The organism is Pseudomonas sp. LAIL14HWK12:I10 (assembly GCF_900184205.1).
In the GTDB taxonomy this organism is placed as follows: Bacteria; Pseudomonadota; Gammaproteobacteria; order Pseudomonadales; family Pseudomonadaceae; genus Aquipseudomonas; species Aquipseudomonas kermanshahensis.
This window is the reverse complement of the sequence record NZ_FXWU01000004.1, coordinates 1-456,227: the sequence shown is the minus strand read 5'-3', so window position 1 is coordinate 456,227 and position 456,227 is coordinate 1. Positions and strand designations below refer to the sequence as shown.

Genomic DNA, 456,227 nt, shown 5'->3' with positions numbered 1-456,227 from the left:
TGGCGGCCAGCGCATACACCAGCGCACTGGCGACGATCATCAAGGGGATGTCCAGCCGAACCAGTTGGCGTGAAACACGCAGCGGGATGATCAGCGCGGCCAGGCCAAGAATCACCAGTACGTTGAAGATGTTGCTGCCAATCACGCTGCCGACGGCGACATCCGGTGCGCCCTGGAAGGCGGCCTGTAGGCTTACCGTAAGCTGCGGTGCGGTGCTGCCGAAGGCTACCAGGCTCAGCCCGATGATCAGTGGGCGCACGTGCAGGCGCAAGGCCAGGCGCAGGGCCATGCGTACCAACAGCTCGGCACCGCAGGCCAGCAGCAACAAGGCGACGCCCAGTTGCAGGAGGCTGAAGGTGGGAAGGGTGGCCAGGTCGAAAATGGTCAGGGCTCCAGTAGGGTCAGTCGCTCAGACCTTGTACCCGCACGCGCGCCGTTCCGCTACGGAGCATGCCGATTTTTTCTGCTGCAGCGCGTGACAAGTCGATCAGCCGGCCGCGTGTGTGCGGGCCGCGGTCATTGATGCGCACCACCACGCTGCGTTGGTTGGCGAGGTTGGTGACCAGCACGCGGCTGCCGAACGGCAGGCTGCGGTGAGCGGCGGTAAGGCCGTGCTGGTTGAACGGTTCGCCACTGGCCGTGCGTTTGCCGTGGTGGCGCGAGCCGTAATAGGAGGCGGTGCCGGTCTTGTCGTAGCCGCGGGGGTCGATATCGTGGCTGGCGCAGCCGGCCAGCAGGGAGAACAAGGCGAGGGTGCCGAGGGATCGTTTTAGCAAGTCAAAGGCTCTCCAGTGCGACCATTCGCGGGCAAGCCCGCTCCCACAGGTATGTCAGCGTCTGTGAGAGCGGCGCTGTACCTGTGGGAGCGGGCTTGCCCGCGAACGAGGGCGAAGCCCTCGCAGGATTACAGGGTCAAAACAATCACCCTTCGAGCTTGGCTTTGAGCAATTGGTTCACTTGCCCCGGGTTGGCCTTGCCCTTCGATGCCTTCATCGCCTGGCCGACGAAGAAGCCGAACATCTTGCCGCGCTTGGCCTCGTCGGCGGCGCGGTACTGTTCGACCTGTTCGGCATTGGCAGCCAGCATTTCGTCGAGCATCTTGTCGATCGCACCGGTGTCGGTGACCTGCTTCAGGCCACGGCTCTCGATGATGCTGTCGGCATCGCCTTCACCGGCGGCCATGGCCTCGAACACGGTTTTGGCGATCTTGCCGCTGATGGTGTTGTCACTGATACGCAGCAACATGCCACCCAGCTGCTCGGCGCTGACCGGCGCCTGGTCGATCTCGACACCCAGCTTGTTCAGCAGGCTGCCCAGCTCGACCATGACCCAGTTGGCTGCCAGCTTGGCGTCGCCACCAATCTTCACCACTTGCTCGAAGTAGTCTGCCTGTTCGCGGCTCGATGCCAGCACGTTCGCGTCGTAGGCCGACAGGCCGTACTGGCTTTGGAAGCGCTCCACCTTCTGTGGTGGCAGCTCTGGCAGGCCGGCGCGGATGGTGTCGAGGAAGCTGTCCTCGATGACCACCGGCAGCAGGTCTGGGTCGGGGAAGTAACGGTAGTCGTTGGCTTCCTCCTTGCTGCGCATGGAGCGGGTCTCGTCCTTGTTCGGGTCGTACAGGCGGGTTTCCTGGATGACCTTGCCACCGTCTTCGATCAGGTCGATCTGGCGCTGGATCTCGCTGTTGATCGCGCGTTCGATGAAGCGGAACGAGTTGACGTTCTTGATCTCGCAGCGGGTACCGAACTCGGCCTGGCCTTTTGGCCGGATCGACACGTTGCAGTCGCAGCGCAGCGAGCCTTCGGCCATGTTGCCGTCGCAGATGCCCAGGTAGCGCACCAGGGCGTGGATCGCCTTGACGTAGGCCACGGCTTCTTTGGCGCTACGCATGTCCGGCTCGGAAACGATTTCCAGCAGCGGCGTGCCGGCGCGGTTCAGGTCGATGCCGGTGGAGCCGCTGAAGTCTTCGTGCAGGCTCTTGCCGGCGTCTTCCTCCAGGTGCGCACGGGTCACGCCGATGCGCTTGATGGTGCCGTCTTCCAGGGCGATGTCCAGGTGGCCCTTGCCGACGATCGGCAGGTCCATCTGGCTGATCTGGTAGCCCTTGGGCAGGTCGGGGTAGAAGTAGTTCTTGCGCGCGAACACGTTGCGCTTGCCGATCTCGGCATCGATCGCCAGGCCGAACATGCACGCCATGCGCACGGCTTCCTGGTTCAGCACCGGCAGTACGCCGGGCATGCCCAAGTCAACCAGGCTGGCCTGGGTGTTCGGCTCGGAGCCGAAGGTGGTGGCGCTGCCGGAGAAGATCTTCGACTGGGTGGCGAGCTGAGTATGAATTTCCAGCCCGATCACAACTTCCCATTGCATGTGTGAACTCCTCAGAAGCCGTTGGGGGCGCGGGTGTGCCAGTCGGTCACTTGCTGGTAGCGGTGCGCGACGTTGAGCAGGCGGCCTTCCTGGAAGTAGGGCGCCAGCAGTTGCACGCCGACCGGCAGGCCATCGACGAAGCCAGCCGGCATCGACAGGCCCGGCAGGCCCGCCAGGTTGGCGGTGATGGTGTAGACGTCTTCCAGGTAGGCGGCGACGGGGTCGCTGCTCTTGGCGCCGAGCTTCCAGGCCGGGTTCGGCGTGGTCGGGCCGAGGATCAGGTCAACACCTTCGAACGCGGCCATGAAGTCGTTCTTGATCAGGCGACGAATCTGCTGGGCTTTGACGTAGTAGGCGTCGTAGTAACCGGCCGACAGGGCGTAGGTGCCCACCATGATGCGGCGCTGCACTTCGGCACCGAAGCCTTCGCCACGGGAACGCTTGTACAGGTCGGTCAGGTCTTTTGGCGCTTCGCAGCGGTAGCCGAAGCGCACGCCGTCGAAACGCGACAGGTTGGAGGATGCCTCAGCAGGCGCGATCACGTAGTACGCCGGGATGGCGTGCTGCATGTTCGGCAGGCTGATTTCCTTGACCACGGCGCCGAGTTTTTCCAGCTCCTTGACGCTGGCTTGCACCAAGTCAGCGATGCGCGGGTCCAGGCCTGCGCCGAAGTATTCCTTCGGCAGGCCGATGCGCAGGCCTTGCAGCGAAGCGTTGAGGTTGGCGCTGTAGTCCGGCACCGGCTCTTCGATGCTGGTGGAGTCCTTGGTATCGAAACCGGCCATGCCTTGCAGCAGCAGCGCGCAGTCTTCGGCCGTGCGGGCCAGCGGGCCGCCTTGGTCGAGGCTGGAGGCGTAAGCGATCATGCCCCAGCGCGAAACACGACCGTACGTCGGTTTCAGGCCAGTCAGGTTAGTCAGCGCTGCCGGCTGTCGGATCGAGCCGCCAGTGTCGGTGCCGGTGGTGGCCGGCAGCAGGCGCGCGGCGACTGCCGCAGCCGAGCCGCCCGACGAACCGCCCGGGACGTGCTCCAGGTTCCACGGGTTTTTCACCGGGCCGTAGTGGCTGGATTCGTTGGCCGAACCCATGGCGAATTCGTCCATGTTGGTCTTGCCCAGGGTGACCATGCCGGCTTCAGCCAGCTTGGCGACCACGGTGGCATCGTACGGCGCCTTGAAGTTGTCGAGCATCTTCGAGCCACAGCTGGTGCGTACGCCGTTGGTGCAGAACAGGTCCTTGTGGGCAATTGGCGCACCCAGCAGGGCGCCAGCCTCGCCAGCGGCGCGACGGGCGTCAGCGGCACGGGCCTGGCCCAGGGCCAGTTCCTCGGTGACGCTGATGAAGCTGTTGATTTGCGGGTCGAGCTGTTTGATGCGCGCCAGCAGGGCGCCCGTCAGCTCTTCGGAAGAAAACGACTTGTCGGCGAGTCCGCGGGCGATCTCGGCCAGGGTCAATTGGTGCATGGCAGGCTCTATCCCTTACTCGATGACTTTGGGAACCAGGTACAGACCGCTTTCGGTCGACGGTGCGATGGCCTGGTAGGCCTCGCGCTGGTTGCTTTCGGTGACCTGGTCGGGACGCAGTCGCTGGCTGGCCTCCAGGGGGTGGGCCAGGGGCTCGATGCCAGTGGTGTCGACCGCTTGCATCTGGTCGACCAGCCCGAGAATGCTGTTCAGTGCATCGGTAATGCGTGGCAGTTCGCCATCATTCAGCCCCAGACGGGCCAGATGGGCGATCTTTTCCACGTCGCAGCGTTCAAGCGCCATGGGGATCTCCAGGGGAAACAAAGAACGGAATTAGGGTCCGTGATGAGGAACATGTCGGCATTCTGGCGGTCATACGGCCGCGATCATCTGCTGGCGTGCTCGGAAAAACGACCAATTTAACATATTGGCTCCTTGCCCAAAATCCCTGCCATTGTTAGAGTTTGCCGCACTTTTTTACCCACGCTTTCCCCAGGGTCACTTTCCCATGTTCAAGAAACTGCGTGGCATGTTTTCCAGCGATCTTTCCATCGACCTGGGTACTGCCAACACCCTTATTTACGTGCGTGAGCGCGGTATCGTCCTGAATGAGCCCTCGGTTGTTGCCATCCGTACCCATGGCAATCAGAAAAGCGTCGTCGCCGTCGGTACCGAAGCCAAACGCATGCTGGGCCGTACGCCCGGCAACATTGCTGCCATTCGTCCGATGAAGGACGGCGTCATTGCCGACTTCAGCGTTTGTGAAAAAATGTTGCAGTATTTCATCAACAAGGTTCACGAGAACAGCTTCCTGCAGCCCAGCCCTCGCGTGCTGATCTGCGTGCCGTGCAAGTCGACCCAGGTAGAGCGCCGCGCGATTCGCGAGTCGGCCCTGGGTGCCGGTGCCCGTGAAGTGTTCCTGATCGAAGAGCCAATGGCCGCCGCCATCGGTGCCGGCCTGCCGGTCGAAGAAGCCCGTGGTTCGATGGTCGTCGATATCGGTGGTGGTACCACTGAAATCGCCCTGATCTCGTTGAACGGCGTGGTTTACGCCGAATCCGTCCGCGTCGGCGGCGACCGCTTCGACGAAGCCATCGTGACCTACGTGCGCCGCAACTACGGCAGCCTGATCGGCGAGTCCACCGCCGAGCGCATCAAGCAGGAAATCGGCACCGCCTACCCAGGTGGCGAAGTGCGCGAAGTTGATGTCCGCGGCCGTAACCTGGCCGAAGGCGTACCGCGTGCCTTCACCCTGAATTCCAACGAAGTGCTGGAAGCCCTGCAAGAATCCCTGGCGACCATCGTCCAGGCGGTCAAAAGCGCCCTGGAGCAATCGCCGCCGGAGCTGGCCTCCGACATCGCCGAGCGTGGCCTGGTGCTGACCGGTGGTGGCGCACTGCTGCGCGACCTCGACAAACTGCTGGCCCAGGAAACTGGCCTGCCGGTGATCGTTGCCGAGGACCCGCTGACCTGTGTCGCCCGTGGCGGCGGTCGCGCCCTGGAGATGATGGACAAGCACGCGATGGACCTGCTCTCCAGCGAGTGATGCTGCTCGCTGTTCCTGAGCGCCCGGTTTACAGGTAGCACGCACAGTGCTACCTGTATGCGCTGGGCTGGCGTCCGTCCGGGCGTCGTTTCCGTCAACCCGCAACCAGGCTGGTGCGTTGTCCCATGTCCAATGACCTCCTGAGTCGTCCACGAGGAACGGCCCATTAAACCGCTTTTCTCCAAGGGCCCTTCGCTGGGCGTTCGTCTGCTCGTATTGGTGGTGCTGTCGGTCGCGCTGATGGTGGTCGATGCGCGCTTTGCCGTGCTCAAACCCGTGCGCAGCCAGATGGGCCTGGTATTGATGGAGTCGTACTGGATCACCGATTTGCCGCAGCGTTTGTGGCAAGGCGTGGCAGGCCAGTTCGGCAGCCGTACCGAACTCATCGCGGAAAACGAAAAACTCAAGACCGAGGCCCTGCTGTTGCAGGGGCGCCTGCAGAAGCTGGCGGCCCTGACCGAGCAGAACGTGCGCTTGCGTGAACTGCTCAACTCATCCGCCCTGGTCAACGAAAAGGTTGAAGTGGCCGAGTTGATCGGCGTCGACCCCAACCCGTTCACCCACCGCATCCTGATCAACAAGGGCGAGCGCGATGGCGTGTTCCTCGGCCAGCCGGTGCTCGATGCCCGCGGCCTGATGGGCCAAGTGGTCGAGTTGATGCCCTACACCTCGCGGGTACTGTTGCTGACCGATACCACCCACAGCATTCCGGTACAGGTCAACCGCAACGGCCTGCGCGCCATCGCCAGTGGCACCGGCAACCCGGAGCGCCTGGAGCTACGCCATGTGGCCGATACCGCCGACATCAAGGAAGGCGACCTGCTGGTCAGTTCCGGCATGGGCCAGCGCTTCCCCGCGGGTTACCCGGTGGCCACGGTCAACGAAGTGATTCACGACTCCGGCCAGCCGTTCGCCATCGTTCGCGCCATCCCTACCGCCGCGCTCAACCGCAGCCGCTACATGCTGCTGGTGTTCAGCGACCGACGCAGCCCGGAGCAACGCGCCACTGACGCTGCGATCGCGCAGGAAGAGGCCGATCGCAAAGGCACGTCGGTCGGCGTCCAGCCTGGCGCCAATGGCGAGCAGGGCGCACCTGCCACCCCGGCGGCGACGCCTGCAGCACCTGCAGCCGCTACCCCGCAGCCCACCGCGGCCCCTGCAGCGCCGGCCACGCCTGCGGCAGCGCCCGCCCAACCTCGGAGGCAATGATGGCTGCATCACGCCGTAATAATGGCTGGGTCATCTGGCTGACGTTCGCCATCGGCCTGCTGCTCAGCGTTTCGCCGATGCCGCAGTTCATGGAAGTGTTCCGGCCTATGTGGCTGGCGCTGCTGGTGTCGTTCTGGACACTTGCGGTCCCAAGCAAGGTCGGCATGACCACGGCCTTTGTGCTAGGGCTGGCCGAGGATGTGCTGTATGGCACGTTGCTGGGGCAGAACGCGCTGATCCTGACCTTGATCACCTTCCTGGTGCTGTCATTGCAACAGCGCCTGCGCATGTTCCCGATGTGGCAGCAGAGCCTGGTGATTCTGGTGATTTTCGGTATTGCCCAGTTGATCCAGCTGTGGCTCAGTGCCTTGACCGGTAACCGCCTGCCGACCTTGGCGCTGGTGTGGTCAGCCGTCATCAGTGCCTTGCTCTGGCCATGGATCAGCTTTGCCCTGCGCGACCTGCGCCGACGCTTGCGTATAAATTGACGGCGTTGCCGCGACTGACAGGGAGATGTCTACATGAACCCGCTTTACCTGGCCTCTGGCTCGCCACGTCGTCGTGAATTGCTGACCCAGATCGGCGTACCGTTCACCACGGTCAGCGCCCCCATCGATGAAACCCCGCTCGCCGACGAAGGCGCCGCAGCCTATGTCGAGCGCCTTGCCCGGGCCAAGGCAGAGGCTGGCCTGGCCTGCCTCCAGGGCCCGGCTGTCGTCCTGGGCGCAGATACGGCGGTGGTCCTCGAAGGCCGTATTCTCGGTAAACCCGAAAACCGTGAACATGCCCTGGCCATGCTGGCCGACCTGTCTGGCCGCGAGCATCAGGTGCTGACGGCTGTCGCCCTGAGCGATGGCCAGCGCAGGCAAAGCCTGTGCGTCACCAGCAACGTCCGTTTTCGTACCATCAGCGCCGATGAAGCTGCCCGTTATTGGGCCAGTGGCGAGCCTGCCGACAAAGCCGGTGGCTATGCCATCCAGGGGCTGGCGGCGGTATTCGTCACCGCCCTGACGGGCAGCTACTCCGCCGTGGTCGGCTTGCCGTTGAGCGAGACCGCCGATTTGCTGGCCCAGTTCGGCATTGCCTGCTGGCAATTGCCCGCGCTTTCTTCAGAGGTAACAAACCCGCGGTAGCCAGTACCGCGTACGCGATCCATCATTATCCAAGACCTTTGACGAGAGCCTGCCATGAGTGAAGAGATCCTGATCAACATCACCCCGATGGAGTCACGTGTGGCGGTGGTGGAAAACGGGGTGCTGCAGGAAGTGCACGTCGAGCGCACCCTGCGCCGCGGCATCGTCGGCAATATCTACAAGGGCAAGGTGGTGCGCGTGCTGCCCGGCATGCAGGCGGCCTTCGTCGACATCGGCCTGGAGCGGGCGGCGTTCATCCACGCCTCGGAGATCTCCCAGCGCGAAGGCTCGGCGGTAGAGAACATTACCGCGCTGGTGCATGAAGGCCAGGCCCTGGTGGTACAGGTGACCAAAGACCCGATCGGCACCAAGGGCGCACGCCTGACAACGCAGTTGTCGATCCCTTCGCGTTACCTGGTGTACATGCCGCGCAGCAGCCATGTCGGTATTTCCCTGAAGATCGAAGACGAAGCTGAGCGTGATCGCCTCAAGCAGGTAGTCAGCAGCTGCATGGACAGCGAGAACATCAAGGATGCCGGTGGTTTCATCTTGCGTACTGCCGCCGAAGGCGCGCGCGCTGAAGAAATCCTGCAGGACATTCGCTACCTGCGCCGCCTGTGGGAACAGATCGGCAGCCAGATCCAGAGCTGCGGCGCACCCACGGTAATCTACGAAGACCTCGGCCTGGCACTGCGTACCCTGCGCGACCTGGTCAACCCGAAGATCGAGAAAATCCGCATCGATTCGCGCGAAACGTTCCAGAAAACCACGCAGTTCGTCGGCGAACTGATGCCCGAAATCGCCGATCGCCTCGAGCATTACCCTGGCGAACGGCCGATCTTTGACCTGTACGGCGTCGAAGACGAGATTCAGCGCGCCCTGGAGCGCAAGGTGCCGCTCAAATCCGGTGGCTACCTGGTGGTCGACCCGGCTGAAGCGATGACCACCATCGACGTCAACACCGGTGCCTTTGTCGGCCATCGCAACCTCGAAGAGACCATCTTCAAGACCAACCTCGAAGCCGCCACCGCCATTGCCCGGCAACTGCGCCTGCGCAACATCGGCGGCATCATCATCATCGACTTCATCGACATGGAAGATGAAGAGCATCAGCGCCAGGTGCTGCGCACCCTGGAAAAACAGCTCGAGCGTGATCACGCCAAGACCAACATCATTGGCATTACCGAGCTGGGCCTGGTGCAGATGACCCGCAAGCGCACCCGCGAGAGCCTCGAGCAGGTGCTGTGCGAGCCGTGCCTGGCTTGCCAGGGGCGCGGCAAGCTGAAAACCCCCGAGACCATCTGCTACGAAATCTTCCGTGAAATCCTGCGCGAGGCACGTGCCTATCAGGCCGAGGGCTACCGCGTGCTGGCCAATCAGAAGGTGGTCGACCGGCTGCTGGACGAAGAGTCCGGCAACGTTGCGGAGCTTGAAACCTTCATCGGCCGAACTATCCGCTTCCAGGTCGAGTCGATGTACTCGCAGGAACAATACGATGTGGTGCTGCTCTGAGGCTTCGCGAAACGCGCCACAGGATGGCCGGGCTGGCAAAACCGGCACTTAGGGCCATCATGGATAAACGACCTGGAGGGCCATGGCCATGGGACGTCTGAACCGCGTTCTTGCCGCCTCGACCCGCTGGGGGCTGGGCATTTGCGCGCTGCTGGCGGTGTTGGTGGCGCTGTACGTTAGCGTTGGCCGGCAACTGGTGCCGCTGGTGGCCGAATACCGGGCCGATGTCGAGCACAAGGCCGAGCAAGCGTTGGGCTTGCCGGTGCACGTTGGTGCCCTGGAGGGCCGCTGGAGCGGGCTTGCGCCTGTACTGCGCGTTCGCGACCTGCAATTGGGCGAAGGTGCTGGCGCGTTACGCCTGGACGAGGTCAAGCTGGTGCCAGACCTCTGGGCCAGCCTGACCTCCCGTGAGGTGCGCCTGGCACGTATCCAGCTGGGTGGCTTGCAACTGATCCTGCGCGAAGACGCGCAAGGCGCCTGGAACCTCGAAGGGCTGCCGAAGAAGGATGATGCCCCGCTCGACCCCGCCGAGTTGCTGCAGCGCCTGCGTCAACTGGGGCGCATCGATGTGTTCGACAGCCAAGTAACCCTGCATCCCTGGCAGCGCGACCCCCTGACCTTGACCTACGTGAGCGTGGGCTTGCAGGCCGGTGCCTCGCGCCAGGCCCTCGACCTGCGCGCCACGCTGCCTGACGGCCAGCCCCTGGCGCTGAACCTGCGCAGCCGCGCGTCGGCCGATGCCTGGCGCGATGGCCAAGTTACCGCCTACCTGAGCCTGCCGCAAAGCGACTGGGCACGCTGGTTGCCGCCGAGCCTGCTGGGCAAGTGGCACGCCAGCGCATTGCGCGCGGGTGGCGAGTTCTGGGTCGACTGGGGCAAAGGCCAGTTGCAGCAAGCCGTGGTCCGGCTCAATGCGCCCCAGCTACAAGGCGCTTATGCCGAGCGCAAAGCAGCGACCTTGGAGAACCTGGCGTTGTCTGCGTGGTTCCAGCGCAACGAGCAAGGTTTTGATGTGATGGTCGATTCCCTGGCCATGAATATCGGCAAGAACCGTTGGGAATCCCACCTTCAATTACGTCAGCGCCCAGGGCAGGTCCCCGCTGATGAGCGCTGGCAAGTGCAGGCCGACCGCCTCGACCTCACCCCCTTGACCCCGTTGATCGATGCCTTGGCACCGTTGCCGGACAACCTCATGGCCGTGGTCGATGGCCTGAACGTCACCGGCGCGCTGCGCAACGTGCGCCTGGAGGCGCGGCCCAAAGCCGAAGGCGACCAGCGCCTGCAGTTTGCCGCCAACCTGGAGAAGGTTGGTTTCAACGCATACCACGGTGCCCCCGCGGCCGGCAATGTCAGCGGCAGCGTCAGTGGTGACCTGGGGCACGGCGAGCTGCGGCTGGATACTGATGCGTTCATGCTGCACCTGTACCCGATCTTCGCCAAACCCTGGCATTACCAGCAGGCCAATGCGCGCCTGACCTGGGCCCTCGACAAAGAAGGCTTCACCCTCGTCGCGCCCTACCTGAAGGTACTGGGCGAGGAGGGCAAGATCGCCGGTGACTTCCTCATTCGCCTGCTGTTCGAAGAGGGCCGCGAGGACTACATGGACCTGCGCGTCGGCTTGACCGAGGGCGATGGCCGCTACACGGCCAAGTACCTGCCCGAAGTGCTGAGCCCGGCCCTCGACGAATGGCTGCGCAGTGCGATCGTCAAAGGCACCGTGGACGAGGGCTACTTCCAGTACCAGGGCTCGCTGAACCATGGCGCCGCGCCAGAGGCGCGCAGTATCAGCCTGTTCTTCAAGGTGCGCGACGCGGTGTTGGACTTCCAGCCCGGCTGGCCACAGGTGCAGCAGGTGGACGGTGATGTGCTGATCGAGGACAGCGGTGTGCGCATCAAGGCTCACCATGGCCTGTTGCTCGACACCAAGGTCAGTGACGTCAGTGTCGATATCCCCCACGTCGAGGGTGACCAGCACAGCCACCTGTATCTCGATGGCGATTTCGACGGCGGCCTGGACGACGGCCTGAAAATTCTCAAAGAGGCGCCGATCGGCACGGGCGAGATCTTCGCCGGCTGGGAAGGCGAGGGCCCGCTCAAGGGCAAGGTCAAGCTCGATATCCCTCTGGCCCACGGGGAACGGCCCAAGGTTCAGGTGGACTTCGCCACCGCTGATGCCCGCCTCAAGGTGGCCCCGCCTAGCTTGGAGTTGAACCGCCTGAAAGGCGACTTCAGCTTCGATTTAGACAAAGGGCTCAGTGGCAAGAACATCAGCTTGCAGGCGTTCGGCAAGCCGGTCACCGCGCAGATCGTTGCCGAGGGCGCGCCAGGGCAGATGCAGACCCGCATCAACGCCAATGGCCAGGTCGCGCTGAAGGCGCTGACCGAGTGGCTGCAATTCAACCAGGCCTTGCCGGCCTCGGGCGACTTGCCATATCAGTTGCAGCTCAACCTCGGCAGCCGGGACAACAGCCTTAGCGTCAATTCCTCACTCAAGGGCCTTGCCATCGACTTGCCTGCGCCCTTCGGCAAGGCCGCTGCGGACACCCGTGACAGCCGTTTCAGCATGAACCTGCAAGGCTCGGAGCGGCGCATTGACGCCGGTTATGCCGACCTCGCGCGCTTCGCCTATGCCGCGCCTTCCGACAAGCTGGCCCAGGGCCGCGGCGAATTGCTGCTGGGCACGGGGCAGGCGCAAGTACCGGCCGGCCAAGGCTTGCGCGTACGTGGGCGCCTGGAAACACTCGACCTGGCCCCGTGGCAGGCCAAGGTGGCCAGCCTGGGCGGTGATGACCCCGGTGGCAGTGCGCGGCAGATCCTGCAAAGCGTCGACCTGAGCATTGGCCAACTGAAGGCCTTCGGCATGGACCTCAACCAGGCGGTGGTACGCCTGGCCCGGGGTGGCCCTGCGTGGGACCTGCGGCTGGACAGCAAGGAAGTCATCGGCAACGCACGCGTGCCGGATGCCAAGGGCGCGCCCATGTCGATTCGCTTGCAGACCTTGCGCCTGCCGGCGGCCGACCCGGCCCAGGCCCAGGCCGAGGAAGGGCCTGACCCGTTGGCCTCGTTCGACCCGCGCAAGGTACCTGCGCTGGACCTGAGCATCGACAAGCTCTACCGCGGCGACGACCTGTTCGGCAGCGCCTCGATCAAGCTGCGCCCAACCGCGCGCGGCGTGTCGGCAGACGATATCGACCTGGACTTCAAAGGCCTGCACATCGACGGCGGCGGTGGTTGGGAAGGCCAGCCGGGCAGCACCAGCAGCTGGTACAAAGGGCGCCTGGATGGCAAGAACCTGGCCGATGTGCTCAAGGCGTGGGGGTTCGCGCCTACCGTGACCAGCCGCGATTTCCGCCTGGATGTCGATGGCCGTTGGCCCGGTTCGCCTGCTTGGGTGGGCCTGAACCGCTTCTCCGGGAGTATGGACGCGGCGTTGCGTACTGGCCAGTTTGTCGAAGTTGAAGGCAGTGCCCAGGCCTTGCGCGTGTTCGGCCTGCTCAATTTCAACTCCATCGGCCGTCGCCTGCGCCTGGACTTCTCCGACCTGTTCGAAAAAGGCCTGGCCTATGACCGGGTCAAAGGCCTGCTGGTGGCCAGTAATGGCGTGTACGTGACCCGTGAACCGATTACGGTGACCGGCCCTTCGAGCAACTTCGAGCTCGAGGGCACCCTGGACATGGTCCGTGACCGGGTGGATGCCAACCTGCAAGTGACCCTGCCGGTCACCAACAACCTGCCGCTGGCTGCGTTGATCGTAGGTGCTCCAGCGGTCGGGGGCGCGCTGTTCCTTGTGGATCGGTTGATCGGCGACCGGGTCTCACGTTTTGCCAGCGTGCATTACCGCGTCGAGGGGCCGTGGAAAGAGCCTAGAATCACATTTGTGAAACCTTTCGAGAAATAGCGCCAGGAGTAGTCATGAAGGCAGCGGTGATCCAGATGGTCAGCCAGGACGACGTGCTGGCCAACCTGCAGCGGGCCGGCGCCCTGCTTGAGCAGGCCGCGCTCGGTGGCGCACGCCTGGCCGTGCTGCCAGAGAACTTCGCTGCGATGGGGCGCAAGGATGCTGCGGCGATCGGGCGTGCCGAAGCCTTGGGGGAAGGGCCGATCCTGCCCTGGTTGAAACGCACGGCGCGCGACCTCAAGTTATGGATTGTCGCCGGCACGTTGCCGTTGCCACCGGTCGGCCAACCTGATGCCAAGGCCCATGCCTGCTCGTTGTTGATCGATGAAGACGGTGAAGTGGCCGCGCGCTATGACAAGTTGCACCTGTTCGACGTGGACGTCGCCGACAACCGCGGCCGTTATCGCGAGTCTGACGATTATGCCCATGGCGCACAGGTGGTGGTGGCCGATACCCCGGTGGGGCGCCTGGGCTTGAGCGTATGCTATGACCTGCGCTTCCCCGAGTTGTACAGCGCATTGCGCGCAGCCGGGGCAGAACTGATCACCGCACCTGCCGCCTTCACGGCGGTGACGGGGGCGGCGCACTGGGACGTGCTGATTCGCGCGCGCGCCATCGAGACACAGTGCTACCTGTTGGCCGCAGCACAGGGCGGCACCCATCCAGGGCCACGGGAAACCCATGGCCATGCAGCGATCATCGACCCTTGGGGGCGGATCGTTGCGCAGCAGGCGCAGGGCGAAGCGGTATTGCTCGCCGAGCGCGACATTGACGAACAAGCGTCCATTCGGGCGCGCATGCCGGTGGTATCGCACCGGCGCTTTTTCTCGCAGGACGCCTTGCGGCCTGCGCACACCTCGGAGTGACTATGAGCCAGATGTTATCCACCGTCAGCGAGCAGCTCCTGGCCCCAGGCGGATTGACCCTGGACAGCCTGCAGGCTGTGCTGGGTGAGTTGGCCGGCCCGGGCATCGATGCCGCCGACTTGTATTTCCAGGGCCAGATCTCGGAAACCTGGGCGCTCGAGGACGGCATCGTCAAAGAGGGCAGCTTCAACCTGGATCAGGGCGTGGGCGTACGTGCCCAATCCGGTGAAAAGACCGGCTTCGCCTACAGCAATGCTATCAACCTGGAAGCCTTGACCTCGGCCGCCCGCGCCGCGCGTTCGATTTCCCGCGCTGGGCAGAATGGCACGGTACAGGCGTTCCGTAGCCAGGATGTGACCGCCCTGTATGCTCCGGACAACCCGCTGGATGTGCTGACGCGCGCCGAAAAGGTCGACCTGCTCAAGCGTGTCGACGCGGCGACCCGTGCGCTGGACCCGCGTATCCAGCAGGTCAGCGTGAGCATGGCCGGGGTCTGGGAGCGCATTCTCATCGCCGCGGCTGACGGCAGCCTGGCCGCCGACGTGCGCCCGCTGGTGCGTTTCAACGTCAGCGTCATCGTCGAACAGAATGGCCGCCGCGAACGCGGTGGCCAGGGCGGTGGCGGGCGTACCGACTACCGGTTCTTCACCGAAGACAAGGTCATGGGCTATGCCCGTGAGGCCTTGCGCCAAGCGCTGGTGAACCTGGAGGCGATTCCTGCGCCGGCGGGCACCTTGCCGGTGGTGCTGGGCTCGGGTTGGTCGGGCGTGTTGTTGCATGAAGCGGTGGGCCATGGCCTGGAAGGCGACTTCAACCGCAAGGGCAGCTCGGCGTTCAGTGGCCGCATCGGTGAGCAGGTGGCGTCAAAGCTGTGCACCATCGTCGACGACGGCACCCTTGAAGGCCGCCGTGGCTCACTGAGCGTGGATGACGAAGGCACCCCGACCGAGTGCACCACGCTGATCGAAAACGGTGTGCTCAAAGGCTACATGCAGGACAAGCTGAACGCCCGCCTGATGGGCATGGCGGTGACCGGCAACGGCCGTCGCGAGTCCTACGCGCATCTGCCGATGCCACGTATGACCAACACCTACATGCGTGCCGGCGAGAGCGACCCGCAAGAAATCATCGCCTCGGTGAAAAAAGGCATCTACTGCGCCAACCTTGGTGGTGGCCAGGTGGATATCACCAGCGGCAAGTTCGTGTTCTCCACCAGTGAGGCGTACTTGATCGAGGACGGCAAGATTACTGCGCCGGTCAAAGGGGCAACGCTGATTGGTAACGGACCGGAGGCGATGAGCCGCGTGTCGATGGTCGGCAATGACCTGGCCCTGGACAGTGGTGTCGGGACTTGCGGCAAGGATGGGCAATCGGTGCCGGTAGGGGTAGGGCAGCCGACGCTGAAGCTGGATGCGATCACAGTTGGCGGTACTGGCGCGTGATGGCGTTGGGGACCGCTTTGCGGTCCTTTCGCAGCGCAAGGCTGCTCCTACAGGGGCATGCGATGCCTGTAGGAGCAGCCTTGCGCTGCGAATGGGCCGCAACGCGGCCCTACGGCATCAACGCAAGCCGCGCTGCAGCTCGTCGAGGTCGCGGATGTACTTGAACACCTTGCGCGCAGCAGCAGGCGGCTTGTTCCGCGCTTTTTCGTGCTGGGCATGGCGGATCAGCGAGCGCAGTTGCTGGCGATCGGTGTCGGGGTATTCGTTGACGAAGCGCTCGAGGTCTTCGTCATTACCGTCGATGAGCCGGTCGCGCCAGCGCTCCAGGCCGTGGAAGCGCTCGTTGTACTGGCGGGTCGAGCTGTCCATCTGTTCGAGCAAGGCATGGATGGCATCCAGGTCCTGGACGCGCATCAGCTTGCCGACGAACGACATGTGCCGTTTGCGGGCTCCGTGAGCTGTGTGCTTGCTGGCCTCGGCCAACGCTTTGCGTAGCTCGTCGGTCAACGGCAGGCGTGCCAGGGTGTCGGCCTTGAGCGTAGTGAGGCGCTCGCCGAGTTCAACCAGTTCATGCAGTTCGCGCTTGATCTGGGTTTTGCTTTTTTCGCCGTCGTAGGCGTCGTTTGAATCAACCATGGTGGCAGTCCGCTAGAAATCGCCGCCATGATAACCAGTCGGGGGCCGCTTGTCCGGCCCGGTCGTAGAATGACCCTCGCCGAACGCAGAATTTGAGTGGAGAGAACCATGAGTGCAGTCCAGAGCGTAGGTCCGAAAGACCTGCCAGCGTTGCAGGAACAGGTCGAAGCGATCATCGCCGAAGCGCGTCGCCAGGGTGCCAGTGCCTGCGAAGTTGCGGTGTCGCTGGAGCAGGGCCTGTCCACCACGGTGCGCCAGCGTGAGGTCGAAACGGTCGAGTTCAACCGTGACCAGGGCTTTGGCATCACCCTCTATGTCGGCCAGCGAAAAGGCTCGGCCAGCACCTCCGCGAGTGGCCCAGACGCGATCCGCGAGACCGTTGCCGCAGCCTTGGCCATCGCCAAGCACACCTCTGAAGACGAGTGCTCGGGGCTGGCCGATGCCGCGCTGATGGCGCGCGAAATCCCGGACCTGGACCTTTATCACGACTGGGATATCGAACCCGAGAAGGCGATCGAGATGGCCTTGGCCTGCGAGGCCGCGGCGTTCGACGCCGATGCCCGCATTCTCAACGCCGATGGCACCACCCTCAATACCCATCAAGGGTGCCGGGTGTACGGCAACAGCCACGGATTCATCGGTGGTTATGCGTCGACCCGGCACAGCCTGAGCTGTGTGATGATCGCCGAGGGCGACGGGCAGATGCAGCGCGACTACTGGTATGACGTGAACCGCCAAGGCACCTTGCTGGCTGACCCGCGCAGCATCGGCCAGCGCGCGGCCCAGCGTGCGGCCAGCCGCCTCGGCGCGCGCCCTGTACCAACCTGCGAAGTGCCGGTGCTGTTCTCGGCGGAGCTGGCCGGCGGCCTGTTCGGCAGCTTCCTCTCGGCGATTTCCGGCGGCAACCTGTACCGCAAGTCGTCGTTCCTTGAAGGCACCCTTGGCCAGCGCCTGTTCCCAAGCTGGCTGACCCTCGATGAGCGCCCGCATATTCCTCGGGCCTTGGGCAGTGCCGCGTTCGATGGCGATGGCTTGGCGACCTACGCCAAACCGTTCGTCGACAAAGGTGAGTTGGTGTCGTATCTGCTGGGCACCTATTCCGGTCGCAAGCTCGGGCTGCCGAGCACGGCCAACTCCGGTGGTGTTCACAACTTGTATGTAACCCATGGCGTCGAAGACCAGGCTGCCCTGATCCGTCGCATGGGGCGTGGCTTGCTGGTGACCGAGCTGATGGGGCATGGCCTGAACATGGTGACCGGCGATTATTCGCGTGGGGCTGCGGGTTTCTGGGTCGAGAACGGCGAGATTCAGCATGCGGTGCAGGAAGTGACCATCGCCGGGAACATGAAGGATATGTTCCAGCAAATTGTCGCGATCGGTAACGATCTAGAGACACGCAGCAATATCCATACGGGCTCGGTGCTGATCGAGCGAATGACGGTTGCAGGGAGCTGATAGGTAACCTGCTCTGGCCTCTTCGCGGGTAAACCCGCTCCCACAGGATACCGACTGGCTTCAGGGTACTGTGGGAGCGGGTTTACCCGCGAAGAGGCCGGTACAGCCCAACCTGTTTCAGACTGATGTAGAGAACCCGGCCCTGGCGCCGGGTTTTTTATGCGTCCTACCTCACGGCTTTAGTCGATCCGCACTTGAAGTGATTCTATTTATCACTTAATAATGAATATCATTACCCAATTGCTTGGCGATGGTGTTCATGAAATCCGTCCTTCACGAATTGCCCTATTTGGAAAACTGGCGCTGGCTCAGCCGGCGCATTCGCTGCGCGCTCGAGCCCGATGAGCCGCGTCTTATCGAGCACTACCTGGCCGAAGGCCGTTACCTGGTGTGCTGCACCGAAACCTCGTCCTGGACGGTGGCGTTGACCTCCTTCCGCCTGCTGCTGGATACCGCCTGCGACCGCATGCTGCCGTGGCATTGGCGGTGCCTGTGCCTGGACCAGGCCTGGCGCCCGTTGCTGGACCTGCGCAACCTCGACCGCCGCGAACAGAACCAGCGCTGGCAGCCCTACGCCCTGCAATTGGCCAACTGCGTGCTGCTGCCTTCGATTTCTCCCGATGAACTGATGCAAGGATTAGACGATGAGTAATACCCGTATCGAGCGTGACAGCATGGGTGAGCTTCAGGTGCCTGCCGAGGCCCTGTATGGCGCCCAGACACAGCGCGCGGTCGACAACTTCCCGATCAGCGGCCAGCGCATGCCGGCCCAGTTCATTCGCGCATTGCTGCTGGCCAAGGCGGCAGCGGCCAAGGCCAACATCGAGCTGGAGCAAGTGACCGCCGACCAAGGCCAGGCCATCGTCAAGGCGGTCGAGCAACTGCTCGCGGAAGATTTTATCCAGCATTTCCCGGTGGACGTGTTCCAGACAGGTTCCGGCACCAGTTCGAACATGAACGCCAACGAAGTGATCGCCACCCTGGCCAGCCGGGTGCTCGGTGATGCGGTCAATGCCAACGACCATGTGAACTGCGGCCAGAGCAGCAACGACATCATCCCGACTACCATCCATGTCAGTGCCGCCTTGGCGCTGCACGAGCAGCTGCTGCCAGCGTTGCGGCACTTGGTGCAGGTGATCGAGGCCAAGTCGGTGCAGGTGCAAGTCTTTGTAAAAACCGGCCGTACTCACCTGATGGACGCCATGCCCGTGCGCATGAGCCAGGTGCTCGACGGCTGGGCGGCGCAAATCAACGGCGCGCTGGCGCATATTGAGGCGACCCTGCCGAGCTTGCAGGCGCTGGCCCAGGGCGGTACCGCCGTCGGGACCGGCATCAACGCCCATCCACAGTTCGCTGCCGGTTTCGCGCGTCAGCTGAGTGCCCTGACCCAGGTCGAGTTCACTCCCGGGCAAAACCTGTTTGCGCTGATCGGCTCGCAAGACACGGCGGTGGCCCTTTCCGGCCAGCTCAAGACCACCGCCGTGGCACTGATGAAAATCGCCAACGACCTGCGCTGGATGAACTCCGGCCCCTTGGCCGGCCTCGGCGAGATCGAGCTGCAAGGCTTGCAGCCGGGCTCGTCGATCATGCCGGGCAAGGTCAACCCAGTGATCCCGGAAGCCACCGCCATGGTCGCCGCGCAGGTGATCGGCAATGACGCGACCATCGCCATCGCCGGGCAGTCGGGCAACTTCGAGCTGAACGTCATGTTGCCGGTGATCGCCCGCAACCTGCTGGAAAGCATCGAGCTGATGGCCAACGTCAGTCGCCTGCTGGCCGACAAGGCCATCGCCACCTTCAAGGTCAATGAAAGCAAGCTCAAGGAGGCGCTGGCGCGCAACCCGATCCTGGTCACTGCGCTGAACCCGATCATCGGCTACCTCAAGGCCGCCGAAATCGCCAAGACCGCCTACAAGCAGGGCCGCCCGATCATCGACGTGGCGCTGGAACACACCGACTTGTCGCGTGACCAGCTCGAGGCTCTGCTGGACCCGGAAAAACTCACGGCCGGCGGTATCTGACTCAGCGTCACCGCCGAGCGTACGAGCCATCGCGCTCAGGAGAAACGTTATGCAGCACTGGAAACGCACCACTGAAACCGCCAACCGCCTGTTCGAGCAAGGTGAATGGGTCGATGCCCGGGAACACTACCTGCAAGCCTTGGCCTTGGCCCAGGTGCTGTTCGAGCGCTGGCATGACGTCGACGAAGCGGTGGCGGTGTTCGTCATCGCTCACCACAACCTGGCTGACCTGCACCTGCGCCTGAACCAGCCGCACGAGAGCGCCGACTACCTGTGCTCTGCACACCAGCGCCTGCTCCAGGCCAGCCAGGAAGCGCGCTTGCCCCAGGCGCTGCGGGATGCAGCGCTGCGCCACAGTTCACGCACCTACACCGAATTGCTGAGTTTCATTGCCGAGTACGGACAGTACCCGCGCACCGAGCGCCTGCTCAACCGTCACGCCCCCGCCGCCAGCGAGCTGGCCGCGCAAACAGGCGTGACACCCAGAACCCACGCTTACGGAATCCATTGATATGCCACATACCTTGCCTGCGTTGCCTTATGCCTACGATGCGCTGGAACCGCACATCGATGCCCAGACCATGGAAATTCACCACAGCAAGCACCACCAGACCTACATCAACAACCTCAACGCTGCCATCGAAGGCACCGAGTGGGCCGAATGGCCGGTGGAGCAGCTGGTAAGCGCGGTCAAGCAGCTGCCAGAAAAGCTGCAGGGCGCCGTGATCAACCAAGGCGGCGGCCACGCCAACCACACGCTGTTCTGGACGGTGATGGCGCCACACGGCGGCGGCCAGCCACACGGTCAGGTGGCCAAGGCCATCGAGGCCGAGCTGGGTGGGTTCGACGCGTTCAAGGACGCCTTCACCAAAGCAGCGCTGACCCGCTTTGGCAGTGGCTGGGCCTGGCTCAGCGTCACCCCGGGCAACACGTTAGTGGTCGAAAGCAGCGGTAACCAGGACAGCCCGCTGATGCACGGCAACACGCCGATTCTCGGGTTGGACGTGTGGGAGCACGCCTACTACCTGAAATACCAGAACCGTCGCCCTGAATACATCGGTGCCTTCTACAACGTCGTCGACTGGGCGGAAGTGGAACGTCGTTATCTCGAAGCCTTGAAGTGAGTCGATCCGGTATGCGTTCACAGGTGTTGTCCGTCAGCAGCGTACGTCTGTTTCGTCTTGCGATAGGAACCTTGCTGTTGCTGGCGGGCACAGCATTGCTGCTGGCGCAGGGCATTGCCTGGCTGGGCCTAGAGCCGCGCATGCTGCGTGCCCTCGAAGGGGGCGCATTGTGCGCGTTGGGGACAGCGCTGGGCGCGGTACCGGTGTTGGTGATTCGTAACATGCCGGTGGCCCTGGCCGACACACTGCTGGGCTTCGGTGCGGGTGTGATGCTGGCGGCCACTGCGTTTTCCCTGATCATCCCGGGGCTGGAGGCGGCGCAAGGCATCGGCTTCAGCCCTTGGGGCGCGGGCGGCTTGATCAGCTTTGGCCTGATGTTTGGCGCCTTGTGCCTGTTCCTGGTCGACCTCAAGGTCTCCGGTGCCTCGCCAGAAGCCTTGGTCGGCACGGACAACCAGCCGGTGATCGCCGCGCGAATCTGGTTGTTCGTGATCGCCATCATCGCCCACAACATTCCTGAAGGCATGGCCATTGGCGTGTCTGCGGGCGGCGGCATGGCCGATGCCGACAGCCTGGCAATGGGCATCGCTTTGCAGGATGTGCCGGAAGGGCTGGTGATTGCGTTGGTGCTGGCGGGGGCGGGCATGCCGCGTTTCAAGGCATTCTTGATTGGTGCCGCTTCAGGCCTAGTCGAACCGGTGGCAGCGGTTATCTGTGCCTGGCTGGTGAATGTTGCCGAACTGCTGTTGCCGTTGGGCCTGGCGTGTGCCGCCGGGGCGATGCTGCTGGTAGTGACCCAGGAGATCATCCCCGAGTCGCGTAGTAATGGGCATCACCGCCTGGCTAGTTTGGGATTGTGTATCGGTTTTTACCTGATGATGGTGATGGACACGGCGATGTCTTGAATTGATTGCGCCATGATGATTGTGTCGTGGTTGCGACCGTTCGGCGGGAGATTGTCTGGGCCTGTAAGGCCGAGCCCCGCGCGGGCGGCGCTCGATCTCACAGGCGCTGAAGGTGTTGTAACAAGCCCAGCGTTCCCTACTCGCCTTCGTCGAAGTAGTTGTTGATCAACTCGACCAGCGCGTCCAGCGCGTCGTTGTCCTGTTCGCCTTCGGTCAGCAAGTGCACTTGGGTGCCTTTGCCTGCCGCGAGCATCATCACCGCCATGATGCTCTTGCCGTCCACCAGCTTGTCTGGCGCGCGGCCTACCTTGACCTGGCAGGGAAAGCGCCCGGCCACGCCGACGAACTTGGCCGCCGCCCGGGCATGCAGGCCCAGCTTGTTGATGATGGTGATTTCGCGGGCGGGCATCGTGGGGTGGATCCTGTGGGCTAGAGGTCGCGGTGGCGGACCTGGACGTTTTTCAGGGATTGCTGCAGCAACGTGCCGAGGCGTTCGGTCAGGTACACCGACCGGTGATGGCCACCGGTGCAGCCAATGGCGATGGTGACATAGGCGCGGTTGCTGGCGGCGAAGCGGGGCAGCCATTTAAGCAGGTAGCTGGAAATGTCGTTGAACATCTCTTCGACGTCCGGCTGGGCGGCGAGGTAGTCGATTACCGGTTGTTCGAGACCAGAATGCTCACGCAGTTCGGGCTTCCAGTAGGGGTTGGGCAAGCAGCGCACGTCGAACACCAGGTCAGCATCGACCGGCATACCACGTTTGAAGCCAAAGGATTCGACCAGGAACGCGGTGCCAGGCTCTGGCTGGTTGAGCAGGCGCAGCTTGATCGAGTCGCGCAACTGGTAAAGGTTAAGGCTGGTGGTGTCGATCTTGAGGTCGGCAAGGTCGGCGATCGGCCCCAGCATGTCGCTTTCCACGCGTATCGCTTCTGCCAGGGAACGGTCGGCATTGGTCAGCGGGTGACGCCGACGGGTCTCCGAAAAGCGCTTGAGCAGGGTGTCTTCGTCGGCATCCAGGTACAGCACATCACACTTGATATGCCGGGCACGGGCCTCTTCGAGCAGCTCGGGGAAACGCGTCAGGTGGCTGGGCAGGTTGCGCGCGTCAATCGACACGGCGACCTTGGGCTGCAGCAACTCGGTATTGATCAAGGCATCTTCCGCAAGCTGCGGCAGCAGCCCGGCGGGAAGGTTGTCGATGCAATAGAAACCGTTGTCTTCCAGGACATCGAGGGCGGTGCTCTTGCCGGAGCCGGACCGGCCGCTGACGATGATCAGGTGCATGTTCAGTGCTCGTTCTGTACGTCCAGGACAACCTGGTACAGGGCCTCGTTACTGCTGGCGGCACGCAGACGATCACGGACCTCTTTGCGATCGAGCATGCTGGCGATCTGGCGCAGCAGTTCCAGGTGCGCATCGGTGGCAGCTTCGGGCACCAGCAGGACGAACAGCAGGTCCACGGGTGCGCCATCGATGGCGTCGTAGTCGATCGGCGCCTCCAGGTGCAGCAGTGCGCTGACCGGGGCGGTGCATCCTTCGAGTCGGCAGTGGGGGATGGCGATGCCGTTGCCGAACCCGGTCGAACCGAGTTTTTCACGGGCGACCAGTTTTTCGAAGACGTCTTGCATCTCCAGCTCTGGCACTTGTTCGGCGATGACGGTGGCGACCTTTTCGAGGGCGCGCTTCTTACTGCCGCCCGGCACGTTCACGAGGGAACGGCCGGGGGTCAGGATGGTTTCAAGTCGGATCATGGATGAGGGGGATCAGCGGGCAGCTGCACCTTGCAGCAGGCTTTGCTGTTTTTCCTTGTGTTTTTTCAGTTGGCGGTCGAGCTTGTCGGCCAAGGCGTCGATCGCTGCATACATGTCTTCGTGTTCCGCGTTGGCTACCACTTCACCGCCCGGAATCTGCAGGGTCGCTTCGACCTTCTGCTGCAGCTTCTCGACCTTCATGATGACCTGCACGTTAGTGATCTTGTCGAAGTGACTTTCCACGCGGGCGAGCTTTTCAAGCACATAATCGCGCAGCGGCTGGGTGACTTCTACATGCTGTCCACTGATATTGACTTGCATACAGCTTCTCCTTTATTGCCCGTGCATAAAGAGGCAAGTCTTGCACCTGCCCCAAAAACGCTGTGGCACATACCAGGGGCTACATCAGTCGCTTGCGCTCGCTCGACGGTGCGATGCCGAGAGACTCGCGGTACTTGGCGACGGTGCGACGGGCTACCTGGATGCCTTGTGCCTCCAGTAAACCAGCGATCTTGCTGTCACTCAATGGCTTTTTCTGATTTTCCGCCGCAACCAGTTTCTTGATGATCGCGCGGATCGCTGTGGACGAGCATTCTCCGCCTTCGGCGGTGCTGACGTGGCTTGAGAAAAAGTATTTCAGTTCGTAGATGCCGCGGGGCGTGTGCATGTATTTTTGCGTGGTGACCCGCGAAATGGTCGACTCGTGCATCCCGACGGCTTCGGCGATGTCATGCAGGACCAACGGCTTCATCGCTTCGTCGCCATGGTCGAGGAAGCCGCGCTGATGCTCGACGATCTGCGTGGCCACTTTCATCAGGGTTTCGTTGCGGCTTTGCAGGCTCTTGATGAACCAGCGCGCTTCTTGCAACTGATTGCGCATGAAGGTGTTGTCGGCGCTGGTGTCGGCGCGGCGGACAAAACCTGCGTACTGCGGGTTGACGCGCAGGCGCGGGATGGCTTCCTGGTTAAGCTCCACCAGCCAACGGTCGCTGTCCTTGCGCACGATGACGTCGGGTACGACGTACTCGGGCTCGCTCGATTCGATCTGCGAGCCAGGGCGCGGGTTGAGGCTTTGCACCAGTTCGATGACCTGGCGCAGCTCGTCTTCCTTGATCTTCATGCGCCGCATCAGCTGGCTGTAGTCGCGGCTGCCGAGCAGGTCGATGAAGTCGGTGACCAGGCGTTTGGCCTCGGCCATCCACGGCGTGCTGGCCGGTAGCTGGCGCAGTTGCAGCAGCAGGCATTCGCCCAGGTTGCGTGCGGCGATGCCGGCAGGCTCGAACTGCTGAATGCGGTGCAGGACTGCTTCGACCTCGTCCAGCTCGATATCCAGTTCGGGGTCGAAACCGGCGCAGATCTCTTCGAGGGTGTCTTCGAGGTAGCCCTGGCCATTGATGCTGTCGATCAGGGTGACGGCGATCAGGCGATCGGTGTCGGACATCGGCGCCAGGTTCAACTGCCACAGCAGGTGGCTTTGCAGGCTTTCACCGGCCGATGTGCGGGTGGTGAAGTCCCACTCGTCGTCATCGTTGCTCGGCAGGCTGCTGGCGCTGGTCTGGTAAATGTCTTCCCAGGCGGTATCGACGGGCAGCTCGTTGGGGATTCGCTCGCTCCACTCGCCGTCTTCCAGGTTTTCGGCACTGTTGGTGCTTTCCTGGAAGCTGTTGTCCTGGACTTCGGCGGCCGGTTTGTTCTCGGCGTTATCGGCCATCGGGTCGCTGTTGTCGAAGTCCTCGCCGTCTTCCTGACGTTCGAGCATCGGGTTCGATTCCAGCGCTTCCTGGATTTCCTGTTGGAGGTCCAGGGTGGAGAGCTGGAGGAGGCGGATGGCCTGTTGCAACTGAGGAGTCATCGTCAGTTGCTGGCCCATTTTTAGGACGAGCGATGGTTTCATGGCAGGGGCTTAATACCTTGTTCGCCGGCGCGCATGCGCCATCCACTACACGAGGGCGCCGGAGCGCCAAATTCAAGCAAGTTTTATGCCTTAAATTGTAGCGTTTGCCTAGAGCACCGTAACAACTTAAACCCCGACAGGGTCGATTTGCCAGTGCTCCAGGTGCGTCCCGGGGTCAGAGCCGGAACTCGTGACCCAGGTAAACCTCTTTGACCAGTTCGTTGGCCAGGATGGTCTCGGCGTCGCCTTCGGCGATCAGTCGGCCATCATTGACGATATAGGCGGTTTCGCAGATATCCAAGGTCTCACGCACGTTGTGGTCGGTAATCAGTACGCCGATCCCCTTGGCCTTGAGGTGGTGGATGATCTGCTTGATGTCACCGACGGAAATCGGGTCGACGCCCGCGAAGGGTTCGTCGAGCAGGATGAACTTCGGTGCGGTCGCCAGGGCGCGTGCGATCTCGACACGGCGGCGTTCGCCACCCGAGAGGCTCATGCCGAGGTTGTCGCGGATGTGGCTGATGTGGAACTCCTGCAGCAGGCTTTCCAGCTCCTTGCGGCGGCCGTCGCGGTCGAGCTCCTTGCGGGTCTCGAGGATCGCCATGATGTTGTCGGCCACCGACAGCTTGCGGAAAATGGAAGCTTCCTGCGGCAGGTAGCCGATGCCGGCACGCGCGCGACCGTGCATGGGCTGGTGGCTGACATCGAGGTTGTCGATCAGCACGCGCCCTTGCTCAGCCTGGACCAGGCCGACGATCATGTAGAAGCAGGTGGTCTTGCCGGCGCCGTTAGGGCCGAGCAGGCCGACGATCTGGCCGCTGTCGATCGACAGGCTGACGTCGCGCACGACTTGCCGACCCTTGTAGCTCTTGGCCAGGTGCTGGGCTTTGAGGGTTGCCATTTACTCGGCCTTCTTCTTCGGCTGGATCACCATGTCGATGCGCTGACGTGGTTGAGTCACGTTGCCACCACGACCGGCGGTCGCAACCTGGGTCTTGGTGTTGTAGACGATCTTCTCGCCTTCAGTGGTGTTGCCTTCATTCTCGACCTTGGCGCGGTCGGTGAGGATCACCGTGTCTTTCTGCGCCTGGTACTGAATGGTCACGGCCCAGCCTTTCATCTTGTCCGGCTTGGCGGTGCTCTGCTGCTGTTCGAAGTAGGCCAGGTTGCCCACCGAGGTGACCACGTCGATGTCGCCGTTGGCGGCGCGGGTCATGGTCACGGTGTTGCCTTTGATCATCATCGAGCCTTGGGTGATGATGACGTCACCGGTGTAGGTGGCCACGCCTTGCTTGTCGTCCAGGTGCGCGTTGTCGGCCTGGATGCGGATAGGCTGGTCACGGTCGGTCGGCAGTGCGAAGGCGCTCGCGCTTCCCAGTGCTGCGCTCAGGCTGAGCAAAAGGGGGAGGGTTTTAACGAGCCTCATACTGTCCTCTTACGTTAGAGAGCAGGTCCATCCTGCCTTCTTTCAAATACGCTTTCATTCCTTTGCCCGTGGTCGTGCCACCGGCGCCGTCGATTCTAACGGCTTGCTCGGTCTGCGCATATTGCTTCTGCGGGAATACGGTCATGCGTGAGCTGGTGATAATCGTTTCACGCTTCTTTTCGTCGGTGCGGGCAATGCGCACCTGGTCGATCAGCTCGACCTCGGTGCCGTCCGGGTTGACCTCGGCACGGACACTTTGCACGTGCCACGGGTACTCGGTGCCGCGGTACATGTGCAGGTCTGGCGTGGTCACCAGTGTGACCTCGGTGGCCGTCAGGTGTTCGACCTTGTCGGCGGTCATTTCGTACTGCAACTTGCCGTCGGGCAGGAACTGCACGCTGTGGGCATTGATCGCGTAGTAGTCGATGGCGCTCTCGTCGACCTGGGCCGTGGGCTGGTCGAGGAAGCTCTCGGGGCTGACATTCCAGTAGCCGATCGCCGCCAGCAGGGCGCCGATGGCCACGAGCAGCACAATATTGCGGGCTTTCTTGCTGAACATGAGCAGCCTTAAAGGTAATGTGCGTTGGCAGCGTCCAGGGTGCCCTGGGCCTGCATGATCAGTTCACAAAATTCACGCGCCGCGCCTTCACCGCCGCGGGCCTGGGTCACCCCGTGCGCATGTTGGCGAACGAAGGGGGCGGCGTTGGCCACCGCCATGCCCAGGCCGACCCGGCGGATCACCGGCAGGTCGGGCAGGTCGTCGCCCAGGTAGGCGACTTGTTCATAGCTTAGGCCGAGTTCGGCGAGCAAGCCGTCGAGTACCACCAATTTGTCCTCGCGGCCCTGGTACAGATGCGGGATACCGAGGTTTTTCGCACGGCGCTCGACCACCGGGGTTTTGCGCCCGCTGATGATTGCCGTGGTCACGCCCGATGCCATGAGCATCTTGATGCCCTGGCCGTCGAGGGTGTTGAAGGTCTTGAACTCGCTGCCGTCTTCGAGGAAGTACAGGCGGCCGTCGGTGAGCACGCCGTCAACGTCGAACACGGCAAGCTTGATGGCCTGGCCACGTTGAATCAAATCCTGGGTCATTTACATTACTCCGGCGCGCAACAGGTCGTGCATGTTCAGGGCGCCGGTCGGGCGGTCGTCCTGGTCGACCACCACCAGCGCGTTGATCTTGTGGTCTTCCATGATTTTCAGCGCCTCGGCGGCCAGCATTTCGGCGCGGGCGGTCTTGCCATGCACGGTCATCACCTGGTCGATCAAGGTGGTGTGCATGTCGATATTGCGGTCCAGGCTGCGGCGCAGGTCGCCGTCGGTGAAGATCCCAGCCAGTTTGCCGTCCGGTTCGAGGATCACGGTCATGCCCAGGCCTTTGCGTGACATTTCCAGCAGCGCGTCCTTGAGCAGGGTGCCGCGTGCCACTTGGGGCAGTTCGGCGCCTGCGTGCATCACGTTCTCGACCTTGAGCAGCAGGCGGCGGCCAAGGGCGCCACCGGGGTGCGAAAAGGCGAAGTCTTCGGCAGTGAAGCCACGGGCTTCGAGCAGGGCGATGGCCAGGGCGTCGCCCAGCACCAGCGCTGCGGTGGTCGAAGAGGTGGGGGCCAGGTTCAGCGGGCAGGCCTCCTGGGTGACGCGGGCGTCGAGGTTGACCTCGGCAGCCTGGGCCAGGGGCGAATCGGCATTGCCGGTCAGGCTGATCAGCTGGATGCCGAGGCGCTTGATCAGCGGCAGCAAGGTGATGATTTCTGCAGTGCTGCCAGAGTTGGACAGGGCCAGGATGACATCGTCCCGGGTGATCATGCCCATGTCGCCATGGCTGGCTTCGGCGGGGTGCACGAAGAACGCAGGCGTGCCGGTGCTGGCCAGGGTGGCGGCGATCTTGTTGCCGATATGCCCCGACTTGCCCATGCCGACCACCACGACCCGGCCCTTGCTGGCCAGAATCAGCTCGCAGGCCTTGACGAAGTTGGCGTCGATACGCGGCGCCAGGCTTTCCACGGCCTCGACTTCGAGGCGCAAGGTGCGCAGGGCGGACTGGATCAGCTCACTGGATTGGCTCATGTCGTCAAACAATGCCTGATGAAAAGGCGGCGATTATAGCCGCAATGGAAGAAAGCCTCATCCTTTCGATTGCCCGGCAAATGCCATGGAAGTCTGTCGTTGTGCTGAACGACACGTTCCATGGCCTTGGGGCCGCCCTGTCAGCGGTGCTATAGTTCGCCGCTATTCGGCCTGTCAGGGGCACGTGTGCCTTCACGATGAGGGCAAGCGTCCACTAGGACGAGGCTGCACTAGCAAGGAGTCTAGATGAGTGTGGATAGCGCCTACGCGGTCGAGTTGAAGGGAGTGACCTTCAAGCGCGGTTCGCGCAGCATTTTCAGCAGTGTCGACATACGCATCCCGCGCGGCAAGGTCACCGGCATCATGGGGCCATCGGGTTGCGGCAAGACCACATTGCTACGCCTGATGGGTGCGCAACTGCGTCCGTCCAGCGGCGAGGTATGGGTTGCCGGGCAGAACCTGCCGACGCTGTCGCGCAGCGACCTGTTCGACGCGCGCAAGCAGATGGGCGTGCTGTTCCAGAGCGGCGCGCTGTTCACTGACCTCGATGTGTTCGAGAACGTGGCCTTCCCGCTGCGCGTGCACACCCAGCTGTCGGAAGAGATGATTCGCGACATCGTGTTGATGAAACTGCAGGCTGTCGGCCTGCGCGGTGCCATTGACCTGATGCCTGACGAACTGTCCGGTGGCATGAAGCGCCGGGTGGCGTTGGCGCGTGCGATCGCCCTGGACCCGCAGATCCTCATGTACGACGAACCGTTCGTCGGCCAGGACCCGATCGCCATGGGGGTACTGGTGCGCCTGATCCGCCTGCTCAACGATGCCCTGGGCATCACCAGCATCGTGGTTTCCCACGACCTGGCCGAAACCGCCAGCATCGCCGACTACATCTACGTGGTAGGGGATGGCCAGGTGCTGGGGCAGGGCACGCCTGACGAGCTGATGGGCTCGGACAACCCGCGTATTCGCCAGTTCATGAAAGGCGACCCGGATGGCCCGGTACCCTTCCACTTTCCCGCGCCTGATTACCGCGCCGACCTGCTGGGGGCGCGTTGATGCGCAGAAAATCCTTACTCGAACGTGTTCGCCTGTTCGGTCGCTCGGCGATCGACGTGCTGGCCGTGCTCGGGCGTTCCTGTCTGTTTCTGTTCCATGCGCTGATCGGGCGTGGCGGTATTGGCGGTGGCTTCCAGCTGCTGACCAAGCAGCTGTACTCGGTGGGCGTGCTGTCGCTGGCGATCATCGTCGTGTCTGGTGTGTTCATCGGCATGGTGCTGGCGCTGCAGGGCTACAGCATCCTGACCAAGTACGGCTCTGAACAGGCGGTCGGGCAGATGGTGGCCCTGACCCTGCTGCGTGAGCTCGGGCCGGTGGTGACCGCACTGTTGTTCGCCGGCCGCGCAGGTTCTGCGCTGACCGCCGAAATTGGCAACATGAAGTCCACCGAGCAGCTGTCGAGCCTGGAAATGATCGGCGTCGACCCGCTCAAGTACATCGTTGCGCCACGCCTGTGGGCCGGTTTCATCTCGCTGCCGCTGCTGGCGCTGATCTTCAGCGTGGTCGGCATCTGGGGTGGGTCGTGGGTCGCCGTGGATTGGCTGGGCGTCTACGAGGGCTCGTTCTGGGCCAACATGCAGAACAGTGTTTCCTTCACCGACGACGTGCTGAACGGCTTGATCAAGAGCCTGGTGTTCGCCTTCGTCACCACCTGGATCGCCGTATTCCAGGGGTACGACTGTGAGCCCACCTCAGAAGGGATCAGCCGTGCCACTACCAAGACCGTGGTCTATGCCTCGTTGGCTGTCCTGGGTCTGGACTTTATTCTGACCGCCTTGATGTTTGGAGATTTCTGATGCAAAACCGCACCCTGGAAATCGGTGTCGGCCTGTTCCTCCTGGCCGGGATCCTGGCGCTGCTGCTGCTGGCCCTGCGAGTCAGCGGGCTGTCGGCCAGCCCGAGCAGCGATACCTATAAAGTTTATGCGTACTTCGACAATATCGCCGGTTTGACGGTCAGAGCTAAAGTGACCATGGCCGGTGTGACGATCGGCAAGGTCACCGCCATTGATCTGGACCGTGATTCCTACACCGGTCGGGTGACGTTGCAGCTGGACAAGACCGTCGACAACCTGCCGACCGACTCCACTGCTTCGATCCTGACCGCCGGGTTGCTGGGCGAGAAGTACATCGGCATCAGCGTGGGCGGCGAAGACGACGTGCTCAAGGATGGCGCGACCATCCACGACACCCAGTCGGCACTGGTGCTGGAAGATCTGATTGGCAAGTTCCTGCTCAACTCCGTTGGCAAGGAACCGAAAGAAGCGCAACCGGCTAATTAAGGAGTTTCCATGATTTCGATCCTGCGACGTGGCCTGCTGGTCCTGCTGGCGGCCTTCCCTTTGCTGACCGTGGCGGCGCAGACGCCTCACGATGTGGTGCAAGGCACGACCAACGAATTGCTTGGCGACCTCAAGGCCAACAAGGAGCAGTACAAGTCCAACCCCAACGCCTTCTACGATGCGCTCAACCGCATCCTTGGCCCGGTGGTGGACGCTGACGGCATTTCCCGCAGCATCATGACCGTGAAGTATTCGCGCAAGGCCACGCCTGAGCAGATGCAGCGCTTCCAGGAGAACTTCAAGCGCAGCCTGATGCAGTTCTATGGCAACGCCCTGCTGGAATACAACAACCAGGGCATCGTCGTTGACCCGGCCAAGGCTGATGACGGCAAGCGTGCCAGCGTCGGCATGAAGGTGACCGGTAACAACGGTGCCGTGTACCCGGTGCAGTACACCCTGGAGAACATTGCCGGCGAGTGGAAGGTGCGTAACGTCATCGTCAACGGCATCAACATCGGCAAACTGTTCCGCGATCAGTTCGCCGATGCCATGCAGCGCAACGGCAACAACCTGGACAAGACCATCGACGGTTGGGCCGGTGAAGTGGCCAAGGCCAAGGAAACCGCCGATAAGTCGCCCGAGAAGGCAGTGCAATGAGTGAGGCTGGCGTAAGCATGGCCGAGCCGGGCGTACTGCGTTTGACCGGCGTGCTGGACTATCGCAGCGGCCCGGCCTTGCGCAAGCAAGGCAAGGCATTGATCGACGCCTCGCGCGAGCCGCACATGGTGCTGGATTGCTCGGCCGTGGCGAAATCGTCCAGCGTCGGCCTGTCGCTGCTGCTGGCGTTTATCCGCGATGCCCAGGCGGCCGGCAAGGCCTTCGAAGTACGCGGTATGCCCGACGACATGCGGGAAATTGCCGGGGTTTATGACCTCGATGAAGTGCTGGCTACTTGATGGCAGTGCACTGAAGGATGGCCCCTCGGTCAGCGCACGCCCTCAGTGGGCTTCGCAGGCGAGGGGCTTTTTTGTATGATGGCCGACCCGTGCGCATCGGGCGCCGATTGAGGTTGAGCATGCAGGCCGTAGAAGTTAAAAGCTTCCTTGAAGAAAAATTGCCGGGATCCCGGGTCGAAGTTGAAGGCGAAGGCTGCAACTTCCAATTGAACGTGATCAGCGACGAGTTGGCTGGCCTGAGCCCGGTCAAGCGTCAGCAGGCGATCTATGCTCACCTTAATCCCTGGATCGCCAATGGCAGCATCCATGCGGTAACCATGAAATTTTTCAGCAGCGCAGCCTGGGCTGAGCGCACCTGAGCCAACTTGGCGGCGAGACTCCAATGGACAAACTGATTATTACTGGCGGCGCTCGCCTTGACGGCGAGATCCGCATTTCGGGCGCGAAGAACGCGGCATTGCCGATTCTGGCGGCGACCCTGCTGGCTGACGGCCCGGTCACTGTGGCCAACCTGCCGCACCTGCACGACATCACCACCATGATCGAGCTGTTCGGGCGCATGGGCATCGAGCCTGTGATCGACGAAAAGCTGGCCGTGGAAATCGACCCACGCACCATCAAGACGCTGGTCGCGCCGTACGAGCTGGTCAAGACCATGCGCGCCTCGATCCTGGTGCTGGGCCCGATGGTTGCACGTTTCGGCGAGGCTGAAGTAGCCCTGCCTGGCGGTTGCGCCATCGGTTCGCGCCCTGTCGACCTGCACATCCGTGGCCTTGAAGCCATGGGCGCGAAGATCGAAGTCGAAGCCGGCTACATCAAGGCCAAGGCGCCTGAGGGTGGCCTGCGCGGTGCGCACTTCTTCTTCGACACCGTCAGCGTGACCGGTACCGAGAACATCATGATGGCCGCTGCCCTGGCCAAAGGCCGCAGCGTGCTGCAAAACGCTGCCCGTGAACCTGAAGTGGTCGACCTGGCCAACTTCATCAACGCCATGGGCGGCAATGTTCAGGGCGCTGGCACCGACACCATCACCATCGAAGGCGTCGAGCGTCTGCACTCGGCCACTTACCGCGTCATGCCCGACCGTATCGAAACCGGTACCTACCTGGTCGCCGCAGCCGTCACCGGCGGCCGCGTCAAGGTCAAGGACACCGACCCGACCATCCTTGAAGCGGTACTGGAAAAACTCAAGGAAGCGGGCGCCGACATCACCACCGGTGAAGACTGGATCGAGCTGGACATGCACGGCAAGCGGCCCAAGGCTGTCAACCTGCGTACCGCGCCGTACCCAGCGTTCCCGACCGACATGCAGGCGCAGTTCATCTCGCTCAACGCCATCGCCGAAGGCACTGGCGCGGTGATCGAGACGATCTTCGAAAACCGCTTCATGCACGTCTACGAAATGCACCGCATGGGCGCGCAGATCCAGGTCGAAGGCAACACCGCCATCGTCACCGGCGTCAAGACGCTGAAGGGCGCGCCAGTCATGGCCACCGACCTGCGTGCTTCCGCCAGCCTGGTACTGTCGGCGCTGGTGGCCGAAGGCGATACGCTGATCGATCGCATCTACCACATCGACCGTGGTTACGAGTGCATCGAGGAAAAACTGCAGATGCTGGGCGCCAAGATCCGCCGCGTACCGGGTTAATAGCCCACAGGCGCACGATGTGGGAGCGGGCTTGTCCCGCGAAGGAGGCACTGCGGTGTATGGCACCGGCGTTGCCGGTGTTCGCGGGGCTAGCCCGCTCCCACACACGAATTGAATGAGGTCGGGCCTAGGCCCGGCCGGCAGTAGCCGCTTAAGGACCGACGTTTCCCATGTTGACCATCGCGCTATCCAAAGGCCGAATTCTCGACGATACCCTGCCATTGCTGGCCGAGGCCGGTATCGTGCCGACCGAGAACCCGGACAAGAGCCGTAAACTGATCATCCCCACCACGCAGGACGACGTACGCCTGCTGATCGTGCGTGCCACTGACGTGCCGACCTACGTCGAGCATGGCGCCGCCGACCTCGGTGTGGCTGGCAAGGACGTGCTGATGGAGTACGGCGGCCAGGGCCTGTACGAGCCGCTGGACCTGCAGATTGCCTGCTGCAAGCTGATGACCGCTGGCGTGGTCGGCGCACCTGAGCCCAAGGGCCGTCTGCGTGTGGCCACCAAGTTCGTCAACGTCGCCAAGCGTTATTACGCCGAGCAGGGCCGTCAGGTCGACATCATCAAGCTGTATGGCTCGATGGAGCTGGCACCCCTGATCAACCTTGCCGACAAGATCATCGACGTGGTCGACACTGGCAACACCCTGCGCGCCAATGGCCTGGAACCCCAGGAAATGATCGCCACGATCAGCTCCCGCCTGGTGGTCAACAAAGCATCGATGAAGATGCAGCACGCCCGTATCCAGAGCCTGATCGACACCCTGCGCAAGGCCGTCGAATCGCGACACCGCGGCTGACTCCTGCGCGCGACCTCCGCTGTCGCGCCCGTCTATCCGCGTCATAGCCACTTTTCTCGGGTGCCCGCGCGGATGGACTGGTAGCCTAGGGCGCCTGAGCATTCGCTAATAATCGAGGCCCTCGCCATGACCGTGTCCACTGCAATTGCCCGTCTCAACGCCGCTGATCCGGATTTCGCCCGACATCTGGATCATCTGCTGAGCTGGGAAAGTGTGTCCGATGACGCGGTCAACCAGCGCGTGCTCGACATCATCAAGGCCGTTCGCGAACGCGGCGATGCGGCCCTGGTGGAGTTCACCCAGCGCTTCGATGGTGTCGATGCTAAGTCCATCGATGACCTGATTCTTGGCCGTGAACGCCTTGAGCTTGCCCTGACGCGCATTACCGACACCCAGCGTGCAGCCCTGGAAAAGGCCGCCGAGCGCGTGCGCATCTACCACGAGCGGCAAAAGCAGGATTCCTGGCAGTACACCGAAGCCGACGGCACCGTGCTGGGCCAGAAGGTCACGCCGCTGGACCGCGCAGGCCTGTACGTACCGGGTGGCAAGGCGTCGTACCCGTCCTCGGTACTGATGAACGCCATTCCCGCCAAGGTCGCGGGCGTGACCGAAGTGGTCATGGTGGTACCGACCCCGCGTGGCGAGGTCAACGAACTGGTGCTGGCCGCTGCCTGCATCGCCGGTGTCGACCGTGTGTTCACCGTGGGTGGCGCACAGGCCGTCGCCGCGCTGGCCTATGGCACCGAGAGTGTGCCGCAGGTGGACAAGATCGTCGGCCCGGGCAACATCTATGTCGCCACCGCCAAGCGCCACGTGTTCGGCCAGGTCGGCATCGACATGATCGCCGGCCCGTCGGAAATTCTCGTGGTGTGTGACGGCCAGACCGACCCGGACTGGATCGCCATGGACCTGTTCTCCCAGGCCGAGCACGACGAAGACGCTCAGGCCATCCTGGTCAGCCCGGACGCTGAGTTCCTCGATCGCGTAGCCGCCAGCATCGACAAGCTGCTGCCGACCATGGAGCGCGCCGAGATCATCGAGAAATCGGTTAATGGCCGCGGCGCGCTGATCCAGGTGCGTGACATGCAGCAGGCCATCGACGTGGCCAACCGCATCGCCCCTGAGCACTTGGAGCTGTCGGTCGCCGACCCGCAGGCCTGGTTGCCGCAGATTCGCCACGCCGGTGCAATCTTCATGGGCCGCCACACCAGTGAAGCACTGGGTGACTACTGCGCAGGCCCCAACCACGTGTTGCCAACCTCCGGCACCGCGCGTTTTTCGTCGCCACTGGGGGTGTATGACTTCCAGAAGCGTTCGTCGATCATCTTCTGCTCCGAGCAGGGCGCATCCGAGCTGGGGCACACCGCTTCGGTCCTGGCCCGTGGCGAGTCGCTGACCGCCCACGCCCGCAGTGCTGAATACCGTATCCTGACCCAAGAGAAGGGGAACTGAGCATGAGTCGATTCTGGAGCCCCTTCGTCAAGGACCTGGTGCCTTACGTGCCGGGCGAGCAACCCAAGCTGGCCCGCCTGGTCAAGCTCAACACCAACGAGAACCCCTATGGTCCGTCGCCCAAGGCGCTGGAAGCCATGCGCGGCGAGCTGAACGACAACCTGCGTCTGTACCCGGACCCGAACGGTGACCGGCTCAAGCAGGCGGTGGCCGAGTACTACGGCGTCACCCCGGGGCAGGTGTTTGTCGGCAACGGTTCGGACGAGGTGCTGGCGCACATCTTCCACGGCCTGTTCCAGCACGATGCACCGCTGCTGTTCCCGGACATCAGCTACAGCTTCTATCCGGTGTACTGCGGCCTGTACGGGATTGCCTACGAGCAAGTGGCGCTGGACGAGCAGTTCCAGATCCGCGTCGAGGACTACAAAAAGCCGAATGCCGGGATCATCTTCCCCAACCCGAATGCGCCGACCGGCTGCCTGATGCCGCTGCAAGCGGTCGAGCAGCTGCTGCAGGGCAACCCGGATTCGGTGGTGGTGGTGGATGAGGCCTACATCGACTTTGGTGGCGAGACGGCCATCAGCCTGGTAGACCGCTACGACAACCTGCTGGTGACCCAGACCTTGTCCAAGTCCCGTTCGCTGGCTGGCCTGCGCGTTGGCTTGGCAGTGGGCCACCCGGACCTGATCGAAGCGCTGGAGCGGATCAAGAACAGCTTCAACTCCTACCCGCTGGACCGTGCGGCGATCGTCGGTGCAGCCGTGGCGTTCGAAGACCGTGCCTACTTCGAAGAAACCTGCCGCAAGGTGATCGACAGCCGTGAAGTGCTGGTCGAGCAACTGACGGCCAAGGGCTTCGAGGTGCTGCCGTCGGCGGCCAACTTCATCTTCGCCCGTCACCCGCAGCAGGATGCGGCCGAGTTGGCGGCTCGCTTGCGTGAGCAAGGCGTGATCGTGCGGCACTTCAAGCAGGCGCGGATCGCCCAGTTCCTGCGGATTACCATCGGTACGCCGGAAATGAACCAGGCGTTGCTCGATGCGCTGAACTGATCAAGGTAGGCTCAAGCAGCCGCCTGCTTCGATCTGACCCCGCCTGGCATCGGCTGCCAGGCGGGGTTTTTGCTTCAAGGGCTGAACCTGGCTCTCAGTAGGCGATTTCCTCGATGCTGTACGGCATGCCGGCCGGCCTGTTGCGTACGGCCGCCGGGGTGCCATCGAGTAGCAGCACATAGTCGTTGACGTCATCCATACCGTCCGGGTCGGTCCACTGCTCGGCCCCTGCCGGTACTTGTGCAACCACATGCCCGTTCTTGAGGATGGTCAGGTAGCCCTTGGCGGTACTGTGCCAGCGCAGGCGGGCAGTGGCTTCATCGGCCCTTGCTTTGCGAGCGCCGGTGTTACCCAGCAGGGGTGTGCCGTCGAGCAGCCATTGCGGCTCGAGTGTCAGCCCCATGTGGCGCAGGACGGTGGGTGCCACTGAGGTCTGCGCAGGCAGACGGTACAGGTTGTTTGGCCCTGGGTTTTCTTTCGGAATGCTGGGCTGGGTCAGTTCTTTGTTCAGCGGTTTATTGCTGGCGATGAAGATGGTCTTTTCCTGTTCTGTGACGCCGCCATGGCCTTTGCCCCAATAGTCGCGGCCATGGTCCGTGCTGACAATCACCAGCCAGTCTTCACGCAGATGGCGGCGGCTGCGTAGGTCGACCGCGTCCAGCAGTTCCCCCACTTGGTTGTCGGCCTTTCGCAGTGCCAGCTGGTAGCGGTTGTCGAAGCCACCGTTGTGGCCGGCCTCATCAGGTTCGCCCAGCTGGATGAAGGTGAAGTCGGCGGGCGTGGTGTCAAGTATCTGCAGCGCCCGCGCGATGACGTTATCGTCGGATAGGCCACTCTCGCGTACGTCGTTGCCGTGGGCGTCCTCGAGCAGGAACGCGGTGTTGATCGGCGACCAGTTCACCACACTGGACAGGTAGGCGGTGGGCAGCGCCTGGCGCAGGCGTTTGAACAGGCTAGGGAAGGCCGGGGAGGCCCGCAGCGACTCGGCATTCGAGCCAACGCCATGCTTGTTGCTCCAGACCCCGGTGAGCAGGGTGACCCAGCCAGGGCCGCTGAGCGTTGGTTGTTCGCTGGCCTTGCCGGTGATGCCGCCGGTGTAGGCGCTGCCGTAATACAGGCGTTGCTGCAGATTGCTGCCGTCGCCCAATGCTTCGTAACGGTCGAGTTGCACGCCTTCGATACCGATGATCAGGGTTTTCGGTTGGCGCGCAGGCTGCGCCGGGTCGCAAGCTGCCAGTAGCACCAGTGTCATCAGAAGCAGGGCTGATAATCGCATGAAGGGGCATCCGGGAACGGTAGAGCGAGCGTTGCAATAAAGCGTGCTGCTCACAACTGGCAGAAATACCAGGTGGTTTGCTGTTCAGAGGGCTTTCCATTAGGCTGCAGCAATTCATCGGATGATTGGTTGAATGTAATGAGCGTAGAGCTGACCAAGCGTTCCCTGGTCGAACTTGCCGTGGAGCGCATGCGCGAGCGCATCCTCAACGGCGACTGGCAAGTAGGGCAGCGCCTGCCGACTGAGCCGGAGCTGGCCCAGGAACTGGGCATCAGCCGCAATACCGTGCGTGAGGCCATGCGCGTGCTGGCGTTCAGTGGCCTGGTGGAAATACGGCAGGGCGATGGCAGTTACCTGCGCACCGCCCAGGACCCGTTGATGGCGGTGCAGGCGATGTCCCGCTGCACCCCCGAGCAGGCGCGGGAGACTCGCCATATCCTCGAAGCCGAGGCCATCGGCCTAGCAGCGCTGCGCCGTACCGACACCGACCTGCACGGGTTGCGTGAAGCCCTTGCGGGCAGCGCCGGGCATTTTCACGGTGACATCGATGCGTATGTGAGCTGCGACCTGGTGTTTCACCAGCGCTTGGTGGACGCCGCCCACAACCCGGCATTGAGTGAGTTGTACCGGTACTTTTCCGGCGTGGTGGCCGCTGCGCTGCAGCACAACATGACCACCGTTCCGCGCTGCCAGTCCACGTTCGATCTGCACGGGGAAATCCTCGACGCCATCGAGCAACGTGATTCGGAGCGGGCCAAGCGCCTGAGCCGGACCCTCATCGAATCCTGACCACGAGAAGCCCATGGCTGAATCAATGACCCGTAGCAACCCGCCCGGCGAGCGGGAACTCGACGAACTGCTGATCGATGCCGAAGCCGATGACGAGCAGGTGCAGCAACAGCCTGTGCTGCTGCGCCGGCCCTGGCTGTTGCTGCTGGGCCTGGTATTGGTGGCGCTGAACCTGCGGCCGGCCTTGTCGAGCATGGCGCCGGTGCTGGGCCTGGTGTCCGATGGCCTGGGCTTGAGTGCTTCGCAGGCCGGTTTGCTGACCACCTTGCCGGTGCTGTGCCTGGGCCTGTTTGCGCCACTGGCGCCGGTGCTGGCGCGGCGTTTTGGCAGTGAGCGGGTGATCCTCGGCATTCTCCTGACCTTGGCCTTGGGCATTGTGGTGCGCAGTGCCTTTGGGGTGGCCGGGGTGTTCCTGGGCAGCCTCATGGCCGGCGCCAGCATTGGCATTATCGGCGTGCTGTTGCCGGGCATCGTCAAGCGCGACTTCCCACAGCATGCCGGCACCTTGACCGGGGTCTACACCATGGCGCTGTGCCTGGGGGCGGCCATGGCGGCCGGCGCCACGGTGCCCCTGGCCCAGCACTACGAAGGCAACTGGGCGCTGGGGCTGGGCTTCTGGGCCGTGCCGGCACTGTTGGCCATGTTGGTCTGGCTGCCGCAGGCGCGCCAGGGGCACGGCCTGCACAAGGTTGCCTATCGAGTGCGTGGCCTGTGGCGTGACCCACTGGCCTGGCAGGTGACCTTGTACATGGGCCTGCAATCGTCGCTGGCCTATATCGTTTTCGGTTGGTTGCCTTCGATTCTGATGGGTCGTGGTCTGAGCCCAACCGAGGCGGGGCTGGTGCTGTCGGGCTCGGTGATCGTGCAATTGATCAGCTCGCTCAGTGCGCCCTGGCTGGCCACGCGCGGCAAGGACCAGCGCTTGGCCATCGTAATTGTCATGCTGGTGACCCTGGCCGGGCTGTTTGGCTGCCTGTATGCGCCTATTTCCGGGCTGTGGGGGTGGGCGGTGCTGCTGGGCCTGGGGCAGGGCGGGACGTTTGCCCTGGCATTGACGTTGATCGTGCTGCGCTCCAAAGACGCCCATGTGGCGGCGAACTTGTCGAGCATGGCGCAAGGGGTGGGTTACACACTGGCGTCGATGGGGCCGTTTGCGGTGGGGGTGGTGCATGACCTGACCGGTGGCTGGGCGGCACTGGGGTGGATCTTTGCCGTGCTAGGCCTGGGTGCCATTGTTTTCGGGCTTGGGGCTGGGCGGGCGTTGCATGTGCAGGTGACCAGCGAAAAAGTCTGAGACTGATTGTGCCAGTGCCGGCCCATTCGCGGGACAAGCCCGCTCCCACAGGATGGGAGTGCTTTCTGGACTGCGGGCTCCTGTGGGAGCGGGCTTGTCCCGCGAATGGGCCGGCACTGGCGTAAGCGCATCGAGCAGATTATCGTGCACCTTTCGATCCCAGGATGGACCTGCCCCATGAGCGACGCCAACCGCGACCTGATCACCCGCTTCTACCAGGCCTTCCAGCGGCTGGATGCCGAGGCCATGGTGGCCTGTTACAGCGACGATATCGTCTTCAGCGACCCGGTGTTCGGTACCCTGCGCGGCAAGGATGCAGGCGACATGTGGCGGATGCTCACCACCCGCGCCAAGGGCTTCACCCTGACCTTCGACAACGTCCGTGCGGACGAGCGCGGCGGCAGTGCGCACTGGGTCGCGACCTACCTGTTCAGCCAGACCGGCCGTACCGTGGTCAACGCTATCCAGGCACGTTTTGTCATTCGCGATGGCTTGATCTGCCAGCATGACGACAGCTTCGACCTTTGGCGCTGGTCGCGCCAGGCATTGGGGGCGCCCGGGGTGCTGCTGGGCTGGTCGCCGCTGATTCAGAACAAGGTGCGCCAGCAGGCGTTCAAAGGGCTGCGGGCGTTTCAGCACAGCCAAGGCAACTAACGGAAAGAGCAGGCGTCGTGAGTGAAGCAGTGCCGGATCAGGCGGTAAAACCTTGGTATGTCTACCTGGTGCGGGCGGCCAATGGGTCGCTGTATTGCGGGATCAGTGATGACCCGCAGCGGCGCTTTCTGGCGCATCAAAAAGGGCAGGGGGCGCGATACTTCAAGACCAGCCCGGCGCAGGCGCTGGTGTATGTCGAGCAGTGGCCCGACAAAGGCGAAGCGCTGCGCCAGGAGCGGCTGGTGAAGCGGCTGCGTAAATCGGCCAAGGAGGCGCTGGTCGCCTCGTTCAGCAACCCCTAGGGCGCGCTACACGCCCTAGGCGGTATCAGTCCTTGCGCCGCTTCAGCTGATCGATCAGCTGCGTCGGCAGCCCCTTGATGATCAAGGTCCCCGCCACCTCGTCATACTCCACCTTGTCGCCCAGCAGGTGCGCCTCGAAGCTGATCGACAGCCCCTCGGCACGCCCAGTGAAGCGGCGGAACTGGTTGAGGGTGCGTTTGTCGGCAGGGATCTCCGGCGACAGGCCGTAGTCTTTGTTGCGGATGTGGTCGTAGAACGCCTTCGGGCGGTCTTCATCGATCAGGCTGGACAGTTCTTCAAGGGTCACCGGCTCGCCCAGCTTGGTTTGGGTGGTGGCGTAGTCGACCAGGGTCTGGGTCTTCTCGCGGGCCGACGCCTCCGGCAAGTCTTCGCTCTCGACGAAGTCGCTGAAGGCCTTGAGCAGGGTACGGGTTTCACCTGGGCCGTCGACGCCCTCCTGGCAGCCGATGAAATCACGAAAGTAGTCGGAGACCTTCTTGCCGTTCTTGCCTTTGATGAACGAGATGTACTGCTTGGAATTCTGGTTGTTCTTCCACTCGGACAGGTTGATGCGCGCCGCCAAGTGCAGTTGGCCGAGGTCCAGGTGGCGCGATGGCGTCACATCGAGGTCCGCATTCACCGCCACGCCTTCGCTGTGGTGCAACAAGGCGATTGCCAGGTAATCGGTCATGCCTTGCTGGTAGTGGGCGAACAGGATGTGCCCGCCGGTGGACAGGTTGGACTCTTCCATCAGCTTTTGCAGGTGTTCGACGGCGATGCGGCTGAACGCCGCGAAGTCCTTTTCTGCTTCCAGGTACTGCTTCAACCAGCCACTGAGCGGGTAGGCACCCGATTCGCCGTGGAAGAAGCCCCACGCCTTGCCTTGCTTAGCGTTGTAGCTGTCGTTGAGGTCGGCCAGCAGGTTTTCGATGGCATCGGAGGCGCCCAGTTCGGTATCGCGTGCGTGCAGCACGGCGGGGCTGCCATCGGGCTTCTTGTCGATCAGGTGAACGATACAATGACGGATTGGCATGAAGTCCTCGGCGAGTCTGGGGGCGGTGCACGGCCGCGCTGCAAAAGTCGTCCAGTTTACCCCAGAGACAAGGTGATGCAGTGGCCGGATGTTGGCAGAAATGCCGGTTGTTCGTTTTTTGTTCAGTTTTGTGCGTTTTAAGCTAAAACCCCCGAAAAACCTGCATTAAATCGAAGTGCGCAGCGGATATTTATCCATTCCTGTGGTAGCTTTGCGCGGTCTTGCGCCCCTCGCGTGGCGCATTGCTGGCAGCACGCTAGCGTCGTGTCGAACCAAACGCCGATTTACGTATCTACATACGCGATTGGCGCGGCCCTCCAGAATTCAGGGGCTGGCCCGATAACGTCGTAGCTCGCTGCTTAACTACTGAATTTGATAGGGAAGGAACATCACCATGGCATTGACCAAAGACCAACTGATTGCCGACATCGCCGAATCGATCGCCGCGCCAAAAGCCACCGCCAAAAACGCACTGGAGCAACTGGGCCAGATCGTTGCTGACCAACTGGAAAACGGCGCTGAAATCACCCTGCCAGGCATCGGCAAGCTGAAAGTCTCGGAGCGTCCTGCCCGTACCGGCCGCAACCCTTCGACTGGCGCTGCCATCGAAATCGCTGCCAAGAAAGTCGTCAAGTTCGTGCCAGCCAAAGTGCTGACCGACGCCATCAACAAGTAATTGTTGACGCTGTGACGAAACCGCGCCCGGGCTTGCCCGGGCGCGGTTTTTTTCAGCCTTGTGTTTTACGCCGTGCGTGCCAGGCCAGGCGCGCGTTGTCGTCCTGGAAGCTCCAGGCGACCATGCGGCTCTGCTTCTGCCCTTGGCCCATCTCGATGATGCGCACGGCCTTGGCGCCTGCTTTTTTCAGCGCAGCCTCGATGCCTGGCAGGTTGCTGGCCTTGGACACCAGGCTGGTGAACCACAGCACGCTTTCGGCGTACTGCGCGCTTTCCCCGACCAGTTGCGTCACGAAGCGGATCTCGCCGCCCTCACACCACAGTTCGTTGTTCTGGCCGCCGAAATTGAGCACGGGCAGTTTGCGCTTGGGGTCCTGCTTGCCCAGGTTTTTCCACTTGCGCTGGCTGCCGCGGGTGGCTTCATCGCGTGAGGCATGGAAGGGCGGGTTGCACAGGGTCAGGTCGAAGCGCTCGTCCGCCTGCAACAGGCCGCTGAGAATGTGCGTGCGGTTGGCCTGCTGGCGCAGAGTGATGGCCTTGCTCAGGCCATTGGCCTGGACGATGGCCTTGGCCGACGCCAGTGCCACTGGGTCGATATCCGAGCCCAGGAAGCGCCAGCGGTAGTCGCTGTGGCCGATCAGCGGGTAGATGCAGTTGGCACCCACGCCGATGTCCAGCGCGCGCACCTGGGCGCCCTTGGGGATCTCCCCCGCATTGTCTTCGCCCAGCAGGTCGGCGAGCACATGGATGTAGTCGGCGCGACCGGGGATGGGCGGGCACAGGTAGTCGGCGGGGATGTCCCAGTGCTGGATACCGTACTGGGCCTTGAGCAAGGCGCGGTTGAACACCCGTACCGCCTCGGGGTTGGCGAAGTCGATGCTGGGTTTGCCGTGCGGGTTGGTGATGGTGAAGCGGGCCAGGTCAGGGTGGGCCTTGATCAGGCTGGGGAAGTCGTAGCGACCCTGGTGGCGGTTGCGCGGGTGCAGGGTGGGTTTCTGGGTCATGGTCAGGTCCGGTGCTGCAGGCCTTGGGGCTGCTGTGCAGCCCTTTCGCGACACAAGGCCGCTCCTACAGGATAGCGGCGCCTTTCAAACCGGCGCCGTCCCTGTAGGAGCGGCCTTGTGTCGCGAAAGGGCCGCACAGCGGCCCCATCGGTCTATCAGATTGTTACAGCGCTGCAATCCGCGCATGCTGCTCGGTGAAGTTGGCCAGGGCCTGTTCGGACTCGGCCAGCTTGGCGCGCTCCTTCTCGATCACCGCAGGCGGTGCCTTGTCGACGAAGGCAGCGTTGGACAGCTTGCCGCCCACGCGCTGGACTTCACCTTGCAGACGCTGGATCTCCTTGTTCAAGCGAGCCAGTTCGGCGTCCTTGTCGATCAGGCCGGCCATCGGCACCAGTACCTGCAGATCGCCCACCAGTGCGGTGGCCGACAGTGGCGCTTCGTCAGCATCGCCAAGCACGGTGAACGACTCGACCTTGGCCAGTTTCTTCAGCAGGGCTTCGTTTTCCTGCAGGCGGCGTTGGTCGTCGGCATTGGCGTTTTTCAGGAACAGTGGCAATGGCTTGCCCGGGCCGATGTTCATTTCGGCGCGGATGTTGCGCAGGCCGACCATCAGCTCCTTGAGCCACTCGATGTCACCTTCGGCAGCGGCATCGATGCGGCTTTCATTGGCCACCGGCCACGGCTGCAGCATGATGGTCTTGCCCTGAATACCAGCCAGCGGCGCGATGCGCTGCCAGATTTCTTCAGTGATGAACGGCATGAACGGGTGCGCCAGGCGCAGGGCCACTTCCAGCACGCGCACCAGGGTGCGACGGGTGCCACGGGCGCGCTCGACCGGGGCGTTCTCGTCCCACAGCACAGGCTTGGAGAGTTCCAGGTACCAGTCGCAATACTGGTTCCAGATGAACTCGTACAGGGCCTGGCTGGCCAGGTCGAAGCGGAACTGCTCCAGCTGGCGGGTCACTTCGGCTTCGGTACGCTGCAGTTGCGAGATGATCCAGCGGTCGGCCAGCGACAGCTCGTAGGCTTCGCCGTTCTGGCCGCAGTCCTCGCCCTTGTCCAGCACGTAGCGGGCGGCGTTCCAGATCTTGTTGCAGAAGTTGCGGTAGCCTTCGACGCGGCCCATGTCGAACTTGATGTCGCGGCCGGTCGAGGCCAGCGAGCAGAACGTGAAGCGCAGGGCGTCGGTGCCGTAGCTGGCGATGCCGTCCGGGAACTCGGCCTTGGTCTGCTTGGCGATCTTCTCGGCAAGCTTGGGCTGCATCATGCCGCTGGTGCGTTTTTCCAGCAGGGCGTCGAGGGTGATGCCGTCGACGATGTCCAGCGGGTCCAGGACGTTGCCCTTGGACTTGGACATCTTCTGGCCTTGGCCATCGCGCACCAGGCCGTGCACGTACACGGTCTTGAACGGAACCTGAGGGGTGCCGTCCTCGTTCTTGATCAGGTGCATGGTCAGCATGATCATGCGCGCAACCCAGAAGAAGATGATGTCGAAGCCGGTGACCAGCACATCGGTGGAGTGGAACTTCTTGAGGAACTCGGTCTGTTCTGGCCAGCCCAGCGTCGAGAAGGTCCACAGGCCCGAGCTGAACCAGGTGTCGAGTACGTCGTCGTCCTGGCGCAGGGCAACATCGGCGCCCAGGTTGTGCTTGGCGCGGACTTCAGCCTCGTCACGGCCGACATAGACCTGGCCGGCCTCGTCGTACCATGCCGGGATGCGGTGGCCCCACCACAGCTGGCGGCTGATGCACCAGTCCTGGATGTCGCGCATCCAGGAGAAATACATGTTCTCGTACTGCTTGGGCACGAACTGGATGCGGCCATCTTCCACGGCGGCGATGGCAGGCTCTGCCAGCGGCTTGGTGGAGACGTACCACTGGTCGGTCAGCCACGGTTCGATGACGGTGCCCGAGCGGTCGCCTTTCGGCACTTTCAAAGCGTGGTCGTCGATGCTGACCAGCAGGCCCTGGGCGTCCAGGTCGGCGACGATCTGCTTACGCGCGACAAAGCGGTCGAGGGTGGCGTACTGGGCGGGCAGGGTGGTGTCGACCTGCTCGTTGACGCTGCCGTCGAGGTTGAAGGCCTGGGCATTGGCCAGGACCATCGCGTTCTTGTCGAAGATGTTCAACAGCGGCAGGTTGTGGCGCTTGCCGACTTCGTAGTCGTTGAAGTCGTGTGCCGGGGTGATCTTCACGCAGCCGGTGCCGAATTCCGGGTCGCAGTAGTCGTCGGCGATGATCGGGATGCGGCGGCCGACCAGTGGCAGCTCGACGAACTTGCCGATCAGGGCCTGGTAGCGCTCGTCGTTCGGGTTGACCGCGACGGCAGCGTCACCCAGCAGGGTTTCCGGACGCGTGGTGGCAACCACCAGGTAGTCCTTGCCTTCGGCGGTCTTGGCGCCGTCGGCCAGCGGGTAGCGCAGGTTCCACAGGTGGCCCTTCTCGTCGTGGTTTTCCACTTCGAGGTCGGAGATGGCCGTGTGCAGCTTGGTGTCCCAGTTGACCAGGCGCTTGCCGCGGTAGATCAGGCCGTCTTCGTGCAGGCGCACGAAGGCTTCTTTGACGGCTTCAGACAGGCCGTCGTCCATGGTGAAGCGCTCACGGCTCCAGTCGACCGACGAGCCCAGGCGGCGGATCTGACGGCTGATGTTGCCGCCGGACTGGTCCTTCCACTCCCAGACTTTTTCCAGGAACTGTTCGCGACCCAGGTCATGACGGTTCTGGCCTTTGGCCTCGAGCTGGCGCTCGACCAGCATCTGCGTGGCGATACCGGCGTGGTCGGTGCCCGGCTGCCACAGGGTGTCGCGACCCTGCATGCGGCGGAAACGGATCAGGGCGTCCATGATCGCGTTGTTGAACCCATGGCCCATGTGCAGGCTGCCAGTGACGTTCGGCGGCGGGATCATGATGGTGTAGGACTCACCTGCACCTTGTGGAGCGAAATAGTTCTCGGACTCCCAGGTGTTGTACCAGGAAGTTTCGATAGCGTGCGGCTGGTAGGTCTTATCCATGCGCGGCGGGACCCTGTGCATTTATTCGGGAAAGCCGAAAAGTATAACGAAGGCACAGGGTTTAGGCGACAGGCCGGGGGCTGCTTTGCAGCCCTTTCGCGACACAAGGCCGCGCCCACAGGCACCGCGATCCCTGTAGGAGCGGCCTTGTGCCGCGAATGGGCCGCAAAGCGGCCCCGGAATATCACTCAGAACGCTTGATCAAGCGCTCGATACGCGCATCCAGCCGGCGCTTGATTTCGTTCTCGATATGCGGGGTAAAGTCATTGATCACGTCTTGCATGATCGCCTGCGCCGCGGCGCGCAGCTCGCTTTCCAGGTGCAGCAAGGTGTCCTGGCGGCGGGTTTGCGAGTCTTCCTCGGGGGCTGCGGCGATCGGCTCGACGGCCGATACGGGGTTGCCGGCGGGTTCGTCCAGTAACAGTGGAATCTGCTCCACCGTCTCGGTCAGCAGCGGCGGTTGCAGGTCGGCGTCGCCAAGTAACTGGCGGATCGACTCGAGGTCATCGAGCAGATGGGCGGAGTCGGGCAAAGGGGAGGGCTTGTCCATCGTCGTCAAAGTCGCTGTAAGCGGTGGTCTTGCAGAGCATAGCCCTGTTCGCGGTAGAAACGGAACCGCTCACGGGCCGATTGGCGGATGCCTGGCTCCTCGACGACGATCTCGGCCACCCGTTCGAACTGGCCGACGAACGCAGGCACGCCAGCGCCCAGGTTGATCAGCAGGTCGCTGTGTTGCCCGGCATGCTCGGCAATCCCTAAGGCCACCGTGGCATCCGCGTGCAATTCCGCGAGGTCGTGGGGCACGAAGGCTTCGCCCTTGAAGTGCCAGAGGCGTTGGTCCAGTTCGCTGCGCTGTTCGGCATCCTGGCAATGCAGGTAGACCCGGTGGCCGAGGCGCCAGGCTTTTTCGCACAGTTTGCAGGCGAAATCGAGCCGCGCCGACAAGGCGTCGGTGGGCAGGATGTAAAAATCGACTTTGCTCATGGTGGTCTCTGCCGGCCGGTGGCGCGCAAGGCGCCACCGGCCTCACGGCATCAGGCGCCAGCGCGGTCCAGCAGGTACTGGGTCAGCAGCGGGACCGGGCGGCCAGTGGCGCCCTTGTCCTTGCCACCGCTGATCCAGGCCGTGCCGGCGATGTCCATGTGCGCCCAGTTGTAGGCCTTGGCGAAGCGCGACAGGAAGCAGCCTGCGGTGATGGTGCCGGCCTTCGGCCCACCGATGTTGCCCATGTCGGCGAACGGGCTGTCCAGTTGTTCCTGGTACTCGTCGAACAGCGGCAGCTGCCAGGCACGGTCGTCGGCGCGCTTGCCGGCATCCAGCAGTTGGCCGACCAGGTCGTCGTTGTTGCCCATCAGGCCCGAGGTGTGGCTACCCAGGGCAACGATGCAGGCGCCGGTCAGGGTGGCGATGTCGATCACCGCCTGGGGCTTGAAGCGTTCGGCGTAGGTCAGGGCGTCGCACAGCACCAGGCGGCCTTCGGCGTCGGTGTTGAGAATTTCGACGGTCTGGCCGCTCATGGTGGTGACGATGTCGCCCGGGCGGGTAGCGCCGCCGCTCGGCATGTTTTCAGCGCAGGCCAGCAGGCACACCAGGTTGATCGGCAGCTGCAGTTCGAGCACCGCACGCAGGGTGCCGAACACGCTGGCGGCGCCACACATGTCGTACTTCATCTCGTCCATGCCGGCGCCTGGCTTGAGGCTAATGCCACCGGTGTCGAAGGTGATGCCCTTGCCCACCAGCACGAACGGCTTGTCTGCTTTCTTGCCGCCTTGGTAATTGAGGACGATCAGGCGTGGCGGCTGGTCGCTGCCCTGGCCCACGGCGTAGAACGCGCCCATGCCCAGGTCCTTGATCTTCTTCTCGTCGAGCACTTCGACCTTGAGCCCTTTGTGCGCCTTGCCCAGCTCCTTGGCCTGTTCGGCGAGGAAGCTTGGGTGGCACAGGTTGGGCGGCAGGTTGCCCAGGTCGCGGGTGAAGGCCATGCCGGTGGCAATCGCCGTGGCGTGCTTGACGGCACGCTCGACCTCGGCCAGGCCGGCCTTGTCGGCCAGCAGGGTGACCTTTTTCAGGGCGCGCGGCTCGGCTTTCTGGCTTTTGAAACGGTCGAACACGTATTCGCCGTCTTGCAGGGTCTCGGCCAGCAGGCGGTACTTGCCGTAGTGGGCGTCGCGGTTGCTGACGGCGATATCATCCAGGGCGAGCACGGCGTCAGTGCCGTTGAGGCCTTTCAAGACGCCGGCGACGCTGGCCACCAGTTTGCGCCAGGCGCGGTCGCCCAGAGCTTCGTCCTTGCCGCTGCCAACCAGCAGCACGCGTTCGGCCTTCAGGCCTGGCAGGCTGTGCAGCAGCAGGGTCTGCCCCGGTTTACCGGCCAGGTCGCCACGTTTGAGCACGGCGCTGATGGCACCTTCGCAGGCTTGGTCGACGGCCTTGGCAACAGCGCCGAGCTTGCGGCCTTCACCTACCGGTACAACCAGCGTGGCGGTTTTTACGGATGCAGCAGCTACGCTTTTTACAACCAGTTCCATGTCAGGGTCCCCGAATGATTGATACAGTTGGCGCTTTGCATTCAAGCGCTCTGGGCGGGCCAGGCCGCGTGGTCGCGTACCCGTGGAAAAGCTGCCAGTTTGAGCCTGCGGCCAGCGTGCTGACAACCCTGTTTTGCGGCTTCATGCGCGGCCAAGTGACAGGGGCGGTCAATCACAGGATAATGCGCGCACTTTACATGGAGGTTCGCCTGTGGCGAACCGACATTGGTCTTGGCTGTACTAAGTCATTGTTTGGCGCCAATGTTTGGCAGTCCGCCCTGACAACCCAGGAGTGTCTGGTTTGATCGTCTTTCGTTATCTGTCCCGCGAGGTCCTGGTGACCTTGAGCGCCGTCAGCGCCGTGCTGCTGGTGATCATCATGAGTGGGCGTTTCATCAAGTACCTGGCCCAGGCGGCGCAGGGCGTGCTCGACCCGAGCGTGCTGTTCCTGATCATGGGCTTCCGTCTGCCGGGTTTCTTGCAACTGATCCTGCCTTTGGGGCTGTTCCTCGGCATTTTGCTGGCCTACGGCCGTTTGTACCTGGAAAGCGAGATGACCGTGCTGTCGGCCACGGGCATGAGCCAGCAGCGCCTGCTGGGCCTGACCATGGCGCCCGCCGCCCTGGTGGCCTTGCTGGTTGCCTGGCTAAGCCTGAGCCTGGCGCCCCTGGGCGTGGCCCAGGTGCAGCAGATCATCAGCCAGCAGGACGCCCTGACCGAGTTCGACACCCTGGTGCCTGGGCGTTTCCAGACCCTGCGTGATGGCTCGCGGGTGACCTACACCGAGCAGCTGTCGGACGACCGCATCAACCTTGGTGGCGTGTTCATCTCCGAAAAACGCTTCAACCAGGACAAGACCAAGGACCGCGCCCCGTCGGTACTGGTCGCCGAAAAAGGCCACCAGGAAGTGCAGGCCGATGGCAACCGCTACCTGGTGCTGGAAAACGGCTACCGCTACGACGGCAACCCTGGCCAGGCCGATTACCGCGCCATCAAGTACGACACCTATGGCGTACTGCTGCCCAAGCCTGAAGTCAGCGAGGAAGTGACCGAGCGCGAAGCTATTCCGACTTCGCAATTGTTCGGCCAGGAGGGCTTGCGCGAACGCGCCGAGCTGCAATGGCGGTTGTCGTTGCCGATCCTGGTCTTCGTCGTGACCCTGTTGGCAGTGCCGCTGTCGCGGGTCAACCCACGCCAGGGCCGCTTCCTCAAGTTGCTGCCGGCGATTCTTCTGTACATGGCCTACCTGACAATGCTGATTTCCGTACGCGGCGCCCTCGAGAAGGGCAAATTGCCGATCGCCCTGGGCATGTGGTGGGTGCACGGCCTGTTCCTGCTGATCGGGCTTGGGCTGATGTACTGGGAACCGCTGAGCCTCAAACGCGCTGCCCGTCGTGCGGAGGTGGCCCGTGGTTAAACTGGATCGCTACATCGGCATGAGCGTGCTCATGGCCATTTTGGCCGTGCTGGGGATCATCCTCGGCCTGGCTTCGCTGTTCGCGTTCATCGATGAGATGAGCGACCTGAGCGACACCTACACGGTGATGGATGCCGGCTGGTTCACGCTGCTGACCGCACCGCGCCGTTTGTATGACATGTTGCCGATGGCGGCATTGATTGGCTGCCTGATCGGCCTGGGCAGCCTGGCCAGCAGCAGCGAACTGACCATCATGCGCGCTGCCGGTGTTTCCATCGGCCGCATCGTCTGGGCGGTCATGAAGCCGATGCTGGTGCTGATGCTGGTGGGCGTGTTGATTGGCGAGTACGTGGCGCCGGTCACCGAAAACAAGGCCCAGGCCGACCGTTCCCTGGCCCAGGGTGGCGGTGAGGCGCAGAGCTCCAAGCGGGGTATGTGGCACCGTCAGGGCGAAGAGTTCGTGCACATCAACGCCGTGCAGCCCAATGGTTTGTTGCTGGGCGTGACCCGCTACCGTTTCGACAGTGAGCGCAAGATTGTCACCTCCAGCTTCGCCCGCCGGGCGCAGTACAACGACGACCACTGGCAGCTCAGCGATGTCAGCACCACGTATTTCCGTGGTGATCACACCGAAGTGGTGAAGACGCCGGAAGAGCGCTGGGACGTTTCGGTCACGCCGCAACTGCTAAATACCGTGATCCTGGCGCCGGAATCGCTGTCCATCAGCGGCTTGTGGGATTACATCCACTACCTGTCCGACCAAGGCTTGAACAATGCCCGCTACTGGCTGGCGTTCTGGACCAAGGTGCTGCAACCGGCCGTGACCGCGGCACTGGTGCTGATGGCGATATCCTTCATCTTTGGCCCCCTGCGCTCGGTGACCCTCGGCCAGCGGGTGTTCACCGGTGTGCTGGTGGGCTTCGTGTTCCGCATCGCCCAGGACCTGCTAGGCCCTTCCAGCCAGGTGTTCGGCTTCCCGCCGTTGCTGGCGGTCGTGATACCGGCCGGGATCTGCGCGCTGGCAGGGTTGTGGTTACTCCGCCGAGCGGGTTGAGGGTTTGATCGATGTGCAAAAGCCGACCTAAGGGTCGGCTTTTTTGAGGGTTCAATTCTGGCTTTAGGCGTGTGCTTGACCTTGGCCTGTAGGAGCAGCCTTGTGCTGCGAAGAGGCCGGTGACAGCACAATCAAGCTTGGCTGCTGTCACGGGCCTCTTCGCAGCACAAGGCTGCTCCTACAGGTACTGTGGCGGCATTGAAGAGTGTGCGTAACTGAGCGTCATTTCTTCTGCTTCGGCACCCGCACCAGCTGTGTCTCCGAATAGATGTCATGCCACCCGCGTTTGCGCTTGTCGATCAACGCCCAGAAAAACCCCAGCCCCAGGCACAGCCACGACGCGATCGAGACCACGAAGCGCAACAGTGCCTGCCACAGGCTGATGGCACTGCCATCGGCATTCTGCACCCGCACGCCCCACACCTGCATGCCCAGGGTCTGCCCGCCGTGGGTCCAGAACTTGGCAAAGAAACCAAACAGTGCGAACACCAGGATCGTCGACAACAACGGGTCGCCATCCAGCGCCCCGGCATCGGTCAGCTCACGCATGCGGGCCTCGCCGATGATTGCCATCTGGATCATCTTGTAAGCGCCCGCCGTCACGATCAGCAGGGCAGTGCACAGCAAAAAGTCATAGAACATCGCCGCCAGCCGGCGGCCTAGCCCAGCGGGCGGGAAGTCACCCTGGGGCAAGAGGGGAGGCTTGGACATTACGCTGCAGCTCCAGATGGCAAAGGCCCATTTTAGGGAACTGCGGGCAAAAAAAAGCCCCTGCGCGTCAACGCAGGGGCTCTTTTTTAGGGATTATCAGGCTTCTGGCTGGACTTCGTCAGCCTGCATGCCTTTTTGGCCTTGAACGGCTACGAAGGTAACCTTCTGGCCTTCTTTCAGGCTTTTGAAGCCGTTGCCTTGAATGGCACGGAAGTGTACGAACAGATCCGGACCGCTCTCTGGAGTGATGAAACCGTAACCTTTCTCGTCATTGAACCACTTGACGGTACCGTTCTGACGCGCTGCCATTTTCTTATTTCCTATAAATCTATTAATTGATAACAGTTACTTTCACATCGTTATTGAATGAAAGCTTACTGGGCTGGGTTGCTGGAAAGTAAGAGACGTCGAACGGGTTGTAGCAGATTGCGGCTACTGGCCCAGGTCACGAACTGTTGCGACCCATGCAAACACAGTGCAGTGACTCTACGCCAACTCCTGCGCGAAAAACAAGCCCTTGCTCGTCAGGAAAACAGGGCTTTTGCCGATAGCCGAACAATTTGTCGCAAACGGCATGGCGCCTGGGCTGGCGCCATGTTCGTTCGTTATTGAACAGGTTCGAAATCGAATAGGGCGAGCCTGTTCACCGACCTCATGTTCTGCATTCAGCCACGGTAGTAACGTTGCGGCACGAAAGGCATTTTGCTGACTTTCAAGGCAACCTTCTTGCCCCGTACCAATGCAAACAGTGGGGTGTCTAGCGCGCCATGTTCGATATCGACATAACCCATTGCAACCGGTGCGCCAAGTGTTGGGCCAAAGCCACCACTGCAGACTTTGCCCACTGGGTTATCGGATGCATCGACAATCTCTGCGCCTTCTCGTACCGGTGTACGTTCTTGCGGCAGCAAGCCGACACGCTTTTGTTTTACACCGTGCTGCTGCTGGCCAAAGATGATGTCAGCACCGGGGAAGCCGCCAGCGCGTTGACCGTCGGCGCGGCGCACTTTCGAGATGGCCCACAGCAGGCTGGCCTGAATCGGCGTGGTCTCGGTGTTCATGTCGTGGCCATACAGGCACAGGCCGGCTTCCAGGCGCAGCGAGTCGCGCGCACCCAGGCCGATGGGTTGCACTTCGGGCTCGGCCAGCAGGCGGCGGGCCAGGGCGTCGGCGGCGTTGGCCGGCACCGAAATTTCGTAACCGTCTTCACCGGTGTAACCTGAGCGGCTGACGTAGCAGTCTTCGCCGAGCAGGGTGACCGGGCGGAACTGCATGAAGGTCATGCCAGCCACTTCCGGGGCCAGGCGTTGCAGCACCTTGACCGCCGCCGGGCCTTGCAGGGCCAGCAGCGCGCGGGCCTCGAACAGTGGCTGAATCTCGCAGCGGCTGCCGATGTGTTTTTGCAGGTGTGCCAGGTCCTGGTCCTTGCAGGCGGCGTTCACCACCAGGAACAGCACGTCATCGCCCAGGTTGGCGACCATCAGGTCGTCGAGGATGCCGCCTTGCTCGTTGGTGAACATGGCATAGCGCTGCATGCCCACTGGCAGGTCGATGATGTCCACGGGCACCAGGCTTTCCAGCGCCTTGGCAGCGTCGCTGCCGCGCAGGATGATCTGGCCCATGTGCGAGACGTCGAACAGGCCTGCCTGCTCGCGGGTGTGCAGGTGCTCCTTGAGCACGCCCAGCGGGTACTGCACCGGCATGTCATAGCCGGCAAACGGCACCATGCGCGCGCCCAGCTCGAGGTGCAGGGCGTGCAGCGGGGTCTTGAGCAGTGTTTCGGACATCAGTGACTCCTTGGTGTTGTTATTGGGTCAACACTCGATGATGTTGACGGCCAGACCGCCGCGGGCGGTCTCCTTGTATTTGCTTTTCATGTCGGCGCCGGTCTGGCGCATGGTGCGGATGACCTTGTCGAGCGAGACGAAGTGCTGCCCGTCACCGCGCAAGGCCATGCGCACGGCGTTGATCGCCTTCACCGAGCCCATGGCGTTGCGCTCGATGCAGGGCACCTGAACCAACCCACCAATCGGGTCGCAGGTCAGGCCCAGGTTGTGTTCCATGCCGATCTCGGCGGCGTTCTCGACCTGTTGCACGGTACCGCCCATGACTTCGCACAGGGCTCCGGCGGCCATCGAGCAGGCCACGCCCACTTCGCCCTGGCAGCCAACCTCGGCGCCGGAGATGGAGGCATTTTCTTTGTAGAGAATGCCGATGGCCGCCGCCGTGAGCAGAAAGCGCACCACGCCGTCTTCGCTGGCACCTGGTACAAAGCGCATGTAGTAGTGCAAGACCGCTGGGACGATGCCCGCGGCGCCATTGGTGGGTGCGGTGACCACGCGGCCGCCGTAGGCGTTCTCTTCGTTTACCGCCAGCGCGTAGAGGTTGACCCAGTCGAGCACCGACAGCGCATCGCGCAGGCTGGCTTCCGGGTGTTGGCTGAGCTGTCGGTACAACGCCGGTGCCCGGCGCTTGACCTTGAGCCCACCCGGCAAAATGCCTTCATGGCGGTAACCGGCCTCGACGCAATCCTGCATCACTTGCCAGATACGCAGCAGGCCGGCACGGGTCTCGGCCTCCGGGCGCCAGGCCGCCTCGTTGGCCAGCATGACCTGGCTGATCGACAGGTGTTGCGCGGTGCAGTGCCCGAGCAGCGCCTTGGCGGACTTGAATGGGTAGGGGAGCGGCGTGCTGTCCTCGACGATACGGTCGTGGCCAGCAGCGTCCTCGTCGACCACGAAACCGCCGCCTACCGAGTAGTACTCGCGGCTGCGGATCTGCAGGCCGGCGTGGTCGAAGGCGCGGAAGATCATGCCGTTGGGGTGGTAGGCCAGTGGCTTGCGGATCATTGCCAGGTGCTGCTTTTCGACGAACGCGATGTCGTGTTCGCCGAGCAGGCGCAGGTGGCCGCTGTCGCGGATGGCCTGCAGGCGGGCGGGGATGGCTTCGGTATCGACGGTATCGGGGTGCTCGCCTTCCAGGCCGAGTAACACCGCCTTGTCGCTGCCGTGGCCTTTACCCGTGGCGCCGAGCGAGCCATACAGCTCGGCCTTGACGCTGACCGTGCTGGCCAGCAGGCCGTCGCGGCGCAGGCCTTCGGCAAAACGTGCGGCGGCGCGCATCGGGCCGACCGTGTGGGAGCTGGAGGGGCCGATGCCGATCTTGAACAGGTCGAAGACGCTCAGTGACATGCTGCTTCCTCCAGGTAAGGCTTGAAGGCGACACTGGACCCTGTGGGAGCGGGTTTACCCGCGAATGCGTCAGTGAGTCCACAATTGCATTCGCGGGTGAACCCGCTCCCACAAGTCAGGCGGTGGGCCGATGAGCTATCAGGCGTCCTGGTAGCTCTCGATCGACGGGCAGGCGCAGACCAGGTTACGGTCGCCGAACACGTTGTCGACCCGGCCGACAGGTGGCCAGTACTTGCTTTCCTCCAGGCTCGGCAGCGGGTACACCGCCTGTTCACGGCTGTAGCCGTGGGCCCATTCGCCAACCAGCTCCGCTGCGGTGTGCGGGGCGTTTTTCAGTGGGTTGTCGTCCTTGTCCAGGCTGCCGTTCTCGACGGCGCGAATTTCTTCGCGGATCTGGATCATCGCGTCGCAGAAGCGGTCCAGCTCTTCCTTGGACTCGCTTTCAGTCGGCTCGATCATCAGCGTGCCGGCCACCGGGAAAGACATGGTCGGGGCGTGGAAACCGAAGTCGATCAGGCGCTTGGCCACGTCGTCGACGCTGATACCGCTGGTGTCCTTCAGCGGGCGCAGGTCGAGGATGCACTCGTGGGCAACCAGGCCATTACCACCGGTGTACAGAACAGGATAGTGCTCTTCCAGGCGGCGGGCGATGTAATTGGCGTTGAGGATGGCCATTTGCGACGCGCGCTTGAGGCCGGCACCGCCCATCATGCGGATGTACATCCAGGTAATCGGCAGGATGCTGGCGCTGCCGAACGGTGCGGCACACACCGCGCCCTGCGGGTTCTCCAGCTGCGCGTGGCCGGGCAGGAACGGCGCCAGGTGCGACTTGACGCCGATCGGGCCGACGCCCGGGCCGCCGCCACCGTGCGGAATGCAGAAGGTCTTGTGCAGGTTCAGGTGCGAAACGTCGCCGCCGAACTTGCCAGGGGCACACAGGCCGACCATGGCGTTCATGTTGGCGCCGTCGATGTAAACCTGGCCGCCGTTGTCGTGGATGATCGCGCAGATTTCGCCGATCGCTTCTTCGAACACACCGTGGGTCGACGGGTAGGTGATCATGATGGCGGCCAGGCGCTCGCGGTGTTCGATAGCCTTGGCGCGCAGGTCCTCGACATCGACGTTGCCACGGGCGTCACAGGCGGTGACCACCACACGCATGCCCGCCATGTTCGCGGTCGCAGGGTTGGTGCCATGGGCCGAAGACGGGATCAGGCAAATGTCGCGGTGGCCTTCGCCGCGGCTGCGGTGGTAGGCGCGGATGGCCAGCAGGCCGGCGTACTCGCCCTGGGAACCGGCGTTGGGTTGCAGCGACACCGCGTCGTAACCGGTGGCGGCGCACAGCATGGCTTCCAGCTCGGTGGTCATCTGCAGGTAACCCTGGCTTTGTTCAGCCGGGGCGAACGGGTGAAGGTTGCCGAATTCGGCCCAGGTGACCGGGATCATTTCACTGGCAGCGTTGAGCTTCATGGTGCACGAACCCAGCGGGATCATGCTGCGGTCCAGCGCTAGGTCCTTGTCGGCCAGGCGACGCAGGTAACGCATCAGCTCGGTTTCGCTGTGGTAGCGGTTGAACACCGGGTGTTCGAGGATCGCCGACTGGCGCAGCAGGTTGGCCGGCAGCAGCGAGCCCGTGCTGGCCGCGAGGGCGGCGAAGTCCGGTTGCGGTTGGTCGCCGGCCAGCAGTTGCCAGAGCGCTTCGACATCCGCCTGGGCGGTGGTCTCGTCGAGCGACAGGCCGACGTGGCCAGCGTCGACCTGGCGCAGGTTGATGCGCTGGTCACGGGCTTTGGCATGCAGGCTGGCGGTGGCTTCGCCGGTGGCCAGCGTCAGGGTATCGAAGGCGCTGTCGCCGACGACCTGGACGCCCATGGCCTTGAGGCCGGCGGCGAGGATGGCGGTCAGTGCATGGGTGCGTTGGGCGATGCCCTTGAGGCCGGCTGGGCCGTGGTACACGGCGAACATGCTGGCGATGTTGGCCAGCAGCACCTGGGCGGTGCAGATGTTGCTGGTGGCCTTCTCGCGGCGGATGTGCTGTTCGCGGGTTTGCATGGCCAGGCGCAGGGCGGTCTTGCCGAAGCGGTCGATCGACACGCCGACCAGGCGGCCCGGCATGTCGCGCTTGAAGGCATCGCGGGTGGCGAAGTAAGCCGCGTGCGGGCCGCCAAAGCCCAGTGGCACGCCAAAGCGTTGGGCGCTGCCGATGGCCACGTCAGCGTCGAACTCGCCTGGCGGGGTCAGCAGGGTCAGGGCCAGCAGGTCGGCAGCCACGGCCACCAGGGCGTTGGCCGCGTGGAAGCGCTGAACCAGGTCGCGGTAGTCGAACACGTCACCGTTGCTGGCCGGGTATTGCAACAGTGCGCCGAAGAAAGCGCTGACATCGGTCAGTTCACGTTCGTCGCCAACCACCACGTCGATGCCCAGCGGCTCGGCACGGGTGCGCAGCACGTCGAGGGTTTGCGGGTGGCAGTGGCTGGAGGCGAAGAAGGCATGGCTGGCCTTGTTCTTCGACAGGCGCTTGCAGAAGGTCATGGCTTCGGCGGCAGCGGTGGCTTCGTCGAGCAACGAGGCGTTGGCGATCGGCAGGCCGGTCAGGTCGCTGATCAGGGTCTGGAAGTTCAACAGCGCTTCCAGGCGCCCCTGGGAAATTTCCGGCTGGTAAGGGGTGTAGGCGGTGTACCAGGCCGGGTTTTCCAGCAGGTTGCGCAGGATCGGTGCCGGGGTGTGGGTGTTGTAGTAACCCTGGCCGATATAGCTCTTGAACAGCTGGTTGTTGCCGGCGATGGCTTTCAGCGAGGCGAGTGCGTCGGCTTCGCTCTGGCCGTCTTCAGCGCCGAGCACGCTGGTGCCCTTGATGCTGTCGGGGATGACCGCGGCGGTCATGGCGTCCAGGGAATCGAACCCCAGGGTGGCGAGCATGGCCTGTTCGTCAGCGGCGCGTGGGCCGATGTGGCGGGCGATGAATTCGTTGGCGGTGCCGAGGTTGATGGTCATGGTGCGGTTCCTCAGGCGTCGTCGTTGGCTTTGAGCAGGCGGTCGTAGGCGTCCTGGTCGAGCAGGGCGGTCACTTCGCTCATGTCGGCCGGGTTGAAGCGGAAGAACCAGCCTTCACCCATCGGGTCTTCGTTGACCAGTTCCGGGCTGCTTTCGAGCTGGCCGTTGACCTCGACCACTTCGCCGGTCAGCGGCATGTACACGCCGCTGGCGGCCTTGACCGATTCGACGGTGGACGCTTCGCTGCCTTTCTCATACTGCTGCAACTCTGGCAGTTGCACGAAGACCACATCGCCGAGGGCATTCTGGGCGTAGGCGGTGATGCCCACGGTGACGCTGCCGTCAGCTTCGACGCGCAGCCATTCGTGATCTTCAGTAAAACGCAACTCGCTCATGGGAAATCCTCGAAAAGCAGGGCGATAGGCGTGGTCAGCCACGCACTTGTTGGATTTCCTGTAGCAAAAATGTGGCCAATAAAATAAAACGCTTATAAATCAATGGCTTGATCTATTATTGAAGTGCTCGTGGAAACGAGGCCGGAATGAAATCGATACAGAAGGTCCACGGCCCAAATCGCCAGTCGTGGCAAACCCTTATAGATACAGATCGGTGTGGGTGTGTATTGATTCCATTACGATGTATTGAAATCAATACACACACGTCATCTAAGCCTAGCGGTCGGCACCTGGCTCAGGCTGGCGACGCTTGGCGCTGTTGCAGGCGCACCGTCAGCATCCCCGACAGCGAGATCAGCCAGAGCACCAGGAACACGCCCGCGATCGCCAGGTTGGACGCCAACGGCAGCGCACTGACGATGCCCGACGCCAGCGACCCGAACACCAGCATCAGGCAGCCTTGCAGGCTTGCCGCTACGCCTGCGCGGTCGGGGAACAGGGACATGGAGCGGGCCATGGCGTTGGAAAAGATAAAGCCCTGGCCGAACGCGACAAGCATGATGCCACCCAGGATGCTGACCAGGTTCAGCCCAGCCGGCATGGCGGCGATGCTCAACACGCCGAGCAGGAACAGCAGCATGCCCGTCCACATCAACGTGGCCGCCTGGACCCTGCGGATCAACGCGCGATTGACCAGCGTCCCGACCAGATAGCAACTGCCCACCGCCAGTGCCGTGGTGCCGAAGTACTGTGCGTCATGGCCCAGCCGTTCCTGGACGATATGCGGGCCAATCACGTTCCACAGCAGAAACGCCGAGAAACTTGCCCCCAGCACGATGACCGAAGAACGAAAGCGCCCATCAGCCAGGATGCACCGGTAGCCCACCATCGTTTGCATGGCACTGCGACGGGCAGTGGCGGGCAGCGATTCCTTGAGCCCAGCCAGGACGAACGCCATCACGATCACGGCGTAGACCGCATACAGGACGAAATTGTAGCGCCACCCCAGGTAGACCTCGATCATGCCGCCCACATAGGGTGCGATGACGGGCCCGAGGCCGAACGCCAGGCTCAGGTAGATGATCGCCACATAGAAGCGCGGGCCCTTGACGATATCGACCAGCAAGGCACGGGCAACCACTTGGCAGGCACCGATCGCAAAACCTTGCAGTGCGCGGGCCACCAACAGCATTTCGATGGAGGTCGAGAAGGTGGCCAGCAGGCTGCCGCTGAGGAACAGCGCCAGGCCCAGGATCACCGCCGGCCTGCGCCCGCGCGCATCGGTCATGATGCCGAAAAATAGCTGGCCGATGGCATAGAACAGCAAGGTGATGGTGATGGTGTTTTGCATGAGCGACGGGCTGGCGCCCAGCTCATGCCCGATTGACGGCATGCTCGGCGCATACAGGTCGATGGCGATCCCCCCGACGCTGTTGATCAGGGGCGCAAGGAACACGATGAAATTCTCGTAACGCTTGTTTGCGTTCATGGTTACCTCCAGTGCTCCGGGCACGGCCATGCCCGGAGCCAGATGTGGTCAGGCGGATGCCTGGCAGGTGAAATGCGGCTGGCTCAGCGCCAGGGCGGGGGCATTGCCCCAGGTACTCGGTGCAGACAGGCGCGAAGCCACCACCCGTGGTCCGTGTTCGTAGTAGTTGCCCCAGTTGACGCCAGGGTCCTTGAGCCTGCTGCGGTCGGCACCGCCCAGGTCCTCAAGGGTGTCCACCAGGGGGATCAGCAGCTGGCGCACCTGCTCGGTCGCGGTCAGCACCACCAAGCCGAAATTTCGCAGGGCCAGTGTCTTGATCACGTTGTTGAGCAAGTACTTCCCGGCCCCACTGCCGCTATGGAACGAGGCGAATGCGCCCACTTCGGCAATGCGAGCCCGATCGATGTGGTAGCGCTCATCCAGGCTTTGATCCAGGTAGTACTCGCTGAACAGCTTGCCGGAATCGCCGTAGCTGATCCCCGCACAGGCGTAACCTGGGGCCCCACCGTTGGCGCCGGTCAGGCAGACGAACAGATCGGGCTGTGGCTCTGGCGTCGCGCCATAGTGCTTGAGGTAGTGGGCACGTACCGCTTCCTGCAGGCATCGGTAGCCAGGTCGGCCTTTGTAGAAATTACGCACGATGTACATGGTGGCTTCCTCAGGCGTACATCTGGTCGATGAACCGCGCTTCGATCTCGGCCCTGCGTGGCCGCCCCGTGACGGTGTAGAACTGATCACGGAAGGAGGCGATGTCAGCGATGACGCGAATCTGCCTGACCCTGGCAAAGTCGGCGAGCCGGTGCTCCAGGCGCGCCATTTCCTGGCGGACCGAGTCAGCGCAGGCGCTGCTCAAGACGATGGCGCAGGGCTCGTCCTTGCCTTCGCCCATGACGATCATGTCGTCTACCAGGGCGCTCTCTTTGTAGACGTTCTCGACCCACTCAGGCGAGATGTTGCGTGCGGTAGACAGGATGATCACGTGCTTCTTGCGGCCGGTGATATACAGATAACCGTCGCGAAATTCGGCGATATCGCCGGTATGCAGATACCCATCGGACAGGTCGCAGGCAGTATCGTCGGCGTTGTAGTAACCGGCGCAGAGGGTCGGCGTGCGGACCAGCAATTCACCGTCGACCAGCTTGGGTTCGATGCCATCGAGCAGTGTGCCTGCCGAGCCGATACGCCGTTGCGCCGGTGAGTTGAGCGAAATGATCGAAGAGTTCTCGCTCAGGCCATAGGCTTCGAACACCTGCACGCCGTGCGCTTCCAAGGCTTCCAAAACCGTTACCGGAATCTTCGCGCCGCCGGTGATGATGTGCGGGCATTGTGGCCCGAACAGTTCCTCGACCGAGCAGTGCTCGAGCAGCAGGTTGGCCTCTTCCAGCAGCTTGGGCGGCAGGTACAGGAAGTTCGGCTGGTTGGGTGCTATCAGTTGCAGGTACTGCCGTGCGTTGCCGCTGGCTGCGCCGTATTCGGTCATGCCTTCGGGCATGAGGGTCAAGGTGCCGCCGGACAGAATCGGGATGAACACCCCCAGCACCTGCTCGATCAGCAAACTCATGGGGACAATCGAGAAGTAGTGCAGCGGCTGTTGTGGCAGGCGCTTCATCACGTTATCGACCAGCAACCCGACGGCCTCGTCGCGGATCATCACCCCTTTGGGTTTGGAGGTGGTGCCGGACGTGTGGATGATCGAAACAATCCCGTCCGGGATGAGCTCGTCCTCCTGGCGCCATTCATCACCAATGGTCTCGTGCATGAGTTGCGTGGGGATGAAGCACGCCTTGTCCGGCAAAATAGCGTGCAGGCGGCCGGCGGTTTGCTCATCGCTGACGAACACTGCCGCCGCCTTGCCCAGCAGGCTGCCGATCTGGTCGTCGGAGAACTCGATGGGCACCGGTAGCAACACACCGCCTACTTTCTGGATCGCCAACAAGGTGTACACCCACTCGTAGCAAGAGCGCATGGCGATGCCGAACACTTTGCGTTCGCAGCGGCCAACCCGCCCCTCGAGGGCACTGGCCAGTCGCATCACGTCACGGCGCAATTCGTGCAACGTGTAGGCGCGACCGTTCATTTCCTTGATCACTACGCGGTCGGGGGTGGCGGCCAGGTAGTCCTGCATTTTTTGGCTGATCATTGGCCGATACCTCCAATGCGGTAGCTTTGCGCGCCGAAGATGCGCCGTGAGGGGTCATCCAGGCGTCGGCGACCGTGCATCACCCGGGTGTTGTCGATTACCACCAGGTCGCCCTTCTGCCAGAAGTGGCTATAGGTATTGCGGGCGGTGACTTCTTTGATTTCGTCCCAGATATCCAGGGCGATATCCTCGCCATCGGCCCAGGTAATAAGCGGCGGTTCATAATTGACGCTGGGGCCGAGCATTGAATTGCAGAACGCTTGCTTGCCGCTGAAGCAACTGGTTTCAACCGCGGAAATAACCAGTTCGGACGCAATCAGGTTCTGATCAATGCGACGGTAAGTTTGGCCACTGACGAGTTGATTGACGTGGTGCAAATGCTCGTCGGTAATGTCATCGATGGGCAGTTGCAGTTCAATGCTCAGAAAACGTTTTACATTGTTCCAAGGGATGCGCCGGCTGTAACGAATCTCACGGTTCTCAAAACACTTTCGGGTTGTCGAAGACAAGTCGAACAGTACGCGTTGGCCGTCGCACAAGGTCGTCTCAGAGCCCACGGCTGCAGGCTCCAGGCAGTAGAACCACTGCAGGTCGGGGTTGAATGGCAAGTTACCGTTCTCACGGTGAAGCCCCATTTCATTCACCCCGGCCTCGATTTCTGCCGTGTTGGACGTGGCGGCTTTGCGGGCCGGGTCGAATGTCACGCGGGCGGAATGCGCACTGACGAAGTCGTTGAAGTCCGGCAGCGTATCGGCAAAGTCGCGGTAGATAATTGCGCCACTGTGGGCGAGGTCTTCATACAGTGTTGCACTGTTGATTGAATCGCCTACCCGCAGGTCGCGGTCGACGGCATAGATACATTCAAAACCGTAGCACGGCGTCGGTTGTCGATAGAACGGAAACACCGTGGGTTGTACGTGCGCCAGCATGACTTATTCCTCCGTGAACTGTGGGTCAGGTAGAACACCGCTACCCGATGACCTCACAGTAAGTGAAAAGAACAAGCTGCTGGTTTTAAGAAATTTAAACGCGATGGGAAAATTTAATAAAGCCGGGTCATCGTTCCGTCAACAGCGTTTGCGCCACCGCTTCGACCAGTGTGCGCAGGCTGGAAATATCCTTGCTGTCGCTGCGGTCGCGCGACCAGATCATGTCGAGGGTGAAACTGGGGAACCCCAGTGGCGGTTTGCACACCTTAAGCCCAGGCGCGATGCGCAGGTGCGGCAACAGGCGTGCGGGCAGTGCCACCGTGGCGGGCACGGCGGCCACGATATTCACGCAGGCCTGATAGCCGTTGGCGCGCACCAGCACGTTGCGTGATCGGCCAACCTTGTCCAGCCAGCTGTCGACCATGTTCTTTTCCGATATCCACGGTGTGGGGAACACATGGGGCGACGCACAGAACTCGTCCAGGCTCATGGCCTCTTCACTGGCGAGCATGCCTTGGCTGGTTACGCACACGAAATCATCGCTGAGCACGGGTTGCCACTGCAGCTCGGGGTGCATCTGGTGATAGCCGGGGCCAAAGCCGATGGCAATGTCGATGTCGCCTGAAATCAGCCGGTCCACCGGCAGGTCACGGCTCAAGCGTTCGAGGTGCAGCGAGGTATTGCCGTGGGTACGTGACAGTACCGCCAGCGCCTGCGGCAAGAAGGACAGTTCGAAATACTCGGGCGCGCAGATGCGCCAGATCTTGCGCTGTGCTTGTGGCGAGACGCTGCTGTCGTCCTCGGCACAGCGGTTGACTGACTCGACCACCACGCGCAGGTACGGGGCAATCTTTTCCGCTTTGGTGGTGGGTTTCAGCACCCCTTGCGACGACGAGAACAAGGTGTCGTCGAAGCACCCGCGCAGGCGCTTCAGGCAATAACTGACGGTGGGCTGGCTGACATTCATCAATTCGGCAGTCCGCTTGGCGCTGCGCAGTTCGAGCAGGTTGATGAACACCACGATGTCCTGCAGATCCAATTGCTTCAGGTAATTGCTGTGAAGCATGAAAATTCCTCCTGAATTTTCCAGTTCATTGCCTGGGCGCACCCTCACCTGGCAGATGAGCGAGCATTTGCTTCAACAGCTGAGCGAAGTGTGCTCGCTGCTCGGCGCTCAGGGGGGCCAGTACCAGCTCCTGGATCTCAGTATGGGTAAGGACGGCCTTATCAATCAATGCCTTGCCCTGTGCTGTGAGGGCCACCTGGGAGCTGCGCTTGTCATGATTGTCGGCAATGCGCTCGACCATGCCGGCGCTTTCCAGTCTCGCCAAGCGGTTGGTCATCGCGCCGGACGTTATCAGCAACGAGCGATACAGCTCGGTGGGCGTCAGGCGGTAGGGCGCCCCCGCACGGCGCAAGGTTGCCAGGACGTCGAATTCGCCCTCCTTGAAACCATACTGCGCCAGGGCTTCTGCACGCATGCGCTCCAGGTGCTTGCTGATACGCGCCATTCGGCCAAAGATTTCCATGGAGGAAACATCCACGGAAGGCATCGCCTGCGCCCACTGCGCGACGACGAAATCGACATGATCGTTCATTGCTGCACTCATCGTTCAACCTGGAAATGTGTAACCAGCGCACCTTCTGAACCCCCGCACCTTTTAACAATCTTAACGTTAAGCTATCTTGGCGCGGTGAAGCTCAAGGATCAGGAGGCAGCATGGCTTTTTTCATACATGGACAGCATCGTCACTATTATCATGACACCGGCTCCGGTAGCCCTGTACTCCTGCTGCACGGGTTGGGCAACAGCGGCAGGGCGTGGATGCCGCAGCTCAGCGCGCTGCTTGGCCTCGGGCACCGTGTCATCGTACCCGACCTGCTAGGGCACGGTGCATCCAGTGATGCACCCGAAGGCATCACCGCGCACGCCCAAGCCTTGGAGATGCTGGCGCTGCTGGACCACCTTGGGCTCGACAGCATCCAGCTGATCGGCTTGTCCCTGGGGGGCATGGTGGCCCTTGAGATGGCCTGCCATGCACCTCACGCTGTAGAGAAACTGATCGTTGCCGGCACCTTCGCCAGCATGAGCACGGCGCATCGCCGAGGGCTGCTCAGCGAGTGGGCGGCCGCCTTGGACAAGCAGGATGGTTGCCTCAAGCGCTTCAAATCGAGCTGGCCTGCCTTGGTGGGTGCGGACTTCGCCGCCTCGCCCGATGGTCAGCGGCTTTACCAGGCGTGGCACGCCCAGGCGGCGCAGCTGCGGGCGCACAACCAGGTCCGCTGGTGCGAGGGCATGAAGCAGTACGACCTGACTGGCGATTTGCCACGCATTCAGGCTGCCACACTGGTGCTCGCCGCAGAATTTGACCCGATCAGCCCCAGCGCCGAGGCCGAAACCCTCTGCAGCAACATCGGTCACGCTCGCCTGGCCACCCTCGCTGGCGAGGGGCACGTATTCAACGTACCGCTGGCACAGGCATTCAACCAGGTAACCGGTGCGTTTCTGCAGGAGCCCCTCCATCATGTCTGATACTCCCAACAAAGCCTGCGTCGGGTTGCTGGCGATACTGATCGGCTTGAACCTGCGCCCGGTCATGGCTGCCATCGGCCCGCTGCTGCAGTTGCTGCAGCACGACCTGGGGCTGAGCAATACCCAAGCCGGCCTGCTGACAACCTTGCCGGTGATGATGATGGGCCTGTTCGCGTTGTCCGGCCCCTGGCTGCTGCGTCTGGTCGGCGAGACCACGGGCGTGGCGACAGGCATCGTGCTGATTGCGCTGAGCTGCGCTGCACGCGCCTACGTCAGCACTGCCGAAGCGCTCATCGCCACGGCGGCACTGGGCGGTATCGGCATTGCGATCATTCAGGCGCTGATGCCAGCGTTCCTCAAAGGCAGCCATCCGCAAAGTGCCGGCATGCTGATGGGGTTGTTTACCACCGGCATCATGGCGGGCGCCGCGTTGGCCGCCGCCACGGCAGCACCCGGCGCGAGCCTGTTCGGCTGGCAACTGTCGTTGGGCTACGCTGCCGTCCCAGCATTGGTCGCCCTGATCGTCTGGCTGTTGCTAGCGCGTGGTACCCCTGGCGGACAGGTGGCGGCCACATTGCCCTACCGCAGCGCGCGGGCCTGGCTGCTGTTGCTGTTCTTCGGCATTGGCACAGGTGCCTACACCTTGGTGCTGGCCTGGTTGCCGCCGTTCTACATCGAGTTGGGGTGGACAGCGGCCGAGGCGGGTTACCTGTTGGGGGCACTGACCGTCACCGAAGTGCTCGCCGGGTTGCTCGTGTCATCCTTGATCCAGCGCTTTCCTGACCGCAGGCACCCCTTGGTGTTGGTCATTTTGTTGTTGATAGCAGGGTTGGCGTGCCTGATGGTCGCGCCGGTAGCGTTGGCGGCCGTGGCGACGGTATGCCTGGGCCTGGGCATTGGGGCGCTTTTCCCTCTCTCGTTGATCGTTGCCATGGACCACGCGGATTCACCATCCAAGGCCGGTGCGCTGTTGGCGTTCGTGCAAGGTGGTGGGTACCTGATCGCCGCCAGCATGCCACTGCTCGCCGGTATCGTGCGTGACCAGCTCAGCTCATTGCACTGGGCTTGGGCGGTGATGATGATCGGTGCCTTCGTGCTGTTGGGGTTGAGCACCCTGTTGCGTCCGGTCAATAACCTTCGGGCTGTTCAACAGGCCTCATGACTTTCCGGGTATACCGTACTTGCGCAGCCGCTGCGCAATGGCGGTATGCGACGTTTGCAGCCTGCCGGCCAATTGCCGTGTTGAGGGGTAACTTGCATATAAGCGCTGCAAGAGTTCTCGCTCGAAGTCGCCCACAGCCTGCTCCAGGCTCGCCACTTCGCCGTCCTGGCCGCGGGCCACCGAAGTGCCGGCGATGTCCAGGTCGCCAATGTCCACCAGGTTGCCTTCGCAGATGGCCGCAGCGCGGAAAATCACGTTCTGCAACTGCCGCACGTTGCCTGGCCATGGGTTGGCAAGCAGCGCCGAGTGGGTGGCTGGCGTAAGCCGGCAGGGTGGGCGCTGGATCTGCGTGCAGGCCTGCTGCATGAAGAAGTGCGCCAGCATCAGGATGTCCTGGCCACGGTCGCGCAGCGGAGGCACCTGCAGGTTGAGCACGTTGAGGCGGTAGAACAGGTCTTCACGGAAGGTGCCTTCGGCCACCATGCGCTCCAGGTCGCGGTGGGTGGCGCTGATGATGCGTACATCCACCTTCACCTCACGGTCGCCACCCACGCGACGGAAGCTGCCGTCGCTGAGAAAACGCAGCAGCTTGGCCTGCAGGTAGGGCGACATTTCGCCGATCTCGTCGAGAAATACCGTGCCTTGGTTGGCCAGTTCCATCAGCCCCGGTTTGCCACCGCGTTGCGCACCGGTAAAGGCGCCTGGGGCATAGCCGAACAGCTCGCTCTCGGCCAGGCTCTCGGGCAGCGCGGCGCAGTTCAGGGCAAGAAACGGCGCGGCATGGCGGCTGCTGATGGCATGGCAGGCGCGGGCCACGAGCTCTTTGCCAGTGCCGGTCTCGCCGTGTACCAGCAAGGGTGCGTCGAGGGCCGCCACGCGCAGGGCACGGGCTTTGAGGGTACGGATGGCCGGTGACTCACCGAGCAAGGCATCGAAGCCTTCGGCGTGGTCGTGGTGCAAGGCTGACAGGCGCTCGCCCATGCGCGTCGGCGGGTACAGGGTCAGCAGCCCGCCCGCGTTGGTGATAGGCGTGGCGTCGAGCAGCAGGCTCTGGCCATTGAGTTGCATCTCGCGCATGGGCAGGTGGAAGTTATTGTCTTGCAGGGCCTGAAGCAGCCCGTTGTCGCCGAACAGTTCACCCACCGAGCGCCCGGCCGACTCGCGCCCGCACAGGGCAATCAACGCCGGGTTGGCCAGCAGCACCAGGCCCGCGCTGTCCACCGCCAGCACCGGGTCGCTCATGGCCGCGAGCAGGGCGTCGAGCTGCAGGTGGCGGCGTTGGCCCGGGAGGATGTCGACCACATCCACCGACTGCACGCCCTGCACTTCGAACAAGGCGTCGTGCAACTCTTCGAGCACGGCGGGGCTGAGGGTCGGGGCGTCGATGTAGACGTTCGGCGGGACCATCTCCACGGCGTCCAGGTTGAGGTTGCGGGCACCGAGCAGGGCGAGGACTTCCTGGGTGATGCCGACGCGGTCGATGAAGCTGACGTGGATGCGCATGGGGGAGGCGGATGGTCATGGCCGGGGAGGCCAGTAGTATGCCTTGGGAGCAGTGTTAAACCCAATCGCCGGCAAGCCGGCTCCCACAAGTACCCCGCTGGACCCAAGATAGTGGAGTACCTGTGGGAGCCGGCTTGCCGGCGATTGGGTCACTCCAGATGTTCAGGCTTGATCGCGTCGCCCGACTTCACGTCCAGCTTTTCGCGAATGTCCGCGAACATGTAATCGTAGAGTTTGTGCGGTGAACTGAGGTTCTCGAACTTCTTCGGCGGGGCCAGGTAAGACTGAGCCTTGCGGGTCAGCAGCATGAGGAAGCTGGGCAGCACCTGGTCCTTGGGCAGGAAGAACTTCTCCTCCACCGTCTTGCCTTCGATACTGCCATGCATGTGGAACTGAATGCCTCTGCCTTCCTTGGGGTCCGTCGCGGCCTCGTATTCGATGTTCAGGTCATAGCTGTGGTCATTGGTGTTCAGCGCGCTGCGCTCGATGTGTACATGACCAGGGTGGTACTGGGCCATGGCAAGCTCCTTTGGAAGGTCGAAAATGGCGGGCGCTATGCGCCCGCCCACTGCATTCAACGGTAGCTGATCCCAGGCTTGGCGGTGGAAACCCGGGTGCCGGCGGTGCCTTTGACGATGTCTTCGATGTTCTCCAGCGAGCTGATCACCGCCACTTTGCCGGTGTTGCGGGCAAAGTCACTGGCCGCCTGCACCTTCGGCCCCATCGAGCCAGCGGCGAAGCCCAGGCGTTCGAGTTCGTCGGGGTGGGCCTGGGCAATGGCTTTTTGCGTAGGCTTGCCCCAGTCAATGTAGGCCGCATCGACGTCGGTGGCGATTATCAGAAGGTCGGCTTCCAATTGCTCGGCCAGCAGTGCCGAGCACAGGTCCTTGTCGATGACCGCTTCGATACCTTTGAGCTTGCGGTTTTCGTCGTACATGGTGGGGATGCCACCGCCACCGGCGCAGATCACGATGCTGCTTTTTTCCAGCAGCCACTTGATCGGGCGGATCTCGAAGATGCGCTTGGGTTTGGGGCTGGCCACCACACGGCGGTACTTGTCGCCGTCGGCCTTGACCACCCAGCCTTTTTCCTTGGCCAGGCGTTCGGCTTCTTCCTTGCTGTAGACCGGGCCGATGAATTTGGTCGGGTCTTTGAAGGCCGGGTCGTTGGCGTCCACTTCGACCTGGGTGAGCAGGGTGGCGAACGGCACTTCGAACGCCAGCAGGTTGCCCAGCTCTTGTTCGATCATGTAGCCGATCATGCCTTCGGTTTCGGCGCCGAGCACGTCCAGCGGGTAGGCTTCGTCCGGCTTGTAGGACAGCGCCTGCAGCGACAGCAAGCCCACCTGTGGGCCGTTGCCGTGGGCGATGACCAGTTCGTTGCCGGGGTGAATCTTGGCGATCTGCTCGGTGGCGGTGCGGATATTGGCGCGCTGGTTGTCAGCGGTCATGGGCTCGCCGCGACGCAGCAGGGCGTTGCCGCCCAATGCAACAACGATACGCATGGGGAATGTCCTTTATCGGAAAAGTGGGTGCTGCTCCCAAGACGGGCACCGACCCTGTGGGAGCGGGTTTACCCGCGAATGCGTCGGCAAGGCCAGTGATGTCTTCTGGGCTGACGCTTTCGCGGGTAAACCCGCTCCCACAGGGTTCAGGGTTGTTCCTCCCGTCGAGTCAGCCCTTACAGGTCAGCCAGGGTCGACACCAGGATCGCCTTGATGGTGTGCATGCGGTTTTCCGCCTGCTCGAAGGCGATGCAGGCCGGCGACTCGAACACGTCATCGGTCACTTCGATACCGTTGGCCAGGTCTGGGTACTGTTCGGCGATCTGCTTGCCCACCTTGGTGTCCGAGTTGTGGAAGGCCGGCAGGCAGTGCATGAACTTGGTCCGTGGGTTGCCGGTGGCCTTCATCAGCTCGGCATTCACCTGGTAAGGCTTGAGCTGCTTGATGCGCTCGCCCCAGGCTTCGATCGGCTCGCCCATCGATACCCAGACGTCGGTGTGCACGAAGTCCACGCCCTTGACCGCCGCTTTCGGGTCTTCGGTGAGGGTGATGCGTGCGCCGCTTTCTTCCGCGTATTTCTTGCAGCGATCGACCAGGTCGTCGTGTGGCCACAGCGCCTTGGGCGCGGCGATGCGTACGTCCATGCCGAGCTTGGCGCCGATCAGCAGCAGCGAGTTGCCCATGTTGTTGCGGGCATCGCCCAGGTAGGCGTAGCTGATGTCGTGCAGCGGCTTGTCGCTGTGCTCACGCATGGTCAGCACGTCGGCAATCATCTGGGTCGGGTGGTATTCATCGGTGAGGCCGTTGAACACGGGCACGCCAGCGAACTTGGCCAGTTCTTCGACGATCTCCTGCTTGAAGCCGCGGTACTCGATGGCATCGTACATGCGCCCGAGCACGCGGGCGGTGTCCTTCATGCTTTCTTTGTGGCCGATTTGCGAGGAGTTGGGGTCGATGTAGGTGACGTTGGCGCCCTGGTCATAGGCGGCGACTTCGAAGGCGCAGCGGGTGCGGGTCGAGGTCTTCTCGAAGATCAGGGCGATGTTGTTGCCCTTCAGGTGCTGCTGCTCGGTACCGGTGTACTTGGCGCGCTTGAGGTCGCGGGACAAGTCCAGCAGGTAGCGCAGCTCGCGCGTGGTGTGATGTTCGAGGCTGAGCAGGTTGCGGTTGTGAATATTGAACGCCATGACAGTTTCTCCTTGAGTTTGGCAAACATCCCGGCCGCCGCTTCGTGGGCGCGGCCGGGCGTATGGTCGTTAGTAGTCGATTGGGTCGCGCACGATTGGGCAGGTCATGCAGTGGCCGCCGCCACGGCCCCGGCCCAGTTCGCCGGCGCTGATGGTGATGACCTCGATACCGGCCTTGCGCAGCAGGGTGTTGGTGTAGGTGTTGCGGTCGTAGCCGATGACCACGCCCGGCTCGATGGCCACCACGTTGTTGCCGTCATCCCACTGTTCGCGCTCGGCGGTAAAGCTGTTGCCGCCGGTTTCGACCACGCGCAGCTTGACCCCCAGTTGCTCGCCCACCACCTCGATGAACGACTTGTTAATGCGGCGCACGTCCATGCCGTAGGGCTTGCTTTCGTCCGGGCGGATGATGAACGGCACGATCTCTTTGACCACTTCCGGGAAGACCGTGACCAGGTCGCGGTCGCAGAAGCTGAACACGGTGTCCAGGTGCATGGCGGCACGGGACTTCGGCAGGCCGGCGACGATCACTTCCTTGACCGCGCCCTTGGCGAACAGGTTTTGCGCCAATTGGCCGATGGCCTGGCGCGAGGTGCGCTCGCCCATGCCGATCAACACGATGCCCTTGCCGATCGGCATCACGTCACCGCCTTCGAGGGTGGCGTTGCCGTGTTCCTTGTCCGGGTCGCCGTACCAGACCTGGAAGTCGGCACCGGTGAACTCCTTGTGGAACTTGTAGATGGCGGTGGTCAGCAGGGTTTCCTGACGACGCGCTGGCCAGTACATCGGGTTGAGCGTGACGCCGCCGTAGATCCAGCAGGTGGTGTCGCGGGTGAACTGGGTGTTGGGCAGCGGCGGCAGGATGAAGCTGGAGTGGCCCAGGTAGTCGTTGTACATCTTGACCACATCGGCGCCTTCGCTCTGCGGCAGGTCCTGGCCTGCCACACCGCCGATCAGGAACTCGGCCAGGTGGCGGGGATCAAGGCCTTCGAGCCAGCTGCGCACTTCGTTGGTGAGGCCCACGCCGACGGTGTCGGGGGTGATCTTGCGGTCGAGGATCCACTTGAGGGCGTCTTTGTTCTGCACGATGTCGGTCAGCAGGTTGTGCATTTCCAGCACATCGACGCCGCGCTCGCGCATCTTGGTGACGAAGTCGAAATGGTCGCGCTTGGCCTGGTCGACCCAGATCACATCGTCGAACAGCAGTTCATCGCAGTTGCTCGGGGTCAGGCGCTTGTGGGCCAGCCCAGGGGAGCAGACCATCACTTTGCGCAGTTTGCCGGCTTCGGAGTGGACACCGTACTTCTGTTTTTCAGCGGACATTGTTCATTCCTCCATGTGTGCGAAGACGTGGGTCAAAGGGTCAGGAAGCCGTCGTACAGGCCATAGGCAGCCACCAGGGCGCCGACGACCACGGCCGCGAAGATCAGTTTTTCCACGTTGGTAAAGATGGGTTGGCCAACCTCGCGCTTGGCCTTGGCGAACAGGATGGCCCCAGGGGCGTACAGCAGGGCCGAGAGCAGCAGGTACTTCACGCCGCCGGCGTACAGCAGCCAGATGGCGTACAGCAAGGCGACGGCGCCGATGAACAGGTCCTTCTTGCGTTCGGCCAGGGCTTGCTCGTAGGTTTCGCTGCGCAGTGCCAGCAGGAAGGCATACGCCGCCGACCACAGGTAAGGCACCAGGATCATCGAGGTGGCGAGGTAGATCAGCGACAGGTAGGTACTGCTGGAGAACAGCGTGATGACCAGGAAGATCTGCACCATGGCGTTGGTCAGCCACAGGGCGTTGGCCGGTACCTGGTTGGCGTTTTCGCGGCGCAGGAACTCCGGCATGGTGTGGTCTTTGGCGGCCGCGAACATGATCTCGGCGCACAGCAGCACCCACGACAGCAGCGCCCCCAGCAGCGAGATGATCAGGCCGACGCTGATCAGCACCGCCCCCCAGTGGCCGACCACATGTTCGAGCACGGCGGCCATCGACGGGTTCTGCAGCTTGGCCAGTTCCGGTTGGGTCATGATGCCCAGCGAAAGTACGTTGACCAGCACCAGGAACAACAGCACGGTGACAAAGCCGATGACGGTGGCCTTGCCCACGTCAGCGCGTTTTTCCGCCCGTGACGAGAAGATGCTCGCGCCCTCGATGCCGATGAACACCCAGACGGTGACCAGCATCATGTTGCGCACCTGGTTCATCACGCTGCCCAGCTCCGGAGTGCCCAGGCCCCAGATATCGGCGGTGAACACATCCAGTTTGAAGGCGAACAGGCAGATGAGGGCGAACAGCACCAGCGGCACGATCTTGGCGACCGTGGTGACCAGGTTGATGAACGCCGCTTCCTTGATCCCCCGCAGCACCAGGAAGTGCACGGCCCACAGCAGAATCGAGGCGCCAATGATCGCGGCGGGGGTGTTGCCCTCACCGAAGATCGGGAAGAAGTAGCCGAGGGTGCTGAACAGCAGCACGAAGTAACCGACGTTGCCGAGCCAGGCGCTTATCCAGTAACCCCAGGCCGACGAGAAGCCCATGTAGTCACCGAAACCGGCTTTGGCGTAGGCGTACACACCGCCGTCCAGGTCAGGTTTGCGGTTGGCCAGCGTCTGGAACACGAACGCCAGGGTCAGCATGCCGACCGCGGTGATGGCCCAGCCGATCAGCACCGCACCAACGCCCGCGCTGGCCGCCATGTTTTGCGGCAATGAGAAGATCCCGCCGCCAATCATTGAGCCCACTACCAGTGCAACTAACGCACCGAGTTTTAGTTTTCCGGATGAATCAGACATTTAACAACTCCTGCCAGGAGAAAGTTGACGACAGAGTAAATCCGACGCCTGCACCATGGGCTGACTTGGGTCAGTTCACGGGCACGTAAAGTAGGAAAAATCCTTCACGTGGCTCCTGGAGAGTGCCGACAGCTTTGCTGCAGGCCTTGCACGCTGGCACCTCCATGTCCTTCTAGAGCAAACGCTCTGTTCGGCCTGCGATGCTTGAAGCTAGCTGTTTTTGAGGCTTTCGCAAATTTTTCACAAGAATTTCGAGTTTTAACAGTTTCTTCCCTAGTTGCTGGGCAGCTGCTAGTTTTTACTGAGGCATCGCATAGACAAAGCAGTTATGACTGCTATAGCTTTTATGGCCTTATTCAATATAAATCAAGCCTTTTATATGGCCGCCACGGCTGTTTCAAACGCATGACAGCGGGTGAAAAAAGGGAGGCACATGAGCGAACCGGGACAGAAGCTGCGCTTGGGCGCGTTGATCGCACTGGTGGTTGGCTCGATGATCGGTGGCGGGATTTTCTCGCTGCCGCAGAACATGGCGGCGCGTGCCGATGTGGGTGCTGTGCTGATCGGCTGGGGCATCACCGCGGTTGGCATGCTGGCCCTGGCGTTCGTGTTCCAGACACTGGCCAACCGCAAGCCCGAACTGGACTCAGGTGTATATGCCTACGCCAAGGCCGGCTTTGGCGACTACATGGGCTTCTCGTCGGCCTGGGGTTATTGGATCAGCGCCTGGCTCGGCAACGTCGGCTATTTCGTGCTGCTGTTCAGTACGCTCGGGTTTTATTTTCCAGTGTTTGGCGAGGGCAACACGCCCATCGCCATCGGCTGTGCTTCGCTACTGCTGTGGGCGGTGCACTTTCTGGTGTTGCGCGGGATCAAGGAGGCGGCGTTCATCAACCAGGTGACCACCGTGGCCAAGGTGGTGCCGTTGCTGATTTTCATCGTTATCGCGGCCTTTGCGTTCCGGGCCGAGATCTTCACCCGTGATATCTGGGGCGTGAGCAACCCGCAGTTCGGCAATGTGCTGGACCAGGTGCGCAACATGATGCTGGTGACCGTGTTCGTGTTCATCGGTATCGAAGGCGCCAGCGTGTATTCCGGGCGTGCGCAGCGCCGCTCGGATGTGGGCAAGGCCACGGTGATCGGTTTTCTGGGGGTGCTGGCGCTGTTGGTGCTGGTCAACGTGCTGTCGCTGGGCGTGATGACCCAACCAGAGCTGGCGGGCTTGCAGAACCCGTCGTTGGCCTCGGTGCTGGAGCACATCGTCGGCCCGTGGGGTGCGTTGCTGATCAGTATCGGCTTGGCCATTTCGCTGCTCGGCGCACTGCTTTCCTGGGCGTTGCTGTGTGCGGAGATCCTGTTTGCCACCGCGCGTGACAAGACCATGCCGCGCTTTCTGGCCAAGGAAAACGCCAACCATGTACCGGCCAACGCCCTGTGGCTGACCAACTGCATGATCCAGGGGTTTCTACTGATTACGCTGTTTTCGGCTGGAACCTACACCAGCCTGATCTACCTGGCGTCTTCGATGATCCTGGTGCCTTACCTGTGGTCAGCGGCGTATGCGGTGTTGTTGGCGGTACGTGCAGACACCTACGCCGGGCAAGCGGCGTTGCGGCGCAAAGACCTGCTGGTGGCGTTGGTTGCTCTGCTGTATGCGGTGTGGCTGCTGTATGCCGGTGGGCTCAAGTACCTGCTGCTGTCGGCACTGTTGTATGCCCCTGGGGTGATTCTGTTCGCCAGGGCCAAGCACGAGCAGGGGCAGACCCTGTTCACGACGTGGGAGAAGCTCATTTTTGCCGCGGTGCTGGCGGGCGCTGCGCTGGCGGCGTATGCCCTGTATTCAGGGTTGCTGAGCTTGTGAGCCGGCTGGGCAGGCCTGTTCTGGGCGTGACCAGATCCACAGGTTGCCCAGGGTCATGCCGCCAATCGCCAGAAACACGGGCCAGTGATGGTCGAGGAAGGTCAGCATCAGCCCCGCGCACAGCAGCATGCTGAGGGTTGCACTGACCTTGGCCCGACGCTGAATCACCTTCCCATTGCGCCAGTTGAACAGAATCGGCCCGAACAACCGGTGGTTCTCCAGCCAGGCAGACAGGCGCGGTGAACTGCGGGTGGCGGCCCAGGCGGCCAGCAAGATGAACTCGGTGGTCGGCAGGCCAGGAATGACGATCGCAACCAAGCCTATCCCCAAGCTGACGTAAGCCAGGATTCCATACAGCAGGCGGGCGATTTTCGAGCGGGCAGGTCGGGTCATGGTCTCACTGCAAAAAACGGTTCGGCCACCGGTGGGGTGGCCGGGCATAGCGTGTCAGACCAGCGCGGCATCCGCGGCATAGGCGTGTTTGAGCAGCTCGGTGAAGCGCTCGAAGGCTGCGACTGCGCCGCGTTCGGCGGCGGCCTCTTCGTCGGCCGACAGCGCCAGGCCATCGAGGATACGGGTGAACTGTTTCCAGCCTTCGGCACGGCCGCCGGCCGGTTCGCCCAGGTGGCGAGCGCCAAAGCTGTCGGACAGCTCCAGGGCCACGGCCCGCTTGATCAGAAACGCAGCGCCCAGTTTGGAGCCTTCGGAGACGAAGATCCAGCCCATGGCTTCGCCCAGGCTCGGATTTTGTACCGCGCCGGGCACTGGGCCAGGCACTTCGGTGTCGAGGTCGGCGAGGTCCAGGCGAGCCTGCTCGGCGCGGCAGCGCTCGGCCAGATCGGGGACGATGGCGATCAGTTGCGGGTCGGTGTACAAGGCCTTGAGTTCGGACTGGAACAGGTACTGGGCGACCACGAAGCGGGCGAAGCTTTCACGGCTGTCGAAGGGCGCGTGGGACTTGACCAGGGCATCCAGCTCGGCGTGCGGGGCGTGGGTGATCTGGTTGAGGCGCTGGGAGCGCAGGGCTGGGCGTTCGGTCATGGGGGCAGTCCTTGGAAAAAGGGGGCGTCTAGAGACAAGACGAAATAGCGGGGGCGGGACAGTAAAAAAACTGGGGTTTTCGGGTGTGGGCCTTGAGAGTTGTAGCGCCTTTGGGATCGAGCGCCGCTCGCGCGGCGTTTCGCAGCACAAGGCTGCTCCTACACCTGTTTGCGTGCGCCCTTACCTCAGGAGTAATTGGCCCGAAAAAATGTAGGAGCAGCCTTGTGCTGCGAAGCGCCGCGCAAGCGGCGCTCGATCTCAAGCACTGCAACAATCAAGGCCTACCCAAGCGATCAGATATCCCACACCACATTGATGCCAAAGTTACGCCCCGGCATGGTCAGGCGGTCCATGTTGGCCGGCTGGGTCACAGCCGCTTCACCCTGGCCGTCGTAGCTGCGCACCGAATCCCACTGCCAGTACTTCTTGTCGGCAAGGTTGTACAGGCCGGCGTTGATGGTGACGTCGTCGGTCACCTTGTAGAAGCCGGTCAGGTCCAGCACACCATAGCCCGGGGTGCGGAACTTGCTGCTCGAACCGTCGGGCGCGTAGAAGTGGGTGTCGTCCACGCGGGTCTTGCGCTTGACCAGCGTCCAGCTCAACAGGCCGCCGTAGTTCTGCTGCTCGTAACCCAGGCCGAACACGCCCTTCAGCGGGTTGACGGTGTTCAACGGCTGGCCGGTGTCATCGTTGCGGCCGTAGGTGTAGGCAATCGAGCCCTGGGTGTACAGGCCTTGCGGTGCACCGAAGTGATCCAGGTTCAGGCGGCCCTTGACCTCGGCACCCTTGATGGTGGCGTGCTTGATGTTGTTGGCCTGGAAGGTTTGCTCCAGGTTGGCGCTTTGCACGGCGTCTTCGTCGATGAAGTCGCGGTACTTGTTGTAGTAAACCGCCACATCGAAGTTGCCGGCATCGAAGTTGCCGCGCAGGCCGGTTTCGTAGCTTTTGCTCTTCTCAGGTTCAAGCCCCGGGTTGCCCTCTACGCGGTAGCCTTGCTCCAGGTTCTGGAAGCGGCCGTACATGGACTTGGCGGTCGGGGTGCGGAAGCCTTCGGCGTACTGGCCGTACCAGGTGTAGTTGTCGTTGAAGGCGTAGGTCAGGCCGAATTTGGGCGAGACGCGGTGCCACTTCTTGTCCGAGTCGTCCTGGGAGGTAGGCGCCGTGCCGGTGGACTCCAGGCCACGCAGGAAGGCGTCGGTGAACGTGGGCTCCATGTGCGTGTAGTCGTAGCGGGCGCCGGGCAGGAAGGTCCAGTTGTTCCAGCGGATCTCGTCCTGGACGAACAGGCTGTAGGTGTTCACGGTCGGGTCCGGGAAGTCGCTGACCAGGGCCTGGCCGTCTGCCGGGCGGTCTGCACCGGCGGCGCTGCAACCTGAGCCAACCGCCAGGCAGGTGCCAGTGCCACTGCGTGAACCGGTGACCTTCTCGTGCTTGAGGGTGGTGCCATAGGTCAGCAAATGGTCGGTAGCACCGATGCTGAAGGCCTTGTCCAGCTGGGCATCTAACACCCACTGGCGGTCTTTGTAGGTGGTGTCGCGGGTGCGCAGAACCTGACGGCCAGGTGGTGCGTAGACTTCCTCGGTGTGCTGGTCGGTCTTGGCGATTTGGTAGTTCAGGCTCCACTTCATGTGGTCGGCTACCAGCGAATCCAGGCCAAACTCGTGGTTGATGCCGAAGCGCTCGCGGGTAATGGTGTCGTTGCCGTTACGTGCCTTGTAGAAGCCCATCGCGGTGGTGCCTCCGATGAACGGCCCACCCACCGCACTGAGAATATTCTGGTCGCGGTCATCCTTGTAACGCTCGTAGGTGAACCCCAGGCGTGCGTCGTCGGCGTAGTTCCAGCCCAGTTTGGCCAGCACGTTGGTGGTGCGCGCGTCCTGCGGGTTGGCTTCGGTGCGGGCCAGGCCGTCACCGCTGTGGCCACCGTACGATTCGGTCTCGTGGCCGTTGCGCTGGCTCAGGTGCAGCAAGCCATCGACGTCGCCCTGGCGGCCGGCAACGGTGGCGGAGGTCAGCCAGCTTTCGTCGGCCGAGCTGTAACCGGTCTTCAAGCGGGCGCCGACATCTTTGCCGGGTTTGATGATGTCGTCTGGGTCGAGGGTGAAATAGCTCACCGCACCGCCGATGGCGTTGCTGCCGTACAGCACCGACGCCGGGCCGCGCAGGATCTCCACGCGCTTGACGATTTCGGGGTCGACATAGTTGCGCTGGGTCTGGGCGTAAGGGCCGTAGAAGAAGCTGTCGGGGATCGACACGCCGTCGATCTGGGTGAGGATCCGCTCACCGTCGATGCCGCGGATGTTGTAACCGCTCAAGCCGCTGCGTTGGCCGGTACCCGCCACCGAAACCCCCGGCTCGTAACGCACCAGGTCCTGAATGTTGTTGACGTTTTGCCGGTCCAGTTGCTCGCGGGTCTGCACGCTGACGGTGCTCGGCACCTGGCTGACGTCCTGGGCGCTGCGCGTGGCGCTGACAGTCACCTGCTGCAGGGCGATGACATTGCCCGTGGTCTGGCGTTCGAGCACCACATTGCCGTTACTGATCTTGCGATAGCCTAGGCCCGTGCCCTTGAGCAGGCGCTTGAGCGCAGCTTCCGGTGGCAGTGCACCTTGCACCCCTGGCGAGGCCACGTTATCGGCCAACTCGGCACTGAAACCGACTTGCCAGCCGGTCACCTGGCTGAAGGCATTGATGGCCGAGACCAGCGGCTGCTGGCCGATGCTGAAGCGATAGTCGCCCATGCGCGGGCTGCTGGCCTGGGCAGGTTCGGCGGCCAGGGCTGGCAGGCTGCAGGCGCCGCAGGCGAGCAGGGCCAGGCTCAGCAGGGACAATTGCCCTGTACGGCGGGAAAGTGTGGACGGGCGAGTTGGACCTGTGGACATCGAAAGCGCTCCCAGACGCGCGAACTGTTATAGGTGATGACCGTTCTTGTTTTCAAACAAGAATCAGTTGCATTGGCTATAACGAGACGGGCGGGGCAGCGCGATCGCGTAAAAATAATTTATCGCGCAGGCAAGGGATGCAGCGGTCACTCAGTTGAGGATGACCACCGCGGGGTATTCATGCAGCCGGGCAGAGGTGATGTGGGCTAAGGCACGCAGGGTTTCCAACGGTTGGTCGAGGCGATAGTTGCCGGTCACCGCGACGTCTTCGAGGCCGGCGTTACGGTTGATGATCCAGCCGGGGTAGTAGCGCCTGACCTCGGCCAGCACCTGGCTCAACGGGCAGTTCTCGAACACCAGGCGGCCATCGACCCAGGCCAGGTCCTTTTGCATGTCTGCGCGCTGTCTCTGGCCAAAGCCCTGAGGGCCGACGCTGATGCTGTCGCCGGCACTGAGGCGGATGCGCTGGTCACTTGAGGCCTGCAGGTCAACGTCACCGCGCTGGACCCGCACCTGGGCTTCGCCGTCCAGGTAACGCACGGCAAAGTCGGTATCACGCACCTGGGCGCGCAAAGGGCCGGCCTGCACTTCGAGCGGCACTTGCCCGCCTTCAGGGACCTGGAAGTAGGCCTCGCCCTGGAGCAGACGGGCCACCTGACGCCCTTCGCGCAGGTCGCTGGCAAACGCCGAATTGGTGTTGAGCAGCACTTTTGCACCGTCGTCCAGTTGCAGGCGCTGGCGCTCACCGACCACGGTCAGGTGGTCCGCCTGCAGGCGCATGGGCAGGTTGCCGAGGGTGAACAGGCCGACCAGCAGCACTGCCGCGGTGGCCAAGGGCTTCCAGTGGCTGCGCAGGCGCCCGCGCAACGACCGACGCTGGCCCTGATGCAGTTGCACGGCAGCCTGGTGCAGCGGCATGCCGTTCCACAGCGCTTCTGCTTCAACGTAGGCTTCGGCGTTTTCCGGTGCGGCGCTGAGCCAGGCTTCAAAGGCCTGGGTGTCCTGTGCATCGGCGCATTGCAGGCGTACCAGCCAGTCCAGCGCCTCGTCCCTGGCACGGGCACGGGCATTGAGCCCGGCGGGTGACGGGCGAGGGGCGGGGTGGTCGGTCACGGTGAATCCTTGAAAGGGTTATTCACGAATGATCAAGGCTAAGGCGGGGTGTGGCAAGCGCTTTGCGTTGCATGGCGGGCCGGTGGTCGTTTCACTTGAGGCGGTCGGCGACGCCCATGCAGATCGCCATGATCAGTTTCAGTTCCTTCTGAACCGTGCTGGCCGAGACGTGCAATTGCTCGGCGATTTCCAGGTAGGTGGCGCCGTGCAGGCGGCTGAGGATGAAGATGCGCTGCTGGCGCTCGCTCAGTTGGTTGAGGCTGACGCTGAGGTGCTCGAGCAACTGCTCGGCGTGGGCGGCGTCTTCGCTGCTGCTGGCAGGGGCGGCAATGCTGTGCAGCACCTCGTCGGGCACGTCATCGACCAACATGCGTGCTTGCACCCGGCGTGCGCGCAGGTGGTCGAGGGCCAGGTTGCGCGCAGTCTGGAACACGAAGGGTTCGATATGATCGATGGGCCGCTCACTCAAGGCACGGGAAACCCGCAGATAGGTTTCCTGCAGCAGGTCCTCGGCCGTGCTGGGGTTGCCCACCATGCGTTGCAGGGTGCGCAGCAGGGTGAGGCGTTGGACAAGGAAGACGGAGTTGAACCGGGACTGACTCACGGGGGGACCTGGCCGACGAAAGGTTAATGATAATGCTTATCATCTGTACCAAAGGTCAAGTCTGGAAGTGTTTAGAAATGGTAAAGATTGTGATTAATCCAACCTAGCGCCTCCCGCTGTAGGAGCAGCCTTGTGCTGCGAAGAGGCCGGTAGACGCACCGAAAATGCTGGGCTGTACCGGCCTCTTCGCAGCACAAGGCTGCTCCTACAGGGAAACGTATGCCGCTGGGTTACTGGGCGCTGCACAACGCCAGGCAGTTATCCAGCATCCGGTTGGAGAACCCCCATTCATTGTCATACCAGGCCAGCACCTTGAGCATCCGCCCATTGGCCCGGGTATGGTTGGCATCGAAGATCGACGATAACGGGTTGTGGTTGAAATCGCAGGAAACCAAAGGCAATGCGTTGTAGCCCAATACTCTGGAATGTCGGCTGGCTTCCAGGAACAGTTGGTTGACCTCGTCGGCGCTGGCTTCGCGCTTGAGGTTGACGGTGAGGTCCACCAGCGACACGTTGATCACCGGTACCCGTACCGCCATGCCGGTCAGCTTGCCGGCCAGCTCCGGCAGCACCAGGCCCACGGCTTCGGCGGCGCCGGTCTTGCTCGGGATCATCGACTGGGTGGCCGATCGCGCCCGGTAGGGGTCGCTGTGGTAGACGTCGGTGAGTACCTGGTCGTTGGTGTAGGCATGGATGGTGGTCATCAGGCCCTGCTCGATGCCGAACTCGCGGTGCAGCACCTGGGCGATGGGCGCCAGGCAGTTGGTGGTGCAGGAGGCATTGGAAATGATCTGGTGCGAAGCGCGCAGCACGTCGTGGTTGACCCCGTACACCACGGTGGCATCGGCACCTTTGGCTGGCGCCGAGACGATCACTTTGCCAGCACCAGCGGCCAGGTGTGCGGCGGCCTTGGCGCGTTCGGTGAACAGCCCGGTGCATTCGAACACCACGTCGATCGCTTCGGCCTTCCAGGGCAGTTCGGCCGGGTTGCGGATGGCACTGACTGCGATGCGGTCACCATTGACCGTCAGGCTTTCATGATCGGTTTCGACGCTGGCGTCGAAGGTGCCGTGCACGCTGTCGTACTTGAGCAGATGGGCGTTCATGGCGCTGTCGCCCAGGTCGTTGATGGCGACGACCTGCAGGTCCTGGCGGTAGCCTTGGGTATACAGTGCGCGGAGGACATTACGCCCAATGCGGCCGAATCCATTGATGGCGATGCGAAGGGTCATGGCATTACCTCTGGCGGTTCGAGTGAGGCCTGTGGCACAAAGGGGCTTCACTGAAACGGTTTTGTTGTTGGAATTACAAGATTATTCACTATCAGATAGAAAACAAGCCTTTTTAGTGGCAGTATTTTGTTTAAACATACAACGAGTGGTCGGGCAGGCCACCCCAGCGAGACCTCCAGGCCCTTTCCTAGAGCCTAGGTCGCAATCGTTTGGAGGGGAAATGCCTGGTAAGCCGCCCCTACAGTTAGCCTGGAGTCCAGTACATGCACCCGCGCATCCTTGAGGTCACCCAACGGCTGGTCGAACGCAGCCGTGCCACCCGTGAACGCTACCTGCAGCTGATTCGCGGCGCGGCCAGTGACGGACCCATGCGTGCCAGCTTGCAGTGCGCCAACTTCGCCCACGGCGTCGCCGGTTGCGGCGCGCAGGACAAGCAGAGCCTGCGCCTGATGAACGCGGCCAACGTCGCCATCGTCTCCGCCTACAACGACATGCTCTCGGCCCACCAGCCGTACCAGCACTTCCCCGAACAAATCAAACAGGCCCTGCGCGACGTCGGCTCGGTTGGCCAGTTCGCCGGCGGAGTGCCGGCCATGTGCGATGGCGTGACCCAGGGCGAGCCGGGCATGGAGCTGGCCATCGCCAGCCGTGAAGTGATCGCCATGTCCACCGCTGTTGCCCTGTCGCACAACATGTTCGACGCCGCGCTGATGCTCGGCATCTGCGACAAGATCGTCCCCGGCCTGATGATGGGTGCGCTGCGCTTTGGGCACTTGCCGACCATTTTCGTGCCAGGTGGCCCGATGCTGTCGGGCATCTCCAACAAGCAGAAGGCCGACGTGCGCCAGCGCTACGCCGAAGGCAAGGCCAGCCGCGAAGAACTGCTGGAATCGGAGATGAACTCCTACCACAGCCCAGGCACCTGCACCTTCTACGGCACCGCCAACACCAACCAGCTGGTGATGGAAGTGATGGGGCTGCACCTGCCGGGCGCCTCGTTCGTCAACCCTTACACGCCATTGCGTGACGCGCTCACCGCCGAGGCGGCGCAGCAGGTCACGCGTATGACCAAGGCCAGCGGCAGCTTCATGCCGCTGGGCGAGATCGTCGACGAGAAGGCGCTGGTCAATTCGATCGTCGCCTTGCACGCCACCGGCGGCTCCACCAACCACACCTTGCACATGCCGGCGATCGCCCAGGCGGCAGGCATCCAGTTGACCTGGCAAGACATGGCCGACCTGTCCGAAGTGGTGCCGACGTTGTCTCACGTCTACCCCAACGGCAAGGCCGACATCAACCACTTCCAGGCCGCCGGCGGTATGGCTTTCCTGATTCGCGAGCTGCTCGATGCCGGCTTGCTGCACGAAGACGTCAACACCGTGGCAGGCCATGGCTTGCGCCGTTATACCCAAGAGCCGTTCCTCGACAACGGCAAGCTGGTCTGGCGCGAAGGGCCGACGCAGAGCCTGGACGAAAGCATTCTGCGCCCAGCGGCGCGGCCGTTCTCGGCCGAAGGCGGCCTGCGGGTGATGGAAGGCAACCTGGGGCGTGGTGTGATGAAAGTCTCCGCCGTTGCCCCCGAACACCAGGTAGTGGAGGCCCCGGCGCGGATCTTCCACGACCAGCAGTCGCTGGCCGATGCCTTCAAGGCTGGTGAGCTGGAGCGCGACTTCGTCGCCGTGGTGCGTTTCCAGGGGCCGCGTTGCAACGGCATGCCCGAGCTGCACAAGCTGACGCCGTTCCTGGGCGTGCTGCAGGACCGCGGCTACAAAGTGGCGTTGGTGACCGATGGGCGCATGTCGGGCGCGTCGGGCAAGATCCCGGCCGCCATCCACGTGTGCCCCGAAGCCTACGATGGCGGCCCGCTGGCGCGCGTGCGCGAGGGTGATATCGTGCGGGTCGATGGCGTCGCCGGCACGCTGCAGGTGAAGGTATCGGCCGAAGAACTGGCCAGCCGTGACCTGCCACCCGCCCCCCAAGGCAATGACCTGGGTTGCGGGCGCGAGCTGTTCGGCTTCATGCGCATGGCGTTCAGCCCGGCCGAGCAGGGCGCCAGCGCCTTTACCTCGGCTTTGGAGAACCTCAAATGAAGGACTTGCTGGTTGGCGACATCGGTGGCACCAATGCCCGTTTTGCGTTGTGGCGTGACAACCAGCTGTACCAGGTGAAGGTATTCGCCACCGCGGACTACACAAGCCCTGAGCAGGCCATCGAGGCCTACCTGAAGGATCAGGGCATTGCCCGGGGTGGCCTGTCGGCGGTGTGCCTGGCGGTGGCCGGGCCGGTCGATGGCGATGAGTTTCGCTTCACCAACAACCATTGGCGCCTGAGCCGCCGTGCGTTCTGCAACACGCTGCAGGTCGAGCGGCTGATGCTGATCAACGACTTCTCGGCCATGGCGCTGGGCATGACCCGCCTGCAAGCGGGCGAGTTTCACGAGGTGTGCCCTGGCCATGCCGACCCGCTGCGGCCTGCGCTGGTAATCGGGCCCGGTACCGGGCTGGGTGTCGGCAGCCTGCTGCGCCTTGGCGAGCAGCACTGGCAGGCGCTACCCGGTGAAGGTGGGCATGTCGACCTGCCGGTGGGCAATGCCCGCGAGGCCGCGATCCACCAACAGATTCACAGCCAGATTGGCCATGTCAGTGCCGAGACCGTGCTCAGTGGCGGAGGCCTTGTGCGCTTGTATCAAGCCCTGTGCGCGCTGGATGGCGACACACCGCGGCACAAGACCCCGGCGCAGATTACCGATGCCGCCCTGGGCGGTGAGCCGCGGGCGTTGGCGGTGGTCGAGCAGTTCTGCCGCTTCCTGGGCCGCGTGGCGGGCAACAATGTGCTGACCTTGGGCGCGCGCGGTGGGGTTTATATTGTCGGGGGGGTGATCCCTCGGTTTGCCGAGCTGTTCCTGCGCAGTGGGTTTGCCGCGAGCTTTGCCGACAAGGGCTGCATGAGTGGGTATTTTGCCGGGGTGCCGGTGTGGTTGGTGACGGCGGAGTTTTCGGGGCTGCTGGGGGCCGGGGTGGCGTTGCAGCAGGCGCTGGATCACTGATGGGGCCGCTTTGCGGCCCTTCGCAGCACAAGGCTGCTCCTACAGGATGGCGCTGGATCATTGATGGGGCGCTTTGCTGCCCTTCGTACAGGATGGCGCTGGATCATTGATGGCGTGGTTCCTGTAGGAGCAGCCTTGTGCTGCGAAGGGCTGCAAAGCAGCCCCAATGGCAATACCCGACAGCAGGCAAAAAGACCTGCACACAACAAGAGGACGGACCATCTTGAGCACTGCCGGAAAATCGATCCTGATGGTCGACGACGACCAGGAAATCCGCGAACTGCTGCAAACCTACCTGAGCCGCTCCGGCTTCCTGGTACACGCCGAGGCCGACGGGCGGGGCTTTCGTCAGGCCCTGGAAAGCACGGCCTGCGACCTGGTCATTCTCGATGTGATGCTGCTCGATGAAGATGGCTTCAGCCTGTGCCGCTGGGTGCGTCAACACCCGCGTCAAGCGCGGGTGCCGATCATCATGCTCACCGCCAGCTCTGACGAAGCCGACCGGGTCATCGGCCTGGAGCTGGGCGCCGACGACTACCTCGGCAAACCGTTCAGCCCGCGTGAACTGCAGGCGCGGATCAAGGCCTTATTGCGCCGCGCCGAGTTCGGCCAGGCGGCGCCGAGCAGCGCCGTGCTGGCCTTCGATGACTGGCGCCTGGACACGGTCAGCCACCGCCTGTTTCACCGCGATGGCGAAGAGGTGATCCTGTCGGGTGCCGATTTCGCCCTGCTGAAACTGTTTCTCGATCACCCCCAGCAAATCCTCGACCGCGACACCATTGGCAATGCCACCCGGGGGCGTGAACCGATGCCGCTGGACCGTATCGTCGACATGGCGGTCAGCCGCCTGCGCCAGCGTCTGCGCGACACCGAAAAACCACCACGGCTGATCCGCACCGTGCGTGGCAGTGGCTACCTGCTGGCTGCCCATGTCTGCTGCGCTTCCTGAGCGGCGCTGGCGCCTGCTGCCTCGCTCGCTGCTGGGGCGCATGCTGCTGCTGACCTTGCTGGTGGTGCTGCTGGCCCAAGGCTTGTCCAGCGTCATCTGGGTCGCTCAATTGCGTGCCAGCCAGTTACAAGGCCTGCGCGCCAGTGCCAGCAGCCTGGCCCATTCGATGAGTGCCAGCGTCAGCTACTTCCGCTCGCTGCCCGTGGCCTACCGGCCGATGGTGCTCGACCAGCTGCGCAGCATGGGTGGCACGCGCTTTTTCGTGTCGCTCAACGACAAGCCGCTGGACATGCCGGTGCTGCCCGTCACCCCACGCAAGCAGGCGGTGATCGAGGTGTTCCAGCAGGTGCTGCACGAACGCTTGGGGCCGCAGATGGAAGTCAGCGTGGCGTTCGTCGCCCCTGATGACCTGCGCATTTTCAACAGTGGCCTGAAACTCGATGAACTGCCACGTTCCTGGGCGCATTATTCGTTGACCCTAGAGCCGCTCAACCCACCCGTACTGGTGACACAGATCCGCCTGGGCGAGGGTGAGTGGCTGTACATCGCCTCGCTGCTGCCTGAGCCCTACACCGGCCTTGAGGCCGAGCGCCTGCCCCGCCAGCAGATCGGTTTCATCGTGCTCACCACCGCCTTGCTGTTGCTGTTCATCGGCCTGTTGGTGCACTGGCAAAGCTGGCCACTCAAGCGCCTGGCGCGCGCTGCGCGGGAGTTGTCGCTGGGCGCCGATGTGGCCCCCGTGGCCGAAGGCGGGGGCAGCGAGGTGGTTGAAGTCGGCCGGGCCTTCAACAGCATGCGCGAGCGTATCAGCCGCTACCTGACCGAACGCAGCCAGCTGTTCAGCGCTATTTCCCATGACCTGCGCACGCCCATCACGCGCTTGCGCCTGCGCGTCGAACTGCTGGAAGACGAGCGCCTGCAGGCCAAGTTCAGCCAAGACCTGGATGAGCTGGAGCTGTTGGTCAAAGGCGCGTTGCAGTGTGTGAAAGACACCGATATCCACGAGAACATCGAGCCGGTCGACCTTAACCAGGTGCTGGACATCCTGGCCGAGCCTTACCTTGGCGATGGCCGCATCACGGTGGAGGGCCAAGCGCTGGCGCCCTACCCGGGCAAGCCGCTGGCGTTGCGCCGCTGCATCGGCAACCTGATCGACAACGCCATCAAGTACGGCGAGCGCGCGCGGCTGCGGGTTATCGACAGCGCCGAGGGCTTTGTCCTGCAGGTCGATGACCACGGGCCGGGGGTGCCGCAGCAGCAGATGGAGCAGGTGTTCGAGCCGCACTTCAGGCTGGCCGGGCAGCAGCAGGGGTACGGGTTGGGCTTGGGGATTGCGCGCAACATCGCCCATAGCCATGGCGGTGAAGTGAGCTTGCTCAACCTGCGCGAGGGTGGTTTGCGGGTCACGTTGTATCTGCCGCGAGGGCTGGAGTGAGCGTGTGCGGGTATCCCCGCGAATGTCACCAAACGATGACATTCGCGCATCGCTTCGTTACCTGGCGCATCGGCCACGCCGCTTAGACTGCATGCAACGCAAGCGACCGACTTGCACGGCATAACAACAAGAAAGGTGCTTCGATGAATTCCACGCTCCGTCTCGCTGCCGCGATTTCCCTCGCTTCTCTGTTCCCGCTCAGCGCCCTCGCTGCCGATGCCAAAGGCAATGTCGAGGTCGTGCACTGGTGGACCTCCGGTGGTGAAAAGGCCGCTGTCGATGTGCTCAAGGCGCAAGTCGAGAAAGATGGTTTTACCTGGAGGGACGGTGCAGTTGCCGGCGGTGGCGGTGCCACGGCCATGACCGTGCTGAAAAGCCGCGCGGTGGCCGGCAACCCGCCAGGTGTCGCGCAGATCAAAGGCCCCGATATCCAGGATTGGGCCGCGACCGGCTTGCTCGACAGCGCCGTGCTGAAGGACGTGGCCAAGGACGAAAAATGGGACAGCCTGCTCGACCAGAAAGTCGCTAACGTCGTCAAGTACGACGGTGACTACGTCGCGGTGCCGGTCAACATCCACCGCACCAACTGGCTGTGGATCAACCCCGAGGTCTTCAAAAAGGCCGGCATCGAAAAAGCGCCCGCGACCCTCGACGAATTCTACGCCGCCGCCGACAAGCTCAAGGCGGCCGGCTTCATCCCGCTCGCCCACGGTGGCCAGCCGTGGCAGGACAGCACTGTCTTCGAAAGCGTGGCGCTCTCGGTGATGGGCGTGGAAGGCTACAAGAAGGCCATGGTCGACTTGGACAACGCCACACTGACCGGCCCGGACATGATCAAGGCGTTGACCGAGCTGAAGAAGATCGCCACCTACATGGACCCTGACGGCAAAGGGCAGGACTGGAACCTGGAGGCGAACAAGGTCATCAACGGCAAGGCCGGCATGCAGATCATGGGTGACTGGGCCAAGAGCGAGTGGACCTTGGCCAACAAGGTCGCGGGCAAAGACTACCAGTGCGTGCCGTTCCCCGGCACGAGCAATGGCTTCCTGTACAACATCGACTCGCTGGTGGTGTTCAAGCAGAAGGACCCCGGCACGGCTGCCGGCCAGCAGGACATCGCCAGGAAGGTGCTGGGTACGGACTTCCAGAAGGTGTTCAGCACCAACAAAGGCTCGATCCCGGTGCGTAACGACATGCTCGCCGACATGGGCGCGTACGGCTTCGACGCCTGCGCCCAGACCTCGGCCAAGGACTTCCTGGCTGACGCCAAGACCGGCGGCCTGCAGCCGAGCATGGCGCACAACATGGCCACCACGCTGGCCGTGCAGGGCGCCTTCTTCGATGTGGTGACCAACTACATCAACGACCCCAAGGCCGATCCGGCCGACGCAGCGAAGAAGCTGGCAGCGGCGATCAAGGCCGCCCAGTAATTCATCTGTAGGAGCAGCCTTGAGCTGCTAAGAGGCCAGTGCCAGCGCTGAAGACTGCAGTGACTTCACCGGCCTCTTCGCAGCACAAGGCTGCTCCTACAGGGGTACGCGTCGTTATCCAAATGGGGATCAACCATGACCACAACCACCGCGCAATTGCGGGCCTCACCCCTGGACGCTCTCCAGCGCTGGCTACCCAAACTGGTACTGGCACCGAGCATGTTCATCGTCCTGGTCGGCTTCTACGGCTACATCCTGTGGACCTTCGTGCTGTCGTTCACCACCTCGACGTTCTTGCCCACCTACAAGTGGGCGGGTTTGGCGCAGTACGCGCGGCTGTTCGACAACGACCGCTGGTGGGTGGCGAGCAAGAACCTGCTGCTGTTCGGCGGCCTGTTCATCGCCATCAGCCTGGCCATCGGCGTGTTGCTGGCGGTGCTGCTGGACCAGCGCATCCGCCGCGAAGGCTTCATCCGCACTATCTACCTGTACCCCATGGCCCTGTCGATGATTGTCACCGGCACCGCCTGGAAGTGGCTGCTCAACCCCGGCATGGGCCTGGACAAACTGCTGCGCGACTGGGGCTGGGAAGGTTTTCGCCTGGACTGGCTGATCGACCCTGACCGGGTGGTGTACTGCCTGGTGATCGCCGCGGTATGGCAGGCCTCGGGCTTCATCATGGCGATGTTCCTGGCCGGCCTGCGTGGCGTCGATCAGTCGATCATCCGCGCCGCCCAAATGGACGGCGCCAGCCTGCCGCGCATCTACTGGACCGTGGTGCTGCCAAGCCTGCGCCCGGTGTTTTTCAGTGCGCTGATGATCCTCTCGCACATCGCCATCAAGAGCTTCGACCTGGTGGCGGCGATGACCGCTGGTGGCCCGGGGTACTCCTCCGACCTGCCGGCGATGTTCATGTATTCATTCACCTTCAGCCGCGGCCAGATGGGCATGGGCTCGGCCAGCGCCATCCTCATGCTCGGGGCGATCCTGGCGATCCTCGTGCCTTACCTGTACTCGGAGCTGCGGAGCAAACGCCATGTATAGCCCTGCCGACAAACCGGCGCTGAGCCTCGGCCGCCTGGCCATCCACGCGGTACTGCTGCTTGCCGTCGTGCTGTACCTGGTACCGCTGGTGGTGATGCTGCTGACCAGCTTCAAAACCCCGGAAGACATCAGCACCGGCAACCTGCTGAGCTGGCCGACGGTGGTCAGCGGCATTGGCTGGGTCAAGGCCTGGGGTACCGTCAATGGTTACTTCTGGAACTCGATCTTGATCACCGTACCGGCGGTGCTGATCTCCACGGCCATTGGCGCGCTGAATGGCTATGTGTTGTCGATGTGGCGCTTCCGCGGTTCGCAGCTGTTCTTCGGTTTGCTGTTGTTCGGCTGCTTCCTGCCGTTCCAGACCGTGCTGCTGCCAGCCTCGTTCACCCTCGGCAAGCTCGGCCTGGCCAGCACCACCGGTGGCCTGGTGCTGGTGCACGTGGTCTACGGCCTGGCCTTCACCACGCTGTTTTTCCGCAACTTCTACGTGAGCATCCCCGATGCGCTGGTCAAGGCCGCGCGCCTGGACGGTGCCGGGTTCTTCACCATTTTCCGCCGCATCATCCTGCCGATGTCGACACCGATCATCATGGTCTGCCTGATCTGGCAGTTCACCCAGATCTGGAACGACTTCCTGTTCGGCGTGGTGTTCTCCAGCGGCGACTCGCAACCGATCACCGTGGCCCTCAACAACCTGGTCAACACCAGCACCGGGGCCAAGGAATACAACGTCGACATGGCGGCGGCGATGATCGCCGGCCTGCCAACCCTGCTGGTCTACGTGGTGGCAGGCAAGTATTTCGTCCGCGGCCTCACCGCCGGCGCCGTCAAGGGGTAAGTCATGGCAACGCTAGAACTTCGCAATGTGAACAAGACCTACGGCAGCGGCCTGCCGGACACCCTCAAGGACATCCAGCTGTCGATCAAGGACGGCGAGTTTCTGATCCTGGTCGGCCCTTCGGGCTGTGGCAAGTCGACCTTGATGAACTGCATCGCCGGCCTCGAGCACATCAGCGGCGGCGCGATCCTGATCGATGACCAGGACGTCAGCGGCATGAGCCCCAAGGACCGGGACATCGCCATGGTGTTCCAGTCCTACGCGCTGTACCCGACCATGAGCGTGCGCGAGAACATCGAGTTTGGCCTGAAGATTCGCAAGATGCCTCAGGCCGCCATCGACGAAGAGGTGGCGCGGGTCGCCAAGCTGCTGCAGATCGAGCACCTGCTGGCGCGCAAGCCGGCGCAGTTGTCCGGTGGCCAGCAGCAGCGTGTGGCCATGGGCCGGGCGCTGGCGCGGCGGCCGAAGATCTACCTGTTTGACGAACCGCTTTCCAACCTCGACGCCAAGCTGCGGGTCGAGATGCGCACCGAAATGAAACTGATGCACCAGCGCCTGAAGACCACCACGGTGTATGTCACCCACGACCAGATCGAAGCCATGACCCTGGGCGACAAAGTGGCGGTAATGAAGGACGGCATCATCCAGCAGTTCGGCACCCCGCAGCAGATCTACAACGACCCGGCCAACCAGTTCGTCGCCAGCTTCATCGGCTCGCCGCCGATGAACTTCATCCCAGCTCGCCTGGCCCGGCAAGAGGGGCGCCTGCTGGCGCTGCTCGACAGCGGCCAAGCGCGCTGTGAGCTGCCCTTGGGCCTGGTCAGTGATGAATTGGACGGACGCGAGATCATCCTCGGCATCCGCCCCGAGCAGATCGCCCTGGGCACGGGGGAGGGCAACGGCCTGCCCGGCATTCGCGCCGACGTGCAGGTGACCGAGCCCACCGGGCCTGACCTGCTGGTGTTCGTCACCCTCAATCAGACCAAGGTCTGCTGCCGCCTGGCCCCGGATGTGGCGTGCCGGGTTGGCGATAGCCTCAACCTGCAATTCGACCCGGCGCGGGTGCTGCTGTTCGACGCCGCCAGCGGTGAGCGCCTGGACGTGAGCACCGCCAACGCTTCAGTGAAGGACAACGTGACTCACTTCAAGAGCCGTTGAATCGTCTACACCATCAATAAGAAAAAAGAGGACGCAAAGGGATGGAACAGCGCAATCGCATCAAGACCTTGGGCTCATTGGCCTTGCTTGCCGTGGTGGGCAGCAGTGGGGCGCAGGCCGCCGAGGCTTTCTCCAGCGAGTCAAAATGGATGACCGGCGACTGGGGCGGCACCCGCACCGAACTGCTGGAAAAAGGCTACGACTTCACCCTCGACTACGTCGGCGAAGTGGCCGGTAACCTCAACGGCGGCTACAACGACGACAAGACGGCGCGCTACAGCGACCAGTTTGCCCTTGGCGCGCACTTGGACTTGCAGAAGATCCTGGGTTGGCACGATGCCGAATTCAAATTGGCGATCACCGAGCGCAGCGGCCGCAACCTGTCCAACGACCGCATCAGCGACCCGCGTGCCGGGCAGTTCAGCTCGGTGCAGGAAGTGTGGGGGCGCGGCCAGACCTGGCGGCTGACGCAGATGTGGGTCAAGCAGAAGTACTTCGACGGGGCGCTAGACGTCAAGTTCGGCCGCTTCGGCGAAGGCGAGGACTTCAACAGCTTCCCCTGCGACTTCCAGAACCTGGCGTTCTGCGGCTCGCAGGTAGGCAACTGGGTGGGTGGCATCTGGTACAACTGGCCGGTCAGCCAGTGGGCGCTGCGGGTCAAGTACAACATCACGCCGGAATTCTTCGTCCAGGTCGGCGCCTTCGAGCAAAACCCCTCGAACCTTGAAACCGGTAACGGCTTCAAACTCAGCGGCAGCGGCACCAAGGGTGCGATCCTGCCGGTGGAGGCGGTGTGGTCGCCCAAGGTCAATGGCCTGCCGGGTGAATACCGCCTGGGTTACTACTACAGCACGGCCAAGGCCGACGACGTGTACGACGACGTCAATGGCAACCCGCAGGCCCTGACGGGCGCGGCTTTCAAGTCGCATTCGAGCAAGCACGGTTGGTGGGTGGTGGCGCAGCAGCAGGTCACGGCCCACGGCGGTGACGTCAAACGTGGCCTCAGCCTGTTCGCCAACTTTACCGTGCACGACAAGGCCACCAACGTGGTCGACAACTACCAGCAGGTCGGCCTGGTGTACAAGGGCGCCTTCGATGCTCGGCCCAAGGATGACATCGGCTTTGGCGTGGCGCGGATCCACGTCAACGACGACGTGAAGAAGCGCGCCGAGCTGCTCAATGGCCAGAGCGGCATCACCGACTACGACAACCCAGGCTTCGTGCCGCTGCAGCGCACCGAGTACAACGCCGAGCTCTATTACGGCTTCCACGTCACCAACTGGCTGACCGTGCGCCCGAACCTTCAGTACATCAAGAGCCCCGGTGGGGTGGATGAGGTGGATAACGCGCTGGTCGCGGGCTTGAAGATTCAGTCGTCATTCTGAGGGCATTTGTTGTAAATTTACGCCAATCCATTTTCGGCTCCCGGCATCCACTGGCTTGCAGTGGTTGTCGGGGATAGGTCGAGACAGCGCTATCTCAAACAACAAGAGCTCTGAACCATGCCCGAACATCCGCTACATCGCTTCTTTTCCTCGCAACGGCCCCGGCCGACGTTCGAGTGGGAGCGTTACCAGCAGCGCGATGTGCTGATCATCGACCACCCCCGTTGCCAGGCGGTATTCAGCCGGCAGGGCGCGCAATTGCTGCACTTTCAACCGGCCGGCGAACGGCCTTGGCTGTGGTGCGCCGAACAGTGGCCGCAAGTGGGGGCCATTCGTGGCGGTGTGCCGGTGTGTTGGCCCTGGTATGGCCGCCACCCCAGCGAAGACTTGTGGCCGGCCCATGGCTGGGCGCGCCTGCTCGACTGGAAGCTGGTGGACAGCCGCGAGGATGAAGAGGGTGTGACGCTGAAGTGGCGCCTGGACCTGTGCGACTGGCAAGTCGACCTGCATGCGCGGCTGGGCAGCCGTATGGAGCTGAGCCTGAGCACTGAGCACCAGGACAGCGAACCCTGCCAGCTGAGCCATGCGCTGCTGGCGTACTGGCGTATCAGTGACGTGTCCGAGATAGCGCTGTCTGGGCTCGAGGATATCGAAGGTTACGACCGCCTGAACCGCCAGGCCTGCCGCGAAGATGGCGCGCTGAAGCTCAAGGGCGGCTGCCAGAAAGTGTACCCGGGCACCCCGCGGGTGCAGCTACAGGACCCGGCCTGGCAGCGGGAGCTGTGCATCGATACCGGTGACAGCGACGATACCGTGGTCTGGCACCCGGGCAATCGCCCGCTGATGGGCGTGAGCGGGCGCGAGTGCCTGGGCTTTGTTTGTGTCGAAGCCGCCAGCGGCAGTGGCGAGGGCCTCAGCCTGGCCCCGGGGCAGCGTGCCCACTTGCGTTTGCAGGCGCACCGGCTCAGTTGAGCTCGTCGTCCTCGATCGGGTAGCGGCTGGCGTTGAGGCTTTCCTTGATCTTGCGCAGGTGCGGCTGGAAGTCCACGCCGCGGCGCAGGGTCATGCCGGTGGCCAGCACGTCGAGCACGGTCAGCTGGATGATCCGCGAGGTCATCGGCATGTAGATGTCGGTGTCTTCTGGCAACGGAATGTGCAGGCTCAGGCTGCAGGCCTGGGCCAGCGGCGAGCCGGCAGCGGTCAGGCCCAGTACCGAGGCGCCGTTTTCGCGGGCCACGCGCGCCACCTCGACCAGCTCACGGGTGCGGCCGGTGTAGGAGATGATCACGAACAGGTCGCCGGTGTGGGCCACCGAGGCCAGCATGCGTTGCATCAGCACGTCGGCGTGTGCCGACACCGCCAGGTTGAAGCGGAAGAACTTGTGCTGGGCGTCCAGCGCCACGGGGGCCGAGGCACCCAGGCCGAAGAAGTGGATCTGCCGGGCCTGGATCATCATGTCCACGGCGCGGCTGACCTGCTGCGGGTCGAGTTGCTGGCAGGCACTGTCGAGCGAGGCGATGGCGCTGCCGAAAATCTTCTGGGTGTAGGCGGCAGGGTCATCGTCGGCCTCGACCGCGCGGCTGACATAGGCAGCGCCACTGGCCAGGCTCTGCGCCAGTTGCAGCTTGAGCTCCGGGTAGCCGCTGACGCCGAACGAACGGCAGAAGCGGTTGACGGTCGGTTCGCTGACCTTGGCCGCCTGGGCCAGCGCAGCAATGCTGAACCGGGTGGCTTGTTGTGGGTTGAGCAGGATGACTTCGGCGACTTTGCGTTCGGCCTTGTTCAGCTCGTCGAGGCGTCCCTGGATCTGTTCCAGGAGGTTTCGCACGCGGTCCATGGGTGTGTCCTTGGGTCGGGAAGACAGCCGGCTGACGGAGCAGCAGGCCTTTTGCATGGTCGTCTATCGTACTGTCGGTGCGTGCGGCGCACCACTTGTCTGTAATACTCGTCGGTAATGTTGTTAGTTTTACTACATTACCCCTTGAAAACCGTATGTGAAAGCGGTATTCCTAGACCAACTTTAGGAAAGAACCAACATCATGGCTGCGATCAGTGTCGAACCTTGCACCTTTGCCCTGTTTGGCGCCCTGGGCGACCTGGCATTGCGCAAGCTGTTTCCTGCGCTCTACCAGCTCGACCGCGCCGACCTGCTGCACCCGGACACGCGTCTGTTGGCGCTGGCCCGCGAGAGCGGCAGTGCGCAGGACCACCTGAGCACCATCGAAGCGCATTTGCGCCGGCATGTCCCCGACGCCGACCTCGAGCCCGCGACACTGGGCCGCTTCCTCGGCCGGCTGAGCTACCAGCACCTGGATTTTCTCCAGCCCGAGGGCTACCAGGCGCTGGCTGAGCAGTCGCCGGGCGAGCTGCCCTTGATTGCCTATTTCGCCACGGCGGCGGCCGTTTATGGTGCCATCTGCGAGAACCTCGACAGAGCCGGCCTGGCCTCCCGTACCCGGGTGGTGCTGGAAAAGCCGATCGGCCACGACCTGGAGTCGTCGCGCCGGGTCAACGATGCCGTGGCACGGTTCTTCCCCGAGAACCGGGTGTACCGCATCGACCACTACCTGGGCAAGGAGACGGTGCAGAACCTGATCGCGCTGCGCTTTGCCAACAGCCTGTTCGAAACCCAGTGGAACCAGAATTCGATCTCCCATGTGGAGATCACCGTGGCCGAAAAGGTCGGCATCGAAGGCCGCTGGGGCTATTTCGACAAGGCCGGCCAGCTGCGTGACATGATCCAGAACCACCTGCTGCAGTTGTTGTGCCTGATCGCCATGGACCCGCCCAGCGAACTTTCAGCCGACAGCATTCGCGACGAGAAGGTCAAGGTGCTCAAGGCCCTGGCACCGATCACCGGCGAAGGGCTGAGCACCCGTGTGGTGCGTGGCCAGTACATTGCCGGTTACAGCGACGGCAAACCGGTGCCCGGTTATCTGGAAGAAGACAACGCCAACGCGCAGAGCGACACCGAGACGTTCGTTGCCCTGCGCGCCGACATCCGCAACTGGCGTTGGTCGGGCGTGCCGTTCTACCTGCGCACCGGCAAGCGCATGCCGCAGAAGCTGTCGCAGATCGTCATCCACTTCAAGGAAACACCGCACTACATCTTCGCCCCGGAACAACGTTTGCAGGTGGGTAACAAGCTGATCATCCGTCTGCAACCGGACGAAGGTATTTCTTTAAGGGTGATGACCAAGGAGCAAGGCCTGGACAAGGGCATGCAACTGCGCAGCGGCCCGTTGCAGCTGAATTTTTCCGATGCCTGGCGCAGCGCGCGGATTCCGGATGCCTACGAACGCCTGTTGCTCGAGGTGATGCGCGGCAACCAGAACCTGTTCGTGCGCAAGGATGAAATCGAATATGCCTGGAAATGGTGCGACCAGTTGATCGCCGGCTGGCAAAGCGCAGGTGATGCGCCCAAGCCTTACGCGGCGGGCTCTTGGGGGCCGATGAGCTCGATTGCACTGATCACACGAGATGGGAGGGCGTGGTATGGCGATATCTGAACTGCAACTGCCGGCGGCGGTGAAGGCGCACGAACTGGCGGATGCCAAGACCCTGGCCGCAACGCTGGCCCGGGATGTGGCCGAGCGCCTGCGGGCGGCAATTGCCGCCAAAGGCCAGGCCTGCGTGGTGTTGTCCGGTGGGCGCAGCCCAGTGCCGTTTCTCGAGCGCTTGGCCGCCGAGGCGCTGGACTGGTCGAAGGTCACCGTGAGCCTCGCGGATGAGCGCTGGGTGCCGGTGGAGCATGCCGACAGCAATGCCGGCCTGCTGGCCCGCCACTTGCTCAAGGGCGCGGCCGCCAAGGCACGCTTCATGGGCCTGTATCAGCAGGCTGAAAATCTTGAACGCGCCGCCGCCAACGCCGACCAGGCGCTGGCAGACCTGCCCGCCATCGACGTGTTGGTGCTGGGCATGGGCGACGACGGCCATACTGCTTCGCTGTTCCCGAACAGCCCCAACCTGGACGACGGCCTGGCCCCAAACAGCTCCCGTCGCTGCCTGCCGATGCTGGCGCCCAGCGTGCCGCATCAGCGCCTGTCGATGACCCGCGCCTTGCTGGCCAGTGCCGCGTTTACCGCGCTGTCCGTGCAAGGCCAGGGCAAACTCGCTACCCTGCGCGCCGCGCTGGCGGGCGAAGACCTTACCGAAATGCCGATACGCGCCTTTCTTCACGACCCCCTGGACATCTACTGGTGCCCATGAGCCAAGGATCCACTGTCATGACCACCCTTGAACGCCCACAGACTCTGCTCTCGATGGCCGACAAAGCCGCCCGGATCGACGCGATCTGCGACAAGGCGCGCATCCTGCCGGTGATCACCATCGCCCGTGAGGAAGACATCCTGCCGCTGGCCGACGCCTTGGCTGCGGGCGGCATTCGTACCCTTGAGGTGACCCTGCGTTCCCAGCACGGCCTGAAGGCCATTCAGGTGCTGCGCGAGCAGCGCCCAGAGCTGTGCATTGGTGCCGGTACTGTGCTCGATCGCAGCATGTTCGCGGCAGTCGAAGCGGCTGGCGCGCAGTTCGTGGTCACCCCGGGCATCACCCAGGACATTCTCGAAGCCGGTGTGCAAAGCGATATCCCGCTGCTGCCGGGTATCAGTACGCCGTCCGAGATCATGATGGGCTACGCCCTGGGCTATCGCCGGTTCAAGCTGTTCCCGGCGGAAATCAGCGGTGGCGTGGCCGCGATCAAGGCGTTTGGCGGCCCGTTTGGCGACATTCGCTTCTGCCCGACTGGCGGGGTCAACCCGGCCAATGTCCGCAACTACATGGCGCTGCCCAATGTGATGTGCGTGGGTGGCACCTGGATGCTCGACAGCAGCTGGATCAAGAACGGTGACTGGGCGCGGATCGAGGCGTGCAGTGCTGAGGCGATGGCATTGTTGGACGCTAACTGAATTTGTTGTGTGCTTTACGGCTTATGGGGCGCTTGGTCGGCGCCCCTTTTTTTGCCTGCAGGTTTTGTGTTGATGGTAATGGCCTCTTCGCGGGCAAGCCCGCTCCCACAGTAAACCTCCGTAGATCCACCATTCCTGTGGGAGCGGGCTTACCCCGCGAAGAGGCCGGCACAGGCAATAAAAAAGCCCGCATCAAGGATGCGGGCTTGTGACCATCAAACTACTGCTTACGCCGCTTTAGCCTCTTGCTGGCTCAGCGACCGGTTCAGCGCGCTGAACAGTGCCTTGAAGCTGGCGGTGGTGATGTTTTCATCGATACCCACGCCATGTACCGGACGGCCACCGGCCACGCGCAGCTCGATGTACGCTGCCGCCTTGGCATTGGTGCCAGCGCCAATGGCGTGCTCGTTGTAGTCCATGATTTCTACGGCGATCGGCAGGCCGGCCACCAGGGCTTCCAGGGCGCCATTGCCCTTGCCGCGCCAGTGCAGGGTGGTTTCGCCTTCGCCGGCGACTTCCACTTCCACGGCGCTGTGGCCGTTTTCTTCCTGCAGGCGGTGGCTGACCAGCGCATACGGGGCGTTGGCCTGGAGGTATTCCTTCTGCAGCAGGCTGTAGATCTGCTTGGCGGTCATTTCCAGGCCGAGGCGGTCGGTTTCACCCTGTACCACTTGGCTGAATTCGATCTGCATGCGGCGCGGCAGGCTGATGCCGTATTCCTGCTCGAGCAGGTAGGTGATGCCGCCTTTGCCCGACTGGCTGTTGACGCGGATGACCGCCTCGTAGCTGCGGCCGATGTCGGCCGGGTCGATCGGCAGGTAGGGCACTTCCCACAGCTCGCCTTCCTGTTGCTTGGCGAAGCCCTTGCGAATGGCGTCCTGGTGCGAGCCGGAGAACGCGGTGTGGACCAGGTCGCCCACGTACGGGTGACGTGGGTGCACCGGCAGTTGGTTGCACTCTTCGACGACTTTGCGCACGCCGTCGATGTCGGAGAAGTCCAGTTGCGGGTCGATGCCTTGGGTGTAGAGGTTCAGTGCCAAGGTCACCAGGTCGACGTTGCCGGTACGCTCGCCGTTGCCGAACAGGCAGCCTTCGGCGCGGTCGGCGCCGGCCATCAGGCCCAATTCGGTGGCGGCGATGCCGGTGCCGCGGTCGTTGTGGCAGTGCAGGCTGATGATCACGCTGTCACGGCGGCTGATATTGCGGCAGAACCACTCGATCTGGTCGGCATAGATGTTCGGCGTGGCGACTTCTACGGTGGCCGGCAGGTTGAGGATCAGCTTGTGCTCAGGGGTCGGGTTCCACACCTCGATGACCGCGTCGCAGACTTCCTTGGCGAACTCCAGTTCGGTGGCGCTGAAGGTTTCAGGCGAGTACTGGAAGGTCCACTGGGTTTCAGGCTGCTGGGCGGCGTACTTGACGAACAGTTTGGCCGCGTTCACCGCGATGTCTTTCACGCCTTGCTTGTCCTGGTTGAAGACAATGCGGCGGAACGACGGGCTGGTGGCGTTGTACAGGTGGACGATGGCCTTCTTGGCGCCGCGCAGCGATTCGAACGTACGGGCGATGAGGTCTTCACGGGCCTGGGTCAGCACCTGGATGGTGGTGTCGTCCGGGATGTGGCCGTCTTCGATCAGGGTGCGAACGAAGTCGAAATCGGTTTGCGAAGCGGATGGGAACGAGGCTTCGATTTCCTTCACGCCAACCTGCACCAGGGTCTTCCAGAAACGCAGCTTCTTCTCCGAATCCATCGGCTCGATCAGCGACTGGTTGCCATCACGCAGGTCGGAGCTGCACCAGATCGGCGCTGCAGTGATGGTTTTCGACGGCCAGGTGCGGTCAGGCAGGTCGATGGTCGGGAACGCGCGGTATTTCTTCGAAGGGTCTTTGAGCATGGTCATGGAAGCAATCCTTTTGTATGCGGCCGAGATCGGGCCTGCCGAGCAATAACGAGATGAAAAGGCGAGGTGACGCGATTCACCCTGGTAGTCGGGCACTGACCAGGCAGAGGCTGCGATGTTGTCGGAGCAGAATGAGGGTGCTGAAGGTTTTCATGCCTCAACCCTAACCAGTGGGGTGAGGGATGGCAAGTGTTCGTAAAAAATTGAGAGGAATGCTTAAAAAAAGCTGAGTGGCGAGATTTTATCGCTGAAAATTAATTCAGGTCTTTGAATTGTTGCGCGGTATATTTCGATGGCGCAACAGAGGGGAAGTGATGTCGACTGTGACGGCCTCTTCGCGGGTAAACCCGCTCCCACAGGGTTTCGCGATCCCTGTAGGAGCGGGTTTACCCGCGAAGCAGGCGCTGCCGATCTCAGGGCTGGAATGCGCCGATGAAGATAGCGGGATCGACCCGAGCATCATTCAGGCTGACATTCCAGTGCATGTGCGGCCCGGTCGCCCGCCCGGTCGACCCCACGCGCCCGACCACATCGCCTCGGCGCAGCTGTTGGCCAACCTGCACATCGATCTTCGACATGTGGCAGAACATGCTGATAAAGCCCTGGCCATGGTCGACGAACACGGTACGGCCATTGAAGAAGTAATCCCCCACCAGGATTACCTTGCCGTTGGCCGGGGTCTTGATCGGCGTGCCGGCCGGTACGGCGAAGTCCAGCCCGGCATGCGGGTTGCGCTCCTCACCATTGAAGAAGCGACGCACGCCGAACTTGCTCGACAGCGGACCGCTGACGGGTTTGTCGAGGACCAGGTTGCTTGGCAGTACCGGGCTGAAACTGCGATACGCCTTGATCTGCTCGGCCAGTTCACGGTCGATGCGCTTGAGGTCGTCCGGGTTCGGATTGACCTGGCGGGTGTTCTTCAAGGTGATGTGCTGCTCGGGGTACTTCTTGCTGCCGACGCTGAAGGGCAGGCTGCGGCCGCCCTGGGTCAGCACGGCGGTGCCGGGCTTCTGGGTCAGCGGGATGCCGACGATGGCCAGCCAGCTGTCCTGCTCCTTGACCACCAGCACCGGCTTGCCATCGAAGCGTGCGCTCGGCGCCGTTGCCGCCGGGCCGAGGTCGACCACCGCCACGCCACCCGGCACGGGTTTGTTCAGGGTGCGGGTGATGTAGCTGGCCTGGGCGCCTGCGGCCAGCAGCATGAGGGAGAGGGCGAGCAGGGGCGCGAACAGGCGGGGCATGGGTCAGTCCAGTAGTGAGAGGGTGACGGGCGTCAGGTGGTTGTCTTCGACGCGCACCTGCAGTTCGCCTTCATTGAGGCGGGCGGTCAGGCGCTGGCCGTTGTGGGTTTGCTCGGCGCTGCGGATGGCCTGGCCACGCTCATCGAGCAGGATGCTGTAGCCGCGGGCGAGTGTGGCCAGTGGACTGACCACTTGCAGCGTCTGCAGTTGTGCCTGGAAGCGCTGGCGACGGTCCTTGAGCACCTCGCGCATGGCCCGGGGCAGGCGTTCGGCGAGGCTGTCCAGGCGCTGGTTGAGCAGCTTCAGGGTGCGACCTGGGTGTTGCGCGGCCAGGCGCGTGTCGAGGCGCCCCAGGCGCTCGCGGCGCTGGTTGAGGTTGTTCATGAAGGCGCGACGCAGGCGCATGTCCAGGTCGTCCAGGCGCTGGGCTTGCTGGCGCAGGCGCTCACCCGGATGGCGCAGGCGTCGGGCCAGCGATTCCACGCGCAGGCGGTCGTGGCTCAGGCGGTTTTGCATGCGCAGCAGCAGGCGCCGTTGCAGCCCGTCGAGGCGTTGCTGCAAGCCGCTGTTGTCGGGGGCCAGCAATTCGGCGGCGGCCGATGGCGTGGGGGCGCGTACGTCGGCGACGAAATCGCAGATCGACACGTCGGTCTCATGGCCGACGGCGCTGACGATGGGCGTGACACAGGCGGCCACGGCACGTGCCACGGCTTCCTCGTTGAAGCTCCACAGGTCTTCCAGTGAGCCGCCGCCACGGGCCAGGATGAGTGCATCGAAACCAAGGCTGTCGGCCAGTTGCACGGCGCGCACGATCTGGGCGATGGATTCGCGGCCCTGTACCGCCGTCGGGATCAGGTTCAGTTCGACCTGCGGGGCGCGGCGGCCGAATACGCTGATGATGTCGCGGATCACCGCGCCGGTGGGCGAGGTGATGATGCCGATGCGCTGCGGGTGGGCCGGCAGCGGCTTTTTGCGCTCGGCGCTGAACAGGCCCTCGGCGCCGAGTTTTTCTTTCAAGGCCTCGAATGCCAGGCGCAGGGCGCCATCCCCGGCCGGTTCGACGGTGTCGAGAATCAGCTGATAGTCGCCACGCCCCTCGAACAGCGAGACCTTGCCCCGCACCCGCACCGCGAGGCCATCACGCAGGGCCTGGCGGACCCGCGTGGCGTTCTGGCGGAACAGCGCGCAGCGCACCTGGGCGCCGCTGTCCTTGAGGGTGAAGTACATGTGGCCGGAGGCCGGGCGGGCGAGGTTGGAAATCTCGCCTTCCACCCAGACGCTGCGGAATACGTCTTCCAGCAGCACCCGGGCGCGGCCGTTGAGCTGGCTGACGGTGAGGACCTCGCGGTCCAGGCCGAGTCGTTCGAAAGGGTCTCTGATCATGGTGGGCATCATCGCAGTTGCGGGTGGCGTGCTTCAAGCGATTGGTTCAAACCGAATTGCGCCGGGCTACGTGAAGACGGCTTCTCAGGTCGTTTGCCAGCGCCGAGAGCTCGGCCTGGCTCGTTGAGCGTTCTAGTGGACTCGGTAGCGCAGTCACTTGAGCCGCCGCAGGAAGATCGACGAGAGAGCCGGTTCGGCTACTTGCCAGGCTTTCCATCGAAGCGTAGGGGGTTGCTTCTGCAGGGCTGGGTGCTGGACGTGGTTGCAGTCGCTGGTGGAGATCTTGCTGTACGTGCTCGAGCCTATTCAACTGCGCGTTTACATCAATTAACTGCTGTTCATCCAGGCTAGGGGCAATGCTGGGAATTCGGTCTGCTGAGGGGGTGCGCTTCAGGTTGGCAGACAAAGAACCTTTGATGAAAGCATGGCCGCTAGGGTCGGCAAGGTTGATGGGGTCCCCCATGCAATATCCATATGCATTAAGTTCCCCTCTGCCGAATGGGCTCAAACAATCGGGTGAGTGAAAGCGCATAAGGGAGGGCTTATAAGCGCGGTAACCATTGCCCAGTAGATAGCAACCCAGAAAGCGATTCAGGTGCTCTGCGTTGAAACCAAGTAAGGCTACTTGCTGACCATTTACTCCGTTGTGCCCGTAGGGGGTATAGGCAGGGTAGGGGCGGTTGGGGGTGGAAGACTGTCGCATGAGTGTTTACCTCCATTTGAGATGGGATAAGTTTCAGATGTATTGGGATAAGCCACCACTGATAGATATGCCAGGTCGGTGCTTCGCAGCACAAGGCTGCTCCTTGTATGCTGTGTCTAGCCTGATGGGAGGGGTTATTCCTGGGGCATGGGCGCGCGATCCCTTTCTCGTCCGCCTCAATATCGCGTCGGACCAACAAGGCGGTCGCGCGCGCCTGTCACAGGCGTTACTGGCCCGAAACAGACGTAGGAGCGAGCGTTGCTCGCGATGCGCCGCGCGGGCGGCGCTCGATCTCCCAGGCGCTAAAAATCCCCCGTCATGCACCAAGGCCCCCATCACCTCCCCATCACGCCCCCTGCATCGCCGCCAAAAACTGGCGCACCATCAACCCAGCATCCCGCCGACACGCCAGTGCCACCGTACTCTCACACACCTCACCCAGCGCCACGAACCTGACCGATGCCGGCGCAATATCGCGCATGCATGCCGGCAACAGCGCTACCCCGAACCCCGCCTGAATCAGCTGCAACTGCGTGGTCTTGCGTGAAACCACCTGGGCCGCCTGCGGAAAGAACCCTGCATTCATGCACAGCGAGGCCGACAAATAGCTCAACCCGCCGCGGTCCCGGTGAGGAATCGAAATGAAGCGCTCGCCACGCAGCTGCTCCAGTTGCACGACCGGCGCTTCAGCCAAGGGGTGCCCAGCGGCGACAGCCAGCAATAGAGGCTCGCTGAACAGCTCATGCAGCACCACGCCTTCATGCTGGCGCAGCACCGGCAGCCGCAACAGGCCGATATCCAGCCGCCCAGCGGCGATATCCTCCAATTGCGCCTCCGAGGACTGCTGCGCAATCTCCAGTGCAATCCCAGGGTTGCCTTGCAAGTACGCGCCCAAGCGAGCCAGCAGAGGCCCGGTCAGCGGCACGGTGCTGGAGTGGTTCAGGCGCAGGCTGCCTTGCAAGCCGTCGCCCATGTCGCGGGTGATGCGCTCGGCCTGTGCCAGGTCGGCCAGCAAGCGGCGGGCACGCTGCAAAAAGGCGTCCCCGGCGAGCGTCAGGCGTGGCAGGCGCGCAGTGCGTTCGAACAATGGCGTGCCCAGGTGCTGCTCCAGCTCCTTGATCTGCCGGCTCAGCGCCGACTGGGCGATGTAGAGCCGCTCGGCGGCGGCGCTGAAACTGCCGCTCTCGGCAATTTCCACGAAGTAACGCAGCTGGCGGATCGACGTCATGTCATGCCTTTTCGAGATGGGTAATGGCGCAAAGGCATATTAGTCGGCATGGCTCATGGCTGGCTAACCTTTGCGTGACTTCTCAGGAACACACGCCATGCTCACCTCATTGTCCTTTTCCGGCCTCGATTGGCTGCCCATCCTGCTCGGTGTCGGCCTGGCCTACATCGTTTTCGGCATTGCCGGTTTCGGCACTGCGCTGGTCGCGGCGCCGGTGCTGATCCACTTCATGCCGCTGTCCCGGATCATCCCGCTGTTGGTGCTGCTGGACTTCGTGGCGGCCTTCGGCAACTTGCTGCCGTCGCGCCGGGATGTGGTGCGCGGCGAGATGCTGCGTCTGCTGCCCTTCATGGCGATAGGGTGCACCTTGGGGGTGGTGTTCCTGCTACGTCTCAAGTCCGACCTACTGCTGTTGCTGATGGGCCTGTTCGTCAGTGCCTATGCGTTCTACAACCTGGCGGTGAAGGTGCGTCCGGCGACCTTGTCCGGCTTCTGGGCGGTACCCATGGGCACGGTAGGGGGCTTGTTCGGCGCATTGTTCGGCAGCGGCGGTTTTCTCTATGCGCTGTACCTCAGTGCTCGCCTGGAGGCGAAAGAGCAGGTGCGGGCTACCCAAAGTGCGTTGATCAGTTGCAGCACGGTGGTGCGCCTGTCGCTGTTCCTGATTGCCGGGGTCTACGCCGACAGCAGCCTGCTGTTGCTCGCTGCCTGCCTGTTGCCGGTGATGTTCGTCGGCTTGTGGGTAGGGCGCCGGCTGACGCTGAAACTGTCCCGCGAGGCCTTTGTGCGCCTGGTCACGTGGCTGGTGCTGGCCAGTGGCTTGGCCATGATCGGTCGCTACCTGAGCCTGTGAGCGGTAGAATTACGGGATTACCGCAGTTCGCAGGTTTGCTTCCTTAATGAACACCCAGAGCATCATCGTCCCCAAGCTTTCCACCGTTCCGGCCAACGAGGCCCGCGCCCGGGCGATCGTACGCTGGCTGGTGCGCGAGAAAATCGTCGAAGAGCAACTCACCACCTGTGGCCGCACCGGAAACCGCATGGGCCATGCCTTGGCCGAAGGTGCGCGCAAGGTAGCCCTGCACCCCGAGAAACTGCCCTTCGGTGAGCAGGCCAGCGGCCTCGAGATCATGCTCAAGCGCTGCATCTATACCCCGACCGACGGTTTTCTCGAAGAAGCCGGCTGCCCGGAGTGCCGCCGTGAAGTCGGCGAGCCGCTGTTCGAGAGCCTGGAAGAGTGGATGCCAGGGGTCAGTGACAACTTCACCTGCCCGCTGTGCGGCTTCGAAGACGACATCAATGGCTTTCTTTACCTGCAGCCATGTGCCTTTTCCAACCTGGGGTTCATCTTCAACAACTGGGGCGAGGCCGGGTTCACCCAGGCCTTTCTCGACAGCTTCGCCGACTGGCTCGACCAGCCAGTGGCGGTCGTGCAGGTAAAACTGCCAGAACGCTGACCGAAGGCCCTTATTTTGCATTGAGCGGCGCGCCGTGGATGAGTATAATGGCGCGCTTCCATTTTTCCCGCCCGGGAGCCCCCGCGATGCTGCGTATCAGCCAAGAAGCCCTGACTTTCGACGATATCCTCCTTGTACCTGGCTATTCCGAGGTACTGCCCAATGAAGTCAGTCTCAAGACCCGTTTGACTCGTGGCATCGAGCTGAACATCCCTCTGGTTTCCGCCGCCATGGATACCGTGACCGAAGCGCGTCTGGCCATTGCCATGGCTCAGGAAGGCGGCATCGGCATCATCCACAAGAACATGACCATCGAACAGCAGGCCGGCGAAGTGCGCAAGGTCAAGAAGTTCGAGGCTGGCGTGGTCAAGGACCCGATCACCATCGAAGCAGACGCCACCGTGCGCGACCTGTTCGACCTGACCCGCCTGAACAACATTTCGGGTGTTCCGGTGCTGGAGAACGGTGACCTGGTCGGTATCGTCACCTCCCGTGACGTGCGCTTCGAAACCCGTCTGGATGCCAAGGTCCGCGATGTGATGACGCCCAAAGAGCGTCTGGTCACCGTGCGCGAAGGCGCCAACAAGAACGAAGTCCGCGAGCTGCTGCACAAGCACCGCCTGGAAAAAGTCCTGATCGTCGACGACAAGTTCAGCCTCAAGGGCATGATGACCGTCAAAGACATCGAAAAAGCCAAGGCCTACCCGCTGGCCAGCAAGGACGACCAAGGTCGCCTGCGCGTCGGCGCTGCCGTCGGTACCGGCAAGGACACCGGCGAGCGCGTTGCTGCCCTGGTTGCTGCTGGCGTTGACGTGGTGGTGGTGGACACCGCCCACGGTCACTCCAAAGGCGTGATCGACCGCGTACGCTGGGTCAAGGAAACCTACCCGCAAGTGCAGGTGATCGGCGGCAACATCGCCACCGGCGCTGCGGCCAAGGCCCTGGCTGAAGCTGGCGCAGACGCCGTCAAGGTCGGTATCGGCCCAGGCTCGATCTGCACCACCCGCATCGTCGCCGGTGTCGGCGTGCCGCAAATCAGCGCCATCGCCAACGTCGCCGCTGCGCTGGAAGGCACGGGCGTCCCGCTGATCGCCGACGGTGGCATCCGCTTCTCCGGTGACCTGTCCAAGGCCATCGTTGCCGGTGCTTCCTGCGTGATGATGGGTTCGATGTTCGCCGGTACCGAAGAGGCCCCGGGTGAAGTCGAGCTGTTCCAGGGCCGCTCCTACAAGGCCTACCGCGGCATGGGCTCGCTGGGTGCCATGGCACAGGCGCAGGGCTCGTCCGACCGTTATTTCCAGGACTCCTCGGCCGGCGCCGAGAAGCTGGTACCGGAAGGCATCGAAGGCCGCGTACCGTACAAGGGTGCCTTGGCAGCCATCATCCACCAGCTGATGGGCGGCCTGCGTTCGTCCATGGGCTACACCGGCAGCGCAACCATCGAAGAGATGCGCACCAAGCCGGAATTCGTGCGCATCACCGGTGCCGGCATGGCCGAGTCCCACGTGCATGACGTGCAGATCACCAAAGAAGCCCCTAACTACCGCGTAGGCTGAGGCTTCCAGCACTATCAGCATGCGGGGCTGTCACGACAGCCCCGCGTCGTTTCCGATTTCCACTGACGAGATTGAGTCATGGCCCTCGACATTCACGCTCACCGCATCCTGATCCTCGATTTCGGTTCCCAGTACACCCAGCTGATCGCCCGCCGCGTGCGCGAGATCGGTGTCTACTGCGAACTGCATCCGTTCGACATGGACGATGAAGCGATCCGCGAATTCAACCCGCGCGGCATCATCCTCGCCGGCGGCCCCGAGTCGGTACACGAAGCCAACAGCCCGCGCGCGCCGCAGGCCGTATTCGACCTGAACGTACCGCTGCTGGGCATCTGCTACGGCATGCAGACCATGGCCGAGCAACTGGGCGGCAAGGTGACCGGTTCCGACCTGCGCGAATTCGGCTACGCCCGCGTTGATGTAGTCGGCAAGAGCCGCCTGCTCGACGGCATCGAAGACCACGTAGACGCCGACGGCGTGCTGGGCCTGGACGTGTGGATGAGCCACGGTGACAAGGTCACCCAGATGCCTGGCGACTTCCACGTGCTGGCCAGCACCCCGAGCTGCCCGATTGCCGGCATGTTCGACGACGCGCGCGGCTACTACGGCGTGCAGTTCCACCCAGAAGTGACCCACACCAAGCAGGGCGGTCGCATTCTCTCGCGCTTCGTCCAGGACATCTGCGGCTGCGAAGCCCTGTGGACCCCGTCCAACATCGTCGAAGACGCCATCGCCCAAGTGCGTGAGCAAGTTGGTTCGGCCAACGTCCTGCTGGGCTTGTCCGGTGGCGTGGACTCCTCCGTGGTTGCCGCGCTGCTGCACCGCGCCATCGGTGACCAGCTGACCTGCGTCTTCGTCGACAACGGCCTGCTGCGCCTGCACGAAGGCGACCAAGTGATGGCCATGTTCAAAGAGAACATGGGCGTCAAGGTGATCCGTGCCGACGCCGAGGCGCAATTCCTGGGCAACCTGGAAGGCGAAGCGGACCCTGAGAAGAAGCGCAAGATCATCGGTCGCACCTTCATCGACATCTTCGATGCCGAAGCCAGCAAGCTGGACAACATCCAGTTCCTGGCCCAGGGCACCATCTACCCAGACGTGATCGAGTCGGCTGGCGCCAAGAGCGGCAAGGCCCACGTGATCAAGTCGCACCACAACGTCGGTGGCCTGCCAGAGGAAATGAACCTCAAGCTGGTCGAGCCGCTGCGCGAGCTGTTCAAGGACGAAGTCCGCAAGATCGGCCTGGAGCTGGGCCTGCCGTACGACATGGTCTACCGCCACCCGTTCCCAGGCCCGGGCCTGGGCGTGCGTATCCTTGGTGAAGTGAAGAAGGAATACGCCGACATTCTGCGTCGCGCTGACCATATCTTCATCGAAGAACTGCGCAAAGCCGACTGGTACCACAAGACCAGCCAGGCCTTCGTGGTGTTCCAGCCGGTCAAGTCGGTTGGCGTCGTTGGCGACGGCCGTCGTTACGCCTGGGTCGTGGCCCTGCGTGCCGTCGAGACCGTGGACTTCATGACCGCGCGTTGGGCACACCTGCCGTACGAGCTGCTGGAGACCGTCAGCGGCCGTATCATCAACGAAATCGAAGGCATCTCGCGCGTCACTTACGACGTGTCGAGCAAGCCGCCGGCCACTATCGAGTGGGAATGATTTCGCGCCCGGCCGCGGCCGGCGTCCGATAGCAGGAAGCTACCAAAAGCCCGCATGATTGCGTAATGCTGTTCACTTAAGAATGCCGGGGCCGCTCTGCGGCCCTTCGCGGCACAAGGCCGCTCCCACACCGACCGCGTAATAACCCTATTTACAGGGCATGCGCGAACATTGTGGGAGCGGCCTTGTGCCGCGATGGGCCGCAAAGCGGCCCCCATACAGGCGATGGATAACTCAAGTGAACAGCATTACGCATGATTGCGGGCTTTTGCGTTTTACCGAGCGCGTCTATCGACCCTGAGCTGCAAGATCTCATCTCCCGCTTCGTCGTGCTCGCCTGTCGACGTCCAGGCCACGAAGCCTGGGCCGCTTCCATCGCGAATGCCGCTGCTCCAGGAATCGACGGTGATGCCTAGCGCGCGCAGGTCTTCTTCTGTGAACGCGTTTTCCCGGGTCAATGCCCGCAGGGTCATACACGCTGCGGCATCTTCAGGTACTGCAGGGCGAAAGGTTATGGCTGTCATACGTTTGGCCTCACGTTGAAAGCGCCATTGTGCGTATACGACGGTCTGCGAGTCTGTGAGCAAACGTAAGCAGCTCAAGGTGTGATGTGCCGCATACCACGCTGCCTCAGCCAAGTATGTAGATCGGAAAGGTGCGCCAGGCGGCGTTGATGGAGGGTTGGCCAGTCTGGCCGTTCTATGTAGTAGAAGCGCCCATCCCGCCTGATCAAGGTGCGCCGCAGGCGCATGTCACGGCTGCGGTTAACCAGGTACTGCTCGCCGTTGGCCTCTTCGAAGGTGTAGTCACCTGGCCTGACCAGCATGCTTTCCAGGTCTGGTGACGGTGAGCGCGCAGGGGTTACCGCCGCTTGCAGCCGCAGGTCGCTTTGCAAGTGCCACAGCTTGCCTTTGCTGTCAGCGGAATCCGTGCCGGGGTCGGCCGTGTAGGTATCGACTCCACCGGCAGGGGTGTCTTCAACCCGCAAGCCAATCGCACCTTCTGTTTCAGCCAGGCCGGTAACGCCATGGAAGTTGTTGGCGTGAGTGTTACCGACTAGCGCAACCCACCTTCCCGGGCCACGCGTAGCCTGGTCAGCGTCGATGATCAGGTGGGCGTAGAAATTCATCATCTGCTGACGCGCCACATCGGACACCGGCTCTGCCCATGCCTGACGATAGCTGGCCATGCAGTCGATGGACTGGATGCGCACGCCGTTTTTGTGTGCTTCAAGCAGTATCCGGCGGAAGGTGTAGCGGCCGGCAGGGTCGGTGTGGTGCCCGAAGTCCTGAGCCGTGACATACCGCTCCAGCGCCCTTGGCATGACGCCGCTACGGTTGAAGGTGTCGAGGTCCGCTTGCTGGAAATCGGTGGTGAAATGCTCCATGTACAGCGTCTTCACTTTCAGCTTGCGCAACTGGCCCATGTTTTCGATCAACAACCGCTTGCTACCAAGGCTGCTATGCGCCTCGCCGATCACCAGGCCGTTGCTGTTTTCATAGATACGTTGCAGTACCTGCTTAGGCGTAGTTCCAGCAGGTAACTCAGGTATTGGCGGGCGAGCTGGCACGTCTACCGTGGTCATGAACTGGTTGGCATCGGTCGCCAGTTGCTCACGCAGGGCGCGAAAGCGCTCGATGGCGGCGTATCGTTCAGGGTCGTGAATGTTTTCCCGTGCGCCCGTGATCTCTTCGTCCGCCACGTCTTCAAGTGCAGGGCGCAAGCTGGGGGGGACTTCATAAGGGGTTTCGGCAAGGGCAGGCACGTTCGCCGCCGCTGATGGCCTGCCCCAGATCTTCAGCCGTGAGAGCATGCCGCCTTTGAGGCTGCCACGCTCGATGGGGTACCACTGGCCCTCGGCATCAAGGCGGATCGGTTGGTGCTTGTAGAAAGAAAACGGGTTTTCCGGGTCGACGATGGTCCAGGTTTTCAGCTCCGGCACAAAGCGCACCTGGTAAGGTTGCTCCTCGACCAGCGCATAAAACTGCCCGTCTTGTATGTAAATGCCTGCGAAGGTGCCCGAGCCAGGCTCGCCGCTAAGCAGCACATTGGTCTCGAAAGGCTGCAACAGCGCCCAGCGTTCCACTGGCTGGAAGGGCGCTGGTACCCAGGTTTTCACGGCGTCCACTACGCTTGAAGGCTCTTCGTCGCCGGGTTCGGTTTCGCCAGCAGTTGCGGGTTCTTCTGGCGCTGTGGGGCTTTGGCCTGCACCCGTTTCCGCGCCTGCTTCAGCGGCTTCGCCGAGTTCGGCGAGTGGTTTGCTCGGTGCGCTGAGCAAAAACGTTGCGTTGAACAGCGTCTCGATGGCAGCAAAGATTGCCCCTGTAACGCCTGCCTTGCGTTCGCGGGTGGTATGCCCGGTAATTGCCTGGTCGATGTTCAAGCCTGTTTCAGCGATACCGGCGCCGACCAGCGCCAATGCCACGGGCCAGTCCACTGCCGCCAGGGGGCCAAACACTTTCAGGCCGGCACTCAGGTAGCCGATCCACAGTTGTTTGCGCAAGTCGGCGTTGGAGCGCAGGGAGAAGTGCGCATCATCGATCATCCGCTGTCGGGCTTTGTCGCGCAGCCAGTCGAAGGCGTCCTTATGAATCTGCTGATCGAGGGTGTTGATGCTGGAATAATCATCCTTGCCCCAGCCTTGGTACAACAGATCGACCAGGTGATTGAGGCCGACCTTGCTGTCGCCCTCATCGCGGTCATCGAGGGAGAAGTGCGCCAGGAAGCGTGCCCGGTTATCGGCATGGTTGCAGTTGATGAGTACCCACCAGAACAACGCCTGGTCATCCGCAAAGTAATGCAGGCCATCGACGTCGCCAGGTAGGTAGATCAGCTGGCTGCCATCTTTGAGCTGAACACGCAGGATATCTGTGGCCACATGCCCGCCGATATCGAACGTGCACACGCGCACGCCAGCGCCAGGTACTACCTGTTGTTGCAGCGCTTCCAGTGACGGCGGCCAGGCTGTGTCGCCCGCCAGCGCCTGCACGACATCGCGGCAGTGGCTGGCCAGCGCTGACGCGGGGTCATGTGCGCAGGCTTCCAGTACTTTGCTGAGGAAGTTGGCCTTGGCCAACGTTCGGAAGTGGCCCGCCTGTTTCGACCAGAAAGACGTCAGCCGAGCTTTGAAATCAACGGCAAAATCGATGCTCCAAAAGTATTCCAGAACGTCCTTGGCCTCGAGCCGGATTTCATTACGCTCGTCGTAGGCATCCCCGCCAGGCCCTTCGGTGTAAAAGCCCACGAGGTAACTCAGCAGGTCGGCGTTGTCCTGGTCGTTGGCATCGAAGCGGTGCATGACCAGTTGGGGCAAGGTCAGCGATTCGTACGGCGGGTCCAGGTGCTGCCAGCCGTTGAAAGTTTTGTGGCTGCTGACGGCGGTGTGAAAGCGGTGCAGGTAGACATTGTCGGGGTCCAGCGTTTTCAGGCCGTGGCGTTCAAGAACCTGTTGGGCAACTTCGCGGGCCATCTCGCGCATGTCAGGGCAGGCTTCGGTGAGCTGGCGGGCCAGCGTTAGCAGGCTTTGCTGTTCGTTGGAAGTGGGGGTGTTGGAGGGCATCACGTTTGTCCTGGCTGGAAGGATAAACGTCAGTCTCGAAGGGGCACGGGCCATGAAGGCGGTGCATATTGCTTGCCTGAACGGCCAGTAATGGTGGCTTTCACTTAATCTTTCCCATTTGCAGGTGTATCGTATTCGCCCTTCATCGCCAGCCCTGCTGGCAGCTTGATTGCGCCGAACACGAGGTACCCGCACCGATGTCCTTCACCCGTCGACAAATGCTCAAGGGCCTCACCGGCCTGGTTGTGGTAGGCCTGGGCGCCGGAGGCGCAGCGCGGTACTGGCTGGGCAAGGTCGAGGACGAGAATGCCGGGCACGACTACGAGCTGATCGCCGCGCCCCTGGACGTGGAACTGGTGCCGGGCTTCAAGACCGAGGCTTGGGCCTTTGGCCCTTCGGCGCCAGGTACCGAGCTGCGGGTACGCCAGGGCACCTGGCTGCGGGTGCGGTTCATCAACCACTTGCCGGTCGAAACCACCATTCACTGGCATGGCATCCGCTTGCCGCTGGAAATGGACGGCGTGCCGTACGTGTCGCAGCTGCCGGTCAAGCCGGGCGAATACTTCGACTACAAGTTCCGCGTGCCGGATGCCGGCAGCTACTGGTATCACCCACATGTCAGCAGCTCGGAAGAGCTCGGCCGCGGCCTGGTCGGCCCGCTGATCGTCGAGGAGCGCGAGCCTACCGGGTTCCTGCACGAGCGCACGCTGAGCCTGAAAAACTGGCACGTGGACGAGCAGGGCGCCTGGCTGCCGTTCAGCATCCCGCGTGAGGCCGCGCGTAACGGCACTGCCGGGCGGCTGATCACCATCAACGGCCAGCCCGACGCGGTCACCGAGCTGCCGGCCGGCCAGGTGGTGCGGGTGCGCCTGCTGAACCTGGACAACACCTGGACCTACCGCCTGAACCTCAAGGGCAACTGCGAGGCGAAGATCTACGCCCTCGACGGCAACCCGGTGACCCCGCGGCCATTGGAAGATGAGTACTGGCTTGGCCCTGGCATGCGCATCTGCCTGGCCATCCGGATTCCCGAAGCGGGTGAGGAAATTTCCCTGCGCGACGGTTTCGTGCGCCTGGGTACCCTGCGTTCGGTGCCGAGCAACGACGCGCCGAGTGACTGGCCGCCAGCGCTGCCGGCCAACCCGATCGCCGAGCCGGACCTGGAGAATGCTGAAAAGCTCAACTTCAATTTCGAGTGGGCGGCCAAAGTTTCTGTCACCCCTGACCCGAACAAACCATCGAGCCTGTGGCAGATCAACGGCCAGGCCTGGGACATCACCGACAAGACATGCGCCGACCGGCCCATCGCCACGCTGCAGAAGGGCAAGAGCTACATCTTCGAGCTGAAGAACATGACCCAGTACCAGCACCCGATCCACCTGCATGGCATGAGTTTCAAGGTGATTGCCTCCAACCGCCACGACATCAAGGAGCCGTGGTTCACCGATACGTACCTGCTGGGCAAGAACGAGCGGGCCCAGGTGGCACTTGTGGCGGATAACCCGGGCACCTGGATGTTCCACTGCCACGTCATCGACCACATGGAAACCGGCCTGATGGCCGCGATAGCGGTGGTCTGATGCGCCCACACATCATCGATCGCAGCCGCGATCAGGAATTCATGCGCATTGCTCTGGCCCTGGCGGCTGAGGGCGCGGCCATGGGCGAGGTGCCGGTGGGGGCGGTGCTGGTGCAGCATGGCCAGGTAATCGGCCAGGGCTTCAACCGGCCCATTATCGACAGCGACCCGAGTGCGCATGCCGAAATGGTTGCCATTCGGGCTGCGGCGAAGTCGGCGAGCAACTATCGGCTGCCGGGCAGCACGCTGTATGTAACCCTGGAGCCCTGCAGCATGTGCGCGGGTTTGATCGTGCATTCGCGGGTGGCGCGGGTGGTGTACGGGGCGTTGGAGCCCAAGGCGGGTATCGTGCAGAGCCAGGGTCAGTTCTTCGGCCAGGGCTTCCTCAACCATCGGGTGATGGTAGAGGGCGGGGTGCTGGCGGAGGAGTGTGGCCAGATCCTCAGTGACTTTTTCAAGGCGCGAAGGGTAAAGAGGGGGGGGTAGCAGGTGGCTAACGATACATAGGTTGTTATAGGTTGTTGGTATCTACACAAGTTAGCTTTCCAGCGATGTTTCCGCTCCTGTAGGCGTTCTTCTGCATTTTTAATCCACTGACGATCAGTTCCCCGTTTTCAATATTTCTAAGTTCTGAGAGAGGGATCTTGCTTGTATTAACTGCATCGTCAGTTACCTCGAGTATGAAGCGCCAGTCATTTTCTGGGCAATAGCTGTAGTCAGATTCTTTTACAGGTCTGTCGCTCCCCAGTTTGATGGTGTTCCCCTTTGATGCATTGCTTACCTTAAAAAAATAAACCTGATCATTGCCGCAGTTGTAACTGCCCCTGTAGGCAGCGTTTCTTCGATATTCTATGTTCAAAGATGTGCAGGCACTGTCGGTTGCGTTCTTGTAAAGATGAAGTTTGCCTACGGGCACGGTTGGGTGGCTGGCGTGTGACTCCGCCCTTTTCACTTCTGCTGCCTTGTAATCATCTTTGAGGGGTGATTGTGCCTGTGCGAACGCAGTCAGGCTGAGCAGCCCAAGAATAATAAGGGGCCTGGTCATGCTTGTCTCCAACACCGTGGTTGTGGAGAAGCATCTATAGAAGGGTGGCTGCTAGGCGGCAACTGGCATTTTTACCAGTTGCGTAATCGTTAGGTTTTTGCTGTTACATCAGGCGATGTCTAACGTTCCCAGAGACTTGAAACGTAAATCGCTTAGGGTGAGGTGTGTAAACTTACGGATGAAGCCGGGAAGGGAGTGAATGCCGGTCATTCCTGCGAACAGGCCCGTACAGGATTACATCGGCGGCGACTGCTCTGCCGGCTTGTCCTTGTTTACCCCAGGCACATGCAAGTTGCCCTCGGCCATCTGGCCTTCGAGCTGCGGCTGGGTCACCCAGGTCAGGATGTCGTAGTAACGGCGGATGTTGGCCACGAAGTGCACCGGCTCGCCGCCGCGGGCATAGCCGTACTTGGTCTTGCTGTACCACTGCTTCTGCGCCAGGCGCGGCAGCATTTTCTTCACGTCCAGCCACTTGTTCGGGTTGAGCTTCTCGCGCTTGGCCAGGGTGCGGGCGTCTTCCAGGTGGCCGCTGCCAACGTTATAGGCAGCCAGGGCGAACCAGGTGCGGTCGGGTTCCTGGATGCTGTCGTCGAGTTGCTCTTTGATCAGCATGAAGTACTTGGCACCACCTTGGATGCTCTGTTTCGGGTCCAGGCGATTGGACACGCCCATGGCCTGCGCTGTGCGCTGGGTGAGCATCATCAGGCCGCGCACGCCCGTCTTGGAGGTGACTTCCGGCTGCCACATCGATTCTTGGTAGCCGATGGCCGCCAGCAGGCGCCAGTCCACCTGTTCGACCTTGGCGTAGCTCTTGAAGTGCTTCTCGTACTTGGGCAGCCGCTGCTGCAGGTGCTGGGCGAACGTATAGGCGCCGACGTAGCCGAGTACATCGACATGGCCGTAATAGCGGTCTTTCAGGCGCTGCAGGGTGCCGTTCTTCTGGGCCTTGTCGAGAAACTCGTTGACCTCGTTGAGCAGGCTGTTGTCCTCGCCGGCCGCCACCGCCCAGCGCTGGTCGCGGGTGTCGCCCAGGTCGAAGGCGACCCGAACGTTGGGGAAGTACACCTGGTTCATCGCCAGTTCGTTGGAGTCGACCAGGGTCAGGTCGATCTGGCCTTCATCGACCATGCGCAGCAAGTCGACCACCTCGACGGCGTCGGATTCTTCGTATTCCAGGCCCGGATACTGCTTTTTCAGCTCGGCCAGCTGGTCAGCATGGCTGCTGCCCTTGAGCACCATGATCTTTTTGCCGACCAGGCCCTTGGCTTCGGTCGGGCGCGAGCGGCCGTTGCGGTAGATGACTTGAGGGGTGACTTCCAGGTACGGGTGGGAGAATTTCGCCTGGGTCTTGCGCCGTTCGCTGCTTACCAGACCGGCGGCTGCCAGCACTGGGCCGGAGGGCTTGCCCAGCTCGTCGAACAGTTGGTCGAGGTTGTCGGCGGTCTCGATCTCCAGCTTTACGCCGAGATCATCGGCGAAATGCTTGACCAATTCGTATTCGAAGCCGGTTTCGCCGTTACGGTCCTGGAAATACGTCGCCGGGCTGTTGCGAGTGATTACGCGCAGCACGCCATCCTCCTTCACGCGCTCGAGGGTGCTGGGTTTTTCAACACAGGCACCGAGCATCAGAAAGAGTCCGGTTGCGATGAGCCATCTGGCGCAGCGCTGGCGCAAAGCAGTGTGGGCGAACATAGCTTGCAGTATACGCAAAGGACAGGCGGCGCCATATCTCGACAACAGATAGCTTGTCTGGTAGCGGGTTCTGTGTTCAGGGTGTTTGCCGTTAGAGGTGTGCCGCCTTGCAGATCGAGCGCCGCCCGCGCGGCGCTCGATCTGCCAGGCCATAAACCTCTTGAGGCGAGCACCCGAAATATTGACCCGAAAGTCCGGTTCCACCGCCCGACAGGCGCGGCGTAGAGCAGGTGCCGAAAGCCGTGGAATTAGGCTAGAATGCACGGCCTCTAAGCACACCCCTTCCTGAGGCTGTCCCGACGATGTTGATCCTGCGCGGCGCTCCTGCCCTTTCTGCCTTTCGCCACGGTAAATTACTCGAGCAACTGAGCCAGAAAGTCCCCGCTGTTACTGGTTTGTATGCCGAATTCGCCCACTTCGCCGATGTCGACGGCGAGCTGACCGCCGACCAGCAGCAGGTGCTGGGCCGTCTGCTCAAGTACGGCCCGAGCGTGCCGGTACAGGAGCCGACCGGCCGCCTGTTCCTGGTCGTGCCGCGCCTGGGCACCATCTCGCCCTGGGCCAGCAAGGCCAGCGACATTGCCCACAACTGCGGCCTGCAGTCGATCCAGCGCCTTGAGCGCGGCATCGCCTACTACGTCGCCGGCAACCTGAGCGAAGCCGATGCACAGGCCGTCGCCGCCGAACTGCACGACCGCATGACCCAGCGCGTGCTGGCCCAGCTGGAGCAGGCATCCGACCTGTTCAGCCACGCCCAGCCCAAGCCGATGACCTCGGTCGACATCCTCGCCGGTGGCCGCGACGCCCTGGCCAAGGCCAACGTCGACCTGGGCCTGGCCCTGGCTGAAGACGAGATCGACTACCTGGTCGCCGCTTTCCAGAACCTTGCGCGCAACCCGAACGACATCGAACTGATGATGTTCGCCCAGGCCAACTCTGAGCACTGCCGCCACAAGATCTTCAACGCCAGTTGGGACATCGACGGCCAGGCTCAGGAAAAGAGCCTGTTCGGCATGATCAAGAACACCTACCAGATGCACAGCGAAGGCGTGCTGTCTGCGTACAAGGACAACGCCTCGGTGATCGTCGGCAACGTTGCCGGCCGTTTCTTCCCGAACCCTGAAACCCGCCAGTACGGCGCGGTGCAGGAGCCGGTGCACATCCTGATGAAGGTCGAGACGCACAACCACCCGACCGCCATCGCGCCGTTCTCCGGGGCTTCCACCGGCTCCGGCGGCGAAATCCGCGACGAAGGCGCCACCGGCCGTGGCGCCAAGCCCAAGGCTGGCCTGACCGGCTTCACCGTGTCCAACCTGCGCATCCCGGGCTTCGAACAGCCATGGGAGCAGGCGTACGGCAAGCCTGAGCGCATCGTCGACGCCCTCGACATCATGGTCGAAGGCCCACTGGGTGGCGCCGCGTTCAACAACGAATTCGGTCGCCCGGCCCTGACCGGCTACTTCCGTACCTTCGAGCAGGCGATCAACACCCCGCACGGCGAAGAAGTGCGCGGCTACCACAAGCCGATCATGCTCGCCGGCGGCATGGGCAACATCCGTGAAGACCACGTGCAGAAGGGCGAGATCACCGTCGGCGCCAAGCTGATCGTGCTCGGCGGCCCGGCCATGCTGATCGGCCTGGGTGGCGGTGCGGCGTCGTCGGTCGCCACCGGTGCCAGCTCTGCCGACCTGGACTTCGCTTCGGTACAGCGCGAAAACCCGGAAATGGAGCGCCGTTGCCAAGAGGTCATCGACCGCTGCTGGCAGCTGGGCGACAAGAACCCGATCGCCTTCATCCACGACGTTGGCGCCGGCGGTATCTCCAACGCCTTCCCTGAGCTGGTCAACGACGGTGGCCGCGGTGGCCGCTTCGAACTGCGCAATGTGCCCAACGATGAGCCGGGCATGGCCCCGCACGAAATCTGGAGCAACGAATCGCAGGAACGTTACGTGCTGGCCGTCAGCGCTGTCGACTTCGACCGCTTCCAGGCCATCTGTGAACGAGAGCGCTGCCCGTTCGCCGTTGTGGGTGAGGCGACTGAAGAGCCGCACCTGACCGTGACCGACAGCCACTTCGCCAACACCCCGGTGGACATGCCGCTGGACGTGCTGCTGGGCAAGCCGCCGCGCATGCACCGTTCGGTCACCCGTGAAGCCGAACTTGGCGATGAATTCGACCCAAGCACCCTGTCGCTGGCCGATTCGGTCGAGCGCGTGCTGCACCACCCTGCGGTGGCCAGCAAGAGCTTCCTGATCACCATCGGCGACCGCACCATCACTGGCCTGGTAGCCCGTGACCAAATGGTCGGCCCATGGCAGGTGCCGGTGGCCGACTGCGCCGTTACCGCCACCAGCTTCGACGTCTACACCGGTGAAGCCATGGCCATGGGTGAGCGCACCCCGCTGGCCCTGCTCGACGCCCCGGCGTCTGGCCGCATGGCCATCGGCGAAACCCTGACCAACCTTGCCGCCTCGCGGATCGAGAAGCTGTCCGACATCAAACTGTCGGCCAACTGGATGTCCGCCGCCGGCCACCCGGGTGAAGACGCCCGCCTGTACGACACCGTCAAGGCTGTCGGCATGGAGCTGTGCCCTGAGTTGGGTATCACCATTCCGGTCGGCAAAGACTCGATGTCGATGAAGACCAAGTGGAGCGAAGAGGGCGTCGAGAAGAGCGTGACCTCGCCGATGTCGTTGATCATCACCGGCTTCGCCCCGGTCACCGACATCCGCAAGACCCTGACCCCGCAACTGCGCATGGACAAGGGCGAAACCGACCTGATCCTGATCGACCTGGGCCGCGGCAAGAACCGCATGGGCGCCTCGATCCTGGCGCAGACCCACGGCAAGTTGGCCAGTGCCGCACCGGACGTCGACGATGCCGAAGACCTCAAGGCCTTCTTCGCCGTGATCCAGGGCCTCAACGCCGACGGCCACCTGCTGGCCTACCACGACCGTTCCGATGGTGGCCTGATGACCACCGTGCTGGAAATGGCCTTCGCCGGCCATTGCGGCTTCGACCTGGAGCTGGACACCCTGACCAGCAAAGCGGAAAAAGTCGCCGCCATCCTCTTCAACGAAGAGCTGGGTGCGGTCATCCAGGTTCGCCAGGATGCCACCCCAGACGTACTGGCCCAGTTCAGCGCCGCTGGCTTGGGTGAAGACTGCGTCGCGGTGATCGGCCGGCCGACCAACAACAGCGAAGTGGTCGTGCGCCTGAACAGTGAAGAACTGTTCAAGGGCGACCGTCGCCTGCTGCAACGCCAGTGGGCCGAGACCAGCTACCAGGTTCAGCGCCTGCGTGACAACGCTGAATGCGCCGACCAGGAATTCGACGCGCTGCTCGAAGAAGACAACCCGGGCCTGTCGGTCAAGCTGGGCTACGACGTCAACGACGACATCGCTGCCCCGTACATCAAGAAAGGCGTGCGCCCGCAAGTGGCGATCCTGCGTGAGCAGGGCGTCAACGGCCAGGTCGAGATGGCTGCTGCCTTCGACCGCGCCGGCTTCGCCGCCATTGACGTGCACATGAGCGACATCCTCGCTGGCCGTGTCGACTTCGAAGCCTTCAAAGGCCTCGTTGCTTGCGGCGGCTTCTCGTACGGTGACGTGCTGGGTGCCGGTGAGGGCTGGGCCAAGTCGGCGCTGTTCAACGCCCGTGCCCGCGATGCCTTCCAGGCCTTCTTCGAGCGCACCGACAGCTTCGCCCTGGGCGTGTGCAACGGTTGCCAGATGATGTCCAACCTGCACGAGCTGATCCCGGGCACCGAGTTCTGGCCGCACTTCGTGCGTAACCGGTCAGAGCAGTTCGAAGCCCGTGTGGCCATGGTCGAGGTGCAGAAGTCCAACTCGATCTTCCTGCAGGGCATGGCCGGTTCGCGCATGCCGATCGCCATCGCCCACGGCGAAGGCCATGCCGAGTTCGCCAACGAAGCGGCACTGCTGGAAGCCGACGTGTCCGGTTGCGTGGCCCTGCGCTACGTCGACAACCACGGCAAGGTCACCGAAACCTACCCGGCCAACCCGAACGGCTCGCCGCGTGGTATCACCGGCCTCACCAGCCGTGACGGCCGCGTGACCATCATGATGCCGCACCCGGAGCGTATGTTCCGCGCTGTGCAGAACTCCTGGCGCCCGGATGAGTGGCAGGAAGATGCTGCGCTGATGCGTATGTTCCGCAACGCGCGCGTCTGGGTGAACTAAGGCGTGTACAAGCTCGCCTTCTTCGTCCCGGCCAGCCATGTCGAGGTGGTCAAGGCTGCCGTATTCGCCGCCGGTGGCGGGCGAATCGGTGACTATGACCACTGCGCCTGGCAAACCCTGGGCCAAGGCCAGTTTCGCCCGTTGGACGGCAGCCAGCCGTTTCTCGGGCAAACCGGCCAGGTCGAGGTAGTCGAGGAATGGAAGGTAGAGCTGGTGGTGGCTGACGACCTGATCGCTCAGGTCGTTGCCGCGCTCAAGCAGAGCCACCCGTACGAGACGCCAGCCTATGAAGTCTGGCCACTGGCCGACTTCTAGAGCGCATCAAGGCTTTTCGCGGGCAAGCCCGCTCCCACAGGGATATCACCGGTACTGAAGCTTGTGATATCCCTGTGGGAGCGGGCTTGCCCGCGAAGAGGCCCTACAATCCCGCCACAACTTCATTGCCAGGCTCAGGCCGTTTCAACCCGCTACACGCCAACAACCCCACCTCGAACAGCACCCACATCGGCACCGCCAGCATCGTCTGCGAAAACACGTCCGGCGGCGTCAGAATCATCCCCACCACAAAGCACCCGACGATCACGTAGGGCCGGCTACGGCGCAGGGTCGCCACATCCGCCAACCCCACCCAGACCACGATGAACGTTGCCACCGGGATCTCGAACGCCAGCCCGAATGCCAGGAACAGCGCCATGATGAAGTCCAGGTACTGGCTGATGTCGGTCATCATCGCCACCCCATCGGGCGTGACGCTGGCGAAGAAGCCGAACATCATCGGGAACACCAGAAAGAACGCGAACGCCATGCCGGCATAGAACAGCAGAATGCTCGACACCAGCAGCGGCAGGGCAATGCGCCGTTCCCGGCGGTACAGCCCCGGCGCCAGAAACCCCCAGGCCTGGTGCAACAACAGCGGCATGGCGACGAACAGCGCGCACATCGCGGTCAGCTTGAAGGGGGTCAGAAACGGTGAGGTGACACTGGTCGCGATCATGCTGGCGCCCTCTGGCAGGAAGCGGCGCAATGGCTCCGAGATCAGTGTGTAGAGGGTCTGGGCGAAGGGGAACAGGCCGGCGAACACCAACGCGACCAGCCCCAGGCAACGCACCAGGCGCTTGCGCAGTTCGCGCAGGTGCTCGGTCAGCGGCATGCCCGCCGCAGGGTCCATGGCAAGGCTCATGAGGCATTCTCCCTGGGTGCAGTGACGGTTGCCGGGTCATTGGCCGGTGGTGCGGCAAGGCTGATGCCCTGGCGCATTTCCTGTTCCAGGCGCTGCAGGGGCGCGCTGTCGAAGTTGGGCAACTCGATCTCGCGCTCCATCTGTGCGCGCAGGCCCTGCATGGCCCTGCGCGCCTGCCCCAGGCCACGCCCAAGCGTGCGTGCCGCAACCGGCAGCCGCTCGGGGCCCAGCACCAGCAGTGCGACGATGCCGACCAGCAGCAACTCGCTGAAGCCTACCTCGAACATCAGGCCTGACGGTCCGCTTGCGGCTGGGGCGTTGCCTGGCCGGTCAACGGCGCCTGTTGCTGCACCTGTGCGGTGCCGGGCGGGCTGACGTCGTTGTCACCGCCCATGGACTTGCGAAACCCCTGGATCGCCTCGCCAACATCGCTGCCCAGGCCCTTGAGGCGCTTGGTGCCAAACAGCAGGAATACGATCATCAGTACGATCACCAGTTGCCAGATTCCAATGCCACCCATTGCGACTACTCCTGTAAGGCCATGAAAAGGAAGGGCAATCCTGCCTCGTGCAGATGACGTGAACATGACGGAACGCACCCTTGCCATCTACCTGCAACAACCGGCGTGTTGACTGGCGCTTTTACTGGCCATGAGAGGCGGGTGCAGATGGGTGGTAAACGACAGCACGGCGCGGCCCTGCTGATGGTGATGGTGGTGTTGGCGATGCTCGCCGCCGGTATGGCCTGGCTGGTGGAAGATGGCCGGCGCCAGGTTGATGAAGTGCGCTTGTTGCACCAGCGGGTGCAGGTCAGGGCCATGGAACAGGCCGGCTTGGCCTATGCCGAGCAGGCGCTGCGCGACCCGGCCTGGCGGCTGAGCCCGTTGTTCTGGCAGGCCTTGCGCGGGCAACCGCTGAACTACGATTTTGGCGCAGGCCAGGCGCAACTGCGGGTGCGCGACCAGCACACGTGCTTCAACGTCAACGCATTGCTCGGTGCCGACGGTGAGCGCGCCGAGCGCCAGTTGCGCCGCTTGCTGGGCGACGACATGGCGGCAGAACGCCTGGTCGATGCCCTGGCCGATTGGCTGGACAATGACAGCGATACTCGCCTGCAAGGGGCTGAAAGTGCCCAATACCTGCGCCAGCAACCCGCGCGCCTGGCGGCCAACCAACCGATGCTCGACACCAGCGAGCTGAACTTGCTGCTGGAGCCAGATGCCACGCGCCAGGGCCGCTACCCGATGCTGTGCGCTTTGCCGCAAACCATTGGCTGGCGTTTGAACGCCAATGCCTTGGGCCTGGAGCATCTGCCCATGCTCGAAGCGTTGTACGAGGGGCGCTACCCACGCGCGCTGCTCAGCCGCATCATCAGTGGCCGGCCGGCGTCGGGGTATGTGGATGCCGCTGCGCTGCGCAAGGCGTTGGGGGCGGTGGATGATGAGACGTTCGAACGGTTGAGCGAAGGGTTGCTGCTCAACAGTGGGCATTTTCTGTTGCAGCTGTCGTTCGAGGAAGAGGGGCGGGTGATGCGCAGCGAGTTTCAGGTAGAGGCGCTGGGGGTGGTGCAGTGGCATGCGCGGGTGCCGGCGCAGCAGGTGCGGGTGCGTAGTCGGGAGCCGATGATTTGGTAAGCGGAACATCCTTGAAAAGAGGGTTTAAAATCTTATCACTCACCTCTGGCAATCCTCATTGCTACCAAGGGGTCAGGCGTGCTGGCTAAGTCAAATGTCACCACAGGGCGTGGGCCCGCCCCTATAGCAAAAGTTTGACTTTCCGCAAAAGCATGGAGGCCGATACCAGCGAGCACTGTTATGCTCGCAACAGTTACTGGGGGCCACTTGGCGATAACGTTAATGCCCCAATGATAAGTGGCGTGCACATCTATAATTTTGCGGTCAACAGTCTCTGTCATATGTCTAAAACCAGAGATGCGGTTTGCTAAGGCTTCATATAAGTTCGGGTGCACCTTATTTATTACCGTTTTAGTGATTGGAGGCGTGGGGCCGACACCATCGATATCGTCTAGTAAAGGCCTTACAGTTGGTGATGCTCCAGGCGCGGGGTAAATAGTTTGCAGAAACCAGTTCCCTGCTCGTTGTAGCAAGTGCCAGATTCGTCCGTTGGGATCCAGCCTATTGACAGGGTCATTTTGGCAGTATGCATAGCTATTAACGCCGCCTTTACCGAAAGGTGATAACGAGTCAGATTGGCCGAACCGCATCACCCTTGGATTGAACCAACGATGACCATGGCCCAGTGGGTAACATCCCGACATTGCATTAAATCGTTGCCCGCTAAAGCCTAGTGGTGTTTTGAAACTGCCTGGGGCAGGAAAACCGTAAACAGTGAAGCGCTGTTGATGAGGCCCGTCGGTGGTCCCCAGCACAGTCATGAGTTGATCAACCCTGTAAAGCGAGGTGCTAGCGCCTGGCGTGCACTGCGCCACGACGCCTGCCTCACTGGCAAAGTAGCGCGTTGTGCAGGGGCCTATCTCGATCGAGAGTGCGCCATTCTGATAAAACAGTTTATGAGTACGTGACAGAGGGCCATGAGACTGCATGATGAACCTGCCATGAAGTATGGGATGTCCGAAGATTCGGGCATTTCCCTCTCTCGGTCTACTGACAGAATTACCAGGTATTGGGTCCAGACGCTTTTTGGCCTACGCAGGTAACTCGAAACGGAATAAGCATCCACCGAGTTACCTGCCTGGCTCAACTGAGTCTATGGAAAGCCTTTCGATCAGACCGTCCCGATCTCCCCGCCATCATCACGCTGAATCACCACCGTCGAAGCCCGCGGCCTTACCGTAGCCCCAGCCGGGGTCGCATCGGTCGCCTTATCGGTATACGGCCAATTCTCCGGGTGCTGGATGTTGACGAACATCGACTTGTTGTCCGGGCTGAAGGCAATCCCCGTCACTTCGCAACCGTTCGGCCCGACAAAGAAGCGCCGCAAGTCCACCTGGTTCTGCGCGTTGACTGGCACTTGCTTGCCCGTGGCATCTACCAGGTCAGTGGGGATTACCGCCAGCAACTGGTCATTGGTGTAGTCGGTCAGCGTGGTTTCACCGTTGTCGGTCTCGAACCACAACACGCCACGGCTATCGAAGCTCATGCCGTCAGGGCTGGCGAACTGGTTCAGTTCGGTCAGGCCTGAGCGGTTGATGTCGGCGGTACCGGCGGCATTGGCGCCAAACACGAAGATGTCCCAGCTGAAGCTCAACTGGTCGTCGCTGTCGTGCCAGCGAATGATGTGGCCGTGGCGGTTCGGGCCACGCGGGTTGGCCGCGTCGACTTTCTCTGGCGTACGCGCGCTGTTGTTGGTCAGGGTCAGGTAGACATCGCCATTGAGTGGGTTGACCGTGGTCCATTCTGGGCGGTCCATCGGGGTCGCGCCCACGGCATCGCCAGCACCTCGGGTGTTGAGGATGATGCCCGGCAGGTCACCGTACAGCGCGCCAAGGGTGCTGCCGGCGGTGGTGGGGGTGGCGACGTCGAGCAACAGCCACACGCCGGTACCGTCGGCATTGAAGCGGGCCACATAGAGCTTGCCTTGGTCCATGTACTTGGCACCGGTGGCCAGGCGGTCGGCCGGGCTGGCGTCAGCGGCGTCCCACACGGCCGTGGAGACGAACTTGTACAGGTACTCGTTGTTCGAGTCGTCGCCCATGTACCAGACCAGCGGCTTGCCTGCCACCGGCAGGCCTGGGCAGCACCCTTCGTGGCGGAAGCGGCCCAGCGCGGTGCGCTTGGTGGCCAGGGTGGAGCTGTTGTACGGGTCGATCTCGACGATGTAGCCATAGGTGCTGGCTTCGTTGCGGTAGTCGTCGGTGGCGCTGGCGCCTTTGACCGTTACGTCGAAACGGGCGAATTCGTCATTCACCTCGGTGCTGTCACCGGCGGCGCTTTCCCATTTGTACTGGCCGCTGGAGGTGCCTACGCCGATACGGCGCTGGTCTTCAGGGCGGGTGCCTTTGTTGACGAAGATGCCCGGCCAGTTCTCTTCGCAGGTCAGGTAGGTGCCCCACGGGGTGTAGCCGTTGCCGCAGTTGTTGTTGGTGCCGCGGCAGTGGGTGCCGCCCGTGGAGTACTTGGTCTTCACGTGGTCGGTGCCGCGCAGCGGGCCGGTGATCTCCATGCGCGAGGCGGTGGTGAAGCGGCGGTTCAGCGGGTCGTTGTCGACCACCTGCCAGCGCCCGCTGACTTTCTGCAGGCGTACCACGCCGGCGCCGTGGGCGTTGATCTCTTTGCGGATTTCTTCGGCCGGGCGCTTGCCGTTGACGTCAGTGGTCGGGCCGGCGGGGTGCAGGGCTGCCGCGTCGATGTATTCGAAGTTGATGGCCAGCAAGCCGTCTTCGGAGCTGCCATTGATCGGGAAGAAGTGCATGCCGTCATGGTGCATGCCCATGGCATTGGCCTGGTCGGTCGAGGTGTTGCTGCCATCGGACTTCCACGGGTTGCCATTGCTGTTCAGCGGGGTGCCCCACGGCGCCAGCACATAGGCGCTGTAGCCTGCCGCGACGACACAGGCATCGGTGCGCGAGCCTGGGATGGACTGGAAGCCCAATGCCAGTTTCGGGACTTCCGGTTCGGTTACCGGTGGCTCGGTCACCGGTGGTTCGGTGACAGGATCATCGTGATCGGAACCGCCATCACCGTCGAAGCAGCCTGTCAGGCCGGTCCCGGCGATCATGGCGATGGCGGCGCCCAGGCTGCCGCGCATGATGCTGCGGCGGCTCAGGTAGGCGTCCATGACGCTGGCCATCGGCAGATTGCCGCTGTGGTTCCGGTCCAGGTTGTCGCCGGTATCTCGACTCATCAGGGTGTCCTTATGTTGGCTGAGTTAGAGGAAACCGCGACTTTAGAGCGCAAGTATGATGATTCCTTGGCAGAAATATGAACGCGCGCTTAAAACTACTCGTTCTTACGCTTGGCCCTGACAGATCAATTCGGAATTGCTGTCTGATTTCTGCCATCAAACTGTCATGCGAACGCCGCAACATCCGGAGCCCAACGTGAACTTGGTTAAGGATGGCGGGCTCGATGGTAAGCAGTGTGAACAGGCGCGAAGTGATCAGCTGGATGGGCGTCGGTGCCTTGGCACCCTTGCTCGGCGCCTGTTCCGCCTTGCCAGGCCAACGTGGTGGCAATGCCAACCTGGATTTGCTGTATGTCGCCGACACCCTCGATGCCCGCCAGCCTGGCTTGGCCGTTGTCCCGGCAACGCGCCTGGGGCCGGTCAGCCACCTGGGGCGTGCGCCGTGGATGACCGGTGCCAGTGCCAGCATCGCCTTCCCGCACTTGGCCCCCTTGCTCGATGCCAGCCAGGCCGCGCACGCCAACCTCGGTGGTTACGCCGTGCTGGCCGCATTGCTGGAGCAGTTGCGTGGCGAGGCCGGGGCGGGCAACAGCCTGACCCTGGAAAACGGCCAAGGCTGGAACGGCAGCGGCCTGGCCTACCTGACCCAAGGTGAAAGCGGCGTGCAGGGCAGCCAATTGCTGGGCAGCGACGCACGCGTCAGCAGTGACGAGCGCGTGCTCTGGCCGCAGCGCAGCACGGCGCTTTACCGCCAGGCCGCTGCCATTACGCTGGGCGCGGGGCTGGCCGACGAACAACGCGAAACCCTGGGGCTTGAAGCACTGCACCTGTTCGAACGGGGCGGTGCGCGGATTGCCGTGGTCGGCGTGACCGACCCTTACGCCCAAGACCAGAAAGCCTCCCTCAAACAGTGGTACCAGTCTTTGCTGCCGGTGTTCGAGCAGGCCCGGCGCGAAGCTGACCTGGTCGTGGCCATGGCCGATGTCGGCACCGGGCCTGGGCTGTGGCTGGCTGAACGGCTGCCGGCAATCGACGTGTTGCTCTGTGCGCGTGGCCAGGACCTGTGGCCGACGCCCGTGCCGGCCACCCAGGCCAACGGCCGCCGCGTACCGGTGCTGTTTGCCGGGTGCCGGGGCAGCGGGGCGTTTCGCCTGCGTTGCCAACAGGTGGCCGGGCAATGGCAGTTCGAGGGGCGTTTCTTCCCTGCGTTCGAACAGCAGCTTTCCCCGGCTGCACGGGTGAGCGCCGGGCACTTTCAGGCACAACTGAACCAACAGCGCGCCGGCCACGCGGCGTGGCTCGACCAACCGCTGGCCAAGGCACCCCAGGCCTTGTGGCGGCGTGACACCCGCGGCGGCAGCTGGGACCGCCTGCTGCACCAGGCCCTGGCCGATGACAACAATTTGCCTGTGCTGCTGCCGGGCTTGCGTTATGACTGCCCATTGGCCGCAGGTGCAGCGATCACCCGCGAGCACCTGATCAGCCTGACCGGCGGGTACCCGGCCCCGGTGGTCGAAGCCCCGGCCCGGCAGGTGGAGCAAGTGCTGGAAAATGCCGCGGAACAGCTGTTCGGCGACCCGCTGCTGCTGGACAACAGCCAAGACCTGCCGCGCTGGCAAGGCCAGGCCTGGGGTGTCAGCTACAGCCCGCAAGGCAAGCGCATCACCGGCCTGGAACCGGTCCAGGGGTTGTGCCGCACCTTCGGCCTGCAGTTCGCGTCGCAGGCCGGCGAGCCACTTTGGCAGCGGGTAGAAGCCTGGCTGACGCGGCAAGGCGCCGACTGGCAACTGGCGCCGCTGCAGGTGCCCGAGGTGCGCTATGTGCAGGGGCACCCGGGCTGGCATCCACGGCAGTTGGCTTCGTGAGCCTTGGCGCGCGGCTGCTCACCGGTGGCTGCCTGACGTTGGCCGGTTGGCTGGCGGCGCAGTGCGTGCTGCAACTGGGCCGCCAGCCACAACCGGCCAGCCCCGCCCAGGCGGCCGCAGCCCAGTTGCCTGGGTTGATGGTCGGCCATTGGCAGGCGCCGGTCGATGACGGCGCGATCATCATCACCCGTTTGCCACTGCACTACCTGGGTGGCCTCAAGGCCCAGCCGTTGTCGGCCAGCGTGGTGGTGCTGCGCTACGGCCAGCAGGTGCGCACACTGGCCCGCGGCCAGCGCCTGGCGCCAGGGATCGTGCTGCAGGACATCGACACCGATGGCCTGATTTTCAACAACCAGGGGCGGCGCGAACGCCTGCCCTGGCCGCCACGCCCCGCCGTGACCGGCTTCAAGCGGCAAGGATGAACGATGCCTGTTAAATACTGCGTGGCGGCTGCGCTGAGCCTGGCCCTGGCGGTGGCCTTACCCCAGGCCAGCGCCGAGGAGCCGGTGTTCGATGACAACGGCACGCCGATGTACGAAGTGAACTTCGTCGACACCGAACTGGGCGAGTTCATCGACAGTGTGTCGCGCATCACCGGCACTACGTTCATCGTCGACCCTCGGGTAAAGGGCAAGGTCACCGTACGCACCGTTGACCTGCACGACGCCGATGCTATCTATGACATCTTCCTGGCGCAGCTGCGCGCCCAGGGTTACGCCACCGTCGACCTGCCCAATGGCAGCGTGAAGATCGTCCCCGACCAGGCGGCGCGCCTGGAACCGGTGCCGGTGGAGCCTGCCGGGCAGCAGGGCGCGGGCAGCGACAGCGTGGCCACGCGGGTATTCGATCTACGCAACGCGGCCACCGAGCAAGTGGTTGGCATCCTCAAACCCCTGGTCGACCCACGGGTAGGGGTGATCACCCCGTACCCGGCCGCGCACCAGTTGGTGGTTACCGACTGGCGCAGCAACCTCGAACGCATCGCCAGCCTGCTGCGCCAGCTTGACCGCCCCAGCGAAGCAGTGGGCAGCGCCAGCACCCAAGTCATGTACCTGCGCCACGCCAATGCCAGTGAAGTGGTGAAGGTATTGCGCGGGCTCAGCCAGGAAGGCATGGCACCGGCGCAAAGCACAGGCGAAGGGGAGAGCAAAGAGCCGCCGGTGACGGCCGCTGCCAGTAGCTCGGGCATCCGCCTGGAGTACGAAGAGGGCACCAATGCCGTGGTCATGGTCGGCCCCGACAGCGAACTGGCCGCCTACCGCGCCATCGTCGAGCAACTGGATATCCGCCGCGCCCAGGTGGTGGTCGAGGCCATCATCGCCGAGGTGTCCGACAGCAGTGCGCAAGAGCTGGGCGTGCAGTGGTTGTTCGCTGACGAGAAGTTCGGTGCCGGTATCGTCAACTTCGGCAGCAATGGGGTGAACATCGCCAACATTGCGGGGGCTGCGGCCAGCGAAGACAGTGAGGCTCTGGGCAAACTGCTGTCGGCCACCACGGGTGCCACGGCGGGCATCGGCCATTTTGGGGGCGGTTTCAACTTCGCCATGCTGGTCAATGCGCTCAAGGGCAAGAGCGGTTTCAACCTGCTCTCCACCCCGACCCTGCTGACCCTGGACAATGCCGAGGCGTCGATCCTGGTCGGTCAGGAAGTGCCCTTCGTCACCGGCTCCGTGACACAGAACAACGCCAACCCTTACCAGACCATCGAGCGCAAGGAAGTCGGGGTCAAGCTGCGGATCAAGCCGCAGATCAACGTCGACAACAGCGTGCGCCTGGACATCGTCCAGGAGGTCTCGTCGATTGCCGATTCCAGCGCCGCCAGCGACGTGATCACCAACAAGCGCGAGATCAAGACCAAGGTCATGGTCGAAGACAACGGCCTGGTGATTCTGGGCGGGCTGATCAGCGACGAGTTGAGCACCAGCAACCAGCGGGTGCCGCTGCTCGGGGACATTCCTTACCTGGGCCGGCTGTTCCGCTCCGACGCCAGCAAGAACACCAAGCAGAACCTGATGGTCTTCATCCGCCCGCGCATCCTGCGCGACGGGCCGAGCCTGGCCGGGCTCAGCGAGAACAAGTACCGCACCTTGCAGCAGACCACCCCGCTTCAGCTGCCAAACCTTGCGGGCGCAGAAGGTGGTACGCCACTGCTGCAGGTGTTCCCCGCCAGCCGAGCGCGCCTGGAAGGGGGTGACTGGTGATGCTGCCCTATCGCCTGGCACGCCAGGCCGGCCTGGCCATGATCCCGACCGACAGCGGCTGGCAATTGTGGCTGCGCCGCGACGCCGACAGTGACCAGTTGCAGGAGCTGCTGCGCGTGCATGGCCAGCCCAGCGCGCTGGCCTACCTGGAGCCTGCGGCGTTCGACGAGCAATTGGGCCAGCTTTATCAGGGCGGCGATGCGGCCACCGAAGCGCTGATCGAAGGGATTGGCGACCAAGTAGACCTGGACAGCCTGATGAGCGAGATGCCGCGCATTGAAGACTTGCTCGAAAGCGATGACGAGGCGCCGGTCATCCGCCTGATCAATGGCCTGTTCGGCCAGGCCTTACGCCTGCGTGCCTCGGACATTCATATCGAGACCTTCGAGCAGAGCCTGGTGGTGCGCCTGCGGGTCGACGGCCACCTGCGCGAGGTGCTGCGCCCGCCGCGGGCGCTGTCGGCGATGCTGGTGTCGCGGATCAAAGTCATGGCGCGGCTGGACATCGCGGAGAAACGCCAGCCCCAGGACGGCCGCATCACCTTACGTGCGGCGGGGCGTGAGGTCGATGTGCGGGTGTCGACCTTGCCCGGCATCCATGGCGAGCGCGTGGTGATGCGTGTGCTCGACAAGCAGGCCAGCCTGCTGGCGCTGGACAACCTGGGCATGCCGGCAGCGGTGCTCGATGGCCTGCGCAGCTGCCTGGCGCGGCCCAATGGCATCGTGCTGTCCACCGGCCCGACCGGCTCGGGCAAGACCACCACGCTGTACGCCAGCCTCAACAGCCTCAACGATGGCAGCTGCAACATCCTCACCGTCGAAGACCCGGTGGAGTACGCCATCGCTGGCATCGGCCAGACCGCGATCAACCCCCGCGCCGGGCTGACATTCGCCACGGGCCTGCGGGCCATCCTGCGCCAGGACCCGGATGTGATCATGCTGGGTGAGATCCGCGACCAGGAAACCGCGCAGATAGCCGTGCAGGCCAGCCTCACCGGCCACTTGGTGCTGTCGACCCTGCACACCAACAGTGCGGTGGGCGCGGTGACCCGCTTGCGTGACATGGGCATCGAACCGTTCCTGATCGCCTCGTGCCTGCGCGGTGTGTTGGCCCAGCGCCTGGTGCGGCGGCTGTGCCAGTGCGCGGTGGCGCAGCCGCTGCAAGCGGCCGAGCGTGACCTGTGGCCTGAACTGTGTGCATTGGGCAGCAGTTACCACGCAGTGGGGTGTGAGCTGTGCCAGGGCAGCGGTTATGTCGGGCGCCTGGGCCTGTACGAATTCATCGAACTGGACGCCGGCCTGATCGCGCTGCTGTACGACGGCGCCAGTGAGCAAGCCATGCAGGACTACTTGGCCGATCGTCGACGCAGCCTGGTGGCCATGGCCAGTGATTGCCTGGCGCGGGGCGAAACCAGCCTGGCCGAAGTGCTGCGCGCGGTGCAGGGCTGAGCCATGCCGACTTATCGCTATCAAGCCGTCGACCTGGCCGGCAAAGCCCACAAGGCCAGCCTGCAGGCCGACAGCGAGCGCCATGCACGGCAACTGTTGCGTGAGCAGGGCCTGTTCGCCCGCCAATTGCAACGCCATGAGGCAGGTACCCGGCAACCCCGCCGCCAGCGCTTGAGCCGTGCACAGCTGTGCGAATTGACCCGCCAGTTAGCGACGTTGACTGGCGCGGGCATACCCTTGGTCGATGCCTTGGCCACACTCGAACGGCAATTACGCCAGCCGGCCTTGCACAGCGTGTTGGTCGCCTTGCGCGGCTCGCTCGCCGAGGGCCTGGGGCTGGCGCGTAGCCTGGCCCGCCAGGGGGCGCCGTTCAGTGGCCTGTACTGTGCGCTGGTCGAGGCCGGTGAGCGCTCCGGGCGGCTGGCCCAGGTGCTCACGCGCCTGGCCGATCACCTGGAGCAGGTGCAACGGCAACAGCACAAAGCGCGTACTGCCTTGATCTACCCCTGTGTGCTGATGGGCGTGTCGCTGGCGGTGGTGGTCGGCCTGATGACGTTCGTAGTGCCCAAGCTCACCGAACAGTTCGCCCACGCCGGGCAGAGCCTGCCGTTGATTACCGCCGTGCTGATCGGCCTGAGCCAAGGGCTGGTGCACGCCGGGCCGTGGCTGCTGGGGCTGGCGCTGGCAGGGGCGCTGCTCGCCAGCTGGCTGCTGCGCAAGCCGCATTGGTGCCTGCGCCGGGACGCGTGGCTGTTGCGCCTGCCACGTATCGGCAGCCTGCTGCAGGTGCTGGAAAGCGCACGCCTGGCGCGCAGCCTGGCGATTCTCAGCGGCAGTGGCGTAGCCCTGCTCGAAGCGTTGCAGGTGGCCACCGAGACGGTCGCCAACCGGCGCATTCGCCAGGCCATGGAACAGGTGCGCCAGCAGGTGCAAGGCGGCACCAGCCTGCACCGTGCGCTGGATGCCTGCCAACAGTTTCCGCCGTTGCTGGTGAACATGGTCGGCAGCGGCGAGGCCAGCGGCACGTTGGCTGACATGCTCGAACGCGTCGCCGACGACCAGGAACGCGGCTTCGCCCGCCAAGTGGACACCGCCATGGCGCTTTTCGAACCCCTGATGATCCTGGTGATGGGCGCCGTGGTGCTGTTCATCGTGCTGGCGGTGCTGCTGCCGATCATGCAACTCAATCAGGGCCTGCAACTGTGAACACAAGGAGTACTTCCATGCAGCATCGTCGTAACCGTCAGCGTGGTTTCACCCTCATGGAGATCATGGTGGTGATCTTCATCATCGGCCTGCTGATCGCCGTGGTCGCTCCCAGCGTGCTGGGCAACCAAGACAAAGCCATGCGGCAGAAGGTGATGGCCGACCTTGCCACCCTCGAACAGGCACTGGACATGTATCGGCTGGATAACCTGCGGTTCCCGAGCAATGAACAAGGCCTGGCCGCGCTGGTGAAAAAACCGGCCCAAGAGCCGCTGCCGCGATCGTGGCGCAGCGATGGTTATGTGCGCCGTTTGCCGGAAGACCCGTGGGGTACTCCTTACCAGTACCGCATGCCCGGTGAGCATGGCCGGGTGGATGTTTATTCGCTGGGCGCCGATGGTGTGCCGGGCGGCGAAGGTCAGGATGCCGACCTGGGTAACTGGGCGCTGTAAAGCATGTTAGATAAGCCTGATGTGGCCCTTCGCGGGCAAGCCCGCTCCTACAGGATACATACAGGCCTGAAGACCTGTGCCGAACCTGTGGGAGCGGGCTTGCCCGCGAAGGGCCGCATAGCGGTCCCATTAGCCCATCAACAAGGCTTCAGCCTGATCGAACTGCTGGTGGTACTGGCCATCGCCGGCCTGATGACCGGGCTCGCCGTGGCGTCGCTCGACAGCGGCAAGGCCAGCGTCGATCAGGCCTTGCAGCGGCTGGCTGCACAGGTGCGCGTGCAGGCCGCCGAGGCACGGCATGCCGGCCAGTTACGCGGGCTGCGCTGGACCGGCCAGCGCCCGGAGTTCGTGCGGCGTGAACGCGATGGCTGGGTCGTCGAACCGGTCAGCCTGGGCGAGTGGCCCAAAGGCTTGCAGCCCGACTGGCCAGCCAGCCCGCAGCCGCGCATTCTGTTCACGCCGCAAGGTTGGGCGCAGCCGGGTTCGGTGCGCTGGCGCTGGGCCGAGGGCAGCCAGCAATGGGCCTGGAGCCGTGACGGCCGCCTGCAGACGGCGGCGCTGCCATGAGGCGCCAGCAGCGTGGTTTCACCCTGCTGGAAGTGACCGTGGCCCTGGCGATTGCCGCCGTGTTGGCGGTCATCACCAGCCAGGTCCTGCGCCAGCGCCTGGCCGTGCAGGACAACTTGCAACAGCACCGCCTTGGCCTGCTCTGCGCTCGCGAACTGCAAGCCCGTTTCACCGTCGAGCAGTACTGGCCGGCCCACAATCAGGTGGATGGGCAACTGAGCCAAGGCGGCCAGGTGTGCCATTGGCAGCTGAAACTGCGCCGCACTGGCGTGCGCGACCTGCGCAGGGGTGAACTGCTGCTGTTCGGCGACCGCGACCAGCGGCTGCCGCTTGGCCAATACAGTGTGTTTCTGGAGCGCCCATGAAGCGGCAGCAGGCAGGCCTGACCCTGATCGAACTGATGGTGGCCCTGGCCCTCACCGCGCTGCTCGGCGTCATGCTGGCAGCGTTGGTCAATGGCTGGCTGAAGGTGCGTGAGCGGTTGCAGGTGAGCAGCCAGGAGGCGTCGGTGCTGGATTTCTGCCTGGCCCTGGAGCGGCGCTTCGACAGCCCGGTCCTGCGCCGGGTGTATGACCAGCGATTGCCCTTGCCCGGCCGTTGGTTCGACTGGCAAGCGACGAGCGGCCAACTGCTGTGGGTGGCGGCGACAGGCTTGCCGGAGGCCGAAGGCGGGTCGCGTTTGCAGCGCCAACGTCTGCGCTTCGAGGCGCGTGAGCAACGCCTGCTACTGGAAACCTCGGCGGACCTGTATGCCGCCTCGGCGCCGCGCTGGGTGCTGCGTGAACAGCTAGGGCGGGTGAGCGCGATGAACATCCTTTACCACCAGGGTGGCCGCTGGCTGCCCTGGCCTTCCGACCAACCCGCGCACCCCGGCCGTGGCGTGCGCCTGGAATTGCAACGTGATGGAGCACCGTATGCCTGCACCTTCGTCCTTCCCTGGGGGCGCTCATGAACCTTGACTGGCGTCGACGCTCACCGGCTCGACCTTGGCTGTTGGTGCGTCCTGGCAGCCCTTGGGACTGGTCACTGGTCGAGGGCGGTGTCGCGCTACGCCAGGGGCAGGGCGAACCGCCGGCGAACCTGCAGGCACGGGTGGCGTTGATCGTGCCGGCCGAGCAGTGCAGCCATTTCCAGTTGCCCGCACCGCCAGGGCTCAAGCGTGAAGAATGGCCATTGCTGCTTGAAGACCGCTTGCTGCAAGGCGCGGATGAGGTGGTGTGCGGGTATTTGGGGCGTGAGGCCGGGCAAGTTCGGTTACTGGCGGTGGCGCGCGAGCGCCTGGACGATTGGCGCGGGCAATGCGCCGAGTGGGGGCTGACGGCCGAGCGCTGTTGGGCTGAATTCCAGTTGCTGCCGGCACCCGAGGCGGGGGCCGCCTGGTGGTGGCGCAAGCAAGACGGGGTCAGCCTGCTCAAGGGGCTGAGCGAAGACGCTGGCGAGCATTGGCTGGCCTGGCCTGAAGCCATGGGCGAGGTGCTGGTCGAACCCTGGCCGCAATTACGCAGGCTACCTCTGGAAGGCCAGTGGCCTGCAGCATTGGCAGCGCTGGACAGCTTGCCTGGCCTGTTCGAGCAGCGGCGGCGTCGCACGTTGGCGGGGCCGACGCGGCAGCAGTGCCAGCTCATGGCTGCCTGCCTGCTGTTGGCGTGCACCTGGGGCGGCGTGTGGGCGGCCCAGCAATGGCGCCAGGCCCAGCTCTGGCAAGCCCAGGTGATTGCCGTGACGGGTGAGCAGGCGGGCCCCAGGCAGGCTGCTCAGGCGCTCAAGCGCCTGCGTGAGGCCGGCTTGCAGCAGCAAGTGCGCCTGCGTCAGCTCGACGATTTACAAGGGCGCTTGCACGCCTGGCTGAGTGAGCATCCCGGCTGGCGCCTGCAAGCGGTGCGTTTTGATGGCCAGCGCTGGCATGTGCGGCTGGAGGGCGAGGGCGCCACACCTCCTTGGCGCGAGATGGCCAGTGCGGTGGGCGCTCAGGTGCAGGTGAGTGGCGGCGAGTCGTCGCCAACCGTGGTGTTCGACTTGGAGGTGGCGGCATGAGCACGGCGTGGATGCAGCGTCACCGTTTGCCGCTGGCCGTGTGCCTCATCGCGCTGCTGTCGAGCGTGCTGCTGCTACGTGAAGGCGTGGCGCAATGGCGTGCGCTGAGCCAATGGCAGGCGCTGGCGCAAATGGCAGTAGGTTTGCAGGGCGGTGCGACGCTGAACCTGGAGCGTCTGCGCCAGTCGGCTCAGGCGCGGCAGATCGAATTACTGGAGGTGGTCACGCAGGGCGAGGCTTGGCACCTGCGCGGTCAGGTGGGCGATGAGCAGGCCTTGCTGGGTTGGGTACGTGTGCTGCAGGCCGAAGGCGCGCAGCCCTTGCAGTGGGGGCTGGAGCAAGACACCCAGGGCATGCGCTTCGACCTGGTACTTCGGCCATGAGCCGGGGCGCAGTGGCGTGGTTGCTGCTGGTGTTCAGTGTGACCTTACTGGTGCAGTTGCCCGCCAGCTGGCTGGTGCGTGGCTTTGGGGTACCGGCCGGGGGTGTGAGCGGCAGCCTGTGGCAGGGGCAAGCGCAGCAGATCGGCCCGTTCGGGCCGTTGCAATGGACCTTACAGCCTTGGCGTTTGCAAGGGCAGGGCGCGCTGGGGTTTCAGGGACAGGCGTGGCACGTGCAGGTCCACGGTTGGCCCTGGCGCTGGGAGGGGGAAGTGCGCCCGTCAGCGGCACAGGTGACGGTAGCGGCGGCGTATCGTCTGGCCGGGCAGTGGCAGGGTTGGGTGCGTGTACAGGGTGCGTGGCGGCAGTGCCTGGCCAGCGATGGGCGCCTCACGGTTACGGACTTGGCGCTGAGTGAGCCCTGGTCGCTGGGGTTGGGGCAGGGCCGGGTCGAGGTGCAGTGCCGCGGGGGTTGGCACCTGTTGGGGCAGTTGCTGCAGCCAGGGCAGCATCAGCTCGACGTGGACGCCGATGTGCGGGGGCGACAGGCCCAGATCACCATCGCGCTGCAACCCGATGCTGCCCTGACCCCACTGCTGCGCGGCGCGCAGTGGCTGGGGCCGGAGGCAACGACAGGGCAGCGGCGAGTCCGTTGGTAACCACCCGGATCTGCGGTGAAACGCACCCCCCTGTAGGAGCAGCCTCGTGCTGCGAAGAAGCCGGTGACAACACACTAAATCTTCGCTGCTGCCACGGGCCTCTTCGCAGCACAAGGCTGCTCCTACCGGTGGGCGCAGTGGCTGGGGCTGGAGGCAACGACAGGGCAGCGGCGGGTCCGTTGGTAACCACCCGGACCTGCGGTGAAACGCACCCCCCTGTAGGAGCAGCCTCGTGCTGCGAAGAGGCCGGTGACAACACACCAAATCTTCGCTGCTGCCACGGGCCTCTTCGCAGCACAAGGCTGCTCCTACCAGGGTGCGGTGGGCGAGGGGTCAGTCCGCCTTGCCCTGGGTACTCGATACCCATTGCTCGCTGCGGTTATGCCCGCTGGTACGCAATACCCCAAGATCAAGCGCATTCTCGCCGTCAGCCGCGCCCTTGCCCTTGGTGAACTCAGCCACTGCTGTGCCCAGGTCCACCGGCGAGTTGGACACGTCAATCGACACATCGCGGCGGTAGTCGCTGCCACTCAGGGTCTCTTGGCTAATCGCATTGGCGCTCAGCTCGACATCACCCTTGGCCGACTGCAACCGCGCGCCGACCAAGTGAGCGTCGCCCGCAACCTTCAGCGCGATGCCTTCGCTGCCCTTGAGCGTGGTCTGCCTGGCCACGGTGTCGCGCTGTTGATGCGACAGGTCCAGGCGCAAGGTCGGTGAGAAACCAGGTTCGGCCTTGCTCAAGGCTGGGCCGGCCTTTTCGCCGACCTTGCTACCCAGCGGCCCTGCCAGCGCGGTGGCGGCGTTGGTGTAGCCTTGCGGGTTCTTTTCCTGGCTCAGGCGTGCGTCAGCTTTCACGGTCAGGCTATCGACGCTGTCCTTGCGGCTGGCAATGCGCAGATCGCCGCCGACCTCACCGGTAATACGCCCTGCCTCCAGGCTGGCACCTTCGATGCGTGTGTCGCCACGGCTGTGCAACTGGATACCCTCAGCGCGCAGCTGGCTGGCGTTCCAGGTCTGGTTGTCACGTTTGTCCAGGGCGACCTGTGCGCGGCCATGCAGACCACGGGTATCGGTATCCCCCTTGGCCATGTTGAAACCGGCCCCCGCGGTGATGTCGAGGTTGTCGCGTTGCTCCCGGTTGCTGGATGCTTCCACCCGCATGCCGCCCCCGGCGGCGTTGAGCACGATCTGTTCGGCTGAGGCGTGCAGCCCTTGCAGGTGCAAGGCGATGTCCTCGCGGGCACGGCTGCTCAGCGTCAGTGTGCCGGCGCTGTCGAAGCGGGCATCGACAGCCTGGCTGGCATCTTCGTTCTGCTTGCCGTGGTTGAAGTGCCCGCCGATGCCGCCCCCTTTCGTTGCGCCGGTCTTGACCGCAAGCTCCAGGCCGCCGCCCAGGTTGCTGCCCTTGGCCTGCTGGGTATCGCTGCCTGCAGTGACCTGCAAGCGGCCACCACTTTCCAGCAGGGTATCCCCGACCTTGGCGTCACGGCTGCCGATACGCGTCCCCTCCAGCTTCAGGTCGCCATCACTGCTCAGGTGAACATCGCCCTTGGCATCGATCTGCGCAACCTGGGCCTTGGTCTGCGCGCTGTCTTGCTGGTGGTGATCAAGGTAGCCGCGGGCGTCGACGCCAGTGCTGCCGGGGCGATTGCCAACCTTGGCCCAGGCGTTGCCGTCAAGCTGGCCTGCGGACTGGGTATTACGGTCATTGGCTTGGGACAACGACAAGGTGCCCCCACTGCGCATGGCCACGTTGCCTTCGCCACCGTCGATGCGCGTGCCTTCGTACAGGCCATCGCTGCCCAGCTGTACCTGGATGCCCTGTTGCCCATAGAGGCTTCCGGGCACGGCGGTACTGGCAGTGTCCTGTTTGCCCAGCGAGCCGCCCTTGCCGGCGGCGCGAACATTGAGGTCGTTGCCGCTGCTGGTGTCCACGCGGGCATCGCCGCCATAGGCCATGCGCTGCACGGTATCTACCTGAGTGTTCTCGGCTGCCCGCAGGGTGTGCTGCGAGGCGTCGATCAGCAGTTTCCCGGCGTTGGCCTTCCACGCGGTGCCCTGGTCATCGATGACACCGGCCTTGACCTCGACCGTTGCACCGGTCAGCTCACTCACCTGGGCCAAGCTGCGGCGCTGGTTCTCCAGGCGTTTGAGATGGTCCACGGTCATGTCGGCGCCGACGCTCGGGGCCGCCATCGCGTCTTCGGGCGAGGCTTGCTGAAAGCGCGCGGCCTCCTCACCGAGTACCAGGCGTTCGATGGGGCGGGTGAGGTCACGGTATTCCACGCTGGCACCGAGGCTGCCGGCCCAATTGTCTGTGACGCTTTCACGCTCATGGGTGTCCTGCACGGCACGGTTCTCGATGTGCTTGGCGGTGACCTTCAGTTGCTGGCCGGCATCGACGCGTGCGGCTTCGGTGAGCAAATGCTCGGCCTCCAGCTTCACCCCGGCGCTGGCCTTCAATTCGCTGCCTTGTACCGTGCTGTCGCGTTCGAGCTGAGTCTGGGTGTTGTGATGGCCTGCGAAGGCGCTGCCCAAACGATCGATACCCCCCGTCACTTTAACGCTGCCTCCGCTCTGGCTGTTCTTGCTGATGGACTCGCGCTCATTGCGGGTTGCACCCAAGGCGATGTGCTTGGCGGTCACGTTCAGGTCACCGGCGCTGGCCTGAACTTTGGAACCATTGACCTGCAAATGGGCATCGCTTTGCAGGCCTACCGAGGCGCCCTTGAGTTCGCTGGAGACTTGTGATGTTTCCTGTGTCGTACCGGTCGTGGTAGCGACCTGATAGCCCAGGCTGGCCTCGTACTGGCGCGAGTCCGGTTTGCCATCCTGCGCCTCTTCAGTCTGCTTGGCGCCGACACTGAGGCCACGCTGCTGGTGCCGGGTGTCGGTTTCGTTGCGCGACTGCGCGCTGTCGATCACCAGGTCGCCCTTGGCTTCTACCTGCAAGTGTTTGCCTGCTTCGACCTTTGCCCCGTGGATACGCAGTTCGTCGGCGCTGGCCAGGCGCAGGTTGCTGCTGGACGAGACGTCGCTGACCAGTACCTGGTCCTTGCGTGTGGTGTGCTTGCGGTCGCTGCCGATCAGGCCGAACAGTTTGCTGTCGCTCTGGTGATCGGTCGAGGTGCTGCTGCCGCGGTCGGCTTCGATCGCCAGCAGGCCGTTTTCGCTGTAGAGCACCGAGTCTTCCTTGCCATGCACCTTGCTGCCTTTGATGGTGACCTGGTCGGCCGTCATGTTCAGCTTGCCGTCCGTCGTCACACTGCTGCCAGCCACGACCTGCGCTTGGCTGTCATTGCCTTTGCGGTCGCCAAAGAAGGTGCCAGAGACCAGGTCGCCGCGGTAATTGCGTTGGGTGCCGCTTTCCTGCAAGGCCGTGGTCCCGACCTCGATGTGCCGGGCTTTGAATTGCATGTCGTTGTTCGCATGCAGCGTGCTGCCGTCAACCTTGAGGGCGTCGGCTGCTGTAAGTATCAGGCGCCCGGCATTCAACGTGCTGCCCCGGGCTGTTTCACGGGTTTGCTCGGTATCGCTGTCGCCGCGCCACAGGTCCTTGCGGTGGCGCACCTGTTCGGTGATGTGTTTGCTGTCGATACCCGCCACGATGTCCAAGTTGCCTGCACTGTCGACGTTCAACACACCCCCTGTACTCACGTCGGCGGCCAACAGGCGCATATCGGCACCCGATTGCAGCCGAACGTTGTCATGGCCGCGCAACTGCGTGCCCTGCTGTTGACGGTCGCGGGTGGTGCGCTCGCGGTTGTAGGTTTCGCGGGTGATGAAAAGGAACTTCTTGTTCCAGTTTTCGCGATCGTGCTGGGTGTTTTCCAGGCTGTCGGCGTCCAGGGTGAGCTTCTGGCCGGCCGTGACCACCACCTGTTGTGCCTGGCCATCGACGGCGCGCAGGGTCAGGTCGTCGGCGGCGCTGAGGGCAAGGGCGCCCCGTTCGCTGTGAAGTTCGGCGCGGGTGTCGGCCTTGCCGCTGATGTGCAGGCCACCGGCTGACTGGATGTCGATACCGTCGGTGGCATGCGCCTGAACGGGCCCCATGCGCACGCCCGCGCCCTCGGCGGTGCTCACCACGCGGATGCGCCCGGCGCGCATGGCCCCGAACAGGCTGGCATCGATACTGGCCGCTGTGCCGGGCAAGTGCTCGACCACCTGGCCGCTGGCCTGGTCGATGCGGTTGCGGCCCACCGTGACGTTCAGTTCACTGCCGGCCATGAGCAGCCCTTTGCTGTCTACCTGCGGCGCGATCAGGTCAAGCGCGCCGGTGCTGTTGCTCTGGCCACCGGGCAGTACCTGCAGGGCGCCGCTGGCATTGAGGGTGTCGAGGTACTTGAGTTGCTGGTCTTCGAATTCTGGGGTGCCGACCACGAAGCCCGCGCGCGTGGTGTTGATGAAGCTGCCCCCGTTGAGGGTGATGCCATTGGGGTTGGCCAGGATGTAATCGGCGGGGCGGCCGAAGATTTCCTGCGGCCCCTCGATCAGCGAGGCGTTGCGGCTGATCACTTCATTGAGAATGGTCGAGGCCGCCTGGCCCTGGAACTGCGGGTTGGCGGCCAGGGCACCGGCCAGTTGCGATTGGCCGGCCTGGGTGGCGTTGTTCAGCACCACGCCGGGGTTGCCGACGTTGTAGTCGAGGAACTGGTTGTGTGACAGGCCGCCGGCGTTGGGGGCGACAATGTCGATGACTGGCACACCATGGCCATTGTTGATGACCGGGGTGCCACCTGGGCCGGTAGCGGCTTCAAGGCCGCCCTGGGCCAGCACGCTGCTGGAGCCGAGCAGGGCGAGGAAGATGGCCCAACGCAAGGTATCCGGGCGGGTAGACGTGAACTGCGAGCGCGTTTGCATGGTCTCGTTCTCTTTTTTTGTGGGGTGAATCAGATGCTCAGGTTCCACTCCAGCACCCAGAAGCCCGGCTCCAGAAGCGCGCGGGGCAGGTCACTGGTGTACAAGGCGCGCTGGTAGTCGAGGCGCACGCGGCTGTCGGGCAAGCTCAATTCGATGCCGGCTGCCGCGCCTGCCAGGCGTTGAACGGGGCTGTCGCGAGCCAGCCGGGTCCAGCCCTGATCGAGGCCGGCATAGGGCCGCAGCTGCAGCGGTCCGGCCCAGGGCGGCGTCAGCGGATAACTGAAGGTGTTACGCCAGACGGCACTGCTGGCGCCGGAGTAAGTGCGCAGGCGGAACCCGCGCACAGCGGAATCATCGCTGGCCAGCAGTTGCTCGACGGCCGGCAGCCGGTCGCGGCTGTACTGCAGGCCCAGTTCGCTCTGCCAGCGCCAGGGCCGCTGCGCCGGGCCTTGGCGCAGGTGCAGCAGCGTGCCGCGGTACTTGTGAAAGTCCGGTCGTGGGCCCAGCGCACTGGGCGCTGAAGCGTCCGCGCCAAACCAGTCCACCCCTTGGGCGAACCCGAGGTAGCCGTGCCACAGGCCGCCTTCGAGCCACAGCAGGTTGATGCCGGCTTCCACCGTGGTCAGGGTGGGGCTCTGCAGGCTCACGGCCTTGCCGCCGGTGCGGTTGGTGAGCTGCTTGCGGTCCAGCCGGGCGCTGGCGCTGAGCATGCCCTGCTGGTTGCGCCATAGCACCCGCTCGGCGCTGAGCCCCAGAAAGCGGCTGTTGCCACTGCTGGTCTGGCGCCCTTGGGGGATGGGCGCGCGGTAGCTCAGTTGGCTGGCGCTGGCGGCGAAGGTCCACGGGCCGTACGGAATGCTGTAGTACGCCGTGACACCGTTGCTTCGCCCCGGCGCATCGATGACGGTCCTGGCCAACGACAGGCGCAGGTCGTCGTTCAGGCCAAGCGGGCTGTCCAGGCCAATGCCGAGGTTCAGGCGATGGCGGCCGGTCAGTTCGCTGCCACGGTTGTCCAGGCGGCTGTCCAGGTGCCAGCGCGAGGCGGTCTTGTGGGGCTGAACCACGACTCGGGTGCCGCCCTGCAGGGCGCCGGGCAGCAAGTCGACACTCAGTTCATAGGCACGCAGGCGGTTGAGTTGGTCGAGCCCTTGCTCCAGCGCCGGTAGGTATAGCGGCTGCCCCAGCACGTCAGGAAAAGCACCACGCAAGGAAAGCGGCAGGTCGGCACCAAGTTCGATCGACTCGACGAAGCCTTCGCTGATGAGGATGTCCAGCGGCGCGCCATCCTCGGGTGGCTGGCTCAGGTAAGGGCGGCTGGTGGGGTAGCCCGCCTGCACATAGCGCTGGGTGATGGCCTTGAGCAGCAGGTTGATGTCGACGATGCCCATGCAAGGCTGCATGAAGGGCCGCACGGTCGCTTCCAGTGCCGTGCCCGGCACCTGACGGTGGCCCGCCAGACGAGCACCGGTCACCGCCCAGCAGTGGCGGTCGACCGCCTGTAGGGCCTGGTTTTCGTCATCGCCTGGCGGGGCGGGGGCACGCTGCCAGCGCTCGAGCCGTTGTTGCTGTTCCAGCTGGCGCAACGTTTGCTGCTGGTCGCGCAACTGCTGGCTGGCCAGGTCGCCGGCCCAGGCCAGGGGGCTGGCCAGCCAGCAGGCAAGCAGGCTGCTGGCAATGATGCGTATTCGGTACGGCATTGAAGCACCCCGCAGATGACGTACGGATTTCGTATTCGTCTGCGTGGATGCTAAGAATTAAGTGATTCGCTTGGATGCAGTACGCCGCCTAAGCGGATGTCAGGCGGGTTCGTGGTTGAAGGTGCGAAAGCTCCTACACGATGAGGGGTTTGTAGGAAGCATGGAAGTGCAGCCATTGAGCCAGTCCCGTGCAGCGAGCGTTAGTTTTTAAGCTGCTCTTGGGGTCGCAGGCCTTGAATGATTGTCGCAGTCGATAGCAGCAGGCGGAGTGGGTTGTGTTTCGAGGGGATGAACATAGCTCCCGATAGTACTTGGCTGCCTGCTCATCTTTTGCGTCGACAACGATGAAGGCCACCCCGGAGTGTTTTGAAACCGTGTAGATACGACGGAAAAAGTCGGCCATTAGCCGCTGTCCAAGCCCCTTTCGCTGCATGCGCTGATCAACAGCCAGGCGACTCAGCATGGCTGCCGGCATGGGGTACCGAGGCATCTTCCTCGCCTGTTCTTCGCTCAGCTCATCGAGCGCTACTGAAGTATTCGCAAGGGTGTAGTAGCCAAGCAGCATCCCGTCCTCCAGGTACATGAAGGTGCGCGAGACATTGCGCTTTTCGTCCTGGCCGGCTTGCTGGGCTATGTAGGTATTCAGAGCGGGGTGGGGTAGAGCAGTCGAACGAAGTTCGATCAATCGTCTTATCAAACGCTACGGTGATGAATTCCATCGCAAGGCCTTAGCGCAAGGCAAGTAAGTTGCGAAGCGCTTCATTGGGCTCTGGAGGGTTATCGAGCAACTGATCAGCGATGTCGGCGTCCAGAACAGTCATGCCTTCCTGATCGAAGTTCAAAACCTCATCTTTGATTACTGAGCGAACAGCCAAGGCAGCAACCACCTTTTTGAGTTCGGCCAGTTCTTTTTCCATGTCGGACAAGTGTGGTGCACGGCTGGTACGCCCGCGCGAAGTGCCTGAGCTCAATACGCGGACGCTCAGGCTTTTTGTCGCATGCTCCTCAACTACTGCACCCGCATTGCGATAAGCCGTGACCATGCCACTCTTGCTGTGCAAGGCGATGACGCCTTTCTTGCCGGCAATTGGGAGGCGTGCTTTTGATTGCAATTGCTTGTTCACAGTGAGTCCCTCTGGGTATGCCGATCGTAGCACATACAGCTTGACACCGAGTTCCAAGCATTGATTACAAGTCGCTACAAGCGCCCTGTCAGGGGCGGATCTCGATCAATGTCCCGTCCTTGACCAGTTCCCAGACTTCCTGCATATCGCGGTTACGCATGGCAATGCAACCGTCCGTCCAGTCCAGGGTATGGAAGTACCACTCCGGGTATTCGTCGTTGATCGGCGTGCCATGGATCATGATCATGCTGCCGGCGCTTACGCCTTCACGGGTGGCGCGGGCGGCGTCGCTGATGTTCGGGTAGTTGATATGCATGGCCAGGTTGAAACGGTCGCTCTGCTTGCGCCAGTCCAACCAGTAGAGGCCCTCGGGGGTCTTCTTGTCGCCTTCGCGTTCCTTGGCGCCCTTGGGCTGCTTGCCCAGGGAAATCCGGTAGGTCTTCAGTGGCTCACCACGGCTGATCAGTTGCAGGCGGCGCTGGGACTTGATCACCAGCACCTTGTCGATGAGCGGCTGCATGGCGGCCTGCGATTGCGACTGCGCAGGCACCGGTGGCTGCGGCTTGCGAATGATGGTCTCGGTGAAGGCAGCCTGGGACACCGAGGTAACGCAAAGGCAGAAAAGGGCAAACAACCAGCGCATGAAGCAGCACCTGCAGGCTTAAGTAGTGGGCGAGACGTTCATCGGCGGCAGGTACTCATGGCCTATGGGGTAGTGCTGCCCGATGCGGTCGCGATAGTAGCATTCTAGTGTGCGTGTGACGGTGCGGAAAGCCAGCTCGTCCCACGGTATCTCATGTTGTTCGAACAATCGCACCTCCAGGCTCTCGATGCCCACATCAAAGCTTAGGTCGGCCAACTCGGCGCGGAAGAACACGTGTACCTGGTTGATGTGCGGCAGGTCGAACAACTGGTACAGGGCCATGGGCCCTACCTGGGCGCAGGCCTCCTCGACGGTTTCGCGACGGGCGGCCTGGTCGAGGGTTTCGCCGTTTTCCATGAACCCGGCGGGCAGGGTCCAGTAGCCGCGGCGTGGCTCGATGGCGCGCCGGCACAGCAGCACCTGGCTACCCCAGGTGGGCAGCACACCCGCGACGATGTTGGGGTTCTGGTAGTGAACGGTCTGGCAATACTCGCAGACATACCGCAGGCGGCTGTCGCCCTCGGGGATCCGCTGAACGACCGGTTGGCCGCATGCGCTGCAGAATTTCATGCTGTTCTTCCCTTTTGACTGGGCTATCTTGGCGCGCCGACGGGGCCGCCGCAAGCGCACGGGGCTTGGGTGCTTCGCGGCTTTGGTGCATCATGCAAGACAGGCCTTGGATACGAGAGTGCGCAATGCTGGACGAGCTTCTTCGCCGAATGAGCAACCATGAACCTGCATCACTGGAAACTGACCGAAGGTTTCCCGAAGCGGCGGTACTCTTGCCCATTACCCGCAGCGAAGCGCCCGAACTGGTTTTGACCCTGCGCGCCAAGGGGCTGTCGACCCATGGTGGCGAAGTCGCCTTCCCCGGTGGCCGCCGCGACCCCGAAGACCCGGACCTGGTGTTTACCGCCTTGCGCGAGGCCGAAGAAGAAATCGGCCTGCCCCCTGGGCTGGTGGAAGTGATCGGCCCGCTGAGCCCACTGATTTCGCTGCATGGCCTGAAAGTGACGCCATTCGTCGGGCTTATCCCCGATTACGTCGAATACCGCGCCAATGATGCGGAGATCGCGGCAGTATTCACCGTGCCGCTGGAATTTTTCCGCCAGGACCCGCGGGACCACACTCACCGTATCGATTACCAGGGCCGCAGTTGGTATGTGCCCAGCTACCGTTACGGCGAATACAAGATCTGGGGGTTGTCGGCGATCATGATCGTCGAGCTGGTCAACCTGCTGTATGACGCGGGTATCAGCTTGCATCAACCCCCGGAACGTTACATCGAGATCTGAGCGGGGCCCACCCTGCCGTTTGCCGCAAACCGCCGCCGTTTATCCTGAGGAGCGAGCATGAAATATCGCCTGGGCGACCTGCGGGTCGACAGCCATCCGACCAGTTGGATCGCGCCCAACGCCACCGTGATCGGCAACGTGCGCCTGCAGGCCCGTGCCAGTGTCTGGTTTGGCGCTGTATTGCGGGGTGACAATGAGCTGATCGACATCGGCGAAGACAGCAATGTCCAGGACGGCACGGTGATGCACACCGACATGGGTTCGCCGCTGACCCTGGGCAAGGGGGTGACGGTCGGCCATAACGCCATGCTGCATGGGTGCACGGTTGGCGATTACAGCCTGATCGGCATCAACGCGGTGATCCTCAATGGTGCGCGGATTGGCAAGCACTGCATCATCGGCGCCAATGCGCTTATCCCCGAGGGCAAGGAAATTCCCGACGGGTCGCTGGTGATGGGGTCGCCGGGCAAGGTGGTGCGCGAGCTCAGCGAGCAGCAGATGCGCTTGATCGAGGCCGGCGCCGCGCACTATGTGCACAACGCCCAGCGCTATGCCCGTGACTTGGTGGTGGATGATGAGTGAAGTGGTCAAGGCAGAGCGCCCGGTGGCGTCGCCGTGCGTGAGCATCTGCGCGCTGGACGAGCAGGACATCTGCACGGGGTGCCAACGTACGGTGGCCGAGATCGGGCGCTGGGGGCGCATGGATAACACTGAGCGCCGCGCCGTGCTGAAGCTTTGCCATGAGCGGGCAGTGGCTGCCGGGATGATTTTGTAGGCGCGGCTGCCGCTGACCCCAAAATCAAGTAACCTGTGCGGCTTGTCTGACGGTTACTGCTCATGTTCTATCTCATCGCCTATATCAGTAGCGTAGTGCTGATCAACTACGCCTTTTCCAGTGCCCCGCACCTGGACATCATCTGGTCTGCCTGGGGCGGTCTGGTGTTCATCCTGCGCGACATGGTCCAGACCCGTTTCGGGCATGGCGCCTTGGTCGCCATGCTGGTGGCCCTTGTTCTGTCGTATGTCACCTCGGAACCGGCCATCGCGCTGGCCAGCGCCACCGCCTTCTTCATCTCAGAGCTGATCGACTGGCTGGTGTTCAGCATCACCCGTCGGCCGCTGCGTGACCGCCTGTGGCTGAGCTCGGCGCTGAGCATCCCGGTCGATACCTTCATTTTCTTCGGCATGATCGGCGCCCTGACGCCGGCCGTGATCGGCACGGCAATGGCCTCGAAGTTCGCCGGTGTCACTGCCGTGTGGCTGGCCATGGCATTTCGCGCCCGGCGGGCTGCCGCGGTCGGTTGATGGTGTAGAATACGGGTCCTTTTTCAGCGGGCGGCGCTCAGCCTGGCGCAGCCCCGGATGCCTTCGAGGACCTGAAATGACCCGTATCGGAACCCCATTGTCGCCCACCGCGACCCGCGTACTGCTCTGCGGCTGCGGTGAGCTGGGCAAGGAAGTGGTGATCGAGCTGCAGCGCCTGGGCGTCGAAGTGATTGCCGTAGACCGCTACGCCAATGCACCGGCCATGCAGGTGGCGCACCGCAGCCATGTGGTCAACATGCTCGATGGCGTCGCCCTGCGCGCAGTGATCGAAGCCGAGAAGCCGCATTACATCGTCCCCGAAATCGAAGCCATTGCCACCGCGACCCTGGTCGAGCTGGAAAACGAAGGCTTCACCGTGGTGCCCACCGCCCGCGCCACCCAGCTGACCATGAACCGCGAAGGCATCCGTCGCCTGGCCGCCGAAGAGCTGGACCTGCCGACCTCGCCGTACCACTTCGCCGACACCTACGAAGACTATGCCAAGGCCGTGGCCGATGTCGGCTACCCGTGCGTGGTCAAGCCGGTGATGAGCTCGTCGGGCAAAGGCCAGAGCCTGCTGCGCAGCGATGCCGACCTGCAGAAGTCCTGGGACTACGCCCAGGAAGGCGGCCGCGCCGGCAAGGGCCGGGTGATCATCGAAGGCTTCATCGATTTCGATTACGAAATCACCCTGCTGACCGTGCGTCACGTCGGCGGCACCACCTTCCTGGAGCCTGTCGGCCATCGCCAGGAGAAAGGCGATTATCAAGAATCGTGGCAGCCCCAGGCCATGAGCCCGAAAGCCCTGGCAGAATCGCAGCGCGTGGCTCAGGCAGTCACCGATGCCTTGGGCGGCCGTGGCCTGTTCGGCGTGGAGTTGTTCGTCAAGGGCGACCAGGTGTGGTTCAGCGAAGTGTCGCCGCGCCCGCACGACACGGGCCTGGTGACGTTGATCTCCCAGGACCTGTCGCAGTTCGCCCTGCATGCACGCGCCATTCTGGGCCTGCCGATTCCGGTGGTGCGTCAGTTTGGGCCATCGGCGTCGGCGGTGATCTTGCCAGAAGGCCAATCGCAACAGACCAGCTTCGCCAACCTTGGCGCTGCGCTGAGCGAGCCGGACACGGCCATTCGCCTGTTCGGCAAGCCGGAAATCAACGGTACCCGTCGCATGGGCGTATGCCTGGCGCGTGATGAATCGGTCGAAGCGGCGCGAGCCAAGGCGACTCGCGCTTCGCAGGCAGTCAAGGTTGAGTTCTGATTCAGGACCGTTAGGGCCGCTTTGCGGCCCATCGCCGGCAAGCCAGCTCCCACAGGTTCTGCTCAAAGCCCAAGGGCTGTGTGGGCCTTGTAGGAGCTGGCTTGCCTGCGATGGGCTGCAAAGCAGCCCCCATTACTTAGAGCTCCGTGTTTCGGGTCTCTTTCAGGCACAGCACCGCAATCAAGCTGATCACCGCCGCCACCGACACATACCCGCCCACCCAGCTCAACCCGCCCATGCTCACCAGTTTCTGAGCAAAGAACGGCGCCGCTGAAGCCCCCACGATGCCACCCAGGTTGTACGCCGCCGACGCGCCGGTGTAGCGCACATGGGTAGGGAACAGCTCGGGCAGCAACGCCCCCATCGGCGCAAAGGTCACGCCCATCAGGAACAGCTCGATGGCCAGGAACAGCGCCACGCCCGTGGTCGAGCCCGAAGTCAGCAGCGGCTCCATGGTAAAGCCCGATGCCACCGCCAGCAGGCCGCCGACAATCAGCACCGGTTTGCGCCCGTAGCGGTCGCTGAGCCAAGCCGACAGGGGCGTGGCCAAGGCCATGAACACCACGGCGAAGCACAGCAGGCCGAGGAACGTCTCACGGGTGTAGCCCAGGGTACTCACGCCGTAGCTGAGCGAGAACACCGTCGAGATATAGAACAGCGCATAGCACACCACCATCGCCGCAGCGCCCAGCAGGGTCGGTACCCAGTATTTGGAGAACAGGTCGACCACTGGCATCTTCACGCGCTCATGGCGGGCAATGGCCTTGGCAAACACCGGGCTCTCTTCGAGCTTGAGGCGCACATAAAGGCCGACCAGTACCAGTGCGGCGCTGAGCAGGAACGGAATGCGCCAGCCCCATTCACGGAACTGCTCGTCGCTGAGCACCAGGGCCAGGGTCAGGAACAGGCCGTTGGCAGCCAGGAAGCCGATCGAAGGCCCCAATTGCGGGAACATGCCGAACCAGGCGCGCTTGCCCGGTGGCGCGTTCTCGGTGGCCAGCAGCGCCGCGCCGCCCCATTCGCCACCCAGGCCCAGGCCTTGGCCGAAGCGCAGCAGGCAAAGAATGATCGGCGCCCAGACGCCAATGCTGTCGTAGCCTGGCAGCACGCCGATGGCGGTGGTGGAAACGCCCATCAGTAACAGCGATGCCACCAGGGTCGATTTGCGGCCGATGCGGTCGCCAAAATGGCCGAACAGCGCCGAGCCCAGCGGGCGAGCGAGGAAGGCGATGCCGAAAGTGAGGAAGGCCGCGAGCATCTGCGCGGTGCCCGACCCGGACGGGAAGAACACCGGGCCGATCACTAGCGCGGCGGCCGTGGCGTAAACATAGAAGTCGTAGAACTCGATGGCCGTGCCGATGAAGCTGGCAGTGGCCACCCGTGCGGGGGAGTTGACCGGCGCGGCAGGCGCTTCGGCATAGGTGCTGCTCGTGGTCATTAAGTAGGTCCCTAACAGTCTGGTCGTGCTCCAAGGCTTGATCCGCCAGGGCGCGTACCTTCGAAGGGCAGGCACGCCTACGCGGACGCCGGAGCGTATTGTTCTTTTGCTCGCCCGACTGACGATAGCCCAAGGGGGATAGGGGCGGGAGCGGGCACTGTTCGGGGTGTTGAAGCAGGACCGCGGGGCGTGTCAGTGGAGCGGACTGGCCGTGTGGCGCCGGGTGCGGGTAGCAGGCGGGACGGCGGGGCTGGGTAAGCGTGACCCGAGTATAGCTATCGGGTCACGGTCCACACCAGTACCTTGCTGGCGCAATTGTCCTCTGTTTCGAGGATTTCCAGGCGATATCGGCCGATCTTCAGGCAAACGGCGCTTTCCGGGATGCTTTCCAGTGCTTCGGTGACCAGGCCGTTGAGGGTCTTTGGCCCGCCATCGCAGGGCAGGTGCCAGCCCAGGGTGCGGTTGATCTCGCGCAGCGAGGCGGTGCCTTCGATGACGAAGGTGCCATCGGGCTGGGGGTGGACGTGCGGGTTGTCCAGCCCCTGTTCGTCTTCGAACTCGCCGACGATCTCTTCGAGAATGTCTTCCAAGGTGACGATGCCCAGCACCTCGCCGTATTCGTCCACCACCACACCCAGGCGGCGTTGCTGTTTATGGAAGTTCAGCAACTGCAGCTGCAGGGGCGTGCTTTCGGGTACGAAATAGGGCTCGTAACAGGCGCCGTGGAGTTTCTCCAGGGTCAGCTCCGCCTTGGGCAGCAGGTGGCTGATCAGCTTGGTGTTGAGGATTGCCTCAACCTGGTTGATGTCGTTGTGATAGACCGGCAAGCGGGTGTGACGGCTGACGATCAGCTGCTCGATGATGCGTTCGATCGGGTCGTCCAGGTTGATGCCATCGACTTCGTTGCGCGGCACCAGGATGTCGTTGACGGTGACTTTGTCCAAGGACTGCAAACCGTCGAGCAGGCCATGGCGTGCAGGCTCGTGCTCTTCGTCTTCGTCGAAGTCGTCGTCTTGTTCCGGGTGCAAGGCGACCGCCGTAGGCTGCACACGGAACGGGCGCAGCAGCAGCTTGGCGCAGCCATCGAGCAGGCAGGCCAAGGGTTGCAGAAGCGCCAGGGGCACTTTCAGCAGGCTTGCACCCAGGCTTGCAAACGCCTGCGGGTTACGCCGCGCCAGGCGCCGCGGCAGGAATTCGGCAAACACCAGCAAGGCCAGCGTCGCGCCCAGGCCTGCCAGCCAGAAGCCGTGTTCGCCGCTGTAGCGCTGGCCAATCAGGCACGCCAGGCCCAGCACCAGCAACTTGCCGAGGCTGGCGCACAGCACCAGCGCCTGGGCGGGCAGGGGGGCTTGGCCATCGTCGCCATTGCGCAGCGAACCATTGAGCTGCAGGCGGGCGGCATCCACGGCGCTGAAAAGCGCCGACCAGAGCAGCGCCAGTGCCAGAGTGCCGAGGAGCGGTGCGTACGGCAGGGTGTCCATGGGCGGCCGTCAGATATGCAGGATGAATTCGCGAACCAGCTTGCTGCCGAAATAGGCCAGCATCAGCAGGCAGAAACCGGCCAGCGTCCAGCGGATCGCTTTGTGGCCACGCCAGCCCAGGCGGGTGCGGCCCCACAGCAGCACGCTGAACACCACCCAGGCGACGCAGGCCAGCAAGGTCTTGTGCACCAGGTGCTGGGCGAACAGGTTGTCGAGGAACAGCCAGCCAGAAATCAGCGACAGCGACAGCAGGCACCAGCCGGCCCAGAGAAAGCCGAACAGCAGGCTTTCCATGGTTTGCAGCGGCGGGAAGTTGCGGATCAGGCCTGACGGGTGCTTGTTTTTCAGCTGGTGGTCCTGCAGCAACAGCAGCAACGACTGGAACACCGCGATGGTGAACAGGCCGTAGGCGAGGATCGACAGCAGGATGTGCGCAAGGATGCCGGGTTCTTCGTTGATCAGCGGCACGGTACCGGGGGGCGCGAACTGGGCCAGCAGCGCAGTGACCGCGCCCAGCGGGAACAGCAGCACCAGCAGGTTTTCTACCGGGATGCGCAGGCACGCCAGCAAGGTCAGGGTAATGACCGCAACGGCGATCAGGCTGGCGGCGCTGAAAAAATCGAGGCTCAGGCCCAGCGGGGTGATCAGCTGGAAGAACAGGGCGCCGCCCTGGGCAATGACAGCCAGGGCGCCGAGCAGGCCCAGCAGCCGTTTGTCAGCTTTGCGGCCCTGGGCCAGGTGCGTGCCCTGGTAGAGGGTCGCAGCTATATAAAGGCCGGCGGCGATCAGGTTGGGGATGAGGCTGGGTGAGGAGAACATAAGTCCTGGTTGGCGAGCCTTAAAGAGACGGAGTTTGGCATAGAGAGCTGCAAGCTGGAAGCCGCAAGGTACAAGCAAAGGCGGATCCGCGAGGTGGCTGCATTTTCTTCCCGCTTGACGCTCGTAGCTTGCCGCTGGGAAGGCAAGGTGTGCGCCGCCGCCGCACTTCGCTATAATCGCCGCCTTGCTGTGCCCCGGGTGTGTGCATTTTCCCCCTGGGCGCCTGACAAACCTCGGCTTTTACTGGGCCTGAAAGGATCACCATGTTCGAAAACCTGACCGACCGCCTGTCACAGACGCTGCGCCATGTCACCGGCAAGGCCAAGCTGACTGAAGACAATATCAAGGACACGCTGCGCGAAGTGCGCATGGCGTTGCTCGAGGCCGACGTTGCCTTGCCGGTGGTCAAGGATTTCGTCAACAGCGTCAAGGAACGTGCGGTCGGTACCGAGGTGTCGCGCAGCCTGACCCCAGGCCAGGCCTTCGTGAAGATCGTCCAGGCCGAGCTCGAAAGCCTGATGGGCGCGGCCAACGAAGACCTCGCGCTGAACGCCGCGCCACCTGCCGTGGTGCTGATGGCTGGCTTGCAGGGTGCAGGTAAGACCACCACCGCCGGCAAGCTTGCGCGCTTCCTCAAAGAGCGCAAGAAGAAGAGCGTGATGGTGGTCTCGGCCGACGTCTACCGCCCGGCCGCGATCAAGCAGCTGGAAACCCTGGCCAACGACATCGGCGTAACCTTCTTCCCGTCAGATATCAGCCAGAAGCCGGTCGCCATCGCTGAAGCGGCGATTCGCGAAGCCAAGCTCAAATTCATCGACGTGGTCATCGTCGACACCGCCGGCCGTCTGCACATCGACGCCGACATGATGGACGAGATCAAGGCGCTGCATGCCGCGGTCAAGCCGGTCGAGACCCTGTTCGTGGTCGACGCCATGACCGGCCAGGACGCCGCCAACACCGCCAAGGCCTTTGGTGAAGCCCTGCCGCTGACCGGCGTGGTGCTGACCAAGGTCGACGGTGATGCCCGTGGCGGTGCCGCGTTGTCGGTACGTGCCATCACCGGCAAGCCGATCAAGTTCATCGGTATGGGTGAGAAGACCGAGGCCCTTGAGCCGTTCCACCCGGACCGCGTCGCCTCGCGCATCCTCGGCATGGGCGACGTGCTCAGCCTGATCGAGCAGGCCGAGCAGACCATCGACAAGGCCAAGGCTGACAAGCTGGCCAAGAAGCTGAAGAAGGGCAAGGGCTTCGACCTTGAAGACTTCCGCGACCAGCTGCAGCAAATGAAGAACATGGGCGGCCTGGGCGGCTTGATGGACAAGCTGCCGAGCATCGGCGGGGTCAACCTGTCGCAGATGGGCAATGCCCAGGGCGCGGCCGAGAAGCAGTTCAAGCAGATGGAGGCGATCATCAACTCCATGACCCCGGCCGAGCGCCGCGATCCGGACCTGCTCAGCGGCTCGCGCAAGCGCCGCATCGCCATTGGCTCCGGCACCCAGGTGCAGGACGTCGGCCGGCTGATCAAGCAGCACAAGCAGATGCAGAAGATGATGAAGAAATTCTCTGCCAAGGGCGGCATGGCCAAGATGATGCGCGGCCTTGGCGGCATGATGCCAGGCGGCGGCATGCCGAAGCTGTAACCCCTATTCCGGGCGCTCGTCTTTTACCCGACGAGCGCTCAGAACCCCCGCCGTGGCGGGGCAATGGCCGCGAAAAGCGTGGCTTAACCGGCGAATCTGGACGGCATGGCGAGGCCTTGCCGAAAAAGTCATTTGCAAATGTCCGTGTATTCCCCGAGAATATGCGGCCTTTTGGGCACGCATGTGCCTATTTGGCTTTCAGATTTGCAGCACCGACTGCAGTACCAACTGCAGCACCGACTATAGGAACGATGTTCACATGGTAACCATTCGTCTGGCCCGTGGCGGCTCGAAAAAGCGCCCTTTCTACCACCTGACCGTGACCAACTCGCGTAACGCCCGTGACGGCCGTTTCGTTGAGCGCGTTGGCTTCTTCAACCCGATCGCATCGGGCGCCGAAGTCAAGCTGTCGGTCAACCAGGAACGCGTCACCTACTGGCTGAGCCAGGGCGCACAGCCGTCTGAGCGTGTTGCTCAGCTGCTGAAGGAAGCTGCCAAGGCCGCTGCCTAAGATATATGAACGCGACGCCAGAAAAGGCTGACGACCTCATCGTCGTTGGCAAGATTTTTTCGGTTCACGGCGTTCGCGGCGAGGTGAAGGTGTATTCCTTTACCGATCCGATTGAAAACCTGTTGGATTATCCACGCTGGACGCTCAAGCACGAAGGCAAGGTAAAACAGGTAGAGCTGGTCAGCGGTCGTGGCTCCCAAAAGGGCCTGGTCGTGAAATTGAAAGGCCTCGATGATCGCGATGAAGCCCGTCTTCTGAGTGGTTACGAGATCTGCATACCGCGGAGCCTTTTGCCCAACCTGCCCGTCGACGAGTACTACTGGTACCAGTTGCAGGGCTTGAAGGTCATCAACCAGGACGAACACCTGTTCGGCAAGGTCGATCACCTGTTGGAGACCGGTGCGAACGATGTAATGGTGGTCAAGCCGTGCGCAGGCAGCCTGGATGATCGCGAGCGTTTGTTGCCCTATACGGAGCAATGCGTGCTGGCAATCGACCTCGAAGCAGGCGTGATGCGGGTTGAATGGGACGCGGACTTCTAAACGATGGGTAACCTTCGCGTAGACGTCATCACGTTGTTCCCCGAGATGTTCTCGGCCATCACGGAGTACGGCATTACCAGCCGCGCGGTAAAACAGGGGTTGCTTCAGGTAACGTGCTGGAACCCGCGGGACTACACCACAGATCGCCACCATACCGTGGATGATCGGCCGTTTGGCGGTGGTCCGGGCATGGTGATGAAAATCAAGCCTCTGGAAGACGCCCTGGTTAGCGCCAGGCAAGCGACCGGAGCATCGGCAAAGGTAATCTACCTTTCGCCGCAAGGCCACAAGCTGACTCAGCAAGCGGTCAAAGGCCTGGCCGAACAGGAATCGTTGATCCTGATCGCCGGTCGTTATGAAGGCATCGACGAGCGCTTTATTGAGGCTCATGTCGATGAGGAGTGGTCGATTGGCGACTATGTGCTTTCCGGTGGCGAGCTGCCGGCCATGGTACTGATCGATGCGGTTACGCGGCTGCTGCCCGGAGCTTTAGGGCATGTGGACTCGGCGGAGGAAGACTCTTTCACCGACGGTCTGCTCGATTGCCCGCACTACACCCGACCTGAGGTGTATGCGGATCAGCGTGTTCCCGACGTGTTGCTAAGTGGCAACCATGCACATATCCGGCGTTGGAGGATGAAGCAGTCCCTTGGTAGGACCTTCGAACGACGCGCCGATCTTCTGGAAAGTCGCTCGCTTTCTGGAGAAGAGAAGAAGCTGCTCGAGGAATACCTCCGCGAGCGGGACGATAGTTAAACGTATCGATGGTGGATCACGTATCCATCTTAGGAGCACAGCATGACCAACAAGATCATCCAGCAGCTCGAAGCCGAGCAGATGAGCAAGGAAATCCCAACCTTCGCACCGGGCGACACCATTATCGTCCAGGTTAAAGTGAAGGAAGGTGAGCGTTCCCGTCTGCAGGCGTTCGAAGGCGTCGTTATCGCCAAGCGTAACCGCGGTCTGAACAGCGCCTTCACCGTGCGCAAAATCTCCAGCGGCGTTGGCGTAGAGCGTACCTTCCAGACCTACAGCCCGCAGATCGACAGCCTGGCCGTGAAACGTCGTGGTGACGTGCGTAAAGCCAAGCTGTACTACCTGCGCGACCTGTCCGGCAAAGCCGCTCGCATCAAGGAAAAACTGTCCTGAGTGCAGTTTGACCGGTGGCCCAGGCCGCCTTGCGAGAAAAAAAGCAGCCTTCGGGCTGCTTTTTTGCGTTTTGAAACCCAAGCGATGTGACCCGACATGACAACCCGAGACCAGGAAATCCAACGCCGCACCGAACTGTCGGTGACCCGCGTGACCAAGGCGGTGTTCCCCAACACCACCAACCACCACAACACCCTGTTCGGCGGCACTGCGCTGGCCTGGATGGATGAAGTGTCGTTCATCGCGGCCACGCGCTTTTGCCGTTTGCCGCTGGTAACGGTGTCGACCGACCGTATCGACTTCAAGCACCCGATCCCGGCGGGCTCGATCGTCGAGCTGGTCGGCACAGTGATCAAGGTGGGCAACACCAGCCTGCAGGTGCAGGTGGATGTGTTCGTCGAGAACATGTACCTGGATGGCCGTGAACGGGCAATCCATGGTGTGTTCAGCTTTGTCGCCATCGACGAAGACAAGCGCCCGGTGCCGGTGCTGCCAGCAGCCTGAGGTTCACCCAGGTGTGGTGGCCGTGCCCGCGACCGGCGCCGGTTCTACCAGCGCCACCAGGGTCCAGCCAGGTTGCGGGGTGAGCGGGTTGTCAGGGCTCGACACATGCACCCAGCCGTGGCTGTCACGGGCGAACAGCAGGTGCGCACGCTCGCCATGCAGTGCCTGGTAGTTGTCCCAGTCGAAGCCCTCGGTCAGGGTGGTGCTGTACAGCTCGGCGCCGTGGTGCAAGCGATTGGCCAGTTGCTGGTAGGTCATCGGGCTTGAGCCGAGCAAATGGCCGCGGTGTTCCTCACTGGCGCGGTGCTTGTCGCTGCGCTGTTTTTCCAGGCCGCTGGCCAGCACGAACAGGCGGCCATGGCCGAAATCGTGGCGAAAACGTGCGCAGGCCAAGGCGTTGATCTCACCTGCAGGGGACAGCCCCAGCAGATGGCCGAGGCCGACCAGGTCCAGGTGTGCATCGGCATGCTGCGAGGCCGGGTTGCCAAAGTAGGTCGGCAGCCCGTCCATGCGCGCGGCGCGGATGTTTTCCCAGCTCGAGTCAGTCAGCAGTACCCGGCAGCCCAATTGCTGAAGGGCTTTGCCGAGGGTGCGCGCGGGCCCGTTGGCGCCAACGATGAGAAAGCCGCTGGGGGCAGGCTCGGCCACCTTGAGCAGGCGCGCCAGGGGCCTGGCCGTGGCACTCTGCAGCACCACCGTGCCGATGATCACGGCAAAGGTCAGCGGCACCAGCAGCAGTGCACCCTGATGGCCGGCTTCATGCAGGCGGATGGCGAAGATCGCCGAGACTGCCGCGGCAACGATACCGCGCGGTGCGATCCAGGCCAGCAAGGCCCGTTCGCGCCAGTTCAGCCCCGAGCCCAGGGTGGACAGAAAGACGTTCAGCGGCCGCGCCAGCAGCTGGATCACCAGCAACAGCGCCAGCACCGCCGGGCCCAGGCCGATCAGGGCATGCAGGTCGAGGCGTGCGGCCAGCAGGATGAACAAGCCGGAGATCAGCAGCACGCTGAGGTTTTCCTTGAAGTGCAGAATCTGCCGCACATCCACCCCGCGCATGTTGGCCAGCCACATGCCCATCACCGTCACGGCCAGCAGCCCGGATTCGTGAACGATCTGGTTGGCAGCAATGAAAATGCCCAGCACTGCCGCCAGTGCAGCCAGGTTGTGCAGGTACTCTGGCAGCCACTGCTCACGCATGACCTGCCCCAACAGCCAGCCGCCGGCCGCGCCCAGTACGCTGCCACAGAAGATCACCCCGGCAAAGGTGGCCAGGCTCTGGCTCAGGCCATTGCCATCGGCACTCGCGATGATGAAGCTGTACACCACCACGGCGAGCAGGGCGCCAATCGGGTCGATGACAATGCCTTCCCAGCGCAGGATGTTGGCGATCGCCGCCTTCGGCCGCACCACGCGCAGCATGGGCACGATCACCGTCGGCCCTGTGACCAAGGTCAAGGTGCCGAACAGGATCGCCAGCGGCCAGTCGAACCCCAGCAGCCAGTGGGTCGCCAGGGCGATCACCAGCCAGGTCGACAGGGCGCCGATTGTGACCAGGCGGTGGACCACGCTGCCGATGTCGCGCCACTGCGACAAGTGCAACGTCAGGCTGCCCTCGAACAGGATCAGTGCCACGGCCAGCGACACCAAGGGCATCAGCAGTGGGCCGAACAGCGCCTGGGGGTCGAGCCAGCCGAGCAGCGGGCCGGCGGTGATGCCGGCCAGCAGCAGGAAGAGGATTGCCGGCAATTTCAGGCGCCACGCCAGCCACTGGCAGGCCAGGGCGGCGCCGCCGATGCCCGCGACGCTGAGCAGGATCTGCTGTTCGTTCATGCGGGCTCCCTATGCCGGCGTTGTTATGAAAGACTAAGCGTCATTTCGTCGTTTGCCACCGAGTTTTCATGCCCGCCCTCGACCACCCCCTGATTGACCAGTTTCTCGATGCCTTGTGGCTGGAAAAAGGCCTGTCCGACAACACCCGGGTTTCGTACCGCAGCGACCTGGCGTTGTTCAATGGCTGGCTGCAGGAGCAGGGCGTGGCCTTGCCCGACGCGGGGCGTGAGCTGATCCTCGATCACCTGGCCTGGCGCCTCGACCAAGCCTACAAGCCACGTTCTACAGCACGCTTTCTCTCTGGGCTGCGTGGCTTCTTTCGTTACTTGCTGCGCGAAAAGCTGATCGCTGTCGACCCCACGTTGCAGGTCGAAATGCCACAGCTGGGCCGGCCGTTGCCCAAATCCTTGTCAGAAGCCGACGTCGAGGCACTGCTGCAGGCGCCGGACCTCGGCGAAGCCATCGGCCAGCGCGACCGCGCCATGCTCGAAGTCCTTTATGCCTGTGGCCTGCGCGTGACCGAACTGGTCAGCCTGACGCTCGATCAGGTCAACCTGCGCCAGGGCGTGTTGCGGGTGATGGGCAAGGGCAGCAAGGAGCGCCTGGTGCCGATGGGGGAAGAGGCGGTGGTATGGCTGGAACGCTACCTGCGCAATGGCCGCCCCGAGCTGCTGAACGGGCGCCCGAGCGATGTGCTGTTCCCCAGCCTGCGCGGCGAGCAGATGACCCGCCAGACCTTCTGGCACCGTATCAAGCACCAGGCACAGGTCGCCGGGATCGACAAATCACTGTCGCCGCATACCCTGCGCCATGCCTTCGCGACCCACCTGCTCAACCACGGCGCCGACCTGCGCGTGGTACAAATGCTGCTGGGCCACAGCGACCTGTCGACCACGCAGATCTACACCCACGTGGCCAAAGCCCGTCTGCAGCAACTGCACGCCCAGCATCACCCGCGTGGATGAATGATTTTCATGTTCCGCCGACCGGTACTCGCAGACCCCTTCACGGCTAGCGTGTTGTGGTAGGCTTGGGCGGTTTGCACCAAGGGCCGCACGGTCGCCGCGTTTTTTCCGCAGGCGACGCCCTCCGGCCCCTGTCCGCCTTCAGGAGTTCCCATGCGCGTGACCCAAATTTTCGCCGCCGCCGCGTTGGCGCTGGCCAGTACCTTTGCCGTTGCCGCGGCAACCGACAGCAATGCCGGTGCCGAGCAGGCCATTCGCAAGTCGTTGCAGAACCTCGAACTGGAAGTGCCGGTTGAAAGCGTCGCCAGCAGCCCGCTTAATGGCCTGTATGAAGTCAAGCTGCAGGGCGGCCGCGTGCTGTACGCCAGTGCTGACGGCCAGTTCGTCATGCAGGGCTACCTGTACCAGATCCAGGACGGCAAGCCGGTCAACCTGACCGAGAAGACCGAGCGCCAAGGCGTTGCCAAGCTCATCAACGGCATTCCAGCCGCCGAGATGGTGGTTTATCCTGCCAAGGGCGAGACCAAGTCGCACATCACCGTGTTCACCGACACCACCTGCCCGTACTGCCACAAGCTGCACGCCGAAGTGCCGGAGCTCAACCGCCGCGGTATCGAAGTGCGCTATGTCGCCTTCCCGCGCCAGGGCCTCGGTTCGCCAGGTGATCAGCAGTTGCAGGCAGTCTGGTGCTCCAGCGACCGCCGTGCGGCGCTGGACAAGATGGTCGAGGGTAAGGAAATCAAGGCCGCCAAGTGCGCCAACCCGGTCAGCAAGCAGTTCCAGCTGGGCCAGTCGATCGGCGTCAACGGCACGCCGGCGATCGTCCTTGAAAGTGGCCAGGTGATCCCGGGTTACCAGCCGGCACCGCAAGTGGCCAAGTTGGCCCTGGCCGGCCAGCAGCAAGCAGCCAAGTAATCAATACAGTACGCCGTCGTCATGGGGTGACGGCATGTTTCACGGTCGGCGCAGGTGCCGGCCGTTCAATGGGGAGTTCACAGTGAAACCGGTCAAAGTAGGCATCTGTGGGTTGGGGACCGTCGGTGGCGGAACCTTCAATGTACTTCAGCGCAACGCCGAGGAGATTGCCCGCCGTGCCGGGCGCGGTATTGAAGTGGCACAGATTGCCATGCGCTCGCAGAACCCGAACTGCCAGATTACCGGTACCCCCATTACCGCTGATGTGTTCGACGTTGCGACCAACCCGGAAATCGACATCGTCATCGAGCTGATCGGTGGTTACACCATCGCCCGCGACCTGGTGCTAAAAGCCATCGAAAACGGCAAACACGTGGTCACCGCGAACAAGGCGCTGATCGCCGTGCATGGCAACGAAATCTTTGCCAAGGCCCGCGAGAAGGGCGTCATCGTCGCCTTCGAAGCGGCGGTTGCCGGTGGCATCCCGGTGATCAAGGCGATCCGTGAAGGCCTGTCGGCCAACCGTATCAACTGGCTGGCCGGCATCATCAACGGCACCGGTAACTTCATCCTCACCGAAATGCGCGAAAAAGGCCGTGCCTTCCCGGACGTGCTGGCCGAAGCCCAGGCCCTGGGTTATGCCGAAGCCGACCCGACCTTCGACGTCGAGGGCATCGATGCGGCCCACAAGCTGACCATCCTGGCGTCCATCGCCTTTGGCATCCCGCTGCAGTTCGACAAGGCCTACACCGAAGGCATCACCCAGCTGACCACCGCTGACGTGAACTACGCCGAGGCCCTGGGCTACCGTATCAAGCACCTGGGCGTGGCACGTCGCACGGCTGAAGGCATCGAGCTGCGCGTGCACCCGACGCTGATCCCGAGCGATCGCCTGATCGCCAACGTCAACGGCGTGATGAACGCGGTCATGGTCAACGGCGACGCCGCCGGTTCGACCCTGTACTACGGCGCAGGTGCCGGTATGGAGCCGACCGCTTCGTCGGTCGTCGCCGACCTGGTCGACGTGGTTCGCGCAATGACCTCCGACCCGGAAAACCGCGTGCCGCACCTGGCCTTCCAGCCAGACTCGCTGTCGGCGCACCCGATTCTGCCGATCGAAGCCTGTGAAAGCGCCTACTACCTGCGCATCCAGGCCAAGGATCACCCCGGCGTGCTGGCCCAGGTGGCCAGCATCCTCTCGGAGCGTGGCATCAACATCGAGTCGATCATGCAGAAGGAAGCCGAGGAACAGGACGGCCTGGTGCCGATGATCCTGCTGACCCATCGCGTGGTCGAGCAGGGCATCAACGACGCCATTGTCGCCCTGGAAGCCCTGCAGGATGTGGTCGGCAAGGTCGTGCGCATCCGCGTCGAACAGCTCAATTAACGAATCATGCCGTTGGGCTGCGCACGCGGCCCCGGCCTCAGTATCGAAGGTTTGCACCATGCGCTATATCAGCACCCGTGGCCAGGCACCGGCCCTGAATTTCGAAGATGTCCTGCTGGCTGGCCTGGCCAGCGACGGCGGCCTGTACGTCCCTGAAAACCTGCCGCGCTTCACCCAGGAAGAGATCGCTTCCTGGGCTGGCCTGCCGTATCACGAATTGGCCTTCCGCGTGATGCGCCCGTTCGTCGCCGGTAGCATCGCCGACGCCGACTTCAAGAAGATCCTCGAGGAAACCTACGGCGCGTTCGCCCATGCCGCCGTGGCGCCGCTGCGCCAGTTGAACAGCAACGAGTGGGTGATGGAGCTGTTCCACGGCCCGACCCTGGCCTTCAAGGACTTTGCCCTGCAACTGCTCGGCCGCCTGCTCGACCACGTGCTGGTCAAGCGCGGCGAGCGTGTGGTGATCGTCGGTGCCACCAGCGGTGACACCGGCTCGGCTGCCATCGAAGGTTGCCGCCGCTGCGACAACGTCGACATCTTCATCCTGCACCCGCACCAGCGCGTGTCGGAAGTACAGCGTCGGCAGATGACCACCATCTTCGGCGACAACATCCACAACATCGCCATCGAAGGCAACTTCGACGACTGCCAGGAGATGGTCAAGGCCAGCTTCGCCGACCAGTCGTTCCTCAAGGGCACCCGCCTGGTGGCCGTCAACTCGATCAACTGGGCGCGGATCATGGCCCAGATCGTCTACTACTTCCACGCAGCCCTGCAGTTGGGCGGCCCAGCCCGCTCGGTGGCGTTCTCGGTGCCCACCGGCAACTTCGGCGACATCTTCGCCGGTTACCTGGCACGCAACATGGGCCTGCCGATCAGCCAGCTGGTGGTCGCCACCAACCGTAACGACATCCTGCACCGCTTCATGAGCGGCAACCAGTACGTCAAGGAAACCCTGCACGCGACCCTGTCGCCATCGATGGACATCATGGTGTCGTCCAACTTCGAGCGCCTGCTGTTCGACCTGCACGGCCGTAACGGTGCAGCCATTGCCGCGTTGATGGACAACTTCAAGCAGGGTGGCGGTTTCAGCGTTGACGAAGACCGCTGGACCGAAGCGCGCAAACTGTTCGACTCGCTGGCCGTCAGTGACGAGCAGACCTGCGAGACCATCGCCGAAGTGTTCGCCAGCACCGGCGAAGTGCTCGACCCGCATACCGCGATCGGCGTTAAGGCCGCCCGCGAGTGCCGTCGCAGCCTGGACACGCCGATGGTGGTGCTGGGTACCGCGCATCCGGTCAAGTTCCCGGAAGCCGTGGAGAAGGCAGGTGTTGGCAAGGCGCTGGAATTGCCTGCACACCTGGCCGACCTGTTCAGCCGCGAAGAGCGTTGCACGGTGCTGGCCAATGACCTGAAGGCCGTTCAGGGCTTTGTCAGCCAGCATGGTAACCGCGGTAAGCCGCTTTAATTGCGGTGATATCAAGGGCTGCTTAGCGGCCCTTGATTGTCTGGTTTTCCATCTGATATTTCGGATATTTCCTATTTAACCCTCTTGGGATGTTGCCTAGATTTGCCAGTCCTTTCTCCAGGAGTGGCTCATGTCCAGGCCTTATGTGCTGATTCACCAGGCACGCCCTTCCCATCAAATCCTCCTGCATCAGGCATTCAATGCCCAAGGCATCTTCAATGTGCGCATCACTGAAGAAGCCGCCGACCTGCACGCGTGCCTGAGCGCTGAGCGTTGCCCTGACTTGCTGATCCTCGATCACGCCATGCCCAAAAGGGCAGGGCTTGCGCTGTTGAAAAAACTGGCGGGTAGCCACGCCTTGCGCGCTTTGTTGTTCGTCGGCCAAGCCACACCCGAACAGCAGAACCTGGCCCTGGAGGCGAAGCGACGGGGGCTGTGGGTCGTCGCCGAGCTGCCGTGGCCACTGTCCATGGCCAATCTGCAACGCGCACTTCAGCGCCTGGGCGGGCGTATTCAAACTGTCACCTGCGCCCCGCATGCTCACTGAAACAGCCGCGGCGTTTCGAACTTTGTGCTGCGCTTGTTGGTCAGTTTCTCCATAGCCCACCACGCAGCGAGTGATCCGGATGGAAAGAATCTGCAGACTGCTGAACGAAGCCCTGACCCCCTACCAGACGCACCTGGGCGTTGCCGATGCCAGTGGCAACCGCCAATTGACCGTCTTTGACAGCCTTGAAGGCATCACCCTGCAACGCACGGTGAGCCTGCGCCAGTTGCAGGAACAGCGCCTGCTCATTGACCTGGTAGACGGTTTGCACCGTGACCTGCAGATTGCCGAAGGCCGCTTGCAGCCCTGTGTGATTGCTGCCTTGCAACAGCGACAGCAAATGCCGGGAACCTTTGCCTGAATTGCTTATCAGACACAGTAAGGGCAGCTAGCCAGCGCATTGCTCCGGTGCTGGCAGGCTGTCACGGGAAGTCCCAAGGGACTTTCAATTAGCCCCGGGCGTCCTCCCCAGCGTTCCGGGGTTTCTTTTGTCTGCAGTACTAGGGTTGCTTGAAAAACTGCTTGCTCTGTTCCAGGTACGTTGCCTGCAACTCAGGGTCCAGCCACCGGGCATAGAGCCCTGGCAAGGTCTCTTGGCGTAGCGTGGGCAATAGCTGGTCGATATGCGCAACGGCCTCTCGACCCAGTGCCGAGTCTGAGCAGCCCACATGCAGAAACTGATAGCGGTTCACGCCCCGAACCGGATGAAACTGGTAGTCACCCAGTGACCCGCCTTGTTGCTGGATCAGGTAACGCACTTCTGGCCAATACCCCATCACCATGTGCAGGCGCCCCAGTTGTTGCATCTGCAACTGGTTGGCGGTGGCATCGTTGCCGTAGTGGCGGCTGAGTGCTGAGCCTGGCAGTTGGCGCAGGATCTCGTCGATCTGCGTGCCATAGCTGCGCTCGGCGACGATGCCGAGCTTCAACGGGGTGTGGCTCATCAGCCCGGGCAGGTCGACCTCGTTGTCGGTGAGAAACGGCGCCAGCAGTGCCTCACCTGCCTTGCGCACCACCAGCCCCCCGCTCAACACCCCCAGCGACGGTATGGAAAAGTGCACGTACTCGGCACGCTCCGGCGTCCATAGCAAGGTCGGGTCGCAGGTAAAAGTGTTCGGGTCCTGAAGCATCTGGATACCGCGGGCACGGTTTACCCGGACGATACTGTGATCGTATTCGGGCATCTGCTCGATCAGCAGTGGCAGCAGGCGGTCAATGACCCCTTGGCCTTTCTCTGTCCCTTCAAAAATGGTGAAGGGCGGCAGGTCGCGAACCAGCCACAACAAGCGCTCCTTGGCCGCCGCGTGCGGCACGGCCAGTGCAGGCAGCAGCGCGCACAGCAAAAGCAGGGTGCGTAACCAGTGGGCAGCTCGCATCGGCGGCGGCAGGCGTCAGACCGCGCCTGCTTCGCGCAGGCCTGCGATGGCGGCCGCGTCGTAGCCCAGGGCGGTGAGCAGTGCGTCAGTGTGTTCGCCCAGCGCAGGGCCGACCCACTCGGTGGAGCCGGGTGTTTCCGAAAGCTTGGGTACGATGCCTGGCATCTTGAAGGGTTTGCCGTCTGGCAGGCGCGCCTGCAGGAACATTTCTCGCGCCAGGTATTGCGGGTCGTTGAACATGTCTTCGGCAGAATAGATGCGGCTTGCAGGTACTTCGGCGGTGGTGAGCACCTGCATGAGCTGCTCAAGCGGCTGGCTGTTGGCCCAGCGGTCGATCACCCCATAGAGCTCGTCACGGCGCAGGTCGCGGCCATCGTTGGTGGCCAATGAAGGGTCTTCGGCCAAGTCGGCGCGGCCTATGGCCTGCATGAAACGCTTGAAGATCGCATCGCCATTGGCGCCGATCTGCACATGCTTGCCATCGGCACTGGTGTGGATGGAGGAGGGCGTGATGCCGGGCATGATATTGCCGGTGCGTTCGCGGATGAAACCGAAGACGTCGAATTCCGGAACCATGCTTTCCATCATGGCAAAGATCGCCTCGTACAGCGCCACGTCCACCACTTGGCCCTGGCCGCCGTTGACCTCGCGGTGCCGCAACGCCATCAAGGCCCCAATCACCCCCCACAGCGCGGCAATCGAATCACCGATGGAGATACCGGTGCGCACGGGCGGGCGGTCGTCGAAGCCGGTGATGTAGCGCAGGCCGCCCATGGACTCGCCCACTGCGCCAAAACCTGGCTGGTCTTTCATCGGCCCGGTCTGGCCGAAACCCGACAGGCGTACCATGACCAAGCGCGGGTTGAGCGCGTGCAGCACATCCCAGCCCAGGCCGAGCTTTTCCAGCACGCCGGGGCGGAAGTTCTCGATCAGGATATCGGCCTCGGCCAGCAAGCGCTTGAGGATCTCGCGGCCGTCCGGGTGCTTGAGGTTGAGGGTCAGTGACTGTTTGTTGCGTGCCTGCACGAACCACCACAGCGACGTGCCTTCGTACATCTTGCGCCATTTGCGCAGCGGGTCGCCGCCATCGGGGGATTCGACCTTGATCACCTCGGCACCGAACTCGGCACAGATGCGCGACGCGAACGGGCCAGCGATCAGGGTCCCGAGTTCGATGACTTTCAGGCCGGCGAGGGGTTTGCTGGGCGTAGACATGGGGCATCCGTGGCAACTGGGCAGAGCCGTGGTTTTATCATAGCTCCGAAGCGGCAGATACTGCCGCGGCGCAACGAGGGGCAGGATCGGTTAGACTGTGTGACTTTTCTTTGCGCAAGAAGCCCGTCGACCATGGCCCAGCCGTCCACTACCTACAAATTCGAACTGAATCTGACTGACCTCGATCGCAACGTCTACCAAAGCGTCAAGCAGACCATTGCCCGTCACCCTTCGGAAACCGAAGAGCGTATGGCCGTTCGTCTGTTGGCCTACGCACTCTGGTACAACGAGCAATTGTCGTTTGGTCGTGGTCTGTCGGATGTCGACGAACCGGCGTTGTGGGAAAAGAGTCTGGACGATCGCGTCCTGCACTGGATCGAAGTCGGCCAACCGGATGCCGACCGCTTGACGTGGTGCTCCCGTCGCACCGAGCGCACCAGCCTGCTGGCCTACGGTAGCCTGCGCGTGTGGGAGACCAAGGTGGTGCCTGCGGTCAAGGGCCTGAAGAACCTGAACATCGCTGCAGTGCCGCAGGAGGTGCTGGAAACCCTGGCCACCGACATGCCGCGCAGCATCAAGTGGGACGTGATGATCAGCGAAGGCACGGTGTTCGTCACCGATGACCGTGGCCAGCACGAAGTGCAGCTGGAGTGGCTGCTCGGTGAGCGTGGCTGACCTGACCCTTTCCTGATTGCCGAAGACCCCATGCGTATCGAACCTCGCCCCCTGCCGTCGACCTTGCCCTTGCTGGGTAACCTGCCACCCTTGTTGACCCGTCTGTATGCCGCCCGCGGCGTGCAGACCGAGGCCGAACTGGACAAAAGCCTGGCGCGGCTGTTGCCGTACCAGCAACTCAAAGGCATCGAGGCGGGGGTAGACCTGCTGGTCGAAGCCCTCGACCAGCGCCAGCGCATTCTTATCGTCGGCGACTTCGACGCCGACGGTGCCACTGCCAGCACCGTTGGCGTGCTGGGCCTGCGTTTGCTGGGTGCGGCGCACGTCGATTACCTGGTGCCCAACCGCTTCGAATTCGGCTATGGCCTGACGCCGGAGATCGTCGACGTCGCACTGCAGCGCCAGCCGCAGTTGCTGATCACCGTCGACAACGGCATCTCCAGTGTCGATGGCGTGGCGGCAGCCAAGGCGGCGGGGCTCAAGGTGCTGGTCACCGACCACCACTTGCCGGGTGAACAATTGCCCGACGCCGATGCGATCATCAACCCGAACCAGCCGGGCTGTGGCTTCCCAAGCAAGTCGTTGGCAGGTGTCGGGGTGATCTTCTATGTGCTCATGGCCTTGCGCGCACGCCTGCGCAGCCTTGGGCGCTACGACACGCAAGCACAGCCGAACATCGGCGAGCTGCTCGACCTGGTGGCGCTGGGCAGCGTCGCCGACGTGGTGCCGCTGGACGCCAACAACCGCATCCTGGTGCACCAGGGCCTTGAACGCATTCGTGCCGGCCGCGCTCGGCCGGGCCTCAAGGCGATTCTTGAGGTGGCCCGCCGTGATCACCGGCGCATCACCTCCACCGACTTGGGCTTCATTCTGGGCCCGCGCTTGAACGCGGCTGGGCGCTTGGACGACATGAGCCTGGGCATCGAGTGCCTGTTGTGCGAAGACGCCGCCCTGGCCCAGGAAATGGCCCAGCAGCTGGACGACCTCAACCAGGACCGCAAGTCTATCGAGCAGGGCATGCAGCGCGAGGCGCTGGCCCAGCTCAAGGACCTACCGGTCGAATCGATGCCGTACGGTTTGTGCCTGTTCGACGCCGACTGGCACCAGGGCGTGATCGGGATTCTTGCCTCACGCTTGAAGGAACGTTATCACCGGCCGACCATCGCCTTTGCCGATGCCGGCGACGGCATGCTCAAGGGCTCGGCACGTTCGGTGCCGGGTTTTCACATCCGCGATGCGCTGGATGCGGTGGCGGCGCGCCATCCGCAGCTGATCAGCAAATTCGGCGGGCACGCCATGGCCGCCGGGTTGTCGTTGCCTGAAGGCAACTTCCCGGCATTCGCCGAGGCGTTTGACCAGGAAGTGCGGCGCCAGCTGCGCGAAGAAGACCTCACCGGCCGGCTTCTGTCGGATGGCAGCCTGGCCGTGGAAGAGTTTCACCTCGACCTGGCCAAGGCCCTGCGCCACGCCGGGCCATGGGGGCAGCACTTCCCAGAGCCGTTGTTCCATGGTGTGTTCCAGCTGGTCGAGCAGCGAGTGGTCGGCGAGCGGCACTTGAAAGTGGTGCTCAAGAGCGAATGTGGGTCGGTGAGGCTTGATGGCATTGCCTTCGGCGTCGACCGCGAGGTGTGGCCGAACCCTACCGTGCGTTGGGTGGAGCTGGCGTACAAGCTGGATGTGAACGAGTTTCGCGGTAATGAGAGCGTGCAGTTGATGATTGCCCACATGGAGCCGCGCTGAGGGCTCACGGGGTCCGCCTTGATTTTTGTGGTGTGGCGGAAATCGAGCGCCGCCCGCGCGGCGCTTCGCAGCACAAGGCTGCTCCATTTGTTTCCGGCCAGTGAGGCCTGTGATAGTTGCGCGCGACCGCCTTGTTGGTCCTACTCAATATTGAGGTGGGCGGTGAGGGGCCGCGCGCCATGCCTCAGGAATCATTGGCCCGAAACAGGTGTAGGAGCAGCCTTGTGCTGCGAAGCGCCGCGCGGGCGGCGCTCGATTTCACAGGTACCATCACCCTCAAGCCAACCCCCAGGGAACCTCCCCCCCACCCATTCTGGTCTAGTCTGAAGTTATGACCGGACCTGGGCCAGGGACGTGCAATTGAGTGTCCGGGCCGGATCACCATTGGAGTCCTTGGGAGGTGCCCTCATGAGCCTGCTGCTCGAGCCTTACACCCTGCGTCAGCTGACATTGCCCAACCGCATCGCGGTCTCGCCGATGTGCCAGTATTCCGCTGTCGATGGCTTGGCCAACGACTGGCATCTTGTCCATTTAGGTAGCCGCGCCGTCGGTGGCGCTGGGCTGGTGATCACTGAAGCCGTGGCGGTTACCGCCGATGGCCGCATTACCGCCGAAGACCTTGGCCTGTGGGACGACGTCCAGATCGCGCCGCTGCAACGCATTACCCGCTTCATTACCGCCCAGGGTGCTGTGCCGGGCATCCAACTGGCCCACGCCGGGCGCAAGGCAAGTACTTACCGCCCATGGTTGGGCAAGCAAGGCAGCGTCAAACTGGAAGAGGGCGGCTGGCAACCGGTGGGCCCGTCGAAGATCGCTTTCGACCCGCAACACACACCGCCACACGAGCTGACCCCGGACGAGATCCAGGGCGTGATCGCGGCCTTCGTCGCCTCGACCGAACGCGCCTTGAATGCCGGATTCAAGGTGGTCGAAATCCATGCCGCCCATGGCTACCTGTTGCACCAGTTCCTCTCGCCCCTGAGCAACCAGCGCCTCGATGACTATGGCAGTAGTTTCGAAAACCGTATCCGCCTGACCCTGCAGGTGGTCGAGGCGGTACGCAATGTCTGGCCTGCCGAGTTGCCGCTGTTGGTGCGGGTATCGGCAACCGATTGGGTCGAGGACGGTTGGAACCCGGATGAAACCGTCGAACTGGCCCGTCGCCTGAGAGTGTTGGGCGTCGACCTAATCGATGTTTCATCCGGCGGCACGTCGGTCAACGCCGAGATCCCGACCGGCCCCGGTTACCAGACCCGCTTCGCCGAGCGCGTGCGCAAAGAGTCGGAAATCGCCACCGGCACAGTGGGCATGATCACCGAACCGGCCCAGGCCGAGCACATCCTGCGTACCGGCCAGGCCGACGTCATCTTCCTGGCCCGCGAACTGCTGCGCGACCCTTACTGGCCGCTGCATGCCGACGATGACCTGGGCGGCAACAAGGCCACCTGGCCGGCGCAGTATCAACGGGCTACCAGCCGGGCTAACCCGATTCATGAGTCGGATTTGCGGGATTAGACTGAGTGGTTTGCGGGTGTCTGGCTTAGGGTGTGAGGGGGTGCTGACATCGAGCGCCGCCCGCGCGGCGCTTCGCAGCACAAGGCTGCTCCTACATTTGTTTCGGGCCAGTCACGCCTGTGCCTGCGCGCGCGACCACCTTGTTTGTACGTCTCGATATCAAGGCGGGCGCCAAGGAGCCGCGCGCCCATGGCTCAGGGATAATTGGCCCGAAACAAATGTAGGAGCAGCCTTGTGCTGCGAAGCGCCGCGCGGGCGGCGCTCGATCTCGAAGGCGCTACAAATCTACTGACAAGCCCCAACTCAATGCTTGATCATCACATGCCGCACACAGGTGTAGTCCTCCAGCCCATACACCGACATATCCTTCCCATACCCCGAATGCTTCTGCCCGCCATGGGGCATTTCGCTGACCAGCATGAAGTGGGTGTTCACCCAGGTGCAGCCGTACTGCAAGCGCGCCGCCAGGCGATGCGCGCGGCCGGTGTCGCGGGTCCACACCGATGACGCCAGGCCGTAGTTGGAATCGTTGGCCCACGCCAGTGCCTGCGCCTCGTCGGTGAAGCGGGTTACCGAGACCACTGGGCCAAATACTTCGTTGCGCACGATCTCGTCATCCTGCAGAGCATCGGCCAGTACGGTTGGCTCGAAGAAGAAGCCGTCGCCTTCAATCGCCTTGCCACCGGTCACCAGTCGAATGTGCGGTTGCGCGATAGCCCGCTCCACAAGGCCTGCGACCTTGTCGCGATGCTGGGCACTGATCAGTGGCCCCAGTTCGGTGTCCTCGGCGTCCTGCAGGCCGGGCTTGAGGCTGGCCACCGCTTCGCCCAGGCGTTGCACGAATGGCTCGTAGATGCCGTCCTGCACATACAGGCGGCAAGCCGCGGTGCAGTCCTGGCCGGCGTTGTAGAAGCCGAACGTGCGGATACCCTCGATGGCGGCGTCGATGTCGGCATCGTCGAACACCAGCACCGGCGCTTTGCCGCCCAGCTCCATGTGCATGCGCTTCACACTGTCGGCAGTGGCGCTGATGATGTGCGCGCCGGTGGGGATCGAACCGGTCAGCGACACCATGCGCACGTTCGGGTGGGTGACCAGCGGCGTGCCGACGGTTTGGCCACGGCCGAAGAGAATATTGAGCACGCCAGGTGGCAGCAGCCCTTGCGCCAGCTCGCCCAGGCGCAGTGCGGTGAGCGGCGTCAGTTCGGACGGTTTGATCACTACGGTGTTGCCGGCTGCCAGGGCCGGCGCGACTTTCCAGGCCAGCATCATCAGCGGGTAGTTCCACGGCGCGATCGAGGCGACCACGCCCAGTGGGTCGCGGCGGATCATCGAGGTGTGCCCTGGCAAGTACTCGCCGGCCGCCGAGCCGCCCAGGCAGCGCGCCGCCCCGGCGAAAAAGCGGAACACGTCGGCAATCGCCGGGATTTCGTCATTCAGCGCAGCACTGAAGGGCTTGCCGCAGTTCTGCGATTCGAGCCGGGCCAGTTCCTCGCCATGCTGCTCGATGGTATCGGCCAGCGCCAGCAATGCCAGGGAGCGGTCCTTGGGGCTGGCTTGTGACCAGCCCTCGAAGGCCTGGTCGGCGGCACGCACGGCGCTGTCGACCTGCGCTTCGCTGGCTTCGTTGATTTGCGCCAGTGCGCTGCCCGAGGCGGGGTTGAGCACGGTCCAGGCCGGCCCCTCGCCGGCGACCAGGTGGCCGTTGATCAGCATCTGCGTTTGCATGGAAGACTCCTCCAGGGTCATTTGCCACTGCCCGCGACGCTTTCGCCGCCGCGGGTCAGGTAATAGGCGCCGAGGATCGGCAGCATGGTCACCAGCATCACCAGCATGGCGACCACATTGGTCACGGGCACGTCGCGCGGGCGGCTGAGCTGGTTGAGCAACCAGATCGGCAGCGTGCGTTCGTGCCCTGCGGTAAAGGTGGTCACGATGATTTCGTCGAACGACAAAGCGAAGGCCAGCATGCCTCCCGCCAGCAGCGCCGAGCCGAGGTTGGGCAGGATGATGTAGCGGAAGGTCTGCCAGCCATCCGCGCCCAGGTCCATCGAGGCTTCGATCAGGCTTTGCGAGGTCCGCCGCAGGCGGGCGATGACGTTGTTGTAGACGATCACCACGCAGAAGGTCGCGTGGCCGACCACGATGGTGAACAGGCCCGGCTCGATGCCCAGGCTCTTGAACGCGGAGAGCAGGGCGATACCGGTGATGATGCCGGGCAGGGCAATCGGCAAAATCAGCATCAGCGAGATGCCCTCCTTGCCAAAAAAGCTGCGCCGGTACAGCGCCGCCGAGGCCAGGGTGCCGAGCACCAGGGCAATCAGTGTGGCCAGGCAGGCAACCTGCAGCGACAGCTTGATGGCTTCGAGCACATCCGGGCGAGCGAAGGCCACGCTGAACCACTTCAGGGTGAAGCCCTGGGGCGGGAAGCTGAACGCCGCATCTTCGGTGTTGAAGGCGTAGAGGACGATGATCAGGATCGGGAAGTGCAGGAACAGCAACCCGCCCCAGGCCGCCAGGCGCAAGCCGGTTGATGCGTTTTCAGAGTGCATCGAATGCCCCCAGGCGCTTGACGATGGACAAGTAGACCGCGATCAGCACGATAGGCACCAAGGTAAACGCGGCGGCCATTGGCATGTTGCCGATCGCCCCTTGTTGGGCATAGACCATGCTGCCGATGAAGTACCCAGGCGGGCCGATCAGCTGCGGCACGATGAAGTCGCCCAGGGTCAGGGAGAAGGTAAAGATCGACCCCGCGGCAATGCCCGGGATCGACAGCGGCAAAATCACCTGCCAGAAGGTTTGCCTGGGCCTGGCCCCCAGGTCCGCCGAAGCTTGCAGCAAGGACGGCGGCAGGCGCTCCAGCGAGGCCTGAATCGGCAGGATCATGAACGGCAACCAGATGTACACGAACACCATGAAGCGCCCCAGGTGCGAGGTCGACAGGGTGCTGCCGCCAACGCCAGGCACTGTCAGCACCGCCTGCAGCAGGCCATCCAGGTGCAGCACCTGGACGAACCACTGGGCCACGCCGCCTTTGGCCAGCAGCAAGGTCCAGGCGTAAGTCTTGACGATGTAGCTGGCCCACATCGGCATCATCACCGCGATGTAGAAAAATGCCTTGGTCTTGCCGCTGGTGTAGCGCGCCATGTAGTAGGCGATCGGGAAGGCCAGCAACGCGCTGGCCAGCGAGACTGCCACTGCCATGCCCAAGGTGCGCAGGATGATGTCGAAGTTCGACGGGTTGAACAGCGCCGCGAAATTGCCCAGGGTCAGGTCCGGGGTCACCGCCATGGTGAAGTCGTCGAAGGTATAGAACCCCTGCCACAGCAGGTTCAGCAACGAGCCCAGGTAGATGGCCCCGAACCAGGTCAGTGGTGGGATCAACAGCAGCATCAGGTAGAGGTTGGGGCGCCGGTACAACAGGTTTGAGAACCTGCGCAGCGGGCTTGGGTTGACGCGCGGGGCGTTCATCTCAGCGGCCCTCGTCGAGCACGGTTTCCTGCAGCGCCGTCATCGCTTCACGGGGCCAGCGCGCCAGTACCCGCTGGCCGGCCTGCCAGGTGGGCGGCTGTGCCTGCCAGCGGTCGTTGGCCTGGCTTACTGTCAGCAGCTGGCCGCTGTCCAACTGCAGCTCGAAGCGGGTCGCGCTGCCTTGATACTGCACGTCGTGCAACAGGCCACTGACTTGCACTTCATGGCTGGCAGCGGCCTGTTCGCCCATGCGGATATGCTCGGGGCGGATGGAAAACGGCGCGGGGCTGCCATTGAGCTGCTCGGCCAACGCGCCGCGCACCACGTTCGAGGTGCCGACGAACTCGGCGACGAAGGTAGTGGCCGGCTTCATGTACAGGTTGCGCGGGGTGTCGACCTGTTCGATGCGCCCGCGGTTGAACACCGCGACCCGGTCGGACATCGACAGCGCTTCGGTCTGGTCGTGGGTGACGAAGATGAAGGTGATCCCCAGCTGGCGCTGGAGTTTTTTCAGTTCGCCCTGCATCTGCTCGCGCAGCTTCAGGTCCAGTGCACCCAGCGGTTCGTCGAGCAACAGCACCCGTGGGCGGTTGACCAGCGCGCGGGCGAGGGCGACGCGCTGGCGCTGGCCGCCGGACAGCTGCGCCGGTTTGCGCGCACCGTAACCGGCCAGCGCCACCATCGCCAAGGCCTCTTCAGCGCGGGCGTGGCGCTCGGCCTTGGCCACGCCTTTGACCTTGAGGCCGTAGGCGATGTTGTCGCGCACGTTCATGTGCGGGAACAGTGCGTAGTCCTGGAACACGGTGTTGACGTCGCGTTGGTAGGGCGGCACGCCTGCAGCTTCGACGCCATGGATGCGGATCGAGCCAGTGTTGGGTTGTTCGAAGCCTGCGATCAGGCGCAGGCAGGTGGTCTTGCCCGAGCCGGAAGGGCCGAGCATGGAAAAGAACTCGCCATCTTCGATGTCGATGCTGACCTGGTCGACGGCCTTGACCTCGCCGAAGGTGCGTGAAACGTGGGTGAACTGGACGGCTAGGGGCATGGGCGGTACTCAGCTGTGCTTGTAGTGCCTGCACCGGCCCTTTCGCGGGGCAAGCCCGCAGGGACCATAGCGACGCTGCCCTTGTGGGAGCGGGCTCGTCCCGCGAAGGGGCCGGTGCAGGCTCATTCGACCTTAGCGTCCACCCATGATCGCAATATAATCCTGCGTCCACCGGCTGTACGGCACGAACTTGCCCCCCTGTGCCTGCGGGGTCTTCCAGAAGGCAATCTTGTCGAAGTTGTCGAAGCCATTGGTCTTGCACCCTTCGGCGCCCAGCAGTTCGCTGCCGGTGCAAGCCGCAGGCACTGCCGGCAACGAGCCGAACCAGGCAGCCACATCACCTTGCACCTTCGGTTGCAGCGACCAGTCCATCCATTTGTAGGCACAGTTGGGGTGTTTGGCCTCGCTGTGCAGCATGGTGGTGTCGGCCCAGCCCGTGGCGCCTTCTTTCGGAATGGTCGAGGCCACCGGCTGGTTCTCGGCTTTCAGGCCGTTGACCATGTAGCCCCAGGAGCTGGACGCGGCCACACCTTCGTTCTTCACATCGCTCATCTGCACCGTGGCGTCATGCCAGTAGCGGTGAATCAACGGCTGCTGCTGGCGCAACAGTTCGAGCACCGCTTTGTACTGGGTCTCGTTCAGTTCGTAGGGGTCCTGGATGCCCAGTTCCGGCTTGGCCGACTTCAGGTACAGCGCCGCATCGGCGATGTAGATCGGCCCGTCGTAGGCTTGCACGCGGCCTTTGTTCGGCTTGCCGTCGGGCAGGTTTTGCGGTTCGAAGACCACGCCCCAGCTGGTCGGTGGCTGCTTGAATACCGTGGTGCTGTAAAGCAGCACGTTCGGCCCCCATTGGTACGGGGTGCCGTAGGCTTGCTTATCGACCACGTACCAGCCGCCGTTTTGCAGGCGCGGGTCGATGTTTTTCCAGTTGGGGATCAGCGCGGTGTTGATCGGCTGTACCCGCTTGCCTGCGATCAGCCGCAGCGACGCGTCGCCCGAGGCGGTGACCAGGTCGTAGCCACCCTTGGTCATCAGGCTGACCATTTCGTCCGAGGTGGCGGCGGTCTTGACGCTGACCTTGCAGCCGGTTTCCTTTTCAAAGCCGGTGACCCAATCGTAGGCCTTGTCGCTTTCACCGCGCTCGATGTAGCCGGGCCAGGCGACGATATCCAGGCGCCCTTCGCCGGCTCCCAGGGCTTTGAGCGGTTCGGCGGCCTGCAGGCTGGCGCTGGCGAGCAACGCGCCCGTCATGGCGCCGAGCAATGCGGTCTTGTGCGCTGACATGGTGTTCCCTCTTCTTGGAGATCTGGGTCGGGGCAGTCATCAAGCAAGCAGTGGAGCGATTGTTATAAGCGTAGTGCGATTGCGCGAGGTATTGGCGATATCGAGTCTAGTTGGCTTTTTGCTGGCCAATGCAACATCCGGAAGCAAATCCCCCCGTGGCGATCGCGTGGGCAAGGCTTAATCTGGCCATTCTTTTGCGACGTCTGGAGGCACCTGAATGAACACCCGCGGACTGCTCGACCAACTGCTCAAGTCCGGCCAGCAACTGCTCGAAAAACAGGCCGGAAAAGGCGGCTCAGGCAAGCCCGGCACCAGCGCCGGCGGCCTTGGCGGCCTGCTCTCCGGCGTGGGTGGTGGCGCGTTGGGGGCAGGGGCGCTGGGCCTGTTGCTGGGGAGCAAGAAGGCCCGCAAATATGGCGGCAAAGCCCTGACCTACGGTGGCCTGGCTGCGCTCGGGGTGCTGGCCTACAAGGCCTACGGCAATTGGCAGGCGCGCCAGCCGGGGGCAGGGCAGGCGCCCGAGCCGCAAACCCTCGACCGCCTGCCACCGGCCCAGGCCGAGCAGCACAGCCAGGCGGTGCTGCGCGCCCTGGTGGCAGCGGCCAAGTCCGATGGCCATATCGATGAGCGCGAGCGCGCCTTGATCGAAGGCGAGTTCACCCGCCTGGACACGGACCGCGAACTGCAACATTGGCTGCACGACGAGCTGAACAAACCGCTGGACCCGGCCGAAGTGGCGCGTGCTGCGCAAACACCGGAAATGGCCGCCGAGATGTACCTGGCCAGTGTGATGATGGTCGATCAGGAAAACTTCATGGAGCGCGCCTACCTGGACGAACTCGCCCGGCAGCTGCGCCTGGACCCGGCATTGCGCCAGGAACTGGAGAGCCAGGTGCGGCTCGCCGCAGGCCAATAGCAGGCGACTTGGCTTGTCCATCAGGCAAGGATGCCTGAATACCCCGCATTTCAGCCGCAAAAGCGTAGGACGCCTGGGCTATACTTCGGCGATTTTTCCCGCTCGTTGTGAATTCCTGAGGGCTGAATGTGAAAAACTGGACCTTGCGCCAACGGATCCTGGCAAGTTTCGCCGTGATCATCGCCATCATGCTGCTGATGATCGTAGCCGCCTACTCGCGGCTGGTGGCGATCGAAAGTGCCGAGGAGGCAGTGGGGACCGACAGCATCCCCGGGGTCTACTACAGCTCGATGATCCGCAGTGCCTGGGTCGACAGCTACGTCACCAGCCAGCAACTGGTAGGCCTGTCCAACCACCGCGAAATCACCTCGGCGGACCTGGAACTGTTCAAGAGCTTCGAGGACCGCCTCAAGCAACACATGGCCAGCTACCAGACCACCATCAAGGACAGCGACGACCAGGCCCGCTTCGACAGCTTCGTGCAGCTGGAACAGAACTACCTCAAGATCGTCGGCCAGGTGCTGGACACCTACCGTCAGCACAACTATGCCGAAGCCGAACGGCTTATCATCGAGGTACTCACCCCCACATGGGTTGATGGTCGCAAGCACCTGAACGAAGTCATCGAGAACAACCGAGCCTCGGCCGACGCTGCCACTCAAGATATCGTCAGCGCCGTGAGCACGGCCAAGGGCAGCATGATGGTTTCGCTGCTGCTGGCAATCGTTGCCGCCGGGATCTGCGGGTTGCTGCTGATGCGCGCCATCAGCGCCCCCATGCAGCGCATCGTCCACGCCCTCGACAGGCTGCGTTCGGGTGACCTGAGCATGCGCCTGAGCCTGGACCGCAAGGACGAGTTCGGCGCCATTGAAAGCGGCTTCAACGAAATGGCCGAAGCGCTGGCCAACCTGGTATCCCAGGCCCAGCGGTCATCGGTGCAGGTGACCACCTCGGTGACCGAGATCGCCGCCACGTCCAAGCAGCAGCAGGCCACTGCCACCGAGACCGCCGCGACCACCACCGAAATCGGCGCCACCTCGCGGGAAATCGCCGCCACCTCGCGTGACTTGGTACGCACCATGACCGAGGTCACCTCTGCCGCCGATCAGGCCTCCAGCCTGGCCGGCTCCGGCCAACAAGGCTTGGCCCGCATGGAAGAAACCATGCACCAGGTGATGGGCGCCGCCGACCTGGTCAATGCCAAGCTCGGCATCCTCAACGAAAAGGCCAGCAACATCACCCAGATGGTGGTGACCATCGTCAAGGTGGCCGACCAGACCAACCTGTTGTCGCTCAATGCCGCCATCGAAGCGGAAAAAGCCGGCGAGTATGGCCGTGGCTTTGCTGTGGTGGCGACCGAGGTACGCCGCCTGGCTGACCAGACGGCGGTGGCCACCTACGACATCGAGCAGATGGTGCGCGAAATCCAGTCGGCGGTGTCGGCCGGGGTCATGGGCATGGACAAGTTCTCTGAAGAAGTGCGCCGTGGCATGTTCGAGGTGCAGCAAGTAGGCGAGCAGCTCAGCCAGATCATCCATCAGGTGCAGGCCTTGGCGCCGCGTGTGCTGATGGTCAACGAGGGCATGCAGGCCCAGGCCACCGGCGCCGAGCAGATCAACCAGGCGTTGGCCCAGCTGAGCGATGCCAGTACCCAGACGGTCGAGTCGCTGCGCCAGGCCAGTTTTGCCATTGACGAGCTCAGCCAGGTGGCAGCAGGCCTGCGTGGCGGCGTGTCGCGCTTCAAAGTCTGACGACCATGAACGACCTGCAACCCCGCGCAGCGCAGGCAAGCGACGCCAAGGGCGCGTTGTACCTACAGTTTCGCATCGCTGACCAGCGTTTTGCCCTGGACGTGCACGAGGTGATCGAGGTGCTGCCGCGTCGGCCGCTCAAGCCGATTGCCCAAGCGCCGTCGTGGGTCGCGGGCATCCTTGCGCACCGCGGCGCACTGGTGCCGGTGGTCGACCTGTCGGCACTGAGCTTTGGCCAGGCGGCGGCGCAACGCACCAGCACGCGGCTGGTGCTGGTGCGTTACCGGGGCGACTTGCAGCTTGGGCTGATCCTTGAACAGGCCACCGAGACCTTGCGTTGCCGCCCCGAAGAATTCCAGCCGTATGGCCTGGACAATGGCGACGCACCGTACCTCGGGCCTGTGCGCCAGGATGCCCAGGGCCTGGTGCAGCGCATCGCCGTCGATGACCTGCTGACTGATGCCGTGCGCGAGCTGTTGTTCGCCGATGAACGCGGGGCCCCTGCGCCAGGAATGCCGACATGATTGAACAGCGTTTCTTCCGCTATTTGCACGAGCGCATCGGCCTGGACGTGGAGTCGGTAGGCGCGCCGATGGTCGAGCGTGCCTTGCGCCAGCGCTGCAGTGCCGTGAACGCCGTGGACCTGGACGACTACTGGCTGCGCCTGCAGCAGTCGGCGGACGAGCAACAGGCCCTGATCGAGGCGGTCATCGTCCCTGAGACCTGGTTTTTCCGTTACCCGGAATCCTTCACGGCCCTGGTGGGGCTTGCCCACAAGCGCCTGGCAGAACTGGCCGGCGCCCGCCCGGTGCGGCTGCTCAGCCTGCCGTGCTCGACCGGCGAAGAACCTTATTCACTGGCCATGGCGCTGCTTGATGGTGGCATGGGCCCTGGCACGTTCGTGATCGATGGCATCGACATCAGCCCCATTTCGGTGGCCAAGGGTGAGCAGGCCGTTTATGGCCGCAATGCGTTTCGCGGCAGCGACCTGGGGTTTCGCGAGCGCTTTTTCGATGCGCTCGGTGACGGCCATCGCCTGCATGATCGCGTGCGCCAGCAAGTCAGCCTGCAAGTGGGTAATGTGCTGGACCCGGCCCTGGCCAGCCGCGATGGCCTGTACGACTTCGTGTTCTGTCGCAATCTGTTGATTTATTTCGACGTGGCCACCCAGCAGCGCGTGTTCGAGGTGCTCAAGCGCCTGACTCATCCGCAGGGTGTGCTGTTTATCGGGCCTGCCGAAGGCAGCTTGCTGGCGCGGCTGGGCATGCGCCCGCTGGGTATCGCTCAATCGTTCGCCTACGTGCGTCAGGAGGGCGCCGTGGCACCGGCCCGCGCACTACCCGCGCCCCCAGGCAAGCGCGCGCTGCCGCCTTTGCCCCTGCCCGTGTACCCGCCGCCGACGCCGTCATTGGCGCGGCCGTTGCGAGCGCTTCCGTTCACTGCCAAGGCGCCACTGCCGGCAGAACGCAAAGGCGAGAACGAAGCCGAACTGCTGGCTAGCATTGCCCGGCATGCCAACGCGGGCGCCAGTGCGCAGGCGCGTGCCGCCTGCCAGCGCTACTTGAGCCAGTTCGCGCCGACGGCGCAGGTTTACTACTGGCTGGGCTTGCTCAGTGATACCGAAGGCGACGCCGGCCAGGCGCTTACCCACTATCGCAAGGCCCTGTACCTGGAGCCGCAGCACCCCGAAGCCTTGGTGCACCTGGCGGCCTTGCTCGCGGCCCAGGGCGACCTGGCAGGCGCTCAGCGTTTGCAGGCGCGTGCTGCACGGGCGGGACGGGAGCCTGAACGATGAGGGGTGAATCCGCGATGCAACTGCTTGCGCAGGCCGACGAGCGCATCGACGACTGCTGGAACCGCATCGGCGTGCACGGTGACAAACAGTGCCCGCTGCTGGAGCGGCATATTCATTGCCGCAACTGTGACGTGTATGCCGCGGCCGCCACGCGCCTGCTCGACCGTTATGCCCTGCTGCAGGATGACCACGCCGCAGTTGCGCCAGCAGCCGAGGAATCGGTTGGCCGCTCCATGCTGCTGTTCAGGCTCGGCGAAGAATGGCTGGCCTTGGCGACCGCCTGCCTGGCTGAAATCGCCCCCTTGCAGGCGGTGCATTCGCTGCCGCACCAGCGTTCCCGAATGCTGCAGGGCGTCGCCAACGTGCGCGGTGCCTTGGTGCCGTGCCTGTCGCTGGCGGACTTGCTGGGTGTGCAGCCGGCTGCTGGGCAGCAACGCAGCGGCCGCGAGATGCCGCGCATGCTGATCCTGGCTGCCGAAGGGGGGCCAGTGGTGATGGCGGTCGAGGAAATCGACGGCATTCACCGGCTTGACCCGACGCTGCTGGGCAGTGGCCAGGACGTTACCCACTTCACCGCGGCGGTGCTGCAGTGGCGCGGCCGCAGTGTGCGGGTGCTGGACGATCAACACTTACTGTCTGCGGTGCAGCGGAGCCTGTCATGACCCCAGAGCAAATGCGCGACGCATCGTTGCTCGAGCTGTTCAGCCTGGAAGCCGAGGCGCAGACCCAGGTGCTCAGCGCCGGCTTGATGGCGCTGGAACGCAACCCCACCCAGGCCGACCAGTTGGAGGCCTGCATGCGCGCGGCCCACTCCCTGAAAGGGGCCGCACGTATTGTCGGGGTCGATGCCGGCGTGAGCGTGGCTCACGTGATGGAAGACTGCCTGGTGGCGGCGCAGGAAGGCCGCTTGCGGCTGAGCGCCGAGCATATCGATGCGCTGCTGCAGGGGACCGACCTGTTGATGCGCATCGCCACGCCGGGCGACGCGGGCGCCCAAGCGACACTGCCGGTGTTCCTCGCGCAGATGGCCAGCTTGCTGGACCCGGGCGCGGCACCGGCGTCGCTGCCAATGGCGATGGCCATGCCGTCGCCGACAGCGCCCGTGCCAACCCTGCCTGTCGAGCCCTTGGCGATGGCCCCCGAGCCCATGGACGTGGACGTCGAGCTTGAGCCCGCGCCGCGGCGCAAGGCCGGAAAACGCGCCGGCGAAGGCGCTGAGCGGGTGCTGCGGGTCACGGCCGACCGCCTCAACAGCTTGCTCGACCTGTCCAGCAAGTCGCTGGTCGAGACCCAGCGGCTCAAGCCTTACCTGGCCACCCTTCAGCGCCTCAAGCGCATGCATGGCCAAGGCATGCAGGCACTCGATGGTTTGCGCATGCAACTGGAGGACAGTGGCCAGAGCAGCGAGGTGCTCGAAGCCCTGGCCCAGACTCAGCGCTTGTTGGTCGAGACCCAGCAGATTCTGCAGCAGCAGGCCGCCGACCTCGACGAGTTCGGCTGGCAGGCCAGCCAGCGTGCGCAATTGCTCTATGACACGGCGCTGGCCTGCCGGATGCGGCCCTTTGCCGACGTTCTGGCCGGGCAGAGCCGCATGGTCCGTGACCTTGGCCGGTCTCTGGGCAAGCCGGTGCGCTTGGTGATCGAAGGTGAAAAGACCCAGGTCGACCGCGATGTGCTGGAAAAGCTCGAAGCCCCGCTGACCCACCTGCTGCGTAATGCGGTCGACCATGGCATCGAACTGCCAGAGCGGCGCCTGCTGGCAGGCAAGGTGCAGGAGGGCGTGATTCGCCTGCGTGCCTCGCACCAGGCCGGCATGCTCAGCCTCGAGCTGATTGACGATGGCGCCGGCATCGACCTGGAGCGCCTGCGCAGCGCCATCGTCGAACGGGCCATGTCGCCGGCCGACACCGTGGCGCGGATGAGCGAGGCCGAGCTGATCACGTTCCTGTTCCTGCCCGGCTTCAGCCTGCGCGACAAGGTGACCGAGGTGTCGGGGCGCGGGGTTGGCCTGGACGCCGTGCAACACATGATCCGCGAGCTGCGCGGGTCGATCGAGTTGACCCAGCTGGCCGGACAGGGCTGCCGCTTCCACCTGCAGGTGCCGCTGACGCTGTCGGTGGTGCGCAGCTTGGTGGTGGAAGTGGGCGGCGAAGCGTATGCGTTCCCGCTCGCGCACATCGAACGCACGCTGGAGGTGACGGCCGAGCAGATCGTGCAGATCGAAGGGCGTCAGCATTTTTGGCATGAAGGGCGGCACATCGGCCTGGTGGCGGCCAGCCAGTTGCTCAATCGCCCGGCAGGGCAGGCCGATGAAAGCAGCCTGCGGGTGGTGGTGATTCGAGAGCGCGAGCAACTCTACGGGGTAGCCGTGGAACGCTTGATCGGGGAGCGGGTGCTGGTGGTGATGCCCCTCGATCCGCGCCTGGGCAAGGTCCAGGACATCTCCTCCGGGGCGTTGCTCGACGATGGCTCGGTGGTGCTGATCGTCGACGTCGAAGACCTGCTGCGTTCGGTGGAAAAACTGCTCAGTACCGGCAGCCTGGAGCGCATCGAGCGGGGCAACAGTGGCACCCGCGGCCTGGCGCGCAAGCGCATTCTGGTGGTCGACGACTCGCTCACCGTGCGCGAACTGCAGCGCAAGCTCTTGGGTAACCGCGGTTACGAAGTGGCCGTGGCGGTGGATGGCATGGACGGCTGGAATGCCCTGCGCGGCGAAGACTTCGACTTGCTGATCACCGACATCGACATGCCGCGCATGGATGGCATCGAGCTGGTCACCCTGGTGCGCCGGGACCAGCGCCTGCAATCGCTGCCGGTGATGGTGGTGTCGTACAAGGACCGTGAGGAAGACCGGCGGCGTGGTCTGGACGCTGGCGCCGACTACTATTTGGCAAAGGCCAGTTTCCACGACGATGCGTTGCTGGATGCTGTGGTGGAGCTGATTGGAGGTGCTCAGGGATGAAGATCGCCATCGTCAACGATATGCCCATGGCGGTGGAGGCGTTGCGCCGGGCGCTGGCCTTCGAGCCCGCGCACCAGGTGATCTGGGTGGCGGGCAACGGCGCCGAGGCGGTGCAGCGGTGCGCCGAGCAGCAGCCAGACCTGATCCTCATGGACTTGATCATGCCGGTGATGGATGGGGTAGAGGCGACGCGGCGGATCATGGCCGAAACCCCCTGCGCCATCGTCATCGTCACGGTCGACCGCAAGCAGAACGTGCACCGGGTGTTCGAGGCCATGGGCCATGGCGCGCTGGATGTGGTCGATACACCGGCCTTGGGCGCGGGCGATGCCCGTGAGGCGGCGGCGCCACTGCTGCGCAAGATCCTCAACATCGGCTGGCTGATAGGCCAGCAGCGCACGCCGGCCGCGCGCCCGGTTGCCACGCCATTGCGCGAGGCATCCCAGCGTCGTGGCTTGGTGGCAATCGGTTCGTCGGCCGGCGGCCCGGCCGCCCTTGAGGTGCTGCTCAAGGGTTTGCCGCCGGCATTTCCGGCGGCCATCGTGCTGGTCCAGCACGTCGATCAGGTATTCGCCGCAGGCATGGCCGAATGGCTCAGCAGCGCTGCCGGCCTGCCGGTGCGCCTGGCCCGTGAGGGCGAACCGCCGCAGCCGGGGCAAGTCCTGCTGGCGGGCACCAACCACCATATCCGCCTGCTGCAAAATGGTCAGCTGGCCTACACTGCCGAACCCGTCAACGAAATCTACCGGCCTTCGATCGATGTGTTCTTCGAGAGCGTGGCACGCTACTGGAGCGGCGATGCGGTGGGTGTGCTGCTCACCGGCATGGGCCGCGACGGTGCCCAGGGCCTCAAACAGATGCGCCAGCAGGGCTTCCTGACCATCGCCCAGGATCAGGCCAGCAGTGCCGTATACGGCATGCCCAAGGCCGCCGCGGCGATTGACGCGGCGGTGGAAATCCGCCCGCTGGAGCGAATCGCCGGGCGATTGATGGAATTCTTTGCAAAATGACGATATGTAATGAATCACGCCGCCTGGTCGGCGGTGATCAGGTGAATAGGCATGAATGATCTACCGATCGAAGGTTTCGCGACCACCAACGAGAACTCGGCGATGGTGCTGTTGGTCGACGATCAGGCAATGATCGGCGAGGCGGTGCGTCGTGGCCTGGCCCATGAAGACAACATCGACTTCCATTTCTGCGCCGACCCGCACCAGGCGGTGTCCCAGGCCATGCGCATCAAACCGACGGTGATCCTGCAGGACCTGATCATGCCGGGCCTGGATGGGCTGACGCTGGTGCGTGAGTACCGCAACAACCCGGCTACCCAGGATATCCCGATCATCGTCCTGTCGACCAAGGAAGACCCGCTGGTGAAGAGCGCGGCGTTTGCTGCGGGGGCCAACGACTACCTGGTCAAGTTGCCGGACAACATCGAACTGGTGGCGCGCATTCGCTACCACTCGCGTTCCTACCTGACGTTGCTCCAGCGTGACGAGGCGTACCGCGCCCTGCGGGTCAGCCAGCAGCAGTTGCTCGATTCCAACCTGATGCTGCAGCGGTTGATGAACTCCGATGGCCTGACCGGGCTGTCCAACCGGCGGCACTTCGACGAATACCTGGAGCTGGAATGGCGCCGGGCTATGCGTGAGCAGCAGCAGTTGTCGTTGTTGATGATCGATGTCGACTACTTCAAGGCCTACAACGACAGTTTCGGGCATTTGGCGGGTGATGAGGCGTTGCGCCAAGTGGCTGAAGCGATTCGCGGCTCGTGCTCGCGGCCGACCGATCTGCCGGCGCGTTATGGGGGCGAGGAGTTTGCCTTGGTGTTGCCCAATACATCCCCAGGCGGGGCGCGGCTGATTGCCGAGAAACTGCGCCAGACGGTGTTGGCGCTGGGCATTCCGCACACGGCGCCAGCGGCGGATTCGCGGTTGACGGTGAGCATTGGCCTGGCGACCCAGACACCGGCGGTGGGCGGGCATTGCCGGCAGTTGATTTCGGCGGCGGACAAGGGGCTGTACCTGGCGAAGAATGGGGGGCGTAACCAGGTGGGTATCGCTTGAGGTTGCGGCTGCGGCGTAGTGCTTCGTAGTGCCGGGTGCAGGGTACCGCCCGGCGGGTCTGCCGCCATGCGTTGGACTCGGTTATACTCGCAGGCTTTTCACCGAATTCGCACGAGAGCCGTCGCCCATGGAAATCCAACCGATCCTGAACACCATCAAGGACCTCACCGAGCGTTCCCAGTCAATTCGGGGGTATCTTTGACTACGATCAAAAGCATGACCGCTTGATCGAAGTCAACCGCGAGCTGGAAGACCCGGCCGTCTGGAACAAGCCTGAGTACGCCCAGGCCCTGGGCCGCGAACGTGCCATGCTGGTACAGGTCGTCGAGACGTTGGACAAGATGGCCAACGGCCTGGCCGACTGCAAGGACCTGCTCGACATGGCCGTCGAGGAAGAGGACGAAAGCGCCGTCGGCGACGTCGTGACCGAGCTGGAAGGCCTGGAAGAAAAACTGGCCCAGCTTGAGTTCCGTCGCATGTTCAGCGGCGAGATGGACATGAACAACGCCTACCTGGACATCCAGGCCGGCTCCGGCGGTACCGAAGCGCAGGACTGGGCCAATATCCTGCTGCGCATGTACCTGCGCTGGGCCGACAAGCGTGGTTTCGACGCCACCATCATCGAGCTCTCCGAAGGTGAAGTCGCCGGCATCAAGGGCGCCACCGTGCACATCAAGGGCGAATATGCCTTCGGCTGGCTGCGCACCGAAATCGGCGTGCATCGCCTGGTTCGTAAAAGCCCGTTCGACTCCGGCGCCCGTCGCCACACCTCGTTCTCGGCGGTGTTCGTGTCGCCCGAGATCGACGACAAGGTCGAAATCGACATCAACCCGTCTGACCTGCGCGTCGACACCTACCGCTCTTCGGGCGCTGGTGGTCAGCACGTAAACACCACCGACTCCGCGGTGCGTATTACCCACGTGCCGACCAACACCGTGGTGGCCTGCCAGAACGAACGCTCCCAGCACGCCAACAAAGACACCGCCATGAAAATGCTGCGGGCCAAGTTGTACGAGTTGGAGATGCAGAAGCGCAACGCCGCTTCCCAGGCGCTGGAAGACAGCAAGTCGGACATCGGTTGGGGCCACCAGATCCGCTCCTACGTACTGGATGACTCGCGCATCAAGGACTTGCGGACCGGCGTTGAGCGCAGCGACTGCCAGAAGGTGCTGGACGGCGACCTCGACCAGTACCTGGAAGCGAGCCTCAAGCAAGGGCTGTAAGCCGCACACCACTGCCGCGATGCCTGGCTACTCGCCGGCATCGCGTGCCCTGCCCGAAAAGGGCAACGAATACCTGATGGAAAGAATGACGACATGAGCGACCTCAATAGCGCACCGCAAGACCTGCAACAGGAAGAAAACGCCCTGATCGCCCTGCGCAAGGAAAAACTTGCCGCAGAGCGCGCCAAGGGTAATGCCTTCCCCAATGACTTCCGTCGCGACAGCTACTGCAACGACCTGCAGAAACAGTACGCCGACAAGACCAAGGAAGAACTGGAAGCTGCAGCGATTCCGGTCAAGGTTGCCGGGCGCATCATGCTCAACCGTGGCTCGTTCATGGTCATCCAGGACATGACTGGCCGCATCCAGGTCTACGTCAATCGCAAGACCCTGCCGGAAGAAACCCTGGCCGCCGTCAAGACTTGGGACCTGGGCGACATCATCAGCGCCGAGGGCACCCTGGCCCGCTCCGGCAAAGGTGACCTGTACGTCGAAATGACCAACGTGCGCCTGCTGACCAAGTCGCTGCGCCCGCTGCCCGACAAGCACCATGGCCTGACCGACACCGAGCAGCGCTACCGTCAGCGTTACGTCGACCTGATGGTCAACGAAGAAACCCGCCACACCTTCCGTGTTCGCTCGCAGGTGATTTCGCACATCCGCAAATTCCTGATCGAGCGCGACTTCCTCGAAGTCGAGACGCCGATGCTGCAGACCATCCCTGGCGGCGCAGCGGCCAAGCCGTTCGAAACCCACCACAACGCCTTGGACATGGCCATGTTCCTGCGCATTGCGCCGGAGCTGTACCTCAAGCGTCTGGTAGTCGGTGGTTTCGAGAAAGTTTTCGAGATCAACCGTAACTTCCGTAACGAAGGCGTTTCGACCCGGCACAACCCCGAGTTCACCATGCTCGAGTTCTACCAGGCCTACGCTGACTACACCGACAACATGGACCTCACCGAAGAGCTGTTCCGCGAGCTGGCGCAGCTGGTGCTGGGCAGCACCGACGTGCCGTACGGCGACAAGGTGTTCCACTTCGGCGAGCCGTTCGTGCGCCTGTCGGTGTTCGACTCGATCCTCAAGTACAACCCTGAGCTGACCGCTGCCGACCTGCAAGACGTCGACCGTGCCCGTGACATCGCCAAAAAGGCCGGTGCCAAGGTGCTGGGCCACGAAGGCCTGGGCAAGCTGCAAGTGATGATTTTCGAAGAGTTGGTCGAGCACAAGCTGGAGCAGCCGCACTTCATCACCGAGTACCCGTTCGAAGTGTCGCCGCTGGCCCGTCGCAACGACGACAACCCGGCCGTGACCGACCGCTTCGAGCTGTTCATCGGTGGCCGCGAAATCGCCAACGCCTACTCCGAGCTGAACGATGCCGAAGACCAGGCTGAGCGCTTCCTGGCCCAGGTGGCCGAGAAGGATGCTGGTGACGACGAAGCCATGCACTACGATGCCGACTTCGTCCGCGCCCTGGAATACGGCATGCCGCCAACCGCCGGTGAAGGCATCGGCATCGACCGCCTGGTGATGCTGCTGACCAACTCGCCGTCGATTCGCGATGTGATCCTGTTCCCACATATGCGTCCGCAGGCCTGAGTGATCTGAGAAAGCCGCCTCTAGGGGCGGCTTTTTCTTGCCTGAAGCCTTATGTTGTCTGCACCGGCCCCTTCGCGGGCAAGCCCGCTCCCACAGGAATTGTGCTGCCCTCAGGCGCGATACGATCCCTGTGGGAGCGGGCTTGCCCGCGAAGGGGCCGGTACAGCCAACACACCGTCCGTGAGGTAACCCCGTGACCCCCGCAATCGCTGAGCAAGGCGCCGCTGGCATCGCCACCGCCGTCGCCGAAAGTGTGCAGTACCAGGGCCGCAAGACCGCCCGCCAAGGCAGCGAGCAGCGCCGCCAGCTGATCCTCGACGCCGCCATGCGCATCGTCGTGCGCGATGGTGTGCGCGGTGTGCGCCACCGTGCCGTGGCCGCCGAGGCGGGTGTGCCGTTGTCGGCCACCACCTATTACTTCAAGGACATCGAGGACCTGCTCACCGATACCTTCGCCCAGTACGTCGAGCGCAGCGCCGCCTACATGGCCAAGCTCTGGGCCAACACCGAGGTGGTGCTGCGCCAGATGCTCGCCCAGGGCGATGGCAGCCCGCAGGCGCGGGCGCGGCTGGCCGACGAAGTGGCAAGCATGACCGCTGACTATGTGTCGCGTCAGTTGCTCAACCGGCGCGACTTTCTGATGGCCGAGCAGGCCTTCCGTCAGGAGGCACTGCTGTGCCCGCGTTTGGCCGAGCTGGTGTGCGCCCACGACCAGATTCTGCTGCACGGCACCCGGCAATTGCTGCAGGTGGTCGGCTCGCGGCAACCGGAACAAGACGCCCAAATGTTGACGGCGATTATCGAGCAGATGGAATATCAGGGCCTGCTCAAGGATGCGAACGCGCAAGCCGATGGGCAGATGCTCGCTATGCTTACCCGTTACCTGCACCTGGTGTTGGCATCGGCTTGAGCTGAGACCTTATTTTCAAGGAGAACCTGATGAAAGCCTGGCGTGTGGTGCTGTTGACGCTGTCATTCCTGCTGCTGGGCGGTTGTCTGGTGACCTTCCATGAGCCCTTGCCGAGCAACCAGGCCGCGCCCAAGGCCCTGCTCGGCAAGTGGAGCAGCAAGGACGCCTGGGGCGAACCGCTGAAGCTGTCGATCAGCCGCAGTGGCGGCGATGCCTACAAGGCGGTGGCCACGGCCAAGGGCAAAGCCCCCGAAGAGTACGTCTTCACCGTCTCGCGCCACGGCAACCGCTGGTACCTCTCGGCCGGCGTGCCCAAGCGCCTGGGTGGCAATTTCCTGATTGGCGGTTTTGAAGTCGTCGATGGCAAGGAGCTGGTGGTGTACAACCTCGATGTCGAGCAGGTGCAGCAGGCCGTGAAAAACAAAGAGCTGACCGGGCGCAACACCGAAGTGCCGGAAGACAACGGCGAGGGCGTGCTCATCGACAGCCCCTCGGCGCGGGTGCTGGCCTACCTGGACGACCCAGCCAACTCCGACTTGTTCGTCGAGGTGGCACGCTTCCAGCGCTCCGGCAAGTAATGACCTCTGCCGTCCTTTTCAGGGTGTGAAACTGCAATGTGATCCCGGTAGGAGCAGCCTTGTGCTGCGAAAGGGCCGGTAAGACAACAGATATTTGTTGCCGATAGAGGCCTCTTCGCAGCACAAGGCTGCTCCTACAGGGACCGAGGCCGAGGCAGATAAGGAGTCCCCGGTGGACGAGTACCAGCAGACCATACGCGCGCTGTCAGACCGCATCGTTGCGGCGCAGACCCCCATCCGCGTACTCGATGCGGTGAAATGGGACGACAACATCCGCCACGGCTTCCTCAAGGCCAAAGGCAAAGAGCCACCTGCGGTAGACCGCGCCTATTACCAGTCGCGGCCGCTGTCGTTCGACTCCAGCGCGGTCAAGGCCGAATTCCAGAACATCGAACGTGACATCACTCGCCGGCTCGGGCAGTTCAACCCGGTCGGGCAGATCATGCGGCGCATGTGCAAGGAATACCGCATGGTGGTGCGTATGCTCGAGGCACGCGGCACCGAGGACTTCGGGCTGATCTCGCAGGAGCTGTACGGCGCGGCGTCCGACGCCTTTCACGCCGGTGACCCAACCCTGGCCGACCTGGGCCTGATGCTGTCGGACTACCTGAACAACATCGATGGCCGCGGCGACCTCAAGGACGAGCCAAAGAACCTCACCGCCAAAGAGGCTGTGGACATCCTCCAGCGCCGCCTGAACAAGGTGTTCGGCGAGGCCGAGGAAACCATCCGCGTGTTCGAATCCGACGGTATCGTCGCCGATGCGGCGGCCGGTGCCGACTACATCAAGGTACGTGCCGATGCCATGTTCAACAGCCGCGACGTGCGTGCGCTGGAGGTGCATGAAGGCCTGGTGCATGTGGGGACCACGCTGAACGGCCTGAACCAGCCGATCTGCACCTTCCTGGCCAAGGGCCCACCCTCATCGACGGTGACCCAGGAGGGGCTGGCGATCCTCATGGAGGTGATTGCCTTCGCCTCTTACCCCAGCCGGCTGCGCAAGCTCACCAACCGTACACGCGCCATCCACATGGTCGAGGAGGGCGCCGACTTCCTCCAGGTGTTCGAATTTTTCCGAGCCCAGGGCTTTGAAATGGCGCAGAGCTACAGCAATGCCAGCCGAGTGTTCCGCGGCTCGGTGCCCAATGGCTTGCCATTCACCAAGGACTTGTCCTACCTCAAGGGCTTCATCATGGTTTACAACTACATTCAGTTGGCCGTGAAGAAGGGCAAGCTTGAGCAGATCCCGCTGCTGTTCTGCGGCAAGACCACGCTGGAAGACATGCGCACCTTGCGCCAACTGGTCGAGGAGGGGCTGGTCGAACCGCCCAAGTACTTGCCCGAACAGTTCCGTGACCTCAACGCACTGTCGGCCTGGATGTGCTTCTCCAACTTCCTCAACCACCTGAGCCTGGATCGCATTGAAGCCGACTACGCGAACATTCTCTGAACGCTGCCGCCTGCTGGCCCTTGGCGTGCTCCTGTTGGGCCTGAGCGGTTGCAGCAGCCTGCTGTTCTACCCCGAGCACGGCCAACCGTTCACCCCGGAGCGGGCCAAGCTCGACTACCGTGACGTCAGCCTGACCACTTCGGATGGCGTACGCCTGCATGGTTGGTGGCTACCGGCCAAGGCCGGGGTCGAGGTCAAGGGCACCGTGCTGCACCTGCACGGCAACGGCGGCAACCTGGCCGGCCATCTGGGCGGCAGCTACTGGCTGCCGGAGCAGGGCTACCAGGTGCTGATGGTCGATTACCGGGGCTATGGGTTGTCCCAGGGCAAACCGAGTTTGCCCGAGGTCTATGAAGACCTCGCGGCGGCCATGGCCTGGCTGGACAAGGCGCCCGAGGTCAAGGGCAAGCCAGTGGTGCTGCTGGGGCAGAGCCTGGGCGGCGCCATGGCCATTCATTACCTGGCGGCCCACCCTGAGCAGCGCCAGCGCTTCAGCGCGCTGGTGTTCGATGGCGTGCCAGCCAGCTACCGTGCGGTCGGGCGGTTTGCCTTGAGCACTTCATGGATGACCTGGCCGCTGCAGGTGCCGCTGTCGTGGCTGGTGCCGGACGGCGACAGCGCGATCCGTTCGATCGAGCGCCTGGACAGCCCGCCGAAGCTGTTCTTCCACAGCATCGACGACCACCTGGTGCCGCTGGATAACGGCATCCGCCTGTACCAGCACGCGCCGCCGCCGCGGGTACTGCAGTTGACCCGAGGGGGCCATGTACAAACGTTCGCCGACCCAGTGTGGCGCCAGGTGATGCTGCGCTTCCTCGACGACCCGAGTCATTTCAACGGCCTGCGGCGGCTTGCCGAAGTGCCCAATTACCCTGACGAGAAGAACAAGCAATGAGTGAAGAACGCAACGCCATCCCGCTGATCCTGACCGGCGTCGGCAGCATCATCGTGACGGTGGGGGCTTTGTGGTACTACGGTTACCTGCATTTCGCCAAGCCTGAAGATGCCCTGTTGCTGCAGGATTTCACCATGCTCAAGACCCTGCCGGGCGAAGACTACAAAGCCTCCCTCGACCCTGCACCCCAGGTGGCCCAGTGCGTGGACGGTGTGCTGGTGTTGTTCGATACCCAACAGAAAGGCCTGACCGGCGTGTTGGTCGATAACCGCAAACGTGCGGTGCGCTGCATGGGGGAGGAGACGCCGCAGCAGGTGCAGTGACCTGAAGTCTGCATTGCCCTTCCGGCCCTTTCGCCGTCAAGCCCGCCCACAGCCTGTGGGAGCGGGCTTGCCCGCGAAAGGGCCGACACAGTTAACACATCACATCAAGCGAGACTTCGCAGCATCGTACACATCGCTTCTTTCTCGCTTGCCTACAGCGATAACGATGACCACCACTCGCTCATCGATAACTTGATAAACCAGGCGATAGCCCGATGACCTCAGCTTGATCTTGTAGCAGTCGGGCATGCTAGACAGTTTGTCCTTGTCCACCCTCGGCTGCGCCAAGCGCTCCCTGAGTTTTCTCGCAAACTGGATCTGCAATTGGCTATCCAGTTTCCTAAATTCCCTCTGTGCCCGAATATTGAATTCAAGGCTGTGGCTTTTTGCTGCCTTCGGCTTCGGCGATGAGCTCATCGATATCCACTTTCACTGTGGGCTCGCCACGTCGCTGGCGTACCAGCTCAGCCAACTGCATGTCGTCGATCAACTCCATCATCGCTTCGTAACGTTCCGGCGGTACCGCATAGAACGCTGGCTCGTTGCGATTGAGGATGACCACCGTTTCACCAGCCGCTTCACGGATCGTGCCCATGGGGTCCTTTTTCAGGTCAGTGATGGATGCTGCCAGATCGGCTAGAACCGGGTAGGTCATAGTTGTATCAACCCGTGAATGCAGTTATTGGTGACACGACTATAGATCTTTAAGGAGTGCTTTTAAAGGTGCTTTTAATTTTGCTGACAGATGAAAAACCCCGCCATCAGGGCGGGGTTCTTCGTTGCAGCGAGTCAGCTTACTGCGCCTGGCTTACCGAGCGCGGTGCCACCGGCTGGTTGTCATTGGAGATGGTCACCTCCACGCGACGGTTCTGCGCACGGCCCGAGTTGCTGCCGTTGTCAGCCACCGGGTACTCCTTGCCGTAACCCTGGGCGACGATTCGCGCTGGGTCTACGCCAGCACGGATCAGCGCCATGCGCACGGCGCCGGCGCGACGCTCGGAGAGGCTCTGGTTGTAGTTGGCCGAGCCGACGCTGTCGGTGTAGCCCTCTACGATGACCTTGCGTTCCGGGTTCTCTTGGAGGAACTGGGCCAGCTTGGTCACGTTGGGGTAGGCATTGCTCTTGAGTACGGCCTTGTTGAAGTCGAACAGCACGTCGCCGAAGGTGACCAGCGTACCGCGGTCGGTCTGCTTGGCATTCAGGCTGTCCTGCAGCTTGGCGATCTGCGCGTCGCGGGCATCCAGCTTGGCCTGGGCGCGCTGGGCGGAGGCGTTTTTCAGTTCGCCCTCAGCCGTACGCAGGGCAATGGTCTGCTTGGCGACTTCGACACGCTGGTTGGTCAGGTAAGCGAGCTGGTCGACCTTTTTCTGGTCCTCGCGGTCCATGTAGGCCTTGTCAGCTTTGTTCAGCCAATCCTGAGCATCTTTGGTTTCCAGCGCCGCGACTTTGCTCGCCTGCGGGTCGCTCTGCAGCGCAGAGAAGTTGGTGCGGGCCGACTCAAGGTTGGCGTTCGGGTCGTGCGAGCAGGCTGCAAGACCGACGCTCAGGGCCAGCAGGGCGGGAATCATGACGTGTTTGCGCATAGTGTTCATCCTTTGATCGAGTGCGAAGGCTAAGGGTGGCGGGGCAGGGCTCACTGAGCGCTGCGCAGGCCTTCCTCACGTACGTCCTGAACGCCCTGGCGGGCATCCTGCACGGCCTTCTGGGCCTTGGCCGCCTGAGCCTTGCGTTCGGCGAGGCGGGCATCCCATTCGGCTTGTTCGGCCAGACGCTTGGCGTCGTCGTACTTCTTGTCGTGCATGGCGATTTCGGCTTGCTTGAACTTGTCCTGCGCCGCTTTCATTTCCACCGCGGCGAACTCGGTGCCGCCCGCACTGACCGCAGAGTTCACGGCAGACTGGGTTACGGCATACTGCTCGGTGGGCGGGTTGCCCGCACAGCCGGCCAGGACCAGGCTACTGCCCAGGGCCAGCGCGGCCAGCTTGAACCCGCGCACATGAGTGGATGACGGTTTGAAAGTGCGGGTCTTCATGGTGGTCAGCTCCATTGGATCACTCCTGATAACGACGATGTCCGTAGCAGTCCATCGCTGAATCCCTGACAGTTACCGTGCGCTTCAGCTGAACGGTGCACGAGGGCAGTGTGCAGGGTTTTAGCGTGATGGCTATTTGCTCGGACTCGGCCGTTTTTCGATTAGTTCAGAAAAAAATCCCGTAATCGGGCAAAGTTTTCTGACTGATTGGTCAGTGAGTTTTGTGCGGAACTTTCACACTCAGGCGGGGTATTCTGGGCCTTGCAGGCCCGGAACAGTGTGCATCGTGGCTATTTTTGGCTGTCGTCAGCGGTGCTGCTCAGCTCATGCAAGTGGTGCCGGGACAGCGACAGAAAACGCGGGGTAGGGCCGACATCTTCGAACAAAGGGTCGCCTTCTTCATCGGTGGCGATCACTTGGCTCCCCTTTACATAGGGGAAGCTGGCCTCGATTTCCTCAAGGGCCGCCGCCACCAGTTCGCCGAGCAGTTCTTCGGCGGTGCGCTTGGGGTACATGTCGATCAGCGCGGCCAGGCGCGCCTCGGACTCCAGGTCCAGATGCAGCACATGGCCGGTACGGCTGAGGGTGCCTGCGGCATTCTGTTCCCAGTGCTGGGCGAGTTCACGGATTTTCATGATGACCTCTGTCAACGCCTCGAAAGGCTGCATTGCATCGGAGTGCTCTGCTTGCACTTTAGTTTGCTTTGCCGATCACGGCTTGCCCTTAGGCTTGCTATCGGCGCGCGGCTGGGGGCACTCTTGGCCCAGTGCTGTTTCCTGAACGAGTGCGCCAAGGCTGCGCTACAGAGAGGGCCAATGACCGATATCGATGTGCGTTTGCGTGAAGATGTCCATGTGTTGGGGGAGTTGCTCGGCGACACCATTCGTCAGCAGCACGGCGAGGCGTTCCTGCAGAAGATCGAGGGCATCCGCCACAGCGCCAAGGCCGACCGCCGGGTGGCTGGCGAGCAACTGAGCTCGACCCTTGGGGACCTGGCTGACGACGATTTGCTGCCGGTAGCAAGGGCGTTCAACCAGTTTCTCAACCTGGCCAACATGGCCGAGCAGTACCAGTTGATCCGACGCCGCGACGCCGACCAGCCAGAGCCCTTCGAGGCACGCGTGCTGCCTGAGCTGCTGGCCCGCCTGAAGCAGGCCGGGCATGGCAACGACGCCCTGGCCCGGCAGTTGGCCAAGCTAGACATTCAGCTGGTACTGACCGCGCACCCCACCGAAGTGGCGCGGCGCACCTTGATCCAGAAGTACGACGCCATCGCCGGCCAGTTGGCCGCCCAGGACCATCGCGACTTGACCCCCGCCGAACGTCAGCAGGTACGTGAGCGCCTGCGCCGGCTGATCGCCGAAGCCTGGCACACCGAAGAAATCCGCCGCACCCGGCCGACCCCCGTGGACGAGGCCAAGTGGGGCTTCGCGGTGATCGAGCATTCGCTGTGGCAGGCCATCCCCAACCACCTGCGCAAGGTCGACAAGGCGCTGCATGACGCCACGGGGCTGCGCCTGCCGCTGGAGGCCGCACCTATCCGTTTCGCCTCGTGGATGGGCGGCGACCGCGACGGCAACCCCAATGTCACGGCGGCGGTAACCCGTGAAGTGCTGTTGCTGGCACGTTGGATGGCCGCTGATCTGTTCCTGCGTGATATCGATGCCTTGGCCGCCGAGCTGTCCATGCAACATGCCAGCAGCGCGCTGCGGGAGCATGTCGGCGACAGTGCCGAGCCCTACCGCGCAATCCTCAAGCAACTGCGCGACCGCCTGCGTGCGACCCGCGCCTGGGCGCATGCCGCCTTGGGCAGCAGCACGCCCGCCGGTGCCGATGTACTGGTCGACAACCGCGACCTGATCGCGCCGCTGGAGCTGTGCTACCAGTCGCTGCACGAATGCGGCATGGGCGTGATCGCCGAAGGGCCACTGCTCGACTGCCTGCGCCGTGCCGTGACCTTTGGCCTGTACCTGGGGCGCCTGGATGTGCGCCAGGATGCCGCTCGCCACCGTGATGCGCTGACAGAAATCACCGATTACCTGGGCTTGGGGCGCTATGCCGACTGGGATGAAGAGCAGCGCATCGCCTTCCTCCTGGCCGAACTGAAAAATCGCCGGCCATTATTGCCTGCGCATTTCCAGCCCCAGGCGGATACCGCCGAGGTGCTGGCCACCTGCCGGGAAATTGCCGCTGCCCCGGCCGCCTCGCTGGGCTCCTATGTCATTTCCATGGCCGGCGCGGCTTCAGATGTGCTGGCCGTGCAGTTGCTGCTCAAGGAAGCCGGGCTGACCCGCCCGATGCGTGTGGTGCCACTGTTCGAAACCCTGGCCGACCTGGACAACGCCGGCCCGGTGATGCAGCGCCTGCTGGGCCTGCCTGGCTACCGCGCTGGCCTGCGCGGGCCGCAGGAAGTGATGATCGGCTATTCCGATTCAGCCAAGGACGCCGGCACCACAGCGGCCGCCTGGGCGCAGTACCGGGCGCAGGAAAACCTGGTGCGCATCTGCCGCGAGCATCAAGTGGAACTGCTGCTGTTCCACGGCCGTGGCGGCACCGTTGGCCGTGGCGGCGGCCCGGCCCACGCAGCGATTCTGTCGCAGCCGCCGGGCTCGGTAGCTGGGCGATTCCGCACCACCGAGCAGGGCGAGATGATCCGCTTCAAGTTCGGTTTGCCCGGTATCGCCGAACAGAACCTCAACCTGTACCTGGCGGCTGTGCTCGAGGCCACCTTGTTGCCGCCACCCCCACCGCAGCCGGCCTGGCGTGAGGTCATGGACCAATTGGCCGCCGATGGCGTGCAGGCCTACCGCAGCGTGGTGCGCGACAACCCCGATTTCGTCGAGTACTTCCGCCAGTCGACGCCTGAGCAGGAGTTGGGCCGCCTGCCGTTGGGCAGCCGGCCGGCCAAGCGACGCGCGGGCGGCATCGAGAGCCTGCGGGCTATCCCGTGGATCTTCGGCTGGACCCAGACGCGCCTGATGTTGCCTGCCTGGCTGGGCTGGGAAACGGCCTTGAGCAATGCCTTGCAACGCGGCCAGGGCGAGCTGCTGGCGCAAATGCGTGAGCAATGGCCGTTCTTCCGTACCCGTATCGACATGCTGGAAATGGTGCTGGCCAAGGCCGATGCGCAAATCGCCGAGGCCTACGACGAACGTCTAGTGCAACCGGAGTTGCTTCCTTTAGGTGTGCACCTGCGCGACCTATTGTCGCAGTCCTGCCAGGTGGTGTTGGGCCTGACCGGGCAGCCGGTGCTACTGGCGCACAGCCCAGAGACCCTGGAATTCATCAGCTTGCGCAACACCTACCTGGACCCGCTGCACCGCCTTCAGGCCGAGCTGCTGGCGCGCTCGCGCGGCCGCGAAGCCGCTCTGGACAGCCCGTTGGAGCAGGCCTTGCTGGTCACCGTGGCGGGCATTGCAGCAGGCCTGCGCAATACCGGCTGAGGTAACGCGCGGCACGCCAGGCAAGGGTGCACCTTTAGCGGCAATAAAGGGCGAGGAGGGCGGTTGCGCCGAGCGCAACCGCCTACCGGGCAGTGCGCAAGTGGCGCATTCCTGCAACTTTGGGACGCTTGTCTGGCTGCCGGGCGCTGTGTATCTTGAGCAGCCTTCTGACCGATTTATGGTCATACCCGATTTTCCGGACTTGGCCCTGGTTGCCGAATCCATTGAATTTCATAAAAAAATTTGAGGAGCACGAGATGCGCGTAATTCTGCTGGGAGCTCCCGGGGCCGGTAAAGGTACTCAGGCAAAATTCATCACCGAGAAGTTCGGTATCCCCCAGATCTCCACCGGTGACATGCTGCGTGCCGCCGTCAAGGCCGGCACCCCGCTGGGCCTGGAACTGAAAAAAGTCATGGATGCCGGCCAACTGGTTTCCGACGAGCTGATCATCGGCCTGGTCAAGGAGCGCATCGCCCAGCCGGATTGCGCCAACGGCTGCCTGTTCGACGGTTTCCCACGCACTATTCCACAGGCTGAAGCCATGGTCGCTGCCGGTGTCGACATCGATGCCGTGGTCGAAATCGCCGTTGACGATGAAGAAATCGTTGGCCGCATGGCGGGCCGTCGCGTGCACCTGGCTTCGGGCCGCACCTACCACATTCAGTACAACCCGCCGAAAGTGGAAGGCAAGGACGACGTGACGGGCGAAGACCTGATCCAGCGCGACGACGACAAGGAAGAAACCGTGCGTCATCGCCTGTCGGTCTACCACACCCAGACCAAGCCGCTGGTCGAGTTCTACCAGAAGCTGTCGGCCGCCAATGCCGGCAAGCCGAAGTACAGCCACATCGAAGGTGTCGGTTCGGTCGACGCCATCACTGCCAAGGTACTGGCAGCCCTGAGCTGATCCAACGCCTTGCATGACAACGGCCCGCTTGCGGGCCGTTGTCGTTTATACTGACGCTCTTTTCCCTGCCCCTGGAAACCCGTTCGATGACCACCCTGCTGGCCCTGGATACCGCCACCGAAGCCTGTTCCGTTGCCCTGTTGCATGACGGCAAGGTAACCAGCCATTACGAGGTGATCCCACGTCAGCACGCGCAGAAGCTGCTGCCGATGATCAAACAACTGCTGGGTGACTCCGGTGTAGCGCTGAACGCGCTGGATGCTATCGCCTTCGGCCGTGGCCCGGGCGCCTTCACCGGCGTACGGATTGCCATCGGTGTGGTTCAGGGCCTGGCGTTTGCGCTCGAACGCCCGGTGCTGCCGGTGTCCAACCTGGCCGCGTTGGCGCAAGGCGCGATGCGTGAGCAGGGTGTGCAGCAGGTGGCTGCCGCCATCGATGCACGCATGGACGAGGTGTACTGGGGCTGCTACCAGGCAAACGAAGGCGAAATGCGCCTGATCGGCCAGGAAGCGGTGCTGGCGCCCGAGCGCGTGGCGCTGCCCGACGCCAGCACGGGCGAGTGGTTCGGTGCCGGCACCGGCTGGGGGTATGCCGAGCGCCTGGCAGTGCAGGTCGCTGCCAGCAATGCCGCAGCGTTGCCCAATGCCCTCGACATCCTCAGCCTGGCCCGCTTCGCCTGGGCGCGCGGCGAGGCCATCGCTGCCGAGCAGGCGCAACCGGTGTACTTGCGCGATAATGTAGCCACACCCAAGAAACGCTGACGGCTACTCGTCGGTTATCGCCGATGACGATAAAACCTTTCGCGCGAACTGTGGTCTAGTTATCACTCGAGCATTAGCGACGGAACACTGATGCTGCTAAATTGCCATCATTGGTCCTGAGTGCTCACACCATGCGTATCGACGGTTTCTCCTCGCAGTCCTACCCGATCAAGCGCGCTCCGCGCAAAGCGTCGGTGCGCGACGAGGCAATCGACGATGCCGAAGTGATCGAGAATGACGCGCAAAGCGACGCCTCCCAAGAGGCCACCACTCGCCGTCGCAGCGGTGGCCTGCCAGCCCGCCAGCAAGACATGGTCTTCCCCCGCGCCCGTGACCGGCGCACAGCAACGGCGCTGGCCAGTTACCTGAGCACAGCCGGTTTTACCGATTGGGACATGGAAGTACTGGGGCTCGACCTGTACATTTGAGGGATGACTCCCTCTCTTCTGCCTTATTTTCTGGGTTGTCCGTCGTGGAGCGAAAGCGCCTGGCGCGATTACCTGTACCCCGCCGACGCCCGAGCCACTGAATACCTGGGCCTGTACAGCCAGGTGTTCAATGCGGTCGAGGGCAACACCACCTTCTATGCCAGCCCCGCGCCCGCGACCGTGGCCCGCTGGGCACAGGTCATGCCGGCGCACTTTCGTTTCACGGCCAAGTTCCCCCGCGAGGTCAGCCATGCCGCGGACCTTCGCGAGCAACTGGACGCGGCGACCACCTTCACCCGGTTGATGGCGCCGCTGGGTGAGCGAGTATCGCCTTATTGGTTGCAGCTGCCTGCCATGTTCGGGCCTGCGCGCTTGGCAGAGTTGAGCCACTTTCTGGATGAAGTGGCGGTGCCGGTGGCCGTCGAGGTGCGTAACGACGCCTTTTTTGCGCGGGGTGAGGAGGAGCGGCAGCTAAACCGGCTGCTGCTCGAGCGTGGCGTCGAGCGCATCTGCCTCGACCCACGGGCCTTGTTCAGCTGCACATCGCGCGACCCCGCCGTATTGCATGCCCAAGCCAAGAAACCCAAAGTGCCACCGCGCCCCGCTGCCTTCAGCCAGCACCCGCAGGTGCGTTTTATTGGCCACCCGCAACTGGACGCCAACGAAACCTTCCTGACGCCTTGGGTGGACAAGATTGCCAGCTGGATCGAGGAAGGCCGCAGCCCCTACATCTTCTTGCACACCTCGGATAACCGCCTGGCTGCGGCATTGGCCCAGCGCTTTCACCAGCGCCTGATGCAGCGCCTGCCCGGCCTTGCATCATTGCCGGAATTGCCACGCGCCCCTGAGGTCGAACAACTGGGACTACTCTGACCACTCCTTAATGCCTGAGGTTGAGACCATGGATGTGCAAACCCTGCGAGCCGAAGCCTTCAAGGCCCTGCATGAGCGCGACAGCGCGTTCGTCATCCCCAACCCGTGGGATGCCGGCTCTGCCAAGCTGCTGGCCAGCCTTGGCTTCGAGGCACTGGCCACGACCAGCGCGGGCCTGGCCTTCAGCCTGGGCCGGCCAGACGCCGAAGGCGCGTTGAGCCTGGACGAAACCCTGGCGAATGCCGGCGTGATCGTCGATGCCACGGCGCTGCCGGTTGCCGCCGACCTTGAAAACGGCTTTGGCGACCTGCCTGAGGATTGTGCACAGACCATTCTGCGTGCCGCCGAGGCGGGCCTTGTGGGGGGCTCTATCGAGGACGCCAGCGGGCGCAAGGACGCCCCCATCTATGACCACGGCCTAGCGGTGGAGCGCGTGCGCGCGGCGGTTCAGGCGGCGCGCAGCCTGCCGTTTCCCTTCACCCTCTGCGCCCGCGCAGAAAACCTGCTGCACGGGCGAATGGACCTGGACGACACCATCCTGCGCCTGCAAGCCTTTGCCGAAGCGGGTGCCGATGTACTCTATGCGCCTGGTCTGCGCACTGTCGAAGAAATTCGCGCAGTGGTACAGGCGGTGGCGCCCAAGTCGGTCAACGTGCTGATGGGGTTGGCAGGCGTGACGCTGAGCGTCAATCAACTTCAAGACCTGGGCGTGCGCCGAATCAGCGTGGGGTCGTCGCTGGCCCGCGCAGCGTTAGGGGCTTTCCACCGGGCTGCCCTGGAAATTCGCGATGAAGGCACGTTCGGTTACGGCGAACAGGCGTTGCCGTTCGCGCAGCTCAACGATCTGTTCCGTCGCTGATTGGCCATGCGTGCGCTGCTGGCGCTGCTGGTGGGCCTGTCCTTGATGGCAGGCGTGGCCTGGCACCTCGGCTGGCGCCTGCCCGATGCATGGAACCCCTGGGCGGCGCTGGACGTGCGCCAGCCACCCAACCTGCTCACTGCCTACAAACTGTCGCGCCTGCGCAATGACCCGGCGCTGTGCCGCGAAGCGCTGGCAACCAGTGGCCTGCGTTACCGGGCCCAGGCCGACAGCCCAGCCTCGGCCAACTGCCCGCTGAACAACGTGTGGCGCATCGAAGGCGGTCAGGCGCGGCTCAGCAGCAGTTTTCTCGCCAGTTGCCCGCTGGCAGTGGCCTATGCGCTGTTCGAGCAGCATGGCCTGCAGCCCGTGGCGCAGCGGGTATTGGGGCAGCCGGTGACCCAGGTCGATCATCTGGGCAGTTTCGCCTGCCGCAATGTCTACCACCGCAAACAAGGCCGACTCAGCCAGCATGCCACCGCCAACGCTCTGGATATCAGTGGTTTTCGCTTGCAGGACGGCCAGCGCATCGTGCTGGCGCAGGATTGGCAGGCGGGCGGGCAGAAGGCTGAGTTTTTACGCGAGCTGCAGCAGGTGGCCTGCGAGCGCTTCAGTACCGTGCTGGGGCCCGACTACAATGCCGCGCACCACAACCACTTCCACGTTGACATGGGCCTTTGGCAGATCTGTCGCTGAGCCGCTGTAGACTCAGGCGTAGGCGCGAACGTTGTTGAGCACCACCGGGCGCGCCCAATGGATGTCGAATTCGAGATCGTTCTGCTGTTTGGCCAGGGTGGTTTCGTCGTAGGGCTCGGGCGCCGGGTCCAGCAGGTTGGTCTCGAACTCGGCGATAGGCAGGAACAGTGGGCGTGGGGAGGGGCCTGGGCCCGGCTCGGCAAGCGGCTGGCCCTGGCTCATGACCACCGGGCGCAACCAGCTGTTGCTCAGGTCCAGCTCGCGCTGTTGTTCGATCAGCTCGATGGCACTGAACGGTTCAGGCGCAGGTTCCAGCAGGTTGGCCTCAAGCTCTGCCTTGGGCAGGAACAGCGGCTCGGGGGGCGCGACTTCGGTGTCGTGTACGGCGCAGGCGCGCTGGGCATCGATCAGCGCCAGTGCCCTGGCCCCGCCAATCGGCTCGCCGCTGTGCTGATCGTACTGCACGAACGACTCGCTGATACTGTCCGCGGGTACGTCCTGTTGCTCGGCCATGGCGCGGGCAAAGAAATCCTGCCACAGGTGGCTGACGCCCCCGAGTGTCTGGGTATTCTGCTGACCGTAGTGGCCGACAGGCGACAGGTAGGTCAAACCGATGGGAAGAGTATCTGTCATGGCAGTCGCGCGCGTTGTGCTCTGGCAGAATAGCGGGATATTGCCTGTATCGGCCGTGGTTGCCGATTCATTAAGGGCTGGGTTTGATTTTTTAGGTGTGGACGATGGAAGAGCAAGGCACGGGGATCAGGGTCGAAGCGATGTCGGCTGAGTATGCGCAACAGGCTGCGGCGTGGGCCGAGCGCCTGGGCCTGCCGCTGCAGGACGATGCCGCCGGCTTCGCTGTGCAGGTGGGCGCTGAAGGCTTGCAGATCCAGCAATTGGGCCCACAGGCACCTGGGCCCGTGCGGGTGGACTTCGTCGAAGGCCAGGCTGCGCACCGGCGCCAGTTTGGCGGTGGCAACGGGCAGATGATCGCCAAAGCGGTCGGCATTGCTCAAGGTGTTCGCCCGCAAGTGCTCGACGCGACCGCAGGGCTGGGCAAGGATGCCTTCGTGCTGGCCAGCCTGGGTTGCCAGATGACCCTGATCGAGCGCCAGCCGCTGATTGCCGCGTTGTTGGAAGACGGCTTGGCACGGGCCCGTGCCGATGAAGAGGTGGGCCCGATCGTCGGGCGTATGCGCCTGCTGACCGGCAATGCCATCGAGCGCATGCGCGCCTGGGAGGGCGAGCCGCCGCAGGTGATCTACCTCGACCCGATGTTCCCGCACCGGGACAAAAGCGCCCTGGTGAAGAAGGAAATGCGCGTGTTCCGGCCGTTGGTGGGGGATGACATGGATGCCCCGGCCTTGCTCGAAGCCGCCCTGGCGTTGGCCAGCCATCGGGTGGTGGTGAAGCGCCCGCGCAAGGCACCGATCATCGACGGGCCGAAGCCTAGCCATTGCCTGGAGGGCAAGTCGAGCCGGTATGACATCTACCCGAAGAAAGCGCTGAAGGCCTGATAACGAAGACGCCTGTAGGAGCAGCCTTGTGCTGCGAAGAGGCCGGTGAATTCACCTTGAATCTTCACGGCTTTCACCGGCCTCTTCGCAGCACAAGGCTGCTCCTACCGTACCGGGTGGGTGTCGGTAGGTTGAATGGATCCCGCTATGGGCGGAACGCCCGCATGAACACCCCCACCACCTCACGCACATGCGCCTCGGCCTCGTCGCCTTCCAACGGCCCGGCGCACCCCAGCAGCAACCGGTAGTCCGGCGCGCCCTTGACCATGCAGAAGAAGTGCTCTGCCGCGCGCAACGGGTTATCGATGCGCAGCAACCCGCGCTCATGCGCTCCGCGCAGCAGCGCTTCCATACCCGCCAGCACGCGTTTGGGCCCGGCTTCGTAGAAGTACTCGCCAAAACTTGGGTCCGAGCTGCCCTGGGCCATGATCAGGCGGCTGAGCTTGACCGCTTCGTCGCTGCTGATCAGCGCCTGGAAGTTACGCGCAATGGTCAGCAGCACCTCTTCCATCGGTGCCCCCTCGGGGTACTCGAACAGCAGGTCCGGCAGTTGGATCTGGCAGGTTGCCATGACCGCCGAGCAGAACAGCGTCTGTTTGTCGGTGAAGTGGCTGTACACGGTGAGTTTTGAAACACCTGCCGCCGCAGCGACCGCATCCATGCTGGTGTTGGCATAGCCAAGGCTGAGGAACAGTGTCTTGGCCGCTTCGAGGATCGCCTCGCGCTTGGCCAGGTCCTTGGGGCGACCGGGCCCGATGGGTGCGTCGTTGGGCATTGGAGTCTGCATCTGGTTGAAGAGTCGCCCATCTTAACGGGTCGCACGCCATCCGGCCTCAAGGAATGGCCAAACGTTGATGTTGATTTTCTTTCCGGCGCTGGCTTCCCGGCTTCGGTTTGCTGATTTAATATACCCGTCAGTATAAATATTCGATGTGCTCTTCGCGAAAGGATTCATCATGTTGCGCCATGCCTTGTCCATCGCTTTGCCCGCTACCGTCGCCCTGTTGCTGACGGCGTGTGGCCAGGAAACCGCACCGCCCGCTGCGCCGCGCCCGGCACTGGTGATCCAGCCGCAGCCTGCCGAAGCGGCAGCCGACAGCTACCCCGGCGAAGTGCGTGCGCGCTTCGAGCCGGAACTGGCCTTCCGCATCGCTGGCAAGGTCAGCAAGCGCCTGGTCGAGGAAGGGCAGCGGGTCAAGGCCGAGCAGCCGCTGGCCGAGCTGGACCCCCAGGATGTGCGCCTGCAACTGGAGGCCAATCGCGCCCAACTGGCGGCCGCCGAAGCCAACCTGGCGCTGGTGCGCGCCGAGCGTGATCGCTACCAGAAGCTGCTGGACCGGCAGATGGTCAGCCATTCGCAATACGACAATGCCGAAAACCTCTACCGCGCCGGCATGGCCCGCCTTAAACAAGCCAAGGCCGAGTTCGACGTGGCCGGCAACCAGGCCGATTACGCGGTGCTGCGTGCGCCGCAGGCTGGGGTGATCGCCAAGCGCCAGGTCGAGGTCGGCCAGGTGGTCGCCGCCGGGCAGACCGTGTTCACCCTGGCTGCAGATGGCGAGCGTGAGGTAGCCATCGGCCTGCCGGAGCAGCAATTCGCCCGCTTCGCGGTGGGGCAGGCGGTCAGTGTGGAACTGTGGTCGCACCCTGGTGAGCGTTTCGAAGGGCGCATCCGTGAACTTTCGCCGGCAGCCGACCCACGCTCGCGCACCTTTGCCGCGCGCATCGCCTTCACTTCAGCCAAGGCACCGGCCGAGCTGGGCCAGAGCGCGCGCGTGTTCATTGCCCATGAGGGCCTCATCCCACTGGCGGTGCCGTTGTCTGCGGTGACCGCAGAAAACGGCCAGGCCTATGTCTGGCGGGTCAACCCGGACCACCGCCTGGCGCGCACGGTGGTGCGCCTCGGGCCATACGGCACCGACAGCGTCCCGGTACTCGAAGGCTTGAAGCCGGGCGACTGGGTGGTCGCCGCGGGTGGCCATGTGCTGCGCGAGGGGCAGGAGGTGCGCCCCGTGGACCGCACCAACCGTGTAGTGAACCTGACGGCCAAGGAGTAAGTCCCGATGGGTTTCAACCTTTCCGCCTGGGCGCTGCGCAATCGCCAGATCGTACTGTTCCTGATGATCCTGCTGGCTGCCATTGGCGCCATGTCCTACACCAAGCTGGGCCAGAGCGAGGACCCGCCGTTCACCTTCAAGGCCATGGTCGTGCGCACCCTGTGGCCCGGCGCCACCGCCGAAGAAGTGTCGCGCCAGGTCACCGAGCGCATCGAAAAGAAACTGATGGAGACCGGCGAGTACGAGAAGATCGTCTCGTTCTCCCGCCCGGGCGAGTCGCAGGTGACCTTCATGGCCCGCGATTCGCTGCATTCCAAGGACATCCCCGAGCTGTGGTACCAGATCCGCAAGAAGGTCGCGGACATCCGCCACACCCTGCCACCGGAGGTGCAGGGCCCGTTTTTCAATGACGAGTTCGGTACCACGTTCGGCAACATCTATGCGCTGACCGGCGCGGGCTTTGACTACGCGGTGCTCAAGGATTACGCCGACCGTATCCAGGTCCAGCTGCAGCGGGTCAAGGACGTCGGCAAGGTCGAGCTGGTCGGGCTACAGGACGAGAAAATCTGGATCGAGCTGTCCAACCTCAAGCTGGCAACCCTTGGCGTGCCGCTGGAGGCTGTCCAACAGGCCCTGCAGGCGCAGAACGCGGTGAGCACCGCCGGCTTCTTCGAAACCCCCAGCGAGCGCCTGCAATTGCGGGTGAGCGGGCGCTTCGACAGCGTCGAGCAGATCCGCCAGTTCCCGATTCGCGTGGGCGATCGCACCTTCCGCATCGGCGACGTTGCCGAGGTGCACCGCGGCTTTAACGACCCGCCCGCACCGCGCATGCGCTTCATGGGTGAGGACGCCATCGGCCTGGCCGTTTCGATGAAGGACGGCGGCGACATCCTGGTACTGGGCAAGGCCCTGGAGGGCGAGTTCGAACGCCTGGCGCGCAACCTGCCGGCGGGCATGGAACTGCGCAAGGTCTCGGACCAGCCGGCGGCGGTCAAGGCAGGCGTCGGTGAGTTCGTCCAAGTACTGGCCGAGGCGTTGATCATCGTGCTTTTGGTGAGCTTCTTCTCCCTCGGCCTGCGCACCGGGCTGGTGGTGGCGTTGGCCATCCCGTTGGTACTGGCCATGACCTTTGCCGCCATGCATTACTTTGGCATCGGCTTGCACAAGATCTCGCTCGGCGCCCTGGTGCTGGCGCTGGGCCTGCTGGTGGATGATGCGATCATTGCCGTGGAAATGATGGCGATCAAGATGGAGCAGGGCTACGACCGGCTCAAGGCGGCGAGCTATGCCTGGAGCAGCACGGCCTTCCCGATGCTCACCGGCACCCTGATCACCGCGGCGGGCTTCCTGCCTATCGCCACGGCGGCCTCCAGTACCGGCGAATACACCCGCTCGATCTTCCAGGTGGTGACCATTGCGCTGCTGACCTCCTGGGTCGCAGCGGTGGTGTTCGTGCCGTACCTGGGCGAGCGGCTGCTGCCAGACCTGGCCAAACTGCATGCGGCGCGGCATGGCAGTGATGGGCACGCGCCCGACCCGTATGCCACGCCGTTCTACCAGCGCGTGCGGCGGGTGGTGGAGTGGTGCGTGCGGCGGCGCAAGACGGTCATCCTGCTGACCCTCGCGGCGTTTGTCGGCAGCATCCTGTTGTTCCGTTTCGTGCCGCAGCAGTTCTTCCCGGCCTCCGGGCGCCCGGAGCTGATGGTCGACCTGAAGCTGGCCGAAGGTGCATCGCTGGCCAACACCGCCGAGCGGGTCAAGCAACTGGAAGCACTGCTCAAGCAGCAGGACGGCATCGACAATTACGTGGCCTATGTGGGCACCGGTTCGCCGCGTTTCTACCTGCCGCTGGACCAGCAACTGCCGGCCGCCAGCTTTGCCCAGTTCGTCGTGCTGGCCAAGTCGATGGATGACCGTGAGCGCCTGCGCAGCTGGCTGATCACCACCATGGACCAGCAGTTCCCCGAGCTGCGCGGCCGCGTCACCCGCCTGGAGAACGGCCCACCCGTGGGCTACCCGGTGCAGTTCCGGGTGACCGGCGAGCACATCGAGAAGGCCCGGGCGCTGGCCCGCGAGGTGGCCGACAAGGTGCGTGAGAACCCGCATGTGGTGAACGTGCACCTGGACTGGGAAGAGCCGAGCAAAGCGGTGTTCCTGGAGATCGACCAAGACCGCGCGCGCGCCCTCGGCGTCAGCACCGCGCAGTTGTCCAGCTTCTTGCAGAGCTCGCTGACCGGGACCACGGTCAGCCAGTACCGCGAAGACAACGAATTGATCGAAATCCTGCTGCGCGGCACGCACAAGGAACGCAGCGAACTGGCCAACCTCGGCAGCCTGGCGTTGCCCACCGACAATGGCCAGAGCGTGGCGCTGTCGCAGGTGGCGACCCTGGAGTATGGCTTCGAGGAGGGCATCATCTGGCACCGTAACCGTTTGCCGACGGTGACTGTGCGCGCCGACATCTATGACAAGGAACAGCCGGCGACGCTGGTGCGGCAGATCGAGCCGACACTGCAGGCGATCAAAGCCAAGCTGCCGGATGGCTACCTGCTCGAGGTAGGCGGTACGGTAGAGGATTCGGAGCGCGGGCAGAAATCGGTGAATGCCGGCATGCCGCTGTTCATCGTGGTGGTGTTGAGTTTGCTGATGATCCAGCTGCGCAGCTTCTCGCGCACGGTGATGGTGTTCCTGACCGCGCCCTTGGGGCTGATTGGGGTGACCTTGTTCCTGCTGGTGTTCCGCCAGCCGTTCGGCTTCGTCGCCATGCTCGGCACCATTGCCCTGGCCGGGATGATCATGCGCAACTCGGTGATTTTGGTGGACCAGATCGAACAGGACATCGCGGCGGGCATGGCGCGTTGGCAGGCGATCATCGAGGCCACGGTACGGCGCTTCCGCCCGATCGTGCTGACCGCGCTGGCGGCTGTATTGGCGATGATCCCGTTGTCGCGCAGTGTGTTCTATGGGCCGATGGCGGTGGCGATCATGGGCGGGTTGATTGTTGCGACCGCGTTGACCCTGCTGTTCTTGCCGGCGCTGTATGCGGCATGGTTCAGGGTGAAGAAGGATTCAGCCGACTGAGCAGCCACTGCCCTGTGTAGGAGCAGCCTTGTGCTGCGAAGAGGCCGGTGCAGGCACCCTTGATGTCAGGTGCTTGCACCGGCCTCTTCGCAGCACAAGGCTGCTCCTACAAAGGGGCTGAGCTGCGCCCCTCATGTTGGACACCCGTCCATTATCTGGGGCGCAGTGCAGGCCAGGTGCGCTTAAAGCACGCCGAAGACCTTCTTGGCCAGGCTCGTAGCAGCCTCGGCCGGGTTCTGGCGAATGCTTTGTTCTTGCTTGCCGATCATCTCGAACAGGCCATCCAGCGCCTTTTCGGTCACGTAGTTCTCGATGCTGGCGCTCTTGGCGTCGACCACGCCCAATGCCACCGCTTGCCCGGCAAAGTTGTTGTACTGCTGGGCCAGGCCCACCTTGTCGGTGGCTTGCTTGACGATCGGCAGGAACTTGGCGCGGATCTGTTCGCGGCTGCTCTTGTTCAGGTACTGGGTGGCCGAGTCGTCGCCACCGCTGAGGATGCCCTTGGCATCGGTCACGCTCATGTTCTTGACAGCATCGACCAGGATCGCCTGGGCCTGTGGCACGGCAGCCTCGGCGGCCTTGTTCATGCTGGTTTCCAAGGCGTCGACCTGGTCACCCTTGCCGAACATCTTCATGGCTTTGGCGGCCTTGCCAAGGTTGCCCGGCAGTTCGATGCGCACGTCCGGGTTGTTGTTGAAACCGCCTGGGGTGCTCAGTTGCTTGACGGCAATCTGCGCGCCTTGGGTCAGCGCGTCTTTCAGGCCACCGGTGGCGTCCTTCTGGGACAGGTCGCCCAGCGACAGGGCCAGGGCACTGGCAGACAGCAGCAAGCCGGCACACAGGGTGGTGAAACGCAGGGAAGAGCGAATCATGAAGCTTTCCTTCTGAACAGAAATGTACGGGTGTCAGCGAACCTGATCGACCTTGATGCGCACGGGCTGGGTGTCGCTGCCGTCGAGTTTGACGCCGTGGTGTTCGGTGTTGATGAACAGCAGCTTGCCGTCGAGCTCGATACGCGCGCTGATTGCATAGCGGTGGCCGGGCTTGACCTGGGCCGGGTCATAGGTGAGGTGGAACGGCAGCGGCACGTTGCCTTTAACCGGGCCGGCCTGGCTGGCCAGGGTCACTGCGGGTGCGTCCATCAGCGACACGTCTTGCAAGCTCACGCTGAGGGTGGCGGTTGGGGGCAGGGCGATGCGCTGCAGGTAGAAGACTTCGCCGTCCAGGCTGGCCTGGGTCGATGGGGTGTGGCTGGAGCAGGCTGCAAGCAGGGATGCGCAACACAGCATAAAGAGCTTTTTCATGGAATCTCCGTAGTCCTTGGCGCTGGCTTTTGGCCAACCCCAGGGACTTTAGCGGATTTGCGCGTCAGATAAAGCCTCAGAGGGCCGAAGTTTCCAGGGAGTCGTCACGGTGCAAGGCCACCTGGCGGATCGACAAGCGTAACTCCGCCGACAACACGCGCTTGGCGACCGCTTCGGCCACCTCGGCGAGCTTGTCGTGGTAGCCCAGCTTGCCCTGCGCGTCTGCTTGCAGCACGCCTTGCTCGATCAACGTCTGGATGAAGTGGCGGAACAGGGTCTTGTCGAAGAATTCCGGGGCGTTGAGGCCATGCAGAATCGACAGGCGCTGGGCCATCATCACGCAGAGGTCTTCCAGCGCTTCTGCACTCAAGGTGTGCTGGCCGCTGTTGAGCAACAGCGAAGTGGCCATGTAGAAGCGCTGCAAGGTCTGGGTGATGTTGCGGGCCAGCAACGTCAGCAATACGAACGGCCGAGAGCTCGGCGCCGGGCGCAGGTAGACATCGTTTTCCTGACGCAACAGCCCTTGTTCGACCAGTGCTGCCAGCCACTGGTCGATCACCTCGTCCAGTTGTTCCGGCGCCCAGCGCAGGAACAGTTCGGTTTGCAGGTACGGGTACAGCGCGCGGACATACTGGCCAAGCAGTTCGCGGCTCATGCGTGAGCTGCTGAGGAAGAAGCTGGCCAGCAGGGCCGGCAGGGCGAAGATGTGCAGGACGTTGTTGCGGTAATAGGTCATCAACACCGCATCGGCTTCATCCAGGTACAAGATGCGGCCCAAGGCGTCCTTCTGCTCAGACAGCAGCTTCATGCCCTTCACATGCTCGATCAAGGCCAGGCCATCCCCCTCCGGCAAGGTGGTGTGGGGCGAATACGGCACCGTGCGCAACAGCGACAGATACAGGTCCAGTACGCGGCTCAGAGCACGTTCGTCGAGGGCGTGGCGGCTGGTGGACAGCAGCGCCAAGGCCACCAGGTTGACCGGGTTGATCGCCGCGGCCTCGTTGAGGTGGCGCGCCACGGTATCGCCCAGGCGTGAAGTGGCCTGGTTGAGCCAGGCCGGGCGGAACTGTGGGCCGTGGTCCTGTTCACGCCAGCCGGGTTGCTGCTCGTCGAGGAAGCCCGCCAGGCGGATCGGCTCGCCGAAGTTGACGTAGACCTGGCCAAAGCGCTGCTTCAGGGCACTGAAGACCTTGAAGATGTCGAAGATCGACTCCTTCTTCTTGCTCGCGCCGCGCAGTTCGCCCAGGTAGGTGCGGCCTTCGAGCACGCGCTCATAGCCGATGTACACCGGCACGAAGACGATGGGCGTGCGCGACGAGCGCAGGAAGCTGCGCAGGGTGATTGCCAGCATGCCGGTACGCGGTTGCAGCATCCGCCCGGTGCGCGAACGGCCGCCTTCGACGAAGTACTCCACCGGGAACCCTTTGCTGAACAACGTGTGCAGGTACTCGTTGAACACGGCGGTATAAAGCGGGTTGCCCTTGAAGGTGCGGCGCATGAAGAACGCCCCGCCACGGCGCAGCAGGCTACCGACGACTGGCATGTTGAGGTTGATGCCGGCCGCCACGTGCGGCGGGGTGAGGCCGTTGCGGAACAACAGGTACGACAGCAGCAGGTAGTCGATGTGGCTGCGGTGGCAGGGCACGTAGATCACTTCATGGCCCGGGGCGATGCCTTGCACCTGCTCGATGTGATTGACCTTGATGCCGTCGTAGATCTTGTTCCAGAACCAGCTGAGCACCACTTCGAGGAAGCGGATCGCGGTGTAGGTGTAGTCCGAGGCGATCTCGTTGCCATAGCGCAGCGCCTGGGCTTCGGCCTTGGCCAGCGGGATGCCCTCGCGCTCGGCTTCGTCGCTGATGGCCTGGCGTACCTGTGGCGCATGCACCAGGCCCTTGACCAGGTTGCGTCGGTGCGAGATGTCCGGGCCGATCACGGCTGTCTTGAGGTTACGGAAGTGCACGCGCATCAGGCGCTGGGCCATGCGCACGGTGCGCTCGTGGCCCTTGTTGTGCTGCACCAGTTCACGCAGGTGGATCGGTGCAGAGAACTGCACACGCGTCTTGCGCCCCAGGATCAGCACGGTCAGCAGCCGGCGCAGGCGCCCGGTGACCGCCCAGCTGTCGGCGAACAGCAACTTCCAGGGGCTGGACTCACTGGCGGGGCTTTGGCCCCAGAACACACTCACCGGAATGATCTGCGCGTCTTCCTCGGCGTGCTGGGTCACGGCCGCGACCAGGCGTTCGAGGGTGGGCGGGGCGCCGCTTTTGTCCTGGCGGCCCAGCCAGTCGGGGTCGGGCGTCAGGTAAAAGAACGCGGCCGGCTCGTGCAGGGTGCCCACGGCCACCGGCAGCACCGGGCGTGGCAGCCCTGCCTTGGTGCACTCGCGGTCGAGTACTGCCAGGTCGGTCAGCGAGGGCGACGGCAGGGCATAGAACACCGGGCGGCTGCGGTCGAGCTTGAGCGTCAGCGACGACTGGTTGATGGTCTCGGAGCGCACCCACAGGTACAACAGGCGACGCAGGGCGCCGAAGATCAGGCGGCGCAGGGGGGAACGGGTCATGAGGAGTGGGCCCTGGGAGTGATTTTCAGGTGAGTATCCAGCCAATTAGTCTGCCGTATGTGCGTAAGTTCAGCAAAAACCGGCAAAAAGCGGGACCGTCATCAATTTTTTTTAATCTGTGTCATATACTCGGCCTGCCACTTGCAGGATATTTCGGCAAGCGGCGTCGGCACGCGGTGATGACTGCGGGCCTACAAGGCGATCTTCACAATAAAAATCCGGAGTAGTTCAGATGTCGTCTCGTGAGACTGGGAATGTAAAGTGGTTCAACGATGCCAAGGGCTATGGCTTCATTCAGCGCGAAGGTGGTGCGGATGTGTTCGTCCATTATCGGGCGATCCGCGGTGAGGGGCATCGTACCCTGGTCGAAGGGCAACAGGTCGAGTACGCCTGCGTGCAGGGCCAGAAAGGCCTGCAAGCCGAGGACGTAGTAGGGCTCTGAGCCTCATGTGGTAAGCCTCAAGCTGCAAGTCCGTGTCACTTGCAGCCTGATGCGATCAGTTTCCAGCGTATTCAGCTGGTGCGCCAGGTGATTTCCTCTTCACCGTCGGCGCTGATGCGGATCCAGCGATCGGCATCTTCTTCACCGTCTTCCTCGACCCAGCCACCCGGTGCGCAGCGTACTTCGACGCCGAGTGCGGCATGCGCGGCGCGGGCACAGGCGACGTCATCAGCCCACGGCGTCTGGTCGCTTTCCAGGTAAAGGCTGTTCCATTTCCCTACAGCCTTGGGTAACCAAGTGACTGGAATGTTACCGGCCTTGCATTTGAAGGTCTGGCCTTTTTGCTGCCATTCGCTGCACGGGCCGACAGCCTCGGCGAGCCAGGCGGCAATTTGCTTGTGGTCGACGTCGGCGTCCTTCAGGTAAATCTCGATATCAGGTTGGCGCATAAGGGCTCCGGGTGTGCTCAGTCTTGGCGCACGAAATAGTCATAACGCATGGAAACCGTGACCTCGAACGGCTCGGCCTGGTCGATCACCAGTGCCCGTTTTTCGGCGCTGGCGCGCCAGCCGTGCGGGGTCATGGCCAGCAGGTCGGCACGTGCCTTGGGCGCAGCCAGGCTCAGGCGGAACTCAAGGGTTTCGCTGTGCGCATGGGCCATGCCGTCCGGCACTAGGGCCAGGTGCTTGTCGTCGGCGTACGGGCGCACTTCATCGTAGAGCACTTCACGCAGCTCCATCAGGTGGCCGCTGGTCGGGCCGACCCGCATCAGGCCACCGCCAGGGCTGAGCAGGCGCTTGGCTTCGGCCCAGTCCAGCGGGCTGAACACGCTGGCGATGAACTGGCAGCTGGCGTCGGCCAGGGGCACGCGGGCCATGCTGGCGACCATCCAGGTGACCGACGGATCACGTCGGCAGGCGCGCTTGACCGCTTCGCGAGAAATGTCCAGGGCGTAGCCGTCGGCGTCGGGCAGGGCTTGGGCCAGCTGCGCGGTGTAATAGCCTTCACCGCAGCCGATGTCTAGCCACGCACCCGGCTGGCGCTCGGCGGCGAGCTCGGCCAGGCGACCGGCCACCGGGGCGTAGTGCCCAGCGTCGAGGAAGTCGCGACGGGCTTCGACCATGGCTTGGTTGTCACCCGGGTCGCGGCTGTTCTTGTGCTGCACCGGCAGCAGGTTCAGGTAACCCTGGCGGGCGCGGTCGAAGCGGTGGCCGGCAGGGCACACCACGCCATTGTCGAGCCGCGACAGGGCTGCCTGGCAGAGGGGGCAGGCCAGCATCAGGCGAGCAACCGGACCAGGGTCTGGTAGTAGATTTCGGTCAGCAGGTCGAGGTCGCTGGCCAGGATGCGCTCATCGACCTGGTGAATGGTGGCGTTGACCGGGCCGAGTTCTACCACCTGGGTGCCCATGGTGGCGATGAACCGGCCATCGGAGGTACCGCCGCTGGTGGACGGGCGGGTATCCCGGTCGGTGACGGCTTTGATGCTGGCCGACACCGCATCGAGCAATTCGCCCGGCTCGGTAAGGAAAGGCAGGCCGGACAGTGCCCAGTCGACGCTCCAGTCAAGCTGATGCTTGTCGAGGATTGCCGCCACCCGCTGCTGCAGGCCTTCGACGGTCGACTCGGTAGAGAAGCGGAAGTTGAACAGCGCAGTCAGCTCACCGGGTACCACGTTGGTGGCGCCAGTGCCGGAATTGAGGTTGGAGATCTGGAAGCTGGTTGGCGGGAAGAACGCGTTGCCTTCGTCCCAATGCTCGGCTGCCAGTTCTGCCAGGGCGGGGACGGCGAGGTGGATCGGGTTGCGCGCCAGGTGCGGGTAGGCCACATGGCCTTGCTTGCCACGCACAGTCAGTTTGGCGCCCAGCGAGCCGCGGCGGCCGTTCTTGACCACGTCGCCGAGCAGGGTGGTGCTCGAAGGCTCACCGACGATGCACCAGTCCAGGCGCTCGTTGCGTGCTTTCAGGCGCTCGACCACGGCTTTGGTGCCGTGGTGGGCCGGGCCTTCTTCGTCGCTGGTGATCAGGAACGCGACCTTGCCACGGTGGTCGGGGTAGTCGCGCACGAAGCGCTCGCTGGCCACCACCATCGACGCCAGGCTGCCTTTCATGTCGGCGGCGCCACGGCCGCAGAGCATGCCATCGGCATCGATCAGCGCTTCGAACGGCTCGTGCTGCCACTGCTGCACCGGGCCGGTCGGCACCACGTCGGTATGGCCGGCGAAGCACAGCACCGGGCCGTCCTGGTTGCCATGGCTGGCCCAAAAGTTGTCGACGTCTTCGATGCGCATGGGTTCGAGCTGGAAGCCCACGGCGCCCAGGCGGTTCATCATCTGCGCCTGGCAGTCGGCATCGACGGGGGTGACCGAGGGGCGACGGATCAGGTCGCAGGCCAGTTGAAGGGTAGGCGAGAGCTCGGCAGGGGCCGTCATGGGGAACTCCGGGGCAAGGCAAGGCGGAAAAACGAGGGGCGTTATCTTATATCAAACGAGGGTTGTCGGCACGGGGCAATGGGGCCGCTGGGCGGCCCCGGCCTGTTTCAGGTGGCTTGTGCTTCGACGTTCTTCTCGGCAGGTTTTGGCAACGACGACAGCAACGCCATCACCAATGCCGCCAGGTACGGCAACGACTGCACCAGCAGCATCGCCACCCAGAAGCGCATGTCCGAACTTGGCAGCCCTTGCACCAGATAGATGCCCAGCGCCGCGCCCCACAACAGCAGCATGATGAACAGTTCTTCGCGCGCTTCGGAGAGGGCCACCAGCACACCATGGCTGTCGGCATTTTTGGGCGTGCGGAAGAATGGCATGCTGCTGGTGAAGAACCCATACAGCACCGCCTTGGCGATGGTGTGCGACAACGCCAGCCCCGCCAGCGCGGCGGCGAAGGCATCCTTGAGGTTGACCCCGACCGCCCGGCGGTACAGGAAGATGATCTTGCCCACCTTGAAGAAGAACAGCGCCAGCGGGGGGATGGCGAAGATCATCAGCGGCGGGTCGACCCGGTGAGGCACGATGATCATCGCCGCCGACCACAGCAGTGCGCCGACGGTGAAGAAGATGTTCATGCCGTCGGCGATCCACGGCAGCCAGCCGGCCAGGAAGTGATAGCGCTGGCCGCGGGTCAGCTCGCTGCCCTTTCCGCGCAGCAGGGCGCCGGCATGGTGCTTGATGATCTGGATGGCGCCGTAGGCCCAGCGGAAGCGCTGCTTCTTGAAGTCGATGAAGGTGTCGGGCATCAGGCCCTTGCCGTAGCTGTTGTGGGCATAGGCGGCCGACAGGCCTTTTTCGAACACCCGCAGGCCCAGCTCGGCGTCCTCGCAGATGCACCATTCGGCCCAGCCCAGCTCTTCCAGGACTGAACGGCGGGTCATGGTCATGGTGCCGTGCTGGATGATCGCGTCACGGTCGTTGCGGGTGACCATGCCGATGTGGAAGAAGCCCTTGTACTCGCTGTAGCACAGCTTCTTGAAGGCGCTTTCGTGCTGGTCGCGGTAATCCTGGGGCGACTGCACCACGGCGATTTTCGGGTCGGCGAAATGCGGCACCATGTGCTTGAGCCAGTTGCGGTCGACGCAGTAGTCAGAGTCGATCACTGCGATCACTTCGGCATCTTTAGCGGTGTGCGGGAGCAGGTAATTGAGCGCGCCGCCCTTGAAACCGGCCAGGGGCGCGACATGGAAGAACTTGAAGCGCTCGCCAAGCTTCTCGCAGTGGGCCTTCAGGGGCTCCCACACGGCCGGGTCCTTGGTGTTGTTGTCGATCACCAGCACTTCGTAGTCGGGGTAGTCCAGCGCGGCCAGGGCATCGAGGGTCTGCTTGACCATCTCGGGAGGCTCGTTGTAGCAGGGGACGTGCACCGAGACCTTGGGCCGGTAGGCGCTGTCGGCCTGCACCGGCAGGAATTCGCGACGGCGCTTGTGTATCCATACCGCCTCGGCCAGTTCGTGGGCTTCTGTCAGCAACACGATGAACACGCCCAGCGCACCCAGCGCCAACAGCACGCCCACGGTGAGGCTGAACCAGGTGCTGTATTGCTGGCTGTAGTCGTAGGCAATCCATACCAGCACCGACCCGCACAGGAAGGTGATGAAGGTCAGGAAGGTGCGGCCACGCTGGCGCAGGGCAGAGCCATCGATGAACAGCACCATCAGGGCAATCATCGCCAGCACCACCGAGGCGACCGCCAGGGCACGCCACTGCGGGATGGCGACTACCGGGCCATCGAAGTTGAACTTCTGCTGGCGCTCGGCGTTGAACACGCCCCAGTAAGCCCCCACCGAACCTTCGTCACTGGCTTTCCAGGGCTGGTCGTAGGCCTCGATCACAAAGTAGTTGTAACCGCGGCGGTTGAGCGTGTTCACCAGGGTGCGCAGGTAGATGGCCTGGTCAGCCTGGGTAGCATCGGCACCGCCGCGCATGCGGCCATTGCTCGGCCAGCCGACTTCCGACAGCAGCAGCGGCTTGCGCGGGAACTGCTGCTTGAGGTCGCGGGCGCGGTCGAGCACGAACTCCACCGAGTCCTGCATCGGCACGAATTCCCAGTAAGGCAGGATGTGCGCGGCGATCAGGTCGACGTGCTTGGCCAGTTCCGGGTGTTCTTTCCAGATGTGCCACTGCTCACTGGTGGTGACCGGCACCTTGACGGCGGCGCGTACCCGGTCCAGGTACTGGATCAGTGCCTCGGGCGTGACTTCTTCGCGGAACAGCGCCTCGTTGCCGACCACCACCCGCACCACGCTGCGCGAGGTGTTGGCCAGTTCGATGGCGGTGGCGATTTCGCGCTCGTTGCGCTCAAGGTCCGGGCTGATCCAGATACCCAAGGTCACCCGCAGGCCGAATTCCTCGGCCAGGCGCGGGATATCTGCCTGGGTGCCCTCTACGGTATAGATGCGGATGCTGTCGGTCAGCTTGCTCATCTGCTCCAGGTCTTGGCGCATCTCGTCGTCGCTGGGGTATTGGCCCTTTTGCGGGCTTTCCCCGAGGCGGAAGGGCGAGTACGAGAAACCAGAGATCTGCTCCGGCCAGGCAGGCGCGGAGACGGGGCGGTTGATCAGCGCCCAGAACCCGGTGAACAGCGCCGCGATGGCCAGGACCACGACCAGGTTGAGGCCGAATTTGCGTGATGACATTGTCGTCCAAGTCTGTCGGATTGAGTGAATATTAAAGCAGGATTGGCCGGCACTTTCCTAACCATGGAGGCCAACGGCGCCATTGGCATATAATGCGCGCCGTTTTTAGCGGTATGCGCTTCGGGGTAGCAAGATGAGCACAGAAGATCCACGCTTTGCCGGCGTCGCCCGGTTGTATGGCGATGATGGCCTGCAGCGGTTGAAACAGGCCCATGTGGCGATCGTCGGTATCGGCGGGGTCGGCTCGTGGGCGGCCGAGGCGTTGGCGCGCAGTGGCGTGGGCGAGATTACCCTGTTCGACCTCGACGATGTCTGTGTCAGCAATACCAACCGTCAGGCCCATGCCCTCGAAGGGCAGGTGGGGCGGCCCAAGGTCGAGGTCATGGCCGAGCGCCTGCGGGCGATCAACCCAGCGTGCACGGTGCACGCGGTAGCTGACTTCGTCACCCGCGAGACCATGGCCGAGTACATCACCGAAGGCCTCGACTTCGTTATCGACTGCATCGACAGCGTCATGGCCAAGGCCGCGCTGATTGCCTGGTGCAAGCGGCGCAAGATCGGCGTCGTGACCACCGGTGGCGCGGGGGGGCAGATCGACCCAACGCAAATCCAGGTCGGTGACCTCAACAAGACTTTCAACGACCCGCTGGCTTCGCGGGTGCGGTCCACCTTGCGTCGCGACTACAACTTCTCGCGCAATGTCAGCCGTAACTACGCCGTGCCGTGCGTGTTTTCCAGCGAGCAGCTGCGCTACCCCAAGGGGGATGGCAGCGTTTGCCTGCAGAAGAGTTTCGTCGGTGAAGGCGTGCGCCTGGACTGCTCGGGTGGCTTTGGCGCGGTGATGATGGTGACCGCGACCTTTGGCATGGTCGCGGCCAGCAAGGCCGTGGAAAAACTGGTGGCGGGTGCCAGGCGGCCGTCAGAGCGGGTCAAAGCCGAGTAAGGCGCTGATTCAACTGACCGCACCCAGCTCTGCCATCCGCAGCAACACTGCATGCAGGCCATTGCTGCGCGAGGGGGACAGTTGCCGCTCCAGGCCTAACTGGCTGAACCAGCCCGGTAAATCCACGTTGGCCAGCTCGCTGCTGGCCAGGCCCTGCACCCGCACCAGCAGCAAGGCCAGCAACCCGCGCAACAACCGTGCATCGCTGCTGGCCTTGAATCGCCACTGGCCATCCCGCTGTTCAGCCACCAGCCACACCAGGCTTTCACAGCCATGCACGCGGTTGTGCTCGCATTTGTCGGCCTCACTCAGCGGCTCAAGACGATCACCCCACTGCATCAGCAGCCGCGCACGTTGCTCCCAGCCGCGGGCCTGCTCGAACTGTACCAGCGCCTCGCGGGCAGCTGTCGGCAAACTCATCGCAACATCTCCAGCCCTTGATCCAGCGCGTCGAAAAAGCGCTGCAGGTCATCGCTGTCGTTATACAGCCCCAGCGACACCCGAATCGCCCCCTCAAGCCCCAGCCCTTTGAGCAGCGGCATGGCGCAATGATGGCCGGCACGCACGGCGATGCCTTGCTCGGTCAGCAGATGGGCGATGTCGGCGTTGTGCACCCCTTCGATCACGAAGCTGGCCAAGGCCGTCTGTGGCGAGCCGAGCACGCGGATGCCATCGCGGTCGGCCAGGCCGCGCAGCAAGTGCTGGTGCAAGCTGGCCTCATGCCGTTCGACCGCCTGAGCATCGAGGCTGGCCAGGTAATCGAGCGTGGCGCCCAGGCCGATGACGCCCGCGATCGGTGGGGTACCGGCTTCGAAGCCCAGCGGGGCGGGGCGGAAGCTGGCGCTCTGGTACTCGGCCAGTTGCACCATTTCACCGCCAAATTGCCAGTGGCGCAGCAGCGCCAGCGCCTGGCTGCGACCGTACAGCACGCCAACCCCTTCCGGCCCATACAGCTTGTGGCTGGAAAAGACATAGAAGTCGCACGCCAACTGCTGCACATCATGGCGGCCATGCACCACGCCCTGGGCCCCGTCGACCACAGTCAATGCGCCTTGGGCCCGGGCATGGGCCAGCAAGGCCGACAGCGGCTGCCAGGTGCCCAGCACGTTGGACAGCTGGCTGACCGCCAGTACCCGGGTGCGTGGCCCGATCAGTTGCAGGGCCTGATCGAGGTCGATGCAGCCGTGAATGTCGAGCGGCAAGATGACCAGGCGAAGGTTGCGCCGCCGGGCCAGCTGTTGCCAGGGCAGCAGGTTGGCATGGTGTTCCAGGGCACTGACGGCGATTTCGTCACCGGCTTCGAAGCGGTGCTCCAGGCCATAGGCCAGCAGGTTGAGGGCCGAGGTGGCGCCATGGGTGAAAACGATCTGCCGCGAATCGGCGGCATTGAGCCAGGCGGCAACCTTGTCGCGGCTGGTTTCGAACGCCTGGGTCGCCAGCGCGCCGGGCAGGTGTTGGGCACGGTGCACGTTCGCCGCGCCATGGCCGTAGTAATGGCTCAGGGCATCGATCAGGGCTTGCGGTTTCTGGCTGGTGGCGGCGCTGTCCAGGTAAGTCTGGTGCTGCCGTTGCAGGGCGGCGATGGCGGGGAAATCGGCACGCCAGGGGGAGGGCTGGAACATGGTCGCGGGGCCTGGAATGAAAAACGGGTCTGGCATTACGCCAGACCCGATCTTATCACTTCAAACCGAGGAAGGTTCTCAGTTGTGGGCGTGCAGCGCCTCGTTCAGCTCGATGGCCGACTTGTGAGTCTTGCATTCCACCGCGCCATTCAGCGAGTTGCGACGGAACAGCAGGTCGGTCTGGCCGGCCAGGTCGCGGGCCTTGACCACTTTGACCAGCTCGTTGTTCTCGTCGAGCAGGTTCACTTTGGTGCCAGCGGTAATGTACAGGCCAGCTTCGACGGTGTTGCGGTCGCCCAGCGGGATGCCGATACCGGCGTTGGCGCCGATCAGGCAGCCTTCGCCGACCTTGATGACGATGTTGCCGCCACCGGACAGGGTGCCCATGGTCGAGCAGCCGCCGCCCAGGTCCGAACCCTTGCCGACGAAGACGCCCGCCGAAACGCGGCCTTCGATCATGCCTGGGCCTTCGGTGCCCGCGTTAAAGTTGACGAAGCCTTCGTGCATGATGGTGGTGCCTTCGCCGATGTAGGCGCCCAGGCGCACACGGGCGGTGTCGGCGATACGCACGCCGGCCGGGACCACGTAATCGGTCATTTTCGGGAACTTGTCCACCGAGAACACTTCCAGCAGCTCGCCCTTCAGGCGTGCTTCCAGTTGCAGTTCGGCCAGCTCGCCCAGGTCGACGGCGCCTTGGTTGGTCCAGGCGACGTTTGGCAGCAGCGGGAAGATGCCGGCCAGGCTCACGCCGTGCGGCTTGACCAGGCGGTGCGACAGCAGGTGCAGCTTGAGGTAGGCCTCTGGGGTCGAGGTCAGCGCAGCGTCTTCTGCCAGCAGGGTGGCGACCAGCGGCTTGTGGCTTTCAGCCAGGCGGGTCAGCAGGGCAGCCTGGGCGGCATCGATGCCTTTCACGGCTTCAGCCAGCTGCGCCGCTTGCGCATTGCTGAACGCAATGGCCTGGTTGCCGCCTTCGTAGCCGAGGATCGGGGTAACGGCAGCGATCAGCTCGGCGCTTGGGTTGACCAGCGGTTGTGCGTAGAAGACTTCAAGCCAGGTGCCCTGGCGGTTCTGGGAGCCGACACCGAAGGCCAGGCTGAACAGGGTATTGGACATGGGATTACCTCGTGCGAAATAGGGTGGAAGCGCAGGCGGGCTCAGGCCAGCGCTGCGGCATACGAATCAGGTTTGAAACCAACCAGGGTGCGCTCGCCCAGATCGAGCACCGGGCGCTTGATCATCGAAGGTTGGGCAAGCATCAGCTCGACGGCCTTGGCCTGGTCGATATCAGCCTTGCTGGCGTCGTCGAGCTTGCGGAAGGTGGTGCCGGCACGGTTGAGGATGACTTCCCAGCCGTGCTCGTCGCACCAGCGGTTCAGGCTGTCACGGTCGATGCCTTGGGTTTTGTAGTCATGGAATTCGTAGGCGATGGCTTTGTCTTCGAGCCAGGTACGCGCCTTTTTCATGGTGTCACAGGCTTTGATGCCGTAGAGCGTGTAAGTCATTGTGTACATTGGGGCAAAGGTTCCCCAATTTCTCCATTTTTCGAAAGTCAGCCGCGGGATTATGCTGGATCGATCCGCGCGGCGCCACGCCTGTGGCGCCCGACTTTATTGATCGAGATATGTCTCAAGCGACCAAGCGCTGCACGGATCCGATGATCTCATCACCATGTTGCTGTTCGGCTGTGCGCAAATCGAAGGCGATTTGCAGGTTGAGCCAGAACTCCGGTGTGGTGTCCAGGCAGATGGCCAGGCGCAGTGCCATGTCGGCGGAAATGCCGCCACGCTCGCGCAGGATGTTGTTGACCGTTGGCGTCGCAACACCCAATGCCCGCGCCAGAGCAGCGGCACTGAACCCCATTTCTTTCTGGAAGTCCTCGCGCAGAACTTCACCAGGATGTATTGGACGCATGCCATTCTTGAACATGATGCACCTCAGTGGTAATCGACAATTTCAACATTTGCCGGACCGTTTTCCGTCCAGATAAAGCACACGCGCCACTGATCATTGACTCGTATGCTGTGTTGGCCGGCGCGATTACCGCTCAACTGTTCCAGGCGATTGCCCGGAGGAGAGCGAAGGTCGCGCAGTTCTGTGGCAGCATCAAGCATGGCCAATTTGCGCTCTGCGACAGATTTGATATCTGACCAACGCCGTGTCTTTCCAGTCGTGAAGAGTGCTTCCGTGTCAGCACAGCTGAAGGCTTGAATCATGGGCCTGAACGCTTAACGTTATTCGTTAAGATTGATTATACGTCGACATAGCGTCATTTCAAGCCTGGAGAGTGAACACGCAGCGTTAATGGCGCGTGGTGGGTAGCATCGTGTTACATATTCCCGCCGCACCTGCGACTATCGTGCAGCGGCCCCGCATTGCCATACGCCGCTAACATATTGTTTCAATGGCGATGTTTCGCCTCGCTACAGTTATTGATTCATAAAGGAAGCTTTCACGGATGCAGTCAGCCTATACCGTCCTCATTCTGCTCACGCTGGTCAGCGTGTCGAAGCTGGTCGGCCGGATGATTCCGCTGCCCCTGCCATTGGTGCAGATTGCCGCTGGCGCGCTGCTGGCCTGGCCCACCCTGGGGCTGCACGTGGCCCTGGACCCCGAGCTGTTCCTCTTCCTGTTCCTGCCGCCGCTGTTGTTCGCTGATGGCTGGCGCATTCCCAAGCGCGAGTTGTGGCGCATTCGCGGGCCGGTGGTGGCGCTGGCCGTGGGGTTGGTGCTGTTTACGGTGGTCGGCGCCGGTTACTTCATTCACTGGCTGTTGCCGAGCATCCCGCTACCGGTCGCCTTTGCCCTGGCCGCGGTGCTGTCGCCTACCGATGCCGTGGCCGTTTCGGCCATTGCACAGGACCGTCTGCCAACCCCGCTGATGCATATGCTGCAGGGTGAGGCGCTGATGAACGATGCCTCGGGCCTGGTGACGTTCAAGTTCGCCTTGGCCGCAGCGATCACGGGGGTGTTCTCGTTGGCCGATGCAAGCTTCAGCTTCGTCCTGGTCGCCCTTGGCGGCCTGGCGGTCGGCGTTGCCCTGAGCTGGCTGATCGGCCGTCTGCGCGCCTGGATGATCGCCCGCGGCTGGGACGACCCCGCCACGCACGTGGTGTTCATGCTGTTGCTGCCCTTTGCGGCGTATGTATTGGCTGAGCGCCTGGGGGTATCCGGCATTCTGTCGGCGGTGGCGGCCGGCATGATGCAGAGCTGGCTCGACCTGCTGCCCCGCCAGACCAGTACCCGCTTGCTCAATCGCAGTGTGTGGTCGTTGCTGGAGTTTGCCTTCAATGGCCTGATCTTCCTGCTGCTTGGCCTGCAATTGCCGGACATCATCAAGGCCGTCGTGAGCCACGAGGCCACCGTGTGGCCGACCTTGGCCTGGCGCTGCCTGGATGTGCTGGCGATCTTCGCAGCGTTGATCCTGCTGCGGTTTATCTGGGTGCAGAGCATCTGGCGGGCCATTGGTGTGGTACGCCGTTGGCGGGGCAAGCCGGCGCTGGTGCTGATGCCCACGGCGCGCTCCTGCTGGCTGCTGACCCTAGGGGGCGTACGTGGCGCCGTGACCCTGGCGGGTGTGATGTCGGTGCCGCTGTTGATCAGTGCGGGCCAGGCGTTCCCCGAGCGCGACTTGCTCATCTTCATCGCCGCAGGGGTCATTCTGCTGTCGTTGATCAGTGCCTGCATTGCCTTGCCGATCCTGCTGCGTGGCGTCACCCAAAGCCCGGACGAGCGGCTGCATCAAGAAGTGCTGGAAGCTTGGCGACGCACGGCCGAGGCCGCGATTCATGCCCTGGAAGCGGAAGAGGTGATCGATGCCAACGCGCCGCAGGACGCCGCGCAGGCGACACTGGCGACCGAGCTCAAGGCGCGGTTGATGGCCGAGTACCGGGACGAGCTGGACAGTTACAACGACACGGCGGAGGCACGGGCCATGGCTGAGCAGATGGACCTGCTTGAGCGGCGTTTGCGCTTGCGTGCGCTGCGGGCGCAGCGGCTGGAGTTGTACAACCTGCATCGCCAGCACCTGGTGGGCGATGAGGTGGTGCGGCAGGTGCTGGGTGAGCTGGATATGAGCGAGGCGAACCTGGGCGCTGTCCGGTAGGTCGCAGGGGCTGCTCTGCAGCCCATTCGCGGGGCAAGCCCGCACAGGGTCCTCACAAGGTCTGAGCCTGCGCAGTTACCTGTAGGAGCTGGCTTGTCGGGGCGCCGAACCGCTGCGATGGGGCGCAAAGCGCCCCCTGCCTAATCAGCGGTTCTGCAGGAACGCGCGAATCCGCTCGGCGGCCTCGATGCACTCGGCCAGCGGCGCAACCAACGCCATGCGCACTCGGCCAGCGCCAGGGTTCACACCATCCACGTCACGCGACAGGTACGACCCTGGTACCACGGTCACATGCTGGGCTTCGAACAGGTCACGGGTGAACGCGGCGTCGCAGCCCGGCACCTTGGCCCACAGGTAGAAGCTGCCATCCGGGCGTTGCACATCCATCACCGGCTGCAGGATATCCAGCACGGCATCGTACTTGGCGCGGTACTGGTCACGGTTTTGGCGCACGTGCGCCTCGTCCTGCCAGGCAGCGATGCTGGCCAGCTGGGTCTGCACGGGCATGGCGCAGCCGTGGTAGGTGCGGTACAGCAAAAATGGCTTGATGATCTCGGCATCGCCCGCGACAAAGCCCGAACGCAGGCCAGGCAGGTTGGAGCGCTTGGACAGGCTGTGGAACACCACGCAGCGTTTGAAATCGCTGCGGCCCAGTTCGGCGCAGGCGCTGAGCAGGCCCGGTGGCGGGGCGTCTTCGTCGAAGTACAGCTCGCTGTAGCATTCGTCGGCGGCGATCACGAAATCATGCTCGTCGGCCAGGGCAATCAGCTTCTTCAGGGTATCCATCGGCACCAGTGCGCCGGTAGGGTTGCCTGGCGAGCACAGGAAGAGGATTTGGCAACGCTGCCAGACATCTGCCGGCACGGCGTCGAAGTCAGGGTTGAAGCCGTTGTTTTCAAGGCACGGCAGGTAGTGCGGGGTGGCGCCTGCCAGCAGCGCCGCACCTTCGTAGATCTGGTAGAACGGATTAGGGCTGACCACCAGGCCATCATCGGCCCGGTTGACCACGGCCTGGGTGAAGGCGAACAGTGCTTCACGGGTGCCGTTGACCGGCAGGATGTGACGGTCGGCATCCAGCCAGCCGGTTGGCACGCCGAAACGGCGCTCGCACCACTGGCCGATGGCCTGGCGCAGCCCTGGCAGGCCGAGGGTGCTGGGGTACACCGCCAGCTTGTCGAGGTTGTCGGCCATGGCCTGGGCGACGAACGCCGGCGATGTGTGCTTCGGCTCACCGATCGACAGCGCGATGGCGCGCTTGTCTGCCGCTGGTTTCACACTGCCCAGCAGGGCGCGCAGTTTCTCGAACGGGTAGGGCTGAAGCTGGGTCAGGGCATGGTTCATCGGCGCAAGGTCTCGTCAATCGTCTAATCGTTAAAAGGTCACGCGGGTCGGGCTGGCGTCACTCGCCTGGCCAGCCTGCAGCTGCTGGACGATAGCCTCCTGCAGGCGGCTGCACAGCTGCGGGTCGGACAGCGGCTGGTTGTCGGCATCGGTGATGAAGAACACGTCTTCCACGCGCTCGCCGAGTGTGGCGATCTTGGCATTCTGCAACGACAGGTCGAACTCCAGGAAGATGCGGCCGATCCGGGCCAGCAGGCCCGGCCGGTCGGGCGCGGTGATCTCAAGGATGGTCACCGGCCGCTGGGCATCGTTGAGGATGGTCACCTGCGGTGGGAAATTGAAGTGCTTGAGCTGGCGTGGCACCCGGCGCTGAATGATCGTCGGGTAGTCCTCGGGGTTGCGCAGCGCTTCGGTGAGGCCGTCGCGAATCTGCTTGACCCGCTGCGGGTTGTCGCCGATCGAGCCGCCGTCATTGTCGAGCACGATATAGGTGTCGAGGGTGAACTGGCTGCTCGAGGTGATGATGCGCGCGTCATGGATGTTCAGGTTCAACTGCGACATGGCCGCCACGGTCACGGCGAAGAAGTCGTGCTGGTCGGGGGCATAGATGAAGATCTGCGTACCGCCCTCGAACTCGCGCTGGGTGGTTTCCTTGATCAGCACCAGCGGCCCGCCGTCGGCCGGCTGCTGGAGGATGGCGTCGGTGTGCCAGGCCACATCGGCCGCGTTGTGCTTGAGGAAGTAGTCGTCGCCCAGCTGCGACCAGAGTTGCTCGACGTCGTCCGGGTCGACGCCTTCGCGCACGAGGATGTCCAGCGCGGCGCTTTGGGTCTGGCGGATCTGCTCTTCGCGGTCCAGTGGGTTTTCCAGGCCACGGCGCAGGGCGCGCTTGGTCTCGGTGTACAGCTGGCGCAGCAGGCTGGCGCGCCAGGAGTTCCATAGGCTGGGGTTGGTGGCGTTGATGTCGGCCACGGTCAGCACATAGAGGTAATCCAGGCGGGTCTCGTCCCCCACATGCAAGGCAAAGTCGTTGATCACCTGTGGGTCGGACAGGTCTTTGCGCTGTGCGGTGGTGGACATCACCAGGTGGTTCAGCACCAGCCAGACGATCAGGCGGCTGTCCCAGGCGGGCAGTTGGTGGCGCTCGCAGAACGTCTGTGCGTCCACCGCGCCCAGCTCCGAGTGGTCACCCTGGCGGCCCTTGCCGATGTCGTGGTAAAGCCCGGCCAGGTAGATCAGCTCGGGTTTGGGCAGGCGGCCCATGAGCTTGCTGGCCAGCGGGAATTTCTCGGAAACCGGCGTGTACTGCAGTTTGCGCAGGTGCTTGATCAGGTTGAGCGTGTGCGCATCGACCGTATAGATGTGGAACAGGTCATGCTGCATCTGCCCGACGATCAGGCCGAATTCCGGCAGGTAGCGGCCGAGGATGCCGTAGCGGTTCATCCGGCGCAGGTTGCGGTGGATGCCGATCTCGCATTTGAACAGCTCGATGAACAGGCTGGTGTTGCGGATATCGTGACGGAAGGTTTCGTCGATCAGGTGCCGGTGCTCGCGCAGCAGGCGCACGGTATCGGCGCGTACCCCTTTGATCTCCGGGTGCTGGGCCATCAGCACGAAGATTTCCAGCATGGCGAACGGCGTGCGTTTGAATACGTTCGGCTTGGCGGCTTCTATATAGCCGTCATGCAGGCGGAAGCGCGCATTCAAAGGTTGGGTGGTGCCGCTGTCATCGTCGGCGAGGATGACTTCCTCGAAGTGCTGGATGATCAGGTCGCACAACTGGCTGATGCTCATCACCACCCGGTAGTACTGCTGCATGAACTGCTCGATCGCGCGCTTGGGGTTCTCGTCGCTGTAGCCCAGCAGGGCGGCGATGCTGCGCTGGTGGTCGAACAGCAAGCGGTCTTCCGAGCGCCCGGCCAGCATGTGCAGGGCATAGCGCACCTTCCACAGGAAGTCCTGGGAGGAGGCCAGCAGTTCGTTCTCGCTTTCCAGCAAAAAACCTTCACCGGCCAGGGCGTGCAGGTTCAGCGTGCCGTATTGGCGGCGCGCCACCCACAACACGGTCTGGATGTCGCGCAGGCCACCGGGTGAGCCCTTGACGTTGGGCTCAAGGTTGTACTCGGTGTCGTTGTACTTGTGGTGGCGGGCCTTGAGCTCGGCGCGCTTGGCCAGGAAGAACTCCTTGCTCGGCCACATGTGCTCGGTGCTGGTGACGTCCAGCATGCGCTGGCGCAAGGCTTCGGGGCCGGCGACGGTGCGGCTTTCCATCATGTTGGTGATGACCGTCAGGTCGGCACGTGCCTGCTCGGCACATTCGTCGACGGTGCGCACACTCTGGCCCACTTCCAGGCCGATGTCCCAGAGCAGGGTGAGGAAGCGCTCGATGGCCTCGCGGTACTGTTCGTGTTCGGCAGCACCTAGCAAAATCAGCAGGTCGATGTCGGAATGCGGGTGCAGTTCACCGCGCCCGTAACCGCCTACCGCGACCAGGGCGATGCCGCGCTGGTCGCCCCAGTCGAACTGGTTCCAGGCCTGCTGCAGGATGTTGTCGACGAGCCAGGCGCGGTCCTCGATCAAACGGCGGATTTCGCGGCCTTCGCGAAAACGCCGGTCGAGCACCTCGCCCGCCTGGCGGATGGCTTTCTTGAAGGCGGCGATAGGGCTCGCCTTGAGGGCCAGTTCCGCCTGGAACTGGCCGCGGTCGAACAGCTCGGGATCCACCTGGGGCATTGCGTCGCGTTCCTGTCGTGGGGTGCCTGGCGCGGACTCAGGCCGAGGTGCGCGCGATAGTGTCGTCCTTGCGCAGGGTGAAGATCTCGTAACCGGTCGCCGTCACCACCAGGGTGTGCTCCCACTGGGCCGAGAGCTTGCGGTCCTTGGTAATGGCGGTCCAGCCATCGCCCAGGACCTTGGTGTCTGCCTTGCCCTGGTTGATCATCGGCTCGATGGTGAAGGTCATGCCTTCTTTGAGTTCCATGCCAGTGCCGGCGCGGCCGTAGTGGAGGATCTGCGGTTCTTCGTGGAACACTTTGCCGATGCCGTGGCCGCAGAATTCGCGCACCACCGAGAAGCCGTTCTTTTCAGCGTGCTTCTGGATCACTTCGCCGATGTCGCCCAGGCGGCAGCCCGGCTTGACCAGCTCGATGGCCTTGTACATGCATTCCTGGGTGACCTTGGACAGGCGCTCGGCCCAGACCGGCACGTTGCCGACGTGGAACATGCGGCTGGTGTCGCCGTGGTAGCCGTCCTTGATCACGGTGACATCGATGTTGAGCGTGTCACCGTCCTTGAGCGGTTTGTCGTTGGGGATGCCGTGGCAGACCACATGGTTGATCGAGGTGCAGATCGACTTGGGGTAACCCTTGTAGTTGAGCGGCGCCGGGATGGCCTGCTGCACGTTGACGATGTAGTCGTGGCACAGGCGGTCCAGTTCTTCGGTGGTGACACCGGGCTTGACGTGCTCTTCGATCATTTCCAGCACCTCGGCGGCCAGGCGGCCGGCGATGCGCATCTTCTCGATGTCTTCTGCGGTCTTGATGGTGACGGTCATTACAGGCTCTCTACGGCGCCGTGCACGGCGCGAACAAACGGGAAAGGCCGGATTCTAGCAGAGCAGGGCGGCAATCGGTCGGGATAAAGCCGGCCATCCTGCTGTCTATAGAGGGCATTTTGGCCTGAAAGCCTGGGTGCTGCAAAAACCGCTGACGGACGCGACAGTATTCGGGTTCCGTTCGCTCGCGGTCTGTGGTATAAAATGCGCCGCTTTCGGGGTCGACCCCGTAAGCCCTAAACCCACACACGTGTCGACACGATGACCTGGGTGCCCCGGATTCTAGAATCTGTGGGTTGGTCATTGGGATGCGTGGAGGCCCAACCCGACTTATCAAGGAACTATCATGTCCCAAGTCAACATGCGCGATATGCTGAAGGCCGGTGTGCACTTCGGCCACCAGACCCGTTACTGGAACCCGAAAATGGGCAAGTACATTTTCGGCGCGCGTAACAAGATCCACATCATCAACCTGGAAAAAACCCTGCCAATGTTCAACGAAGCTCTGGCTTTCGTAGAGCGTCTGGCCCAGGGCAAGAACAAGATCATGTTCGTCGGCACCAAGCGTTCCGCCGGCAAGATCGTCGCCGAGCAAGCTGCTCGTGCCGGTTCGCCATACGTTGACCACCGCTGGTTGGGCGGCATGCTGACCAACTACAAAACCATCCGTGCTTCGATCAAGCGTCTGCGCGACCTGGAAACTCAGGCCGAAGATGGCACCTTTGCCAAGCTGACCAAGAAAGAAGCCCTGATGCGTTCGCGCGATCTGGAAAAGCTGGACCGCAGCCTGGGTGGTATCAAGGACATGGGCGGCCTGCCTGATGCCCTGTTCGTGATCGACGTTGACCACGAGCGCATTGCTATCACCGAAGCCAACAAGCTGGGCATCCCGGTTATCGGCGTTGTCGATACCAACAGCAGCCCGGAAGGTGTTGACTACATCATCCCAGGTAACGATGACGCCATCCGCGCTATCGAGCTGTACATGACTTCGATGGCCGACGCCATCATCCGCGGCCGCAACAACGTTGCTGGCGGCACCGAAGTCTACGCTGAAGAAGCGGCTGCACCTGCTGCTGAGTAATTGACGCCTGGCGTCTACTTGGCACGCAAAAAGGGGGCTTTGCCCCCTTTTTGCCACCTTGAAATCCTGCTGTCAGCAACCGCCCCGCACTATGGGCCTGCTGAGATAAAAACAGCGGATTTGCAGAATTGAACGCCCGTGATGAGCGGGTGGAATGGTTGAAAAACTTTCCAAGAGGATTTTGAAATGGCAGCAATTACTGCAGCGCTGGTCAAAGAACTGCGCGAGCGTACCGGCGAAGGCATGATGGATTGCAAAAAGGCCCTGGAAAAGGCCGGCGGCGACATCGAAAAAGCCATTGACGACATGCGTGCCTCGGGCGCCATCAAGGCCGCCAAAAAGGCTGGCAACGTCGCTGCTGAAGGCGCTATCGCCGTCAAGACCGACGGCAAAGCCGCCGTTCTGCTGGAAGTCAACTCGCAGACCGACTTCCTGGCCCTGCAAGACGACTTCAAAAACTTCGTAGCCGAAAGCCTCGAAGAAGCCTTCGCCCAGAAGCTGACCGACGCTGCACCGCTGATCGCCTCGCGCGAAGCAGCCCGTGAAGCCCTGGTCGCCAAGTGCGGCGAAAACGTCAACATCCGCCGCCTGGCGCGCGTTGAGGGTGACGTTGTTGGTGCTTACCTGCACGGCAACAAGATCGGTGCCGTTGTTGTCCTGAAAGGCGGCGACGTCGAGCTGGCCAAGAACATCGCCATGCACGTTGCTGCTTCGAACCCGGAGTTCCTGGATGCATCGGAAATCTCCGCCGAGGCCATCGAGCGCGAGAAGAATGTCTTCCTGCAGCTGAACGCCGACAAGATCGCCGGCAAGCCGGAAAACATCGTTGAGAACATGATCAACGGCCGTATCACCAAGTTCAAGGCCGAAGCTTCGCTGAAAGAGCAAGCCTTCGTCATGAACCCGGAAGTCAAGGTTGGCGAGCTGGCCAAGAAAGCCGGTGCTGAAATCGTTTCCTTCACCTACTTCAAAGTCGGCGAAGGCATCGAGAAGCCAGTCGACAACTTCGCTGAAGAAGTTGCCGCTCAGGTAGCTGCTGCCAAGCAGTAAGACAGACACGTCTGTCGCCCCAAAGAGGCTGCCCGCTCACGCGCGCAGCCTCTTTGTCAAAGCGGGAGCGGTTTTCCAAACCGCTGTTCGCTGACGCAGTCGCTGCGTCACGTTAGAGTTACACGCAGGCTCAAGCAGCCCGCCAGAATTTTTTTACAAACGCCGCAGGAGAGATTCGCAATGGCTCAGCAGGGCAGTGGTCATCAGGCTCGCTATAAACGCATTCTACTCAAACTTAGCGGCGAGGCCCTGATGGGCTCGGAAGAGTTCGGGATCGACCCCAAGGTCCTGGATCGCATGGCGCTGGAAGTCGGTCAACTGGTCGGCATCGGTGTGCAAGTCGGTCTGGTGATCGGCGGTGGCAACCTGTTCCGTGGTGCGGCGCTCAGTGCAGCCGGCATGGACCGCGTCACCGGTGACCACATGGGCATGCTGGCGACCGTCATGAATGCCCTGGCCATGCGCGACGCGCTGGAGCGGGCAAACATTACCGCCATCGTCATGTCGGCGATTTCCATGGTGGGCGTGACCGATCACTATGATCGCCGCAAAGCCATGCGCCACCTGAACGCCAAAGAAGTCGTAATCTTCGCTGCCGGTACCGGCAACCCGTTCTTCACCACCGACTCCGCCGCTTGCCTGCGCGCCATCGAAATCGATGCCGACGTGGTATTGAAGGCAACCAAGGTCGATGGTGTATACACTGCAGATCCATTCAAGGACCCACATGCCGAGAAGTTCGATCATCTGACCTACGATGAAGTGCTGGATCGCAAGCTGGGTGTGATGGATCTGACGGCAATCTGCCTTTGCCGCGACCACAAGATGCCGCTGCGCGTCTTCAATATGAACAAGCCGGGCGCCCTGCTGAACATCGTGCATGGCGGCGCGGAAGGAACCCTGATCGAGGAAGTTCAAAAATGATCAACGCTATCAAGAAAGACGCCCAGGACCGCATGGGCAAGTCCATCGAGGCGCTGGGTCGCCACCTGGCTGCCATCCGCACCGGCCGTGCCCACCCAAGCATCCTGGACAGCGTCAGGGTCACTGCCTGGGGTAGCGAAATGCCGCTGAACCAGGTGGCCGCGATTACCGTCGAGGACGCGCGCACCCTGAAGATCGTTGCGCACGACAAGAACCTCAGCGCTGCCATCGAAAAAGCCATCCTGACCTCCGACCTGGGCCTGAACCCGTCCAGCGCCGGTACCACCATCCGCGTCCCGATGCCGGCCCTGACTGAGGAAACCCGCAAGGGTTACACCAAGCAGGCCAGTGGCGTTGCCGAAGATGCCAAGGTAGCCGTGCGTAACGTGCGCCGTGACGCACTCGCCGACCTGAAGAAGCTGACCAAGGACAAGGAAATCAGCGAAGACGAAGAACGTCGCGCCGCTGACGAGATCCAGAAGCTGACCGACAAGTTCGTCGCCGAAATCGACGCTGCGTTCAAGGCCAAGGAAAAGGACCTGTTGGCCGTCTAAGGCCGAGGTTTTTTAATGGAAAAGACCAAGCCAGCGGCGCCGTCCTCGGTGCCGCGACACGTCGCGATCATCATGGATGGCAACAACCGCTGGGCGAAGAAGCGCTTGCTGCCCGGCGTTGCCGGGCACAAGGCTGGCGTCGATGCCGTGCGTGCGGTCATCGAAGTCTGCGCCGAATCGGGGGTCGAGGTACTGACCCTGTTCGCCTTCTCCAGCGAAAACTGGCAGCGCCCCGCCGAAGAGGTCGGTGCGCTGATGGAGTTGTTCTTCTCGGCCCTGCGCCGTGAGGCGCGTCGCCTCAACGAGAACAACATCAGCTTGCGCATCATTGGTGATCGCTCGCGCTTTCATCCTGAGCTGCAGGCTGCCATGCGTGAGGCCGAGGCACTGACCGCCGGCAACAACCGCTTCATCCTGCAGATCGCGGCCAACTACGGTGGCCAGTGGGATATCGCCCAGGCTGCCCAGCGCCTGGCGCGGGAAGTACAGGCGGGCCATCTGCGTCCGGACGATATCACGCCGGGTCTGCTGCAGACGTGCCTGTCCACCGGTGAGTTGCCGTTGCCGGACCTGTGCATCCGCACCGGGGGCGAACGCCGCATCAGCAATTTCCTGCTGTGGCAGCTGGCCTATGCCGAGCTGTATTTCTCCGACCTGTACTGGCCGGACTTCAAACACGAGGCCATGCGCAATGCCCTGGCCGATTTCGCTTCGCGCCAGCGCCGCTTCGGTAAGACCAGCGAGCAGGTCGAGGCTGGAGCTCGTGCTTAATGCTTAAACAACGCATCATTACCGCGCTGATCCTGCTGCCGGTCGCGCTGGGTGGCTTCTTCCTGCTCAACGGTGGGGATTTCGCCCTGTTCATCGGCTTCGTGGTCACCCTCGGCGCCTGGGAGTGGGCGCGCCTGGCGGGGTTGATGACCCAGCCACTGCGCATTGCCTACGCCGCAGTCGTCGCCGGAGCGCTGATGCTGCTGCACCTGATGCCCGACCTGGCACCTTGGGTGCTGGGTGCGTCAGTGATCTGGTGGGGGCTGGCCACCTGGCTGGTGCTGACCTATCCGCGCAGCAGCGAGCTATGGGCCAGTGCGGCCTGCCGCTTGCTGATCGGCCTGCTGGTGTTGCTGCCGGCGTGGCAAGGCTTGGTGCTGCTCAAGCACTGGCCGCTCGGCAACTGGCTGATTCTGTCGGTCATGGTGCTGGTGTGGGCCGCCGACATCGGTGCCTACTTCTCTGGTCGAGCCTTCGGCAAGCGCAAGCTGGCGCCGCAGGTCAGCCCGGGCAAGAGCTGGGAAGGCGTCTATGGTGGCCTGGCTGTCAGCCTGGTTATTACGCTGGTGGTCGGTATCAGCCGCGACTGGGGCGTTGGCCAGATTCTGCTGGGCCTGATGGGCGCGGCACTGGTGGTCATGGCCTCGGTGATCGGTGACCTGACCGAAAGCATGTTCAAGCGCCGCTCGGGCATCAAGGACAGCAGCAACCTGCTGCCTGGCCATGGTGGCGTGCTCGACCGCATCGACAGCCTGACGGCGGCCATCCCGCTCTTTGCCGTGCTGCTGTGGGCTGCCGAATGGGGTGTGATGTGAGTACGTTGCAGCGCATTACCGTGCTGGGTGCCACGGGCTCCATTGGCCTGAGCACGCTGGATGTGATTGCACGTCATCCTGAGCGTTATTCGGTATTCGCCCTGAGCGGTTACTCGCGCATCGATGAGCTGCTGGCGCTGTGCGTCCGGCATCGCCCGGAGTACGCAGTAGTACCGAATGCCGAAGGCGCTGCGCGCTTGCGCGACGGCCTGGCTGCCGTCGGCTGCGCTACCCAGGTGCTGGAAGGCGAGGCGGGGCTTTGCCAGGTTGCCGCAGCGCCCGAGGTGGATGCGGTGATGGCCGCCATCGTGGGTGCAGCAGGGCTGCGACCGACCTTGGCTGCCGTCGAGGCGGGCAAGAAAGTGTTGCTGGCCAATAAAGAGGCGCTGGTGATGTCTGGCGCGCTGTTCATGGAGGCGGTGCGGCGCAGTGGTGCCGTGCTGCTGCCGATCGACAGCGAGCACAATGCAATCTTCCAGTGCCTGCCCGGCGACTATGCCCGCGGCCTGAGCCAGGTGGGGGTGCGCCGCATCCTGCTGACGGCATCAGGTGGCCCGTTCCGCGAAACACCGTCCGCCGCATTGGCCGATGTCACCCCGGAGCAGGCGTGCGCGCACCCTAACTGGTCCATGGGGCGCAAGATTTCCGTGGATTCGGCCAGCATGATGAACAAAGGGCTCGAGTTGATCGAGGCCTGCTGGCTGTTCGATGCCTCGCCCGCCAAGGTCGAGGTGGTGGTGCACCCGCAGAGCGTGATCCACTCGCTGGTGGATTACGTGGACGGTTCGGTGCTCGCCCAGTTGGGCAACCCAGACATGCGCACGCCGATCGCCAATGCGCTGGCCTGGCCAGAGCGCATTGATTCTGGCGTCGCACCGCTGGACCTGTTTGCCATCGCACGCCTGGATTTCCAGGCGCCGGACGAACAGCGCTTCCCGTGCCTGCGCCTGGCGCGGCAGGCTGCCGAGGCCGGCAACAGTGCACCTGCCGTGCTCAATGCGGCCAACGAAGTGGCTGTCGAGGCATTTCTCCAGCGGCGTATCCGCTTCCCGGAGATCGCGGGTATGATCGAACAAGTGCTCGATCAGGAGCCTGTAGTGCCACTGGCCTCGTTGGACGCGGTATTTGCCGCCGACCAGCGTGCCCGGGAGCTGTCCCGTGAGTGGTTGCGGCGTCACGGTCGATGATGCAGGCCTGCCAGGGCTTGTGCGAAAAGTCGTTCTGCTGAACGTCATCTGGAGAAAGATATGACTGCGCTCTACATGATTGTCGGCACCCTGGTGGCCTTGGGTGTTCTGGTCACGTTCCACGAGTTCGGCCACTTTTGGGTGGCCCGACGCTGCGGCGTCAAGGTGCTGCGTTTTTCGGTGGGCTTTGGTACGCCGTTGTTGCGCTGGCATGACCGCCAGGGCACCGAATTCGTGGTGGCGGCGATTCCGCTGGGCGGCTACGTCAAGATGCTCGATGAGCGCGAAGGCGATGTGCCGCCTGCGTTGGCCGACCAGTCGTTCAACCGTAAAAGCGTGCGTCAGCGTATCGCCATCGTCGCCGCCGGCCCTATTGCCAACTTCTTGCTGGCTATCGTGTTCTTTTGGCTCTTGGCCATGCTCGGCACCCAGCAGATTCGCCCGGTCATCGGTGCAGTCGAAGCGGGCAGCCTGGCAGCGTCGGCAGGCCTGACCGCAGGTCAGGAAATTGTATCCATCGATGGCAAGGCGACCAGCGGTTGGTCTGCGGTCAACCTGCAACTGGTTCGCCGTCTGGGCGAGAGCGGCACCCTGCAGGTAAGCGTGCGCGACGAAGGCGCCAGTGCCGAGCAGCACTTGCAGATCAAGCTGGACCACTGGCTGAAAGGCGCCGACGAGCCAGACCCTATCCAGTCCCTCGGTTTGCGCCCATGGCGCCCGGTGATCGTGCCGGTGCTGGCCGAGATCGATTCGAAAGGGCCGGCCGCTGCCGCCGGCTTGAAGACAGGTGACAAGCTGCTGGCCCTCGATGGCGTGGCAGTGAACGACTGGCAACAGGTGGTCGACACCGTCCGCGCCCACCCGCAAGCCAAGGTCGTGGTGCGTGTCGAGCGCGATGGCGCTGCGCTGGATGTGCCGGTAACCCTGGCCCGCAAGGGTGAAGGCAAGGCCGCGGGCGGTTACCTGGGCGCGGGGGTAAAAGGTGGCGAATGGCCTGCCAACATGCTCCGCGAAGTCAGCTATGGCCCGTTGGACGCGGTAGGCGAGGGCTTGTCGCGCACCTGGAACATGAGCGTCCTGACGCTCGAGTCGCTGAAGAAAATGCTGTTCGGAGAGCTCTCGGTAAAAAACTTGAGCGGACCGATAACCATTGCTAAAGTGGCGGGCGCTTCAGCCCAGTCCGGCGTGGGGGATTTCCTGAATTTCCTGGCCTACCTGAGCATAAGCCTGGGGGTTCTTAACCTGCTGCCCATTCCAGTACTGGATGGGGGGCATTTGCTGTTTTACCTGGTCGAGTGGGCGCGCGGTCGTCCGCTGTCAGATCGGGTGCAAGGTTGGGGGGTCCAGATCGGTATCAGTTTGGTCGTAGGGGTGATGTTGCTCGCCCTGATCAACGATCTGGGTCGACTATAAAGCTTCGCATTGCGAACCTGCCGCCACTTCGCGGCGGGTTGTTTATTGCCAGTTGGAATAAAAGGACTTCATGAAACGTCTGCTGCTAACTGCGGTCCTCTCCGCACTGATGATCGCTGAAGTTCACGCCGAGTCCTTCACCATCTCCGATATTCGTGTCAACGGCCTGCAGCGGGTTTCCGCCGGCAGCGTCTTCGGTGCCTTGCCGCTCAACGTCGGCGATCAGGCCGATGATCGGCGCCTGGTGGATTCGACCCGTTCCCTGTTCAAGACTGGCTTCTTCCAAGACATCCAGCTGAGCCGCGATGGCAATGTCCTGATCATCAACGTGGTCGAGCGCCCGTCGGTTTCCAGCATCGAGATCGAAGGCAACAAGGCGATCAGCACCGAAGACCTGATGAAGGGTCTGAAGCAGTCTGGCCTGGCCGAAGGTGAAATCTTCCAGCGCGCCACCCTTGAAGGTGTGCGTAACGAGCTGCAGCGCCAGTACGTGGCCCAGGGCCGCTACTCGGCCGAGGTCGACGCCGAAGTCGTGCCGCAGCCGCGCAACCGCGTCGCGCTGAAAATCAAGATCAACGAAGGCACCGTCGCGGCCATTCAGCACATCAACGTGGTGGGCAACAACGTCTTCGACGACGAAGAGCTGTCGCAGCTGTTCGAGCTGAAAACCACCAACTGGCTGTCGTTCTTCAAGAACGACGACAAGTACGCCCGTGAAAAACTCTCCGGTGACCTGGAGCGTCTGCGTTCCTACTACCTGGACCGCGGCTACATCAACATGGATATCGCCTCTACCCAGGTATCCATCACGCCAGACAAGAAACACGTCTACATCACCGTCAACATCAACGAAGGCGAGAAGTACACCGTCCGTGACGTGAAGCTCTCCGGTGACCTCAAGGTGCCGGAAGACCAGGTCAAGTCGCTGCTGCTGGTGCAGCCGGGCCAGGTATTCTCGCGCAAGGTGATGACCACCACGTCCGAGCTGATCACCCGTCGTCTGGGTAACGAAGGCTACACCTTCGCCAACGTCAACGGCGTGCCACAGCCGAACGACCAGGACCACACCGTCGATATCATGTTCGTGGTCGACCCGGGCAAGCGTGCCTACGTCAACCGCATCAACTACCGCGGCAACACCAAGACCGAAGACGAAGTGCTGCGTCGCGAAATGCGCCAGATGGAAGGCGGCTGGGCGTCGACTTACCTGATCGACCAATCCAAGACCCGTCTGGAACGCCTGGGCTTCTTCAAGGAAGTCAACGTCGAGACCCCGCCGGTGCCTGGCACCGATGACCAGGTCGACGTCAACTACAGCGTCGAGGAACAAGCGTCCGGCTCCATTACGGCGTCGGTCGGTTTCGCCCAGAGCGCCGGTCTGATCCTGGGTGGTTCGATCAGCCAGAGCAACTTCCTGGGTACCGGTAACAAGGTCTCCATCGGCCTGACCCGTTCCGAATACCAGACCCGCTACAACTTCGGCTTCGTGGACCCCTACTTCACGGCTGACGGTGTCAGCCTGGGTTACAACGCCTTCTACCGCAGCACCGACTACGACGACCTCGATGTCGACGTTGCCAGCTATGCGGTCGACAGCCTGGGCGCCGGTGTCAGCCTGGGTTACCCGATCAGCGAAACCTCGCGCCTGACCTATGGCCTGAGCGTTCAGCAGGACAAGATCAAGACCGGTAAATACACCGTTGACGAGATCTTCGACTTCCTCGATCAAGAGGGTGACAACTTCCTGAACTTCAAGGCGTCGATCGGCTGGTCCGAATCGACCTTGAACAAAGGCGTGCTGGCGACTCGTGGTCACTCGCAAAGCCTGACCCTGGAATCGACCATTCCGGGCAGCGACCTGTCGTTCTACAAGCTCGACTACCGCGGCCAGCTGTTCAAGCCAATCAACAACGACTACACCCTGCGCCTGCACACTGAACTGGGCTATGGTGATGGCTACGGCAGCACCTCGGGCCTGCCGTTCTACGAGAACTACTACGCGGGCGGCTTCAACTCTGTCCGTGGCTTCAAGGACAGCAGCCTGGGCCCACGCAGTACGCCTAGCCGTGGTGAAGGCAACCCGGGTGGCAAACCGGGTACCATCGCCGACCCGGATCAGGATCCGCTGCCGTTCGGTGGCAACGTGTTGGTCCAGGGTGGTGTCGAACTGCTGTTCCCACTGCCGTTCGTCAAGGACCAGCGTTCGCTGCGCACGTCGGTATTCTGGGACGTGGGTAACGTGTTCGATACCAACTGCGGCAGCAAGCCAGATTGCGAGAAGGTCGGTTTCTCGGGTATGGCCAGTTCGGTGGGTCTGGGTGTGACCTGGATCACTGCACTGGGCCCGTTGAGCTTCAGCCTGGCGATGCCGGTCAAGAAGCCGGACGATGCCGATACCCAGGTGTTCCAATTCTCTCTGGGCCAGACCTTCTAAGGTCGGCCCTTGCATAACGACAACGGTTTATCCAGGAGTGCATCGTGCGTAAGTTGACTCAACTGGCCATTTTGGCCGCGGCGCTGGTCGCCACCCCGGCTTTCGCCGAAATGAAGGTTGCCGTCCTGAACTATCAGATGGCCCTGCTGGAATCGGATGCCGCCAAGAAGTATGCGGTTGATGCAGAGAAAAAATTCGGCCCGCAACTGACCAAGCTGAAGAGCCTGGAAAGCAGCGCCAAGGGCATCCAGGACCGCCTGATCAAAGGTGGCGACAAGATGCAGCAGCAGGAGCGTGAGCGCCTGGAGCTCGAGTTCAAGCAAAAGGCCCGTGACTTCCAGTTCCAGTCCAAGGAACTGAACGAAGCCAAGGCCGTTGCTGACCGTGACATGCTCAAGCAACTCAAGCCGAAGCTGGACGGCGCTGTCGAGGAAGTGATCAAGAAGGGCGGTTTCGACCTGGTTCTCGAGCGTGGCGCGGTCATCGATGTCAAACCTCAGTACGACATCACCCGCCAAGTCATCGAGCGCATGAACCAAGCCCGTTGATATGACCTTGAACATGACGCTTGGCCAGTTGGCCGAAGCCCTCGGCGCCACCCTCAAGGGGCCCGAGGCGCTGCAGATTACCGGGCTGGCCACCTTGCAGGAGGCCGGCCCCGGTCAATTGAGCTTCCTCGCCAACCCGCAGTACCGCAAATTCCTGGATAACAGCCAGGCGGCAGCGGTGCTACTCAAGGCTGCGGATGCTGAAGGCTTTGCTGGCAATGCACTGATCGTCGCTGATCCGTACTTGGCCTATGCGCGCATTTCCCACCTGTTCGATCCCAAGCCCAAGGCTGTGGCGGGAATTCATCCCAGCGCCGTAGTGGCTGAAGATGCCCAGGTGGATGCCAGTGCGAGCATCGGCCCGTTCGTCGTCATCGAAAGTGGTGCGCAGGTTGCTGCCAATGTCAGCATCGGTGCCCACTGCGTGGTCGGTGCTCGTTGCGTTATCGGTGAGGGCGGCTGGCTGGCGCCACGGGTCACCCTGTACCATGACGTGACCATCGGCAAGCGTGTGGTGATCCAGTCTGGCGCAGTGATCGGTGGCGAGGGCTTCGGCTTCGCCAACGAGAAGGGCGTATGGCGCAAGATTGCCCAGATCGGCGGCGTGACCATCGGCGATGATGTAGAAATCGGCGTAAACACGGCAATCGACCGTGGTGCGCTGTCGGACACGCGCATTGCCGACGGGGTCAAGCTCGACAACCAGATCCAGATCGCCCATAACGTTCAGATCGGTGAGCACACGGCCATGGCCGCTTGTGTCGGGATTTCCGGCAGCACGCGCATTGGCAAGCATTGCACCATTGCTGGCGGTGTCGGCATGGTGGGTCATATTGATGTCTGTGATAACGTTTTCGTGTCCGGGATGACCATGGTGACCCGATCGATCACCGAACCGGGTGCCTATTCTTCCGGCACAGCCATGCAGCCATTGGCTGACTGGCGCAAGAGCGCCGCGCGTATCCGCCACCTGGACGACATGGCCAAGCGTCTCCAGCAGGTGGAAAAGCGCATCGATACCGTGACCTCAGGTGGCCAGCCGGCATCAGAAGGCTGATACCATTCCCTGAGCAAGAGTGAACAGACGCTAGCTGGCTCCTCTTTGGACTGCAAAAGGAGCGCGTGGTCAGCACCTGCGCTCCCTATTCTTATTACAGGCTTCCCCCCGAAATGATGGACATCAACGAGATTCGCGAATACCTGCCTCACCGTTACCCGTTCCTGCTGGTGGACCGCGTGACGGATCTGGACTTCGAGGCCCAGAGCATTCGTGCCTACAAGAATGTCAGCATCAACGAGCCGTTCTTCAATGGCCACTTCCCGGCCCACCCGATCATGCCGGGCGTTCTGATCATCGAGGCCATGGCCCAGGCGGCCGGCATCCTCGGTTTCAAGATGCTCGATGCCAAGCCGGCAGATGGCACCCTGTACTACTTTGTCGGGTCCGACAAATTGCGTTTCCGTCAGCCGGTATTGCCGGGTGACCAGCTTGTGCTGGAAGCCAAGTTCCTCAGCCGCAAGAGCATGATCTGGAAATTCGAGTGCCGCGCCCTGGTCGACGGCAAGCCTGTCTGCTCGGCAGAAATCACCTGCGCGGAACGCTCCCTATGAATTTGATTGATCCTCGGGCCATCATCGACCCGTCGGCCAAGCTGGCCGACGGTGTCGAGGTGGGCCCCTGGTCGATCGTTGGCCCTGATGTCGAAATCGGGGAGGGCACCGTCATTGGCCCGCATGTGGTGCTCAAGGGGCCGACCCGTATCGGCAAGCACAACCGCATCTACCAGTTTTCCTCGATCGGCGAAGACACCCCTGACCTCAAGTACAAGGGTGAGCCGACGCGCCTGGTGATCGGTGATCACAATGTGTTCCGCGAAGGTGTGACCATTCACCGCGGTACCGTTCAGGACCGTGCAGAAACCACCGTCGGCGATCACAACCTGATCATGGCCTACGCCCACATCGGTCACGACAGTGTCATCGGCAATCATTGCATTCTGGTGAACAACACCGCGTTGGCGGGGCATGTTCATGTGGGTGACTGGGCAATTCTGTCCGGGTACACCCTGGTGCACCAGTACTGCCATATCGGTGCACATGCGTTTTCCGGCATGGGCACGGCGATCGGCAAAGACGTACCGGCCTTCGTCACGGTGTTCGGCAGCCCAGCCGAAGCGCGCAGCATGAACTTCGAAGGCATGCGCCGTCGGGGTTTCAGCGACGAGGTTATTCATATCCTGCGTCGTTGCTACAAGATCGTCTACCGTCAGGGCCTGACCGTCGAAGACGCGATCAAGGCGCTGGCCGAACTGGCAGCCCTGCACCCTGAGGTCGATCTGTTCCGTCAGTCGATCCAGAATTCTGCCCGCGGCATCACCCGCTAACATGGCCCAGCTTTGCGTAGCCCTGGTCGCGGGTGAGGCCAGCGGCGATATTCTCGGGTCTGGCTTGATGCGCGCCCTCAAGGCGCGCCATCCCGACGTACGCTTCATCGGCGTTGGCGGCCCCTTGATGGAAGCCGAAGGCCTGCAATCCTACTTCCCCATGGAACGTCTGGCGGTCATGGGCCTGGTCGAGGTACTGGGACGACTGCGTGAGCTGCTCAAGCGCCGCAAGTTGTTGATCCAGACCCTCATCGCCGAAAAGCCCGATGTGTTCATCGGCATCGATGCCCCGGATTTCACCCTCAACATTGAATTGAAACTGCGTCAGGCCGGTATCAAGACCGTGCACTACGTCAGCCCGTCCGTATGGGCGTGGCGGCAGAAGCGCGTGCTGAAAATCCGCGAAGGCTGCGACCTGATGCTGACGCTGTTGCCGTTCGAAGCCCGGTTCTATGAGGAGCAGGGGGTGCCGGTGCGCTTCGTCGGCCACCCACTGGCCGATACCATTCCGCTCGAGGCCGACCGACTGGCAGCACGCGCTGCGCTTGGCCTGGGCCCAGGCCCGGTGGTCGCGTTGATGCCTGGCAGCCGCGGTGGCGAAGTCGGGCGCCTGGGGGCGCTGTTCCTCGATGCCGCCGAGCGCTTGCGCGAACGAGTACCGGGTGTGCGCTTCGTGCTGCCCTGCGCCAACGCCGCACGGCGTGCCCAGGTCGAGCAGATGCTCGAAGGGCGCGCGCTGCCGCTGACCCTGCTCGACGGCCAGTCGCACCAGGCCCTGGCGGCCTGCGATGCGGTGCTTATCGCGTCGGGTACCGCCACCCTGGAGGCACTGCTGTACAAGCGGCCCATGGTGGTGGCTTATCGCCTGGCGCCGTTGACCTACTGGATTCTCAAGCGCCTGGTCAAAAGCCCATACGTGTCGTTGCCCAACCTGCTGGCCCAGCGCGAGCTGGTGCCTGAACTGCTGCAGGATGACGCCACCAGCGAAGCCCTGGCGCAAACCTTGGCCCCCTTGGTGGCCGATGGCAGCCAGCAGACCGAACGTTTCGACGAGATTCACCGCACCCTGCGCCGGGATGCTTCCAACCAGGCCGCCGAGGCGGTACTGGCCTTGCTCAAGGACCGCTGAGATGCAAATAGGACTGGATTTCAACCTGGTCGAAGACCTGGTCGCCGGGGTCGATGAAGTCGGCCGTGGCCCGTTGTGTGGCGCGGTGGTGACGGCTGCAGTGATCCTCGACCCGGCACGGCCGATCCTCGGCCTCAACGATTCGAAGAAGCTCACCGAAGCCAAGCGCGAGGCGTTGTTCGACGAAATCTGCGAGAAGGCGCTGAGCTTTTGCATTGCCCGCGCCGAGGTCGAAGAAATCGACCGCCTGAACATTCTTCAGGCCACCATGCTGGCCATGCAGCGTGCGGTCGAGGGGCTGCATGTCACGCCCAAGCTGGCACTAATCGACGGCAACCGCTGCCCCAAGCTGGCGGTACCTGCTGCGCCGGTCGTCAAAGGCGACAGCCAGGTACCGGCCATCGCGGCTGCGTCGATCCTGGCCAAGGTGACCCGTGATCGGGAGATGAGTGCGTTCGAGCTGATCTACCCCGGTTACGGCATCGGTGGGCACAAGGGTTATCCGACGCCGGTGCACCTTGAAGCCCTGGCACGGCTTGGGCCTACGCCCATTCATCGACGCTCCTTTGCGCCTGTGCGGGCGGCCTGGGAGGCCCGTGAGGGTGTTGTTGACTCCTTGATTTAGCCTAATTGGGGCCGCTGTGCGGCCCATTCGCGGGCGAGCCCGCTCCCACAGGGCGCGCACAGTATTCAAGCTGGGTGCAGAACCTGTGGGAGCGGGCTTGCCCCGCGAATGGGCTGCACAGCAGCCCCAAAATCCCCCCGCTTTTACGCTACAATCCCGCCCTTGTCGTTCTGCTACAGGATCACCCATGTCGGTTCCCTTCGTTCACCTTCGCGTGCACTCCGAATTCTCGCTGGTCGACGGCCTGGTGCGGATCAAACCGCTGGCCAAGGCACTGGCGGGGATGAACATGCCGGCGGTGGCGATCACCGACCAGAGCAACATGTGCTCGCTGGTGAAGTTCTACAAGACAGCCATGGGCGCCGGGATCAAGCCGATCTGTGGTGCCGACCTGTGGCTGGCCGGGCCCGACCCGGAAGCTCCATTGTCGCGCATCTGCTTCCTGGCGATGAACCCCCAGGGCTACCGCAACCTCACCGAGCTGATTTCGCGCGGTTGGGTCGAAGGCCAGCGCAATGGCCTGGTGATTTTGCAGCGCGAGTGGATCGCCCCCGCCAGCGAAGGCCTGATCGCTTTGTCCGCTGGCAAGGAAGGCGACATTGGCGCCGCGCTGCTCTCTGGTCGGGTTGAAGAGGCCGAAGCGCTGTTGCGCGACTGGCTGGGCATGTTCCCCGAGCGCTTCTACGTTGAAGTGCAGCGCACCAACCGTGCCCGCGACGAAGAATACGTACACGCTGCTGTGGCCCTGGCCGACAAGGTCGGCGCGCCGCTGGTGGCGACCAACGATGTGCGCTTCATCAAGCAGGCCGACTACGATGCCCACGAAACCCGTGTCTGCATCGGCGAGGGCTGGACCCTGGACGACCCGCGTCGCCCTCGCAACTACAGCGACCAGCAGTACCTCAAGAGCGCGGACGAAATGGCCGAGCTGTTCAGCGACTTGCCCGACGCCATCGCCAACACTGTCGAGATCGCCAAGCGCTGCAACATCCAGGTTCAATTGGGCAAGCACTTCCTGCCCGATTTCCCGACCCCCAATGGCATGGGCATCGACGATTACCTGCGCCATGTTTCCCATGAAGGCCTGGAGGAGCGCCTGGCGGTGCTCTGGCCCAAAGAGACCACGCCAAACTATGAGGAAAAGCGCCAGGTCTACCTGGATCGCCTGAAGTTCGAGCTGGATATCATCATCCAGATGGGCTTCCCCGGTTACTTCCTAATCGTTATGGACTTCATCAAGTGGGCCAAGAACAACGGCGTGCCGGTCGGCCCAGGCCGAGGCTCGGGTGCCGGTTCGCTGGTCGCCTACGTGTTGAAGATCACCGACCTCGACCCGCTGGCCTATGACCTGCTGTTCGAGCGCTTCCTCAACCCTGAACGGGTATCCATGCCCGACTTCGACGTCGACTTCTGCATGGATGGCCGTGACCGGGTCATCGAATACGTGGCCGATGCTTACGGGCGCAACGCGGTCAGCCAGATCATCACCTTCGGCACCATGGCCGCCAAGGCGGTGGTGCGCGACGTGGCGCGGGTGCAGGGCAAGTCCTACGGCCTGGCCGATCGCCTGTCGAAGATGATCCCCTTCGAAGTCGGCATGACCCTGGAAAAAGCCTATGAGCAGGAAGAGATCCTGCGCGACTTCCTCAAGGGCGACGAAGATGCCCGCGAGATCTGGGAGATGGCCCTCAAGCTCGAGGGTGTCACGCGGGGTACCGGCAAGCACGCCGGTGGTGTGGTCATCGCCCCGACCAAGCTCACCGACTTCTCGCCGATCGCCTGTGACGAAGAGGGCGGCGGCCTGGTAACCCAGTTCGACAAGGACGATGTCGAGGCCGCCGGGCTAGTCAAGTTCGACTTCCTTGGCCTGCGTACGCTTACCATCATCAAGTGGGCGATGGAGACGATCAACCGCGAGCAGGCCAAGCAGAACCTGCCGGACTTGAACATCGACTTCATTCCGCTGGATGACCGCAAGACCTACGAGTTGCTGCAAAAAGCCGAGACCACGGCGGTGTTCCAGCTCGAATCGCGCGGCATGAAGGAGCTGATCAAGAAGCTCAAGCCAGACTGCCTGGAAGACCTCATCGCATTGGTGGCGCTGTTCCGCCCAGGCCCGCTGCAGTCGGGCATGGTGGACGACTTCATCAACCGCAAGCACGGCCGCGCCGAGCTGGCCTACCCGCACCCGGACTACCAGTATGACGGCCTGCAGCCGGTATTGGCGCCGACCTACGGCATCATCCTGTACCAAGAGCAGGTGATGCAGATTGCCCAGGTCATGGCCGGCTATACCCTGGGCGGTGCCGACATGCTGCGGCGGGCCATGGGTAAGAAAAAGCCCGAAGAGATGGCCAAGCAGCGCGGCGGCTTCATCGAAGGTTGCGCGAACAACGGCATCGATGGCGATCTGGCAGGTAACATCTTTGACCTGGTAGAGAAATTCGCTGGTTACGGCTTCAACAAATCTCACTCTGCCGCCTATGGCCTGGTGTCCTACCAGACCGCCTGGCTGAAAACCCACTACCCGGCGCCGTTCATGGCCGCGGTACTGTCGGCGGACATGCACAACACCGACAAGGTGGTGGTGCTGATCGAGGAAGTGCGCAGCATGAAGCTGCGCCTCGATGCGCCCGATGTGAACACCTCCGATTTCAAGTTCACCGTCAATGACGATGGCCGTATCGTCTATGGCCTGGGTGCGATCAAGGGTGTGGGCGAGGGGCCGGTGGAAGCCATCGTCGAAGTGCGTGCGCAGGGCGGCCCGTTCAAGGACCTGTTCGATTTCTGCGAACGCGTTGACCTCAAGCGCGTCAACAAGCGCACCCTCGATGCGTTGATCCGCAGTGGTGCACTGGACCGTCTGGGCCCGTACTTCCATGACGAGATCAAGGCCTACCAGGCCAACATCGACCGTAACCGTGCAACCTTGCTGGCGGCGCTGGAAGAGGCGATCAAGTCGGCCGAGCAGACCGCACGTACTGCCGACAGCGGCCACGTCGACCTGTTTGGCGGCTTGTTCGTCGAGGCAGACTCGGACGTCTATGCCAACCACCGCAAGGTCCGCGAGCTGACCCTCAAAGAGCGCCTCAAAGGCGAGAAGGACACGCTGGGCCTGTACCTGACCGGTCACCCGATCGACGAGTACGAAAGCGAGATTCGCCGTTTTGCCCGGCAGCGCATCATCGACCTGAAGCCGTCCCGTGAGTCTCAGACGATCGCCGGCATGATCATTGCGTTGCGGGTCATGAAGAACAAGAAGGGTGACAAGATGGGCTTCGTCACCCTCGATGACCGCTCGGGGCGCATCGAGGCGTCGCTGTTTGCCGACTCCTTCATGGCTGCCCAGTCACTGCTGCAGAACGACGCCATGGTCGTGGTCGAAGGGGAGGTCAGTAACGATGACTTCTCGGGCGGCCTGCGCCTGCGGGTGAAGCAGGTAATGACCATGGAAGACGCGCGTACGCGCCTGGCCGAAAGCCTGCGCTTGAAAGTCGCCCATGACGCGCTCAAGGGCGACCGCCTGAACTGGCTGGGTGAGCTGATCACCCGTCACCGCGGCGGCTGCCCGATTACCCTGGAATACACCGGCAGTGACGCCAAGGCCATGCTGCAGTTTGCCGATGAGTGGTCAATCGACCCGGCTGACGGCCTGATTCAGGCACTGCGTGACCAGTTCGGACGTGAGAACGTCTTCCTGCAATATCGTTGAATCGACGAATTTTAATCTCGACCTGAATGCGCCCGATCCCTTAAGGTAGGGCGCCAAACGGATCAACCGGCCGGCCGCCTGGCCGTAGACCCAAGACGGATGCCTATGAACCCGAATTTCCTCGATTTCGAACAGCCGATTGCCGACCTGCAAGCCAAGATCGAAGGCCTGCGCCTGGTGGGTAACGACAACTCGCTGAACATCAGCGATGAAATTGCCCGTCTGCAAGACAAGAGCAATACCCTGACCGAAAGCATCTTCGGCAACCTGACCAGCTGGCAGATCGCCCGCCTGGCGCGTCACCCGCGTCGTCCTTACACCTTGGACTACCTGCAGCACATCTTCACTGAATTCGAAGAGTTGCACGGTGACCGCCATTTCTCCGATGATGCCGCGATCGTGGGCGGTACCGCCCGCCTGGATGGCAAGGCAGTGATGGTCATCGGCCACCAGAAGGGCCGCGAAGTCCGTGAGAAGGTACGCCGCAACTTCGGCATGCCGCGCCCTGAGGGCTACCGTAAGGCGTGCCGCCTGATGGAAATGGCCGAGCGCTTCAAGATGCCGATCCTGACGTTCATCGACACCCCAGGTGCCTACCCGGGTATCGACGCCGAAGAGCGCAACCAGAGCGAGGCGATTGCCTGGAACCTGCGTGTCATGGCGCGCCTGAAGACGCCAATCATCGCCACCGTGATCGGTGAGGGGGGTTCTGGCGGTGCACTGGCCATTGGTGTGTGCGACCAGCTGAACATGCTGCAGTACTCCACCTACTCGGTGATTTCGCCGGAAGGCTGCGCCTCGATCCTGTGGAAGACCGCCGACAAGGCTGCCGATGCCGCCGAGGCCATGGGTATCACGGCCGAACGCCTGAAGAGCCTGAACATCGTCGACAAGGTCATCTCGGAGCCGCTGGGCGGCGCCCACCGTGACCCGGCTGCCATGTCTGAAAGCATCCGTGCCGACCTGGTGCAGCAGCTGGACATGCTGGGCAAGCTCGACAATGACGCGCTGCTGGCACGCCGTTACGAGCGCCTGATGAGCTACGGTCTCTGATACACCCCGGGGCCGCTCTGCGGCCCATTCGCGGGCAAGCCCGCTCCTACAGATTGCCCGGTCCCCTGTAGGAGCGACCTTGCGTCGCGAAAGGGGTGCAAAGCGCCCCCGGCGATTCCGAACCGAGTGAGGCTTCGATGATCAACCTCACCCCCTGGCTCCAAGCCCCCGCCTGGCACATCGCCTTCTCTGGCGGCCTGGACTCCACCGTCCTGCTGCACCTGCTGGCCGATTACGCCCGCACCCACCCCGCGCCCCCGTTGCGCGCCATCCATATCCATCACGGCCTGCAGCCCGCCGCTGACGCGTGGCCAGCCCACTGCAAGCACGTCTGCGCCAACCTCGGCGTCGAACTTCGTGTGATCCACGTCCAGGTCGCCCCCGGCGCCAGTCTCGAACAGGCGGCCCGCGATGCCCGTTATGCGGCATTCACGAAGGTAGTCGGCCCCGGTGAGGTGCTGTTCACCGGCCAGCACCGCGATGACCAAGCAGAAACCCTGCTATTTCGTTTGCTGCGCGGTGCCGGGCTACGTGGCCTGACCGCGATGCCGGCGCAGCGTCCGCTGGGGCAGGGCAGCCTGGCCAGGCCGTTGCTGGCGATTGCCCGCCAGCAGCTGCACGCGTATGCCCAGGCCCAAGGCCTGACCTGGATCGAAGACCCCTCGAACAGCGACACCGCCTTTGCCCGCAACTATTTGCGCGGCGAAGTGTTCCCGGTGTTGCAGCAGCGTTGGCCGCAAGCCAGTCAGAGCCTTGCCCGTTGCGCAGAGCACCTGGGCGAAGCGCAGGGTTTGCTGGACGAGGTGGCTCAGGCGGATCTGGCCAAGGCCGAGGAGGGGGCTGCCGCTGCATGGGTGGGGCTGGATTCCCTGGCGCTTGCGGTGCTCGCGGCGTTGTCACCCGCTCGTCAGCGCAATGCCCTGCAATACTGGCTCAGCCATCGCACCCGGCTGCCGGATGCGCGCCACTGGGCGGGCTGGGCCGACCTGCGCGATGCCGCAGCCGACGCCCAGCCGACCTGGCGCTTGGCCGACGGCCGGTTGCTGCGCAGCAACGGCCGCATCTGGTGGCTGAGCGGTGACTGGCTGCAGGCGCCGCAAGGCGAATTCGCCTGGGCAGACTCGGCTTGCGAGCTGGCCTTGCCGGGCAACGGCAGCGTTCGGCTGGCTGCGCCCAAGCCCCTGGCGGGCCTGACTGTCCGCTATCGCCAGGGCGGTGAAGTGCTTGAGCTTGCCGGGCGCGGTCGACGCGACCTCAAGCGCCTGCTCAACGAGCTGCAGGTGCCGCCTTTCGTGCGTTCGCGCCTGCCATTGCTGTATCAGGGCGAGCGCTTGCTGGCCGTGGCCAACCTGCCGGCGCTGGGGCAGGCAGATTGCCAACTGCACTGGCAGTTACCGACGAACGCGCAAGGTTTGAGCTGAAGGGTACATTCCGGTAGACTACCCTCCCTTCTTGATACAACTTCTGTGGGTTCCTCGAAAACACAGCAGTTGCCGATTACCACGCAGTTTTTTGCTGGGCTGATTCTGGAAATGACGAGCGAGCTCCATGCCGGGGATACCCTGGTTTGTACAGACGCGGCAGTTTTTCGAGATGCACTGTGATTGACGCAGGTGATCGGGGGCTTCGGCCTTCCTTCGCTTTCTCCGGCGGCGCTGGCCGCCTTAACGCAGACTTCTAGGGTTTTTCATGACGCGCTACATATTCGTCACGGGCGGTGTTGTTTCTTCATTGGGGAAAGGCATTGCCTCGGCTTCCCTGGCGGCCATCCTGGAAGCGCGGGGACTCAAGGTCACCATGCTCAAGCTGGATCCGTACATCAACGTCGATCCTGGCACCATGAGTCCGTTCCAGCACGGTGAAGTCTTCGTCACCCAGGACGGCGCCGAGACTGACCTTGACCTGGGCCACTACGAGCGGTTCATCCGCACGACCATGACCCAGAACAACAACTTCACCACCGGCCGTATCTACGAGCACGTGCTGCGCAAGGAGCGCCGTGGTGACTACCTGGGCGCGACCATCCAGGTCATCCCGCACATAACCGACGAAATCAAACGTCGCATCATCAAGGGCGCCGGCGATGCCGACGTGGCCCTGGTTGAAATCGGCGGTACGGTCGGCGACATCGAGTCGCAGCCGTTCCTCGAGGCCATCCGCCAGCTGCGCGTCGAAGTGGGCTCCAAGCGCGCCATGCTGATGCACCTGACCCTGGTCCCGTACATCGCTACCGCAGGCGAAACCAAGACCAAGCCGACCCAGCACTCGGTCAAGGAGCTGCGCTCCATCGGCCTGCAGCCTGACGTGCTGATCTGCCGCTCCGACCACCCGGTCGATGCCTCGTCGCGCCGCAAGATCGCCCTGTTCACCAACGTTGAAGAGCGTGCGGTCATTTCGCTCGAAGACGTCGACACCATCTACAAGATCCCGGGCGTGTTGCATGCCCAGGGCCTGGATGACTTCGTCACCGAGCGCTTCGGCCTGCAGTGCGACAGCGCCGACCTGTCCGAGTGGGACAAGGTCGTCGATGCCAAGCTCAACCCAGAGCACGAAGTGACCATCGCCATGGTCGGCAAGTACATGGAGCTGCTGGATGCGTACAAGTCGCTGATCGAAGCGATGAGCCACGCCGGCATCACCAACCGTACCAAGGTCAACCTGCGCTACATCGATTCTGAAGACATCGAGAACCAAGGCACCAGCCTGCTCGAAGGCGCCGACGCCATTCTGGTACCGGGCGGTTTCGGCCTGCGCGGTGTCGAAGGCAAGATCACTGCGGTGCAATACGCCCGTGAGAACAAAGTGCCTTACCTGGGTATCTGCCTGGGCATGCAAGTTGCCGTGATCGAGTTCGCCCGTAACGTGATGGGCTGGAAAGACGCCAACTCCACCGAGTTCGACCGCAACAGCGGCCACCCGGTTGTCGGCCTGATCACCGAGTGGGCCGATTCTACCGGCGCCGTCGAGACCCGTACCGAAGCTTCCGACCTGGGCGGCACCATGCGCCTGGGCGCGCAGGACTGCCAGATCGTCTCGGGCTCCAAGGTTCACGATTGCTACGGCAAGGACGTGATCACCGAGCGTCACCGTCACCGCTACGAAGTGAACAACAACCTGCTGCCACAACTGGTCGATGCTGGCCTGGTGGTTTCCGGTCGTTCCGAAGACGGCGCGCTGGTTGAGGTGGTCGAGTCCAAGGACCACCCATGGTTCGTCGCTTGCCAGTTCCACCCAGAGTTCACCTCGACCCCGCGTGACGGCCACCCGCTGTTCAGTGGTTTCGTCAAGGCAGCCCTGGCTCAGAAGAACAAGGCCTGATCAATGACCCAGAAGATCATTCGCGTCGGTAACATCGAGATCGCCAACGACAAGCCGTTCGTCCTGTTCGGCGGCATGAACGTCCTGGAATCCCGTGACCTGGCAATGAAGGTCTGCGAAGAGTACGTGCGGGTCACCGAGAAGCTCGGTATCCCGTATGTGTTCAAGGCCAGCTTCGACAAGGCTAACCGTTCGTCGGTGACGTCCTACCGTGGCCCAGGCATGGAAGAGGGGCTGAAGATCTTCGAGGAGATCAAGCGCACCTTCAACGTGCCGGTGATCACCGACGTGCACGAGCCTTACCAGGCCGAGCCGGTGGCCAAGGTCTGCGACATTATCCAGTTGCCGGCCTTCCTGTCGCGCCAGACTGACCTGGTGGTGGCCATGGCCAAGACCGGCGTGGTGATCAACATCAAGAAGGCCCAGTTCCTCGCGCCCCAGGAGATGCAACACATCCTGGCCAAGTGCGAAGAGGCGGGTAACGACCAGTTGATCCTCTGCGAGCGTGGTTCGAGCTTCGGCTACAACAACCTGGTGGTGGACATGCTCGGCTTCGGCATCATGAAGCAGTTCGAGTACCCGGTCTTCTTCGACGTGACCCATGCCCTGCAGATGCCGGGCGGTCGCTCGGACTCTGCCGGTGGCCGTCGTGCCCAGGTCACCGACCTGGCCAAGGCTGGCATGAGCCAAGGCCTGGCCGGCCTGTTCCTCGAGGCTCACCCTGATCCGGACAATGCCAAGTGCGATGGCCCTTGCGCCTTGCGCCTGGACAAGCTGGAGCCGTTCCTGACCCAGCTCAAGCAACTGGACGAGCTGGTGAAAAGTTTTCCGACGGTAGAAACCGCGTAAAGCTCATTTCTCGGGTAAAGTACCGCCCGTTCTCTCCCTGACCAAACGGTCAGGGAGCGCTTTCATCAGGCCTGCCTGCTGCATACCCCGCCTGATGAAGTGCAAGGATTTCCTAAGCTGCGTTGTTTTCGTCAATTCTGGAGTGCTTACAACAATGGCAAAAATCGTCGACATCAAAGGTCGTGAAGTTCTCGATTCGCGTGGCAACCCCACCGTGGAAGCCGATGTACTGCTCGACAACGGCATCATCGGCAGTGCTTGCGCGCCGTCCGGTGCTTCCACCGGCTCGCGCGAAGCGCTGGAGCTGCGTGATGGCGACAAGAGCCGTTACCTGGGCAAGGGCGTGCTGAAAGCCGTCGCCAACATCAACGGCCCGATTCGCGACCTGCTGCTGGGCAAGGACCCTTCCGACCAGAAGGCTCTGGACCGCGCCATGATCGACCTGGACGGTACCGAGAACAAAGCCAAGCTGGGCGCCAACGCCATCCTGGCTGTTTCCCTGGCTGCCGCCAAGGCCGCTGCCCAGGACCAGGACCTGCCGCTGTACGCGCACATCGCCAACCTGAACGGCACCCCGGGCCAGTACTCGATGCCGGTTCCGATGATGAACATCATCAACGGTGGCGAGCACGCCGACAATAACGTCGACATCCAAGAGTTCATGGTGCAGCCGGTTGGCGCCAAGACCTTCTCCGATGGCCTGCGCATGGGCACCGAAATCTTCCATCACCTGAAGGCTGTACTGAAGGCTCGCGGCCTGAACACTGCCGTCGGTGACGAAGGTGGCTTTGCGCCGAACCTGGCGTCTAACGAAGACGCGCTGGCCGCCATCGCCGAAGCCGTTGAAAAGGCCGGCTACAAGCTGGGCACCGACGTGACACTGGCCCTGGACTGCGCAGCGTCCGAGTTCTATGAAGACGGCAAGTACAACCTGTCTGGCGAAGGCAAGTCGTTCGACGCCGAAGGCTTTGCCGAGTACCTGAAAGGCCTGACCGAGCGCTTCCCGATCATCTCGATCGAAGACGGCTTGGACGAGTCCGACTGGGCTGGCTGGAAGATCCTCACCGACAAGATCGGCGAGAAGGTGCAACTGGTCGGTGACGACCTGTTCGTGACCAACACCAAGATCCTCAAGGAAGGCATCGAGAAGGGCATCGGTAACTCGATCCTGATCAAGTTCAACCAGATCGGCTCGCTGACCGAGACCCTGGAAGCCATCCAGATGGCCAAGGCTGCAGGCTACACCGCGGTGATTTCGCACCGTTCCGGTGAAACCGAAGACTCGACCATTGCCGACCTGGCTGTAGGCACCGCTGCTGGCCAGATCAAGACCGGCTCGCTGTGCCGTTCCGACCGCGTCTCCAAGTACAACCAACTGCTGCGCATCGAAGAGCAACTGGGTGCCAAGGCGGTTTACCGTGGTCGTGCCGAGTTTCGCGGTTAAGCAAGAGATGGTAAAAAGACAGCAGCCGTAGCTGTAGGAGCTTTCGTACTGAATTTTCCTACACTTGCAAAGGGTTTCTGTCGACGAAGCCTGGCCTCGGCCAGGCTTCGTGCTATTCGAGGCCCCGAAGTGAACAGTAAGCGGCGGTCTTTTTAACCTGGATACCTTGATGCGCAGTCCCTATTGGTTGTTCCTCGTTCTGCTTCTGCTGTTGGGTGGCCTGCAGTACCGCCTGTGGGTGGGCAATGGCAGCCTGGCGCAAGTGACCGAGCTCAAGCAGCAGATCGCCGAGCAGCACGCCGAAAACGAGCGTCTGCTTGAGCGTAACCGCGTGCTTGATGCAGAAGTCCTGGAGTTGAAGAAAGGTATGGAGACCGTGGAAGAACGGGCTCGTCATGAATTGGGGATGGTCAAAGAGGGTGAAACCCTCTTCCAGTTGCCGCAAAAATGACTGACACATTACCGGCCTTCTGGGCCGTGATTCCTGCTGCGGGCGTGGGTGCCCGCATGGCTGCCGACCGCCCCAAGCAGTACTTGCAACTGGGTGGGCAGACCCTTCTCGAGCATAGCCTCGACTGTTTTCTTGGCCATCCAACGCTCAAGGGCGTGGTGGTCAGCATTACCGCAGACGACCCTTACTGGCCCGGCCTGCGCTGTGCCAGCGACCCGCGCATCCAGCGCGCGGCGGGCGGTCGCGAGCGTGCCGACTCGGTACTCAATGCGTTGCTGTTGCTGCATGCCCAAGGGGCTTCGGACAGCGACTGGGTGCTGGTGCACGATGCCGCGCGGCCGAACCTGGCGCGCAGTGACCTGGACAAGCTGCTGTCGGAGCTGGCAGATGACCCGGTGGGTGGCCTGTTGGCGGTACCGGCGCGCGATACGTTGAAGCGTGCCGACAGCCATGGCCGGGTGAGCGCTACCGTAGACCGCAGCACCATCTGGCAGGCGTATACGCCGCAGATGTTCCGCCTGGGGGCCTTGCACCGCGCGTTGGCCGAGTGCCTGGTGTCGGATGTGGTGGTCACCGACGAGGCTTCGGCCATCGAGTGGTCCGGCCAGGCGCCGCGGCTGATCGAAGGGCGCAGCGATAACATCAAGGTGACCCGGCCGGAAGACCTTGAGTGGTTGCGCCAGCGCTGGGCGGGGCGCCGCTGACACTGTAATCCTGTGCTGGCCCTTTCGCGGGCAAGCCCGCTCCTACAGGGAATTGCGATCTCTTGTAGGAGCGGCCTTGTGCCGCGAAAGGGCCGCAAAGCGGCCCCAGTGCACTATCAAGCCACACGATACTCCGGCAACCCCGCCAACCCTTCCTTCAGATAATCCACCAGTCGCCTTACCTTCGGCGAAAGATGCCGCTGCTGCGGGTACAACGCCCACACCGCCGTATTCGGCGGCTGATGCCCCTCCAGCAGCGATACCAGTGCCCCCGTGTTCAGGTGCTCCAGCACGTAATAGTCCGGCAACTGGCACAAGCCCATCCCCAGCAACGCGGCGTCGAGCACGGCCTGCCCGCTGTTGCAGCGCCAGTTTCCCTGCACCCGCTGGCTGATCTCGCGGCCATCCTGCTGCAGTGCCCACAAGTCCGAACTGCCAATCAGGCAGTTGTGCCGCGCCAGTTCCGACAGGCTGTGCGGCCGGCCGTAACGCTCCAGATACGCCGGTGAGGCGCACAGGTACATGCGCCGCGGTGCTAGGCGGGCGGCAACCAGCCTGGAGTCGGCAAGCCGGCCGAGGCGAATGGCCAGGTCCATGCCTTCATGCAGCAGGTCCAGCGTGCGGTTGCTCAGTTCCACTTCCACCCTCAACTGCGGGTACAGCGCCATGAAGCGCGTCACCAGCGGCACGATGAAACGCTCGCCATAGGCCACCGCACAGGTCATGCGCAGCAGCCCCTTGGGCTCGCTGGCCAGGTCGCCCATCGCCCGCAGGGCTTCTTCACGGCCATCTTGCAGGCGTTGGCAATGCTGCAGGAAGGTCTGCCCGGCCTCACTCAGGGTGACGCGCCGGGTGCTGCGGTACAGCAGCCGCGTCTGCAGGCGTTCTTCCAGGCGGGCGATCTGCCGGCTGATGTGCGAAGACGATACGCCCAGGCGCTCCGCCGCCGCGGTGAACTGGCCAGACTCGGCCACCGCCACGAATTCGTCGATGCCTTCCCAGCGGCTACTCATTGATTGTCCCTGTGCAGCAATAATGTTTTGTCTTTGCCTGGATTATTCATCAAAACACCCTGAATTACACTGCAAGACTGAATTGACCCCTTGTCTGGAGAACGTTGATGATCAAGTCCCGTGCTGCCGTAGCCTTCGAAGCCAAGAAACCCCTGGAAATCGTCGAAGTGGACGTGGCCATGCCCAAGGCCGGCGAAGTGCTGCTGCGCGTGGTTGCCAGCGGTGTCTGCCATACCGACGCCTACACCCTGTCCGGCGCCGACCCGGAGGGTATCTTCCCGTCGATCCTTGGCCACGAAGGCGGCGCGATCGTCGAGGCAGTGGGCGAGGGCGTGACCTCGGTGGCCGTGGGTGACCATGTGATCCCGCTGTACACCCCTGAGTGCGGCCAGTGCAAATTCTGCCGTTCGGGCAAGACCAACCTGTGCCAGGCCATCCGTGCGACCCAGGGCAAGGGCCTGATGCCAGACGGCACCACGCGCTTCTCTTATAAAGGCCAGCAGCTGTTCCACTACATGGGCACCTCGACCTTCTCCGAGTACACCGTGCTGCCAGAAATCTCCGTGGCCAAGATCCAAAAGGAAGCCCCGCTGGAGAAGGTCTGCCTGCTCGGCTGTGGCGTCACCACCGGTATCGGTGCGGTCATCAACACCGCCAAGGTCCAGCCGGGTGACACCGTGGCCATCTTCGGCCTCGGCGGCATCGGCCTGTCGGCGATCATTGGCGCCGTCAAGGCCAAGGCCTCGCGCATCATCGCCATCGACATCAACCCAGCCAAGTTCGAGATCGCTCGTCAGCTGGGTGCCACCGATTGCATCAACCCGAAAGAATACGACCGCCCGATCCAGGAAGTGATCGTCGACCTCACCGACGGCGGCGTGGACTTCTCCTTCGAGTGCATCGGCAACGTCCAGCTGATGCGTGCGGCCCTAGAATGCTGCCACAAAGGGTGGGGCGAGTCGGTCATCATCGGCGTTGCCGGTGCTGGCCAGGAAATCGCCACCCGTCCGTTCCAGCTGGTCACCGGTCGCGTCTGGCGCGGCTCGGCGTTCGGTGGCGTACGCGGCCGCAGCGAGCTGCCAAGCTATGTCGAAATGGCCGAGAAGGGCGAGATCCCGCTGGACACCTTCATCACCCACACCATGGGCCTGGAAGACATCAACAAGGCCTTCGACCTGATGCATGAAGGCAAGAGCATCCGCAGCGTGATCCACTTCTGAGGTCTGCCATGAGCCTGGACAACATTTCTTGCCAGAAAAGCTTCGGCGGCTGGCACAAGCGGTACCGGCACCCGTCCAAGGTGCTCGGCTGCGACATGGTGTTCGCGGTGTATCTGCCTCCTCAGGCCGAACAGGGGGCCAAGCTGCCGGTGCTGTACTGGCTGAGCGGCCTGACCTGCACCGACGAGAACTTCATGCAGAAGGCCGGCGCCCAGCGCCTGGCCGCCGAGCTTGGGTTGATCATCGTTGCGCCCGACACCAGCCCGCGTGGCGAGCAGGTGCCGGGCGACCCGGATGGCGCCTGGGACTTTGGCCTGGGGGCCGGCTTCTACCTCAATGCCACCCAGCAACCGTGGGCGCAGCACTACCGCATGCATGACTACGTGGTAGAGGAGTTGCCCGCGCTGATCGAGGCGCACTTCCCGGCCTCGGACCAGCGCAGCATCAGTGGCCACTCGATGGGCGGGCATGGCGCATTGGTGTGCGCCTTGCGTAACCCGGGGCGCTACCGTTCGATCTCGGCGTTCTCGCCGATCAGCAACCCGATGGACTGCCCGTGGGGTGAAAAGGCCTTCAGCCGCTACCTGGGCGAGGACCGTGCGCGTTGGCGCGAGTGGGATGCCAGCGTGCTGCTGGCCGAGACACCCGCGGGCAGCTGCCCGCCGTTGCTGGTGGACCAGGGCGACCGTGATGACTTCCTCGAGAAGCAGCTCAAGCCTGAGGCACTGGAGCAGGCCGCGCGCAAAGGGGGGCATGCACTGACCCTGCGCCTGCAGCCTGGCTATGACCATAGCTACTACTTCATCGCCAGCTTCATCGAAGACCACGTGCGCCATCATGCGAAGGCGCTGGGCCGGGTGTAAGGCGCAGCCCCAATACCGCACAAAGCAGGTAGAATCACGCCCTGACTCAATCAGGGCGTTTTTCTATGCGTATTGGCCACGGCTACGATGTGCACCGTTTCTGCGACGGTGATTTCATTACCCTGGGCGGGGTCCGTATCCCCCACAAACACGGCCTCCTGGCCCACTCCGACGGTGACGTGCTGCTGCACGCCCTGAGCGATGCCTTGCTGGGCGCTGCGGCGCTGGGTGATATCGGCAAGCACTTCCCCGACACCGACCCGCAGTTCAAGGGTGCCGATAGCCGTGCCTTGCTGCGTCATGTGGTCGCTATCGTCCAGGCCAAGGGCTGGAAGGTGGGCAATGTCGACGCCACCATCGTTGCCCAGGCGCCGAAGATGGCGCCGCACATCGAGACCATGCGCCAACTGATCGCCGAAGACCTGCAAGCTGAGCTCGACCAGGTCAACGTCAAAGCGACCACCACTGAAAAGCTGGGCTTCACCGGCCGTGAGGAGGGGATTGCCGTGCATGCGGTCGCCCTGTTGCTGCCAGCATGACCGAACTGGAACTGCTGGGCCCGCGTGCATCGGGTGAAGCGCTGGGCACTGCGGTGCTCAAGGCCGTGGCTGAAGACTTCCAGGTCGACGAGGTGCTGGATATCCCGCTGTCGGGCCAGGGTGAGCACCTATGGCTGTGGGTCGAAAAGCGCGAGCTCAACACTGAAGAAGCGGCCCGCCGACTGGCCCGCGCCGCAGGCGTCCCGGCCCGTTCGATCAGCTATGCCGGCCTCAAGGACCGCCAGGCCCTGACCCGTCAGTGGTTCAGCCTGCACCTGCCCGGCAAGGCCGACCCGGACCTGTCGCGTGCCGAGGATGCCAGCCTGCGCGTGCTCAAGCAGGTGCGTCACCAGCGCAAGCTGCAGCGTGGCGCGCATTCGGCCAACGGCTTCACCCTGCGCCTGACGGCCCTGGCGGCTGATCACGCTGCACTGGACGCGCGCCTGGAGGCGCTCAAGCAGCACGGCGTGCCGAACTACTTCGGCAGCCAGCGGTTTGGCCATGGCGGCGGTAATGTCCATGACGCGCTCGACTGGGCGGCCCGGAAGGCACTGCCAGAGCAACGCAATGTGCGTTCGCGTTTGCTTTCCGCAGGGCGCAGCTACCTGTTCAACCAGATTCTCGCCGCCCGTGTTGCCGACGGCAGTTGGGCCCGTGCGCAAGTCGGGGACCTGCTGGCCTTCACCGATAGCCGTAGTTTCTTTCCGGCGACCGAGCAGGAATGTTCCGATCCGCGCTTGGCGATTCTCGACCTGCATCCCACCGGTGCGCTGTGGGGCGAGGGCGAAACCCCCGCCGCAGGCGTCACTGCCGCGTTGGAAAGCGCAGTTGCCGCGCGGCAGCCGGCACTGTGCCATTGGCTGGCCCAGGCGGGCATGGATCACGAACGGCGCATTCTGCGGCTCCCTATTGGCGGCCTGACGTGGCATTATCCCGAGCCTGATATCCTGCAACTGGAATTCGTCCTTCCGGCCGGATGCTTCGCCACCGTGGTGGTGCGCGAAGTCGTGGATCTGGTGCCGGTAGGGCAGACGGACAGCCCATGCGTATTCTGATTTCGAACGACGACGGTGTTACCGCACCTGGCCTCGCCGCGCTGCACGCTGCGCTGGTGGATTATGCCGAGTGTGTGGTAATCGCCCCGGAGCAAGACAAGAGCGGCGCCAGCAGTTCGCTGACGCTGGACCGGCCGCTGCATCCGCAGACCCTGGCCAACGGTTTCATCAGCCTCAATGGCACGCCGACCGATTGCGTGCACCTGGGGCTCAATGGCCTGTTGCCGCAGACCCCAGACATGGTGGTGTCGGGGATCAACCTGGGCGCGAACCTGGGCGACGACGTGCTGTATTCGGGCACCGTCGCCGCTGCGTTGGAAGGCCGCTTCCTGGGCAACACGTCGCTGGCGTTTTCGTTGCTCTCGCGCCAGCCGGACAACCTGCCCACGGCGGCGTACATCGCCCGCCGGCTGGTGGAGGCGCAGTCGCGTCTCACACTGCCGCCGCGCACCGTGCTCAACGTCAATATCCCCAACCTGCCGCTGGAGCACATCCGCGGCATCCAGCTGACCCGCCTCGGTCACCGGGCGCGGGCGGCGGCGCCGACCAAGGTGGTCAACCCGCGCGGCAAGGAGGGGTACTGGATTGCCGTGGCCGGCGATGCCGAAGACGGTGGCCCGGGCACGGACTTCCACGCGGTGATGCAAGGTTATGTATCGATCACACCGCTGCAGCTTGACCGCACCTTCAACGATGCTTTCGAACAGCTCGACGGTTGGCTGGAGGGCCTGCTCTGATGCGTGAGGACGATATGTTGCGCCGGGGTATCGGCATGACCTCCCAACGGACCCGGGAGCGGCTGATCCAGCGCCTGTGCGAAGAAGGCGTGGCGAACCCCAAGGTGCTCGACGCGATCCGTCGCACCCCGCGCCACCTGTTCGTCGACGAGGCCCTGGCGCATCGCGCCTATGAAGACACGGCGCTGCCGATCGGCCACAACCAGACCATCTCGCAGCCGTTCATGGTTGCGCACATGAGCGAGCTGCTGCTTGAGGCCGGGCCGCTCGACAAGGTGCTGGAGATCGGCACGGGCTCCGGCTACCAGACGGCGATACTTGCCCAGCTCGTGGAGCGGGTGTTCTCGGTGGAGCGCATCAAGGTGCTGCAGGATCGCGCCAAGGAGCGCCTGGTAGAGCTGAACCTGCGTAACGTGGTGTTCCGCTGGGGCGATGGTTGCGAGGGCTGGCAGGCCCTGGCACCCTACAACGGCATCATCGTCACCGCCGTGGCGCCCGAGGTGCCACAGGCACTGCTCGATCAACTGGCGCCGGGGGGGCGCATGGTGATTCCGGTGGGCCCGGCAGGCGAAACACAGCAGTTGATGCTGATCGTGCGTGAGGAGCATGGGTTCTCCCGGCGTGTGCTAGGCGCCGTGCGCTTCGTGCCATTGCTCAATGGCCCGCTGGCCTGAACCACGGAATATTTACGCCAGCGACGAATTCTTGCGCCATTGCCCTGTCTATCTGGCGGGGTGATCTGCTATAGCACGAGTGGCCTTTGCAGCCGTCCACCCAATACAGGTGGGCTCGGTTATAATTGCAACAATATTGCATTTCTTATCGTTATTTCGGTATTCGGCACCATGAGGGGAGCGCGGGTGGGTCACACAGTCATTCGGCAGCGCAAGGAATGGGCGGGCTTCAAGCTTCTGGTGATTGCACTGGCCATGGGCACCTTGCTGGCGGGTTGTTCCAGCACCAGCTCGACAAGCGCGCGGGTGGTCGACCGTAACAATGCAGCGCCCAAACGGCCGACGGTGACCTCCGGTCAGTACATCGTCAAGCCGGGCGATACGTTGTTCTCCATCGCCTTCCGTTACGGCTGGGACTACAAGGAGCTGGCCGCCCGCAACGGCATCCCGGCGCCTTACACCATTCGCCCTGGCCAGCCGATTCGCTTCAGCAGCGGCACCACGGGTAGCACCACGGTGGTGTCCAACCCTTCGTCCTCGAGCAAAACCACGGTCATTCGTCGCCCCGTTGGTAGCGCCAGCACCGCCCCCAGCGGTAGCACCAAGCCGGCTACAACGGCCCCGACAACCAGTGCGCCGGTGGTCGCCACCGTGCCGGCCGCAGAGCGCGCGGTAGGCGGTTGGACCTGGCCGGCCAATGGCGTGCTAATTGGAAAATTTGCTTCAAACGGTAGTTTGAATAAAGGCATTGATATCGCCGGTGATTTGGGACAGCCTGTTTTTGCTGCGTCTGATGGTGCAGTGGTCTACGCCGGGAGTGGCTTGCGGGGCTACGGCGAGCTGATCATCATCAAGCACAGCGATACCTACGTCAGTGCCTACGGTCACAACCGCAGGCTGTTGGTTCGGGAGGGGCAGCAGGTCAAGGCTGGGCAGTCGATTGCTGAAATGGGGTCCACGGGCACTGATCGGGTGAAGCTGCATTTCGAGATTCGCCGCCAGGGCAAACCCGTCGATCCGCTCCAGTTCCTGCCACGTCGTTGATTGTTGTACCTGGCCTGTTCCTCTGATGTAGAGGGGACAGGCTCCAGCGCTGCCAGGGATACAGGTGCCGCTCGAGTCTGAGTTCGAACTCAGCAAAGGACTATAACAATGGCTCTCAATAAAGAAGCGCCGGAGTTTGACATCGACGATGACGTCCTCCTGATGGAGACGGGCATCGTTTTGGAAACGGATGTGGTGTCAGACGAACCTGCTGTATCTTCGGTTCGGACAAGGGCCAAGACCGGCTCTTCGCTCAAGCAGCACAAGTACATCGATTACACTCGGGCACTTGATGCTACTCAGTTGTACCTCAATGAGATTGGATTCTCGCCTCTGCTGTCGCCAGAAGAGGAAGTGCATTTTGCGCGCCTGTCGCAAAAAGGCGACCCCGCCGGCCGCAAGCGCATGATCGAAAGCAACCTGCGCCTGGTTGTGAAAATTGCCCGTCGTTACGTGAATCGTGGCCTGTCGTTGCTCGACCTGATCGAGGAGGGCAACCTGGGGTTGATTCGTGCGGTCGAGAAATTCGACCCGGAACGTGGTTTCCGTTTCTCGACCTATGCGACCTGGTGGATTCGCCAGACCATCGAACGGGCGATCATGAACCAGACCCGTACCATTCGCCTGCCGATCCACGTGGTCAAGGAGCTCAACGTCTACCTGCGCGCTGCGCGGGAGCTGACCCAGAAGCTCGATCACGAGCCCTCGCCAGAAGAAATCGCCACCCTGCTTGAGAAGCCTGTCGCTGAGGTCAAGCGGATGCTGGGGCTGAACGAGCGGGTGTCTTCGGTGGATGTTTCGCTCGGGCCGGACTCGGACAAGACCCTGCTCGATACCCTTACCGATGACCGCCCGACCGACCCGTGTGAGCTGCTGCAGGACGACGACCTTTCGCAGAGCATCGATCAGTGGCTGGGTGAGCTGACCGACAAGCAGCGTGAGGTGGTGGTGCGCCGCTTTGGCCTGCGCGGGCATGAGAGCAGCACCCTGGAAGATGTTGGCCTGGAGATCGGCCTGACGCGTGAGCGTGTACGGCAGATCCAGGTAGAGGGGCTCAAGCGCTTGCGCGAGATCCTCGAGAAGAATGGCCTGTCTAGCGAGTCGTTGTTCCAGTAACAAGCTGTTCGCCAGCATAAGACGCCCCGATAGCCTCGGGGCGTTTTTGTGTGCGCGGTGCAGCCAGAATAACGCGCCTCCCTGTAAACGCGCCCCCCTGTAGGAGCAGCCTTGTGCTGCGAAGAGGCCGGTGGCAACAGTGCAAATTCGCGCTGGGATCACTGGTCTCTTCGCAGCACAAGGCTGCTCCTACAGGGGTGATGCACAGGTCAGAAACCAGATTCGCCATCCCGCATTTGTGTACCGCGCCACCCCAGTAACATCGCGTGTAAGAGATCGCTTACTTGTTTTGTAAGCTATCTATGCAACCAACAGTAAATCATTGTCGTTTTCAGCTCCGCCGTAATCCTAACTCACTGAAAATCATGGATTATTTGGATGTGAGGAAAAGTGTCCGCGGTAATATCTTGAGAGGTGCCTCGGTTGTCTCGCCCGCTGAAGTCGCTAGTATTCGAACTGTGCACACGGACATGCACAGGCTTTCAGGGAGAAGGCCAAGGACATCGCAAGAAGCGATTTCATCAGGATGATGTTTGGGACAATCAGGGACTACGGAAAAAAATGTGGGCGGGTCATACCGCCCCTTTTTTTGCCTGCTGAAAATGAAAAAAGGCCCGAATGGGCCTTTTTCGTATCCGCGCGCTATCAGCGCTCCAGATCTGCAATCTTGCCAGTCTTGCCATCCCACTCTTCAGCGTCCGGCAGGGCGTCCTTACGCTCGGTGATGTTTGGCCAGATTTCCGCCAGTTCGGCGTTCAGCTCGATGAAGTTTTCCATGCCCGATGGCACTTCGTCTTCCGAGAAGATGGCTTGCGCTGGGCATTCCGGCTCGCACAGTGCGCAGTCGATGCACTCGTCCGGGTGGATGACCAGGAAGTTCGGGCCTTCGTAGAAGCAGTCCACCGGACAGACTTCCACGCAGTCGGTGTATTTGCATTTGATGCAGTTGTCGGTGACGACGAAGGTCATTTCTAGTTCTCTCCTCAGGCGACGGCGGCGGCCCTTCCTCTCGGGGCCGCGCGGTTTACGGGTATGTGGCTGCAGGCCAGGCTAATAACCTGCAGCACCAGCAAACCGCGGCGGATTCTACCAGCTTGTAGTGGGCGCCGTTATAACAGGTTCTTTAGTTGATATAGCATTTCGATAGCTTGGCGCGGGGTCATGTCGTCCAGGTCCAGCTTGCCCAGCTTCTCGATGGCCGGGTGTGGCAGGCTGGCGAACAGATCGCTCTGGTGCGGGACGTGTGGCTCATCCTTGGCCTGCTTGCCCAACGGCTGCTCGTGCGGCAGGCTCGCGGTTTCCAGGCGGCCCAGGTGCTCGCGGGCGCGCTGAATGACCGGTGTGGGCACGCCGGCCAGTTGGGCCACGGCCAGGCCGTAGCTTTGGCTGGCAGGGCCTGGCAGCACATGGTGCAGGAAGACGATGCGCTCGTTGTGCTCGGTGGCGTTCAGGTGCACGTTGGCCACCAACGGCTCGTTTTCCGGCAGTACAGTGAGCTCGAAGTAGTGCGTGGCGAACAGCGTGTAAGCACGCAACTGGGCCAGGCGCTCGGCGGCGGCCCAGGCCAGCGACAGGCCATCGAAGGTGCTGGTGCCGCGGCCGACTTCGTCCATCAGCACCAGGCTGCGGTCGGTGGCGTTGTGCAGAATGTTGGCGGTTTCACTCATCTCGACCATGAAGGTCGAGCGCCCGCCGGCCAGGTCGTCACTGGAGCCGATGCGGGTGAAGATGCGGTCGACCAGCGACAGCTCGCACTGGGCTGCCGGCACGAAACTGCCGATGTGCGCCATCAGCACGATCAAGGCGGTCTGGCGCATGTAGGTAGATTTACCGCCCATGTTCGGGCCGGTAATGATCAGCATGCGGGTGCTGTTGTCCAGGTTCAGGTCGTTGGCCACGAACGGCGTGGTCAGCACCTGCTCGACCACCGGGTGACGGCCCTGGTCGATGCGCAAGCACGGCTCGTCGACGAAGCGAGGGCAGTTCAGGTCGAGGTTCAGGGCACGCTCGGCGAGGTTGCTCAGCACGTCCAGTTCGGCCAGGGCGGCGGCGCTGTCTTGCAGCGGTGCCAGGTGGCTGATCAGGGTTTCGAGCAGGGCATCGTAAAGCATCTTCTCGCGGGCCAGGGCGCGGCTCTTGGCCGACAGTGCCTTGTCCTCGAACGCCTTGAGCTCTGGGGTGATGAAGCGCTCCGCACCCTTGAGGGTCTGGCGGCGAATGTAGTCGCCCGGGGCTTGTTCGGCCTGCTTGGTCGGCAGCTCGATGAAGTAGCCATGCACGCGGTTGTAGCCGACCTTGAGATTGGCCAGGCCGGTACGGGCTTTTTCACGGGCTTCCAGGTCGATCAGGAACTGGCCAGCGTTCTCGCTGATCGCCAGCAACTCGTCCAGCTCATTGTCGTAGCCGGCCTTGAGCACGCCGCCATCACGGATTACCGCGGGCGGGTTGTCGATGATCGCCCGCTCCAGCAGGCTGGCCAGCTCTGGGTAGGTGCCGGTAATGGCGGCCAGGCGCGCCAGGTGCGGGGCTTCCAGCTCGGCCATGGCGTTTTGCAGCTCGGGCAGGGCGCCGAGGGCATCACGCAGGCGTGCGAGGTCGCGTGGGCGGGCATTGCGCAGGCCGATACGGGCGAGGATCCGCTCGATATCGCCAATTTCCTTGAGCTGCGGCTGCAGTTTTTCGAAACGGTAGCCGTCGAGCAGGCAACGGATCGAATCCTGGCGCGCCTGCAGGACCTTGAGGTCACGCAGTGGGCGGTTCAGCCAGCGGGTCAGCAAGCGGCTGGCCATGGCGGTCTGGCAGCGGTCGATCACCGACTGCAGGGTATTGTCGCGCCCGCCCGCCAGGTTGACGTCCAGCTCCAGGTTGCGGCGGCTGGCGCCATCCAGGATGACCGTGTCGTCCAGGCGCTCGTGGCGCAGGCTGCGCAGGTGCGGCAGGGCGGTGCGCTGGGTTTCCTTGGCGTAGGTCAGCAGGCATCCGGCGGCGCCGATGGCCAGGGTCAGCTTGTCGCAGCCAAAGCCTTTGAGGTCCTTGGTCGCGAATTGCTGGCACAGGGCCTTGCGCGCCGAGTCGCGGTCGAAGTCCCACGGGGCGCGGCGGCGCGCGCCAGGGCGTTTTTCGGCCGGCAGGTCGCGTGGCCAGTCGTCGGGGATCAACAGTTCGACCGGGTTGAGGCGGTCGAGCTCGGCCAGCAGGTTTTCCCAGCCTTTGATCTCTTGCACGCCGAAGTTGCCACTGGTGATGTCCAGTACCGCCAGGCCAAACAGGCGCTCATCGCCCAGCAGCGCGGCAATCAGGTTGTCGCGGCGCTCGTCGAGCAGTGCTTCGTCGCTGACCGTGCCGGGGGTGATGATGCGCACCACCTGGCGCTCCACCGGGCCCTTGCTGGTTGCCGGGTCGCCAATCTGTTCGCAGATCACCACCGATTCGCCGAGCTTGACCAGTTTGGCCAGGTAGCCTTCCAGCGAATGGAACGGAATGCCGCACATGGGGATGGACTGGCCGGCCGACTGGCCGCGCGCGGTCAGGGTGATATCCAGCAGTTTTGCGGCTTTCTTCGCATCTTCGTAGAAGATCTCGTAGAAATCGCCCATGCGGTAGAACATCAGCTGGTCCGGGTGCTGGTTTTTCAGCTTCCAGTACTGCTGCATCATCGGGGTGTGTGCGGAGAGATCTGACATTCAGGGCCTTACAGCGGGTGATCTGGTTGGCGATGGTAAAACCGGCAATGGTACAGGCTTTTTCATCCAGATGCAGGCGGCCGCAGTGGGGCATGTGCGCGCAGTTCGGCGGGCCATCATGGAGCTTCGTCCTTGACTGCACTAGAATGCGCGGCCTTTTTGAATGCCCCTAGCCGTGACGTAGTGATGAACCTGTCCAGCCGTATCCCTTATGTAAAGCAGCAACTGATCTACCTCCTGTACGGTGATCGGCGGATTTACCAGCTGGAAGCCAAGCTCAGCATCCTCACCGCCCTGGCGCGCTGCAAGCCGGCGGAGCTGCCGGTGATTCGTGTGTTGACCGACCAGCCGCAGGCATTCGCCGGTTGGCCGGTTGAGGTGATCGCGCTGGATGACGCGACCCTGCAGGCCTGGACCGGGGAGGGCGGCTACACCCATCGGCGCAAGGCCTGCGCCATTGCGCAAGCTGGGCAGTGGGCGGACAAGACAGTGTTCATCGACACCGACACGGTGTTCCTGCAGTCACCGCTGAAGCTGTTTGGCCAGGTGGATGCCGGGCAGTACCTGGTAGACGAGGTCGAGATGCGCTGGGCCGAGGCGTCGCACCGTGAGGACTACCTCGGCTTCAGCGCAGGGCTTGCGCGTGCGGGCGCAGTGCCGAGCGACGACCTGCGGCTGTGCAACAGCGGTGTCCTGGGCTTCACCCGTGAGAATGCCGGCATTGCCGAACGTGCCATCCAGCGCATCGATGCGTGGACGCCTTACGCCCGTGAATTGCACACCATCGAGCAGATCGCCTTTTCGTTCGAGTTGCAGGGCGCGCAGATCAACCAGGCGCGTGGCGTGATCAGCCACTACTTTGCGATGAAGCAGTACATCCACGCCATTCTGGAGATTTTCTTCGCCCGCCACGGCGAGCGCTTTACGGCGAAGATGCCTGGCCTGGCCTTGAAGGTGCCTGCGCATCGCCCGGTGCCATCCTGGCTCAACCGCCTTTCGGTCAAGTGGAGCCTTACGCGCGTGCCCCCAGAGCTCCGGGGTGTCGGCCGCAAGCTTTTATATGGCAGTGTCATCGGCAGCGACGATTACCAGCGCGCCTGCAAGGTGGTCTGGTGGCGTTCGGCGATTGAGGACATGCGCCATTTGCGTGGCCTGGACTGGACCCAGGGCTGGCCAGCCGGCCTACCGCGTCTTGGGCGGCGCGACGAGCGTGCGTTTAGCGCCATTGCCCGCGATAGCCTGAAGGTTTCCTGAAGCCGCGCCGCGCATGGGGTGGTAGGGTAGTGCGCAGTCTTCAAGGAGCCTGATATGGACCCGATCACCGCACTTTCCGCCCGCCTGGGCGAGCACCTGCGCCGCTTCAATGCCCAGGTGACCACCGCCGAATCCTGCACGGGCGGTGGCATCGCCGAGGCCATTACCCGCATCCCCGGCAGTTCGGCCTGGTTCGAGGCCGGGTACGTGACCTACTCCAATGCCCAGAAGACCCGCCAGCTGGGGGTGCCCGCGGCACTGTTCGGCCAGGTGGGGGCGGTCAGCCAGGAGGTGGTCGAAGCCATGGCCCGCGGGGCGCAGGCGGCCAGCGGCGCGCGCTTTGCGGTGGCGGTGAGCGGTGTGGCGGGGCCGGACGGTGGCTCGCCGGCAAAACCGGTGGGTACCGTATGGCTGGCCTGGGCCGATGGCAGCCGTGTCTTCAGCGAGCGCCGCCAGTTCGACGGCGACCGTGATGCGGTGCGCCGACAAACGGTGATCGCCGCGTTAGACGGCTTGTTACAGCTTGGTGCCGAGTAAATCGACGACAGGGGTTTGCGCGCGCGCTTCGCTGTGGAATAATACTGGCTACTTATACAGGTATTCCGGCCATCAGGGCCAAGTCGAACACGTGAGGGTTTCAATGGACGACAACAAGAAACGCGCCTTGGCTGCGGCCCTGGGTCAGATCGAACGCCAATTCGGCAAAGGCGCAGTCATGCGCATGGGCGACCACGAGCGCACCGGCATCCCGGCTATCTCCACCGGTTCCCTGGGCCTGGACATCGCCCTCGGCATTGGCGGCCTGCCAAAAGGCCGTATCGTCGAAATCTACGGCCCGGAGTCCTCGGGTAAAACCACGCTGACCCTGTCGGTCATCGCCGAAGCCCAGAAGAACGGCGCCACCTGCGCCTTCGTCGACGCCGAGCACGCCCTTGACCCGGAATACGCCGGCAAGCTGGGCGTCAATGTCGACGACCTGCTGGTGTCGCAGCCAGACACCGGTGAGCAGGCGCTGGAAATCACCGACATGCTGGTGCGCTCCAACGCGGTCGACGTGATCATCGTCGACTCCGTGGCAGCCCTGGTGCCCAAGGCCGAGATCGAAGGCGAGATGGGTGACATGCACGTGGGCCTGCAGGCTCGTCTGATGTCCCAAGCGCTGCGCAAGATCACCGGTAACATCAAGAACGCCAACTGCCTGGTCATCTTCATCAACCAGATCCGTATGAAGATCGGCGTGATGTTCGGCAGCCCGGAAACCACCACCGGCGGTAACGCCCTGAAGTTCTACGCCTCTGTGCGCCTGGACATCCGCCGTACCGGCGCGGTCAAGGAAGGCGACGAGGTGGTCGGCAGCGAAACCCGCGTCAAGATCGTCAAGAACAAGGTCTCGCCGCCGTTCCGTCAGGCTGAGTTCCAGATCCTCTACGGCAAGGGTATCTACCGCAACGGCGAAATCATCGACCTGGGTGTTTCTCAGGGGCTGGTGGAGAAATCCGGTGCCTGGTACGCCTACCAGGGCAACAAGATCGGCCAAGGCAAAGCCAACGCCGCCAAGTACCTGGCTGAGAACCCGGCCATTGGTGCCGAGATCGAGAAGCAGATCCGCGAGAAGCTGCTCAAAGCCGGTGCTGCCGCCGAAGCGGGCAAGGCTGCCGCTGCCGAAGCCAGTGCCGACGACGTGGCTGATGCCGACGCCGGTTATTGATCACTGTTGTAGATAGCGACTATGTCCGCCGTACTCGACACCCCCGTCGCCATTCGGCGGACAGCCATGGACCTGCTCGCGCGACGTGAGCATGGTCGCGTCGAGCTGACGCGCAAACTGCGTCAGCGAGGTGCTCTGGATGAGATGATCGAGCCTGAGCTCGATCGGCTCGCCGAAGAAGGGCTGCTCAGCGAAGCCCGCTACCTCGAAAGCTTCATCAGGTACCGCTCCAATTCCGGCTATGGCCCTGCGCGTATACGCGAAGAACTGGGCCAGCGTGGCCTGGACCGTGGCGATATCGATCAGGCGTTACGGGAAAGCGGTGTGGATTGGGCGCAGCGTTTGATGGATGTCTGGCAACGCAAGTTTGCCGGGCAACGCCCGCATGACCCCCGCAGCCGTGCCCAGCAAACCCGATTCCTTGCCTACCGTGGGTTCTCCCTGGAAATGATCGGCCGCCTGCTTAGCGGTCGGGATCTCGACGACTACTAAAACGGTGTGAGAGCCGGCTTCGCCGGTGATCGCTGGAAAGCTAGCTCCCACAAGGTTGCTCCGACGCTCAACTAACCTTCAACGCCTCCCTGGCCCGCTGAGTCGTGTGCATAGGCTGAGGCTTGGCCCAGTTTTCCGGCAGGTTGATAAAGTCCACCAGTTCGCGCAGGCGGCCCTGGTCGCGGCCGTTGAAGGCGAACGACAACCGGGTCAGATGGCTGAAATTACCGACCTCGTGTTCCGCGCCGCTGTCGGCGTGCTGATGGTATTTGCCGCTCAGGCGCAAATCGGCGAAGCCCTCCTGGATGTCGTACAGCGCCGCCTCGCTGAGCGGGTGATGCATGCGGATCACGAATTGGTTTTTCAGCCAGCGGCTGGAGTGGTAGTTGCTGTAGAACTGGTTGATTTCCTCCACCGCCTCATCGGCGCTGTGCACCAGGCGCACCAGCTTGAGGTCGCTGGGCAGGATGTAGCGGTTTTCTTCGAGCTGACGGCTGATGAAGTCGAGGCAGTCGCGCCAGAAGGTGCCCCCGGGTGAGTCAAGCAACACCACCGGCACCAGCGGGCTCTTGCCGGTCTGGATCAGCGTGAGCACTTCGAGTGCTTCATCCAGCGTACCGAAGCCGCCAGGGCAGAGCACCAGCCCATCAGCCTCCTTGACGAAGAACAGCTTGCGAATGAAGAAGAAGTGGAACGGCAGCAGTTTGTCGGTGCCGTCCACCGTGGGGTTGGCATGCTGTTCGAACGGCAGGGTGATGTTGAAGCCCAGGCTGTGATCGCTGCCGGCCCCTTCATGCGCTGCCGCCATGATGCCGCCGCCAGCGCCGGTGATGACCATCAGGTCGGAGCGTGCCAGGGTGGCGCCCAGTTCACGGGCCAAGGCGTACATCGGGTGTTCCAGCGGGGTTCGGGCCGAGCCGAACACCGTGACCTTGCGACGGCCCTTGTAGCGCTCCAGGGCGCGGAATGAATGATCAAGCTCGCGCAGCGCCTGCAGGGTGATCTTGGCGCTCCAGCGATCCGTGTCGTCGTGGGCCATGCGCAGGATGGTCAGCATCATGTCCCGGTACAGCGGCAAGTTGGGGCTGTTTGGTGCAACCAGTTGCAGCTGTTCGTCAATTTTGCTCAGGTCGATGTTGTTGTCCCTGAAGTGATTGAACAACAGCTCGTTGGGTTGGTAAGGCATTCAACGTCTCCTTCTGCAGCAAAACCTCTGACCGGGTCGATGGTGTGTCCCGGCCGCGACACTGCGTGCGTCGCTGGCTGCTCAGGCTCGAGTGTGTACCCCGAGCGTTGCAGTAGGCCTTCAAGGCCATGGTGCAGTGGCAAAAATCCATCTGGGCGTTTTTTGGCGCTCTCGCTATCAATCTAGACCGTTGCGCCTGATCGTGCCGAAGTGATGGCGAACGCCGCTCGTCGGCGCGCAGCCTATGGGGGTGAGGGTTTGATTAACTGGGAAAGCGAATCGTATCGATGCAGGAGGTGGCGGTATGCATCGCTTGACCATCGAAGTGGACCGGCAGCTGTATCAGCAGCTGGAACATGCAGCTCAGGTGCATCACCTGAGCCTTGAGGCAGAGTGCCGTCGCAGGCTTTCGGGGCTGGAGTGCCAGTCACGCTACCTGCAAGCGCTTCTGGCAGAGTTGCGCGCCGATGCCGAGGAGGAGCAGTGGCGCGCCCCTGATGACCACCCCGTGGTCTAGGTTTACTTCTTCTTGCTGCCCGCGACGCAGCTGGCGGCGTCAAATGCCTGGTCCATGACTGGCTGGTTGGTCTTGTAGACCGTGAAGCGATAGACCATGACGGCGCCCTTGGACATCAGGTTGCGGAAGCCGCTGTTACGGCAGACGCTGTCGCCCAACTGGCTGCGCACTTGCTCGGGGTTGGCCTGCATGCGCTCGGCGTGGCTCTGGCGCACGCTCAGGTGGTTGACCAGCGCCTTGCCTTCGACGGTATAACCCTGGTCGAGGATGTCTTCGTTGATGGCGCGCGGCGTGCCGACGCTGCTTTCCGTAGCGACCTTCTGCAGCATCTTGTTCAGGTCGTAGTCCTGTTTGGACGCCGCCTGGGCCGCCAGGGGCAGGGTGAGCAGAAGGCTCAGGGTCGGGACGATAAGACGCAGCATGTATCTCTCCTGGTTCAATGACTGGCGGTTTGACATGCGCCGGCAGGTGGCGTTCCCTGATGCGCGCTTTTGCGCGCGTCAGGCTCGCCAAAGTGTCGATTATAAGGGGCCAGCCCGTCCCGCTGCACGGCAAATGACGCCTGCTCTGGTAGACTTGCGTTTTGTGTATCCGAGCCGTCGCAGTGTGCATTTTCAACCTGTTCAAAGGCCTGCCAGCATGAGCCACGCGGTAGCGCGCTTGCGCGCCGAACGCCTGGCCCGCAGCAACAAGCCGTTCATTGCCCGTGGTTCACGGGCCGTCCGTTGCCCGCATTGCCGGGTCATTGCCAGCCATTGCCTGTGCGCCTGGAAGCCCCGGGTGCCGGCAGAGTCGGGCGTGTGCCTGCTGATGCACGACACCGAGCCACTGAAGCCGACCAACACCGGCTGGCTGATCGCCGACCTGGTCGAGGACACCTCGGCCTTCGGCTGGCAGCGTACTGCGGTGGACGACAACCTGCTGGCGCTGCTCGAACAGCCCCAGTGGCAGCCCTATATCGTTTTCCCCGGCGAGTTCGTTGCTCAGGAACGGGTGGTCAACGAGGTGGTGCGCGAACCCGGCAAGCGGCCGTTGTTCATCCTGCTCGACGCCACCTGGACCGAGGCGCGCAAGATGTTCCGCAAGAGCCCCTACCTGGACCGCTTCCCGGTGTTGAGCCTGGAGGCCGAGCAGATGTCGCGCTATCGCCTGCGTCGTTCCAAACGTGACGATCACTTCTGCACGGCGGAAGTGGCGGCCATGTGCCTGGAACTGGCCGGCGACCAGCGCGCCTCCCAGGCCCTGGACGCTTACCTGGACGTGTTCAGCCTGCACTACCTGAGCGCCAAGCGGCATTTGCCGCTGGATGAACAGGACGACGCGCATCAGCGTTTGCATACCTTCCTATAGTCCAAGGGGCAGTCGGGCCGGTTTGGTTCATAATGTCGGGGCTGGCAGCCAGGGTGGGCGAGTGCGGCAGGGCAATTGGCTTGACCACCCCGACCGTGCTCGGCATCCTTGGCGCCGATTCGGGCACGCCGAAGGTGCCGTTACCCCGGACTTCGCCGTGCCTTTCCGCCAAGCGCCCTTACTACCCCGCAGCGCCTGGCACAGAACAGGATCCTTAGATCGATGGCCACTTACGAAATCCTGATTGCCGATGACCACCCACTGTTTCGTGGCGCCCTGCGCCAGGCTGTTACCCTCGGCCTTGGCGCCGATGTACGCCTGGTTGAAGTGGCGAGCATTGCCGAACTGGAAACCCGACTGAGCGAAAAAGCCGACTGGGATCTGGTCCTGCTGGACCTGAACATGCCGGGCGCCTACGGGTTCTCCGGGCTGGTCCTGCTGCGTGGGCAATACCCGCAGATCCCCGTGGTCATGGTGTCGGCGCAGGAAGAGGCCGCCGTCGTGGTCAAGTCTCGCGAGTTTGGTGCCAGTGGTTTCATTCCCAAATCCAGCCCGCTGGAAGTGATTCAGGACGCCGTGCGCAAGGTATTGGACGGTGAGGTCTGGTGGCCGCCGCAAGCCTTCGAGAAAGTCGACGTTTCGGCTGAAGCCAAAGCGGCCAGCGAAGGGCTGGCCAGCCTCACGCCGCAGCAGTTCCGCGTGCTGACCATGGTCTGCGAAGGCTTGCTGAACAAGCAGATCGCCTATGAGCTGAGTGTCTCGGAGGCCACCATCAAGGCCCACGTGACGGCGATTTTCCGCAAGCTGGGCGTGCGCACCCGCACCCAGGCGGCCTTGCTGCTGCAACAACTTGAATCGGTTGCAAGCCACTAACTGGCTGCTTCTTCACGCTTTTTTGACCCCAGCTGGACTAGTCTGCCGGCCTTTCATCGGTGAAGTGACGCACATGTCGCCATTCAAAGGCCAGACCGGCCTCAAACGTATCTTCAACGCCGCCGGCTATTCGCTGGACGGCTTGCGCGCCGCCTTCAAGGGCGAGGCCGCGTTCCGTCAGCTGGTACTGCTCAATGTGCTGCTGATCCCGACCGCCTTCTGGCTGCCGGTCAGCCGCGCGGAGCGGGCGATCATGATCGCGGTGTGCCTGCTGGGCTTGATCGTCGAGCTGTTCAACTCGGCGGTAGAGGCTGCCATCGACCGTATTTCGCTTGAGCGTCACCCCTTGTCGAAAAACGCCAAGGACATGGGCAGCGCCGCGCAGTTGGTGGCGCTCACCATGGTTGCGCTGGTCTGGGGCGTGATTCTGCTCTAGGCAATAGGCGGCAAGACGATCTCATCACTGCGGGTGAAGCCCGCGGTGAAGTTGCGGCATAGCTCCAGAAACTCGCGCATGGCCGAGGTCTGGTACTTCTGCTTGTGCCAAATGAAATAGAACTGACGCATCAGGTCCAGCTCCGGGGTTTCGACCGGTACCAGGCTGCCGCGGCGGAAGGCATCGCGCAGGGCCAGGCGCGAAATGCAGCCGATACCCAGGCCAGATTCCACTGCACGCTTGATGGCCTCGGTGTGTTCGAGCTCCAGGCGAATGTTGAGGTTGGCGCGGTGGTGGCGCATGGCTTGGTCAAAGGTCAGGCGCGTGCCGGAGCCCTGCTCGCGAAGGATCCAGGCCTCCTGCGACAACGTCTGAATGTTCGCGCTGCCCAGCGTTGCCAGTGGGTGCTGGGGCGCGCAGAACACGACCAGCTCGTCTTCGACCCAAGGCTGAACCTCCAGGTCCGGGTGGTTGCAATCACCTTCGATCAGACCCAGATCAATTTCGTAATGGGCGACCTGTTGCACAATATGCGCAGTGTTCTGCACATGCAGCTTGACCTGGCTTTCCGGGTGCACCTGCATGAAGCTGCCGATCAGCAGGGTCGCCAGGTAGTTGCCGATGGTCAGCGTGGCGCCCACCGCCAACGAGCCGAAGGCGGACTTGCCGTTGAGCAGGTCTTCGATTTCCTTGGCCTGGTCGAGCAGGGCGACAGCCTGTGGCAGCAGCTGATGGCCCAGGGCGTTGAGGCTCAGGCGTTTACCGGCGCGGTCGAACAGCTGGCAGCTGGATTGGCGCTCGAGTTCGGTGATGGACGTGCTGGCGGCCGACTGCGAGAGCGCAAGCAGGCCAGCGGCCCGCGAGACGCTTTGATGCTGGGCTACGGCGACGAACACCTGAAGCTGACGGAGAGTGAATCGCATATCTATATAACCGATAACACATATCTTGATAATTCAGTTAACAGATATTGTCGCTGCCCCTAAACTATCGCGCAACTGCGCGTCTTGCGCGCGCTGCGTCTTTCTTCAGGAGCCCCATCGATGAGCAACATGAACCACGAACGTGTCCTCAGTGTGCACCACTGGAACGACACCCTGTTCAGCTTCAAGTGCACCCGTGATCCGGGCCTGCGCTTCGAGAACGGTCAGTTCGTGATGATCGGCCTGCAGCAGGAAAGCGGCCGCCCGCTCATGCGCGCCTATTCCATCGCCTCGCCGAACTGGGAAGAGCACCTGGAATTCTTCAGCATCAAGGTGCCGGACGGCCCGCTGACTTCCCAGTTGCAGCACCTGAAGGAGGGCGACGAGATCATCATCAGCAAGAAGCCTACCGGCACCCTGGTCCTCGACGACCTGAACCCGGGCAAGCACCTATACCTGCTGAGCACCGGCACTGGCCTGGCGCCGTTCATGAGCGTCATCCAGGACCCGGAAACCTACGAGCGCTTCGAAAAAGTGATCCTGGTTCACGGCGTGCGTTACGTGAACGAAGTGGCCTATCGCGAGTTCATCACCGAGCACCTGCCGCAGAACGAGTTCTTCGGTGAGTCGGTGCGTGACAAGCTGATCTACTACCCGACCGTGACCCGCGAGCCGTTCGAGAACCAGGGCCGCCTGACCGACCTGATGCGCAGCGGCAAGCTGTTCAGCGACATCGGCCTGCCGCCGATCAACCCGCAGGACGACCGTGCGATGATCTGCGGTAGCCCAAGCATGCTGGACGAAACCAGCGAAGTGCTCGACAGCTTCGGCCTGAAAGTCTCTGCCCGCATGCGCGAGCCGGGTGACTACCTGATCGAGCGCGCCTTCGTCGAGAAGTAACCCGCAGACGGGTACGAAAAGGCGACCCTCGGGTCGCCTTTCTTATGCCTGGGATCACTGCATTGTCTGTACTGGCCTATTCGCGGGTAAACCCGCTCCCACAGGTGGTGCGTAGGCCTCAGGCAATGCATGGCCCTGTGGGAGCGGGTTTACCCGCGAATAGGCCCGGTCATTCGACACGCGTCTCGCCGCTGTACTCCAATATCGCCCGACACCGCCTGCACAGGTAGCGCCGCCCCTGGCGCACCAGCTTGTGCCGCTGCGCAGTAAACGGAAAGTCGCTCTGCGGGCAGGGGCAGCGGTAGATGTAGCGCGTGACCACCCGGCGTTGCACTGCGTAGTTATGGCAGCGGTTGGGCGGCAATTCATACACCCCGCGCATGATCAATTGCCATTCCTCGCCATGGGCCTGGATGCGCTCGCCAAACAGCTGGTGAGCCACCAGGTGCGCCACCTCGTGGGCCACGGTCTGGCGCAGGAAGTCCTCCTGGTTTTCGCGGTACAACTGCAGGTTGAAGCGCAGCAGGTTCTCGTGCAGGTGAGCGACGCCGGCCTTCTGGCCGCGCAGCTTGAAGCTGATTTCCGGGCGCGGGAAGGGGCGTTTGAAGAAGGTTTCGGCTTGCTGGTAACAGGTTTCGACGCGTTGTTTGAGCAGCTCGGGCATGGCGGGGTAATTCTCCTGACCAGGCATTATGCCGCAAGCCCTGGCGGCTTGCCGAGCCACCGGTCAGCACACAGCCAGAAGCCGCCTTGCGGCGGCCTCTGACTTGATGCCCCAGTGTTGGTTCTGTGTAGTTATCGCGCTAGTTGGTATAGACGGGCCCCACGCCCAGTCCCCAGATGATCACGGTAGCGGCCATGATCGCTACCAGCACCACAAGGCCCACCGCCAGCACCGAGCTGGAAAACAGGAAGCCTTCATCGGACGGAATGTTCATGAACGTCGGCAAGCCGACATACAGCAGGTACACGGTATAACAAATGGCCGCAGTGCCGATCAGCATGCCCAGCCACAGGTGCGGGTAAAGGGCTGCCAGGCCGCCCAGGAACAACGGGGTGGCGGTGTAGGTGGCAAAGGCAATGCACTGCGCCATGGAGGGGTTGGCATCGTAGGTGCGGGCCATCCAGTGGATGAACGCGCCCATTACCGCCACCCCGGCGAGCATCGCCAGGTAGGACATGATGCTCATCCAGATTGCGCTTTCCATGGTCAGCATCACTGCCGGCCGGTCGCCAATCACCCAGCCCACCTGGGTAGTACCGATAAATGCGGAAACGGCAGGGATCGCCGCCAGGATCAAGGTGTGCGTCAGGTACATGTGGCTGATGGTTTCTTCTTCGCCACGAATCTCCCGCCACTCCTGATCGGGATGGGTAAACAGCCCCACAACGTGATGAATCATGCCGATCACTCCTCTCAATGTTGCCAAACGCCCCCCAGATGGAGCGCAAGCGGCCCGAGGCCCGAACACCGATGCAAGCGGTAATGTGGCCTTATGTCGCAGTATAGGAAGCGGTTACCGGCACAAACCGTGCTTTTTAGAGCAAATTGCGCTGTCAGGCGTGCTGTTGATTACAACGAAGTCTTTATCGGAATGCCTACAGCGCCGCGTAGTTTGTGCGTAAAATAGCCGGCTTTTGTCACACCTCGCGGATCCAAGCGCTATGGGCACCCTCTCGGTCAACCAGAACAAACTGCAAAAACGCCTGCGTCGTCTCGCCGGCGAAGCCATCACCGACTTCAACATGATCGAGGATGGCGACAAGGTCATGGTCTGCCTGTCCGGCGGCAAGGACAGCTACACCATGCTCGACGTTCTGTTGCACCTGCAGAAGGTGGCACCGATCAAGTTCGAGATCGTGGCGGTGAACATGGACCAGAAGCAGCCGGGTTTCCCCGAGCACGTGCTGCCGGCCTACCTCAAAGAGTTGGGCGTCGAGTACCACATCGTCGAGAAAGACACCTACTCGGTGGTCAAGGAACTGGTGCCCGAGGGCAAGACCACCTGCTCGCTGTGCTCGCGCCTGCGCCGTGGCACCCTGTACACCTTCGCCGACGAAATCGGCGCGACCAAGATGGCCCTGGGGCACCACCGCGACGACATCGTCGAGACGTTCTTCCTCAACATGTTCTTCAACGGCTCGCTCAAGGGCATGCCGCCCAAGCTGCGTGCCGACGATGGCCGTAACGTGGTGATTCGCCCGTTGGCCTACTGCAGCGAGAAGGACATCCAGGCTTACTCGGACATGCGTGAATTCCCGATCATCCCGTGCAACCTGTGCGGCTCGCAAGAGAACCTGCAGCGCCAGGTGGTCAAGGACATGCTGGTGGAGTGGGAGCGCAAGCACCCGGGCCGCACCGAAAGCATCTTCCGCGCGCTGCAGAACGTCGCGCCGTCGCAGTTGGCAGACCGCAACCTGTTCGACTTCACCAGCCTGAAGATCGACGAAAACGCCACGCCGCGTTTCCTCGATGTGCTGAACATCTGACCCTATGCGCGATTATCAGTGGCTGCATGAGTACTGCCTGAACCGCTTCGGCTCGGCCCAGGCCCTCGAGGCTTTTCTGCCGCAGCCACGCACGCCTGCGCAACTGCGCAACATCAGCAACGACCGCTACCTGTCGACCCTGGCACTGCGCGTGTTCCGCGCCGGGCTCAAGCACAGCCTGGTGGATGCCAAATGGCCGGCGTTCGAGCAGGTGTTCTTCGGTTTCGACCCGGAGAAGGTGGTGCTGATGAGCGCCGAGCACTTGGAGCGGTTGATGCAGGACGAGCGCATCATCCGCCACTTGGGCAAGCTCAAGAGTGTGCCGCGCAATGCGCAGATGGTGCTGGATGTGGCGAAGGAGAAGGGCAGTTTCGGTGCGTTCATCGCCGACTGGCCGGTGACCGATATCGTCGGCCTTTGGAAGTACCTGGCCAAGCATGGCAACCAGCTGGGTGGCCTATCGGCGCCGCGGTTCTTGCGCATGGTCGGCAAGGACACGTTTATCCCGACCGAGGATATGGCGGCAGCGTTGATTGCGCAAAAAGTGATCGACAAACAGCCGACCAGCCAGCGTGACCTGGCGTTGGTGCAGCAGGCGTTCAACCAGTGGCATGCCGAGAGTGGGCGACCCCTGTGCCAGCTGTCGGTGATGCTGGCGCATACCGTCAACCATTGAGGTTGCCGCGGCCGCGTTGCGGCCAAATCGCCGGCAAGCCGGCTCCCACAGGTATTGTGCAGGCTTCAAGAACTGCGCGCATCCAGTGGGAGCTGGCTTGCCAGCGATTGGGCTGCAAAGCAGCCCCTGAATCAACTCCCTTCGCCCGCCATGCGCCGCTCATGCTGGAACTTCCAGCGCACAAACAGCAGCCCGCTGACGAACAAGCCCAGGCTTACCATCACCTCGACCCAGCCAAACAGCGCCCGTGCCGGGTCGAACGCCGCCAACACGCCCTTGATGAAATAGATATTCACCACAAAGCAGGTCCAGGCATGCGCCCGGGCGCTGCCCTTCAGCATGCCCGGCAGCAGCAACAGCAGCGGCACCAGTTCGATCGCCAGAATCACTTCGACGCGCGCCCCGTGCAGGTTGGCGAACCACAGGTTGTTCACCACCAGCAACGCGATCAGGCCAAAGAAAAACGCCAGGCTCAGTGCCCGCGTCAGGCGCAGGCGCGGTGCCAGCCATTGCAGCGGCGGCAACACCTTGGGCTTTTTAGCCACGCGCGGCCTCCAGGGCCTTGGCGGTGCTCGCCAGGCGTTGGCCGAGGGCACGGCACAAGGTGATTTCGTGAGGGTCGAGCTCGCGCTTGCCATCGGCGCCGGCGTGGTGGCTTGCGCCATACGGTGTGCCGCCGCCGCGGGTTTCGAGCAAGGCCGATTCGCTGTAGGGCAGGCCCATCACCAGCATGCCGTGGTGCATCAGCGGCAGCATCATCGACAGCAGGGTGGTTTCCTGGCCACCATGCAGGCTGGCAGTGGAGGTGAACACCCCGGCGGGCTTGCCCACCAGTTCGCCACCCAGCCACAGGCTGCTGGTGCCGTCGAGGAAGTACTTAAGCGGCGCGGCCATGTTGCCGAAGCGGGTCGGGCTGCCCAGCACCAGGCCGGCGCAATGGCGCAGGTCGTCGAGGGTGGCGTACAGCGCGCCGCTGGCCGGGATGTCCGGGGCCACAGCTTCGCACTCAGTGGAAATCGCCGGCACGGTGCGCAGGCGCGCCTCCATGCCGGCCATCTCGACACCGCGGGCAATGTGCCGGGCCATTTCGCTGGTGGCGCCATGGCGGCTGTAATACAAAACCAGGATGAAGGGCTGGCTCACGGCAGGATCTCCAGCACCTTCTCGGGTGGGCGGCCAATCACGGCTTTATCGCCGGCCACCAGAATCGGCCGCTCGATCAGCTTGGGGTGTTGGGCCATGGCGTCGATCAATTGCGCGTCGGTCAGGGCCGGGTTGGCCAGGTTCAGGTCTTTGTATTCGTCTTCGCCGGTGCGCAGCAATTGGCGCGGGGCGATGCCCAGCTTGCCGAGCAGGGCCGTCAGGGTGGCGGTGTCTGGCGGGGTTTCGAGGTAGCGCACGATGGTCGGCGCCAGGCCGCGTGCTTCGAGCAGTTCCAGCGCGCCGCGGGATTTCGAGCAGCGCGGGTTATGATAGAGCGTCAGGTCAGTCATGTCGGGTCGCATCCAGCTGGGTGTGGCGGCTATTCTAACCGCAGCGACTGAACCATTTGCTTGAAACTTCGAGAAGGATTGACCCATGGCAAGGCGTTTGGCAGCAGTACTGGCCATCACCGCGGGCCTGTTGCTCGGTGGTTGCGGTGCCGACTACGGCGTGGACCAACACGGTAATACGGTAAAGGCCGAGCAGATCGAGGGGCACTGGGTAGTGCTCAACTATTGGGCCGAATGGTGCGGACCGTGCCGTACCGAAATCCCTGAGTTGAATGCGGCGGCCAAGCAATGGGCGGCCGAGGGGATCAAGGTGGTCGGTGTGAACTTCGATGGCTTGCAGGGCCAGGACCTGAAGCAGGCGGCGGACACCTTGGGCATCGGCTTTACCGTGCTGGCGCAGGACCCGGCCGAGCGTTACGAGCTGCCCCGCAGCGAGGCGTTGCCGGTGACCTACATCATCGATGACAAGGGCAAGGTGCGTGAGCAATTGATGGGTGAGCAGACCCTGGAAGGGCTGCAGGCCAAGATCAAGGCCCTGAAGGGCGCATGATGCCTGTTGGGGCTGCTTTGCGGCCCTTCGCGGCACAAGGCCGCTCCCACAGGTGGCCGCGTCATCCCAGCGTACGCGGTTACCTGTAGGAGCGGCCTTGTGCCGCGAAGGGCCGCAGAGCGGCCCCGGCAGTCCTCAACCTTCTTCAGGCCAGAACCGCAACGGCTTGCCCTCGGCCGGCCAGAAGCGCATCTGCTCCACAGGCGAGACATCCCAGCGTTGTACCGTCTCCAGCGCCTGCAGGAAGCGTTTTTCCTGTTCCATCAATGCCGGCGCGCACAGCTTGCGAGTCTTGCCGACCTTGCCGAAGCTCAGGTGCTTGCCTTCCAGCGTGTACGGGGCAAACCAATGGTTGCAGCCGCCATTACCGTAGGCGCGGCCATCGCTGGCCAGGGTCAGGGTAAGGTGGCTGTAATCGATCAGCGGGCGTTCGCCAATCCACTCCAGTACATAGCTGCGCTCCTGCTGCAGCTTCGACGGTTGCGCGGCGCAGCCGAGCAGGCCGGTGGCAATCAGCACGCCGGTCAGCAGCTTTTTCACTCAGCGCTCTCCTGGCAACGCGGGCACAGGTGCTTCTCGCCACGGCTGGCCCAGCCCAGCTCCGCGATACGGGCGCTGGCCGCCGGCTGGCGGGCTTTTTTGCCCAGCTTGGCATCGACTGCGAACTCGAAGTCCAGCACGGCGTCGCACTGGTCGCACTCGACCTGCCAAGTGAGGATTTCCAGTTCGCTGAACACCGGGCCGCTGGCCACGGCAACCCACTGGCCGCGCGGGTTGATCAGGTGACGCACGCTTTCCACGGTCAGTCGCATGGACAAGTCCTTGCTGCCCTTGAGGGTCACCAACAGCGTGTCGCCCTTGTGCATCGAACCGCCGTTGCCGGTCACCTGATAGCGGCCGGGTACCAGGGCGCGGCACTCGATCAGGGTGTGTTGCGGGTTGAAAAGGGTGTAGCGGAAATCGTGCTCGACCATGGGTCCTCCAGAAATGCCGCGTATCCTAGCATTAACCCGATACCAGATTCTGGGGTTTGCCTGCCATCCAGCGGTTGATGTTGTCCAGCGTGGTGGCGGCGATGGCGTCCAGCGCCTCGCGGGTGAGGAAGGCCTGGTGGGCGGTGATGATCACGTTGGGGAAGGTCAGCAGCCGGGCCAGCACATCGTCTTGCAAAGGCTGGTCGGAGCGGTCCTCGAAAAACAGTTGGGCCTCTTCTTCGTAGACGTCCAGGCCCAGGTAGCCCAGCTGGCCGCACTTGAGTGCGTCGATCAATGCCGGGGTGTCGACCAGGGCGCCGCGGCCGGTGTTGATCAGCATGGCGCCAGGTTGCAGTTGAGCCAGGCTTTGCGCATTGATCAGGTGGCGGGTGTGTTCGGTCAGCGGGCAATGCAGGCTGATGATGCGCGCCTCGCGCAGCAACTCGGGCAGGGGCAGGTAGCGGGCGCCAAGGGCCAGCAGGTCCGGGTTGGGGTAGGGGTCGTAGGCCAGCAACTGGCAGCCGAAGCCGGCCATGATGCGGGCGAACGCAGCGCCGATCTGGCCGGTGCCGACCACACCGACGGTCTTGCCGTGCAGGTCGAAGCCGGTCAGGCCATGCAGGGTGAAATCGCCTTCGCGGGTGCGGTTGTAAGCCCGGTGCAGGCGCCGGTTGAGGGCGAGGATCAGCGCCACGGCGTGCTCGGCCACCGCGTGTGGCGAATAGGCCGGCACCCGCACCACGGCCAGGCCCAGGCGCTGGGCGGCCGCCAGGTCGACGTGGTTATAGCCCGCCGAACGCAGGGCAATCAGACGCGTGCCGCCAGCGGCCAGGCGCGCCAGCACTTGGGTGTCCAGCTCATCGTTGATGAAAGCGCAGACGACTTCGTAACCGCTGGCGAGGGGCGCGGTGTCCAAGGTCAGGCGGGCGGGCTGGAAGTGCAACTCCAGGGCAGTGCCGGCAGCGGCCTGGGTGAAGCTTTCCTGGTCGTAGTGCTGGCTGCTGAACAACAGGGCGCGCATGGTCGGGCTTCCTTTGCGAATGTCTGGGGATTGTAGCTGGCCGTCCTGTGTGGCCGTTGTAGGAGCAGCCTTGTGCTGCGAAGAGGCCGGTGACAGCACAGTAAATCTTCGCTGCTGTCACGGGCCTCTTCGCAGCACAAGGCTGCTCCTACAGCGGCACAAGGCTGCTTCTACAGCAGGGGCAAGGCAGCGCTGTCAGGCATTGATGTGTGCCTGTGTCGCCAGCCGGCTGATCGCGCTGTCCAGTTCATCCAATGCCTGCTGCGCGTGGGGGTGCTCCTGTTTGAGCAAGGTCTCGCTGCGCTGGCATGCCGCCCGCAGTTGCGGCACACCGCAATAGCGCGAGGCACCGTTGAGGCGGTGCACCTGCTCGATCAAGGTGGTGTGATCCTGCGCTTCGCGGGCGGCGCGTATCGCCTGGCGGTCGGACTCCAGTGACGCCAGCAGCATGGCCAGCATGTCGGCCGCCAAGTCGGATTTGCCGGCGGCCAGGCGCAAACCTTCGTCGGGGTCGAGCACCTTCAGTTCGTCGCTGTTGAGCCGCTGTTCGGCCAAGCGCTCTTGCTGCGGCACGCCCAGGCTCAGGCCGGTCCACTTCATCACCACCTGGGCCAACTGCCGCTCACTGATCGGTTTGGTCAGGTAGTCGTCCATGCCGGCATGCAGCAGCGCGCGTTTCTCGTTGGCCATGGCATGCGCGGTGAGGGCGACAATCGGCAGCGGGCTGCCGCTTTGGGCGTTTTCCCACAGGCGGATTTGCTCGGTGCAGGCGCGGCCATCCATGCCGGGCATTTGCACGTCCATCAGCACCAGGTCGAAGGGTTCATCCTGCACCGCTTGCACCGCCGCATAGCCGTTGTCGACGGCCAGCACCTGGGCACCCAGGTCTTCGAGCAGGGTCTGTACCAGCAGCAGGTTGGCCGGGTTGTCGTCGACGCACAAAATCTTCGGCTGGCGCTGGCCGCTGAGGATGTTCGGCTCGCCCAGCGGGCGACGCGGTTGGATCAGCTCCAGCAGCAGCCGACGCAACTTGCGCGTGCACGTTGGCTTGGACAGGAGTTGGCCATGGCCATTGGGCAGGTAGGGGTGGTACAGCGCCTGTTCGGTGGTCGGGCACAGCACCACGCACTGGCACTGGTAGCGGTCCAGTTGCAGGTGGTACTCACCGAGCTGCTCGGGCGTCAGGTTGCCCAGGTTGGCGCCGAGCACCGCGAAGTCGAACGGGTGGCCCGCCTGGCTTGCGGCCTGCACCGCATGCAGAAGCTGGTCGTACGAGGCAAACAGGCTGACGCTCAGGCCGCAGTCTTCAAGCTGGTGCTCCAGCGCCTGGCGCGCCAGCTCATGGCTGTCGACGATGGCGGCGCGGCGGCCCAGCAGTGGCTGCAGCGGCAGCTCTTCGGCATCGTCGTGAGCCTTGGGCAGGTTGAGGCTGATCCAGAACTGCGAGCCTTCGCCCGGCGTGCTGTCGACGCCGATCTCGCCGCCCATCTGCTCGATCAGGCGCTTGGAAATCACCAGGCCCAGGCCGGTACCCCCAGGCTGGCGCGCCAGCGAGTTGTCGGCCTGGCTGAAGGCCTGGAACAGCGTGCGCACATCCTGCGGCGACAGGCCGATGCCGGTGTCTTGCACGCTGATGCGAAGCTGCGCGCTGTCTTCGTGTTCGTCTTCAAGCATGGCGCGCACGACGATGGTGCCTTCGCGGGTGAACTTGATCGCGTTGCTCACCAGGTTGGTGAGGATCTGCTTGAGCCGCAGCGGGTCGCCGATCAGCGATGATGGGGTGTCGCGGTAGATCAGGCTGAGCAGTTCAAGCTGTTTGGCGTGCGCGGCCGGGGCGAGGATGGTCAGGGTGTCCTGGACCAGGTCGCGCAGGTTGAACGGAATGCTGTCGAGCACCAGCTTGCCGGCCTCGATCTTGGAGAAGTCGAGGATCTCGTTGATGATCCCCAGCAGGTTGTCGGCGGACTTCTCGATGGTGCTCAGGTAATCCAGCTGGCGCGGCGTCAGCTCGCTTTTTTGCAGCAAATGGGTGAAGCCGAGGATGCCGTTGAGCGGGGTGCGGATCTCGTGGCTCATGTTGGCCAGGAACTCCGACTTGATGCGGCTGGCCTCCAGGGCTTCCTTGCGGGCCATGTCCAGCTCGATGTTCTGTATCTCGATGGTCTCCAGGTTCTGGCGCACGTCTTCGGTGGCCTGGTCGATGCTGTGCTGCAGCTCTTCGTGGGCGCTGTGCAGGGTTTCGGCCATGCGGTTGATGCCGCGGCCCAGCTCGTCCAACTCGTGGCTGCCCATGGCCGGCAGGCGCTCGTCCAGGTGGCCGTCCTTGAGCTGATTGACCGCATGCTTGATGCGTTTTATCGGGTCGTTGATGGTGCGGCTCATGCGCAGTGCCAGCAGGCCACTGAGGGCCAGGCAGGCGAGGATCAGCAACAGGCTGGTGAACAGGTTGCGGTAGCCACGCAGCAAGGTGCCGTCGTGCGACAGTTCGATTTCGACCCAACCCAGCAGGCGCTCGGCTTCGGCCGGCACGGCATCGGTGGCCAGGTCGCGGTGGTGGCCGAAGACCGGCATCAGGTAGCGGGTGGCGTCATTGCCGGTGCGTTGCAACAGTTGCGTGCCGGTACCGCCCGTGGGCGGCTGGTTGAGCATGCTCGGGCCTGCATGCGCCAGGCGCGTGCGGTCTGGGGCAAGAAAGGCGACCGCGCGCACGTCGGTTTGCTCCAGGGTCTGCGCGGCAATCCGTTCCAGCTGCCCGGGGGCCCGCTTGGCCATGGCAGGTGCAGCCAGCGGCGCCAGTTGCTCGGCGATCATCTTGCCGCGTTGCAGCAGCTGGGTGCGCAAATCGCTTTGCTGCAGCCAGGTGAAATAACTGCCCAATACCAGCGCCATCAAGCCGGCAGGCAGCAGGGCCAACAGCAGGACCCGGCTTCTGATTCCCAAACGATCGAGCACACTTGCCTCCTGTCATGTGCCTGGACGCCGTCAACTGCGTGACGGACCAAGCCGGGAAGTTACTCCGCCTGCTCGGCTAATGCACCCATTTGTCTGTCTTTTCGTGGCCATGTCGAGGCATTGGTCGCAGGGCGGTTGCCTAGAGCAGAGCGGATGCTCAATAATCGCGCAATTGAGAATGCATGGCAGTTGCCAATGAATCCCGTAGCTATTCATACCTCCACTATCCTCGCCATCGAGGACGACCCGGTGCTGGGTGCCTACCTGCACGAGGAGCTGCAGCGTGGCGGCTTCCAGGTGACCTGGTGCCGTAATGGGCTCGAAGGCCTTGAAACCGCAGGCCGGCAGGCATTCGACGTGGTGTTGATGGACATCCTGCTGCCAGGGCTCAACGGCCTGGATGCACTGGCTCAATTGCGCACGCGCAGCACCACGCCGGTGATCCTGATGTCTGCGCTGGGCGCAGAAGCCGACCGTATCAGTGGTTTTCAGCGCGGCGCCGACGACTACCTGCCCAAGCCCTTCAGCATGGCCGAGTTGCAGGTACGCATCGAGGCGATCCTGCGGCGCGTGGCTCTGGAGCGGCGCCATCAGCCGCAGCAAGAGGCCGCCGGAGGTGGGTTGCAGTTCGACGAGGGGCTCAGCGACGTCAGGCTCGAAGGGCGCCTGGCAGGCTTGACCCCCAGCGAATACCGCCTGCTCGAGATCCTCAACCGCAACCTGGACGAGGTGCTGAGCAAACCCTTCCTTTATCAGCAGGTCTTGCAGCGCGGTTACTCGCGGCATGATCGCAGCCTGGACATGCATGTCAGCCAGATCCGCCGCAAGCTCAAGGGCATCGGCTACCACGAACGGCAGATCCGCACGGTCTGGGGCAAAGGTTACGTGCTTAGCGCCAGCGAGATGGAGTGAGCCATGCTCGACCGCCATTCGCTGTTCTGGAAGCTGGCCATCCTGCTGGTGGGCTTCTGCCTGCTGATGATCGGCCTGAGCTACACCTGGGGCCGGCACATGGAAACCCAGAACGCCTTCCTGTCCGAACCGGCCCGCCAACTGCTGCGCGGTTATGCGGCTGAGGCCGAGCAGGCCTGGCGCAGCGATGGGCGCGCGGGGCTGGACCGTTGGGTGCAGGCCATGCACCAGCGCGAGCGTGGCTGGGTCGGCGTGCTCGACATCAGCCTGCGGCCGCTCGACAGCGCCACCCTGAACCCCCAGATCATGCAACGGCTAACGCGCCTGCGCGGCGTCGATTGGCCGATGAGCCTGCGCAGTGTCGACCAGCCGTGGTTGCGCATTCCGTTCCCGGGGGCGCCGGAGCAGGGCATGCTGGTGATCGAACTGCCAGAGCGCCTCAACCCCGGCCAGTACCGCATGCTGTGGCGGGTGCTGACCAACGGCATTATTCCCGCTCTGTTCACCTTGCTGCTGTGCGTTGGGCTGTACCGCATGCTGATCGTGCCGCTCAACCAACTGCGTGAGCAGGCCAATGCCTGGCGCGCCGACCAGCTGTCGGCCCGCCTCGATTCGCGCACCATCGCCCGGCATGACGAACTCGGCGAGCTGGCCCGCGCGTTCGACCAGATGGCCGAACGGCTGCAGGGTACGGTGGCCATGCAGCAACAGATGCTGCGCGACCTGTCTCATGAAATGCGCACGCCGCTCAGCCGGCTACGCGTGGCCTGCGATGGCGAAACCGACCTGCTGCGCCTGCGCGAACGCCTGGCGCGTGAAGTGGACTGCATGCAGCAGTTGGTCGAGGGCACCCTGCAATTGGCCTGGCAGGATGCCGAGCGTGCGCCGATGAACCTTGAGCCCATCCAGGTTCAGGCGTTGTGGGACCTGCTCGCCGAGGATGCCAGCTACGAAAGCGGCTGGTCGCCCGAACGCCTGCGCTGCGAACTGCCCGCCAGTTGCTGGGTGCAGGGCAACCTCAACCACCTGGCCCAGGCGCTGGAGAACATGCTGCGCAATGCCATCCGCCACTCGCCGACTAACGGCGTGGTGCGCTTGGGTGGGCAGCGCGACGGCAACCACTGGCGGCTGTGGCTGGAAGACGAGGGCGGTGGGGTTGCAGAAGAGGACCTGGAACGGATCTTCGCGCCGTTCTCGCGGCTGGACGGTTCGCGGCCTGGGGACGGCGGTTTCGGGCTGGGTTTGAGCATTGCGCGCAGTGCCATCCAGCGCCAGGGCGGGACCTTGTGGGCAGAAAATAGCAAGCGCGGGCTGCGTCTGTGCATGCGCTTGCCGCTCCATGTGCCAGCCCCCGCCAAGGACAACCCACGGCCGCAAGTTGCCGCGTTATAGCTTGTAGCTATATGCATCACAGATTGCGTGATATGGCGCGCAAAGGATTGCCGGTATGATAGGCGCCCCTGCCGTCCGGATTGTGAAATACGCCATGACCTTGCAGTACCCAACCATCGCCGATTGCGTCGGCAATACGCCCCTGGTTCGCCTGCAGCGCATTGCCGGAGAGACCAGCAACACGCTCCTGCTCAAGCTCGAAGGTAACAATCCCGCCGGTTCGGTCAAGGACCGCCCGGCGCTGTCGATGATCGCCCGCGCCGAACTGCGCGGCCAGATCAAACCGGGTGACACGCTGATCGAGGCGACCTCGGGCAACACTGGCATCGCCCTGGCGATGGCGGCAGCGATCAAGGGTTACAAGATGATCCTGATCATGCCAGACAACTCCACCGCCGAGCGCAAGGCCGCCATGACGGCCTATGGTGCCGAGCTGATTCTGGTGACCAAGGAAGAGGGCATGGAAGGTGCCCGCGACCTCGCCGAGAAGCTGCAGGCCGAGGGCCGCGGCCTGGTGCTCGACCAGTTCGCCAATGGCGACAACCCGATCGCCCATTACAACAGCACCGGCCCGGAAATCTGGCAGCAGACCCAGGGCACTATCACCCATTTCGTCAGCTCGATGGGCACCACCGGCACCATCATGGGCTGCTCTCAGTACCTCAAGGAGCAGAACCCAGCCGTGCAGATCATCGGCCTGCAGCCGATGGAAGGCTCGGCCATTCCGGGCATCCGTCGCTGGCCTGAGGAATACTTGCCGAAGATCTTCGACGCCACCCGCGTCGATCGCGTGGTCGACATGTCCCAGCAGGAAGCCGAAGACACTACCCGCCGCCTTGCCCGTGAAGAGGGCATTTTCTGCGGCGTGTCTTCCGGTGGTGCGGTCGCGGCGATGCTGCGCCTGTCCCGCGAGGTGGAAAACGCGGTAATGGTCGCAATCATCTGCGACCGTGGTGACCGATACCTGTCCACTGGCCTGTTTGATCCGAGCTAAATGTCCAAGAAGAAAAGCAACAGCGGCCTGCGCTTCCAGCCAGCCGGTGGCAACCGTAGCCCCCAGGTTCCCGTGGGCAAGAAACAGCGCCTGGATATCGAGCGCCTGGCCGGTGACGGCCGTGGCATCGCCTTCCATGAAGGGCGTACCTGGTTTGTCAGTGGCGCGTTGGCCGGTGAAGCCGTCGAGGCCCGTGTACTCAATGCCCGCGGCAAAGTCGTGGAGGCGCGCCTGGAGCGCGTGCTGCAGGCCAGCCCCGAGCGGCGCGAAGCACCTTGCCGGCACTATGCCCGCTGTGGCGGCTGCAACCTGCAGCATCTGCCCCATGAAGCGCAGCTGGCGCTCAAGCAACGCACCCTGGCCGACCAGCTGCAGCGGGTTGCCGGCGTGCAACCCGAGGCCTGGGCCGCCCCCCTGAGCGGGCCGGAATTCGGCTACCGGCGCCGGGCGCGGGTGGCTGTGCGCTGGGACATCAAGGCGCGTCAGCTGGAGGTCGGGTTCCGTGCCGAAGCCAGCCAGGACATCATTTCAATCGACGACTGTGCAGTGCTGGTACAGCCCTTGCAGTCGATTCTGCGCCACTTGCCGACGGTGCTGCGTTCGCTGAGCAAACCGCAGGTCATCGGCCATGTGGAACTGTTCAGCGGCACCGCTGAGGCGCTGCTGGTGCGCCATGTCGCGCCGCTGCCGGGGGATGACCTGGCCCGCCTGCAGGCATTTTGCGACGAGGCCAAGGCACAGCTCTGGCTGCAGGGCGAGGGTGAACCGGCGCCGGTAGACGCGGCCACGACCCTGGGCTTTACCCTCGAACCCTGGCAGCTGGAATTGGCCTGGCGCCCCGGTGATTTCGTGCAGGTTAACGCCCAGGTCAATACGGCGATGATCGAGCAGGCGTTAGCCTGGCTCGCACCGCAAGCCGACGAACGTGTGCTTGACCTGTTCTGCGGCCTGGGTAATTTTGCCCTGCCGTTGGCGCGGCAGGCGCGTGAAGTGGTGGCGGTGGAAGGTGTACAGGCCATGGTCGATCGGGCCGCGGCCAATGCCCGAAACAACAATGTGCATAACGCACGGTTTTTTCAGGCCGATTTATCGCAGCCTTTGGCAGGTGCCGAGTGGGCCGCCGAAGGCTTTTCTGCGGTACTCTTGGACCCACCGCGCGACGGTGCTTTCGAGGTGGTGCAAGACATCGCACGCCTCAAGGCCAAGCGGCTGGTCTACGTATCGTGCAACCCGGCCACGCTGGCGCGAGACGCCCAGGTGCTGGTCGGACAGGGGTACCGGTTAAAAAGGGCCGGGATTCTCGACATGTTTCCTCAGACGGCGCATGTCGAGGCCATGGCGTTATTCGAAGCGGGCTAGCAGACTGGCCCGTTGGTGCGGTTGCCAGGGAATGGCGGCCACACGGTGGAAGCCTGCGCACCCGCGTGGTGCGCTGTATGGAAAGGTAAAACAAAGATGGTACAGGTGAGAGTGCACCAGCCGGTCAACACTGACGGCAGTATCAATCTCGAAGCATGGCTGGATCATGTGGTAAGCGTCGATTCAGCCCTGGATCGCGCAGCGCTGAAAGAGGCCTGCGAATTCGCTCACGAAGTCGAGAAGAAGGGTAACCCTGCCAAGCATTCCTGGGCCGACGGTACGTCCAGCTTCCAAGCGGGCCTGGAGATCGCCGAGATTCTCGCCGACCTCAAGCTCGACCAGGATTCGCTGGTAGCCGCCGTCATTTACCGTTCGGTGCGTGAAGGCAAGGTGACCCTGGCTGAAGTCAGCCAGCGTTTTGGCCCGGTGGTGTCCAAGCTGATCGACGGCGTGCTGCGCATGGCGGCCATCAGTGCCAGCCTCAGCCCGCGCCAGTCGCTGGTGCTGGGCTCCCAGGCGCAGGTCGAGAACCTGCGCAAGATGCTCGTGGCCATGGTCGACGACGTGCGCGTTGCACTGATCAAGCTGGCCGAGCGCACCTGCGCGATCCGTGCGGTCAAGGCCGCCGACGACGAAAAACGCCTGCGCGTCGCGCGCGAGGTGTTCGACATCTATGCCCCCCTGGCGCATCGCCTGGGCATCGGTCACATCAAGTGGGAGCTGGAAGACCTGTCCTTCCGCTACCTTGAACCCGACCAGTACAAACAGATCGCCAAGCTCCTGCACGAGCGCCGGCTGGACCGCGAGCGCTTCATCAGCGACGTGATGAACCAGCTGCAGAACGAGCTGCTGGCCACCGGCGTGAACGCCGACATCAGTGGCCGGGCGAAACACATCTATTCGATCTGGCGCAAGATGCAGCGCAAAGGCCTGGAATTCAGCCAGATCTACGATGTGCGTGCGGTGCGTGTGCTGGTCCCGGAGATCCGCGATTGCTACACCGCGCTGGGTATCGTGCATACCCTGTGGCGGCACATCCCCAAGGAATTCGACGACTACATCGCCAACCCGAAGGAAAACGGCTACCGCTCGCTGCACACGGCGGTGATCGGCCCCGAGGGCAAGGTGCTGGAGGTGCAGATCCGCACCCACGGCATGCACGAGGAAGCGGAGCTGGGGGTTTGCGCCCACTGGCGCTACAAGGGCACCGACGTCAAGCCGAGCTCCAATCACTACGAAGAGAAGATTTCCTGGCTGCGCCAGGTGCTCGAGTGGCATGAAGAGCTGGGTGACATCGGCGGCCTGGCCGAGCAGCTTCGCGTCGACATTGAGCCGGACCGGGTCTACGTGTTCACCCCGGACGGCCATGCCATCGACCTGCCCAAGGGCGCTACGCCGCTGGACTTCGCCTACCGCGTGCACACCGAAATCGGCCACAACTGCCGCGGCGCCAAGATCAACGGGCGTATCGTGCCGCTGAACTACAGCCTGCAGACCGGCGAGCAGGTCGAGATCATCACCAGCAAACACGGCAACCCCAGCCGTGACTGGTTGAACTCCAACCTGGGTTACGTCACCACCTCGCGGGCACGGGCCAAGATCGTTCACTGGTTCAAGCTGCAGGCACGCGACCAGAACGTCGCCGCCGGCAAGACCTTGCTCGAGCGCGAACTCAGCCGCCTGGGCCTGCCGCAGGTGGACTTCGAGCGCCTGGCCGAGAAGACCAACGTCAAGACCGCCGAAGACATGTTCGCCTCGCTCGGCGCGGGTGATCTACGCCTGGCTCACCTGGTCAACGCTGCCCAGCAGTTGCTGGAGCCTGAGCGTATCGAGCAGATCGAGCTGGTGCAGCGCAAGCCCACGGGCCCGCGTACCGGCAAGCGCGGCGATATCCAGATCCAGGGTGTCGGCAACCTGCTGACGCAGATGGCCGGTTGCTGCCAGCCGCTGCCGGGCGATGCCATCGTCGGCTACATCACCCAGGGCCGCGGCGTGAGCATCCACCGTCAGGACTGTGCCTCGGTGCTGCAACTGGCAGGCAAGGAGCCAGAGCGGATGATCCAGGTGAGTTGGGGGCCGATCCCGGTGCAGACCTACCCGGTCGACATCGTCATCCGTGCCTACGACCGCCCAGGCTTGTTGCGTGACGTGTCGCAGGTGCTGCTCAACGAGAAGATCAACGTGCTGGCGGTCAACACCCGCTCGAACAAGGAAGACAACACGGCGTTGATGTCGCTGACCATCGAGATTCCGGGCCTGGATGCGCTCGGGCGCTTGCTGGGGCGGATCTCGCAGTTGCCGAACATCATCGAGACGCGGCGTAACCGTACCCCTTGAACCCTGTGAGTTGGGGCCTCTTTGCGGCCCATCGCTGGCAAGCCAGCTCCCACAGCTATCCCACTGGCTTCAAGGCCTGTGCAGTACCTGTGGGAGCCGGCTTGCCGGCGATCGGGGGCAAAGCCCCCGCCAAGGAATAGCCCTATGACCTACACCCTCGAAGACCTGCTGCACCTCATGGCCCGCCTGCGCGACCCGCAATATGGCTGCCCGTGGGACTTGAAGCAGGACTACGCCAGCATCGTCCCGCACACTATCGAAGAAGCCTACGAGGTTGCCGACACCATCGAACGCGGCGATTTCGAGCACTTGCAGGGTGAGCTGGGCGATCTGTTGTTCCAGGTGGTCTATTACAGCCAGCTGGCCCGGGAAGAGGGGCGTTTCGAGTTTGACGGGGTGGTCGACAGCATCACCCGCAAGCTGATCCGCCGCCACCCGCACGTATTCCCGACCGGCGAGCTGTATGCACCGGTAGACACGCCCAGCTTGAGCGAGACCCAGGTCAAGTCGCGCTGGGAAGAGATCAAAGCCGAGGAGCGCGCCGAAAAAAGCGAACCCGAACAGCTGTCGCTGCTCGATGACGTGCCAACGGCATTGCCTGCATTGTCGCGGGCAGCCAAACTGCAAAAGCGTGCGGCCACGGTCGGTTTCGACTGGCCTGACGCATTGCCGGTGCTGGACAAGGTCCGCGAGGAGCTGGACGAAGTCCTGCAGGCCATGGCCGACGGTGATGCCGATGCGCTGGAAGATGAGGTCGGCGACCTGTTGTTCGCCACCGTCAACCTGGCCCGCCACCTCAAGCAAGACCCGGAACATGCCCTGCGCCGTGCCAATCGCAAGTTCGAGCGACGTTTCCGTTTTATCGAACAGGCATTGCGCGACAGCGGTCGGCCCATCGAAGACTGTAACCTTGACGAGCTGGATGCCCTTTGGGGTGAAGCCAAACGTCAGGAAAAGAACCTGCCCAGCTGCGGCTGAGCTGTTAAGTGAGTGAACATTCATGAGCCTTTCCCTTCGCGACCAATTGCTCAAAGCCGGTCTGGTCAACCAGAAACAGGTCTCGCAGACCAACAAAGCCCAGAAGAAACAAAAGCGCCTGGAGCACAAGGGCCAGGTCGAGGTGGACGACACCCAGCAGCGCCTGGCCAAGGAAGCCATGGCCGAAAAGGCCAAGCGTGACCAGGAGTTGAACCGCCAGCAGCAGGAAAAGGCCGAGCAAAAGGCCCGCGCCGCGCAGATCAAGCAATTGATCGAAGCGACCCGCCTGCCCAAGCTCAACAGTGAGGACTACTACAACTTCGTCGACGACAAGAAGGTCAAGCGCATTGCCGTCAATGCCCTGATGCGCAGCAAGCTGAGCAATGGCTCGCTGGCGGTCGTGTCGTTTGCCGGCGGCTACGAAGTGATTCCGCGTGAGGCGGCGGTGAAGATTCAGGAGCGCGACCCGCATCGCGTACTGCTGCTCAACACCCATGTCGAGGAAGCCGACGACGATGACCCGTACGCGGCTTACAAGATCCCTGACGATTTGATGTGGTAAGCATGAAAAACCCCGCCTAGGCGGGGTTTTTTGTTCAAAGACTGTGGCATTGCAGGGTCATTGTGTAGTGCGCTGACTTTCCAGGTCCTCAAGCTCTACACGGTACTGATGGGCTTCATGCTCATTGTGGAACATCCCGACCAATTGGCCTTGCTGGTGCACATCCCAGATCCGCACGCCAGCGGCCAGGCCTTCGTGGGACATTTTCGATTCGTCGCGTTCGGTTACTTGGACTGTCATCGGTAAACTCCACTGCTAGGTTGGTTGCGACACTGTGTCGCACACCTCCTTTATAGGGTTTGTTAGCAGGCTAAGTAAATAAAACAGGGATGAAACAAGTTTCATGAAGCTCAGGGGCTGCGATTTGCTTGGCTTGGGGTTTGAGTGGGAGCACAAATCGAGCGCCGCCGCGCGGCGCTTCGCAGCACAAGGCTGCTCCTACATTTGTTTCGGGCCAATGAATCCTGAGACACAGGCGCGCGCCCCTCATGCAGAACAAACAAGGCGGTCGCGCGCGTTGGTATAGGCGTGACTGGCCCGAAACAGATGTAGGAGCAGCCTTGTGCTGCGAAGCGCCGCGCGGGCGGCGCTCGATCTCATAGGCGCTGAAGATGCTGTGGCGAGCACCTCAAAAAACGAAGCCCCGCACAAGGCGGGGCTCCGGGTGCTTCAGGCTGCGGATCAGTTACCCTTCACCGGCTTGCCATCGACCGTGCCATCCTGCAGCACAATCACGTACTCCTTGCCATCGGTTTCGACCTGGCGCAGTTGTACCAGCAGGTAGTCCCAGCTCTTGGCGAACCACAGCTCGGTGATGCGCTTGCTCTGGCTAGGGTCGCGCACGCGCTCGACCTTGACCGCATCGACCTGGCCGGTCTTGGTGGTGACCTTCTCGGTGCCCAGAACGCGGAAGTCGTAGGTGTCGATCTCGTCACCGTCGACCACCTGGTAGGTCATGCTCTTCTTGCCGGCCGCCACATCATGCTGCAGCGCCAGTTGGTAGGACGACTTGTCCAGCACGCCGCGGTTGAGCGGCAGGTTGATCGCATCGCCACGGTCGCTACCGGTGACTTTCTTGCTGGTCCAGTCGAAGTTCAGGTCGACCTTCTTCGCTTTGCCCAGGCCGCCACGCTCGAAGTGGTACTTCTGCGGCAGCAGGGTGTCGTTTTCCAAGCGCAGGGTGCTTTGCTCGGTCAGGCTGGCGATCATCATGGAAGCCTTGAAATTAAGGTCCCAGGTACCGTTGGCATTCTTCACCAGGCTGCGCTCGGCGGTGCCGCTCATGGGCAGCTGCTTCCAGTCGGCGGTGTAGCTGGCCGAAAAAGGCTTCAGATCAGCTGCCTGGAGGGGCAGGGCGAGCACGGCGAGAGCCAAGAGCAGGGCGCGACGCATAAAGTCTCCTAGGATCGAATCAAGTGACCGCTGGCCGCCAGGGGCTGGCCATCCAGTAAGGCACCGTGCTCGTCCAGACGCAAGCGCCCCTCGGCGAACCAGTGCACGGCCAACGGGTAGATCAGGTGTTCCTGGTGGTGAACCCGCTGGGCCAGGCTTTCAGCGGTGTCGTCCGACTTCACCGGTACCACAGCCTGTACGACCAGTGGGCCGCCATCGAGTTCCTCGGTGACGAAGTGTACGCTGCAGCCATGCTCGGCGTCGCCTGCCTCCAGGGCCCGTCGGTGGGTGTGCAGGCCCTTGTACTTGGGCAGCAGCGACGGGTGGATATTGAGCAGGCGGCCCTGATAGTGGCGGACGAAGCCGCCACTGAGGATACGCATGAAGCCGGCCAGCACCACCAGGTCTGGCGCAAAGCCGTCGATGCGCGCCATCAGCGCGGCATCGAAGGCTTCACGACCGTCAAAGGCGGTGTGGTCCAGTACGGCGGTGTCGATGCCAGCGGCTGCGGCGCGTTGCAGGCCGTAGGCATCGGCGCGGTTGGACACCACCGCACGGATGCGCACCGGGCTGTCTTCACCGCGGCAGCTGTCGATCAGGGCTTGCAGGTTGCTGCCGGAACCCGACAGCAATACCACTACATTGCAGGTCTTGCTCGGCATCAGTGTGCCTTGAGGTTCTGCAGCTCGACCTGGGCGGCGCCTTCGGCGGCCTCTTCGATGCGGCCGATGACCCAAGGCTGCTCGCCTTCAGCGCGCAGAACGTTCAGGGCGTTTTCGACCTGGTCCTGAGCTACGCAGATGACCATGCCGACGCCGCAGTTCAGCACGCGGTGCATTTCATGCTCGTCAACGTTGCCTTGCGCCTGCAGGAAGTCGAATACCGCTGGACGCTGCCAGCTGGCCACGTCGACCACGGCCTGGGCGTTTTTCGGCAGTACGCGCGGGATGTTGTCCAGCAGGCCGCCACCGGTGATGTGGGCCATGGCCTTGACTGCGCCCGTCTGCTTGATCAGTTGCAGCAGCGGCTTGACGTAGATGCGGGTCGGCGCCATCAGCAGGTCGGTCAGTGGCTTGCCGTCGAGCTGGGTGTTCTCGATGTCGGTGCCGGACACTTCGAGGATCTTGCGGATCAGCGAGTAGCCGTTGGAGTGCGGGCCGGAAGACGGCAGGGCGATCAGCGCGTCGCCGGTGGCAACCTTGGAGCCGTCGATGATCTCGGCTTTTTCTACCACGCCGACGCAGAAGCCGGCCAGGTCGTAGTCTTCGCCTTCGTACATGCCAGGCATTTCGGCGGTTTCACCACCGACCAGCGAGCAGCCCGCCAGTTCGCAGCCTGCACCGATACCGGTGACCACGGTGGCGGCGACGTCGACGTTCAGTTTGCCGGTGGCGTAGTAGTCGAGGAAGAACAGCGGCTCGGCGCCGCACACCACCAGGTCGTTGACGCACATGGCGACCAGGTCCTGGCCGATGCTGTCGTGCTTGTTCAGGTTCAGGGCCAGGCGCAGCTTGGTGCCGACGCCATCGGTGCCGGAGACCAGAACCGGCTGCTTGTAGCCGGCCGGGATCTCGCAGAGGGCGCCGAAGCCACCCAGGCCACCCATGACTTCAGGGCGTGCGGTGCGTTTTGCCACGCCCTTGATGCGTTCGACCAGTGCTTCGCCGGCGTCGATGTCTACACCGGCGTCCTTGTAGCTCAGGGAGGGTTGCTTGCTCATTGATCCAGGCCTTTAGGAGGGAGGGATTCTTAAAAACGACCGTGACGGCCAAGGCCGGCTTTGCTGCGGCGGCTGCCTGAAACGTCAGAGGTCTGTGAAGGCGCGCGATTTTATCAGGGTTGCCGTGCAGCGGCCATCCTCAGGCCGACGGGCAGGGCTTGAAAGCGTTAAAAAGGTGAGTGGGGAGGGTGTGGGTTGAGGGTTGTGTCGCCTGGGAGATCGAGCGCCGCCCGTGCGGCGCTTCGCAGCACAAGGCTGCTCCTACAGTTATTAGGGCCAATTATTCCTGCAAACGTCACTGGCCCGAAGCAAATTGTAGGAGCAGCCTTGTGCTGCGAAGCGCCGCGCGGGCGGCGCTCGATCGTGAAAACACCCTAAATCCCGAGGCCTGCGCCTGGCAGTCATGCGCGCCCCTGTATAAGGTGTAAGCCATATAGGAGCATTTTTCGTTCCACCGCGGTCACAGCCTGCATGACAACGGCCGTTCCACCTTGTTTCTGGACAGGAATCCTCCATGCGTCTTTTCAACACTCTGGCAGCAGGTTGTCTTGCCCTGATCTCGCTAGCCGCGCAAGCCGAGACCGTCTCCGGGCTTTATCAGGTGCGCGAGCCGCTTCAGGGGCAGGGCGCTGAAGCCCGTACCCAGGCCACCGGCAAGGCCCTCGAGACCTTGGTCCTGCGCCTGACCGGTGACCCGAAGGCGGCGCAAAGCCCGGCATTGGCCGAGCTGCGCAAAGACCCGCAGCAAATCATCAACCAGGTTGGTACCGAAGCCGGCCCGCCCGAGTCCGTGCTGGTCGAGTTCGACCCCGGCAGCACCGAACGCGCCTTGCGCAAGGCCGGCCTTGCCCTGTGGGGCAGCAACCGGCCGTCGATCCTCAGCTGGTGGCTCAACGACAACGCCGAGGGCAGCAACCTGGTGGGTGACGGCCAATCCGCGGCCCAACCCTTGCGCCGTGCGGCTCAGCACCGGGGGCTGCCATTGCGGCTGCCGCTGGCCGACCTGCAAGAGCAGTTGGTGGCCAATGCCAAGCAGGTCGAAGGCAATGACCCAAAACCGCTGCGCGAAGCTTCCGAGCGCTACGCGGCCGATGCCCTACTGGCGGTACACGCCCAAGAGGCGGATGGCAAATGGCAAGGCAAATGGCAGCTGTGGGTAGGCGACCAGCACGAGCAGGGCAGTGCCGAGGGCGCCGACCAGGCGGCCTTGGCCGACGCGGTGATGCTGGCTGTGAGCAGCCGCCTGGCGCCGCGCTATGTGACCCGCCCTGGTGCTAGCAGCCAGTTGCAGATCCAGGTGCAGGGGATGAACCTGCAGCGCTACGCCGAACTGAGCCGCGTGCTCGAACCCTATGGCCCGCGGCTTAAAATGGTCGAAGGCAGCACGCTGACTTACGGTGTCACGGCCAACCGCGACCAATTACGTGCCCAACTCGGCCTGGCCAAGTTGCAGGAGGTACCCGCTGAGCAGGCGCCCGTTGCCCCCGCCGTGCCTGCCCCTTCAACGGGCGTGAGCCCCGAGCAACCTGACGTACCCAAGCCGTTCGACGGCCTGCGTTTTCGCTGGTAAGGAGTACCCATAGTGACCGATATGCGCCGCTGGATCTGGCTGGGCGCAGCACTGCTGATGGCCGTGCTGTTATATAGCCTGCACAATATTCTGACCCCGTTTCTGATCGGCATCCTGCTGGCGTACCTGGCAGACCCGCTGGTAGACCGCCTGGAGCGCCTGGGGCTGTCCCGCACGTGGGGCGTGGTGGTGGTGTTCGGCCTCTTCACCCTGATACTCATGGCCTTGTTGCTGGTGCTGGTGCCGATGCTGGCCAAACAGCTGGTGCGTTTGTACGAACTGGCGCCACAGATGCTCGACTGGCTGCAGCACGTGGCGTTGCCCTGGGTGCAACACCGCCTTGGCCTGGCCGACGGCTTCTGGAAGTTCGACAAGATCAAGGCCGCCATTGGCGAGCACATGGGCCAGACCACCGACATCGTCGGTATCGTGCTATCCCAGGCCACGGCATCAAGCCTGGCCTTGATCGCCTGGCTGGCCAACCTGGTATTGATCCCGGTGGTGGGCTTCTACCTGCTGCGTGACTGGGACCTGATGATGGCCAAGCTGCGCAGCCTGCTGCCGCGCCACCGCGAACCGCAGATCGTGGAGTTGGCGGGGGAGTGCCATGAGGTGCTGGGCGCGTTCGTCCGCGGCCAACTGATGGTCATGCTCGCACTGGGCGTCATCTACTCGGCTGGGCTGATGCTGGTGGGGCTCGAGCTTGGCTTGCTGATTGGCATGCTGGCGGGGTTGGCAGCGATCGTGCCGTACATGGGCTTTATCATTGGTATCGGTGCGGCGCTGGTGGCCGGCTTGTTCCAGTTTGGCGGTGACTTGTATCCGATGCTGGGCATCGTTGCGGTGTTCATGGTCGGCCAGGCGCTTGAAGGCATGGTGCTGACGCCCTTGCTGGTGGGTGACCGCATCGGCCTGCACCCGGTGGCGGTGATCTTCGCCATTCTTGCCGGTGGTGAGCTGTTCGGTTTCACCGGGGTGCTGCTGGCGCTGCCGGTGGCGGCGGTGATCATGGTGCTGCTGCGGCATGCGCACGATTTGTACAAAGAGTCGGACATGTATGGCGCAGATGTCGATCCAGAATTGTGAGGTGGGGCCGAAAGGCCCCCATAAAGAGCCGCAACTTGTTGATTTTGTTTGCGCTCTTCTGCTCACTGATTGTGCCGCCCGCGCTCCGGGTATAGACTTTGCACACTGTTCACCAAAGGCCCCCCGTGGTCCTAGCGACCGCCCGCGAGCATGAAACCACCGATCCAGTTGCCCCTGGGTGTGCGCCTGCGCGATGACGCCACCTTCATCAACTACTATCCGGGCGCCAATGCTGCGGCATTGGGCTACGTCGAGCGCCTATGCGAAGCTGACGCCGGCTGGACCGAGAGCCTCATCTACCTGTGGGGCAAGCAGGGTGTCGGCCGCACTCACCTGTTGCAGGCCGCAACACACCGTTTCCAGCAATTGGGCGAGCCCGCCGTCTACCTGCCGTTGGCGCAATTGCTCGAGCGCGGTGTCGAACTGCTCGACCACCTCGAGCAATACGAGCTGGTGTGCATCGATGACCTGCATGTAATTGCCGGCAAGGCCGATTGGGAAGAGGCCATGTTCCACCTCTTCAACCGCCTGCGTGACAGTGGCCGCCGCTTGCTGCTGGCGGCCTCCAGCTCGCCGCGTGAACTGCCCATCAAACTGGCCGACCTCAAGTCGCGGCTGACCCTGGCGTTGATCTTCCAGATGCGCGGCATGTCTGATGAAGACAAGCTGCGTGCCCTGCAGTTGCGCGCGTCGCGCCGTGGCCTGCACCTCACCGATGAGGTTGGCCATTTCATCCTCACCCGCGGTACCCGCAGCATGAGCGCGTTGTTCGACCTGCTTGAGCGCCTCGATCAGGCATCGCTGCAAGCGCAACGCAAGCTGACCATTCCTTTTCTGAAGGAAACCCTGGGCTGGTAAGCCCCTGAAATCCTTGGGCCAGAGCGGAAAAACGAAAAAGTCACATCTTTTTCGATAAAATTTGCAAATGGCCATGATAGAGGGCATAGTTTCCCCCTTCTAAAGGATTACTGACACGGTCGTGCCCATGCTAAAGCGCTTCGCACCCCTCGTGCCCCTCGCACTCGTGACCCTGCTTTTTGGCTGCGCGGCACAAGCCCCGGTATCTCAGCCCCAGGATCACACCCCGATCGCCGCACAGTCGGCGTTCAAGGCCAAAGCCTCGCCTTCGTCGGTATTCGGCGAACCCGAAGAGCTGGCCACTGAAGATGACCTGGAGGCCTTCTCCAGCAGCAGCAAGCCTTACCAGCTGCCCGTTCTGGCTGACAGCATTCTCGAGCGCGGCATGTCGTTGATCGGCACCCGCTACCGCTTCGGTGGTACCTCGGAGAAGTCCGGCTTCGACTGCAGCGGCTTCATCGGTTACCTGTTCCGCGAAGAAGCCGGCATGACCTTGCCGCGTTCGACGCGTGAAATGATCAACGTCGATGCCCCGAAAGTGGCGCGCAACAAGCTCAAGCCAGGCGACCTGCTGTTCTTCAGCACCAATGGTCGTGGCCGTGTGAGCCATGCGGGCATCTACCTGGGTGACAACCAGTTCATCCACTCCAGCAGCCGCCGCAGCGGTGGTGTGCGCATCGACAGCCTCGGTGATCGCTACTGGAGCAAGACCTTTATCGAAGCCAAGCGTGCCTTGGCGATGGCGCCGACCAACATCGCGCGCAACTGATAGCAAAATGATTTACCCTGCCACGGCGGCGATGCTTTGAAAAAAAGCTCGCCGCCGTGCGCATTTACAGAAAGCGTCTAATCTAAATTCTCAACACTTTTCGGCTGCGGTCCAGCGGTCTCAGACAGGATGTTCTGGCCATGGTAATGATGGCGCGCTTCGCATTCCTTTCCCTGGTGGCATTGCTTGCTGCCTGCTCCAGCCGCGCGCCTGCGCCGGCCCCTGTGGTTCAGCCGCAGGTTACCTACAGCCAGCCAGAGGGTTCGCCGATTGCCGACGACGTGTTGATCCGTGCGATCGGGCTGGTGGGCACGCCTTATCGCTGGGGCGGCAATACGCCCGACTCCGGGTTCGATTGCAGCGGCCTGATCAAGTATGTCTACCGCGATGCCGCCGGCATCAGCTTGCCGCGTTCGACGCGGGAGATGATCGTCATGCGCGCGCCTACCGTGGATGCCAAGGCACTGCAGTCGGGTGACCTGGTGTTCTTTGCCACCAGTGGTGGCTCGCAAGTCAGCCATGCCGGTATCTACGTCGGGGAAGGGCGCTTTGTGCATGCGCCGTCCACCGGCGGTACGGTGCGCCTGGACTACCTGTCGAACAGCTACTGGGCCAAGGCTTACCTACAGGCCAAGCGCGTGATTCCGCAGGGGCACCTGGCGCAGAATCCCTGAGGCACTGCGCAGTCAGCAGTTGATCGCTGACTGTGTAGGAGCAGCCTTGCGCTGCGAAGAGGCCGGTGCACAAGTCTTAGTGGTAAGGGGCCTTCACCGGCCTCTTCGCAGCACAAGGCTGCTCCTACAAGGCCTTGCTCACCCGCCAGATCACGTTCCCCACGTCATCCGCCACCAGCAAACCGCCGCGCTTATCATTGATCACCCCCACCGGTCGCCCCATGGCCTTGCCTTCGTCATTCAGAAACCCTGTCAGCAGGTCGACCGGCTTGCCGGCAGGTTTGCCTGTTGCATCGAACGGCACGAAGATCACCTTGTAGCCACTGTGCGGCTTGCGGTTCCACGAGCCGTGCTGGCCCACGAATGCCCCCTGCCCGAACGGCGGCGGCAACACGCCAGGCTCGGCGAACGTCAGCCCCAGCGATGCCGTGTGCGGGCCCACCGCGTAGTCCGGCATCAGTGCCTGGGCAACCTTCTGCGGGGCCTGGGGCTCGACACGCTGGTCGACGTGTTGCCCGTAATAGCTGTAGGGCCAACCATAGAAGCCGCCATCCTTGACTGACGTGATGTAGTCCGGCACCAGGTCGCTACCGATCTCGTCACGTTCGTTGACCGCCGTCCACAGTGCGCCGCTGTGGGGCTCCCAGGCCAGGCCGTTGGGGTTGCGCAGGCCGCTGGCAAACACGCGCTGCTGGCCGCTGGCAGGGTCCACTTCCCAGATCGCCGCACGGCCCTGTTCCTTGTCCAGGCCGTTTTCCCCTACGTTGCTGTTGGAGCCCACCGTCACGTAGAGCTTCTTGCCGTCAGGGCTGGCGATCACGTTCTTGGTCCAATGATGGTTAAGCGGCCCGCCAGGCAGTTCGACCACCTGCTGGCCCTCGCCGCGAATGTGCATGGCCCCGGGCTCGTAGTGAAAGCGCAGCAGTTTGTCGGTGTCGGCCACGTAAAAGTCCTTGCCCACCAGCGCCATGCCGAAGGGCGAATTGAGCCCTTCGATGAAGGTGGTGCGCACTTCCGCGACCCCATCATGGTCGGCATCGCGCAGCAAGGTGATGCGGTTGGCGCTAGGCACGCCGGCGCCGGCGCGCTGCATCGCCTTGCCCATCACCCAGCCACGCAGGCCTTTGCCATCTTCAGGCTTGGGCGGGGCGTTGGTTTCGGCCACCAGCACATCGCCGTTGGGCAACACATAGAGCCAGCGCGGGTGGTCGAGCTTGTCGGCGAAGGCCGTTACCTGCGTGCCGGCTGCAGCTTGGGGCTTGGCGCCCTGGGGCCAGCCAATGGCCGGCGCGATGTTCACCGTGGGGACCAGCGACTGGCTGGGCGCGGGCAGTTGCGGCGAAGGGCCGCTGCCGTCCATCACGTCCAGGTGGGCTGTGTCGCTGCATCCTGCCAGGCCGGCAGCCAACACCCAGGGTAAGACAATGCCGATGCGCTTCATGGTCGCTGCTCTCCGAAAAGGAACACTCAATATTCAGAGCAGGGTTGTGCGCACGGGGTTCAGCGGCGGGAGGCATACATCTACCACACGGCAATGATGCAGGCCGCCAGGATGAACGCCCGATTTCTAGTGCCTGGAGTGGGCCATGACGGATATAAAAGCAAGGGTGATTCGCAGCCTCGAGGCATTCGATGCTGCGCGGCCGCTGGTCCGGCTGGTGGATGACGTGGTACGGGATTACCCCGACCCTTACGCGCTGGCGAGCCAGCAGGCTGCGCGCATTCTGCAAAAACACACGGGCAGGCGAATTGACCCTCGCTTCGTCTGGTGGCACCAGTTCAATAACGAGAACTCCAGCAGCCTCAGTAAAACCGGTTGGCAACACAGCCATCCGCCGCAGAAGTCGATGTTGATGCACGAACTGGTAATCGACCGCTTCGACCTGTACTTCCAAGATGCCAGTGACGAGCTCGACATGCGTGGCGGGTTTTACCGGCAGGGGCCCCATGCGCCGTTTTACGACGAGCGCAACGAAGTGCCGATGCTGGGCAGTGACGTGCAAAAAGACCTGTGGGCGCTGGACTTCGCGGTTTCCTATCGTGCGCAAGTCCAGCGCTTCTGGTCCCATTATGGCGATCATTTCCGGGTGCTGGCCAAAACCAATGTGTTAGGGCAGGGTGCAGTGGCATTGGCGGATGGCGCAATCTCGCATGCAGATTGGCTGCGCTTGCGGGGGATGGTGACTGACGCCTTGCCTAATGGTGAATTGCCGACCCTGGAGGTTCTCGAACAGGACGCCACGCGCAGCGAGATAACGGTCCACCGCTATGTGTTTGGTGAAACGGATCGCTGGTGTTTGTTCAGCCTGAGTGCGCCCGATGGGCGGGTCATGGCCTATATGCCGTGGGCAGAGAAGCCGCTCAAGGGCTTCGATTCCGAATTCGCGATGGTGAGTTGGATACGCACGCAGTTGCAGTCGAAGGACACCCTCGATGCCTTCGTGGCGGGAGCCCATAGCAATCCGCGTGATACCACCGCCAGGCGGTTGATCAAGGTGCACCTGCAAGGTATTGCCGACAGCCGTTCGAACGAAGCCGCATTGATCGCTCTGACGTTGTTCAAGCGGCCGCTTGGCACGACCCTGTTTGCTTACCTGGCCGAGCAGGCCAGGCTCGAAATGCAGGGTAATGCGCAACTGATGCAAACCAATGCCGGGCTGCGCAAGGCCATGTGCAGTGGGTATCTGGCGGCGTTCCTGGGGGTGTTTGGTGGTTTTGCGCCGTTGGGCTGGCCGGTCACGCTGATGCTGCTGGGGGCCAGTGTGGGCAAGGTGGCGCTGGACGTGGACGCTGCTTTGCACGCGGGTGATGAACAGAGCCGCAAGGATGCCCTGCGCTCGGCCATGCTCGAAAGCGTATTCGCCAGCATGAACCTGGTCGATATCAGCTTCCAGGCGAGCTTTGCCTCGCTGGCGTATCAAGCACCGCCCCATGAAACGAACCTTTCATTGGGGCGCTGGCAACCGACGACTGCTTCGGCCTTGCCGGAGGAGTTGCAGGGCGCCAATACCGTGCTGACCGGGGAGCCGGGCGAGGAGGGCCGCTTGCGCGGCATTCACGTCAATGACGACGGCAGTTGCTGGATCAATGTGCAAGGTTTGCCCTATCGCGTGCGTTACAGCCATGAGCTGGCCGTGTGGTTGGTGGTTTCGGCAGATAACCCGTTTGCCTTCAGCCCGCTGCACCCGGTGCGTCTGAACCAGGCCGGGGAGTGGGAAGTGCTGGCGCCGCCCCGATTGCTGGGGGGGACACCCTTGGCCGTTGAAGGTATGCCGAGCACAAATTCACCGTTCTGGGATACCTATACGTTGGCGAACGGCCCGCAGAGCAAGAAGCTGGGTGAATTCGCGCTTGAGCGGCAGAAGGCGTTATTGGCGTCCTGGCCTGTCGTCGAACTGCCCCGCGGACGGGCGCCCGACCTCGATGAGCGCAACCTGGACTGCGTGAAGGTCGCGGGCCGCACGCACTACTCGTATCACTGCGGCCCGGAGTACTTCAACGCACTGGTCGACTACTACACCAGCGATGAGTCGAAAGTGAACGATGTGTTCCGCTCGGGGAGCTACCGGTATGGCGATGAGGATGACTATATTGCCGACCTTGCCGATAGCCTCGAACAGTTGCCCAAAAACAATCAGGTGAGGTTGTACCGAGGGGGGCATCGCTCGCGCCGTACAGGTGGTGAGCGTTACCGAAACGGTGAGCTGCGGGTTGGCGATGTGCTGGTCAATACCGACTTCACCTCGTTCACCGAAAACCCCTACATGGCCGCAGAGTTTGCCTGCTTGCGTTACCCGAACGTGCCGGGCGGCGTGCCAGGCTTGTTCGATGACAGTTCGGTGGTGTTCGAGCTGCCTGCCGGGGACTACCACAGCGCAACGCCGATCAGCGCCTTTTCGTCGTATTCCGAAGAGGCCGAAACGCTGTTCCAGCCTGGCAACTACTTCCGCATCGATGCCTTGCAGCAGGTCTATGGCGAGTACTATCGCTTCATCAAGGTCACCCTGAAGCAGACCATCAAACCTGCACTGGGGCCGGTTTACGACCTGCGCACAGGGCTTGCCTTCGACCTGGCGGCCTACACGGCGCACATCAGGACGCCGGCACTGGTGACGCGATTCTTTCCTGAATAATGTCGTTAGTTGAGCACCACCGCTGCGCCAAAGGCGGGCGCGTTCGATTGACGCTCCCGCCCCAACCCTCTAACCTTCGCGCGTGTTTCAGGTGCCCTGCCAGCCCCGTCTGGGCAGGGTGAAACTGGGAAGCCGGTGGGCGCCAGCAAAGGCGCGAGCCCGGCGCTGCCCCCGCAACGGTAAGTGAGTCAAATGTCGCGCACAGCCACTGGATGCCAGCATCCGGGAAGGCGCGCAGGCGTGGGCCAAGGCCCGCTCACAAGCCCGGAGACCGGCCTGATTCAGCCAACGGCATCACGGAGGGTGATGCGCGGTGCACCGTGGCGTCCAGCCACGGCTCCTGCGCGTTCTCCGTCTGCCTGCCTATCGACCTGTCGCCGCTTCTCGCGTGGCGTCAGCCTGCGGAGAACCCTGATGAGCGAACCCACCGAACGCGACGAACGCCACCTGGCGCGCATGCAGCGCAAAAAGGCGGTCATCGACGAGCGCATCGCCAATTCCCCCAATGAATGCGGCCTGTTGCTGGTGCTGACCGGCAACGGCAAGGGCAAGAGCAGCTCGGCGTTCGGCATGCTCGCCCGCGCCCTGGGCCACGGCATGCAGTGCGGCGTGGTGCAGTTCATCAAAGGCCGCAACAGCACCGGCGAAGAGCTGTTTTTCCGGCGCTTCCCGGAGCAGGTGCGCTACCACGTTATGGGCGAGGGCTTCACCTGGGAGACCCAGGACCGCCAGCGCGACATCGCCGCCGCCGAAGCCGCCTGGGCCGTGTCGCGCCAGCTGCTGCAAGACCCGACCGTACAGTTCGTGGTACTCGATGAACTGAACATCGCGCTCAAGCATGGCTACCTCGACCTCGATCAGGTGCTGTCCGACATCCAGGCTCGCCCGCCGATGCAGCACGTGATCGTTACCGGCCGCGCGGCCAAGCCTGAAATGATCGAACTGGCCGATACCGTCACCGAGATGGGCATGCTCAAGCACGCCTTCCAGGCGGGTATCCGTGCGCAGAAGGGCGTTGAACTGTGAGTGAACTGCGACATTGCCCGGCCGTGTTGATCGCGGCGCCGGCTTCCGGCCAGGGCAAGACCACTGTGACCGCAGCCTTGGCCCGGCTGCACCGTAACCTCGGGCGTAAGGTCCGGGTGTTCAAGTGTGGGCCTGATTTTCTCGACCCGATGATCCTGGAGCGTGCCAGCGGCGCACCGGTCTACCAGCTCGACCTGTGGATGATCGGCGCGCAGGAAAGCCGTCGCCTGCTATGGGAAGCAGCCGCTGAGGCTGACCTGATCTTGATCGAAGGGGTCATGGGCCTGTTCGACGGCACCCCGTCGAGCGCCGACCTGGCGCGTCATTTCGGCGTGCCGGTGCTGGCGGTGATCGACGGCACGGCCATGGCCCAGACCTTTGGCGCCCTGGCCCTGGGGCTGGCGCGTTACCAGGCCGACCTGCCATTCGCCGGCGTGCTGGCCAACCGGGTCGGCAGCTTGCGCCATGCGCAGCTGCTAGAAGGCAGCCTGACCGAAGGGCTGCGCTGGTACGGCGGCCTGTCGCGTGAGCGCGGTATCGAACTGCCGAGCCGCCACCTGGGCTTGGTCCAGGCCAGCGAGCTGAACGACCTGGATGCCCGCCTGGATGCTGCGGCCGAAGCGCTGGGCGCCAGTTGCGATGCCGCTTTACCACCGCCCGTGGCGTTTGCCGAGCCGGAACCGCAGCCGGCCGCCGCTTCATTGGCCGGTGTGCGCATTGGCGTGGCGCGGGACGAGGCGTTCGCCTTCCTTTATGGTGCCAATATCGACCTGATGCGCAACCTCGGCGCGCAGCTGGTGTTCTTCTCGCCGCTGCACGACTGCGAACTGCCCGCTGTGGACAGCCTGTACTTGCCGGGCGGCTACCCGGAACTGCACCACCACGCACTGGCGGCCAACACGCCGATGTGCGCGGCGATCCGTGACCATCATGCCCAGGGCAAGCCGTTGCTGGCCGAGTGTGGCGGCATGCTTTACCTGCTCGACGCACTGACCGACGTAGCGGGTGAGCGTGCCGAACTGCTCGGCTTGCTGACGGGCGAGGCGACCATGCAGAAACGCCTGGCCGCATTGGCCTTGCAGGCAGTGGAACTGCCCGAAGGCACCCTGCGTGGCCACACCTACCATCACTCGCTCACCAGCACCGAGCTGACGCCGATCGCCCGGGGGCTGAGCCCCAACGGCGGGCGTGGCAACGAGGCGGTGTATCGCCTGGGCCGCCTGACGGCTTCCTACGTGCACTTCTACTTCCCCTCCAACCCGGACGCGGCGGCGGCGCTGTTGCGACCATGAGCGAACACGCTTTCAGCGACGCCGAACGCGCCGCGCTGTACCGGGCCATCGGCGAACGCCGCGACATGCGCCATTTTGCCGGTGGCGAGGTGGCCCCGGCGTTGCTCGCCCGCCTGTTGGCTGCGGCGCATCAGGCACCGAGCGTCGGGCTGATGCAGCCCTGGCGGTTCATCCGCATCACTCAGCGCGACCTGCGCGCGCGCATCCAGGCGTTGGTCGAAGAAGAGCGGCTGCGCACGGCCGATGCACTGGGCGAACGTGCCGATGCGTTCATGACGCTCAAGGTCGAAGGCATCAACGATTGCGCCGAACTGCTGGTGGCCGCGTTGATGGACCAGCGCGAGCCGCACATCTTTGGCCGCCGTACCTTGCCGGAAATGGACCTCGCCTCGCTGGCCTGCGCTATCCAGAACCTGTGGCTGGCGGCGCGTGCCGAGGGCCTGGGGATGGGCTGGGTATCGCTGTTCGACCCCGTGGCATTGGCCGAACTGCTGGGCATGCCGGCGGGGGCCAAGCCGGTGGCGGTGCTGTGCCTGGGGCCTGTGGCCGAATTTTACCCGGCACCGATGCTGGTGCTGGAAAACTGGGCAGAAGAACGCCCCTTGAGTGACCTGCTGTATCACAACCAATGGGGGGAGCAGCCATGAGCGTTGCCTTGCTGACCGTGGCCGGGGTGGCCCTGGATGCCTTGCTGGGCGAGCCACAGCGGCGTCATCCACTGGTGGCGTTCGGCAACATGGCCGCCAACCTGGAGCGTCGCCTGAATGCCGGAGGGCGCGGTTGGCGCAGCCATGGCGTGAGCGCCTGGTTCCTCGCGGTGGTGCCGCTGACCCTGGTTGCACTGATCCTGTCCTGGCTGCCGTACATCGGCTGGCTGGTCGACGTGCTGGCGCTGTACTGCGCGTTGGGCCTGCGTAGCCTCGGCGAGCACGTGCTGCCGGTGGCGAACGCATTGCGCCAGGGTGACCTGGAAGAGGCGCGGCGGCGGGTCGGTTACTTGGTCAGCCGTGAAACCCGCGAGCTGGACGAGCCCGCCGTGGCCAGGGCGGCCACCGAGTCAGTGCTGGAAAACGGCAGCGATGCGGTGTTCGCCGCGCTGTTCTGGTTCGTGGTGGCGGGCGCGCCCGGCGTGGTGTTGTACCGATTGAGCAATACACTGGATGCCATGTGGGGCTATCGCAACGAACGCTTCGAGCGGTTTGGCTGGTGCGCCGCACGCATCGACGATGTGCTCAACTATGTTCCCGCAAGGCTGGTGGCGCTGACCTACGCGCTGCTCGGCAAAACCCGCCTGGCCCTGGCCTGCTGGCGCAACCAGGGGCCCCTGTGGGACAGCCCCAACGCCGGCCCCGTGATGGCGGCAGGTGCCGGCGCGCTGGGGGTCGAGCTGGGCGGCCCGGCGGTGTATCACGGTGAACTGCACGAGCGGCCGCGCCTGGGCGATGGGCCAATGGCCGATGCCAATGCCATCGAGCGCGGCTGGAGCCTGGTGCAGCGGGGCGTGTGGCTGTGGGTACTGCTGATTTGCCTGGGAGCTTACTGGAATGCTTGAACACGGTGGTCGTCTGCTGCGTGCGGTGCGTCACTACGGGATCGCGCGTGAACATTGGCTCGACCTGTCCAGCGGCATTGCCCCTTGGCCTTACCCGATCCCGCCTATTCCACTCGACGCCTGGGCGCGTCTGCCAGAGACCGAAGACGGCCTGGAAGAAGCCGCTCGGCAGTACTACGGCACCCGCCAGCTGTTGGCGGTGGCCGGCTCGCAGGCCGCGATCCAGGCCTTGCCATTGCTGCGCCCGGCGGGCCGGGTCGGTGTGTTGACCCCGTGCTATGCCGAGCACCCGTATGCCTGGCAGCGGGCAGGGCACACATTGCTCGAACTGGATGAAGCCCAGGTGGAAGGCGCGCTCGACAGCCTCGATGTGCTGGTGCTGGTCAACCCCAACAACCCGACCGGCCGTCAGGTCAGCCGGGAGCGCCTGCTCGACTGGCATGGGCGACTGGCGGCGCGTGGGGGCTGGCTGGTGGTCGACGAGGCGTTCATGGACAACACCCCCGCCCACAGCGTGGTCGACTGCGCCGAACGGCCTGGCCTGATCGTACTGCGCTCGTTCGGCAAGTTCTTTGGCCTGGCCGGTGTGCGTTTGGGGGTTGTTGCGGCGCAGCCCAGCGTGCTGCAGCGGCTGGCTGAGTTGCTCGGCCCTTGGACTGTCAGCGGCCCCACGCGGGTGCTGGCCCAAGCCTGCTTTGCCGACCACATTGCCCACCAGGTGCAGATCGAGCGCTGCGCCGCCAGCAGCCAGCGCCTCGCTGCGCTGTTGCACAGCACCGGGCTGGCGCCGAGCGGCGGCTGCGACCTGTTCCAGTACGTGCGCAGCGAGCGTGCCGCGCACTTGCATGACTTTCTTGCCCGGCGCGGCATCCTGGTGCGCCTGTTCGAGCAGCCCGCCGCCGTGCGCCTGGGCTTGCCTGCCAGTGCGGCGGACGAGCAGCGCCTGGCCCAGGCCCTGACCGATTATCAAAAGGAAACGGCATGACCACGCTCATGGTGCAAGGCACCACCTCCGATGCCGGCAAAAGCACGCTGGTGACCGCGCTGTGCCGGTGGCTGTTGCGCCAGGGTGTCGGCGTGGTGCCGTTCAAGCCGCAGAACATGGCGCTGAACAGCGCAGTGACCGCCGACGGTGGCGAAATCGGCCGGGCCCAGGCTGTGCAGGCCCAGGCTTGCCGGCTGGCGCCGCACACCGACATGAACCCGGTGCTGCTCAAACCCAACAGCGACACTGGCGCCCAGGTGATCATCCACGGTCGCGCGGTCACCAGCATGAATGCAGTGGCTTATCACGACTACAAGGCCATCGCCATGCAAGCGGTGCTGGCGTCGCACCAGCGCCTGAGCGCCGCGTACCCGGTGGTGATGGTCGAAGGTGCGGGCTCGCCGGCAGAGATCAACCTGCGTGCCGGCGACATCGCCAACATGGGCTTTGCCGAAGCGGTCGACTGCCCGGTGATCCTGGTGGCCGACATCAACCGCGGTGGGGTATTCGCTCACCTGGTGGGCACGCTGGAGCTGCTGTCGCCGAGTGAACAGGCGCGGGTCAAAGGCTTCGTCATCAACCGCTTCCGCGGTGACATCGCCTTGCTGCAGCCTGGGCTGGACTGGCTCGAAGCGCGTACCGGCAAGCCGGTGCTGGGCGTGTTGCCGTATGTCACCGACCTGCACCTGGAGGCCGAGGACGGCATCGATGTGCGCCAGGTGGCCAAAGGGGAGCGCGTACTGAAGGTGATCGTGCCGGTGCTGCCGCGCATCAGCAACCACACTGACTTCGACCCGCTGCGCCTGCACCCGCAAGTGGATTTGCAGTTCATCGGGCCCGGCCAGCCGATACCGCCTGCCGACCTGATCATCCTGCCTGGCTCGAAAAGCGTGCGTGGCGACCTGGCGCAACTGCGCGAGCGGGGCTGGGATACCGCCATTGCCCGCCACTTGCGCTATGGCGGCAAGCTCATCGGCATCTGCGGCGGCCTGCAGATGCTCGGGGCTCAGGTGCACGACCCGCTGGGCCTGGAAGGGCCGGCGGGCTCCAGCCCTGGGCTGGGCCTGCTGGACTACGCCACGGTACTGGAGGCCGACAAGCAACTGCGCAACGTTGCCGGTACCGTGACCCTGGAAAACGCGCCGGTTTCTGGCTACGAGATCCATGCCGGCGTTACTCAGGGCCCGGCCCTGGAACGCCCCGCCGTGCAGCTGGACGACGGCCGCTGTGACGGCGCCATCAGCGCCGATGGGCAGATCCTCGCCACCTACCTGCATGGCCTGTTCGAAGGCAGCCAGTCGTGCGCCGCGTTGCTGCGCTGGGCGGGGCTGGCCGATGCAGAGACTATCGACTACCAGGCCCTGCGCGAGCGTGATATCGAACGCCTGGCGGACCTGGTGGAAAAACACCTGGACACCGCGCACCTGCGCACGCTGTGTGGAGTCGCCTGAAATGCTCAACCTGATCCTCGGCGGCGCCCGTTCCGGCAAGAGCCGCCTGGCCGAACAGCTGGCCAGCGACAGCGGCCTGCCGGTCACCTACATCGCCACCAGCGAGCCGCTGGACGGTGAAATGAACGAACGCGTGCGCTTGCATCGCCAACGCCGGCCCGCTGACTGGGGGTTGATCGAAGAACCCCTGGCACTGGCGGCGGTGCTGCGCCGCGAAGCGACCGAAGGGCGCTGCCTGTTGGTGGATTGCCTGACCCTGTGGCTGACCAACCTGCTGATGCTCGACAACGACCAGCGCCTGGCCGAGGAGCGCGATGCGCTGCTCGACTGCCTGGCGCAGTTGCCCGGCACGGTTATCTTGGTCAGCAACGAAACCGGCCTGGGCGTGGTGCCCATGGGTGAACTGACCCGGCGTTATGTCGACCAGGCCGGCTGGCTACACCAGGCCGTTGCTGAACGCTGTCAGCGCGTGGTGCTGACCGTGGCTGGCCTGCCCCTTATGCTCAAAGGACCTGCACTATGACTCAAGCCTGGTGGCGTGATGCCTGCCAACCCCTCGACAACGCCGCCATGGACCAGGCCCGCGCCCGTCAGCAACAGCTGACCAAACCTGCCGGTTCGCTCGGCCAGCTGGAAGGCCTGGCCGTGCACCTGGCGGGCCTGCAAGGCCGAGAGCGGCCAACGGTGGACCAACTGGCGATCACGATTTTCGCCGGTGACCACGGTGTGGTAGAGGAGGGCATTTCGGCCTACCCGCAAGCCGTGACCGGGCAAATGCTGCGCAACTTCGTCGGCGGCGGCGCGGCGATCAGCGTGTTGGCGCGCCAGCTGCAGGCCAGCCTGGAAGTGGTCGACCTCGGCACCATCGACCCCAGCCTGGCGCTGCCCGGTGTGCGGCATCTGCGCCTGGGCGCCGGCACCGCCAACTTCGCCCGCCAGCCAGCGATGACCGAAGCCCAGTTGCAGTCCGCCTTGCAGGCCGGCCGCGACAGCGCATTGCGGGCCGCTGAACAGGGCGCGCAGTTGTTCATCGGTGGCGAAATGGGCATCGGTAACACGACCGCTGCTGCCGCCCTGGCCAGTAACTTGCTGGGCTGCCCAGCGCGTGAGTTGAGCGGCCCAGGCACTGGCCTGGACAACGCCGGTGTGCGGCACAAAGCCGAAGTCATCGAGCGTGCGCTGATCCTGCATGGCCTGCGTGCTGACGACCCGCTGCAGGCGCTGGCCTGTGTCGGCGGTTTCGAGATCGCTGCCTTGGCGGGCGCTTACATCGCCTGCGCGCAAGAGGGCGTCGCGGTGCTGGTGGACGGCTTTATCTGCAGCGTTGCTGCGCTGGTGGCGGTACGCCTCAACCCGCAATGCCGGGCATGGCTGCTGTTTGCCCACCAGGGCGCGGAGCCAGGGCACAAGGCCTTGCTCGAAGCGTTGCAGGCCGAGCCGTTACTGGCGCTGGGCCTGCGCCTGGGCGAGGGCAGCGGCGCCGCCCTGGCGGTCCCCTTGTTGCGCCTGGCCTGTGCGCTGCACGGCCAGATGGCGACGTTTGCCGAAGCGGCCGTGGCGGACCGCCCGGCATGATCCTCGACCTGTTGCGCCACGGCGAAACGGAGCAGGGCGGCCTGCGTGGCAGCCTTGATGATGCCCTGACTGAAAAGGGCTGGGCGCAGATGCGCAGCGCGGTCGCCGAAGCGGGCCCGTGGCAGGTGCTGGTCAGCTCGCCGCTGCAGCGCTGTGCGCGTTTTGCCGATGAGCTGGGTGCACGCCTGCACCTGCCGGTACAGCGTGAGGCCGCTTTGCAGGAGCTGCATTTCGGTGACTGGGAAGGCCGCAGCGCGGCGCAGATCATGGAAGACCAGGCCGATGCGCTGGGGCGCTTCTGGGCCGACCCTTATGGCTATACCCCGCCCAATGGCGAACCGGTCAGTGCGTTTGCCGAACGGGTACTGGCGGGCGTCGAGCGCTTGTGCCAGCAGCATGCCGGCAAGCGCGTGCTGCTGGTCACCCACGGCGGGGTGATGCGCCTGTTGCTGGCCCGTGCACGTGGCCTGCCCCGGGAGCAGTTGCTGCAGGTAGAAGTTGCCCACGGCGCATTGGTGCGCCTGGTGCTGCGCGACGACGGTCAATTGGGCGAGGCGCACTGACATGCTGCCGTTCTGGATTGCCTTGCAGTTTCTCAGCAGCCTGCCGGTGCGTTTGCCGGGCATGCCGGCGCCGCAGCAAGTAGGCCGCTCGCTGTTGTGCTACCCACTGGTCGGGCTGCTGTTCGGGCTGCTGCTGTGGCTGGCCAGCCTTCTGCTGCACGGCACGCCCGCACCTTTGCACGCGGCGTTGCTGCTGGCGCTGTGGGTGTTGCTCAGCGGCGCCCTGCACCTGGACGGGTTGGCCGACAGCGCCGATGCCTGGCTGGGTGGCTTCGGCGACCGAGAGCGCACGCTGCGGATCATGAAAGATCCGCGCAGCGGGCCGATCGCCGTGGTGACCTTGGTGCTGGTGCTGTTGCTGAAATTCTGTGCGTTGTGGGTACTGGTCGAGCGTGGGGCAGGGCTTGAACTGCTGCTGGCACCGGTGGTAGGGCGTGCGGCGATGCTGGGCCTGTTCCTGTGTACGCCTTACGTACGCCCCGGTGGCCTGGGGCAGGCGCTGGCCGAACATCTCCCGCGCGCTGCTGCTGGGTGGGTATTGCTCGCCAGTGCAGCCCTGTGCCTTGCAGTGGGCGGTTGGGGCGCGATCTGGGTGCTGGTTGCAGCCGTGGCTGTGTTCGCCTGGTTGCGACGCCTCATGTGTCGGCGCCTGGGCGGCACGACCGGTGACACCGCCGGGGCGATGCTCGAGTTGCTGGAGCTGACCGTGGTGCTGGGGTTGGCGCTGGGCCTCTGAATCACCTGCACGCGATCTCCCACGCCGCAGTCCATCCTGATGAAACTTCTTGCAACACCCATGACGCGGGTATATACACGTATCCATGCTGACCAGTGAATGCATCTGTACCCATCTGCGTCGTGCCGCCCGCGGGGTGAGCCGGCATTATGACGAGGCCCTTGCCGGCTTCGGCATCAATGTCGCCCAGTTTTCCCTGTTGCGGCACTTGCAGCGGCTCGACCGCCCGAGCATCACCACCTTGGCCGAGGCCATGGGCCTCGAACGCAGCACTTTGGGGCGCAACCTGCGGGTGCTCGAAGCCGATGGCCTGGTGGCCTTGGCTGACGGCGACGACCAACGCAACCGCGTGGTGCTGCTGACCGAAGCCGGTAAGGCGCTGCTGCAAGCAGCTTACCCGGCCTGGAAGCAGGCCCAAGGGTTGCTGGTCGAGCGCTTGGGCGTAGGGCAGCGTGACGAGTTGGTGCGCTTGCTGGAACAACTGGCTTGAGCTGATGCGACTATAAGCGGGTATATACCCGCAAAACCTTGCGATGTGCTGGAGATAACGACAATGACTTCGGTGTGGCGAACCAGCGGGTGGGTGCTTGTGGGGGCAGCGTTGATACTGGCGCTGTCTTTGGGTGTGCGACACGGCTTTGGCCTGTTCCTGGCGCCGATGAGCGCCGACTTTGGCTGGGGGCGTGGTGTGTTTGCCTTCGCCATCGCTTTGCAGAACCTCATCTGGGGGCTGGCACAACCGTTCGCCGGCGCCTTGGCTGACCGCGTGGGCGCGGCGCGCGTGGTGATCATCGGTGGCATTCTCTACGCCGCCGGGTTGATGTTCATGGGGATGGCCGACTCTGCCTGGTCGCTGTCGTTGAGCGCTGGCCTGCTGATTGGCATTGGCCTTTCCGGTACCTCGTTCTCGGTCATCCTGGGTGTGGTTGGGCGCGCCGTGCCGGCCGACAAACGCAGCATGGCGATGGGTATTGCGAGTGCGGCCGGTTCATTCGGCCAGTTCGCCATGCTGCCCGGCACCCTTGGCTTGATCGAGTGGCTGGGCTGGTCCGCCGCGTTGCTGGTCCTGGGCCTGATGGTGGCACTCATCGTACCCCTCGTCGGCCTGTTGCGTGACCGCCCGCTGCCCAGCCATGGCGCCGAACAGACCTTGGGCCAGGCCCTGCGTGAAGCCTGCTCGCATACCGGGTTCTGGCTGCTGGCGCTGGGCTTTTTCGTCTGCGGGTTCCAGGTGGTGTTCATCGGCGTGCACCTGCCGGCCTACCTGGTCGACCAGCACCTGGCTGCGACCACGGGCACCACGGTGTTGGCACTGGTGGGCCTGTTCAACATCGTCGGCACCTTCACCGCCGGCTGGCTGGGCGGGCGCATGTCCAAGCCGCGCCTGCTCACAGGGCTTTATCTGCTCCGCGCAGTCGTGATCGTGTTGTTCCTCTGGGCACCTGTGACCCAATTCAGCGCCTACCTGTTCGGCATCGCCATGGGCCTGCTGTGGCTCTCTACCGTCCCGTTGACCAACGGCACAGTGGCGACACTGTTTGGTGTGCGCAACCTGTCGATGCTGGGCGGCATCGTGTTCCTCTTCCACCAGCTGGGCGCCTTCCTGGGCGGCTGGTTGGGCGGGGTGGTCTACGACCGCACGGGCAACTACGACCTGGTCTGGCAGATTTCGATCCTGCTCAGCCTGCTGGCCGCCGCCCTCAACTGGCCGGTACGTGAACGCCCGGTCGCCCGCCTGCAGGCCCAGGCCGCATGAAGCGCTACCTGGCCCAAGGCTTGCTCGCCGCTGCCGCGATCGTGCTGCTGGCGCTGGTGTGGTGGGGGTGGCACCAGGGTGGGTTGGCGTTGATGCAACTGGGCATGGGGGTTTGTTAAGCGCTACCCTGCAAGTTCAAGGATTGTCTTGCGGGAGAAACGAACGATGCGTGCACATTGGTTGACGGTGCCTGTGCTGGCCCTGCTTGCCGCCACGTCGAGCTGGGCTGCGGATTGCCCGGCCGTGTTGCAGGGCAGCCTGCCCGAACTGCGTGGCAAAGGGCAGGTTGATCTGTGCCAGCGCTTTGCCGGCAAGCCGCTGGTGGTGGTCAACACGGCCAGCTATTGCGGGTTTGCGCCGCAGTTCGAGGGGCTTGAGGCGACGTACAAGGAGTACCACGAGCAGGGCTTGGAGATGCTCGGTGTGCCTTCTAATGACTTCAAGCAGGAAGATGCCGACAGCGAGAAGATTGCCAAGGTCTGCTACGCCAATTACGGGGTGACCTTCACCATGACCAAGGCCCAGCCGGTGCGTGGCAAGGATGCGATCCCGCTGTTCAGCGAGCTGGCGAGCCAGAGCAATGCGCCGAAGTGGAATTTCTACAAATACGTAGTGGATCGCAAGGGCAAGGTGATTGGCAGCTTCTCTAGCCTGACCAAGCCGGACGACCCGGCCTTCAGGGCAGCGATCGAGAAGGCCATCGCATCGCAGCCATAGTGCCGCTTTTTTTGTAGGAGCAGCCTTGTGCTGCGAAGAGGCCGGTGCAGGTAGCGACTATGTCAGTTACCTGTACCGGCCTCTTCGCAGCACAAGGCTGCTCCTACAAAGGGTGTGGTGATTCAATGAGGGGGGCGTTAATGGGGGTGAACGGTAATCGCCACCAGCCGTAGCACCACCGGCCTGACCATCAGCACGCAGAGGAACGCCACCGGCATGGCCAGTTGGTAGGCCTTCATTACGTTGCTCAGATACTGCGGGTTCACCCCGGCGTTGGCCGCAGTGATCACGAAGCACATCAATAACGCCATGATCGACGACATGTAGAGGGCGAACACGTACGGTGTGGCACTGGGGCGCAATTTGCGCCGGCTGCGCGTAGGGGACAGGTTGCTCATGCGAACTCCAGAAAGATGAGTGGAGGCGCAGGTTAGCAATCGTCGGTGGCAGGGCTGTAGACCATCGTCATTGAGTTCTTTATAAAGAGATTCTTACGAATCCCAAGGGCTCGACATGGACTTGCTCAATGCCATCCGCAGCTTCATCAAGGTGGTAGAGGCCGGCAGCATCGCTGCCGGGGCGCGCAGCCTGGGGCTCAGCCCGGCGGCGGTGAGCCAGAACCTCGCACGCCTCGAAGCGCATCTGCAGGTGCGCTTGCTCACCCGCACCACGCGCAGCATGGCTTTGACCCCCGCCGGCACGCTCTACTACGAGCGGGTCAGGCAGGTGGACCGAGACCTTGCCCAGGCCGAACTGGCCGTCACAACCCCCGACAGCGAGCCCCATGGCCGCCTCTGCATCGCCTCCACCTCGGCCTTCGGTCGCCATGTGCTGGCGCCCTTGATCCCAGCATTCAGTGCCCGTTACCCCCAGCTTTCGATAGAGTTGGTAACGACTGATCGACGGGTCAACCATGCCCGCGAGGACGTCGATGTCAGCCTGCGCATCGCCCCGCAGCTGGAAGACCACCTGCTGGCGAGGCACATTGCCCGTATTCCGTTCATCTGCTGCGCCTCTCCCGGTTACCTGGCAAGCGCCGGCGTGCCTGCCACGCCCGAGGCGTTGCGCGAGCACCGCTGCCTGGTGTTCCGCTACCCGGTCGACGGCCGCTTCCTGCGGTGGGGCTTCATGCGCGACGGGCTGCGTTTTGAAGCGGATTTCGGCACTGTGCTGATCAGTGACGATATCGACGCCCTGACGCAGATGGCCCTGCACGATGGCGGCATCACGCGGCTGGCTGAGTTCATCGTGCGGCCTTACCTGGCGTCCGGCGCGCTGGTGCCTGTGTTCGAATACAGCGACAACGGCCAGGCCTATGCCCAGACCGAGCCGATGGATATCTACCTGTGCCTGGCCGATCGTTTTGCCATGACCGCGAAGGTGCGCGCATTCATGGACTACCTGCATGAATGCCTGGGTGACAGCTGGAAGATCCAGGCATGAAAAAACCGCCACGAGGGCGGTTTTCCATACTGCGGGTGCGACTCAGAAGCGGTAGGTGAGGGATGCACCGACGCCGTGAGCGCTGTTTTCGTACTTGGCCTGGTAGCTGCCTTTGGTCGCGCTGACCTGGTTGACCTTGGTGTCCTCTTCCCACAGGTAGGAATACGCCACGTCGATGGTCATGTCTTCGCTTGGGCTCCAACCGGCACCCAGGCTGAACACCTTGCGATCGCCAGTCGGGATGCGCGGTGAACGGTCGTGGTTGTTGGTTGGCGACTGGTCGACGGTGAAGCCGGTACGCAGTACCCACTCCTTGTTGACCTTGTACGACGCGCCAATGGCGTGTGCCCAGGTGTCGTGCCAGTTCTGCTCTTCGGTGATGGTCTGGAACGCCGAACCTGCCAGCGGTGCCGGCACATCGTTCTGCACGGTGATGTCTTCCAGGCGGCTCCAACGGGTCCAGGTGCTGCCTGCGTACAGGGTCCACTGGTCGTCGAGTTCGTGGGTGACCGAAAGATCGACAGACTCAGGCGTCTTGATCTTCAGGGTGGCATCGAACTTGTTGCCGTTGAACGGCCCGATCAGCGGGGTGCTGACGCGGGTCTTGCCTTCGAGCTTGTAGTCGACCATCGAGTGGTAGGTCAGGCCGACGCGGGTGCTGTCGGTGGCCTGGACCAGGATACCGATGTTGTAGCCCACGGCGGTGTCATCGCCCTTGATCTTCACTTCGCCGTCGTTGCGGCCAGGGCTGAACGGGTTGATCAGGCTCGAGCCCAGTTCACCCTTGATGCGGTTGATGGTTGGACCGAAACCGATCGAAACCTTGTCGTTGAAGGCGTAGCTGACGGTTGGCTGGAAGGTCACCACCTCGACGTGGCTCTTTTTGCCCCAGTAGCGAGCAGCATCGTCGCTGCCGTAGTCGGTCACCAGGCCGAAGGGCACGTAGACGCCGAAACCGACGCTCCAGTGATCATCGATCGGCTTGACGTAGTAGCCCATGGGTACGCCAACGACAGGCACCATGTCACCATCGGTTTCCCCCCCGAGGTTGCTGCCACGGCCCGAGATATCGGACTTGGCGATGACGGCGGCGCCGCCCACGGTGATCTGTTCGCGCTTGAGGCGGGACATGCCGGCTGGGTTGCCAAACACGGTGCTGGCATCTTCGGCAGAAGAAGAACGTCCCGCGAAACCTGTCCCCATGCTGCTGATGCTCTGTTCGTTCAGGGCAAAGCCGCTGGCGAGCAGTTGGCTGGAAGCAAGCGCAACGGCTACACCGAGGGAGGTTTTGAGCATTACTTTTTTCATTATTAGAAACTCCTTGGGATCTCCGGGGCGAAAAGCTACCAACAAATTGCCCGCCGCGCTATAGCCTCAATCACAGGAGATAGAGCGGTTTTGTAGGACAATCCGACCAAAATTCCATTTTTTCCGGTAAAGCTGTAGGGCGTTTCTTAAGATGCCTGAGGCAATCTCTGATCTATGCAGGTATGCCAGGCGTGGGTGAAGTCGCGCAGGCGACCCTGAGGGTGGAAAACCTGGCGCCAGATGCGTGCCAGGCCCAGCAAGTCGTCAGCGGCAGGCAGGGGCGTGGCTTGCGCCTCGACCAACATCCAGGCGATGGCGGTGGAATAGCGAAGGTTTACTGTGAGTTCCAGGTGCGGACCGCCAAGAAAGGCGTGTTGGCTGGCCAGGCCGCGGACCAGGCTGGCGAGGTCAGGGTCGCGGGCGAGATACTCGTCCCAGAGCGCCTGGTGACGGGTTTCGCCGATGCGGTAGAGGCCATGGCCACGCCGGTCGTGCAAGGCTGAGCCGAGGGCCGACTGGCTGGCGGCGATGCCCAGTAGCAAGGCTTCAGCGCTAGGGCAGTGGCGGTCCAGGTAGACCAGGGTGGGTCGGATCACATACAGACACAATTCATTCGCCGCGATACCCATGATGCCCTCGAGCAAGTAAGGGCCGGACGGGCGCTGGAGCTTGGCAGCTGGTGAATGATCAGGCCCGCCGGAAGCGGTTAGCACCGCTCGAGTTGAAGTGTAGTGTGATAATCGTGGTGTAAAGAGCTGTTTTTAAATCGATTGCTGCCTGACGTTCGAGGCTATATGCCATGGGGCAATTACGCCAAGAACGATCAGGCAGGCTACCTGGGCAAAGATTCAGCGCCTGAATGCCGCCGTATTCGCCGCTCACGCGGTGAGCGACTGACGGGTCCGGGCGATCACTGCCTGCAGGGGTTCCTTGCGGCTGTACTGTTCAGGGTACAGGCGTTCGGTGTGGCAGGCGACGCCGTGTTCGTCCACCAGGGTAAAGCTGAAGCTGCCCTTGCGAGGGGCAACGATAAGGCACTTCAACGGCGAGAAGGCCTGGGAAAGGGTGCCAATGGCAGCCTGAATGTGTGGATGAGTTTGCATATTATTGGAGGTTCCTGCTTTAAACACGGAGGGTATGATCCGTGCATGATAGAAACGTTCCAGTGACGCCTTTATTAAGGGACGAAACGAACCTGACTGGAACAAAGCAGCCAGAGAGAGCGCAATCAAATGTGGGCGCTTGGGCTGACTGGTAGGTACTTAAGAGGGCAGGCAGCACGCCGGGGCCAAGGTTCTAGGCCGTCGGGGTGGAATCCTGATCAATCTGCAAGGTGATTCGTGCTTGGGCAGCGTATGGCTGGCGAGGGAATCATCGAGTGTGGCCGGTCCTGGTTTCAGCAATGCGTGCTTTTGGGAGAGCAGCGTTGCAAGGACGCTTCTGGCCAGAATTGACTTTCAGCTTGGTACTAACGAGGCGCACCTTACCGCAGATAAAGTGCTTTGGCAAGTGTTTGTGCACCTGCCCAGGCTAGCCGAGCAGTATGGCGCTTCTTTCGCGGGCTGGGAAGGGGGGCAAAGGGCTGTCATTACCGAGGATGTGCTGTTTTTGTGCACCCATATGAAGGCGTGAGGGGCAGTTGTTCACATTTGGCGCGCACGCTGTAACACACCCGCAACAGCCCTCTACAGCGTCGCCAATGCCTTGACTGGTGAGTTAAGTCAATGAAAAAAAACACTAATTTTAGCTGGTGAAAAAATCGTCAGTTTGACTGGAGGCCCCATTTTACGGGGGTTTAAGGGCTGCTGGAGGGGGTTGTCCACCGAGTTATCCACAGGAACTGTGGATTGTCCCAAGCGCTTGCTCTAGGACGGGTGTGCCAGCAACCCAGGGAACTGTCGGACAATCTTCGGGCGCCGCTAGACCGGTTGGTCATCCACTCGAAAACGTCAAGAAAAGATCATCGAAATTTTTTTTCAATCCTCCAGAAATCGACAGGCCATGCCAGAAAAAATGGAGTAGAGTGGCGCGCCTTTCGAGTCACCTTGCCTGTTGCTCATGAAGTTTCGCGGTAAACACCTCGCCAACCCTGCTGACGCCTCGTCAGTGCCTCCACCCAAACGCTTCTCCCTGAAAGTGGCCCTGTGGTTGCTCGACAGCCCGCGCCTGGGTGACAAGCCTCAGGTCAAGCACTTGGCAGGCCGCTTGCTGAAACAGCCAGCGCGCCAGGGCGTGGTGGTGGCCCAGAGCCGGCTGGGGCAGATGCTGTGCCGTGATTGCGGCAATGCCCGCGACCGGCGTATCGGCCACGCGCTGCTGCGCCAGGCTGCCCGCGCCGGTGATCGCCGCGCACAGCTGGAATATGCCCGGCTGTGCCAGGCCAGCGAGCCGGACCAGGCCCGCTACTGGCTGGAGCTGGCCGCTGCGCAGGGCTCGCAGGAAGCGCGGCGGCTGCTGGGGCAGTGGTTTTCCGGTTGATGGTGACGCGTGAAAAGGCGCAAGGCCAGTTCCCAGGCTGATAAGCTGCGCAGCATTCATCATGTTCGATCGGGGTAACCATGACAGTGGATCTGGCCAGCATTCTGCTGGGCTTGGTGGCAGGTGCGTTGCCCTGCCTGGTGTGGGTCATGCAGGTGCAGCGTCGCCAGGGCGCCCGACAGGGTGAACAAGCCCTGCTCGAAGAGCGCCTTAACGCTGCCCAGTTGTCCCTGGCCGGGTTGCAGGCGCAACTGGACGCCAGCCGCGACGAAGTCAGCGACCTCAGCGAAGCCAACACCGTCAAGCAAGCCCAGCTGGCAGCCCAGGGCCGTGAGCTGGAGTTGCTGCAGATCGACCGCGACAATGCCCGCGATGCCGCCCACGCCTGGAGCCTCGAACGCGCCAACCGTGAAGCCGAGTTGCGCCGTCTGGAAGCCCAAGGCGCACGCCTGGAGGCGGAGCTGCGCGAGCAGCAGGAAAACCATCAACAACGCCTGGAAGACCTGCAAGAGGCCCGCGACACCCTGCGCGCCCAGTTCTCCGACCTGGCCACGAAAATCTTCGACGAGCGCGAGCAACGCTTTGCCCAGACCAGCCAGCAGCACCTGGGCCAACTGCTCGACCCGCTCAAGGACCGCATCCAGGCCTTTGAGAAGCGCGTCGAGGAAAGTTACCAGCAGGAGTCACGCGAGCGTTTCTCCCTGGGCAAGGAACTGGAGCGCTTGCAGCAGCTCAACCAGCGCCTGTCCGACGAAGCTACCAACCTCACCCAGGCCCTCAAGGGCCAGAAAACCCAAGGCAACTGGGGCGAGATGATCCTGGAGCGGGTACTGGAGCACGCGGGCCTGGAGAAGGGCCGCGAATACCAGACCCAGGTCAGCCTGAAGAGCGCCGATGGCGAGCGTTTCCAGCCCGATGTACTGATCATGTTGCCCGGCGACAAGCAGGTCGTGGTCGACGCCAAGGTCAGCCTCACGGCTTACCAGCAGTTTGTTGGCAGCAATGACGAGGCCGCGCTCAAGCAGCATGTGCAGTCGTTGCGCAGCCACGTCAAAGGCCTGTCAAGCAAGGACTACAACCGCCTCGAAGGCCTGCACAGCCTGGATTTCGTCCTGCTTTTCGTGCCCATCGAGGCCGCTTTTTCGGCGGCCCTGCAGGCCGAGCCCAACCTGTTCCAGGAAGCCTTCGACCGGCACATCGTGATTGTCAGCCCGACCACGCTGCTGGCCACACTGAGGGTGATCGACAGCTTGTGGAAGCAGGAACGCCAAGGCCAGAACGCCCGCGAGATCGCCGAGCGCGCCGGCTGGCTGTATGACAAGTTCGTGCTGTTCATCCAAGACCTGGACGAGCTAGGCAACCGCTTGCAGCAGGTGGACAAGGCCTACGCCGCGGCGCGCAACAAACTGTGCGAAGGGCGTGGCAACCTGGTCAGCCGCAGTGAGCAGCTCAAGCTCTTGGGTGCCCGTGCCAGCAAGAGCCTGCCGGCAGACTTGCTGGAGCGGGCGCTGTCCGATGAAGCCCTGCCGGACGAAGCGGTTACTGAACCAGGCTCAGATGCCGATTGAGCAGGGCGCGCAAGGCTGCCGGCTTGACCGGCTTGGCCAGGTAGTCCAGGCCTGAGGCATGCACCAGGGCGATGGTCTCTTTGCTGCCGTCGGCGCTGATCACCACCCCAGGCACCGGCTCGCCCAGCCGGGCGCGTAGCCAGCCCATCAGCTCGGTGCCGGTTTCGCCGTCGTCCAGGTGGTAGTCCACCAGTGCCAGGTGCGGGCGCATGCCGTTTGCCAGCAAGGCCTCGCATTCGGGGCGGTTGCGGGCGGTCCAGACCTGGCAGCCCCAACGGCTGAGCAGGCTGTTCATGCCAATCAGGATGCTGTCTTCATTGTCGATGCATAGCACCTGCAGCCCGGCCAGCGGTTGGCCCGTCTGCTCCGCCGGCGCGCTGGGCGCGGGCGCCGCCTGGCGGGCGATCGGGACGCTGACGCGGAACACCGTGCCTTTGCCGGGCCATGATCGCACTTCCAGGCTATGGCCCAGTACCCGGCACAGGCCGTCGGCGATGGCCAGGCCCAGGCCCAGGCCTTTTTCGGCACGGGTCTGGTGGCTGTCCAGGCGTTTGAACTCTTGGAAAATCTCTTGCAGCTTGTTGTCGGCGATCCCCGGGCCGCGGTCCCACACTTCCAGCCACAGGCGTTCGCCCTGGCGGCGGGCACCCAGCAGAATCGGGCTTTTGCCATAGCGCAGGGCGTTGGTCAGGAAGTTCTGCAGCACGCGGCGCAGCAACTTCATGTCGCTGTCGACCCGCAGGCGGCTGCCGCGCAGGCGGAACTCCAGCCCTTTCTCGGCGGCCAGTACCTTGAACTCGGCGCCCAGGGTGTCGAACAGCTCGTTGAGGGCGAACGGCTTGGCGTCTGGGGTGATCTTGTTGTTCTCCAGGCGCGAGATGTCCAGCAGGTCGCTGATCAGCTCTTCGGCCGAGCGCAGCGAGCTGTCCATGTGCTGCACCAGTTGCTGGGCCTCCTCGTTCATGCCCTCGGCCTGTTGCGACAGGGCGGCGGAGAACAGCCGCGCGGCGTTCAGTGGTTGCATCAGGTCGTGGCTGACTGCGGCCAGGAAGCGGGTCTTGGACTTGCTCACTGCCTCGGCCTGGCTCTTGGCTTCGGACAGTGCCTGGTTGAGCTGCGACAGCTCATGGGTACGCTCCGCCACCCGCTGCTCCAGGCCCTCGTTGGCATCGCGCAGCGCCTGTTCGGCTTCGCGGAACGGGGTGATGTCGGTGAAGCTCATGACGAAGCCGCCACCGGGCATTGGGTTGCCGATCAGCTCGATGACCCGGCCGTTGGGGAACAGCCGCTCGGAGGAATGCGCGCGGCCTTGGCGCATCCAGTGCAGGCGCCGCGCCACGTGAACCTGCGCCTCGCCCGGGCCGCACAGGCCGCGCTCGGCGTTGTAGCGGATGATGTCGGCAATCGGCCGGCCAACGCTGATCAGCCCGTCGGGGTAGTTGAACAGCTCCAGGTAGCGGCGGTTCCAGGCCACCAGGTGCAGGTTCTGGTCGACCACGCTGATGCCCTGGTTGATGTTCTCGATAGCCCCTTGCAGCAGCGCACGGTTGAACTGCAGCACTTCGCTGGCTTCGTCGGCGATGCGCACCACGTCTTCAAGCTGCATGTCGCGGCCTTCGATGGCGGCCTTGACCACGGCTCGGGTCGACGACGTGCCGAGCACCCCGGCGAGCAAGCGTTCGGTGTGCTCGATCCAGTCACCGTCGGCGTTCTGGTTGGGGTTGAAGCCTTTGCCCTGGCGGTAGGCGAAGCGGATGAAGCTCTGCCGCGCACGTTCTTCGCCGACGAAGCGCGAGGCCAGTGTCAGCAGGTCATCGATCTGCACCGCCAGCAGCGGTTTGCTGCTAGGGCGGGCGCTGGTCTGCTGGCCGATGAAGCGGCCAGCCTGCCAGTGCTCTGACACCCGCGTGCGCGACAGCACCGACACCCAGGCAAACAAGGTGAAGTTACCCGCCAGCGACAGCACCACGCCTTGGGTCAATGGGCTGATTGGCAGGTTCAGCGGGTTGCCATGCAGCCACGCCAGGCCCGGGAACAGCTCGAGCGACCAACCCACGCTATGGGCGGCAATCGGCAGCACCAGGGTGTAGAACCACAGGAAGATGCCGGCGGCGAGGCCGGCGAACACGCCGCGCCGGTTGGCTTGCTTCCAGTACAGCGCGCCGAGCATGGCCGGCGTGAGCTGGGTCACGGCGGCGAAGGCGATCTGGCCGATGGTCGCCAGGCTCGCGGTCGAACCGAGCAGGCGATAGCTGACATAGGCCAGCAGCAGGATCACCACGATGGTCACCCGGCGTACCGAGAGCATCCAGTGGCGGAACGCTTCGAACGGGCGCTCGGCATTGTTGCGGCGCAGCAGCCAGGGCAGCAGCATGTCGTTGGAGACCATGGTCGACAGCGCCACGGCTTCGACGATGACCATGCCAGTGGCCGCCGAGGCGCCACCGATGAAGGCCAGCAGGGCCAGGCTCGGGTGGGCTTCGGCCAGGGGCAGGCTGATGACGAACGAGTCGGACATCACCGTGCCCGGCAGCAGCATCTGCCCGGCCAGGGCGATTGGCACCACGAACAGCGCAGCCAGCACCAGGTACATCGGGAACACCCAGCGGGCCAGGCGCATGTCCTGCGGTTCGATGTTCTCCACCACGGTGACATGGAACTGCCGTGGCAGGCAGATGATCGCCATCATGGCCACCGCGGTTTGCACCACCATCGATGGCCAGTTGATGGTCTCCTGCCAGTAGCTTTCCAGCTGGATCGATTGGCGCGCCTGGCTGAACAGGTCGTCAAAGCCGTCGTACAGGTTGAACACCACGAAGATGCCCACGGCCAGGAACGCCAACAGCTTGATCAACGACTCGAAGGCGATCGCCAGGACCATGCCGCGGTGGTGCTCGGTCACGTCCAGGCTACGGGTGCCGAAGACGATGGCGAACAGTGCCAGCACCAGCGATACCACCAGCGCGGTGTCCTGCACGCGGGTGCCGGTGGCGTCGGCGTTGGCGCCGATCAGCAGGTTGACGCCCAGCACGATGCCTTTGAGCTGCAAGGCGATGTAGGGCAGCACGCCGACCAGGCAGATCAGCGCCACTACCACGGCCAGGGTCTGCGATTTGCCGTAGCGCGCGGCGATGAAGTCGGCGATCGAGGTGATGTTCTGCTGCTTGCTGATCAGCACCATCTTCTGCAGCACCCAAGGTGCGAAAATCAGCAGCAGTACCGGGCCCAGGTAGATCGGCAGGAACGCCCAGAGCTGTTCGGCAGCCTGGCCGACGGCACCGAAGAAGGTCCAGCTGGTGCAGTACACGGCCAGCGATAGGCTGTACACCCAGGCACGCAGCTTCGGCGGCAACGGTGTGCTGCGTCGGTCGCCGTAAAAGGCGATGGCGAACATGATGGCCATATAGGCCAGGGCGACCACGGCGATCAGCCCACTGGACAACGACATGAAAACTCCGGAGCAAAAAAGGTAACGCGGTCCCGATCAATCAGTCTGGCACGCAGGCGCAGGTTCGTCAGCGCCGACGATGGTCGCAGTGGCGAGTCGTCGCAGGGATCGGCCTACACCTGTACTGGCCTCTTCGCGGGTAAACCCGCTCCCACAGGAACACCACCGGCTTGAGCGCTGCGCAGTACCTGTGGGAGCGGGTTTACCCGCGAAGAGGCCGGTACAGACAACATCAATACCTGCGGGTACCCCGCCAGTAAAACACCCCCGCCAGTATCACCGACAACACCAGCAGGTAGAAGATTACCCCCGGCCACCAGTGCCCGAGGGCAAACCCGACCATCACCGGCCCCAGCGCCGCGCCCAGGTTGGACAGGTTCTGTGCGCCGTAATACACCCCGCGCAGGTGCTCTGGGGCGATCAGGTCGATGAACATGTACTCGGCGGGTATCACGATGATTTCTCCCAGGGTGAACACCAGCATCGCCAGGCACCACATCGGCACCGTGCTTGCCCATGAAAACCCCAGCAGCCCGGCGATGAACAGGCCCATCCCGGCCAGCAGCCAAGGCATCAGGCGCTGGCGACTGATACGCCGGCCGATCAGGTATTGCAGGGCAATCACCGTGATCGCGTTGGTGGTCACCAGGTAGCCGACCAGGCGCGCCGCCTCGGCCGGGCTGGTGGTCACTATCAGGTACTGCGACAGGTAGGCCCCGAACTGGCCGAACACCACGGCGCTGAGCACACCGCCCAAGGTGAAGTACACCAGCCGCCGGTCACGGGCCAGGCCTAGCGCTACTTGCGCGAAAGTGGCCCCCGGTTGCGCCAGGGCCGCGGCCTGCAGGCCACGGTCGCCCAGGCGCTGATAGGTCAGGCCCGTTCCCAGGCCGATCAACGCCGACGCTATGAAGGGCAGGTGGTCGTCCAGCTCCAACATGGCCACCCCCAGCAACGGGCCGGCGGCGTAGCCGACGTTTCTCAAGGTGTAGTTGATGGCGAACACCTCGGCGCGTTCAACCACCGGCAACAGCGCGCAAAAGCCGGCTTTGGCGGCAATGTCGACCACGGCCAGGGCCAGGTTGATCAGTACCAGGCACAGGAAGAACAGCGCAGCCGAGGGGCTGGCCATGGCGCCGACGAACGCCAGGGCAAACACCAGGGTGCTGACGACCACCAGCGTGTGAGTGCGTACGGTGTCCACCAGGTGGCCGCCGTACAAGCTCAGCAGCGAGGCGATGATCAGCGCGCCGCCAATCAACAGGCCGATCTGGCTCACCGGCAGCTGGAAGTTGTTTGCCAGGTATACCACCAGAAAGGGCAGGGTAAGGGCGCGGGCCAGGGTCAGGGTAAAGGTGGTAGCCAGCAGCAGGCGTACGGCCGCTGGGTAGCGCTTGAGGGCGGCGATCATTGCCACTTCCTTGTCGTTGGGGGTTGCCGGGTATCAGCATAAGTCCGCAGAGGGCTTGTCAGCAGTAAGCTTTACCCTGCAGATTTGTGGCTTTTCGCGCCCTGCGCGCCTCCAACGCTAAAAGCCCCTCAGGGAACAAGGACGATGAGTCACACCTCGCAATTCACCTTGCTCGGCAAGCGGCGCTTCCTGCCGTTCTTCATCACCCAGTCGCTGGGTGCGTTCAACGACAACCTGTTCAAGCAATCGCTGATCCTGGCGATCCTGTTCAAGCTCAGCCTGGGGGACGGTGACCGTTCGATCTGGGTCAACCTCTGCGCGTTGCTGTTCATCCTGCCGTTCTTCCTGTTTTCGGCGCTGGGCGGGCAGTTTGGCGAGAAGTTCGCCAAGGATGCGCTGATCCGTGCGATCAAGCTGGCCGAGATCGGCATCATGGCCATCGGCGCCTTGGGCTTTATCACCAATCACCTTGCGTTGATGCTGGTGGCGTTGTTCGGCATGGGTACCCATTCGGCGCTGTTCGGGCCGGTGAAGTATTCGATCCTGCCCCAAGCCCTGCGTGAAGAAGAGCTGGTGGGTGGTAACGGGCTGGTCGAAATGGGCACCTTTTTGGCGATCCTCGCCGGCACTATCGGCGCCGGGGTGATGATGTCGTCGGCCAGCTATGCCACGGTGGTGGCCGGGGGCGTGGTGGGCACTGCGGTGCTGGGCTATTTGGCCAGTCGCTGGATCCCGCGTGCCGCGGCGGTGTCACCGCAGATGCGCCTGGACTGGAACATTTTCAAGCAGTCCTGGGCGATCCTGCGCATGGGCCTGGGGCAGACGCCTGCGGTGTCGCGCTCGATCGTGGGCAACTCGTGGTTCTGGTTCGTCGGCGCCATCTACCTGACCCAGATCCCGGCGTACGCCAAGGACTGGCTGCATGGCGACGGCACTGTAGTGACACTGGTGTTGACCCTGTTCTCGGTGGGCATCGCCCTCGGCTCGCTGCTGTGCGAGCGGCTTAGCGGGCGCAAGGTGGAAATCGGCCTGGTGCCGTTCGGCTCGTTCGGCCTGACCCTGTTCGGCCTGCTCTGGTGGTGGCATTCCGGCGATGTGCCGGCGGCGGCGCTGCCGCACGACTGGCTGGCGCTGCTGGGCATGAGCCAGGCCTGGTGGATCCTGGTGTCGATTGTCGGGCTCGGGGTGTTCGGCGGCTTTTATATCGTGCCGCTGTATGCCTTGATCCAGGCGCGCACGGCCGAAGATCAGCGGGCCCGGGTGATCGCCGCCAACAACATCCTCAATGCGTTGTTCATGGTGGTTTCGGCAATCCTCACCATCGTCCTGCTGGGGTTGGCCGAACTGACCATCCCGCAGTTGTTCCTGGTGGTGTCGTTGCTCAACATCGCGGTCAACGCCTACATCTTCAGGATCGTGCCCGAGTTCACCATGCGCTTCCTGATCTGGCTGCTCAGCCACTCGATGTACCGCGTGGAGCACCGCGACCTGGAGCGCATCCCGGATGAAGGGGCGGCGCTGCTGGTGTGCAATCACGTTTCGTTCGTTGACGCGCTGCTGCTCGGCGGTGCGATTCGCCGGCCGATCCGCTTTGTCATGTACTACAAGATCTACAACCTGCCGGTGCTCAACTTCGTGTTCCGCACCGCAGGTGCCATCCCGATTGCCGGGCGCGGTGAGGACGAGGCCATTTACGAGCGTGCCTTCGCGCGTATCGCCGAGTACCTGGCGGCGGGTGAGTTGGTGTGTATCTTCCCGGAGGGTAAGTTGACCGGTGATGGCGAGATCGATGTGTTCAAAGGCGGGGTCAACCGCATTCTCAGCGAAACCCCGGTGCCGGTGATTCCCTTGGCGTTGCAGGGGCTGTGGGGCAGTTTCTTCAGCCGAGACCCGGGCAAGGGGTTTTTCAAGCGCTTGTGGTCGCGGGTGACCATCGTGGCTGGCACCGCCATCCCGGTGGAGGCGGCGCAGCCGGATGCGTTGCGTGAGCAGGTCAGCCGCTTGCGCGGCGACCTGCGTTAGCGCGCGCGGGTCAGCTGGCGCTGACTTTCAGGCCGATCAGGCCACAGACGATCAGCGCCACACTGACCAGCCGCACCAAGGCCATGGATTCGCCAAACAGGATGATCCCGGCGATGACCGTGCCCACAGCGCCGACGCCCGTCCAGATGGCATAGGCGGTGCCCAGCGGCAGCTCCTTCATGGCCAGGCCCAGCAGGCCGAGGCTGATGACCATGGCGCCGACGGTGAGTACGGTGGGGATTGGCTTGCTGAAACCGTCGGTGTATTTCAGGCCGACGGCCCAGCCGACCTCGAACAGGCCGGCGAAGAAAAGAATGATCCAGGACATGCTGTGTCTCCATCGTTGTAAAGGATGGGGCCGTCCCCGGAATGGTCACGCGGTGCGTCGTGAGGTCGTCCTCACAGTGGGCACTAGGGTGCACATTTTCTGAATACTGGGCAAGCCTGTGCCGGCCTCTTCAGGTCCCACAAGTACTCCACAGCTCTCAGGGAATGTGGGGTACCTGTGGGAGCGGGCTTGCCCGCGAAGAGGCCAGGCCAGGCAGCATCAATCCCTGGCTGGCTCGCCATTCTCAACGGCTGACGAAGGCGCTTCCAGGCGCCGGAACCAGGTCGACAGCAACGCCCCGGAAATATTGTGCCAAACGCTGAACAACGCACTCGGCACCGCGGCCAATGGCGAGAAGTGTGCCGCCGCCAGTGCCGCCCCCAGCCCGGAGTTCTGCATGCCCACCTCCAGCGCCAGCGACTTGCGTTGGGCCAGCGGCAACTTGCACAGCTTGCCGGTGAGGTACCCCAGCAAATAGCCAAAGCTGTTGTGCAGCATCACCACCGCCATGATCAGCAGCCCCGACTCGGCGATCTTCGCCTGGCTGGCCGCCACCACCGCGCAGACGATCATGACGATGCTCACCACCGACACCAGCGGCAACACCTGCACGGCGGCCTGCACCCGAGCGCCCAGCAGGCGCTGGGCCAGCACGCCGAGTACGATCGGCAGCATGACCAGCTGCAGGATCGACCAGAACATGTCCATGAACGAGACCGGCAGCCAGGCCGAGGCCAGGAACCAGATCAGCGCTGGGGTCAGCAGCGGGGCGAGCAAGGTGGTGACCGCAGCGATCGCCACCGCCAGCGCCAGGTCGCCCTTGGACAGCCAGACCATCACGTTCGAGGCGGTGCCGCTTGGGCAGCAGCCGACCAGAATCACCCCGACGGCGATCTCGGCGGGCAAGTGGAACAGCTGGCAGAGCAGCCAGGCCATACCCGGCATGATCACGAAATGCGCCACCACCCCCAGCATCACGCGCCAGGGTTGGCGGGCGAGGGCAGCGAAGTCGTCGAGCTTGAGGGTCAGGCCCATGCCGAACATCACCAGCCCCAGCAGCGGCACAATGGCCACTTTCAAGGCGATGAACCACTGCGGTTGCAGGAAGGCCAGCACGGCGAACACCAACACCCAGAGGGCGAAGGTATTGCCGACGAAGCGGCTGAGGGCGGCGAGGGCGCGCATGGGAAAGTCCTTGTACTTATATATAGAGGTGAGTTTCCGGGGCCCTTTCGCGGGCAAGCCCGCTGCCACTGGGTGAGCAAGCACCTGTGGCAGCGGGCTTGCCCGCGAAAGGGCCGGTACTGGTCAACGATTAACGATCAGGCCAGCACCGGCAAAGCATGAAGGTTAGACCCCTTGCGGAATCTCCTCCCCACCCAAGGCCTCGAACAGCACCGGGAGGAATTCGGTAAAGGTCATCATCATCAGCAGGAAGCTGGCATCGAACTGCTGCTGGGCCTCATCACCGCCATCCTGTTCGGCCTGCTCTTGCAGCAGCTCCTCGAACTTCAGGCGCTTGATGACCATCTTGTCGTCGAGCACGAACGACAGTTTGTCCTGCCAGGCCAGGGCCAGCTGGGTGACCACCTTGCCGGTGCTCAGGTGCAGCTGGATTTCTTCGCTGGTCAGGTCCTGGCGCTTGCAGCGCACGATGCCACCGTCTTCGGCGGTGTCGCGCAGCTCGCACTCGTCCAGTACATAGAAGCCTTCGGCCGCTTGCTGCGACTTGACCCAGTCGGTCATGGTGGCCGCTGGCGCGATCTTCACGGTAGCGGGGCGTACCGGCAGCGAGCCCATCACTTCACGCAGGGTCGACAGCAGGTCTTCGGCACGCTTGGCGCTGGCCGAGTTGACCAGGATCACGCCCAGGCGCGGAGCGATGGCGGCGAAGATCATCGAGCGACGAATGAAGGCGCGCGGCAGGAAGGCCTGGATGATCTCGTCCTTGATCTGGTCGCGTTCCTTTTTATAGACCTTGCGCATCTGCTCGGTCTCGATCTCTTCGACCTTCTCCTTGACGGCGTCATTCACCACGCTGCTTGGGAGGATACGTTCTTCCTTGCGCGCGGCGATCAGCAGGAATTCGCCGCTGACGTGCACCAGGGGAGCGTCTTCGCCCTTGCCGAATGGCGCGACGAAGCCATAGGTGGTCAGCTCCTGGCTGGCGCAGGGACGGGCCGGCTTGCTGGCCAGGGCGGTTTCCAGTGCTTCGGCTTCGAATGGAACATCCTGGGTCAGGCGGTAGGTCAGCAGGTTCTTGAACCACATGAGGGGCAATCTCTCCTTAATGCATAAGGCGGGCATTATTCTCCGAGCGGTGGTTCCCGTCCAACCCTGTCAGAGGGCCAGCACCCTTCTATAAAGGAAGAAAAGCCCAGCGTTGCTAGGTCTTTGAAAGGCTTCGAAAAAATTTTTAAAAAAGTCGAAAAAAGTGCTTGCCAGGGTGGGGGCTCATCCGTAGAATGCGCGCCACACCGAGACGAAAGGGTGATTAGCTCAGCCGGGAGAGCATCTGCCTTACAAGCAGAGGGTCGGCGGTTCGATCCCGTCATCACCCACCACTCGATGTATAGCGCAGCGGTAGTTCAGTCGGTTAGAATACCGGCCTGTCACGCCGGGGGTCGCGGGTTCGAGTCCCGTCCGCTGCGCCATATTCAACTTCCAGGGCCCACTGAACACCCGGAAGTTACAGAAAAAGCGACCTTAGGGTCGCTTTTTTTGTTTGTGCAGAATTTTGCTGCGCCAAGCCTATCGTATTCAGTCAGCCGGGGCCTGTGGGAGCGGGTTTACCCGCGAAGAAGGCGACGCGGTGTATGGCACCGGCTTCGCCGGTGTTCGCGGGTGAACCCGCTCCCACAGGGTCTGTGCCGCGCTGCGGTATCAACGCTTGCGTTCTTCCTCCCGCAACGTCAGCACCTCAACCCCTGCCTCCGTCACTGCCACCGTATGTTCCCACTGCGCAGAAAGCGTATGGTCGCGGGTGATCACCGTCCACCCGTCCTTCAACGTCCGTGTCCCACGCCCGCCCTGGTTGATCATCGGCTCGATGGTAAACACCATGCCAGGCTTGAGCGTCATGCCCATGCCGCGCTGCCCGTAATGCAGCACCTCCGGCTTTTCATGCATCTGCTGGCCAATGCCATGCCCACAATATTCGCGCACCACGCTGTAGCCCGCTGCTTCGGCATGGGCCTGGATAGCATGGCCAATGTCACCCAGCGTCGCCCCCGGGCGCACTTGCTCGATGCCTTTCCATAGCGCGTCATAGGTGGTGTCGACCAACCGCCGGGCCTCATCGCTGATCACGCCAAGGCAATACATCTTCGACGAATCGGCGATATAGCCGCCTTGTTCGAGGGTGATGTCGACATTGATGATCGACCCTTCCTTCAGCACTTCATCAGCCTTCGGCATGCCGTGGCAGACCACATGGTCCACTGACGTATTGAGCGCGTAGGGGAACCCATACTGGCCCTTGCTCGCCGGGCGTGCCTTCAGGCTGTCGACGATGAACGCCTCGGCAAGGTCGTTGATCTGCATCGTGGTTACGCCAGGGCGTATGAAACGGTCGAGCTCTGCAAATACCTGGGCCAGTAGCTGACCGGCGTTGCGCATCACGTCGAGTTGGGCGGGGGTTTTGAGGATCACCTGGGACATGGGGGGAGGGCAGTAACTCTGGCTGAAATGTGCCCCAGCATAGCGCTGCGAGCCTGCGAGATGCCACCGCATGGTGCGCCAAACCGGCCCAGCAAGCGCAGACCGATTTGGGCGCGGGCTTGCCCGCGATGAGGCGAGTACAGCTGGCCCGGTAATTGCTGACTTACCACTACCCAGGGCAATCAATGCCGATTGCCCGCACATTTTCACGACAAAGGCGCCGTGTTGCCCCGCTTGCCATGCAAGCCGGGGCAGCCGGCGCCTTTTGTGTTTTTACCAGGAGACCGGCCCATGAGCAGCAGCGAAGTACGCAGTGTCTGCCCGTATTGCGGCGTCGGCTGCGGCATTGTCATGAGCGTGGCCGATGGCAAAGTCAGCAAGATCAGCGGCGACAAGCAGCACCCCAGCAATTTTGGCCGCCTGTGCACCAAGGGCCTGACCGCGCACGTACCGCTGAGCGCGGCCGGGCGCATGGAAGACGCCTACCTGCGCCAGCAGCGCAGCCAGCAACCGGCGCGCACAGGCTTGGACCAGGCCATCGCCCAGGCCGCCGAGCGCCTGCGCGGCATTATCGACCAGCACGGCCCCGATGCCGTGGCCTTGTATGTGTCGGGGCAGATGTCGCTGGAGGCGCAGTACCTCGCCAACAAACTGGCCAAGGGTTTTATCCGCACCCGCCATATTGAGTCCAATTCACGGCTGTGCATGGCCAGCGCTGGCAGCGGCTACAAGCTGTCATTGGGCGCCGATGGCCCGCCCGGCAGCTACCAGGACTTCGAGCACGCGGAGGTGTTTCTGGTGATCGGCGCCAACATGGCCGACTGTCACCCAATCCTGTTCCTGCGCCTGCTCGACCGGCTGAAAGCCGGCGCCAGGTTGATCGTCGTCGACCCCCGGCGCACGGCCACCGCAGACAAGGCCGATCTGTTCTTGCAGGTACGCCCGGGCACCGACATGGCCCTGCTCAATGGCTTGCTGCACCTGCTGCACCAGAACGGCCATACAAACGCTGACTTCATCGCCCGTCACACCGAGGGCTGGGAAGACCTGCCTGCATTCCTGGAGGACTACAGCCCCGCCCGCGTCGCCGCCATCACCGGCCTGAGCGAAGCCGACATCCGCACCGCCGCCGAATGGCTCGGCGGTGCCAAGGACTGGATGAGCTGCTGGACCATGGGCCTTAACCAGAGCATCCATGGCACCTGGCACAGCAACGCGATCTGCAACCTGCACCTGGCCACCGGCGCCATTTGCCGCCCTGGCAGCGGGCCGTTTTCCCTCACCGGGCAACCGAATGCCATGGGCGGCCGCGAGATGGGCTACATGGGGCCGGGCCTGCCGGGGCAGCGATCGGCGTTGGTGGCGGCCGACCGCGCCTTTGTCGAAAACCAGTGGCAGCTGGCCCCAGGCAGCCTACGCAGCGAAGGCGGCGAGGGCACCGTGGCGCTGTTCGAGCAGATGAAGCGCGGCGAGGTAAAGGCGTGCTGGATCATTTGCAGCAACCCCGTGGCCAGCGTCGCCAACCGCCAGCAGGTGATCGACGGCCTGGGCCAGGCTGAACTGGTGATCACCCAGGATGCGTTTCTCGACACCGAGACCAACCGCTACGCCGACATCCTGCTGCCGGCCGCGCTGTGGGCCGAAGGCGAGGGCGTGATGATCAACAGTGAACGCAACCTGACCTTGATGCCCCGCGCCGTGGTACCCCCAGGCCAAAGCCTGCCGGACTGGCAGATCATCGCCCGCATCGCCTGCGCCATGGGCTATGCCGAAGCCTTCGACTACCCCGATGCCGAAGCGGTGTACGAAGAAATTCGCCGTTTCCACAACCCGGCAACCGGCTACGACCTGCGCGGTATCGGCTACACCGACCTGCGCGCGCAGCCGCGCCAGTGGCCCTGCGCGCCAGGGCATGAGGCCCCGCGCAGCCCGCTGCGTTACCAGAACGACGGCAGCAGCCAGCCGCTGTTGCTCGACGCCCAGGGCAAGCGCCCGGCGCTGGCGTTTCCGACGGCCAGTGGCAAAGCGCGCTTCTTCGCCCGCCCTTGGCTGCCTGCGCCCGAGCTGCCCGACGCGGACTACCCGATGGTGCTCAACACCGGCCGTGTGCAGCACCAATGGCACACCCTGACCAAGACCGGCAAGGTGCCTGCGCTGAACAAACTCGAGCCCGGCCCCTTTGTCGAGCTGCACCCTGACGATGCCGCGCGCCTGGGTATTCGCGACAAGGACCAGGTGGCCGTCCGCTCGCGGCGGGGGCAGGCGCTGTTGCCGGCACGGGTCAGTGATCGGGTCATGCCGGGCAACTGTTTCGCCCCTTTCCACTGGAACGATGTGATGGGCGAGCAGCTGGCGATCAATGCCGTGACCTGCGATGCCGTCGACCCGCTGTCGCTGCAGCCGGCCTTCAAACACTGCGCCGTGGCCCTGCAGCGGGTTGCCGGCGAACGTATCGACGCCGTTGACCTGAGCGCCGCCACTGCCATCCCGGAGCCTGCCCACATGCCGACCGCCACCCTGTCCCGTCTGCTTGGCCTGGACACCCTGCCAGCCCCGGTGCTGGCCGAGGAGGAGCGTCATTACTTGCAGGGTTTTTTGCTCGGCCTGGACCAGGCCCGCGCTGAGGGGGTGCCCAGCTTGCCGGCCAGTGCGCCGCTGGCCGCAAGCCGGCGGCTGTTCGTCGATGGGCTATTGGCGGGGTTGTTCGCCCAGCCTTCGGTACTGCCTAGCCCGGCGCTTGCGGCGCCCCAGCATCAGGTGCTGTGGGCCTCGCAAACCGGTAACGGTGAGGCACTGGCCGAACGCTGTGCCGAACGCCTGCGTGGCGCCGGCCTCGCCGTGCAGCTCAGTTGCATGGCAGCGGTCAGCCCGCAGCAGTTGCACGGCGCGGCCAGTGTCGTACTGATCGCCAGTACGTTTGGCGATGGCGATGCGCCCGACAGTGCGACGGCGTTCTGGCAAGCCCTGCAAGGCGAGGAGGGCGCCCATTGTGCCGACGTGCCTTACGCCGTGTTGGCCTTGGGTGACTCCAGTTACGACCAGTTTTGTGGGTTTGGCCGCAAGCTCGATCAGCGCCTGGCCGAGCTGGGCGGGCGAAGGTTGTTGCCACGGGTGGACTGCGAGCCGGACTTCGATGAGGCATTCGCCACCTGGCTCGACGCCTTGTCATCGCAGTTGGGCAGCGCCGCCGCGCCCCAGGCAAGCAGCGCACCCGCGCCCGTGGAGGCCTACAGCAAGCAGCAACCCTGGTCGGCCACCTTGCTGGAAAACCGCGTGCTCAACGCCCCAGGTGCCCGCAAGGAGACCCGCCAACTGGTGTTCGACCTGTCGGGCAGCACGTTTACCTACCAGCCGGGCGATGCCTTGGGCGTATGGCCGCGTAACTGCCCGGCGTTGGTCGAGGAGTTGCTGGCACTGATGCGCCTCGATGGCCAGGCCCTGGTTGAGGTCAAAGGCCAGCCTGTGCTGCCGTTGGCCGTTGCCTTGGAAGCCCACCTGGAAATCGCCAAGGTCACCCCTGCGCAGTTACAGGTGTTCAGCCAGACGGCGGCGGACCTGCGCCGGCTGCTTCAGCCTGAGCACAAGGCCGAGCTGCAGAGCTGGTTGTGGGGGCGGCAATTGGCGGACGTACTGCGCGAGTTCCCACAAGACCTGCCATTGGCCACCTGGCTTGACCTGCTCAAGCCGTTGCAGCCGCGCTTGTACTCAATCAGTTCCAGCCCATTGGCGCACCCCGGCCAGGTTCACCTGACGGTCTCGACGGTGCGTTACGGGCAGCGCAAAGGGGCCTGCTCGACCTTTCTGGCCGACCGTGCGCAAGGCATCAAGGTGGCGATCTTTCCGCAGGTATCGAAGCATTTTCGCCTGCCTGAGGACGACAATGTGCCGGTGATCATGGTCGGCCCAGGCACGGGTATCGCGCCGTTTCGGGCGTTTCTGGAAGAACGCGAAGCGCGTGGGGCCCGTGGGCAGAACTGGCTGTTTTTCGGTGAGCAGTCTGCCGCCAGCGATTTCTATTACCAAGCGCAGTTGCAAGCGTGGCAGGCGACCGGCCATGTGCGCCTGGATACCGCTTTCTCGCGCGACCAGCCCGAGAAAATCTATGTGCAGCAGCGCATGCACGAGCAGGGCGCTGACCTCTGGCGGTGGCTGGAAGCGGGCGCGTTCTTTTATGTGTGCGGCGATGCCCAGCGCATGGCCAAGGATGTGGACAGCGCCTTGCGTGTCATCGTCGCGCAGCATGGCGGTATGAGCGAGGCTGCGGCGGATGCGTATGTAGAGGCATTGAGCAAGGCCAAGCGCTATCGGCGCGATGTGTATTGAGTGCACCGGGATGGGGAGGGGTGCACCTTGGCTGTGCGGTTTGGGGTGCCTGTAACGGCCTCTTCGCAGCACAAGGCTGCTCCTACCGGTTCTGCACACTCCCTGTAGGAGCAGCCTTGTGCTGCGAAGAGGCCCAACAGGCAGTCTTTGGCACACTCCCTGCTTTACCAGCTTCACAACACGCCCCACTGATCAACGGCGATCAACCAGGGGCACACCCTGATGAGTACAGGCAAAGGCGCCTGGAGCTTCGGCTCCAGGCGTTTTTTTTTGATCGAGGATCGGCTATGAAGGCAACAGCGAACGGCGGACAACGCGAGAAACTGGTCATTGTCGGCAACGGCATGGTCGGCCACCACTGCGTCGAGCAACTGATCGAGCGGGGCGCCTTGGAGCGGTTCGAGGTGCGGGTGTTCGGCGAAGAACGCCAACGTGCCTACGACCGTGTGCACCTGTCCGAGTACTTCGGCGGCAGCTGTGCCGAAACCCTGGCCCTGTGCGAGCAAGGCTTCTATACCCGCCAAGGCGTGCACCTGCACTTGGGCGAGCCTGTGCTGGAGATCGACCGCGCGCGCTGCGAAGTGGTCACCGCCGAAGGCCGCTATGGCTACGACCAGTTGATCCTGGCCACCGGCTCATACCCCTTCGTACCCCCGATCGAAGGCTCCAGCGGCAATGCCCGCCTGGTCTACCGTACCCTCGACGACCTCGACGCCATCCGCGCCGCCGCCCAGGGTGCCCGCCGAGGGGTGGTGGTCGGCGGGGGCTTGTTGGGCCTTGAAGCCGCCAATGCGCTGAAGTCGCTCGGCCTGGAAGCCCATGTGGTGGAGTTCGCCCCTCGGCTGATGCCGGTGCAGTTGGACGGCGAGGGCGGCGCGGCGCTCAAGGCGCAGATCGAGGCCTTGGGCGTGGGCGTGCACCTGTCCCGCGCCACCCAGTCGATCAGCGCCGGTGAGGCGTATCGCTACCGCATGAACTTCGATGGCGGCGAGCACCTGGAAACCGACCTGATCGTGTTCTCTGCCGGTATCCGCCCGCAGGATGCCCTGGGCCGCGCGTGCGGGCTGGAGATTGCCGCCCGTGGCGGGGTGGTGATCGACAATCACTGCCGCACCCATGACGCCCGCATCTTCGCCATCGGCGAGTGCGCTTCATGGAATGGCAGCGTGTTCGGCTTGGTCGCGCCGGGCTACAGCATGGCGCGCAACCTGGCGGCGCTGCTGGTGGGCGATGACGCGGTGCCGTTCACCGGCGCCGACATGTCGACCAAGCTCAAGCTGCTGGGCGTGGATGTCGGCTCGATCGGCGATGCCCATGGCGCTACGCCGGGCTCACGCAGCTACCGCTTCATCGACGAAGCCAATGCGGCCTATCGCCGGCTGGTGGTGGATGCCAGTGGCAAGCATGTGCTCGGCGCGGTGCTGGTCGGTGACAACAGCTACTACGACACTCTGCTGCAGTACGCGCAAAACGGCATCGCCCTGCCTGCCGACCCGGCCGCCCTGATTTTGCCGCAAACAGGCGGCGCGCCGGCCTTGGGCGCCGATGCGCTGCCCGACAGCGCGACCATCTGCTCGTGCCACAACGTCAGCAAGGGCGCAGTCTGCGCCGCTATCGACAGCGGCTGCAGCGACCTCGCTGCGGTCAAGGGCTGCACCAAAGCGGCCAGCGGTTGCGGCGGCTGCGCGGCCCTGCTCAAGCAGGTGTTCGAGCACGAACTGACCGCTCGCGGCGTGACCGTCGACAAAAGCCTGTGCGAACACTTTGCCTACACCCGTCAGGAGCTTTACGGGCTGGTGCGGGTTGGCGGCATCCGCACCTTCAATGACCTGCTCGCGCGCCATGGCAAAGGCCATGTCGGTTGCGATATCTGCAAGCCGGCGGTGGGCAATATCCTCGCCTCGTGCTGGAACCAGCCGATCATGGACCCGGCGCTGGTACCGCTGCAGGACACCAACGACACCTTCATGGCCAACATGCAGAAAAACGGTACCTACTCGGTGGTGCCGCGCATACCTGGGGGCGAAATCACCCCCGACAAGCTGATCGTGATCGGCCAAGTGGCAAAAAAGTACGACCTCTACACCAAGATCACCGGTGGCCAACGCATCGACCTGTTCGGCGCCCAGCTGCACGAGTTGCCGCTGATCTGGGGCGAGTTGATCGAAGCCGGTTTCGAGACGGGCCATGCCTACGGCAAGTCGACCCGCACGGTGAAGTCGTGCGTGGGCAGCACCTGGTGCCGTTACGGTGTGCAGGACAGCGTCGCCATGGCCCTGCGCCTGGAAGACCGCTACAAGGGCCTGCGCAGCCCGCACAAGCTCAAGTTCGCGGTGTCTGGCTGCACCCGCGAATGCGCCGAGGCGCAGAGCAAGGACATCGGCGTGATCGCCACCGACAAGGGCTGGAACCTGTACGTGTGCGGCAACGGCGGCATGCGCCCGCGCCACGCCGAGCTGTTTGCCACCGACCTGGATGACGAGACCCTGGTGCGCCTGATCGACCGTGTGCTGATGTTCTACATCCGCACTGCCGACAAACTGCAGCGCACCTCGGTCTGGCGCGAAAGCCTTGAGGGCGGGCTGGACTACCTCAAGCAGGTGATCCTCGACGACAGCCTGGGCCTGGCCGCCGAGCTTGAGGCGCAGATGCAGCATGTGGTCGACCACTATGAATGCGAATGGGCCAATGCCCTCAACGACCCGGAGAAGCTCAAGCGCTTCCGCACCTTCGTCAACGACCACCGCGCCGACCCGGACGTGCACTTCGTCCGCGAACGCGATCAGCGCCGCCCAGCGGCACCGCTGCACCTGATCCCCACTGCCGAGGAGGCTGTCTGATGAACCTGACCAATACTGCTGTAGCCCACAAGACGAACTGGCAGACAGTCTGCCAAGCGCGCGACCTGGTAGCCGATTCCGGCGTGGTGGTGTGGCACGAGGGGGCCCAGGTGGCGCTGTTCTACTTGCCGGATCAGGAACAGCCACTGTATGCGCTGGACAACCGCGACCCGCGCTCGGGTGCCAACATCATTGGCCGCGGGTTGGTGGGTAGCTTGCAGGGTGAGTTGGTGGTGGCGGCGCCGCTGTACAAACAGCATTTCAGCCTGCACAGCGGGGAATGCCTGGAAGATGCCGGGCAGCGGCTGCGGGTGTGGCCGGTGCGGCTGAACGGGGAGGCTGTGGAAGTGGCGGTGGCCTGATCTGCATCGTGCAACTGTACCGGCCCTTTCGCGGGCAAGTCGGACCGCGAAGGGGCCGGTACAGGCCGCTTAGATAACCAACCCCTGTGGCGTACGCCCGGCAAACACATCCACCAGGCTTGCCACCACCATTTCGCCCATGCGCGTGCGGGTCTGCACGGTGGCGCTGGCTCGGTGCGGCTGCAGCACCACATCCTCGCGCTCGAACAACGCCTCGGGCACCCGAGGTTCATCGGCAAACACATCCAGCGCCGCCCCGGCGATCTCACCCGCTTCAAGTGCCGCGATCAACGCAGGCTCGTCCACCAACTTGCCACGGGCGATATTGATCAGGTAGCCGTCTGGGCCAAGCGCCTGCAGCACCTTGCGCCCCACCAACGCCTCGCCCTGGTCGGCGGCCGCCGCCAGAATCAGCGCATCGCTGTCTTTGGCCAATTGCTGCAAGTTCGACTCGAAGCCATAAGGCACGTCCTGTGGCTGCAGGTCGGTGTAGCGAATCGGGCAGCCAAACGCCGCCGCCCGCTGGGCCACCGCGCGGCCGACGCGGCCCATGCCGACGATACCCACACGCATGCCCGACACCTGCCGCGCCAACGGCAATGGCGCCAGCGGTGTGGCGCTGGTGGCCCAGTGGCCGGCGCGGACGAACCGGTCACCGCTGCACAGCCCTCGGCACACGCCAATCAGCAAGCCGATCGCGAGGTCGGCGACATCCTCGGTCAGCGCGCCGAGGGTTGCAGTCACCTGGATACCCCGATCACGCGCATAGGCCAGATCGATGGCATCGGTGCCGACGCCATTCACCGCGATCACTTCCAGCTTGGGCAGGCGCGCCATCAGCGCTTGGCTGATACCGGTATGGCCGCCGGTGACCACGGCGCGGATGCTGTTGCCATGCGCGCTGACATAGGCGTCCTTGTCGGCTTGCTCGTAGTACCGGTGCACGGTGAACAGCGCTTCCAGGCGCTCGCGGACTTCTGGGATGAGGATCGGGCTCAGTTGCAGGACTTCAGGTTTCATCGGTCACTCCTTAAAGGCAAGGTTTCAGCCACGGCCGACGAAGGGCATGTTGCTGGCCATCACGGTCATGTTGAGCACGTTGGCGTCCAACGGCAGGGCGGCGATGTAGCGCACGGCATCCGCCACATGGCGCACGTCGAGCATCGGCTCGGCGGCAATCTCGCCATTGGCCTGGCGCACACCGCGGGTCATGCGTTCGGACAGTTCGGTCAGGGCGTTGCCGATGTCCACCTGGCTGCACACGATGTTGTAGGGGCGGCCGTCCAGGGCCAGGGCTTTGGTCAGGCCCAGCACCGCGTGCTTGCTGGCGGTGTAGGGCGCAGTGAAGGGGCGTGGGGTATGCGCCGAAATCGAACCGTTGTTGACGATTCGCCCGCCCTGCGGCTGCTGCCTGCGCATCAGGCCAAAGGCCGCACGGGCGCAGAGGAACACGCCGTCAACATTGGTGGCGATGACATTGCGCCAGTTCTCCAGCGGCAGTTCGTCGATGGGCACGGCAGGCGCATTGACCCCGGCATTATTGAAGATCAGGTCGAGGCGGCCATGCACCTCCTCGATGGTGGCGAACAGCTGGGCGACGCTCTGTTCATCGCGCACATCGGTGGGCACCGCGAGGGCCTCGCCACCGGCTGCACGGGCCTGTTCTGCCAACGCCTGCAAGGGTTCGGCACGCCGGCCGGCGAGGACCAGGCTGAAGCCATCAGCCAGCAGCCCCAAGGCGACGGCGCGGCCAATGCCGCTGCCGGCACCGGTGACCAAGGCGATTTTCTTGTTGTGTGTTTGGCTCATCTGTTTGCTCCAGAAATTCAGGCGGCGTGGGCGGTGTGGCGTGCGGGACGAGGGCCAACGCGCAGTTGCAACTCGCCGATGCCGTCGATGCCGGCATGGATCACATCGCCAGGGTTGAGCGGGGCCACGCCAGGCGGGCTGCCGGTCATGATCAGGTCACCGGGGCGCAGCGGCAGTTGCCGGGACAGGCGGCTGATGACCTCGGCCAATGGCCAGGTCTGCTGGCTAAGCCGGGCGCGTTGGCGCTCCTCGCCGTTGACCTTCAGCCACAGCGCAGCGTCCAGTGGCCAGCCCAGTTCGCTGGCCGGCACCAGGGCAGTCATCGGCGCCGAGGCTTCGAATACCTTGGCACCCTCCCAGGGCAGCCCTTCGCTTTTGGCCTGGCGCTGGCGATCACGCAGGGTCAGGTCCAGGCCAGCGGCAAAGCCATAGACGTGCTCCAGCGCGTGCTCCGGGCTGATGTCGGCACCGCCTTTGCTGATCGCCACCACCCACTCGATTTCATGGCAAAACTCTTCAGTCTGCGGCGGGAAGGGCAGTTCGCCCTGTGCCTCGACCACGTTGCTGGCCGGCTTCATGAAAAAGACCGGCTCACGGGGCGCTGGGTCGGTGGCCTGCGGCCAGGGGTAGTTGCGGCCCAGGCAGAACACGCGGCCAACCGGGAAGCGCGCGTCGCTGCCTTGGATGGGCAGGCTGACGATGGCTGGCGGGTCGAACAGGTAAGTCATGGGTCAATCCTCTGTGCTGGAGTGGCCAGCCTAGCCAGCGGCTGGCGGGCAAAGTTGGACGATAAAAGGGACGGTTTGGATAAAAACGGGGGATCTGCGGTGGCGCTTCCGGCACTCACCGCGCCTGCTTATGCCGCGGTCTTGAGCTCGATCCGGTACAGCTTGCCGAGCAACAGCGAGTAGGACAGCGTGCCCATCAACGCCACCCCGCCGATAAACCAGAACGCCAAGGCGAACGAGCCACTGGCCTGCACGATCGCGCCAATCACGATCGGGGTGACGATGCCGCCAATGTTCGCGGCCAGGCTGGTGACCCCGCCGGTCAACCCGATCAGTTGCTTGGGTGCCACTTCCGAAACCGCTGCCCACGACGAAGAGGCGATGCCCTGGGCAAAGAACGCCAGCGTCAGCACGGCGATACACAGCACGTTGGAGTCGGTGAAGTTGACCAGCACGATCGACATGCCCAGCATCGACCCCACTACCAGCGGCAGCTTGCGTGCAAAGGACAGCGAGTAGCCCCGGCGGATCAGCAGGTCGGAAACGATCCCCGCCAGCAAGATGCCGACCGTGGCGCCAATGAACGGCATCACCGCGAAGATGCCGACTTTGATCAGCGTCAGCTGGCGCTCTTCGATCAGGTAGGTGGGGAACCAGGTGAGGAAGAAGTACAGCGCTGAGGTGCTGGCGAACTTGCCCAGGCAGATGGCCCACACCTGGCGGTAGCGGAACAGTTCGGCGACCTGGCGCCAGTCGAAACGGGTGCGCTCCTGGCTGCTTCTGACCAGCCCGCCGCCGTCCTCGATGTAGGCCAGTTCTTCCTTGCTGACCTTCTTGCAGTTGAGCGGGTCGCGGTACAGGAACAACCACACCACGCCAAAGACGATACCAATCAGGCCGGTGCTGTAGAACACATGGCGCCAGTCATAGGTGGTCGCCAGCCACAGCAATGCCCCAGTGAACAAGGCCGTGCCCAGGTACTGGCCGCACACGTAGATGCTGCTGGCCATGCCCCGTTCGCGGGCAGGGAACCACACGGTGACAGCGCGGCTGTTGGCGGGGAAGGCCGGTGCCTCCATGGCACCCACGGCCAGGCGCAGGCCGAACAGCGAGGTGAAGCCGCTGGCCAGGCCCTGGGCGACAGTGACAGCCGACCAACTGATCAGCGAGACGCCGTAGGTCAGGCGCGAGCCGAAGCGGTCGGCAATGAAGCCGGCTGGCACCAACGCCAGGGCGTAGGTCCAGGCGAACGCGGAGAAGATCAAGCCCATCTCGACTTTGTCCAGGCCCAGGTCCTTGGCCATGAAAGGCGCCGCGATGGAGATGTTGACCCGGTCGACGTAGTTGATGATGGTCGCCAGCAGCAGCAGCGAGAGCATGAACCAGCGACGGCGGGTGGGTAGGCGTTGCGATGCGACCGCGTCCACTGCGAACGCAGGCGCCGCAGTGCGGGAAGTAGGCGTGCTCGACATGAGTCGACCTCGTTTGTTGTTGTTGGTAGAGGTTGGGCTGCAGTCCCTTTTTTAAGGTGGTCGTACAACATCGGAAAATCAACGGCGGTTTTAGACCGTTTTTTTCACTCGGAACGGGGTAGGGCTGCGCTGTCCAAAAAACTCAGCGGGCGGGGTTTTGCCTGCTTTTTTTGCTTTGGGTGGCGGTTTTAAAGGGCTGCGTCGATTTTTGCCGGATACGTTTTTTGCAGTGGGCTTCAAAGTTATGAGTTTCGACGTCGTACAACTCATTGCCAGGCAAGCCGCTTGCCGTTCAGAATTCCCGCATGGCAGGCAACGTCAGCGCCAAGCCCCCCGACCGGAGACCCCCATGCCCCCCAAGCGCGAAGTCCCGACCTACGTCATGCAACAGCGCAGCGAGCTGATGGATTTCTACATCCGCGACCAGCGCGGCCGGCCGGCCGAAACCGCGCCACACCGACACGAGTATTTTCAGATCCAGGTCAATTTTGGCGGCGATACGGTGCAGCACATCGGCAGCGTGCAGCGCCCGTTCAAACGCAACACCCTGGCCTTCATCCTGCCGCACCGGGTGCATGTCATCCCGCACCCGGACGACAGCGATTTCGTGGTCATCAACTTTTCCCAGACATTCCTGCTGCCGCACCTGCCTTGCGACCCCATGGACCTGGAAGAAGTGTCGATACTGCAGGCCCCTGAACTGTCACCGTTCCGCTTCCAGGAGCACCTGGATTTCCACCTCGCCGAGGCCGATTTCAGCGAGGTGCGGCGTATTCTCGGGCAGATGCGTGAACTCGATGCCAACCGCCGCTTCGGCAGCCGTGAAATCCTCAAGGGCCTATTGCTGCAACTGATCGGCCAGGTGTGTGGCTTGTACGCCGACCCCCTGCGCGAGCTGGCCGAGAGCAATGCCGCGCAACTCAGCCGGCGCGCCGCGTTGGGGCGCATGAGCGAGTACCTGCGCAGGCACATCGACGACCCTGACCTCAACCTGCAGAAGGTCGCCGCCGCCACGTACCTGTCGCCCACCTACCTGACCCATTGGCTGCGCAAGGAAATCGGCAAGACCTTCAGCGAATTGGTGCTGGAGCGGCGCATGCACGCCGCGCGCAATTACCTGCTTAACGGCAGCCGCCCGGTCGGCGAGGTGGCTCGGCTGTGCGGCTTTGCTGATGAAGCGTACTTTTCGCGGCGCTTTCGGCAGATCCATGGCTTGCCGCCGGGGCAGTTCCGCCGCCAGCAGCGCGACCCGGATACACCGCAGGTAGCCATGCGGTAAGCTTGAGGCCATGAACCTCGACACCCGCATCAAGTACCGCCACCTGCTGTGCTTCCTGGAGATTGCCCGGCAGGGCAGCCTGGCCAGGGCCGCAGACATCCTCGCCATCAGCCAGCCCGCGATTTCCAAGACCCTCAAGGAACTCGAAGCGCTGCTGGAAACACGCCTGTTCGAACGCAGCCGGCAGGGCGTCGAGCTGACCCCGGCCGGCACCCGCTTCATGCGGTATGCCGGGCCCAGCGTCCAGGCGCTGCGCGATGGCGTCAGCAGCCTGCGCGGCGAGGCGCGGGCGCCGTCGCAGGTGCGCATTGGCGTGCTGTCCACGGTCGAGGGCTTGTTGATGCCCGAGGTGCTGTGCCGCCTGCATCAACGCCATGAGGCGTTGCTGATCAGCGTGGTGACCGGTGCCAGCGCGCAGTTGCTCGGCCAGCTACGCCTGGGTGAGTTGGAGCTGGTGGTGGGGCGCATGACCGACAGCCCCCAAATTCAGGGCCTGTCGTTCGAGCACCTGTACAGCGAATCGATGAGCCTGGTGGTGCGGCCGGGGCACCCGTTGCTGGCCAACACGCCTGTCGAGCGGGCACAGGTGGGGCGTTACCCCTTGGTGTTGCCGCCCCCCGGTACCACCATTCGCCAGCACGCCGACAGCCTGTTCGTCCAATGCGGTATCCAGATGCCCGCGCAACGCCTGGAAACCCTCTCGCTGGCCCTGAGCCGCCGCTACCTGCTGGGCAGTGATGCGGTGTGGGTGGCGCCACGGGATGCGGTGCTGATCGACCTGAGCCGTGGTGAACTGGTCGAGCTCGACCTAGGCGTGCGCGAGCCGGGCGGGTCGGTGGGCCTGTGCCGCAACGCGGCGCTGGAGCAGAGCGTGCCAGGGCAGTGGGTGTGCGAGGTGCTGCGTGAGGTGGCGGGGCAGTACCGTGAGGGGCGATACCCCTGACAACTCAGAACGAAGTGAAATTTTTGGCGCGTAAACCCAGGCGAATTCGGCATAAAGGGTCAATACTGGCCAGTGGCTCTAATGTGTCAGATGAATAACCCTTTAAGTACTGAACTTCCTTAGCAAAACCCGCTCCTATGCCGGTAGCCATTGGTCATGGCCGCCTGCTAAGCTCGCGGCTTTACCCTGATTGCCCTTATGGCGCATGAACAAGGAAATAGCATGAAACAGCATCGTTTGGCGGCTGCGGTTGCCCTGGTAGGCCTGGTATTGGCTGGCTGCGACCAACAGGCCAGCAGCCCCGAGCTGAAGACTCCGGCACAGAAAGCCTCCTACGGTATCGGCCTGAACATGGGCAAGAGCCTGGCTCAGGAAGGCATGGAAGACCTTGATTCGAAAGCGGTCGCCCTCGGCATCGAAGACGCCGTCAGCAAGAAAGAGCAGCGCATCAAGGACGAAGAGCTGGTAGAAGCCTTCACCTCGCTGCAGAAGCGCGCCGAAGAGCGTCTGGCCAAGGCCAGCGAAGAAGCCGCCTCCGCCGGTAAGAAGTTCCTCGAAGAAAACGCCAAGAAGCCGGGTGTTGTCACCACCGCTTCGGGCCTGCAATACGAAGTGATCAAGAAGGCCGACGGCCCGCAGCCTAAGCCGACCGACGTAGTGACTGTTCACTACGAAGGCAAGCTGACCGATGGCAAGGTGTTCGACAGCTCCGTCGAGCGCGGCAGCCCGATCGACCTGCCTGTCAGCGGCGTGATCCCAGGTTGGGTCGAAGGCCTGCAACTGATGCACGTCGGCGAGAAGTACAAGCTGTTCATCCCGGCCGAACTGGCCTACGGTGCCCAGAGCCCGAGCCCGCTGATCCCTGCCAACTCGGTACTGGTGTTCGACCTTGAGCTGATCGCCATCAAAGACCCGGCCCAGCTGCAGGGTGCTGAGCCAGAAGCGCCAGCAGAAGAGCCTGCCAAGTAACACTGGCTGGTTTGCGTAAAACGCCCCGTCTTGACGGGGCGTTTTCGTTTGGGGCAATCGGCTGAGAAGAACCTCTGGCGGCTGATACTGTCCGAGCAATAGCAGCGTGATGAAGTAGGATGCTTCTGACGCAAATCGTTTGCGAATCTGAAACGACTGTGTAAAAAACGCCCGATCTGACCGGGACCCTTGCCTAGTGGGCACCTGACGTCAGAAACTTCGCCCTGTTCACAAGGTTATCCACAATAAATGTGGATAACCTGTCCCTCTCGGAGGCTCCATGAGCGCACCCTGGAATTTCGCCCGTTTTCTGCCGTTGGCCGAGCGCCTGCTCAGCCGCGGGCGGTTGCCGGCCTTGCTGTTCGCCGTGGCCCGCAAAGGCCCACGGATCGGCCAGCTGCGCGAGGATGTAAAGCTGCTGCAGTCGCTGTGCCTGGCCTGGTGGCGCGGCGAGTACCGCGCCATCAGCCCCAAGGCGCTGGTGACCATCGTTGCCGGCCTGCTGTACTTCGTCAGCCCTATCGACGCCATCCCCGACTGGCTGCTGGGCGTGGGTTTTCTTGACGACATCGCCGTGCTGGGTTGGGTGTTGAAGACCGTGGCCGATGAGCTGGCGCGTTTCAAAGCCTGGCGCGACAGCCAGGCCCCAGAGCGCTTGCGGGTGGTGGAACGCTTGCCGGATACCCCCGAAGCGCTGCGCCTGGAACGCAATACGCAGTGAAATCAGCCTGAGCTGCACAGACTCCCGTACTTGGTAATATAATTGGCATAAGGATTATGCCTACGGATTACATGCCGTAATCCTAAGTAAGGGGGTTGTAATGGGTATTCAGGTTATTAGCCGGGACGGTCAGCCCGAGTACGCCGTCGTTCCCTGGGAGCAATACCAGGCACTGCTGAAGGCAGCGGGGCAGCCGCCCGTCGAGGCGGGTGTCAGTGAAGTGCAAAGCGATGCTGCCAGTGCTGCACCTTTACCGGCGTTCAGCGAGGTGGCACAGATTCGTGAGGCGAAGGGCATCGCCCCTGAGCTTTTGGCGCGCAATGTGGGTGTGAGCCCCGCGTACCTGGCCATGATCGAGTCAGGCGAGCGACAGCCGGACGCTGCCATCCGCCGCGCCCTGGCCTGGCACCTGGGTGTGGCGGGTTGGAGCGAACCCTCATGAGCCAGGTCAGGATCAGCCGCCAGCACTGGCAGAGCCTGCTGGACGAGCTTGACCTGGCCCGTCGTCAACGTCATCTGCTGACGTACCGTGCGCTTATCGAGCGCTTGCAATTGCCCAGCCCGGCCATGCAGACGCTGACCGCTGCGCTGGAGTACCTGGCGGTGCTCGACGCCCGTGCCGAGCAGCCTTTGCGCAGTTCGCTGGTGATCAGCCAGGGTGCCAGCCGCCTGCCGCGCACCGGTTTTTTCGAATGTGTAGAGCGGCTAGGACGTTTTGCCGGGCCGGTCGACGGCATGGAAGCGGCGTCCTGGCATGCCTCGGAAGTGGTGCGGGTGTTCGAGTACCGTTACCCCGAAGAAGCCTGATTCAGCCGAGCGCAGTACTTTGTAGGAGCAGCCTTGTGCTGCGAAGAGGCCAGTGAAAACACCAAAGATCTGCGGTGTTTTCACTGGCCTCTTCGCAGCACAAGGCTGCTCCTACATACACAGAAAAGGGCCGGGTGCTTTCACACCCGGCCCTTTTGGTTAACGCATGCCTAGCCTCAGTGCTTGGCCACCTGCGAGCTTGCGCTCAGGTAGTCGAGCAGAATGCGCCCTGTCTCGGACAGGTAGGCATCATCTTCCGGCTTGGTGTTTTCATCTTCAGCCGGCAATGCGTCTTCATCTTCCTTCTTCAGCTCTTTGAGCGGCTCTTCACCTTTGGCCTTGCGGCGGATGTTTTCCAGGGCCAACTGCTTGCCCTCGATCTCATCGTGGCGGGCACGGCGTTCTTGCTCGTTGAGGCTGACGGTCTTCTCGTTCATCAGCTTCTGGGCCAGGGCCAGGCGGTCGCGGATGTAGGTGAACTCGGCATCCTTGGCGCTGCGCGCTTCATGCTGTGCCTTGAGCTGGGTCAGGTACGGCTTGAACGGGTCGGCCGCTGGCTTGACCACCGGGCGGATGGTGTCCCACGGCATCGCCTCGGGCAGGGCGCTCTCGCCGATTTCCTTGGTGTCGATGATCGATGGGTAGTCGATGTCCGGCAGCACGCCCTGGTGCTGGGTGCTCTGCCCAGACACCCGGTAGAACTTGGCCAGGGTCAGTTTCAGCTCACCATGGTTGAGCGGCTGGATGGTCTGCACGGTGCCTTTGCCGAAGGTCTGGCCACCGACGATCAGTGCGCGGTGGTAGTCCTGCATGGCACCGGCGAAGATCTCCGAGGCCGAGGCCGACAGGCGGTTGACCAGCAGTGCCAGCGGGCCTTTGTAGAAGGCGCCCGGGTTTTCGTCCTCGAGCACGTCGACACGGCCGTCGCTATTGCGCACCAGCACCGTCGGGCCCTTGTCGATGAACAGGCTGGTCAGCTCAGTGGCTTCCTGCAGCGAACCGCCGCCGTTGTTGCGCAGGTCGATGACTACGCCATCGACTTTCTCTTTTTGCAGTTCGGTGAGCAGCTTCTTCACGTCGCGCGTGGTGCTCTTGTACTCCGGATCACCGGCACGGTAGGCCTTGAAGTCCAGGTAGAAGGCCGGGATCTCGATGATGCCCAGCTTGTAGTCACGGCCGTCCTGCTTGAGCTTGAGCACCGACTTTTTCGCCGCCTGCTCTTCAAGCTTGACGGCTTCGCGGGTGATCGAAACGATCTTGCTGGTCTGGTCGCTCGGGGCATTGCTGGCCGGGATGACCTCCAGGCGCACCACCGAGCCTTTCGGGCCACGGATCAGCTTGACCACTTCGTCCAGGCGCCAGCCGACCACGTCGACCATTTCCTTGTTGCCCTGGGCCACGCCGATGATCTTGTCGGCCGGGGCGACCTGCTTGGTCTTGGCGGCAGGGCCTGCCGGCACCAGGCGGACGATCTTGACCTGGTCGTTGTCGCTTTGCAGTACTGCGCCGATGCCTTCGAGCGACAAGCTCATGTTGATGTCGAAGTTTTCTGCGTTGTCCGGCGACAGGTAGTTGGTGTGCGGGTCGTAGGACTGGGCGAAGGTGTTGATGTAGGCCTGGAAGATATCCTCGGCACGGGTCTGGTCCAGGCGCGCCAGCTGGTTCTTGTAGCGCTTGGTCAGGGTTTCCTGGATCTGCTTGGGCTCTTTGCCGGCGATCTTCTGGCGCAGCACTTCGTCTTTGACACGCTTGCGCCACAGGTCGTCGAGCTCGGCCTGGTTTTTCATCCACGGAGCGTCCTTGCGGTCGATCAGCAAGGTTTCCTTGGTGGTGAAGTCGATCTTGTCGACGCCTTTGTTCAGCTCGGCCAGGGCAAAGTCCAGGCGCTGCTTGACGCGGTCAAGGTAGCGTTTGTAGATGGTGAAGCCCGGGTCGAGGTTGCCGCTTTTGAGGAAGTCGTCGAACTGCGTCTTCCACTTGTCGAACTCGGCGATGTCGGCCGCGGTGAAGTAGCTGCGCGCAGGGTCCAGCAGCTTGATGTAGCTGTCGTAGATGATCACCGAGCGGGCGTCATCGAGCGGTGGCTTGCTGTAGTGGTGGCGCTTGAGCAGTTCCACCACATTAAGGCTGGCGACGATTTCGTCGCGGTCCGGCTGCAGGCTGTCCCACTTGTTGGCGGCCGCCGCATTGCCGCCGAGCGTAAGGCTGCCGAGGCCAATCATCAGGGCCAGGGCGGTGCTTGGGAGGAAATGCTTCATGCTGATTCGACGTGGAGGCAATTGATCACGCATAGTAGGCCGTCTTTTCCGTTGCCGGTTCCATGGAGCCGGACAAATACTGCAAAAAGCCCGGGGCGAGGGTTCCCCAGGCTCAGTCATGATTCAACTATGGAGGCACTGTGAAGGCATTGCAAGGCGAAGACGGACATGTGGAGTGGGTCGAGGCCGAGCGCCCGGCCCTTGACGCGGGCCAAGTACGCATTCGCGTGGCTGCTGCGGGGCTGAACCGCGCCGACCTGTTGCAAATGAAGGGGCTGTACCCGCCACCGCCTGGCGCCAGCCCTTATATGGGCCTGGAGTGCGCCGGCATTATCGAAGAAGTTGGGCCGGGCGCCGATTGGCGTGTGGGCGAGCGGGTGTGTGCGCTGCTGGCCAGCGGTGCGATGGCTGAAGAAGTGGTGGTCGACGCCCGCCATGTGCTGCCGGTGCCTGAAGGCCTGAGCCTGCACGAAGCGGCGGCGCTGCCTGAGGTGTATGCCACGGCGTGGTTGAACATCTTCCAGTTGGGCGCCGTCAAAGCCGGCGAGAAAGTGCTGGTACACGCAGGGGCCAGCGGCGTGGGTTCGGCGGCGATCCAGTTGTGCAAGGCGTTTGGCAACCCGGTATATGTGAGTGTTGGCTCGCAGGATCGCCTGGCCTACTGCGAAGCGCTGGGCGCTGCCGGCGGCGTGGTGCGTAACGAGAACCTCGATGCGCTGGAAGGCGTTGGGCCCTTCGACGTGATTCTCGACCCGGTGGGTGCCAGTTATGGGGAACTCAACCTCAAGCTGCTGGCGCGTGACGGGCGTTGGGTGATCATCGGCCTGATGGGCGGACGCAAGTTCGAGCTGGACCTGGCACAGGTGCTGGGTAAGCGCCTGGAAATCACCGGCTCAACGCTGCGCAACCGTGACGATGGCTTCAAGGCCGAGTTGCTGCGTGAGTTGCTGCAGCAGGTGTGGCCGCTGTTCGCCGAAGGGCGCTTGTCGGCGCAATTGGTGGATACCTACCCGGTGGAGTTTGCCCAGGCGGCGTATGCCGAGCTTGAGACTAACCAAGTGTCGGGCAAGCTGGTGATGGTGATCGATCCGAGCCTGGTGTAAGCAGGCTCGGCCTCTTCGCGGGGCAAGCCCGCTCCCACAGGTAAATCACTGATCCTGAGCCTGTGATATTCCTGTGGGAGCGGGCTTGTCCCGCGAAGAGGCCAGTATGATCAGCGCCAAGTCAGAATCGGCCAGCCATTGATCTCGGCATGCTCGCGCAACACCGCATCTGGGTTCACCACATACGGATGGTCCACCTTCAACAACAACGGCAGATCGTTCCGCGAATCGGAATAGAAACTCGCCCCTTCCAGATTCTCCTGCTCCTGATCCAGCCACTCCAGCAACCGGGTGATCTTGCCTTCACGGTAGGTCAGCACCCCATGGGTCTTGCCGGTGTACACCCCATTCACCGCCTCCAGCTCGATCGCCAGGTACTCGTCCACGCCCAACCGCGCCGCAATCGGCCCGACCAAGTGCGTACCCGAGGCGGAAATGATCAGGATGCGGTCGCCACGCTTGCGATGCTCAGCGATGCAGCGGCAGGCGTCGCCGAAAATGATCGGCTCGATAACGTCCTCCACCCACGGCTCCACCAGGTGCTCGACCTCTTCCAGGGTACGCCCGGCAATCGGCTCCAGGCTGAAGGCCATGTAGTCCTCCATCGCCAAGTGGCCCTTGCCATACGCCTCCATCAATTCATGGTCGCGACGCAGGAAGTCCTTGCCGTCGACCCAGCCCAGCCGGGCCATCTGCTCGCTCCACAGTGACGCGCAGTCGCCGTGGATCAGGGTTTCGTCCAGATCGAAAATTGCCAGTGCCATTGTGTTGAATCTCCTTAAGCCACTTCCCGCAGCGCCGTGGGGTCGATCGACAAGGATACCCGCTGGCCGTCTGGATGCAGGTCGGCAGACGAGCGGTTGAGCACGTCGACTACCAGCTCCACCTCACGCACCCGCACCCGGTAACGGATGACGTTGCCCAGCAGGCTGTGGCTGCGCACTTCACCGTCCAGTTCGCCATTCAGGCCCAGGGTGATGGATTCGGGGCGAATGGCCAGGCGGCTGGCCACCGGGCGTTGCAGCAGGCGGCTGGCGCTTTCCGGGTCGAGCAGGTTGTAGTTGCCGATAAAGCCCGCAGCAAACAGGTCCACGGGGGCGGTGTAGAGGGTTTCGGCATCGCCGCTCTGGACGATGCGGCCTTGGTTCATCAGGAAGATGCGGTCTGACATCGTCAAGGCCTCTTCCTGGTCGTGGGTGACGAAGATGGTGGTCAGCCCCAGTTCACGCTGGATCGCGCGAATCTGCTCGCGCAGGTGCTTGCGAATGCGCGCATCCAGCGCCGACAGCGGCTCGTCGAGCAGCAGCAGGCGCGGGCGGGTCACCAGTGAACGGGCCAGGGCCACGCGTTGGCATTGGCCACCCGACAGCTGGTGCGGATAGCGCCCGGCGAAGCTGCCCAGCTCCACCAGGTCGAGCACCTCACGCACCCGCGCCTGGCTCTCGTCGGCCTTGACCTTTTGCATGCGCAGGCCAAAGGCAACGTTCTGTTCCACGGTCATGTTGGGGAACAGCGCGTAGCTCTGGAACACCATGCCGATGCCGCGCTTCTGCGGGCTCAGTGGCACGATGTCCTGGCCATCGAGCAGGATGCGCCCCCCGTCCACCGGGGTCAGCCCGGCGATGCAGCGTAGCAGGGTGGACTTGCCGCAGCCGGAAGGGCCGAGCAGGGTGACGAACTCGCCGCGTTCGATCTGGCAGTCAATGTTTTCGAACACCGGTGTGCCGGCATAGCGTTTGTGCAGTTGCTGTACGCTGACGAAGCTCATGTCAGGTCTTGTCCTTGTTCAGGCGGTTGGCGACCCAGGTGAGTACCAGCACGAAGGCGAAGTAGGAGATCACCAGCGCGCTGTTGAAGTGGCCGCTGCTGTTGCGCATGTTGTTCAGGTACACCTGCAGCGTCTCGTAGCGGGTGCCGACCAGCAGGTTGGCGAACACGAACTCGCCGAACAGGAACGAGAACGACAGCAGCAGGGCCACCATCAGGCCTTTGCGCAGGTTCGGCAGCACCACCAGAAACGCCGCTTGCCAGGTGCTGGCCCCGAGCAGTTGGGCGGCGTCCATCAGGTCACGCAGGTTGATCGCCTGCAGGTTGTTGGTGATTGCCCGGTACATGAACGGCAGGGCGATGGTGAAATAGCAGCCAATCAGAATCCACGGGGTGCCGACCATGGCCATGGGCCCGCTGCCATACAGCTGCAGCAACCCTACGGCGGACACCACCGGCGGCACCGCGAACGGCAGCAGGATGAGGATGTTCATCAGTGCGTCGAGCTTGGGGAAGTGGTAGTGCACCACGAACAGCAGCGGCAGGATCAGCACCACCGACAGTATCAGTGCGCCCACGCACACCAGCAGCGACTGGCCGAACGCCGCCAGAAAGCGCGGCTCGCTCCACAGCGCTACGTACCACTTCAGGGTCAGGCCGCTGGGCAGCAGGCTGGCCGACCAGCTGGTGGCCACGGAGTAGAGCAGGGTGCCGGCCAGCGGCAACAGCAGGATGAGGAACAACAGGTACACCACCAGGCGGTGGTAGAGGCTGCTGGCGTTGGTTTCAGCGCGCATGGTAGCTCCTTTTCAGCAGCCATTGATGGACCACCGTGACCAGCGTCATCAGCCCCACCAGCACCATGGCCAGGGCACTCGCAAGGTTGGGGTCAAGGCTGATGTCACCGGCCACCAGGCCAGCGATGCGGATCGGCAGCACGTTGAAGTTGCCGGTGGTCAACGCATACACCGTGGCATAGGCGCCCAGGGCATTGGCCAAGAGGATGACGAAGGTGCCAAGCAACGCCGGGGTCAGCACCGGCAGGCCGATATGGCGCCAGAACTGCCAGTGGTTGGCGCCGAGCAGGGCGGCCGACTCACGCCAGTCTTCACGCAAGGCATCGAACGCCGGGTACAGCAACAGCACGCCCAAGGGGATCTGGAAGTAGGTGTACACCAGGATCAGCCCGCTTTTGGAGTAGATGCTGAAGTCTTCCAGCAGGCCGATCTGTTTAAGCAGCAGGGTCAGTGCGCCATTGAAACCCAGTAGGATGATGAAGGCGAAGGCCAGTGGCACGCCGGCGAAGTTGCTGGTCATGTTGGCGAAGGCACTGACAAAGTCGCGCAGCCGCGAATCCACCTGGCGCAGCGAGTAGGCCCCGAGGGTAGCGATGACGATACCGAACAGGCTCGACCAGAAGCTGATCTCCAGGCTGCGTTGCAAGGCCTGCAGGTAGAACTTCGAGGCGAACACCTTGCTGAAGTTTTCCAAGCCCCAGCCCGCCTCGGATTGCACGCTGTTGATCGCCACCCAGGCCAGCGGGGCGATCTGGAAGATGATGAAGAACACAGCGAATGGCAGCAGGCAGAGCAGGGCAAGGTAACGGCCGCGATGGCTGGCATTCACTTGAGCAGCTCCCGGCACACGGTCTTGTCGTGGGCCACGCCAAGCAGCTCGCAGATGGTGCCGCACAACTCGGTTTGCAGCGGCTTGGCAGCAGGGTCGAGGCTGAAGCCATCGCCAAAGACGAACAAGGGGACCTCGCGTTCCTCGGCCAGCAAGCCATTGTGCGAGCGGTCGTTGTTCATGCCGTGGTCGGCGGTGACCAGCACCTGATAGCCCTCTTCGAGCCAGCGGGGCAGGTAGTCGGCCAAGAGGATGTCGGCGCTGCGTGCCGCGTTGCGGTACTGGCTGCTGTCCAGGCCATGGCGGTGGCCGACGTCGTCGATGCTCATCGGGTGCACCAGCAGGAAGTTCGGTGCATGCCGGCGGCGCAGGTATTCGGCGTCAGCCAGCAGGTGTGAATCGGGGTAGCGGTCGTCCCAGTAGAACAGGCCGTGCTGGATCGGCAGCTTCGGCGCATGGGTGTGGCGGTCGCGCTGCGCATCGAACGGCGAGCGGTTGTACAGCTCGCTCATCCAGTGATAGGCCGCCGCTGCAGTACCCAGCCCCGCTTCGCGGGCGTAGTGGAACACGCTGCGCTGGTTGGACAGGCGGTTGACGTTGTTGTGCACGATGCCGCTGTCGATCGGCGTGACGCCGGTGAGGATGCATTCGTACAACGGGCGCGACAGCGACGGTAGCTCGCATTCCACGCGGTACAGCGCGGCGCGATCGGCCTCGACGTAGGCGTGCAGGTGGCCCATGGCGTGGTGGGCGACCTGGTGGTTGAGGCCGTCGAGCAGGACTAGGATGACGTTGTGTTGCATGGTGGCTCCAGTCAATAACCGCGTTGTCCTCTTCGCGGGTAAACCCGCTCCCACAAAGTTATCGCTATCCCCGAGGGCTGCGCTGTATCTGTGGGAGCGGGTTCACCCGCGAAGAGGCCGGTTCAGGCGCTAGAGATCTAGCCCCTTACTCCATCTCGATGATCACTTGCTCCTGCCACTTCTGCGGCAGTGCCTTCGAAGTCGCTTCCCAAGCAGCGGCATCCTTGATCGGCTGGGCAGCACCATACTGCTCGTTAGGCAGTAGCTTGGCCTGCACATCGGCCGGCAGCTTCAGGTGCTCGGCGCGGATCGGCCGGGCGTGGCCGATGGCCAGGTTAGTCTGCCCGGCATCGCTGAAGATGTACTCACGCGTCAGCTTGGCTGCGTTCGGGTGCTTGGCGTACTTGTTGATGATGGTGGTATAGCCCGAGATCACCGAACCGTCCGAAGGGATCAGCACCTCGAAGCGCTTGGGGTCGATCTGCTCGCGGTAGCTCAGGCCGTTGAAGTCCCACACCACACCCACTTCCACCTCACCTTTTTCCAGGGTCTGGATGGTGGGGTTGGCCAGCGACAGGCGCTTCTGCTGGGCCAGCTTGGTGAACAGCTGCAGGCCTGGCTCAATGTTGCTTTCGCTGCCTTTGTAGGCGATGGCCGCGGCCAGTACACCATTGGCGGCCTGGGCGGCGGTGCCGACATCGCCGATGGCAACCTTGTACTTGCCTTTCTCCAGGTCATGCCAGGTTTTCGGGCGTTCTTCTTCTTTCACCAAATCCTTGTTGATGATGAAGGCGATGGTGCCGGTATAGGCCAGCGCCCAGTGCCCGTCCTTGTCCTTGGCCCATTCGGGTACCTGGTCCCAGGTGCTCGGCTTGTACGGTTGGCTCACGCCCTTGGTCACGGCAATCGGGCCAAAGGCGGCGCCGACGTCGCCGATGTCGGCACTGGCGTTGTCTTTCTCGGCCTCGAACTTGGCGATTTCCTGGGCCGAGCTCATGTCGGTGTCGCTGTGCTTGAGGCCATATTTATTGGCCAGGTCCTCCCAGGTGCCTTTCCAGTTGGCCCAGGCATCGGGCATGCCCACGCTGTTGACGGTGCCTTCCTTGCGGGCGGCGTCTTCCAGGGCCTTGAGGTCGGTGCCGGCGGCCATGGCCGTGGTACACAGGGCGATGGCCGAACCGAGCAGTGACGCCATGAAGAACTTTTTCATCCGAAGCTCCTTGGGTGGGTGCCTGTTGCGATCGTTGTCGTGAATGAGGCAGTTGTCAGCGACCTTTGGTCTAGGTCAGCAAACCTTGAGCCAAGGTAGGCCGCTTGCGTGACAGTTTGATGTAGGGGGAGGCTTCAACCGGGGGTTCCGGCTACCTGAAAATACAGCGTAGACCAGATCGCAGGCCCTGATTTAGCGGGCTTGGCCCGAAACTGGCAAAGCCCGTGCGGTGCCTTTGTCACAGGATGTTCATCAGCCCTGCCTAGGCTTGCACTACTCTCCAATTGCCCCGTCATGGGGCTGGCCTAGTCCAGATAGGTAACCTTTGATGCAACCGATGCCCCCGCGTGCGGTAACAGCCATCTGCCACGCCCTGCAGGAGCAGATCGAACACGGCCTGCTGGCGCCGGGTGGCAAGCTGCCGGCCGAGCGCAAGCTCAGCGAGGTGTTCGATACCACGCGCATTACCCTGCGCGAGGCCTTGGCACAGCTGGAGGCCCAGGGGCTGATCTACCGGGAAGAGCGGCGCGGCTGGTTCGTCGCCCCACAGCGGCTGACCTATGACCTGATCGAGCGTAGCCACTTTCATGCGATGGTGCGTGACCAGGGGCGGGTGCCGAGTACCGAGCTGTTGTCGGCGCGGCTGCAGCCGGCTTCTGCCGTTGTCTGCGCACGGCTGCAATTGCCGGCGTTGTCCAGTGTGGTGCGGATCTGCCGGCTGCGGCGTATCGATGGGCGGGCAGTGCTGTATGCCGAGCACTACCTGAACCCGCGGTATTTCCCGGGCATTCTCCAGCAGGACCTGGCGCAGTCGCTGACCGAGATTTATGGGCGGGTATACGGCATCGGCTATGGGCAGGTGTGCTTCGAGATTCTGCCGACGGCGTTGCCGATCGAGGCAGCGGCCGCGTTGAAGGTGTCGGTCGGCAGCCCGGGGCTACACATCACCCGGGTCAACAGTGACCAGCAGGGGCACCTGATCGACTGTGACCTGGAATATTGGCGGCATGATGCAATCCGCATCCGCGCCCAGGCGGGGTAATGGGGTGGCTTCTTCGCGGGCAAGCCCGCGAAGAGGCCCTAACTGGAGGAACTGGTTTCGCTCATACCGCCACCGCCCGCCGTCACCACCTGCACCGACAACCGCGGCGTCGCCAGGTCCAGCCCCGCTTCATCCAGCTGGCGTTTCAACGCCAGGTTGAACGCCCGCGACACTTCCCATTGCTTGATCGGCGCAGTCTTGAAGCGGGCCCGCAAAATCGCCGAGCCCGACTCGAAGCTCTCTACGCCCTGCAGTTCCAGCGGCGACCAGATATTACGGCGCATCAACGGGTCGTTACGCAGTTTCTGCCCCACCTCGCGGATCAGTGTGATGGCCTGGTCGATGTTCATGCTGTGCGGGATCGCCACGCGGAAAATCGCGTAACCGAACTCCCGCGAGTAGTTCTTGATGCTCTTGATTTCGCTGAACGGGATGGTGTGCACGATGCCGTCGATGTCGCGCAGGCGCACGGTGCGGATGGTCAGGCCCTCGACCGTCCCCAGGTGCCCACCGACATCCACGTAGTCGTCGATGGCCAGCGAATCCTCGATGATGATGAACAACCCGGTGATCAGGTCGGCCACCAAGGACTGGGCGCCAAAACCGATGGCCAGGCCGATCACACCGGCACCGGCCAGCAGCGGGGTGACGTTCATGCCCATGTTGGCCAGGGCAACGATCACCGCGATGATGAAGATGGCCACGAACATGACGTTGCGGATCAGCGGCATCATGGTTTGCGCGCGGGCGTTGGCCAGCCCGCGGCGCGAACGCACCAAGGCGTGGTGCACGGCCGTGTCGGCCAGGATCCACACCAGCCAGGCGGCGATCAGCGTGCCGGCCAGGCCCAGCAGGCGCAGGCTCACCTCGTGGCCGTCGCCTTCGGCAAAGGTGATCATCGACAAGCCCCACACGCGCAGCCCCAGCTCGATGAACAGCAGCCAGATGAACAGGTGCACCAGGGCATAGGCGAAGTTGCGCAAGCGCTCGGTGTACACCGCTTGGCGCTTGTTGGCGCGTTTGGGGTTGGCCGCGTGGCGGCGCACCAGGCCGTTGAGCACCATGCACACCACCACCAGCACCGTGCACATCAACGACTGGCGCAGGGCGGTACTGGTGTCGCCGGCCGAGACGAAGGTCGCGAACAGCGAAATACCCACCAGGATCAACGCGGGCGCGAACCAGAAGCTGCCGAGGATCTCGATGGTGTCGCTCAGGGTGCGCCGGGTCAGGCGCCGGTCCAAGGGTTGGTTGCGGATCAGGTGGGCGATCGGGCGGCGGAAGCGCAGGATGAACAGCCCGGTGCAGATCGCCGCGATGACGTTGGCCAAGGTGGCCAGGGCATGGGCCAGGTGGGTGCCAAGGGCGACGGTCAGCCTAGGGTCGCTCATGGCCTCACCGAAGGCGGCAAAGCTGCCGATCAGCCACAGTGGGCGGAAGGCCTGGTGCCGCAGGATATGCAGGGCGCGGTGGCGGTGTGGGCCGTCGAGCAGCGAGAAGGCGATCACGCAGATGGCCGAGAAGCAGGTGCCGACCACCAACGCATACGCCAGTACCATGGCCATCGACTTGCCCAGGGACGAGGGCAGGGCGAAGCTCAGGTACACGGTGAACACCAAGGCCACCAGCCAGGGCCCGAGCTTTCGCAAGGCAAAGCGCACCAAGTCCCAGGTGCGCGGGTGCTGGGGCAGCTCTTCGGTGAGGCCGAAGCGTAGCCGTACCCGGTGGCCAATCCAGTTGAAGGCGTATGCCAGCAAGCTCCAGACCGCGATGATCGCGGCAAAGCCGAACAGGATCGCCGGCCATTGGTGCACCGGGACCACCAGTTCGGTCAGTTCTGCCTGGGCTTGCTCGATTTCTGCCGCCCAGCGGTGGAAGGGGCTGGCATCGCCGCTGAACTGCTGTTCGAAGTCATGCAAAGCACCACCGATCAGGCCCAGCACGCCCTGTTCGACGGTGGGTTGTGATTGCTTGGTGGCGTCGCGCAGTTTTTTCAGGTCGGCCAGCAACTTGGCGCGTTGCTGGTCGTTTTCGAGGTTTTTGATCACCTCGTCCAGCGACTTGCCCAACGGCTCGGTGGCCTCAGGCTGCGCAGGCGCGCTGGAGCCGAGCAGGCTCGGCAGGCCCGCGGCCTGAACCGGGGTGATGAACAATAACAGCAGCAGGGACAGGCAACGCAGAAGGGCAGGCACCGGGAAATCTACCTCAGGTCAAACGATGGGCCGAGTGTAGAGGTTTATGTGGGCAGTTTCTCCAGGATCTTCCAGCAGGTGAGGCCGAAGATGCCCAGTGTGCCGATCCACATCATCAGCACACCGATGTTGCGCTCGCGCAGGCTGAAGCCGATGGTCAGCAGCAGCAGGAACAGAAACACCGGCACGAACAGGGACAGAAAGGGGGACATGGACAGCAATCCTTTTGCAGTGGGGCCATGTAGTAAGCATAGCGGGTAGCAGGCGAAGCGGGTTGATCCGTGGCACTAGTAGTGCCTGTGCTGGCCCATCGCCGGCAAGCCGGCTCCCACAGGTACGCCACAGTTCTTGAGGTTTGTGCTGTTCGTGTGGGAGCCGGCTTGCCGGCGATGAGGCCAGTGCGGACTTACGGCAGGTCGCGGCTGCGGTAGAACGCCGTCAGCACTTTCACCAGGTGCGCCAGGTCATGGCTGCCGCACAACTCGCGGATCGAGTGCATGGCAAAGGTTGGCAAGCCGATATCGACCGTGCGCACGCCCAGGTTGCTGGCGGTGATTGGGCCGATGGTCGAGCCGCAACCCATGTCGCTGCGCACCACGAAGCTCTGCACCGGTACTTCTTCGGCCATGCACAGGTGGCGGAAGAACCCGGCGGTTTCGCTGTTGGTAGCGTAGCGCTGGTTGTTGTTGACCTTGATCACCGGCCCGGCGTTGAGCTTGGGCCCGTGGTTGCCGTCGTGCTTGTCGGCATAGTTGGGGTGCACGCCATGGGCGTTGTCAGCCGACACCATCAGCGAGCGCTGAATGGTCCGCACATAGCTGTCACCCTCGGGCAGCAGGCGTTGCAAGGTCTGCTCGAGCATGGGGCCGTCGGCGCCACAGGCCGAGCACGAGCCAACTTCTTCGTGGTCGTTGCACACCAGCACGCAGGTTTCGTCGCTGTCGGCAGCCAGCAGCGCTTGCAGGCCGGCATAGCACGACAGCAGGTTGTCCAGGCGGGCACCGGCGATGAAGTCGCGGTTGATGCCGATCAGCGCGGCATCCTGGGTGTCGTAGAAGCTCAGCTCGTAGTCCAGCACCACGTCGGCGTTGAGCTCGTGCTCACGGGCCAGCTGTTCGGTGAGCAGCGCGCGGAAGTCGATGCGCTCGTCGCCGGCGACCTGGGCCAGGATGGGCGGCAGTTCGTTCTGCGGGTTGATCTGCCAGCCTTCGTTGGCGGTGCGGTTGAGGTGGATCGCCAGGTTGGGGATCACCGCGATGGGCAGCTTGAAGTCGATCAGCTGGCTTTCGACCTTGCCGTCACGGCGGAAGGTGACTCGGCCGGCCAGGGACAGGTCGCGGTCGAACCAGGGTGCCAGCAGCGCACCGCCGTAAACCTCGACGCCCAGCTGCAGGAAGCCTTGGCGCTGCAGTTCGGGTTGCGGCTTGACGCGCAGGCACGGGCTGTCGGTGTGGGCACCGACCATGCGGATACCGCCAAGCAGGGGCGCTTGCTTGCCCAGTTTGATAGCGATGATCGAGGAGTCGTTGCGGGTGACGTAATACCGACCACCCGGCACCGTTGACCAGCTGTCGCGCTCGTCCAGGCGCTGGTAGCCGGCGGCCTCGAGGCGCTGGGCCAGGCTGGCGGTGGCATGGAAGGGCGTGGGGGAGGCCTTGAGGAAATCGATCAGGCCAGTGTTCAGTGCTTCGCGCATAACTCACTCCAGACAGCAGTGGCGCGAGTTTAACGCAGATAGATCACAAATTGTGTCGGCCTCTTCGCGGGGCAAGCCCGCTCCCACCTGTGGGAGCGGGCTTGCCCGCGAAGAGGCCGGAACTGCCACCCATCAATCAGAACGGTGCCGGGCACTCGAACTTCAACCGCTCCCCGCTGACCGGGTGGGTAAAGCTCAGCATTGCCGCATGCAGGCACAACCGGTCATAGGCCGCCAAGGCTTCAGGGTTGGCATACAAGCGGTCACCCAGCAGCGGGTGGCCGATCGACAGCATGTGCACGCGCAGCTGGTGCGAGCGCCCGGTAATCGGCGTCAACTCGACCCGGCAGTGGCCGCCGCAACGCTCCAGGACGCGCCAGAAAGTCAGGGCATGCTTGCCTTGCTCATGGTCCACCACATGCCGTGGCTTGGTCGGCGGGTCGTAGCGCAGGGGCAGGTCGATGCTGCCGCTGTCCAGCGCCGGCTGGCCCCAGCACAGGGCGGTATAGGCCTTTTCGGTCTCGCGGTCGTGGAACTGGCGCGACAGCTCGCGGTGGCTGTCGGCATCGCGGGCCAGCAGGATGATGCCGGAGGTTTCCCAGTCCAGACGGTGCACGATCAGCGCATCGGGGTAGCCGTTTTCCTGCAGGCGGGTGATCAAGCAGTCCTTGTTGTCATCGGCACGGCCGGGCACTGACAGCAGCAGGGTTGGCTTGTTGACCACCAGGATGGCGGCGTCTTCGTGGAGGATCTGGACGTTTGACAGCGGCATTGCGTGGTCTCGGTTAAATCGGGGAAAACCATTGGGGCCGCGTTGCGGCCCATCGCCGGGAAGCCAGCTCCTACAGGTACAGCGCGGACCCTGTAGGAGCTGGCTTGCCGGCGATGGGCTGCAACGCAGCCCCAATGATCACGCCAGAACGCTGAATCAGCGATCTGGCAAGGTAATGTTCAGCTCCAGAATCGAGCAGCTGCCCTGGTTTTCCAGCTCGATGTGCACATCATCGTTGCCGATGTTCACATACTTGCGGATCACTTCGAGCAGTTCTTTCTGCAGTGCCGGCAGGTAGTCCGGTTCGCTGCGCTGGCCGCGCTCATGCGCCACGATGATCTGTAGACGCTCTTTCGCCACCGACGCGCTGGTCTGTTTCTGTCTGCCACGAAAGAAGTCAAAAAGGTTCATGGTTTACTTGCCTCCAAACAGGCGCGCGAAGAATCCTTGCTTCGGCACTTCGATGAACCGCAGGGGCTTTTCTTTGCCCAGCAGACGGTCGACGGTGTCGCTATAGGCCTGGCCGGCATCGCTCTGGTCGTCGAGGATGACCGGGATGCCCTGGTTGGAAGCCTTGAGCACTGCCTGGGACTCGGGGATCACGCCCTTGAGCTTGATCGCGAGGATATCGGTAACGTCGTCGATGCTCAGCATCTCGCCTTTCTCGACGCGCTCAGGGTGGTAGCGGGTGATCAGCAGGTGTTCCTTGATCGGCTCTTCGCCGTTCTCGGAGCGGCGCGACTTGCTCGACAGGATGCCCAGCATGCGGTCCGAGTCACGTACCGAGGAAACCTCAGGGTTGGTCACGACGATGGCTTCGTCGGCGAAGTACATCGCCAGGTGCGCGCCTTTTTCGATACCGGCCGGGGAGTCGCAGATGACGTACTCGAAGTCATTCTTGAGTTCCATCAGCACTTTCTCGACGCCTTCCTGGGTCAGCGCGTCCTTGTCACGGGTCTGGCTGGCGGCCAGGACGTACAGATTCTCGAGGCGCTTGTCCTTGATCAGGGCTTGCTGCAGGTTGGCTTCGCCGTTGACCACGTTGACGAAGTCGTACACCACGCGGCGCTCGCAGCCCATGATCAGGTCGAGGTTACGCAGGCCCACGTCGAAGTCGACGATGACTGTCTTGTGGCCGCGCAGTGCGAGGCCGGTGCCGATGGCGGCGCTGGTGGTGGTCTTGCCCACACCCCCCTTGCCGGAAGTAACGACGAGAATCTTGGCCAAGGTGTTTCACCCCTAAATAAGTCGGGACAGGTGTCCCAGCAATATGCAAAAAACGGCAACAGGTAAAAAAGTTGCTCTAAAAATGACGGCAAGTATCCGTTAAAGACGGGTGATGTTCAACACGTCACCAGACAGGCTGACTTGCACGCCGAAGCCCCACAGCGGGTCGCGGCGCAGGTCTTCGCAGACCTTGTACTGGCCTGCGATCGAGACCATTTCCGCCGTCATCTGCTGGCAGAAAATGCGTGCTTTGGTGTTGCCTTTGATGCCCGCCAGGGCGCGGCCGCGCATGGCGCCGTACACATGGATGTTGCCATCGGCCAGAAGTTCCGCACCCGGGCTGACCGACGCAGTCACCACCAGGTCGCCGCCTTGGGCGTAGATCTGCTGGCCGCCACGCACCGGCGAGGTAATGATGCGGGTCGGGCGGATTTCCGGTTCGGCTGTAGGCGCCGGCGCCGGCTCGGGCTTTTTCACCTCGGGCTCGGGCTCCAGCGGCCGTTCGCGCGCGCCGGACGGCGGCAGCACCGGCAGGTCGATGGCGATCGCCGCGGCGATGTCCTCGATGCGGTTGGCGCGGATCGCCAGGGTACGCAGGCCATGGTGGCGGCAGATACGCATCAAGCCGGGCAGGTCGATGGCGCCTTCGCTGGCCGGCAGCTTGTCCAGCGCCAGCACCAGCGGCGTGTTGCTGAAAAAGTTGGGTGCCTGCGCGACTTTGGCCGCCAATTGGCGGTCGAGGGCTTCAAGGTCATTGCGCGCCAGTTCCAGCACAGTGATGGCGAGCATGCTGCCCTTGAGCTGGAACACGGAGGCGGTGTCGGGGGTCTGGTTTAGGCTCATGGTCTGCATAGACGGCTTGTTGCGAAAAAAGTGCCCTGACTTATAACGAGAACACCCGTTGCCCGCAACATGCGCTGATCCGTTGTAGAATGCGCGGCCTTTGTCTTTCCGGAAGCTTCAATGGAACGCCCGCGTTTTCGCCCCTATTTCCTTCACCCCAGATTCTGGGGCCTGTGGCTGGGCCTGGGCCTGCTGTGGCTGATCGTCCAGCTGCCTTACCGGGCCCTGCTGTGGGTCGGCACTGCCCTGGGCGCAGTGATGTACCGGGTTGCCGGCGAGCGTCGACGCATCGCCGCGCGCAACCTTGAACTGTGTTTCCCTGAAATGTCCGACGACGAACGGCAGCGTTTGTTGAAGGCCAACTTCGCCTCCACCGGCATCGCTTTCTTCGAAATGGCCATGAGCTGGTGGTGGCCCAAGGCCAGGTTGGCACGCCTGGCACATATCGAAGGCCTCGAGCACCTGCAGGCTGCCCAGCAGGCAGGGCAGGGCGCGATTCTGATGGCCGTGCACTTCACCACCCTGGAAATCGGCGCCGCGCTGCTGGGCCAGCAGCACACCATCGATGGTATGTACCGCGAGCACGGCAACCCGCTGTTCGACTTCATCCAGCGCAGCGGCCGTGAGCGGCACAACCTCGACTCGCTGGCGGTGGAGCGTGAAGACGTACGCGGCATGCTCAAGCTGCTGCGTTCGGGCCGGGCAATCTGGTATGCGCCCGACCAGGATTACGGCGCCAAGCAGAGCCTGTTCGTGCCGTTGTTCGGCATCCCGGCGGCGACCGTGACCGCCACCACCAAGTTCGCCCGCCTGGGCAAGGCGCAGGTCATCCCCTTTACCCAGAAGCGCCTGGAAGATGGCAGCGGCTATCGTTTGGTGATCCATCCGCCGCTGGCGGACTTCCCCGGGGAGAGTGAAGAAGCGGACTGCCTGCGCATCAACCAGTGGATCGAGGGTGTGTTGCGTGAGTGCCCCGAGCAGTACCTGTGGGCGCACCGGCGCTTCAAGTCGCGGCCCGAGGGTGCGCCTAGGCTGTATGACAAGAAGAAACGCTGATGCCAGGCCCGGCCTCTCCTTGTAGGAGCAGCCTTGTGCTGCGAAGAGGCCGGGGAATGCTGCCGATTATCTTTAAGGCTGCACCGGCCTCTTCGCAGCACAAGGCTGCTCCTACAGGAAGGATGCCATGGCCCCACCTCCGGTAACTGGTCTGATCCTCTCTGGCGGCGGCGCCCGTGCCGCTTATCAGGTCGGCGTATTGGCCGGCATCGCTGAACTGCTGCCCCCGGCCGCGCCCAACCCCTTCCCGGTCATTGTCGGCACGTCGGCTGGCGCTATCAATGCGGTCACCCTCGCCAGCGGTGCCACCCGCTTCACCGAAACCGTGCGCAACCTCACCGCTTTCTGGCAAAACTTTCGCAGCCACCTGGTGCTGCGCAGCGACTGGCCGGGGGTAATCCGCCAGGCCAGCCGCTTCGTCAGCCACAGCCTGCTGGGCCTGGGTGGCCATGCACCGGTGGCGCTGCTAGACAGCAGCCCCTTGCGCGGCCTGCTGCAAGCGCACCTGGACCTGGACGGCATCGACCACGCCCTGGCCACCGAACAACTACGCGCCGTGGCGGTGACCGCATTCGGCTACGAGTCGGGGCAGGCGGTGACCTTCTACCAGGGCCGCGGCACCATCGAGGCGTGGTTGCGCCACCGCCGCATCGGCGTACCCACGCCGTTGACCCTCGACCACTTGCTGGCCAGTGCGGCGATCCCGCTGTTGTTCGCGCCGGTCAGGCTGGGCGACGAGTACTACGGTGACGGCGCGGTGCGCCAGTCGGCACCGATCAGCCCGGCGTTGCACCTGGGGGCCAGCCGGGTGCTGGTGGTCGGGGTCAGCGGCAACCCGCAGCGGCCATCGCCGCCGCGGCCCACCCAGCGAGTGTTCAGTGGCCAGCAGCCGAGCCTGGCGCAGATTGGTGGGCACATGCTCAACAGCACCTTCATCGACAGCCTGGAAGACGACATCGAACTGCTGCAGCGGCTCAACCACCTTAGCCACTTGCTGCCTGCCCACCTGGATGCACGGCGCCTGGGGCTGGCGCCGGTGGAAGTATTGGTGGTGGCGCCCAGCCAGCCGCTGGACGAAATCGCTGCGCGGCACCGGCGTGAATTGCCGGCGGCGTTGCGGCTGTTCTTGCGCGGGCCGGGGGCGACGCGGACCAGTGGGGCGGGGGTGCTGAGTTATTTGCTGTTCGAGGCGAGTTATTGCAGTGAGCTGATCGAGCTGGGGCGCAGGGATGCTTTGGTCAAGCGGCGCGAACTGGAGCAGTTTCTGGGGATTTGATGCAAGCAGTGCTGGCCTCTTCGCGGGCAAGCCCGCTCCCACAGGGGTATCACTGGCCTGAGCGCAGTGGGGTACCTGTAGGAGCGGGCTTGCCCGCGAAGAGGCCAGTAGCTATTTACTCAGCAATCTGAAGCTTGCGCGCCTGGGTATACACATACCGAACCTTCTCATACTCGAACGGCGAGTTGAGCTGGCCATAGCGGAATTTGGTGGTATAGCGCTTGTCCACCACCTGCAGGGCAAAGATTTCCGGGTGATCGGTACTGGTTTCCGGCACATTGAGGAAGTTGACTGCCTGCTCGCCCGCATAGTCCACCGCCAGCCCGGTGGTATCGCGCAGGTTCGAGGGGCCCAGCACCGGCAGCATCAGGTACGGCCCGTCCGGCACACCATAAAAACCCAGGGTCTGGCCGAAGTCTTCACTCTGGCGCGGCAGGCCCATCTTGGTCGCCGGGTCCCACAGCCCACCGACCCCGATCAGCGTGTTGAACATCAACCGTGCGGTGATTTCCGCCGAGCGCTTGGCTTTCAGTTGCAACACACTGTTGAACAGGTTCGGCACATCGCCCAGGTTGTTGAAGAAGTTGCTCACCCCGGTGCGCACGAAACGCGGTGTTACATACTGATAGCCGCTCACCACGGGCAGCAGCACCCATTGGTCGAGGCGGTAGTTGAAGTGGTAGATGCGCCGGTTGATTGATTCCAGTGGGTCGTAGACGTTCAGCGCCTCCAGGGTGGAGCGTTCGAACTCGCGCTGGTCCAGGCCTGGGTTGAATTTCAATGCCCGCAACGGGTCGATGAAACCATCGGCCTCCGGTGGCAGCGGCGCGGCGGTAACCTGCGGGTCGGCCTCGACCACGCTGGCGCGCGGTGCGACCTCCGCGGCCAGGGCGTTGCCAGCGACGAGCAGGGCAGTGGCGAAGAGGAGTTTGTTAACCACGGAAGAACTCCAGCATGGCGTCGCTGTTGACGCGGTAGTTGAGGTTGCCGCAATGGCCGCCATGGGGGTAAAGGGTCAGGCGGTCGCCGAACACCTTGCGCAAGAAGCCGATATCGCCTGGGCCGAGGATGACGTCGTCGGCGTTGTGCATCACGGCAATTTTCGGGCTGTCGCGCAGGTAGTCTTCCAGCGCATACAGGCTGACCTGGTTAACCAACTGCAGGATGCTGTTGCCATCGGTGCGGGCGCGCCACATCGGGATCACCTGCTCGGTCATGTAGCAGTCGAAGTCGCACTGCAGGGCACGCTTGAAGAACGGCGTGAGGCTGCTGCCCTCGGTGATCGGGAACTTCGGCGGAATGATCAGGCCGCGGCGGTTGATCAGGTCGGAGGTAAAGGCGATATCGGCTGCCGAGAAGCGGAACGAGGTGCCGATCAGCATGGCCATCTGCTCGTTGGACAAGTGCTGGCGCGACTGCTGGAAGTCGTACAGCAGGGCTTCGTTGAGGTCGATATAGCCCTTGTCCTGGAAGTAACGGGTCAGCTTGGTGAGCATCAGCTCGTAGAACGTGGTGCTGCGGTCGATGCCTTTGACCTGGGTTTGCACCAGTTTGTCGAGGTTGTTGATCGAGGTGTACAGGTTGACCGGCGGGTTGAGCAGCAGCACACGCTTGAAGTTGAAGCTGCGCCGGGTCTCGTCCAGGTGGCTGACGAACGCCGCGTCCAGCGCGCCGAGGCTGTAGCCGGTGAGGTAGAACTCGCTGATCGGCAAGCGCGGGTGCTGGGCGCGCACGGCCTGCATCACCCGGTACATGTCTTCAGCGTCATCCTGGCTGATACCCGGGGTGGCGAAGCGCGACGCCGCACTCATGAAGTCGTAGCTGGTGGGCGAGGACAGTTGCACCACGTGGTAGCCGGCTTGGTAGTACAGCTTTTTCAGGTATTCGTTGATGCTGCTGGAATAAGGGGCACCGGTGCCAGCGATCAGGAAGATCAGCGGCGCCTTGTGGTCCTGACGGGCCAGGCGGTACTTGAGCTTTTTTACCGACCAGAAGTTGTCGGGCAGGGTGAACTCACGCTCGGGTCGCAGGTTGAGGCTGTAGTCGTCCTGGTCGATGTCCTCATCGCTGGGCAAGGTTGGGCGTTGCTCCGGCGGCGTGGTGGCGATGGTCGCCTCGAACGGGTTGGTCAAGGGGTAGCCATAGCTCGCGGCGTCGATATCCCGCGCCGAAGCGGCCACAGCCATGAGCAGGCCGCCGAGCAGGGCAGCGAGGCGCAAAGATCGATGCATGTAACCCCCAAAAAGAAATACAAGGTGTTGCGGTGTGCAGGCTAGGACCACGGCAGTATGGGCAAAGTTGCCAAGTGCGGTGGTCTTTGGTGTGCTTGTTATCTGCAACATAGCTGCAGGAAGGTGATTTTGCCTTACAACCGGCCTTGGGCGATCATGCACGATTTCGATTTCCGCTATTGGAGAACTGGATGTCTCGTTCGCTGCCGGTCATTGCCTTGCTGTTATTTCTGCCTGCGTGGCTGGCCGCCAGCTATGGCGTGCGTTATGGGTTGATGGAAGATGCGCAGTGGGTGGGGCTGTGTGCGGCGCCCGAGGCGTTCTGGCAGTGCCAGGTGCGCTCGCTGCTGGGGCTGGGTATTCATTTTCAGGTCATCGCCTGGAGTGGGCTTGGCCTGGCGCTGGTGGCGCAGGTGGTTGCGGGTCGGGTTGGGTGGTGGCTGGCGAGTCTGGCGTTGGTGTTCGCGATACCGGCTTTGGTGCTGTATACGGCCAGTATTGCGGTGTTTGCCGTGGTGCTGGCGGGGTTGCGGCTGGTGCGGCAACCGCGTCGCGGGTGATAGGGGCTGCTTTGCAGCCCATCGCCGGCAAGCCAGCTCCTACCGGTACAGCGCAGACCTGTAGGAGCTGGCTTGCCGGCGATGGGCCGCGCAGCGGACCCGGCAATATCAACCCGCACGCAGCCTCAAGCTCCGCCACAACGCCGCGGCCATCAACACGCTCACCACCGCCCACCCCCAGGCCTGCTGATTCTCCAGCCCTTCCAGAAACAACTGCGGCGCCACCCCCGCCCCCACGATAAACGCCAGCAATGCTACCTCGGCCCGCCGCGCCAGCACCGGCCGCACCAGGTAAACCACTGCCGGCAACGCCAGTGCAGCTGTAGGGAAACTGCGGTAACGCGGGTCGAACACCAGCGCCAGCATGCTCACCGCCGCCGCAAAGCCCGCTGCAAGCAACAGCCAGCCAGCACGGGCCTCAAGCCAGGCAAAAACACGCTCACGCCAGCCATCGCGGCGGGCCAAGGCCAGGGCGGCGTGGGCCAGCACCAGCAGGTTGAGCGCCGCCAGCAGCCCGGCCCACAGCCACTCCCCAGCAAAGCGTGCATGGCTGCGCATCAGCTCGCCCCACAGCCCCAGGCAACCCGCGCCAAACGCGGCCAGCAACGGCAACAGCAGGGCCGCCATGGGGGTAGCGGGCTGCCCGGCCACCCACAGCATGACCAGCATCAACACCGCGCTGGCCAGCAGCCACTGTGGCCAGTAGTGCAGGTTGCTGACGGGCCCTTCGAGCACGCCTTTGTCCTGCCGGTCGGCGTCGTAAAGCCCCCAGTAACCGCCCACGGCGCCTTCGCTGGCGCGCTTCCACGGCTGGTCGAAGGCCTCGATCAGGTTGTACCGCCAGCCATTGCTTTCGGCCATCGCCACAAAGCCACGGATAAACCGCGCCTCGTTGGCCCTGCTGGGCACGGCGGTTTCCCGTTGGCGGCCTTCGCTGGGCCAGCCGGTCTCGCCGATCAGAATGTCCTTGGGCGCAAAGCGCGTCCCGAACTCACGGCGCACATCGGCGACATGGGCCAAGGCATCGTCAATGCCGCGCGGGTCATCCTCCCAGTAAGGCAGCAGGTGGATGGTCAAAAAGTCCACCTCCGGGGCCACCTGAGGGTGCTGTAGCCAGAATTCCCAGACGTCGGCATAGGTGACCGGCACCTTGACCTGGCGCTTGACCTTGGCGATCAGTTCGGCAAGGCGCGTGCCGGTGACTTCCTTGCGCAGCAGCGCCTCGTTGCCGACGATCACCGCGCTGACGACATCGGGGTTGGCGTTGGCGGCGGCGATCAGCAGGTCCACTTCCTTTTCGGTGTCCACCGGGTTGGCGTTGACCCAGGCACCGAGCATCACCTTCAGGCCATGTTTGCGTGCCAGCTGCGGAATCGCCTCAAGGCCGGTCATCGAATAGGTGCGGATGCACTGAAAACGCTCCGCCAGCAAGGCCAGGTCGGCATCCATGCGCGCCGGGCGCAGGCGAAACGGCTGGTCGAACGGCGACTGGTCCTTGTCGAAGGGGGTGTAAGAAGCGCACTGCAGTTTGTGCGTGGGGCTGGCCGCATCGGGCAGGTGCACTGGCTTGCCGAGCCCGTACCAGAGCGTTGCCAGCCCGATCAGGGCAAGCAGGCAGGCTAGCAGGTACAACGGCAGGTGCAGGCGGGTGGGGCTGGGCATCGGGCGGTCCATCGTCAGGCGCAAAAGGGTAGATAGTAGCCCGGCGCCAAACCTTTGGCATGCAAGGATCGCGCAGACTGGCGTGAGCCGATGACGCTAATGGCACTGTGCTGTCGTCTATGGTTGGTTACATGTCGTACAGGGAGCAGGTCACAAGTTGTTGCAGGAAGATGATGCAATCTCCGAGACCTGACGAGGGGATGCTTTGATGGCAACTTTGAACAAGATGCGACGTTTACTGGGTGTGGGCACCGCCCTGGTAATGGCCATGAGCGCTGCACAGGCAATGGCCAAAGAAGTAAGCATTGGTTACGTGGATGGTTGGGCCGACAGCGTGGCGACCACCAACGTGGCCGCCGAAGTGATCAAGCAGAAGCTCGGCTACGACGTGAAGTTGCAGGCCGTGGCCACGGGCATCATGTGGCAGGGCGTGGCGACCGGCAAGCTCGATGCGATGTTGTCGGCCTGGTTACCCGTGACTCACGGTGAGTACTGGACCAAGAATAAAGACAACGTGGTCGACTACGGTGCCAACTTCAAGGATGCCAAGATCGGCCTGATCGTCCCTGAATACGTGAAGGCGGTAAGCATCGCCGACCTCAAGACCGACAGCAGCTTCAAGCAGAAGATCGTCGGTATCGACGCCGGCTCCGGCGTAATGCTCAAGACCGACCAGGCCATCAAAGACTACGACCTGACAGGTTACAAACTGCAGGCCAGTTCCGGCGCTGCGATGACCGCCGAACTGGGCCGTGCCTATGCCAAGCAGCAGTCGATTGCCGTGACCGGTTGGGTGCCGCACTGGATGTTCGCCAAGTGGAAGCTCAAGTTCCTCGAAGACCCGAAAGGCGTGTATGGCGCTGCCGAAACCGTCAACAGCATCGGCAGCAAGGAACTGGCGACCAAGGCGCCGGAAGTGGCGGAGTTCCTCAAGAAGTTCAGCTGGCAGTCCAAGGACGAGATCGGCGAAGTGATGCTGGCGATCCAGGAAGGCGCCAAGCCTGAAGCGGCGGCCAAGGACTGGGTGGCCAAACACCCGGACCGGGTCAAAGAGTGGACCGGTAAGTAACCGGCAACACGCTCACCTGTAGGAGCAGCCTTGTGCTGCGAAGAGGCCGGTACAGCCCCAGAAAAACGGGGCAATCTGTACCGGCCTCTTCGCAGCACAAGGCTGCTCCTACAGGTGTTTTGTTACTTAATCGGTAAAACACTGTTGCATCTAAGACTAAGGTCGTCTGGTTGGCGTCCAACGGCAGCATAAAGTGAGGGTGTGGGTTTCATCCCCTATCTGTGCTGCTAGGACAAAAACAATGAACGACAGCATTTACCTCTCGATACAAAACAGCCCGCGCTTCAAGGAGCTGGTTACAAAACGCGAACGGTTCGCCTGGATTCTCTCGGCGATCATGCTCGGTCTCTACTGCGCCTTCATCCTCCTGATCGCCTACGGTCCTCATGTACTGGGCGCCAAGCTCAGCCCAGAGTCGTCGATTACCTGGGGCATCCCCCTGGGCGTCGGCCTGATCGTTTCGGCATTTGTCCTGACCGCCATCTACGTGCGCCGTGCCAACGGTGAGTTCGATGAGCTGAACAAGGCCATCCTGAAGGAGGCGCAACAATGATTCGCCACGCCAAAGCCCTGGCCGTTCTGGCCTGCGGCGTTTTCGCACCCGCCGTGTGGGCCGCCGATGCCCTGACCGGCGAGGTGCAGAAACAGCCGCTGAACGTGTCGGCGATCGCCATGTTCGTGGCCTTCGTCGCTTTCACCCTCGGGATCACCTACTGGGCCTCCAAACGCAACAAATCGGCGGCGGACTACTACGCAGCCGGTGGCAAGATCACGGGCTTCCAGAACGGCCTGGCAATTGCCGGTGACTACATGTCGGCGGCCTCGTTCCTGGGGATTTCCGCCCTGGTGTTCACCTCGGGTTACGACGGCCTGATCTACTCCATCGGCTTTTTGGTCGGCTGGCCGATCATCCTCTTCCTGATCGCCGAGCGCCTGCGCAACCTGGGCAAGTACACCTTCGCCGACGTGGCCTCGTACCGCCTCGGGCAGAAAGAAATCCGTACCCTGTCGGCCTCCGGTTCGCTGGTGGTGGTGGCGTTCTACCTGATCGCGCAGATGGTCGGCGCCGGTAAGTTGATCGAGCTGCTGTTTGGCCTCGACTACCACGTGGCGGTGATCCTGGTCGGTATCCTGATGTGCCTGTACGTACTGTTCGGCGGCATGTTGGCCACCACCTGGGTACAGATCATCAAGGCCGTGCTGCTGCTGTCCGGTGCCAGCTTCATGGCACTGATGGTGATGAAACACGTCAACTTCGACTTCAACACCCTGTTCTCCGAAGCCATCAAGGTGCACGCCAAAGGCGAGGCGATCATGAGCCCTGGCGGCCTGGTCAAGGACCCGATCTCGGCGTTCTCCCTGGGCCTGGCGCTGATGTTCGGTACCGCTGGCCTGCCGCACATCCTGATGCGCTTCTTCACCGTCAGTGACGCCAAGGAAGCGCGCAAGAGCGTGCTCTACGCCACCGGCTTCATCGGCTACTTCTACATCCTCACCTTCATCATCGGCTTTGGCGCGATCCTGCTGGTCAGCACCAACCCGGACTTCAAGGACGCCGCAGGCGCCTTGCTGGGCGGTAACAACATGGCCGCGGTGCACCTGGCCAATGCCGTGGGTGGCAGCGTGTTCCTGGGCTTCATCTCGGCGGTGGCCTTCGCCACCATCCTGGCGGTGGTTGCTGGCCTGACCCTGGCCGGTGCCTCGGCGGTGTCCCACGACCTGTACGCCAGCGTATGGCGCAAGGGCAAGGCCAACGACAAGGACGAGATCCGCGTGTCGAAGATCACCACCATCGCCCTCGGCGTGCTGGCGATCGGCCTGGGCATCCTGTTCGAGAAGCAGAACATCGCCTTCATGGTGGGCCTGGCGTTCTCGATTGCTGCCAGCTGCAACTTCCCGGTACTGCTGCTTTCGATGTACTGGAAGAAACTGACCACCCGCGGCGCCATGATCGGCGGCTGGCTGGGCCTGGTGAGTGCAGTGGGCCTGATGATCCTTGGCCCAACCATCTGGGTACAGATCCTCGGCCACGAGAAGGCGATCTACCCGTACGAGTACCCGGCGCTGTTCTCGATGCTGATTGCCTTCGTCGGTATCTGGTTCTTCTCGGTCACCGACAAGTCCAAGGCGGCTGAGAACGAACGTGCACTGTTCTTCCCGCAGTTCGTACGTTCGCAAACCGGCCTGGGCGCTTCCGGTGCGGTTTCGCACTGACCGCTGAGGCCTAAAAAAACCGCGATACGGGTGACGCCCGTATCGCGGTTTTTTCATGCTTGGCCGGCTAGATCATGCCTAGCAGCAACAGCACCAGCAGAATCACCAACACCACGCCGATAATGCCGGAAGGGCCATAGCCCCAGCTGCGCGAGTGTGGGAAGACGGGTAAGCCACCAATCAGCAGCAGGATCAGGATGATGATGAGGATCGTGGTCATGGCGGAGTCCTTGCGTGGTTAGGGGTCAAGGGCCTCGGACTGCTGGCCTCTTGTTAAATCGGACCGGTGCGCTTGGCTAAAGATTCCATTTGTTTGGTACTGACCGCTTGGTCATGCCCTTTCATTCACTACCCTGATGAACCCTCCCTCACGGCAATGCCTTGATTAGACTCGCCTGACACCCCATCAGCACAAGGCCTGCCACCATGCAAAACCGCATCATGATCACCGGCGCCGGGTCCGGCCTCGGCCGCGAGATCGCCCTGCGCTGGGCACGCGAGGGCTGGCGCCTGGCGTTGGCCGATGTCAACGAGGCCGGCCTGCGCGAAACGCTGGAACTGGCCCGGCAAGCCGGTGGCGACGGGTTTATCCAGCGCTGTGATGTGCGCGACTACAGCCAGCTCACGGCGCTGGCCCAGGCCTGCGAAGAGCGCTTTGGCGGCATCGATGTGATCGTCAACAACGCCGGCGTCGCCTCGGGCGGCTTCTTCGCCGAGTTGTCGCTTGAGGACTGGGACTGGCAAATCGCGGTCAACCTCATGGGCGTGGTCAAGGGCTGCAAGGCCTTCCTCCCGCTGCTGGAGCGCAGCCAAGGGCGGATCATCAACATCGCCTCGATGGCCGCGCTGATGCAGGGCCCGGGCATGAGCAACTACAACGTCGCCAAGGCCGGTGTGCTGGCCCTGTCGGAAAGCCTGCTGGTGGAATTGCGCCAAGTGCAGGTGGCGGTGCACGTGGTGTGCCCGTCGTTCTTCCAGACCAACCTGCTGGATTCGTTCCGTGGCCCGAACCCGGCCATGAAGGCCCAGGTGGGCAAGCTGCTGGAGGGCTCGCCGATCAGCGCGGTCGATATCGCCGAGTACATCCACCGGCAAGTGGCTGCCGGCGAGTTTCTGATCTTGCCCCACGAGGCCGGGCGCCAGGCGTGGCAGCTCAAGCGCGAGGCACCTGAGCGGCTATATGACGAGATGGCCGACATGGCGGTGAAAATGCGTGCCAAGGCGCCTGCGCGATGATCTGTCTGTAGGGCAAATTACCCATGGATGTAGGTTGCTTCTGAATTGCCCTGGAACTATTGAGTAGCCTTAAGTACCCGAGGCACGCTCCGGTTTTCCCTTACGCTGGAGGATCGGATCATGCTGGTAATAGGGCGCGAAGTAGGCGAAGTCATCACCATTGGCGATGACATCCGCATCATGGTGGTCGAGACGCGGGACGGGATGGTGCGTTTTGGGGTGAGTGCGCCCCGCGAGGTGCCGGTGCACCGCGCCGAGGTGTACAAGCGCATCAAGGAGGGGGAGGTGCGCAAAGGGCGTGGCGCGTGAGGGCGTCAGTCGAGCAGCTCGCGTGGCACATCATGTTTGGCCAGGAGCTGGCATTGCTGGCTTTCCGGGTCGAACAGGATGAACGCCTGGCCCTTGGCCAATGCCTGGCGCACCCGCAATACGCGGGTTTCGAGGGGGGTGTCGTCGCCGTTGTCGGTGCCGTCGCGGGTGACGAAGTCCTCGATCAGCAGGGTCAGGGTGTCGGCTTGCAGTTGGTCGTAGGGGATTAGCATGGCGGGCGATTCTGGGGGTTGAGTGTGGGCATGCTACGCGAAACGTTCGCGCATTTGGGGCCGCTGTGCGGCCCCAAACTATCAGCCCTTATTCCCAACCAAGCTATCCACCGCCGGCACCCGCGTATCGCTCTCCATCTGCGCATCGTGCTCCAGCTGATGGCTGAAGCGCTCGAGCGAGGCATTGGCCGGCTGCGAATCACTGGCAAACACCGGTGGGCTCAACAAATACGCTGACAGCAACCGGCTCAGCGCCGCCAGGCTGTCGATATGCGTGCGCTCGTAACCGTGCGTGGCATCGCAGCCAAACGCCACCAGCGCGGTCCGGATGTCATGCCCCGCCGTCACCGCCGAGTGGGCATCGCTGAAGTAGTAACGGAACAGGTCGCGCCTGACCGGCAAATCGTGGTCGCCGGCCAGCTTCAGCAGGTGACGCGACAGGTGGTAATCGTAAGGCCCCGAAGAGTCCTGCATGGCCACACTCACCGCATGCTCGCTGGAGGCCTGGCCTGGCGCTACCGGGGCAATGTCGATGCCGACGAATTCGCTGACGTCCCAGGGCAGGGCACCTGCCGCGCCGGAGCCGGTTTCTTCGGTGATGGTGAACAGCGGGTGGCAGTCGATCAGCGGCTGTCGGCCACTTTCCACCACTGCCTTGAGCGCCGCCAGCAATGCGGCTACGCCCGCTTTGTCGTCCAGGTGGCGGCCGCTGATGTGGCCGCTTTCAGTGAACTCTGGCAACGGGTCGAAGGCGACGAAATCGCCGATCGAGACCCCCAGGGCTTCGCAATCGGCGCGGGTCGCGCAGTAGGCATCCAGGCGCACTTCGACGTGGTCCCAACTGATAGGCATCTGGTCGATGGCGGTGTTGAACGCATGCCCGCTGGCCATCAGCGGCAACACGCTGCCGCGGAACACGCCGGTGTCGGTGAACACACTGACCCGGCTGCCCTCGGCAAAGCGGCTCGACCAGCAGCCCACCGGCGCCAGCGCCAGGCGGCCGTTGTCCTGCAACTGACGCACGCTGGCGCCGATGGTGTCCAGGTGCGCGGAAACAGCGCGGTCGGGTGAGCTTTGCCGGCCTTTGAGGGTGGCGCGGATGGTGCCACGGCGGGTGAGCTCGAAGGGGATGCCCAACTCATCGAGGCGTTCGGCCACGTAGCGCACGATGGTGTCGGTGAAGCCGGTGGGGCTGGGGATGGCGAGCATCTCCAGCAGGACGCGTTTGAGGTAGTCGAGATCGGGTTCGGGGTATTTTTCGGACATGGGTACTCCTCACTGGCCTCTTCGCGGGCAAGCCCGCTCCTACAGGTTTAACGCTGCTTTCAGGTTAAGCGGCCAACCTGTGGGAGCGGGCTTGCTCCGCGAAAGGGCCATCATTGATTTACGCCAATCCCCGGCTATGCGGGAACAACAAGTCGATGAACCGCTCAGCCGTCGGCTGCGGTTCATGATTGGCCAGGCCGGCGCGTTCGTTGGCCTCGATGATCACGTACTCCGCCTGTTCGGCATCACGCACCATGAAGTCCAACCCCACCACCGGAATTTCCAGCGCCCGTGCCGCGCGCACCGCCGCATCGGCCAGCACGGGGTGCAGGCGCTCGGTCACGTCCTCAAGGGTGCCACCGGTGTGCAGGTTGGCAGTACGCCGCACCGCCAGGCGTTGGCCGGCAGGTAGCACGTCGTCATACCCCAGCCCCGCCGCGCGCAGGGTGCGCTCGGTTTCATCGTCAAGCGGGATGCGGCTTTCACCGCCGGTCGCGGCCTGGCGCCTGCGGCTCTGGGCTTCAATCAGCGCGCGGATGTCGTGCTTGCCATCACCCACTACCTGGGCCGGGTGGCGTATGGCAGCTGCCACCACTTCAAAGCCGATCACCACGATGCGCAGGTCAAGGCCGGCATGGAAGCTCTCCAGCAGCACACGGCTGTCGAACTGCTTGGCGTGGGCCACTGCGTGGGTGAGCTCTTCGAGGGTGGTGAGGTTCACCGCCACCCCTTGGCCTTGTTCGCCATCCACCGGCTTGACCACCACTGCGCCATGCTCGTCGAGAAACGCCAGGTTGTCGTCGGCGTTGCCCGCCAGTTGCTGCGCTGGTACACGCAGCCCGGCGTTGCTCAGTGCTCGCTGGGTCAGGCACTTGTCTTGGCACAGGGTCATGGTCACAGCGCTGGTCAGGTCGCTTAGCGACTCACGGCAGCGAATGCGACGCCCGCCCAGGCTCAAGGTGAACAGCCCGCCTGCGGCGTCTTCGACCTGCACTTCGATACCACGGCGCAGCGCCTCGTCGACAATGATCCGTGCATAAGGGTTAAGCCCTGCTTCAGGGCCGGGGCCGAGGAACAGGCGTTCGTTGATGCCGTTCTTGCGCTTGACGGCGAAGGTCGGCAGGTTGCGAAACCCGAGTTTCTCGTACAGGCGCTTGGCCTGGCGGTTGTCATGCAGCACCGACAGGTCCAGGTAGGCCAGGCCGCGGCTCATGAAGTGCTCGATCAGGTGGCGCACCAGCACTTCACCCACGCCAGGGCGGGTGCAGTGCGGGTCCACGGCCAGGCACCACAGGCTGCTGCCGTGCTCGGGGTCATCGAACGCCTTGGCATGGTTAAGGCCCATGACGCTACCGATCACCGCGCCGCTGTCTTCATCCTCGGCCAGCCAGTAAACCGGGCCGCCGAGGTGACGTGGCGTGAGCCGGTCAGGGTCGACCGGCAACATGCCGCGCGCTTGGTAAAGGGTATTGATCGCCTGCCAGTCCCCCAGGTTTTGCGCCCGCCGCACGCGAAAACCGCGAAACACCCGCTGCGCCGGGCGGTAGTCGGTAAACCACAGGCGCAGGGTGTCGGAGGGGTCGAGAAACAACTGCTGCGGCGCCTGCGCCAGTACCTGCTGCGGCGCGGCCACGTACAGGGCAATGTCGCGCTCGCCAGGGCGCTCGTCCAGCAGCTCCTCGGCGAGTGAGACGGGGTCTGGGTAGGTATGGCCGATCAGCAGCCGGCCCCAACCGCAGTGCACGGCACGGGGCTGGTCGTGGGGCTCGCTGCCATCGCCGGCCAGGCGCGCCTGCAAACGCTCGTAGGACGGTGCCTGGCCGCGCAGCAGGCGCTGGCCGTAGGCGATTTCGTGGGCTTTCATCGGTCAGATTCCTTGTTCGCTCAGCCACAGGTTGAGCGCCGCCAGCTGCCACAGCTTGGAGCCTCGCAGCGGCGTCAACTGGCCATGCGGGTTGCTCAGCAAGCGGTCGAGCATGGCCGGGTTGAACAGCCCTCGGTCTTGGCTGGGGTCGGTCAGCAGTTCGCGCACCCAACCCAGCGTCGCGCCTTCCAGGTGCTTCAGGCCTGGGACCGGGAAGTAGCCCTTCTTGCGGTCGATCACCTCATGCGGGATGACCCGTCGGGCGGCCTGCTTGAGCACCTGTTTGCCGCCATCGGGCAGCTTGAAGCGTGCCGGGATGCGTGCCGACAGTTCCACCAGGCGGTAATCGAGGAACGGCGTACGCGCTTCCAGGCCCCAGGCCATGGTCATGTTGTCGACCCGCTTGACCGGGTCGTCGACCAGCATCACCGTGCTGTCCAGGCGCAGGGCCTTGTCGACCGGGTCGCTGGCGCCAGGGCGGGCGAAGTGTTCGCGGACAAAGTCGCCGGCGGCATCGCTTTCCAGCAGCCAAGGGGCTTGCACGGTGTCACGGTACTCGGCGTGGCTGCGGTCGAAGAACGCGTCGCGGTAGGCGCCAAAGGCATCCTCGGCGCCCTCCACCTGTGGGTACCAGTGGTAGCCAGCGAACAGTTCGTCGGCACCTTGGCCGCTTTGCACGCCTTTGCAGTGCTTGGCCACTTCCCGCGACAGCAGGTAGAAGGCAATGCAGTCATGGCTGACCATCGGTTCGCTCATGGCGCGGAAGGCGGCCGGCAGCTGGTCGATGATTTCATGTTCGGCGATGCGCAACTGGTGGTGGCGGGTGCCGTAGTGGCGGGCGATCAGGTCGGAGTACTCGAACTCGTTGCCGCGTTCGCCGCCGGCATCTTCGAAGCCGATGGAGAAGGTCGACAGGTCGTCCACACCGGCTTCACGCAGCAGGCCGACCAGCAAGCTGGAATCGACCCCGCCAGACAACAGCACGCCAACGTCCACCGCAGCACGCTGGCGGATCGCCACGGCATCACGGGTGGCGTCGAGCACGCGGGTGGTCCAGCCTTCGAGGTCCAGTTCACGCTCGTCGGGGTGGGCGCCGTACTGCAACTGCCACCAGGTCTGGCGTTCGATTTCGCCGTGGCGGTCGACGCGCATCCAGGTGCCCGGCTCAAGCTTTTGCACATTGGCCAGCAGCGTGCGCGGCGCGGGTACCACGGCGTGGAAGTTCAGGTAGTGGTTGAGCGCTACCGGGTCGATCATCGGGTCGATGTCGCCGCCCTTGAGCAGGGCAGGCAGGGTCGAGGCAAAGCGCAGGCGCTCGCCGTTGCGCGACAGGTACAGCGGTTTGACGCCAAGGCGGTCGCGGGCCAGGAACAGGCGCTGGTTATCGCGCTCCCAGATGGCCAGGGCGAACATGCCATTGAGCTTGGGCAGCAAGGCCGCGCCCCAGGCGTGGTAGCCCTTGAGCAGCACTTCGGTGTCGCCATCGGACCAGAACGTGTAACCCAGGTCTTGCAGCTCCTGGCGCAGTTCGGGGAAGTTGTAGATGGCGCCGTTGAAGGCCAGCGACAGGCCGAGGGTGTTGTCGACCATCGGCTGAGCCGAACCGTCGGACAAGTCCATGATTTTCAGCCGGCGGTGGCCGAGGGCGATCGGGCCCTGGCTATGGAAGCCCCAAGCGTCCGGGCCACGAGGCGCCAGATGGTGGGTGATGCGCTCCACCGCGGCCAGGTCGGCCGGGCGAGGGGCTTGGTCGAGGGGGGTGAAACGTAACTCTCCTGCTAATCCGCACATAAGTCCTTACCGGTTTTTCCGTTGGGGAGGCGGTGCCCAGAATCAGGGCGCCGTAAGGAACTGACCGGTGAGGTTTGTAGGAGTTTTAGAACGATCTGTTATATGGGGGAGGGTGCTGGGTGTTTGGTTTGGCATTTGTTGCGCCGGTGAGATCGAGCGCCGCTTGCGCGACGCTTCGCAGCACAAGGCTGCTCCTACAGGTGTATGGCGCGATATCGAGCCGGACAAACAAGGGGTCGCGCGCCGCCTTCACAGGCGTGACTGGCCCGAAAAAGAGGTAGGAGCAGCCTTGTGCTGCGAAGCGTCGCGCAAGCGGCGCTCGATCTCAAAGGCGCAACCTATCCCCAGCCATGCACCCCAGCCCTATCACTTACCCCGAACCAACCTGCGCAAGGCAAACCGGTTCGGATGGCACGCCTCAGCCACCGCCCGTGGTACCGGCAGCGGCTCCCCGCACACCCAGGCCGCAATCAATTCGCCCGACAGCGGGGCCGTGATCAACCCCCGCGACCCATGCCCGCTGTTCACATACAGCCCATCGAGCCAAGGGCATTCCACCTCCGGCACCTGCCGCGCGTCCTTGCCCAGCACGGCGAAGGCTTCGGTAAACGCCTGCGGGTCGGCCATGGGCCCGACGATTGGCAGGTAATCCGGGCTGGTGCAGCGAAACGCCGCCCGGCCCTGCAACTGCTCAGGGTCGAGTGCAGCGGTGTCCAGGCGCTGGGCCAGGTCCACAGAAATATCGTCCAGCAGCGCCAGGTTGCCCTTGTGCTCGGCAACGGTCGGCGCCAGGTCGTCACTGTGGAAGTCGAAGCTGGCGCCCAGGGTGTGTTCGCCCTCGCGCGGCGGCGCCACATAGCCGTCCGCACACACCACCGTACGCAGGGCGCGGCTGCTGTCGGTGGCCGGCAGGCGGGTGATCTGCCCGCGGATGCGCTTGAGCGGCAGCTGTGCGCAGGGCGCGAAATGCCGCACGTCGGCAGCACCGGCCAACACCACCAGCGGCGCGCTGGCCAGCAAGCGTTCGCCGTCCCAGGCCTGCCACAGGTGATCGACCTTGCGCAGTTCGATCACCTCATGGTGCACCCGAAGCTGGATCCTGGGGTGTTGCAACTGCGCCTGGCACAAGGCCGGCGGGTGTACCCAGCCGCCTTCCGGATAGAACAGGCCACCTGCGGGTAATGCCACCCCGGCGATGGCTTCGGCCTGGTCACGGTCAAGTGCGTGCAGCAGGTCGTGGTCGAACGCCTCGGCCAGTTTGCCCTGGCGTTCGGCCTCCTTGCTGTCGAACGCCAACTGCAGCACCCCGCAAGCATCCCAGTCGCGGCCGCGCTGCAAGTGCGCTAGCTGGCGCCGGGTGTAGCCGAAGCCGGCCAGGATCATCTGTGAAAGGGCCGTACCATGGGCAGACAGCTTGAGGTACAGCACCCCTTGTGGGTTGCCGGAGGCTTCCTGAGCAGGCGCCGCATGGCGCTCCAGTACCGTGACCTGCCAGCCACGCCTGGCCAGGCTCGCGGCACTGGCACTGCCCGCCAGCCCGGCACCGATCACCAGCGCCTCGCGTGGCCCCGCAGCACGGCGCGGGCGGCCATACCAGGGCAGCTGTTTACGCAGGGCGGTCGGCCCGGTGTAGGCACCGCTCATCACCTCCCACTTTTTGCCAATGCCCGGCACCTTCTTCATGGCGAAGCCGGCCTCGACCAGGCTGCGCCGCACCCAGCCGGTGGTGGTGAACGTGCCCAGTACGGTGCCTGGGTGTGACAGCTGCGCCAGTTGCGCGAACAGCTCTGGGGTCCACATGTCGGGGTTCTTGGCCGGGGCGAAGCCGTCGAGGAACCACACGTCGATGCGTGCATCAAGCTGCGGCAACTGCTCGAGCACATCGCCGATCAGCAGGGTCAGGGTCACCCGGCCGTTGGCGAAGGTGAACTGCTGAAACCCTGGGTGCACAGCCACGTACTGCTCAAGCAGTGGCTCGGTATAGGCCGCCAGCTCTGGCCACAGGCGCACTGCCCGGGCCATGTCGTCGTGGCCGAGCGGGTATTTTTCGACACTGACGAAATGCAGGCGGGCGTCGGCGTGGGCGTGCTGGTCGAATAACTGCCAGGCGCAGAAAAAATTCATGCCGGTGCCGAAACCGGTTTCGCCGATCACCAGGCAGGTGTGCGGGGCCAGGCCGGCGAAGCGCTCGGCCAGGCGCGTCTGGCCGAGGAAGACGTGTTTGGTTTCTTCGATGCCTTCGTTGACGGCGAAGTACACGTCGTCGTACTGCCGCGAATGGGGGCGGCCCTGGTCGTCCCAGTCGATCTGGGCATGTTGGAGGAGGGTGGACATGGTGGGCTCGGTTGCAGCGGATGGCGGGATTTTATGCCATCTGCGGTTTTTACGCTGGTTGCACGAACACAGCCCCAGCACAAATCCGCTAGTCTTGGTTATCCAATGAAGGAGCCACTGCATGTTCGAATCCGCTGAAATCGGTCACAGCATCGACAAGGAGACCTACGACGCCGAAGTGCCCGCCCTGCGCGAGGCGCTGCTCGAAGCCCAGTACGAGCTCAAGCAGCAGGCGCGCTTCCCGGTGATCGTGCTGATCAATGGCATCGAAGGCGCCGGCAAGGGCGAGACGGTCAAGCTGCTCAATGAGTGGATGGACCCGCGCATGATCGATGTGCTCACTTTCGACCAGCAGACCGACGAAGAACTCGCCCGGCCACCGGCTTGGCGCTATTGGCGGGCCTTGCCGCCGAAAGGGCGGATGGGCGTGTTTTTTGGCAACTGGTACAGCCAGATGCTGCAGGGCCGTGTGCATGGGGTGTTCAAGGACGCCGTGCTCGACCAGGCCATCACCGGTGCCGAACGCCTGGAGCAGATGCTGTGCGACGAAGGCGCGCTGATCATCAAGTTCTGGTTCCACCTGTCCAAGAAACAGATGAAAGCCCGCCTAAAGGCGCTCAAGGACGACCCGCTGCACAGTTGGCGCATCAGCCCGCTGGACTGGCAGCAATCCGAGACCTACGACCGTTTCGTGCGCTTTGGCGAGCGGGTGCTGCGCCGCACAAGCCGTGACTACGCGCCCTGGCACGTGGTCGAGGGGGTCGACCCTTACTACCGCAGCCTGGCGGTGGGGCGCATTCTGCTGGACGGCCTGCAAGCCGCCCTCGCCAACAACCCCAAGGGCAAGCATCAGGGCAACGTCGCGCCGTTGGGGCGCAGCATTGACCAGCGCAGCTTGATCGGTGCCCTGGACATGACCCTGCGCCTGGACAAGCAGGATTACCAGGAACAACTGGTCACCGAGCAGGCACGCCTGGCCGGCCTGCTGCGCCACAAGCACATGCGCCGGCATGCCCTGGTGGCGGTGTTCGAAGGCAACGACGCGGCAGGCAAGGGCGGCGCGATCCGCCGCGTGGCGGCGGCACTGGACCCACGCCAGTACCGCATCGTGCCGATTGCCGCGCCCAGCGAAGACGAACGCGCGCAACCGTACCTGTGGCGTTTCTGGCGGCATATTCCGGCGCGGGGCAAGTTCACTATCTTCGACCGCTCCTGGTATGGGCGGGTGCTGGTGGAGCGGGTCGAGGGGTTCTGCAGCCCGGCCGACTGGATGCGTGCCTACAGCGAGATCAACGATTTTGAAGAGCAGTTGGTGAATGCCGGTGTGGTGGTGGTCAAGTTCTGGTTGGCGATCGACCAGCAGACCCAGCTGGAACGTTTCGAAGAGCGTGAGCAGATCCCCTTCAAACGCTACAAAATCACCGAGGACGACTGGCGCAACCGCGAAAAGTGGGACCTGTATACCGAGGCCGTGGGCGACATGGTCGACCGCACCAGCAGCGAGATCGCGCCATGGACACTGGTCGAGGCCAATGACAAGCGCTGGGCCCGGGTGAAGGTATTGCGCACCATCAACGAGGCGCTGGAAGCAGCGTTTGCCAAGGACAAGAAATAGCCACCTGTGCCCGTTGGTCATGGGGCTGCTGTGCAGCCCATCGCCGGCAAGCCGGCTCCCACAGGTGGGGCGTGGATCTCAGAGGCGGTGTATCTGTGGGAGCCGGCTTGCCGGCGATGGGGCGCGCAGCGGCCCTTTCGGACTGCCCGTCCAGCCATGCCGCGGTGGAATGACCTGATGAATTCTTTTCCCGGCACTTAGCCCCGCGCCAGCCGCCAAGCCCGTAGAATCCAAGCACCCCCACCACGGGCTTGATCGAGGGCTTTATGCACACCACTTCCGGACGCTGGGTCTATGGCCTGCTGTTGGCACTTCTGACCGCGCTGCTGTGGGGCATCCTGCCGATCAAGCTCAAGCAGGTGCTGCAGGTGATGGACCCTGTCACCGTCACCTGGTACCGCCTGTTGGTGTCTGGCGGGCTGTTGTTCGCCTGGCTAGGGGCCAAGCGCCAGTTGCCCTCGTTCGGCAAGCTCGGGCCCAAGGGCAAGGGGTTGGTGGCCGTGGCCGTGCTTGGCCTGATGGGCAACTACGTGCTCTACCTGATCGGCCTCAGGCTGCTTAGCCCTGGTACCGCGCAACTGGTGGTGCAGGTAGGCCCGGTGCTGTTGCTGGTGGCCAGCGTGTTCGTGTTCAAGGAGCGCTTCAGCCTGGGGCAGGGGCTGGGCCTGGTGGTGTTGATCGGCGGTTTCGGGCTGTTCTTCAACCAGCGTCTGGAAGAGCTGCTGACCTCACTCGGCACCTACACCACTGGCGTGCTGACCATTTTGCTGGCGACCAGCATCTGGGTGTTCTACGCCTTGAGCCAGAAGCAGCTGCTGACGGCATGGCATTCGCAGCAGGTAATGATGGTGATTTACCTGAGCTGCGCCGCGCTGCTCACGCCTTGGGTGCATCCACTGGAAGCGTTGCAACTGACGCCGCTGCAAGGCTGGCTGCTGTTGGCTTGCTGCCTGAATACCCTGGTGGCGTATGGCGCCTTTGCCGAGGCACTGGCGCACTGGGAGGCCTCAAGGGTAAGCGCGACGCTGGCGTTGACGCCGTTGGTGACCTTTGTGGCGGTGGCGCTGGCGGCCTGGGTGTGGCCCGACTATGTGCATGCCGAGGACATCAATGCCCTGGGGTATCTGGGGGCGGTGACGGTGGTGCTGGGGTCGGCGCTGGTGGCGCTGGGGCCTTCGTTGGTTGCCGGTTGGCGCGCCAGAAAGGCACGGTTGGCGCAGGTCCATCAATAGCATGCGCTAGCCACCGTCCTTGGACCAGCCTTGTGCTGGTGTAGGAGCAGCCTTGTGCTGCGAAGAGGCCAGTGAAAATAGCGAAAAATCACTGTGTTTGCACCGGCCTCTTCGCAGCACAAGGCTGCTCCTACAGGGGAGGGGGGATCGGGTCAGCCTTTACCGCCCGGCGCCAGCATGTTCTCCGGCCTGACCCACTGATCGAACTGTTCATTGGTCAGGTACTTCAACGCCAACGCCGCCTCGCGCAAGGTCGTGCCTTCGGCATACGCCTTCTTGGCAATCTCCGCCGCCTTGTCATAGCCAATATGCGGGTTCAATGCCGTCACCAGCATCAACCCTTGCTCCAGGTGCGCCGCCATCTGCTCGGCATCCGGCTCGATCCCGGCCACACAGTGCTGCTGGAAGTTGCGGCAGCCATCAGCCAGCAGTTCGACCGACTGCAGCAGGTTGTGGATGATCACCGGTTTGAACACGTTCAACTGCAAGTGGCCTTGGCTGGCGGCAAAACCGATCGCCGCGTCGTTGCCCAGCACCTGGCAGGCCAGCATGGACAGCGCCTCGCACTGGGTCGGGTTGACCTTGCCGGGCATGATCGAGCTGCCCGGCTCGTTGGCCGGGAGGCGCACTTCCGCCAGCCCCGTGCGGGGGCCGGAGCCAAGCAGGCGCAGGTCGTTGGCAATTTTCATCAAGGCCACGGCCAGGGTCTTCAGCGCCCCCGCCAGGCTGGTCAACGGTTCATGGCCGGCAAGGGCGGCGAATTTGTTGGGCGCGGTGACGAATGGCAAGCCGGAAAGGGCTGCCAGCTCGGCCGCGATGGCTTCGGCAAAGCCGTGTGGCGCGTTCAGGCCGGTGCCGACGGCGGTGCCGCCCTGGGCCAGCTCGCAGACTGGGGGCAGGGTGGCGCGAATGGCGCGCTGGGCGTAATCGAGCTGGGCGACGAAGGCCGAGACCTCTTGGCCGAAGGTGATCGGCGTGGCGTCCATCATGTGCGTACGGCCGGTCTTGACCAGTTTGAGGTGGCGCACCGACAGTTCGGCCAACCCCGAGGACAACTCGGCGATCGCCGGCAGCAGTTTTTCATGCACCGCCTGGGCCGCGGCAATGTGCATGGCGGTGGGGAAACAGTCGTTGGAACTCTGCGAGCGATTGACGTGGTCGTTGGGGTGCACGGGCGTCTTGCCGCCACGGCCCTTGCCGGCCAGTTCGTTGGCGCGCCCGGCGATGACTTCGTTGACGTTCATGTTGCTCTGGGTGCCGCTGCCGGTTTGCCAGACCACCAGCGGGAACTGATCGTCATGCTGGCCGTCGAGCACTTCGTCGGCGGCCTGCTCGATCAGCCGGGCGATATCGGCCGGCAGGTCGCCGTTGCGGTTGTTGACCCGTGCCGCGGCTTTCTTGATCAGCGCCAGGGCGTGCAGCACCGCGAGCGGCATGCGTTCCTTGCCTATGGCGAAGTTGATCAGCGACCGCTGGGTCTGCGCACCCCAATAGGCGCCCTCAGGAACTTCGACCGGGCCCAGGCTGTCTGTCTCGATACGGCTCATTCTGCGCTCACTCCTTTGTGGTTCGAAATCGCAGTTTAGGCCCTGATTCGACAGCGCGGTTCCCTCGCTCGTCGTGCCCACTTGAGCACATCGCCACCACAGCGCAGAATGCTCTACTCTGAGGTACCCGCCTCCCTCTCTTGAAGGAAATGCAATGACCCGTCTCCGTGTCCTTTGTGCCGCCGTCGCCCTGGCCTGTGCCAGCGGCCAGGTACTCGCTGCCACCGCCAGTCACAACGCTGCCGCCGAGAAATTCCTGACCCTGGCCAACGCCGACAAGCTGGGCACCCCGGTCTATATGCAGGTCCAACAAATGTTCGCCCAGCGCTTCGCCCAAACCAAGGCGCCTGCGTCCAAGCAACCGGTGCTGCAAAGCTACCAGGCCAAGGCCAACGCCGCCCTGGACAGCGCCATCGGCTGGAACAAGCTGAAGCCGAAAATGGTCGACCTGTACACCGCCACCTTCACCGAGGCCGAGCTCAAGGACCTGGTCAAGTTCTACGAGTCGCCGCTGGGCAAGAAAGTCCTGCGCGAAATGCCTAAGGTTACCCAGCAGTCGGCCCAGCTGACCCAGCAGAGCCTGGAGCCTGCGGTACCGGTGGTCAACAAGCTGCTCGAAGACATGACCAAAGAGCTTGACCCGAACGCTGGCAAGGCCGCCGCCCCTGCCAAGAAGTGAGTAACGCGTGATGAGCATGCAGCACCGCATCGAGCAACAACTGGCCGCGCTGGCGCCGCAACACCTGGAAGTGCTCAATGAAAGTCACATGCACAGTCGTGGTCAGGAGACCCACTACAAGGCAGTGATCGTCAGCGAGCAGTTTGCCGGGCTGAACAGCGTCAAGCGTCACCAGAAGGTCTACGCCACCATGGGCGAGCTGATGGGCCAGATCCACGCCCTCGCGATCCACACCTACACCGCTGAAGAGTGGGCCAAGGTCGGGGTCGCACCGGCCTCGCCGGTGTGTGCGGGCGGTGGGCACTGAATCCTTTCTAGCGTTCTGGTAGAATCCGCAACAATCCCAAAGGGGGCCGCTTTGCGGCCCATCGCAGGCAAGCCAGCTCCCACACCCTGTACCTGTGGGAGCTGGCTTGCCTGCGATGGGCTGCGAAGCAGCCCCCTGTTTTTGTTACCCCGGTCCGCCCCTTACGAGGGCAACCACCTGGAGATTCACGTTCATGTCACAACCGATCGTCGTCGCGGCGCTGTACAAATTCGTCACCCTGCAAGACTACGTCGAGCTGCGCGAGCCGCTGCTCAAGGCCATGCTCGACAATGACGTCAAAGGCACCCTGCTGCTGGCCAACGAAGGCATCAACGGCACCGTGTCGGCCACCCGCGAAGGCATCGACGGCCTGCTGGCCTGGCTGCGCAACGACCCGCGCCTGGTGGATGTCGACCACAAGGAATCCTACTGCGACGAACAGCCGTTCTACCGCACCAAGGTCAAGCTGAAGAAAGAGATCGTCACCCTTGGTGTGCCGGGCGTGGACCCCAACCAGCAGGTGGGCACCTACGTCGAGCCCAAGGACTGGAACGCCCTGATCAGTGACCCTGAAGTGCTGCTGATCGATACCCGCAACGACTACGAAGTGGCCATCGGCACGTTCAAGGGCGCCATTGACCCCAAGACCGAGACCTTCCGCGAGTTCCCCGAGTACATCAAGGCCAACTTCGACCCGAGCAAGCACAAGAAAGTGGCGATGTTCTGCACCGGCGGTATCCGTTGCGAAAAAGCCTCCAGCTACATGCTCGGTGAAGGCTTCGAGGCGGTCTATCATCTTAAAGGTGGCGTCCTGAAGTACTTCGAAGAAGTGCCTCAGGAAGAAAGCCTGTGGGACGGCGACTGCTTCGTCTTCGACAACCGCGTCACGGTGCGCCATGACCTGAGCGAAGGCGAGTACGACCAGTGCCATGCCTGCCGCCACCCGATCAACGCAGAGGAGCGTGCGTCCGAGCACTATTCGCCAGGTGTCAGCTGCCCGCACTGCTGGGACAGCCTGAGCGAAAAAACTCGCCGCAGCGCCATCGACCGGCAGAAGCAGATCGAGCTGGCCAAGGCCCGCAACCTGCCGCACCCGATCGGTTACAACTACAAAGCCGAGGCCTGATGCATGTCTGCACGCCTGCTGTATGTGATGGACCCTATGTGCTCCTGGTGCTGGGGTTTTGCGCCGGTGGCCACGGCCCTGATCGCCCAGGCGCGTGAAGCCGGCGTGCCGACCCACCTGGTGCCAGGCGGCCTGCGCACCGGTGGCAGCGCCTTGGATGCGTCGACCCGCAAGTACATCCTCGAGCATTGGCAGGCGGTGGCCGACGCCACTGGCCAGCCGTTTCGTTTCGAGGGCGCCATGCCTGACGGTTTTGTCTACGACACCGAACCTGCCTGCCGCGCCCTGGTCACCGCCCGTGAGCTGGACGCCGAGCGCGTCTGGCCACTGCTGGCGTTGATCCAGCGCGCGTTCTACGAGGCCGGTGTCGACGTGACTACCGCGCCGCACCTGGTTGAGCTGGCCGAACAGGCGGGCTTCGACCGTGCGGTGTTTGCCGAGGCCTTTGCCCGCGCCGACACGCGTGTAGCCACCGCAGCCGATATTGCATGGGCGCAAGACTTGGGCATCGCCGGTTTCCCCACCCTGCTGGCCGAGCGCAACGGCCAGCTGGCGCTGCTGACCAACGGCTACCAGCCGCTGGAGCGCCTGCAACCCTTGCTCGGCCGCTGGCTGCAGCAGGCTGCCTGTGCTTGATGTGCCCGGGTCGCCCGACCCTGTGCCAGGGAAACCCCACAGTGCGGCCGATCGACTGAGCTGGGCGGAAATCCGCCGCCTGGCACTGCACCACAAGAAAAACCTTTGGTCTGCCAACCTGATTGCCGTGCTCGCGGCGTGCTGCAGCGTGCCGATCCCCTTGCTGCTGCCGCTGCTGGTGGATGAAGTGCTGCTGGGCCACGGCGACGCCGCGCTGAAGTGGATGAACCAGCTGCTGCCGGCCAACTGGCAGGTCGCGGCCGGCTATATCGGCCTGATGCTGGCGCTGACGTTGTGCCTGCGCCTGGCCGCCCTGGCCTTCAACGTGGTGCAGGCCAAGCTGTTTGCCGGGCTGGCCAAGGACATCGTCTACCGCCTGCGTATTCGGCTGATCGAACGGCTCAAGCGGATTTCCCTCAAGGAATACGAAAGCCTGGGCAGCGGCACGGTGACCACTCACCTGGTCACCGACCTGGACACCCTCGACAAATTCGTCGGCGAGACCCTCAGCCGCTTCCTGGTCGCCATGCTGACCCTGACCGGCACGGCGGCCATCCTGATCTGGATGCACTGGCAACTGGCGTTGCTGATTTTGCTGTTCAACCCGCTGGTGATCTACTTCACCGTGCAGTTGGGCAAACGCGTCAAACACCTGAAAAAGCTCGAAAATGACAGCACCGCGCGCTTTACCCAGGCGCTGTCGGAAACCCTCGACGCCATCCAGGAGATCCGCGCCGGCAACCGCCAGGGCTATTTCCTGGGGCGCCTGGGCGTGCGCGCCCGGGAGGTGCGTGACTACGCCGTGGACTCGCAATGGAAGAGCGATGCCAGCGGCCGCGCCAGTGGTTTGTTGTTCCAGTTCGGCATCGACATCTTTCGCGCCGCGGCGATGCTCACTGTGCTGTTTTCCGACCTGTCGATCGGCCAGATGCTGGCGGTGTTCAGCTACCTGTGGTTCATGATCGGCCCGGTGGAACAACTGCTTAACCTGCAGTACGCCTACTACGCTGCCGGTGGCGCCCTGAGCCGGCTCAACGAGCTGCTGGCGCGTGCCGACGAGCCGCAGTACCCCGCGGCCAGTGACCCGTTCGTGGGCCGCGAAACAGTGGGCATCGAGGTGCGCGACCTGCGCTTCGCCTATGCCGACGAGCCGGTGCTCGAGCACCTCGACCTGTCCATCGCCCCGGGCGAGAAAGTGGCTATCGTGGGGGCCAGCGGTGGCGGCAAGAGCACCTTGGTGCAGCTGCTGCTTGGCCTGTACAGCGCCCAGGCGGGGACCATCCGCTTTGGCGGTGCCAGCCTGCAGGAAATCGGCCTTGAAACCCTTCGTGAAAACGTCGCGGTGGTGCTGCAGCACCCTTCGTTGTTCAACGACAGCGTGCGCGCCAACCTGACCATGGGCCGCGAGTGCAGCGACGAAGCCTGCTGGCAGGCGCTGCGCATTGCCCAGCTGGACGCCACCATCGCCGCCTTGCCGCAAGGCCTGGACAGCGTGGTCGGGCGTTCCGGCGTGCGCCTGTCCGGGGGGCAGCGGCAACGGCTGGCGATTGCCCGCATGGTCTTGGCCGAACCCAAGGTGGTGATTCTCGATGAAGCCACGTCGGCGCTGGATGCCGCCACCGAGTACAACCTGCACCAGGCCCTGGCACGCTTCCTCAGCGGCCGCACCACGCTGATCATCGCCCACCGCCTGTCGGCCGTGAAACAAGCGGACCGGGTGTTGGTGTTCGATGGCGGGCATGTGGCCGAAGATGGCGACCATCAGCAGCTGATTGCCGAGGGTGGTTTGTACGCCAAGCTGTACGGGCATCTGCAGCAGACCTGAGCCTCTTGTTACGGGCGGTGCGAATCGCCCCATTCCTTGTCATAAAAAACCCCTCCACGCAGATGGCAAATGGCCTACGCTGTGCTTGTCTGGGTTGATTCGAGCCTTATCTGCTCTGTGACAGGGACTCCATGAAGGGACATCGCACTCTAGAAGCGCCGAAGCTGCTGGGTATCATCTGGCCCTTCATTGCCGTCGTGATCTTCCAGGCGGCATTGGCTGGTCTCAGCCTCTATACGCTATCGGCGGTACGCGCCTATGTCGCGGGCGAGAGCTTGTGGTCCAAGGCTCAGAAAGACGCCATCTACTACCTCAACCTGTACGCCGACAACCGCGACGAAAGCACTTACCAGCGCTATCGCCAGGCCATCACCGTGCCCCATGGCGATCACCAGTTGCGTGAAGTGCTCGACCAGCCCAATCCGGACTTGAACGCCGCGCGCGATGCCGTGTTGCAGGGGGGCAACCACCCCGACGACGTCGAACGCATCATCTGGTTCTATCGCAACTTCCGCAGCATCAGCTACATGCAGACGGCCATCGATTATTGGGACATCGGCGACCGCTACCTGGGCCAGTTGGATGTGCTGGCGGACGAGATGCGCACAGGCTTTGCCGGTGGCCAGGTCGATGCCGGCACGATCAGCGACTGGAAGGCCCGCATCGTCGCCATCAACGAAGGTGTGACGCCGGCCGCCAGGGCTTTCAGCGATGCCCTGGGCGAGGGTTCGCGCATGCTGCTGCAGGTGCTGCTGATCACCAACCTGCTGACTGCCTTGTTCCTCATTACCATTGCCTGGCGCCGCTCCAGCAAGTTGCTGGCCCAGCGCCAGGCGTTCGCCAGTGCCCTGCAGGCCGAAAAGGAGCGGGCGCAGATCACCCTGCAGGCGATTGGCGATGCGGTCATCACCACCGATGTCGATGGCTATATCGGCTACATGAACCCGGCGGCCGAGCAACTTACCCACTGGCAGGCCGGCCAAGCCCAAGGGCTGCCACTTTCGGCGCTGTTCAGCCTGGTGGACGAGCAGGCCGAAGAGGACGGCCGCAGCCTGGTCGAGCAGGTGCTCAGCGGCAGCCTGAAGGGCGGCGCCGAGCATGCCCGGCTGATCCAGCGCCTGGACGGCAGCACCGTGTCGATCAACCTGGTGGGCTCGCCCATCGTCAATGATGGGCAGGTCAGCGGCATCGTGCTGGTGCTGCACGACATGACCCAGGAGCGCCAATATATCGCCAACCTGTCCTGGCAGGCGACCCATGACGCCTTGACCGGCCTGGCCAATCGCCGCGAGTTCGAATACCGCCTGGAGCAAGCGCTCAACGGCCTGGCACGCCAGGCTGGGCGGCATTCACTGATGTTCCTTGACCTCGACCAGTTCAAGCTGGTCAACGACACCTGTGGCCACGCGGCGGGCGACGAGTTGCTGCGTCATATCTGCGCCGTGTTGCAGTCGGGGCTGCGCGAAGGGGACACGCTAGCCAGGCTGGGTGGCGATGAGTTTGGCGTGCTGCTGGAAAACTGCCCGCCGGACCAGGCCGAGCGTATTGCCGAGCAACTGCGCCAGATGGTCCAGAGCCTGCACTTTGTGTGGAAGGGGCGCCCGTTCGTCACCACCGTCAGCATTGGCCTGGTGAACATGGCGCAGGCCCCCGGTACCCTGGAGGCCTCGCTGCGCGCCGCCGACATGGCCTGCTACATGGCCAAGGAAAAGGGCCGCAACCGGGTGCAGGTGTACCACGCCGACGACAGCGAGCTGTCCATGCGCTTTGGCGAGATGGCCTGGATCCAGCGTTTGCATGTGGCCCTGGAAGAAAACCGTTTCTGCCTGTATGCCCAGGAAATCGCCGCGCTGAAGACCATCGAAGGCCCTGGCCATATCGAGATTCTGCTGCGCCTGCACGACGAGAGCGGCCGCACCATCTTGCCCAGCAGCTTCATCCCCGCCGCCGAGCGCTATGGCCTGATGACCGCCCTTGACCGCTGGGTGGTGCGCAATGTGTTCCAGGTGATTCGCCAATGCCTGGACGAAGGGCGCGAAGGGCCGTTGTCCATGTGCGCGATCAACCTGTCGGGGTCGAGCATCGGCGACGACAACTTCCTCGAGTACTTGCAGCGCTTGTTCGTCGAGTACGCCATCCCGCCACGCATGATCTGCTTCGAGATCACCGAAACCAGCGCCATTGCCAACCTCGGCAGTGCCATTCGTTTCATCAACGAACTGAAAGGGCTGGGGTGCAGGTTCTCGCTCGACGACTTCTGTGCCGGCATGTCGTCGTTCGCCTATTTGAAGCATTTGCCTGTGGATTTCCTCAAGATCGACGGCAGTTTCGTCAAGGACATGCTCGACGACCCGGTCAACCGGGCCATGGTCGAGGTCATCAACCACATCGGCCATGTCATGGGTAAGCGGACCATCGCCGAGTTTGTCGAAACCCCCTTGATCGAACAGGCCCTGCAGGAAATTGGCGTGGATTACGCCCAGGGCTACCTGATCGAACGGCCCCAGGTGTTCACCTGTGACAGCCTGCAGCGCCAACGGATCGCCGCACGGCCTTTGTTGCAGCGGGCACCTGGCACGTTTCGTTAGCTAGACAGCGGCTTTCGCTGACACAACACGTCCGAAAAATCACAAGGAACAAGGAGCTGAAAGTGATTGATGCATTCGTTCGTATCGGGCCATTGATGGACCCCGCCAGTTACCCTCAATGGGCCCAGCAACTGATTGAAGAGTGCCGCGAAAGCAAGCGCCGGGTGGTCGAGCATGAGTTTTACCAGCGCCTGCGTGATGGCCAACTGAAGCCTTCGACCATCCGCCAGTACCTGATCGGCGGCTGGCCAGTGGTCGAGCAGTTCTCCCTGTACATGGCCCATAACCTGACCAAGACCCGCTATGGCCGCCACCCCGGCGAAGACATGGCGCGGCGCTGGTTGATGCGCAACATCCGCGTCGAGCTCAACCATGCCGACTACTGGGTGCACTGGTGCCATGCCCATGGCGTTCACCTGCATGACCTGCAGGCGCAAGAGGTGCCACCCGAGTTGAATGGGCTCAATGACTGGTGCTGGCGGGTGTGTGCGACCGAAAACCTGGCGATTTCCATGGCGGCGACCAACTACGCCATCGAAGGCGCGACGGGGGAATGGTCTGCGGTGGTGTGCGCCAATGACACCTACGCCCAAGGCTTCCCGGAGGAGCAGCGCAAGCGCGCCATGAAGTGGCTGAAGATGCATGCGCAGTACGACGATGCGCACCCGTGGGAGGCGCTGGAAATCATCTGTACCTTGGCGGGGGAGAACCCGACGCTGGGGTTGCGTACCGAATTGCGCCGGGCGATCTGCAAGAGTTACGACTGCATGTACCTGTTCCTGGAGCGCTGCATGCAGTTGGAAGGGCGTCAGCAGGGGCGGGTGCGGCCGGCGTTGGCGGCGGGTTGATGGCCCCCTGTACTGGCCCTATCGCCGGCAAGCCGGCTCCCACAGAATTTCACCAAGCCAGAAGGCAATGAAACCCCTGTCGGAGCCGGCTTGCCGGCGATAGGGCCAGTACAGGCCACCCAAAATCACTGGGCGTTGAACGCCTGCCCATTCACCCCAGTGCTGTCTGGCCCCATCAGGTACAGGTACACCGGCATGATCTCTTCAGGCAGCGGGTTGTTCTGCGGGTTCTCGCTCGGGTAAGCCTGGGCCCGCATCGCCGTGCGTGTGGCGCCCGGGTTGATGCTGTTGGAGCGCACCGGCGCAACCCCTTCCAGTTCGTCGGCCAAGGTCTGCATCAGGCCTTCGGTGGCGAACTTCGACACCCCGTAGGCGCCCCAGTAGGCCCGGCCTTTGCGCCCGACGCTGCTGGAGGTGAACACCACCGAGGCGTCCTCCGACAGCTTGAGCAGCGGCAGCAGGGTGCTGGTGAGCATGAAGGTGGCATCGACGTTGATGTGCATCACGCGCATGAAGTTGTCACCCGACAACTGCTCCAGTGGCGTGCGCGGGCCGATGATCGAGGCGTTGTTGAGCAGGCCATCCAGGCGCCCGAACTGGTCTTCGATCATGACTGCCAGCTCGTCATACTGGTGGGGCAGGGCGGTTTCCAGGTTGAACGGGATCACCACCGGTTGCGGGTGCCCAGCGGCCTCGATCTGGTCGTAGACCTCGTTGAGGTTGGCCTCGGTCTTCCCCAGCAGCAGCACGGTGGCACCGAGCGCGGCATAGGCCTTGGCAGCGGCGGCACCGATGCCGCGGCCGGCTCCGGTGACCAGGATGACCCGGCCTTGCAGCAGGTCGGGGCGGGCGGTGTAGTCGAACATTGTGTGGTCCTTCGAGTTCGTTGGCGCGGCACCTTACCCTGTGGGAGCGGGTTTACCCGCGAATGCGTCAGGTCAGGCAATCAAGCTGCCTGGTCCGGCCCTTTCGCGGGTAAACCCGCTCCCACAGGGACAAGGTAGGGGCTTGGAGTGAGGCTCAGCAGCCGCACAGCGCGCTGTCGATCACCTTGCGCAGTTCCAGCGGGTGGTCCACCACCACGTCGGCACCCCAGTTGTTCGGGTTGTCCTCTGGATGAATATAGCCGTAGCGCACCGCCGCCGTGCGGGTGCCGGCATCGCGGCCAGACTCGATGTCGCGCAGGTCGTCGCCGACGAACAGCACGCTGGCCGGGTCCAGGTTCAAGGTTTTGCAGGCCAGGATCAGCGGCTCGGGGTCGGGCTTGCTGTTTTTCACGTGGTCCGGGCAGATCAGCAGCGCCGAGCGCTCGGCCAGGCCCAGGCGCTGCATGATCGGCTCGGCAAAACGTACCGGCTTGTTGGTGACCACGCCCCACAGCAGGTTGCCTTTCTCGATGTCGGCCAGCAGCTCTGCCATACCGTCGAACAGCTTGCTGTGCACCGCGCAGTCGCGCTGGTAGCGCTCGAGAAACTCCAGGCGCAGGGCCTCGAAGCCTTCGGCCTCCGGGTCCATGGCGAAGGTGGTGGCGACCATGGCACGGGCACCGCCGGAAATCACCCCGCGAATCAGGTTGTCGTCCACGGCCGGCAAGCCGCGCTCGGCGAGCATGGCCTGGCAGATAGCGATGAAGTCCGGCGCCGTGTCGAGCAGGGTGCCGTCCATGTCGAAGAGTACTGCTCGCAAACGCATGCTCATTCCTCGCGCAGGGTCTGGATCATGTAGTTGACGTCCACGTCGTTGCAAAGCTTGTAGTGCTTGGTCAGCGGGTTGTAGGTCAGGCCGATGATGTCCTTGACTTCAAGGCCGGCAACACGGCTCCAGGCGCCCAGTTCGGACGGGCGGATGAACTTCTTGAAGTCGTGGGTGCCGCGCGGCAGCATCTTCAGGATGTACTCGGCGCCGACAATGGCCAGCAGGTAGGCCTTGGGGTTGCGGTTGATGGTGGAGAAAAACACCTGGCCGCCAGGCTTGACCATGCGGTAGCAAGCGCGAATCACCGACGACGGGTCGGGGACGTGCTCGAGCATTTCCAGGCAGGTGACCACGTCGAACTGCCCAGGCATCTCTTCGGCCAGTGCTTCGGCGGTGATCTGACGGTATTCAACTTCGACGCCGGACTCCAGTTGGTGCAACTGGGCCACTGCCAGCGGCGCCTCGCCCATGTCGATGCCGGTTACCGAGGCGCCACGCAGGGCCATGGATTCGCTGAGAATGCCGCCGCCGCAGCCCACGTCCAGCACTTTCTTGCCAGCCAGGCCGACCCGCTCGTCGATCCAGTTGACGCGCAACGGGTTGATTTCATGCAGCGGCTTGAACTCGCTTTCACGGTCCCACCAGCGGTGGGCCAAGGCTTCGAACTTGGCAATTTCGGCGTGGTCGACGTTGCTCATTTAAGAGTCCTCTGAAACTTCGCTAAATTGGGCCGGAGTATACCCGAGCGCTCAAGGCCGAGGGTCGCTATAATCGCCGGCTTTTGATATCCGAACGACGGGGAGAGGCGATGCGCGAGCGACTTTTGGCGGCGGAGAAGGTGACCGCGATCCGCTGGCAAGGCGGCGTTCTGCATCTGCTCGACCAGCGCCTGCTGCCCGCGCAGGAGGTCTGGCTGGCCTGCGACAATGTCGCGCAGGTGGTGGACGCGATCCGTGACATGGCTGTGCGCGGTGCGTCGGCCATCGGCATTGCCGCGGCCTACGGCCTGGTCCTCGCCCTGGAAGAGCGCCTGGCCGAGGGCGGCGACTGGGAGCAGGACCTGGAAGAAGACTTCCTCAGCCTGGCCGAGGCGCGCCCCACCGCCGCTAACCTGTTCTGGGCGCTGAACCGCATGCGCGAGCGCCTGCAGCGCTTGCGCCCGGAGGAAGACGTGCTGGCGGCGCTGCAAGCTGAGGCGGTAGCGATTCATGAAAGCGACCGTGAAGCCAACCTGACCATGGCCCAGTACGGCATCGAACTGATTCGCCGCCATCAGGGCAACGCCCAGACCCTGCTCACCTACGGCAATGCCGGCGCCCTGGCCAGTGGCGGTTTTGGCACCGCGCTGGGGGTGATCCGCGCGGGTTACCTGGAGGGCATGGTCGAGCGGGTGTATGCCGGCGAAACCCGCCCCTGGCTGCAAGGCTCGCGCCTGACCGCCTGGGAGTTGGCCAACGAGGGCATTCCGGTGACGTTGTGCGCCGATTCGGCCCTGGCCCACCTGATGAAGAGCAAGGGCATCACCTGGGTTGTGGTCGGTGCCGACTGCATCGCGGCCAATGGCGATGTGGCCAGCAAGATCGGCACCTACCAGCTCGCGGTCAGTGCCATGCACCACGGCGTGCGCTTCATGGTCGTGGCGCCGAGCACCAGCATCGACCTGAACCTGGCCACCGGCGAGGACATCCCCCTTGAAGAGCGCGATGCAGACGAGCTGCTGGATTACGCCGGCACCCGCGTGGCGCCGCAGGTGGAGGTGTTCAACCCAGTGTTCGACGTGACCCCGGCCGACCTGATCGACGTGATCGTGACCGAGAAGGGCATCGTTGAACGCCCGGATACCGCCAAGCTGGCTCAGTTGATGTGCCGCAAGCGTTTGCACTAGTTGGCGTGTGGCGGAAGAGTTTTAGCGCTCAGGAGACCGAGCGCCGCCCGCGCGGCGCATCGCGAGCAACGCTCGCTCCTACGTTTGTTTTCGGCCAATAACGCCTGTAGCAGGCGCGCGCGACCGCCTTGTATGTTCGGCGCGATATCGAGCCATACGCTAAGGCAATCGCGCGCGTTTACCCCAGAAATAATTGGCCCGAAACAAACGTAGGAGCGAGCGTTGCTCGCGATGCGCCGCGCGGGCGGCGCTCGATCTCATCGGCGACACAAAACCCACGGCGAACGCCTGTGCCACATCTCCCCACCCGCACTGCCTTTGTGATAACATCCGGCAGTTTCCAAGACCGCCCATCACGGCGGCCAAATTTGCGCAGATCCATGGCACAACTCATTGATTTGTCGTAAGTCGTCGCAGCACTGCGCGTCGCGACGGCGAGCTTCGTTCGGCCCTTGATGGCGCTGCGAAGTTTCACCAGAAAAAGGAATCAGGCTTCTCATGGGCGAACTGGCCAAAGAAATCCTCCCGGTCAATATCGAAGACGAACTGAGACAGTCTTACCTCGACTACGCGATGAGCGTGATTGTCGGGCGAGCGCTGCCCGATGCGCGTGACGGCTTGAAGCCCGTGCATCGTCGCGTTCTCTTTGCGATGAGCGAACTGGGCAACGACTGGAACAAACCGTACAAGAAGTCCGCCCGTGTGGTCGGTGACGTGATCGGTAAGTACCACCCGCACGGCGACACTGCGGTCTACGACACCATCGTGCGTATGGCCCAGCCGTTCTCGCTGCGTTACCTGCTGGTCGACGGCCAGGGCAACTTCGGTTCGGTCGACGGCGACAACGCCGCGGCCATGCGATACACCGAAGTGCGCATGGCCAAGCTGGCGCACGAGCTGCTGGCCGACCTGCACAAAGAAACCGTCGACTGGGTGCCCAACTACGACGGCACCGAGCAGATCCCGGCAGTCATGCCGACCCGTATTCCCAACCTGCTGGTCAACGGTTCCAGCGGTATCGCCGTGGGCATGGCGACCAACATCCCGCCGCACAACCTCGGCGAGGTCATCGACGGCTGCCTGGCGCTGATCGACAACCCGGATGTCACTATCGATGAGCTGATGCAGTTCATCCCCGGCCCAGACTTCCCGACTGCCGGCATCATCAACGGCCGCCAGGGCATCATCGAGGCCTACCGCACCGGCCGTGGCCGCATTTACATGCGTGCCCGTTCCGAAGTCGAAGACATCGACAAGGTCGGTGGCCGCCAGCAGATCGTCGTCACCGAGCTGCCGTACCAGCTGAACAAGGCGCGTCTGATCGAGAAGATCGCCGAGCTGGTCAAAGAGAAGAAGATCGAAGGCATTACCGAGCTGCGTGACGAGTCCGACAAGGACGGCATGCGCATCGTCATCGAGCTGCGTCGCGGCGAGGTGCCGGAGGTGGTGCTCAACAACCTCTACCAGCAGACCCAGCTGCAGAGCGTGTTCGGCATCAACGTCGTGGCCCTGATCGACGGCCGCCCGCGTCTGCTCAACCTCAAGGACCTGCTCGAAGCGTTCGTCCGCCACCGCCGTGAAGTGGTGACGCGCCGTACCGTGTTCGAGCTGCGCAAGGCCCGTGAGCGTGGCCACATCCTTGAAGGCCAGGCGGTCGCGCTGTCCAACATCGACCCGGTCATCGCCCTGATCAAGGCCTCGCCGACGCCGTCGGAAGCCAAGGAAGCGTTGATTTCCACTGCCTGGGAATCCAGCGCCGTGCAGGTCATGGTCGAGCGCGCCGGCGCCGATTCCTGCCGCCCTGAAGACCTCCCGGAACAGTTCGGCCTGCGTGAGGGCAAGTACTACCTGTCGCCGGAACAGGCCCAGGCGATTCTTGACCTGCGTCTGCACCGCCTGACCGGCCTGGAGCACGAGAAGCTGCTGGCCGAGTACCAGGAAATCCTCGAGCAGATCGGCGAACTGATCCGCATCCTCAGCAGCGCCGAGCGCCTGATGGAAGTGATCCGCGAAGAGCTCGAAGCCATCCGCGCCGAATACGGCGATGCGCGCCGCACCGAGATCCTCAACGCCAGCCACGACCTCAACTACGGCGACATGATCCCGGAAGAAGAGCGCGTGGTGACCATCTCCCACGGTGGCTATGCCAAGACCCAGCCACTGTCCGCCTACCAGGCCCAGCGCCGTGGCGGCAAGGGCAAGTCGGCGACCGGCGTGAAGGACGAGGACTACATCGAGCACCTGTTGGTCGCCAACAGCCACGCCACCCTGTTGCTGTTCTCCAGCAAGGGCAAGGTGTATTGGAAGAAGACCTACGAAATCCCCGAAGCGTCCCGCGCTGCCCGTGGCCGTCCGCTGGTCAACCTGCTGCCGCTGGAAGAGGGTGAGCGCATCACTGCGATGCTGCAGATCGACCTCGAGGCGCTGCAGCAAAGCGCCGACCTGGACGAAGAGCTGGACGAGGCCGATGACACCGTGCTCGAAGGTGAGCTGGTAGAGGCCGAGGAAGTCGACGAAGAAGACGGCGACACCCCGGAATGGTCTGCTGAGCCGACCGGTGCCTATATCTTCATGGCCACCGCTTCCGGTACCGTCAAGAAGACCCCGCTGGCCCAGTTTGCCCGCCCACGCACCAGCGGCCTGATCGCCCTGAAGCTGAAAGAAGGCGACACCTTGATTGCCGCGGCCATCACCGACGGTGCCAAGGAAGTCATGATGTTCTCCGACGCCGGCAAGGTGATCCGCTTCGCTGAGAGCGTGGTGCGCGAAATGGGCCGTACCGCCCGTGGTGTGCGCGGCATGAAGCTGGGCAGAGGGCAGCAGATCATTTCGATGCTGATCCCTGAGTCCGGTGCGCAGATCCTCACCGCGTCCGAGCGTGGCTACGGCAAGCGTACGCCGCTGTCCAAGTTCCCGCGTCGCGGCCGTGGTGGCCAGGGCGTGATCGCCATGGGTACCAAGGGGCGCAACGGTCTGTTGATCGGCGCTATCCAGGTTCAGGAAGGCGAAGAGATCATGCTCATCTCCGACCAGGGCACCTTGGTGCGCACACGGGTTGGCGAAGTGTCCAGCCTGAGCCGTAACACCCAGGGTGTGACGCTGATCAAGCTGGCGGCTGACGAAACGCTGGTGGGTCTGGAGCGGATTCAGGAGCCTTCCGAAGAAGAGCTCGACGAACTGGTCGAGGCGGATGCGCAAGGTGAAGCGCCGGAGGCTGTCGATGACGACAGCGCGGGCGCCGAAGAGGCACCGCAAGAGTAAGCGAGCGCAACAACCCGAGCGGGGCGACCAAGGTCGCCCCGTTTGACTGATTAGAGGCAGTCAATGGGGCCGCTATGCGGCCCATCGCCGGCAAGCCGGCTCCCACAAGTGAAGCGCATGTCGTGAGCGTTTCGACATGCCTGTGGGAGCTGGCTTGCCGGCGATGGGCTGCACAGCAGCCCCATTACAGCCAGCCTGTCCCCGTTGGGGGTGCGGGCCTGCAAGTTACGATTTGTTCTATTTTGGCAGAGCGAGAGTGGATGTGAGCAAACGAGCCTTTAACTTCTGCGCAGGCCCTGCTGCGCTTCCTGACGCTGTCCTGCAGCGCGCCCAGGCCGAAATGCTGGACTGGCGCGGCAAGGGCTTGTCGGTGATGGAAATGAGCCATCGCAGCGACGATTACGTGGCCATCGCCGAGAAGGCCGAGCAGGACCTGCGTGACTTGCTGTCCGTCCCCTCCAACTACAAGGTCCTGTTCCTGCAGGGCGGTGCCAGCCAGCAGTTCGCCGAGATCCCGCTGAACTTGCTGCCGGAAAACGGTACCGCCGACTACGTCGAAACCGGTATCTGGTCGAAGAAGGCCATCGAGGAAGGGCGCCGTTTCGGCAACATCAATGTCGCCGCCAGCGCCAAGCCTTACGACTACCTCGCCATCCCAGGCCAGAACGACTGGAACCTGACCAAGAACGCTGCCTATGTCCACTATGCGTCCAACGAGACCATCGGTGGCCTGCAGTTCGACTGGGTGCCAGAGACCGGTGACGTTCCGCTGGTGGTCGACATGTCGTCCGATATCCTCTCTCGCCCGATCGACGTCTCGCAATACGGCCTGATCTACGCCGGCGCGCAGAAAAACATCGGCCCGAGCGGCCTGGTGGTGGTGATCGTGCGCGAAGACCTGCTGGGCCACGCCCGCAGCAGCTGCCCGACCATGCTCGACTACAAGGTGTCGGCCGACAACGGCTCGATGTACAACACCCCGGCCACCTATTCCTGGTACCTCTCGGGCCTGGTGTTCGAGTGGCTCAAGGAGCAGGGTGGCGTCGAGGCCATGGAGCAGCGCAACCGCGCCAAGAAAGACCGCCTGTACAGCTTCATCGACGCCAGCGACTTCTACACCAACCCGATCAGCGTCAACGCCCGTTCGTGGATGAACGTGCCGTTCCGCCTGGCCGACGAGCGCCTGGACAAGGCCTTCCTGGCCGGCGCCGACGCCCGTGGCTTGCTCAACCTCAAGGGCCATCGTTCGGTCGGCGGCATGCGTGCCTCGATCTACAACGCCCTGGGCCTGGAAGCGGTGGAAGCCTTGGTTGGCTACATGGCTGAATTCGAGAAGGAGCACGGCTGATGTCCGAACACGAGCTCAAGGCGCTGCGCGTGCGCATCGACAGCCTCGACGAGAAGATCCTCGAGCTGATCAGCGAGCGCGCCCGTTGCGCCCAGGAAGTGGCGCGGGTCAAGACCGCCTCGCTCGCCGAAGGTGAAAAGCCGGTGTTCTACCGCCCCGAGCGTGAGGCGGCGGTACTGAAGCGGGTCATGGAGCGCAACAAGGGGCCGCTGGGCAACGAAGAGATGGCGCGGCTGTTCCGCGAAATCATGTCGTCTTGCCTGGCCCTGGAAGAGCCGCTGAAAATCGCCTACCTGGGCCCTGAAGGTACCTTCACCCAGGCAGCGGCGATGAAGCACTTCGGCCATGCCGTGATCAGCCGCCCGATGGCGGCCATCGACGAAGTGTTCCGCGAAGTGGCGGCCGGTGCCGTCAACTTCGGCGTGGTGCCGGTGGAAAACTCCACCGAGGGCGCGGTCAGCCACACCCTGGACAGCTTCCTTGAGCACGACATGGTGATCTGCGGTGAAGTCGAGCTGCGCATCCACCACCACCTGCTGGTGGGTGAGAGCACCAAGACCGACAGCATCACCCGCATCTACTCCCACGCCCAGTCGCTGGCCCAGTGCCGCAAGTGGCTGGATGCGCACTACCCGAACGTAGAGCGCGTGGCGGTTTCGAGCAACGCCGAAGCGGCCAAGCGGGTCAAGGGTGAGTGGAATTCGGCAGCGATCGCCGGTGATATGGCGGCGAACCTGTATGGCCTGACCCGTCTGGCCGAGAAGATCGAAGACCGTCCGGACAACTCGACGCGCTTCCTGATGATCGGTAACCAGGAAGTACCGCCGACCGGCGACGACAAGACCTCGATCATCGTCTCGATGAGCAACAAGCCGGGGGCCTTGCACGAGCTGCTGGTGCCGTTCCACGAGAACGGTATCGACCTGACCCGCATCGAGACGCGCCCGTCGCGCAGCGGCAAGTGGACGTACGTGTTCTTCATCGACTTCGTCGGCCACCACCGCGACCCGTTGATCAAGGCAGTGCTGGAGGCGATCAGCCAAGAGGCTGTGGGGCTGAAGGTGCTGGGGTCTTATCCGAAGGCGGTGCTGTAAATGAGCTTGTCGGGGCCGCTTTGCGCCCCATCGCAGGCAAGCCAGCTCCTACAAGGATCGGCGCTGTACCTGTAGGAGCTGGCTTGCCTGCGATGGGCTGCACAGCAGCCCCGGCGGCCCACACTGTCTTGATTTCTGAACAGGGTTCGCACTCGTGGTAAATGCAGTAACAACCAAACCCGCACCGCTCATCGGTCGCCTTGTCGTCGTCGGCCTGGGCCTGATCGGCGGCTCCTTCGCCAAGGGCTTGCGCGAAAGCGGCCTGTGCCGCGAAGTGGTCGGCGTCGACCTGGATGCCCCCTCGCGCAAGCAGGCCGTGGCCCTGGGTGTGGTCGACCGCTGTGAAGAAGACCTCGCCGCCGCCTGTGTCGGTGCCGATGTCATCCAGCTGGCCGTGCCGATCCTGGCCATGGAAAAGCTGCTGGCACGTCTGGCACAGCTCGACCTGGGCGATGCCGTCATCACCGATGTCGGCAGCGCCAAGGGCAATGTGGTGCGCGCCGCCCGTGAAGTCCTGGGTGAGCGCCTGTCGCGCTTCGTCCCCGGCCACCCGATTGCCGGTTCCGAGCAGAGCGGGGTAGAGGCCTCCAACGCCGCCCTGTTCCGTCGCCACAAGGTCATCCTCACGCCGCTGCCGGACACCGACCCCGCCGCCCTGGCCACGGTAGACCGCCTGTGGCGCGCATTGGATGCCGATGTCGAGCACATGCCGGTCGAGCGCCATGACGAAGTCCTGGCCGCCACCAGCCACCTGCCGCACTTGCTGGCCTTCGGCCTGGTCGATTCGCTGGCCAAGCGCAATGAAAACCTCGAGATCTTCCGGTACGCTGCGGGAGGCTTCCGCGATTTCACGAGAATCGCCGGCAGCGACCCGACCATGTGGCACGACATCTTTCTCGCCAACCGCGAAGCCGTCCTGCGCACGCTTGATACATATCGCAGCGATCTCGACGCCTTGCGCGACGCGATCGATGCAGGGGACGGGCACCAGCTGCTGGGTGTATTCACCCGCGCACGCGTTGCCCGCGAGCATTTCAGTAAAATCCTGGCCCGCCGGGCCTATGTGGACGCTATGAACGCCAACGATCTGATTTTCCTGGCCCAACCGGGTGGCCGCCTGACCGGGCGAATCCGCGTACCGGGCGACAAGTCGATTTCTCACCGCTCGATCATGCTCGGCTCGCTGGCCGAAGGCACGACCGAGGTCGAAGGGTTCCTCGAAGGTGAGGATGCGCTGGCGACCTTGCAAGCCTTCCGTGACATGGGGGTGGTCATCGAAGGCCCGAACCAGGGTCGCGTAACCATCCATGGGGTGGGCCTGCACGGCCTCAAGCCGCCACCTGGGCCAATCTACGTGGGTAACTCCGGCACCTCGATGCGCTTGCTCTCTGGCCTGTTGGCCGGTCAGCCGTTCGACGTGACCATGACCGGTGATGCCTCGCTGTCCAAGCGCCCGATGAACCGCGTGGCCAACCCGCTGCGCGAAATGGGCGCAGTGGTCGAGACTGGCCCTGAAGGCCGTCCGCCACTGACCATCCGTGGTGGCAACAAGCTCAAGGCGCTGACCTATACGCTGCCGATGGCCAGTGCCCAGGTCAAATCGTGCCTGCTGCTGGCTGGTCTGTATGCCGAAGGCAAGACCACGGTCACCGAACCTGCACCGACCCGAGACCACACCGAGCGCATGCTGCGCGGCTTTGGTTATGCGGTTGAGTCCAATGGCCCGGTGGCTTCGCTGCAGTCTGGCGGCAAGCTGACGGCGACCCGCATCGAAGTGCCTGCCGATATTTCGTCGGCGGCGTTCTTCCTGGTCGCAGCCTCGATCGCTCAAGGCTCGGAGCTGGTGCTCGAGCATGTCGGCATCAACCCGACCCGTACCGGCGTGATCGACATTCTGCGCCTGATGGGCGGCGACATCACCCTGGAAAACCAGCGTGAAGTGGGTGGTGAGCCGGTGGCGGACCTGCGTGTGCGCGGTGCTCAGCTCAAGGGTATCGACATCCCCGAAAACCTGGTGCCGCTGGCCATCGACGAGTTCCCGGTACTGTTCGTTGCCGCGGCCTGTGCCGAAGGGCGCACCGTGCTGCGTGGCGCCGAAGAGCTGCGGGTCAAGGAATCCGACCGCATCCAGGTCATGGCCGATGGGCTGATCAGCCTGGGCGTGAAGTGCGAGCCGACCCCGGACGGCATCATCATCGACGGCGGCCCGATCGGCGGCGGCGAAGTGCACGGCCACGGTGACCACCGTATCGCCATGGCCTTCAGCGTTGCCTCGCTGCGTGCCACTGCGCCGATTCGCATCCATGACTGCGCCAACGTCGCCACCTCGTTCCCTAACTTCCTGGCACTGTGTGCCGAAGTCGGTATCCGCGTGGCTGAAGAGGGCAAGTCGTGAATTCGCAAGCAACAGTCATCACCATCGACGGGCCAAGCGGCTCGGGCAAGGGCACGGTCGCCGGTCTGCTGGCTCGCGAGCTGGGCTGGCGCCTGCTGGACTCCGGCGCGCTGTACCGTTTGCTGGCATTCAATGCCAACAATCACGGCGTCGACCTGACCAACGAAGAGCTGCTCAAGCAACTTGCCGCCCATCTGGATGTGCAGTTCATCGCGGCCGAGCCCGGTAAGCTGCAACAGATCATCCTTGAGGGTGAGGACGTCAGCAGTGTCATCCGCACCGAAACCGTTGGCGCAGGCGCCTCGATGGTGGCCTCGCTGCCTGCCGTGCGGGACGCGTTGCTGTTGCGTCAGCGTGCATTCCGCGAGGCTCCGGGCCTGATCGCCGATGGTCGCGACATGGGTACCGTGGTGTTCCCGGATGCGCCCTTGAAGATTTTCCTGACCGCCAGCGCCGAGGAACGGGCACGTCGTCGTTACCTGCAGTTGAAGGGCAAAGGCGAAGATGTTAGTCTGTCGAGTCTGCTGGATGAGATTCGTGCACGTGATGAGCGTGACACCCAACGTGCAGTGGCCCCGCTGAAACCAGCGGCCGATGCCATTCAGTTGGACTCTACCGAGTTGTCCATCGAGCAGGTGTTGCAACGTATCAGGAGTGAGATCGCGCTTCGCGACCTTCACTGATAGCCAGGAGAGCAGGCAGGTGCACCAGTCAACGTCCTGTCGGCTTTCCTTTAAATAACGAAACCCACATTGTCTGGAATGTGGCGATGGGCGTCTGTTTCGCCCGAATCTACAGGAATTAAAATGAGCGAAAGCTTTGCAGAACTCTTTGAAGAAAGCCTGAAAACCCTCAATCTTCAGCCGGGTGCGATCATCACCGGTATCGTTGTCGACATCGACGGCGACTGGGTTACCGTACACGCTGGCCTGAAGTCCGAGGGCGTCATCCCGCTCGAGCAGTTTTACAACGAAGCTGGCGAGCTGACCATCAAGGTCGGTGACGAAGTTCACGTTGCGCTGGACGCGGTCGAAGACGGCTTTGGCGAAACCAAACTGTCCCGTGAAAAAGCCAAGCGCGCCGAGTGCTGGATTGTTCTGGAAGCAGCTTTCGCCGCCGAAGAAGTGGTCAAGGGCGTTATCAACGGTAAGGTTAAGGGCGGCTTCACTGTCGACGTTAACGGCATCCGTGCGTTCCTGCCGGGCTCCCTGGTTGATGTCCGCCCAGTGCGCGACACCACCCACCTGGAAGGCAAAGAGCTGGAATTCAAGGTCATCAAGCTCGACCAGAAGCGCAACAACGTTGTCGTTTCCCGTCGCAGCGTGCTGGAAGCCGAGAACTCCGCCGAGCGCGAAGCCCTGCTGGAAACCCTGCAGGAAGGCCAGCAAGTCAAAGGTATCGTCAAGAACCTCACCGACTACGGCGCATTCGTGGACCTGGGCGGTATCGACGGCCTGCTGCACATCACCGACATGGCCTGGAAGCGCATCAAGCATCCTTCCGAAATCGTTAACGTTGGCGACGAAGTCGACGTTCGCGTTCTGAAGTTCGACCGTGAGCGCAACCGCGTTTCGCTGGGTCTGAAGCAGATGGGCGAAGATCCGTGGGTTGCTATCACTGCCCGCTACCCAGAAGGTACTCGCGTACAAGCTCGCGTTACCAACCTGACCGACTACGGCTGCTTCGCTGAGCTGGAAGAAGGCGTTGAAGGTCTGGTACACGTTTCCGAAATGGACTGGACCAACAAGAACATCCACCCGTCGAAAGTCGTTCAGGTTGGCGACGAAGTGGAAGTCATGGTTCTGGACATCGACGAAGAGCGTCGTCGTATCTCCCTGGGCATCAAGCAGTGCAAGTCCAACCCATGGGAAGACTTCTCCGGCCAGTTCAACAAGGGTGACAAGATCACCGGTACCATCAAGTCGATCACCGACTTCGGTATCTTCATTGGTCTGGACGGCGGCATCGACGGCCTGGTTCACCTGTCCGACATCTCCTGGAACGAAACCGGCGAAGAAGCCGTACGTCGTTTCAAGAAGGGCGACGAGCTGGAAACCGTCATCCTGTCGGTCGACCCAGAGCGCGAGCGCATCTCCCTGGGCATCAAGCAGCTGGAAGACGATCCGTTCTCCAACTTCGTTGCTGTCAATGACAAGGGCGCTATCGTCAAGGGCATCGTGAAAGAAGTTGACGCCAAAGGCGCCATCGTCACCCTGGCCGACGACATCGAAGCCACTCTGAAAGCTTCCGAAATCAGCCGTGACCGCGTTGAAGACGCGCGTAACGTTCTGAAGGAAGGCGAAGAGATCGAAGCTAAGATCATCAGCGTTGACCGTAAGTCCCGCGTTATCAGCCTGTCGATCAAATCGAAAGACGACGCTGAAGAGCGCGAAGCTATCCAGAGCCTGAAAAACGCTCCGGAAGCTGCTGCCGACACCACCATGGCTGCGCTGCTGCGCGAAGCAATGGCCAAACAGAACTAAGTTCTGTTGGATCGGTAAGAAAAAGGGCGACCCTCGGGTCGCCCTTTTTTTATGCCTGTTTGGCAGGGGGCTCTTTAGGGGCTGGCTTGCAGGCCTGGCGATCCTCGCGCTAGACCATTCTTGTACAACTTCAATCTTGAATTTTTTTATTAAGTCAAGAACCGCCCTGTTCAAATCCCTCCCAGCGTGCTACAAACTGGTTAAGCAATGATCTAGCTGCTTGATAACGAAGGGAAAAATATGACGAAGTCGGAGCTGATCGAACGTATTGTCACCCATCAGGGGCTGCTCTCCTCGAAAGATGTGGAGTTGGCCATCAAGACCATGCTTGAGCAGATGTCGCAGTGCCTGGCGACGGGCGATCGCATCGAGATTCGCGGTTTTGGCAGCTTCTCGCTGCACTATCGCGCACCCCGCGTCGGTCGCAACCCTAAGACTGGCCAGTCGGTCAGCTTGGAAGGCAAGTTCGTGCCGCACTTCAAACCGGGCAAGGAATTGCGTGACCGGGTCAATGAAGAAGATGAGGCCGAGGCCTGATAAAAAAGGAGCAGTCTGATGCGTAACCTCAAGCGCGCCCTGGCGGCGTTGTTCGTGCTGCTGTTGGCGGCTGTGGTGCTGTTCTTCGTACTCGAGAACCAGCAGGCGGTCTCGCTGGTCCTGTTTGGTTGGTCTGCCCCTGAAGTGCCGGTTGCGGTACTGGTACTGGCCGCGCTGGTCATCGGGTTGGCTATCGGCCCACTGCTCGGCGCCTACGGCGTGCAGCGCAGCAAGCGCAAGATTCGCGCTTCTGCCCGCCAAGCGGCATTAAGCGGTAATTGAGGCTGTTTCCTACTTCTATTGAGGAAAGTCTCACCTATGCCCGCATCGGCTGTCATGAAGTAATAGCACACTTCATTTTCGGCCCAGGCGAGTGTGCAGCAGCATGGATTTCCCCGTTCTTTCTCATCACGGCGCCACCCGAGGCGTAACTGGCTCTTGCCACCAGCTTCACCTTGACCTCGCTACCAGCCTGCTGGTCGATTGCGGCCTGGCGCAAGGTGATGATGCATCGTCTGGCGCGGAACCTGCGTCCCTGGGTTTTGGTGCGAGCTTCGAGGTGAGCAGTGTTCAAGCGCTGATCGTCACGCACGTGCATCTCGACCATGTCGGCCGCATCCCCGCGCTGCTGGCGGCGGGGTACCGAGGCCCTATCCTGTGCAGCGAACCCTCTGCCAAGCTGCTTCCACTGGTGCTGGAGGATGCCTACCGGCTGAGCATCAGCCGTGAACCGCAGCACGTGCAGCGCTATCTCGCGATGCTCGATGAACTGATCGTCCCGCTGCCTTTTGAGCAATGGCATGTTCTCATCGACCGACCTGGTCTTGGCTGCCGCATTCGCTTGCAGCGCGCCGGGCACCTACTGGGTTCAGCCTATGTCGAGTGTGACGTGGCGCGCGGGGAGGTCAACACCCGCTACGTGTTCTCCGGCGACCTAGGGCCCTCCACCAATCCCTTGCTGCGGCCAGTGCAGCCCCCAGAGCGCGCTGACGTGCTGGTGCTCGAAAGCACCTATGGTGATCGCCTGCACCCCAGTACCGACGACCGTCGAGAAAAACTGGAAGCACTTATCGATCGGGCGTTGGCCGATAACGGCACGATCCTCATCCCAGCCTTCAGCCTGGGGCGTACCCAGGAATTGTTGTACGAGCTCGAAGACATCCTTCATCGCAAGGCCCTGCTGAGTGCGGGTCAAGCGCCGGGTGATAGTTTTCTTGATTGGTCACAATTGCCCATCATTCTTGATTCACCCTTGGCTCAACGCATCACCAGCGTTTACCGCGACCTACATGACTACTGGAATGAAGAAGCCCGCGCGCGGTTGGCTGAGGGGCGTGACCCGCTGGGCTTTGGTCAGCTGATTAGTGTGGATACCCATGACAGGCATCAGCATGTGGTGAATTACCTCAAAAGCACCGGGCGCCCGGCGATTGTCATTGCAGGCAACGGCATGTGCTCGGGTGGGCGGATCGTCAACTACCTCAAGGCCATGCTTGGGGATCCGAGGCATGAGGTGCTGTTCGTCGGGTATCAAGCCAAGGGCACGCCGGGGGCAGTGATCCAGGCCAGTGAAGGCGCGGAAGGGTTTGTGCAGATTGATCTGGATGGGGAGGCTTATGAGATTCGGGCGAAGGTGATGACGTTGAGTGGGTATTCGGGGCATGCGGATCAGGCAGGGTTGCTGGCCTTTGCGATTAACATGGAGCGCGAGCCATCTGAAATTTTGCTTGTGCACGGTGAGGTAAGGTCTAAAGAAATGCTGGCATCCTCTTTGAGGCAAGCGTTTGCGCTGCGTAAAGCAAGCACCAGAATTTCCATACCACGCTGACCATTCAGCTGGAAGTGCGGAGGAGGCGCTAAGGTTGGGGAACAACTGACATCATCAGGGCTCTACCCATGCTTGTTTCTTTGAACTTGACCCCGCGTGCAGGGTAGGGTGGAATCGAGTTAGCATGCAGGCATGTTGACGCTACGCTGGCTGTAGGCGTGCATAGTAGCGCTTGTTGGCGCCGTGTGTGGCCCGTGCTATGGGTGAGCTCACTGTTTTGATGATGTTAGACGGACCCTAGGATAATTAGAATAGATGCGTAATGAACCTCAGCGCCCATATCGTGATGATGAAATCGAGCTTGTTGAATTGGTACAGGGCGTCTGGCGCCAGAAGCTGTGGGCAGGGATGGTGGCGGCACCCATGGTGGCCGCAGGGTTTGCGTATGCGTTGCTGGCCACGCCCGTGTATGAAGCGAAACTGTTCGTAGAGCCGCCCACCCAAAACGATATCGCGCAGTTGAATTTTGGGCGTGGTGGCGATTCTGGCTTAAGCGCTTTGACGGTCAAGGAGGTCTACGATACGCATCTTCAGGCTTTGCAGTCAGAGGGTGTGCGTAACAGGTTTTTCCGCGATGTATACCTGCCTAGCTTGAGCGAAGAGCAGCGCCGAGGATCACGTGACTCGTTGTACAGCGATTTTGGCAATGTGCTCACAGTGGCGGCTGCAGGGAAGGGGTCCTCGACCCGATACGCAGTCACCGCATCCATTTCAGATCCTCAGCAAGCTGCGAAGTGGGTAGTGGCTTACAACGCGCTTGCAGCAGAGACAGCGAAGCGAGAAGTGCTGGATAGCAACCGCAGTGAGATGATGGTCAAGGCGGACAACCTGCAAACCCAGATCGAAGGCGCGAAGGCCAGTGCAAGGAAGGAGCGAGAAGATCGGATTACTCAGTTGAAGGAGGCCTTGATTGTCGCCAAGTCCATTGGCTTGGAGAAACCTCCAGTGATTTCGCAGTCGTTGTCGGCCGAGGTCTCTGCGGCAATGGGTGGGTCGCTCACCTATATGCGCGGGACCAAGGCGCTAGAAGCTGAAATCGCCAATCTTGTGGCGCGAACCACTGACGAGCCGTTCATCAACGGGCTGCGCCCGATGCAAGAAAGGGTAATGTTTTACCGTAATCTAAAGCTCGACCCATCCTTGATACAGGTGTTCGAGCAAGATGGTGCGGTTGAGCTACCAGACCGGCCGGTGAAGCCGAAAAAGTCGCTTATTGTTGTATTGAGTGTTGTTTTGGGATTAGGCGCTGGTGCGCTTGCTGCCATGGCCAGAGACCTCTGGGTCAGGCGTCGGCAGGCATAGCGGCCCGCTGGTTCGTGGCCAGTTAACGCATTAGTTAATTTTATTGTTATCAAAATAGCGTTCACTGGAGGTAGGGATGCTTGCAGTCAGCAGGCAAGGGGCACAGCTTTGGTGGCTCTGGAAGCGGCTAGGGTGTAGTGTGAGTAGCCCGCCGATCTCGAGTTTGGCAAACTAGGCGTGCTGCTATTGCCGATTATTTGGTGGGTCTTGGGGCGTTAGGCCGCGAGCCAAACTGTTTCAGCTGGAATTCATCCACGACTGGGTGAACGGGCATCTTTAACACCCCGTCTCCTGCCACCTGTGCAGGCGGGTAATATAGAAGGGTGAGTCACGCGATATGACGGATATCAAGAAGCAGGCGGTTGAAAAGTTCAAGAGCAAATCAGCGTTGGTCGGCATTGTCGGCCTCGGGTATGTTGGCTTGCCCCTGATGCTGCGTTATAACGCGATTGGCTTTAATGTGCTGGGTATAGACATCGACGAAGTTAAAGTTGATCGCCTCAATGCTGGACAAAGCTACATCGAACATATTTCCAGTGCCAGTATCGCTCAAGCCCGCCAGCACGGTTTCGAAGCCACCACTGATTTCACTCGCGTCGCTAAATGCGATGCCTTGATTCTTTGCGTCCCGACGCCACTGAACAAGTACCGTGAGCCGGACATGAGCTTTGTCATTAATACTACTGATGCGATAAAGCCCTATCTGCGGGCCGGCCAAGTGGTATCGCTGGAAAGCACAACCTACCCAGGCACCACCGAGGAAGAGTTGCTGCCGCGTGTTGAGGAAAATGGCTTGAAAGTAGGGGAGAATATCTTTCTCGTCTATTCGCCAGAACGCGAAGACCCGGGTAACATAAACTTCGAAACACGGACCATTCCAAAGGTGATTGGCGGTCATACGCCAAGTTGCCTCGAAGTGGGTGTCGCCCTGTACGACCAAGCGATTGATAAAGTTGTTCAGGTCAGCTCGACCAAGGCGGCCGAGATGACCAAACTGCTGGAGAATATTCACCGCGCAGTGAACATCGGTTTGGTCAACGAAATGAAAATTGTTGCGGACCGCATGGGGATCGATATTTTCGAAGTGGTGGACGCGGCGGCGACCAAGCCTTTTGGTTTCACTGCCTACTACCCTGGTCCGGGGCTTGGCGGCCACTGCATACCAATCGACCCCTTCTATCTGACCTGGAAAGCGCGGGAGTACGGTGTGAACACCCGATTCATCGAGCTTTCGGGCGAGGTGAACCAGGCGATGCCGGAATATGTGCTCAGCAAACTGATGGATGGGCTGAACGACGCAGGCAAAGCGCTCAAAGGTAGCCGCATTCTGGTGCTGGGCATTGCGTACAAGAAAAACGTTGATGACATGCGCGAGTCACCTTCGGTTGAGATCATGGAGTTGATTCAGGCCAAGGGTGGTGTCGTTGCCTACAGCGATCCGCATGTTCCAGTGTTTCCGAAGATGCGCGAGCATCATTTCGAGCTCAGCAGCGAACCGTTGACGGCGGAAAATCTGGCTTCCTTTGATGCCGTGATCCTGGCCACCGACCATGACAAATTCGATTATGCGTTGATTGAAGCCAAGGCCAGGCTGATCGTTGACAGTCGGGGCAAATACCGCGCCCCTGCAGCTCATATCATCAAAGCTTGAACCGCTAATAGCTGACCCTCCGTCCGGGCGCACGGCGCCGGACGGATTCAACAGTTTCCGAAGGAAGATTCATGAAGAACTTTGCTCTGATCGGTGCCGCCGGTTACATTGCCCCTCGACACATGCGTGCCATCAAGGACACCGGCAACCGCCTGGTTTCCGCCTACGACATTAACGACTCGGTCGGCATCATCGACAGCATCTCGCCGCAGAGTGAGTTTTTCACCGAGTTCGAGTTCTTCCTTGAGCATGCGCACACGCTGAAGCGCGATCCCGCAACGGCGCTGGATTATGTCTCCATCTGTTCGCCAAACTATCTGCACTATCCACATATCGCAGCAGGGCTGCGTCTGGGCTGCGATGTCATCTGCGAGAAACCGCTGGTCCCGACGCCTGACATGCTCGATCAGCTTTCGCTGATCGAACAGGAAACGGGCAAGCGGCTCTACAACATCCTGCAATTGCGTCACCATCAGGCAATCCTCAACCTGAAAGACAAAGTTGCAGCAGAAAACCGTGCGCACAAGTATGAGGTCGATCTCACGTACATCACGTCGCGTGGCAAGTGGTACCTGCAGAGCTGGAAGGGTGATCCTCGTAAATCCTTCGGTGTTGCTACCAACATCGGTGTGCACTTCTACGACATGCTGCACTTCATCTTCGGTAAGCTCCAGCGCAATGTGGTGCACTACTCATCTGAGCATAAAGCCGCGGGTTACCTTGAGTACGAAAAAGCGCGTGTACGCTGGTTCCTTTCGGTCGATGCCAATGACTTGCCCGACGCCGTCAAGGGCAAGAAGCCGACCTATCGCTCGATTACTGTCGATGGCGAGGAAATGGAGTTTTCCGAAGGCTTTACCGATCTGCATACCACCAGCTACGAAGAAATTCTCGCCGGGCGAGGTTACGGCATCGAAGACGCACGTCATTGCGTCGAAACCGTGAACGTCATCCGTAGCGCCGCAATTGTCCAGGCCAAGGACAATGAGGCGCATCCGTTTGTTCTTGGGTTGGCTCGCTGACAGAGCGTGGTATCGGGTGGTCAACAGACCACCCTTCCTTTAGTGGTGTACTCGCAACAGGGTCTTGGCAGCTTGTCTAATAACAAAGAAACATTGCCGCATAGCTTGACCTCGTTACGCCCGCGTAAGGATATGCGGCTGGACGTTCAGGGCTTGCGTGCAGTTGCAGTTTTGGCAGTCCTTGCCTATCACGCAGACAGCGCATGGCTGAAGGCCGGCTTTGTCGGTGTTGATGTTTTCTTTGTTATTTCTGGGTTTATCATCACGGCCCTTCTCACGGTGCCCGGATATAAAATCGATCTTCGGTCGTTTTATGCTAGTCGTTTAAAACGTATCGTTCCTGCGTATGCTGTCATGCTGGCGGTGGTATGTGCCGCCTCGTCCGTCTTGTTGCTGACCGGTGATTTCGATTTCTTTCGTCAGAGCCTGAAATCGGCCGCGCTGTTTCTAAGTAACCAGTACTTTTCGGACTTCGGCAGCTATTTTGCTCCTCGCGTTGAAGAATTGCCGCTTCTGCACACGTGGTCGCTGGCAATCGAGATGCAGTTTTATCTCTTTTATCCATTAGTGCTGCTGCTGTTACCTCGATCCTGGTGGTTGCCCAGCCTTTCGCTGATTGCGGCTGGCCTGTTCCTTTGGGCGGGCATGAGCGGGTTGGGCGGTGACCTGGGCAGCCAGTACTTTTCCTTGCTCGCCCGTGTCCCCGAGTTCATGGTTGGAGCCGTATTGGCGCTCGTTCTGCGCGACCGAGAAGTACCTGCATTACGTTCGGCGCTTACGGGGCTGCTTGGCGCGGTGGTGCTGGTTGCCAGTTTTCTATTTATCGATAAAGCCAACTTTCCCGGCTTTCTATCCATAGTACCTTGCCTGGGGGCTGCGCTGATTATCGCCGCCCGGCGAGGGCCGGTCAGCAGCCTTTTGGCTTCACGCCCCATGGTGTGGGTGGGTGGTGTCTCATATTCCCTCTATCTTTGGCACTGGCCGGTCCTGGCGTTTATCCGCTACTACACAGGGCAGTACGCGTTAGGTGTAGGTTGGATGTTGACCGCACTGGGTGCATCGTTTTTCTTGGCTTGGCTGTCTTATCGGTTTATCGAGTTGCCTGTGCGCAAATCGTCAGATGTTTGGCGTTTGGCACCGCGCTGGGGGCTTGCAGCAGGTGGGCTCGCAGCGATTGCCGTGCTCGGGATCAAGCTGAATTCGCTATGGGTCGCCCCGCAGCCCTTGGCGCAGACGCGTTATGCGGATCCTGAACTGATCTGTCATGGCCAGCAGGTGGGTGAGTGCAAGCGCGGCCTCGCCAGCGCGACGCCAACTGTCCTGGTTATCGGTGACAGTCATGCGGCTCAGCTCAACTACTTTCTGGACCAGGCAGGTGAAGAGCAAGGGGTGGGGTATCGAATATTCACTGCAAGCAGTTGCATACCCATACCAGGATTCGACGTTGATCGCCTGCCGGAGTATGCCCGTGGCCCATGCCGCTCACAGATCGTCGCAGTGCAACAGGCGATGTCAGGTATGGGCAAGGTGATCGTCGCGGGAATGTGGCAATACCAAGTGCCTAGTCCTGCGTTTGTGAGCGCCTTCCAGTCATTTTTAGATGATGCCACAGCGGCTAATAAGCAGGTCGTGATCTTGGGGCAAGTGCCCATGTTCCGATCAGACGTACAAAGAGTGCGACGCTTCAGGGAATTAGGATTGCCTGCCACCCTGGCACTCAATGAGGAATGGAGGGCAGCCAATCATAAGGTAGCGTTACTCGCTGCGGGCAGGGTTGGTGTGCACTTTGTGGATTTTTCAAACTCAAGCTTTTTTGCGGATGCACCTTACGAGCAGGGTGAACTTATCTATCAGGATAATCATCACTTAAACGAAATCGGGGCGCGTCGTTACGGACATTTTGCCGGCGGTCAACTCCAGCAGTTGTTCGACCAAACTCAATCCAGTGTGAGCCTCAAGCAATGAGCCATTATCAGCATTCGAGTGCCATCGTCGACGAAGGCGCGCAAATAGGCAAAGATTCCCGTGTTTGGCATTTTGTCCACGTGTGTAGCGGCGCTCGAATTGGTGCCGGTGTTTCGCTTGGCCAGAACGTCTTTGTGGGTAACAAGGTTGTGATTGGTGATCACTGCAAGGTCCAAAACAACGTATCGGTCTACGACAATGTTACGTTGGAAGAGGGCGTATTTTGCGGGCCAAGCATGGTGTTTACCAATGTTTACAATCCACGCTCTTTGATCGAGCGCAAAGATCAGTACCGTGACACGCTGGTCAAGAAGGGCGCTACCTTGGGGGCCAATTGCACCATCGTCTGTGGGGTTACCATCGGTGAGTACGCGTTTGTGGGTGCGGGCGCGGTGATCAACAAAGATGTTCCCGCCTACGCCTTGATGGTCGGTGTACCAGCTCGACAGATTGGCTGGATGAGTGAATATGGCGAGCAACTGGAATTGAATGAGAGGGGGGAAGCCATTTGCTCCCATACGCGCGCTCGTTACGTGCTGCGCGACAATACTCTGACTAAATTGGATATTTGACCTATGATTGAATTTATCGATCTCAAACGGCAGCAAGCCCTCATCAAGAGTAATATCGATGCTGGTATTCAGCGAGTACTGAGCCATGGTCAGTATATCCTGGGTCCAGAAGTAACTGAGTTGGAAGAGCGTTTGGCTACCTATGTCGGGGTCGATCATTGCATTACCTGCGCTAACGGAACTGATGCCTTGCAGATTGCACAGATGGCGTTAGGTATTGGTCCTGGGGATGAGGTGATTACCCCTGGCTTTACTTATATTGCGACTGCTGAGACCGTTGCATTGCTGGGTGCGACGCCTGTTTATGTCGATGTGGATAAACGTACTTGTAATTTAGACCCGGCGCTGCTGGAAGCAGCCATTACCCCGCGCACCAAGGCGATAGTGCCAGTGTCGCTTTATGGGCAGTGTGCCGACTTCGATGCGATCAATGAAATTGCAGCGAAGTACAATATTCCCGTTATTGAGGATGCGGCCCAAAGCTTTGGTGCTACTTATAAAGGGCGGCGCTCCTGCAGCTTGACGTCTATCGCATGCACGAGCTTCTTTCCAAGTAAACCGTTGGGCTGTTATGGTGATGGTGGCGCGATTTTCACCAACGATCCCGAGTTGGCCCTTATCATTCGCCAGATCGCTCGGCACGGTCAAGAGAAGCGCTATCACCATGTGCGGGTGGGCGTTAATAGTCGGCTTGATACCCTGCAGGCCGCGATTCTTCTTGCCAAACTCGATATATTTGACAACGAAATAAAGCTTCGGCAAGCCGCTGCAGAAAAATATAATAACCTGCTGGGCTCGTTGGGCTCCGTAAAGCTTCCATTCATTGCTGAAGCGAATAGCTCAGTTTACGCACAGTTCACGATTCAGGTAGAAGGCCGGGAGCGCGTTCAAGCAGTGCTTAAAGAACGGGGCGTTCCTAGCGTCGTTCATTACCCAATACCCCTTAATAAACAAGTGGCTGTTGCGTCTGATGCTTATCTTCCATTGGGGGATGAACTGGCGAATAAAGTGTTGAGCCTGCCGATGCATCCTTACCTCAGTGATGCGGATGTTGGTAAGGTGGTTGATGCTGTGGCGGCTGCCTGTGGAGCCGGTCAGTGAAAGTCGTCCAGTACGTCTCGTCTTACTGGCGGGATATTTTTCTACAAGCGTCGGGCAATACCGTTGCGCAGGTGATAGGTGTTCTTGGGATTCCGTTATTATCCAGGCTCTATGCCCCGCAGGAGTTCGCTGTTCAGAATATATTTCTCCAGCTGGTCATGTTCTTTGCAGGCATCATGACGTGGAGGTATGAATACTTCTTCCAGATGTTGAAAGGAGAGCAGCAGGCGCGCCTGCTGCTGTTGGGGCTGGCAAAGCTTGGTTTCATTACCGGTGCATTACTTACCGTGGTCATGTGCTTGTTTTCGGTGGAGATCGCACAGGCTTTATCAATCGAAGAGGGCGCTGAGTGGTTGGCGATTGCGCCCCTGAGTGCGTTCTTTGTGTCCATCGCACTCGCATTTCAACACAATGCTCAGCGGGCGGGTGCTTACAAAGTGTCCGCGCTGTCAGAAGTGTGTGGTAAATCGGCCTATGTCGTATCGGGTGCCTTGTTGTCGCTCGTGACCGGAAGCGGTCTGATTTTTACGACACTGTTCAGCGCGTTAGGAAAAATTGCTAGCATCCTTCCCTATTCAAAAAAATTAATCTTTGGCGGGGTCAAGGCATCCGGAAATTTAACTAGCCCTTTCAAAGATCATGCACATGGCGCACACGCACTAGTTGCGTCGCATGTGCTGGTTACGATAAGCAGTGCTGCACCCATCTTTTACATCTCTGCAGTATTTGGAACTGAGATCCTTGGCCAGTTCTCAATCGTCATGGCTACCATTTTCTTGCCGTCAGGGTTAATCGGTGCTGCGATAGGCCAGGTGTTTTATCAGCGCGCGGCCTCACATTATGATGAGCCTCTGCTGCTCAGGTCGCTGTGGAGCCTGACGGTGAGAAAGTTGGCAATTTTTGGGGCTCCCATCTATGTGTTTGCGGGTGCTCTATCGCCCTGGCTATACCCGTTAGTGTTAGGTGGTCAATGGCACGATGCCGGCGTGTATGCACAAGTTCTTGTGGTGGCTGCATTTTGTTCGTTCATCAGTACGCCGTTGGATCGGGTGTCCTTAGTGCTTCGCTATAACTTCTATATGCCGCTTCTTCATGTGCTTAGGTTGGCGCTAACTGGGGCGGTGTTGTTGGTTTCCTACTATAACTCCCTGTCCTTCAGTGAGTTCTTGATGCTTTATACGGTGCAGGTTTCGGTGGTGTATTTACTTGATTTGGTTTTTGCTAACTTCTTGATTGCACGCGCTGTCAAGAAGTATTCGGCAGTGGTGTAGGGGCGCGTAGGTGATCGCGTCCGAAGCTGAGCATAGCGCTTGGCATATTTTTCAATCGGGCAGTTTCGTCGGGCAGCGATTTAGCGTTACCGATTAACCAAGGGCGAAAGGTCATCATGGAAATTGAAATGGCGGGTCGGCTAAGCGGGGAGAAGTCGTCAATTTTGCCGGGGTCTCTTATGTTTGTAAGCAAGGCCCGCGTCAAGTTGTTGGTTTCGATGATCCTCTATGTGCTGGCTTTGGTGTATGGGCATGACAGGTACCTGGCCGTTGAGCAAGCCTTTTGGGGGTTTAACGCGCCAAGTTTTAATTTGGGCAACCTGTTGTTGATTTTCGTGTTTTCGATTGTACCTGTTAGCGTGTTGCCTCTTTACTTTAATAGGCCGTCAACGCTTTTTTTGCATGCCTTGACGTTCTGTGTCTATGTGCCTGCAGTGGCTATCGGAATGCTTAACCATGCGGATGCAGTTGACCGATATTTCTGGGTTTTCTTTAACTTCTGTGTTGGCTTGTTTGTGTGTTGCGTGGTGGTCAGAAGCTTCCCTGTGCGGCAGTCATCGTCTGGCTTCCTGTCCAGGCCATTTTTATACGCGTGCATGATAGGCGCACTGACGTGTATCGGCTTGCTGTTCTTGACGTATCGCGATGTCTTGTCGTTTTCGGGTCTGGATGATGTTTACGCGCAGCGGGAAAAAGGCGCGGCCACGTCGTTATTTATCGGTTACTGCCAGGTGTATTTGGCCTATTTTTTTTCACCCATACTTTTTGCCAGTGGGTGGGTGGCGAGACGCTATTTGGTATGCCTGACGGGGTTTGTGGGTTTTATTTTCGTCTTCATGATAACGGCAGAGCGAACGGTGTTCCTGCTGCCCTTTGCCATGGTCTTCGTGTCGTTTGTTTTCAAACGACGTGGCGATGACCCGAATAATCCCGCCTATCTGTTCACTGGTGGCGCGTTTTTGGTCTTTCTCATCGCGCTGCTTTACGATGAAGTCGGGATTTTTCGAGAACTCGGGTTCTATTTCTATACCCGATTATTGGCATACCCAGGCTTATTTGTTACCCAGTACTACGATCTGTTCGCGGAGCAAGGGTTCACCCACTGGTCACATGTTTCTGTCATTGGCAGGCTGGCTGAAGTTCCAGCAGCCTATGCGTCGGATGATAAGTGGCCGCTGCTAGGAAAGATTCTTGCGGAGCGGGTACTGGGTGTACAAAGCCAATCGAACGCAAGCTTCGTCGCAACCGACGGTGTTGCGGCGGCGGGTGCTCTAGGGGTGCTGGTTATTTTCGCACTCTACACGGTCTGGCTGGTTGTGCTGGACAGAGTTGCCCAGGGTTGGAACAGGGTGTTCGTGTTGACGGCGCTCTTTCCATTGGCGTTTGTGACCACCAATGGACCCTTTTTCACCATGCTGGCCTCTTTTGGTGGTGCGATGTGGATAGGGTTGCTATGGGTTGATAAGTTTAAACTAAAATTATGGGGCCGCCGGCTATGATTGGATATGTGATCTCTCGGATACTAAAAAAGTCGCGAGGCTCTGCTCTGATTGACTCAGCCGTTCCGCGCAGCTCAAAAGTGGAGTCCGGTTGTACTCTGTTTTCTAGCAGCTTCGGCGAGCATAGTTTCTGTGGGTATGACTGCACATTCATAAAGACGTCGATTGGGTCTTTCTGTTCCATTGCCAATAATGTCGTCGTTGGCGGCGCCAGGCATCCCATCGAATACGTCTCCACCAGCCCCGTATTTCTGGCGCATAAAGAGAGTATCAAGAAGAAGTTTTCGCGGCATGACTACCGTTGGGAGCCCAATACGGTCATTGGTCACGACGTCTGGATAGGTGAGGGTGTGCTTATTAAAGGGGGGGTGACCATCGGGACGGGTGCGGTTATTGGCATGGGCAGCGTGGTCACCCGAGACGTGCCCCCCTATGCAATTTACGCAGGTAACCCGGCACGATTGATACGCCTGCGGTTCTCTGAGTCGATAGTGGAAGGGCTTTTGAAGAGTCGGTGGTGGGAGTTTTCGGAGGATAAACTGAAGGCTGCGGCCGTGCACTTCAACGATCCGGAAGCTTTTTTGAAAAGTCAGAATATTGTATGAAAATTATCCATTTGTGTGTTTCGTGTTTTTACATTGACGGGTACCGCTATCAGGAAAACGAGCTGGTCCGTGAGCATGTCTCAACAGGGCACGATGTCCTTGTGGTCGCGTCGACTGAGACGTACTTGGATAATCTTACGCTTGGCTATACCGTCCCAGGCGACTATACAGGGACTGATGGTGCCCGTGTTATACGGTTGCCCTACGGCGGTGTGGGTCCATTTTTCTTGAAAAAGAAACTACGCATACATGCGAAAGTGGCGCAAATTATCGAATCGTTTGGCCCTGACGTTATCATGTTCCACGGTTTGTGTGGTTGGGAGTTGCGCACAGTGGCGCGCTACAAGCGCAAGCATCCAAACGTGAAGTTGTACGTTGATAGTCATGAGGATGCTAATAATAGTGCGGTGGGAAAACTATCAAAGATCTTGCATCGGTTCTACTACCGCCCGCTCATTAGAAGTGCTTTGCCCGACATTGACAAGGTGCTATGCATTTCCCAAGAAACGCTAACATTTTGTCGCAAGCAATACGGGATTGAAGACAGGCAGATGGAGTTTTTCCCGTTAGGCGGGAATATAGCGGATGATGCTACTTACTCCAGGCTGCGCTCCGATACGCGCGCGGCCCTGGGGCTTGATGCGCGGCAGGTTGTATTTCTTCAATCGGGTAAGTTTGATGGCAAGAAGAAACTTGCCCAAAGTCTTCGTGCCTTTACACAAACCCGCTCCGAAGACTTTAGGTTTTTGATCGTTGGCCAACTACATGATGCTGTTGCCGAAGAGGTGACCGCGCTTGTAGCCAAAGATCCGCGGGTCATCTTCTTGGGCTGGAAATCGTCCGATGAGCTTTACGCCCTGCTGTGCGCGGCGGATGTATATGTGCAGCCGGGGAGTCAGTCGGCGACAATGCAAATGAGCCTTTGTGCGCGACGGCCAGTTATCATTGCAGACGTACCTAGTCACGTGCCGTTTGTGGATGGCAATGGGTGGGCTGTGCGTAACGACATTGACTTGACCCGCGCGTTTGCAGCGATTGAGGACAAGCCTGAAATACTGGATACTTTCTCCAAGCGATCCCATGAAATTGCTTTGAGTCTTCTAGACTACCGCCGCATGGCAAAGCGCCTGTTGACCTAATTGCTGGATGCTATTATGAAAAACTACAAAATCTGTACCCGTTGCATCATGGATACCAGTGATCCGAATATTTCCTTCGACGGTCAAGGCGTTTGTGAGTATTGCAAAAATTTTGAAAATAATATTCAGCCCAATTGGGACACCGGTGCGGCGGGTGAAGCTGAGCTGGCCAAGATTGCCGAAAAAATCAAGAAGGACGGCCAGGGTCGGGACTATGACTGCATCATCGGTCTGAGTGGCGGCCTGGACAGCTCCTACCTCGCTTACGTCGCAAAGGAAAAGATGGGCCTGCGCCCGCTGCTTTTCCACGTTGACGCCGGCTGGAACACGGACCAGGCCGTTGGCAACATCGAAAAACTGGTTGATGGCCTGGGCCTTGAGCTGTTCACCGACGTCATCAATTGGGAAGAGATGAAAAGCCTGCAGGTGGCCTTCCTCAAGGCGCAGGTTCCCGACCAGGATATTCCTCAGGACACCGCGTTCTTTTCAGGCCTGTACAAATTTGCCAAGGCCAACAAAATCAAGTACGTGCTCACCGGCGGCAACTACTCCACCGAATGCTGCCGCGAACCTGAGGAGTGGGGAGCCTACCCAGGCATTGATACCACGCTGATCAACGACATCCATGGCAAGTTCGGTTCGCGTAAGCTCAAGACGTTCCCTCTGGTAGACGTATTGTCCTACAAGATCTACTACCGTTATGTACTGGGCATGCAGGTCGTACGCCCTCTGAACCACGTCCCCTATGTGAAGCAGGATGCTGAAGATACGCTTGAGCGCCTGTTTGGTTGGAAGCGCTTCCAGCACAAGCACCATGAGTCGCGTTTTACCCGTTTTTACGAAGATTACTGGATGCCGCGCAAATTCGGGTACGAAAAGCGACGCGCGCATTTTTCCAGCTTGATCATGACCGGTCAGCTGACTCGGGAAGCCGCACTCGAACGCATCGCCAAGCCCGAGCTTGACGAAAACTTCCTCAAATCCGAATTCGAGTACGTGGCACACAAGCTGGACTTGACTGTCCCAGAGCTTCAGGGCATTTTCGAGGGTCAGAACAAGACCTTCCATGACTACAAAAACAAGCGTTTCTTGATCGGCATAGGAGCTCGTGTGCTCAGTGCAATCGGATTGGAAAGAAGGCTGTTCAGATGATCACCATCATTGACTACGGTCTGGGTAACATCCAGGCCTTCGTTAACGTCTACCGACGTTTGCACATCCCTGTTGCGGTTGCTCAGACCGCAGCACAGCTGGATGGCGCGACCAAATTGATCCTGCCCGGGGTTGGGGCCTTCGACCATGCGATCGAGCGGCTGGATGCTTCGGGCATGCGCTCGACCCTAGAAACCCTGGTGCAAGAGCACAAGGTGCCTGTACTGGGGATCTGCGTGGGGATGCAAATTCTCGCTAACAGCAGTGAAGAAGGTAGCCTCCCTGGTCTAGGGTGGGTGCCCGGCTGTGTGCGCTCGTTCAAATCGGTCCCTGACCTTACGGACCTGCCGCTGCCCCACATGGGCTGGAACGATGTGGCATCGCTCGGTGACAACGCGCTGTTCAAAGGCTTCGAAGAGGAGGCGCGGTTCTACTTCCTGCATTCGTTCTTCTTCGATTGCGAGCACGTGCAGCACCGCGCTGCGATGTCCTCGTATGGCCTGGAGTTCAGCTGCGCCGTGCAGGCAGGGAACGTGTATGGCGTGCAGTTCCACCCCGAGAAAAGCCATCACTTTGGCGTCGGCCTGTTGAAAAACTTCGCGGAACTGTGAGCGGAAACTGACAAATGCTAAGACCCAGGATCATTCCATGCCTGCTCATCCAAGACGGTGGGCTGGTGAAGACGGTCAAATTCAAGGATCCGAAGTACGTCGGAGATCCCATCAATGCGGTGAAGATCTTCAACGAAAAGGAAGCCGATGAGCTGATCGTGATCGACATTGACGCGACAGCGCATGGCGTCGAGCCCAATTACACGCAAATCGCCAAACTCGCTGCCGAGTGCCGTATGCCCTTGTGTTATGGCGGTGGAATCCGGACGGCGCTGCAGGCCAAGAAGATCATTCAGCTAGGCGTCGAAAAGGTCGCCATCAGCTCGGCGGCCCTCGAAAACCCTCAGCTGGTTACCCAGATTGCCGAGGAAATTGGCAGCCAGAGCGTGGTGGTAGTGCTGGATCACAAATCGCGGCTGTTAAGCAAACACCAAGAGGTCTGGACGCATAACGGCACGCGAAACACCAAACGCAGTGTGTTGGAAGTAGCGCAGGAACTGGAGAAGCTCGGTGCTGGGGAGATTGTCCTCAATTCGATCGAGAACGATGGAAAGATGAAGGGGTATGACCTGGACCTGGCAGCTAAATTGCGGGCAGCGGTGCATATCCCTATCACCATCCTGGGCGGTGGTGGTTCGCTCGAGGATATGGCAAGCGTGGTCAAGACGTGCGGCGTGGTCGGTGTGGCGGCAGGTAGCTTCTTTGTATTCAAGGGCGCCTATCGCGCGGTGCTGATCAGCTACCCAAGTGCTCAGCAGAAAGACGACATCATTTATTCCGCTCTCCGAGCCCGATAACTATTCACGCGCGTTGCAAGGGTCAGATCATATGTTCAAGGGTAAAACACTTCTCATCACCGGCGGTACCGGCTCTTTCGGCAATGCGGTCCTCAAGCGGTTTCTCGACAGTGACATCGCTGAAGTGCGTATCTTCAGCCGTGACGAGAAGAAGCAGGACGATATGCGCAAGCGCTATGACAGCGCCAAGCTGAAGTTCTACATTGGCGACGTGCGGGACTACCAGAGTGTCCTGAACGCCACCCGGGGTGTCGACTACATCTTCCATGCGGCCGCGCTGAAGCAAGTCCCCTCCTGCGAATTCCACCCGATGGAGGCCGTTAAGACTAACGTCATCGGTACCGAGAACGTCCTTGAAGCTGCCATTCAAAATGAAGTGCGGCGGGTGGTTTGCCTCAGTACTGACAAGGCGGTGTATCCGATCAACGCCATGGGTATCTCCAAGGCCATGATGGAAAAGGTCATGGTCGCCAAGTCGCGCAATGTCGACGAGACCAAGACTGTCATCTGCGGCACCCGTTACGGCAATGTCATGGCATCACGCGGATCGGTGATCCCGCTGTTCATCGACCAGATTCGCGCCGGCAAGGCCCTGTCCATCACCGATCCGAACATGACCCGCTTCATGATGACCCTAGCGGATGCCGTGGACCTTGTGCTTTACGCGTTCGAGCACGGCAATAACGGTGATCTGTTCGTGCAGAAAGCGCCAGCTGCCACGGTTGAAACGTTGGCTTCAGCACTGACTGCGTTGTTGGGGCAACCTGAGCATCCGATCCAGGTGATTGGTACTCGTCACGGCGAGAAGCTCTACGAGGCATTGCTCAGCCGTGAGGAAATGGCCTGTGCCGAAGACATGGGTGACTACTTCCGTGTGCCGCCAGACCTGCGTGACCTGAACTACAGCAAGTATGTCGAGCAGGGTGAAGAGAAGATCTCCCACACGGAGGACTACAACTCGCACAACACCCAGCGTCTGGATGTAGCCGGGATGCAAGCATTGCTGCTCAAGCTCGATTTCATCAAAGCCATCCAGCGTGGCGAGCATGCCACGCCGGAGGAATGACAGATGAAGGTACTGGTAACCGGAAGCAATGGCTTCATTGCGCGTAACCTGCTTGTGCATCTGGCAGAGCGCAAAGACGTCGAGATCAGCCTTTTCGTGCGAGGTGAGGATGTGCAGGCACTGCAGGGCAAGGTCGCCCAGGCAGACTGCATCTTCCACTTGGCAGGGGTCAATCGCCCCGAGGACCCCGCTGAGTTCGGCAGTGGTAATAGTGAACTCACTCAACAGGTGTGCGATGCGGTCAAGGCGTCAGGGCGGAAGATCCCGGTGCTGTATACCTCGTCGATTCAGGCTGAGCGAGATAACCCTTACGGCCTCAGCAAGCTCGCAGCCGAGCAGGCACTGACCGCGCTTGGCCAGGAAAGCGGCAACCCGATTTACATTTTCCGCTTGCCCAATGTTTTCGGTAAATGGGCTCGGCCGAACTATAACTCGGCCGTCGCCACCTTCTGCCATAACATCGCTCACGACCTGCCCATCCAGATCCATGAGGAATCTGCTGCGCTCAACCTGGTCTATGTGGATGACGTGGTCAGCAAGTTCATGGCCATTATGGACGGCGAGGCAGTCGCCAGTGGTCAGGTGGACGTCGAGCCGGTTTACAGCACCACGGTGGGTGCCTTGGCCGAGCAACTGCGCAGCTTCCGCGCCAGCCGCGCCACCTTGATTACCGAAAACGTCGGCGTTGGCTTGACCCGTGCACTGTACTCCACCTACCTGAGCTACCTGCCGCCCGCATCGTTTACCTATGAGGTGCCCAAGTACGGTGACCCGCGTGGTGTTTTCGTTGAAATGCTGAAAACCCCCGAAGCCGGGCAGTTTTCGTATTTCACAGCACACCCGGGGATCACGCGGGGAGGGCATTATCATCACTCCAAGACCGAGAAGTTTCTGGTTATCAAAGGCACGGCCAATTTCCGCTTCCGTCATGTAGTGTCAGGCGAGTTTTATGAACTGCAGACCAGCGGTGAGGCGCCAACCATTGTTGAGACAGTGCCTGGTTGGACCCATGACATCACCAACATTGGTGATGACGAAATGATCGTCATGCTCTGGGCCAATGAGATCTTCGACCGCGAACATCCGGATACTTATGCGCTGCCGGTTTGCCCATGACCCGGTTGGCTCAGGACTGAGAATGCTATGAAAAAACTTAAAATCGTCACCGTTGTAGGCACGCGTCCCGAAATCATTCGTTTGTCCAGGGTCCTGAGCGCGCTAGACGAACATTGCGAGCACGTACTGGTGCATACCGGCCAAAACTATGACTACGAGCTGAACGAGATCTTTTTCCAGGATCTGGGTATTCGCAAGCCCGATCACTTCCTGAATGCCGCGGGCGCTTCGGGTGCAGAAACCATTGGCAATGTGATCATTGCGGTGGACCGTGTGCTCGCTGAAGTGAACCCTGAAGCGCTGTTGGTGCTGGGCGATACCAACAGCTGCATGGCTGTGATTTCGGCCAAGCGACGCAAGATTCCGACGTTCCATATGGAAGCCGGCAACCGTTGCTTCGACATGCGCGTGCCCGAGGAAATCAACCGCCGCATCGTTGACCATACCGCTGACATCAATCTCACTTACAGCACCATCGCCCGGGACTACCTGCTTCGCGAAGGCTTGCCAGCAGATCGCGTGATCAAGACCGGCAGTCCAATGTTTGAAGTCCTCAATCATTATCGTGACGGTATCGAGGCGTCCGATGTGCTGGAGCGGCTTGGGCTCGAGGCTGGCAAGTTCTTTGTCGTCAGCGCCCACCGTGAAGAAAACATCGATTCCGACAAGAACTTCATGAAGTTGGTCGACACGCTCAATACGGTAGCCGAGCAATTCGATCTGCCGGTTATCGTCTCGACGCATCCCCGTACCCAGAAACGGGTCGATGCCATGGGGGTCACCTTCCACGCTAATGTACGCCTGCTCAAACCGCTGGGCTTCAAGGACTACAACAAGCTGCAGTTGACCTCCAAGGCTGTGCTTTCCGACAGCGGCACGATCAACGAAGAAGCGTCGATTCTTAACTTCCCAGCGTTGAATATCCGCGAAGCGCATGAGCGCCCCGAAGGGATGGAAGAAGCCGCAGCGATGATGGTCGGTCTCGATTGCGAGCGTGTTTTGCAGGGGCTTAATATCCTTGAGAGCCAACTGCGAGGCGATCAGCGTAGCCTGCGACTGGTCGCCGACTACAGCATGCCGAACGTGTCGGACAAGGTGGTGCGTATCGTCCACAGTTATACGGACTATGTGAACCGTACGGTCTGGAAGCGGTACTGATTCTGTGGAAGGGATATCGCAAAAAAAACTCAAGGTTCTAGTCGTTACCCAGTACTTCTGGCCGGAGAACATGCGGGTCAATGACCTGGTGCGCGACTTCGTCGAAAAGGGGCACGAAGTCACGGTACTCACCGGGTGGCCAAACTACCCCGAAGGGACGGTTTTTCAGGACTTCAAAGATAACCCTGGGCGCTTCGCCAACTATGAAGGGGCTGAGGTCGTAAGGGTGCCGTTGGTGCCACGCGGCAAGCGCGCCATCCAATTGGTCCTCAATTACCTCTCATTTCTGGTCTGTGCCTCTGTGCTGGGTGCCTTCAAGCTGAGGCGCCGGCGTTTTGATGCGGTGTTTGTTTACGCGGTGTCGCCTATTCTTTCCGCAATACCTGCGGTTGTGATAGGGCGCCTTAAGCGTGCCCCGGTTTTTGTCTGGGTGCTCGATTTGTGGCCAGAAACGTTGCGCGCTGTGAATGTCATCCATAGCCCGAAGTTGTTGGGGCTGGTTGGAAAGGTAGTCTCGTGGATCTACAACCGCACTGACTATTTGCTGCTGCAATCACATGGTTTTTTCGACAACGTACGTCGCTATTGCACCAAACCTATCGATGCCGAGCGCCTGGTGTATTTCCCCAGTTGGGCTGAGGATGATTTCTCGGCTAAAACCGTGGAACCTTCAGCGCTAATAGAGCGTGATGAGTCGGTGTTTACCGTGGTGTTTGCCGGTAACGTTGGCGAGGCGCAGGACTTCCCCGCGATTCTCGATGCTGCAGAGGCGCTGCGTGGAACGGTTGCCGTGCGCTGGGTAATCGTCGGTGATGGCCGCATGAGCGGCTGGCTTGAGGAACAGGTGCGCAGCCGATCGCTGGATAACGTGCTGCTGCTTGGCAGGCATCCGCTGGAAGCGATGCCGCCACTGTTCGCTCAGGCCGATGCATTGTTGGTGTCCCTGCGGACCAATGATGTTTTCGAGAAGACCATTCCTGGAAAAGTTCAGGCTTACTTGGCATCCGGGCGGCCGGTTCTTGGCATGATCAATGGCGAGGCGGCACGCGTTATCGAAGCCTCGGGTGCAGGTTTTGCGTGTGAGTCCGGCAGTGGCACGGGGTTGGCTACGATTACCGGCCGCTTGGCAGCTCTGCCCGCAGTACAGCGGCAGCAAATGGGGGAGGCAGGGCGACGATACTATGAGCAGGAATTCGCCAAGCCAGCACTGTTGACGCGCCTTGAACAGCTCTTCAGCAATGCCACATTGAGAAGGTCAGGACGATGAGTCATAAGGTTTTTCTCACCGGAGCCAGCGGCTTTGTGGGAAGTGCAGTACTGCGACGGTTGTTGGCTGACGGTGAGCATGTGATTGCCGCTGTTCGTCGCGGCAGTGGTGCGCTGTCATCACCCGTGCGAACGGTCGCCTTCGAGTCGTTCGAGGATGACAACGCGTGGGAAGGGGCGCTTACCGAATGCGACGTGGTGGTGCATAGCGCTGCTCGTGTTCATGTGATGAATGACACTGAAGTCGACCCACTGGCTGCGTTTCGTCGTGTCAATGTGGAGGGGACGCTTGCGCTGGCCCGCCAGGCCATTGCAGCTGGTGTCAAGCGGTTCGTATTCATCAGCTCGATCAAGGTCAACGGTGAAGAGACCCAGCCAGGCAAGCCTTACACGGCTGATGACCTGCCGCAGCCGCAAGATCCTTACGGCGTCTCCAAAATGGAAGCCGAGGTCGGGTTGCAGAAGCTAGCGCAACAATCTGGCCTGGAAGTAGTGATCATTCGCCCTGTATTGGTATACGGCCCGGGGGTGAAAGCCAACTTCCTGAACATGATGCGTTGGCTCGATCGAGGCATGCCGTTGCCATTCGGGGCGATCGATAACCGTCGCAGCCTGGTTGCTTTGGAGAACCTTGTTGATCTGGTCGTAACGTGCATAGACCACCCGGCTGCCGCGAATCAAACCTTCCTGGTCAGTGACGGCGAAGACTTGTCCACTACCGCATTGCTGCGTCGCATGGCGCAGGCACTTGGCAAAAGCGCCCGGCTGCTGCCGGTGCCTGCGTGGATGCTGACTGCAGGTGCCAAGGCCCTGGGCAAGGGAGGGTTGTCTCGAAGGCTGTGTGGATCATTGCAGGTGGATACTGGCAAAACTCGCGATTTGCTCGATTGGCATCCGCCAGTGAAGGTGGATGCGGCGCTTCTGGCCGTTGCCAGGCACTATCAGGAAAACGATAAGAAATGATGCTTTTGTGGTGTCTTCCTGCAGTATTGATACTGTCACTGCTGCTCACCGCCGGTTTGCGCCGTTACGCATTGGCGCGAAGTGTCATCGATATTCCGAATGCGCGCAGTTCCCATACGGTACCGACGCCCAGAGGCGGCGGCGTGGCCATCGTGCTGACGTTTTTGCTGGTTGTCGTTGGGCTGATGCTGTTGGGGGTAGGTCAACTGAGCGTGCTTGTTGCGCTTGCAGGTGGCGGTGGTTTGATCGCGGTCATTGGCTTTATGGATGATCATGGGCATATTGCAGCGCGTTGGAGGCTGTTGGGGCATTTTCTTGCCGCTGCTTGGATGCTGGGCTGGATGGGCGGACTTCCACCCTTGCCACTGTTCGGCTGGTCGTTGGACCTCGGCTGGTTGGGCGGCTTGCTTGCTGCTGTCTATCTAGTGTGGTTGCTCAACCTGTATAACTTCATGGATGGCATTGACGGTATCGCAAGCGTGGAAGCTATCACCGCTTGCCTGAGCGCCGCGTGGCTATACTGGCTTGCAGGGTTCGATACCGCCGCTGTGCTTCCTTTCTTGCTCGCCGCCGCCGTAGCGGGTTTTCTGTTCTGGAACTTCCCACCAGCGAAAATCTTCATGGGTGATGCAGGCAGCGGATTCATAGGTATCGTGTTGGGAGGGCTATCGCTTCAGGCCGCCTGGACGTCACCCCCTATGTTCTGGTGTTGGTTGATACTGCTCGGTGTGTTCATCGTGGATGCAACCTACACCCTGGTCAGGCGGTTGCTGCGCGGTGACAAGGTCTATGAGGCCCACCGAAGCCATGCCTACCAGTTTGCTTCGCGCCACTACGGTAAGCATCTGCCAGTAACCTTGACCGTTGCTGCTATCAATCTCTGCTGGTTGCTGCCCATCGCCTTTTGCGTGGTGCATTTCGGGCTGGATGGCGCACTTGGCGTTATTCTGGCCTACGTACCCCTGGTGGTGTTGGCCATGAGGTTTCGTGCAGGCGAATTGGAAGATCGGTTGTAGCGTTATGTTGCAGACGCAGTGTAAGGGTCTGTGAGGAAAGCCCTCAGAGGAATTATGGATAAGGTGCGTAGAAAACTACTGGCTCTACCGCGAAGGCATAAGCGGCTGCTTCAGGTGCTGACGGATATCGTACTGATATGGGTCGCCTTGTGGCTGGCCTTTGTGGTCCGCCTCGGTATCGATGAACTGGCAAACCCGATCATCGATCACACTTGGTTGTTCCTGTGCGCGCCGGTAGTGTCGATCCCGCTCTTCATTCGCTTCGGGCTGTACCGCGCGGTGATGCGTTATTTTGGTAACGACGCACTGATCGCCATCATCAAGGCGGTCACGCTGTCTGCGCTGATCCTCGGCTTCATCATCTATTGGTCCAGCAACCATCAGAACGTAGTGCCGCGTTCCATCACCTTCAACTACTGGTGGTTGAGCCTGATCATGGTCGGTGGCCTGCGGCTCGCCATGCGCCAGTACTTCCTGGGTGACTGGTTTGCTGCCGCCGTCCAGCACGTACCGTTCGCTCAACGAGACGATGGCTTGCCACGGGTGGCAATCTACGGGGCCGGCGCCGCCGGTAACCAATTGGCAACGGCGCTGCGCATGGACAAAGCCATGCGGCCGGTGGCATTCATCGACGATGACCCGAGCATTACCGACCGTGTGATCGCGGGTTTGCAAGTGTATCGCCCAGAGCAACTGCAGCAGTTGATCGACGATACCGGCGCTCAGGAAATCCTGCTGGCACTGCCGTCATCGACCCGCACCCGCCGTCGGGAGATCCTTAACTTCCTCGAAGACTTCCCGCTGCATGTGCGCAGTGTGCCCAGCTTCATCGACCTGGCGAGCGGCAAGGTCAAGGTGGATGATATTCAGGAAGTGGACATCGCCGACCTGTTGGGCCGTGACCCGGTGCCCGCACAAAGCGACCTGCTTGAACGTTGCATCGCTGAACAAACCGTGTTGGTCACCGGTGCCGGTGGCTCGATCGGCTCCGAGCTGTGCAGGCAAATTCTTTCGCAGTCCCCGAAAACGCTGCTGCTGTTCGATCACAGCGAGTTCAACCTCTACAGCATTCTTTCTGAACTGGAACAGCGCATTGCCCGTGAGTCGCTGTCTGTTTGCCTGTTGCCGATCCTGGGTTCGGTACGTAACCAGGCGCAGATGCTCGACATCATGAAAACCTGGCGGGTCGATACGGTTTACCATGCTGCGGCCTACAAGCATGTACCGATGGTCGAGCACAATATCAGCGAAGGCTTGCTGAACAACGTCATTGGTACCTTGCACACCGCGCAAGCAGCATTGCAGGCGGGGGTCGCCAACTTTGTGCTGATTTCGACCGACAAGGCGGTACGCCCGACCAACGTGATGGGCAGTACCAAGCGCCTTGCCGAGATGACCCTGCAGGCCCTGAGCCGCGAGTTGGCGCCCGTACTGTTTGGCGATGGGGGCAATGTTTCGCAGGTCAACAAAACCCGCTTCACCATGGTCCGTTTCGGCAACGTGCTGGGCTCATCGGGCTCGGTAATCCCGCTGTTCCATAAGCAGATCAAGGCCGGCGGCCCGCTGACCGTTACCCATCCGAAAATCACCCGCTACTTCATGACCATTCCCGAAGCCGCGCAGTTGGTGATCCAGGCGGGTTCGATGGGCAAGGGCGGGGATGTGTTCGTACTCGACATGGGCGAGCCAGTGCGGATCGTCGAGTTGGCCGAGAAGATGATCCACCTGTCCGGTTTCAGCGTCCGCTCCGAACGCAACCCCATGGGTGACATCGCTATCGAGTTCACCGGGTTGCGGCCGGGCGAGAAGCTTTACGAAGAGCTGTTGATCGGTGACAACGTGCTAGCGACCCGCCACCCGATGATCATGAGTGCAAGCGAGGACTTCCTCCCTTGGGACGAGCTCAAGGACGCTCTGAACCAGTTGCTGGGCGCGGCGTCTGCAGATGATTTTGTACGGGTGCGTCAGTTGCTGCGTGAAACAGTGATCGGCTATGCCCCGGAAGGGGAAATCGTTGACTGGATTTATCAGCAGCGGCGCTTGGACCTGTAAGCTTCCTCTGTGACACAAGGCCGCTCCTTATAGCAGCGGCCTGTTCTACACGATTAGCAGTGCCAGCCATGAGGGCCGTAATGGCCCTCATTAGAGCGGGGCAGCACTACCGCCCAGCGTTAATGTGAACCCCGCAGCACCCCAGGGTTTTCCCCACCCCCCCAACCCGCGTATCATCCCCACACACAAATCTGAATATCCCCACGCCTGCTTCAGACCAAAAGTCTTGCGTTCCCAGCGTGCATAGCAGCTTCAGATAACCAGACGATCATCAGTGTCATAAAACGACCTGCCAGATTCATGGCCAGGCCAGGCATGCCGGCTGTCCGACGGATGGGACGGTGCCCGATGAGATTTGAAGGAATAGGTTTTGATTAAGCGTAGAAAGGTTGCAATCGTTGGCTGTTCGTACCGCTTCCCTGGATCTTCCAATGCCAGCTTCTGGCAAAACCTGATGGAGGGGCGCGACCTGGTCACCCAGGTCGACCCTTCTCGGTGGGAGAAATCTGAGTTTCTGCACCCGGACAAGGCCAACCCTGCGACCAGCTACACCTTCGCCGCGGGCACTTTGGGCGACATCAGCGCGTTCGACGCGGGGTTCTTCAATATTTCGCCGCGTGAAGCGGGGATGATGGACCCACAGCAGCGCATGCTGCTGGAAATGTGCTGGGAAACCTTCGAAAACGCCGGGGTCAAGCCGTCGAGCCTGCGCGGCAGCAACTGTGGCGTGTACCTGGGCATCGCCGGTGTCGAGCAGTCCTACCGGCTGGTCGAAGACCTGGCGTCGATCGATGGTGCAACCGCCACCGGCAACACCATGAGCATTGCCGCCAACCGCCTGTCGTTCTTCTACGACCTGCGTGGGCCGAGCATGGCCATCGATACCGCCTGTTCCTCTTCGCTGGTGGCCTTCCACCAGGCGTGCCAGGCCATCCTCAGCGGTGATGTCGACCAGGCGCTGACCGGCGGCATCAGCCTGCACATGCACCCGTTTGGCTTCATGATCTTTGCCAAGGCGACCATGCTGTCGCGCACCGGGCGCTGCCAGTCGTTCGATGAGAATGGCGATGGCTATGCGCGTTCGGAAGGCGGTGGGTTGTTCCTGCTCAAGGATTACGACCAGGCCGTGGCCGATGGCAACACGATTCTGGCCGTGGTTGCGGCCAGTGCGGTGAACACCGACGGGCGCAAGTCCAGCCTGACCCTGCCCAACGCCGAAGCCCAGGCCGCGCTGCTCAAGCAGACCTACGCCAAGGCGGGCATCAGCCCCGACCAGCTCGATTACCTGGAAGCCCATGGTACCGGTACCTCGGTCGGTGACCCGATCGAAACCCGTGCCATCGGCGAAGCACTGGCCCAGGCGCGTGGCAATGGCAACCCGTTGCCGATTGGCTCGGTCAAAAGCAACCTTGGCCACCTGGAAGCCGCGTCCGGTGTGGCGGGCCTGATGAAGGCGCTCAACTGCCTGACCGAACGCACCGTGCCAGCCACCATCGGGGTCAAGGCGCTTAACCCGAATATCGCGTTTGGCGACCTGAACCTGCAGGTGGTCACCGAGCCGCTGCCGCTCAAGCCTGAAGGCCAACTGACGGTCGGCGTCAACTCGTTCGGCTTTGGCGGCGCCAACGCGCACGTCATCCTGCAGAGCCCCGAGCCGCAGGCTGCGCCGGCTAAAGCTGCCGAGGCGCGACGCGTACCGTTGCTGCTCAGCGGCAAGACCGAACAAGGCCTGCGCGCCACCGCCGAGCGCTTTGCCGCGTACTTGGCCGCCCACCCGGAGCTGGATTATTACGACGTGGCCTATCAGGCCATGTACCGCCGGGACGCTCACAGCCATCGCCTGCTGCTGGTCAGCGACAATGCCGCCGAAGCCGCCCAGGCCCTGGACGACTATGCCCAGGACCCAACCCTCAGTGAACTGAGCGCGGTGCTCGAAGCCGGCCAGGCACTGGAAGCCGCCTCAGCGCCGGTGTTCGTCTACTCCGGTAACGGCTCGCAGTGGCAAGGCATGGGCCGGGCGATGCTCGGTCAACCGCTGTTTGCTGCTGCGGTGGATGAAGTGGATGCGTTGTTCCAGCCGCTGGCGGGCTATTCGTTGCGCGCCGAGCTGCTGGGTGACAACGGCGAAGGCCGTTATGCCCGCACCGAAATCGCCCAGCCGGCGCTGTTTGCCTTGCAAGTGGCGGTGACCCGTGTGCTGGCCGCCGAAGGCATCCACCCTGTCGCGGTGATCGGCCATAGCGTCGGTGAAGTGGCCGCGGCCTGGGCCAGTGGTGCCCTGAGCCTGGAAGACGCCACCCAAGTGATCTACCACCGCAGCCGCCTGCAAGGGCTGACCCGCGGTACCGGGCAGATGACCGCCGTGGGGCTGTCGGGTGAAGCCGCTGGCGAGCTGATCACTGAACTGAAGCTGGACGGCCGCCTGGTCGTCGCCGGTGAAAACAGTGCCCGTGGCGCCACCCTGGCAGGTGAGGTCGACGCCCTGACGCTGCTGGAAGAAACCCTTGCCGAGCGCCAGGTGTTCGCCCGCCGACTGGACCTGGACTACGCCTTCCACTCGCCAGCAATGAACCCGATTGAACAGGCCGTCATCGACGACCTGGCGCACATTCGCCCGCGCGCCACGCAGATCCCGTTCTACTCCACGGTGGTCGGCGGCGAGCTGGATGGCGAGCGCCTGGGCAACCACTACTGGTGGCAGAACATCCGCTTCCCGGTGCTGTTCCAGGGCGCCTTGGACGCGCTGGTGCGCAACGGCCATAACCTGTTCGTCGAGGTCGGCCCGCACGCGATTCTGCGCAGCTACGTCACCGATGTGCTGAACCAGTGCGAGCAGCCTGGCCAGGTGGTCGGCACGCTCAAGCGCAACGACCACAGCCCGCTGCTGCTGGAACGCACCGTGGCCCGCCTGCTGATTGCCGGCGTCGAGCCGCAGTGGGCAACGCGCTTCCCGGTTGCCGGGCGCCAGGTACGCCTGCCGAACTATGCTTGGCAGCGTGATCACTTCAGCTTGCCGGTGAGTGCCGAGTCGCACAGCCCCTTGAACCGCAAGCGCGTGCACCCGTTGCTGGGTTACCCCGTCGTCGACCAGCCGCTGACCTGGGAAAACCGCCTGGACACGCAACTGTTCCCGACCCTGGCTGACCACAAAGTGGGCGAGTCGGTGCTGTTCCCCGGTGCCGGTTTCACCGAGTTGGCCCTGGCGGCGGCGCAGTTGCACCAGCCGGGTGAGTTCGTTGACATCGAAGAGCTGGAAATCCACAACCCGCTGCTGCTGAGCAGCGAGGGCAGCAAAAAAGTCCGCGTGCACATCGAAGAGGCCGACGGCACGCTGCGCATCATTTCGCGCAACCTGGCGCAGCATGAAGACTGGGTGCAGCACGTGGTCGCGCGCCTGCCGGGCGAAGCCCGTGGCGTCATGCTGGACACCCGTGCGCCGGCGCTGCCACAGCGCCCGGCGGACTTCAGCGGCGAGCAGCACCTGGCACTGACCTGTGCGGTCGGCCTGAACTACGGCCCGGCCTACCAGACCGTCGCCGCGGCTTGGGTAGAAGAAGAGCGGGTGCTGGCGCAACTGGCCGTCCCTGCCGCCATCGAGCACGAACTGGACGCGCTGCACCTGCACCCGGCGCTGCTGGACGGTGCCTTCCAGCTGATTACCGAACTGCTGGCCAGCCGCCCGGGCCGCAACAACGGGCTGGCCTTCATCCCCGTCAAGCTGGGGCGTATCGCCTTCAGCACGGCAGGTGCTGTGCCGGTGCTGGCCGAAGTACGCCAGCGCAAGCGCACCGCGCATTCGCTGTTGGTTGATTTCACCCTGTTTGATGCCAGCGGCGCTGCCGTGCTGGCGATCAAGGATGCGCGCATGCGCGCCGTGCGCCTGCAGTACGACCGCAGTGGCGATATCAAGCGCCTCGGCCACGTTGGCCTGGCCGCACCGGGCAATGCCGTTGCGGTGCAACGCCACGCTGTGGCTGGTACGCCGGTGGCCGACGCGCTGCACAGCCTGGCCCACGAGCCGGCGCAGTTGCGTTACCTCAATGAAGTCGAACCGCTGCTGGATGTGCTGTGTGCCAGCTTTGTGCTCGACCTGGTCGAGCAGGCCGGTGGCCAGCTGAGCGCCGAACAGGTCGCGCTGTGGTCCCAGGGCCAGGGCGATTACCTGGCGACCCTGCTGCGCCACGCCGAGCAGGACGGCAATGTGCTGCGCAACGCCGATGGCAGCTGGCAGTTGGTCGACAGCGACGAGCGCCCGTCGTCGGAGGCCATCTGGCAGGAACTGTTCCAGAGCTACCCCGAGTACTTCCAGATCATTCATTCGGTGGGGCGTATTGGCCGTCACCTGCCGACCTTGCTGACGGGCGAGCAAACGCTCGAAAGCCTGTTGCCGCGCGAAACCAGCGGCAGCAGCTTGGCGCGCCTGGTGCTCGGTGCGGCCGGCCAGCAGCGCTTGCTTACCGGTATCAGCCAAACCTTGGCCTTGCGCCTTGAGCAACTGCCGGCCGGGCAGCGCCTGCGTGTGCTGGAAATCGGCTTTGGCGGCGCATCGTTTGCCGAGCTGCTGTACGCAGGGCTCGACTTCGACCGCATCGATTATGTCTACGCTGTGGCCGAGCCCGAGCTGCAGCAACGCCTGCATGACGATTGCCCTGCGCTGAGCGTGCTGAGCCTGGAGCAACTGGCCGACGCCGGCCGCTTTGACTGGGTCTTGGTGCCGACCGACCTCGCCGCACTTGGCGCAGTGGGCGATGCCTTGCGCCAGGCCAGCGCGCAGCTTAACCCCCATGGCCAACTGGCGCTGCTGGGGCAATACCCGGCGCGTTGGGCTGACTTTGTCTTCGGTGGCGAGCCTGACTGGTGGCTGGCTGGCCCGCAGCACGCGCTTTCGCGTCAGCAGGCCCCGGCCTTCTGGAGCCATGAACTGCAACGCCACGGCCTTGGCCCGCTGCACACCGTTGACGCATTGCCTGGCAGCGCGTGCGGTAGCTACGTGCTGCTGGCCGACAAGCCTGCGGGCGCTGTGCACGCCTCGGCAGAGGTGCCTGTGCAACACTGGGCGTTGCTTGCCGAAGCCGGGCAGGGCGCTGCCGAGTGCTTGGCCGCGCAACTGCGTGCCCAAGGCCAGCTCGTCAGCCTGCTGCTGCCTGGCGATGCGCAGGCGCTGGCTGCCCAGCTCAGCGCATTGGACCAGGCGCCGGCGCATGTGCTGCACCTGGTAGGCTTCGACAGCGCCGCCGGCCTAGACAACCAGGCTGAGCGCTGCCTGCAGGCAGCCGCACTGGTACAGGCCTGTGAGGCCCTGGCGCTGGCGCCGCAATGCTGGCTGCTGACCCGTGGCGCTGCCGAACACCTGTACGGCACCGACACCGCCGCCGACGTCGCGGCCATCGCTGACGCGGCGTTCTGGGGCTTTGGCCGCACCCTGGCCAACGAATCGGTCAACTGCCGCATTCGCCTGCTGGACCTGGCCCACGCGGCACCGATCGACCACGTGCTGCCCTCGTTGCTGCACGCCGACAGCGAAACCGAGTTGGCGCTGGACGCCGAAGGCCGCCGCTATGTGCCGCGCCTGCGTGTATTGGCAGACCAGCCCGCCAGCGCCGACAGCGCCGGGCAGTGGGTGTGCCTGGGCTTCGACCTGCCTGGCCAGCTTCGTAACCTGCGTTGGGAGCTGCGTGAGCCGCGCCAACCGGCGGCGGACGAGCTGGACATCGCCGTACGGGCCACCGGCCTGAACTTCCGCGACGTGATGTTCGCCCTCGGCCTGCTGTCTGATGAGGCGATCGAGAACGGCTTCTCTGGCCCAACCCTGGGCTTCGAGTTTGCCGGTGTGGTGCAAGGCAAGGGCGCTGACGTGCTTGGCGATTTCGCCCCGGGCGACCGCGTGGTGGGCTTTGGCCCGTGCAGCTTCGCCAACCGCCTGGTGACCAACGCCAACGCCGTGGCACGCATCCCAGAGGGCATGTCGTTCGAAGCCGCAGCGACCATTCCGAGCACCTTCTTCACCGTGTACTACGCGCTGCACCACTTGGCACGCGTAGAGCCGGGCGAGAAAGTGCTGATCCACGGCGCGGCTGGCGGCGTGGGCATCGCCGCGATCCAGATCGCCAAGTGGCTGGGTGCCGAGATCCACGCCACCGCCGGCAGCGACGAGAAGCGCGACTTCCTGCGCCTGCTGGGCGTGGACAACGTCTACGACTCGCGTTCGCTGGCCTATGCCGACCAGGTACTGGCCGCAACCGGCGGGCGTGGCGTCGATGTGGTGCTCAACTCGCTGGCGGGCGAGGCGATCAACCGCAACCTGCGTGTGCTGAAGCCGTTTGGCCGTTTCCTCGAACTGGGCAAGCGCGACTTCTACCAGAACACCCGTATCGGCTTGCGCCCGTTCCGCAACAACATCAGCTACTTCGGCATCGACGCCGACCAGCTGATGAGCGAACGCCCGCAACTGACCCGTCGCCTGTTCGCCGAAATGATGGCGCTGTTTGCCCAAGGCATCCTGCACCCGCTGCCATTCCGCGAGTTCGACGCCAACCAGGTGGTCGAAGCGTACCGCTACATGCAGCAGGCGCGGCAGATCGGCAAGGTCGTGATCACCTACGCCAACCCGATCGAACGCACGGTCGACACCCGCGAACAACCGCTGCGTAACGTGCAACTGGCAGCCGATGCCAGTTACCTGGTCACCGGTGGCCTGGGTGGCTTCGGCCTGCGCACGGCGCAATGGTTGATCGACAAGGGCGCCCGCCACCTGGTGCTGCTGGGCCGCCGTGGCCCGGCCAGTGCCGAGGCTCAGCCGCAGCTGGCGCTGTGGCAGGCTCAAGGTATCGATGTGCAGGCAGTGGCTTGCGATATCACGGATGCCGGCCAGCTGCGCGCGGTGTTCGAGCGCATCGCAGCCAGCCCATGGCCGCTGCGAGGCCTGGTGCATGCGGCGACAGTGATCGACGACAGCCTGATCCGCAACCTCGATGGCGACCAGCTGCGTCGCGTGCTTGAGCCCAAGGCCAAGGGCGCGCAGTACCTGCATGAACTGACCCAAGCGTTGCCGCTGGACTTCTTCGTGATGTTCTCGTCGGCCACCACCCTGTTCGGCAACCCCGGCCAGGCTAACTACGTCGCCGCCAACCACTGGCTCGAAGCCTTGGCGCGCCACCGTCGTGCCCAAGGGCTGGCGGCCACCGCAGTGCTGTGGGGCGCGATTGACGACGTCGGCTTCCTGGCCCGCAACAGCCAGATCAAGGATGCCCTGCAAAGCCGCATGGGCGGTGCTGCCCTGCGCGCCGAGGCGGCCCTGGCCCAGCTCGAAGCCATGCTGCTGAGCGGTGACAACGGCCAAGGCGTGCTCGAGCTGGACTTCAAAGCCCTGTCGCGCTTCCTGCCGACCGCCACCTCGCCACGCTTCAGCGAACTGGCCCGTGCCCACGGCGGTGACCAGGAAGACGACAACGGCGGTGAAGACATTCAGCGCATGCTGGCCGAGCTTGACGATGCCGAATTGCTCGAGCGCTTTGCCGAGATGCTCAAGCACGAGGTGTGCGAGATTCTGCGCCTGCCGCCCGCGCGCCTGGATGCACAGCGCCCGCTGCAGGAACTGGGGCTGGACTCGCTGATGAGTGTCGAGCTGGTGGTGGCCTTGGAAGAGCGCTTCGGCATTCGCCTGCCGGTCATGGAACTGAGTGACAGTTCCAGCATCGATAAGCTCAGCGTGCGCTTGCTTGAGCTGTTGCGCGGTGAAGCCGGCACTGGCGAAGACCAGCTGGCGCAAAACGTGCTCGCCCGTCATGGCAGCGAACTCAGCGCCGAACAAGTGGCTGAACTGAATGCAGAACTGGCCGAGACCAGTGTGGCACCTAACCGATTGATTGACTAAGAGCTCAGATGACAGCCAAAACCCCGACCGGCCTTGGTGGTGACGCCAAGCAACGCCTGATCCAGCAAGCCCTTGCGCGGCGCCGTAACACAGGCGCCGAAGGCGCGGAAGGTGCCACCCTGGAGCAGGTGCAGCAGGCTGCATTGAAGGTGCCTGAAGCGTTTTACCGTTTCGACCAGCACCCGGGTTACCAGCACCTGCGGGTGATGCAACAAACCGCGCAGCGGCTGGGGCTGAGCAACCCGTTTTTCCGCTTGCACCAAGGCACCGCCGGCGCGCAGACCCAGATTGGCGAGCGCGAGTACCTGAACTTCGCCAGTTACAACTACCTGGGGTATTCCGGCCACCCCAGCGTTGCCGAGGCAGCCAAGGCGGCGATCGACCGCTACGGCACCTCGGTGTCTGCCAGCCGCCCGGTCTCGGGTGATCGCCCGCTGCACCGTGAGCTGGAGCAGGGGTTGGCCAGGCTGTACGAGGTGGACGACGCCGTGGTGATGGTCAGCGGCCATGCCACCAACGTCACCACCATCGGCTACCTGTTCGGGCCGCGCGACCTGGTGGTGCATGACGAGCTGATTCACAACAGCGTCCTGCAGGGCATTCAGTTGTCCGGTGCACGGCGTTTGAGCTTTGCGCATAACGACTGGCAGGCGCTGGACCGCCTGTTGAGCGAGCAGCGCCAGCACTTCGAGCGGGTGCTGGTCGTGGTCGAAGGCATCTACAGCATGGACGGCGACTACCCTGAGCTGCCCCGGTTCGTCGACATCAAGCGCAAGCACAAAGCGTTTCTGATGGTGGATGAAGCGCATTCGCTGGGCGTGATGGGGGCCACGGGTAAAGGTATCCGTGAGCACTTTGGCCTGGCGGGCGATGACGTCGACATCTGGATGGGCACCTTGAGCAAGACCTTGGCCAGTTGCGGCGGGTATATCGCTGGCAGCACGGCGCTGATCGAGCACCTCAAGTTTCTGGCCCCGGGCTTTTTGTACAGCGTCGGCATGCCGCCGGCGGTCGCGGCGTCGGCCTTGGCGGCGTTGCAGCTGCTGGCGGCGGATAACGAGCGGGTTGCCCAGGTGCAGGCGCGGGGCGAGTTGTTCTTGCGCCTGGCGCGTGAAGCGGGCCTGGACACCGCCACCAGCACCGGGCTTGCGGTGATCCCGGTGATTACCGGCAGTTCGTTCAAGGCGGGGCGGTTGTCCAGTGCCTTGTTCGAGCGGGGTATCAATGCCCAGCCGATCGTCTACCCGGCCGTGCCGGAGCAGGCGGCGCGGGTGCGCTTCTTTGTCTCGTGCGAGCATACGCCCGAGCAGATCCAGCACACCGTGGCGGTGGTCGCTGAAGAGATGGCGCGGCTGGGGTGATGGGGTAAGGGCTGAGGGGCTGCTTGGCAGCCCTTGTGGCGTGCCATCAATGAGCCATCAATGATAGCTGGAATCTGGCCACAGCAAAGCGGCTAATCATATTAAATCGAAGCAAGAAAAGCCGAACTTACTTCGAGCGCTCTAGTGTTAAACATCTAAATAATTCCTCTTTAAAACGACGCGAAAAAGTGTCTGTGTAAAGTTTGCGTAACGCCTGCAACTTTAAAAAATACGACTATCGTGATCATTAACCGGGCCACCCCCTGGGCCCGTCGTGTATCCGATGGAGTACTTATGAGCAGAGTGACTCTTGCTGCTGTTGTATCGGTGTGCGTCTGCGCCGTGCCAACCGTTTGCGATGCGACTTCTCACACTGCACCGGCTTTTGCGTTTGGCTTACAGGGAAGCTACACCGAACAGGAATTCACCGGGCACGGTAAAACCGACACGGAACATATGCCAGAAGGCGGCGCATTCATTAATTTCGGCAATAAAATGACGTCAACCGACGGGTTGATTTACCAGGCAGAACTCAGCGGCCTCTATAGCAAGCACCAGAACCAGAAGGTCAAGGACGCGCAGGCCGACCTCGACCTGGGCTGGCGTATTGCGCTGGCTGAGCGCCATTCCGTCGACCTGCTGGTGGGCGGCGGTTATAAATGGAGCCGCCTGCAGCCGAACAACCGCAAGTACGACATCGACCTCACCAACCGCACGCCTTTTGCCAAGGTGGCGCTGGGTTACAGCTACCGGTTCGACACCGCGACCCTACGTTTCGAAGCCGGCATGCGTAAGCTGATCAATGGTGATTCGCAATTGGAGATCCATGGCATCAGCAACGAGAAAGTGGACTTGAAAGATGGCACTCATCCGTTTGCTGAAATGAGCCTGCTGTTCAATCAGGACGGGATGATACCGGTGATTGCCTCGTTGTATTACAGCCGCTTTGAATATGAGTTGGACGGGCAGTTTGTAATGACCCCAACGGACACTCAGGTGCGGGATGAATACGGTCTAAAACTTGGCGTCAGCTTTTAATCTTGCACACCCAAGGGCTTTCGTCACGCGCAGCCACTTGTAGGAGCAGCCTTGTGCTGCGAAGAGGCGAGTACTAGCACTATCAATCTTCGTTGCTGCCACTGGCGTCTTCGCAGCACAAGGCTGCTCCTACAGGTGTCGGTGCTGACCGAAGGAATAACTGAGCGCACGCAAGGGCTTTCGCCAGGCGCAGTCCCTTGTAGGAGCAGCCTTGTGCTGCGAAGAGGCCAGTACTAGCACAATCAATCTTCGCTGCTGCCACTGGCGTCTTCGCAGCACAAGGCTGCT

Annotated in this window: 414 protein-coding genes, 2 tRNA genes and 1 riboswitch (1 of these 417 running past the window's edge); of the genes, 253 read left to right on the top strand and 163 right to left on the bottom strand. The window is 62.8% G+C overall.

Features of this window, described 5'->3' with window-relative positions:
* The 5 genes from QOS90_RS12265 to gatC form a co-directional block, all read right to left on the bottom strand.
* Positions 1-340 carry the start of a calcium/sodium antiporter gene (locus QOS90_RS12265; protein WP_027595584.1) on the bottom strand. Its footprint begins 704 nt before the window's first position, so the window shows 340 of its 1,044 coding nt (coding positions 1-340); the start codon lies at positions 338-340; the stop codon falls past the left edge of the window.
* Between the two features lie 61 nt (positions 341-401).
* Positions 402-776, bottom strand: a complete 375-nt coding sequence (locus QOS90_RS12260) for a septal ring lytic transglycosylase RlpA family protein (protein ID WP_027595585.1) — start codon at positions 774-776, stop codon at positions 402-404.
* A 145-nt stretch (positions 777-921) separates the two neighbouring features.
* A complete protein-coding gene (gatB, locus tag QOS90_RS12255; protein ID WP_085272653.1) occupies positions 922-2,367 on the bottom strand; it encodes an Asp-tRNA(Asn)/Glu-tRNA(Gln) amidotransferase subunit GatB in 1,446 nt (481 codons plus the stop codon).
* 11 nt (positions 2,368-2,378) lie between these two features.
* Positions 2,379-3,830, bottom strand: a complete 1,452-nt coding sequence (gene gatA, locus QOS90_RS12250; RefSeq protein ID WP_085272654.1) for an Asp-tRNA(Asn)/Glu-tRNA(Gln) amidotransferase subunit GatA — start codon at positions 3,828-3,830, stop codon at positions 2,379-2,381.
* A gap of 15 nt (positions 3,831-3,845) precedes the next feature.
* Positions 3,846-4,133, bottom strand: a complete 288-nt coding sequence (gene gatC, locus QOS90_RS12245) for an Asp-tRNA(Asn)/Glu-tRNA(Gln) amidotransferase subunit GatC (RefSeq protein WP_027595588.1) — start codon at positions 4,131-4,133, stop codon at positions 3,846-3,848.
* Positions 4,134-4,338: 205 nt separating this feature from the next.
* Here gatC and mreB point away from each other — a divergent pair, with 205 nt between their 5' ends.
* The 8 genes from mreB (at position 4,339) to tldD (ending at position 15,436) form a co-directional block, all read left to right on the top strand.
* On the top strand, positions 4,339-5,376 hold the full coding sequence (gene mreB / locus QOS90_RS12240; protein ID WP_003255163.1) for a rod shape-determining protein MreB: 1,038 nt from the start codon (positions 4,339-4,341) through the stop codon (positions 5,374-5,376).
* A 195-nt stretch (positions 5,377-5,571) separates the two neighbouring features.
* On the top strand, positions 5,572-6,585 hold the full coding sequence (gene mreC / locus QOS90_RS12235) for a rod shape-determining protein MreC (RefSeq protein ID WP_371098497.1): 1,014 nt from the start codon (positions 5,572-5,574) through the stop codon (positions 6,583-6,585).
* Positions 6,585-7,073, top strand: coding sequence for a rod shape-determining protein MreD (gene mreD / locus QOS90_RS12230; protein ID WP_027595590.1), 489 nt, complete (start codon positions 6,585-6,587; stop codon positions 7,071-7,073). Before mreC ends, mreD begins: the two co-directional genes overlap by 1 nt.
* Positions 7,074-7,106: 33 nt before the next feature.
* The gene (locus QOS90_RS12225; RefSeq protein WP_085272655.1) at positions 7,107-7,718 is read left to right on the top strand and encodes a Maf family protein; all 612 of its coding nucleotides are present in this window, start codon (positions 7,107-7,109) and stop codon (positions 7,716-7,718) included.
* Positions 7,719-7,772: 54 nt separating this feature from the next.
* Positions 7,773-9,230, top strand: a complete 1,458-nt coding sequence (rng, locus tag QOS90_RS12220; RefSeq protein ID WP_027595592.1) for a ribonuclease G — start codon at positions 7,773-7,775, stop codon at positions 9,228-9,230.
* A gap of 82 nt (positions 9,231-9,312) precedes the next feature.
* Positions 9,313-13,128, top strand: a complete 3,816-nt coding sequence (locus QOS90_RS12215; protein ID WP_085272656.1) for a YhdP family protein — start codon at positions 9,313-9,315, stop codon at positions 13,126-13,128.
* 14 nt (positions 13,129-13,142) lie between these two features.
* Entirely contained in the window at positions 13,143-13,994 is an 852-nt protein-coding gene (locus tag QOS90_RS12210) for a carbon-nitrogen hydrolase family protein (protein ID WP_027595594.1), read from the top strand.
* A 2-nt stretch (positions 13,995-13,996) separates the two neighbouring features.
* Complete coding sequence (gene tldD, locus QOS90_RS12205; RefSeq protein WP_027595595.1) at positions 13,997-15,436, top strand: metalloprotease TldD; 1,440 nt, start codon at positions 13,997-13,999, stop codon at positions 15,434-15,436.
* 117 nt (positions 15,437-15,553) lie between these two features.
* Here the strand turns inward: tldD and yjgA are convergent, their stop codons facing one another.
* Positions 15,554-16,072, bottom strand: a complete 519-nt coding sequence (gene yjgA, locus QOS90_RS12200; protein WP_027595596.1) for a ribosome biogenesis factor YjgA — start codon at positions 16,070-16,072, stop codon at positions 15,554-15,556.
* A gap of 108 nt (positions 16,073-16,180) precedes the next feature.
* Between yjgA and pmbA the strand changes: the two genes are divergently transcribed.
* From pmbA to QOS90_RS12170, 6 genes are all read left to right on the top strand, one after another.
* Positions 16,181-17,527, top strand: coding sequence for a metalloprotease PmbA (gene pmbA / locus QOS90_RS12195; protein ID WP_027595597.1), 1,347 nt, complete (start codon positions 16,181-16,183; stop codon positions 17,525-17,527).
* 250 nt (positions 17,528-17,777) lie between these two features.
* Positions 17,778-18,179, top strand: a complete 402-nt coding sequence (locus QOS90_RS12190; RefSeq protein WP_027595598.1) for a hypothetical protein — start codon at positions 17,778-17,780, stop codon at positions 18,177-18,179.
* A complete protein-coding gene (locus QOS90_RS12185) occupies positions 18,172-19,548 on the top strand; it encodes a class II fumarate hydratase (protein WP_027595599.1) in 1,377 nt (458 codons plus the stop codon). Before QOS90_RS12190 ends, QOS90_RS12185 begins: the two co-directional genes overlap by 8 nt.
* A gap of 49 nt (positions 19,549-19,597) precedes the next feature.
* Positions 19,598-20,059, top strand: coding sequence for a DUF2753 family protein (locus tag QOS90_RS12180; protein WP_027595600.1), 462 nt, complete (start codon positions 19,598-19,600; stop codon positions 20,057-20,059).
* Position 20,060: 1 nt separating this feature from the next.
* The gene (locus tag QOS90_RS12175; protein ID WP_027595601.1) at positions 20,061-20,672 is read left to right on the top strand and encodes a superoxide dismutase; all 612 of its coding nucleotides are present in this window, start codon (positions 20,061-20,063) and stop codon (positions 20,670-20,672) included.
* A gap of 11 nt (positions 20,673-20,683) precedes the next feature.
* A complete protein-coding gene (locus QOS90_RS12170; RefSeq protein WP_085272657.1) occupies positions 20,684-21,577 on the top strand; it encodes a ZIP family metal transporter in 894 nt (297 codons plus the stop codon).
* 136 nt (positions 21,578-21,713) lie between these two features.
* Here the strand turns inward: QOS90_RS12170 and QOS90_RS12165 are convergent, their stop codons facing one another.
* From QOS90_RS12165 to QOS90_RS12120, 10 genes are all read right to left on the bottom strand, one after another.
* Positions 21,714-21,986 (bottom strand): HPr family phosphocarrier protein, encoded by a 273-nt coding sequence (locus QOS90_RS12165; protein ID WP_027595603.1) that lies wholly within the window; start codon positions 21,984-21,986, stop codon positions 21,714-21,716.
* Positions 21,987-22,006: 20 nt separating this feature from the next.
* Positions 22,007-22,861: an RNase adapter RapZ gene (gene rapZ, locus QOS90_RS12160; RefSeq protein WP_027595604.1), complete on the bottom strand. Its 855-nt coding sequence runs from the start codon at positions 22,859-22,861 to the stop codon at positions 22,007-22,009.
* A gap of 2 nt (positions 22,862-22,863) precedes the next feature.
* A complete protein-coding gene (gene ptsN / locus QOS90_RS12155) occupies positions 22,864-23,328 on the bottom strand; it encodes a PTS IIA-like nitrogen regulatory protein PtsN (RefSeq protein ID WP_027595605.1) in 465 nt (154 codons plus the stop codon).
* Positions 23,329-23,340: 12 nt separating this feature from the next.
* The gene (gene hpf, locus QOS90_RS12150) at positions 23,341-23,649 is read right to left on the bottom strand and encodes a ribosome hibernation-promoting factor, HPF/YfiA family (protein WP_003255135.1); all 309 of its coding nucleotides are present in this window, start codon (positions 23,647-23,649) and stop codon (positions 23,341-23,343) included.
* A gap of 79 nt (positions 23,650-23,728) precedes the next feature.
* Positions 23,729-25,222 carry an RNA polymerase factor sigma-54 gene (locus QOS90_RS12145; protein ID WP_027595606.1) on the bottom strand — a complete coding sequence of 498 codons (1,494 nt, stop codon included), beginning with the start codon at positions 25,220-25,222 and terminating at the stop codon, positions 23,729-23,731.
* 175 nt (positions 25,223-25,397) lie between these two features.
* On the bottom strand, positions 25,398-26,123 hold the full coding sequence (lptB, locus tag QOS90_RS12140; RefSeq protein ID WP_027595607.1) for an LPS export ABC transporter ATP-binding protein: 726 nt from the start codon (positions 26,121-26,123) through the stop codon (positions 25,398-25,400).
* Entirely contained in the window at positions 26,124-26,648 is a 525-nt protein-coding gene (gene lptA / locus QOS90_RS12135) for a lipopolysaccharide transport periplasmic protein LptA (protein ID WP_027595608.1), read from the bottom strand.
* Positions 26,635-27,207, bottom strand: coding sequence for an LPS export ABC transporter periplasmic protein LptC (lptC, locus tag QOS90_RS12130; protein WP_027595609.1), 573 nt, complete (start codon positions 27,205-27,207; stop codon positions 26,635-26,637). The genes lptA and lptC overlap by 14 nt, the downstream gene beginning before the upstream one ends.
* A gap of 8 nt (positions 27,208-27,215) precedes the next feature.
* On the bottom strand, positions 27,216-27,740 hold the full coding sequence (locus QOS90_RS12125; RefSeq protein ID WP_027595610.1) for a KdsC family phosphatase: 525 nt from the start codon (positions 27,738-27,740) through the stop codon (positions 27,216-27,218).
* Complete coding sequence (locus QOS90_RS12120) at positions 27,741-28,715, bottom strand: KpsF/GutQ family sugar-phosphate isomerase (RefSeq protein ID WP_027595611.1); 975 nt, start codon at positions 28,713-28,715, stop codon at positions 27,741-27,743.
* A 246-nt stretch (positions 28,716-28,961) separates the two neighbouring features.
* On the opposite strand from QOS90_RS12120, the gene QOS90_RS12115 reads away from it, so the two are divergent.
* The 10 genes from QOS90_RS12115 to hisC all read left to right on the top strand — a co-directional run bounded on the left by QOS90_RS12115 (position 28,962) and on the right by hisC (position 36,964).
* Positions 28,962-29,771, top strand: coding sequence for an ATP-binding cassette domain-containing protein (locus tag QOS90_RS12115; RefSeq protein ID WP_085272658.1), 810 nt, complete (start codon positions 28,962-28,964; stop codon positions 29,769-29,771).
* Complete coding sequence (gene mlaE / locus QOS90_RS12110; protein ID WP_027595612.1) at positions 29,771-30,568, top strand: lipid asymmetry maintenance ABC transporter permease subunit MlaE; 798 nt, start codon at positions 29,771-29,773, stop codon at positions 30,566-30,568. Before QOS90_RS12115 ends, mlaE begins: the two co-directional genes overlap by 1 nt.
* Complete coding sequence (gene mlaD / locus QOS90_RS12105) at positions 30,568-31,053, top strand: outer membrane lipid asymmetry maintenance protein MlaD (protein WP_027595613.1); 486 nt, start codon at positions 30,568-30,570, stop codon at positions 31,051-31,053. The genes mlaE and mlaD overlap by 1 nt, the downstream gene beginning before the upstream one ends.
* Positions 31,054-31,062: 9 nt before the next feature.
* Entirely contained in the window at positions 31,063-31,710 is a 648-nt protein-coding gene (locus QOS90_RS12100) for an MlaC/ttg2D family ABC transporter substrate-binding protein (RefSeq protein ID WP_027595614.1), read from the top strand.
* Positions 31,707-32,009, top strand: a complete 303-nt coding sequence (locus QOS90_RS12095; protein ID WP_027595615.1) for an STAS domain-containing protein — start codon at positions 31,707-31,709, stop codon at positions 32,007-32,009. Before QOS90_RS12100 ends, QOS90_RS12095 begins: the two co-directional genes overlap by 4 nt.
* A gap of 119 nt (positions 32,010-32,128) precedes the next feature.
* Positions 32,129-32,368 carry a BolA family protein gene (locus QOS90_RS12090; RefSeq protein ID WP_003255121.1) on the top strand — a complete coding sequence of 80 codons (240 nt, stop codon included), beginning with the start codon at positions 32,129-32,131 and terminating at the stop codon, positions 32,366-32,368.
* Positions 32,369-32,391: 23 nt separating this feature from the next.
* Positions 32,392-33,657: a UDP-N-acetylglucosamine 1-carboxyvinyltransferase gene (murA, locus tag QOS90_RS12085; RefSeq protein WP_027595616.1), complete on the top strand. Its 1,266-nt coding sequence runs from the start codon at positions 32,392-32,394 to the stop codon at positions 33,655-33,657.
* A 170-nt stretch (positions 33,658-33,827) separates the two neighbouring features.
* Complete coding sequence (hisG, locus tag QOS90_RS12080; protein ID WP_033701084.1) at positions 33,828-34,463, top strand: ATP phosphoribosyltransferase; 636 nt, start codon at positions 33,828-33,830, stop codon at positions 34,461-34,463.
* A gap of 126 nt (positions 34,464-34,589) precedes the next feature.
* Positions 34,590-35,915, top strand: coding sequence for a histidinol dehydrogenase (gene hisD, locus QOS90_RS12075; protein ID WP_027595618.1), 1,326 nt, complete (start codon positions 34,590-34,592; stop codon positions 35,913-35,915).
* Between the two features lie 2 nt (positions 35,916-35,917).
* Positions 35,918-36,964, top strand: coding sequence for a histidinol-phosphate transaminase (gene hisC / locus QOS90_RS12070; RefSeq protein WP_027595619.1), 1,047 nt, complete (start codon positions 35,918-35,920; stop codon positions 36,962-36,964).
* A 94-nt stretch (positions 36,965-37,058) separates the two neighbouring features.
* Here the strand turns inward: hisC and QOS90_RS12065 are convergent, their stop codons facing one another.
* On the bottom strand, positions 37,059-38,240 hold the full coding sequence (locus QOS90_RS12065; RefSeq protein ID WP_085272659.1) for an alkaline phosphatase family protein: 1,182 nt from the start codon (positions 38,238-38,240) through the stop codon (positions 37,059-37,061).
* 138 nt (positions 38,241-38,378) lie between these two features.
* On the opposite strand from QOS90_RS12065, the gene QOS90_RS12060 reads away from it, so the two are divergent.
* From QOS90_RS12060 to QOS90_RS12045, 4 genes are all read left to right on the top strand, one after another.
* A complete protein-coding gene (locus QOS90_RS12060) occupies positions 38,379-39,029 on the top strand; it encodes a FadR/GntR family transcriptional regulator (RefSeq protein WP_085272660.1) in 651 nt (216 codons plus the stop codon).
* 13 nt (positions 39,030-39,042) lie between these two features.
* Positions 39,043-40,323, top strand: coding sequence for a CynX/NimT family MFS transporter (locus QOS90_RS12055; RefSeq protein WP_085272661.1), 1,281 nt, complete (start codon positions 39,043-39,045; stop codon positions 40,321-40,323).
* Between the two features lie 177 nt (positions 40,324-40,500).
* Entirely contained in the window at positions 40,501-40,977 is a 477-nt protein-coding gene (locus QOS90_RS12050) for a nuclear transport factor 2 family protein (RefSeq protein WP_085272662.1), read from the top strand.
* 17 nt (positions 40,978-40,994) lie between these two features.
* Positions 40,995-41,279 carry a GIY-YIG nuclease family protein gene (locus QOS90_RS12045; protein ID WP_085272663.1) on the top strand — a complete coding sequence of 95 codons (285 nt, stop codon included), beginning with the start codon at positions 40,995-40,997 and terminating at the stop codon, positions 41,277-41,279.
* A 25-nt stretch (positions 41,280-41,304) separates the two neighbouring features.
* Here the strand turns inward: QOS90_RS12045 and yejK are convergent, their stop codons facing one another.
* Entirely contained in the window at positions 41,305-42,312 is a 1,008-nt protein-coding gene (yejK, locus tag QOS90_RS12040) for a nucleoid-associated protein YejK (RefSeq protein ID WP_027595625.1), read from the bottom strand.
* 394 nt (positions 42,313-42,706) lie between these two features.
* Here yejK and QOS90_RS12035 point away from each other — a divergent pair, with 394 nt between their 5' ends.
* Positions 42,707-42,988 carry an HU family DNA-binding protein gene (locus QOS90_RS12035; protein WP_003255106.1) on the top strand — a complete coding sequence of 94 codons (282 nt, stop codon included), beginning with the start codon at positions 42,707-42,709 and terminating at the stop codon, positions 42,986-42,988.
* Between the two features lie 52 nt (positions 42,989-43,040).
* On the opposite strand, the gene rlmF is transcribed toward QOS90_RS12035, so the two are convergent.
* The 5 genes from rlmF to QOS90_RS12010 form a co-directional block, all read right to left on the bottom strand.
* Complete coding sequence (rlmF, locus tag QOS90_RS12030) at positions 43,041-43,991, bottom strand: 23S rRNA (adenine(1618)-N(6))-methyltransferase RlmF (RefSeq protein ID WP_085272664.1); 951 nt, start codon at positions 43,989-43,991, stop codon at positions 43,041-43,043.
* Between the two features lie 163 nt (positions 43,992-44,154).
* The gene (locus tag QOS90_RS12025; RefSeq protein ID WP_027595627.1) at positions 44,155-47,001 is read right to left on the bottom strand and encodes a valine--tRNA ligase; all 2,847 of its coding nucleotides are present in this window, start codon (positions 46,999-47,001) and stop codon (positions 44,155-44,157) included.
* 184 nt (positions 47,002-47,185) lie between these two features.
* Positions 47,186-47,551 (bottom strand): hypothetical protein, encoded by a 366-nt coding sequence (locus QOS90_RS12020; protein WP_027595628.1) that lies wholly within the window; start codon positions 47,549-47,551, stop codon positions 47,186-47,188.
* A gap of 5 nt (positions 47,552-47,556) precedes the next feature.
* Complete coding sequence (locus QOS90_RS12015) at positions 47,557-47,985, bottom strand: DNA polymerase III subunit chi (RefSeq protein WP_027595629.1); 429 nt, start codon at positions 47,983-47,985, stop codon at positions 47,557-47,559.
* A gap of 50 nt (positions 47,986-48,035) precedes the next feature.
* Positions 48,036-49,529 carry a leucyl aminopeptidase gene (locus QOS90_RS12010; RefSeq protein ID WP_085272665.1) on the bottom strand — a complete coding sequence of 498 codons (1,494 nt, stop codon included), beginning with the start codon at positions 49,527-49,529 and terminating at the stop codon, positions 48,036-48,038.
* Between the two features lie 301 nt (positions 49,530-49,830).
* Here QOS90_RS12010 and lptF (QOS90_RS12005) point away from each other — a divergent pair, with 301 nt between their 5' ends.
* Both lptF (QOS90_RS12005) and lptG read left to right on the top strand, forming a co-directional pair.
* Positions 49,831-50,946: an LPS export ABC transporter permease LptF gene (lptF, locus tag QOS90_RS12005; protein ID WP_027595632.1), complete on the top strand. Its 1,116-nt coding sequence runs from the start codon at positions 49,831-49,833 to the stop codon at positions 50,944-50,946.
* Positions 50,939-52,000, top strand: coding sequence for an LPS export ABC transporter permease LptG (gene lptG, locus QOS90_RS12000; protein ID WP_085272666.1), 1,062 nt, complete (start codon positions 50,939-50,941; stop codon positions 51,998-52,000). The genes lptF (QOS90_RS12005) and lptG overlap by 8 nt, the downstream gene beginning before the upstream one ends.
* A gap of 222 nt (positions 52,001-52,222) precedes the next feature.
* Here lptG and QOS90_RS11995 read toward each other — a convergent pair whose 3' ends face one another.
* The 12 genes from QOS90_RS11995 to QOS90_RS11940 all read right to left on the bottom strand — a co-directional run bounded on the left by QOS90_RS11995 (position 52,223) and on the right by QOS90_RS11940 (position 65,447).
* Positions 52,223-52,711, bottom strand: a complete 489-nt coding sequence (locus tag QOS90_RS11995; RefSeq protein ID WP_027595634.1) for an RDD family protein — start codon at positions 52,709-52,711, stop codon at positions 52,223-52,225.
* Positions 52,712-52,807: 96 nt separating this feature from the next.
* Positions 52,808-53,020, bottom strand: a complete 213-nt coding sequence (locus tag QOS90_RS11990) for a cold-shock protein (RefSeq protein ID WP_027595635.1) — start codon at positions 53,018-53,020, stop codon at positions 52,808-52,810.
* A 356-nt stretch (positions 53,021-53,376) separates the two neighbouring features.
* Positions 53,377-54,501: a glycine cleavage system aminomethyltransferase GcvT gene (gcvT, locus tag QOS90_RS11985; RefSeq protein ID WP_027595636.1), complete on the bottom strand. Its 1,125-nt coding sequence runs from the start codon at positions 54,499-54,501 to the stop codon at positions 53,377-53,379.
* 24 nt (positions 54,502-54,525) lie between these two features.
* Complete coding sequence (locus tag QOS90_RS11980) at positions 54,526-55,902, bottom strand: L-serine ammonia-lyase (RefSeq protein WP_085272667.1); 1,377 nt, start codon at positions 55,900-55,902, stop codon at positions 54,526-54,528.
* A 138-nt stretch (positions 55,903-56,040) separates the two neighbouring features.
* The gene (gene gcvP / locus QOS90_RS11975) at positions 56,041-58,896 is read right to left on the bottom strand and encodes an aminomethyl-transferring glycine dehydrogenase (RefSeq protein ID WP_085272668.1); all 2,856 of its coding nucleotides are present in this window, start codon (positions 58,894-58,896) and stop codon (positions 56,041-56,043) included.
* A gap of 11 nt (positions 58,897-58,907) precedes the next feature.
* Positions 58,908-59,291: a glycine cleavage system protein GcvH gene (gcvH, locus tag QOS90_RS11970; RefSeq protein WP_085272669.1), complete on the bottom strand. Its 384-nt coding sequence runs from the start codon at positions 59,289-59,291 to the stop codon at positions 58,908-58,910.
* 295 nt (positions 59,292-59,586) lie between these two features.
* Entirely contained in the window at positions 59,587-60,780 is a 1,194-nt protein-coding gene (locus QOS90_RS11965) for a multidrug effflux MFS transporter (protein ID WP_027595640.1), read from the bottom strand.
* A gap of 48 nt (positions 60,781-60,828) precedes the next feature.
* Entirely contained in the window at positions 60,829-61,428 is a 600-nt protein-coding gene (locus QOS90_RS11960; RefSeq protein ID WP_027595641.1) for a thermostable hemolysin, read from the bottom strand.
* 10 nt (positions 61,429-61,438) lie between these two features.
* The gene (locus QOS90_RS11955) at positions 61,439-62,920 is read right to left on the bottom strand and encodes an AMP-binding protein (protein WP_085272670.1); all 1,482 of its coding nucleotides are present in this window, start codon (positions 62,918-62,920) and stop codon (positions 61,439-61,441) included.
* A complete protein-coding gene (locus QOS90_RS11950; protein WP_085272671.1) occupies positions 62,917-63,849 on the bottom strand; it encodes a TauD/TfdA family dioxygenase in 933 nt (310 codons plus the stop codon). Before QOS90_RS11950 ends, QOS90_RS11955 begins: the two co-directional genes overlap by 4 nt.
* Before the next feature lie 127 nt (positions 63,850-63,976).
* Entirely contained in the window at positions 63,977-64,915 is a 939-nt protein-coding gene (locus QOS90_RS11945) for a LysR family transcriptional regulator (RefSeq protein WP_027595644.1), read from the bottom strand.
* 25 nt (positions 64,916-64,940) lie between these two features.
* Positions 64,941-65,447 carry a MarR family winged helix-turn-helix transcriptional regulator gene (locus QOS90_RS11940; RefSeq protein ID WP_027595645.1) on the bottom strand — a complete coding sequence of 169 codons (507 nt, stop codon included), beginning with the start codon at positions 65,445-65,447 and terminating at the stop codon, positions 64,941-64,943.
* A 122-nt stretch (positions 65,448-65,569) separates the two neighbouring features.
* On the opposite strand from QOS90_RS11940, the gene QOS90_RS11935 reads away from it, so the two are divergent.
* Together QOS90_RS11935 and QOS90_RS11930 are read left to right on the top strand one after the other, a co-directional pair.
* Positions 65,570-66,382: an alpha/beta fold hydrolase gene (locus tag QOS90_RS11935; RefSeq protein ID WP_085272672.1), complete on the top strand. Its 813-nt coding sequence runs from the start codon at positions 65,570-65,572 to the stop codon at positions 66,380-66,382.
* The gene (locus tag QOS90_RS11930) at positions 66,375-67,544 is read left to right on the top strand and encodes an MFS transporter (protein ID WP_085272673.1); all 1,170 of its coding nucleotides are present in this window, start codon (positions 66,375-66,377) and stop codon (positions 67,542-67,544) included. The genes QOS90_RS11935 and QOS90_RS11930 overlap by 8 nt, the downstream gene beginning before the upstream one ends.
* Here QOS90_RS11930 and gcsR read toward each other — a convergent pair.
* The 6 genes from gcsR to arcD (QOS90_RS11900) all read right to left on the bottom strand — a co-directional run bounded on the left by gcsR (position 67,539) and on the right by arcD (QOS90_RS11900) (position 74,521).
* The gene (gcsR, locus tag QOS90_RS11925) at positions 67,539-69,047 is read right to left on the bottom strand and encodes a transcriptional regulator GcsR (protein WP_027595647.1); all 1,509 of its coding nucleotides are present in this window, start codon (positions 69,045-69,047) and stop codon (positions 67,539-67,541) included. The genes QOS90_RS11930 and gcsR overlap by 6 nt on opposite strands.
* Positions 69,048-69,196: 149 nt before the next feature.
* Positions 69,197-69,565, bottom strand: coding sequence for a DUF5064 family protein (locus QOS90_RS11920; protein ID WP_085272674.1), 369 nt, complete (start codon positions 69,563-69,565; stop codon positions 69,197-69,199).
* A gap of 56 nt (positions 69,566-69,621) precedes the next feature.
* Entirely contained in the window at positions 69,622-70,551 is a 930-nt protein-coding gene (gene arcC / locus QOS90_RS11915; protein ID WP_085272675.1) for a carbamate kinase, read from the bottom strand.
* Between the two features lie 176 nt (positions 70,552-70,727).
* Positions 70,728-71,738 (bottom strand): ornithine carbamoyltransferase, encoded by a 1,011-nt coding sequence (locus tag QOS90_RS11910; RefSeq protein ID WP_027595650.1) that lies wholly within the window; start codon positions 71,736-71,738, stop codon positions 70,728-70,730.
* A gap of 69 nt (positions 71,739-71,807) precedes the next feature.
* A complete protein-coding gene (gene arcA / locus QOS90_RS11905) occupies positions 71,808-73,061 on the bottom strand; it encodes an arginine deiminase (protein WP_085272676.1) in 1,254 nt (417 codons plus the stop codon).
* A 32-nt stretch (positions 73,062-73,093) separates the two neighbouring features.
* Positions 73,094-74,521, bottom strand: a complete 1,428-nt coding sequence (gene arcD / locus QOS90_RS11900) for an arginine-ornithine antiporter (protein ID WP_027595652.1) — start codon at positions 74,519-74,521, stop codon at positions 73,094-73,096.
* A gap of 433 nt (positions 74,522-74,954) precedes the next feature.
* Here arcD (QOS90_RS11900) and arcD (QOS90_RS11895) point away from each other — a divergent pair, with 433 nt between their 5' ends.
* On the top strand, positions 74,955-76,382 hold the full coding sequence (arcD, locus tag QOS90_RS11895) for an arginine-ornithine antiporter (RefSeq protein ID WP_085272677.1): 1,428 nt from the start codon (positions 74,955-74,957) through the stop codon (positions 76,380-76,382).
* Here arcD (QOS90_RS11895) and QOS90_RS11890 read toward each other — a convergent pair.
* From QOS90_RS11890 to gap, 6 genes are all read right to left on the bottom strand, one after another.
* The gene (locus QOS90_RS11890; protein ID WP_027595654.1) at positions 76,362-76,775 is read right to left on the bottom strand and encodes a YbaN family protein; all 414 of its coding nucleotides are present in this window, start codon (positions 76,773-76,775) and stop codon (positions 76,362-76,364) included. The genes arcD (QOS90_RS11895) and QOS90_RS11890 overlap by 21 nt on opposite strands.
* Positions 76,776-76,829: 54 nt before the next feature.
* Positions 76,830-77,423, bottom strand: a complete 594-nt coding sequence (locus QOS90_RS11885; protein ID WP_027595655.1) for a biliverdin-producing heme oxygenase — start codon at positions 77,421-77,423, stop codon at positions 76,830-76,832.
* 293 nt (positions 77,424-77,716) lie between these two features.
* Entirely contained in the window at positions 77,717-80,305 is a 2,589-nt protein-coding gene (locus tag QOS90_RS11880) for a TonB-dependent receptor (RefSeq protein ID WP_085272678.1), read from the bottom strand.
* A 150-nt stretch (positions 80,306-80,455) separates the two neighbouring features.
* On the bottom strand, positions 80,456-81,418 hold the full coding sequence (locus tag QOS90_RS11875; RefSeq protein WP_085272679.1) for a FecR family protein: 963 nt from the start codon (positions 81,416-81,418) through the stop codon (positions 80,456-80,458).
* A gap of 91 nt (positions 81,419-81,509) precedes the next feature.
* Positions 81,510-82,022 (bottom strand): RNA polymerase sigma factor, encoded by a 513-nt coding sequence (locus tag QOS90_RS11870; RefSeq protein ID WP_085272680.1) that lies wholly within the window; start codon positions 82,020-82,022, stop codon positions 81,510-81,512.
* Positions 82,023-82,252: 230 nt separating this feature from the next.
* Positions 82,253-83,254 carry a type I glyceraldehyde-3-phosphate dehydrogenase gene (gene gap / locus QOS90_RS11865; protein ID WP_085272681.1) on the bottom strand — a complete coding sequence of 334 codons (1,002 nt, stop codon included), beginning with the start codon at positions 83,252-83,254 and terminating at the stop codon, positions 82,253-82,255.
* Positions 83,255-83,517: 263 nt separating this feature from the next.
* Here gap and edd point away from each other — a divergent pair, with 263 nt between their 5' ends.
* From edd to QOS90_RS11815, 10 genes are all read left to right on the top strand, one after another.
* Positions 83,518-85,344, top strand: a complete 1,827-nt coding sequence (gene edd, locus QOS90_RS11860) for a phosphogluconate dehydratase (RefSeq protein ID WP_085272682.1) — start codon at positions 83,518-83,520, stop codon at positions 85,342-85,344.
* Positions 85,341-86,300, top strand: coding sequence for a glucokinase (locus QOS90_RS11855; RefSeq protein WP_085272683.1), 960 nt, complete (start codon positions 85,341-85,343; stop codon positions 86,298-86,300). Before edd ends, QOS90_RS11855 begins: the two co-directional genes overlap by 4 nt.
* Before the next feature lie 223 nt (positions 86,301-86,523).
* Positions 86,524-87,249 (top strand): two-component system response regulator GltR, encoded by a 726-nt coding sequence (gene gltR / locus QOS90_RS11850; RefSeq protein WP_085272684.1) that lies wholly within the window; start codon positions 86,524-86,526, stop codon positions 87,247-87,249.
* Positions 87,230-88,684, top strand: coding sequence for an ATP-binding protein (locus tag QOS90_RS11845; RefSeq protein WP_027595663.1), 1,455 nt, complete (start codon positions 87,230-87,232; stop codon positions 88,682-88,684). The genes gltR and QOS90_RS11845 overlap by 20 nt, the downstream gene beginning before the upstream one ends.
* Before the next feature lie 143 nt (positions 88,685-88,827).
* Positions 88,828-90,114 carry an ABC transporter substrate-binding protein gene (locus QOS90_RS11840; protein ID WP_085272685.1) on the top strand — a complete coding sequence of 429 codons (1,287 nt, stop codon included), beginning with the start codon at positions 88,828-88,830 and terminating at the stop codon, positions 90,112-90,114.
* A gap of 135 nt (positions 90,115-90,249) precedes the next feature.
* Positions 90,250-91,158 carry a carbohydrate ABC transporter permease gene (locus QOS90_RS11835; protein WP_085272686.1) on the top strand — a complete coding sequence of 303 codons (909 nt, stop codon included), beginning with the start codon at positions 90,250-90,252 and terminating at the stop codon, positions 91,156-91,158.
* Positions 91,151-91,996, top strand: a complete 846-nt coding sequence (locus tag QOS90_RS11830) for a carbohydrate ABC transporter permease (protein ID WP_085272687.1) — start codon at positions 91,151-91,153, stop codon at positions 91,994-91,996. The genes QOS90_RS11835 and QOS90_RS11830 overlap by 8 nt, the downstream gene beginning before the upstream one ends.
* A gap of 3 nt (positions 91,997-91,999) precedes the next feature.
* Positions 92,000-93,154: an ABC transporter ATP-binding protein gene (locus QOS90_RS11825; RefSeq protein ID WP_085272688.1), complete on the top strand. Its 1,155-nt coding sequence runs from the start codon at positions 92,000-92,002 to the stop codon at positions 93,152-93,154.
* A 41-nt stretch (positions 93,155-93,195) separates the two neighbouring features.
* The gene (locus tag QOS90_RS11820) at positions 93,196-94,539 is read left to right on the top strand and encodes a carbohydrate porin (RefSeq protein WP_085272689.1); all 1,344 of its coding nucleotides are present in this window, start codon (positions 93,196-93,198) and stop codon (positions 94,537-94,539) included.
* 117 nt (positions 94,540-94,656) lie between these two features.
* Positions 94,657-95,511, top strand: coding sequence for a D-hexose-6-phosphate mutarotase (locus tag QOS90_RS11815; protein ID WP_027595669.1), 855 nt, complete (start codon positions 94,657-94,659; stop codon positions 95,509-95,511).
* Here QOS90_RS11815 and hexR read toward each other — a convergent pair.
* Positions 95,504-96,367, bottom strand: coding sequence for a DNA-binding transcriptional regulator HexR (hexR, locus tag QOS90_RS11810; RefSeq protein ID WP_172960401.1), 864 nt, complete (start codon positions 96,365-96,367; stop codon positions 95,504-95,506). The two genes, QOS90_RS11815 and hexR, sit on opposite strands and share 8 nt — an antisense overlap.
* Positions 96,368-96,578: 211 nt before the next feature.
* Between hexR and zwf the strand changes: the two genes are divergently transcribed.
* Genes zwf through QOS90_RS11795 form a run of 3 tightly spaced genes read left to right on the top strand, consistent with a single transcriptional unit; the run spans position 96,579 to position 99,446 of the window.
* Complete coding sequence (gene zwf, locus QOS90_RS11805; protein ID WP_085272690.1) at positions 96,579-98,048, top strand: glucose-6-phosphate dehydrogenase; 1,470 nt, start codon at positions 96,579-96,581, stop codon at positions 98,046-98,048.
* Positions 98,035-98,748, top strand: coding sequence for a 6-phosphogluconolactonase (gene pgl, locus QOS90_RS11800; protein WP_085272691.1), 714 nt, complete (start codon positions 98,035-98,037; stop codon positions 98,746-98,748). The genes zwf and pgl overlap by 14 nt, the downstream gene beginning before the upstream one ends.
* Positions 98,749-98,765: 17 nt before the next feature.
* Positions 98,766-99,446, top strand: a complete 681-nt coding sequence (locus QOS90_RS11795; protein WP_027595673.1) for a bifunctional 4-hydroxy-2-oxoglutarate aldolase/2-dehydro-3-deoxy-phosphogluconate aldolase — start codon at positions 98,766-98,768, stop codon at positions 99,444-99,446.
* Positions 99,447-99,673: 227 nt separating this feature from the next.
* Here QOS90_RS11795 and leuA read toward each other — a convergent pair whose 3' ends face one another.
* The 5 genes from leuA to QOS90_RS11770 form a co-directional block, all read right to left on the bottom strand.
* Positions 99,674-101,347, bottom strand: a complete 1,674-nt coding sequence (leuA, locus tag QOS90_RS11790; RefSeq protein WP_085272692.1) for a 2-isopropylmalate synthase — start codon at positions 101,345-101,347, stop codon at positions 99,674-99,676.
* 413 nt (positions 101,348-101,760) lie between these two features.
* Entirely contained in the window at positions 101,761-102,588 is an 828-nt protein-coding gene (locus QOS90_RS11785) for a M23 family metallopeptidase (protein WP_085272693.1), read from the bottom strand.
* Positions 102,589-102,591: 3 nt separating this feature from the next.
* Positions 102,592-103,971 carry an exodeoxyribonuclease VII large subunit gene (gene xseA / locus QOS90_RS11780; RefSeq protein ID WP_033694301.1) on the bottom strand — a complete coding sequence of 460 codons (1,380 nt, stop codon included), beginning with the start codon at positions 103,969-103,971 and terminating at the stop codon, positions 102,592-102,594.
* A gap of 46 nt (positions 103,972-104,017) precedes the next feature.
* Entirely contained in the window at positions 104,018-104,674 is a 657-nt protein-coding gene (locus tag QOS90_RS27600; RefSeq protein ID WP_085272694.1) for an RHS repeat-associated core domain-containing protein, read from the bottom strand.
* A 346-nt stretch (positions 104,675-105,020) separates the two neighbouring features.
* A complete protein-coding gene (locus QOS90_RS11770; RefSeq protein WP_027595677.1) occupies positions 105,021-105,902 on the bottom strand; it encodes a LysR family transcriptional regulator in 882 nt (293 codons plus the stop codon).
* 97 nt (positions 105,903-105,999) lie between these two features.
* On the opposite strand from QOS90_RS11770, the gene QOS90_RS11765 reads away from it, so the two are divergent.
* The 4 genes from QOS90_RS11765 (at position 106,000) to guaA (ending at position 110,571) form a co-directional block, all read left to right on the top strand.
* Positions 106,000-106,755 (top strand): sulfite exporter TauE/SafE family protein, encoded by a 756-nt coding sequence (locus QOS90_RS11765; RefSeq protein WP_027595678.1) that lies wholly within the window; start codon positions 106,000-106,002, stop codon positions 106,753-106,755.
* 46 nt (positions 106,756-106,801) lie between these two features.
* Positions 106,802-107,359, top strand: coding sequence for a hypothetical protein (locus QOS90_RS11760; RefSeq protein WP_027595679.1), 558 nt, complete (start codon positions 106,802-106,804; stop codon positions 107,357-107,359).
* An 86-nt stretch (positions 107,360-107,445) separates the two neighbouring features.
* Entirely contained in the window at positions 107,446-108,915 is a 1,470-nt protein-coding gene (gene guaB, locus QOS90_RS11755; protein ID WP_027595680.1) for an IMP dehydrogenase, read from the top strand.
* A gap of 78 nt (positions 108,916-108,993) precedes the next feature.
* Complete coding sequence (gene guaA, locus QOS90_RS11750; RefSeq protein ID WP_027595681.1) at positions 108,994-110,571, top strand: glutamine-hydrolyzing GMP synthase; 1,578 nt, start codon at positions 108,994-108,996, stop codon at positions 110,569-110,571.
* Positions 110,572-110,846: 275 nt separating this feature from the next.
* Here guaA and QOS90_RS11745 read toward each other — a convergent pair whose 3' ends face one another.
* Positions 110,847-111,095, bottom strand: coding sequence for a hypothetical protein (locus tag QOS90_RS11745; RefSeq protein ID WP_081717537.1), 249 nt, complete (start codon positions 111,093-111,095; stop codon positions 110,847-110,849).
* 74 nt (positions 111,096-111,169) lie between these two features.
* The gene (locus tag QOS90_RS11740; RefSeq protein ID WP_085272695.1) at positions 111,170-114,130 is read right to left on the bottom strand and encodes a membrane-targeted effector domain-containing toxin; all 2,961 of its coding nucleotides are present in this window, start codon (positions 114,128-114,130) and stop codon (positions 111,170-111,172) included.
* Positions 114,131-114,327: 197 nt separating this feature from the next.
* Between QOS90_RS11740 and QOS90_RS11735 the strand changes: the two genes are divergently transcribed.
* Positions 114,328-115,710: a multicopper oxidase family protein gene (locus QOS90_RS11735; RefSeq protein ID WP_027595684.1), complete on the top strand. Its 1,383-nt coding sequence runs from the start codon at positions 114,328-114,330 to the stop codon at positions 115,708-115,710.
* The gene (gene tadA, locus QOS90_RS11730; RefSeq protein ID WP_027595685.1) at positions 115,710-116,195 is read left to right on the top strand and encodes a tRNA adenosine(34) deaminase TadA; all 486 of its coding nucleotides are present in this window, start codon (positions 115,710-115,712) and stop codon (positions 116,193-116,195) included. The genes QOS90_RS11735 and tadA overlap by 1 nt, the downstream gene beginning before the upstream one ends.
* Positions 116,196-116,220: 25 nt before the next feature.
* Here the strand turns inward: tadA and QOS90_RS11725 are convergent, their stop codons facing one another.
* Positions 116,221-116,754, bottom strand: coding sequence for a hypothetical protein (locus QOS90_RS11725; RefSeq protein ID WP_027595686.1), 534 nt, complete (start codon positions 116,752-116,754; stop codon positions 116,221-116,223).
* A 234-nt stretch (positions 116,755-116,988) separates the two neighbouring features.
* Complete coding sequence (mltF, locus tag QOS90_RS11720; RefSeq protein WP_027595687.1) at positions 116,989-118,446, bottom strand: membrane-bound lytic murein transglycosylase MltF; 1,458 nt, start codon at positions 118,444-118,446, stop codon at positions 116,989-116,991.
* A gap of 302 nt (positions 118,447-118,748) precedes the next feature.
* Between mltF and purL the strand changes: the two genes are divergently transcribed.
* Positions 118,749-122,648, top strand: a complete 3,900-nt coding sequence (purL, locus tag QOS90_RS11715; protein ID WP_085272696.1) for a phosphoribosylformylglycinamidine synthase — start codon at positions 118,749-118,751, stop codon at positions 122,646-122,648.
* 3 nt (positions 122,649-122,651) lie between these two features.
* Positions 122,652-122,963: a YqfO family protein gene (locus QOS90_RS11710; RefSeq protein ID WP_027595689.1), complete on the top strand. Its 312-nt coding sequence runs from the start codon at positions 122,652-122,654 to the stop codon at positions 122,961-122,963.
* 103 nt (positions 122,964-123,066) lie between these two features.
* On the opposite strand, the gene tatC is transcribed toward QOS90_RS11710, so the two are convergent.
* Genes tatC through tatA form a run of 3 tightly spaced genes read right to left on the bottom strand, consistent with a single transcriptional unit; the run spans position 123,067 to position 124,348 of the window.
* On the bottom strand, positions 123,067-123,828 hold the full coding sequence (gene tatC / locus QOS90_RS11705; RefSeq protein WP_027595690.1) for a twin-arginine translocase subunit TatC: 762 nt from the start codon (positions 123,826-123,828) through the stop codon (positions 123,067-123,069).
* Entirely contained in the window at positions 123,825-124,115 is a 291-nt protein-coding gene (gene tatB, locus QOS90_RS11700) for a Sec-independent protein translocase protein TatB (protein WP_085272697.1), read from the bottom strand. The genes tatC and tatB overlap by 4 nt, the downstream gene beginning before the upstream one ends.
* Positions 124,115-124,348, bottom strand: a complete 234-nt coding sequence (gene tatA / locus QOS90_RS11695) for a twin-arginine translocase TatA/TatE family subunit (protein ID WP_085272698.1) — start codon at positions 124,346-124,348, stop codon at positions 124,115-124,117. The genes tatB and tatA overlap by 1 nt, the downstream gene beginning before the upstream one ends.
* 147 nt (positions 124,349-124,495) lie before the next feature.
* Here tatA and gspK point away from each other — a divergent pair, with 147 nt between their 5' ends.
* Entirely contained in the window at positions 124,496-125,461 is a 966-nt protein-coding gene (gene gspK / locus QOS90_RS11690; protein ID WP_085272809.1) for a type II secretion system minor pseudopilin GspK, read from the top strand.
* Positions 125,462-125,496: 35 nt separating this feature from the next.
* On the opposite strand, the gene QOS90_RS11685 is transcribed toward gspK, so the two are convergent.
* Together QOS90_RS11685 and QOS90_RS11680 are read right to left on the bottom strand one after the other, a co-directional pair.
* Positions 125,497-126,222, bottom strand: coding sequence for an RHS repeat-associated core domain-containing protein (locus tag QOS90_RS11685; protein ID WP_256577366.1), 726 nt, complete (start codon positions 126,220-126,222; stop codon positions 125,497-125,499).
* A 350-nt stretch (positions 126,223-126,572) separates the two neighbouring features.
* Entirely contained in the window at positions 126,573-128,651 is a 2,079-nt protein-coding gene (locus QOS90_RS11680) for a PhoX family protein (RefSeq protein ID WP_027595694.1), read from the bottom strand.
* 224 nt (positions 128,652-128,875) lie between these two features.
* Between QOS90_RS11680 and QOS90_RS11675 the strand changes: the two genes are divergently transcribed.
* From QOS90_RS11675 to gspN, 12 genes are all read left to right on the top strand, one after another.
* Positions 128,876-130,516 carry a bifunctional UDP-sugar hydrolase/5'-nucleotidase gene (locus QOS90_RS11675; protein ID WP_085272700.1) on the top strand — a complete coding sequence of 547 codons (1,641 nt, stop codon included), beginning with the start codon at positions 128,876-128,878 and terminating at the stop codon, positions 130,514-130,516.
* On the top strand, positions 130,513-130,938 hold the full coding sequence (locus tag QOS90_RS11670) for a pilus assembly protein PilZ (RefSeq protein ID WP_085272701.1): 426 nt from the start codon (positions 130,513-130,515) through the stop codon (positions 130,936-130,938). The genes QOS90_RS11675 and QOS90_RS11670 overlap by 4 nt, the downstream gene beginning before the upstream one ends.
* A 3-nt stretch (positions 130,939-130,941) precedes the next feature.
* Positions 130,942-132,717: a type II secretion system secretin GspD gene (gspD, locus tag QOS90_RS11665; RefSeq protein WP_172960341.1), complete on the top strand. Its 1,776-nt coding sequence runs from the start codon at positions 130,942-130,944 to the stop codon at positions 132,715-132,717.
* Complete coding sequence (locus tag QOS90_RS11660; protein WP_085272702.1) at positions 132,717-134,165, top strand: GspE/PulE family protein; 1,449 nt, start codon at positions 132,717-132,719, stop codon at positions 134,163-134,165. The genes gspD and QOS90_RS11660 overlap by 1 nt, the downstream gene beginning before the upstream one ends.
* 3 nt (positions 134,166-134,168) lie before the next feature.
* The gene (gene gspF / locus QOS90_RS11655) at positions 134,169-135,371 is read left to right on the top strand and encodes a type II secretion system inner membrane protein GspF (protein ID WP_027595699.1); all 1,203 of its coding nucleotides are present in this window, start codon (positions 134,169-134,171) and stop codon (positions 135,369-135,371) included.
* A 17-nt stretch (positions 135,372-135,388) separates the two neighbouring features.
* Entirely contained in the window at positions 135,389-135,823 is a 435-nt protein-coding gene (gspG, locus tag QOS90_RS11650) for a type II secretion system major pseudopilin GspG (RefSeq protein ID WP_027595700.1), read from the top strand.
* Positions 135,824-135,922: 99 nt separating this feature from the next.
* On the top strand, positions 135,923-136,390 hold the full coding sequence (gene gspH, locus QOS90_RS11645; protein ID WP_256577367.1) for a type II secretion system minor pseudopilin GspH: 468 nt from the start codon (positions 135,923-135,925) through the stop codon (positions 136,388-136,390).
* Positions 136,387-136,755, top strand: a complete 369-nt coding sequence (locus QOS90_RS11640) for a type II secretion system protein GspI (RefSeq protein WP_085272704.1) — start codon at positions 136,387-136,389, stop codon at positions 136,753-136,755. The genes gspH and QOS90_RS11640 overlap by 4 nt, the downstream gene beginning before the upstream one ends.
* Positions 136,752-137,342: a PulJ/GspJ family protein gene (locus tag QOS90_RS11635; RefSeq protein ID WP_085272705.1), complete on the top strand. Its 591-nt coding sequence runs from the start codon at positions 136,752-136,754 to the stop codon at positions 137,340-137,342. The genes QOS90_RS11640 and QOS90_RS11635 overlap by 4 nt, the downstream gene beginning before the upstream one ends.
* Complete coding sequence (gene gspL / locus QOS90_RS11630; RefSeq protein ID WP_085272706.1) at positions 137,339-138,424, top strand: type II secretion system protein GspL; 1,086 nt, start codon at positions 137,339-137,341, stop codon at positions 138,422-138,424. Before QOS90_RS11635 ends, gspL begins: the two co-directional genes overlap by 4 nt.
* Positions 138,421-138,807: a type II secretion system protein GspM gene (gene gspM, locus QOS90_RS11625; RefSeq protein WP_085272707.1), complete on the top strand. Its 387-nt coding sequence runs from the start codon at positions 138,421-138,423 to the stop codon at positions 138,805-138,807. The genes gspL and gspM overlap by 4 nt, the downstream gene beginning before the upstream one ends.
* Positions 138,804-139,463, top strand: a complete 660-nt coding sequence (gspN, locus tag QOS90_RS11620) for a type II secretion system protein N (protein ID WP_027595706.1) — start codon at positions 138,804-138,806, stop codon at positions 139,461-139,463. Before gspM ends, gspN begins: the two co-directional genes overlap by 4 nt.
* 333 nt (positions 139,464-139,796) lie before the next feature.
* Here gspN and QOS90_RS11615 read toward each other — a convergent pair whose 3' ends face one another.
* The 6 genes from QOS90_RS11615 to QOS90_RS11590 all read right to left on the bottom strand — a co-directional run bounded on the left by QOS90_RS11615 (position 139,797) and on the right by QOS90_RS11590 (position 148,357).
* Entirely contained in the window at positions 139,797-144,323 is a 4,527-nt protein-coding gene (locus QOS90_RS11615; protein ID WP_085272708.1) for a hemagglutinin repeat-containing protein, read from the bottom strand.
* Positions 144,324-144,352: 29 nt separating this feature from the next.
* Positions 144,353-146,020 (bottom strand): ShlB/FhaC/HecB family hemolysin secretion/activation protein, encoded by a 1,668-nt coding sequence (locus QOS90_RS11610; RefSeq protein WP_085272709.1) that lies wholly within the window; start codon positions 146,018-146,020, stop codon positions 144,353-144,355.
* A 133-nt stretch (positions 146,021-146,153) separates the two neighbouring features.
* Entirely contained in the window at positions 146,154-146,705 is a 552-nt protein-coding gene (locus QOS90_RS11605) for a GNAT family N-acetyltransferase (RefSeq protein WP_256215236.1), read from the bottom strand.
* Positions 146,706-146,748: 43 nt separating this feature from the next.
* Complete coding sequence (locus QOS90_RS11600; RefSeq protein WP_027595709.1) at positions 146,749-147,144, bottom strand: hypothetical protein; 396 nt, start codon at positions 147,142-147,144, stop codon at positions 146,749-146,751.
* Positions 147,145-147,232: 88 nt separating this feature from the next.
* Entirely contained in the window at positions 147,233-147,787 is a 555-nt protein-coding gene (locus QOS90_RS11595; protein WP_085272710.1) for a L,D-transpeptidase family protein, read from the bottom strand.
* A gap of 18 nt (positions 147,788-147,805) precedes the next feature.
* Positions 147,806-148,357: an NUDIX hydrolase gene (locus tag QOS90_RS11590; protein ID WP_027595711.1), complete on the bottom strand. Its 552-nt coding sequence runs from the start codon at positions 148,355-148,357 to the stop codon at positions 147,806-147,808.
* A gap of 125 nt (positions 148,358-148,482) precedes the next feature.
* Between QOS90_RS11590 and QOS90_RS11585 the strand changes: the two genes are divergently transcribed.
* The 5 genes from QOS90_RS11585 (at position 148,483) to purT (ending at position 151,645) form a co-directional block, all read left to right on the top strand.
* Positions 148,483-149,082, top strand: coding sequence for a CoA pyrophosphatase (locus QOS90_RS11585; protein WP_027595712.1), 600 nt, complete (start codon positions 148,483-148,485; stop codon positions 149,080-149,082).
* 57 nt (positions 149,083-149,139) lie between these two features.
* Positions 149,140-149,664, top strand: coding sequence for a gamma carbonic anhydrase family protein (locus QOS90_RS11580; RefSeq protein ID WP_085272711.1), 525 nt, complete (start codon positions 149,140-149,142; stop codon positions 149,662-149,664).
* Positions 149,654-149,857: a DUF1289 domain-containing protein gene (locus QOS90_RS11575; protein WP_085272712.1), complete on the top strand. Its 204-nt coding sequence runs from the start codon at positions 149,654-149,656 to the stop codon at positions 149,855-149,857. Before QOS90_RS11580 ends, QOS90_RS11575 begins: the two co-directional genes overlap by 11 nt.
* Before the next feature lie 62 nt (positions 149,858-149,919).
* On the top strand, positions 149,920-150,387 hold the full coding sequence (locus QOS90_RS11570; RefSeq protein ID WP_027595715.1) for a 7-cyano-7-deazaguanine/7-aminomethyl-7-deazaguanine transporter: 468 nt from the start codon (positions 149,920-149,922) through the stop codon (positions 150,385-150,387).
* A gap of 76 nt (positions 150,388-150,463) precedes the next feature.
* On the top strand, positions 150,464-151,645 hold the full coding sequence (purT, locus tag QOS90_RS11565; protein ID WP_085272713.1) for a formate-dependent phosphoribosylglycinamide formyltransferase: 1,182 nt from the start codon (positions 150,464-150,466) through the stop codon (positions 151,643-151,645).
* Between the two features lie 136 nt (positions 151,646-151,781).
* On the opposite strand, the gene QOS90_RS11560 is transcribed toward purT, so the two are convergent.
* From QOS90_RS11560 to QOS90_RS11550, 3 genes are all read right to left on the bottom strand, one after another.
* Positions 151,782-153,083 carry an MFS transporter gene (locus tag QOS90_RS11560; RefSeq protein ID WP_085272714.1) on the bottom strand — a complete coding sequence of 434 codons (1,302 nt, stop codon included), beginning with the start codon at positions 153,081-153,083 and terminating at the stop codon, positions 151,782-151,784.
* 275 nt (positions 153,084-153,358) lie between these two features.
* On the bottom strand, positions 153,359-154,564 hold the full coding sequence (locus QOS90_RS11555; protein ID WP_027595718.1) for a transporter associated domain-containing protein: 1,206 nt from the start codon (positions 154,562-154,564) through the stop codon (positions 153,359-153,361).
* A gap of 9 nt (positions 154,565-154,573) precedes the next feature.
* On the bottom strand, positions 154,574-155,383 hold the full coding sequence (locus tag QOS90_RS11550) for a cytochrome C assembly family protein (protein WP_027595719.1): 810 nt from the start codon (positions 155,381-155,383) through the stop codon (positions 154,574-154,576).
* A 263-nt stretch (positions 155,384-155,646) separates the two neighbouring features.
* Between QOS90_RS11550 and ffh the strand changes: the two genes are divergently transcribed.
* From ffh to QOS90_RS11520, 6 genes are all read left to right on the top strand, one after another.
* Positions 155,647-157,023, top strand: coding sequence for a signal recognition particle protein (ffh, locus tag QOS90_RS11545; protein ID WP_027595720.1), 1,377 nt, complete (start codon positions 155,647-155,649; stop codon positions 157,021-157,023).
* A gap of 259 nt (positions 157,024-157,282) precedes the next feature.
* Positions 157,283-157,534, top strand: a complete 252-nt coding sequence (gene rpsP, locus QOS90_RS11540; RefSeq protein WP_011535318.1) for a 30S ribosomal protein S16 — start codon at positions 157,283-157,285, stop codon at positions 157,532-157,534.
* A gap of 5 nt (positions 157,535-157,539) precedes the next feature.
* Positions 157,540-158,076, top strand: a complete 537-nt coding sequence (rimM, locus tag QOS90_RS11535) for a ribosome maturation factor RimM (RefSeq protein ID WP_027595721.1) — start codon at positions 157,540-157,542, stop codon at positions 158,074-158,076.
* A gap of 3 nt (positions 158,077-158,079) precedes the next feature.
* On the top strand, positions 158,080-158,832 hold the full coding sequence (gene trmD / locus QOS90_RS11530; protein WP_085272715.1) for a tRNA (guanosine(37)-N1)-methyltransferase TrmD: 753 nt from the start codon (positions 158,080-158,082) through the stop codon (positions 158,830-158,832).
* Positions 158,833-158,874: 42 nt separating this feature from the next.
* Complete coding sequence (gene rplS, locus QOS90_RS11525; protein WP_027595722.1) at positions 158,875-159,225, top strand: 50S ribosomal protein L19; 351 nt, start codon at positions 158,875-158,877, stop codon at positions 159,223-159,225.
* Between the two features lie 96 nt (positions 159,226-159,321).
* On the top strand, positions 159,322-159,729 hold the full coding sequence (locus QOS90_RS11520; protein WP_027595723.1) for an acyl-CoA thioesterase: 408 nt from the start codon (positions 159,322-159,324) through the stop codon (positions 159,727-159,729).
* Positions 159,730-159,732: 3 nt separating this feature from the next.
* On the opposite strand, the gene QOS90_RS11515 is transcribed toward QOS90_RS11520, so the two are convergent.
* Positions 159,733-161,559 (bottom strand): cation:proton antiporter, encoded by a 1,827-nt coding sequence (locus tag QOS90_RS11515; protein WP_085272716.1) that lies wholly within the window; start codon positions 161,557-161,559, stop codon positions 159,733-159,735.
* 68 nt (positions 161,560-161,627) lie between these two features.
* Between QOS90_RS11515 and xerD the strand changes: the two genes are divergently transcribed.
* From xerD to QOS90_RS11485, 6 genes are all read left to right on the top strand, one after another.
* Positions 161,628-162,524 carry a site-specific tyrosine recombinase XerD gene (gene xerD, locus QOS90_RS11510; protein ID WP_085272717.1) on the top strand — a complete coding sequence of 299 codons (897 nt, stop codon included), beginning with the start codon at positions 161,628-161,630 and terminating at the stop codon, positions 162,522-162,524.
* A 153-nt stretch (positions 162,525-162,677) separates the two neighbouring features.
* Entirely contained in the window at positions 162,678-163,439 is a 762-nt protein-coding gene (locus tag QOS90_RS11505) for a thioredoxin fold domain-containing protein (protein ID WP_027595726.1), read from the top strand.
* 82 nt (positions 163,440-163,521) lie between these two features.
* The gene (locus tag QOS90_RS11500) at positions 163,522-164,826 is read left to right on the top strand and encodes a homoserine dehydrogenase (RefSeq protein ID WP_085272718.1); all 1,305 of its coding nucleotides are present in this window, start codon (positions 163,522-163,524) and stop codon (positions 164,824-164,826) included.
* Positions 164,827-164,884: 58 nt separating this feature from the next.
* Complete coding sequence (gene thrC / locus QOS90_RS11495; RefSeq protein WP_085272719.1) at positions 164,885-166,294, top strand: threonine synthase; 1,410 nt, start codon at positions 164,885-164,887, stop codon at positions 166,292-166,294.
* 130 nt (positions 166,295-166,424) lie between these two features.
* Complete coding sequence (locus tag QOS90_RS11490; RefSeq protein WP_085272720.1) at positions 166,425-166,841, top strand: response regulator; 417 nt, start codon at positions 166,425-166,427, stop codon at positions 166,839-166,841.
* A 79-nt stretch (positions 166,842-166,920) separates the two neighbouring features.
* A complete protein-coding gene (locus QOS90_RS11485) occupies positions 166,921-167,202 on the top strand; it encodes a DUF3509 domain-containing protein (RefSeq protein WP_027595730.1) in 282 nt (93 codons plus the stop codon).
* Between the two features lie 139 nt (positions 167,203-167,341).
* Here the strand turns inward: QOS90_RS11485 and QOS90_RS11480 are convergent, their stop codons facing one another.
* Positions 167,342-168,217, bottom strand: coding sequence for a TIGR02285 family protein (locus QOS90_RS11480; protein ID WP_085272721.1), 876 nt, complete (start codon positions 168,215-168,217; stop codon positions 167,342-167,344).
* 15 nt (positions 168,218-168,232) lie between these two features.
* The gene (locus QOS90_RS11475) at positions 168,233-169,432 is read right to left on the bottom strand and encodes a CaiB/BaiF CoA transferase family protein (protein ID WP_085272722.1); all 1,200 of its coding nucleotides are present in this window, start codon (positions 169,430-169,432) and stop codon (positions 168,233-168,235) included.
* A 132-nt stretch (positions 169,433-169,564) separates the two neighbouring features.
* Here QOS90_RS11475 and QOS90_RS11470 point away from each other — a divergent pair, with 132 nt between their 5' ends.
* The 3 genes from QOS90_RS11470 (at position 169,565) to QOS90_RS11460 (ending at position 173,362) form a co-directional block, all read left to right on the top strand.
* Positions 169,565-170,107 carry a YaeQ family protein gene (locus QOS90_RS11470; RefSeq protein ID WP_027595733.1) on the top strand — a complete coding sequence of 181 codons (543 nt, stop codon included), beginning with the start codon at positions 169,565-169,567 and terminating at the stop codon, positions 170,105-170,107.
* A gap of 30 nt (positions 170,108-170,137) precedes the next feature.
* Complete coding sequence (gene recJ, locus QOS90_RS11465; RefSeq protein ID WP_027595734.1) at positions 170,138-171,847, top strand: single-stranded-DNA-specific exonuclease RecJ; 1,710 nt, start codon at positions 170,138-170,140, stop codon at positions 171,845-171,847.
* A gap of 408 nt (positions 171,848-172,255) precedes the next feature.
* Positions 172,256-173,362 carry an NADH:flavin oxidoreductase/NADH oxidase gene (locus QOS90_RS11460; RefSeq protein ID WP_027595735.1) on the top strand — a complete coding sequence of 369 codons (1,107 nt, stop codon included), beginning with the start codon at positions 172,256-172,258 and terminating at the stop codon, positions 173,360-173,362.
* 303 nt (positions 173,363-173,665) lie between these two features.
* On the opposite strand, the gene QOS90_RS11455 is transcribed toward QOS90_RS11460, so the two are convergent.
* The 5 genes from QOS90_RS11455 to ydcS all read right to left on the bottom strand — a co-directional run bounded on the left by QOS90_RS11455 (position 173,666) and on the right by ydcS (position 179,162).
* Positions 173,666-175,090 (bottom strand): gamma-aminobutyraldehyde dehydrogenase, encoded by a 1,425-nt coding sequence (locus QOS90_RS11455; RefSeq protein ID WP_085272723.1) that lies wholly within the window; start codon positions 175,088-175,090, stop codon positions 173,666-173,668.
* A 17-nt stretch (positions 175,091-175,107) separates the two neighbouring features.
* Complete coding sequence (locus QOS90_RS11450) at positions 175,108-175,914, bottom strand: ABC transporter permease (RefSeq protein WP_027595737.1); 807 nt, start codon at positions 175,912-175,914, stop codon at positions 175,108-175,110.
* Positions 175,904-176,836: an ABC transporter permease gene (locus tag QOS90_RS11445; protein ID WP_027595738.1), complete on the bottom strand. Its 933-nt coding sequence runs from the start codon at positions 176,834-176,836 to the stop codon at positions 175,904-175,906. The genes QOS90_RS11450 and QOS90_RS11445 overlap by 11 nt, the downstream gene beginning before the upstream one ends.
* A 1-nt stretch (position 176,837) precedes the next feature.
* Positions 176,838-177,878, bottom strand: a complete 1,041-nt coding sequence (locus QOS90_RS11440) for an ABC transporter ATP-binding protein (RefSeq protein WP_085272724.1) — start codon at positions 177,876-177,878, stop codon at positions 176,838-176,840.
* 132 nt (positions 177,879-178,010) lie between these two features.
* On the bottom strand, positions 178,011-179,162 hold the full coding sequence (ydcS, locus tag QOS90_RS11435; protein ID WP_027595740.1) for a putative ABC transporter substrate-binding protein YdcS: 1,152 nt from the start codon (positions 179,160-179,162) through the stop codon (positions 178,011-178,013).
* 217 nt (positions 179,163-179,379) lie between these two features.
* Here ydcS and QOS90_RS11430 point away from each other — a divergent pair, with 217 nt between their 5' ends.
* The 15 genes from QOS90_RS11430 to QOS90_RS11360 all read left to right on the top strand — a co-directional run bounded on the left by QOS90_RS11430 (position 179,380) and on the right by QOS90_RS11360 (position 195,627).
* Positions 179,380-180,078 (top strand): tellurite resistance TerB family protein, encoded by a 699-nt coding sequence (locus tag QOS90_RS11430; RefSeq protein ID WP_085272725.1) that lies wholly within the window; start codon positions 179,380-179,382, stop codon positions 180,076-180,078.
* Between the two features lie 128 nt (positions 180,079-180,206).
* Positions 180,207-181,829, top strand: coding sequence for a methyl-accepting chemotaxis protein (locus tag QOS90_RS11425; RefSeq protein ID WP_027595742.1), 1,623 nt, complete (start codon positions 180,207-180,209; stop codon positions 181,827-181,829).
* A 5-nt stretch (positions 181,830-181,834) separates the two neighbouring features.
* Positions 181,835-182,353, top strand: a complete 519-nt coding sequence (locus QOS90_RS11420; RefSeq protein ID WP_027595743.1) for a chemotaxis protein CheW — start codon at positions 181,835-181,837, stop codon at positions 182,351-182,353.
* Complete coding sequence (locus QOS90_RS11415) at positions 182,350-183,624, top strand: CheR family methyltransferase (protein WP_085272726.1); 1,275 nt, start codon at positions 182,350-182,352, stop codon at positions 183,622-183,624. Before QOS90_RS11420 ends, QOS90_RS11415 begins: the two co-directional genes overlap by 4 nt.
* Positions 183,621-184,286 carry a chemotaxis protein CheW gene (locus QOS90_RS11410; protein ID WP_085272727.1) on the top strand — a complete coding sequence of 222 codons (666 nt, stop codon included), beginning with the start codon at positions 183,621-183,623 and terminating at the stop codon, positions 184,284-184,286. The genes QOS90_RS11415 and QOS90_RS11410 overlap by 4 nt, the downstream gene beginning before the upstream one ends.
* On the top strand, positions 184,283-186,586 hold the full coding sequence (locus QOS90_RS11405) for a hybrid sensor histidine kinase/response regulator (protein WP_085272728.1): 2,304 nt from the start codon (positions 184,283-184,285) through the stop codon (positions 186,584-186,586). The genes QOS90_RS11410 and QOS90_RS11405 overlap by 4 nt, the downstream gene beginning before the upstream one ends.
* Positions 186,583-187,596 (top strand): Wsp signal transduction system protein-glutamate methylesterase WspF, encoded by a 1,014-nt coding sequence (wspF, locus tag QOS90_RS11400; RefSeq protein ID WP_027595747.1) that lies wholly within the window; start codon positions 186,583-186,585, stop codon positions 187,594-187,596. The genes QOS90_RS11405 and wspF overlap by 4 nt, the downstream gene beginning before the upstream one ends.
* A 51-nt stretch (positions 187,597-187,647) precedes the next feature.
* A complete protein-coding gene (gene wspR, locus QOS90_RS11395) occupies positions 187,648-188,652 on the top strand; it encodes a Wsp signal transduction system regulator diguanylate cyclase WspR (RefSeq protein ID WP_085272729.1) in 1,005 nt (334 codons plus the stop codon).
* A gap of 127 nt (positions 188,653-188,779) precedes the next feature.
* A protein-coding gene (gene prfB / locus QOS90_RS11390) for a peptide chain release factor 2 (protein ID WP_097151322.1) occupies positions 188,780-189,875 on the top strand; the annotation gives its coding sequence in 2 pieces (ribosomal slippage) (positions 188,780-188,851 and positions 188,853-189,875; 1,095 coding nt in all).
* Positions 189,876-189,968: 93 nt separating this feature from the next.
* Positions 189,969-191,471 (top strand): lysine--tRNA ligase, encoded by a 1,503-nt coding sequence (lysS, locus tag QOS90_RS11385; protein WP_027595750.1) that lies wholly within the window; start codon positions 189,969-189,971, stop codon positions 191,469-191,471.
* 205 nt (positions 191,472-191,676) lie between these two features.
* Complete coding sequence (locus QOS90_RS11380) at positions 191,677-192,381, top strand: TetR/AcrR family transcriptional regulator (protein WP_027595751.1); 705 nt, start codon at positions 191,677-191,679, stop codon at positions 192,379-192,381.
* 29 nt (positions 192,382-192,410) lie between these two features.
* A complete protein-coding gene (locus QOS90_RS11375; RefSeq protein WP_027595752.1) occupies positions 192,411-192,959 on the top strand; it encodes a hypothetical protein in 549 nt (182 codons plus the stop codon).
* A 172-nt stretch (positions 192,960-193,131) separates the two neighbouring features.
* Positions 193,132-194,409: a flavohemoglobin expression-modulating QEGLA motif protein gene (locus tag QOS90_RS11370; RefSeq protein ID WP_027595753.1), complete on the top strand. Its 1,278-nt coding sequence runs from the start codon at positions 193,132-193,134 to the stop codon at positions 194,407-194,409.
* Positions 194,381-195,304 carry an alpha/beta hydrolase gene (locus QOS90_RS11365; RefSeq protein WP_085272730.1) on the top strand — a complete coding sequence of 308 codons (924 nt, stop codon included), beginning with the start codon at positions 194,381-194,383 and terminating at the stop codon, positions 195,302-195,304. The genes QOS90_RS11370 and QOS90_RS11365 overlap by 29 nt, the downstream gene beginning before the upstream one ends.
* Positions 195,301-195,627, top strand: coding sequence for a PA3694 family proteiin (locus QOS90_RS11360; protein WP_027595755.1), 327 nt, complete (start codon positions 195,301-195,303; stop codon positions 195,625-195,627). Before QOS90_RS11365 ends, QOS90_RS11360 begins: the two co-directional genes overlap by 4 nt.
* A 99-nt stretch (positions 195,628-195,726) precedes the next feature.
* On the opposite strand, the gene QOS90_RS11355 is transcribed toward QOS90_RS11360, so the two are convergent.
* From QOS90_RS11355 to QOS90_RS11335, 5 genes are all read right to left on the bottom strand, one after another.
* Positions 195,727-196,044: a type II toxin-antitoxin system RelE family toxin gene (locus tag QOS90_RS11355; RefSeq protein WP_027595756.1), complete on the bottom strand. Its 318-nt coding sequence runs from the start codon at positions 196,042-196,044 to the stop codon at positions 195,727-195,729.
* Complete coding sequence (locus QOS90_RS11350) at positions 195,998-196,282, bottom strand: type II toxin-antitoxin system Phd/YefM family antitoxin (RefSeq protein ID WP_027595757.1); 285 nt, start codon at positions 196,280-196,282, stop codon at positions 195,998-196,000. The genes QOS90_RS11355 and QOS90_RS11350 overlap by 47 nt, the downstream gene beginning before the upstream one ends.
* Positions 196,283-196,421: 139 nt before the next feature.
* The gene (lptF, locus tag QOS90_RS11345; protein ID WP_085272731.1) at positions 196,422-197,210 is read right to left on the bottom strand and encodes a lipotoxin F family OmpA-related lipoprotein LptF; all 789 of its coding nucleotides are present in this window, start codon (positions 197,208-197,210) and stop codon (positions 196,422-196,424) included.
* A gap of 50 nt (positions 197,211-197,260) precedes the next feature.
* Complete coding sequence (locus QOS90_RS11340; RefSeq protein WP_027595759.1) at positions 197,261-197,674, bottom strand: DUF4398 domain-containing protein; 414 nt, start codon at positions 197,672-197,674, stop codon at positions 197,261-197,263.
* Positions 197,675-197,949: 275 nt separating this feature from the next.
* Positions 197,950-198,294, bottom strand: coding sequence for a pilin assembly protein (locus QOS90_RS11335; RefSeq protein WP_085272810.1), 345 nt, complete (start codon positions 198,292-198,294; stop codon positions 197,950-197,952).
* A 180-nt stretch (positions 198,295-198,474) separates the two neighbouring features.
* On the opposite strand from QOS90_RS11335, the gene ppc reads away from it, so the two are divergent.
* The 7 genes from ppc (at position 198,475) to QOS90_RS11300 (ending at position 205,627) form a co-directional block, all read left to right on the top strand.
* Positions 198,475-201,102 carry a phosphoenolpyruvate carboxylase gene (ppc, locus tag QOS90_RS11330; RefSeq protein WP_085272732.1) on the top strand — a complete coding sequence of 876 codons (2,628 nt, stop codon included), beginning with the start codon at positions 198,475-198,477 and terminating at the stop codon, positions 201,100-201,102.
* A gap of 257 nt (positions 201,103-201,359) precedes the next feature.
* Entirely contained in the window at positions 201,360-202,010 is a 651-nt protein-coding gene (gene adk / locus QOS90_RS11325) for an adenylate kinase (RefSeq protein ID WP_027595762.1), read from the top strand.
* An 86-nt stretch (positions 202,011-202,096) separates the two neighbouring features.
* Positions 202,097-202,771: a tRNA (adenosine(37)-N6)-threonylcarbamoyltransferase complex dimerization subunit type 1 TsaB gene (gene tsaB, locus QOS90_RS11320; protein ID WP_027595763.1), complete on the top strand. Its 675-nt coding sequence runs from the start codon at positions 202,097-202,099 to the stop codon at positions 202,769-202,771.
* Between the two features lie 131 nt (positions 202,772-202,902).
* Complete coding sequence (locus tag QOS90_RS11315) at positions 202,903-203,199, top strand: hypothetical protein (protein WP_085272733.1); 297 nt, start codon at positions 202,903-202,905, stop codon at positions 203,197-203,199.
* Between the two features lie 3 nt (positions 203,200-203,202).
* Complete coding sequence (locus QOS90_RS11310; RefSeq protein WP_085272734.1) at positions 203,203-204,072, top strand: DUF72 domain-containing protein; 870 nt, start codon at positions 203,203-203,205, stop codon at positions 204,070-204,072.
* 28 nt (positions 204,073-204,100) lie between these two features.
* On the top strand, positions 204,101-204,931 hold the full coding sequence (locus QOS90_RS11305; protein ID WP_085272735.1) for an isocitrate lyase/PEP mutase family protein: 831 nt from the start codon (positions 204,101-204,103) through the stop codon (positions 204,929-204,931).
* Positions 204,932-204,937: 6 nt separating this feature from the next.
* Positions 204,938-205,627 carry an extensin-like domain-containing protein gene (locus QOS90_RS11300; protein WP_085272736.1) on the top strand — a complete coding sequence of 230 codons (690 nt, stop codon included), beginning with the start codon at positions 204,938-204,940 and terminating at the stop codon, positions 205,625-205,627.
* A gap of 12 nt (positions 205,628-205,639) precedes the next feature.
* Here QOS90_RS11300 and QOS90_RS11295 read toward each other — a convergent pair whose 3' ends face one another.
* Entirely contained in the window at positions 205,640-206,260 is a 621-nt protein-coding gene (locus QOS90_RS11295) for an energy transducer TonB (RefSeq protein WP_085272737.1), read from the bottom strand.
* 104 nt (positions 206,261-206,364) lie between these two features.
* On the opposite strand from QOS90_RS11295, the gene QOS90_RS11290 reads away from it, so the two are divergent.
* A complete protein-coding gene (locus QOS90_RS11290; protein ID WP_085272738.1) occupies positions 206,365-207,141 on the top strand; it encodes a class I SAM-dependent methyltransferase in 777 nt (258 codons plus the stop codon).
* Positions 207,142-207,286: 145 nt separating this feature from the next.
* Here the strand turns inward: QOS90_RS11290 and QOS90_RS11285 are convergent, their stop codons facing one another.
* Positions 207,287-207,928, bottom strand: coding sequence for a TetR/AcrR family transcriptional regulator (locus QOS90_RS11285; protein ID WP_027595770.1), 642 nt, complete (start codon positions 207,926-207,928; stop codon positions 207,287-207,289).
* 169 nt (positions 207,929-208,097) lie between these two features.
* Here QOS90_RS11285 and QOS90_RS11280 point away from each other — a divergent pair, with 169 nt between their 5' ends.
* Both QOS90_RS11280 and QOS90_RS11275 read left to right on the top strand, forming a co-directional pair.
* Positions 208,098-209,198, top strand: coding sequence for an efflux RND transporter periplasmic adaptor subunit (locus tag QOS90_RS11280; protein WP_027595771.1), 1,101 nt, complete (start codon positions 208,098-208,100; stop codon positions 209,196-209,198).
* A gap of 6 nt (positions 209,199-209,204) precedes the next feature.
* Positions 209,205-212,279, top strand: a complete 3,075-nt coding sequence (locus QOS90_RS11275) for an efflux RND transporter permease subunit (RefSeq protein ID WP_085272739.1) — start codon at positions 209,205-209,207, stop codon at positions 212,277-212,279.
* A 182-nt stretch (positions 212,280-212,461) separates the two neighbouring features.
* Here the strand turns inward: QOS90_RS11275 and QOS90_RS11270 are convergent, their stop codons facing one another.
* From QOS90_RS11270 to plsB, 3 genes are all read right to left on the bottom strand, one after another.
* Positions 212,462-213,151, bottom strand: coding sequence for a DUF4197 domain-containing protein (locus QOS90_RS11270; protein ID WP_027595773.1), 690 nt, complete (start codon positions 213,149-213,151; stop codon positions 212,462-212,464).
* A gap of 33 nt (positions 213,152-213,184) precedes the next feature.
* Entirely contained in the window at positions 213,185-213,583 is a 399-nt protein-coding gene (locus QOS90_RS11265; protein WP_027595774.1) for a YbaY family lipoprotein, read from the bottom strand.
* Positions 213,584-213,659: 76 nt separating this feature from the next.
* Positions 213,660-216,146: a glycerol-3-phosphate 1-O-acyltransferase PlsB gene (gene plsB / locus QOS90_RS11260; RefSeq protein ID WP_085272740.1), complete on the bottom strand. Its 2,487-nt coding sequence runs from the start codon at positions 216,144-216,146 to the stop codon at positions 213,660-213,662.
* 232 nt (positions 216,147-216,378) lie between these two features.
* On the opposite strand from plsB, the gene QOS90_RS11255 reads away from it, so the two are divergent.
* Entirely contained in the window at positions 216,379-216,588 is a 210-nt protein-coding gene (locus QOS90_RS11255; protein ID WP_027595776.1) for a cold-shock protein, read from the top strand.
* 71 nt (positions 216,589-216,659) lie between these two features.
* Here QOS90_RS11255 and QOS90_RS11250 read toward each other — a convergent pair whose 3' ends face one another.
* The 4 genes from QOS90_RS11250 to QOS90_RS11235 all read right to left on the bottom strand — a co-directional run bounded on the left by QOS90_RS11250 (position 216,660) and on the right by QOS90_RS11235 (position 221,717).
* Positions 216,660-217,037 (bottom strand): hypothetical protein, encoded by a 378-nt coding sequence (locus QOS90_RS11250; protein WP_027595777.1) that lies wholly within the window; start codon positions 217,035-217,037, stop codon positions 216,660-216,662.
* Positions 217,038-217,054: 17 nt separating this feature from the next.
* On the bottom strand, positions 217,055-217,867 hold the full coding sequence (locus QOS90_RS11245; protein ID WP_085272741.1) for a putative RNA methyltransferase: 813 nt from the start codon (positions 217,865-217,867) through the stop codon (positions 217,055-217,057).
* Positions 217,867-219,018: a succinyl-diaminopimelate desuccinylase gene (gene dapE / locus QOS90_RS11240; protein ID WP_085272742.1), complete on the bottom strand. Its 1,152-nt coding sequence runs from the start codon at positions 219,016-219,018 to the stop codon at positions 217,867-217,869. Before dapE ends, QOS90_RS11245 begins: the two co-directional genes overlap by 1 nt.
* A 107-nt stretch (positions 219,019-219,125) precedes the next feature.
* Entirely contained in the window at positions 219,126-221,717 is a 2,592-nt protein-coding gene (locus QOS90_RS11235; RefSeq protein WP_027595780.1) for a glycosyltransferase, read from the bottom strand.
* A 133-nt stretch (positions 221,718-221,850) separates the two neighbouring features.
* Here QOS90_RS11235 and tcdA point away from each other — a divergent pair, with 133 nt between their 5' ends.
* Positions 221,851-222,660: a tRNA cyclic N6-threonylcarbamoyladenosine(37) synthase TcdA gene (gene tcdA / locus QOS90_RS11230; protein WP_027595781.1), complete on the top strand. Its 810-nt coding sequence runs from the start codon at positions 221,851-221,853 to the stop codon at positions 222,658-222,660.
* Positions 222,661-222,669: 9 nt separating this feature from the next.
* Here tcdA and QOS90_RS11225 read toward each other — a convergent pair whose 3' ends face one another.
* The 6 genes from QOS90_RS11225 to QOS90_RS11200 all read right to left on the bottom strand — a co-directional run bounded on the left by QOS90_RS11225 (position 222,670) and on the right by QOS90_RS11200 (position 226,495).
* Positions 222,670-223,080, bottom strand: coding sequence for a SufE family protein (locus tag QOS90_RS11225; RefSeq protein WP_027595782.1), 411 nt, complete (start codon positions 223,078-223,080; stop codon positions 222,670-222,672).
* On the bottom strand, positions 223,077-224,282 hold the full coding sequence (locus QOS90_RS11220) for a cysteine desulfurase (protein WP_085272743.1): 1,206 nt from the start codon (positions 224,280-224,282) through the stop codon (positions 223,077-223,079). The genes QOS90_RS11225 and QOS90_RS11220 overlap by 4 nt, the downstream gene beginning before the upstream one ends.
* A 78-nt stretch (positions 224,283-224,360) precedes the next feature.
* On the bottom strand, positions 224,361-225,395 hold the full coding sequence (gene dapD / locus QOS90_RS11215) for a 2,3,4,5-tetrahydropyridine-2,6-dicarboxylate N-succinyltransferase (protein WP_085272744.1): 1,035 nt from the start codon (positions 225,393-225,395) through the stop codon (positions 224,361-224,363).
* 41 nt (positions 225,396-225,436) lie between these two features.
* Positions 225,437-225,784, bottom strand: coding sequence for an ArsC family reductase (locus QOS90_RS11210; protein WP_027595785.1), 348 nt, complete (start codon positions 225,782-225,784; stop codon positions 225,437-225,439).
* A 124-nt stretch (positions 225,785-225,908) separates the two neighbouring features.
* A complete protein-coding gene (locus tag QOS90_RS11205) occupies positions 225,909-226,208 on the bottom strand; it encodes a HigA family addiction module antitoxin (protein ID WP_027595786.1) in 300 nt (99 codons plus the stop codon).
* 8 nt (positions 226,209-226,216) lie between these two features.
* Positions 226,217-226,495, bottom strand: a complete 279-nt coding sequence (locus QOS90_RS11200) for a type II toxin-antitoxin system RelE/ParE family toxin (protein ID WP_081717529.1) — start codon at positions 226,493-226,495, stop codon at positions 226,217-226,219.
* A gap of 242 nt (positions 226,496-226,737) precedes the next feature.
* Between QOS90_RS11200 and QOS90_RS11195 the strand changes: the two genes are divergently transcribed.
* Positions 226,738-228,384 carry a Na+/H+ antiporter gene (locus QOS90_RS11195; protein ID WP_085272745.1) on the top strand — a complete coding sequence of 549 codons (1,647 nt, stop codon included), beginning with the start codon at positions 226,738-226,740 and terminating at the stop codon, positions 228,382-228,384.
* A 144-nt stretch (positions 228,385-228,528) separates the two neighbouring features.
* On the opposite strand, the gene dapC is transcribed toward QOS90_RS11195, so the two are convergent.
* From dapC to map (QOS90_RS11180), 3 genes are read right to left on the bottom strand one after another with little or no spacing between them, the layout of a single operon-like run.
* On the bottom strand, positions 228,529-229,725 hold the full coding sequence (gene dapC / locus QOS90_RS11190) for a succinyldiaminopimelate transaminase (protein WP_027595789.1): 1,197 nt from the start codon (positions 229,723-229,725) through the stop codon (positions 228,529-228,531).
* A 30-nt stretch (positions 229,726-229,755) separates the two neighbouring features.
* Complete coding sequence (locus tag QOS90_RS11185; protein ID WP_027595790.1) at positions 229,756-232,458, bottom strand: [protein-PII] uridylyltransferase; 2,703 nt, start codon at positions 232,456-232,458, stop codon at positions 229,756-229,758.
* Positions 232,459-232,495: 37 nt separating this feature from the next.
* Positions 232,496-233,278 (bottom strand): type I methionyl aminopeptidase, encoded by a 783-nt coding sequence (gene map / locus QOS90_RS11180; protein ID WP_027595791.1) that lies wholly within the window; start codon positions 233,276-233,278, stop codon positions 232,496-232,498.
* A gap of 346 nt (positions 233,279-233,624) precedes the next feature.
* On the opposite strand from map (QOS90_RS11180), the gene rpsB reads away from it, so the two are divergent.
* The 23 genes from rpsB to ispD all read left to right on the top strand — a co-directional run bounded on the left by rpsB (position 233,625) and on the right by ispD (position 259,727).
* Positions 233,625-234,362: a 30S ribosomal protein S2 gene (gene rpsB / locus QOS90_RS11175; RefSeq protein WP_027595792.1), complete on the top strand. Its 738-nt coding sequence runs from the start codon at positions 233,625-233,627 to the stop codon at positions 234,360-234,362.
* A 186-nt stretch (positions 234,363-234,548) separates the two neighbouring features.
* Positions 234,549-235,412 carry a translation elongation factor Ts gene (tsf, locus tag QOS90_RS11170; RefSeq protein WP_027595793.1) on the top strand — a complete coding sequence of 288 codons (864 nt, stop codon included), beginning with the start codon at positions 234,549-234,551 and terminating at the stop codon, positions 235,410-235,412.
* Between the two features lie 180 nt (positions 235,413-235,592).
* Positions 235,593-236,336, top strand: a complete 744-nt coding sequence (gene pyrH / locus QOS90_RS11165; protein ID WP_009686950.1) for a UMP kinase — start codon at positions 235,593-235,595, stop codon at positions 236,334-236,336.
* Positions 236,333-236,890 (top strand): ribosome recycling factor, encoded by a 558-nt coding sequence (gene frr / locus QOS90_RS11160; protein WP_027595794.1) that lies wholly within the window; start codon positions 236,333-236,335, stop codon positions 236,888-236,890. Before pyrH ends, frr begins: the two co-directional genes overlap by 4 nt.
* A gap of 15 nt (positions 236,891-236,905) precedes the next feature.
* Positions 236,906-237,661, top strand: a complete 756-nt coding sequence (gene uppS, locus QOS90_RS11155) for a polyprenyl diphosphate synthase (RefSeq protein WP_027595795.1) — start codon at positions 236,906-236,908, stop codon at positions 237,659-237,661.
* On the top strand, positions 237,661-238,476 hold the full coding sequence (locus QOS90_RS11150; RefSeq protein WP_027595796.1) for a phosphatidate cytidylyltransferase: 816 nt from the start codon (positions 237,661-237,663) through the stop codon (positions 238,474-238,476). Before uppS ends, QOS90_RS11150 begins: the two co-directional genes overlap by 1 nt.
* A complete protein-coding gene (ispC, locus tag QOS90_RS11145) occupies positions 238,473-239,663 on the top strand; it encodes a 1-deoxy-D-xylulose-5-phosphate reductoisomerase (RefSeq protein ID WP_027595797.1) in 1,191 nt (396 codons plus the stop codon). The genes QOS90_RS11150 and ispC overlap by 4 nt, the downstream gene beginning before the upstream one ends.
* A gap of 60 nt (positions 239,664-239,723) precedes the next feature.
* Positions 239,724-241,076 carry an RIP metalloprotease RseP gene (rseP, locus tag QOS90_RS11140; RefSeq protein WP_027595798.1) on the top strand — a complete coding sequence of 451 codons (1,353 nt, stop codon included), beginning with the start codon at positions 239,724-239,726 and terminating at the stop codon, positions 241,074-241,076.
* Between the two features lie 70 nt (positions 241,077-241,146).
* Positions 241,147-243,510, top strand: a complete 2,364-nt coding sequence (gene bamA, locus QOS90_RS11135) for an outer membrane protein assembly factor BamA (protein ID WP_027595799.1) — start codon at positions 241,147-241,149, stop codon at positions 243,508-243,510.
* A gap of 44 nt (positions 243,511-243,554) precedes the next feature.
* On the top strand, positions 243,555-244,058 hold the full coding sequence (locus tag QOS90_RS11130; RefSeq protein WP_027595800.1) for an OmpH/Skp family outer membrane protein: 504 nt from the start codon (positions 243,555-243,557) through the stop codon (positions 244,056-244,058).
* A 1-nt stretch (position 244,059) separates the two neighbouring features.
* A complete protein-coding gene (gene lpxD / locus QOS90_RS11125) occupies positions 244,060-245,115 on the top strand; it encodes a UDP-3-O-(3-hydroxymyristoyl)glucosamine N-acyltransferase (protein ID WP_027595801.1) in 1,056 nt (351 codons plus the stop codon).
* A gap of 113 nt (positions 245,116-245,228) precedes the next feature.
* Entirely contained in the window at positions 245,229-245,669 is a 441-nt protein-coding gene (gene fabZ, locus QOS90_RS11120; protein WP_003252314.1) for a 3-hydroxyacyl-ACP dehydratase FabZ, read from the top strand.
* Positions 245,666-246,442, top strand: coding sequence for an acyl-ACP--UDP-N-acetylglucosamine O-acyltransferase (lpxA, locus tag QOS90_RS11115; protein ID WP_085272746.1), 777 nt, complete (start codon positions 245,666-245,668; stop codon positions 246,440-246,442). Before fabZ ends, lpxA begins: the two co-directional genes overlap by 4 nt.
* 1 nt (position 246,443) lies before the next feature.
* Positions 246,444-247,571: a lipid-A-disaccharide synthase gene (lpxB, locus tag QOS90_RS11110; RefSeq protein WP_085272747.1), complete on the top strand. Its 1,128-nt coding sequence runs from the start codon at positions 246,444-246,446 to the stop codon at positions 247,569-247,571.
* A gap of 1 nt (position 247,572) precedes the next feature.
* A complete protein-coding gene (gene rnhB / locus QOS90_RS11105) occupies positions 247,573-248,196 on the top strand; it encodes a ribonuclease HII (RefSeq protein WP_085272748.1) in 624 nt (207 codons plus the stop codon).
* A 187-nt stretch (positions 248,197-248,383) separates the two neighbouring features.
* Complete coding sequence (gene dnaE / locus QOS90_RS11100) at positions 248,384-251,908, top strand: DNA polymerase III subunit alpha (RefSeq protein WP_085272749.1); 3,525 nt, start codon at positions 248,384-248,386, stop codon at positions 251,906-251,908.
* Positions 251,909-252,013: 105 nt separating this feature from the next.
* Complete coding sequence (locus QOS90_RS11095) at positions 252,014-252,961, top strand: acetyl-CoA carboxylase carboxyltransferase subunit alpha (protein ID WP_027595806.1); 948 nt, start codon at positions 252,014-252,016, stop codon at positions 252,959-252,961.
* Positions 252,962-253,098: 137 nt separating this feature from the next.
* The gene (gene tilS, locus QOS90_RS11090) at positions 253,099-254,382 is read left to right on the top strand and encodes a tRNA lysidine(34) synthetase TilS (RefSeq protein WP_027595807.1); all 1,284 of its coding nucleotides are present in this window, start codon (positions 253,099-253,101) and stop codon (positions 254,380-254,382) included.
* 268 nt (positions 254,383-254,650) lie between these two features.
* Positions 254,651-256,279, top strand: a complete 1,629-nt coding sequence (gene pyrG, locus QOS90_RS11085) for a CTP synthase (RefSeq protein ID WP_027595808.1) — start codon at positions 254,651-254,653, stop codon at positions 256,277-256,279.
* 3 nt (positions 256,280-256,282) lie between these two features.
* Positions 256,283-257,128 carry a 3-deoxy-8-phosphooctulonate synthase gene (gene kdsA, locus QOS90_RS11080; RefSeq protein ID WP_027595809.1) on the top strand — a complete coding sequence of 282 codons (846 nt, stop codon included), beginning with the start codon at positions 256,283-256,285 and terminating at the stop codon, positions 257,126-257,128.
* A 154-nt stretch (positions 257,129-257,282) separates the two neighbouring features.
* On the top strand, positions 257,283-258,572 hold the full coding sequence (gene eno / locus QOS90_RS11075) for a phosphopyruvate hydratase (protein ID WP_027595810.1): 1,290 nt from the start codon (positions 257,283-257,285) through the stop codon (positions 258,570-258,572).
* A gap of 169 nt (positions 258,573-258,741) precedes the next feature.
* Positions 258,742-259,023, top strand: a complete 282-nt coding sequence (gene ftsB, locus QOS90_RS11070; RefSeq protein WP_004375443.1) for a cell division protein FtsB — start codon at positions 258,742-258,744, stop codon at positions 259,021-259,023.
* Entirely contained in the window at positions 259,020-259,727 is a 708-nt protein-coding gene (gene ispD / locus QOS90_RS11065) for a 2-C-methyl-D-erythritol 4-phosphate cytidylyltransferase (protein ID WP_027595811.1), read from the top strand. Before ftsB ends, ispD begins: the two co-directional genes overlap by 4 nt.
* 116 nt (positions 259,728-259,843) lie before the next feature.
* Here ispD and QOS90_RS11060 read toward each other — a convergent pair whose 3' ends face one another.
* Complete coding sequence (locus tag QOS90_RS11060) at positions 259,844-260,740, bottom strand: LysR substrate-binding domain-containing protein (RefSeq protein WP_027595812.1); 897 nt, start codon at positions 260,738-260,740, stop codon at positions 259,844-259,846.
* A gap of 107 nt (positions 260,741-260,847) precedes the next feature.
* Between QOS90_RS11060 and QOS90_RS11055 the strand changes: the two genes are divergently transcribed.
* From QOS90_RS11055 to rpoS, 8 genes are all read left to right on the top strand, one after another.
* A complete protein-coding gene (locus tag QOS90_RS11055; RefSeq protein ID WP_027595813.1) occupies positions 260,848-261,960 on the top strand; it encodes an S-(hydroxymethyl)glutathione dehydrogenase/class III alcohol dehydrogenase in 1,113 nt (370 codons plus the stop codon).
* Between the two features lie 8 nt (positions 261,961-261,968).
* The gene (gene fghA / locus QOS90_RS11050; protein ID WP_027595814.1) at positions 261,969-262,823 is read left to right on the top strand and encodes an S-formylglutathione hydrolase; all 855 of its coding nucleotides are present in this window, start codon (positions 261,969-261,971) and stop codon (positions 262,821-262,823) included.
* Between the two features lie 65 nt (positions 262,824-262,888).
* Positions 262,889-263,362 carry a 2-C-methyl-D-erythritol 2,4-cyclodiphosphate synthase gene (ispF, locus tag QOS90_RS11045; RefSeq protein ID WP_027595815.1) on the top strand — a complete coding sequence of 158 codons (474 nt, stop codon included), beginning with the start codon at positions 262,889-262,891 and terminating at the stop codon, positions 263,360-263,362.
* Complete coding sequence (truD, locus tag QOS90_RS11040; RefSeq protein ID WP_085272750.1) at positions 263,359-264,417, top strand: tRNA pseudouridine(13) synthase TruD; 1,059 nt, start codon at positions 263,359-263,361, stop codon at positions 264,415-264,417. The genes ispF and truD overlap by 4 nt, the downstream gene beginning before the upstream one ends.
* Complete coding sequence (gene surE / locus QOS90_RS11035) at positions 264,405-265,154, top strand: 5'/3'-nucleotidase SurE (RefSeq protein ID WP_027595817.1); 750 nt, start codon at positions 264,405-264,407, stop codon at positions 265,152-265,154. Before truD ends, surE begins: the two co-directional genes overlap by 13 nt.
* A gap of 35 nt (positions 265,155-265,189) precedes the next feature.
* Complete coding sequence (locus QOS90_RS11030) at positions 265,190-265,828, top strand: protein-L-isoaspartate(D-aspartate) O-methyltransferase (RefSeq protein WP_172960402.1); 639 nt, start codon at positions 265,190-265,192, stop codon at positions 265,826-265,828.
* A gap of 186 nt (positions 265,829-266,014) precedes the next feature.
* Positions 266,015-266,872, top strand: coding sequence for a peptidoglycan DD-metalloendopeptidase family protein (locus QOS90_RS11025; protein WP_085272751.1), 858 nt, complete (start codon positions 266,015-266,017; stop codon positions 266,870-266,872).
* A gap of 108 nt (positions 266,873-266,980) precedes the next feature.
* Entirely contained in the window at positions 266,981-267,988 is a 1,008-nt protein-coding gene (gene rpoS, locus QOS90_RS11020; protein WP_027595820.1) for an RNA polymerase sigma factor RpoS, read from the top strand.
* Positions 267,989-268,633: 645 nt separating this feature from the next.
* On the opposite strand, the gene fdxA is transcribed toward rpoS, so the two are convergent.
* Both fdxA and mutS read right to left on the bottom strand, forming a co-directional pair.
* Positions 268,634-268,957 (bottom strand): ferredoxin FdxA, encoded by a 324-nt coding sequence (gene fdxA, locus QOS90_RS11015; RefSeq protein WP_027595821.1) that lies wholly within the window; start codon positions 268,955-268,957, stop codon positions 268,634-268,636.
* 140 nt (positions 268,958-269,097) lie between these two features.
* Positions 269,098-271,671, bottom strand: a complete 2,574-nt coding sequence (gene mutS / locus QOS90_RS11010) for a DNA mismatch repair protein MutS (RefSeq protein WP_027595822.1) — start codon at positions 271,669-271,671, stop codon at positions 269,098-269,100.
* Positions 271,672-271,803: 132 nt separating this feature from the next.
* Here mutS and QOS90_RS11005 point away from each other — a divergent pair, with 132 nt between their 5' ends.
* From QOS90_RS11005 to recX, 4 genes are all read left to right on the top strand, one after another.
* Positions 271,804-272,925, top strand: coding sequence for a hypothetical protein (locus QOS90_RS11005; RefSeq protein ID WP_256215248.1), 1,122 nt, complete (start codon positions 271,804-271,806; stop codon positions 272,923-272,925).
* Positions 272,926-272,979: 54 nt separating this feature from the next.
* Positions 272,980-273,462, top strand: coding sequence for a CinA family protein (locus QOS90_RS11000; protein WP_085272752.1), 483 nt, complete (start codon positions 272,980-272,982; stop codon positions 273,460-273,462).
* A gap of 103 nt (positions 273,463-273,565) precedes the next feature.
* Positions 273,566-274,633, top strand: a complete 1,068-nt coding sequence (recA, locus tag QOS90_RS10995) for a recombinase RecA (RefSeq protein WP_027595825.1) — start codon at positions 273,566-273,568, stop codon at positions 274,631-274,633.
* A 21-nt stretch (positions 274,634-274,654) separates the two neighbouring features.
* A complete protein-coding gene (gene recX / locus QOS90_RS10990; protein WP_027595826.1) occupies positions 274,655-275,125 on the top strand; it encodes a recombination regulator RecX in 471 nt (156 codons plus the stop codon).
* Positions 275,126-275,192: 67 nt separating this feature from the next.
* Here recX and QOS90_RS10985 read toward each other — a convergent pair whose 3' ends face one another.
* Complete coding sequence (locus tag QOS90_RS10985) at positions 275,193-276,311, bottom strand: LOG family protein (protein WP_085272753.1); 1,119 nt, start codon at positions 276,309-276,311, stop codon at positions 275,193-275,195.
* Positions 276,312-276,615: 304 nt separating this feature from the next.
* On the opposite strand from QOS90_RS10985, the gene QOS90_RS10980 reads away from it, so the two are divergent.
* Positions 276,616-276,828, top strand: coding sequence for a hypothetical protein (locus tag QOS90_RS10980; RefSeq protein WP_085272754.1), 213 nt, complete (start codon positions 276,616-276,618; stop codon positions 276,826-276,828).
* A gap of 2 nt (positions 276,829-276,830) precedes the next feature.
* Here the strand turns inward: QOS90_RS10980 and QOS90_RS10975 are convergent, their stop codons facing one another.
* Positions 276,831-277,250 (bottom strand): quorum-sensing-regulated virulence factor family protein, encoded by a 420-nt coding sequence (locus tag QOS90_RS10975; protein ID WP_027595829.1) that lies wholly within the window; start codon positions 277,248-277,250, stop codon positions 276,831-276,833.
* 217 nt (positions 277,251-277,467) lie between these two features.
* Here QOS90_RS10975 and QOS90_RS10970 point away from each other — a divergent pair, with 217 nt between their 5' ends.
* From QOS90_RS10970 to QOS90_RS10960, 3 genes are all read left to right on the top strand, one after another.
* A complete protein-coding gene (locus tag QOS90_RS10970; protein ID WP_027595830.1) occupies positions 277,468-278,178 on the top strand; it encodes a tRNA-uridine aminocarboxypropyltransferase in 711 nt (236 codons plus the stop codon).
* Between the two features lie 222 nt (positions 278,179-278,400).
* Positions 278,401-279,051: a response regulator transcription factor ErdR gene (gene erdR / locus QOS90_RS10965; protein ID WP_027595831.1), complete on the top strand. Its 651-nt coding sequence runs from the start codon at positions 278,401-278,403 to the stop codon at positions 279,049-279,051.
* Positions 279,052-279,124: 73 nt separating this feature from the next.
* Positions 279,125-279,487, top strand: coding sequence for a diacylglycerol kinase (locus QOS90_RS10960; RefSeq protein WP_027595832.1), 363 nt, complete (start codon positions 279,125-279,127; stop codon positions 279,485-279,487).
* On the opposite strand, the gene finR is transcribed toward QOS90_RS10960, so the two are convergent.
* Positions 279,484-280,410 carry a LysR family transcriptional regulator FinR gene (gene finR, locus QOS90_RS10955; RefSeq protein WP_027595833.1) on the bottom strand — a complete coding sequence of 309 codons (927 nt, stop codon included), beginning with the start codon at positions 280,408-280,410 and terminating at the stop codon, positions 279,484-279,486. The genes QOS90_RS10960 and finR overlap by 4 nt on opposite strands.
* A 120-nt stretch (positions 280,411-280,530) precedes the next feature.
* Between finR and fpr the strand changes: the two genes are divergently transcribed.
* Positions 280,531-281,310, top strand: a complete 780-nt coding sequence (gene fpr, locus QOS90_RS10950) for a ferredoxin-NADP reductase (protein WP_016501130.1) — start codon at positions 280,531-280,533, stop codon at positions 281,308-281,310.
* A 169-nt stretch (positions 281,311-281,479) separates the two neighbouring features.
* On the opposite strand, the gene QOS90_RS10945 is transcribed toward fpr, so the two are convergent.
* Both QOS90_RS10945 and QOS90_RS10940 read right to left on the bottom strand, forming a co-directional pair.
* Positions 281,480-281,974: a SprT family zinc-dependent metalloprotease gene (locus tag QOS90_RS10945; RefSeq protein WP_027595834.1), complete on the bottom strand. Its 495-nt coding sequence runs from the start codon at positions 281,972-281,974 to the stop codon at positions 281,480-281,482.
* 139 nt (positions 281,975-282,113) lie between these two features.
* Positions 282,114-282,713 carry a Yip1 family protein gene (locus QOS90_RS10940; protein ID WP_027595835.1) on the bottom strand — a complete coding sequence of 200 codons (600 nt, stop codon included), beginning with the start codon at positions 282,711-282,713 and terminating at the stop codon, positions 282,114-282,116.
* A 262-nt stretch (positions 282,714-282,975) separates the two neighbouring features.
* On the opposite strand from QOS90_RS10940, the gene ttcA reads away from it, so the two are divergent.
* Positions 282,976-283,800 (top strand): tRNA 2-thiocytidine(32) synthetase TtcA, encoded by an 825-nt coding sequence (ttcA, locus tag QOS90_RS10935; RefSeq protein WP_027595836.1) that lies wholly within the window; start codon positions 282,976-282,978, stop codon positions 283,798-283,800.
* 4 nt (positions 283,801-283,804) lie between these two features.
* Positions 283,805-284,476 carry a DNA-3-methyladenine glycosylase I gene (locus QOS90_RS10930; protein ID WP_027595837.1) on the top strand — a complete coding sequence of 224 codons (672 nt, stop codon included), beginning with the start codon at positions 283,805-283,807 and terminating at the stop codon, positions 284,474-284,476.
* A gap of 131 nt (positions 284,477-284,607) precedes the next feature.
* Here the strand turns inward: QOS90_RS10930 and QOS90_RS10925 are convergent, their stop codons facing one another.
* From QOS90_RS10925 to arsC, 3 genes are read right to left on the bottom strand one after another with little or no spacing between them, the layout of a single operon-like run.
* The gene (locus QOS90_RS10925; protein ID WP_027595838.1) at positions 284,608-285,021 is read right to left on the bottom strand and encodes a DUF2069 domain-containing protein; all 414 of its coding nucleotides are present in this window, start codon (positions 285,019-285,021) and stop codon (positions 284,608-284,610) included.
* Entirely contained in the window at positions 285,014-285,619 is a 606-nt protein-coding gene (gene wrbA, locus QOS90_RS10920) for an NAD(P)H:quinone oxidoreductase (protein ID WP_027595839.1), read from the bottom strand. Before wrbA ends, QOS90_RS10925 begins: the two co-directional genes overlap by 8 nt.
* Positions 285,616-285,969: an arsenate reductase (glutaredoxin) gene (arsC, locus tag QOS90_RS10915; protein ID WP_027595840.1), complete on the bottom strand. Its 354-nt coding sequence runs from the start codon at positions 285,967-285,969 to the stop codon at positions 285,616-285,618. The genes wrbA and arsC overlap by 4 nt, the downstream gene beginning before the upstream one ends.
* Positions 285,970-286,054: 85 nt before the next feature.
* On the opposite strand from arsC, the gene QOS90_RS10910 reads away from it, so the two are divergent.
* A complete protein-coding gene (locus QOS90_RS10910) occupies positions 286,055-286,519 on the top strand; it encodes a TlpA disulfide reductase family protein (protein WP_027595841.1) in 465 nt (154 codons plus the stop codon).
* Positions 286,520-286,654: 135 nt separating this feature from the next.
* Here the strand turns inward: QOS90_RS10910 and QOS90_RS10905 are convergent, their stop codons facing one another.
* The 4 genes from QOS90_RS10905 to QOS90_RS10890 all read right to left on the bottom strand — a co-directional run bounded on the left by QOS90_RS10905 (position 286,655) and on the right by QOS90_RS10890 (position 291,466).
* The gene (locus QOS90_RS10905; RefSeq protein WP_027595842.1) at positions 286,655-287,059 is read right to left on the bottom strand and encodes an META domain-containing protein; all 405 of its coding nucleotides are present in this window, start codon (positions 287,057-287,059) and stop codon (positions 286,655-286,657) included.
* Positions 287,056-287,493: a hypothetical protein gene (locus tag QOS90_RS10900; RefSeq protein ID WP_027595843.1), complete on the bottom strand. Its 438-nt coding sequence runs from the start codon at positions 287,491-287,493 to the stop codon at positions 287,056-287,058. Before QOS90_RS10900 ends, QOS90_RS10905 begins: the two co-directional genes overlap by 4 nt.
* Before the next feature lie 31 nt (positions 287,494-287,524).
* A complete protein-coding gene (locus QOS90_RS10895; protein WP_085272755.1) occupies positions 287,525-288,514 on the bottom strand; it encodes a 2-hydroxyacid dehydrogenase in 990 nt (329 codons plus the stop codon).
* A 195-nt stretch (positions 288,515-288,709) separates the two neighbouring features.
* Positions 288,710-291,466, bottom strand: coding sequence for a response regulator (locus tag QOS90_RS10890; RefSeq protein ID WP_027595845.1), 2,757 nt, complete (start codon positions 291,464-291,466; stop codon positions 288,710-288,712).
* A 195-nt stretch (positions 291,467-291,661) separates the two neighbouring features.
* Between QOS90_RS10890 and QOS90_RS10885 the strand changes: the two genes are divergently transcribed.
* The 7 genes from QOS90_RS10885 (at position 291,662) to QOS90_RS10855 (ending at position 300,000) form a co-directional block, all read left to right on the top strand.
* Positions 291,662-292,378, top strand: a complete 717-nt coding sequence (locus tag QOS90_RS10885) for a response regulator transcription factor (protein WP_027595846.1) — start codon at positions 291,662-291,664, stop codon at positions 292,376-292,378.
* A 3-nt stretch (positions 292,379-292,381) separates the two neighbouring features.
* Entirely contained in the window at positions 292,382-293,770 is a 1,389-nt protein-coding gene (locus tag QOS90_RS10880) for a sensor histidine kinase (RefSeq protein ID WP_027595847.1), read from the top strand.
* A gap of 94 nt (positions 293,771-293,864) precedes the next feature.
* Positions 293,865-294,764: a cysteine synthase CysM gene (cysM, locus tag QOS90_RS10875; RefSeq protein WP_027595848.1), complete on the top strand. Its 900-nt coding sequence runs from the start codon at positions 293,865-293,867 to the stop codon at positions 294,762-294,764.
* Entirely contained in the window at positions 294,765-296,123 is a 1,359-nt protein-coding gene (rlmD, locus tag QOS90_RS10870) for a 23S rRNA (uracil(1939)-C(5))-methyltransferase RlmD (RefSeq protein WP_027595849.1), read from the top strand. It begins immediately after the preceding gene.
* Between the two features lie 96 nt (positions 296,124-296,219).
* Positions 296,220-298,460: a GTP diphosphokinase gene (relA, locus tag QOS90_RS10865; protein WP_027595850.1), complete on the top strand. Its 2,241-nt coding sequence runs from the start codon at positions 296,220-296,222 to the stop codon at positions 298,458-298,460.
* A 144-nt stretch (positions 298,461-298,604) separates the two neighbouring features.
* The gene (gene mazG, locus QOS90_RS10860; RefSeq protein WP_027595851.1) at positions 298,605-299,438 is read left to right on the top strand and encodes a nucleoside triphosphate pyrophosphohydrolase; all 834 of its coding nucleotides are present in this window, start codon (positions 298,605-298,607) and stop codon (positions 299,436-299,438) included.
* A gap of 22 nt (positions 299,439-299,460) precedes the next feature.
* Positions 299,461-300,000: a DUF2058 domain-containing protein gene (locus tag QOS90_RS10855; protein ID WP_027595852.1), complete on the top strand. Its 540-nt coding sequence runs from the start codon at positions 299,461-299,463 to the stop codon at positions 299,998-300,000.
* Between the two features lie 57 nt (positions 300,001-300,057).
* Here the strand turns inward: QOS90_RS10855 and QOS90_RS10850 are convergent, their stop codons facing one another.
* From QOS90_RS10850 to purM, 4 genes are all read right to left on the bottom strand, one after another.
* Positions 300,058-300,240, bottom strand: coding sequence for a hypothetical protein (locus tag QOS90_RS10850; protein ID WP_027595853.1), 183 nt, complete (start codon positions 300,238-300,240; stop codon positions 300,058-300,060).
* Between the two features lie 441 nt (positions 300,241-300,681).
* Complete coding sequence (locus QOS90_RS10845) at positions 300,682-301,392, bottom strand: DUF3108 domain-containing protein (protein WP_027595854.1); 711 nt, start codon at positions 301,390-301,392, stop codon at positions 300,682-300,684.
* An 8-nt stretch (positions 301,393-301,400) separates the two neighbouring features.
* On the bottom strand, positions 301,401-302,054 hold the full coding sequence (gene purN / locus QOS90_RS10840) for a phosphoribosylglycinamide formyltransferase (RefSeq protein WP_085272756.1): 654 nt from the start codon (positions 302,052-302,054) through the stop codon (positions 301,401-301,403).
* Positions 302,054-303,112, bottom strand: a complete 1,059-nt coding sequence (purM, locus tag QOS90_RS10835; RefSeq protein WP_027595856.1) for a phosphoribosylformylglycinamidine cyclo-ligase — start codon at positions 303,110-303,112, stop codon at positions 302,054-302,056. The genes purN and purM overlap by 1 nt, the downstream gene beginning before the upstream one ends.
* Before the next feature lie 514 nt (positions 303,113-303,626).
* Between purM and QOS90_RS10830 the strand changes: the two genes are divergently transcribed.
* From QOS90_RS10830 to QOS90_RS10810, 5 genes are all read left to right on the top strand, one after another.
* Positions 303,627-304,682 (top strand): DUF2066 domain-containing protein, encoded by a 1,056-nt coding sequence (locus QOS90_RS10830; protein WP_085272757.1) that lies wholly within the window; start codon positions 303,627-303,629, stop codon positions 304,680-304,682.
* Between the two features lie 12 nt (positions 304,683-304,694).
* On the top strand, positions 304,695-305,768 hold the full coding sequence (locus QOS90_RS10825) for an AI-2E family transporter (protein WP_085272758.1): 1,074 nt from the start codon (positions 304,695-304,697) through the stop codon (positions 305,766-305,768).
* 150 nt (positions 305,769-305,918) lie between these two features.
* Entirely contained in the window at positions 305,919-306,626 is a 708-nt protein-coding gene (hda, locus tag QOS90_RS10820; RefSeq protein ID WP_027595859.1) for a DnaA regulatory inactivator Hda, read from the top strand.
* A gap of 127 nt (positions 306,627-306,753) precedes the next feature.
* Positions 306,754-307,395, top strand: coding sequence for a C40 family peptidase (locus QOS90_RS10815; RefSeq protein WP_027595860.1), 642 nt, complete (start codon positions 306,754-306,756; stop codon positions 307,393-307,395).
* Between the two features lie 140 nt (positions 307,396-307,535).
* Entirely contained in the window at positions 307,536-308,069 is a 534-nt protein-coding gene (locus QOS90_RS10810) for a C40 family peptidase (protein WP_027595861.1), read from the top strand.
* Positions 308,070-308,193: 124 nt separating this feature from the next.
* Here the strand turns inward: QOS90_RS10810 and QOS90_RS10805 are convergent, their stop codons facing one another.
* Positions 308,194-309,510 carry a PQQ-dependent sugar dehydrogenase gene (locus QOS90_RS10805; RefSeq protein WP_085272759.1) on the bottom strand — a complete coding sequence of 439 codons (1,317 nt, stop codon included), beginning with the start codon at positions 309,508-309,510 and terminating at the stop codon, positions 308,194-308,196.
* Positions 309,511-309,655: 145 nt separating this feature from the next.
* On the opposite strand from QOS90_RS10805, the gene QOS90_RS10800 reads away from it, so the two are divergent.
* The 15 genes from QOS90_RS10800 (at position 309,656) to QOS90_RS10730 (ending at position 323,855) form a co-directional block, all read left to right on the top strand.
* Entirely contained in the window at positions 309,656-312,202 is a 2,547-nt protein-coding gene (locus QOS90_RS10800) for a dermonecrotic toxin domain-containing protein (RefSeq protein ID WP_085272760.1), read from the top strand.
* A 72-nt stretch (positions 312,203-312,274) separates the two neighbouring features.
* A riboswitch (cobalamin riboswitch) is annotated at positions 312,275-312,496 on the top strand.
* Between the two features lie 120 nt (positions 312,497-312,616).
* Positions 312,617-313,228: a cob(I)yrinic acid a,c-diamide adenosyltransferase gene (gene cobO / locus QOS90_RS10795; protein WP_027595864.1), complete on the top strand. Its 612-nt coding sequence runs from the start codon at positions 312,617-312,619 to the stop codon at positions 313,226-313,228.
* Positions 313,225-314,520, top strand: a complete 1,296-nt coding sequence (locus tag QOS90_RS10790; RefSeq protein WP_085272761.1) for a cobyrinic acid a,c-diamide synthase CobB — start codon at positions 313,225-313,227, stop codon at positions 314,518-314,520. Before cobO ends, QOS90_RS10790 begins: the two co-directional genes overlap by 4 nt.
* On the top strand, positions 314,517-315,167 hold the full coding sequence (gene bluB / locus QOS90_RS10785; protein WP_085272762.1) for a 5,6-dimethylbenzimidazole synthase: 651 nt from the start codon (positions 314,517-314,519) through the stop codon (positions 315,165-315,167). The genes QOS90_RS10790 and bluB overlap by 4 nt, the downstream gene beginning before the upstream one ends.
* Positions 315,164-316,072 carry an adenosylcobinamide-phosphate synthase CbiB gene (cbiB, locus tag QOS90_RS10780; RefSeq protein WP_085272763.1) on the top strand — a complete coding sequence of 303 codons (909 nt, stop codon included), beginning with the start codon at positions 315,164-315,166 and terminating at the stop codon, positions 316,070-316,072. Before bluB ends, cbiB begins: the two co-directional genes overlap by 4 nt.
* Positions 316,065-317,057, top strand: coding sequence for a threonine-phosphate decarboxylase CobD (gene cobD / locus QOS90_RS10775; RefSeq protein WP_085272764.1), 993 nt, complete (start codon positions 316,065-316,067; stop codon positions 317,055-317,057). Before cbiB ends, cobD begins: the two co-directional genes overlap by 8 nt.
* The gene (locus QOS90_RS10770; RefSeq protein ID WP_085272765.1) at positions 317,054-318,508 is read left to right on the top strand and encodes a cobyric acid synthase; all 1,455 of its coding nucleotides are present in this window, start codon (positions 317,054-317,056) and stop codon (positions 318,506-318,508) included. Before cobD ends, QOS90_RS10770 begins: the two co-directional genes overlap by 4 nt.
* A 1-nt stretch (position 318,509) precedes the next feature.
* Positions 318,510-319,031: a bifunctional adenosylcobinamide kinase/adenosylcobinamide-phosphate guanylyltransferase gene (gene cobU, locus QOS90_RS10765; RefSeq protein WP_085272766.1), complete on the top strand. Its 522-nt coding sequence runs from the start codon at positions 318,510-318,512 to the stop codon at positions 319,029-319,031.
* Positions 319,028-320,083, top strand: a complete 1,056-nt coding sequence (cobT, locus tag QOS90_RS10760) for a nicotinate-nucleotide--dimethylbenzimidazole phosphoribosyltransferase (protein WP_085272767.1) — start codon at positions 319,028-319,030, stop codon at positions 320,081-320,083. The genes cobU and cobT overlap by 4 nt, the downstream gene beginning before the upstream one ends.
* Positions 320,080-320,646, top strand: a complete 567-nt coding sequence (cobC, locus tag QOS90_RS10755) for an alpha-ribazole phosphatase family protein (RefSeq protein WP_085272768.1) — start codon at positions 320,080-320,082, stop codon at positions 320,644-320,646. Before cobT ends, cobC begins: the two co-directional genes overlap by 4 nt.
* A 1-nt stretch (position 320,647) precedes the next feature.
* Complete coding sequence (locus QOS90_RS10750) at positions 320,648-321,382, top strand: adenosylcobinamide-GDP ribazoletransferase (RefSeq protein ID WP_085272769.1); 735 nt, start codon at positions 320,648-320,650, stop codon at positions 321,380-321,382.
* Positions 321,383-321,467: 85 nt separating this feature from the next.
* Positions 321,468-321,872, top strand: coding sequence for a MarR family winged helix-turn-helix transcriptional regulator (locus QOS90_RS10745; protein WP_085272770.1), 405 nt, complete (start codon positions 321,468-321,470; stop codon positions 321,870-321,872).
* Between the two features lie 63 nt (positions 321,873-321,935).
* Positions 321,936-323,138, top strand: a complete 1,203-nt coding sequence (locus QOS90_RS10740) for an MFS transporter (protein WP_027595875.1) — start codon at positions 321,936-321,938, stop codon at positions 323,136-323,138.
* On the top strand, positions 323,135-323,257 hold the full coding sequence (locus QOS90_RS10735) for a hypothetical protein (RefSeq protein WP_256215250.1): 123 nt from the start codon (positions 323,135-323,137) through the stop codon (positions 323,255-323,257). The genes QOS90_RS10740 and QOS90_RS10735 overlap by 4 nt, the downstream gene beginning before the upstream one ends.
* Before the next feature lie 46 nt (positions 323,258-323,303).
* Positions 323,304-323,855 (top strand): glutathione peroxidase, encoded by a 552-nt coding sequence (locus tag QOS90_RS10730; RefSeq protein WP_027595876.1) that lies wholly within the window; start codon positions 323,304-323,306, stop codon positions 323,853-323,855.
* A 137-nt stretch (positions 323,856-323,992) separates the two neighbouring features.
* Here the strand turns inward: QOS90_RS10730 and QOS90_RS10725 are convergent, their stop codons facing one another.
* A complete protein-coding gene (locus QOS90_RS10725; RefSeq protein ID WP_085272771.1) occupies positions 323,993-324,253 on the bottom strand; it encodes a DUF2798 domain-containing protein in 261 nt (86 codons plus the stop codon).
* 115 nt (positions 324,254-324,368) lie between these two features.
* On the opposite strand from QOS90_RS10725, the gene QOS90_RS10720 reads away from it, so the two are divergent.
* On the top strand, positions 324,369-325,298 hold the full coding sequence (locus tag QOS90_RS10720) for a LysR family transcriptional regulator (RefSeq protein WP_085272772.1): 930 nt from the start codon (positions 324,369-324,371) through the stop codon (positions 325,296-325,298).
* Positions 325,299-325,340: 42 nt separating this feature from the next.
* On the opposite strand, the gene QOS90_RS10715 is transcribed toward QOS90_RS10720, so the two are convergent.
* From QOS90_RS10715 to QOS90_RS10705, 3 genes are all read right to left on the bottom strand, one after another.
* Complete coding sequence (locus QOS90_RS10715; protein WP_027595879.1) at positions 325,341-326,606, bottom strand: OmpP1/FadL family transporter; 1,266 nt, start codon at positions 326,604-326,606, stop codon at positions 325,341-325,343.
* Positions 326,607-326,752: 146 nt separating this feature from the next.
* A complete protein-coding gene (locus QOS90_RS10710; protein ID WP_027595880.1) occupies positions 326,753-327,235 on the bottom strand; it encodes a hypothetical protein in 483 nt (160 codons plus the stop codon).
* A gap of 249 nt (positions 327,236-327,484) precedes the next feature.
* Complete coding sequence (locus tag QOS90_RS10705) at positions 327,485-327,709, bottom strand: hypothetical protein (protein ID WP_027595881.1); 225 nt, start codon at positions 327,707-327,709, stop codon at positions 327,485-327,487.
* Positions 327,710-328,664: 955 nt separating this feature from the next.
* On the opposite strand from QOS90_RS10705, the gene QOS90_RS10700 reads away from it, so the two are divergent.
* Positions 328,665-329,084, top strand: coding sequence for a tetratricopeptide repeat protein (locus QOS90_RS10700; RefSeq protein WP_085272811.1), 420 nt, complete (start codon positions 328,665-328,667; stop codon positions 329,082-329,084).
* Between the two features lie 194 nt (positions 329,085-329,278).
* A complete protein-coding gene (locus QOS90_RS10695; protein WP_172960404.1) occupies positions 329,279-330,652 on the top strand; it encodes a DNA recombination protein RmuC in 1,374 nt (457 codons plus the stop codon).
* Here the strand turns inward: QOS90_RS10695 and QOS90_RS10690 are convergent.
* Both QOS90_RS10690 and QOS90_RS10685 read right to left on the bottom strand, forming a co-directional pair.
* Positions 330,624-334,100, bottom strand: coding sequence for a hybrid sensor histidine kinase/response regulator (locus tag QOS90_RS10690; protein WP_085272775.1), 3,477 nt, complete (start codon positions 334,098-334,100; stop codon positions 330,624-330,626). The two genes, QOS90_RS10695 and QOS90_RS10690, sit on opposite strands and share 29 nt — an antisense overlap.
* A gap of 232 nt (positions 334,101-334,332) precedes the next feature.
* A complete protein-coding gene (locus tag QOS90_RS10685; protein WP_027595886.1) occupies positions 334,333-335,511 on the bottom strand; it encodes an MFS transporter in 1,179 nt (392 codons plus the stop codon).
* 144 nt (positions 335,512-335,655) lie between these two features.
* On the opposite strand from QOS90_RS10685, the gene QOS90_RS10680 reads away from it, so the two are divergent.
* Positions 335,656-337,533 (top strand): MFS transporter, encoded by a 1,878-nt coding sequence (locus QOS90_RS10680; protein WP_027595887.1) that lies wholly within the window; start codon positions 335,656-335,658, stop codon positions 337,531-337,533.
* A 10-nt stretch (positions 337,534-337,543) separates the two neighbouring features.
* Here the strand turns inward: QOS90_RS10680 and sugE are convergent, their stop codons facing one another.
* From sugE to rdgC, 3 genes are all read right to left on the bottom strand, one after another.
* Positions 337,544-337,861, bottom strand: coding sequence for a quaternary ammonium compound efflux SMR transporter SugE (sugE, locus tag QOS90_RS10675; RefSeq protein ID WP_019470182.1), 318 nt, complete (start codon positions 337,859-337,861; stop codon positions 337,544-337,546).
* A 219-nt stretch (positions 337,862-338,080) separates the two neighbouring features.
* On the bottom strand, positions 338,081-339,046 hold the full coding sequence (locus tag QOS90_RS10670) for a bile acid:sodium symporter family protein (RefSeq protein ID WP_027595888.1): 966 nt from the start codon (positions 339,044-339,046) through the stop codon (positions 338,081-338,083).
* A gap of 165 nt (positions 339,047-339,211) precedes the next feature.
* Positions 339,212-340,132 (bottom strand): recombination-associated protein RdgC, encoded by a 921-nt coding sequence (gene rdgC / locus QOS90_RS10665; RefSeq protein WP_085272776.1) that lies wholly within the window; start codon positions 340,130-340,132, stop codon positions 339,212-339,214.
* A gap of 217 nt (positions 340,133-340,349) precedes the next feature.
* Here rdgC and QOS90_RS10660 point away from each other — a divergent pair.
* Together QOS90_RS10660 and QOS90_RS10655 are read left to right on the top strand one after the other, a co-directional pair.
* A tRNA-Val gene (locus tag QOS90_RS10660) sits at positions 340,350-340,425 on the top strand.
* A 13-nt stretch (positions 340,426-340,438) separates the two neighbouring features.
* A tRNA-Asp gene (locus QOS90_RS10655) sits at positions 340,439-340,515 on the top strand.
* Positions 340,516-340,744: 229 nt separating this feature from the next.
* Here the strand turns inward: QOS90_RS10655 and map (QOS90_RS10650) are convergent.
* Complete coding sequence (gene map, locus QOS90_RS10650; protein ID WP_097151323.1) at positions 340,745-341,521, bottom strand: type I methionyl aminopeptidase; 777 nt, start codon at positions 341,519-341,521, stop codon at positions 340,745-340,747.
* A gap of 291 nt (positions 341,522-341,812) precedes the next feature.
* Between map (QOS90_RS10650) and QOS90_RS10645 the strand changes: the two genes are divergently transcribed.
* From QOS90_RS10645 to nirD, 3 genes are all read left to right on the top strand, one after another.
* Complete coding sequence (locus QOS90_RS10645) at positions 341,813-345,844, top strand: bifunctional nitrate reductase/sulfite reductase flavoprotein subunit alpha (protein ID WP_085272778.1); 4,032 nt, start codon at positions 341,813-341,815, stop codon at positions 345,842-345,844.
* A 287-nt stretch (positions 345,845-346,131) separates the two neighbouring features.
* Entirely contained in the window at positions 346,132-348,684 is a 2,553-nt protein-coding gene (gene nirB, locus QOS90_RS10640) for a nitrite reductase large subunit NirB (protein WP_027595892.1), read from the top strand.
* Positions 348,684-349,046: a nitrite reductase small subunit NirD gene (gene nirD / locus QOS90_RS10635; RefSeq protein WP_027595893.1), complete on the top strand. Its 363-nt coding sequence runs from the start codon at positions 348,684-348,686 to the stop codon at positions 349,044-349,046. The genes nirB and nirD overlap by 1 nt, the downstream gene beginning before the upstream one ends.
* A gap of 69 nt (positions 349,047-349,115) precedes the next feature.
* Here the strand turns inward: nirD and QOS90_RS10630 are convergent, their stop codons facing one another.
* The 4 genes from QOS90_RS10630 to QOS90_RS10615 form a co-directional block, all read right to left on the bottom strand.
* Complete coding sequence (locus QOS90_RS10630) at positions 349,116-350,066, bottom strand: 2-hydroxyacid dehydrogenase (protein WP_027595894.1); 951 nt, start codon at positions 350,064-350,066, stop codon at positions 349,116-349,118.
* 24 nt (positions 350,067-350,090) lie between these two features.
* A complete protein-coding gene (locus QOS90_RS10625) occupies positions 350,091-350,855 on the bottom strand; it encodes an SDR family oxidoreductase (protein WP_085272779.1) in 765 nt (254 codons plus the stop codon).
* A gap of 17 nt (positions 350,856-350,872) precedes the next feature.
* Positions 350,873-351,583: a fumarylacetoacetate hydrolase family protein gene (locus QOS90_RS10620; protein ID WP_085272780.1), complete on the bottom strand. Its 711-nt coding sequence runs from the start codon at positions 351,581-351,583 to the stop codon at positions 350,873-350,875.
* A gap of 128 nt (positions 351,584-351,711) precedes the next feature.
* Positions 351,712-353,055: an MFS transporter gene (locus tag QOS90_RS10615; RefSeq protein WP_027595897.1), complete on the bottom strand. Its 1,344-nt coding sequence runs from the start codon at positions 353,053-353,055 to the stop codon at positions 351,712-351,714.
* A gap of 349 nt (positions 353,056-353,404) precedes the next feature.
* On the opposite strand from QOS90_RS10615, the gene QOS90_RS10610 reads away from it, so the two are divergent.
* The 6 genes from QOS90_RS10610 (at position 353,405) to QOS90_RS10585 (ending at position 357,774) form a co-directional block, all read left to right on the top strand.
* Complete coding sequence (locus QOS90_RS10610) at positions 353,405-354,334, top strand: helix-turn-helix transcriptional regulator (protein WP_027595898.1); 930 nt, start codon at positions 353,405-353,407, stop codon at positions 354,332-354,334.
* 10 nt (positions 354,335-354,344) lie between these two features.
* Positions 354,345-355,277 (top strand): pca operon transcription factor PcaQ, encoded by a 933-nt coding sequence (gene pcaQ / locus QOS90_RS10605; RefSeq protein WP_085272781.1) that lies wholly within the window; start codon positions 354,345-354,347, stop codon positions 355,275-355,277.
* A 222-nt stretch (positions 355,278-355,499) separates the two neighbouring features.
* Positions 355,500-356,246: a BamJ family beta-barrel-assembly machinery protein gene (gene bamJ, locus QOS90_RS10600; protein ID WP_027595900.1), complete on the top strand. Its 747-nt coding sequence runs from the start codon at positions 355,500-355,502 to the stop codon at positions 356,244-356,246.
* Between the two features lie 280 nt (positions 356,247-356,526).
* Entirely contained in the window at positions 356,527-356,967 is a 441-nt protein-coding gene (locus tag QOS90_RS10595) for a YkvA family protein (RefSeq protein WP_027595901.1), read from the top strand.
* A gap of 100 nt (positions 356,968-357,067) precedes the next feature.
* Complete coding sequence (locus QOS90_RS10590; RefSeq protein ID WP_085272782.1) at positions 357,068-357,409, top strand: helix-turn-helix domain-containing protein; 342 nt, start codon at positions 357,068-357,070, stop codon at positions 357,407-357,409.
* Complete coding sequence (locus QOS90_RS10585) at positions 357,406-357,774, top strand: hypothetical protein (protein WP_027595903.1); 369 nt, start codon at positions 357,406-357,408, stop codon at positions 357,772-357,774. Before QOS90_RS10590 ends, QOS90_RS10585 begins: the two co-directional genes overlap by 4 nt.
* Before the next feature lie 176 nt (positions 357,775-357,950).
* Here the strand turns inward: QOS90_RS10585 and QOS90_RS10580 are convergent, their stop codons facing one another.
* Positions 357,951-360,032, bottom strand: a complete 2,082-nt coding sequence (locus QOS90_RS10580) for a carboxy terminal-processing peptidase (protein ID WP_027595904.1) — start codon at positions 360,030-360,032, stop codon at positions 357,951-357,953.
* 140 nt (positions 360,033-360,172) lie between these two features.
* On the opposite strand from QOS90_RS10580, the gene QOS90_RS10575 reads away from it, so the two are divergent.
* Positions 360,173-361,135 carry an NAD(P)H-quinone oxidoreductase gene (locus tag QOS90_RS10575; RefSeq protein ID WP_085272783.1) on the top strand — a complete coding sequence of 321 codons (963 nt, stop codon included), beginning with the start codon at positions 360,173-360,175 and terminating at the stop codon, positions 361,133-361,135.
* A gap of 110 nt (positions 361,136-361,245) precedes the next feature.
* Here QOS90_RS10575 and QOS90_RS10570 read toward each other — a convergent pair whose 3' ends face one another.
* The 6 genes from QOS90_RS10570 to QOS90_RS10545 all read right to left on the bottom strand — a co-directional run bounded on the left by QOS90_RS10570 (position 361,246) and on the right by QOS90_RS10545 (position 366,541).
* Positions 361,246-361,899, bottom strand: a complete 654-nt coding sequence (locus tag QOS90_RS10570; RefSeq protein ID WP_085272784.1) for an HAD family hydrolase — start codon at positions 361,897-361,899, stop codon at positions 361,246-361,248.
* Between the two features lie 14 nt (positions 361,900-361,913).
* Positions 361,914-362,903, bottom strand: a complete 990-nt coding sequence (locus QOS90_RS10565) for an ABC transporter ATP-binding protein (protein ID WP_027595907.1) — start codon at positions 362,901-362,903, stop codon at positions 361,914-361,916.
* 1 nt (position 362,904) lies between these two features.
* Positions 362,905-363,699 (bottom strand): ABC transporter permease, encoded by a 795-nt coding sequence (locus QOS90_RS10560; protein WP_027595908.1) that lies wholly within the window; start codon positions 363,697-363,699, stop codon positions 362,905-362,907.
* Positions 363,689-364,528, bottom strand: coding sequence for an ABC transporter permease (locus tag QOS90_RS10555; protein ID WP_027595909.1), 840 nt, complete (start codon positions 364,526-364,528; stop codon positions 363,689-363,691). The genes QOS90_RS10560 and QOS90_RS10555 overlap by 11 nt, the downstream gene beginning before the upstream one ends.
* Entirely contained in the window at positions 364,525-365,331 is an 807-nt protein-coding gene (locus QOS90_RS10550) for an alkaline phosphatase family protein (protein ID WP_027595910.1), read from the bottom strand. Before QOS90_RS10550 ends, QOS90_RS10555 begins: the two co-directional genes overlap by 4 nt.
* A gap of 145 nt (positions 365,332-365,476) precedes the next feature.
* Positions 365,477-366,541: an ABC transporter substrate-binding protein gene (locus QOS90_RS10545; protein ID WP_085272785.1), complete on the bottom strand. Its 1,065-nt coding sequence runs from the start codon at positions 366,539-366,541 to the stop codon at positions 365,477-365,479.
* A gap of 328 nt (positions 366,542-366,869) precedes the next feature.
* Here QOS90_RS10545 and QOS90_RS10540 point away from each other — a divergent pair, with 328 nt between their 5' ends.
* Positions 366,870-367,583 carry a UTRA domain-containing protein gene (locus QOS90_RS10540; RefSeq protein ID WP_027595912.1) on the top strand — a complete coding sequence of 238 codons (714 nt, stop codon included), beginning with the start codon at positions 366,870-366,872 and terminating at the stop codon, positions 367,581-367,583.
* A 38-nt stretch (positions 367,584-367,621) separates the two neighbouring features.
* Here the strand turns inward: QOS90_RS10540 and QOS90_RS10535 are convergent, their stop codons facing one another.
* The 7 genes from QOS90_RS10535 to minC form a co-directional block, all read right to left on the bottom strand.
* Positions 367,622-369,775, bottom strand: coding sequence for a mechanosensitive ion channel family protein (locus QOS90_RS10535; RefSeq protein WP_027595913.1), 2,154 nt, complete (start codon positions 369,773-369,775; stop codon positions 367,622-367,624).
* A gap of 44 nt (positions 369,776-369,819) precedes the next feature.
* A complete protein-coding gene (locus QOS90_RS10530; RefSeq protein WP_167334464.1) occupies positions 369,820-369,987 on the bottom strand; it encodes a hypothetical protein in 168 nt (55 codons plus the stop codon).
* 194 nt (positions 369,988-370,181) lie between these two features.
* On the bottom strand, positions 370,182-371,471 hold the full coding sequence (locus QOS90_RS10525) for a M18 family aminopeptidase (RefSeq protein ID WP_027595914.1): 1,290 nt from the start codon (positions 371,469-371,471) through the stop codon (positions 370,182-370,184).
* A 136-nt stretch (positions 371,472-371,607) separates the two neighbouring features.
* On the bottom strand, positions 371,608-372,243 hold the full coding sequence (locus QOS90_RS10520; RefSeq protein WP_085272786.1) for an RluA family pseudouridine synthase: 636 nt from the start codon (positions 372,241-372,243) through the stop codon (positions 371,608-371,610).
* 156 nt (positions 372,244-372,399) lie between these two features.
* Positions 372,400-372,654: a cell division topological specificity factor MinE gene (gene minE, locus QOS90_RS10515; protein WP_003252572.1), complete on the bottom strand. Its 255-nt coding sequence runs from the start codon at positions 372,652-372,654 to the stop codon at positions 372,400-372,402.
* Between the two features lie 3 nt (positions 372,655-372,657).
* The gene (gene minD / locus QOS90_RS10510) at positions 372,658-373,470 is read right to left on the bottom strand and encodes a septum site-determining protein MinD (RefSeq protein ID WP_027595916.1); all 813 of its coding nucleotides are present in this window, start codon (positions 373,468-373,470) and stop codon (positions 372,658-372,660) included.
* 99 nt (positions 373,471-373,569) lie between these two features.
* Positions 373,570-374,322, bottom strand: coding sequence for a septum site-determining protein MinC (gene minC, locus QOS90_RS10505; RefSeq protein WP_085272787.1), 753 nt, complete (start codon positions 374,320-374,322; stop codon positions 373,570-373,572).
* A gap of 111 nt (positions 374,323-374,433) precedes the next feature.
* On the opposite strand from minC, the gene QOS90_RS10500 reads away from it, so the two are divergent.
* Positions 374,434-375,369 carry a lipid A biosynthesis lauroyl acyltransferase gene (locus QOS90_RS10500; protein WP_027595918.1) on the top strand — a complete coding sequence of 312 codons (936 nt, stop codon included), beginning with the start codon at positions 374,434-374,436 and terminating at the stop codon, positions 375,367-375,369.
* 127 nt (positions 375,370-375,496) lie between these two features.
* Positions 375,497-376,645, top strand: a complete 1,149-nt coding sequence (locus tag QOS90_RS10495; protein WP_085272788.1) for a patatin-like phospholipase family protein — start codon at positions 375,497-375,499, stop codon at positions 376,643-376,645.
* Between the two features lie 115 nt (positions 376,646-376,760).
* Here the strand turns inward: QOS90_RS10495 and QOS90_RS10490 are convergent, their stop codons facing one another.
* Together QOS90_RS10490 and mlaY are read right to left on the bottom strand one after the other, a co-directional pair.
* Positions 376,761-377,585: an MlaA family lipoprotein gene (locus QOS90_RS10490; RefSeq protein WP_027595920.1), complete on the bottom strand. Its 825-nt coding sequence runs from the start codon at positions 377,583-377,585 to the stop codon at positions 376,761-376,763.
* Positions 377,578-378,876 (bottom strand): lipid asymmetry maintenance lipase MlaY, encoded by a 1,299-nt coding sequence (mlaY, locus tag QOS90_RS10485; protein WP_027595921.1) that lies wholly within the window; start codon positions 378,874-378,876, stop codon positions 377,578-377,580. The genes QOS90_RS10490 and mlaY overlap by 8 nt, the downstream gene beginning before the upstream one ends.
* A 191-nt stretch (positions 378,877-379,067) precedes the next feature.
* On the opposite strand from mlaY, the gene QOS90_RS10480 reads away from it, so the two are divergent.
* Entirely contained in the window at positions 379,068-379,436 is a 369-nt protein-coding gene (locus QOS90_RS10480; RefSeq protein WP_085272789.1) for a hypothetical protein, read from the top strand.
* 108 nt (positions 379,437-379,544) lie between these two features.
* Here QOS90_RS10480 and QOS90_RS10475 read toward each other — a convergent pair whose 3' ends face one another.
* Positions 379,545-381,110 carry a glycoside hydrolase family 17 protein gene (locus QOS90_RS10475; protein ID WP_085272790.1) on the bottom strand — a complete coding sequence of 522 codons (1,566 nt, stop codon included), beginning with the start codon at positions 381,108-381,110 and terminating at the stop codon, positions 379,545-379,547.
* 196 nt (positions 381,111-381,306) lie between these two features.
* Between QOS90_RS10475 and QOS90_RS10470 the strand changes: the two genes are divergently transcribed.
* The 3 genes from QOS90_RS10470 (at position 381,307) to QOS90_RS10460 (ending at position 384,381) form a co-directional block, all read left to right on the top strand.
* Positions 381,307-382,167 carry a glycine betaine ABC transporter substrate-binding protein gene (locus tag QOS90_RS10470; RefSeq protein ID WP_027595924.1) on the top strand — a complete coding sequence of 287 codons (861 nt, stop codon included), beginning with the start codon at positions 381,307-381,309 and terminating at the stop codon, positions 382,165-382,167.
* Positions 382,168-382,408: 241 nt separating this feature from the next.
* Positions 382,409-382,720 carry a DUF485 domain-containing protein gene (locus QOS90_RS10465; RefSeq protein ID WP_027595925.1) on the top strand — a complete coding sequence of 104 codons (312 nt, stop codon included), beginning with the start codon at positions 382,409-382,411 and terminating at the stop codon, positions 382,718-382,720.
* Positions 382,717-384,381: a cation acetate symporter gene (locus QOS90_RS10460; RefSeq protein WP_027595926.1), complete on the top strand. Its 1,665-nt coding sequence runs from the start codon at positions 382,717-382,719 to the stop codon at positions 384,379-384,381. Before QOS90_RS10465 ends, QOS90_RS10460 begins: the two co-directional genes overlap by 4 nt.
* Before the next feature lie 67 nt (positions 384,382-384,448).
* On the opposite strand, the gene QOS90_RS10455 is transcribed toward QOS90_RS10460, so the two are convergent.
* Positions 384,449-384,601: a DUF3309 family protein gene (locus tag QOS90_RS10455; protein ID WP_003252624.1), complete on the bottom strand. Its 153-nt coding sequence runs from the start codon at positions 384,599-384,601 to the stop codon at positions 384,449-384,451.
* A gap of 206 nt (positions 384,602-384,807) precedes the next feature.
* Between QOS90_RS10455 and QOS90_RS10450 the strand changes: the two genes are divergently transcribed.
* Both QOS90_RS10450 and csrA read left to right on the top strand, forming a co-directional pair.
* Entirely contained in the window at positions 384,808-385,617 is an 810-nt protein-coding gene (locus tag QOS90_RS10450; protein WP_085272791.1) for an SDR family oxidoreductase, read from the top strand.
* A 120-nt stretch (positions 385,618-385,737) separates the two neighbouring features.
* A complete protein-coding gene (gene csrA / locus QOS90_RS10445) occupies positions 385,738-385,926 on the top strand; it encodes a carbon storage regulator CsrA (protein WP_027595928.1) in 189 nt (62 codons plus the stop codon).
* A gap of 5 nt (positions 385,927-385,931) precedes the next feature.
* On the opposite strand, the gene QOS90_RS10440 is transcribed toward csrA, so the two are convergent.
* The 5 genes from QOS90_RS10440 to mnmC form a co-directional block, all read right to left on the bottom strand.
* On the bottom strand, positions 385,932-386,159 hold the full coding sequence (locus QOS90_RS10440; protein WP_027595929.1) for a YheU family protein: 228 nt from the start codon (positions 386,157-386,159) through the stop codon (positions 385,932-385,934).
* Positions 386,160-386,240: 81 nt separating this feature from the next.
* Complete coding sequence (locus QOS90_RS10435) at positions 386,241-387,425, bottom strand: osmoprotectant NAGGN system M42 family peptidase (RefSeq protein WP_085272792.1); 1,185 nt, start codon at positions 387,423-387,425, stop codon at positions 386,241-386,243.
* Between the two features lie 118 nt (positions 387,426-387,543).
* Positions 387,544-389,289, bottom strand: a complete 1,746-nt coding sequence (gene ngg / locus QOS90_RS10430; RefSeq protein ID WP_085272793.1) for an N-acetylglutaminylglutamine synthetase — start codon at positions 389,287-389,289, stop codon at positions 387,544-387,546.
* Between the two features lie 3 nt (positions 389,290-389,292).
* Positions 389,293-391,080, bottom strand: a complete 1,788-nt coding sequence (locus QOS90_RS10425) for an N-acetylglutaminylglutamine amidotransferase (RefSeq protein ID WP_085272794.1) — start codon at positions 391,078-391,080, stop codon at positions 389,293-389,295.
* 366 nt (positions 391,081-391,446) lie between these two features.
* Positions 391,447-393,414 carry a bifunctional tRNA (5-methylaminomethyl-2-thiouridine)(34)-methyltransferase MnmC2/FAD-dependent 5-carboxymethylaminomethyl-2-thiouridine(34) oxidoreductase MnmC1 gene (mnmC, locus tag QOS90_RS10420; protein WP_085272795.1) on the bottom strand — a complete coding sequence of 656 codons (1,968 nt, stop codon included), beginning with the start codon at positions 393,412-393,414 and terminating at the stop codon, positions 391,447-391,449.
* A gap of 121 nt (positions 393,415-393,535) precedes the next feature.
* Between mnmC and pap the strand changes: the two genes are divergently transcribed.
* Together pap and QOS90_RS10410 are read left to right on the top strand one after the other, a co-directional pair.
* On the top strand, positions 393,536-395,029 hold the full coding sequence (gene pap, locus QOS90_RS10415) for a polyphosphate:AMP phosphotransferase (RefSeq protein WP_027595934.1): 1,494 nt from the start codon (positions 393,536-393,538) through the stop codon (positions 395,027-395,029).
* 266 nt (positions 395,030-395,295) lie between these two features.
* A complete protein-coding gene (locus QOS90_RS10410; protein ID WP_085272796.1) occupies positions 395,296-396,261 on the top strand; it encodes a DMT family transporter in 966 nt (321 codons plus the stop codon).
* Between the two features lie 152 nt (positions 396,262-396,413).
* Here the strand turns inward: QOS90_RS10410 and QOS90_RS10405 are convergent, their stop codons facing one another.
* Entirely contained in the window at positions 396,414-397,808 is a 1,395-nt protein-coding gene (locus QOS90_RS10405) for a class II fumarate hydratase (RefSeq protein ID WP_085272797.1), read from the bottom strand.
* A gap of 154 nt (positions 397,809-397,962) precedes the next feature.
* On the opposite strand from QOS90_RS10405, the gene QOS90_RS10400 reads away from it, so the two are divergent.
* From QOS90_RS10400 to QOS90_RS10370, 7 genes are all read left to right on the top strand, one after another.
* On the top strand, positions 397,963-398,487 hold the full coding sequence (locus QOS90_RS10400) for a DUF2059 domain-containing protein (protein WP_027595937.1): 525 nt from the start codon (positions 397,963-397,965) through the stop codon (positions 398,485-398,487).
* A 10-nt stretch (positions 398,488-398,497) separates the two neighbouring features.
* A complete protein-coding gene (locus QOS90_RS10395; protein WP_085272798.1) occupies positions 398,498-398,794 on the top strand; it encodes a BolA family protein in 297 nt (98 codons plus the stop codon).
* A 193-nt stretch (positions 398,795-398,987) separates the two neighbouring features.
* On the top strand, positions 398,988-399,920 hold the full coding sequence (gene trhO, locus QOS90_RS10390; protein WP_027595939.1) for an oxygen-dependent tRNA uridine(34) hydroxylase TrhO: 933 nt from the start codon (positions 398,988-398,990) through the stop codon (positions 399,918-399,920).
* Between the two features lie 3 nt (positions 399,921-399,923).
* Entirely contained in the window at positions 399,924-400,556 is a 633-nt protein-coding gene (locus QOS90_RS10385; protein ID WP_027595940.1) for a DsbA family protein, read from the top strand.
* The gene (locus QOS90_RS10380; RefSeq protein ID WP_085272799.1) at positions 400,549-402,381 is read left to right on the top strand and encodes an ABC transporter ATP-binding protein; all 1,833 of its coding nucleotides are present in this window, start codon (positions 400,549-400,551) and stop codon (positions 402,379-402,381) included. The genes QOS90_RS10385 and QOS90_RS10380 overlap by 8 nt, the downstream gene beginning before the upstream one ends.
* Positions 402,382-402,512: 131 nt before the next feature.
* Complete coding sequence (locus tag QOS90_RS10375; RefSeq protein WP_027595942.1) at positions 402,513-404,969, top strand: EAL domain-containing protein; 2,457 nt, start codon at positions 402,513-402,515, stop codon at positions 404,967-404,969.
* A gap of 62 nt (positions 404,970-405,031) precedes the next feature.
* A complete protein-coding gene (locus tag QOS90_RS10370) occupies positions 405,032-405,817 on the top strand; it encodes an iron-containing redox enzyme family protein (protein ID WP_027595943.1) in 786 nt (261 codons plus the stop codon).
* Between the two features lie 125 nt (positions 405,818-405,942).
* On the opposite strand, the gene QOS90_RS10365 is transcribed toward QOS90_RS10370, so the two are convergent.
* The 3 genes from QOS90_RS10365 to ubiG all read right to left on the bottom strand — a co-directional run bounded on the left by QOS90_RS10365 (position 405,943) and on the right by ubiG (position 408,210).
* Positions 405,943-406,683 carry a YciK family oxidoreductase gene (locus tag QOS90_RS10365; protein WP_027595944.1) on the bottom strand — a complete coding sequence of 247 codons (741 nt, stop codon included), beginning with the start codon at positions 406,681-406,683 and terminating at the stop codon, positions 405,943-405,945.
* A 154-nt stretch (positions 406,684-406,837) separates the two neighbouring features.
* A complete protein-coding gene (gene mupP / locus QOS90_RS10360) occupies positions 406,838-407,509 on the bottom strand; it encodes an N-acetylmuramic acid 6-phosphate phosphatase MupP (protein WP_027595945.1) in 672 nt (223 codons plus the stop codon).
* 2 nt (positions 407,510-407,511) lie between these two features.
* Positions 407,512-408,210, bottom strand: a complete 699-nt coding sequence (ubiG, locus tag QOS90_RS10355; RefSeq protein ID WP_027595946.1) for a bifunctional 2-polyprenyl-6-hydroxyphenol methylase/3-demethylubiquinol 3-O-methyltransferase UbiG — start codon at positions 408,208-408,210, stop codon at positions 407,512-407,514.
* A gap of 110 nt (positions 408,211-408,320) precedes the next feature.
* Here ubiG and mtnA point away from each other — a divergent pair, with 110 nt between their 5' ends.
* The 33 genes from mtnA (at position 408,321) to QOS90_RS10190 (ending at position 455,939) form a co-directional block, all read left to right on the top strand.
* Positions 408,321-409,397, top strand: coding sequence for an S-methyl-5-thioribose-1-phosphate isomerase (mtnA, locus tag QOS90_RS10350; RefSeq protein WP_085272800.1), 1,077 nt, complete (start codon positions 408,321-408,323; stop codon positions 409,395-409,397).
* 498 nt (positions 409,398-409,895) lie between these two features.
* On the top strand, positions 409,896-412,658 hold the full coding sequence (gyrA, locus tag QOS90_RS10345) for a DNA gyrase subunit A (RefSeq protein WP_085272801.1): 2,763 nt from the start codon (positions 409,896-409,898) through the stop codon (positions 412,656-412,658).
* Positions 412,659-412,920: 262 nt separating this feature from the next.
* The gene (gene serC, locus QOS90_RS10340) at positions 412,921-414,006 is read left to right on the top strand and encodes a 3-phosphoserine/phosphohydroxythreonine transaminase (RefSeq protein ID WP_085272802.1); all 1,086 of its coding nucleotides are present in this window, start codon (positions 412,921-412,923) and stop codon (positions 414,004-414,006) included.
* Positions 414,006-415,100, top strand: a complete 1,095-nt coding sequence (gene pheA, locus QOS90_RS10335; RefSeq protein ID WP_027595950.1) for a prephenate dehydratase — start codon at positions 414,006-414,008, stop codon at positions 415,098-415,100. The genes serC and pheA overlap by 1 nt, the downstream gene beginning before the upstream one ends.
* 154 nt (positions 415,101-415,254) lie before the next feature.
* Positions 415,255-417,495 carry a bifunctional prephenate dehydrogenase/3-phosphoshikimate 1-carboxyvinyltransferase gene (locus QOS90_RS10330; protein ID WP_085272803.1) on the top strand — a complete coding sequence of 747 codons (2,241 nt, stop codon included), beginning with the start codon at positions 415,255-415,257 and terminating at the stop codon, positions 417,493-417,495.
* Positions 417,492-418,178 carry a (d)CMP kinase gene (cmk, locus tag QOS90_RS10325; RefSeq protein ID WP_027595952.1) on the top strand — a complete coding sequence of 229 codons (687 nt, stop codon included), beginning with the start codon at positions 417,492-417,494 and terminating at the stop codon, positions 418,176-418,178. Before QOS90_RS10330 ends, cmk begins: the two co-directional genes overlap by 4 nt.
* Positions 418,179-418,301: 123 nt before the next feature.
* Complete coding sequence (gene rpsA / locus QOS90_RS10320; protein ID WP_003252673.1) at positions 418,302-419,978, top strand: 30S ribosomal protein S1; 1,677 nt, start codon at positions 418,302-418,304, stop codon at positions 419,976-419,978.
* A gap of 240 nt (positions 419,979-420,218) precedes the next feature.
* Positions 420,219-420,515 (top strand): integration host factor subunit beta, encoded by a 297-nt coding sequence (gene ihfB / locus QOS90_RS10315; RefSeq protein WP_003252675.1) that lies wholly within the window; start codon positions 420,219-420,221, stop codon positions 420,513-420,515.
* An 18-nt stretch (positions 420,516-420,533) separates the two neighbouring features.
* A complete protein-coding gene (locus QOS90_RS10310; protein ID WP_027595953.1) occupies positions 420,534-420,797 on the top strand; it encodes a lipopolysaccharide assembly protein LapA domain-containing protein in 264 nt (87 codons plus the stop codon).
* 103 nt (positions 420,798-420,900) lie between these two features.
* Positions 420,901-422,343, top strand: a complete 1,443-nt coding sequence (locus QOS90_RS10305; protein WP_085272804.1) for an MBL fold metallo-hydrolase RNA specificity domain-containing protein — start codon at positions 420,901-420,903, stop codon at positions 422,341-422,343.
* 255 nt (positions 422,344-422,598) lie between these two features.
* Positions 422,599-423,645, top strand: coding sequence for an LPS O-antigen chain length determinant protein WzzB (locus QOS90_RS10300; RefSeq protein ID WP_027595955.1), 1,047 nt, complete (start codon positions 422,599-422,601; stop codon positions 423,643-423,645).
* Between the two features lie 337 nt (positions 423,646-423,982).
* Positions 423,983-425,296, top strand: coding sequence for a UDP-N-acetyl-D-glucosamine 6-dehydrogenase (wbpA, locus tag QOS90_RS10295; RefSeq protein ID WP_027595956.1), 1,314 nt, complete (start codon positions 423,983-423,985; stop codon positions 425,294-425,296).
* Between the two features lie 71 nt (positions 425,297-425,367).
* On the top strand, positions 425,368-426,318 hold the full coding sequence (wbpB, locus tag QOS90_RS10290) for a UDP-N-acetyl-2-amino-2-deoxy-D-glucuronate oxidase (RefSeq protein ID WP_027595957.1): 951 nt from the start codon (positions 425,368-425,370) through the stop codon (positions 426,316-426,318).
* Positions 426,319-426,450: 132 nt separating this feature from the next.
* Positions 426,451-428,283 carry an acyltransferase family protein gene (locus QOS90_RS10285; protein ID WP_050580773.1) on the top strand — a complete coding sequence of 611 codons (1,833 nt, stop codon included), beginning with the start codon at positions 426,451-426,453 and terminating at the stop codon, positions 428,281-428,283.
* Complete coding sequence (wbpD, locus tag QOS90_RS10280; RefSeq protein WP_027595959.1) at positions 428,280-428,855, top strand: UDP-2-acetamido-3-amino-2,3-dideoxy-D-glucuronate N-acetyltransferase; 576 nt, start codon at positions 428,280-428,282, stop codon at positions 428,853-428,855. The genes QOS90_RS10285 and wbpD overlap by 4 nt, the downstream gene beginning before the upstream one ends.
* Positions 428,856-428,858: 3 nt before the next feature.
* On the top strand, positions 428,859-429,956 hold the full coding sequence (locus QOS90_RS10275; protein ID WP_027595960.1) for a DegT/DnrJ/EryC1/StrS family aminotransferase: 1,098 nt from the start codon (positions 428,859-428,861) through the stop codon (positions 429,954-429,956).
* The gene (locus QOS90_RS10270) at positions 429,953-431,227 is read left to right on the top strand and encodes an oligosaccharide flippase family protein (protein WP_027595961.1); all 1,275 of its coding nucleotides are present in this window, start codon (positions 429,953-429,955) and stop codon (positions 431,225-431,227) included. The genes QOS90_RS10275 and QOS90_RS10270 overlap by 4 nt, the downstream gene beginning before the upstream one ends.
* A 116-nt stretch (positions 431,228-431,343) precedes the next feature.
* Entirely contained in the window at positions 431,344-432,726 is a 1,383-nt protein-coding gene (locus tag QOS90_RS10265) for a hypothetical protein (protein WP_027595962.1), read from the top strand.
* On the top strand, positions 432,723-433,331 hold the full coding sequence (locus QOS90_RS10260) for a CatB-related O-acetyltransferase (RefSeq protein WP_283600548.1): 609 nt from the start codon (positions 432,723-432,725) through the stop codon (positions 433,329-433,331). The genes QOS90_RS10265 and QOS90_RS10260 overlap by 4 nt, the downstream gene beginning before the upstream one ends.
* Positions 433,328-434,470, top strand: a complete 1,143-nt coding sequence (locus QOS90_RS10255) for a glycosyltransferase family 4 protein (RefSeq protein WP_027595964.1) — start codon at positions 433,328-433,330, stop codon at positions 434,468-434,470. The genes QOS90_RS10260 and QOS90_RS10255 overlap by 4 nt, the downstream gene beginning before the upstream one ends.
* Before the next feature lie 15 nt (positions 434,471-434,485).
* Positions 434,486-435,622 (top strand): N-acetyl sugar amidotransferase, encoded by a 1,137-nt coding sequence (locus QOS90_RS10250; protein ID WP_027595965.1) that lies wholly within the window; start codon positions 434,486-434,488, stop codon positions 435,620-435,622.
* On the top strand, positions 435,619-436,233 hold the full coding sequence (hisH, locus tag QOS90_RS10245) for an imidazole glycerol phosphate synthase subunit HisH (RefSeq protein WP_027595966.1): 615 nt from the start codon (positions 435,619-435,621) through the stop codon (positions 436,231-436,233). The genes QOS90_RS10250 and hisH overlap by 4 nt, the downstream gene beginning before the upstream one ends.
* Positions 436,234-436,247: 14 nt before the next feature.
* The gene (locus QOS90_RS10240) at positions 436,248-437,030 is read left to right on the top strand and encodes an AglZ/HisF2 family acetamidino modification protein (RefSeq protein ID WP_027595967.1); all 783 of its coding nucleotides are present in this window, start codon (positions 436,248-436,250) and stop codon (positions 437,028-437,030) included.
* A gap of 31 nt (positions 437,031-437,061) precedes the next feature.
* Complete coding sequence (locus tag QOS90_RS10235; RefSeq protein WP_027595968.1) at positions 437,062-438,096, top strand: polysaccharide biosynthesis protein; 1,035 nt, start codon at positions 437,062-437,064, stop codon at positions 438,094-438,096.
* A 3-nt stretch (positions 438,097-438,099) separates the two neighbouring features.
* A complete protein-coding gene (wbjC, locus tag QOS90_RS10230) occupies positions 438,100-439,212 on the top strand; it encodes a UDP-2-acetamido-2,6-beta-L-arabino-hexul-4-ose reductase (RefSeq protein ID WP_027595969.1) in 1,113 nt (370 codons plus the stop codon).
* Positions 439,213-439,239: 27 nt separating this feature from the next.
* Positions 439,240-440,370 carry a non-hydrolyzing UDP-N-acetylglucosamine 2-epimerase gene (gene wecB, locus QOS90_RS10225; RefSeq protein ID WP_027595970.1) on the top strand — a complete coding sequence of 377 codons (1,131 nt, stop codon included), beginning with the start codon at positions 439,240-439,242 and terminating at the stop codon, positions 440,368-440,370.
* Between the two features lie 13 nt (positions 440,371-440,383).
* On the top strand, positions 440,384-441,637 hold the full coding sequence (locus QOS90_RS10220) for a glycosyltransferase family 4 protein (protein ID WP_027595971.1): 1,254 nt from the start codon (positions 440,384-440,386) through the stop codon (positions 441,635-441,637).
* Entirely contained in the window at positions 441,634-442,599 is a 966-nt protein-coding gene (locus tag QOS90_RS10215) for a UDP-glucose 4-epimerase family protein (protein WP_027595972.1), read from the top strand. The genes QOS90_RS10220 and QOS90_RS10215 overlap by 4 nt, the downstream gene beginning before the upstream one ends.
* On the top strand, positions 442,596-443,615 hold the full coding sequence (locus QOS90_RS10210) for an MraY family glycosyltransferase (protein WP_027595973.1): 1,020 nt from the start codon (positions 442,596-442,598) through the stop codon (positions 443,613-443,615). The genes QOS90_RS10215 and QOS90_RS10210 overlap by 4 nt, the downstream gene beginning before the upstream one ends.
* 54 nt (positions 443,616-443,669) lie before the next feature.
* Positions 443,670-445,667, top strand: coding sequence for a polysaccharide biosynthesis protein (locus QOS90_RS10205; RefSeq protein ID WP_027595974.1), 1,998 nt, complete (start codon positions 443,670-443,672; stop codon positions 445,665-445,667).
* 370 nt (positions 445,668-446,037) lie between these two features.
* Positions 446,038-453,540, top strand: a complete 7,503-nt coding sequence (locus tag QOS90_RS10200; RefSeq protein WP_085272805.1) for a type I polyketide synthase — start codon at positions 446,038-446,040, stop codon at positions 453,538-453,540.
* 8 nt (positions 453,541-453,548) lie between these two features.
* Positions 453,549-454,901 carry an aminotransferase class I/II-fold pyridoxal phosphate-dependent enzyme gene (locus tag QOS90_RS10195; RefSeq protein ID WP_085272806.1) on the top strand — a complete coding sequence of 451 codons (1,353 nt, stop codon included), beginning with the start codon at positions 453,549-453,551 and terminating at the stop codon, positions 454,899-454,901.
* Between the two features lie 294 nt (positions 454,902-455,195).
* Positions 455,196-455,939: an outer membrane beta-barrel protein gene (locus QOS90_RS10190; RefSeq protein WP_085272807.1), complete on the top strand. Its 744-nt coding sequence runs from the start codon at positions 455,196-455,198 to the stop codon at positions 455,937-455,939.
* Positions 455,940-456,227: the final 288 nt, after the last annotated feature.

Excerpts from the sequence above, each read along its gene's own strand:
- QOS90_RS11760 (WP_027595679.1), top strand. The coding sequence starts at position 106,802 with ATGAACACCCAGAGCATCATCGTCCCCAAGCTTTCCACCGTTCCGGCC.
- erdR (WP_027595831.1), top strand. The coding sequence starts at position 278,401 with ATGGCCACTTACGAAATCCTGATTGCCGATGACCACCCACTGTTTCGT.
- QOS90_RS11285 (WP_027595770.1), bottom strand. The coding sequence starts at position 207,928 with ATGCAGACTCCAATGCCCAACGACGCACCCATCGGGCCCGGTCGCCCC.
- QOS90_RS11265 (WP_027595774.1), bottom strand. The coding sequence starts at position 213,583 with ATGAAAAAGCTCTTTATGCTGTGTTGCGCATCCCTGCTTGCAGCCTGC.
- QOS90_RS10365 (WP_027595944.1), bottom strand. The coding sequence starts at position 406,683 with ATGTTCGACTACACCGCCCGCCCCGACCTGCTGCAAGGCCGGGTCATC.
- rpsP (WP_011535318.1), top strand. The coding sequence starts at position 157,283 with ATGGTAACCATTCGTCTGGCCCGTGGCGGCTCGAAAAAGCGCCCTTTC.
- QOS90_RS11195 (WP_085272745.1), top strand. The coding sequence starts at position 226,738 with ATGCAGTCAGCCTATACCGTCCTCATTCTGCTCACGCTGGTCAGCGTG.
- QOS90_RS11990 (WP_027595635.1), bottom strand. The coding sequence starts at position 53,020 with ATGGCAGCGCGTCAGAACGGTACCGTCAAGTGGTTCAATGACGAGAAA.
- QOS90_RS12165 (WP_027595603.1), bottom strand. The coding sequence starts at position 21,986 with ATGCCCGCCCGCGAAATCACCATCATCAACAAGCTGGGCCTGCATGCC.
- wbpD (WP_027595959.1), top strand. The coding sequence starts at position 428,280 with ATGAGCCATTATCAGCATTCGAGTGCCATCGTCGACGAAGGCGCGCAA.
- QOS90_RS10910 (WP_027595841.1), top strand. The coding sequence starts at position 286,055 with ATGGCAAGGCGTTTGGCAGCAGTACTGGCCATCACCGCGGGCCTGTTG.
- QOS90_RS11340 (WP_027595759.1), bottom strand. The coding sequence starts at position 197,674 with ATGGAGCTGACCACCATGAAGACCCGCACTTTCAAACCGTCATCCACT.
- QOS90_RS11585 (WP_027595712.1), top strand. The coding sequence starts at position 148,483 with ATGCTGGACGAGCTTCTTCGCCGAATGAGCAACCATGAACCTGCATCA.
- QOS90_RS11235 (WP_027595780.1), bottom strand. The coding sequence starts at position 221,717 with ATGTCATCACGCAAATTCGGCCTCAACCTGGTCGTGGTCCTGGCCATC.
- wbpB (WP_027595957.1), top strand. The coding sequence starts at position 425,368 with ATGAAGAACTTTGCTCTGATCGGTGCCGCCGGTTACATTGCCCCTCGA.
- hda (WP_027595859.1), top strand. The coding sequence starts at position 305,919 with ATGAAACCACCGATCCAGTTGCCCCTGGGTGTGCGCCTGCGCGATGAC.
- rlmD (WP_027595849.1), top strand. The coding sequence starts at position 294,765 with ATGTCCAAGAAGAAAAGCAACAGCGGCCTGCGCTTCCAGCCAGCCGGT.
- QOS90_RS10590 (WP_085272782.1), top strand. The coding sequence starts at position 357,068 with ATGGGTATTCAGGTTATTAGCCGGGACGGTCAGCCCGAGTACGCCGTC.
- ihfB (WP_003252675.1), top strand. The coding sequence starts at position 420,219 with ATGACGAAGTCGGAGCTGATCGAACGTATTGTCACCCATCAGGGGCTG.
- map (WP_027595791.1), bottom strand. The coding sequence starts at position 233,278 with ATGACCGTCACCATCAAGACCGCAGAAGACATCGAGAAGATGCGCATC.
- QOS90_RS11405 (WP_085272728.1), top strand. The coding sequence starts at position 184,283 with ATGACCCCAGAGCAAATGCGCGACGCATCGTTGCTCGAGCTGTTCAGC.
- QOS90_RS10475 (WP_085272790.1), bottom strand. The coding sequence starts at position 381,110 with ATGGACCGCCCGATGCCCAGCCCCACCCGCCTGCACCTGCCGTTGTAC.
- hisD (WP_027595618.1), top strand. The coding sequence starts at position 34,590 with ATGACCGTGTCCACTGCAATTGCCCGTCTCAACGCCGCTGATCCGGAT.
- QOS90_RS11795 (WP_027595673.1), top strand. The coding sequence starts at position 98,766 with ATGACCACCCTTGAACGCCCACAGACTCTGCTCTCGATGGCCGACAAA.
- QOS90_RS10260 (WP_283600548.1), top strand. The coding sequence starts at position 432,723 with ATGATTGGATATGTGATCTCTCGGATACTAAAAAAGTCGCGAGGCTCT.
- QOS90_RS10625 (WP_085272779.1), bottom strand. The coding sequence starts at position 350,855 with ATGAGCCAAACACACAACAAGAAAATCGCCTTGGTCACCGGTGCCGGC.
- gatA (WP_085272654.1), bottom strand. The coding sequence starts at position 3,830 with ATGCACCAATTGACCCTGGCCGAGATCGCCCGCGGACTCGCCGACAAG.
- QOS90_RS10565 (WP_027595907.1), bottom strand. The coding sequence starts at position 362,903 with ATGAGCTTCGTCAGCGTACAGCAACTGCACAAACGCTATGCCGGCACA.
- QOS90_RS11355 (WP_027595756.1), bottom strand. The coding sequence starts at position 196,044 with ATGAGCTCATCGCCGAAGCCGAAGGCAGCAAAAAGCCACAGCCTTGAA.
- hisG (WP_033701084.1), top strand. The coding sequence starts at position 33,828 with ATGTTGACCATCGCGCTATCCAAAGGCCGAATTCTCGACGATACCCTG.
- QOS90_RS11475 (WP_085272722.1), bottom strand. The coding sequence starts at position 169,432 with ATGTCTACGCCCAGCAAACCCCTCGCCGGCCTGAAAGTCATCGAACTC.
- QOS90_RS10465 (WP_027595925.1), top strand. The coding sequence starts at position 382,409 with ATGAACGACAGCATTTACCTCTCGATACAAAACAGCCCGCGCTTCAAG.
- QOS90_RS11520 (WP_027595723.1), top strand. The coding sequence starts at position 159,322 with ATGACAACCCGAGACCAGGAAATCCAACGCCGCACCGAACTGTCGGTG.
- QOS90_RS10480 (WP_085272789.1), top strand. The coding sequence starts at position 379,068 with ATGTCTCGTTCGCTGCCGGTCATTGCCTTGCTGTTATTTCTGCCTGCG.
- QOS90_RS11735 (WP_027595684.1), top strand. The coding sequence starts at position 114,328 with ATGTCCTTCACCCGTCGACAAATGCTCAAGGGCCTCACCGGCCTGGTT.
- QOS90_RS12025 (WP_027595627.1), bottom strand. The coding sequence starts at position 47,001 with ATGGATAAGACCTACCAGCCGCACGCTATCGAAACTTCCTGGTACAAC.
- QOS90_RS10215 (WP_027595972.1), top strand. The coding sequence starts at position 441,634 with ATGAGTCATAAGGTTTTTCTCACCGGAGCCAGCGGCTTTGTGGGAAGT.
- QOS90_RS10190 (WP_085272807.1), top strand. The coding sequence starts at position 455,196 with ATGAGCAGAGTGACTCTTGCTGCTGTTGTATCGGTGTGCGTCTGCGCC.
- QOS90_RS11555 (WP_027595718.1), bottom strand. The coding sequence starts at position 154,564 with ATGGACACCCTGCCGTACGCACCGCTCCTCGGCACTCTGGCACTGGCG.
- gatB (WP_085272653.1), bottom strand. The coding sequence starts at position 2,367 with ATGCAATGGGAAGTTGTGATCGGGCTGGAAATTCATACTCAGCTCGCC.
- QOS90_RS10745 (WP_085272770.1), top strand. The coding sequence starts at position 321,468 with ATGCTGACCAGTGAATGCATCTGTACCCATCTGCGTCGTGCCGCCCGC.
- purN (WP_085272756.1), bottom strand. The coding sequence starts at position 302,054 with ATGCCGAGCAAGACCTGCAATGTAGTGGTATTGCTGTCGGGTTCCGGC.
- hisC (WP_027595619.1), top strand. The coding sequence starts at position 35,918 with ATGAGTCGATTCTGGAGCCCCTTCGTCAAGGACCTGGTGCCTTACGTG.
- QOS90_RS10375 (WP_027595942.1), top strand. The coding sequence starts at position 402,513 with ATGAAGGGACATCGCACTCTAGAAGCGCCGAAGCTGCTGGGTATCATC.
- QOS90_RS10700 (WP_085272811.1), top strand. The coding sequence starts at position 328,665 with ATGAAGTTTCGCGGTAAACACCTCGCCAACCCTGCTGACGCCTCGTCA.
- QOS90_RS10400 (WP_027595937.1), top strand. The coding sequence starts at position 397,963 with ATGACCCGTCTCCGTGTCCTTTGTGCCGCCGTCGCCCTGGCCTGTGCC.
- QOS90_RS10725 (WP_085272771.1), bottom strand. The coding sequence starts at position 324,253 with ATGAGCAACCTGTCCCCTACGCGCAGCCGGCGCAAATTGCGCCCCAGT.
- QOS90_RS11250 (WP_027595777.1), bottom strand. The coding sequence starts at position 217,037 with ATGCGCCAACCTGATATCGAGATTTACCTGAAGGACGCCGACGTCGAC.
- QOS90_RS10460 (WP_027595926.1), top strand. The coding sequence starts at position 382,717 with ATGATTCGCCACGCCAAAGCCCTGGCCGTTCTGGCCTGCGGCGTTTTC.
- wbjC (WP_027595969.1), top strand. The coding sequence starts at position 438,100 with ATGAAGGTACTGGTAACCGGAAGCAATGGCTTCATTGCGCGTAACCTG.
- mreD (WP_027595590.1), top strand. The coding sequence starts at position 6,585 with ATGGCTGCATCACGCCGTAATAATGGCTGGGTCATCTGGCTGACGTTC.
- truD (WP_085272750.1), top strand. The coding sequence starts at position 263,359 with ATGACCGAACTGGAACTGCTGGGCCCGCGTGCATCGGGTGAAGCGCTG.
- QOS90_RS10705 (WP_027595881.1), bottom strand. The coding sequence starts at position 327,709 with ATGCAAACTCATCCACACATTCAGGCTGCCATTGGCACCCTTTCCCAG.
- QOS90_RS10895 (WP_085272755.1), bottom strand. The coding sequence starts at position 288,514 with ATGCGCGCCCTGTTGTTCAGCAGCCAGCACTACGACCAGGAAAGCTTC.
- guaB (WP_027595680.1), top strand. The coding sequence starts at position 107,446 with ATGCTGCGTATCAGCCAAGAAGCCCTGACTTTCGACGATATCCTCCTT.
- QOS90_RS12060 (WP_085272660.1), top strand. The coding sequence starts at position 38,379 with ATGAGCGTAGAGCTGACCAAGCGTTCCCTGGTCGAACTTGCCGTGGAG.
- tsf (WP_027595793.1), top strand. The coding sequence starts at position 234,549 with ATGGCAGCAATTACTGCAGCGCTGGTCAAAGAACTGCGCGAGCGTACC.
- QOS90_RS10750 (WP_085272769.1), top strand. The coding sequence starts at position 320,648 with ATGCTGCCGTTCTGGATTGCCTTGCAGTTTCTCAGCAGCCTGCCGGTG.
- ngg (WP_085272793.1), bottom strand. The coding sequence starts at position 389,289 with ATGAAAGCCCACGAAATCGCCTACGGCCAGCGCCTGCTGCGCGGCCAG.
- QOS90_RS10855 (WP_027595852.1), top strand. The coding sequence starts at position 299,461 with ATGAGCCTTTCCCTTCGCGACCAATTGCTCAAAGCCGGTCTGGTCAAC.
- QOS90_RS11445 (WP_027595738.1), bottom strand. The coding sequence starts at position 176,836 with ATGAACGCCCCGCGCGTCAACCCAAGCCCGCTGCGCAGGTTCTCAAAC.
- tatC (WP_027595690.1), bottom strand. The coding sequence starts at position 123,828 with ATGAGCCTTGCCATGGACCCTGCGGCGGGCATGCCGCTGACCGAGCAC.
- hisH (WP_027595966.1), top strand. The coding sequence starts at position 435,619 with ATGATCACCATCATTGACTACGGTCTGGGTAACATCCAGGCCTTCGTT.
- QOS90_RS10410 (WP_085272796.1), top strand. The coding sequence starts at position 395,296 with ATGCACACCACTTCCGGACGCTGGGTCTATGGCCTGCTGTTGGCACTT.
- QOS90_RS12050 (WP_085272662.1), top strand. The coding sequence starts at position 40,501 with ATGAGCGACGCCAACCGCGACCTGATCACCCGCTTCTACCAGGCCTTC.
- QOS90_RS11995 (WP_027595634.1), bottom strand. The coding sequence starts at position 52,711 with ATGTCCAAGCCTCCCCTCTTGCCCCAGGGTGACTTCCCGCCCGCTGGG.
- mltF (WP_027595687.1), bottom strand. The coding sequence starts at position 118,446 with ATGTTCGCCCACACTGCTTTGCGCCAGCGCTGCGCCAGATGGCTCATC.
- rdgC (WP_085272776.1), bottom strand. The coding sequence starts at position 340,132 with ATGTGGTTCAAGAACCTGCTGACCTACCGCCTGACCCAGGATGTTCCA.
- sugE (WP_019470182.1), bottom strand. The coding sequence starts at position 337,861 with ATGTCCTGGATCATTCTTTTCTTCGCCGGCCTGTTCGAGGTCGGCTGG.
- QOS90_RS10730 (WP_027595876.1), top strand. The coding sequence starts at position 323,304 with ATGCGTGCACATTGGTTGACGGTGCCTGTGCTGGCCCTGCTTGCCGCC.
- kdsA (WP_027595809.1), top strand. The coding sequence starts at position 256,283 with ATGACCCAGAAGATCATTCGCGTCGGTAACATCGAGATCGCCAACGAC.
- QOS90_RS10940 (WP_027595835.1), bottom strand. The coding sequence starts at position 282,713 with ATGATTCATCACGTTGTGGGGCTGTTTACCCATCCCGATCAGGAGTGG.
- QOS90_RS11610 (WP_085272709.1), bottom strand. The coding sequence starts at position 146,020 with ATGCCGTACCGAATACGCATCATTGCCAGCAGCCTGCTTGCCTGCTGG.
- QOS90_RS11310 (WP_085272734.1), top strand. The coding sequence starts at position 203,203 with ATGACTCCCTCTCTTCTGCCTTATTTTCTGGGTTGTCCGTCGTGGAGC.
- ppc (WP_085272732.1), top strand. The coding sequence starts at position 198,475 with ATGACCGATATCGATGTGCGTTTGCGTGAAGATGTCCATGTGTTGGGG.
- cobD (WP_085272764.1), top strand. The coding sequence starts at position 316,065 with ATGCTTGAACACGGTGGTCGTCTGCTGCGTGCGGTGCGTCACTACGGG.
- rpsA (WP_003252673.1), top strand. The coding sequence starts at position 418,302 with ATGAGCGAAAGCTTTGCAGAACTCTTTGAAGAAAGCCTGAAAACCCTC.
- QOS90_RS11950 (WP_085272671.1), bottom strand. The coding sequence starts at position 63,849 with ATGCTGGCGCACGTACAACCCACGGTGTTTCCGTTCTATCGACAACCG.
- QOS90_RS10685 (WP_027595886.1), bottom strand. The coding sequence starts at position 335,511 with ATGATCGCCGCCCTCAAGCGCTACCCAGCGGCCGTACGCCTGCTGCTG.
- QOS90_RS12190 (WP_027595598.1), top strand. The coding sequence starts at position 17,778 with ATGGTGTTCATGAAATCCGTCCTTCACGAATTGCCCTATTTGGAAAAC.
- dapE (WP_085272742.1), bottom strand. The coding sequence starts at position 219,018 with ATGACGGCCCCTGCCGAGCTCTCGCCTACCCTTCAACTGGCCTGCGAC.
- mnmC (WP_085272795.1), bottom strand. The coding sequence starts at position 393,414 with ATGTCCACCCTCCTCCAACATGCCCAGATCGACTGGGACGACCAGGGC.
- minC (WP_085272787.1), bottom strand. The coding sequence starts at position 374,322 with ATGCAGACCATGAGCCTAAACCAGACCCCCGACACCGCCTCCGTGTTC.
- gap (WP_085272681.1), bottom strand. The coding sequence starts at position 83,254 with ATGACCCTTCGCATCGCCATCAATGGATTCGGCCGCATTGGGCGTAAT.
- QOS90_RS10620 (WP_085272780.1), bottom strand. The coding sequence starts at position 351,583 with ATGACTTACCTGTTCGACCCGCCAGCCATCGTCAGCCTGCCCATCCAA.
- rimM (WP_027595721.1), top strand. The coding sequence starts at position 157,540 with ATGAACGCGACGCCAGAAAAGGCTGACGACCTCATCGTCGTTGGCAAG.
- QOS90_RS12175 (WP_027595601.1), top strand. The coding sequence starts at position 20,061 with ATGCCACATACCTTGCCTGCGTTGCCTTATGCCTACGATGCGCTGGAA.
- QOS90_RS10715 (WP_027595879.1), bottom strand. The coding sequence starts at position 326,606 with ATGAAAAAAGTAATGCTCAAAACCTCCCTCGGTGTAGCCGTTGCGCTT.
- ispD (WP_027595811.1), top strand. The coding sequence starts at position 259,020 with ATGACTGACACATTACCGGCCTTCTGGGCCGTGATTCCTGCTGCGGGC.
- QOS90_RS11815 (WP_027595669.1), top strand. The coding sequence starts at position 94,657 with ATGCCCGAACATCCGCTACATCGCTTCTTTTCCTCGCAACGGCCCCGG.
- QOS90_RS11965 (WP_027595640.1), bottom strand. The coding sequence starts at position 60,780 with ATGAACGCAAACAAGCGTTACGAGAATTTCATCGTGTTCCTTGCGCCC.
- zwf (WP_085272690.1), top strand. The coding sequence starts at position 96,579 with ATGGCTGCGATCAGTGTCGAACCTTGCACCTTTGCCCTGTTTGGCGCC.
- QOS90_RS12215 (WP_085272656.1), top strand. The coding sequence starts at position 9,313 with ATGGCCATGGGACGTCTGAACCGCGTTCTTGCCGCCTCGACCCGCTGG.
- QOS90_RS10885 (WP_027595846.1), top strand. The coding sequence starts at position 291,662 with ATGAATCCCGTAGCTATTCATACCTCCACTATCCTCGCCATCGAGGAC.
- trmD (WP_085272715.1), top strand. The coding sequence starts at position 158,080 with ATGGGTAACCTTCGCGTAGACGTCATCACGTTGTTCCCCGAGATGTTC.
- QOS90_RS10250 (WP_027595965.1), top strand. The coding sequence starts at position 434,486 with ATGAAAAACTACAAAATCTGTACCCGTTGCATCATGGATACCAGTGAT.
- QOS90_RS10520 (WP_085272786.1), bottom strand. The coding sequence starts at position 372,243 with ATGCCGCTGTCAAACGTCCAGATCCTCCACGAAGACGCCGCCATCCTG.
- QOS90_RS27600 (WP_085272694.1), bottom strand. The coding sequence starts at position 104,674 with ATGCGACAGTCTTCCACCCCCAACCGCCCCTACCCTGCCTATACCCCC.
- QOS90_RS12145 (WP_027595606.1), bottom strand. The coding sequence starts at position 25,222 with ATGAAACCATCGCTCGTCCTAAAAATGGGCCAGCAACTGACGATGACT.
- QOS90_RS10930 (WP_027595837.1), top strand. The coding sequence starts at position 283,805 with ATGCGCGATTATCAGTGGCTGCATGAGTACTGCCTGAACCGCTTCGGC.
- QOS90_RS11350 (WP_027595757.1), bottom strand. The coding sequence starts at position 196,282 with ATGACCTACCCGGTTCTAGCCGATCTGGCAGCATCCATCACTGACCTG.
- QOS90_RS11590 (WP_027595711.1), bottom strand. The coding sequence starts at position 148,357 with ATGAAATTCTGCAGCGCATGCGGCCAACCGGTCGTTCAGCGGATCCCC.
- QOS90_RS10265 (WP_027595962.1), top strand. The coding sequence starts at position 431,344 with ATGGAAATTGAAATGGCGGGTCGGCTAAGCGGGGAGAAGTCGTCAATT.
- recA (WP_027595825.1), top strand. The coding sequence starts at position 273,566 with ATGGACGACAACAAGAAACGCGCCTTGGCTGCGGCCCTGGGTCAGATC.
- QOS90_RS11680 (WP_027595694.1), bottom strand. The coding sequence starts at position 128,651 with ATGAGTCGAGATACCGGCGACAACCTGGACCGGAACCACAGCGGCAAT.
- tcdA (WP_027595781.1), top strand. The coding sequence starts at position 221,851 with ATGAGCACAGAAGATCCACGCTTTGCCGGCGTCGCCCGGTTGTATGGC.
- gatC (WP_027595588.1), bottom strand. The coding sequence starts at position 4,133 with ATGGCGCTTGAACGCTGCGACGTGGAAAAGATCGCCCATCTGGCCCGT.
- QOS90_RS10815 (WP_027595860.1), top strand. The coding sequence starts at position 306,754 with ATGCTAAAGCGCTTCGCACCCCTCGTGCCCCTCGCACTCGTGACCCTG.
- QOS90_RS11575 (WP_085272712.1), top strand. The coding sequence starts at position 149,654 with ATGATGAGTGAAGTGGTCAAGGCAGAGCGCCCGGTGGCGTCGCCGTGC.
- ffh (WP_027595720.1), top strand. The coding sequence starts at position 155,647 with ATGTTCGAAAACCTGACCGACCGCCTGTCACAGACGCTGCGCCATGTC.
- cobU (WP_085272766.1), top strand. The coding sequence starts at position 318,510 with ATGCTCAACCTGATCCTCGGCGGCGCCCGTTCCGGCAAGAGCCGCCTG.
- rpoS (WP_027595820.1), top strand. The coding sequence starts at position 266,981 with ATGGCTCTCAATAAAGAAGCGCCGGAGTTTGACATCGACGATGACGTC.
- QOS90_RS12065 (WP_085272659.1), bottom strand. The coding sequence starts at position 38,240 with ATGCGATTATCAGCCCTGCTTCTGATGACACTGGTGCTACTGGCAGCT.
- QOS90_RS11455 (WP_085272723.1), bottom strand. The coding sequence starts at position 175,090 with ATGCAAACGCAGATGCTGATCAACGGCCACCTGGTCGCCGGCGAGGGG.
- QOS90_RS10275 (WP_027595960.1), top strand. The coding sequence starts at position 428,859 with ATGATTGAATTTATCGATCTCAAACGGCAGCAAGCCCTCATCAAGAGT.
- tatA (WP_085272698.1), bottom strand. The coding sequence starts at position 124,348 with ATGGGTGGCATTGGAATCTGGCAACTGGTGATCGTACTGATGATCGTA.
- csrA (WP_027595928.1), top strand. The coding sequence starts at position 385,738 with ATGCTGGTAATAGGGCGCGAAGTAGGCGAAGTCATCACCATTGGCGAT.
- QOS90_RS11305 (WP_085272735.1), top strand. The coding sequence starts at position 204,101 with ATGGATGTGCAAACCCTGCGAGCCGAAGCCTTCAAGGCCCTGCATGAG.
- QOS90_RS10455 (WP_003252624.1), bottom strand. The coding sequence starts at position 384,601 with ATGACCACGATCCTCATCATCATCCTGATCCTGCTGCTGATTGGTGGC.
- QOS90_RS10645 (WP_085272778.1), top strand. The coding sequence starts at position 341,813 with ATGAGCAGCAGCGAAGTACGCAGTGTCTGCCCGTATTGCGGCGTCGGC.
- QOS90_RS10630 (WP_027595894.1), bottom strand. The coding sequence starts at position 350,066 with ATGAAACCTGAAGTCCTGCAACTGAGCCCGATCCTCATCCCAGAAGTC.
- arcD (WP_085272677.1), top strand. The coding sequence starts at position 74,955 with ATGAGCGAACCGGGACAGAAGCTGCGCTTGGGCGCGTTGATCGCACTG.
- QOS90_RS10300 (WP_027595955.1), top strand. The coding sequence starts at position 422,599 with ATGCGTAATGAACCTCAGCGCCCATATCGTGATGATGAAATCGAGCTT.
- fdxA (WP_027595821.1), bottom strand. The coding sequence starts at position 268,957 with ATGACCTTCGTCGTCACCGACAACTGCATCAAATGCAAATACACCGAC.
- QOS90_RS11885 (WP_027595655.1), bottom strand. The coding sequence starts at position 77,423 with ATGACCGAACGCCCAGCCCTGCGCTCCCAGCGCCTCAACCAGATCACC.
- QOS90_RS11880 (WP_085272678.1), bottom strand. The coding sequence starts at position 80,305 with ATGTCCACAGGTCCAACTCGCCCGTCCACACTTTCCCGCCGTACAGGG.
- QOS90_RS11000 (WP_085272752.1), top strand. The coding sequence starts at position 272,980 with ATGGACCCGATCACCGCACTTTCCGCCCGCCTGGGCGAGCACCTGCGC.
- lptB (WP_027595607.1), bottom strand. The coding sequence starts at position 26,123 with ATGGCAACCCTCAAAGCCCAGCACCTGGCCAAGAGCTACAAGGGTCGG.
- QOS90_RS10560 (WP_027595908.1), bottom strand. The coding sequence starts at position 363,699 with ATGCGCGCTGAAACCAACGCCAGCAGCCTCTACCACCGCCTGGTGGTG.
- eno (WP_027595810.1), top strand. The coding sequence starts at position 257,283 with ATGGCAAAAATCGTCGACATCAAAGGTCGTGAAGTTCTCGATTCGCGT.
- QOS90_RS11840 (WP_085272685.1), top strand. The coding sequence starts at position 88,828 with ATGAATTCCACGCTCCGTCTCGCTGCCGCGATTTCCCTCGCTTCTCTG.
- recJ (WP_027595734.1), top strand. The coding sequence starts at position 170,138 with ATGCGTATCGAACCTCGCCCCCTGCCGTCGACCTTGCCCTTGCTGGGT.
- QOS90_RS11560 (WP_085272714.1), bottom strand. The coding sequence starts at position 153,083 with ATGACCACGAGCAGCACCTATGCCGAAGCGCCTGCCGCGCCGGTCAAC.
- QOS90_RS10615 (WP_027595897.1), bottom strand. The coding sequence starts at position 353,055 with ATGTCGAGCACGCCTACTTCCCGCACTGCGGCGCCTGCGTTCGCAGTG.
- QOS90_RS11580 (WP_085272711.1), top strand. The coding sequence starts at position 149,140 with ATGAAATATCGCCTGGGCGACCTGCGGGTCGACAGCCATCCGACCAGT.
- QOS90_RS11060 (WP_027595812.1), bottom strand. The coding sequence starts at position 260,740 with ATGAGTAGCCGCTGGGAAGGCATCGACGAATTCGTGGCGGTGGCCGAG.
- QOS90_RS12185 (WP_027595599.1), top strand. The coding sequence starts at position 18,172 with ATGAGTAATACCCGTATCGAGCGTGACAGCATGGGTGAGCTTCAGGTG.
- QOS90_RS10525 (WP_027595914.1), bottom strand. The coding sequence starts at position 371,471 with ATGCGCGAAGCACTGAACACTGGCCTGATCGATTTCCTCAAGGCCTCC.
- lpxD (WP_027595801.1), top strand. The coding sequence starts at position 244,060 with ATGACCTTGAACATGACGCTTGGCCAGTTGGCCGAAGCCCTCGGCGCC.
- dapD (WP_085272744.1), bottom strand. The coding sequence starts at position 225,395 with ATGTCCAATACCCTGTTCAGCCTGGCCTTCGGTGTCGGCTCCCAGAAC.
- QOS90_RS11275 (WP_085272739.1), top strand. The coding sequence starts at position 209,205 with ATGGGTTTCAACCTTTCCGCCTGGGCGCTGCGCAATCGCCAGATCGTA.
- gspN (WP_027595706.1), top strand. The coding sequence starts at position 138,804 with ATGAGCCGGGGCGCAGTGGCGTGGTTGCTGCTGGTGTTCAGTGTGACC.
- wspR (WP_085272729.1), top strand. The coding sequence starts at position 187,648 with ATGAATGATCTACCGATCGAAGGTTTCGCGACCACCAACGAGAACTCG.
- QOS90_RS10740 (WP_027595875.1), top strand. The coding sequence starts at position 321,936 with ATGACTTCGGTGTGGCGAACCAGCGGGTGGGTGCTTGTGGGGGCAGCG.
- finR (WP_027595833.1), bottom strand. The coding sequence starts at position 280,410 with ATGCGATTCACTCTCCGTCAGCTTCAGGTGTTCGTCGCCGTAGCCCAG.
- QOS90_RS10610 (WP_027595898.1), top strand. The coding sequence starts at position 353,405 with ATGCCCCCCAAGCGCGAAGTCCCGACCTACGTCATGCAACAGCGCAGC.
- ttcA (WP_027595836.1), top strand. The coding sequence starts at position 282,976 with ATGGGCACCCTCTCGGTCAACCAGAACAAACTGCAAAAACGCCTGCGT.
- fabZ (WP_003252314.1), top strand. The coding sequence starts at position 245,229 with ATGATGGACATCAACGAGATTCGCGAATACCTGCCTCACCGTTACCCG.
- QOS90_RS11835 (WP_085272686.1), top strand. The coding sequence starts at position 90,250 with ATGACCACAACCACCGCGCAATTGCGGGCCTCACCCCTGGACGCTCTC.
- QOS90_RS11740 (WP_085272695.1), bottom strand. The coding sequence starts at position 114,130 with ATGCCCTCCAACACCCCCACTTCCAACGAACAGCAAAGCCTGCTAACG.
- QOS90_RS10435 (WP_085272792.1), bottom strand. The coding sequence starts at position 387,425 with ATGTCCGAAAAATACCCCGAACCCGATCTCGACTACCTCAAACGCGTC.
- QOS90_RS11470 (WP_027595733.1), top strand. The coding sequence starts at position 169,565 with ATGGCCCAGCCGTCCACTACCTACAAATTCGAACTGAATCTGACTGAC.
- mreB (WP_003255163.1), top strand. The coding sequence starts at position 4,339 with ATGTTCAAGAAACTGCGTGGCATGTTTTCCAGCGATCTTTCCATCGAC.
- QOS90_RS11945 (WP_027595644.1), bottom strand. The coding sequence starts at position 64,915 with ATGCTTCACAGCAATTACCTGAAGCAATTGGATCTGCAGGACATCGTG.
- QOS90_RS11935 (WP_085272672.1), top strand. The coding sequence starts at position 65,570 with ATGGCTTTTTTCATACATGGACAGCATCGTCACTATTATCATGACACC.
- QOS90_RS10810 (WP_027595861.1), top strand. The coding sequence starts at position 307,536 with ATGGTAATGATGGCGCGCTTCGCATTCCTTTCCCTGGTGGCATTGCTT.
- tsaB (WP_027595763.1), top strand. The coding sequence starts at position 202,097 with ATGACCACCCTGCTGGCCCTGGATACCGCCACCGAAGCCTGTTCCGTT.
- QOS90_RS11210 (WP_027595785.1), bottom strand. The coding sequence starts at position 225,784 with ATGACTTACACGCTCTACGGCATCAAAGCCTGTGACACCATGAAAAAG.
- QOS90_RS12210 (WP_027595594.1), top strand. The coding sequence starts at position 13,143 with ATGAAGGCAGCGGTGATCCAGATGGTCAGCCAGGACGACGTGCTGGCC.
- fghA (WP_027595814.1), top strand. The coding sequence starts at position 261,969 with ATGAGCCTGGACAACATTTCTTGCCAGAAAAGCTTCGGCGGCTGGCAC.
- QOS90_RS11430 (WP_085272725.1), top strand. The coding sequence starts at position 179,380 with ATGAACACCCGCGGACTGCTCGACCAACTGCTCAAGTCCGGCCAGCAA.
- mtnA (WP_085272800.1), top strand. The coding sequence starts at position 408,321 with ATGCGCGAGCGACTTTTGGCGGCGGAGAAGGTGACCGCGATCCGCTGG.
- lptA (WP_027595608.1), bottom strand. The coding sequence starts at position 26,648 with ATGAGGCTCGTTAAAACCCTCCCCCTTTTGCTCAGCCTGAGCGCAGCA.
- pgl (WP_085272691.1), top strand. The coding sequence starts at position 98,035 with ATGGCGATATCTGAACTGCAACTGCCGGCGGCGGTGAAGGCGCACGAA.
- arcD (WP_027595652.1), bottom strand. The coding sequence starts at position 74,521 with ATGTCTGATTCATCCGGAAAACTAAAACTCGGTGCGTTAGTTGCACTG.
- QOS90_RS10690 (WP_085272775.1), bottom strand. The coding sequence starts at position 334,100 with ATGTCGTTGTCCAGTGGGCTGATCGCCGTGGTCGCCCTGGCCTATATG.
- gspF (WP_027595699.1), top strand. The coding sequence starts at position 134,169 with ATGCCGACTTATCGCTATCAAGCCGTCGACCTGGCCGGCAAAGCCCAC.
- QOS90_RS11295 (WP_085272737.1), bottom strand. The coding sequence starts at position 206,260 with ATGACAGATACTCTTCCCATCGGTTTGACCTACCTGTCGCCTGTCGGC.
- QOS90_RS10960 (WP_027595832.1), top strand. The coding sequence starts at position 279,125 with ATGTCGCCATTCAAAGGCCAGACCGGCCTCAAACGTATCTTCAACGCC.
- thrC (WP_085272719.1), top strand. The coding sequence starts at position 164,885 with ATGCGCTATATCAGCACCCGTGGCCAGGCACCGGCCCTGAATTTCGAA.
- mlaY (WP_027595921.1), bottom strand. The coding sequence starts at position 378,876 with ATGCATCGATCTTTGCGCCTCGCTGCCCTGCTCGGCGGCCTGCTCATG.
- tatB (WP_085272697.1), bottom strand. The coding sequence starts at position 124,115 with ATGTTCGAGGTAGGCTTCAGCGAGTTGCTGCTGGTCGGCATCGTCGCA.
- QOS90_RS11415 (WP_085272726.1), top strand. The coding sequence starts at position 182,350 with ATGATTGAACAGCGTTTCTTCCGCTATTTGCACGAGCGCATCGGCCTG.
- QOS90_RS11220 (WP_085272743.1), bottom strand. The coding sequence starts at position 224,282 with ATGTTCCAGCCCTCCCCCTGGCGTGCCGATTTCCCCGCCATCGCCGCC.
- mupP (WP_027595945.1), bottom strand. The coding sequence starts at position 407,509 with ATGCGTTTGCGAGCAGTACTCTTCGACATGGACGGCACCCTGCTCGAC.
- QOS90_RS10845 (WP_027595854.1), bottom strand. The coding sequence starts at position 301,392 with ATGCGTCGCGCCCTGCTCTTGGCTCTCGCCGTGCTCGCCCTGCCCCTC.
- gyrA (WP_085272801.1), top strand. The coding sequence starts at position 409,896 with ATGGGCGAACTGGCCAAAGAAATCCTCCCGGTCAATATCGAAGACGAA.
- cobT (WP_085272767.1), top strand. The coding sequence starts at position 319,028 with ATGACTCAAGCCTGGTGGCGTGATGCCTGCCAACCCCTCGACAACGCC.
- QOS90_RS10720 (WP_085272772.1), top strand. The coding sequence starts at position 324,369 with ATGGACTTGCTCAATGCCATCCGCAGCTTCATCAAGGTGGTAGAGGCC.
- xseA (WP_033694301.1), bottom strand. The coding sequence starts at position 103,971 with ATGATCAGAGACCCTTTCGAACGACTCGGCCTGGACCGCGAGGTCCTC.
- nirB (WP_027595892.1), top strand. The coding sequence starts at position 346,132 with ATGAAGGCAACAGCGAACGGCGGACAACGCGAGAAACTGGTCATTGTC.
- rnhB (WP_085272748.1), top strand. The coding sequence starts at position 247,573 with ATGCAAATAGGACTGGATTTCAACCTGGTCGAAGACCTGGTCGCCGGG.
- minE (WP_003252572.1), bottom strand. The coding sequence starts at position 372,654 with ATGAACCTTTTTGACTTCTTTCGTGGCAGACAGAAACAGACCAGCGCG.
- QOS90_RS10195 (WP_085272806.1), top strand. The coding sequence starts at position 453,549 with ATGACAGCCAAAACCCCGACCGGCCTTGGTGGTGACGCCAAGCAACGC.
- QOS90_RS11485 (WP_027595730.1), top strand. The coding sequence starts at position 166,921 with ATGGAAAGAATCTGCAGACTGCTGAACGAAGCCCTGACCCCCTACCAG.
- QOS90_RS10545 (WP_085272785.1), bottom strand. The coding sequence starts at position 366,541 with ATGAAAAAGTTCTTCATGGCGTCACTGCTCGGTTCGGCCATCGCCCTG.
- QOS90_RS11030 (WP_172960402.1), top strand. The coding sequence starts at position 265,190 with ATGACCTCCCAACGGACCCGGGAGCGGCTGATCCAGCGCCTGTGCGAA.
- QOS90_RS10385 (WP_027595940.1), top strand. The coding sequence starts at position 399,924 with ATGTCTGCACGCCTGCTGTATGTGATGGACCCTATGTGCTCCTGGTGC.
- QOS90_RS10850 (WP_027595853.1), bottom strand. The coding sequence starts at position 300,240 with ATGACAGTCCAAGTAACCGAACGCGACGAATCGAAAATGTCCCACGAA.
- QOS90_RS10210 (WP_027595973.1), top strand. The coding sequence starts at position 442,596 with ATGATGCTTTTGTGGTGTCTTCCTGCAGTATTGATACTGTCACTGCTG.
- QOS90_RS11375 (WP_027595752.1), top strand. The coding sequence starts at position 192,411 with ATGAAAGCCTGGCGTGTGGTGCTGTTGACGCTGTCATTCCTGCTGCTG.
- plsB (WP_085272740.1), bottom strand. The coding sequence starts at position 216,146 with ATGACCCGTTCCCCCCTGCGCCGCCTGATCTTCGGCGCCCTGCGTCGC.
- QOS90_RS10975 (WP_027595829.1), bottom strand. The coding sequence starts at position 277,250 with ATGCTGCGTCTTATCGTCCCGACCCTGAGCCTTCTGCTCACCCTGCCC.
- gcvP (WP_085272668.1), bottom strand. The coding sequence starts at position 58,896 with ATGACCATCAACCTCGGCACCGCCAACGAATTCATCGCCCGCCACATC.
- QOS90_RS10970 (WP_027595830.1), top strand. The coding sequence starts at position 277,468 with ATGAGCCACGCGGTAGCGCGCTTGCGCGCCGAACGCCTGGCCCGCAGC.
- QOS90_RS11550 (WP_027595719.1), bottom strand. The coding sequence starts at position 155,383 with ATGTTCTCCTCACCCAGCCTCATCCCCAACCTGATCGCCGCCGGCCTT.
- edd (WP_085272682.1), top strand. The coding sequence starts at position 83,518 with ATGCACCCGCGCATCCTTGAGGTCACCCAACGGCTGGTCGAACGCAGC.
- mlaD (WP_027595613.1), top strand. The coding sequence starts at position 30,568 with ATGCAAAACCGCACCCTGGAAATCGGTGTCGGCCTGTTCCTCCTGGCC.
- QOS90_RS12055 (WP_085272661.1), top strand. The coding sequence starts at position 39,043 with ATGGCTGAATCAATGACCCGTAGCAACCCGCCCGGCGAGCGGGAACTC.
- QOS90_RS10770 (WP_085272765.1), top strand. The coding sequence starts at position 317,054 with ATGACCACGCTCATGGTGCAAGGCACCACCTCCGATGCCGGCAAAAGC.
- ubiG (WP_027595946.1), bottom strand. The coding sequence starts at position 408,210 with ATGAGCAACGTCGACCACGCCGAAATTGCCAAGTTCGAAGCCTTGGCC.
- lptF (WP_085272731.1), bottom strand. The coding sequence starts at position 197,210 with ATGCGCAAACACGTCATGATTCCCGCCCTGCTGGCCCTGAGCGTCGGT.
- QOS90_RS11640 (WP_085272704.1), top strand. The coding sequence starts at position 136,387 with ATGAGGCGCCAGCAGCGTGGTTTCACCCTGCTGGAAGTGACCGTGGCC.
- QOS90_RS11595 (WP_085272710.1), bottom strand. The coding sequence starts at position 147,787 with ATGCGCTGGTTGTTTGCCCTTTTCTGCCTTTGCGTTACCTCGGTGTCC.
- recX (WP_027595826.1), top strand. The coding sequence starts at position 274,655 with ATGTCCGCCGTACTCGACACCCCCGTCGCCATTCGGCGGACAGCCATG.
- purL (WP_085272696.1), top strand. The coding sequence starts at position 118,749 with ATGTTGATCCTGCGCGGCGCTCCTGCCCTTTCTGCCTTTCGCCACGGT.
- QOS90_RS11765 (WP_027595678.1), top strand. The coding sequence starts at position 106,000 with ATGCTCACCTCATTGTCCTTTTCCGGCCTCGATTGGCTGCCCATCCTG.
- QOS90_RS11280 (WP_027595771.1), top strand. The coding sequence starts at position 208,098 with ATGTTGCGCCATGCCTTGTCCATCGCTTTGCCCGCTACCGTCGCCCTG.
- QOS90_RS11410 (WP_085272727.1), top strand. The coding sequence starts at position 183,621 with ATGAGGGGTGAATCCGCGATGCAACTGCTTGCGCAGGCCGACGAGCGC.
- QOS90_RS10595 (WP_027595901.1), top strand. The coding sequence starts at position 356,527 with ATGAGCGCACCCTGGAATTTCGCCCGTTTTCTGCCGTTGGCCGAGCGC.
- QOS90_RS10285 (WP_050580773.1), top strand. The coding sequence starts at position 426,451 with ATGCGGCTGGACGTTCAGGGCTTGCGTGCAGTTGCAGTTTTGGCAGTC.
- QOS90_RS10580 (WP_027595904.1), bottom strand. The coding sequence starts at position 360,032 with ATGAAGCATTTCCTCCCAAGCACCGCCCTGGCCCTGATGATTGGCCTC.
- leuA (WP_085272692.1), bottom strand. The coding sequence starts at position 101,347 with ATGACCATGCTCAAAGACCCTTCGAAGAAATACCGCGCGTTCCCGACC.
- QOS90_RS12225 (WP_085272655.1), top strand. The coding sequence starts at position 7,107 with ATGAACCCGCTTTACCTGGCCTCTGGCTCGCCACGTCGTCGTGAATTG.
- mlaE (WP_027595612.1), top strand. The coding sequence starts at position 29,771 with ATGCGCAGAAAATCCTTACTCGAACGTGTTCGCCTGTTCGGTCGCTCG.
- surE (WP_027595817.1), top strand. The coding sequence starts at position 264,405 with ATGCGTATTCTGATTTCGAACGACGACGGTGTTACCGCACCTGGCCTC.
- QOS90_RS11150 (WP_027595796.1), top strand. The coding sequence starts at position 237,661 with ATGCTTAAACAACGCATCATTACCGCGCTGATCCTGCTGCCGGTCGCG.
- wbpA (WP_027595956.1), top strand. The coding sequence starts at position 423,983 with ATGACGGATATCAAGAAGCAGGCGGTTGAAAAGTTCAAGAGCAAATCA.
- QOS90_RS11460 (WP_027595735.1), top strand. The coding sequence starts at position 172,256 with ATGAGCCTGCTGCTCGAGCCTTACACCCTGCGTCAGCTGACATTGCCC.
- xerD (WP_085272717.1), top strand. The coding sequence starts at position 161,628 with ATGCCCGCCCTCGACCACCCCCTGATTGACCAGTTTCTCGATGCCTTG.
- QOS90_RS10450 (WP_085272791.1), top strand. The coding sequence starts at position 384,808 with ATGCAAAACCGCATCATGATCACCGGCGCCGGGTCCGGCCTCGGCCGC.
- QOS90_RS10470 (WP_027595924.1), top strand. The coding sequence starts at position 381,307 with ATGGCAACTTTGAACAAGATGCGACGTTTACTGGGTGTGGGCACCGCC.
- QOS90_RS10500 (WP_027595918.1), top strand. The coding sequence starts at position 374,434 with ATGGAACGCCCGCGTTTTCGCCCCTATTTCCTTCACCCCAGATTCTGG.
- QOS90_RS10235 (WP_027595968.1), top strand. The coding sequence starts at position 437,062 with ATGTTCAAGGGTAAAACACTTCTCATCACCGGCGGTACCGGCTCTTTC.
- QOS90_RS11910 (WP_027595650.1), bottom strand. The coding sequence starts at position 71,738 with ATGGCGTTCAATATTCACAACCGCAACCTGCTCAGCCTCGAACATCAC.
- QOS90_RS11725 (WP_027595686.1), bottom strand. The coding sequence starts at position 116,754 with ATGACCAGGCCCCTTATTATTCTTGGGCTGCTCAGCCTGACTGCGTTC.
- bamJ (WP_027595900.1), top strand. The coding sequence starts at position 355,500 with ATGAAACAGCATCGTTTGGCGGCTGCGGTTGCCCTGGTAGGCCTGGTA.
- yjgA (WP_027595596.1), bottom strand. The coding sequence starts at position 16,072 with ATGGTTGATTCAAACGACGCCTACGACGGCGAAAAAAGCAAAACCCAG.
- QOS90_RS11300 (WP_085272736.1), top strand. The coding sequence starts at position 204,938 with ATGCGTGCGCTGCTGGCGCTGCTGGTGGGCCTGTCCTTGATGGCAGGC.
- pheA (WP_027595950.1), top strand. The coding sequence starts at position 414,006 with ATGTCCGAACACGAGCTCAAGGCGCTGCGCGTGCGCATCGACAGCCTC.
- QOS90_RS11820 (WP_085272689.1), top strand. The coding sequence starts at position 93,196 with ATGGAACAGCGCAATCGCATCAAGACCTTGGGCTCATTGGCCTTGCTT.
- QOS90_RS10800 (WP_085272760.1), top strand. The coding sequence starts at position 309,656 with ATGACGGATATAAAAGCAAGGGTGATTCGCAGCCTCGAGGCATTCGAT.
- rlmF (WP_085272664.1), bottom strand. The coding sequence starts at position 43,991 with ATGACCCAGAAACCCACCCTGCACCCGCGCAACCGCCACCAGGGTCGC.
- yejK (WP_027595625.1), bottom strand. The coding sequence starts at position 42,312 with ATGCCAATCCGTCATTGTATCGTTCACCTGATCGACAAGAAGCCCGAT.
- arcA (WP_085272676.1), bottom strand. The coding sequence starts at position 73,061 with ATGTCCGCTGAAAAACAGAAGTACGGTGTCCACTCCGAAGCCGGCAAA.
- QOS90_RS10670 (WP_027595888.1), bottom strand. The coding sequence starts at position 339,046 with ATGCGCGCCCTCGCCGCCCTCAGCCGCTTCGTCGGCAATACCTTCGCC.
- rseP (WP_027595798.1), top strand. The coding sequence starts at position 239,724 with ATGACTGCGCTCTACATGATTGTCGGCACCCTGGTGGCCTTGGGTGTT.
- arsC (WP_027595840.1), bottom strand. The coding sequence starts at position 285,969 with ATGACTGACCTGACGCTCTATCATAACCCGCGCTGCTCGAAATCCCGC.
- QOS90_RS10945 (WP_027595834.1), bottom strand. The coding sequence starts at position 281,974 with ATGCCCGAGCTGCTCAAACAACGCGTCGAAACCTGTTACCAGCAAGCC.
- mazG (WP_027595851.1), top strand. The coding sequence starts at position 298,605 with ATGACCTACACCCTCGAAGACCTGCTGCACCTCATGGCCCGCCTGCGC.
- QOS90_RS11685 (WP_256577366.1), bottom strand. The coding sequence starts at position 126,222 with ATGACTGTGCTGGGGACCACCGACGGGCCTCATCAACAGCGCTTCACT.
- QOS90_RS12010 (WP_085272665.1), bottom strand. The coding sequence starts at position 49,529 with ATGGAACTGGTTGTAAAAAGCGTAGCTGCTGCATCCGTAAAAACCGCC.
- QOS90_RS11930 (WP_085272673.1), top strand. The coding sequence starts at position 66,375 with ATGTCTGATACTCCCAACAAAGCCTGCGTCGGGTTGCTGGCGATACTG.
- QOS90_RS12090 (WP_003255121.1), top strand. The coding sequence starts at position 32,129 with ATGCAGGCCGTAGAAGTTAAAAGCTTCCTTGAAGAAAAATTGCCGGGA.
- QOS90_RS11450 (WP_027595737.1), bottom strand. The coding sequence starts at position 175,914 with ATGCACTCTGAAAACGCATCAACCGGCTTGCGCCTGGCGGCCTGGGGC.
- adk (WP_027595762.1), top strand. The coding sequence starts at position 201,360 with ATGCGCGTAATTCTGCTGGGAGCTCCCGGGGCCGGTAAAGGTACTCAG.
- QOS90_RS10405 (WP_085272797.1), bottom strand. The coding sequence starts at position 397,808 with ATGAGCCGTATCGAGACAGACAGCCTGGGCCCGGTCGAAGTTCCTGAG.
- purT (WP_085272713.1), top strand. The coding sequence starts at position 150,464 with ATGACCCGTATCGGAACCCCATTGTCGCCCACCGCGACCCGCGTACTG.
- QOS90_RS11360 (WP_027595755.1), top strand. The coding sequence starts at position 195,301 with ATGAGTGAAGAACGCAACGCCATCCCGCTGATCCTGACCGGCGTCGGC.
- ydcS (WP_027595740.1), bottom strand. The coding sequence starts at position 179,162 with ATGTCAGCGCACAAGACCGCATTGCTCGGCGCCATGACGGGCGCGTTG.
- ispF (WP_027595815.1), top strand. The coding sequence starts at position 262,889 with ATGCGTATTGGCCACGGCTACGATGTGCACCGTTTCTGCGACGGTGAT.
- uppS (WP_027595795.1), top strand. The coding sequence starts at position 236,906 with ATGGAAAAGACCAAGCCAGCGGCGCCGTCCTCGGTGCCGCGACACGTC.
- QOS90_RS10735 (WP_256215250.1), top strand. The coding sequence starts at position 323,135 with ATGAAGCGCTACCTGGCCCAAGGCTTGCTCGCCGCTGCCGCGATCGTG.
- QOS90_RS11745 (WP_081717537.1), bottom strand. The coding sequence starts at position 111,095 with ATGACAGCCATAACCTTTCGCCCTGCAGTACCTGAAGATGCCGCAGCG.
- QOS90_RS10710 (WP_027595880.1), bottom strand. The coding sequence starts at position 327,235 with ATGGGTATCGCGGCGAATGAATTGTGTCTGTATGTGATCCGACCCACC.
- QOS90_RS11420 (WP_027595743.1), top strand. The coding sequence starts at position 181,835 with ATGAACGACCTGCAACCCCGCGCAGCGCAGGCAAGCGACGCCAAGGGC.
- QOS90_RS11825 (WP_085272688.1), top strand. The coding sequence starts at position 92,000 with ATGGCAACGCTAGAACTTCGCAATGTGAACAAGACCTACGGCAGCGGC.
- dnaE (WP_085272749.1), top strand. The coding sequence starts at position 248,384 with ATGTCGGTTCCCTTCGTTCACCTTCGCGTGCACTCCGAATTCTCGCTG.
- QOS90_RS11960 (WP_027595641.1), bottom strand. The coding sequence starts at position 61,428 with ATGTACATCGTGCGTAATTTCTACAAAGGCCGACCTGGCTACCGATGC.
- lpxA (WP_085272746.1), top strand. The coding sequence starts at position 245,666 with ATGAATTTGATTGATCCTCGGGCCATCATCGACCCGTCGGCCAAGCTG.
- QOS90_RS10900 (WP_027595843.1), bottom strand. The coding sequence starts at position 287,493 with ATGGTCGAGCACGATTTCCGCTACACCCTTTTCAACCCGCAACACACC.
- QOS90_RS10985 (WP_085272753.1), bottom strand. The coding sequence starts at position 276,311 with ATGCCTTACCAACCCAACGAGCTGTTGTTCAATCACTTCAGGGACAAC.
- purM (WP_027595856.1), bottom strand. The coding sequence starts at position 303,112 with ATGAGCAAGCAACCCTCCCTGAGCTACAAGGACGCCGGTGTAGACATC.
- QOS90_RS11920 (WP_085272674.1), bottom strand. The coding sequence starts at position 69,565 with ATGGCCCAGTACCACCCTGGTCATGTACACATCGAGCGCAGCGCGCTG.
- QOS90_RS11830 (WP_085272687.1), top strand. The coding sequence starts at position 91,151 with ATGTATAGCCCTGCCGACAAACCGGCGCTGAGCCTCGGCCGCCTGGCC.
- rng (WP_027595592.1), top strand. The coding sequence starts at position 7,773 with ATGAGTGAAGAGATCCTGATCAACATCACCCCGATGGAGTCACGTGTG.
- QOS90_RS10530 (WP_167334464.1), bottom strand. The coding sequence starts at position 369,987 with ATGTCCCCCTTTCTGTCCCTGTTCGTGCCGGTGTTTCTGTTCCTGCTG.
- QOS90_RS11270 (WP_027595773.1), bottom strand. The coding sequence starts at position 213,151 with ATGATTCGCTCTTCCCTGCGTTTCACCACCCTGTGTGCCGGCTTGCTG.
- QOS90_RS11315 (WP_085272733.1), top strand. The coding sequence starts at position 202,903 with ATGCGTATCGACGGTTTCTCCTCGCAGTCCTACCCGATCAAGCGCGCT.
- pyrH (WP_009686950.1), top strand. The coding sequence starts at position 235,593 with ATGGCTCAGCAGGGCAGTGGTCATCAGGCTCGCTATAAACGCATTCTA.
- wspF (WP_027595747.1), top strand. The coding sequence starts at position 186,583 with ATGAAGATCGCCATCGTCAACGATATGCCCATGGCGGTGGAGGCGTTG.
- QOS90_RS10440 (WP_027595929.1), bottom strand. The coding sequence starts at position 386,159 with ATGCTAATCCCCTACGACCAACTGCAAGCCGACACCCTGACCCTGCTG.
- guaA (WP_027595681.1), top strand. The coding sequence starts at position 108,994 with ATGGCCCTCGACATTCACGCTCACCGCATCCTGATCCTCGATTTCGGT.
- cobO (WP_027595864.1), top strand. The coding sequence starts at position 312,617 with ATGAGCGAACCCACCGAACGCGACGAACGCCACCTGGCGCGCATGCAG.
- gcvH (WP_085272669.1), bottom strand. The coding sequence starts at position 59,291 with ATGAGCGAGTTGCGTTTTACTGAAGATCACGAATGGCTGCGCGTCGAA.
- ptsN (WP_027595605.1), bottom strand. The coding sequence starts at position 23,328 with ATGATCCGACTTGAAACCATCCTGACCCCCGGCCGTTCCCTCGTGAAC.
- ftsB (WP_004375443.1), top strand. The coding sequence starts at position 258,742 with ATGCGCAGTCCCTATTGGTTGTTCCTCGTTCTGCTTCTGCTGTTGGGT.
- QOS90_RS10305 (WP_085272804.1), top strand. The coding sequence starts at position 420,901 with ATGGATTTCCCCGTTCTTTCTCATCACGGCGCCACCCGAGGCGTAACT.
- QOS90_RS11205 (WP_027595786.1), bottom strand. The coding sequence starts at position 226,208 with ATGTTCAAGAATGGCATGCGTCCAATACATCCTGGTGAAGTTCTGCGC.
- QOS90_RS11845 (WP_027595663.1), top strand. The coding sequence starts at position 87,230 with ATGTCTGCTGCGCTTCCTGAGCGGCGCTGGCGCCTGCTGCCTCGCTCG.
- rplS (WP_027595722.1), top strand. The coding sequence starts at position 158,875 with ATGACCAACAAGATCATCCAGCAGCTCGAAGCCGAGCAGATGAGCAAG.
- hpf (WP_003255135.1), bottom strand. The coding sequence starts at position 23,649 with ATGCAAGTCAATATCAGTGGACAGCATGTAGAAGTCACCCAGCCGCTG.
- QOS90_RS10540 (WP_027595912.1), top strand. The coding sequence starts at position 366,870 with ATGCAACCGATGCCCCCGCGTGCGGTAACAGCCATCTGCCACGCCCTG.
- dapC (WP_027595789.1), bottom strand. The coding sequence starts at position 229,725 with ATGAACCATGCCCTGACCCAGCTTCAGCCCTACCCGTTCGAGAAACTG.
- wecB (WP_027595970.1), top strand. The coding sequence starts at position 439,240 with ATGAAAAAACTTAAAATCGTCACCGTTGTAGGCACGCGTCCCGAAATC.
- QOS90_RS11660 (WP_085272702.1), top strand. The coding sequence starts at position 132,717 with ATGCTGCCCTATCGCCTGGCACGCCAGGCCGGCCTGGCCATGATCCCG.
- QOS90_RS11505 (WP_027595726.1), top strand. The coding sequence starts at position 162,678 with ATGCGCGTGACCCAAATTTTCGCCGCCGCCGCGTTGGCGCTGGCCAGT.
- QOS90_RS11570 (WP_027595715.1), top strand. The coding sequence starts at position 149,920 with ATGTTCTATCTCATCGCCTATATCAGTAGCGTAGTGCTGATCAACTAC.
- gspG (WP_027595700.1), top strand. The coding sequence starts at position 135,389 with ATGCAGCATCGTCGTAACCGTCAGCGTGGTTTCACCCTCATGGAGATC.
- QOS90_RS10395 (WP_085272798.1), top strand. The coding sequence starts at position 398,498 with ATGAGCATGCAGCACCGCATCGAGCAACAACTGGCCGCGCTGGCGCCG.
- QOS90_RS10680 (WP_027595887.1), top strand. The coding sequence starts at position 335,656 with ATGAGTCACACCTCGCAATTCACCTTGCTCGGCAAGCGGCGCTTCCTG.
- QOS90_RS12115 (WP_085272658.1), top strand. The coding sequence starts at position 28,962 with ATGAGTGTGGATAGCGCCTACGCGGTCGAGTTGAAGGGAGTGACCTTC.
- QOS90_RS11635 (WP_085272705.1), top strand. The coding sequence starts at position 136,752 with ATGAAGCGGCAGCAGGCAGGCCTGACCCTGATCGAACTGATGGTGGCC.
- QOS90_RS10310 (WP_027595953.1), top strand. The coding sequence starts at position 420,534 with ATGCGTAACCTCAAGCGCGCCCTGGCGGCGTTGTTCGTGCTGCTGTTG.
- QOS90_RS10570 (WP_085272784.1), bottom strand. The coding sequence starts at position 361,899 with ATGGCACTGGCAATTTTCGATCTGGACGAAACCCTGATCCACGGCGAC.
- QOS90_RS11440 (WP_085272724.1), bottom strand. The coding sequence starts at position 177,878 with ATGCCCCTAGCCGTCCAGTTCACCCACGTTTCACGCACCTTCGGCGAG.
- QOS90_RS11480 (WP_085272721.1), bottom strand. The coding sequence starts at position 168,217 with ATGCGAGCTGCCCACTGGTTACGCACCCTGCTTTTGCTGTGCGCGCTG.
- QOS90_RS12015 (WP_027595629.1), bottom strand. The coding sequence starts at position 47,985 with ATGAGCAAAGTCGATTTTTACATCCTGCCCACCGACGCCTTGTCGGCG.
- mutS (WP_027595822.1), bottom strand. The coding sequence starts at position 271,671 with ATGTCAGATCTCTCCGCACACACCCCGATGATGCAGCAGTACTGGAAG.
- bamA (WP_027595799.1), top strand. The coding sequence starts at position 241,147 with ATGAAACGTCTGCTGCTAACTGCGGTCCTCTCCGCACTGATGATCGCT.
- cobC (WP_085272768.1), top strand. The coding sequence starts at position 320,080 with ATGATCCTCGACCTGTTGCGCCACGGCGAAACGGAGCAGGGCGGCCTG.
- pmbA (WP_027595597.1), top strand. The coding sequence starts at position 16,181 with ATGAGTGCAGTCCAGAGCGTAGGTCCGAAAGACCTGCCAGCGTTGCAG.
- gcsR (WP_027595647.1), bottom strand. The coding sequence starts at position 69,047 with ATGCGCATCCACGTCAGCTTCATCGACCGCGTCGGCATCACCCAGGAA.
- QOS90_RS10550 (WP_027595910.1), bottom strand. The coding sequence starts at position 365,331 with ATGCAACACAACGTCATCCTAGTCCTGCTCGACGGCCTCAACCACCAG.
- QOS90_RS10495 (WP_085272788.1), top strand. The coding sequence starts at position 375,497 with ATGGCCCCACCTCCGGTAACTGGTCTGATCCTCTCTGGCGGCGGCGCC.
- rpsB (WP_027595792.1), top strand. The coding sequence starts at position 233,625 with ATGTCCCAAGTCAACATGCGCGATATGCTGAAGGCCGGTGTGCACTTC.
- lysS (WP_027595750.1), top strand. The coding sequence starts at position 189,969 with ATGAGCGACCTCAATAGCGCACCGCAAGACCTGCAACAGGAAGAAAAC.
- frr (WP_027595794.1), top strand. The coding sequence starts at position 236,333 with ATGATCAACGCTATCAAGAAAGACGCCCAGGACCGCATGGGCAAGTCC.
- pyrG (WP_027595808.1), top strand. The coding sequence starts at position 254,651 with ATGACGCGCTACATATTCGTCACGGGCGGTGTTGTTTCTTCATTGGGG.
- QOS90_RS12180 (WP_027595600.1), top strand. The coding sequence starts at position 19,598 with ATGCAGCACTGGAAACGCACCACTGAAACCGCCAACCGCCTGTTCGAG.
- lpxB (WP_085272747.1), top strand. The coding sequence starts at position 246,444 with ATGGCCCAGCTTTGCGTAGCCCTGGTCGCGGGTGAGGCCAGCGGCGAT.
- QOS90_RS11335 (WP_085272810.1), bottom strand. The coding sequence starts at position 198,294 with ATGAAAATCCGTGAACTCGCCCAGCACTGGGAACAGAATGCCGCAGGC.
- gspL (WP_085272706.1), top strand. The coding sequence starts at position 137,339 with ATGAACCTTGACTGGCGTCGACGCTCACCGGCTCGACCTTGGCTGTTG.
- QOS90_RS10830 (WP_085272757.1), top strand. The coding sequence starts at position 303,627 with ATGCGTCTTTTCAACACTCTGGCAGCAGGTTGTCTTGCCCTGATCTCG.
- QOS90_RS11225 (WP_027595782.1), bottom strand. The coding sequence starts at position 223,080 with ATGAGTTTGCCGACAGCTGCCCGCGAGGCGCTGGTACAGTTCGAGCAG.
- QOS90_RS10255 (WP_027595964.1), top strand. The coding sequence starts at position 433,328 with ATGAAAATTATCCATTTGTGTGTTTCGTGTTTTTACATTGACGGGTAC.
- QOS90_RS12120 (WP_027595611.1), bottom strand. The coding sequence starts at position 28,715 with ATGAGCCAATCCAGTGAGCTGATCCAGTCCGCCCTGCGCACCTTGCGC.
- QOS90_RS11940 (WP_027595645.1), bottom strand. The coding sequence starts at position 65,447 with ATGAACGATCATGTCGATTTCGTCGTCGCGCAGTGGGCGCAGGCGATG.
- QOS90_RS11290 (WP_085272738.1), top strand. The coding sequence starts at position 206,365 with ATGGAAGAGCAAGGCACGGGGATCAGGGTCGAAGCGATGTCGGCTGAG.
- cysM (WP_027595848.1), top strand. The coding sequence starts at position 293,865 with ATGACCTTGCAGTACCCAACCATCGCCGATTGCGTCGGCAATACGCCC.
- QOS90_RS11785 (WP_085272693.1), bottom strand. The coding sequence starts at position 102,588 with ATGCCCCGCCTGTTCGCGCCCCTGCTCGCCCTCTCCCTCATGCTGCTG.
- QOS90_RS10425 (WP_085272794.1), bottom strand. The coding sequence starts at position 391,080 with ATGTGCGGATTAGCAGGAGAGTTACGTTTCACCCCCCTCGACCAAGCC.
- arcC (WP_085272675.1), bottom strand. The coding sequence starts at position 70,551 with ATGCGTATCGTTGTTGCATTGGGCGGCAACGCCCTGCTGCGTCGCGGC.
- QOS90_RS12020 (WP_027595628.1), bottom strand. The coding sequence starts at position 47,551 with ATGGACAAGCCCTCCCCTTTGCCCGACTCCGCCCATCTGCTCGATGAC.
- lptC (WP_027595609.1), bottom strand. The coding sequence starts at position 27,207 with ATGTTCAGCAAGAAAGCCCGCAATATTGTGCTGCTCGTGGCCATCGGC.
- QOS90_RS11890 (WP_027595654.1), bottom strand. The coding sequence starts at position 76,775 with ATGACCCGACCTGCCCGCTCGAAAATCGCCCGCCTGCTGTATGGAATC.
- QOS90_RS12125 (WP_027595610.1), bottom strand. The coding sequence starts at position 27,740 with ATGACCCAGGATTTGATTCAACGTGGCCAGGCCATCAAGCTTGCCGTG.
- relA (WP_027595850.1), top strand. The coding sequence starts at position 296,220 with ATGGTACAGGTGAGAGTGCACCAGCCGGTCAACACTGACGGCAGTATC.
- gspK (WP_085272809.1), top strand. The coding sequence starts at position 124,496 with ATGGGTGGTAAACGACAGCACGGCGCGGCCCTGCTGATGGTGATGGTG.
- QOS90_RS10240 (WP_027595967.1), top strand. The coding sequence starts at position 436,248 with ATGCTAAGACCCAGGATCATTCCATGCCTGCTCATCCAAGACGGTGGG.
- QOS90_RS11490 (WP_085272720.1), top strand. The coding sequence starts at position 166,425 with ATGTCCAGGCCTTATGTGCTGATTCACCAGGCACGCCCTTCCCATCAA.
- QOS90_RS11955 (WP_085272670.1), bottom strand. The coding sequence starts at position 62,920 with ATGATCAGCCAAAAAATGCAGGACTACCTGGCCGCCACCCCCGACCGC.
- pap (WP_027595934.1), top strand. The coding sequence starts at position 393,536 with ATGTTCGAATCCGCTGAAATCGGTCACAGCATCGACAAGGAGACCTAC.
- QOS90_RS11185 (WP_027595790.1), bottom strand. The coding sequence starts at position 232,458 with ATGCCCCAGGTGGATCCCGAGCTGTTCGACCGCGGCCAGTTCCAGGCG.
- cbiB (WP_085272763.1), top strand. The coding sequence starts at position 315,164 with ATGAGCGTTGCCTTGCTGACCGTGGCCGGGGTGGCCCTGGATGCCTTG.
- QOS90_RS10585 (WP_027595903.1), top strand. The coding sequence starts at position 357,406 with ATGAGCCAGGTCAGGATCAGCCGCCAGCACTGGCAGAGCCTGCTGGAC.
- fpr (WP_016501130.1), top strand. The coding sequence starts at position 280,531 with ATGAGCAACATGAACCACGAACGTGTCCTCAGTGTGCACCACTGGAAC.
- QOS90_RS10980 (WP_085272754.1), top strand. The coding sequence starts at position 276,616 with ATGCATCGCTTGACCATCGAAGTGGACCGGCAGCTGTATCAGCAGCTG.
- QOS90_RS11200 (WP_081717529.1), bottom strand. The coding sequence starts at position 226,495 with ATGATTCAAGCCTTCAGCTGTGCTGACACGGAAGCACTCTTCACGACT.
- QOS90_RS10205 (WP_027595974.1), top strand. The coding sequence starts at position 443,670 with ATGGATAAGGTGCGTAGAAAACTACTGGCTCTACCGCGAAGGCATAAG.
- map (WP_097151323.1), bottom strand. The coding sequence starts at position 341,521 with ATGTCCCAGGTGATCCTCAAAACCCCCGCCCAACTCGACGTGATGCGC.
- QOS90_RS12100 (WP_027595614.1), top strand. The coding sequence starts at position 31,063 with ATGATTTCGATCCTGCGACGTGGCCTGCTGGTCCTGCTGGCGGCCTTC.
- QOS90_RS11095 (WP_027595806.1), top strand. The coding sequence starts at position 252,014 with ATGAACCCGAATTTCCTCGATTTCGAACAGCCGATTGCCGACCTGCAA.
- QOS90_RS12095 (WP_027595615.1), top strand. The coding sequence starts at position 31,707 with ATGAGTGAGGCTGGCGTAAGCATGGCCGAGCCGGGCGTACTGCGTTTG.
- gspM (WP_085272707.1), top strand. The coding sequence starts at position 138,421 with ATGAGCACGGCGTGGATGCAGCGTCACCGTTTGCCGCTGGCCGTGTGC.
- QOS90_RS11055 (WP_027595813.1), top strand. The coding sequence starts at position 260,848 with ATGATCAAGTCCCGTGCTGCCGTAGCCTTCGAAGCCAAGAAACCCCTG.
- trhO (WP_027595939.1), top strand. The coding sequence starts at position 398,988 with ATGTCACAACCGATCGTCGTCGCGGCGCTGTACAAATTCGTCACCCTG.
- nirD (WP_027595893.1), top strand. The coding sequence starts at position 348,684 with ATGAACCTGACCAATACTGCTGTAGCCCACAAGACGAACTGGCAGACA.
- gspD (WP_172960341.1), top strand. The coding sequence starts at position 130,942 with ATGCCTGTTAAATACTGCGTGGCGGCTGCGCTGAGCCTGGCCCTGGCG.
- rapZ (WP_027595604.1), bottom strand. The coding sequence starts at position 22,861 with ATGCACCTGATCATCGTCAGCGGCCGGTCCGGCTCCGGCAAGAGCACC.
- QOS90_RS11255 (WP_027595776.1), top strand. The coding sequence starts at position 216,379 with ATGTCGTCTCGTGAGACTGGGAATGTAAAGTGGTTCAACGATGCCAAG.
- murA (WP_027595616.1), top strand. The coding sequence starts at position 32,392 with ATGGACAAACTGATTATTACTGGCGGCGCTCGCCTTGACGGCGAGATC.
- QOS90_RS11855 (WP_085272683.1), top strand. The coding sequence starts at position 85,341 with ATGAAGGACTTGCTGGTTGGCGACATCGGTGGCACCAATGCCCGTTTT.
- QOS90_RS10805 (WP_085272759.1), bottom strand. The coding sequence starts at position 309,510 with ATGAAGCGCATCGGCATTGTCTTACCCTGGGTGTTGGCTGCCGGCCTG.
- QOS90_RS12170 (WP_085272657.1), top strand. The coding sequence starts at position 20,684 with ATGCGTTCACAGGTGTTGTCCGTCAGCAGCGTACGTCTGTTTCGTCTT.
- QOS90_RS11615 (WP_085272708.1), bottom strand. The coding sequence starts at position 144,323 with ATGCAAACGCGCTCGCAGTTCACGTCTACCCGCCCGGATACCTTGCGT.
- QOS90_RS12035 (WP_003255106.1), top strand. The coding sequence starts at position 42,707 with ATGGCATTGACCAAAGACCAACTGATTGCCGACATCGCCGAATCGATC.
- pcaQ (WP_085272781.1), top strand. The coding sequence starts at position 354,345 with ATGAACCTCGACACCCGCATCAAGTACCGCCACCTGCTGTGCTTCCTG.
- QOS90_RS11675 (WP_085272700.1), top strand. The coding sequence starts at position 128,876 with ATGGTAAGCAGTGTGAACAGGCGCGAAGTGATCAGCTGGATGGGCGTC.
- QOS90_RS10880 (WP_027595847.1), top strand. The coding sequence starts at position 292,382 with ATGCTCGACCGCCATTCGCTGTTCTGGAAGCTGGCCATCCTGCTGGTG.
- QOS90_RS11245 (WP_085272741.1), bottom strand. The coding sequence starts at position 217,867 with ATGCTGGCCTGCCCCCTCTGCCAGGCAGCCCTGTCGCGGCTCGACAAT.
- QOS90_RS11770 (WP_027595677.1), bottom strand. The coding sequence starts at position 105,902 with ATGACGTCGATCCGCCAGCTGCGTTACTTCGTGGAAATTGCCGAGAGC.
- bluB (WP_085272762.1), top strand. The coding sequence starts at position 314,517 with ATGAGCGAACACGCTTTCAGCGACGCCGAACGCGCCGCGCTGTACCGG.
- tldD (WP_027595595.1), top strand. The coding sequence starts at position 13,997 with ATGAGCCAGATGTTATCCACCGTCAGCGAGCAGCTCCTGGCCCCAGGC.
- QOS90_RS11980 (WP_085272667.1), bottom strand. The coding sequence starts at position 55,902 with ATGTCACTGAGCGTCTTCGACCTGTTCAAGATCGGCATCGGCCCCTCC.
- QOS90_RS11515 (WP_085272716.1), bottom strand. The coding sequence starts at position 161,559 with ATGAACGAACAGCAGATCCTGCTCAGCGTCGCGGGCATCGGCGGCGCC.
- tilS (WP_027595807.1), top strand. The coding sequence starts at position 253,099 with ATGATCAACCTCACCCCCTGGCTCCAAGCCCCCGCCTGGCACATCGCC.
- tadA (WP_027595685.1), top strand. The coding sequence starts at position 115,710 with ATGCGCCCACACATCATCGATCGCAGCCGCGATCAGGAATTCATGCGC.